365 protein-coding genes, 16 tRNA genes, 10 other RNA genes, 7 pseudogenes and 1 riboswitch are annotated in these 420434 nt (G+C 64.4%); of the genes and pseudogenes, 133 read left to right on the top strand and 265 right to left on the bottom strand.

Going from position 1 to position 420434, the window contains the following annotated elements; all coding sequences use genetic code 11:
* Positions 1–182 precede the first annotated feature (182 nt).
* The 3 genes from VC212_RS07115 to VC212_RS07125 all read right to left on the bottom strand — a co-directional run bounded on the left by VC212_RS07115 (position 183) and on the right by VC212_RS07125 (position 3039).
* Complete coding sequence (locus VC212_RS07115; RefSeq protein ID WP_323515301.1) at positions 183–488, bottom strand: UBP-type zinc finger domain-containing protein; 306 nt, start codon at positions 486–488, stop codon at positions 183–185.
* Positions 485–2194, bottom strand: a complete 1710-nt coding sequence (locus VC212_RS07120; RefSeq protein WP_323515303.1) for an FAD-dependent oxidoreductase — start codon at positions 2192–2194, stop codon at positions 485–487. Before VC212_RS07120 ends, VC212_RS07115 begins: the two co-directional genes overlap by 4 nt.
* 215 nt (positions 2195–2409) lie before the next feature.
* Positions 2410–3039 (bottom strand): alpha-ketoglutarate-dependent dioxygenase AlkB, encoded by a 630-nt coding sequence (locus tag VC212_RS07125; RefSeq protein WP_323515372.1) that lies wholly within the window; start codon positions 3037–3039, stop codon positions 2410–2412.
* 729 nt (positions 3040–3768) lie between these two features.
* Here VC212_RS07125 and VC212_RS07130 point away from each other — a divergent pair.
* Complete coding sequence (locus VC212_RS07130) at positions 3769–6129, top strand: GH92 family glycosyl hydrolase (RefSeq protein WP_323515305.1); 2361 nt, start codon at positions 3769–3771, stop codon at positions 6127–6129.
* Here the strand turns inward: VC212_RS07130 and VC212_RS07135 are convergent.
* The 4 genes from VC212_RS07135 to VC212_RS07150 form a co-directional block, all read right to left on the bottom strand.
* On the bottom strand, positions 6123–6839 hold the full coding sequence (locus tag VC212_RS07135) for a DUF429 domain-containing protein (protein ID WP_323515306.1): 717 nt from the start codon (positions 6837–6839) through the stop codon (positions 6123–6125). The two genes, VC212_RS07130 and VC212_RS07135, sit on opposite strands and share 7 nt — an antisense overlap.
* Before the next feature lie 233 nt (positions 6840–7072).
* Entirely contained in the window at positions 7073–8392 is a 1320-nt protein-coding gene (locus VC212_RS07140; protein WP_323515307.1) for a glycoside hydrolase family 30 protein, read from the bottom strand.
* A 678-nt stretch (positions 8393–9070) separates the two neighbouring features.
* Positions 9071–9946: an NAD(P)H-hydrate dehydratase gene (locus VC212_RS07145; protein WP_323515308.1), complete on the bottom strand. Its 876-nt coding sequence runs from the start codon at positions 9944–9946 to the stop codon at positions 9071–9073.
* Between the two features lies 1 nt (position 9947).
* Entirely contained in the window at positions 9948–10727 is a 780-nt protein-coding gene (locus tag VC212_RS07150) for a histidine phosphatase family protein (protein WP_323515373.1), read from the bottom strand.
* A 179-nt stretch (positions 10728–10906) separates the two neighbouring features.
* Here VC212_RS07150 and VC212_RS07155 point away from each other — a divergent pair, with 179 nt between their 5' ends.
* From VC212_RS07155 to VC212_RS07165, 3 genes are all read left to right on the top strand, one after another.
* On the top strand, positions 10907–11536 hold the full coding sequence (locus tag VC212_RS07155; protein WP_055845724.1) for a TetR/AcrR family transcriptional regulator: 630 nt from the start codon (positions 10907–10909) through the stop codon (positions 11534–11536).
* A 99-nt stretch (positions 11537–11635) separates the two neighbouring features.
* On the top strand, positions 11636–12088 hold the full coding sequence (locus VC212_RS07160) for a hypothetical protein (protein ID WP_323515310.1): 453 nt from the start codon (positions 11636–11638) through the stop codon (positions 12086–12088).
* The gene (locus VC212_RS07165) at positions 12085–12483 is read left to right on the top strand and encodes a hypothetical protein (protein ID WP_323515311.1); all 399 of its coding nucleotides are present in this window, start codon (positions 12085–12087) and stop codon (positions 12481–12483) included. The genes VC212_RS07160 and VC212_RS07165 overlap by 4 nt, the downstream gene beginning before the upstream one ends.
* A 270-nt stretch (positions 12484–12753) precedes the next feature.
* Here VC212_RS07165 and VC212_RS07170 read toward each other — a convergent pair whose 3' ends face one another.
* The 16 genes and pseudogenes from VC212_RS07170 to VC212_RS07245 all read right to left on the bottom strand — a co-directional run bounded on the left by VC212_RS07170 (position 12754) and on the right by VC212_RS07245 (position 28548).
* Positions 12754–13008, bottom strand: a complete 255-nt coding sequence (locus VC212_RS07170) for a hypothetical protein (protein ID WP_323515313.1) — start codon at positions 13006–13008, stop codon at positions 12754–12756.
* A 391-nt stretch (positions 13009–13399) separates the two neighbouring features.
* A complete protein-coding gene (locus tag VC212_RS07175; RefSeq protein WP_323515314.1) occupies positions 13400–14101 on the bottom strand; it encodes a SprT family zinc-dependent metalloprotease in 702 nt (233 codons plus the stop codon).
* A gap of 16 nt (positions 14102–14117) precedes the next feature.
* Entirely contained in the window at positions 14118–17459 is a 3342-nt protein-coding gene (locus VC212_RS07180) for a type I restriction endonuclease subunit R (protein WP_323515316.1), read from the bottom strand.
* A gap of 121 nt (positions 17460–17580) precedes the next feature.
* Positions 17581–18444: a crosslink repair DNA glycosylase YcaQ family protein gene (locus tag VC212_RS07185; protein ID WP_323515317.1), complete on the bottom strand. Its 864-nt coding sequence runs from the start codon at positions 18442–18444 to the stop codon at positions 17581–17583.
* 9 nt (positions 18445–18453) lie between these two features.
* Complete coding sequence (locus tag VC212_RS07190; RefSeq protein ID WP_323515318.1) at positions 18454–19242, bottom strand: ATP-binding protein; 789 nt, start codon at positions 19240–19242, stop codon at positions 18454–18456.
* Positions 19239–20564: a restriction endonuclease subunit S gene (locus VC212_RS07195; RefSeq protein WP_323515319.1), complete on the bottom strand. Its 1326-nt coding sequence runs from the start codon at positions 20562–20564 to the stop codon at positions 19239–19241. The genes VC212_RS07190 and VC212_RS07195 overlap by 4 nt, the downstream gene beginning before the upstream one ends.
* Positions 20557–23058, bottom strand: a complete 2502-nt coding sequence (locus tag VC212_RS07200) for a class I SAM-dependent DNA methyltransferase (RefSeq protein WP_323515320.1) — start codon at positions 23056–23058, stop codon at positions 20557–20559. Before VC212_RS07200 ends, VC212_RS07195 begins: the two co-directional genes overlap by 8 nt.
* Before the next feature lie 144 nt (positions 23059–23202).
* Complete coding sequence (locus tag VC212_RS07205; RefSeq protein ID WP_323515321.1) at positions 23203–24093, bottom strand: restriction endonuclease; 891 nt, start codon at positions 24091–24093, stop codon at positions 23203–23205.
* A 40-nt stretch (positions 24094–24133) separates the two neighbouring features.
* Positions 24134–24442, bottom strand: coding sequence for a type II toxin-antitoxin system RelE/ParE family toxin (locus VC212_RS07210; protein ID WP_323515323.1), 309 nt, complete (start codon positions 24440–24442; stop codon positions 24134–24136).
* Between the two features lie 6 nt (positions 24443–24448).
* The gene (locus tag VC212_RS07215) at positions 24449–24712 is read right to left on the bottom strand and encodes a YlcI/YnfO family protein (RefSeq protein WP_323515325.1); all 264 of its coding nucleotides are present in this window, start codon (positions 24710–24712) and stop codon (positions 24449–24451) included.
* A gap of 219 nt (positions 24713–24931) precedes the next feature.
* Positions 24932–25336 (bottom strand): annotated as a pseudogene (locus tag VC212_RS07220) (hypothetical protein); the annotation flags it as partial.
* Between the two features lie 147 nt (positions 25337–25483).
* Positions 25484–26014, bottom strand: coding sequence for a MarR family transcriptional regulator (locus VC212_RS07225; RefSeq protein WP_323515326.1), 531 nt, complete (start codon positions 26012–26014; stop codon positions 25484–25486).
* 129 nt (positions 26015–26143) lie between these two features.
* Positions 26144–26512 (bottom strand): annotated as a pseudogene (locus tag VC212_RS07230) (XVIPCD domain-containing protein); the annotation flags it as partial.
* Positions 26469–26819 (bottom strand): hypothetical protein, encoded by a 351-nt coding sequence (locus VC212_RS07235; RefSeq protein ID WP_323515378.1) that lies wholly within the window; start codon positions 26817–26819, stop codon positions 26469–26471. The pseudogene VC212_RS07230 and the gene VC212_RS07235, both read right to left, overlap by 44 nt.
* Positions 26820–26839: 20 nt before the next feature.
* Complete coding sequence (locus VC212_RS07240) at positions 26840–27757, bottom strand: hypothetical protein (protein ID WP_323515327.1); 918 nt, start codon at positions 27755–27757, stop codon at positions 26840–26842.
* Positions 27758–27912: 155 nt separating this feature from the next.
* Positions 27913–28548, bottom strand: a complete 636-nt coding sequence (locus VC212_RS07245; RefSeq protein WP_323515329.1) for a hypothetical protein — start codon at positions 28546–28548, stop codon at positions 27913–27915.
* 755 nt (positions 28549–29303) lie between these two features.
* Here VC212_RS07245 and VC212_RS07250 point away from each other — a divergent pair.
* Together VC212_RS07250 and VC212_RS07255 are read left to right on the top strand one after the other, a co-directional pair.
* Complete coding sequence (locus tag VC212_RS07250) at positions 29304–30167, top strand: hypothetical protein (protein WP_323515331.1); 864 nt, start codon at positions 29304–29306, stop codon at positions 30165–30167.
* A gap of 25 nt (positions 30168–30192) precedes the next feature.
* The gene (locus tag VC212_RS07255) at positions 30193–31518 is read left to right on the top strand and encodes an XVIPCD domain-containing protein (RefSeq protein WP_323515332.1); all 1326 of its coding nucleotides are present in this window, start codon (positions 30193–30195) and stop codon (positions 31516–31518) included.
* Between the two features lie 295 nt (positions 31519–31813).
* Here the strand turns inward: VC212_RS07255 and VC212_RS07260 are convergent, their stop codons facing one another.
* From VC212_RS07260 to VC212_RS07300, 9 genes are all read right to left on the bottom strand, one after another.
* A complete protein-coding gene (locus tag VC212_RS07260; RefSeq protein WP_323515333.1) occupies positions 31814–34480 on the bottom strand; it encodes a M1 family metallopeptidase in 2667 nt (888 codons plus the stop codon).
* A gap of 659 nt (positions 34481–35139) precedes the next feature.
* Entirely contained in the window at positions 35140–36432 is a 1293-nt protein-coding gene (locus tag VC212_RS07265) for an adenylosuccinate synthase (RefSeq protein ID WP_055845741.1), read from the bottom strand.
* A gap of 415 nt (positions 36433–36847) precedes the next feature.
* Positions 36848–37033 (bottom strand): DUF2065 family protein, encoded by a 186-nt coding sequence (locus VC212_RS07270; RefSeq protein WP_323515335.1) that lies wholly within the window; start codon positions 37031–37033, stop codon positions 36848–36850.
* A gap of 559 nt (positions 37034–37592) precedes the next feature.
* Complete coding sequence (locus VC212_RS07275) at positions 37593–38057, bottom strand: transposase (RefSeq protein ID WP_323515337.1); 465 nt, start codon at positions 38055–38057, stop codon at positions 37593–37595.
* Positions 38058–38496: 439 nt separating this feature from the next.
* A complete protein-coding gene (locus VC212_RS07280) occupies positions 38497–39360 on the bottom strand; it encodes a protease modulator HflC (protein ID WP_115553215.1) in 864 nt (287 codons plus the stop codon).
* A complete protein-coding gene (gene hflK, locus VC212_RS07285) occupies positions 39357–40493 on the bottom strand; it encodes an FtsH protease activity modulator HflK (protein ID WP_055845750.1) in 1137 nt (378 codons plus the stop codon). Before hflK ends, VC212_RS07280 begins: the two co-directional genes overlap by 4 nt.
* 973 nt (positions 40494–41466) lie before the next feature.
* On the bottom strand, positions 41467–41853 hold the full coding sequence (pilH, locus tag VC212_RS07290; protein ID WP_008578169.1) for a twitching motility response regulator PilH: 387 nt from the start codon (positions 41851–41853) through the stop codon (positions 41467–41469).
* A gap of 449 nt (positions 41854–42302) precedes the next feature.
* Complete coding sequence (locus VC212_RS07295) at positions 42303–43199, bottom strand: DnaJ C-terminal domain-containing protein (protein ID WP_115512318.1); 897 nt, start codon at positions 43197–43199, stop codon at positions 42303–42305.
* A gap of 404 nt (positions 43200–43603) precedes the next feature.
* Positions 43604–44080, bottom strand: coding sequence for an Hsp20/alpha crystallin family protein (locus tag VC212_RS07300; protein ID WP_323515338.1), 477 nt, complete (start codon positions 44078–44080; stop codon positions 43604–43606).
* A gap of 162 nt (positions 44081–44242) precedes the next feature.
* On the opposite strand from VC212_RS07300, the gene VC212_RS07305 reads away from it, so the two are divergent.
* Positions 44243–44725, top strand: coding sequence for a peroxiredoxin (locus VC212_RS07305; protein ID WP_115527263.1), 483 nt, complete (start codon positions 44243–44245; stop codon positions 44723–44725).
* Positions 44726–44767: 42 nt separating this feature from the next.
* Positions 44768–45328 (top strand): ferritin-like domain-containing protein, encoded by a 561-nt coding sequence (locus VC212_RS07310; RefSeq protein WP_055845761.1) that lies wholly within the window; start codon positions 44768–44770, stop codon positions 45326–45328.
* A 400-nt stretch (positions 45329–45728) separates the two neighbouring features.
* Here VC212_RS07310 and pbpC read toward each other — a convergent pair whose 3' ends face one another.
* From pbpC to prpB, 14 genes and pseudogenes are all read right to left on the bottom strand, one after another.
* Entirely contained in the window at positions 45729–48149 is a 2421-nt protein-coding gene (gene pbpC, locus VC212_RS07315; RefSeq protein ID WP_323515339.1) for a penicillin-binding protein 1C, read from the bottom strand.
* Between the two features lie 89 nt (positions 48150–48238).
* Positions 48239–49036: a CPBP family glutamic-type intramembrane protease gene (locus tag VC212_RS07320; RefSeq protein ID WP_323515340.1), complete on the bottom strand. Its 798-nt coding sequence runs from the start codon at positions 49034–49036 to the stop codon at positions 48239–48241.
* Positions 49037–49314: 278 nt separating this feature from the next.
* Positions 49315–50262, bottom strand: a complete 948-nt coding sequence (locus VC212_RS07325) for a glycerophosphodiester phosphodiesterase family protein (protein WP_323515341.1) — start codon at positions 50260–50262, stop codon at positions 49315–49317.
* Positions 50263–50412: 150 nt separating this feature from the next.
* The gene (locus VC212_RS07330; RefSeq protein ID WP_323515342.1) at positions 50413–53379 is read right to left on the bottom strand and encodes a TonB-dependent receptor; all 2967 of its coding nucleotides are present in this window, start codon (positions 53377–53379) and stop codon (positions 50413–50415) included.
* 353 nt (positions 53380–53732) lie between these two features.
* A pseudogene (locus VC212_RS07335) lies at positions 53733–54199 on the bottom strand (transposase).
* A 152-nt stretch (positions 54200–54351) separates the two neighbouring features.
* A complete protein-coding gene (locus VC212_RS07340; RefSeq protein WP_323515375.1) occupies positions 54352–59244 on the bottom strand; it encodes an alpha-2-macroglobulin in 4893 nt (1630 codons plus the stop codon).
* A gap of 713 nt (positions 59245–59957) precedes the next feature.
* Positions 59958–60023: non-coding RNA, sX9 sRNA (locus VC212_RS07345), on the bottom strand.
* A gap of 13 nt (positions 60024–60036) precedes the next feature.
* Entirely contained in the window at positions 60037–61035 is a 999-nt protein-coding gene (locus tag VC212_RS07350) for a nucleoside hydrolase (RefSeq protein WP_323515343.1), read from the bottom strand.
* A gap of 77 nt (positions 61036–61112) precedes the next feature.
* Entirely contained in the window at positions 61113–63329 is a 2217-nt protein-coding gene (locus VC212_RS07355; protein ID WP_323515344.1) for a TonB-dependent receptor, read from the bottom strand.
* A gap of 419 nt (positions 63330–63748) precedes the next feature.
* The gene (prpF, locus tag VC212_RS07360; RefSeq protein ID WP_323515345.1) at positions 63749–64948 is read right to left on the bottom strand and encodes a 2-methylaconitate cis-trans isomerase PrpF; all 1200 of its coding nucleotides are present in this window, start codon (positions 64946–64948) and stop codon (positions 63749–63751) included.
* Positions 64949–65064: 116 nt separating this feature from the next.
* A complete protein-coding gene (locus VC212_RS07365; RefSeq protein ID WP_323525946.1) occupies positions 65065–65448 on the bottom strand; it encodes a hypothetical protein in 384 nt (127 codons plus the stop codon).
* Between the two features lie 188 nt (positions 65449–65636).
* Complete coding sequence (gene acnD, locus VC212_RS07370) at positions 65637–68231, bottom strand: Fe/S-dependent 2-methylisocitrate dehydratase AcnD (protein ID WP_323515347.1); 2595 nt, start codon at positions 68229–68231, stop codon at positions 65637–65639.
* Between the two features lie 174 nt (positions 68232–68405).
* Positions 68406–69560, bottom strand: a complete 1155-nt coding sequence (prpC, locus tag VC212_RS07375) for a 2-methylcitrate synthase (RefSeq protein ID WP_055845804.1) — start codon at positions 69558–69560, stop codon at positions 68406–68408.
* 72 nt (positions 69561–69632) lie between these two features.
* A complete protein-coding gene (gene prpB / locus VC212_RS07380; RefSeq protein ID WP_055846320.1) occupies positions 69633–70529 on the bottom strand; it encodes a methylisocitrate lyase in 897 nt (298 codons plus the stop codon).
* A 145-nt stretch (positions 70530–70674) separates the two neighbouring features.
* On the opposite strand from prpB, the gene prpR reads away from it, so the two are divergent.
* Positions 70675–72273, top strand: a complete 1599-nt coding sequence (gene prpR / locus VC212_RS07385) for a propionate catabolism operon regulatory protein PrpR (protein ID WP_323515376.1) — start codon at positions 70675–70677, stop codon at positions 72271–72273.
* Positions 72274–72407: 134 nt separating this feature from the next.
* Here the strand turns inward: prpR and VC212_RS07390 are convergent, their stop codons facing one another.
* From VC212_RS07390 to VC212_RS07450, 13 genes are all read right to left on the bottom strand, one after another.
* Entirely contained in the window at positions 72408–72734 is a 327-nt protein-coding gene (locus tag VC212_RS07390) for a hypothetical protein (RefSeq protein WP_104617099.1), read from the bottom strand.
* A gap of 428 nt (positions 72735–73162) precedes the next feature.
* Positions 73163–73237, bottom strand: a tRNA-Val gene (locus VC212_RS07395).
* Between the two features lie 326 nt (positions 73238–73563).
* On the bottom strand, positions 73564–73917 hold the full coding sequence (locus VC212_RS07400) for a PilZ domain-containing protein (protein ID WP_115553206.1): 354 nt from the start codon (positions 73915–73917) through the stop codon (positions 73564–73566).
* Entirely contained in the window at positions 73914–74873 is a 960-nt protein-coding gene (locus VC212_RS07405) for a DNA polymerase III subunit delta' (protein ID WP_323515349.1), read from the bottom strand. Before VC212_RS07405 ends, VC212_RS07400 begins: the two co-directional genes overlap by 4 nt.
* Positions 74870–75943, bottom strand: coding sequence for an endolytic transglycosylase MltG (gene mltG / locus VC212_RS07410; protein WP_323515351.1), 1074 nt, complete (start codon positions 75941–75943; stop codon positions 74870–74872). Before mltG ends, VC212_RS07405 begins: the two co-directional genes overlap by 4 nt.
* Positions 75944–76003: 60 nt before the next feature.
* The gene (locus tag VC212_RS07415) at positions 76004–77359 is read right to left on the bottom strand and encodes an aminodeoxychorismate synthase component I (RefSeq protein ID WP_323515352.1); all 1356 of its coding nucleotides are present in this window, start codon (positions 77357–77359) and stop codon (positions 76004–76006) included.
* A gap of 175 nt (positions 77360–77534) precedes the next feature.
* Entirely contained in the window at positions 77535–78770 is a 1236-nt protein-coding gene (fabF, locus tag VC212_RS07420; RefSeq protein WP_055845825.1) for a beta-ketoacyl-ACP synthase II, read from the bottom strand.
* A gap of 141 nt (positions 78771–78911) precedes the next feature.
* Entirely contained in the window at positions 78912–79151 is a 240-nt protein-coding gene (gene acpP / locus VC212_RS07425; protein WP_002814322.1) for an acyl carrier protein, read from the bottom strand.
* Between the two features lie 156 nt (positions 79152–79307).
* Positions 79308–80051, bottom strand: a complete 744-nt coding sequence (fabG, locus tag VC212_RS07430; protein WP_323515354.1) for a 3-oxoacyl-ACP reductase FabG — start codon at positions 80049–80051, stop codon at positions 79308–79310.
* Positions 80052–80133: 82 nt separating this feature from the next.
* Positions 80134–81078, bottom strand: coding sequence for an ACP S-malonyltransferase (fabD, locus tag VC212_RS07435; protein ID WP_115512333.1), 945 nt, complete (start codon positions 81076–81078; stop codon positions 80134–80136).
* A gap of 624 nt (positions 81079–81702) precedes the next feature.
* Complete coding sequence (locus VC212_RS07440; RefSeq protein WP_055845834.1) at positions 81703–82680, bottom strand: beta-ketoacyl-ACP synthase III; 978 nt, start codon at positions 82678–82680, stop codon at positions 81703–81705.
* An 89-nt stretch (positions 82681–82769) separates the two neighbouring features.
* Positions 82770–82964: a 50S ribosomal protein L32 gene (gene rpmF / locus VC212_RS07445; RefSeq protein ID WP_010368401.1), complete on the bottom strand. Its 195-nt coding sequence runs from the start codon at positions 82962–82964 to the stop codon at positions 82770–82772.
* Between the two features lie 97 nt (positions 82965–83061).
* Complete coding sequence (locus VC212_RS07450) at positions 83062–83571, bottom strand: YceD family protein (RefSeq protein WP_323515355.1); 510 nt, start codon at positions 83569–83571, stop codon at positions 83062–83064.
* Between the two features lie 109 nt (positions 83572–83680).
* Here VC212_RS07450 and VC212_RS07455 point away from each other — a divergent pair, with 109 nt between their 5' ends.
* Complete coding sequence (locus VC212_RS07455; RefSeq protein WP_323515357.1) at positions 83681–84256, top strand: Maf family nucleotide pyrophosphatase; 576 nt, start codon at positions 83681–83683, stop codon at positions 84254–84256.
* Between the two features lie 154 nt (positions 84257–84410).
* Here the strand turns inward: VC212_RS07455 and VC212_RS07460 are convergent, their stop codons facing one another.
* The 3 genes from VC212_RS07460 to VC212_RS07470 are packed head-to-tail and all read right to left on the bottom strand — an operon-like array spanning position 84411 to position 89085.
* Positions 84411–86240: a hypothetical protein gene (locus VC212_RS07460; protein WP_323515358.1), complete on the bottom strand. Its 1830-nt coding sequence runs from the start codon at positions 86238–86240 to the stop codon at positions 84411–84413.
* Positions 86240–87235 (bottom strand): glycosyltransferase, encoded by a 996-nt coding sequence (locus VC212_RS07465; protein ID WP_323515359.1) that lies wholly within the window; start codon positions 87233–87235, stop codon positions 86240–86242. The genes VC212_RS07460 and VC212_RS07465 overlap by 1 nt, the downstream gene beginning before the upstream one ends.
* Positions 87236–87243: 8 nt before the next feature.
* The gene (locus VC212_RS07470) at positions 87244–89085 is read right to left on the bottom strand and encodes a glycosyltransferase family 39 protein (RefSeq protein ID WP_323515360.1); all 1842 of its coding nucleotides are present in this window, start codon (positions 89083–89085) and stop codon (positions 87244–87246) included.
* 37 nt (positions 89086–89122) lie between these two features.
* On the opposite strand from VC212_RS07470, the gene VC212_RS07475 reads away from it, so the two are divergent.
* From VC212_RS07475 to VC212_RS07490, 4 genes are read left to right on the top strand one after another with little or no spacing between them, the layout of a single operon-like run.
* Positions 89123–90076: a MoxR family ATPase gene (locus tag VC212_RS07475; RefSeq protein ID WP_055845849.1), complete on the top strand. Its 954-nt coding sequence runs from the start codon at positions 89123–89125 to the stop codon at positions 90074–90076.
* Positions 90077–90081: 5 nt separating this feature from the next.
* Positions 90082–91038 carry a DUF58 domain-containing protein gene (locus VC212_RS07480; protein ID WP_323515362.1) on the top strand — a complete coding sequence of 319 codons (957 nt, stop codon included), beginning with the start codon at positions 90082–90084 and terminating at the stop codon, positions 91036–91038.
* Complete coding sequence (locus VC212_RS07485) at positions 91031–92980, top strand: DUF3488 and transglutaminase-like domain-containing protein (RefSeq protein ID WP_323515363.1); 1950 nt, start codon at positions 91031–91033, stop codon at positions 92978–92980. The genes VC212_RS07480 and VC212_RS07485 overlap by 8 nt, the downstream gene beginning before the upstream one ends.
* A complete protein-coding gene (locus VC212_RS07490) occupies positions 92977–93510 on the top strand; it encodes a Slp family lipoprotein (RefSeq protein ID WP_055845858.1) in 534 nt (177 codons plus the stop codon). The genes VC212_RS07485 and VC212_RS07490 overlap by 4 nt, the downstream gene beginning before the upstream one ends.
* Before the next feature lie 311 nt (positions 93511–93821).
* On the opposite strand, the gene VC212_RS07495 is transcribed toward VC212_RS07490, so the two are convergent.
* From VC212_RS07495 to dnaX, 4 genes are all read right to left on the bottom strand, one after another.
* Complete coding sequence (locus VC212_RS07495; protein WP_055845861.1) at positions 93822–94172, bottom strand: histidine triad nucleotide-binding protein; 351 nt, start codon at positions 94170–94172, stop codon at positions 93822–93824.
* Between the two features lie 279 nt (positions 94173–94451).
* Entirely contained in the window at positions 94452–95045 is a 594-nt protein-coding gene (gene recR / locus VC212_RS07500) for a recombination mediator RecR (RefSeq protein ID WP_055845864.1), read from the bottom strand.
* 97 nt (positions 95046–95142) lie between these two features.
* Positions 95143–95463: a YbaB/EbfC family nucleoid-associated protein gene (locus tag VC212_RS07505; protein ID WP_005913896.1), complete on the bottom strand. Its 321-nt coding sequence runs from the start codon at positions 95461–95463 to the stop codon at positions 95143–95145.
* Between the two features lie 5 nt (positions 95464–95468).
* Positions 95469–97565 (bottom strand): DNA polymerase III subunit gamma/tau, encoded by a 2097-nt coding sequence (dnaX, locus tag VC212_RS07510; protein WP_323515364.1) that lies wholly within the window; start codon positions 97563–97565, stop codon positions 95469–95471.
* A gap of 135 nt (positions 97566–97700) precedes the next feature.
* Here dnaX and VC212_RS07515 point away from each other — a divergent pair.
* Together VC212_RS07515 and ffs are read left to right on the top strand one after the other, a co-directional pair.
* Positions 97701–97793: transfer RNA gene (locus tag VC212_RS07515), tRNA-Ser, on the top strand.
* Between the two features lie 75 nt (positions 97794–97868).
* An RNA gene (gene ffs, locus VC212_RS07520) (signal recognition particle sRNA small type) lies at positions 97869–97965 on the top strand.
* Between the two features lie 414 nt (positions 97966–98379).
* On the opposite strand, the gene VC212_RS07525 is transcribed toward ffs, so the two are convergent.
* From VC212_RS07525 to moaC, 3 genes are read right to left on the bottom strand one after another with little or no spacing between them, the layout of a single operon-like run.
* Positions 98380–98823 carry a molybdenum cofactor biosynthesis protein MoaE gene (locus VC212_RS07525; RefSeq protein WP_311239703.1) on the bottom strand — a complete coding sequence of 148 codons (444 nt, stop codon included), beginning with the start codon at positions 98821–98823 and terminating at the stop codon, positions 98380–98382.
* The gene (locus VC212_RS07530; protein ID WP_323515365.1) at positions 98820–99065 is read right to left on the bottom strand and encodes a MoaD/ThiS family protein; all 246 of its coding nucleotides are present in this window, start codon (positions 99063–99065) and stop codon (positions 98820–98822) included. The genes VC212_RS07525 and VC212_RS07530 overlap by 4 nt, the downstream gene beginning before the upstream one ends.
* On the bottom strand, positions 99062–99559 hold the full coding sequence (moaC, locus tag VC212_RS07535; RefSeq protein ID WP_115527239.1) for a cyclic pyranopterin monophosphate synthase MoaC: 498 nt from the start codon (positions 99557–99559) through the stop codon (positions 99062–99064). Before moaC ends, VC212_RS07530 begins: the two co-directional genes overlap by 4 nt.
* A 116-nt stretch (positions 99560–99675) precedes the next feature.
* Between moaC and VC212_RS07540 the strand changes: the two genes are divergently transcribed.
* On the top strand, positions 99676–99825 hold the full coding sequence (locus VC212_RS07540; protein WP_323515367.1) for a hypothetical protein: 150 nt from the start codon (positions 99676–99678) through the stop codon (positions 99823–99825).
* A 131-nt stretch (positions 99826–99956) separates the two neighbouring features.
* Here the strand turns inward: VC212_RS07540 and moaA are convergent, their stop codons facing one another.
* From moaA to VC212_RS07555, 3 genes are read right to left on the bottom strand one after another with little or no spacing between them, the layout of a single operon-like run.
* Complete coding sequence (gene moaA, locus VC212_RS07545) at positions 99957–100991, bottom strand: GTP 3',8-cyclase MoaA (protein WP_323515369.1); 1035 nt, start codon at positions 100989–100991, stop codon at positions 99957–99959.
* On the bottom strand, positions 100991–101740 hold the full coding sequence (locus VC212_RS07550; protein ID WP_323515370.1) for an MBL fold metallo-hydrolase: 750 nt from the start codon (positions 101738–101740) through the stop codon (positions 100991–100993). The genes moaA and VC212_RS07550 overlap by 1 nt, the downstream gene beginning before the upstream one ends.
* Positions 101740–102489, bottom strand: coding sequence for a 3-deoxy-D-manno-octulosonic acid kinase (locus VC212_RS07555; RefSeq protein WP_115553193.1), 750 nt, complete (start codon positions 102487–102489; stop codon positions 101740–101742). Before VC212_RS07555 ends, VC212_RS07550 begins: the two co-directional genes overlap by 1 nt.
* A gap of 20 nt (positions 102490–102509) precedes the next feature.
* Here VC212_RS07555 and VC212_RS07560 point away from each other — a divergent pair, with 20 nt between their 5' ends.
* Positions 102510–103559 carry a glycosyltransferase family 9 protein gene (locus VC212_RS07560; protein ID WP_115553192.1) on the top strand — a complete coding sequence of 350 codons (1050 nt, stop codon included), beginning with the start codon at positions 102510–102512 and terminating at the stop codon, positions 103557–103559.
* A gap of 210 nt (positions 103560–103769) precedes the next feature.
* Here VC212_RS07560 and VC212_RS07565 read toward each other — a convergent pair whose 3' ends face one another.
* Together VC212_RS07565 and VC212_RS07570 are read right to left on the bottom strand one after the other, a co-directional pair.
* On the bottom strand, positions 103770–104174 hold the full coding sequence (locus VC212_RS07565) for a DUF6165 family protein (RefSeq protein ID WP_055845950.1): 405 nt from the start codon (positions 104172–104174) through the stop codon (positions 103770–103772).
* A gap of 256 nt (positions 104175–104430) precedes the next feature.
* Positions 104431–104521: transfer RNA gene (locus tag VC212_RS07570), tRNA-Ser, on the bottom strand.
* Between the two features lie 196 nt (positions 104522–104717).
* Between VC212_RS07570 and VC212_RS07575 the strand changes: the two genes are divergently transcribed.
* Positions 104718–105422 carry a PP2C family serine/threonine-protein phosphatase gene (locus VC212_RS07575; RefSeq protein WP_055845953.1) on the top strand — a complete coding sequence of 235 codons (705 nt, stop codon included), beginning with the start codon at positions 104718–104720 and terminating at the stop codon, positions 105420–105422.
* 136 nt (positions 105423–105558) lie between these two features.
* Here VC212_RS07575 and dnaQ read toward each other — a convergent pair whose 3' ends face one another.
* Genes dnaQ through VC212_RS07590 form a run of 3 tightly spaced genes read right to left on the bottom strand, consistent with a single transcriptional unit; the run spans position 105559 to position 107442 of the window.
* Positions 105559–106293 carry a DNA polymerase III subunit epsilon gene (dnaQ, locus tag VC212_RS07580; protein WP_115527234.1) on the bottom strand — a complete coding sequence of 245 codons (735 nt, stop codon included), beginning with the start codon at positions 106291–106293 and terminating at the stop codon, positions 105559–105561.
* A gap of 8 nt (positions 106294–106301) precedes the next feature.
* Positions 106302–106757 (bottom strand): ribonuclease HI, encoded by a 456-nt coding sequence (gene rnhA, locus VC212_RS07585; protein WP_055845957.1) that lies wholly within the window; start codon positions 106755–106757, stop codon positions 106302–106304.
* Positions 106758–106785: 28 nt separating this feature from the next.
* Positions 106786–107442: a hypothetical protein gene (locus VC212_RS07590; protein WP_323515371.1), complete on the bottom strand. Its 657-nt coding sequence runs from the start codon at positions 107440–107442 to the stop codon at positions 106786–106788.
* Between the two features lie 12 nt (positions 107443–107454).
* Between VC212_RS07590 and gloB the strand changes: the two genes are divergently transcribed.
* Together gloB and VC212_RS07600 are read left to right on the top strand one after the other, a co-directional pair.
* Positions 107455–108222, top strand: a complete 768-nt coding sequence (gene gloB / locus VC212_RS07595; protein ID WP_323515377.1) for a hydroxyacylglutathione hydrolase — start codon at positions 107455–107457, stop codon at positions 108220–108222.
* A complete protein-coding gene (locus VC212_RS07600) occupies positions 108219–109406 on the top strand; it encodes a lytic transglycosylase domain-containing protein (RefSeq protein ID WP_115527231.1) in 1188 nt (395 codons plus the stop codon). The genes gloB and VC212_RS07600 overlap by 4 nt, the downstream gene beginning before the upstream one ends.
* 341 nt (positions 109407–109747) lie before the next feature.
* Here VC212_RS07600 and VC212_RS07605 read toward each other — a convergent pair.
* The 11 genes from VC212_RS07605 to VC212_RS07655 all read right to left on the bottom strand — a co-directional run bounded on the left by VC212_RS07605 (position 109748) and on the right by VC212_RS07655 (position 119483).
* Positions 109748–109824: non-coding RNA, sX9 sRNA (locus VC212_RS07605), on the bottom strand.
* Positions 109825–110047: 223 nt separating this feature from the next.
* Entirely contained in the window at positions 110048–112018 is a 1971-nt protein-coding gene (locus VC212_RS07610) for a peptidyl-prolyl cis-trans isomerase (RefSeq protein WP_115512375.1), read from the bottom strand.
* A 290-nt stretch (positions 112019–112308) separates the two neighbouring features.
* A tRNA-Asp gene (locus VC212_RS07615) sits at positions 112309–112385 on the bottom strand.
* A gap of 92 nt (positions 112386–112477) precedes the next feature.
* A tRNA-Asp gene (locus tag VC212_RS07620) sits at positions 112478–112554 on the bottom strand.
* 27 nt (positions 112555–112581) lie between these two features.
* Positions 112582–112656: transfer RNA gene (locus tag VC212_RS07625), tRNA-Val, on the bottom strand.
* Positions 112657–112667: 11 nt separating this feature from the next.
* Positions 112668–112940: an HU family DNA-binding protein gene (locus tag VC212_RS07630; RefSeq protein WP_002806049.1), complete on the bottom strand. Its 273-nt coding sequence runs from the start codon at positions 112938–112940 to the stop codon at positions 112668–112670.
* A gap of 214 nt (positions 112941–113154) precedes the next feature.
* Positions 113155–115626, bottom strand: coding sequence for an endopeptidase La (gene lon / locus VC212_RS07635; RefSeq protein ID WP_055845973.1), 2472 nt, complete (start codon positions 115624–115626; stop codon positions 113155–113157).
* A 145-nt stretch (positions 115627–115771) separates the two neighbouring features.
* Positions 115772–117058 carry an ATP-dependent Clp protease ATP-binding subunit ClpX gene (gene clpX / locus VC212_RS07640; protein WP_055845975.1) on the bottom strand — a complete coding sequence of 429 codons (1287 nt, stop codon included), beginning with the start codon at positions 117056–117058 and terminating at the stop codon, positions 115772–115774.
* A 125-nt stretch (positions 117059–117183) separates the two neighbouring features.
* On the bottom strand, positions 117184–117810 hold the full coding sequence (clpP, locus tag VC212_RS07645) for an ATP-dependent Clp endopeptidase proteolytic subunit ClpP (protein ID WP_055845978.1): 627 nt from the start codon (positions 117808–117810) through the stop codon (positions 117184–117186).
* Positions 117811–117905: 95 nt separating this feature from the next.
* Entirely contained in the window at positions 117906–119198 is a 1293-nt protein-coding gene (gene tig / locus VC212_RS07650) for a trigger factor (RefSeq protein ID WP_055846334.1), read from the bottom strand.
* A gap of 200 nt (positions 119199–119398) precedes the next feature.
* Positions 119399–119483: transfer RNA gene (locus tag VC212_RS07655), tRNA-Leu, on the bottom strand.
* 272 nt (positions 119484–119755) lie between these two features.
* Between VC212_RS07655 and VC212_RS07660 the strand changes: the two genes are divergently transcribed.
* Positions 119756–121024: a PAS domain-containing protein gene (locus tag VC212_RS07660; protein ID WP_311239712.1), complete on the top strand. Its 1269-nt coding sequence runs from the start codon at positions 119756–119758 to the stop codon at positions 121022–121024.
* 736 nt (positions 121025–121760) lie between these two features.
* Positions 121761–123023 carry a lipase family protein gene (locus VC212_RS07665; RefSeq protein WP_323515109.1) on the top strand — a complete coding sequence of 421 codons (1263 nt, stop codon included), beginning with the start codon at positions 121761–121763 and terminating at the stop codon, positions 123021–123023.
* 268 nt (positions 123024–123291) lie between these two features.
* Here the strand turns inward: VC212_RS07665 and VC212_RS07670 are convergent.
* The 4 genes from VC212_RS07670 to VC212_RS07685 all read right to left on the bottom strand — a co-directional run bounded on the left by VC212_RS07670 (position 123292) and on the right by VC212_RS07685 (position 123755).
* Positions 123292–123367, bottom strand: a tRNA-Lys gene (locus VC212_RS07670).
* Between the two features lie 83 nt (positions 123368–123450).
* Positions 123451–123527, bottom strand: a tRNA-His gene (locus VC212_RS07675).
* Positions 123528–123559: 32 nt separating this feature from the next.
* Positions 123560–123636, bottom strand: a tRNA-Arg gene (locus VC212_RS07680).
* Between the two features lie 42 nt (positions 123637–123678).
* Positions 123679–123755, bottom strand: a tRNA-Pro gene (locus tag VC212_RS07685).
* 150 nt (positions 123756–123905) lie between these two features.
* On the opposite strand from VC212_RS07685, the gene VC212_RS07690 reads away from it, so the two are divergent.
* Positions 123906–124667, top strand: coding sequence for a Bax inhibitor-1/YccA family protein (locus VC212_RS07690; RefSeq protein ID WP_323515111.1), 762 nt, complete (start codon positions 123906–123908; stop codon positions 124665–124667).
* 136 nt (positions 124668–124803) lie between these two features.
* On the opposite strand, the gene VC212_RS07695 is transcribed toward VC212_RS07690, so the two are convergent.
* The 3 genes from VC212_RS07695 to grxC form a co-directional block, all read right to left on the bottom strand.
* Positions 124804–125811, bottom strand: a complete 1008-nt coding sequence (locus VC212_RS07695) for an isocitrate dehydrogenase (RefSeq protein WP_006451741.1) — start codon at positions 125809–125811, stop codon at positions 124804–124806.
* A 329-nt stretch (positions 125812–126140) separates the two neighbouring features.
* Positions 126141–126536: a carboxymuconolactone decarboxylase family protein gene (locus tag VC212_RS07700; RefSeq protein WP_011036180.1), complete on the bottom strand. Its 396-nt coding sequence runs from the start codon at positions 126534–126536 to the stop codon at positions 126141–126143.
* Positions 126533–126838, bottom strand: coding sequence for a glutaredoxin 3 (gene grxC, locus VC212_RS07705; protein WP_055845990.1), 306 nt, complete (start codon positions 126836–126838; stop codon positions 126533–126535). Before grxC ends, VC212_RS07700 begins: the two co-directional genes overlap by 4 nt.
* A gap of 149 nt (positions 126839–126987) precedes the next feature.
* Between grxC and VC212_RS07710 the strand changes: the two genes are divergently transcribed.
* The 8 genes from VC212_RS07710 (at position 126988) to lpxH (ending at position 137534) form a co-directional block, all read left to right on the top strand.
* On the top strand, positions 126988–128634 hold the full coding sequence (locus VC212_RS07710) for a M48 family metalloprotease (RefSeq protein WP_055845992.1): 1647 nt from the start codon (positions 126988–126990) through the stop codon (positions 128632–128634).
* Between the two features lie 179 nt (positions 128635–128813).
* The gene (gene phoB, locus VC212_RS07715; RefSeq protein ID WP_002806631.1) at positions 128814–129503 is read left to right on the top strand and encodes a phosphate regulon transcriptional regulator PhoB; all 690 of its coding nucleotides are present in this window, start codon (positions 128814–128816) and stop codon (positions 129501–129503) included.
* Positions 129504–129579: 76 nt separating this feature from the next.
* On the top strand, positions 129580–130908 hold the full coding sequence (gene phoR, locus VC212_RS07720) for a phosphate regulon sensor histidine kinase PhoR (protein WP_323515113.1): 1329 nt from the start codon (positions 129580–129582) through the stop codon (positions 130906–130908).
* 120 nt (positions 130909–131028) lie between these two features.
* Positions 131029–133131, top strand: coding sequence for a polyphosphate kinase 1 (ppk1, locus tag VC212_RS07725; protein WP_055846336.1), 2103 nt, complete (start codon positions 131029–131031; stop codon positions 133129–133131).
* 57 nt (positions 133132–133188) lie between these two features.
* Entirely contained in the window at positions 133189–134715 is a 1527-nt protein-coding gene (gene ppx / locus VC212_RS07730) for an exopolyphosphatase (protein ID WP_115512381.1), read from the top strand.
* Between the two features lie 222 nt (positions 134716–134937).
* Positions 134938–136074 carry a glycosyltransferase family 1 protein gene (locus VC212_RS07735; RefSeq protein ID WP_323515114.1) on the top strand — a complete coding sequence of 379 codons (1137 nt, stop codon included), beginning with the start codon at positions 134938–134940 and terminating at the stop codon, positions 136072–136074.
* Positions 136055–136597: a phosphatase PAP2 family protein gene (locus tag VC212_RS07740; protein ID WP_055846003.1), complete on the top strand. Its 543-nt coding sequence runs from the start codon at positions 136055–136057 to the stop codon at positions 136595–136597. The genes VC212_RS07735 and VC212_RS07740 overlap by 20 nt, the downstream gene beginning before the upstream one ends.
* 193 nt (positions 136598–136790) lie before the next feature.
* Positions 136791–137534, top strand: coding sequence for a UDP-2,3-diacylglucosamine diphosphatase (gene lpxH, locus VC212_RS07745; RefSeq protein WP_323515115.1), 744 nt, complete (start codon positions 136791–136793; stop codon positions 137532–137534).
* Positions 137535–137971: 437 nt separating this feature from the next.
* Here the strand turns inward: lpxH and VC212_RS07750 are convergent, their stop codons facing one another.
* The 11 genes from VC212_RS07750 to VC212_RS07800 all read right to left on the bottom strand — a co-directional run bounded on the left by VC212_RS07750 (position 137972) and on the right by VC212_RS07800 (position 151530).
* The gene (locus tag VC212_RS07750; protein ID WP_323515116.1) at positions 137972–138391 is read right to left on the bottom strand and encodes a hypothetical protein; all 420 of its coding nucleotides are present in this window, start codon (positions 138389–138391) and stop codon (positions 137972–137974) included.
* A 148-nt stretch (positions 138392–138539) separates the two neighbouring features.
* The gene (locus VC212_RS07755; RefSeq protein WP_055846011.1) at positions 138540–139793 is read right to left on the bottom strand and encodes a zinc-dependent metalloprotease; all 1254 of its coding nucleotides are present in this window, start codon (positions 139791–139793) and stop codon (positions 138540–138542) included.
* Positions 139794–140676: 883 nt separating this feature from the next.
* Positions 140677–141483: a ferritin-like domain-containing protein gene (locus VC212_RS07760; protein WP_323515117.1), complete on the bottom strand. Its 807-nt coding sequence runs from the start codon at positions 141481–141483 to the stop codon at positions 140677–140679.
* Entirely contained in the window at positions 141480–142085 is a 606-nt protein-coding gene (locus tag VC212_RS07765) for a hypothetical protein (protein WP_323515118.1), read from the bottom strand. Before VC212_RS07765 ends, VC212_RS07760 begins: the two co-directional genes overlap by 4 nt.
* Positions 142060–143526 carry an amidophosphoribosyltransferase gene (gene purF, locus VC212_RS07770; protein ID WP_055846019.1) on the bottom strand — a complete coding sequence of 489 codons (1467 nt, stop codon included), beginning with the start codon at positions 143524–143526 and terminating at the stop codon, positions 142060–142062. The genes VC212_RS07765 and purF overlap by 26 nt, the downstream gene beginning before the upstream one ends.
* A 30-nt stretch (positions 143527–143556) precedes the next feature.
* Positions 143557–144312: a CvpA family protein gene (locus VC212_RS07775; protein ID WP_115527219.1), complete on the bottom strand. Its 756-nt coding sequence runs from the start codon at positions 144310–144312 to the stop codon at positions 143557–143559.
* Between the two features lie 226 nt (positions 144313–144538).
* Positions 144539–145600, bottom strand: coding sequence for an SPOR domain-containing protein (locus tag VC212_RS07780; protein ID WP_323515119.1), 1062 nt, complete (start codon positions 145598–145600; stop codon positions 144539–144541).
* A gap of 67 nt (positions 145601–145667) precedes the next feature.
* Positions 145668–146936, bottom strand: a complete 1269-nt coding sequence (folC, locus tag VC212_RS07785) for a bifunctional tetrahydrofolate synthase/dihydrofolate synthase (protein WP_323515120.1) — start codon at positions 146934–146936, stop codon at positions 145668–145670.
* An 862-nt stretch (positions 146937–147798) separates the two neighbouring features.
* Complete coding sequence (locus tag VC212_RS07790) at positions 147799–148308, bottom strand: hypothetical protein (protein WP_323525947.1); 510 nt, start codon at positions 148306–148308, stop codon at positions 147799–147801.
* Between the two features lie 110 nt (positions 148309–148418).
* Entirely contained in the window at positions 148419–149063 is a 645-nt protein-coding gene (locus tag VC212_RS07795; protein WP_323515122.1) for a histidine phosphatase family protein, read from the bottom strand.
* A gap of 385 nt (positions 149064–149448) precedes the next feature.
* Complete coding sequence (locus VC212_RS07800) at positions 149449–151530, bottom strand: phospholipase C, phosphocholine-specific (protein WP_323515123.1); 2082 nt, start codon at positions 151528–151530, stop codon at positions 149449–149451.
* Positions 151531–151634: 104 nt separating this feature from the next.
* On the opposite strand from VC212_RS07800, the gene VC212_RS07805 reads away from it, so the two are divergent.
* Positions 151635–154049 carry a TonB-dependent receptor gene (locus VC212_RS07805; protein WP_323515124.1) on the top strand — a complete coding sequence of 805 codons (2415 nt, stop codon included), beginning with the start codon at positions 151635–151637 and terminating at the stop codon, positions 154047–154049.
* Positions 154050–154697: 648 nt separating this feature from the next.
* The gene (gene tdh, locus VC212_RS07810) at positions 154698–155732 is read left to right on the top strand and encodes an L-threonine 3-dehydrogenase (protein ID WP_193552432.1); all 1035 of its coding nucleotides are present in this window, start codon (positions 154698–154700) and stop codon (positions 155730–155732) included.
* A 137-nt stretch (positions 155733–155869) separates the two neighbouring features.
* Here tdh and VC212_RS07815 read toward each other — a convergent pair whose 3' ends face one another.
* From VC212_RS07815 to VC212_RS07835, 5 genes and pseudogenes are all read right to left on the bottom strand, one after another.
* Positions 155870–156589: a TorF family putative porin gene (locus VC212_RS07815; RefSeq protein WP_115512395.1), complete on the bottom strand. Its 720-nt coding sequence runs from the start codon at positions 156587–156589 to the stop codon at positions 155870–155872.
* 281 nt (positions 156590–156870) lie between these two features.
* A complete protein-coding gene (locus tag VC212_RS07820) occupies positions 156871–157902 on the bottom strand; it encodes a sulfate/molybdate ABC transporter ATP-binding protein (protein ID WP_055846341.1) in 1032 nt (343 codons plus the stop codon).
* A 7-nt stretch (positions 157903–157909) separates the two neighbouring features.
* Positions 157910–158863, bottom strand: a complete 954-nt coding sequence (cysW, locus tag VC212_RS07825; RefSeq protein WP_055846044.1) for a sulfate ABC transporter permease subunit CysW — start codon at positions 158861–158863, stop codon at positions 157910–157912.
* The gene (cysT, locus tag VC212_RS07830) at positions 158860–159717 is read right to left on the bottom strand and encodes a sulfate ABC transporter permease subunit CysT (protein ID WP_055846046.1); all 858 of its coding nucleotides are present in this window, start codon (positions 159715–159717) and stop codon (positions 158860–158862) included. The genes cysW and cysT overlap by 4 nt, the downstream gene beginning before the upstream one ends.
* Positions 159718–159719: 2 nt before the next feature.
* Positions 159720–160816, bottom strand: a pseudogene (locus VC212_RS07835) (sulfate ABC transporter substrate-binding protein).
* Between the two features lie 92 nt (positions 160817–160908).
* Here VC212_RS07835 and kbl point away from each other — a divergent pair.
* Positions 160909–162117, top strand: a complete 1209-nt coding sequence (gene kbl, locus VC212_RS07840) for a glycine C-acetyltransferase (protein ID WP_323515125.1) — start codon at positions 160909–160911, stop codon at positions 162115–162117.
* A 2-nt stretch (positions 162118–162119) separates the two neighbouring features.
* Positions 162120–162524, top strand: coding sequence for an HNH endonuclease (locus VC212_RS07845; protein ID WP_323515126.1), 405 nt, complete (start codon positions 162120–162122; stop codon positions 162522–162524).
* On the opposite strand, the gene VC212_RS07850 is transcribed toward VC212_RS07845, so the two are convergent.
* From VC212_RS07850 to VC212_RS07860, 3 genes are all read right to left on the bottom strand, one after another.
* Positions 162463–163323 (bottom strand): pseudouridine synthase, encoded by an 861-nt coding sequence (locus VC212_RS07850; protein WP_323515127.1) that lies wholly within the window; start codon positions 163321–163323, stop codon positions 162463–162465. The genes VC212_RS07845 and VC212_RS07850 overlap by 62 nt on opposite strands.
* A 19-nt stretch (positions 163324–163342) precedes the next feature.
* Positions 163343–163843, bottom strand: a complete 501-nt coding sequence (locus VC212_RS07855; RefSeq protein ID WP_055846060.1) for a hypothetical protein — start codon at positions 163841–163843, stop codon at positions 163343–163345.
* Between the two features lie 201 nt (positions 163844–164044).
* Positions 164045–165142 (bottom strand): OmpA family protein, encoded by a 1098-nt coding sequence (locus VC212_RS07860; protein WP_055846063.1) that lies wholly within the window; start codon positions 165140–165142, stop codon positions 164045–164047.
* Between the two features lie 413 nt (positions 165143–165555).
* Here VC212_RS07860 and VC212_RS07865 point away from each other — a divergent pair, with 413 nt between their 5' ends.
* The 5 genes from VC212_RS07865 (at position 165556) to VC212_RS07885 (ending at position 172993) form a co-directional block, all read left to right on the top strand.
* Positions 165556–166578, top strand: a complete 1023-nt coding sequence (locus tag VC212_RS07865) for a zinc-binding alcohol dehydrogenase family protein (protein ID WP_323515128.1) — start codon at positions 165556–165558, stop codon at positions 166576–166578.
* 270 nt (positions 166579–166848) lie between these two features.
* Positions 166849–168888, top strand: coding sequence for an NADPH-dependent 2,4-dienoyl-CoA reductase (locus VC212_RS07870; protein ID WP_323515129.1), 2040 nt, complete (start codon positions 166849–166851; stop codon positions 168886–168888).
* A gap of 247 nt (positions 168889–169135) precedes the next feature.
* Positions 169136–170416: an MFS transporter gene (locus tag VC212_RS07875; RefSeq protein ID WP_323515130.1), complete on the top strand. Its 1281-nt coding sequence runs from the start codon at positions 169136–169138 to the stop codon at positions 170414–170416.
* 974 nt (positions 170417–171390) lie between these two features.
* Entirely contained in the window at positions 171391–171852 is a 462-nt protein-coding gene (locus VC212_RS07880; RefSeq protein ID WP_055846073.1) for a cell wall hydrolase, read from the top strand.
* 526 nt (positions 171853–172378) lie between these two features.
* On the top strand, positions 172379–172993 hold the full coding sequence (locus tag VC212_RS07885; protein WP_115527206.1) for a glutathione binding-like protein: 615 nt from the start codon (positions 172379–172381) through the stop codon (positions 172991–172993).
* Positions 172994–173209: 216 nt separating this feature from the next.
* Here VC212_RS07885 and VC212_RS07890 read toward each other — a convergent pair whose 3' ends face one another.
* Positions 173210–174196 carry a malate dehydrogenase gene (locus VC212_RS07890; RefSeq protein WP_323515132.1) on the bottom strand — a complete coding sequence of 329 codons (987 nt, stop codon included), beginning with the start codon at positions 174194–174196 and terminating at the stop codon, positions 173210–173212.
* A 118-nt stretch (positions 174197–174314) separates the two neighbouring features.
* Positions 174315–174809, bottom strand: a complete 495-nt coding sequence (locus VC212_RS07895; protein WP_055846084.1) for a peptidylprolyl isomerase — start codon at positions 174807–174809, stop codon at positions 174315–174317.
* A 243-nt stretch (positions 174810–175052) separates the two neighbouring features.
* On the opposite strand from VC212_RS07895, the gene typA reads away from it, so the two are divergent.
* From typA to VC212_RS07910, 3 genes are all read left to right on the top strand, one after another.
* A complete protein-coding gene (typA, locus tag VC212_RS07900; protein WP_055846087.1) occupies positions 175053–176882 on the top strand; it encodes a translational GTPase TypA in 1830 nt (609 codons plus the stop codon).
* A 21-nt stretch (positions 176883–176903) separates the two neighbouring features.
* Entirely contained in the window at positions 176904–177374 is a 471-nt protein-coding gene (locus VC212_RS07905) for a DUF2127 domain-containing protein (RefSeq protein ID WP_055846090.1), read from the top strand.
* A gap of 105 nt (positions 177375–177479) precedes the next feature.
* The gene (locus VC212_RS07910; RefSeq protein WP_323515195.1) at positions 177480–179093 is read left to right on the top strand and encodes an amidase; all 1614 of its coding nucleotides are present in this window, start codon (positions 177480–177482) and stop codon (positions 179091–179093) included.
* A gap of 91 nt (positions 179094–179184) precedes the next feature.
* On the opposite strand, the gene VC212_RS07915 is transcribed toward VC212_RS07910, so the two are convergent.
* Positions 179185–180312, bottom strand: coding sequence for a mechanosensitive ion channel domain-containing protein (locus VC212_RS07915; RefSeq protein WP_115512406.1), 1128 nt, complete (start codon positions 180310–180312; stop codon positions 179185–179187).
* A gap of 85 nt (positions 180313–180397) precedes the next feature.
* Complete coding sequence (locus VC212_RS07920; protein ID WP_115512407.1) at positions 180398–181795, bottom strand: 3-deoxy-7-phosphoheptulonate synthase class II; 1398 nt, start codon at positions 181793–181795, stop codon at positions 180398–180400.
* A 245-nt stretch (positions 181796–182040) separates the two neighbouring features.
* Here VC212_RS07920 and VC212_RS07925 point away from each other — a divergent pair, with 245 nt between their 5' ends.
* The gene (locus VC212_RS07925; protein ID WP_323515133.1) at positions 182041–184164 is read left to right on the top strand and encodes a TonB-dependent receptor; all 2124 of its coding nucleotides are present in this window, start codon (positions 182041–182043) and stop codon (positions 184162–184164) included.
* A 446-nt stretch (positions 184165–184610) separates the two neighbouring features.
* Here the strand turns inward: VC212_RS07925 and VC212_RS07930 are convergent, their stop codons facing one another.
* The 53 genes from VC212_RS07930 to VC212_RS08190 all read right to left on the bottom strand — a co-directional run bounded on the left by VC212_RS07930 (position 184611) and on the right by VC212_RS08190 (position 226513).
* A complete protein-coding gene (locus tag VC212_RS07930; RefSeq protein WP_323515134.1) occupies positions 184611–185129 on the bottom strand; it encodes a disulfide bond formation protein B in 519 nt (172 codons plus the stop codon).
* 673 nt (positions 185130–185802) lie between these two features.
* On the bottom strand, positions 185803–186186 hold the full coding sequence (gene rplQ / locus VC212_RS07935) for a 50S ribosomal protein L17 (protein WP_003486665.1): 384 nt from the start codon (positions 186184–186186) through the stop codon (positions 185803–185805).
* A gap of 180 nt (positions 186187–186366) precedes the next feature.
* Entirely contained in the window at positions 186367–187365 is a 999-nt protein-coding gene (rpoA, locus tag VC212_RS07940; protein ID WP_002811635.1) for a DNA-directed RNA polymerase subunit alpha, read from the bottom strand.
* A 53-nt stretch (positions 187366–187418) separates the two neighbouring features.
* The gene (gene rpsD, locus VC212_RS07945; protein WP_002811641.1) at positions 187419–188045 is read right to left on the bottom strand and encodes a 30S ribosomal protein S4; all 627 of its coding nucleotides are present in this window, start codon (positions 188043–188045) and stop codon (positions 187419–187421) included.
* Between the two features lie 15 nt (positions 188046–188060).
* A complete protein-coding gene (gene rpsK, locus VC212_RS07950) occupies positions 188061–188453 on the bottom strand; it encodes a 30S ribosomal protein S11 (protein ID WP_003486671.1) in 393 nt (130 codons plus the stop codon).
* A 10-nt stretch (positions 188454–188463) separates the two neighbouring features.
* Positions 188464–188820, bottom strand: a complete 357-nt coding sequence (gene rpsM / locus VC212_RS07955; protein WP_003486672.1) for a 30S ribosomal protein S13 — start codon at positions 188818–188820, stop codon at positions 188464–188466.
* 333 nt (positions 188821–189153) lie between these two features.
* Entirely contained in the window at positions 189154–190521 is a 1368-nt protein-coding gene (gene secY / locus VC212_RS07960; protein WP_023902825.1) for a preprotein translocase subunit SecY, read from the bottom strand.
* Between the two features lie 7 nt (positions 190522–190528).
* Complete coding sequence (rplO, locus tag VC212_RS07965) at positions 190529–190972, bottom strand: 50S ribosomal protein L15 (protein ID WP_012439114.1); 444 nt, start codon at positions 190970–190972, stop codon at positions 190529–190531.
* Between the two features lie 4 nt (positions 190973–190976).
* Entirely contained in the window at positions 190977–191168 is a 192-nt protein-coding gene (rpmD, locus tag VC212_RS07970) for a 50S ribosomal protein L30 (RefSeq protein WP_006450646.1), read from the bottom strand.
* Positions 191161–191703, bottom strand: a complete 543-nt coding sequence (rpsE, locus tag VC212_RS07975) for a 30S ribosomal protein S5 (RefSeq protein WP_055846109.1) — start codon at positions 191701–191703, stop codon at positions 191161–191163. Before rpsE ends, rpmD begins: the two co-directional genes overlap by 8 nt.
* A 158-nt stretch (positions 191704–191861) precedes the next feature.
* Positions 191862–192221 (bottom strand): 50S ribosomal protein L18, encoded by a 360-nt coding sequence (rplR, locus tag VC212_RS07980; protein ID WP_082473395.1) that lies wholly within the window; start codon positions 192219–192221, stop codon positions 191862–191864.
* A gap of 88 nt (positions 192222–192309) precedes the next feature.
* Positions 192310–192837 carry a 50S ribosomal protein L6 gene (rplF, locus tag VC212_RS07985; protein ID WP_055846112.1) on the bottom strand — a complete coding sequence of 176 codons (528 nt, stop codon included), beginning with the start codon at positions 192835–192837 and terminating at the stop codon, positions 192310–192312.
* A 15-nt stretch (positions 192838–192852) separates the two neighbouring features.
* The gene (gene rpsH, locus VC212_RS07990) at positions 192853–193251 is read right to left on the bottom strand and encodes a 30S ribosomal protein S8 (RefSeq protein ID WP_055846115.1); all 399 of its coding nucleotides are present in this window, start codon (positions 193249–193251) and stop codon (positions 192853–192855) included.
* A 204-nt stretch (positions 193252–193455) separates the two neighbouring features.
* Positions 193456–193761, bottom strand: coding sequence for a 30S ribosomal protein S14 (rpsN, locus tag VC212_RS07995; RefSeq protein ID WP_005917137.1), 306 nt, complete (start codon positions 193759–193761; stop codon positions 193456–193458).
* Between the two features lie 18 nt (positions 193762–193779).
* On the bottom strand, positions 193780–194322 hold the full coding sequence (rplE, locus tag VC212_RS08000; protein WP_055846118.1) for a 50S ribosomal protein L5: 543 nt from the start codon (positions 194320–194322) through the stop codon (positions 193780–193782).
* A gap of 11 nt (positions 194323–194333) precedes the next feature.
* Positions 194334–194651 (bottom strand): 50S ribosomal protein L24, encoded by a 318-nt coding sequence (gene rplX / locus VC212_RS08005; RefSeq protein WP_006450639.1) that lies wholly within the window; start codon positions 194649–194651, stop codon positions 194334–194336.
* Positions 194652–194666: 15 nt separating this feature from the next.
* A complete protein-coding gene (rplN, locus tag VC212_RS08010; protein WP_003486699.1) occupies positions 194667–195035 on the bottom strand; it encodes a 50S ribosomal protein L14 in 369 nt (122 codons plus the stop codon).
* A gap of 14 nt (positions 195036–195049) precedes the next feature.
* A complete protein-coding gene (gene rpsQ / locus VC212_RS08015) occupies positions 195050–195319 on the bottom strand; it encodes a 30S ribosomal protein S17 (RefSeq protein WP_005993374.1) in 270 nt (89 codons plus the stop codon).
* An 11-nt stretch (positions 195320–195330) separates the two neighbouring features.
* Positions 195331–195516 (bottom strand): 50S ribosomal protein L29, encoded by a 186-nt coding sequence (rpmC, locus tag VC212_RS08020; RefSeq protein WP_055846121.1) that lies wholly within the window; start codon positions 195514–195516, stop codon positions 195331–195333.
* Entirely contained in the window at positions 195516–195929 is a 414-nt protein-coding gene (gene rplP, locus VC212_RS08025) for a 50S ribosomal protein L16 (protein WP_003486706.1), read from the bottom strand. Before rplP ends, rpmC begins: the two co-directional genes overlap by 1 nt.
* A 5-nt stretch (positions 195930–195934) precedes the next feature.
* Positions 195935–196669, bottom strand: coding sequence for a 30S ribosomal protein S3 (gene rpsC / locus VC212_RS08030; RefSeq protein WP_005993372.1), 735 nt, complete (start codon positions 196667–196669; stop codon positions 195935–195937).
* Positions 196670–196686: 17 nt separating this feature from the next.
* Positions 196687–197022, bottom strand: coding sequence for a 50S ribosomal protein L22 (gene rplV / locus VC212_RS08035; RefSeq protein ID WP_002811686.1), 336 nt, complete (start codon positions 197020–197022; stop codon positions 196687–196689).
* 12 nt (positions 197023–197034) lie between these two features.
* On the bottom strand, positions 197035–197304 hold the full coding sequence (gene rpsS / locus VC212_RS08040; RefSeq protein ID WP_005993369.1) for a 30S ribosomal protein S19: 270 nt from the start codon (positions 197302–197304) through the stop codon (positions 197035–197037).
* 6 nt (positions 197305–197310) lie between these two features.
* Complete coding sequence (gene rplB / locus VC212_RS08045; RefSeq protein ID WP_003486715.1) at positions 197311–198138, bottom strand: 50S ribosomal protein L2; 828 nt, start codon at positions 198136–198138, stop codon at positions 197311–197313.
* A 10-nt stretch (positions 198139–198148) separates the two neighbouring features.
* On the bottom strand, positions 198149–198448 hold the full coding sequence (rplW, locus tag VC212_RS08050; protein WP_002811694.1) for a 50S ribosomal protein L23: 300 nt from the start codon (positions 198446–198448) through the stop codon (positions 198149–198151).
* Positions 198445–199050, bottom strand: a complete 606-nt coding sequence (gene rplD / locus VC212_RS08055) for a 50S ribosomal protein L4 (protein WP_055846344.1) — start codon at positions 199048–199050, stop codon at positions 198445–198447. The genes rplW and rplD overlap by 4 nt, the downstream gene beginning before the upstream one ends.
* A gap of 12 nt (positions 199051–199062) precedes the next feature.
* Positions 199063–199713, bottom strand: coding sequence for a 50S ribosomal protein L3 (gene rplC / locus VC212_RS08060; RefSeq protein ID WP_055846123.1), 651 nt, complete (start codon positions 199711–199713; stop codon positions 199063–199065).
* A gap of 11 nt (positions 199714–199724) precedes the next feature.
* On the bottom strand, positions 199725–200036 hold the full coding sequence (rpsJ, locus tag VC212_RS08065; protein WP_003486723.1) for a 30S ribosomal protein S10: 312 nt from the start codon (positions 200034–200036) through the stop codon (positions 199725–199727).
* A gap of 461 nt (positions 200037–200497) precedes the next feature.
* Positions 200498–201688, bottom strand: a complete 1191-nt coding sequence (gene tuf, locus VC212_RS08070; RefSeq protein WP_115527199.1) for an elongation factor Tu — start codon at positions 201686–201688, stop codon at positions 200498–200500.
* A 46-nt stretch (positions 201689–201734) separates the two neighbouring features.
* Positions 201735–203852 (bottom strand): elongation factor G, encoded by a 2118-nt coding sequence (gene fusA / locus VC212_RS08075; protein ID WP_055846638.1) that lies wholly within the window; start codon positions 203850–203852, stop codon positions 201735–201737.
* Positions 203853–203989: 137 nt separating this feature from the next.
* Positions 203990–204457, bottom strand: coding sequence for a 30S ribosomal protein S7 (gene rpsG, locus VC212_RS08080; RefSeq protein WP_006450629.1), 468 nt, complete (start codon positions 204455–204457; stop codon positions 203990–203992).
* Positions 204458–204469: 12 nt separating this feature from the next.
* Positions 204470–204844, bottom strand: coding sequence for a 30S ribosomal protein S12 (rpsL, locus tag VC212_RS08085; protein WP_002811712.1), 375 nt, complete (start codon positions 204842–204844; stop codon positions 204470–204472).
* Positions 204845–205067: 223 nt separating this feature from the next.
* Positions 205068–209285, bottom strand: coding sequence for a DNA-directed RNA polymerase subunit beta' (rpoC, locus tag VC212_RS08090; RefSeq protein WP_055846634.1), 4218 nt, complete (start codon positions 209283–209285; stop codon positions 205068–205070).
* 100 nt (positions 209286–209385) lie between these two features.
* On the bottom strand, positions 209386–213537 hold the full coding sequence (gene rpoB / locus VC212_RS08095) for a DNA-directed RNA polymerase subunit beta (RefSeq protein WP_115512412.1): 4152 nt from the start codon (positions 213535–213537) through the stop codon (positions 209386–209388).
* Between the two features lie 298 nt (positions 213538–213835).
* Positions 213836–214201 carry a 50S ribosomal protein L7/L12 gene (gene rplL, locus VC212_RS08100; protein WP_323515135.1) on the bottom strand — a complete coding sequence of 122 codons (366 nt, stop codon included), beginning with the start codon at positions 214199–214201 and terminating at the stop codon, positions 213836–213838.
* A 55-nt stretch (positions 214202–214256) separates the two neighbouring features.
* A complete protein-coding gene (rplJ, locus tag VC212_RS08105) occupies positions 214257–214790 on the bottom strand; it encodes a 50S ribosomal protein L10 (RefSeq protein WP_323515137.1) in 534 nt (177 codons plus the stop codon).
* 545 nt (positions 214791–215335) lie between these two features.
* A complete protein-coding gene (gene rplA, locus VC212_RS08110; RefSeq protein ID WP_323515138.1) occupies positions 215336–216034 on the bottom strand; it encodes a 50S ribosomal protein L1 in 699 nt (232 codons plus the stop codon).
* A 3-nt stretch (positions 216035–216037) separates the two neighbouring features.
* A complete protein-coding gene (rplK, locus tag VC212_RS08115) occupies positions 216038–216466 on the bottom strand; it encodes a 50S ribosomal protein L11 (RefSeq protein ID WP_055846621.1) in 429 nt (142 codons plus the stop codon).
* 197 nt (positions 216467–216663) lie between these two features.
* Complete coding sequence (gene nusG / locus VC212_RS08120; RefSeq protein WP_005993332.1) at positions 216664–217221, bottom strand: transcription termination/antitermination protein NusG; 558 nt, start codon at positions 217219–217221, stop codon at positions 216664–216666.
* 13 nt (positions 217222–217234) lie between these two features.
* Complete coding sequence (secE, locus tag VC212_RS08125) at positions 217235–217645, bottom strand: preprotein translocase subunit SecE (RefSeq protein ID WP_055846620.1); 411 nt, start codon at positions 217643–217645, stop codon at positions 217235–217237.
* A gap of 49 nt (positions 217646–217694) precedes the next feature.
* A tRNA-Trp gene (locus VC212_RS08130) sits at positions 217695–217770 on the bottom strand.
* A gap of 108 nt (positions 217771–217878) precedes the next feature.
* Positions 217879–219069 (bottom strand): elongation factor Tu, encoded by a 1191-nt coding sequence (gene tuf, locus VC212_RS08135; RefSeq protein ID WP_115527199.1) that lies wholly within the window; start codon positions 219067–219069, stop codon positions 217879–217881.
* A 46-nt stretch (positions 219070–219115) separates the two neighbouring features.
* Positions 219116–219191 (bottom strand) — tRNA-Thr (locus VC212_RS08140).
* A 33-nt stretch (positions 219192–219224) separates the two neighbouring features.
* Positions 219225–219298: transfer RNA gene (locus VC212_RS08145), tRNA-Gly, on the bottom strand.
* 29 nt (positions 219299–219327) lie between these two features.
* Positions 219328–219413 (bottom strand) — tRNA-Tyr (locus VC212_RS08150).
* Between the two features lie 153 nt (positions 219414–219566).
* Positions 219567–220658, bottom strand: coding sequence for a redox-regulated ATPase YchF (gene ychF / locus VC212_RS08155; RefSeq protein ID WP_115512416.1), 1092 nt, complete (start codon positions 220656–220658; stop codon positions 219567–219569).
* Positions 220659–220729: 71 nt separating this feature from the next.
* Complete coding sequence (gene pth / locus VC212_RS08160) at positions 220730–221314, bottom strand: aminoacyl-tRNA hydrolase (RefSeq protein WP_115527197.1); 585 nt, start codon at positions 221312–221314, stop codon at positions 220730–220732.
* 50 nt (positions 221315–221364) lie between these two features.
* Positions 221365–222000, bottom strand: coding sequence for a 50S ribosomal protein L25/general stress protein Ctc (locus tag VC212_RS08165; RefSeq protein ID WP_023902813.1), 636 nt, complete (start codon positions 221998–222000; stop codon positions 221365–221367).
* 108 nt (positions 222001–222108) lie between these two features.
* The gene (locus VC212_RS08170) at positions 222109–223068 is read right to left on the bottom strand and encodes a ribose-phosphate diphosphokinase (protein WP_055851346.1); all 960 of its coding nucleotides are present in this window, start codon (positions 223066–223068) and stop codon (positions 222109–222111) included.
* A gap of 160 nt (positions 223069–223228) precedes the next feature.
* Positions 223229–223305: transfer RNA gene (locus tag VC212_RS08175), tRNA-Gln, on the bottom strand.
* Positions 223306–223308: 3 nt separating this feature from the next.
* Positions 223309–224193, bottom strand: coding sequence for a 4-(cytidine 5'-diphospho)-2-C-methyl-D-erythritol kinase (gene ispE / locus VC212_RS08180; RefSeq protein ID WP_323515140.1), 885 nt, complete (start codon positions 224191–224193; stop codon positions 223309–223311).
* Positions 224175–224828, bottom strand: a complete 654-nt coding sequence (lolB, locus tag VC212_RS08185) for a lipoprotein insertase outer membrane protein LolB (protein ID WP_323515141.1) — start codon at positions 224826–224828, stop codon at positions 224175–224177. Before lolB ends, ispE begins: the two co-directional genes overlap by 19 nt.
* A complete protein-coding gene (locus VC212_RS08190) occupies positions 224825–226513 on the bottom strand; it encodes a tetratricopeptide repeat protein (RefSeq protein WP_323515143.1) in 1689 nt (562 codons plus the stop codon). Before VC212_RS08190 ends, lolB begins: the two co-directional genes overlap by 4 nt.
* Positions 226514–226578: 65 nt before the next feature.
* On the opposite strand from VC212_RS08190, the gene hemA reads away from it, so the two are divergent.
* From hemA to ppk2, 5 genes are all read left to right on the top strand, one after another.
* Complete coding sequence (gene hemA, locus VC212_RS08195) at positions 226579–227877, top strand: glutamyl-tRNA reductase (protein WP_055851334.1); 1299 nt, start codon at positions 226579–226581, stop codon at positions 227875–227877.
* A complete protein-coding gene (gene prfA / locus VC212_RS08200) occupies positions 227855–228940 on the top strand; it encodes a peptide chain release factor 1 (RefSeq protein WP_323515144.1) in 1086 nt (361 codons plus the stop codon). Before hemA ends, prfA begins: the two co-directional genes overlap by 23 nt.
* Positions 228937–230643, top strand: coding sequence for a tetratricopeptide repeat protein (locus tag VC212_RS08205; RefSeq protein WP_115553119.1), 1707 nt, complete (start codon positions 228937–228939; stop codon positions 230641–230643). Before prfA ends, VC212_RS08205 begins: the two co-directional genes overlap by 4 nt.
* A 418-nt stretch (positions 230644–231061) precedes the next feature.
* Positions 231062–231580, top strand: a complete 519-nt coding sequence (gene moaB / locus VC212_RS08210) for a molybdenum cofactor biosynthesis protein B (protein ID WP_323515145.1) — start codon at positions 231062–231064, stop codon at positions 231578–231580.
* 31 nt (positions 231581–231611) lie between these two features.
* The gene (gene ppk2 / locus VC212_RS08215) at positions 231612–232394 is read left to right on the top strand and encodes a polyphosphate kinase 2 (RefSeq protein WP_055851321.1); all 783 of its coding nucleotides are present in this window, start codon (positions 231612–231614) and stop codon (positions 232392–232394) included.
* Here the strand turns inward: ppk2 and VC212_RS08220 are convergent.
* The 4 genes from VC212_RS08220 to VC212_RS08235 form a co-directional block, all read right to left on the bottom strand.
* Positions 232376–233605: a hypothetical protein gene (locus VC212_RS08220; protein ID WP_323515147.1), complete on the bottom strand. Its 1230-nt coding sequence runs from the start codon at positions 233603–233605 to the stop codon at positions 232376–232378. The genes ppk2 and VC212_RS08220 overlap by 19 nt on opposite strands.
* Before the next feature lie 84 nt (positions 233606–233689).
* A complete protein-coding gene (locus VC212_RS08225) occupies positions 233690–233956 on the bottom strand; it encodes an acylphosphatase (protein WP_323515148.1) in 267 nt (88 codons plus the stop codon).
* Positions 233956–234564: a TlpA disulfide reductase family protein gene (locus VC212_RS08230; protein ID WP_055851312.1), complete on the bottom strand. Its 609-nt coding sequence runs from the start codon at positions 234562–234564 to the stop codon at positions 233956–233958. Before VC212_RS08230 ends, VC212_RS08225 begins: the two co-directional genes overlap by 1 nt.
* Entirely contained in the window at positions 234561–235838 is a 1278-nt protein-coding gene (locus VC212_RS08235) for a YihY family inner membrane protein (protein ID WP_115527186.1), read from the bottom strand. Before VC212_RS08235 ends, VC212_RS08230 begins: the two co-directional genes overlap by 4 nt.
* Positions 235839–235948: 110 nt before the next feature.
* Here VC212_RS08235 and wrbA point away from each other — a divergent pair, with 110 nt between their 5' ends.
* The 4 genes from wrbA (at position 235949) to ybaK (ending at position 237938) form a co-directional block, all read left to right on the top strand.
* Positions 235949–236545, top strand: a complete 597-nt coding sequence (gene wrbA / locus VC212_RS08240; protein WP_005988829.1) for an NAD(P)H:quinone oxidoreductase — start codon at positions 235949–235951, stop codon at positions 236543–236545.
* Complete coding sequence (locus VC212_RS08245) at positions 236542–236886, top strand: DUF2069 domain-containing protein (protein ID WP_323515149.1); 345 nt, start codon at positions 236542–236544, stop codon at positions 236884–236886. Before wrbA ends, VC212_RS08245 begins: the two co-directional genes overlap by 4 nt.
* Positions 236887–236974: 88 nt before the next feature.
* The gene (locus VC212_RS08250) at positions 236975–237460 is read left to right on the top strand and encodes an asparaginase domain-containing protein (RefSeq protein WP_055851295.1); all 486 of its coding nucleotides are present in this window, start codon (positions 236975–236977) and stop codon (positions 237458–237460) included.
* 4 nt (positions 237461–237464) lie between these two features.
* Positions 237465–237938: a Cys-tRNA(Pro) deacylase gene (ybaK, locus tag VC212_RS08255; protein ID WP_323515151.1), complete on the top strand. Its 474-nt coding sequence runs from the start codon at positions 237465–237467 to the stop codon at positions 237936–237938.
* Positions 237939–237942: 4 nt separating this feature from the next.
* Here ybaK and VC212_RS08260 read toward each other — a convergent pair.
* The 6 genes from VC212_RS08260 to sufT all read right to left on the bottom strand — a co-directional run bounded on the left by VC212_RS08260 (position 237943) and on the right by sufT (position 245589).
* A non-coding RNA gene (locus tag VC212_RS08260) (sX9 sRNA) lies at positions 237943–238017 on the bottom strand.
* Positions 238018–238111: 94 nt separating this feature from the next.
* Complete coding sequence (locus VC212_RS08265) at positions 238112–239809, bottom strand: S8 family peptidase (protein ID WP_323515152.1); 1698 nt, start codon at positions 239807–239809, stop codon at positions 238112–238114.
* Between the two features lie 341 nt (positions 239810–240150).
* Positions 240151–241560 (bottom strand): S8 family peptidase, encoded by a 1410-nt coding sequence (locus VC212_RS08270; RefSeq protein ID WP_323515154.1) that lies wholly within the window; start codon positions 241558–241560, stop codon positions 240151–240153.
* A 263-nt stretch (positions 241561–241823) separates the two neighbouring features.
* On the bottom strand, positions 241824–243569 hold the full coding sequence (locus tag VC212_RS08275) for a S8 family peptidase (protein ID WP_115514444.1): 1746 nt from the start codon (positions 243567–243569) through the stop codon (positions 241824–241826).
* A 314-nt stretch (positions 243570–243883) separates the two neighbouring features.
* Entirely contained in the window at positions 243884–244969 is a 1086-nt protein-coding gene (locus VC212_RS08280; RefSeq protein ID WP_115512432.1) for a branched-chain amino acid aminotransferase, read from the bottom strand.
* A gap of 65 nt (positions 244970–245034) precedes the next feature.
* Complete coding sequence (sufT, locus tag VC212_RS08285) at positions 245035–245589, bottom strand: putative Fe-S cluster assembly protein SufT (RefSeq protein ID WP_011260066.1); 555 nt, start codon at positions 245587–245589, stop codon at positions 245035–245037.
* A 174-nt stretch (positions 245590–245763) separates the two neighbouring features.
* Here sufT and VC212_RS08290 point away from each other — a divergent pair, with 174 nt between their 5' ends.
* Entirely contained in the window at positions 245764–246183 is a 420-nt protein-coding gene (locus tag VC212_RS08290) for a hypothetical protein (protein WP_055851280.1), read from the top strand.
* Positions 246184–246328: 145 nt separating this feature from the next.
* Here VC212_RS08290 and VC212_RS08295 read toward each other — a convergent pair whose 3' ends face one another.
* The 3 genes from VC212_RS08295 to VC212_RS08305 all read right to left on the bottom strand — a co-directional run bounded on the left by VC212_RS08295 (position 246329) and on the right by VC212_RS08305 (position 248674).
* The gene (locus VC212_RS08295; RefSeq protein ID WP_115527179.1) at positions 246329–246721 is read right to left on the bottom strand and encodes a DUF6714 family protein; all 393 of its coding nucleotides are present in this window, start codon (positions 246719–246721) and stop codon (positions 246329–246331) included.
* 67 nt (positions 246722–246788) lie between these two features.
* Positions 246789–248258: an NAD(P)(+) transhydrogenase (Re/Si-specific) subunit beta gene (locus VC212_RS08300; protein ID WP_323515196.1), complete on the bottom strand. Its 1470-nt coding sequence runs from the start codon at positions 248256–248258 to the stop codon at positions 246789–246791.
* Positions 248259–248362: 104 nt separating this feature from the next.
* On the bottom strand, positions 248363–248674 hold the full coding sequence (locus tag VC212_RS08305) for an NAD(P) transhydrogenase subunit alpha (RefSeq protein WP_055851467.1): 312 nt from the start codon (positions 248672–248674) through the stop codon (positions 248363–248365).
* Positions 248675–248787: 113 nt separating this feature from the next.
* Here VC212_RS08305 and VC212_RS08310 point away from each other — a divergent pair, with 113 nt between their 5' ends.
* From VC212_RS08310 to VC212_RS08320, 3 genes are read left to right on the top strand one after another with little or no spacing between them, the layout of a single operon-like run.
* Positions 248788–249351, top strand: coding sequence for an RNA polymerase sigma factor (locus VC212_RS08310; protein WP_055851277.1), 564 nt, complete (start codon positions 248788–248790; stop codon positions 249349–249351).
* Entirely contained in the window at positions 249348–249695 is a 348-nt protein-coding gene (locus VC212_RS08315) for a hypothetical protein (protein WP_055851274.1), read from the top strand. The genes VC212_RS08310 and VC212_RS08315 overlap by 4 nt, the downstream gene beginning before the upstream one ends.
* Positions 249696–249700: 5 nt before the next feature.
* The gene (locus VC212_RS08320) at positions 249701–250192 is read left to right on the top strand and encodes a DUF3106 domain-containing protein (protein WP_323515156.1); all 492 of its coding nucleotides are present in this window, start codon (positions 249701–249703) and stop codon (positions 250190–250192) included.
* Between the two features lie 134 nt (positions 250193–250326).
* On the opposite strand, the gene VC212_RS08325 is transcribed toward VC212_RS08320, so the two are convergent.
* The gene (locus VC212_RS08325; protein ID WP_323515157.1) at positions 250327–251418 is read right to left on the bottom strand and encodes an NAD(P) transhydrogenase subunit alpha; all 1092 of its coding nucleotides are present in this window, start codon (positions 251416–251418) and stop codon (positions 250327–250329) included.
* Between the two features lie 132 nt (positions 251419–251550).
* Positions 251551–252150 carry a TetR/AcrR family transcriptional regulator gene (locus VC212_RS08330; RefSeq protein ID WP_323515158.1) on the bottom strand — a complete coding sequence of 200 codons (600 nt, stop codon included), beginning with the start codon at positions 252148–252150 and terminating at the stop codon, positions 251551–251553.
* A gap of 130 nt (positions 252151–252280) precedes the next feature.
* Between VC212_RS08330 and VC212_RS08335 the strand changes: the two genes are divergently transcribed.
* Both VC212_RS08335 and VC212_RS08340 read left to right on the top strand, forming a co-directional pair.
* The gene (locus VC212_RS08335) at positions 252281–253144 is read left to right on the top strand and encodes an alpha/beta fold hydrolase (RefSeq protein ID WP_323515159.1); all 864 of its coding nucleotides are present in this window, start codon (positions 252281–252283) and stop codon (positions 253142–253144) included.
* A gap of 135 nt (positions 253145–253279) precedes the next feature.
* Positions 253280–253355, top strand: a non-coding RNA gene (locus VC212_RS08340) — sX9 sRNA.
* A gap of 327 nt (positions 253356–253682) precedes the next feature.
* Here VC212_RS08340 and VC212_RS08345 read toward each other — a convergent pair.
* Complete coding sequence (locus VC212_RS08345; RefSeq protein WP_323515160.1) at positions 253683–256040, bottom strand: DUF1631 domain-containing protein; 2358 nt, start codon at positions 256038–256040, stop codon at positions 253683–253685.
* Between the two features lie 222 nt (positions 256041–256262).
* A complete protein-coding gene (locus tag VC212_RS08350) occupies positions 256263–258494 on the bottom strand; it encodes a DUF1631 domain-containing protein (RefSeq protein WP_323515162.1) in 2232 nt (743 codons plus the stop codon).
* Positions 258495–258627: 133 nt separating this feature from the next.
* On the opposite strand from VC212_RS08350, the gene VC212_RS08355 reads away from it, so the two are divergent.
* From VC212_RS08355 to VC212_RS08370, 4 genes are read left to right on the top strand one after another with little or no spacing between them, the layout of a single operon-like run.
* A complete protein-coding gene (locus tag VC212_RS08355; RefSeq protein ID WP_323515163.1) occupies positions 258628–259203 on the top strand; it encodes a nitroreductase in 576 nt (191 codons plus the stop codon).
* Entirely contained in the window at positions 259200–260186 is a 987-nt protein-coding gene (locus VC212_RS08360; RefSeq protein WP_115512441.1) for a 5'-3' exonuclease H3TH domain-containing protein, read from the top strand. Before VC212_RS08355 ends, VC212_RS08360 begins: the two co-directional genes overlap by 4 nt.
* Positions 260183–260734: an NUDIX hydrolase gene (locus VC212_RS08365; RefSeq protein ID WP_005988855.1), complete on the top strand. Its 552-nt coding sequence runs from the start codon at positions 260183–260185 to the stop codon at positions 260732–260734. The genes VC212_RS08360 and VC212_RS08365 overlap by 4 nt, the downstream gene beginning before the upstream one ends.
* Entirely contained in the window at positions 260715–261512 is a 798-nt protein-coding gene (locus VC212_RS08370) for an N-formylglutamate amidohydrolase (RefSeq protein WP_323515165.1), read from the top strand. The genes VC212_RS08365 and VC212_RS08370 overlap by 20 nt, the downstream gene beginning before the upstream one ends.
* 136 nt (positions 261513–261648) lie before the next feature.
* Here VC212_RS08370 and pip read toward each other — a convergent pair whose 3' ends face one another.
* Together pip and prmC are read right to left on the bottom strand one after the other, a co-directional pair.
* Positions 261649–262590 (bottom strand): prolyl aminopeptidase, encoded by a 942-nt coding sequence (gene pip / locus VC212_RS08375; protein ID WP_115512442.1) that lies wholly within the window; start codon positions 262588–262590, stop codon positions 261649–261651.
* Positions 262591–262725: 135 nt separating this feature from the next.
* Positions 262726–263580, bottom strand: coding sequence for a peptide chain release factor N(5)-glutamine methyltransferase (gene prmC, locus VC212_RS08380; RefSeq protein WP_323515197.1), 855 nt, complete (start codon positions 263578–263580; stop codon positions 262726–262728).
* Between the two features lie 203 nt (positions 263581–263783).
* Between prmC and ahpC the strand changes: the two genes are divergently transcribed.
* The 6 genes from ahpC (at position 263784) to VC212_RS08410 (ending at position 269988) form a co-directional block, all read left to right on the top strand.
* Positions 263784–264347, top strand: coding sequence for an alkyl hydroperoxide reductase subunit C (gene ahpC, locus VC212_RS08385; protein ID WP_011036070.1), 564 nt, complete (start codon positions 263784–263786; stop codon positions 264345–264347).
* 190 nt (positions 264348–264537) lie between these two features.
* On the top strand, positions 264538–266130 hold the full coding sequence (gene ahpF / locus VC212_RS08390; protein WP_323515166.1) for an alkyl hydroperoxide reductase subunit F: 1593 nt from the start codon (positions 264538–264540) through the stop codon (positions 266128–266130).
* A gap of 90 nt (positions 266131–266220) precedes the next feature.
* The gene (locus VC212_RS08395; RefSeq protein WP_055851233.1) at positions 266221–267162 is read left to right on the top strand and encodes a LysR substrate-binding domain-containing protein; all 942 of its coding nucleotides are present in this window, start codon (positions 266221–266223) and stop codon (positions 267160–267162) included.
* Positions 267163–267543: 381 nt separating this feature from the next.
* Complete coding sequence (rnk, locus tag VC212_RS08400; RefSeq protein ID WP_055851460.1) at positions 267544–267984, top strand: nucleoside diphosphate kinase regulator; 441 nt, start codon at positions 267544–267546, stop codon at positions 267982–267984.
* Positions 267985–268035: 51 nt separating this feature from the next.
* Positions 268036–269004: a transaldolase gene (gene tal / locus VC212_RS08405; RefSeq protein WP_115512445.1), complete on the top strand. Its 969-nt coding sequence runs from the start codon at positions 268036–268038 to the stop codon at positions 269002–269004.
* Between the two features lie 414 nt (positions 269005–269418).
* Positions 269419–269988 (top strand): type 1 glutamine amidotransferase family protein, encoded by a 570-nt coding sequence (locus tag VC212_RS08410; RefSeq protein WP_055851227.1) that lies wholly within the window; start codon positions 269419–269421, stop codon positions 269986–269988.
* Between the two features lie 315 nt (positions 269989–270303).
* On the opposite strand, the gene msrA is transcribed toward VC212_RS08410, so the two are convergent.
* Together msrA and VC212_RS08420 are read right to left on the bottom strand one after the other, a co-directional pair.
* A complete protein-coding gene (gene msrA / locus VC212_RS08415; protein ID WP_323515167.1) occupies positions 270304–270954 on the bottom strand; it encodes a peptide-methionine (S)-S-oxide reductase MsrA in 651 nt (216 codons plus the stop codon).
* 96 nt (positions 270955–271050) lie between these two features.
* Positions 271051–271566 carry an SgcJ/EcaC family oxidoreductase gene (locus VC212_RS08420; protein ID WP_055851222.1) on the bottom strand — a complete coding sequence of 172 codons (516 nt, stop codon included), beginning with the start codon at positions 271564–271566 and terminating at the stop codon, positions 271051–271053.
* Positions 271567–271690: 124 nt separating this feature from the next.
* On the opposite strand from VC212_RS08420, the gene VC212_RS08425 reads away from it, so the two are divergent.
* Genes VC212_RS08425 through VC212_RS08435 form a run of 3 tightly spaced genes read left to right on the top strand, consistent with a single transcriptional unit; the run spans position 271691 to position 274766 of the window.
* Positions 271691–272398: a response regulator transcription factor gene (locus VC212_RS08425; RefSeq protein ID WP_323515168.1), complete on the top strand. Its 708-nt coding sequence runs from the start codon at positions 271691–271693 to the stop codon at positions 272396–272398.
* Entirely contained in the window at positions 272395–274305 is a 1911-nt protein-coding gene (locus VC212_RS08430; RefSeq protein WP_055851218.1) for an ATP-binding protein, read from the top strand. The genes VC212_RS08425 and VC212_RS08430 overlap by 4 nt, the downstream gene beginning before the upstream one ends.
* Complete coding sequence (locus VC212_RS08435; RefSeq protein WP_055851215.1) at positions 274302–274766, top strand: response regulator; 465 nt, start codon at positions 274302–274304, stop codon at positions 274764–274766. Before VC212_RS08430 ends, VC212_RS08435 begins: the two co-directional genes overlap by 4 nt.
* Positions 274767–274916: 150 nt before the next feature.
* On the opposite strand, the gene VC212_RS08440 is transcribed toward VC212_RS08435, so the two are convergent.
* Positions 274917–275147, bottom strand: a complete 231-nt coding sequence (locus VC212_RS08440; RefSeq protein ID WP_055851211.1) for a DUF2007 domain-containing protein — start codon at positions 275145–275147, stop codon at positions 274917–274919.
* On the bottom strand, positions 275147–275788 hold the full coding sequence (locus VC212_RS08445) for a glutathione S-transferase family protein (protein WP_115528212.1): 642 nt from the start codon (positions 275786–275788) through the stop codon (positions 275147–275149). The genes VC212_RS08440 and VC212_RS08445 overlap by 1 nt, the downstream gene beginning before the upstream one ends.
* 310 nt (positions 275789–276098) lie before the next feature.
* Here VC212_RS08445 and VC212_RS08450 point away from each other — a divergent pair, with 310 nt between their 5' ends.
* The gene (locus VC212_RS08450) at positions 276099–277838 is read left to right on the top strand and encodes a glutamine--tRNA ligase/YqeY domain fusion protein (RefSeq protein ID WP_055851208.1); all 1740 of its coding nucleotides are present in this window, start codon (positions 276099–276101) and stop codon (positions 277836–277838) included.
* A 59-nt stretch (positions 277839–277897) separates the two neighbouring features.
* Here VC212_RS08450 and VC212_RS08455 read toward each other — a convergent pair.
* Positions 277898–277974, bottom strand: a non-coding RNA gene (locus VC212_RS08455) — sX9 sRNA.
* Positions 277975–278352: 378 nt separating this feature from the next.
* On the opposite strand from VC212_RS08455, the gene VC212_RS08460 reads away from it, so the two are divergent.
* The 4 genes from VC212_RS08460 (at position 278353) to rlmM (ending at position 281866) form a co-directional block, all read left to right on the top strand.
* Positions 278353–279282 carry a DMT family transporter gene (locus tag VC212_RS08460; protein ID WP_323515169.1) on the top strand — a complete coding sequence of 310 codons (930 nt, stop codon included), beginning with the start codon at positions 278353–278355 and terminating at the stop codon, positions 279280–279282.
* Positions 279283–279847: 565 nt separating this feature from the next.
* Positions 279848–280216 (top strand): hypothetical protein, encoded by a 369-nt coding sequence (locus VC212_RS08465; protein ID WP_323515170.1) that lies wholly within the window; start codon positions 279848–279850, stop codon positions 280214–280216.
* A 24-nt stretch (positions 280217–280240) separates the two neighbouring features.
* Entirely contained in the window at positions 280241–280801 is a 561-nt protein-coding gene (locus VC212_RS08470) for a nucleoside deaminase (RefSeq protein ID WP_055851196.1), read from the top strand.
* Positions 280802–280822: 21 nt separating this feature from the next.
* Positions 280823–281866, top strand: a complete 1044-nt coding sequence (rlmM, locus tag VC212_RS08475) for a 23S rRNA (cytidine(2498)-2'-O)-methyltransferase RlmM (protein ID WP_323515171.1) — start codon at positions 280823–280825, stop codon at positions 281864–281866.
* Positions 281867–282281: 415 nt separating this feature from the next.
* Here rlmM and VC212_RS08480 read toward each other — a convergent pair whose 3' ends face one another.
* The gene (locus VC212_RS08480; RefSeq protein WP_323515172.1) at positions 282282–283391 is read right to left on the bottom strand and encodes a Gfo/Idh/MocA family oxidoreductase; all 1110 of its coding nucleotides are present in this window, start codon (positions 283389–283391) and stop codon (positions 282282–282284) included.
* A 256-nt stretch (positions 283392–283647) separates the two neighbouring features.
* On the opposite strand from VC212_RS08480, the gene VC212_RS08485 reads away from it, so the two are divergent.
* The 7 genes from VC212_RS08485 to VC212_RS08515 all read left to right on the top strand — a co-directional run bounded on the left by VC212_RS08485 (position 283648) and on the right by VC212_RS08515 (position 290659).
* Positions 283648–284553, top strand: a complete 906-nt coding sequence (locus tag VC212_RS08485; RefSeq protein WP_323515173.1) for an SMP-30/gluconolactonase/LRE family protein — start codon at positions 283648–283650, stop codon at positions 284551–284553.
* 82 nt (positions 284554–284635) lie between these two features.
* Positions 284636–285358, top strand: a complete 723-nt coding sequence (locus tag VC212_RS08490; protein WP_115527159.1) for a hypothetical protein — start codon at positions 284636–284638, stop codon at positions 285356–285358.
* A 189-nt stretch (positions 285359–285547) separates the two neighbouring features.
* Entirely contained in the window at positions 285548–285943 is a 396-nt protein-coding gene (locus VC212_RS08495; protein WP_161963015.1) for an EF-hand domain-containing protein, read from the top strand.
* A 143-nt stretch (positions 285944–286086) separates the two neighbouring features.
* Positions 286087–286560 carry a MarR family transcriptional regulator gene (locus tag VC212_RS08500; protein WP_323515174.1) on the top strand — a complete coding sequence of 158 codons (474 nt, stop codon included), beginning with the start codon at positions 286087–286089 and terminating at the stop codon, positions 286558–286560.
* Between the two features lie 32 nt (positions 286561–286592).
* Positions 286593–287420: a p-hydroxycinnamoyl CoA hydratase/lyase gene (locus tag VC212_RS08505; RefSeq protein ID WP_055851179.1), complete on the top strand. Its 828-nt coding sequence runs from the start codon at positions 286593–286595 to the stop codon at positions 287418–287420.
* An 83-nt stretch (positions 287421–287503) separates the two neighbouring features.
* Positions 287504–288973, top strand: a complete 1470-nt coding sequence (locus VC212_RS08510; protein WP_323515175.1) for an aldehyde dehydrogenase — start codon at positions 287504–287506, stop codon at positions 288971–288973.
* Positions 288974–289180: 207 nt separating this feature from the next.
* On the top strand, positions 289181–290659 hold the full coding sequence (locus VC212_RS08515) for an AMP-binding protein (protein ID WP_323515176.1): 1479 nt from the start codon (positions 289181–289183) through the stop codon (positions 290657–290659).
* A 257-nt stretch (positions 290660–290916) separates the two neighbouring features.
* On the opposite strand, the gene VC212_RS08520 is transcribed toward VC212_RS08515, so the two are convergent.
* From VC212_RS08520 to VC212_RS08530, 3 genes are all read right to left on the bottom strand, one after another.
* Positions 290917–291918, bottom strand: coding sequence for a LysR substrate-binding domain-containing protein (locus VC212_RS08520; protein WP_055851169.1), 1002 nt, complete (start codon positions 291916–291918; stop codon positions 290917–290919).
* A gap of 64 nt (positions 291919–291982) precedes the next feature.
* Positions 291983–292342: a protocatechuate 3,4-dioxygenase gene (locus tag VC212_RS08525; RefSeq protein WP_115512460.1), complete on the bottom strand. Its 360-nt coding sequence runs from the start codon at positions 292340–292342 to the stop codon at positions 291983–291985.
* Positions 292343–292352: 10 nt separating this feature from the next.
* A complete protein-coding gene (locus VC212_RS08530) occupies positions 292353–293249 on the bottom strand; it encodes a gallate dioxygenase (protein ID WP_055851163.1) in 897 nt (298 codons plus the stop codon).
* A 231-nt stretch (positions 293250–293480) separates the two neighbouring features.
* Between VC212_RS08530 and VC212_RS08535 the strand changes: the two genes are divergently transcribed.
* Complete coding sequence (locus VC212_RS08535) at positions 293481–294155, top strand: GntR family transcriptional regulator (RefSeq protein ID WP_055851160.1); 675 nt, start codon at positions 293481–293483, stop codon at positions 294153–294155.
* A 175-nt stretch (positions 294156–294330) separates the two neighbouring features.
* Here VC212_RS08535 and VC212_RS08540 read toward each other — a convergent pair whose 3' ends face one another.
* The 5 genes from VC212_RS08540 to ubiH all read right to left on the bottom strand — a co-directional run bounded on the left by VC212_RS08540 (position 294331) and on the right by ubiH (position 299249).
* Entirely contained in the window at positions 294331–295302 is a 972-nt protein-coding gene (locus VC212_RS08540; protein ID WP_323515198.1) for a transporter, read from the bottom strand.
* A 177-nt stretch (positions 295303–295479) separates the two neighbouring features.
* Positions 295480–295911, bottom strand: a complete 432-nt coding sequence (locus VC212_RS08545; protein WP_323515177.1) for a nuclear transport factor 2 family protein — start codon at positions 295909–295911, stop codon at positions 295480–295482.
* 108 nt (positions 295912–296019) lie between these two features.
* Positions 296020–296736, bottom strand: a complete 717-nt coding sequence (locus VC212_RS08550) for an alpha/beta fold hydrolase (protein WP_323515178.1) — start codon at positions 296734–296736, stop codon at positions 296020–296022.
* Between the two features lie 126 nt (positions 296737–296862).
* The gene (locus tag VC212_RS08555; RefSeq protein WP_323515179.1) at positions 296863–298044 is read right to left on the bottom strand and encodes a UbiH/UbiF family hydroxylase; all 1182 of its coding nucleotides are present in this window, start codon (positions 298042–298044) and stop codon (positions 296863–296865) included.
* Entirely contained in the window at positions 298041–299249 is a 1209-nt protein-coding gene (gene ubiH, locus VC212_RS08560; RefSeq protein ID WP_323515180.1) for a 2-octaprenyl-6-methoxyphenyl hydroxylase, read from the bottom strand. Before ubiH ends, VC212_RS08555 begins: the two co-directional genes overlap by 4 nt.
* A 182-nt stretch (positions 299250–299431) precedes the next feature.
* On the opposite strand from ubiH, the gene VC212_RS08565 reads away from it, so the two are divergent.
* The 9 genes from VC212_RS08565 to VC212_RS08605 all read left to right on the top strand — a co-directional run bounded on the left by VC212_RS08565 (position 299432) and on the right by VC212_RS08605 (position 308799).
* The gene (locus VC212_RS08565) at positions 299432–300010 is read left to right on the top strand and encodes a hypothetical protein (protein ID WP_055851139.1); all 579 of its coding nucleotides are present in this window, start codon (positions 299432–299434) and stop codon (positions 300008–300010) included.
* Between the two features lie 3 nt (positions 300011–300013).
* A complete protein-coding gene (locus tag VC212_RS08570) occupies positions 300014–300571 on the top strand; it encodes a cob(I)yrinic acid a,c-diamide adenosyltransferase (protein WP_115553077.1) in 558 nt (185 codons plus the stop codon).
* A gap of 38 nt (positions 300572–300609) precedes the next feature.
* On the top strand, positions 300610–301518 hold the full coding sequence (locus VC212_RS08575; RefSeq protein WP_115553076.1) for a histone deacetylase family protein: 909 nt from the start codon (positions 300610–300612) through the stop codon (positions 301516–301518).
* 115 nt (positions 301519–301633) lie between these two features.
* Positions 301634–304078, top strand: a complete 2445-nt coding sequence (lptD, locus tag VC212_RS08580; protein WP_323515181.1) for an LPS-assembly protein LptD — start codon at positions 301634–301636, stop codon at positions 304076–304078.
* Positions 304075–305466, top strand: coding sequence for a peptidylprolyl isomerase (locus VC212_RS08585; RefSeq protein ID WP_115512467.1), 1392 nt, complete (start codon positions 304075–304077; stop codon positions 305464–305466). The genes lptD and VC212_RS08585 overlap by 4 nt, the downstream gene beginning before the upstream one ends.
* Before the next feature lie 4 nt (positions 305467–305470).
* Positions 305471–306442, top strand: a complete 972-nt coding sequence (gene pdxA, locus VC212_RS08590) for a 4-hydroxythreonine-4-phosphate dehydrogenase PdxA (RefSeq protein ID WP_323515182.1) — start codon at positions 305471–305473, stop codon at positions 306440–306442.
* Between the two features lie 115 nt (positions 306443–306557).
* Positions 306558–307346 carry a 16S rRNA (adenine(1518)-N(6)/adenine(1519)-N(6))-dimethyltransferase RsmA gene (rsmA, locus tag VC212_RS08595; RefSeq protein ID WP_055851119.1) on the top strand — a complete coding sequence of 263 codons (789 nt, stop codon included), beginning with the start codon at positions 306558–306560 and terminating at the stop codon, positions 307344–307346.
* Between the two features lie 36 nt (positions 307347–307382).
* The gene (gene apaG / locus VC212_RS08600; protein WP_046964432.1) at positions 307383–307766 is read left to right on the top strand and encodes a Co2+/Mg2+ efflux protein ApaG; all 384 of its coding nucleotides are present in this window, start codon (positions 307383–307385) and stop codon (positions 307764–307766) included.
* 28 nt (positions 307767–307794) lie between these two features.
* Positions 307795–308799: a symmetrical bis(5'-nucleosyl)-tetraphosphatase gene (locus VC212_RS08605; RefSeq protein ID WP_323515184.1), complete on the top strand. Its 1005-nt coding sequence runs from the start codon at positions 307795–307797 to the stop codon at positions 308797–308799.
* A 188-nt stretch (positions 308800–308987) separates the two neighbouring features.
* Here VC212_RS08605 and VC212_RS08610 read toward each other — a convergent pair whose 3' ends face one another.
* From VC212_RS08610 to VC212_RS08650, 9 genes are all read right to left on the bottom strand, one after another.
* The gene (locus tag VC212_RS08610) at positions 308988–309482 is read right to left on the bottom strand and encodes a dihydrofolate reductase (protein WP_115528209.1); all 495 of its coding nucleotides are present in this window, start codon (positions 309480–309482) and stop codon (positions 308988–308990) included.
* A 2-nt stretch (positions 309483–309484) separates the two neighbouring features.
* On the bottom strand, positions 309485–310003 hold the full coding sequence (locus tag VC212_RS08615) for a hypothetical protein (RefSeq protein ID WP_323525948.1): 519 nt from the start codon (positions 310001–310003) through the stop codon (positions 309485–309487).
* 55 nt (positions 310004–310058) lie between these two features.
* Entirely contained in the window at positions 310059–310853 is a 795-nt protein-coding gene (locus VC212_RS08620; protein ID WP_115553073.1) for a thymidylate synthase, read from the bottom strand.
* Positions 310850–311740 carry a prolipoprotein diacylglyceryl transferase gene (lgt, locus tag VC212_RS08625; RefSeq protein ID WP_323515186.1) on the bottom strand — a complete coding sequence of 297 codons (891 nt, stop codon included), beginning with the start codon at positions 311738–311740 and terminating at the stop codon, positions 310850–310852. The genes VC212_RS08620 and lgt overlap by 4 nt, the downstream gene beginning before the upstream one ends.
* A 54-nt stretch (positions 311741–311794) precedes the next feature.
* Positions 311795–312286: a TPM domain-containing protein gene (locus VC212_RS08630; protein ID WP_323515187.1), complete on the bottom strand. Its 492-nt coding sequence runs from the start codon at positions 312284–312286 to the stop codon at positions 311795–311797.
* On the bottom strand, positions 312286–313182 hold the full coding sequence (locus VC212_RS08635; RefSeq protein ID WP_323515188.1) for a TPM domain-containing protein: 897 nt from the start codon (positions 313180–313182) through the stop codon (positions 312286–312288). Before VC212_RS08635 ends, VC212_RS08630 begins: the two co-directional genes overlap by 1 nt.
* Before the next feature lie 52 nt (positions 313183–313234).
* Positions 313235–313311, bottom strand: a non-coding RNA gene (locus tag VC212_RS08640) — sX9 sRNA.
* Positions 313312–313644: 333 nt separating this feature from the next.
* Entirely contained in the window at positions 313645–314268 is a 624-nt protein-coding gene (locus VC212_RS08645; protein WP_323515189.1) for a LemA family protein, read from the bottom strand.
* A gap of 464 nt (positions 314269–314732) precedes the next feature.
* Positions 314733–315113 carry a diacylglycerol kinase gene (locus VC212_RS08650; protein WP_055851088.1) on the bottom strand — a complete coding sequence of 127 codons (381 nt, stop codon included), beginning with the start codon at positions 315111–315113 and terminating at the stop codon, positions 314733–314735.
* 183 nt (positions 315114–315296) lie between these two features.
* Here VC212_RS08650 and VC212_RS08655 point away from each other — a divergent pair, with 183 nt between their 5' ends.
* A complete protein-coding gene (locus tag VC212_RS08655; protein ID WP_323515190.1) occupies positions 315297–316007 on the top strand; it encodes an SGNH/GDSL hydrolase family protein in 711 nt (236 codons plus the stop codon).
* A gap of 81 nt (positions 316008–316088) precedes the next feature.
* Here the strand turns inward: VC212_RS08655 and VC212_RS08660 are convergent, their stop codons facing one another.
* The 3 genes from VC212_RS08660 to VC212_RS08670 all read right to left on the bottom strand — a co-directional run bounded on the left by VC212_RS08660 (position 316089) and on the right by VC212_RS08670 (position 318976).
* Entirely contained in the window at positions 316089–317360 is a 1272-nt protein-coding gene (locus VC212_RS08660) for a HAMP domain-containing sensor histidine kinase (RefSeq protein ID WP_115553068.1), read from the bottom strand.
* A 142-nt stretch (positions 317361–317502) separates the two neighbouring features.
* Complete coding sequence (locus VC212_RS08665; RefSeq protein ID WP_002811889.1) at positions 317503–318216, bottom strand: response regulator transcription factor; 714 nt, start codon at positions 318214–318216, stop codon at positions 317503–317505.
* 91 nt (positions 318217–318307) lie between these two features.
* Positions 318308–318976 (bottom strand): arylesterase, encoded by a 669-nt coding sequence (locus VC212_RS08670; protein ID WP_323515199.1) that lies wholly within the window; start codon positions 318974–318976, stop codon positions 318308–318310.
* Between the two features lie 109 nt (positions 318977–319085).
* On the opposite strand from VC212_RS08670, the gene VC212_RS08675 reads away from it, so the two are divergent.
* The 8 genes and pseudogenes from VC212_RS08675 to VC212_RS08710 form a co-directional block, all read left to right on the top strand.
* Positions 319086–319685 (top strand): ATP-binding cassette domain-containing protein, encoded by a 600-nt coding sequence (locus VC212_RS08675; RefSeq protein ID WP_055851076.1) that lies wholly within the window; start codon positions 319086–319088, stop codon positions 319683–319685.
* On the top strand, positions 319682–322165 hold the full coding sequence (locus VC212_RS08680; RefSeq protein WP_323515191.1) for an FtsX-like permease family protein: 2484 nt from the start codon (positions 319682–319684) through the stop codon (positions 322163–322165). The genes VC212_RS08675 and VC212_RS08680 overlap by 4 nt, the downstream gene beginning before the upstream one ends.
* A gap of 249 nt (positions 322166–322414) precedes the next feature.
* Positions 322415–323332, top strand: a complete 918-nt coding sequence (locus VC212_RS08685) for a TauD/TfdA family dioxygenase (RefSeq protein WP_323515192.1) — start codon at positions 322415–322417, stop codon at positions 323330–323332.
* 42 nt (positions 323333–323374) lie between these two features.
* Positions 323375–324421: an ABC transporter substrate-binding protein gene (locus VC212_RS08690; protein WP_323515194.1), complete on the top strand. Its 1047-nt coding sequence runs from the start codon at positions 323375–323377 to the stop codon at positions 324419–324421.
* A 3-nt stretch (positions 324422–324424) separates the two neighbouring features.
* A complete protein-coding gene (locus VC212_RS08695) occupies positions 324425–325258 on the top strand; it encodes an ABC transporter ATP-binding protein (protein ID WP_115512479.1) in 834 nt (277 codons plus the stop codon).
* Positions 325255–326139 (top strand): ABC transporter permease, encoded by an 885-nt coding sequence (locus VC212_RS08700; protein ID WP_316690572.1) that lies wholly within the window; start codon positions 325255–325257, stop codon positions 326137–326139. Before VC212_RS08695 ends, VC212_RS08700 begins: the two co-directional genes overlap by 4 nt.
* A gap of 175 nt (positions 326140–326314) precedes the next feature.
* Complete coding sequence (locus VC212_RS08705; RefSeq protein ID WP_055851451.1) at positions 326315–326668, top strand: DMT family protein; 354 nt, start codon at positions 326315–326317, stop codon at positions 326666–326668.
* Between the two features lie 114 nt (positions 326669–326782).
* Positions 326783–326908, top strand: a pseudogene (locus tag VC212_RS08710) (DMT family protein); the annotation flags it as partial.
* Positions 326909–327001: 93 nt separating this feature from the next.
* On the opposite strand, the gene VC212_RS08715 reads toward VC212_RS08710, so the two are convergent.
* From VC212_RS08715 to VC212_RS08735, 5 genes are all read right to left on the bottom strand, one after another.
* Positions 327002–327931, bottom strand: a complete 930-nt coding sequence (locus VC212_RS08715; protein ID WP_323515498.1) for a DUF6607 family protein — start codon at positions 327929–327931, stop codon at positions 327002–327004.
* A gap of 29 nt (positions 327932–327960) precedes the next feature.
* A complete protein-coding gene (locus VC212_RS08720) occupies positions 327961–328593 on the bottom strand; it encodes a Hemin transport protein (RefSeq protein WP_323515499.1) in 633 nt (210 codons plus the stop codon).
* Between the two features lie 5 nt (positions 328594–328598).
* Positions 328599–330830 (bottom strand): TonB-dependent hemoglobin/transferrin/lactoferrin family receptor, encoded by a 2232-nt coding sequence (locus VC212_RS08725; protein ID WP_323515500.1) that lies wholly within the window; start codon positions 330828–330830, stop codon positions 328599–328601.
* A 272-nt stretch (positions 330831–331102) separates the two neighbouring features.
* Positions 331103–331342 carry a hemin uptake protein HemP gene (locus tag VC212_RS08730; protein WP_005991480.1) on the bottom strand — a complete coding sequence of 80 codons (240 nt, stop codon included), beginning with the start codon at positions 331340–331342 and terminating at the stop codon, positions 331103–331105.
* 100 nt (positions 331343–331442) lie between these two features.
* Entirely contained in the window at positions 331443–332411 is a 969-nt protein-coding gene (locus VC212_RS08735; RefSeq protein ID WP_115527128.1) for an aldo/keto reductase, read from the bottom strand.
* A gap of 169 nt (positions 332412–332580) precedes the next feature.
* Between VC212_RS08735 and VC212_RS08740 the strand changes: the two genes are divergently transcribed.
* From VC212_RS08740 to dusB, 4 genes are all read left to right on the top strand, one after another.
* On the top strand, positions 332581–333879 hold the full coding sequence (locus tag VC212_RS08740; RefSeq protein ID WP_055851040.1) for a nucleoside transporter C-terminal domain-containing protein: 1299 nt from the start codon (positions 332581–332583) through the stop codon (positions 333877–333879).
* A gap of 79 nt (positions 333880–333958) precedes the next feature.
* Positions 333959–334912 (top strand): ribokinase, encoded by a 954-nt coding sequence (locus tag VC212_RS08745; protein ID WP_323515501.1) that lies wholly within the window; start codon positions 333959–333961, stop codon positions 334910–334912.
* A 104-nt stretch (positions 334913–335016) separates the two neighbouring features.
* Positions 335017–335619 carry a DUF4893 domain-containing protein gene (locus VC212_RS08750; RefSeq protein ID WP_115512486.1) on the top strand — a complete coding sequence of 201 codons (603 nt, stop codon included), beginning with the start codon at positions 335017–335019 and terminating at the stop codon, positions 335617–335619.
* A gap of 148 nt (positions 335620–335767) precedes the next feature.
* On the top strand, positions 335768–336766 hold the full coding sequence (gene dusB / locus VC212_RS08755; RefSeq protein ID WP_115512487.1) for a tRNA dihydrouridine synthase DusB: 999 nt from the start codon (positions 335768–335770) through the stop codon (positions 336764–336766).
* Between the two features lie 214 nt (positions 336767–336980).
* On the opposite strand, the gene VC212_RS08760 is transcribed toward dusB, so the two are convergent.
* On the bottom strand, positions 336981–338081 hold the full coding sequence (locus VC212_RS08760; RefSeq protein WP_115512488.1) for a metal-dependent hydrolase: 1101 nt from the start codon (positions 338079–338081) through the stop codon (positions 336981–336983).
* 477 nt (positions 338082–338558) lie between these two features.
* Between VC212_RS08760 and VC212_RS08765 the strand changes: the two genes are divergently transcribed.
* Together VC212_RS08765 and metK are read left to right on the top strand one after the other, a co-directional pair.
* A complete protein-coding gene (locus tag VC212_RS08765; protein ID WP_323515502.1) occupies positions 338559–339044 on the top strand; it encodes an OsmC family protein in 486 nt (161 codons plus the stop codon).
* A 360-nt stretch (positions 339045–339404) separates the two neighbouring features.
* Complete coding sequence (metK, locus tag VC212_RS08770) at positions 339405–340616, top strand: methionine adenosyltransferase (RefSeq protein WP_055851016.1); 1212 nt, start codon at positions 339405–339407, stop codon at positions 340614–340616.
* 402 nt (positions 340617–341018) lie between these two features.
* On the opposite strand, the gene VC212_RS08775 is transcribed toward metK, so the two are convergent.
* From VC212_RS08775 to VC212_RS08810, 8 genes are all read right to left on the bottom strand, one after another.
* Complete coding sequence (locus tag VC212_RS08775; protein ID WP_323515503.1) at positions 341019–342557, bottom strand: histidine-type phosphatase; 1539 nt, start codon at positions 342555–342557, stop codon at positions 341019–341021.
* A complete protein-coding gene (locus tag VC212_RS08780) occupies positions 342547–345321 on the bottom strand; it encodes a TonB-dependent receptor (protein ID WP_323515504.1) in 2775 nt (924 codons plus the stop codon). Before VC212_RS08780 ends, VC212_RS08775 begins: the two co-directional genes overlap by 11 nt.
* Before the next feature lie 567 nt (positions 345322–345888).
* Complete coding sequence (locus tag VC212_RS08785) at positions 345889–347145, bottom strand: OmpA family protein (protein ID WP_323515505.1); 1257 nt, start codon at positions 347143–347145, stop codon at positions 345889–345891.
* A gap of 328 nt (positions 347146–347473) precedes the next feature.
* Complete coding sequence (locus VC212_RS08790; RefSeq protein ID WP_323515506.1) at positions 347474–349504, bottom strand: alpha/beta hydrolase; 2031 nt, start codon at positions 349502–349504, stop codon at positions 347474–347476.
* On the bottom strand, positions 349504–350541 hold the full coding sequence (locus tag VC212_RS08795) for a DUF4105 domain-containing protein (RefSeq protein ID WP_115553052.1): 1038 nt from the start codon (positions 350539–350541) through the stop codon (positions 349504–349506). Before VC212_RS08795 ends, VC212_RS08790 begins: the two co-directional genes overlap by 1 nt.
* Complete coding sequence (locus VC212_RS08800; protein ID WP_115512493.1) at positions 350538–351110, bottom strand: TetR/AcrR family transcriptional regulator; 573 nt, start codon at positions 351108–351110, stop codon at positions 350538–350540. The genes VC212_RS08795 and VC212_RS08800 overlap by 4 nt, the downstream gene beginning before the upstream one ends.
* 93 nt (positions 351111–351203) lie before the next feature.
* Positions 351204–353918: a phosphoenolpyruvate carboxylase gene (gene ppc, locus VC212_RS08805; RefSeq protein WP_115558874.1), complete on the bottom strand. Its 2715-nt coding sequence runs from the start codon at positions 353916–353918 to the stop codon at positions 351204–351206.
* 708 nt (positions 353919–354626) lie between these two features.
* Positions 354627–357191 (bottom strand): prolyl oligopeptidase family serine peptidase, encoded by a 2565-nt coding sequence (locus tag VC212_RS08810; protein WP_323515507.1) that lies wholly within the window; start codon positions 357189–357191, stop codon positions 354627–354629.
* Between the two features lie 180 nt (positions 357192–357371).
* A riboswitch (S-adenosyl-L-homocysteine riboswitch) is annotated at positions 357372–357486 on the top strand.
* A gap of 31 nt (positions 357487–357517) precedes the next feature.
* On the opposite strand from VC212_RS08810, the gene ahcY reads away from it, so the two are divergent.
* From ahcY to VC212_RS08840, 6 genes and pseudogenes are all read left to right on the top strand, one after another.
* Positions 357518–358960 (top strand): adenosylhomocysteinase, encoded by a 1443-nt coding sequence (ahcY, locus tag VC212_RS08815; RefSeq protein ID WP_055850993.1) that lies wholly within the window; start codon positions 357518–357520, stop codon positions 358958–358960.
* A 566-nt stretch (positions 358961–359526) separates the two neighbouring features.
* A pseudogene (locus tag VC212_RS08820) lies at positions 359527–359811 on the top strand (CopG family transcriptional regulator).
* 1 nt (position 359812) lies between these two features.
* Positions 359813–360112, top strand: coding sequence for a type II toxin-antitoxin system RelE/ParE family toxin (locus VC212_RS08825; protein WP_323515509.1), 300 nt, complete (start codon positions 359813–359815; stop codon positions 360110–360112).
* A gap of 335 nt (positions 360113–360447) precedes the next feature.
* Positions 360448–360696, top strand: coding sequence for an SHOCT domain-containing protein (locus VC212_RS08830; protein WP_115553049.1), 249 nt, complete (start codon positions 360448–360450; stop codon positions 360694–360696).
* Between the two features lie 581 nt (positions 360697–361277).
* Complete coding sequence (locus VC212_RS08835) at positions 361278–362057, top strand: hypothetical protein (RefSeq protein WP_323515510.1); 780 nt, start codon at positions 361278–361280, stop codon at positions 362055–362057.
* Between the two features lie 33 nt (positions 362058–362090).
* Positions 362091–363452 (top strand): peptidoglycan-binding domain-containing protein, encoded by a 1362-nt coding sequence (locus tag VC212_RS08840; protein WP_323515511.1) that lies wholly within the window; start codon positions 362091–362093, stop codon positions 363450–363452.
* 242 nt (positions 363453–363694) lie between these two features.
* Here the strand turns inward: VC212_RS08840 and VC212_RS08845 are convergent.
* Positions 363695–363913, bottom strand: a pseudogene (locus tag VC212_RS08845) (DUF3228 family protein); the annotation flags it as partial.
* 448 nt (positions 363914–364361) lie between these two features.
* Here VC212_RS08845 and VC212_RS08850 point away from each other — a divergent pair.
* The 3 genes from VC212_RS08850 to VC212_RS08860 are packed head-to-tail and all read left to right on the top strand — an operon-like array spanning position 364362 to position 367364.
* Positions 364362–365756, top strand: coding sequence for a cytochrome P450 (locus tag VC212_RS08850; RefSeq protein ID WP_323515512.1), 1395 nt, complete (start codon positions 364362–364364; stop codon positions 365754–365756).
* Complete coding sequence (locus VC212_RS08855) at positions 365749–366663, top strand: sulfotransferase domain-containing protein (protein ID WP_323515513.1); 915 nt, start codon at positions 365749–365751, stop codon at positions 366661–366663. Before VC212_RS08850 ends, VC212_RS08855 begins: the two co-directional genes overlap by 8 nt.
* Complete coding sequence (locus VC212_RS08860; RefSeq protein WP_323515515.1) at positions 366660–367364, top strand: sulfotransferase; 705 nt, start codon at positions 366660–366662, stop codon at positions 367362–367364. Before VC212_RS08855 ends, VC212_RS08860 begins: the two co-directional genes overlap by 4 nt.
* 294 nt (positions 367365–367658) lie before the next feature.
* Here the strand turns inward: VC212_RS08860 and VC212_RS08865 are convergent, their stop codons facing one another.
* Together VC212_RS08865 and VC212_RS08870 are read right to left on the bottom strand one after the other, a co-directional pair.
* Positions 367659–368216 carry a DUF3228 family protein gene (locus VC212_RS08865; RefSeq protein ID WP_323515517.1) on the bottom strand — a complete coding sequence of 186 codons (558 nt, stop codon included), beginning with the start codon at positions 368214–368216 and terminating at the stop codon, positions 367659–367661.
* 58 nt (positions 368217–368274) lie between these two features.
* A complete protein-coding gene (locus VC212_RS08870) occupies positions 368275–368820 on the bottom strand; it encodes a DUF2058 domain-containing protein (RefSeq protein ID WP_323515518.1) in 546 nt (181 codons plus the stop codon).
* A gap of 172 nt (positions 368821–368992) precedes the next feature.
* Between VC212_RS08870 and VC212_RS08875 the strand changes: the two genes are divergently transcribed.
* Complete coding sequence (locus tag VC212_RS08875; RefSeq protein WP_323515519.1) at positions 368993–369631, top strand: hypothetical protein; 639 nt, start codon at positions 368993–368995, stop codon at positions 369629–369631.
* 581 nt (positions 369632–370212) lie between these two features.
* Positions 370213–371583, top strand: a complete 1371-nt coding sequence (locus VC212_RS08880) for an alpha-amylase family protein (RefSeq protein ID WP_323515554.1) — start codon at positions 370213–370215, stop codon at positions 371581–371583.
* 58 nt (positions 371584–371641) lie between these two features.
* On the opposite strand, the gene VC212_RS08885 is transcribed toward VC212_RS08880, so the two are convergent.
* Positions 371642–371717, bottom strand: a non-coding RNA gene (locus VC212_RS08885) — sX9 sRNA.
* A 638-nt stretch (positions 371718–372355) separates the two neighbouring features.
* On the opposite strand from VC212_RS08885, the gene VC212_RS08890 reads away from it, so the two are divergent.
* Positions 372356–374026 (top strand): histidine phosphatase family protein, encoded by a 1671-nt coding sequence (locus tag VC212_RS08890; protein ID WP_323515521.1) that lies wholly within the window; start codon positions 372356–372358, stop codon positions 374024–374026.
* A 144-nt stretch (positions 374027–374170) separates the two neighbouring features.
* Here VC212_RS08890 and VC212_RS08895 read toward each other — a convergent pair whose 3' ends face one another.
* Positions 374171–375106, bottom strand: a complete 936-nt coding sequence (locus VC212_RS08895; protein WP_055851435.1) for a Gfo/Idh/MocA family oxidoreductase — start codon at positions 375104–375106, stop codon at positions 374171–374173.
* A 371-nt stretch (positions 375107–375477) separates the two neighbouring features.
* Between VC212_RS08895 and VC212_RS08900 the strand changes: the two genes are divergently transcribed.
* Complete coding sequence (locus VC212_RS08900) at positions 375478–375876, top strand: VOC family protein (protein WP_323515522.1); 399 nt, start codon at positions 375478–375480, stop codon at positions 375874–375876.
* A 91-nt stretch (positions 375877–375967) separates the two neighbouring features.
* Here the strand turns inward: VC212_RS08900 and VC212_RS08905 are convergent, their stop codons facing one another.
* Positions 375968–376945, bottom strand: a complete 978-nt coding sequence (locus VC212_RS08905; protein ID WP_323515523.1) for an NAD(P)H-quinone oxidoreductase — start codon at positions 376943–376945, stop codon at positions 375968–375970.
* A gap of 366 nt (positions 376946–377311) precedes the next feature.
* Here VC212_RS08905 and metF point away from each other — a divergent pair, with 366 nt between their 5' ends.
* The gene (gene metF / locus VC212_RS08910) at positions 377312–378139 is read left to right on the top strand and encodes a methylenetetrahydrofolate reductase [NAD(P)H] (protein WP_055850966.1); all 828 of its coding nucleotides are present in this window, start codon (positions 377312–377314) and stop codon (positions 378137–378139) included.
* A 146-nt stretch (positions 378140–378285) separates the two neighbouring features.
* Positions 378286–378873, top strand: coding sequence for a hypothetical protein (locus VC212_RS08915; RefSeq protein ID WP_323515524.1), 588 nt, complete (start codon positions 378286–378288; stop codon positions 378871–378873).
* 252 nt (positions 378874–379125) lie between these two features.
* On the opposite strand, the gene VC212_RS08920 is transcribed toward VC212_RS08915, so the two are convergent.
* The 6 genes from VC212_RS08920 to VC212_RS08945 all read right to left on the bottom strand — a co-directional run bounded on the left by VC212_RS08920 (position 379126) and on the right by VC212_RS08945 (position 385665).
* Positions 379126–379193: non-coding RNA, sX9 sRNA (locus VC212_RS08920), on the bottom strand.
* Positions 379194–379258: 65 nt separating this feature from the next.
* Positions 379259–379804 carry an AAA family ATPase gene (locus tag VC212_RS08925; protein WP_323515526.1) on the bottom strand — a complete coding sequence of 182 codons (546 nt, stop codon included), beginning with the start codon at positions 379802–379804 and terminating at the stop codon, positions 379259–379261.
* Positions 379792–380739 (bottom strand): Nudix family hydrolase, encoded by a 948-nt coding sequence (locus VC212_RS08930; RefSeq protein WP_323515527.1) that lies wholly within the window; start codon positions 380737–380739, stop codon positions 379792–379794. The genes VC212_RS08925 and VC212_RS08930 overlap by 13 nt, the downstream gene beginning before the upstream one ends.
* Positions 380740–380879: 140 nt before the next feature.
* On the bottom strand, positions 380880–381245 hold the full coding sequence (locus tag VC212_RS08935) for a VOC family protein (protein ID WP_055850954.1): 366 nt from the start codon (positions 381243–381245) through the stop codon (positions 380880–380882).
* Between the two features lie 570 nt (positions 381246–381815).
* Positions 381816–384554, bottom strand: a complete 2739-nt coding sequence (gene secA, locus VC212_RS08940; protein WP_323515529.1) for a preprotein translocase subunit SecA — start codon at positions 384552–384554, stop codon at positions 381816–381818.
* Between the two features lie 166 nt (positions 384555–384720).
* The gene (locus VC212_RS08945) at positions 384721–385665 is read right to left on the bottom strand and encodes a M23 family metallopeptidase (RefSeq protein ID WP_323515530.1); all 945 of its coding nucleotides are present in this window, start codon (positions 385663–385665) and stop codon (positions 384721–384723) included.
* Here VC212_RS08945 and VC212_RS08950 point away from each other — a divergent pair, their 5' ends adjacent.
* Complete coding sequence (locus tag VC212_RS08950; protein ID WP_082473545.1) at positions 385666–386112, top strand: DUF721 domain-containing protein; 447 nt, start codon at positions 385666–385668, stop codon at positions 386110–386112.
* Between the two features lie 324 nt (positions 386113–386436).
* Here the strand turns inward: VC212_RS08950 and lpxC are convergent, their stop codons facing one another.
* The 15 genes from lpxC to mraZ form a co-directional block, all read right to left on the bottom strand.
* Complete coding sequence (lpxC, locus tag VC212_RS08955) at positions 386437–387348, bottom strand: UDP-3-O-acyl-N-acetylglucosamine deacetylase (RefSeq protein ID WP_055850944.1); 912 nt, start codon at positions 387346–387348, stop codon at positions 386437–386439.
* A gap of 230 nt (positions 387349–387578) precedes the next feature.
* Positions 387579–388814 (bottom strand): cell division protein FtsZ, encoded by a 1236-nt coding sequence (ftsZ, locus tag VC212_RS08960; RefSeq protein ID WP_055850941.1) that lies wholly within the window; start codon positions 388812–388814, stop codon positions 387579–387581.
* A gap of 291 nt (positions 388815–389105) precedes the next feature.
* Positions 389106–390341 carry a cell division protein FtsA gene (gene ftsA, locus VC212_RS08965; RefSeq protein ID WP_003485272.1) on the bottom strand — a complete coding sequence of 412 codons (1236 nt, stop codon included), beginning with the start codon at positions 390339–390341 and terminating at the stop codon, positions 389106–389108.
* Complete coding sequence (locus VC212_RS08970) at positions 390338–391195, bottom strand: cell division protein FtsQ/DivIB (protein ID WP_055850938.1); 858 nt, start codon at positions 391193–391195, stop codon at positions 390338–390340. Before VC212_RS08970 ends, ftsA begins: the two co-directional genes overlap by 4 nt.
* Before the next feature lie 106 nt (positions 391196–391301).
* Positions 391302–392258, bottom strand: a complete 957-nt coding sequence (locus VC212_RS08975; RefSeq protein WP_323515532.1) for a D-alanine--D-alanine ligase — start codon at positions 392256–392258, stop codon at positions 391302–391304.
* Positions 392255–393688 carry a UDP-N-acetylmuramate--L-alanine ligase gene (murC, locus tag VC212_RS08980; protein WP_055850935.1) on the bottom strand — a complete coding sequence of 478 codons (1434 nt, stop codon included), beginning with the start codon at positions 393686–393688 and terminating at the stop codon, positions 392255–392257. The genes VC212_RS08975 and murC overlap by 4 nt, the downstream gene beginning before the upstream one ends.
* Positions 393685–394965 carry an undecaprenyldiphospho-muramoylpentapeptide beta-N-acetylglucosaminyltransferase gene (gene murG, locus VC212_RS08985; protein WP_323515534.1) on the bottom strand — a complete coding sequence of 427 codons (1281 nt, stop codon included), beginning with the start codon at positions 394963–394965 and terminating at the stop codon, positions 393685–393687. Before murG ends, murC begins: the two co-directional genes overlap by 4 nt.
* Complete coding sequence (gene ftsW, locus VC212_RS08990) at positions 394962–396341, bottom strand: putative lipid II flippase FtsW (protein WP_115527106.1); 1380 nt, start codon at positions 396339–396341, stop codon at positions 394962–394964. Before ftsW ends, murG begins: the two co-directional genes overlap by 4 nt.
* A complete protein-coding gene (gene mraY / locus VC212_RS08995; protein WP_055850927.1) occupies positions 396341–397426 on the bottom strand; it encodes a phospho-N-acetylmuramoyl-pentapeptide-transferase in 1086 nt (361 codons plus the stop codon). Before mraY ends, ftsW begins: the two co-directional genes overlap by 1 nt.
* Positions 397416–398909 (bottom strand): UDP-N-acetylmuramoyl-tripeptide--D-alanyl-D-alanine ligase, encoded by a 1494-nt coding sequence (murF, locus tag VC212_RS09000; RefSeq protein ID WP_323515535.1) that lies wholly within the window; start codon positions 398907–398909, stop codon positions 397416–397418. Before murF ends, mraY begins: the two co-directional genes overlap by 11 nt.
* Entirely contained in the window at positions 398906–400381 is a 1476-nt protein-coding gene (locus VC212_RS09005; RefSeq protein WP_323515556.1) for a UDP-N-acetylmuramoyl-L-alanyl-D-glutamate--2,6-diaminopimelate ligase, read from the bottom strand. Before VC212_RS09005 ends, murF begins: the two co-directional genes overlap by 4 nt.
* Positions 400382–400389: 8 nt before the next feature.
* Positions 400390–402252, bottom strand: coding sequence for a penicillin-binding protein 2 (locus tag VC212_RS09010; RefSeq protein ID WP_323515536.1), 1863 nt, complete (start codon positions 402250–402252; stop codon positions 400390–400392).
* A 139-nt stretch (positions 402253–402391) separates the two neighbouring features.
* The gene (gene ftsL / locus VC212_RS09015; RefSeq protein WP_055850917.1) at positions 402392–402655 is read right to left on the bottom strand and encodes a cell division protein FtsL; all 264 of its coding nucleotides are present in this window, start codon (positions 402653–402655) and stop codon (positions 402392–402394) included.
* Positions 402652–403695, bottom strand: coding sequence for a 16S rRNA (cytosine(1402)-N(4))-methyltransferase RsmH (gene rsmH / locus VC212_RS09020; RefSeq protein WP_323515537.1), 1044 nt, complete (start codon positions 403693–403695; stop codon positions 402652–402654). Before rsmH ends, ftsL begins: the two co-directional genes overlap by 4 nt.
* A 14-nt stretch (positions 403696–403709) precedes the next feature.
* On the bottom strand, positions 403710–404165 hold the full coding sequence (gene mraZ, locus VC212_RS09025) for a division/cell wall cluster transcriptional repressor MraZ (protein WP_010367651.1): 456 nt from the start codon (positions 404163–404165) through the stop codon (positions 403710–403712).
* 314 nt (positions 404166–404479) lie between these two features.
* Between mraZ and VC212_RS09030 the strand changes: the two genes are divergently transcribed.
* From VC212_RS09030 to VC212_RS09040, 3 genes are read left to right on the top strand one after another with little or no spacing between them, the layout of a single operon-like run.
* Complete coding sequence (locus VC212_RS09030) at positions 404480–405247, top strand: NRDE family protein (RefSeq protein ID WP_323515538.1); 768 nt, start codon at positions 404480–404482, stop codon at positions 405245–405247.
* Between the two features lie 50 nt (positions 405248–405297).
* Positions 405298–405549, top strand: coding sequence for a type II toxin-antitoxin system CcdA family antitoxin (locus VC212_RS09035; RefSeq protein ID WP_323515539.1), 252 nt, complete (start codon positions 405298–405300; stop codon positions 405547–405549).
* Complete coding sequence (locus tag VC212_RS09040; RefSeq protein ID WP_323515541.1) at positions 405546–405863, top strand: CcdB family protein; 318 nt, start codon at positions 405546–405548, stop codon at positions 405861–405863. The genes VC212_RS09035 and VC212_RS09040 overlap by 4 nt, the downstream gene beginning before the upstream one ends.
* Positions 405864–406437: 574 nt before the next feature.
* On the opposite strand, the gene rnpB is transcribed toward VC212_RS09040, so the two are convergent.
* Together rnpB and rsmI are read right to left on the bottom strand one after the other, a co-directional pair.
* Positions 406438–406790: RNase P RNA component class A (gene rnpB / locus VC212_RS09045), an RNA gene on the bottom strand.
* A gap of 143 nt (positions 406791–406933) precedes the next feature.
* Positions 406934–407755, bottom strand: a complete 822-nt coding sequence (gene rsmI / locus VC212_RS09050; RefSeq protein ID WP_055850904.1) for a 16S rRNA (cytidine(1402)-2'-O)-methyltransferase — start codon at positions 407753–407755, stop codon at positions 406934–406936.
* 82 nt (positions 407756–407837) lie between these two features.
* On the opposite strand from rsmI, the gene VC212_RS09055 reads away from it, so the two are divergent.
* Genes VC212_RS09055 through VC212_RS09070 form a run of 4 tightly spaced genes read left to right on the top strand, consistent with a single transcriptional unit; the run spans position 407838 to position 411891 of the window.
* Positions 407838–409568 carry a penicillin-binding protein activator gene (locus tag VC212_RS09055; protein WP_323515543.1) on the top strand — a complete coding sequence of 577 codons (1731 nt, stop codon included), beginning with the start codon at positions 407838–407840 and terminating at the stop codon, positions 409566–409568.
* 3 nt (positions 409569–409571) lie between these two features.
* Positions 409572–409940, top strand: coding sequence for a YraN family protein (locus VC212_RS09060; RefSeq protein ID WP_323515545.1), 369 nt, complete (start codon positions 409572–409574; stop codon positions 409938–409940).
* A gap of 29 nt (positions 409941–409969) precedes the next feature.
* Entirely contained in the window at positions 409970–410509 is a 540-nt protein-coding gene (locus tag VC212_RS09065; RefSeq protein WP_323515547.1) for a metal-dependent hydrolase, read from the top strand.
* Positions 410506–411891: an FAD-linked oxidase C-terminal domain-containing protein gene (locus VC212_RS09070; protein ID WP_323515548.1), complete on the top strand. Its 1386-nt coding sequence runs from the start codon at positions 410506–410508 to the stop codon at positions 411889–411891. The genes VC212_RS09065 and VC212_RS09070 overlap by 4 nt, the downstream gene beginning before the upstream one ends.
* A gap of 13 nt (positions 411892–411904) precedes the next feature.
* Here VC212_RS09070 and VC212_RS09075 read toward each other — a convergent pair whose 3' ends face one another.
* From VC212_RS09075 to VC212_RS09100, 6 genes are all read right to left on the bottom strand, one after another.
* Entirely contained in the window at positions 411905–412621 is a 717-nt protein-coding gene (locus tag VC212_RS09075; protein ID WP_055850891.1) for a response regulator transcription factor, read from the bottom strand.
* The gene (locus VC212_RS09080; protein ID WP_323515549.1) at positions 412611–415271 is read right to left on the bottom strand and encodes a sensor histidine kinase KdpD; all 2661 of its coding nucleotides are present in this window, start codon (positions 415269–415271) and stop codon (positions 412611–412613) included. Before VC212_RS09080 ends, VC212_RS09075 begins: the two co-directional genes overlap by 11 nt.
* A 76-nt stretch (positions 415272–415347) precedes the next feature.
* On the bottom strand, positions 415348–416001 hold the full coding sequence (kdpC, locus tag VC212_RS09085; RefSeq protein ID WP_323515550.1) for a potassium-transporting ATPase subunit KdpC: 654 nt from the start codon (positions 415999–416001) through the stop codon (positions 415348–415350).
* Positions 416002–416004: 3 nt separating this feature from the next.
* On the bottom strand, positions 416005–418053 hold the full coding sequence (gene kdpB / locus VC212_RS09090) for a potassium-transporting ATPase subunit KdpB (protein WP_323515552.1): 2049 nt from the start codon (positions 418051–418053) through the stop codon (positions 416005–416007).
* Between the two features lie 8 nt (positions 418054–418061).
* A complete protein-coding gene (gene kdpA / locus VC212_RS09095) occupies positions 418062–419876 on the bottom strand; it encodes a potassium-transporting ATPase subunit KdpA (RefSeq protein ID WP_323515553.1) in 1815 nt (604 codons plus the stop codon).
* A gap of 15 nt (positions 419877–419891) precedes the next feature.
* Positions 419892–419984, bottom strand: coding sequence for a potassium-transporting ATPase subunit F (locus VC212_RS09100; RefSeq protein ID WP_006452907.1), 93 nt, complete (start codon positions 419982–419984; stop codon positions 419892–419894).
* Positions 419985–420434 lie beyond the last annotated feature (450 nt).

Genomic DNA, 420434 nt, shown 5'->3' on the forward strand with positions numbered 1-420434 from the left:
CTCATGTCGCTCGGATAGGTCTTTTGGCGCATCCGCATAGTCTGCACTGATCAGGAAAGATCGTGAACAGGTTCTAAGACCTCAGCAGCACACAAACCGCTCCAACGATTCCCCACTCCCGATTCCCGATTCCCAGCGGCGCGCCAGCCAACCATCAGCACCCCACCAACCCGACGCGCCGCTCACACATATCGCGGAATCGGCCCCAGCTGCGGCGTCTGATCCGGCAGTTCCACTTCCACTTCGTCCACATAGCACCAGCCCCAGCCTTCAGGTGGGTCGTAGCCTTCGATGATGGTATGGCCGGTGGCGTGGTAGTGCGCGGTGGCATGGCGATGCGGGGAGTCGTCGCAGCAGCCCACGTGGCCGCAGATGCGGCACAGGCGCAGATGCACCCAGGCGCTATCGATGGCAAGACACTCTTCGCAGCCACGCGCACTCGGCGTGACATCTTCAATCTGCGTGGTGTGGGTGCACTGGTGGCTCATGCGGTGGTCGACTCCTGGTTGGCGCTGGCAAGTTCGGAGGCCGGCACCGGGTTGGCCTGATGGGCGAGATATTGATGGATCTGTGCGACCACAGCGGCACCCTCGCCCACCGCAGCCGCCACGCGCTTGACCGAGCCGGCACGCACATCGCCGATGGCGAACACGCCGGGGCGATTGGTTTCCAGCGGCAGACACGCCGGCACGCCGTCGCCACGCGCAGTACCGGTAATGACGAAGCCACGCGCGTCGGTGTCCACGCATTGCTGCACCCACGCGGTATTGGGATCGGCGCCGACAAACAAAAATAGGTGCCGCAACTCCACGCGCGTGGTTGCGCCGTCGCCGCGCGTACGCAGCACGGCAGCCTGCAGGCCGCGATCGTGGTCGCCTTCCAGCGCGGTCACTTCGGTGCCGGTATGCAGGTGCACGTTGGGCAACGCGGCAATGCGCTCGATCAGGTATTGCGACATCGAGGCTTCCAGCCCCGTGCCGCGAATGATCAGGTGCAGCTCCTTGACGCGCGGCGCCAAAAACGCCACCGCCTGTCCTGCAGAATTGCCACCGCCCACCAGCGCCACCACGCCGCCCTCGCACAGGCGCGCTTCCACCGGCGAGGCCCAATACGACACGCCGTGTCCCTCGAAGCGATCCAGCCCTTCGATCTGCGGGCGTCGATAGCGCGCGCCCGAGGCGATCACCACGGTGCTGGCCAGCAGCTGCTTGCCGTCGGCCAGATCCAGACGCAGCGCGCCATCGTCGCGACTGCACTCCAGCGTTGCCGCTTCGATCGGGATGGCCAACTCCGCACCGAATTTCAGTGCCTGGTTGTAAGCGCGGCCGGCCAGCGCCTGCCCGGAAATCCCGGTCGGAAAGCCCAGATAATTTTCGATGCGTGCCGATGCGCCGGCCTGCCCGCCGATGGCGCGCTGGTCCATCACCAGCACCGACAAGCCTTCGGACGCGGCGTAGACCGCCGTCGCCAGACCCGCAGGGCCGGCGCCCACAATCGCCACGTCGTAGCGCTTGTCAGGGTCGATATCCGGCGTCATGCCCAGGCAATGCGCGGCTTCGGCATCGCTGGGCTGGCGCAGCACGCGGCCGCTTGGGCAGACCATCACCGGCAGATCGTGCTCCTGGATGCCCAGCCGCTCGACCAGGGCGCGGCCCTCGGCATCGGACACATCCATCACCGTGTTGGGATAGCCGTTACGGGTCAAGAACCCCTGTAACCGGGTCAGGTGCGGATCGTCCGGCGCGCCGATCAAGACCGACCCCGACGCATCGCCTTCGATCAGGCCCACGCGGCGCAGGATCAACGCACGCATCACCACCTCGCCCACTTCGGCCGAACTGATCATCAGCGCGCGCAGATGCGCGGTGTCGAAGGGCAGCGCCAGGCAGCCTTCGGTCCCCGCACGTCCAGCCGCCAGCGATGCGCGACCGGCCAGTTGACTCACCTCACCGGTGAACTGGCCGGGCGTGTGCCGGGTGATCGGCTTTTCGTTGCCCAGCCCGTCGCGGCGCACCACCTCGATGGCGCCTTCCAGCACCACCCACACCGGTGCGTGCGCGTCGCCGACCTCGAACACGATCTCGCCGGCGTCGAACCGCTGCGCCGGCCCGCTGGCAAAGCGCCGCGTGATCGCCAACTGGCCCGCGTCCAGCTCGGGAAACATCTGATGGTGACGGGTATCGTCCAGAGGCATGGATCGGCAGCATTTGAGGGGGGATTGCATGCAAGCATGGCCAGTGGTGACGGCAATGGCAATCACCCGAAATGGGCAATGTCAGGCATGCCAGACGATACGCAGTGGCAAGCGCACGCGAGCGGAGGCAGCTGCCAGGGACGCGCGTGCAGGTCGCTGTAAAACCACCCGCGCTCAGCCAAGCAACACCGGCCAATCGACTGCCCGCATGTGCATCAGCGCTGCGCCGGCTGCCAATGCGGGCCGTGCTGCCCTGCCGCCATGCGCTCGGCCGGACGCACACGGAACACCACGCTCATCCGCTCGCCCACGACCCGGCTGGTCTTGGGAATGCCATGCGTGTGCGTGAGCTGCGAGGCATGGCTCATCGCCAACAGGCTGCCCGACGCCAGCTCCACACCGATGGTGCGGCTGCGGCCATCGTTCGCACGCAGATGCATGCGCCTTGCAGCCCCCAGCGACAGCAGCGCGATGGGATGCGGCGCAAGCAGCGTGTGTAGCGCGTCGTGATGCATCGCCACGCTGTCGCGCCCATCGCGATACAGATTCAACCCCACCGCGTTGTACGGGGCGGGCAACACCGCCTGCACCGTCTCCATCAGGCGCTGTAACGGCAGGCCGGGCGGCAAGGCCGCGTCCAACCGGTAAGAGGCCAGCAAGCGCGGCACCGCCACCACGCGGTCGTACATCTCACGCCGCTGGCTGTGCCAGTCGGCGCGCTCGCGCAGTGCCGCGAAGCACTCCAGCGCCAGTGCAGGCGTCAGCAGCTGCGGCCAATAGCGCACGCCGCCTTCGGCATCGTCCAGCACCTGCAAGGGCGCGACGGGGGTGTCGAACAAATCCATCTGCGTCATATGCGGGCGAATGCCGTGGATTTCAGCTGCGCGCTGTCGTTACGCAGTGCGCCCACCCGACCAGTTCAGTTTCATGCTGCGGGACGCAAATACCCTGCGTGTCGTTCACGCCATGGACTGCGCGTGGGTGTCTGGAAGCTCTAGCGTCATTCTGTGTATTGCAGCTCTCCTACCGAAGCCGTGGTTTGCGGTGTGTCCAGCTGAGTTGACCAAGTTGCTGCCAAACCAGTTGCCGTTACCAAGCAAGTGGCGCACATGGTGTATGCAGAACGCAGCGAGCCGGTGCTGCATACAGCTACCGCGTACAGCGGCGCAGCTGGCGTACGTATCGTAAAAGTCCTTCACGTACATATCGGTGGCAAGCACGCCGGGCAGATCAAGGCACAAGCCGGCAGCACGCAACATTTCATCGCGCACATCGATTGACGATGGCGGTGCGCGGTGTGCGACGTCGTTGAATATCAGATGCTGATTGACGCAGACGCACACGTTGAACCATCGCAACGCGTAGTCGTCTACGAGGGAGCCGCATGCCGCGCGTCCACTTCGCACGATATGGCCGCTGCACCGCTGCTTGCGTGCTCGCTTAACGGCGCATCGCCATCCCATAAGCACCTAGCGACCCCAACAACAATCACTCCATCGTACACAGCGCGACGCCTGTGGCAGGCAACGTCGCTGTGCTACGGTCCGGCGCTGCATCCGCCGGAGACGTTTCGCATGCCGCACCGATCGATCGCATCCTCGCCTCTGCGTTGGCTGGTGCTGCTTGCCAGCCTTGCTGTCACTGCCGGCAACGCAGCGCCACGCGCGGCCGAGTCTGCCTTCAACGCGGTGGACCCGTTCATCGGCACCGGCGGCGAAGGACACACCTATCCCGGTGCCACGGTGCCGTTCGGCATGGTGCAGTTGAGCCCGGATACGCAGATCAAACCGCGCAAGGAGGCCTACGGCTGGGCTGCGGGGTATCGGCATAGCGACAGCACCATCGTCGGGTTCTCGCACACGCATTTTTCCGGCTCCGGGCATTCGGATCTGGGCGACATCCTGCTGATGCCGCAAGTTGGCGAGGTCAAGCTGGAGCGCGGCGATGCCAGCAAACCCGGCAGCGGCTACACCGCGCAGTTCGATCACGCCAGCGAGCAGGCGCAGCCTGGCTATTACGCAGTGACGCTGAAAGACCGTGCTATCCGTGCCGAACTCACCGCCAGCGCACGCGTGGGCGTGCATCGCTACACCTTCCCCAAGGGCAGGCCGGCGCATGTACTGGTGGATCTGCGCACCAGCCTGTACGACTACCCAGGCAAGGTGCAGTGGTCGCGGTTGCGCGTGCGCAGCGATGGCACCGTCACCGGCTTTCGCGAAACACGCGGCTGGGCGCCGGGCCGGCAGCTGTATTTCGCCATGCGTTTTTCGCGCCCACTCACCGCCACCCAGCTGCACGACACCGAGCAGGACATCCCATACAAGGGCTTCCCGCCGCCGGGCGACAAGCACCCCGCGCAACGCGCGCAGATCGAAGGCCGGCAACTGGTCGGCGTATTCGATGTCGCCAACGACGGCACACCGCTGGTGGTCACCGTGGCGCTGTCGCCGGTCAGCGAAGACGGCGCCATCGCCAATCTGCAGGCCGAAGTGCCGGACTTCGATTTCAACCGCGTCCGCGCCGATGCGCGCGCGCAATGGACCCAGGCGCTGTCGGCGATCGATGCGCAAGGCACTCCGCAACAGCGCACCCAGCTCTACACCGCGCTGTATCACACCCTGCTCGGGCCCACGCTTTTCATGGACAGCGATGGCCGCTACCGCGGGCCGGACAACGCCGTGCATCAAGCCAACGGCTGGACCAACTATTCCACCTTCTCGCTGTGGGACACCTATCGCGCACTGCACCCGTTACTGACCCTGGTGCAGCCAGCGCAACGCACAAGCGACGTGGTCAATTCCCTGCTCGCGTCGCGCCGCGAAAGTGCCTATGGCATCCTTCCCGTTTGGGCATTCCACGGCCTGGAAACCTGGTGCATGATCGGTTACCACGCGGTGCCGGTGATTGCCGATGCCTACATGAAAGGCATCGGCGGCTTCGATGCCAACGAAGCACTCGACGCCATGGTTGCCAGTGCCAACTACGGCCCCTACGACGGCATCGCGCAATACCGCGAGCTTGGTTACGTGCCCATCGACGAAGAAGGCGAAGCTGCATCCAAGACACTGGAATACGCCTTCGACGACTGGACCATCGCGCGCATGGCCGGTGCGCTCGGCAAGCGGGAGATTGCCGCCGAATTCACCAAACGCGCCAGCAACTGGAAGCATGCCTTCGACCCGGCCACCGGCTACCTGCGGGCCCGCACCCGCGCTGGTAATTTCCGCGAACCGTTCGATCCCTCGGCCAGCGGTTACGGCAGCGACTACACCGAAGGCAATGCGTGGCAATACTCGTGGTACGTGCCGCAGGATGTCGCCGGGCTCGCCGCCGCGCATGGCGGCGAAAACAAGCTACTTGCGCGGCTGGACGCGGTGTTCGACGCTAAAGTCGACCCCAAGGTGTTCGAGCACATGGAAGACATCACTGGCTTGATCGGCTGGTACGCACACGGCAACGAACCCAGCCACCACGTCGCCTATCTGTACGCCTACGCCGGCCAGCCGTGGCGCACGCAGGCGCGCCTCACCCAAATCATGGACAGCCAATACCACGCCGGCCCCGAAGGCCTGGCCGGCAACGACGACCTCGGCCAGATGTCGGCCTGGTACGTGTTCACCACCCTGGGGTTTTATCCGGTCGCGCCGGGCAGCAACCAATACATCATCGGCCGCCCGTTCCTGCCGCGCGCCACGCTCAACCTACCCAACGGCAAGCATTTCAGCGTCATCGCAGATGGCGTGAGCAAGGCGCGCCCGTATATCGGCAGCGTCTCGCTCAACGGCACGCCTTTGACTCGCGCCTACCTGACCCATCAGGAGATTCAGGCCGGCGGCGAACTGCGCGTGCGCATGCAGGCAACACCGAACACACAATGGGCCACCGACCCGGCGCAGCGGCCGTATTCGATGTCGGCACCGGCGTCGGCTCAGTAATAGATGCCCATCCGCAACCCGCAGGCATCGCGCTCCACCACCGCTGGCAGACTGCCCGCGGTTCCTGCGGCAATGCGCTGCGCGCTCCAGTGGGCCGCCAGGGCATCGAGCACATCGTCTGGCTGGGCACATGCGCGCGGCACGCGCTCCAGCAGCGACGCAACGCGCTCCGCACCGTAGTGATCGCCTAACAAGGTGCGCCGTTGTCGGTGCCCTTCGCTGCTTTTCTTGGGTGCCGCCAGGCCTTGCCCGCCGGCAAGCGCTGCGAACGAGACTTCCGGATGCACCTCGAATACGTGCTCCGCCCATGCGGGGTCTGCACGCAACGCGCTGTCCCAGTCGCGAATCTTGGGCAGCAACGCAAACGACTGCACACCAAAGCCGCGTTGCTTCTCATGATCCAGCACGCGATGCAACGCCGATGCTTCTGCTTGTGTTTCAGCCTGCAAGATGCCGCGCAACGGCGCCGCAAAGATGCTGCACGCACGGCGCCCACCCACAAAGCGGCGCGCTTGCACCTCTGCCGCTCGTGAGGCGTGATCACTCAATCCCAGCGGAATATCGACACCCAGCACGTCCACCCCGTGCAACGCCACCGTCAGCTCGGCCACCGTTGCGTAATACGCAAATGCCAGCGCTTCGCCAGCCTCCCAAACCGCAACCCAGCCGCTGCGTGCACCGTCCACGCCTACACAATGGTGTCGTTTCACGTACCGGTTCTCGCTAAAGAAATGCATCGGTTGACTGCCATGTGATGCAATAGCGCCTGTCCTGCGTTACACGTTCACATGGCGCACAACATTTGAGCAGCGTCGATCCACCCGTGGTGACCCACTGCCGGCTTCGATCACACCAAAGCCTCCCCTTCTCCCGCCGGGAGACGATGCCCGAAGGGCGGATGAGGGTACGCAAGCTCCACCAACACTCCGAGCACCATCCACACTTACCGCGTCATCACCACCGTCTGGATCGCATGCGCCGGAATCTCCAATTCACTCGACGCCTCACCCACATACAGGTTGTAACGGATCGCCACGTCGCTGGCATTCATCACCACCGTCGCCAGTGAGCCATCGCGGTTGGCAAATGCAGTCGTCATCAGATTGCTGCGGCTACTGGCCGCACTCACCCGCCGCGCACCCGGCCGGATGAACTTGGAAAAGTGGCCGATATACCAATAGCTCGGCGTGTAAGTCACCTCACCCGTGCGCGTGTCGGCGTGCACCGGGGCAAAGCAGTAATTGCTCACATGATTGGGCCCACCGTTCTGGTCGAGCAGGATGTTCCAGTCGGTCCAACCCACCGCGCCATGATTGAGGTCGTTGATGATGGCGGTGCCATAGCGCTCGCCATTGGGCCAGTACTGCAACTTGGCCGGATCGAACTTTTCCACCGCCGCTTCGGTGAGCAGCAGATGCTTGTCCGGGTACGCCTGCGCCACTGCTGCCACGTTCTCCACCATCGGCTCGAATCCAGCCCAGGTTTCGTACCAATGAAAGCCCATGCCCCACGCGTATTTGGCCGCGTCGGGGTCGTCGAAGATCACGTGCGCGCGGTGCACCATCATGTCGCGGTTGTGGTCCCACACGATGATCTTGCGGTCGCCATAGCCGGCGCTGGCCATGGTCGGGCCAAGATGGTTCTTCAGGAAGTCGCGCTCTTCCTCGGCCGAAAACAGCATCGACTCCCAGGTCTGCACCGCCATCGGCTCGTTCTGCAGGCTGATGCCCCAGATCGGAATGCCGGCCTTTTCATAGGCCGCGATAAACCGCGTGTAGTAGCTGGCCCAGGCCTGCGCATACTCCGGCAACAGCTTGCCGCCCTTAAGCATGTTGTTGCTGTCTTTCATGAAGGCCGGCGCGCTCCACGGGCTGGCAAATGTGGTGAGGGTTCCGCCGGCCGCAGCGATGGCCTGGCGCAGCATCGGAATGCGGTATTTCGCATCGTGCTTGACTGAAAAACTCTTCAGCGCTGCATCGCCTTCCTTGATGTAGGTGTAGCTGCCGCTACTGAAATCCGAGCTATGGATGGTGGTGCGCGCCAATGTATAGCCGATGCCCTTTTGTGGGTCGTAGTACGCGATGAGCAGCGCGCGTTGCGCAGGCTTGGGTAGCTTGGCAAAGGTCTCCGCACTGGAATCGGTAATCGCCCCACCGATGCCCAGCAGCTCCTGAAACTGGCGCTGCGGATTGACGAAGATGGAGTTCTCTTTTTCGGTCAGCGCATGCCCTGCCCTGGGCGCATCGGCGGTGCTGATACGCATCTGCTGCGGTGCGCCTTGGGCGGACGTGTAGACGCGTAACGTGCCGGCGGGTGCTGCTGGCGGAGTAGCAGCATCTACAACGGCAGCTTCTAGCGTATTCGCCGCGGGACTAGAGGCAGATGATGCCGTTGATGCCGGCATCGAAATCGGCGTTGTTGTTGTTGCTGCGGACGCTGCAGATGCCAACACTGTTTCAGTCGCAGCGCTCCAAACGCCAAGCGCTCCCATCACCGACCACGCAATCGCTCGCTTCACCGTGCACCCTCCCAGGTTGGTCGCACAGCCTAACCGACCCACGCGCCACAAAATGCCCCGACAAACGAACACAAGCGCGGATTGCTTCTCCCCGTTGAACAAGTGCACGGAGAGCGCATGAAGGCATGTCTGCTGAGCTTAGAGCCAGGCCAATCAATCAACGCCGCAGTCTCACCCTTCTCCCATCGGGAGAAGGTGGCCCGAAGGGCCGGATGAGGGTACGTCTGCACGGATTGATGCCCGTTCCATGAATCAACGCAACAACACAAATGCCAACCAGGACATCAAGTCCATTACTCCCAGCACCCTTACTCATGCCCCGGCCCCATCTTGCGGCGCGAGCGCTCCAAAACACGTACGCCAGTCGTGTACAAGCTGTCTTTCGCCCGGAGCGGTGAAGGACGCAAGTCATCTGCAAGTCCACTACAGAGCAGACCGTGCCAACCGATCCAGAATCCCAGGCACTTCCACCCCAAGCTCCCGCGCCAGAAACCCCACCGGCCCGATTCTCTTGGCCAACTGCCTGCCCGCGGCCGCATGCACCAACACGCCCCATAACGCAGCGGTCAACGCGTCGCAGCCGCGCGCGGCAAACCCGGCAATCAATCCCGCCAGGACATCCCCAGACCCGGAGGTGCCCAACCCGGACGCACCGCCGCGATGCACCCACAGCACACCATCCGGGCCGGCAATAACACTGTCCGCGCCCTTGACGATCACCACGCTGCGCATCGTCTTCGCAAATGTCAACGCGTAGTCGCCAGGCGCCGCTTCCACCGCCGCCTTGTCGTCGCCGGCCAGCGTGGCCATCTCGCCGGCATGCGGGGTCAGCACGAACGGGCGGCCCACTGGCGCACGCAAGCGTGGCGACAACGCGCCCGCATCCAGCACCAGCGTGCACACCGCCTGCGCAATCGCACGTTTGACCAACGCCGCAGTGGTGTTGGTCGACGCCATGCCCGGCCCGATCACCGCCGCATCGCAAGACGCAATGGCCGCATCGAGCGCACGGTGCCCGCGCACGATCTCGCCTTGCGCGTTCTGCCCCAACCCGAGCACCAAGGCTTCCGGCACCGCCAACGCCACCCCCGGTGCAACGCTTGCGGCCGTGGCGATCTGCAGCTTGCCCGCACCCGCCCGCAATGCCGCCTCGCCAGCCAATAACGCGGCGCCCGGCACACGCATCGATCCACCCACAATCAGCACGCGCCCACGCTGCTCTTTGTCGCCACCGGGCGATGGCAGCGGCATCGCGCGCAATGCCGCTGCGGTGAGCGTCCGCACGCGTGCCGCAGCCATGTCAGCGCGCTCCTGCCGGCTGATCGGACTCGGTGGTCACCGGCTCCTGCGCCAGCTCGGGCGACACAAACTTGGTGCGCACCAGCTCCAGCGACTGCCCATCGGCTGCGGCCACGTACTCGGTCACCCCGCAATTGGGCACATCGCCCTCGCGGTCGATGCCCAGAATGGTGGCCTCGTCCATCCGCTCGATCAGATAGCGGAAGCAATTGACGATCACCTGATGCCCCACGATCAACACGCGCGCACCCACGTGATTACGCTGCAAATCGCCCACGATGCTGCGCAGGCGAAAGATCACATCGCACCAGCTTTCACCACCGGGCGGGCGGAAGTAGAACTTGCCCAACAAGTTACGTTGCTCAAACAACGCAGGAAACGCATCTCGAATACCGGAGGTGGTGTAGCGGTCGAGCACGCCGAATTCCTTTTCGCGCAGCCGCTCGTCCAAGCTCACTGCACCGGCGGGTTGGCCCAACGCCCGCGCCACCGCTGCGGCGGTCTGCCTTGCACGCACATAGGTCGAACTCAGGATCAAAGTCGGCCTTTCGTGCTCGGGTAGGCCCGCCATCCAGGCACCCAGGGCCTCCGCCTGGCGCTCACCCAGCGGCGAAAGCGGAATATCCGCATCGCGATGCTCCAGCTCGATCAGCGCCGCTCCCTTGGCCTCAGCCACATCGCGCGCCACATTGCCTGCGCTCTGCCCATGCCGCACCACCCACAACCGTGCCGGCCACTGTGCCGACACCCCTGCAACCGCACTGTTCTCACTCACATGCATCTCCTGCAACGAGCTCCACATGTCGCACAGCGGCCGTGAAAAAACGGTCGACCAGCGCAACTGCACGAACTGCAACGCAGCGCACGCAGCACCCATGACCAATGGCCTACAGCCCAGCGAACGCAACGGATGGCTAACGCAACGCCGCTATACTGCAGCCCCCCGCCTGCCTGCTCCCCATGTCCAACGTTCTGCTGCTACGCACGGCGAAAGAGCGCGAAGAACTGCTGCTGGAAGAGGTGCTCGACGCCACCGAACAGTGCATCGACGAGATCGGCCTCAATGCCACCAGCTTCGAACTGATTGCCGAACGCGCCAAGGTCTCCTGCGGCAGCCTGCTGCAACGCTTCGAAGACAAAGACGCATTGGTGCGCGCACTGCTGGAGCGCAACTACATGCGTGCCATCCGCCAGATGTGGCTGGTGGACCGCCCGGCCAACGTGCACGTGGTGGATTTCATCGCCGGCCTGCTCGAAGAATGGCTGCTGCAGGAAATCAACATCAAGCGCACCCGCATCGACCTGGAGCTGCACCTGGCCACCCTGCGCGACCCGGTGCTGGCCGCCTTCATGCGCCGCCAGAGCGCATCGCTGATCGAACACCTCAGCGCCCTGCTCAAGCGCCTGCTCCGCGGCCACGCCGACCCGGCCAGCAGCGAACAGGAGTTCCAGGCCCGCGTCTTCGCCGTCGCCGCCATGTGCGGCGGCCTGCACAGCGTGATGACCAGCGGCATGGAACTCAACCGCATGCATTTGCAGCTGATTTTGCGCGAGAGTCTGTCGGGGATTTTGAAGTCTGCGCCGGTGTAGCAACCACCAACTGGCCAGCGTGGCCGACCGCACGGCGCCAGTGACTTGGCACCCGAAGCCGATCGGATAAGATCACGCCTCATACCAAGGAGGGATGCCATGCGCGATATGGCCGTCAAAAAGGGAGTTGTATGCTTGGCGCTATTCGCAGCGCTTGCTATCTGCAGTTGGTCAGTTACTGCGACAAGCACGGTTGTCACATTCAGGACACCGGACAACCATTACGAAGTGGAGCTTTACGTTGGCGGCGGTTCCGAAGAAAGTGGCGGCATCGCTGGCGCAATGATCAGCTGGCCCGGCTATGAGCACATGGGCCTGCCCTTCAATGGGGTGAAGTACCACATGGATAAGGCCTTGACCCGCGCCGGCGCCAAGTACGTCAATTCCGGTGACTCGAAGGTTCCTCCATCTTTCACTCTTGAGATTGAAGGGAACAAGGGCCGCCTCATCGTGGGCAAGCGCGTCATACCAGGAACCGCATCATGGATTGTCGGTCCCTATGCTCCTGAGAGCACGTGGGAACCACGGCACAAGCGCAAGAACGGACAATGAAGCGCCCTTTACGCAGCGCATGGCTCGCCCCCTTTCTCCTATTGATGCTACTCACGGGCGCGCCAGCCCTCGCCACCGGGGACATCGTGGCATTCGAGGTGAACCATGGTCCGTATAGCTTCCTCGTCTACAGCGGAGGCGGCGAGGACGGCATTGGCGGCCTGGTGGTTTACTGGCCCAATATCGCTGCGCGTAGCCTGCCGCCGGGAAGTACCAAGTGGCGCTTCAAGCCCGAATCAAGCGAATTACGTGTGACATTCACCAATCCCGGCCGCAAGGATCTGCCACCCTCTTTCATTCTGAATATCGTGGGCAAGCGCGGCACGCTCACTTACGGCAAGCGTGTCCTGCCTGGCAATGTGACCTGGATGTCCGGACCGATGAGAGACTACTGACGCAATGTTTTTGGTGACTTGAAGGCTGCTTCCACAGTCCACGCGCGTTCTACTGCCCCTACAGCGTCAACCTCGGCTACGACGTCATCAGCAGCTAGGAACCGAGCGTCAGGAACACCTGCCACTAGGGCGAGTTCAACGGCATCAACGTATACGTGGACACCATCAGCCTGGGCGGCAGATTCTGCTTCCAGGCGACTAGACATCGATAAAAAATCAAACGGCAGGTTGCGCAATCAGCCTGCCGTCTTTGTCTGCCAGCCATCACACCTAGCACTCCACCGCCGCAGGCCATTGCACCTCGTCCAGCACCTGTGTCACCTGCGTCGCCAGTAGCTCCAGACAGACCGCCAACTCGTCCATACAAATGGCCGGCTGTCTCTCCTGCTCTTCGGCCTGCGTGCGTGGCTGCGCCAGGCGCGCCAAGAAGCGCATATGGTCACGCAATTGCTGCAAGCGGTATTGCGCGCCTTCTGGCAAGTAGTAGCCCGGGTGTGACTGCGCATCTCGTAAAACGTCCGACATGGCCTGCTCCTCATTCCATGGAATCAGCCTGCCCGCCGCAATGCGACGGACGGGAAGTCGGGAGGCTCGAAACCGCGTATAGCCGGCGGGCGTATTCCCCTTGCGGGTGTTGTATTAGCCGCCCTCCCGACGCAGGCATCGCATCGGTTGCGCCCCTAAACAAGCAGGCACAAAAAACCCACCGGTTTGTCGGAGGTGGGTACCGCTATACGTGGAGTTTCGAGGCTCCGTGAGGAGATCGTGCTACTGGCAAGGCTTGGCGTCAAGGCTAGCCGGGAATCGCGTCAGTGAACTTACCTGCGAGCCGACCAGAGCGCGTGTCATCCACCAGCTCGGCGGCACCGCCACAAGACCAGCCAAATCGCGCAATTGGCGCAACCAATCAGATCTTTCAAATCCCTTCTACGTCCATCCCGTGCTCGGCAAGCCATGCCTTGCGCTGCGCATAGTCCGGCATCGCACGCTCCAACCGTAGCCAGAATGCCGGGGTGTGATGCGCCTCATGCAGATGCGCCATCTCATGCACCAGCACATACTCAGCGATGCGAGCCGGCAGAAGGATGGTCTTCCAATGGAAGTACAACCAGTCGCCCTTGCCACACGAACCCCAGCGGTAGCCCAGGTCCTGGACCTTTACGCCCGCCGGTGCGACTTCCATCCGGGCCGCATGCTCCACCATGCGCGTGGAGAGCCAGGCTTTGGCACGTACCCCATACCATCGGATGAAATGCTCCCTGGCCTCGGGCAAGGCCTGCGACGCCAGGCAGAAACGCCCGGCGGCCAGTTTCAGCGGCACGGTCTGATCGGACATCACCTTCAGCCGGTAGCTCCGCCCTAGATAAAGAAAGCCCTCGCCGCCCACGAACTCCTTACGCGGGGCATGGCGTTGCAGACGATCCTTCTCCGCCAACCGGGTGTAGATCCAGAAGCGCTTTTCCTGCACAAAGGCACGCAACCTGGACTCTGCCACGTCCGGCGGTGCAGACAACACCAACGCGCCATCACGCTCGACGGTAATCTCCATCGTCCGGCGGCGCGCACTGTGTCGCACCGTGAACAGCAGATCGTCCACCTGCAGACTGGAGGCTGTCATGGCTGCTCGCATGGCATCACACCTGCATCAACCGCTCGTGGCTGGCACGCGCCTGTTCCATCAGCTTGTCGGTGAGCAGCCCCGTCGCAGCTTCGTCCATCAGCGGGGGACGCAGCCGCATCAGACGGTCGAACAGCAAACCATTGAGCTGTTCCTGTGCCGCGCGCTTGTGCAAGCTCCAGATATTGCGGTTGCTCTGCAGCTCCTGCACCAACAGCTCGACCAGCTCCACGGTCACGTCCATCAACCGGAGCAGTTCCGTCGGGGGCGGCTCGCGCCCAGCACAGACCACGTCCATCACCGTGCGAAGAAACGGCGCGCAGTGCTCCGGCACACCGGCTGGCGCATCGGCAACACCGGCGCTGCCCTTGCGCACATCGTCCACCAGTGCCTGCAGCTGAGCAACCAGCTCGCTCCATTGCTCACCCAACGCCCGCAAGATCTCGTTCAATCGCTCGGAAAGCTTGCGGTACAGCACCGGGTCCTCGTCGGCGTACTTGCGGATATGCGAGCGCACCGCGTGTTCCATTTCCGAAGCCTTGGCGCGGTCATTCGCGGCCCGGCTCACATGTGCATCGAACTGGGCATCTGTCAGCTGGATCGGCGCAATCTTCGGATCGATGCCCAGAGAGGTCACATGGTCATCAATCAGCTTGCGCACCTTGGCGCCCACGTCCTTCCCAAGCACCGGCGTGTCCTTGTAGCGATTACGGGCGCGCGCATGGATATAAGCCAGGCGCTTGGCATCGGCAGAGAACGGTAGGCCTTCCGGACGTGGCAACACCGTGTCCAGCGATCCAAGAAAGGCTTTGAGCTTGACCACGAACTCCGCTCTGAGCTTCTCGTTACCTAGTGCATCCACACAGGCCTCGGTGTCGGCTAGTGATGCGATGCCCCGTTCGCGGAATAGCTCAACCACCCGCCCATGCCGGTCGCGTAGCACCGGCACCTCGTCCTTCAAGCTTGCCAATGCGCCAACCACATCTTCGTCGGCGTAGGCAGCCAGCGCTTCCTTCAGGTGCTGGGCCACACCGTAATAGTCCACCACGATGCCGCGGCGCTTGCCAAAGCCGGTGCGATTGACGCGCGCAATGGCCTGCAGCAACTCGGCCTCGCGAATCGGCCGGTCCAGGTACATCACACCGGCGATCGGCGCATCGAATCCCGTCAGCAGCATCGACTTGACCACCAGGAACGCCAGCGGATCCGCCTTGGTCATATCCGGATGCAGCAGCGGCTTCTTGAAGCGTTTGATCAGGGACTCGTGGCCTGCATTGTCGGTCCAATGCTTCCAGGCGGGATCGTCGTTGTTGCTGCCGGAGATGATCGGCGCAAACTCGATACGCGCCAGCACCTCACGATAGCGCCAGGCCTGCACCACTGCCCGCACCTTCGGCAGCCGCAGGCACAGGGCCTCATCATCCATCGTCTTGTCCTGCGGGCTCAGCGCATCCGCCTCCTGCAGCAGCTCGTCGCGTGCAGCTTTCAAGGCGACGAAATAGCGAGTGGCAGCCAGCCGGCTGTAGGCCACCACCTGGGCCTTGTAGCCATTGGGCAGGATGTTGGCGACGTAATGGCGCAGGATGTCGCGCGCCTTGTCGGCAATCAGCGCCGGCGCATCGAAGATATGACCCTTGGTGGCATACTTTTGCTTGATCGCTTCCAGCTCTTCCGGTGTGTGCTGGCGGAACAGATCCTCGAACAGTTCGTCCAGGTCCGCGCCATCTTTGATAGCGCCGTTGGCAGTACGTCCTTCGTAGAGCACCGGCACCGTCGCTCCATCGGCCTCGGCCTCCTTGATGGTGTAGCGGTCGATGAACTCACCGAAGATCTCGTGTGTGCGCTTCTTCTCGCCCATGATGATCGGCGTGCCGGTAAAGCCGATGCGCGCGCAGTTGGGCAATCCGGCCAGCAGGTTGGCATGCAAGTCGCCGGCCTGGGTACGATGTGCTTCGTCCACCAGCACCAGGATGGCGTCGTCATCATTGAGCACCTCGAAGTGCTCCGCAGCCGCTTCGGCCTTGCCATACAGCGCCCGCGCCTCCTTGACCGCGTGTCCAGCAGCCGGCAGATCCTCTGCTTTCAGCGGCGCATCGTTGGCGGTGTCGCCATCGCGATACTTCTGGATGGTGACGAATACCAACCCCGGCCCCTTGCGCCGCGCCAGGGCTTTCAGATCTGACGTGCTGTTGGCCACCTCCACCGTCTCGCCGGTGAGCGTGGCGGTCACGGACAGCTGGCCTTGCAGGTCCTTACGGTCGGTGACCACCACCACCTTGAAGCGTCGCAGCGCCGGCTCGGCGCGCATCTTGCGCACCAAAAACACCATGGTCAGCGACTTTCCCGAGCCCTGGGTATGCCAGATGATGCCGCCACGCTGATCGCTTTCGCCATGCTGCAACCGGGTCTGGCCGCGCTTGAGCTTTGCGATCGCATGGTTCACCGCACGGTATTGCTGATAGCGACACACCGATTTGATGGTCTGCCCGCCCACCTGCATGAACAGCAGGAAATGCTTCACCACATCCAGCAGGTTCGCTGGCGCCAGCAGGCCGGCAATCAAGCGCTCCTGGGCGTTGAGCGTCTGCTTGCCGAAGCGTTGCGCCGCCTCCGCCTCCGATCCTGCGCCGTCCGGCCCCACTACCGTCTTCCACTGCGCGAAGTGCTCGAAGCCCGCGCCGATGCTTCCCACCCGCGCCTCATCCACGCAGCTGGCCACCAGCAACTGGTTGGTGGCAAACAGCGTCTCGTTGCCCTCGTTCTCGTCCACTTCCAGCGCGGCTTTGCGCTGGTTGCTGTAGCGGCGCAATTGGTCCACGGCCTCGCTCAGCGGCTCGGGGACGGACGGACTCTTGCACTCCACCACCACCAGCGGGAGGCCATTCACCAGCAACACCAGGTCCGGCACGATGAAGGCCTTGGCGCTGTTGAAGCCGGGCGGGCAGTCCACGCGGTACTGGCTGACCACGGTGAAACGGTTGTTGGCCTGTGTGTCCCAGTCGATATAGCGGATCGTCTGCCCGCGCCCACCATCCCAGCCGGCCAGCCCGTCAACCGTCAGGCCCTTGATCAGCAGCTCGGTGGCCTGCTGGTTGGCCTCCATCAACCTGTGCGCGCCCAGGCGCGTGATCGCAACCACTGCGTCAGTGAGGCGGGCGTCGTCCAGCCAGGGCTTGCCGTCCGGCCCCGGATTCAGCGCCAGCAGGTACTCGCGCAACAGGGCTTCCTGAACGACCTCGGCGAAGCCGCTCCGTCCAGTGACGGCGGGGTCGTCCAGGCTGCCGGCCAGATGCGTCCAGCCCACCGCCTGCAGCTGCGCCACGAAAGGCTTCTCAACGTCTTCCAACTCCCAACCCATCAACGTCTCCCTGGCTGGATGCAGGCATCCATGAACATCCCAATATTTCCCAAAAACTCCCAAAAACTCCTAAAGAGCCCCAAAGCTTCCCAAAGCGCCCAGTTCGCCTGCCGACCACCGGTCAGTCGTCAGGTTCGATGGTGTAGTAAGCCGAACGGCGTGTCCCATGCTGGGACAGCCGCCCTTGCCCCCTTAGCTGCCCCAACAGGGCTTTGGCCTGATCGGCGCCCAACCGGCACAACTCCATCACCTCGGCACGGCGGATCTGCCCGTGCTGCTGCACGTAGTTCAGCACCAACTGCGCGTTCTGCAGGCTGGTGAAGCCGGCTTGCCGGGTATAGGCGGCCTTCTCGCCCTGGCGCTGATACACGGCGGCCGACAGCGTGTAGCTACGCCCACGGGTCTGGCCGTGCGCCTCGATCAGGCCCGCCTCGGTCAGCGCCTCCAGCGTGCGCTTGGCGCTGGCCGGGTCGCGCTGGATGCGCGCGGCCAACTCGTCGGCGGTCACACGCTTGAGCTCGCGCAACGCGGCCAGCGCGATCAGGCTGTCGATCGGCAGTTCGCCATTGCTGCGCCGCTCCTGCTCCACCACCATCCGGCCGAAGTCGAGATCCGCCGCACCGGTATCCAGCCGCACCACCACACTGTGGCTATCCGTGCGGGAATAGTCCGGGGCTGGCCGGCCGAAGCGCAGCAGGCCGCGATAAATCGTGTCGACACCGCGCCCAGAGCGCTCCACCACACCGATACGCTTCATCGCATCGGCCAATGCCCGGTTGCGTGGACGCGGCTCGGTGGTCAGCAGGTTGTCCAGCGTCACCCCGTCGACCAGGCCGCCAGGGTTGCTGACCACCAGCGCATCGTTCTCCAGCCGCACATGCACCGCGCCCAGGCGGTGGTAATCGCGGTGGATCAGCGCATTGGCCACCGCCTCGCGGTAGGCGCCCATATCGACCTTGGGAACCGGCACGCGAAACAGGCCCACCTGCAGTTCTTACTCCGGGTTATAAGGGCGGAAGTTGGTCTCCAGCCAATCGATGGCCTGCAGCAGCGGCACGCGGCGGAACTCGTTGAAGCGCACCGCCTGTTCGGACAGCACCTGAAACGCAAACTCATGTGTGGCCACATGCTGGCGCAGCGCCTCGACGCGCCCGATTACCAGCAGACCGCACAACGTCGGCACGCGGCGGCCGTCGGGCTGGCGCGTCGTGAAGCCCAGCGCGCCGTCCAGCGCCTCGTCGTCCAGCTCAAGCAGCACGCGGTCGCCGCCATACTGTTGAACGGCCTGGCGTAGACGCTCACGCTCCAGCGGATCGAAATCCGACAGTTGCGCGCCGGCCACCGGCTGCGCCGAGGCATCGGCCAGGCCAAGCTGGCCGAGGCGGCTGTCGCGTTCATGCGGCAGCATCGGCACACATTCGGGAGTGCCATCGTGTTTCAGCCGGCGGCGCAGATAGACGCCACCTGCGGTGGCCACCACCGTGGCGGCCTTGGGCACCACGATCCGCGCCACGGGCACACCATCGATCTCGACCGCCTCCACCTGCACCGCGATGGCCGGCGAGGTGCGCGCAGCGATCAGGCCGGGCAAGCCGACCAACTGACGGTGATCGGCATGCAGACCGGTCGCGGTGCCATCGTCTTCCACGCCCAGCCACAGCTCGCCACCGTCCGCGTTGGCCAGACACACCACGGCCTCGGCCAGCTCGGTGTCGGACAGCTTCCTGCGGTCGCTCTTGAACTCGACCGTCAGCGATTCGGCGGGTGGCAGGGTGTGGGTCATGCGGTGGCGGCACCCAGCAGCGGGGTGACACGGACGCGGCCGGTGAGGAGGTCGTCCATGAGGGCATGCTTCAAAGATTTCCGTTTCTGAAGGATCTTCATCTCACCCTCCAGGCGGCCCACCAACTCGTTCAATCGCTCCATTGACGCAGCCTGCTCAATGATCGACGGGATAGGCACAATAATGCTTCGAATTTGACTCTGCGAAATATTCCTTTGACCACTACTACCATTCATCATCCCATTAATCTGAGAGCGAGTTCCGGCATGCATCATTATTCTCACCAAGTAATCCGACCTGACAAATTTTTCGTTTGGGACAAGCCTGAGAATCTTGTCTGACAGCATCAGCTTCGTTGGCGTATCGCGAACAAGGACGGTTTTCGCAACTAAATCAGCCACTCCATTCGCACGCGCAAGTAGAACATCTCCGACACGGACCTCAATCGATAAAATCGGTCTCAGATTAGGCGGCAGCCTCTTTGATTGACGCGCATCATAGGCCCCGCCAGACACAGCGCTCACCTTCAGGACGCCCCATTCACCCTCACTCGGCGGCTCCTCGGGACAGCTCGGACTCCAGCCTGCATCGATCCCAGCCAAGATGCTGCCAGCCGAATCAACAACCCACTCAGTTGGGATCCACCCTAGTGGTGACAACCTATAAAGGTGTGGGGCTTCGGACTGCGGCGGGCGCAGTTCGCCGTTGGCGTCGATGCCGCGCGTCAGCAGGTCGTGCAGCAGGCCCTGCTTGACGGCCTTGAGCTTGGTGATCAGCGCTTCGGTTTCGTGAATGGCGGTGTCGAGAGTGTCGAGGATCTCCGCGATCTTCGCCTGCTCCGACACGAGTTCGGGAATCTCAACCTGTGAAGCGAGGTACTCCTGGAACTTGAGATTGATGATGCCTGTTGTCTGCTGCTGAAGAGCCAGGATTGGTGGCTGTTTGTAGAACCAGAAAAGTTTCTGCAGAAGAAAACGCGGATCGACCTGATCGCGTGATGGACGGAGTGTCTTGAAGAAATTCGAGCAGGTCGCAGGACTACCATGCGCTTCGCTGTCGAAATAGGCGACCCGACCAACGGGCTTCCCCGGTCCTCCACCCGAGCCTTCAAGCAAAATGTCACCCGTCTTGAGCATCTTAGACGTCAGTTTCCCAATTGGAAGGCGCCTTGCAGCGCCAGCGCCAACGATCCGACCTTCATCGTCGATATCGGTCGCACGGTAGACCACCGTATTTCCGGGAACCGGATCGGCTCCCCACTCTCCTGCAAAGGATGCGGCAAGGCACTCTGCGATAGTGGTTCTTTTCCAACGTTCAGACATATCCCAATCCCTTCAAGAACCCTCCCAGCGCCCGCGCCGCCTCATCGCGCTTGCCTTCGATATCCGCCAGCGTCACCCGGTACTTGTCCCACCAGGTCTCGAACGCGGCCACGACATCCTTTCGCTGCGCAGCGACGTAGCGCTCGACGATGGCGCGCATGTCGTCGTGCAGGATGGTCAGCAGCAGCGCTGCGGCTACCGCGTCATCCAACGCATCGACCTTACGGTCGAGCTCATTGGTAAAGCTGTCCTTCTGGGCCTTGAGCTGCTTCTTCACCGCAGCCAGGTCTTTCTTCCATGCCTTGAGCTGAGCCTCATCGACGGTATCTTCGTTCTCGTCCGCATCGGCCGGTTCGGCATCGCCATCCTCGCCATCAGCCTCTTTCGATGCCTTGGGGTCGGCCGCCTTGATCTGACTGTCCAGCTCGGCCTTCTTCGCGTCCAGTTCGGCGATGGCCTCGACGAACTCGGCCAACAGGAAACGCACCAGCTTGTGGTCCAGCGGGTTGTCCTTGCTGGCCTTGTCCTCCAGTGCGGTGACGATGCTGGTGCGCCAGGCGTCGATCACGCCGCGGGCGCCACGCGCCATCAGGGTCTGAAACTCATAGCGGGTCTGCACCCAGAAGCCGGCGATGATGCCGCGCACCTGGAACGGATCGAGCAGGCCAACGGCTTCCAGCGCCTCGCTGAAACTGGCCAGCAACTCGTGGCGTAGCGCGACCAGCGCGGCAGCATCGTTTTTCCGTCCGGCCAGCGCAGTGATGCGGGTGCGATGCGCTTGCCACCATGCCTCGAACGTGTCGCGCAGCGCGGCCTCCTTCGCCTGCAGGCCGGGATTGCCTTCGACGGCAGGCTTGAGCTCGGCGCGGGCGGTCAGCGTCGGCGCGAAATCGAGATACGCCGCGTCACGCGCAACGAACAGGTCCTGCGGGTCCAGGCCATGCGCGGCGAACAGCGCGGCCTTGGCCTGCACCTCGGTCTTCGGCACGCCCCCGACCAGATGCGCGCGCACGTCGTGCGGTTCCGGCGCTGGAGCGTTGTCGGCATACCGGCGAATGTTGAGGTTGCAGCCGTTCTCCAGCAGCGTGGAGTTATCGACGATGGCAGAAAAGCCGTCGATGGCGCGGAATTCGTCGAACGTGGTGACGATCTTCTCGATGTGCTCAGGCAGCAGGTAGTTCTGTGCGCGCCCCTCGAAATACTCTCGGTCGGCATTGATGAAGAGCACCTTGCCCTGGCGCTGTGCCGGCTTGCCGCTGACGCGGTTGCCACCGTGCTGCACCTGTTGACGCAATACCAGGACGCAGGCCGGGATGCCGGTGCCGTAGAACAGGTTGGGCGCGACGCCGATTACCGCTTCCAGCAGGTCATCGGCAATCAACCCAGCGCGGATGCGCGCCTCGTCGCCGCCGCGGAACAGCACGCCATGCGGCATGACCGTGGCGATCATGCCGCCATCGCGGGTCACGGCCACCATGTGCTGCAGGAACATCAGGTCGGCCTTCTTCGCGCCCAGCGGCACCTGGCCGTAGCGGAAGCGTTCGGGGAATTTCGGTGCCCAGGCCGGCGTACCATCGGTGTTCTTGTCGGCGGTGCCCCAGTTGATCGAGAACGGCGGGTTGGTCAGCACACGGTCGAAGCGCTGCAACTCGCCACCGGCAACATGCTGCGGCTCACCCAGCGTGTCCTCGTTGCGCAGGTCGGCGGTGCTGATGCCATGCAGCAGCATGTTCATTTGGGAGATCGACCAGACCGTGCCGTTGAACTCCTGCCCAAATAGGTTGGCCTTGCGGCCGTCGCCGCCATGTTCGTCGATGTAGTCCTTGGACAGGATCAACATACCGCCCGACCCGCTGCAGGGATCATAGATGTCGTGATGCTGCTCGGGCTTGAGCAGCTGCACCATCATCCGTACCACCGAGCGCGGCGTATAGAACTCGCCGCCCTTCTTGCCGGCAGAATCGGCGAATTCGCCAATCAGGTATTCGTAAGCCGCACCCAGCAGGTCGGGGAACTCGAAATCCTCGTTGCGCAGGCGATGCAGAGCGAAGTGGGTGATCAGCTGGCGCAGTTTGATGTCGGGGAGCTTGCTCTGTCCGACTTTGCGGGTGAAGTCGATGTGCTCCAGCACGCCGTCAAGGCTGTTATTGGTGTCTTCGATCCCGGACAGCGCCTTGTTCAGCGCGTCACCCACATTCTGGTGGGCATCGTTGACCAACGTCTGGTAGCGCGAAATCCGCGGAACCCAAAACGCACCTTCGACCTTGTACCAGCGCGGATTTTCGGCAGAAGCGTTGGCTTGCGCCTCGCTTTCACCGGCGCGCTTGCGCTCGGTGATGACCTTCTCGCGGCGCTGCTCAAACACGTCAGAGCAACGCTTGAGGAACAACATCCCGAAGATGTATTCCTTGAATTCGGACGCATCCATCTTGCCGCGCAGGATGTCGGCAGCCTTGAACAGATGGCGTTCCAGTTGGGGGAGGGTCAATGGCATGAATCAAACGTCTCTTTAGTAATGCTTAAATTCGAGTGAAAGATCGGCATCAGTTTCGCCTCTCAGCACGGAGCGAAGGCGCTAGATGATGCGTTTTTTGCAGGCATCTCACTGCGACCATCCACTTTCTTCGCAGGGCTTTCGTCAGCTTTCTGCAGCAAGAAACCAAACGGGCTTCAATGGCAGCTGCGTGCGGGCAGTGTCACTGAGATGCGCGTAATGCGTCGTCCATAGCTCTACCAATTTCCTCGCATCGATCAGATTGATCCGCCGATGCGACTGCCTCGCTTCGTAATCAGCGTCTTTGGTGAAACCAGAAAGCGCAACGAACAAACCGACATCGCCCTCTCCCAGAACCGCCATAAAGCTGCGCAGGCCTGTCACATCGATCCGCGGCGAGTTTGCATTCCGCTTGACCTGCACCTTGATGCGCGGCGGGCGGGTGCCGAGCGGGTCGTTGTAAGCGATGATGTCGGTGCCACCGTCCTTGCCAGGCGGCGCGACCCAGGCAACGTGATACCCCATCGCCCGCAGCAGCGAGGCCACGAGCTCTTGGAAGTCGTAGGGCGGCATCGCAGCGAGGTACGCCTCGATCTCGGCCCATGCCATTTCTTCGGCTTCTTCCAGCGTGATGCTGGCCGATTCCTCGGTGAGCTCGCCTTCGGGATCGTCGACCTCGTCGGAGACGGGCTGGGCGCTCTTCCATTTCTTGTACAGATGGCCGACCGCACGGATGAATTGCTCCGGATCCGGGTAGGCGTGCAGCGCCGCTTCGCCCTCTGGCGTGAGGGTCCAGATGCCTTTGTGCTTGACCAGCCAGCCGGCCTTGACCGGCGCCACGGTACTGAAGCGCACGATCTTCTCGAAGCGACGGCCGCCGGTTTCGTAGTCGCCCGCTTCGTACTCGGTGAGCACGACCTGCTTTTCCAGCGAGGCTAGTGCATCGGACGCACGCATGCCTTCCGGTTGGGCCTTGAGGATATGGAACAGCGCACGGGTCAATTCCCCCGTGCGGCGCCTGCTGATATTGGCCATCTACTTCCCCTGTGGCGCGACGTTGGCGCTAGCGCCGTGCTTAATGATAGTCGTCTTCACGCTGATGCCTGACGGCCAAAACGGTGACGACCTGATCGCTTTCCACCTCAAACAGCAGCGCGTAGCCGCTGGCACCCAAGCCGATCACCAGCTCCCGCAAGAACGGGTCTGCCAACCCTGCCTTGCGGCAGCTCAACGGCGCCAGTTCAAGCACGGTGACGCCATCGCCGATGGCCTGCAGCGCGCGCTCGGCCACGGTGAAGTCGCGGCCGACACGCTGTAGCAGCCAGTCGTAAAGGCGCGCGAAATCTTCGCGCGCTTGCTGAGTGAAGCGGACAGAAAATCCCACGCTGGCTTAGCCCTTGCGCGCCTTGTCCAGTTGGGACTGCAGCCCGGCCAGCACATCCTTCGCGTCGATGTATCGGCTTGATGCCTTGGCGCTGTCGCGCGAGACCAACCCACGCGCAATGAAGGCTTCCTGCTGCTGCCGCTGCTGTACCTGGGCGCGCACGGAGTGCTCGACGAAGCTGGACAGCGTCTCACCCTCCTGCAACACGGCTTCGGCCGCTTTGCGCAGCGCCGGGTCTACCCGGAGCGATGGAAGTGATGCGGATTTCATGGCGGGCCCAGTGCGTTGCAATTGCGACGCATCATCGCAAGCGAGCGGCGGCGCTTCAAGGTTTTCGTTGCAGAGCTGAAGCTGATGATGTCGCAGCTACGCTGATGCGATGGCCCGTAGACGCTGAAGCACGACGTTTGCGCGCTCCGGTTCGGGGACCAATCCTGGCAACGCGTTCACAAAAGCCGGGTTGTCTATTAGCCCCAAGAACACATCGACGACCCACTGCCGAAGATCTGCATGCTCCACGGCAAACTCTTCCACAAGCTCAGCCCGGCCATCGACGACATTGAGTACGTCCTCCAGGTCGTGACTGGAAAGGAAGTCGCTGTTGCCTCGGGTAACGAAGGCTTCGAGCTTGGTCGCGATGAATGCTGTCGCTGTCACCAAGCGGATGGACAGGCGATCGCTCAAGGCCACCACTTGGGCCGTCCCTACAGCATGGGCGTAACAGCGGTTGGAGAAGCCAAGCACGCCGGCATCCCCCGGCATCAGGTCGAAGAGGACGCCCGACGCTTCTTGTACCCAGCGGCAGACGACGCCGCTCTGCATCTCGCGCGCAAAGCCCTGCGATTCCACACGCGCCTCGATGCCGCGGAATCGGGACAAATCAAGATTGACCACCGCATCGACGTCATAGGTGGCGCGGACGTTTTCAGCCAATGGATCGGATAACAGCAGACCAACGACCGCCCCGCCGAGGAAGACTACGTGGTCGCAAAGTTCGCCCAGTGCATCCGCAATCACAAGCAGATGCGGTAGTTGGGATCATCAGACCGCATCGCCAAGCCTCAGCAACTGCTTGAGATAGCGCGCCGCCAGCGTGCGCTCGCGGGCGCGCCCGCTACGCAGGGCGTCCTGCAGCGCCAGCAGCTGGTGCAAGGCAGGGTCGGCCAGCGCAGCGTTGGGCGCACCAGCCGACAACGGCGACAAGCTGGGGCCCTTGGCCGTACCCTGCGCGCTTGGCCACACCGGTGCCTCCCCTGGGGAACTGGCAATCGCGGTGGACAGTGGGGGCACGCCAAAGGCCGTAGGAATGCCGCGCCTTAGCGGCCCGATGACGGCAGGAAAGGCATAACGAACGCCGTGGACCGCAAACTCGTGCAAGGCCGTGCGCACCGTCTCCCACTCGCCGCGGCTTTTTTCCAGCGCCAGGCCGGATGCCACCGCGCGCTTGACGCTGCGATGCACCTGAGAGGCGCTCATGCCTAGCGCTTCTCCAAGAGAGGCATAGGTCCAGGCCTGGCCCGCCTGGGCCACCTGCTTGTACAGCACCACCAGATCCTGGGGCTTCAGTTCCACGGCCAAGCCCGTCTTATTCCATATTCCAGAATATGGAATATCCAGCGAACAAACTGTTTTTGCAAGCAGTCTTTGCTACACGACGACCTAAACAAGGATCTACCGCTCGGAGGCGGAAGCCAGACACTCTCACCCAATGCTCCGCGGCTTAACCGCCTCCTCCTGCGCCAACGATCTCTCCTGCGCTTGGCTTTGGCTCTGCGCCAAGGTGCGCGCGTCGAGCTCTTGCAGCTTTGCCAGCGATTGCTCCACCGGCGTACTGACGGCCACGTCAGTGGGCATGCTGGCACGCAGATGGGCCGGATTACTGAGCTCGCCCTGCACCACGAACACGGTAGCGCCGGCCGCCGCACGCGGTGTCTGGTTGCTCAGCGACACATGGTCAATCCGCTCAAGCCCATGCTCTTTTGCCAAATGCGCCAAGCTGGCACTCATCCGCTCGCTGTGCGCATCGCTACTCCGTCCCATGCTGGCATCCAACTTGCCAACCAGAGTCGTTTCTTTGACCGTCGGAGAGAGTCGCCATCTCATTGTCGGCTGGAAATCGCGGTGCAGTCGTGTGAATGCTTTGCAGGCGTTGTAGCGCTGCGGTAACGCCTGGCGTCTGCGCGCGGCCTGCATTGGCAGCGATACCACGCTTCGCCTGGATGCCGATGTAGCGATCCATGCTTTCTTGCACGATTTCTGGCTGTACTTGCCGATGCCGTTCCAGCAATGCCACTGCATCTACGGGACGGTTGGCATTGAACAACACCACAACCTCGTCTGCACGCTCTTTGATGTTTAGCTCTATGACACGCGCCATCTTTGCTCTCCCTGCATCGATTAATGAGTGACGAAACGGTCGCCCTTGTTGTCCAGCGGACCAGAACAGGCAGCCTTTCCTTCAGCGACGGGCCTGCACGGCCATCGCGAGCGATCAACCGTGTTCATCAAGTCAAAGCGCTCCCCGTTCCAGACCAGAAATCCGAAATGCAGGTACGCCCAATCGTTGTAGTAGCGCGGATCACTGGCAAGCGGTGCGTCCGGGTCGAACTCGATCACCCAGCGCAGCACGGGAACCGCCCACAGACGCGATACATCAAGAAACGGGACAGGTTCCGCGTAAGGCTGGTAACGACGGATCTCGTCCTCGGTCAATGCGGGTGCAGGCGGCAATACTTCTCTACTGACATCAACCAACTGTCCTTTCGCATCGAAACGGAACGCGCGCACGCCACCCGAATCCTTGCAGTCCACTGCCTGATCGGTACACCGCACCCCACCAACCAGGTATACGACGTCAAGTGGATCGGGTGACTCGAAAGAGCGTACCCAAAATGCATCGGTCGCCAGCATGAAATCGGCACGCTTACCCAAACCAGCAGATGCAACGTAAACAGCATGTTTCAAGGCGTCTGCGCGCGCGTCGGGAGTGATTGCCAGATCAGATGACGAAAGCGCCAAGATAACTTGAGCTAAAGGGCGCGGCGCAGGGCCGATGCATTCGTCGGCAGGCAGAAGAACACTGCGGCCAGAAGCGCTTCGCTGTGATCGGGTTGTGCAGGTGGCCCCCATGTCTTGCTCCAGCGCGAACCGCCTCCATGGCTTTGGAGAGGACAAAGGCACTTCCGGATAGACGTTCTGGGGGGCAGCTATCGTCGCTGAAGAGTTGGTTGCCGAGCGGGCGCTGTCTTGGGCGCATCCAGCTGCAGCGATGAGCACGACACCCACAAGCAATCCGTTCAAATGGCGATGATGCATGCTCTGCTCCGTGTGGGTTGCCTAAGCTTTGATCGGCTTGTTGTATCAGGACGATATCAATCATGCCTTGTCGTGCTGGTTACTGCTTTGGCCTGGTTTCACCTGTGCGCTTGCGCTCACCCTATGCCGCACGCCATGGGTTGGCAACCTTTGAATTAATGGGAAACGAATCGGTCCTCACCATCTGGATAATCAGAACATGCTGGTTCGCCCGTGCGTTGTTGACGACACGGCCACTGCGCTCTTGTAACCCGTTCGACGCGCTCGAAGCGTTCGCCCATCCATCGGAGAAAGCCAAAATGCGCATAAGCGCCGACCCGCCTTGGGTCATCGGCGGCAAGCGGCTGGTCGGGGTCAAACTCCATTAGCCATCGCATGGTAGGCGCCATAGGTAACTTGTCGTCGAACAGAAAAAGCTCCGAACCGCCGTGTTCGTTCTGCCTGGCGATATCTTCACCAATAAGGCTGGGTGCTGGCGGGAAGATCGATGCGCTGACGTCGGATGCATTGCCGTCCTTATCGAGGCGATAGGCTTTGCGCCCTTGGCCTGATTGGCATGCAAGGCCTGCGTCACCCGCAATGCATTTCACTGGCCAGACCAGATACACCGTCTTGTCGGGATCGGCACTTTCGAACGAACGAATCGTGAGCTCACCCGCGACCACAGTGAAATCCGCGCGTCGTCCCAACCCAGGTGCGGCCACGTAGACCGCATTGCGCAGACTGGCTTCGCGCGCCTGCTGCGAGGTATCGACGGCGTCTGCACGCAGAGCCAGCAGTGCGCGCGCCATGTGCGCGGGTGCCGGGCCTCGGCAAAACGCGTCCCTCAACAGCGGTGCAGGCGCAGTGCCCTGCGATTGCATCCTGTCAACACAGATAGCCCCCCATCTGCCGCTCCAACTTGAAGGGGATCCAGGGTGTGGGCGAAGTAGCGGGTGCCTGAGGAAAGGAGGACGCTTCCTGGGCATCGCGCAAGGGCTTTGCTGCAGCATCTTCTGTCGAAAGTCGTGCACACCCAAGCGTCATGATGGGCATTAGCGCCGTGGCTACCAGGCAACGCATCAGATTCTTCACGAGCATCCCCTGAGCAGAGAGAACAGACGCTCCGGACTGTGGCCGCGTAACCGGGTGAGGTCAAGCATCGGCATGGCATTGATTGATCTGGCCCATAGATTGGCAACGCCTGTAACAGAAGGCCTGTAACAACCTGTGCAGCATATGGGGGCAGTGCGACATCTCGCGGCTCTATTGAGTACCGGAGGTCAGTTCCTCCCGGTCGCACATCAAGGCGCGCCCAATACTGCAGGTCTGCATATCCACTCGCGAAAGTCACCGCCACCCTTCTGCGCTCATTGCATTTTCTTGATACGCACAGCTGATCAGTGCTTGTGCTTCGAGCGAGAAGTGACTGCGAGCGCTAGCCGAAATTGGCATCGATCTTGTTGATACCTAAAGAGAGTCGAACGCCGGTCATCGATGTGGTCAACCTGTCCCGCCGGCACTTATTTGCCTATAGTTCGCGACAAACCCTGCAATGGATTGACCAATGCACATGATGTCAACCGGCCGGTGCCTGGCTCTTGCACTTGCCGTCGCTGTGACCGGCAGTGCCTGTGCACGGACGCCATCAACTGAACAAAAAAGGACTTCCCCCATGTCGGACACCGTCACAACAGGCCGCACCATCAACGGGCACACCTATTCGGATGCGCCTGTGGATGTGAAGCTGGGGCCAAACACGTTCCGCATTCCCGCCAACTACCTGGACAGCCAGATCGCACCGTGGCCGGGCGAAGGCGTGACGCTTGTCATCGAGTGGCCGGACATGACCCCCACCCCGCCCGGTGCGCGCGCGAACCCGCGAACTAACGATTTCCGTAAGGAAATTTCTGTATCGATCGACTATGTCGACCGTGTCCCCGTCGAGACATTGCTGAGGCGTTTCTCGTCAAACGATAGGCATACCGAGACCGACTCGGTTGAACGGGGCAATCCTGTCGACAGGCTCGACCTTCGCATTGCACAGCCTGAAACACTCGGATTAACGCCCTATGCCATTGATGAGGAGAAGATGGCGGCATACGTCAAAGCGTATCAAGCCCACCACGGCGAGCCTCCGACACGCAACCCTGCGTTTGAGGACGATTGGTATGTCGCGCGCGACTCGGGCGGCAACTTAACTACTTTCATCAAATGCGACAGCACCAAATTTCGAGGAGATGGTGTTCGTCTGGAAGGATCTGAAGTGATTCATGAAAAAGGAGCTACTGCAGCAAGTTGCGTTCACTATTTCTCTGACATCGAAAACAAGCTTTCCATCAGCCTCAATTACAAGCGTGCTTTTTTAAAGGACTGGAAGCGCATGGAAGATGCGGTGAGGAAGGTATTAGCCCGCACTAAAGTCCAGTGATTAGTGTTTTTACAGGGAGTAACCGATGAGCGGACTGACTGAGCAAGACCTGGAAATCCTTTCCGACTACGCAAATAAAGGCAACCGAGCGCTGTATTGGAACTATCTTTCGCAGCTTGATGGCGCAGACGGCTATGGGACATTGGCGTTAGGCGTAGTGCGCAACGACAGCTTGCCAGGGCAAGTGGCTAACAGTTACGCACAAAATTACGCCAAAACGCAGCACGATGATGGCTCGCGCTTTGCCAATGCTGAATTGAGCGAACGCCAGTGGGAAGAGTTCGGACAAACGCTGCTCAAGAAAGATCTTGAGCTTCGGCAATCTTGGTTCGACAAAGAGCGTCCGGATATGGCGCTGAACCTCCCCGGCAAGGATGTCATGCGTGCACACGATCAAGCCTTCCTGGACCATGAGCTCGACCCCAACTGCTGGACACCACGCGTGCTCCTGCAAGCGGCCCTAGAAAAAAGCGGCCCCCAGAAGCTGGAGCAGATCTGGACCAACATGCTCGACAACGAGTACGTCGGTGCTGCTCGCATCAGCAATACCGGCTACGAGACCTTTGCGCAGATGGGCTTGGTGGACGGTAGCCAGTACCTGGCCAAGTTGGGGGCAACCGAAGCGATCCAGATGCTCGAGGGCCGTTCTGCGATCGATCCAAATGTGATCGGCAGCAACAGTTTCTATGCGATGTACTTCGAAAAAGAACAGAAGTGGATGAATGTCAGCGTCGGTGGCGGGCATCCTTCCATGCGCGAAGAAACCGATCCTGCGCGCCTGGCAGAACTCAACGATACACGCCAAGTGCGCATGGAGCGCCAGCAGAAAGCGACGCAATTTCATGAGGACGATCAGCACCGCTCCATCACTCGCAGCCCGTTCACGGCATCGATCGATGGCGCGCCAGATCGGACGCAGGCGCCTACCAAACTGGCCGATATCGGCCCGGGCCACCGCGACTACGCGTTGCTGCAACAGGTAAGCGCGGGCGTGAGCGCGATCGATGCGCAAGCCGGGCGCACACCGGACGAAAACAGCGAGCGCCTGGTAGCCAGTGCCATGAACCTGGCCCGCCAGAACAATCTGGAACGGGTGGACCATGTGGCGTTGAGTACGCAGACCACGCAACACCCGGCCGGGTACACGGTGTTTGTGGTGCAAGGTGCGTTGAACGACCCTGCACACCTGCGTGCATCGATGCCCACCGATGAGGCGGTGCGCACGCCGGTGGGACAATCGCTGCAGCAGCTGGAAATTGCGACGGTGGATCGTCAACAGGCAGCGCTGCAGAGCCAACAGCAGGAGATGGACAACCGCTCACGCGAGGCTCCGGCAATGCTGATGGCTTGAGTGCAATCTGGCATGACGCAGCGTTGCGAGGCATCTCCGCCGTGCAATACGGATTGCGCGTAGACGACCAGCGCCGCTTCGTGATGCAAGTGGCAATGTTGAAACGCTCAAAAAACGCTGCCTGCCGCGCAACTCCAGAAGTCGCACTAAGCTCAAACGCACAACTGCTTGCCCATCCAGTGCAGTACGCCCTTGCGCGAATCGGCAGACTGCAAACAGGCACTCACCTCCAACACCCGACACAAAAAAGCCCAGCGGTTGCCGGGCTTTTTCGTTAACTCACATCCGGCAAAGCTCAGCCCTTACGCGCCTTCAACCACGCCTCGATCTGCGGCACCAATGCCGCGCGCAGCTTGATCCGGGTCTGGATGCCGGTGATGGCGGTTTCTGCATCGCGGCGCGAGGTGGGAGCCAGGTACTGGTCTGCGTAGGCCTTGATCTTGTCGGCCATCTTCGGGTCGACCGAACCGGAACCCAGACTTGGGTAATAGCGTGCACGCGAGGTGGAGTCGACCAGGCCGTCCACCTGTTGCTGATGCGCCACGGCGAAGTCGAAGCCCAGGTCCGGATGTTCGCTCGCCACCATGTCGATCATGCCGGCACCGGTGGTGGCGCCTGGCTCGGCGGTCAAGGCCAACTCCAGTGCACGCTTGGCCAAGGCCTGGTCTGCTGGTGCCGCCAGCAGGCCGTAGTACTGGTCGCGGATCATCGAAGAGGTTTCCTTCTTCGCCATCGCATGCAGCGTGTCCCAGGTGGCGGCATCGGCATTGCGCGCGACGATGCTCAGCACACTGGTGCGCAGCTCCGGCGACAGCGACGCCGGGTCGGCCTGGAAGGCGGCAAAACGGCGGCGCGCTTCGGCAATGAGCTGCGCGTCGCCCATGTCGCTGAGGCTGCCAATCAGCCGCGTGCGCAGTTGCTTGATCTGCGCCGAATCGCCAGCGCGGTCGTCCCAGCCCAGGGTGGCAAACTGCGGTGCCAGCCGCGAGGTGGCATACGACCGCCATGCGGCACGGGTGGCCGGGTATTGCTTGAGCATGTCGTCGACGCTGTCCACAGTGCCGGCCACCGTTCCCCACAGGTCCGGCGCAGCGCCCACCGCCACCTTGGTGGTCAACTCCAGCGCATCTGCCTGCGGTTGCAGGCCAACCGTGGCAAGCGCACTGGTATCCATCATCAAGCCAAGCTGGTCCACCACCGGCAGGCTGGAAAATGCAGTGCTGAGCGCCTTGAACTGCGCAGGTGCATAGCGGGTGCGGAAGTAGCCTTTCTGCCCGGCGTTGACCACCACCGGTGCATCGCAGCCGGGCAATTGCAGCTGTGCGCTGCCATCCACCAGCACGCGTACCGGCGCGCCGTTGCCGGCACGCACGGCGACCGGCACATGCCAGCGCAGCGGCTGCTTGTCGGGGCGATCGAGCGTGTATTCGCCCTGCTGCAGGGTGAGGTTGGTCTTCCCGTCCACACACGTGGAGGCGACATTGATCAACGGCACGCCGGGCTGGGTGGTGAAGTCATGTGCGACCTGGGTGAATTGCTTGCCCGGTGCCATCGCATCAACCTGCTGCCACAGTGCATCGGTCACCGCGTTTCCGTACCGATGCTGCTTGATGTAGTTGCGCACGCCGGCACGCCATTGCTCGGCGCCGACGTAGTCTTCCAGCATGCCGATGACCGCTTCGCCCTTGTCGTAGGTGATCACGTCGAATGCCTGGCTGGCCTGCTCCACGGTGTCCACGTGCTGTACCACAGGATGGGTGGTGACGTAGGCATCGCGCCGCATCGCCGCGCGGCTCTTGAAGGCTGCCTTGGTCTTGTCGATATCCCATTCCGGGTGAAGCATCGTGGTCGTCCGCGATTCCATCCAGTTGGCAAAACCTTCGTTAAGCCACAGGTCGTCCCACCACGCCATGGTGACCAGATTGCCGAACCACTGGTGGGCAATTTCATGCGCAGCGGTCGTGAACACGGCCTGCTTGCTGTTGATGTCGGCCACCGCCGGGTCAAGCAGAAACACGAACTCGAAACTAAAGATCGCGCCCCAGTTTTCCATGGCGACGAAAAACTGGCTCTGCCCGGGCGCAGCAATGTTGTCCAGCTTGGGCAGCGGATACGGCACGCCAAAATAATCGTTGTACGCGTGCAGCACATCGCGGCTGGATTCCAGTGCAAACTTGGCTTGATCGACCTTGCCGGCCTGCGCGACCACACCAATCTCGGTGCCGTTATCCGTCTTGACCGTGGCGCGCTCGAAGTCGCCCAGGCTCATGAACAGCAGGTAGGTGGACATCTTGGGCGTGGTCTGGAAAACGACCTTCTTCATTCCGCCCGCCGCTGCGCTGGAACGCGCCACCGGCATGTTGCTCACCGCCATCTGCTTGGCCGGCGCATTCACCGCCAGGTCGAACGTGGCCTTGAAATTGGGCTCATCCCAGGACGGAATGAAGCGACGCGCATCGGAATTTTCGAACTGGGTGAACAGCGCGCGGCGCTGGCCCTGCGGCGTGGTGTAATCCAGCGCAAACAAGCCATTGGCCTGCGTGTTGATGATGCCGCTGTAGTCGATGGATAACACGTAGTTGCCCGGTGCCAGCGGTGTGCCGGTATCGAAGCGCGCGGTCTGCGCATCATCGTCGGTGGCGATCTTGGTCGCTACCGGCTTGCCGCCCGCTGATGCGAGCGTAGCCTTGGAAAAGCGCAGATTGGCCGCCTGCAACACGATGGCATCGGTGGCGGTGAGCACCTGGACATCGATGCGCACCTTGCCGTCGAAGGTCATCTTGTCCGCATGCGGGGTGATCTCCACCGCGTAATGCGTCGGCCTGGCGGTTCGCGGCAGCTGGGTAGTGACCTGCGAGACCGATGGAGCCCCCGTCTCGGGAGCAGCGGCAGCATGGGCCACGGTAGCGGCGGACGTGCTGGCCAGCGCCAGTGCAATTGCAGTCACCAAAATATGGCGCATGAGGTTCCTAACGTGATGGAAGTTGTCCGTGCAGAATCATCGCGTCAACGCAGATACCCCAACACAGCCGAAAGTCACGTCCACGCCTTGCGAGCACGAAAACGTAGACGTGGAAAAGAAGCGTTGATGCTGCCGATGATAATCAAAGCAAGCCGGCGCGAATGGACGCCGGATGGCGAGGGCATGCTACAGGCCAGCGATGAACACGACTCGTATCAAGGCGGCTGATGCGCAGTTGGTAATGACGGTGATGCGTCGCGCGCCCAATACCTCCAGCACCACTCGGCATGATGCCGACGCTGCACAACCGCCGTAGTTGCAGTCGGCCTGCCTGATCGGCTGCGCTACGTGCGCAAGCTGGCCTTGGACTGCAATCAGGCTGCGGGCACTTACACCATTACTCCGCTACCTAAGGCGACGTGCGATAGCGTGACAAAGAAAAGCCCCGCTTTCGCGGGGCTTTCTTGTTTCCATGACGCATCAGCCAATCAGGCGAACGGGTCCTGCAGCACCATGGTGTGGTCGCGGTCCGGGTTGGACTGCAATCAGGCTGCCGGCACGTACACCATTACTCCGCTACCTAAGGCGACGTGCGATAGCGTGACAAAGAAAAGCCCTGCTTTCGCAGGGCTTTCTTGTTTCAATGACGCATCAGCCGATCAGGCGAACGGGTCCTGCAGCACCATGGTGTGGTCGCGGTCCGGGCCGGTGGAGACGATGCTGATCGGGCAGCCGGCCAGTTCTTCCAGCGCGCGCAGGTAGGCGCGTGCGGCAGGCGGCAACTCGTCCCACACGGTGATGCCGTGGGTGTTCTCGCTCCAACCCGGGAACTCCAGGTACACCGGCGTGCACTCTTCCCAGCCCTGTGCATCCAGCGGCGCGTATTCGGTGCGCTTGCCGCGGTATTCGTACGCGATGCAGACCTTGAGCTTTTCCATGCCGTCCAGCACGTCGAGCTTGGTGATGCACAGGCCGGAGATACCATTGATAGCCACCGCGCGCTTGAGCGCGACGATGTCCATCCAGCCGCAACGACGCGGGCGGCCGGTGGAGGCGCCGTACTCGGCACCGCGGTCGCGGATGCCCTGGCCCACTTCGTCGTCCAGTTCGGTCGGGAACGGGCCGCCACCCACGCGCGTGGCGTAGGCCTTTGCAATACCCAGCACGTAGTCGATCGCATCGGCGCCAACGCCGGTGCCGGCCAGTGCGCCGCCCACCGTGGTGTTGGAGCTGGTGACGTACGGATAGGTGCCGTGGTCGATGTCCAGCAACGCGCCCTGCGCGCCTTCGAACAGCACCCGCTTACCCTGCTTGCGCAGGTCGTGCAGGATGCCGGCCACGTCGTACTTCATCGGCTGCACGTAGTCGCCGAACGCCAGCGCTTCGTCGTAGGTCTTCTGGAAATCGACCGCTTCCACGCCCAGGTACTTGGTCAGCACGAAGTTGTGGTAATCCAGCGCGGTGCGCAGCAGTTCTTCCAGCTGCGGCGGGTAATGCAGGTCGGCGATGCGGATACCGCGACGCGCCACCTTGTCTTCATACGCCGGGCCGATACCGCGACCGGTGGTGCCGATGGCCTTGCCGCCAGCGGCCTTCTCGCGCGCCTGATCCAGAGCGATGTGGTAAGGCATGATCAGCGGGGCAGCCGGGGAAATCTTCAGGCGCGAACGCACCTCCACACCGGCGCCTTCCAGCTCGCTGATTTCCTTGATCAGCGCGGCCGGGGAGATCACCACACCATTGCCGATCAGGCACAGCGCGTCGTCGCGCAGGATGCCGGACGGGATCAGATGCAAGACGGTCTTCTTGCCGTTGATGACCAGGGTATGGCCGGCGTTGTGGCCGCCCTGGAAGCGGACGACCGCACCGATCTCTTCGGTAAGCAGATCGACGATCTTGCCTTTGCCTTCATCGCCCCACTGGGCACCGAGCACGACAACTGACTGACCCATGACGGGTGGACTCCTGAGTTTTGCTGCGGCCATCGGGGCCGCGGGATGGGACCGGTTCGGGGCTGGCGGCGCCACCTTGCGCGCGGCTCCATCGGGGAGCGTTGCAGCAGCGACCAACCCGGACACGGAAAAAGCCGAACGGAGTGCTCTGGTTGGAGCGTGCCCGGCCGGCTTTTGTGCATTATCCGGGTTTCGGGTGACGTGCACTACCCCTGGCGAGGCGGCGGATCGGGGGCTGGTCAGATTGCGGCTGGCCGCCGGTTGGTGGGTGCTGCCGAATGCTGCCGGTCTCTAACCTGGTCGTCGAAAATCTCCAATTCCCTCGGGCCGTAGGAGCGCACCTGGGCGCGACGCTTTGCTAGGAATGCCTGTCGCGCCCAGGTGCGCTCCTACGCTGCCGGAATGGATGGCCCGCTCAGTGCCGCACGATCCACAGCGCGATCGCCCCCATTACCAGGGTGACGCCGCCGATAGCGCGCAGTTGAGCGGCGGGCAGGCTGAACAGTTGCTCGACCATGCGCTTCCAGGCGGTGGGCGCGGCAAACAACAGCAAGCCTTCAATGACGGCGATCAAGCACAACGCGGACAGAAATTCGTGCATCAACAACACCAGGACAACGTGGGGATCTGCAGTGTGCCGGTTCGGCAACCAACAGGCCTACAGCGTAGGAAGCGCACCTGGGCGCGATGGGCATTACCGGTAAAGCTGTCGCGCCCAGGTGCGCTCCTACGCGGCTGGGTCTGGCTCATAAAACCAAGCAAGCCTCACTCGTCATCTGGGATGCCCGGCGCGATAGACACCCTGGGAATCTACAAAAGACAAGCCACCCGGCAGGTAGGCCAGGCAGGCCTGCATCGTAGGAGCGCACCCGGGCGCGATGGGCATTACCGGTAAAGCTGTCGCGCCCAGGTGCGCTCCTACGCGGCTGGGTCTGCCTCATAAAGCCAAGCAAGCCTCACTCGTCATCTGGGATGCCCGGGCGCGATCGACACCCTCGTCATCGGGGATGCCCGGGCGCGATAGACACCCTGGGAATCTACAAAAGACAATCCACCCGGCAGGCAGGCCAGGCAGGCCTGCATCGTAGGAGCGCACATGGGAGCGACGGGAATTACTCAGAAACCGAGTCGCGCCCAAGTGCGCCCCACGCTGACCGGTCTCACAGCCAGATTGCGTCCCAGAAGGGGTAATCGCCGAGGCGGGTAACCAGTCCGGCCCGCAGTGGATTGGCGACTAGGTAACGCGCCACTGCGTGCAGGTCGTCGTCTTTGCGCAACGCGTGGTCGTGGTAACTGCGGCTCCAGACCGGCACGCGATGTTGACGCTGATCGTTCACCGCGCGCGCTGCGCACGCTTTCATGCGCGATACGGTGTCGGCTAACGACGTGGCGCTGCCGAGTTGCATCAACCAATGCACATGATCAGGCATCAACACCCAGGCCAGCAGCCTGGCATCGGGTGGCGTTGCTGCAGTGAACGCCCGACAGGCCGCAGCGGCGAGCATAAAATCTGCAAACACAACGCGACGCTGCCATGTCGTGGTGGTCAACAGGTAACCGCCGTTGGGCAAAGACTGTCTGCCACGGCGCAGCGCGCGATGCCCGGATGAGTGGACGTTGGCCATGCGGCAATGCTGATGGCCTCGCAGCATGGGGGATATCAGGGGTTGCCTGGTTTGGTTCTAGGAGATCTACGAGTTATTTAGCTGTTTAAAGTTTGAAGACGGTCGGTTGGGTATGCCGGCAAGGCCCTGTCGCGCCCGGGTGCGCTCCTACGGCGGCATCGGGCTAGAGACTTGCCAGGTAACTGCGGCTCCTGACGCATGCTTCAACACCCCGAAACGCACACCCACGATAAGCGCAACGCGTAGGAGCGCACCTGGGCGCGACGCTTTGCTGGGAATGCCTGTCGCGCCCGGGTGCGCTCCTACGTAACGGGCTCGTTGGGCGAGCATGCAACTGTTTGGCCGTGACGGGCACAAAAAAACGCCCGCATTGCGCGGGCGTTTTCGGTTCAACACTAGCACCTCGGTACAAGGTGATCAGCAATTCAACACTCAGCGATCAACGATCGCTCTTGAGGTATTGCAGGAACGGGTCGTTCTTGTCGAGCACGATCACGCCGTTGCCGTCGGCCATCGATTCGCGATAGGCCTCCAGACTGCGGTAGAAGGCGTAGAACGACGGATCCTTTGCGCCGGCCTGGCCGTAGATGCGGGCCGCGTCGGCATCGCCTTCGCCACGCAGCTTCTGCGCATCGCGTTCGGCGTCGGCCCTGATGACCGTGCTTTCGCGGTCGGCTTGTGCACGGATGGTCAGTGCCTGCTCTTCGCCTTCTGCACGCAGCTTGCTGGCTTCCTGCTTGCGCTGGGCCCGCATGCGCTCGTAGACGTCGGTGATCACCTGGCTGTCGGTCGGCAGGTCGATTTGCTTGATGCGCAGGTCGGTGATCTGCATCCCTAAGCCCTTGATGGCGCCGTTGATGCCCTTGAGCTGGCTGGCAATCAATTCGCTGCGGTCGCCGGAGACCAGCTGCTGCAAGGTGCGCGAGTTGATCTGGTTGCGCAGCGAGTCGGTGATGATCGGTGCCAGGCGCGAATTGGCCACCGACTCGTCACCACCGGTGGCGCGATAGAACGCACGCACATCGGAGATGTAGCCGATGGCGAAAAAGTCCACGCTCACGTCTTTCTGCTCGGCGGTGAAATACCGCGCCGGGGCGGTATCGAGCACCTGGAAGCGGCGATCGAACACACGCACCGATTCCACCACCGGAATCTTGAAGTGCAGGCCGGGCTTGAGGTCGGCTCGCACCACGCGGCCCAGGTTGAGCACCATGGCGGTCTGGTCTTCGCGCACCACGAAGACCGAGCCCATCAGGGTCAGCAACACGGCGACGATCAGGCCGATGACTAGCGAATTTTTCATTGTTCGGTTCCCTCACGGCCGGTCGGACGTGGCCCGCGTTCCGGGTTGCGGATGGCCTCGCTGCTGGCGCTTTGCGGCGGATTCAGCAGCACGTCCTGCGGCACCATCGACGGCATGCCGCCATTGCCCGCGTTGCCGCCGGCGTTGGCAGCCTTGCCAGCATCTGGCAGCGGCACATAGATGACCTGGCGACCATCGCTACCGATCACCTTGCGGTTCTCCGACAACACCTTCTGCACGGTTTCCAGCCACAGCCGCTTGCGCGTGACCTCGGGGGCATTGGCGTACTGCTCCTGCAACAGGGTGAAGCGGTCGGCGTCGCCCTCGGCCTTGGAGATCACCGCCTCCTTGTAACCTTCGGCACCGGTACGGGTGCGTGCGCCCTGGCCGCGTGCCTCGGGCACCACCTTGGCGGCGTAGGCCTGGGCTTCGTTGATCAAGCGCTCGCGCACCTGCTGGGCACCGTTGACCTCGTCGAAGGCCGGCTTCACTTCTTCCGGCGGACGCGCATCCGGCAGGGTCACGCCGGTCACGGCCAAGCCGGTGTTGTAGGCATCCAGCGCCATCTGCAGACGATCCTTGGAGGCGATCGCCAGCGGGCCGCGATTGTTGAGCACGGTATTGAGGTCAGACCGACCCACCTGCTCACGCACGGCACTCTGCGCGGCCTGCTCCAGCACCAGATCGGCATTACGCGAGCCGAACAGGTATTTGCGCGGGTCGCTGATCTGGTACTGCACGTTGAGCGAGACGTTGACGATGTTCTCGTCGCGCGTCAGCACCGGCACCTGGTTGCTGAAGGTCTTGATCTCGGTCGCATTGACCTTGCGTACCGACTCGATCGGCCAGGGCAGCTTGAAGCTCGGGCCGGGCTGGAGGATGCGCGAGAACTGGCCGAAGCGCAGCACCACGCCACGCTGCTGCTCACCGATGAGCTGGAAGCTGGAGAACAGCACCATCAGCACCACCGCGACCAGAATCCAGCGCCCCACGCCGCCGTCGAACAGCTCCTTCAACGGGGCGGGCAGATTGCCCCAGCCACCACCGTTGCCACCACCGCGCGGGCCCCAGGACCTGCGACGGTTGGGATCCGGGCCGTCTCCGCCCTTGTTGCCGGGTGTGTTCCAGGCCATGCACGCTCCATGATCGAGGGGCTGTGCGGGCCAGTCCCGCAGTGCCGCCGTGTTGTTTGATTCGCCGATTCTACTAGATGGGGCAGACCGGCCGTTTTGAAAGGCCCTGATTGGTGCATCGGCGGTTTAGCCGGCGGGGTGAATCAAGGGGTTGGCAGTTCTTGGCGGGGTGGAGACGAGGTAGCGGCGCCAGGTTATAGGTCGGCGGGAGCCCTCAATGCGCAAAACGGGTACCGAGATCGAAAGCGCGGAGCCGACCGCTCCGCTACCGGGAGGCTTGGCCGAACCGACCCAGCGCGGCCGACGCGCCCCCGGCGCTCCTGCGCACGACCTGGGCACTTCGAGACCGGCACCGGCACCAGCACGCGCCATGACGACAGCGGCTGTGCCGCGCCAATCAATGGTGGCAGCGACTGGGTTGGTGCACTCACGCGCACTGGCACATCGGCCAGGAGGGACGGCTGGTGCTGGAATGGACGGCTGTTGATCGAGGACAGCACTGCCGTGGCACATCGCTCGCATTGCGCTGCGCTTTGACAGCGCATGCAACGTCACGCATGCAGGCATGTGACTGACGACCGACCACCTGACTGATTGGGCGGTGCCTACTAAACCGGCGCGCTGACCCGCGCGGCAGCCAGGCGTCGCGAGTGCCATCGCGCAGGCGCGCTTCGCGCTCGATGCTGCGATGGCACGGCAGCGATGATTAGCTGCGGCCCGTCGTGCGCTGCCATCGACATCGTGGGCAGCGGCGGAGAACTGGGTGCGGGCATGCAGCGGAGCCGCGAAGCAACGAAGCCGCCCCATCAGGCGTTGCCGCACAGGACGCGCCCGATGACAAGCGCGCATGCGCGCAGACCGTTGGCAATTGCCGGTTCGCAGTGAGGAGCTTGCCATTCGCCAAGGCGATGATGCCGGAAGTCATCGCCTGCTCGCGCGCGACTCCCGGATCAGTTGCCGCGGATGTCAGCGATCACGCCTTCGGCGGCTCGTCCTTCTGGTTGAACACCCGCTCCATCACTTCCAGCAGTTCGTCTTCGGAGAACGGCTTGGTGATATAGGCGCGCGCGCCTTGGCGCATGCCCCACATGCGGTCGGTGTCCTGATCCTTGGTGGTCACCAGGATCACCGGGATGTGCTGGGTGGTGGGCTCGCGCTTGAGCGTGCGCGTGGCCTGGAAGCCGTTGAGGTTGGGCATCACCACGTCCATCAACACCAGATCCGGCAGCGACTCCTTGGCCGCTTCCACGCCGGCGGCGCCATCGGTGGCGGTGATGGTTTCGTGTCCCAACTTCTCGACGATGCGCTGAATCCCCAGCAGCTGCGACGGCGAGTCGTCGACGATCAAAATGCGTGCCATGTGTTTCCCCTAGTGTGCGCGGCGAGTGTAGTGCGCCAGCTGCGCTTTCGGTAGCTGGGGGCAATAGCGCGATGGTCGAAGGCTGTGCTGCGGTGCCGTGCACGCGGTGCTCGCCTTCGCACTCCTGTGCGCCGTGGTGACCGGTGAGGGATTGGAAGCGAGGTGCAGGCGATGCGTCGCGCTTCGGCTAAGGAGGCTGCTGGCGCTGACTGCTGGAGGGACGCTTGGATCCAGCTTCGCTCGCTGGACGCAACGTCCGCCATTGAAGTGGCGCCCGGCCGAAGTTGACTGACGCCGGCAGCCGCAACGGGCGGCCGTACCCTCACCCCAACCCCTCTCCCGCAGGAGAGGGGCTTTCGCGCCTCCTCATATTGGGAGGCTCGCGCGTTGCGACGGGCGAGACGTCTGGACCTCAGCGCCCCTCTACCGAAGAGAGGCGCCTGTGGATCTCACACCGTCTCGCCGAAGGCCTTGGCCAGGTTGCGGTAGGCCTTTTTCTGCGCGTCGTCGGTGGGGGCCGGGGCCAGGATTTCCAGTTCCACGATCTGATCGCCCGGGGGGGTGCCCGGCAGGCCGCGGCCGCGCAGGCGTAGTTTGCGGCCGGCATCCGAGTCGGCGGGCACCTTCAATTCCACCGAGCCGCCCAGGGTCGGCACGCTGATGGTGGTGCCCAGCGCCGCCTGCCAGGGCATGACCTGCAGGAAGTAGAGAATGTTGCGCCCGTCCACCTCGAACTGCGGGTGCGCGGCGTATTCGATCTCCAACAGCAGATTGCCGCCGCCGTTGCCCTGCCCGCTCAGGCGAATCACCTGGCCGGGCTGCACGCCCTTGGGCACGCGCACGTCCAGCTGCTTGCCGTTGATGGTGATGCGCACGCTGTCGCCCGAATGCACCGCTTCCAGCGGCACCGCCAGCTTGGCGCGGGTGTCACCACGCGCCTGCGGACCCGGCCCTGCGCCAGGACCGGCACCCGGGCCGCGCGGGCGGCCGCCGCGCTGGCCGGCGAACAGGCTTTCGAAGAAGTCGCTGAAGCCGCCACCGGCACCGCCGTTGCCGAACACCTCTTCATAGTCGAAGCCCTGCCCGCCCCCGTGGCTGGGCGGCGCCTGGAACTCGTCGCCCGGGCGATAGCCCTGCGCCTTCAACTGGTCGTAGGCCTTGCGCTTTTGCGGATCGCGCAGCGCCTCGTAGGCTTCATTGATCGCCTTGAATTTGTCTTCGGCGCCGGCTTCCTTGCTGACGTCGGGGTGGTACTTGCGCGCCAATCGGCGATACGCGGTCTTGATCTCCGCGTCGCCTGCGCTGGGCTCCACGCCCAGCGTTGCGTAGTAATCCTTGAATTCCATCTATTCACCTCTGGAAAAAAAACGGCCCGCAGCCAGGGCCACGAGCCAGTTCGAGAGGCAGACACCAGGTGGGACGGCCATGCATGGCGCGGGCGGTGGGAATCGTGGGTACATGCCGTCCCTACCGATTCCAGACACCAGCCGCGCCCACGTGGCGGTCACGCAACAGGGTTGCTGGCCGATCTCTTCGCAGCCGGGCGGGCGACCGTGCCTATTCTACGGCGCGGCCGTCGCCGGGGAGCGAAGTCGGTGACTTCGCTCCAGGTCCATGACTTGTCAGCACGCGCCCCGCAGCACGCCGCTCGCCGGTCGGCGGCAACTGGCGAGTCGGGCCGGGGTGTCATACACACCCCGGCCACAGTCCTGTCCAGCCTGCGCCGCGCATGCGGCGGCCGCGATGGCGCTTACTGCACCGTGCTACCGCCGGTGGCCTGCGCGTTGCCCACCTGAATGCGACGCGGGGTGGCTGCCGGGCGCTTGGGAATGCGGATTTCCAGCACGCCGTTATGACCGGCAGCGGTGATGCCATCGGCATCGGCACTGTCGGGCAGCGCGAAACGCCGATGGAAACTGCCGTAGCGGCGTTCGATGCGCGAGAAGCGCTCGGTGTCGGTACTGGACTCGCTCTTGCGCTCGCCCTTGATCGACAGGATGCCCTTGTCCATCTGCACCTCGATCTGGCTGGGGTCGATGCCCGGCAGATCGGCATAAAGGACGAAGTGGTTGGGCTCTTCCGTGATGTCCACACGCGGCACCCATTGGGCGGTGACCACGGCCGATTCGTCGGTATCGCTGTTCTGTTCGAAGAAACGATCGAACACGTGCTTGATCTCGTTTTGCAGCGCGTGCGTGGGCCACTGGGGATAACGAACGATGTTCATTGCAAGCCTCCAAAAGGTTGGGTGAGGGGCCGGCGACGGCGGCATGCACCACCGCGCCGACCATGTGCGTCAGATAGGCGTGGCCGTGCGGATTTCAAGCGCGTTGACGCGCTTTTTCCCTGCCCTTTTCTAGACTTCGTTCAGCCACAGGAGCCCAGCCCCATGACCATTGCCGTTGGTGACAGCATTCCCGAAGTGGTGCTCAAGCGCATGCGCGAGGGTATCGAAGCGGTCGACACGCATCGCTTGTTCGCTGGCCGCAAGGTGCTGCTGTTTGCAGTGCCGGGCGCATTCACGCCGACCTGCTCGGCCAAACACTTGCCGGGGTATGTGGAGCACTTCGAAGAGTTCCGCAAACGCGGCATCGACGTGTTGTGCACCGCCGTCAACGACCCGTTCGTGATGCAGGCCTGGGGCCGCGCCCAGTTGGTTCCCGATGGTCTGCACCTGTTGCCCGACGGCAACGCCGAACTGGTTCGCGCACTAGGCCTTGAAATCGACGCGAGCGGCTCGGGCATGGGCCTGCGTTCGCGCCGCTATGCGCTGTATGCCGACGACGGCGTGGTCAAGGCCTTGTTTGTCGAAGAACCCGGCGAGTTCAAGGTGTCTGCGGCCGATTACGTGCTGCAGCATCTGCCTGATTGAAGTCACCATTCCCCCGTCCACTCAGAAGGAAAACGGCCAGCCATGTCTGATCAGCCAGCCACCAACATCCCCGCCGGTATCACCGATACCGCCACCTTGCGCGCACGCGCACGCCAGAGCATCGAAGACGGCGCCATTACCGAGAGCTATCACGCCGACCGCGAGGCAGTGATCGCGCTGCTCAACACCGCGTTGGCGACCGAGTACGTGTGCACCCTGCGCTACTACCGCCACTACTTCATGGCCAAGGGCATGCTTGCAGACGCGGTCAAGGGCGAGTTTCTGGAGCATGCGCAGCAGGAACAGGCACACGCGCACAAGCTGGCCGAGCGCATCGTGCAGCTGGGCGGCGAACCGGACCTCAACCCGGACACGCTGACCAAGCGCTCGCATGCCGAATACAAGGAAGGCACCGATCTGCGCGACATGGTCAAGGAGAACCTGATCGCCGAGCGCATCGCCATCGACAGCTATCGCGAGATGATCGATTTCATCGGCGACAAGGACACCACCACCAAGCGCATCCTGGAAAGCATTCTGGCCCAGGAAGAAGAGCACGCCGATGAGTTTGCCGACATGCTAGAAGGCTGGATCGGCGAGTGACTGTGTTGCGTCGGTGCTGATGGCGCCGATGCGCATGCAGCATCGAAGACGCAACACAAACAGGGCGCCGCTGGGCGCCTTGTTTGTGTTTGTGGCTTGGTGCGGATGGTGGCAGAAACCATGGTCCGCGTAGGAGCGCACCTTCGTCAAAGCATTGTCACCGGCCATTGCGGTGAGCGGGTGCTGGCTTGCCTGGCCTTGCTGATTACTCAGATGCGACTGCAGCATCGAAGACGCAACACAAACAGGGCGCCGCTGGGCGCCTTGTTTGTGCTTGTGGTCTGGTGCGGACGGTGGCAGAAACCATGGTCTCCGTAGGAGCGCACCCGGGCGCGATGAAGCCTTACCAGTAAAGCCCCATCGCGCCCGGGTGCGCTCCTACGTGCACGTCGATGCCCACTCAACGCAAGACGCGAAACCGCACTTGCGTCCAGGCACCGTCGCTGGCCATGGCGGTGAGCGTGTGCTCTCCCACGTCCGCAAAGTCGCGCTGGAATCCCTGGCGTCCGTTGGTCTGTGCAATCCAACGACCGTCCAGCAGCCAGTCGATGCGCGCCTCGCTGCCCAGCGCGCGCAACTGCAGGCGCACCGGGCGTGCGGTGTCGTTTGCGCGGGCCAACGTGGCGCGGTCACTCAATCCATCGATGCGCAGCACGCCGCCGCCGGTCATGCGCCCGTCCGGTAGGCAGTCCGGTGCCAACGGCGGCAGCTGCGCGGCGGTGCGTTCTGCCGCGCTGAGCCAGGGCGACACCAGTGCCGGCCAGCGTGCCAATGCGCGTGGCGTGCGCGCATGTGGCTGCGTGCACTCCTGCGACAGGCGCTGGCCGCTGTGCGCGTCCACCTCAAACTGCAACCGCCCGCTTTGCCACAACCGCGCGTCGCGTTCGCCAAAGGTGGGCGGCAGCGCGCCATCCAGTGCGTAGGCCTCGGCACGGCGTGCGCACAGTGCCGGCGGCGTCTGCTCCAGCGCGCCGCCGAGCGGCCAACAAATCTCCCTGGCCTGCACCGTGGCCGGCATCGGCAGCGGCGCACTGTCGCCGGCGTTGCGCGGCAATGCATCGATCACTTCGAACATCAGCGGCAATGCGGTTACCGCACCGTATTGGCCGGGCAACGGTGTGCCATCCGGGCGGCCAACCCACACACCCACGGTATAGCGCCGCGTGCCGCCAATGGCCCAGGCATCGCGGTAGCCGTAACTGGTGCCGGTCTTCCAGGCCACCCCCGGGCGGGCGGCGGTATCGAAGGTGCCACTGCCATAGCCGGGGCGCGGATTGCTCTGCAAAATCTCGCGCACGATCCAGGCCGCGCCCGGCGACATCAACCGTCGATCGATCCGTGCATCGTCCGGCGTGTAGCGCACGCGCCCGGCGATACCGCCGCGATTGAGCGCCGCGAACGCGCCGACCAATTCCTGCAATTGCGCACCGGTGCCGCCCAGGATCAACGCCAGCGATGGCGTGCTGCCACGCGGGAAGTGCAGCGCAATGCCCGCATTAGACAGCCGCGCGGCAAAGCGTGCCGGGCCGATGCGATCGAGCAGGTCCACCGCCGGCACATTCAATGACAAGCGCAACGCAGTGGCGGCACTCACCGGTCCGTTGAAGGCGGCATCGAAGTTGCCGGGCCGGTAGTCGCCGAAGCTCTGCGGCGCATCCACCAACAAGCTTTCCGAATGGATCAAGCCATCGTCCAACGCCATACCGTACAAAAACGGTTTGAGCGTAGACCCGGGCGAGCGCCAGGCCTGCACCATGTCCACATGGCCGAGCCGCTTGCGATCGCCGAAGCTGGCCGAGCCGACATAGGCACGCGCTTCCATGGTGGCGTTGTCGACCACCAGCAATGCAGCCGAAGTGCGCTCGGGCAATTGCGAAAAATACGTGGCCACGCGCTCTTCCAGGGTGCGCTGCAATTCCGCATCCAGCGTGGTGACGATGCGTGCGGCGCGCGGTTGCGCGCTATGCAACCGCTGCGCCAGCAGCGCGGCATGCAAGGGCGGTTTGAGCGCGCGCGTCACCACCGGTTCGATGCGGGCATCGTCGACCTGCGCGCGCGACCACACGCCCAGCTCCACCATGCGATCGAGCACCTTGTCGCGCGCACGTTGCGCCGCTTCCGGGTGACGGTCCGGGCGCAGCCGGCTGGGCGATTGCGGCAACACCGCCAGCAACGCCGCTTCGGCTTGCGACAACGCGGTGGCCGGCTTGCCCAGGTACGCCCAACTGGCCGCTTCCACGCCTTCGATGGTGCCGCCGTAGGGGGCGCGCTCCAGATACAGGGTGAGAATCTCGCGCTTGCTCAGATGCGCTTCCAGCTGCAGCGCGCGCAGCAACTGCTTGGCCTTGCCCCATGGCGTGCGCGTATGCGGGTCAAGGATGCGCGCCACCTGCATGGTCAAGGTCGAACCGCCGGAGACGATGCGCCCCTGCCCCAGCCACTGCCCGCCGGCACGCAACAAGCCCCACGGGTTGACGCCGGGATGCCGCCAGAACCAGCGGTCTTCGTAGTTCAGCAAGGCCTGCAGATACAGCGGCGACACCGTGTCCGGGCTGGCCGGATAGCGCCACACGCCGTTGCGATCAGCGAACGCGCGCAATGGCGTGCCGTCGCGCGCCACCACCAGGGTGGAGGTGTCGCGCGATTTGGGCAGCGGCAACGGGAAGGCCAGGTCCAGCACCAGCACCATGGCCAGCACCGCCGCCACGCTCAAGCGTAGCCAGCTCAGCCAGCGCCGTCCGTTTCGGACCTGTGGGTTCGGCACTTGCGGGCGCTGCTGCGTCCGCTCTGTCCCTGTCTGCGCCTGCGATTGCTCATCCATCGTGCCAAGCATGCAGGGCAAAACGCGTTTCGGCCACTGGCACAGATCGAATCACCTGATACCGCCCGACGTTCCTGCGCATCGGTGCTCTAGGAAGTTCGACGCACGTTCGCCGCGACCGCGGGAGGGGCCGGGCCACGCGGCGTCACGAAGACCCGCAACAAGGCCATCGTCAGAAACACGGCAGACAGGCGCAAGACCATGCCAAGCCAACCACTGGCCGCAGAGTCGGACACCGCGAACACAGTCCAAGCCGCGTTGAGCGAAGCATGTAGCACCCAGCCGCTCCAGATCGTGTAGCCGTCCTGCGCATCGACGATGGCAAACAGCAGTGCACCGATCCCGGTGATGGCAAAGATCAGCAGTGCCTCGCCCCCGCTGCCGCCGCCGGCTCCGAGCCAATGCACGCCACCGAAGATCAGCGCCTGCACCAGCGCGGCCAGTGCGGGACGCCAAGCCAGCGCGCGACAGGCGAACACGAAGCCGAACCCGCGAAACACGATCTCTTCGGCCAGCGGAAACAATAACGCCAGCCATAGCAGGCTGAGCAGATCGTCGATACCGATCGCGCTGGCCTGCGTCCATAACCCAACCCAACACGGTAACGTGGCGAGCAACGTCAACAACGGCCCACGCACCCCATTCCAGCGCAGCCCCAGGCGCGCGCGCAGATCGCCAGGCGTGCTGCGGTAGAGCAGCGCGGCTGCGATCACGACGAGGATGACGCTGAGCACATTGTCGAGGATTGCGCCGCCATAGGGCACAGGGATCCTCGGAATCGGCCACCCGATGGCCTTGGCGATATCGCGGATCTGTAGAGCAACCAGCAGCACCGCCAGCCACGTGAAATGCCTGCCAACCTGCTGAGGGCGAAACCTGAGCGACATGCCGACATCCTTGAGCGCACCTGTCAGGGATTCACTGTACCCGTTACACACCAACGCCCACAACGGTTTGAGGGCAAGACAGCGGGCTATCGTGCTTGTCGTCTGGCAGCTGCTCGCGATCGCTGACAGCGGCAGGTATCAAGCAAGGCGATGGCGTGTACTCACCCTCCCCACCAACTGGCAAGTAGTCACCTCTCTCGCCAATCGCGGACGCGATCCCACGTACCAGTGCTGATCGTGATCCAGCGCACTTGCCTGCAACCACTGATGCAGTGCGCTCAGCGTTTTTCGAGTGTGGCGCGATACCGCAACAACGCTTCCGGTGCATCAGTCTGGATGATCGACACACCATCGCGGTACAGACGCCCCCACACTTTTTCCGGATCGCGTTCGGCATCGGCGTCGCCGCCGTAGCCTGCGATAAACCCTTCCCACAGCGAGTTGACCATTAGACGTACGTTGTGTGTCTTGCTCACTGCCGCCAGGGCCGGCAATTGCGACGCGGCCATCTTGGGCAGTTCAAAGGCCATCGGGCGCGCATTGCGGGTTTGTGCTGTGGCGATCGCGGCCAGATCGGCCGTGCCGTGTGCGTTGATCAGGATCGGGAAGAAATACACGCGGTCGAACGGCTGCATCGCCGCCAGCGGCGAGGTCGCAATGCCTGCTTCGGCCTTGACGATCACCTGGTGCTGCATGCCGGCACGCGTGACCGCATCGACTACCTGCACGTAGATCGCATCCTTGACGTCCAGATTGAGCAGGATGTGGCCCTTGGCGGCGGCCAGCATCTGCTCCAACGTGACCACGCGCTGATCGGTCAGCGCTGCCTGCGCGCCGCCTTCGTCGCTGCGCAAACGCAGCTTTTGCAACTCGGCCAGCGTGAGTTCGGACAGCTTGCCGGTGCCATCGGTGGTGCGATCCACGGTGGCGTCGTGCAACATCACCAGCGTGCCATCGGCGGCGCGGCGCACGTCGGTTTCCATCACATCGGCACCGATGGCGATGCACCGCTGCAGCGCCGCCAGCGAGTTCTCCGGCGCGGTGTCGGTGAAGCCATGCTGCGGTGCGGCCGCGTGGCAACCGCGATGCGCCACCACCACGATGCCGCCTTGCGGGTTGGTCAAACGCGCCTGGATCGCCGCGACACCGGTGGGTGCTGCATTCACAGGGCTGGCGAGCGTCGCGCACAGCATGGCGGCGACAGTGGCAACAGAACGTAGTGTCATTGAACAACTCTCAAGTGGGTGACTGATCGCCCGACGGCGTCTGCGCCAGGCGAAGCACATACAAGCTGGATGCTGTAAGCAACGCTCGCACGTCCGATCCAGCGCGCCATCGGCATCCGGCCCATGGCGGCTTTATTTCAAGCGCTACGCTCAAAACGTCGGCGTAAAGCGCAGACCAAACCAATAGGTCGTGGGCACCGAATAACTGTCCTTGAGCAGGTTCTGCCCTGGGCCGGTCACGCTGGTGATGCGGCTGTGGGTGATGTTGCTGACCTGGCCGATCAAGCTGAGTTGCTTGCTGATGGCATAGGTGGCAGTGAAATCCAGTTGCGAGCGCGGCGACCAGTACAGATCCTGCCAATCGATATTGCTGACGATGGCCCGCAAGGCCTTGCCTTGCCGGTTGTAGGCAGCGCGCAGCTCCAGGCCGCCGGTGTTGTAGAACAGCGTGGCGTTGGCGGTGTAGTCGGGCTGGCCGACCAGGTTGTCGAGGCTGCGCTCACGCTGGCTCACGTTGCTGCCGCTGCCGACGCTGTACGGCACGTCCAGGCTGCCATCGAGCACGGCGAGGTTTGCGCTGAAGCCCACACCGCTGAGCCACGGCGCAATCGGCGCCAAGGTGTTGACGATGCCGTTGAATTCCACGCCGCGAATGCGCGCTTTGGCCGCATTTGCCGGGGTGCTGATCAAGGCATTCGCGTAGGTGGTGCCGTCGAAGGTGAAGCTGTCGGTGCGCGAGAGCGTAAAGATCTCGTCCTGGATGCGCTTATCGAACACGGCAGCGGAGGCGAACGCATCGAAGTCGCCGGGCAGGCGCCATTCCAGCGACAGATCCAGGTTATTGGACACGCGCGGTTTGATGTCCGGGTTGCCGATGGTGACGGTGACGCCTTGCGCATTCGGGTTGCCGGCGTCGGTCGTGTTGACGAAGCCGATCGAAGTACGCGCCGCGTACGCATCGTACGGGGGGCGGCCGAGCGTGCGGCTGGCGCCGGCGCGCAGGTCCAGTGCATCGGTCAGATGGTAGGTCATGATGGCCGACGGCAGCAGATAGTCGTAATCGGCACTGGTCGGATTGTCGACGTAGACGTAGCGATTGGTCGCGGTATCCAGCTGACGCTGGCGGCCCACCGTGTCCAGCTTGGTGCTATCCAAATGCACACCGGCCTGCACGTTGAGCCGATCGCTGCGATAGCTCACCAGCCCATAGCTGCCGAAGGTCTTTTCGGTATGGGTGAAATTGTCCTGGTTGCTGAAAGCCTGCTGGTCGGTGCTGTTGAATGCGCTCAACGGCGTTGCCGCCAGCACGCGGTTGGCCTTGCCCGGATCGATGGTGATCAGGTTCAAGCCGGCGTAACGCATCGGCGCCCTGCCGGTGCCGGCCACGTCGGCCAGGCCGAAGGCCGGCGCGCTGGTGTTGGGCTGATACTCGACACGATAGATGTCGTAGGACGGCTTGTCGGTGGTGTACGCCACGCCCGCCGCAAAGCCAATGCCCTGATCGCTTTCGCCCTGATTGAAGCCGTAATCGAGCCGTCCGGTGAGAATGCGGTCGGCCGCGGTGCGTTTGTAGTCCGGGCGCCAGTACGACAGGCTGTAGTTATCCAGGTTGTTATAAGCCTGCGGCGACACACCGAAGCGCTGATCGAACCCGGAGGTGTCGTAGTTGAACGCATAGTTGGGCGTGGCATTGAGGGTCACGCCACTGCCGGTCTGGCCCACTGGCACCGGTGCGGCGCGGGTAATGCCGGTGGCGTATTTGATCATGCGGATCGGCTCGTCGTAGGTCGCATCCGACCACGCCCCGCGCGCGGAAAACTGCTGCCGATCGGTCGGCCGCCAGATGCTGCCCAACTGCGCGACCTTGGTGCGCGTGGTGACAATCTGGTTGGAATATCCCACTTCGATATCGCCGCCGGGATACCTGCCGGAGGTGGCGGTCTGGTTGAACACCTGGTTGCGGTTGCGCGGGTCGATGATGACCTCGTTGCGCTCCATGTTGTCCTTGAAATAGTAGTAACCGGCCATGGCATACGCTTCGAGCGCCGCGCTGGGCCGCACTTCGAACTTGCCGGTGACGCCATAGCGGTCGCGCTGATTCTGCACGTACCAATACTTATCCTGCTGCGGCACCGCCCAGCCATTGCCGAGATTGGCGCCGGTCTGCAGTACGCCGTTGTTGTCGTAGAACCCGTAATGCACCGTGTCGGTGGTCATATGGGTTTCGGTGTAGCTGCTCAGCGTTTGGTAGTTGGCCGACAGCGTGAAACCGTATTGCTGTTCGCTGCCGAAGGTGCGGCTGCCGGTGGCATTCAGGCGATAGCCCGGGTCGTCCTGATCGCGCGGCTTGCCGACATCGTTGGCGTGGCCCAGCGCCGCTTCGGCACTGAAGAATGGCTTGCCGCCGTTTTCGAACGCACTGCGCGTCTTGAGATTGATCGCGCCGCCGGTGGCATTGGGATCCAGATCCGGCGTGAACGTCTTGATCACCTGCAATTCGCTGACCATCGAGGCCGGCAACAGATCCAGCCGCACGCCGCGGGTGATCGAGCCGAGCGTACCGTTGGGCGTGCCGGGCGAGGCGATGGTCAAGCCATCGATGGTGACGTTGTTGTACGACGGCCCAAGGCCGCGCAACACCGGCGTGGCCGCTTCGTCGCGCGGATGTTCGTTATCGGTCGCCGGCAACACGGATAAACCCGGCACGCGACGCAGTGCTTCGACGATGGTGCTGTCCGGCAGCGCACGCACATCGGTGGCACTGATGACATCGGTGATGTTGGTCGCTGCGCGCTTGCTCTCCACCGCCGCTGCATTGGCGCGACGCACGCCGGTGACCTGCATGGCATCGAGAGTTTGCACGCCGGTGTTGGTGGCGGCGCGCGGTGCGTCGGTGTTGGCTATTTCACCTGAGGACGCGACGGAGTCGGCGCCTGCGGCGTCGCCCGGTGCCGCCATAGCGCCTGCCGGATTTGCAGAGACTACAGGCGACGATGGAACAGTGCGCTCTGCGCTAACAGAAGCCGGGTTGGTCTGCGCCTGCAACGCGGGGGAACATGCCGCGATGGCGACGGCGAGAACGGACAAGTGCAAACGGTACGAATCGGAGCGCTGCATGGAATCCCGAGATCGCGCAGCAAAGGCGCCGCGCCGGTGAGAAAGCACGCCACCCTATCCAGTAAAAATGACCCTCGCGTGTCGCTTGCATCGCACCGAAAAGACAATGCGCAGCGATGTCGCCGCATGCGAATCCGCGGTGCCATTGCGCGGGATTGGGTTCTCCCGCTGACGTCCAACCGCGCGTAGGAGCGCGCTCGCGCGCGATGCGGCTCTCCCGCTGACGTTCAACTGCGCGTAGGAGCACGCTTATGCGCGATGCGGCTCTCCCGCTGACGTCCAACCGCGCGTAGGAGCGCGCTTGCGCGCGATGCGGCTCTCCCGGTGTAGTCCCATCGCGCACAAGCGCGCTCCTACGGCAGCCAGATTGCATCCCAGAATGGATAGTCACCGATCCGGTCCAGCAATCCGGCGCGTAGCGGTTGGCGATCAGGTAGCGAGCCACGCTGCGCAGATCGTCTTCATTGCGCAAGCCGCGGTCGTGGTAGGCCCGCGCCCAAACCGCGGCGGGCACCCTGCGCTGCTGATTGACCGCACGCGTGCTTGCTGCCTTCATGCATGACACCGCCCGCGCCAGCGGAGTGACGTCCCCCAGCTGCACCAGCCAGTGAACATGGTCCGGCATCAGCACCCAGGCAAGTAAGGTGGCATCTTCTGGCTGCGCGGCGATGAACGCGCGGCACGCTGACGCGGCCAGCTGAAAATCGTCGAACACACATCGCCGCTGGACAGTTGTCACGGTGAGTAGATAGCAGCACTTTGCGAGCGAGCACCGGCCACGACGTAGTGCACGATGTCCTGCGGAGATGGGGCTGATCATCGATGCATGCTGGCCCGCCCACGCAAATCCTTGCATCGGGGTCGGGCGCTCGCTTCAGTGAGGAAACCCCGACCGTAGGAGCGCGCTTGCGTGCGATGGGGTATAGCCGGGAAAGCTCCATCGCGCGCGAGCGCGCTCCTACCTTGTTGCCTTTAGGGCTGCACCACCGTGATCGTCGCCGGGGTGGTGCGGCCCACGCCACGCAGCTCGGGCCGATACATGTCTTCCACCAGCGACGGCGGAACGGTGTAGGTGCCCGGCGTTACCGCGCGCACCAGGTAATACACCTGCGCCTTGCTGCCCGACGACAGCGCCAGCGCAGCCACATAACGGTCGTCGCGGAACTCTTCGTGCTTGACGTCGGCGGCACTGGAACGCTCGCTGACGCCGATACCGTCCACCACCACGTCGGCCCATTGCTTGGCATCGCCGAGATTGAAATTCTCGATTTCCAGGCCGGCCGGCAACAGATCGGTGAGCAACGCATCGGGCATCGATTCGTTGGCGGTGATGGTGACGCGCACGATCAGCGCCTCGCCCTCCTTCAGCGCACGCGGCGTCCACGGCTTGCCGTCGGTGGTGTACCAGCTGCGCTCCACGCTGAGGTGGCGCGTGTCTGCTTCCGGTGCAGTGCGCGGGATGCCGGCCACTTCCAGACTGGCATACATCGGCGCTTCGCCCTGCGGCGCGAACTGCACGCCGCGGGCCAGCGCCGCACTGTCGAAGCTGCGTCCGAACACGCGGGCCGGTGCGATCTGCTGCACCTCATCGCCGACGGTCAAACTGCCCGAGACCTGCTTGCCCTGCCCCACCATCAACGCCTTGCCCAGCCGCGCCAGCGCAATCTGCTCCTGCGTGCTCAGCCACAACACTCCGCCAGCGCGGCGCGCATCCAGTGCCTGCCCCAGGGCCACCACGCGGGTGTCGTACTCGGGCTTGGACAAGCCACGTTCGTGCAGCAACGCCATCATCAAGGCATCGTCGCGCACCACACTGCCGTAATCGCTCAGATAGCGCGGACGCTCGGCGCTGTCCTTGGCAAACCCGGCCTTGATCGCCGCGTCACCGCGCTTGGTATCGCCCTGCAGCGACAACGCCGCGCCCAGATGCACCAGCGACAGGCCAGTCAACGCCTTGTCGCGCTGGTTGTCGTACAGCGCGCGCAGCGTGCCCAGCGGGGCGCGGTTGACGCGTGCCAACACGTAACCCGACCACGCCTGGTTGGCGAACTTGAGGTTGTCGCGACGGTCCTGCCCATAGAACTCGTTGCCGCCGGACAGCAGATCTTCGCTCAGGCGATTGAGTGCCTTCTGCAGCACGTTATCGGGCACCGCAAAGCCGGCGTCCTTGGCGTCGAGCAGGAACTCGGCGATGTAGGGGGTCAGGCCCGGATTGACGTAGCCGTCGTCGCCCCACATCGAAAAATGCCCGCTGGCGATCTGCATCGACGCCAGGCGGCCGAACGCGCCTTCCATGCGCTCGCGGCGCGTGGCCGCATCCAGCCCCTTGGTGCCCAGCGCCTTGGCGGTGGCCTCGTCGAGCAACAGCGCTGCGTAGCCCTTGCTGGTGGTCTGCTCGGCGCAGCCATACGGGTAATCCAGCGCGCCCTGCATGGCGCTGGCGAACGGAATCGGCGGCAGCGGGCTGACCACCATGCGCGCAGTCACCGAGCCGGCCATCAGGCCGTCGGCAAAACTGCTGTCCAGGGTGATCGGCGCCAGCGGGTCGAGCACGCGCGTCTGCGTGCGCAACACCTGCGGCCACCCGGCACGCACCGGCAGCTCGTAGTTGCGGTCGGCCTTGAAGCCATTGCCGTCCACGCGCACACGCACCTTGGCCACGCTATAGCCTTCGGTGGCGGTGAGCGGGAAGCTCAGCGTCTGCTTGGCATCCACGCCCAGCTTGATGCTGCGCGCCGCCTCGGCAATGGCCAGCGGGCCGATGCCGTCCACACGCACGTTGAACTCACCCGGCTTGCCGGTAAAGTTCTGCACGTCCAGCGTCACCGTGCTGCGGTCGCCCGGCGCCATCACGCGCGGCATGCTGGCTTCGGCCAGGATCGGCGCACGCACCACCGTTTCCATATCGCGGTTACCGTAGCGCGTGTCCGAATACACCAGCGCCGACACCCGCAAGGTGCCATTGAAATCCGGCACCGGCAGTTGCACGCGCGCATTACCCTTGGCATCGAGCGTCACCGACCCGGAGAATAGGTCCACGGTCTGCACGCGGGCGGTCGGGCGTTTGGCCTGCGGCAGCGCTTCCAGCGCCATGTCGCCGCCGAACTTGAGCTTGCCGCTGGCGCCTTCGAAACTTTCGATCACGCGACCATAAATGTCATAGGCATCGGTGCCCAGGCGACGTTGCGCGAAGAACTGCGCGTTGGCATCTGGCACCGGGAAGCGGGTGATGTTGAGGATGCCCACGTCCACCGCCGATATGGTGACGTGCGCCGCCTTGCCCGCCAGTTCCGGCACGCTCACCGTCACCGGCAACGATTGTTCGGGACGCATCTGCTTGGGCGCGGACAAGCCCACCGCCACGCGCCGCGCCTTACGATCCATCGGCACATGCGCCACGCCTACCGCACGCGCGGGGGTGATCTTGCTCGGCGCGGTACCGCCACGGAACACCAGCGCGGTGACGTAGACGTCGTGGCGCTCCCAGGCTTCTGTCACCGGAATTTCGAACGTGCTGCCCGGCTTGACGTCGATGTCCTGCACGTAGAGCAGCTTGTCGCTTTCCACCAGCAGCACGCCCTTGCCGGCGTGCGGCGGAGTCAGCGTGACCTTGAGCGTGTCGCCGGCACGGTAGCCGGTCTTGTCCAGCGCCAGCTTGACCTTATCGGGGCGCGCATCCAGGCCGCGGTTTTCGTCGTTCCAGCTCCAACCGGCGCGGAACGGGTAACGCGTGGTCAGCCCGGTGGCCGGGTCGAACACGTCCAGGCGGTACTCGCCCCACTCCACCGGGAAATCGAGCTTGGCGTTGGCGCTGCCCACATCGAGCGTGCGCGTGTCCTTGTTCTCGAAGCGGCGGGTGAAGTCGTAATCCCAGTGGTTGTCGTTGTAGTTCCAGTGGTAGTCGCGCAGCTCGCGCACCAGCGTGGCTTTCAGCCCCTTGGCCGGCTGCGGTTTGCCGTCGGCATCCACGCGGGTGAGTTCGAAGCGCGCGCTGCCGTTGGCATCGGCGCCATCTTCGTCGTCGAACAACGGGCGCACGCCAACCAGCGCCTTGGCCGGCCACAGCACACGCTTGACCGTGCGGGTCACCGTGCGTCCGCCGGTTTCGTACACGCTACCGGAGACCACTGCGGCGATCGTGCTAACCGGCTTGGCTTCGCTGGGCAGCGCGATGTCTTCGCGCAGGATGCCGTCGCTACCGAACTCGGTATCGATCACGTCCTTGGCTTCGCGCGGCAGCTCCAGGGTGGGGTCGCCGAAGAACCAGCCCGGCAACGACTCCAGCGGATGCTGCTCGACGCTGACCGCAAGTTTGGCGGTGAAACGGTTGCCATCGGCCGGCGCGCCATACAGATACGCGGCAGTGGCGACCAGCTTGAACGGCTGGCCGGCACTCAAGGTCTTTTGCGCGGCATCCAGGTCCAGCTTCATGCGCTCGGGCAGGAACTCTTCCACGCGCACGGTCATGCCCTGCACGGCATCCTTGCTGGCCGGGTCGGTGCGGAACTCCACCTGCCAGCGGCCGGTCGCGGCATCGGCAGGAATCTGCTGGGTGAATTCGAAGTAGCCCTGCTCGCCGGGCTGCAGTTTGGTTTCGCGGAAGGTCTTGCCGTCCGGCTGCTTGAGGCGCAGGAAGACTGGTTGCCCGCCCTTGGAAGGCCCGTTCGTAGGCTTGCCATCGTTGTCGCGCAGGATCGCCGACACACGCATGGTTTCGCCAGGGCGATACAGATCGCGGCCGGCCCAGGCGAACACGTCGAACCACGCACTCTGGCGTCCGGCCACCGCGAATTCGCTCAGATCCAGCGCCGGCTGGTTGAACGGCAGCAACGAGACATCGGTCTTGCTGCGCGCCACCAGCACGTGGCCGGCATCGAGCGTGTAGTTGAGCAGCGCATTGCCGTTGCCGTCGGTGGCGCCCTTGAGGAACAGCTCGCCCTTGGCATCGAGGATGCGCACTTCCACGTTCTTGATCGGCTCGCCGCTCTGCAACGAGGCGGTGTGCACGAACAACTTGTCCTTGTAGGCGCGCGTGTGCAGGCCGATGTCGCTGACGGTGAAGAACGCGGTCTCTTGTTCGTTCTCGAAGCTACCGGCGCGCTTCATCACCGCAAAGTACAGGCCAGGCTCCTGCAGCTCCTTGATGTCCTGCGTCGGCAGGTAGGTCAGCACGCGCTCGTTCTGCTTGCCGCCCAGGATGAAACGGTTGACGTACACCGGGTCGGCCAGCTTGGACAGCGGTTGTTTGTCGTTGTATTCGCTCTCAAGCTCCCAGCTGCCACGACGGCCGCCGCGCTGGAACTGCTGGAAGAACGCCGGCAGCGACTTTTCGCGCACGCGCAGAAATTCCACGTCCACTTCCGGCACGTTGACCGACACCACCGGCAGGCCGCGGCTTTCGCGCGCCGGCAACACACTGCCTTGTGAAGCGAACCCGACCACCGGCTTGAGTTCGCCGGTATAGACCTTCTGCTTGAGCGGCTTGCCCAGGCGGCTGCCATCGGCGGCCAGCAGATTGGCGTCGACCAGCACCGTGTAGTCCTTGGCGGCTTCCACGTATGGGTAGCGCAGCGTCTTGCCGTCGTCGGACAGCGACCAGCTGCTGTCGCCGGTGCCGACCTTTTCTTCGAAGCGCACCAGCGCATCGAAATCCTGCGTACCCACCAGCGGACGCGAGAATTCCAGCGCCAGCGACAGGCCGTCGCCGGTCTGGTCGGGATAGGCGCGCGCGAGCGCAAACCCGGTAATCGCCTGCTTGTCGGCCTTGATCGCCTCGCCACTGGCGGTGGGCAGCTGCCCGCTTTCGTTGCGTTTGCACGCCACCCCGCCGATCGCCACGGTCAGCAGTACCACCCATAGCAGCATGCGCCGCGCGCCAAACCACTTCATCCCTGATTGCTGCCTGTCCATTCGCGCTACCCCATGACTGAGGCGGCCAGTATAGCGACGTGCTTCACGCCGCCGATGTCGGATGTGTGGCCGGTCGTGGACTTGCCGATGGGCGGTGATCGTGCGCGGCTGTGTGCATGCCGCGATGGCACCGGCGCGCCGGAGCTGAGGTGAGCCCAGTGGTTTGACGCCGGTCTATTGCAGGGCCGCTGAGCTGCGACGTGGCTGCGGGGCCCTTTGCCGCCCACCGTCGCGGGACACGCCGCAAGTACTTCGATGTGAGCTCTTACGCGGCATCCATGACGCGTAAGGTCCCACGACGGTGGGCGGCCAAGGACCAGTCGAGAGTGTTGGTGTGCATGATTACAAGCACGGCATGACATGCGCTGTCTGGATAGCGGTGCGCCCGACAAACGTCCCATCGCAAGCAGAGCAACAGGCAGGCGTTGAACAAAGCAACCTGCGAACGTTCCGGGTGCGGTGTCCTCGCCGCTTGCGGGACCATGTGGCGGCATGGATGCCGCCACCGAGCCTCCAAGGACGGATGTAAGGCGTGTCCCGCGAGCGGTGAGGGCATCGCGCCTTCGACCAACCAGGCGTTTGACTGCATCCCAAAAGTGCAGCCAACAAAACCACTGCGCTCACCGCCAGGCAGGCGCTAACTCCGTTTGCTCGCTGCTCTTAAGAGCAGCGAGCAAAACGTAACGACCAGTCGTCAGGCAGGTGTGGACGGCGCACTCAGCACCGGAATGCATTTGTTCGCTGCTCTCAGTGCAACTGCAACACCGTGCGCATATATAGGTCGATCAACGCCGGCTTGTCCGCACGCAGACAGGCCTGCACGTTCGGCGTGCCCCGCCCTTCACGCGTATAGCCTTGCGCATCGACGTCCAGACGCAGCGGCGTGGTCGGGCACAGTTCGGGGCGCAGCAACCAGGCCACCGGCACGGCATCGAACAAGGTCGGCGTTGCGCTCGCCCAGGGCTGGTCGGTGTTGCGCCATTGGTAGTAGAGCTGGGTGAGCGCGTCGGTCAGGCCATCGCCGTGCGCAAACAGCGCGATACGTTCGGGTTCTTCCAGGGTGATCTGGGTGGCATCCAGCGGCAGCAGGACGATTGGCACACCGGCCGCGAACACGCGCTGCGCGGCCGCCACATCGGACACGATGTTGTACTCGGCGGCCGGCGCGCTGGCCGGGCGATACGCGGACTTGCCATAGCCCACCCGCACCGACCCGCCCATTGCCACGATGCGCTTGAGCTTGGCAAAGCCTGCCGGGTCGCGTTGCTGCGCCAGTGCGGCGTCGGTCATCGGGCCCAGCACCAGCAAGGTGACTTCACCCGGATGGCGCTGCGCCTGCTGTAGGATCATCGTCGCTGCATCGGGCAAGCCGCTCGGCAGCTGTCCTTTCGCGGCCCAGTTCGCCTGACTGAAGGCAATCGTGCTGGTGGTGCGCTTACCCACCGCCAACGGGATGTCGCTGCGCCCGGCCTGCTGCAACAAACGCTGCAACAGCTGTACACGCAGCGTGGTATCCCCCCACGCCGATGCAATGCCCAGCACCTGCACCTGCGGGCGACGCAACAGCAGTGCCAGCGCGAACGCATCGTCGGTGTCGTCGCCGATATCGGTGGAGACCACCACTTTGTCGTCCGGCGCAGGCGCAGCTTTGCCCTGCACCGCCGCTGCGGGCGTCTGCGCCCACGCGGCGGCGCAGAGGCACCACATCGCCAGCATGCTCCAGGTGCGTTGCCATCTGTGTTGCATCTATTCTCTCCTCCCGCAAAAAAAAAACCGCCGGCATGTTAGCCGGCGGTTCGCGTTCTACCGTACAACGATGCCGATCAGAAGTTGGCGCGGAACTGGGCGCCAACGATGCGCGGGTCGTTGATGAAGCCGGTGAGGTTGTTGAAATCGATCGCACCGGTCACGCGGATCTGGTTGGTGCAGTTGCGGCAGAACACCGACAACTCGTACGCACCGGCGCCCCAGTTGTAACCGATCTTGGCGCCGCCTTCGACCAGCGGCTGGCCGGTGAATTCCTTGGAGTCGTACAGGAAGAAATTCACTTCGCTGCGGTAGGACCAGTCGGTGTAGAAGAACAGCTCGCCGTCGTTGCCCATCGGGATGCCGTAACGCAGCGTGGCGTTGGCCATCCACTTGGACGCCTGCGGCAGGTCATTACCGTCGATCAGCGCGCGGCCGGCCGCATTGAGCGGGTCGGTCACGGTGCAGGTGCGGCACACGCCCACCGACAGGTTCGGGTCGTCGATGCGGGTCCAGTTGTAGGCGCCACCGGCGGTGACACGCAGGTTCTGGGTGATCAACGCTTCGAAATCGAACTCGGCGCCGCGTGCCTTGGTCTTGTCGGCGTTGAGCAGACGCACATCGTTGGAGGCGCCGCCCACTGCGGTGAGCTGCTGGTTCTTGACCCGGAAATCGTAGATGTCAAAGCTCAGACGCGCGCGGTTGTCGAACAGATCCGACTTGATGCCGATCTCGAACGAATCCACCGTCTCCGGCTCGGCCACGGTCAGCGGCGCGGTGCCCGAGGGCACGCCGAAGCTGGCGCCGCGGAAGCCACGTGCGGCACGTGCATACACGTTGACGTCGTCGTTGATGGAGAACGTCGCGGCCAAATCGCCGGTGACCTTGGAGTTGTCGGTCTCGCCGCTGGACGGCTCGACCAGCGTGACGCGATCCAGCGCCAACACGTCGAAGGTCTTCTTGTCGTAGGTGTAGCGGATGCCGGCGCGCAGGTTCAAACGGTCGGTGGCTGCGTAGTTCAACGAGCCGAACGCCGCCCACGAGGTATTGCGCTGGCGGGTCAGCTGGTAGCTGGCCAGATCGCCGCCGCTGAAGGTGTTGTAGGTGTAGTTTTCGCCTTCCACATCGTCGTGGAAGTAGTACAGGCCGGCCTGCCAATTGAGCGGGCCTTCGTACTGCGATTCGGCGCGCAGTTCCTGGCTGTACTGGTCCAGGCTCTTGATGCCGCCGGCGGTTTCCACCGGGAACGGAATCACACCCGGGCCGGACGGCGGTGCGAACACCGCGCCGAAGCCGCCGTCGATGTCGCCACGGCTGTAGTACTTGCCGATGCCTTCATAGGCGGTGATCGAGTGCAGCGCGATGTCGCCCAGGTCCCAGGTCAGATTGGCGCTGCCGCCATAGGTCTGCAGTTCCTGGGTGTTGGCGCCGTCGATGAAGGATTTTTCGGCGTCGAAGCCATCCACCAACTGGTTGGTGCCGGGCTGGATGATGTTGGCGCGGAACAGGCGCGCGGTGCCGTCCAGATGGCGCGCATGCGCGTTGAACAATGCGCTGAAATCGTCGCTGGCCTGGTACAGCAACTGCAGGCGCACGGCCGAGTCGGTATAGCCTTCCAGATCGCGGCCGTCGCGGTTTTCGACCCAGTCGTCGCGGCGCTGGCCCAAGGTGGACAGACGCGCCGCCCAATGCTCGCCCATCGCGATGCTCAGGCCGCTTTCCAGCGTCATGGTGCCGTAGGTGCCATAGGACAGGCTGGCGTAGCCGTCGTTGGAGCCGATGGTCGGCTTGACCGAGTTAAACTTGACCACGCCGGCCGGCGTATTGCGGCCGAACAAGGTGCCCTGCGGGCCACGCAATACTTCCAGGCCTTCCAGATCGAAGATCGGGAAGCCCTTCAGGAAGGCGTTTTCCTGCACCACGTCGTCATAGATCAGCGACACCGGCTGCGAGGCGTAGGTATTGAAGTCGGTGTTGCCGTAGCCGCGGATGTACACGCGCGGGAACACACGGCCGTTGGACGATTCGATGTTCAGGCTCGGCGCCTTGCCGGCCAGCACGCGGATGTCCGAGCCGCTGGTGGAAATGGCGTCCAGAAATTCCGGGCGCAACACGCTGGCCGACACCGGCACATCCTTGGAGTCTTCCGAGCGACGCTCAACCGTGACCTTGACCGCATCCAGACGCACGACACCGTCGGCGCTGGGCGCTTGCTGGGCGGCGGCGTAGAGCGGGAGAAGGGAAACGACGGCAACGGCAAGCGCGCTGATCTTGAGCGACCGGCTGGCTGACATGGGAAGACTCCGAATTCGGTTGGCGGAGCGGCCTGATTTCCATGCCGCGTTGCAACAGAATTAACACGATTTACACAAATTTGGCAGAGCGCGTGCGAAAAAGTTTTCATAATTAGAAATGGCGTTCTAATTAATGCAACACCCCCGTGCAATTTGTGCGCTGGAGCGTTGTGGGTCTCAGCAGGCAGTGCTCAGCACATGGGCCGCACCAACAGGCTTGGCTGCACTGGGCCTGGCGACGGCACGCGGCGCGGCGCGCACGCGAGCCCACACGAAAACCCACACGACGACTGCCCCGATACCGTTTGACGAGCACATAGACAAGCCGCAATGGACCGCCCGCAGATTTCTAAACCGGCGTAGACGCCCCCGCTCCGCCCGCCACCGGAGACATCCACCAACGCGCATCCGTGTTCCGTTCACTCGACCTTGGCAACATCACCCGGCACGCGCACCCAGCCTTCCATCAGCACGCGCGCACTGCGACTCATCAGCGCCTTGGTCACCTGCCACTGCCCGTCCACCAATGTTGCCTCCGCACCGACACGCAAGGTGCCGGACGGATGGCCGAAACGCACTGCCGAGCGCGTCGCGCCACCGGCAGCCAGATTGACCAGGGTGCCGGGCACCGCCGCTGCGGTCCCGATAGCGACGGCGGCAGTGCCCATCATCGCGTGGTGCAACTTGCCCATCGACATCGCACGCACCAGCAGATCGATCTCGCCAGCAAGCACCGGCTTGCCGCTGGAGGCGGTGTAGTCCGCGGGCGGCGCAACGAAGGCGACCTTGGGGGTGTGCTGGCGCGTGGCGGCTTCGTCGATGCTGGCAATCAATCCCATTCGCACAGCGCCATGCGCACGCAGTGTTTCGAACATGGCCAGCGCACGCGGATCGCCATTGATCGCGTCCTGCAATTCGGTGCCGGTGTAACCCAGGTCATGCGCGTTGACAAAAATGGTCGGGATACCGGCATTGATCAGCGTGGCGGCGATCGTGCCCAGGCCAGGAATCTCCAGCTGATCGATCAACTTGCCGGTGGGAAACATCGCACCGCCCTCGCCTTCGGCCGCATCGGCGGGGTCGAGAAATTCCAGTTGCACTTCGGCGGCAGGAAAGGTCACCCCATCCAGCTCAAAGTCGCCGGTTTCCTGCACCTGGCCGTCGCTCATCGGCACATGCGCCACGATGGTCTTACCGATATTGGCCTGCCAGATCCGCACCGTCGCCACACCATCGTGCGGCACCCGCGCCGCATCGACCAGGCCATTGGCAATCGCAAACGGCCCCACCGCCGCCGACAAATTGCCGCAGTTGCCGCTCCAGTCCACGAACGCGCTGTCGATGGACACCTGCCCGAACAGATAGTCCACATCGTGCCCGTCGCGCGCACTGGCAGAGACGATCACGCTCTTGCTGGTACTGGACGTGGCCCCGCCCATGCCATCGATCTGCTTGGCATACGGATCGGGGCTGCCGATCACCCGTAGCAACAACGCATCGCGCGCCGGCCCCGGCTGTTGTGCGGCAACCGGCAGATCCTGCAGACGGAAAAACACGCCCTTGCTGGTGCCACCGCGTAGGTAGGTGGCGGGGATGCGGAGTTGGGGAACAAATGACATGGAGGGTCCTTGAAAGCAACGAAGTAGCGAGACAGGCAGCGCAACGCGGACCAGTATCGCCTTGCATGGCTAGCGCAGCCGAGAGCGTGGCTGACGCCCGATCCGTCTTTCGACGTTTAGAACGGCAGCGAACATTGCGCCTGCTCACCCAAGCCGACAGCAGGACGCAATGGCCATTGCGCGATGGGGGTGTAGCGATACGGCACTCCACCAGATTCGACAAGCAGCAAGGTGTCGCTGTGCCAGACGATCGCCGGAATACGCGCGTCCAGCTTTGTGGGCGCCTTGTAACTGATCGTGATATGCGGGGTATGTCCGCCTCCAGGCGGTAGCTGCTCTGCCTGCAGCGCCATGGCAATTGCCTGCAGCAGCGCGGTGAACTCGGTAGGCACGCCATATGCCCGAAACGCGCAATGCAACGGACCTGCGCCGGAGGTGGTGATGCGATTCAAGCGCAACGTCACTGCGGCGGCATCGACGCGGCTCCCAGCGCGCAGCATGGCCGCGCGCGCATCCACGCCCTCATATCTGTCACTCAGCGATTGATGCCAATTACACACTTCGAAGAGCGTTCCCCCAAGTGCCGTGTCAAAGCCATGAGCAGCAACCGCGCCAGACATCAGGTCAAGCACGTCCGGCGGCGGCTTCAACATAAAAATCAATCGTGGTGTCGAAGACATACCGATGCTTACGCCACCTTGCTCGCTTCCAGAAAATCCTGTGCAAACCGTTGCAACACGCCACCGGCTTCATAGATCGCCACTTCTTCCGCAGTATCCAGACGGCAGGTCACCGGCACCTGCAGCTGCTCGCCGTTGCGGCGATGGATCGATAACGTCAGCGTTGCGCCTGGCGTACGCTCGCCCATCACGTCGAATGTTTCGCTACCGTCGATACCTAGTGTCTTGCGATCGGTGCCCGGCTTGAATTCCAGCGGCAGCACGCCCATGCCGATCAGGTTGGTGCGGTGGATCCGCTCGAAGCCTTCGGCCACGATCGCTTCCACGCCCGCCAGCCTTACGCCCTTGGCCGCCCAGTCGCGCGACGAACCCTGCCCGTAATCGGCGCCGGCGATGATGACCAACGGCTGCTTGCGCGTCATATAGGTTTCGATCGCTTCCCACATGCGCACGACCTGCCCGTCCGGCTCCAGCCGTGCCAGCGAACCGGCGGTGACCTGACCATCGACCACGGCCATTTCGTTGACCAACTTCGGGTTGGCGAAGGTGGCGCGTTGCGCGGTGAGGTGGTCGCCGCGATGGGTGGCGTAAGAATTGAAGTCTTCTTCCGGCACGCCCATCTGCGCCAGGTATTCGCCGGCCGCACTGCTGGCCATGATGGCGTTGGAGGGAGACAGGTGATCGGTGGTGATGTTGTCGCCCAGCACCGCCAGCGCGCGCATGCCATGCAGCGTGCGTACACCGGCCAACGCGCCCTCCCAATACGGCGGACGGCGAATATAGGTGCTGGTCGGGCGCCAGTCATACAGCGGGCTCACGCGCGCGCCCTGCCCCACGCTACGCTTGAACATCGGGTCGTACACGCTGCGGAAATGCTCCGGCTTGACGCTGCGCGCCACCACGGCGTCGATCTCCGCATCGCTCGGCCACAGATCCTTCAGCGTGATCGGCGTGCCATCCGCATCGATGCCAAGCACATCCTTTTCGATATCGAAGCGCACCGTTCCTGCGATGGCATAGGCGATCACCAACGGCGGCGAAGCGAGAAACGCCTGCTTGGCATACGGATGAATGCGCCCATCGAAATTGCGATTGCCCGACAACACCGCCGTCGCATACAGGTCGCGATCGATGATCTCCTGCTGGATCACCGGGTCCAACGCGCCGCTCATGCCATTGCAGGTGGTGCACGCAAACGCCACGATGCCGAAGCCCAGTTGCTCCAGCTCGCTCAGCAAGCCGGCCTCTTCCAGATACAGCTGCACCGCCTTGGAGCCGGGCGCCAGCGAACTTTTCACCCACGGTTTGCGGGTCAGGCCACGCGCATTGGCGTTGCGCGCCAGCAGGCCAGCCGCGATGACGTTGCGTGGATTGGAGGTGTTGGTGCACGAGGTAATCGCCGCGATGATCACCGCACCATCGGGCATCTGCCCTGGCACGTCTTCCCACGCAGCGGCGATGCCACGGGTTGCCAGCTCGGTGGTCGCCACCCGCTTGTGCGGGTTGGATGGGCCGGCCATGTTGCGCACCACGCTCGACAAGTCGAACTGCAGCACGCGCTCGTACTGCGCGGTGACCAGAGCGTCAGCCCACAAGCCGGTATGCCGTGCGTAGGTTTCCACCAGCGCAATCTGTGCATCCTCGCGGCCGGTCAGCCGCAGGTAGTCGATAGTCTGCTGGTCGATGTAGAACATCGCCGCGGTCGCACCGAATTCTGGCGTCATATTGGAGATGGTGGCACGGTCGCCGATGGTCAGCGCGCTGGCGCCGGCACCATAAAACTCCAGATACGCACCGACCACCCGCTGCTGGCGCAGGAATTCGGTCAAGGCCAGCACGATGTCAGTGGCGGTGATGCCCGGCGCCGGCCGGCCCAACAATTCCACGCCGATGATGTCGGGCAACCGCATCCACGACGCACGCCCCAGCATCACGGTCTCCGCTTCCAGCCCGCCCACACCCACGGCGATCACACCCAACGCATCCACGTGCGGGGTATGGCTATCGGTGCCCACGCAGGTATCTGGAAACGCCACGCCATCCAGCGTGTAGATCACCGGCGACATCTTCTCCAGATTGATCTGATGCATGATCCCGTTGCCCGGCGGAATCACTTCCATGTTCTCGAACGCCCGCTTGGTCCATTCGATGAAGTGAAAGCGATCGGCATTGCGGCGATCTTCCACGCTGCGATTCTTCGCAAAGGCCTGCTTGTCGAAACCGGCGTATTCCACTGCCAGCGAGTGATCGACGATCAACTGCACCGGCACCACCGGATTGACCTGCGCCGGGTCGCCGCCCTGCTCAGCGATGGCATCACGCAAGCCGGCCAGATCCACCAGCGCGGTCTGCCCCAGGATGTCGTGGCAGACCACACGCGCCGGAAACCACGGGAAATCCAGATCGCGCTTACGCTCGATCAGCTGGCGCAGGTAGGCCTCCAGCATCTGCGGCTCGGCGCGCCGCACCAGGTTTTCGGCATGCACGCGCGCGGTGTACGGCAGCGTTGCATACGCGCCAGGCTGCAACGCATCCACTGCGGCGCGTGCATCGAAATACTCCAACGAGGTGCCCGGCAAGGGCTTGCGGTAATGGCTGTTCATGGCTGGCGATATCACAAGGCGGGCGAGGTTTCTTGCGGTTGCGGCACTGCTATTACTGTGCGATTGCGGTGTTGCGGTTGCGGTGCTGCTATTGCGTTGCGGTTGCGGTGCCCTTCTCCCGCAAGCGGGAGAAGGTGCCCGAAGGGCGGATGAGGGCCAGCGCCGCCCACACAGTCAGGCGCGCTGATCCAACGGCACGAAGACCTGATCTTCCGGGCCGGTGTAGTTAGCCGACGGGCGAATGATCTTGCCGTCCACGCGCTGCTCGATGATGTGCGCGCTCCAACCGGCCGTGCGTGCCAGCACGAACAGCGGCGTAAACATCGCCGTCGGCACGCCCATCATGTGGTAGCTCACCGCACTGAACCAATCCAGGTTGGGGAACATCTTCTTGATGTCCCACATCACCGTTTCCAGGCGCTCGGCGATGTCGTACATCTTGCGGCTACCCTGCGCATCGGACAGCTCGCGCGCCACGTCCTTGATCACCTTGTTGCGCGGGTCGGACACCGTGTACACCGGGTGGCCGAAGCCGATCACCACTTCCTTGCGCTCCACGCGCGCCTTGATATCGGCTTCCGCTTCATCCGGGGTGTCGTAGCGCTTCTGTATTTCGAAGGCCACTTCGTTGGCGCCGCCGTGCTTGGGTCCGCGCAGCGCGCCGATGCCACCGGCGATGGCGCTGTACATATCGCTGCCGGTGCCGGCGATCACCCGGCATGCAAACGTGGACGCGTTGAACTCGTGCTCGGCATACAGGATCAGGCTGGTGTGCATTGCACGCACCCATGAATCCTTCGGCGCAAACCCGTGCAGCAGATGCAGGAAATGCCCGCCGATCGAATCGTCATCGGTTTCCACTTCGATGCGCTTGCCGTTGTGACTGTAGTGATACCAATACAGCAGCATCGAGCCCAATGACGCCATCAGCTTGTCGGCGATGTCGCGCGCGCCCGGATGGTTATGGTCGTCCTTTTCTGGCTGCAGGCAGCCCAGCACCGAGACGCCGGTGCGCATCACATCCATCGGGTGTGCCGACGGCGGCAGTTGCTCCAGCGCCGCTTTCACTGCGGCCGGCACGCCACGCAACGACCGCAACTTGGCCTTGTAACCGCGCAATTCGCCGCTATTGGGCAGCTTGCCGTGCACCAGCAGGTACGCGATTTCTTCGAACTCGCTGGTGGTTGCCAGATCCAGAATGTCGTAACCGCGATAGTGCAGATCGTTGCCGCTGCGCCCCACGGTGCACAGCGCGGTGTTGCCTGCAGCAGTACCGGACAGGGCAACGGATTTTTTCGGCTTGAAACCGGGAATGGTGGTGTCGTTCATGCGATGAGCTCCCAAGCTGTGGCGTGTTGCGGTGTCACGGAGGAGTGACCAGGTGGACGCAGCAAGCGGCGATCATGCGCCTTTGCGTGCAAACAGTGCATCCAGGCGTTGTTCGTAGTCGTGGTAGCCGATGCGTTCGTACAGTTCTTCGCGCGTCTGCATGGTTTCCAGTACCGCTTGTTGATGGCCATCGCGACGGATCGCGGTATACACATCCTCGGCGGCCTTGTTGGCCGCACGAAATGCCGACAGCGGAAACAACTGGATCGCCACGCCGGCAGCGGCCAGTTGGTCGCGCGTAAACAGCGGCGTCTTGCCGAACTCGGTGATGTTGGCCAGCACAGGCACGCCCACCGCATCGACAAAGCGCTTGTAGGTGTCCAGGTCGTAGGCGGCCTCGGCAAAGATGCCATCGGCGCCCGCTTCCACGCAGGCGATGGCGCGCTCGATCGCCGCGTCCACGCCTTCCATCTGGATGGCATCGGTCCGCGCGATCAAAAAGAACGCCGGGTCGGTCTTGGCATCGGCTGCCGCCTTGACCCGGTCCACCATCTCGCCCTGACTGACAATCTCCTTGCCCGGCCGATGCCCGCAGCGCTTGGCGCCGACCTGGTCTTCGATATGGCAACCGGCCGCGCCCGCCTTGATCAGCGATTTGATGGTGCGCTCGATATTGAACGCGCTCGGCCCGAAGCCGGTGTCCACGTCCACCAGCAGCGGCAACCCGCATACATCGGTAATGCGGCGCACATCGATCAGCACATCTTCCAGCGTATTGATGCCCAGATCCGGCAGCCCCAACGAACCCGCCGCCACGCCGCCGCCCGACAGATAGATGGCCTGATACCCGGCACGCTGGGCCAGCAGCGCATGGTTGGCGTTGATCGCACCGATGACCTGCAGCGGCGACTCGGCGGCCAGCGCCGCGCGGAAGCGGGTACCGGCGGAAGAAATGGGCGAGGACGTCATGGCGATTCCTGGGATGGGATAACGGATAGTTCGCAAACCCTGTGCCAATCGCAAGCACTTGATTCCACTGGGCACCGTCAACGAATCGTTGCGGATATGAAACACGTGGCGCAACATGAAACACCTATGGAACACGCCAACGTCGATGCGTAACCCCTCCCCGGCCGATCCGGCAGACACATCGCCGCCGGTGATCTGGACCGTCAGCGTGTCGCGACTGACCGGCCTGCTTGCCGACGTCATCCCCGAATTCGACCAGCGCGCGCGCATCGAGCAGATCAACCTCGGCTTTGCCGACGCCGTGGACGTCATCGGCCAGCGCCTGCGCCGCGAGCGCTGCGACGTCCTGGTCGCTGGCGGCTCCAATGCCGCCTACCTGCGCAGCCGGCTTGCGCTGCCGCTGGCGCCGATCCAGGCCACCGGCTTCGACCTGATGGAAGCGTTGGCGCGTGCGCGCCGCATCGCACCGCGCATCGGCGTGGTGACCCATGCCAGCGACGTCCCCTCGTTCCACGCCTTCCAGCGCAGCTTCGACCTGGACATCGAACATCGCCGCTTCGTCACTGCCGAAGACGCGCGCGACTGCATTGCCGACCTGCGTGCCGGCGGTATCCAGGTCATCGTGGGTACCGGCATGGCGATCGATTTCGCCGAGCAGGCCGGCCTGCCCGGCGTACTGCTGTACTCGGCAGATTCGGTCCGTCACGCGCTGGAAAACGCCATCGCATTAGGCACTGCTTCCAGCCAGGAACGCCCAGCCGCCCGCAGCAACGCACGACGGACACGCCGCAGCGACGCGCTACTCGGCGACGACACGACAATGGTGCACGTCCGCGAGCTGGTGCAGTTGTATGCGCCGCACGCGGGCACCGTGTTGATCAGCGGCCAGACCGGGACCGGCAAGGAGTTGGTCGCCCGACAACTGCATGCCGGCAGCCGGCGGCGTGGCCGCTTTGTCGCGATCAATTGCGGCGCCATCACCGAATCGCTGCTGGAAGCGGAATTGTTCGGCTACAGCGATGGCGCTTTCACCGGCGCACGTCGCGGCGGCCACACCGGCCTGATCGAAGCCGCGCAGGACGGCACGTTGTTTCTCGACGAAATCGGCGAATTGCCGATGCCGCTACAGACGCGCTTGCTGCGCGTTTTGGAGGAACGCGAAGTGCTACGTGTCGGCGCCACCGTGCCAATTGCGGTGGATGTGCGCGTGGTCGCTGCCAGCCTGCAGGATCTGCATTCCCTGGTCGAACAAGGGCGCTTTCGCCGCGACCTGTTCTATCGCTTGAACGCACTACGCATCGCACTGCCGCCGTTGCACCACCGCCCCGACGACATTGCGATGCTTCTGACGCATTATTTTCAGCAATTGGGCAGCATCGCATCGCCATTGTCGCCCGCAGCGCTACAACGTCTGCAACAGCATGCATGGCCGGGTAATGTGCGCGAACTACGCAACCTGGTCGAACGCTTATGCATTCACTGGAAAGCACAAGCGCACGACCACCTGAGCCTGGAACAACTCCAACGCTGGGCGCCGGAACTGTTCGACGCATACATCAGCGACCCTGCACCACAGGCGCACACCGAGCTTGCAGCATCGCGCCTGCAACTCACCGCTGCAGCGGTGCGCACTGCACTGGAACGCGCCAACGGCAACCGTGCCCTAGCCGCTCAAGCGCTCGGCGTTTCGCGCACTACGTTGTGGCGATGGATGCAGGCACAAGCGATGGCGCCACAGCGTTGAACACTGCACGTTGGCTCGGCTTTCAGCCCGGGTTGGACAGGGGCAACGCCTTACATCAGATGATGCACTACTGCATGCAGCATGCACTACACGCGGCTGAGCGCGACAATCAAAGCGCACGCGTCGATGCGCGATTACTTGATCCGCGTGTACTCGGTATCGCCCGTGCTCAGTCGACCCGTCGCCTCGTCGATCGCATAATTGACCGTACCGCTGCCGCTGGACACCTGCAGCACACCCTTGGTCAGCAGCGCCGGATAATTTCGGGTCCTCACGCCACTACCGAACAGCTCCGGCGTGGTATCGCGAATGATGAAGCTCTCGCCATTGTGCTCGATGCTCAGCACATTCTTCTGCGACTTCACATTGACCCACTTGCCCACGTACTGCTCGCCAACATCGCGCGCGCACCCGGCCAACAACAACATCGCAACCAGCGCACTTCCAAGCAGCGTCTTCATCGCCACTCCATCTCGATCCGGGGCCTTGCAGGATGGCAAGTCCCTGTCGAGCTCGCAAGGCGCCGACCCTAGCGAAAAGTGCTTACGTGCACCGCTTCTCAAAATGCAATGCAGCGCCACTACCAAGTGTGAGACAGCGACCCAGCCACACGGATTCATTCCCGGTGGAATCGATTAACCACAGCGTCCAAGCCATGCAGATGGCGAGTCCTGATCGAACGCGCAAGAAACGCGACATCGCGATGTCTCGCGCCAACGCGAACCACCGCACGGAAAACGCATGCCGCTGAGTGAGTGGCAGTGGCTGCCGAGTGCTGCATAAGAATGAGGACTGCGGCGCTATCGCATCGCCCATCCATGTAGCCGCTACGACACTGCGGCAAAGAAAAAAACCGGCTTCCGCCGGTTTTCATCTGACTCTGAATTCATGGTGGGCGGTACAAGGTTCGAACTTGTGACCCTTGCCGTGTGAAGGCAATGCTCTACCGCTGAGCTAACCGCCCGGTGACGCGAGCCGCACATTATAGGGCAGCTGCAGCAATCGTCAACAGCCGCGTTCGACCCGGCGGATGCCTACTGAAACCACGGCAGTTTGCAGACGCCGGCCTCATCCCGCCAGCCGGCGGCGCTGCCCCTCTCTGCCCGGCACCACGCACGTTAACTGGCTGGACGTAGCGCCAAGCCGATCACTTGCCTGGCTCCTGATGGCTCATTCCCACCTGACAGGCGTCTCACCTACACCGCAGTCAGCGCACTGCGATCAGTGGCAACCCTGCCGGTGTAGTTGTGCGGCGGCCGGCGGCCGGCCGCATGTCCAACAACAACCGCATCACATCGTATGCGTCGGCTTGTCCGAGGTGGTCAGGCCGGCCAGCAGGGTTTCGATCTTGTTGCGCACCGCCTCGCCTTCCGGGCCGTCCGGAAACTGCACGCCGATGCCGGCGGCGCGGTTGCCCTGCGCGCCCGCAGGCGTGGTCCAGATCACCTTGCCGGCCACCGGCAGGCGCTCGCTGGAATCGGGCAGGGTCAGCAGCAGGAAAACTTCGTCACCCAGCATGTAGCGCTTGGGCGTGGGCACGAAGATGCCGCCGCTTTTCACGAACGGCATGTACGCGCTGTAGAGCGCCGGCTTGTCTTTCAACGCCAGCGACAAAATGCCTTGGCGTGCATTCATTGCACTCATCGAGTTCCCCTAGAACGTGCCTGGTGCGCTCCCTCGCGCCAGGCCAGCAGCAATTCCGTCACTGCCAGGTCGGCGCGGACGGTGGTGCGCAGCAAATCGCGTGTGCGATTGGCGGCGTCGAACCAGGTCGCCAGCTTGTGCAACCGCGATGGATCGGTCAAGCCGGCCGAGGCCTGCGCCAACGCCAGGTCGGCGGCATGCCGCAGACGCTGATCGGCTTGGCCGTCGTTGGTCCAGCGCTGCGCAACCTCCACCGCACCGGCGCGGCCGCTGGCGATCTGCTCCAGGTCCTGCGCCACCGCGCGACGCACCGTCAGGCCATCCTCGCGCAACCACTGTGCGGCCAGCCCGGGGTGGCCGCGTGCGGCGTCCAGGGCATCCTGCGCGGCACGCTCGCTGATGCCTTGTGCCAGCAACCAGTCCAGTGCTTCGTGCACGGGCGGCAGCTTGAATTCCAGACGCTGGCAACGGCTGCGGATGGTGGCCGGCAAACGCGCCGGCTGCGCGCTGATCAACCACAGGTAGCGGCCCGGCGAAGGCTCTTCCAGGGTCTTGAGCAAGGCGTTGCAGGCGGCGCGATTGATCGCATCGGCCGGGTCGACGATCACCACCTGGGCGATGCCGTACTGCGGCGTCAGCGACAGCTTTTGCGACACCTCGCGCACCTGCTCGATGACGATCTCGGTACGCAGCTTGTCGCCGGTGCGGTTGGGAATGAACGAGATCAGCTGCAGATCTGGATGGGTGCCGGCGGCGATCAATTGCCGCGTGCGCTGGGCCAGCGCAGGATCCGGCGAGCTGGCCAGCACGTGTTCGGCCAGCGCCAATGCCACGCCGCGCTTGCCCAACCCTTCCGGGCCGCAAATCAGCAGCCCGTGGCCGAGCCGGCCGGCATCCAGCGCTGCCACCGTCTGGTCGAAGGCGCGCTGCTGCCAGGGCGAAAACGCGGCGGTCATGGCGTGGGCTCCGGTTGCGGCATGTTCGGCAGACGGCGGCGCTGCAGGTAACGCGCCACCGCCGCGTTATGGTCGGCCAGGGTGGCCGAAAACGCATGCGCGCCGGTACCGTCGCCAACGGCCACGAAATACAGCGCATCACCGGGTGCCGGGCGCACCGCTGCCAGCAGCGCCTCGCGGCCGGGCATGGCGATCGGCGTGGGGGTCAGGCCGGTGCGGGTATAGGTGTTGTACGGGGTATCGGTGATCAGGTCGCGGCGGCGGATGTTGCCGTCGTAGCTGCTGCCGATGCCGTAGATCACGGTGGGGTCGGTCTGCAGCTTCATGCCCAGCTGCAGGCGACGCAGAAACACCCCGGCGATCAACGGCCGCTCGCTGCCCAGCGCGGTTTCCTTTTCGATAATGGACGCCAGGATCAGCGCCTGCTCTGGCGAGGTCAGCGGCAAGTTGGCGGCGCGCTGCTCCCAGGCCTGCGCCAGCGCTTTGTCCATTGCCGCGTGGGCGCGTTTGAGCACATCCAGATCGCTGTCGCCGCGTTGATACAGATAGGTCTCCGGCAGGAAGCGGCCTTCCGGATGCTGATTGGCAACCCCTACCCGCGCCATCAGCGCGGTGTCATCCAGGTTGCCGATGGTCTGCTGCAATGGCGTGGCGGTGGCCAGCGCGGCGCGCAACTGGCGGAAATTCCAGCCTTCCACGATCGTGAAACGGTATTGGATCACCCGCCCCTGGCGCATGCGACCGAGCAATTCGCGCGGCGACAGGGCCGGCGCCAACGCGTACTCGCCCACCTTGAGTTTGCCGGCCGCATCGACCTGACGCGCCAGCAGTTGCCATTCCAGATCGGTGCCTTGCGCGATGCCGGCCTCGCGCAATTTGCGCAAGGTGGCCCTGAGCGAATCGCCCGGCGCAATCACCACGCTGGGCGCCGTGGCGCTCACCGGCGTCTGCGCGAAGTGCAGGTAATGCCGCCATGCCACCAGCGCGGCAATCGCCAGCAGCGCTGCGAGCAGCAATGCCGTGCCCAGCACGGCCAGACATCCGCGTTTGCCAGTCACCGCCACACCCACCTCGTCATTGCCCTAGCGCCGCGCAGGATACCGCGCGCCGGTGATGTCCCGTTGAAGCGCTCATGTCGGCTCGATCGCACGCAGCACGCCACGCGCCTTGGCGCGGGTCTCGTCCAGCTCGCGTTGCGGGTCCGAGTCCACCACGATGCCGGCGCCGGTGCGGAAGCGCACCTGCGCACCCGCCACCTCCGCGGTGCGGATCAGGATGTTCAGATCCATGTCGCCGTCGCGGTTGAGCCAGCCGAACGCGCCGGTGTAGGCGCCGCGCGCGGTCTGTTCAAGCTCGGCGATGATCTGCATGCAGCGCACCTTCGGGCAGCCGGTAATCGTGCCACCCGGGAACACGGCAGCAATCACCTCGCCCGGCGTGACCCCGGCGCGCAGACGGCCACGCACGTTGCTAACGATGTGATGCACGTGGGCATAGCTTTCCACCGCCATCAGCTCATCCACCTCGACCGTGCCGGGCACGCAGATCCGGCCCAGGTCGTTGCGCTCCAGGTCGATCAGCATGACGTGCTCGGCGCGCTCTTTCGGGTGCCCGACCAGCTCGCGGATGCGCGCCGCATCGTCGTCGCCGGCAAAGCGCGCGCGCGTCCCGGCGATCGGGCGCGTCTGCACCGCATCGCCGTGCACCGACACCAGCCGCTCGGGCGAGGAGCTCACTACCGCGCGCCCGGCCGCCACAAACACGCCGGCGAACGGCGCTGGGTTGGCCGAACGCAACCGGGCGTGCAGCGCCGCCGGATCCACCGCCGCGGCAAAGCGTGCATTCCAGGCGCGCGAGATATTGGCCTGGAACACATCGCCGGCACGCAGGTAATCGAGCACCCGCTGCACCGCATCGGTAAAGCGCTCGGGCACGTCTTCGTCCACCGCAACCGGCCCGACCCAGGCCGGCAACGGCGGCAGCGCAGCGCAGGCGGTTATGTCGTCGTCGATGCGATTTAGCAGATCCTCGCGCCCCGGTTCGGCCAGCGCGATGCAGCGCCCGTCCACGCGATCGCGCAACACCGCCGCCGGCGCACGCAAGGCGAGCGCGCTCGGCAGGCGGTCGGTCCGCGCAGGCAGCTGCAGGATCGGCTCGACCTGCGCGGCCAATTCGTAGTCCAGCAATACCGCCCAGCCGCCACGAAACGGCAATGCACTGGTCGCATCGCGCGGCAGCCGTTCGGCGTGCCAGGCGGCATCCAGCGCGTCCAAAAAATTGCATTCGAGCGCTTGACCATCGCCATCGCGCGTCACGCCATCCGGATCCAGCCGCAGGCTGGCACCATCTGCCAGCAACAGCACATCCCAGCGCCCATGCTCGGTACCGGAGGCAGTGGATTCCAGCAACGCCGGATACCGCTGCGGCGCCAACCGATGCAGCGCCAGCAAATCGATGTCCGCGTGCAGTGATCGGGTGAGCGTCATCGGTCCGGGGTGGCGTGATATGCAAAAGCGCGCCGCCTTCCAAAAGGCAGCGCGCGATATGCGTGGATCAGGATTAGGTCAAGCCAACACTGTTGGCCTGGCCGCACGGACGCAGTGCGCGCGGCGGCCAAGGACTGTTGCGTGACGCGCCGTGCGAGCGCGCAGACGCGCCGACTCAGACGCGCTTGAACACCAGTGTGCCGTTGGTGCCGCCAAAGCCGAAGCCGTTGGACATCACCGCATCCACCTGGACTTCGCGCGCCACGTTCGGCACGTAATCCAGGTCGCAGCCTTCGCTGGGTTCTTCCAGATTGATGGTCGGCGGGATGATGCCGGTATGCAGCGCCATCACCGAGAAGATCGCTTCCACACCGCCGGCCGCGCCGAGCAGGTGGCCGGTCATCGACTTGGTCGAGCTGACCATGGTCTTGTAGGCGTGGTCGCCCAGCGCGCGCTTCATCGCCAGCGTTTCGGCCAGATCGCCCAGCGGCGTGGAGGTGCCGTGCGCGTTGAGGTAACCGATCTGCTCGGGGTTGAGCTTGGCATCGCGCATCGCGGCCACCATGCTGCGCGCCGCGCCTTCGCCGTCTTCGCTGGGGGCGGTCATGTGGAACGCGTCCGAGCTGGCGCCGAAGCCAACCAGCTCGGCATAGATGCGCGCGCCACGCGCCTTGGCGTGTTCGTACTCTTCCAGTACCAGCACGCCGGCGCCGTCGCCCAGCACGAAGCCGTCGCGCTGCTTGTCCCAGGGACGCGATGCAGCGGTGGGGTCGTCGTTACGGGTGGACATCGCCTTCATCGCGCAGAACCCGCCCACCGAACTCGGCGAGGACCCGCGCTCGGCACCGCCGGCCAGCATCACGTCGGCATCGCCGTACTGGATCATGCGCATCGCCGTGCCAATTGAGTGATTGGACGTAGCGCACGCCGATACGGCCGAGAACGTCGGGCCCTTCAGGCCTTTGATCAGGCTGACCTGGCCCGGCAACATGTTGATGATGGTGCTGGGCACATAGAACGGCGAAATCTTGCGCGCGCCGCCCTCATGAAATTTGATGGTCTGCTCTTCAATACCGAGCAGCCCGCCGATGCCGGAGCCGAGAATGGCGCCAACGCGTTCGGCATTGCTTTCGTCGATGACCAGGCCGGAATCGTCCAGCGCCATGAACGAGGCGCCGACACCGTAGTGGATGAACGAATCCATCTTTTTGACGTCCTTGGCGGACACAAAAAGCGTGGGGTCGAAATTCTTGATTTCGCCGGCGATCTTAGTGGTGAACTGCGACGCATCGATCTGCGTGATCGGGCCAATGCCTGAGCGCCCGTGGATGATCCCATCCCAGCTGCTGGCCAGATCATTGCCCAGCGGCGACACCATGCCCATGCCGGTAACGACAACACGACGACTCATTGCAGATCTCCTCACCACGGAACGGACGGTGCTTGCGGTTTGCGGGTGACGCTTGAAAAACACAGGGCCGCATCAGCGGCCCCATGGAATGTCTGACGCAGCAGCGGCGTAATGCACGCCACCGCAGTCAGGAACAACGCATCAGCTCTTGACGTGAGCCTTGACGTAGTCGATCGCCTGCTGGACCGACGTGATCTTCTCGGCCTCTTCGTCCGGGATCTCGCACTCGAACTCTTCTTCCAGCGCCATCACCAGCTCGACGGTGTCCAGCGAGTCGGCACCCAGGTCATCGACGAACGATGCGCTGGTGGTGACTTCCTCTTCCTTGACGCCGAGTTGTTCGACGACGATTTTCTTGACGCGTTCTTCGATGGTGCTCATTGGGGATATCGCTCCAGCTGGAGTAGTGGTGGTACGAAAAAAACGCCATCGCCGCTGCGATGGCCGCGTTGGATAGTGTAGTGGAAGCGCCCGAGCCTTGCATTGCATCACAAGTCCCGGCCGATCAGCCACTTAGCGCCTCCCGGCGGCGCACGCTCACGGCATGTACATGCCACCGTTGACGTGCAGGGTCTCGCCGGTGATATAGCGGGCGGTCGGGCCGGCCAGGAACGCCACCGCGTTGGCGATGTCCTCCGGCGCACCCAGGTGACCGAGCGCGATCTGCTGCAGCAAGGCGGCCTTGGCCTCCTCCGGCAACGCCTTGGTCATGTCGGTATCGATGAAACCGGGCGCCACCACATTCACGGTAATCCCGCGCGAACCGATTTCCTTGGCCAGCGACTTGGAGAACGCGATGATGCCGGCCTTGGCCGCGGCGTAGTTAGTCTGCCCCGGATTGCCGGTCACACCGACCACCGAGGCGATATTGATGATGCGGCCCTTGCGCGCCTTCATCATGCCGCGCATCACCGCCTTGGAGGTGCGGAACACGCTGGTCAGATTGGTGTCGATGATGGCTTGCCAGTCGTCGTCCTTCATCCGCATCAACAGGTTGTCGCGGGTGATGCCGGCGTTGTTGACCAGAATCGAGATGGCGCCGAATTCCTTGCCGATCGCCTCGATCAGACCATCGACCGCCGCCCCATCGGTGACGTTGAGTTCGCGACCGTGGCCGCCATTGGCCGCCAGCCGCTCGCCGATGGCCGTGGCGCCGGAGGCCGAGGTGGCGGTACCGATCACGGTGGCGCCCTGGGCGGCCAAGGTGTCGGCAATGGCCGCGCCGATGCCGCGACTGGCGCCGGTGACGAGGGCGATTTCGCCCTGCAGAGGCTTGCTCATGACTACTGTTCCTCGAAGGGGGACGCTGCGATCAGTGCCGCAAGCGTCGAGGGATGCCGGTAGCACCGGCATGTGCGTCGGATCAGTGCACCCACGCGTCGAGCGCGCCGGCGTAATCGGCTGGCGTGGCCAGCGGGCGGGCGTCCAGGCTCTTGTCGATGCGCTTGATCAGCCCGCTCAACACCTTGCCCGGGCCGCATTCGGCGATCTTGGTGATGCCCTGGGCCGCCAGCGCCTGCACGCAGCCGGTCCACTGCACCGGCAGGTAGAGCTGCTCGACCAAGGCCTGGCGAATCGCCGCGCTGCCCTCGTGCACGCGCGCATCGACGTTCTGCACCACTGGAATCTGCGGAGCGTGCCAGGCCAACCCGGCCATCGCTTCGCCGAGTTGATTGGCCGCATCGCGCATCAACGGAGTGTGCGACGGCACGCTCACCGCCAGCTTGACCGCCTTGCGCACGCCGCGCTCGGCCAGCAAGGCCAGCGCACGATCCACCGCCGCCGCATCGCCGCCGATCACGATCTGCCCGGGCGAATTGAAGTTGGCCGGCACCACCACCTGGCTGCCTGCCGCCTCGGCGCAGACTTCCAGCACCAGGGCGTCTTCGGCACCCAACACGGCGGCCATCGCACCGACACCGGCCGGCGCTGCGGCCTGCATGAACTGCCCGCGTAAACGCACCAGATGCGCGCCGTCATGCAGCGACAAGGCACCAGAGGCCACCAGCGCGGTGTATTCGCCCAGGCTGTGCCCAGCCAACACAGCCGGGCGCGCGCCACGCTGCGCAGTCCACAGCCGCCACACCGCCACGCCCGCCGCCAGCAGCGCCGGCTGGGTGTACTCGGTGCGGTTGAGCATTTCTTCCGGGCCGCCCTGGGACAGCGCCCAGAGGTCGACACCAGCACCCTCCGAGGCTTCGGCAAACGTTTCGCGAATCTGCGGATGCAATTCGGACAGTTCGGCCAGCATCCCCAAAGACTGCGACCCCTGACCGGGGAAAACGAAGGCGAGAGTGGATTCAGTCACGCGCGGCTGCCAGCAAAAATCGAGCCGGGATGATACGTGCGAAATCGCTCTAGCGTCTGTACTGCCGCGTATGCAGCCCGGCCTGCGACAACACTTGGCCGGGCAGGAACAACCCCCGCCGCAGGCCGAGATGGCCATCGGTAAACCGGTCCAGGCAGACCGGCTAATACCAGCGCCAGAGCGAATGCACTGCTCAAGTCGGACCCTGCATTGAGTGCAGCAGGGGGCTGGCAGAGTGCCCCCACGATGGTCGCGCGTGGGCGCATCGGCATCGCAAGGCTGCCTCAAAACAAGCGAGCGTTGTCGCTGAGGATCAGCGCAGTTTGGTTACAGCCAAGCCAACTCGCGGACTATTGACTGGATACGCATGCACCTCGCCGATTCGCCGCACATGCAGGACCGCGCGCGGAATTGCCGCCACGGCGCGACCCAGGGCGCACGGCACCCAAGCCACAGCAGCATACGAAGAGATGAAGAGACCGAGCCAGACCGGCCGATTGCAGCGGCATACGCTTACGCCGGAGCACGGTCCAGCGATCACAGCGCGTTTGGCGTCGGTTCTGCAGGACGCATCGCCCTGACAGCGTCAGACCCTGTCCACCGAGGTGGCAGGGTCTGCGGAACTCAGTAGCGCAGCAGCGCCGAGCCCCAGGTAAATCCACCACCGAACGCTTCCAGCAGCAGCAATTGGCCACGCTGCACGCGACCCGAGCGGACCGCTTCGTCCAGCGCCAGCGGCACCGAGGCCGACGAGGTGTTGCCGTGGCGATCCACGGTGACAACCACCTGCTCCATCGGCAGATCCAGCCGCTTGGCGGTGGCTTCGATGATGCGCAGATTGGCCTGATGCGGGATCAGCCAATCCAGGTCGTGCTTGTCGTAGCCGTTAGCCGCCAGGGTCTCATCGACCACCGAATCCAGCGCCTTGACCGCATATTTGAAGACGTCGTTGCCCTTCATCAGCAACGTACCGCCACCATTCTTGCCTTCGCCGAAACCAACCGATACGCCCACCGGGTCCCACAGCAGCTCTTTCTTGCTGCCGTCGGCATGCAGATGGGTGCTGAGGATGCCGGTCTCTTCGTCGGCCTTGAGGATCACCGCGCCGGCACCGTCGCCGAACAGCACGCAAGTGGTGCGGTCGGTCCAGTCGACGATACGGGTCAGCGTTTCCGCACCTACCACCAGCACGGTCTTTGCATCGCCGCTGCGCACGAACTTGTCGGCCACGCTGAGCGCGTAGACAAAGCCCGAGCAGGCAGCATTGACGTCCATCGCTCCGCAACCGACGTTGCCCAACCGCGCCTGCAGCAGGCAGGCAGTGGACGGGAAGATAAGATCGGGCGTGGTGGTACCGATGACGATCAGATCGATCTCGTCGGCGGTGACGCCGGCCGCTTCCATCGCCTTCAGCGAGGCGAAATACGCCAGATCGCTGGTGGTCTGGTCGTCGGCGACGATGTGACGCTCACGGATACCAGTGCGCGAGAAGATCCATTCATCGCTGGTGTCGACGATCTTGGACATATCGTCGTTGGTCAACACCTTTTCGGGCAAATAGCTACCCGTGCCCGCGATTCTGGAATAGATCCGCTTGCTCATGCTGTTTCCTGATGCAAGAGCCGCGGTGATTGGCGGCTCCGGAAGTATCGAGGGTCACCCGCCAACAAAACTGCGGCGGGCGCCACGGATCAATCTTCTTGGACGGCCGACGACTTGGTCGTGATCACCTTCTTTCCGCGGTAATAACCGTCAGCGGTGATGTGGTGGCGCAGATGGATCTCGCCGCTGGTCGGATCGGTCGACAGCTGCTTGGCGGTGAGGGCATCGTGCGAACGACGCTGGCCGCGACGCGACGGGGTGACACGGGATTTCTGCACAGCCATGGGATTGCTCCAACTTTAGTTCGATAACTTGTCTGTTGAGTCGAACAGCACGCTCTACGCCCGCGTCGACCTGTCTTTCCGCCCTTAACAGCGGCGGTTACTGTTTCTTCAACGCTGCCAGCGCCGCGAACGGACTGGCCTTGTCTTGCTCTTCCTGGCTCGGCACCCACTCTGCTTCGACGGCCTCGCTGCCCGGCGCCATCGGCACCACTGGCACCGACAGCACCAGTTCGTCTTCCACCAGATCCACCACCCGCAGCATGCCGTCATCGGGCACCAGCAAGGCTTCGTAATCGAGTGGCAACGCGGACTCTTCGTCTTCGTTGCGGATCAGGCCAAGACGCTGCCTGATCTGCACCGGATACAGAAAACGCTGCAAGGTGCGCTGGCAGGCCAACGGCAGCTCGACATCGATGCTGAGTTCGACATAGGCGACCTTGAGCAGATCGTCCTGATCGAACTGAAGCGAATAAACACATTCGCCATCGGTATCGACCAGACTCCCCTGCAAGCGGGTCATCGCAGATAGCGGGATGCGGCCATCGAAGCGCCTGCGCGCTGCGACCATCCGCCAAGCATCCAGCATTTCGGGTACGTTCGCGGACATAAGCCGCAGAATGTTAAAGACCCGCAGTAGCCATGTCAAATGCACCCATTCACATGTGCTGCGCGGCGTGCGGGCTGGCAGACTCCCCTGCCCCTCCTTTTCGGCGCTCATGATGCCACGCCTGATCCTTGCCTCCACCTCCGTCTACCGGCGCGAGCTGCTCGGCCGCCTGCAACTGGACTTCACCACCGCCCGCCCAGAGGTCGATGAGCAGGCGCTGCCGGGCGAGGCGCCGAGCGCGCTGGCCAGCCGCCTGGCTGCCGAAAAGGCCGCCGCAGTGGCCGCGCATGCGCCCGACGCCTGGGTCATCGGCTCGGACCAGGTCGCCGATCTGGACGGGCGCGCCCTGGGCAAACCGGGAACCCTGGACCAGGCACGCGCGCAGCTAGGCGCCATATCCGGGCGCGTGGTGCGCTTCCACACCGCCGTCAGCCTGATCGGCCCTGATCACCACCTGCACGCGCTGGATGTCACCGAGGTACAGCTGCGCCCGCTGACACCGGTGGAGATCGAACGCTACCTGGCCGCCGAGCCCGCACTGGATTGCGCCGGCAGCTTCAAATGCGAAGGTCTGGGCATCAGCCTGTTCGATGCGATTCGCTCGGAAGACTCCACCGCGCTGGTCGGCCTGCCGCTGATCGCGCTGGCGCGGCTGTTGCGGCAAGCGGGGTTTGCGATTCCGTGAGGCCCGATTCGACTGCGGCAACGCTGCTCAAGCGCATCGATCGAAAGTCGGCCGTGACAGTACAGACCTCCAGCCACGATGGTGCGGAAGCGGCCACTGAAGTCGCGCATGACCGTACACAGCTGCCCGGCCGCACAACGCCTGGCCGCTTGCGCTACTGCGGGCGAGCGAGCTCGCAGAACTGATAGGGGTATTGGGCTTGTCCGACATGCGAGGACAAGGTGCGGCAACGTGACGGATCCAGGGACAGCCCATACGCAGCCAGGCGCTGCTGCGCGGACTCGCGCACCGCACGATCTGCAGCGGCGATATCCAGCGCCTTGCCCTTGGGCACCTGCAGCACGCAGCGCCCTGGCGACACTTCCAGCTCCGCACGCAGACCGCGCGCGATCAACCAGCGCAATCGCGTGCACCGAGGCTGGATGTCCCAGCCAATCTGCTGCGCCCAGCCGTTCATGCGATCGATCCGCAATTGCTGCTTGTCGCGTGTCGCACCCAACATTGCATACAGCTGCGACCGCTCGGCGATCAAGGACCTGACCTGCGCGCGGTACTGATCGGTCTCGGAGAGATTGGTCGCAACACCGATATAGCGCGCCTGCTGCGGCAACAGCGGCACACGCCAGGACTGCGGCTCGTCGCCGACCAGCAGCACCGTGGATGCCGCAGGATCGGCAAGCGCCGGTTGCTCGACCTGGAAACTGTCGCGCGCCCATGCCTCATGCCCCCAGTCTTTCCATCCGACCACAGCAACCAGCGCACACACACCGATCAACCACCAAGCCTTGCGATCTGCATTCACCGCGAAAGCGCGCCGGCACACGACCCACAGCACCAATGGCGCAAGCAACTCCAGTACCAGCAGGTAGCGATGGATGCTGAAGACCGCTTGCCACAGCGCGTAGGCAATGCCGAAAAACACCAGCAGCACAACCGCTGCGCGATCGCGATTGGTCGCGGGTAGGGAGCGACGCAGCACGAGGCGTCCTGCTGCCATCAGCGTCACCGCATACAACACCGCCCACCCCGCCTGCACCAGGCCGAGATCGCCGATGCGTTGCGGTTTGAGTGTAAACAGCAGCGGCCAGATCAGATGTTCGCCAATGCTGCGCGGCAACCAGCGGACATCGGCAATCGACACCGGCTGAGCCAGCGGCGACTTGAACACGCCGTTGAATTGCGGAAACAGCGGATTGCCCAGATGTTGCCAGACCTGCCAGTACCAGGACCCGGCCGCGAGCAGCAAGGCGAGCAAGGCGACACCAGCAAGCACGCCCAACCCCAGAACCCGCGAGCGCATGCGTCCACCGTCGCAAAGCACCGCTGGCGCCAGGGCCAGCGCGTACAGCGCATTGGTGAGCTTGAGCGCGATTGCCAGACCGATCAGTGCGCCGGCGATGACCCATAACCACGTGACACGTCGGTCCTGCCGCGCATTGGCCTGCGCCAACAGCACGACCGCCAACGACGCCAGCACCGGGATCGCGCTGACGGTATCGCCCATGGTGTTGCCCAGTTCGGACAGGAACACCGCACTGCACATGCCGGCCAGCGCGAAGAGCGGCGTCCACTGCGCGCGTCGCGATTCATTGGACAGGACACGCCACGCCACCGCTGCCACCGGGATGAACACCACGGCATGCAGCGCGCCCAATAACGCCCCGACCAACGGCCCGGGCAGATGCAACATCAACCAGGCATGCAGGCTATCGAGCAGCGGACTGAAGTAGCTCTGCATCTGCGCCGGCGCCAGATCCACGCCCAGACGGTTGTGGGTCCACGCATCACCGATGTACAGGTGGTAATTGCGCAAATCCCAATTGGCATCCTGGCCAAGACCGACCGAAAGCAGCGCACCGAGCAACAGCACGGCCATCACTGCAGTGATGACCTGGCGCTGCGAATGAAAGCCGAAACAGCCATCCGCCCAGCGCAACACACGCTGCCGACGCGTCGCCCACTTCGACATGCTCACCGATGTCATCAGCGCACTTCCTTGCCATGCGAGGCGGCCACACGACTACCTACGGCCGGCTCGGCGAGATACGCCAGATGTTTGGCTTCAACGCGTCCACGCGTGACCGTATCCAGGATCAGCCCGCAGGCCAGCAACAGAAAGCCAAGCAGCATCAGCGCCACGCACAGGATCGCGGTCGGAAAGCGCGGCACCAAACCGGTTTGCAGATAGGTCTCGAACAACGGGATCGCCAGCACGACCGACAGCGCAGCACTGAGCGCAAAACCGATCGAGAAAAACAACAACGGCCGCTCGGCCTTGAATAGTTTTGCAATCGTGGTGAGGATGCGCCAGCCGTCGCGCCAGGTATTCAACTTGCTTTGCGACCCTTCCGGGCGCACGCCATAGGCCGTTTCGACCTCGGCCACCGGCATGCGCAACTGCAAGGCATGCACGGCCAGCTCGGTTTCGGTTTCGAATCCCTGCGCATGCGCCGCAAAGGATTTGACGTAGCGCCGCGAAAACACCCGGTACCCGGACAACATGTCGTCGAAACTGCGCCCGAACAGCAACCCCGCGCAGCGCGTCAGCAGGACATTGCCGAGCCGGTGCCCTGGCCTATACGCGGCCTGCTGTTGATCACGTCGCGCGCCGACCACCATATCCAGCCGTTCGTCGATGAGCTTGCGCACCAGCGCCGGTGCGGCAGCCGCGTCGTAAGTCGCATCGCCATCCACCAGCACATAGATATCGGCTTCGACATCGGCAAATCCGCGTCGCACCACATTGCCCTTGCCTTGCAGCGCAACGCGGCACACCTGCGCGCCCGCCGCGGCGGCGTTGGACGCGGTGGCGTCGCTGGAATTGTTGTCCAGCACATGGATCACCGCCCCCGGCAATGCCGCGGCGAAATCGCCGACCACGTCGGCAACGGTTGCAGCCTCGTTATGGCACGGCACCAGCACAGCGATTCGAAACCCGGACAAATGTGCGGGATGGACAACGGGCAAGGCGTCAGTCATTGCGTGATCTAAGGTGCGGAAACGGTAACGGGCTGCTCCCACCAGTCCTCGACGCTGCCGTCGCGGCCGTGCAGGCGCAGTCCCAGCCAATGCGTGCCGGGCGGCAGCGCGTGCGTGTCGAGGGTGGCGGAGAAGCCGACATTGGGGTGCTGCGGGTCGGTGGAAATTTTCCAGTACGGGCGAACGTCCATCGGGCTGCCGTAGTCGGCCTGCGCGACCGGGCGACCATCGAGCAGCAACTCCACATCGGCCAGGCCAACGCCGTCCTTGAACGCCCAACCGCGCACCTGGACCTGGCCGGCCACGCGTACATCCGGGAGCGGCGTATCGATCCAGGCCATCGCCGGGGCGATGCACGGCCCGGGCGCGCGTTGCGCCGGCAGTGCGAACAGCAGAAAACGCTGATACCCGTGATCGGTGGACACCACCGTGGGCGGTGGCAACGGCCCGACCATGTCGCAGATGGCGTGATAGCGCTTGAGCAGATCGCGGTAGCGCTGATCGCTGGGCGACAGCACCAGCAGACGCGGGCCATCGCGGCGTCCGTCGCTGAGCAGGCCCCATTGCTGCAATTGCGCGCTACGCCCGTGCTTGTCGTTCAAGTCGGCGCGCAACACCTCGATCTGCGCATCGTGCAATTGAAATCCGAGTTCGGCGCCCACCTTGAAATTTTCTGCCAGTACGCGCGTGCCCGGCGGCATCTGCGCCAACTGGCGTTTGACCGCACGCGCCAGACCGTTCCAGCCGGCAAAATTGCGCGGGTAGTATTTTTCGCCAGCCGCATGCGCACGGATTGACGGCACCGAGACCGCCAGGTAATAGCCGTAGGCACCCAGTGTGCCGAGCAGCGCGATCAGCCATGCGGCACGGCGCAGCGAATGCGGCCAGCGCATCAGGATCACCGGCACCGCCACCAGCAATGCGAAGTAGCCAGGCAACGGCCAATGGAAGCTGATCCGTTCGGCATCGCTGAAGAAGCCGAGCACGAAGATCGCCACGGTCGAGATGCCGCCCAGCAAGCCGAAATAGCGCCATTGCGCACGCGACCCGCCGCCGGCACGCGTGCCGGCCAGACTGACCTTGACCATCGCCCAGGCCAGTAGCGGCGTCACTGCCACCGTCTGGATCAGCAAGAACCACAGCCCGCTGATCTGGAACCGCCACGGATGCCGGTCGACCAACTGGAAGCGCAGCCCGGCCTCGTCATGGTCGGTGTTCCAGAACAGCAGCGGTAGCCAGCTCACCGCACCCACGGTCAGCGCCAGCCAGATGCGCGGGTCGCGCAGCACCGCGCGCCCCTGCGGAATGCACAGCAACGCGATGCAGCCCATGCCGATCACACCGACGAAGCGGTAGTGGCTGAGCGCGCCAATGACCAGACCGATCGCCAGCTCCAGCGCGCTGGTGGCATCGACCTCGCGCAGCAACCGCGCACCGGCATCCATGCACAACACCGCCGCCAACGCCATCGGCACGTCCGGCACGGCCAGGATGCCGAGCGTGGCCGATAGCGGCATCAGCAGCGTTAAACTGCCCGCCTGCCAGCCCAGCGTGGAGCCGAACCAGCGCGTGGCGATGTGCGCGATCAACCATGGCAGCAGCGCGGCGATGGCCAGAAACGGCAGCCGCAACGCCAGCAGATGGTGCCCGCCAACCTCCACACCCAGGCGCGCCAGCCATGCAGTCATGCCCGGCAGATCCGAATAGGCCGCGGCCAGGTGCTGGCCTTCCTGCCAATAAAACGCTTCGTCCACGAACAGCGGCAGCCGTGCGGCAATCAACAGCTTGACGGCCGTCGCCAGTGTCCACAGGATCACGAAGGTGCGATGTGCCCGTTGGTCCCCCTGCATTGCCCTGTGCACTCTTCTTTTCACCTACGGAATTGTGATGTCGACACCGCTGCGTTCCACGGAAATGCTAACCGATGCGCTGCGCCAATCGCTGCGGCGCGCGCAAGACCAGGTCAATTCGCTGTTGTTGGGCAAGGCGCAGGAAGTGCGATTGGCGTTCGTGGCGCTGCTGTCCGGGGGACATCTGTTGATCGAAGACCTGCCCGGCCTGGGCAAGACCACCCTGGCCCACGCCATGGCCTCCAGCCTGGGATTGGGGTTCCAGCGCGTGCAGTTCACCTCCGACCTGCTGCCGGCCGATGTGCTGGGCGTGTCGGTGTACGACGCGGCCTCGCGCCAGTTCCAGTTCCACCCCGGCCCGGTGTTCACCCATGTGCTGCTGGCCGATGAGATCAATCGCGCGCCGCCGCGCACGCAGAGCTCGCTGCTGGAAGCCATGGCCGAACAACAGGTCACCCTGGATGGCGTGACGCATGCCTTGCCGGAACCGTTCTTCGTGATCGCCACGCAGAATCCGGTCGACCTGTCCGGCACGTTTCCGTTGCCGGACTCGCAGCTGGATCGCTTTCTGCTGCGGCTCAGCCTGGGCTACCCCAGCGCAGATGCCGAGCGCGCGCTCCTGTCCGGGGTGGACCGACGCGAACTGATCGCCCAGGCCGCACCGCAGCTCAGCGATACCGAGGTGGTCGCGCTGCGTGCGGGGGTCAATCAGATCCACACCAGCGATGCCTTGATCGGCTACGTGCAGGCGCTGCTGCTGCGTAGCCGCCAGCACGCCGGGGTACGCGTGGGCCTGTCGCCACGTGCCGGCATCGCGCTGCTGCGCGCCGCCAAGGCGTATGCGCTGTTGCTCGGACGCGAGCATGTGCTGCCGGAAGACGTGCAGGCGCTGTTCGTGGCCGTGGCCGGGCATCGGCTGGTGCCGGAAGCAGAATCGTCCTCCGGGCCGGCGCTGGCCAAGGCGCTGCTGCACAGCGTGCCGGTGGACTGACACACGTGCGTGCACCCTTGCGCGGCATCGGCCGCCGGCTCAGCCTGCTGGCCCGTCCGCGGGGAGCGGAAGCGTTGCCGATCGTGCTGGATCGGCGGCGTATCTATGTGTTGCCGACCCGCTTCGGGCTGTTCATCACCGGCTTGCTGCTGGCGATGCTGCTGGGCGCGTTGAACTACAACAACAACCCGGCGTTGCTGCTAGCCCTGCTGCTGGCCACCGCCGGGATCGCCAGCAGCATCATGGCGCATCTGCAGTTGTCGGCGCTGCGTATCGAAGCGGTCTCGGCCGAACCTGTGGTGGCCGGCGAGCCACTGCGCATGCGGGTGTCGCTGGCACGTCGCGATACCCGCGCGCGGCGCGGGCTGCGGCTGGACCATCTGCAAAGCAGCGGTTTCTGTTCGCTGGTCGAGCACGAGATGGCCGACGTCGACCTGCTGGTGCCCACCACGCAGCGCGGCTGGCAGGACATCGAACGCATCCGGCTGTCGAGCACCCAGCCGCTGGGCCTGGTGCGGGCCTGGTCGTGGGTGTGGCCGGAAACCCCGCTACTGGCCTACCCCAAACCCGAAGACCACGGCCCCACGCTGCCCGACGGCGCCGGTTCGCCCAACCAGACCCGCCTGCACGCGCAAGGCGAAGAACTGCATCAGCTGCGCCCATATCGCGCCGGCGATGCGCCGCGCACGATTTCCTGGAAGCATTCCGCGCGTCGCGACACCTTGCTGGTGCGCGAATACGAACAGCCGATGGGCATCGAAGTGACGCTGGACTGGCGCACGCTGCACGCGCTGCCGTACGAACGCCGCATCGCGCGGCTTGCCCGCTGGGTCAATCTGGCCGAGCGCGACGGGCGGCGTTATCGCCTGCTGCTGCCAGGCCAGCCACCACTGGGCCCTGCGCAAGGCCCGTCCCACCAGCACTTGTGCCTGCGCGCCCTGGCGCTGCTTCCTCATGACTGAGCCATCCCTCCCGATCAGCCAGCCCAGCCGCGGCTGGGTCCTGCCCACCAGCTGGCTGGCACTGGCACCGTTATTGCTGCAGCTGCCCGGCCTGCTCGCTACCACCATTGCGGTGGCCGCGGTCCTGGTCGGCGTGCTGAGCTGGCGCGGCACCGTGATGGCACCGGTGCGGGTATTGCTGGTGATCGCAATGCTGGCGGCGGTGTACTGGCAGATCGGCATGCGCTTCGGCCGCGATACCGGCTGTGCGGTGCTCGCCGCGATGCTGGCGATCAAGGCCTCCGAACTGCGCACCCTGCGCGATGCGCGCAGCCTGCTCGGCTTTGCCTTGTTCGCGCCGTTTGCGGCATTCCTGCTCGACCAGGGCCCGGCAACCATGGGCCTGGCGCTGCTGGCAGTGGTCAGCGCCTTGCTCAGCATGCAGCGGCTGGCCGACGAGGAGCATCGCACCCGCACGCCTTCGCTACGCCTGCAGTTGCGTGGGATCGGCAAGCTGGTGGCCATCGGGGTGCCGCTGGCGATGGCCACCTTCTGGTTGCTGCCGCGTCTGAGTTCGCCGCTGTGGGGCGTGCCCGAGCGCGCATTGTCCCGGCCTGGACTCTCGGACAACATGTCGCCGGGCGAATGGATTGACCTGATGGCCGACGACAGCCCGGCCTTGCGCGTGCAATTCACCGGCAAGGCGCCACCGCCGCAGCAGCGCTACTGGCGTGGGCCGGTGATGTGGGATTTCGACGGCCGCACCTGGCAGCGCGCGCGCTGGACCGGTCGTGGCCAACCCGCGTCGGTCACGCCCGGCCCGCAGACCTATCGTTATCGACTGGATTACGAGCCCACCGATCGTCGTCAATTGGTGTCGCTGGACCTGCCGACCCAGGGCGTGGCCGACGCCGAGCTTTCGCCCGATTACGAACTGTTCGCGCAGCGACCATTGAGCGCACTGACCCGCTGGGAGTTGCAATCGGCGCCACCGGCACGTTTCGATACCGACCTGCCCGATCAGTTGCGCAAACGCGCATTGGCCCTGCCGCCCGGCTTCAATCCACGCACCGTCGCGCTTGCCAGGCAATGGCGGGCAGAAGCCGGCAACAACGACGATGCCGTGGTGCAGCGCGCACTGGGGTGGATCACCCGCGAATTCGCCTACACGCTGGACACGCCACTGCTTGGCCGCAATAGCGTGGATGAATTCCTGTTCCAGCAGAAAGCCGGGTTTTGCGAGCACTTCAGCTCCTCGTTCGTGGTGCTGATGCGCGCAGCCGGCATCCCCGCGCGCGTGGTCACCGGCTATGCGGGCGGCACCTACAACGGGCTGGGCAACTACTGGGTGGTGCGCCGCATGGATGCGCATGCATGGACCGAGGTGTGGTTGGCCGGCCGCGGCTGGGTGCGTGTGGACCCCACTGCCGCCGTGGCGCCGGAACGCATCTACGACACGCTGGAAGATCGCCTGCAAACCGATGGCAACAACTTTGCCCAGCTCGGCACCTGGGCCGGCCTGGGCCAGGTCAGCGACTGGCTGCGGCGCGGCTGGAACGATCTGGTGCTGTCCTTCAATGCAGACCGCCAACAACGGCTGCTGCAGCCGTTTGGCATCGACCGTCTGGAGCCCACCCAGCTGGCCGCCATCTTCGGCGTGTTCGCGGTCAGCGCACTGGCGTGGATGAGCTGGCTGCTGGCGCGCGGCGAACGCGAACGCGACCCGCTGCTGCGCGCCTGGCACCGGCTGAGCCGGCGCTACGGCAAGCTGGGCCTTGCTCGCGAACTGCACGAACCGGCCATCGCCTGGGCGCAACGCGTCGCCCGCACCCACCCCGACACCACACTGTTGGCACTCAGCCAACGTTTCGCTGCCGCGCGCTACGCTGGCGCTGATTCGGACAGCGCCTCACTCCTCAAAGATCTGCAGCAGCATCGCCCGCGAACCGGAGTTTCCTCATGAGTACCCGCTTTCTTTTTCCCATTGTCGCCGTGCTCGGGCTCGCAGCCTGCGCCACCGCGCCCAAGCCGCTGCAGGGCCAGTTCCCCACGGTCAGCCCGAGCGATTCCACTGCCAGCGCGCAGCTCGGCACTTCGGTGCGCTGGGGCGGCAAGATCATCCAGACCAAGCCGAGCCAGGGCCAGACCTGCTTCGAGTTGATCTCGCGCCCGCTCAACGCCAGCGGCCGCCCGGACCGCAATGCCGTGGATGCCAGCGATGGCCGCTTCCTGGCCTGCCGCTCGGGCTTCTATGACCCGGCGGTGTTCGAACCCGGCCGCGAGGTCACCTTCATCGGCAAGATCGAAGGCTATGAGACCACCAAGATCGGCGAGTACGACTACAAGCTGCCCAAGGTGGCGGCAGATGTGGTCTACCTGTGGCCGGAAGTGCGCGACGTCGACGTGATTCAGGCGTACCCGTACGGCCCCTGGGGCGACCCGTGGGGTCCGCGCTGGGGCGGCGGTTGGGGCTGGGGCCGCGGCTGGTGGTGATCGGCTGCTGAGTCAACTGTGATGCAAACGCCGCTCATGAAGGAGCGGCGTTTTTGTTTGTGCGGGCGAGCCGCCGGCATTAGCGCGTTTTTGCTGGATTCTTATTTCGCCATTTCGCCAGCCCCGGCGCTGCGCGGGTGCAACAAGCCCTGCTGGAACCGCGACTGCGCGGATGCTGGGAGCGCCGGCTTGTGTACATCGGCTCGCAACCGCAGCACTGGCGATTAGCGATTGGCGATGCTCACCCCTGGCCTGCCCTTTCCGCTCGAGAACCTGTTTGGTCACATCGGTGGCAAGGCCCAGCGCTTCCGTCAAGGCGTGCCGAAGCGGCCCAGCGGTGCACCGGCCAGCAGATGCAGATGGATATGAAACACCGTCTGCCCGGCATGCTCGCGGCAATTCATCACGATGCGGTAGCCGTCCTGCGCCAGGCCCTGCTCACGTGCATACGCTGCAGCGGCGAGCGCCAACTTGCCGACCAGCAACGCCTGCTCCGGCGGCACATCGTCCAGCGTGGGAATGGCGTGCAGCTTGGGAATGAAGAGCACATGCACCGGCGCCTGCGGCGCGATGTCTTCAAAGCCCAGCACCTCGTCGTCTTCGTAAACGATGGTGGCCGGGATTTCGCGACGGATGATCTTGCTGAAGATGGTGTCGGACATGGCTGGGGATTGGGGATTGGTCATTTGGGATTGGTAAGAGCTTACCGCGCGCGTGGTCTGGCAGCTTTTGTGCATCCTCGATCCGTGCCCAGCAGCAATCAACCCTTTTAGAGGGCCGGCGCCTCCAACGTTTTTATCAATGCGGTAGCTGGATGTTCCCAGCGGTCAGCCGGCTGGTGATTCGAGATTCGAGATTGGTGATTCGGGCTTCGTAGAATCTGAAGCGCGCAGCCAGGCCGCTTTGACCAATCCCAAATCCCGACTCCCCAATCCCCGCGCTCAAACCACCTCACTGCGGGTACCGAAGGCGTGCGACAGCGTGCCGCGATCCACATACTCCAGCTCGCCACCCAGCGGCATGCCTTGCGCGAGCCGGCTTGGGCGCACGCCATGCTGGCGCGCCAACTGCGCCAGGTAGTGCGCGGTGGCCTCGCCCTCCACCGTGGCGTTGGTGGCGATGATCATTTCGGTGATTTCGCCAGCGGCCAGGCGTTCGCCGAGTTGGTCCAGCCCCAGCTCGCGCGGGCCGATACCATCCAGCGGCGACAGCCGTCCCTGCAGAATGAAATACACCCCGCGGTAGCCGGTAGCGTGCTCGATCGCCAAACGATCGGCTGGCGATTCCACCACGCACAGCTGCTGCCGGTCGCGGCTGGCATTGGCACAGATCGGGCAGATTTCCGCCTCGGTGAAGTCGCGGCACTGCACGCAATGGCCGACCTTTTCCACCGCACTGGCAAGCGCCGTCGCCAGACGCCGCCCACCCTCGCGCTCGCGCTCGAGCACGTGATAGGCCATACGCTGCGCCGATTTCTGGCCCACACCCGGTAACACCCGGAAGGCTTCGATCAATTGTTCGAGTAAGGAGGACATTGGGTCGGGAATCGGGAATCGGGATTAGGGAATCGCAAAAGCTAAAGACAATCTCGGCCTTACGATTCCCGATTCCCCACTCCCGATTCCCCGCCTCTTAGAACGGCAACTTCATGCCCGGCGGCAGCTGCATGCCGGCCGTGGCCGAACCCATGCGGTCCTTGGATTCGGCATCGATCTTGTTGGAGGCATCGTTGAAGGCGGCGGCGATCAGGTCCTCGGCCATTTCCTGGTCGGAGAGGATGCTGGGGTCGATCCGCACCTTGCGGCACTCCTTGGCGCCGGTCAGCGTCACGCTGACCATGCCGCCGCCGGCAGTGCCGGTGACTTCCAGCTTGGCCAGTTCTTCCTGGGCGCGCTGCAGGTTTTCCTGCATCTTCTGCGCCTGCTGCATCAATTGGGCAATGTTTCCACGCATGGTCGTTACTCGTCGTAAGGGCGGATGGAATCGGGAACGACCCGCGCGCCCTGCTGCTGGATCAGCTGCTGCACATTCGGGTCGTTCATGAAGGCGGTTTCGGCTGCGCTCTGGCGCTCGCCTTTCTGCCGGTTGGCGCGCTCATGCAAGGTCTCGACATCGGCGCTGCCGGTTTCGATCACGATACGCGGCGTGTCTCCGAGGACTGGCGCCAGCGCCTGCGCCAGGTTGGCGATGGAGCGCTCGGAGTTGAGATATTCGAAGCCCGGCGCCAGCGCAAGCCGCAGCACGCCATCGCGATGGCCGATAAACGCCGCATTGGCCGCGAGCTGACGCGACGGGCCGTTCAACCCGCTACGCGTGACCAGCTCAAGCCATTGTTCGGCGTCGGCAATGCGGCTGTCGTCGATCAGCGTGCTCGAATCGTTGCTGGGCGCCGATGCGGATAGCGATGCTGAAGCTGGCGAAGCTTCGGCAGACGCAGGACCAGCAGAGAGCGCATCTGCAGCCGTCTCTGCCGGCACTGGAGCAGTGGCGGCAGCAAGCGCAGGCATAAGTTCGGGCACCGCCATGATCGGCGCCGCAACAGCGGCGTCCGGTGGCAACGCCATTGCAGATTCGGGTGCCAGCACAACCGCCGTATCGGACACGGACGCTGGCGCAGCATGCGTGCGCACCGGCGCATCGTCCACCGCCCATGGCGGCGTGTCGTCAGTGCGCGCAGCAGCGGACGAGCGACCATCGAGCGACGGCTCTGCTGCAGGAAGCACCACAACCGGCGCCGAGGCTGCATCGACTGATGCTGCCGTTGGTGTTGGTGTTGGTGTCGGTGCCGATGTCGACGCCGACGTTGCTACCGGCGCCGCAACAACATCCGCACCCGACGCCGCTTCAACCGCCTCGACCGGCACTGCAGCCGCCGCTGTCACCGGTGCAGCCGCCTGTACGCCCGCAGCGGACGCGCGTGCTCCGCCACCCGCACTGGCACCGCGGCCATCGTCGCTGCTTCCGGCCGGCACCGCCGCAGCGGGGCGGAACGCCAGCATGCGCAGCACGGCCATCTCGAAGCCAGCGCGCGGGCTCGGCGCCAGATACAGATCGCGGCGCCCGTTGAGCGCCATCTGGTACCACAGCTGCACCACTTCAGGCCGCAGCTGCGCGGCGAATGGGGTCGGGTCGATGCCGTCGCCGACGAACGCCACCGACGGCACTAGCTGCTGCACCTGCACGCGGTGCAAGGCCTCGGCCAGGGCTTCCAGCACGCCGCTCCAGTCCGGCGAAAATTCCGCAAGTGCGGCAACCACCTGCAGCAGGCGCGCGCCATCGCCGTCGGCCAGCGACTGCAGCATCGCCCCGACCTGGGTGCGGTCCACCGTACCCAGCATCGTGCGCACGACATCCTCGCGCAGCGCACCGCCGGCATAGGCGATCGCCTGATCCAGCAGCGACAAGCCATCGCGCAGGGAGCCATCGGCCGCCTTGGACAGCTGCACGATCGCCGACGGATCCGATTCGATCTCCTCGGCGGCCAGGATGCGGGTCATCTGCCCCTGAATCTGGTCCTCGTCCAAGCGCTTGAGGTTGAACTGCAGGCAGCGCGACAACACCGTCACCGGCAGTTTCTGCGGGTCGGTGGTGGCGAGCAGAAACTTCACGTGTTCCGGTGGCTCCTCCAGGGTTTTGAGCAGCGCGTTGAACGCAGCCTTGGAGAGCATGTGCACTTCGTCGATCAGGTAGACCTTGAACTTGCCGCGCGAGGGCATGTACTGCGCGTTCTCGATCACTTCGCGCACATCGTCCACGCCGGTGTTGGAGGCGGCGTCGATTTCCAGCAGGTCGATATAGCGGCCGGCATCGATGTCCAGGCAGGCCGGACAGGTGCCGCACGGGTCGGCACTGGTGCCGGTCTCGCAGTTCAGCGACTTGGCGAAAATGCGCGCAATGGTGGTCTTGCCCACGCCACGGGTGCCAGTGAACAAAAACGCGTGGTGCACGCGCCCGCTGTCGAGCGCGTTGGTGAGCGCGCGGACCACGTGTTCCTGGCCCACGAGTTCGGCAAAACGCTTCGGGCGCCACTTGCGGGCAAGAACGAGATAAGACATCGGGCAACCAGCTTGTTCTGAGCCGATATTGTGCCACGGCGCGTCTCACCGACTGCGCCGGAAAGATTCAGCTTGTGGTACGGGCCGGCGACCGCTAGAATTTGCGGCCCTGTTAGACCCCGGTCGTGCAGGTACGGAGAGGTGTCCGAGTGGTTGAAGGAGCACGCCTGGAAAGTGTGTAAGCGTCTAAACCGCGCTTCGGGGGTTCGAATCCCCCTCTCTCCGCCAGTTTCATGATTTGCGCATTGACACCACTGTCGCAAATCGCAGGGCCATGCCAGTGGCCCACGTCTTATGGTGACCCCGTCGGTCCCTCGCGACGCTAGATCGAAAATCCCGCCAGGGCCGGAAGGCAGCAACGGTATCGATTGATGCGGGCGCCGAGGTCAACCGGCGGGGACACCACCCTACTTGTCTGTGCACGCGCTGGATCGAATTCGTCGATGCCCCAGGCGCACGTCATTGCCTGGAATCGGCAGCATCCGTCACGGAGCGTGCTGTGCGCTGCGCTCAGGATCTTCGCTTGTCGTTGCTGACGCCCGTCGCGACGGGCGCCAGACATCTCCGCAACGGGAACGCCCTGCTCGACGTGTATCGATCGATGCGGGCGCCGAGGTCAACCGTCAGAGCCTTTCCTAACCTTCCTGCATGCCTCAGCGCGCAGACCATTGCCGTGCGCGCTTCAGCGTAGCTGCGGCAGCTTCTTAGGCCACACCAGCTAACTTTTGGAGCGGCATGATCGAACACGATGGCGCCCGCCAAACCGGCAGCCCCAGCAGGGCATCACGCCACCGCGCACACGCGGCTGAGGACCTCACTGCGACTCAGGATGCAACCAGCCCGCGTCACCTTCCAGGTAATGCTCGTGCTTCCAGATCGGCACGCGCGCCTTGACCTCGTCGATGATGTAGCGGCATGCGTCGAACGCGGCGCCTCGGTGCGCCGCACTGACGCCCACCCAGACCGCCATGTCGCCGATCTGCAGCTCGCCGACCCGATGCACGCAGTGCGCATGCACGATGGGGAACTGGCGCGTCGCTTCATCGAGCACGCGCTGACCTTCGGCCTGCGCCAGCGCGGCGTAGGCTTCGTAGCGCAACCCGGCAACGCCACGGCCTTCGTTGTGATTGCGCACCCAGCCTTCGAAACTGGCAAATGCACCGGCATGCGGATGCGCGGCGCCGGAACGCAACTGCTCCACCGGCAATGGCAGATCGGAAAGCGCAAAGATGGACACGATGTCATCGCTCACGCTCAACCTCCCGACACTGGCGGAATGAACACCACTTCGCTGCCATCGCGCAGCGCATCGTCCCAGCGCGCGAAGGCGCCGTCGACGGCAACGCGCAACTGCGCAGGCGTCCAGCGCAGGCCGTGCTGCGCATCGAGTTCGGCATACAGGCCACGCAGATCCGGCGCGCTGGATTGCACACGCTCGTCGGCGATCCCGGCCGCTTCGCGCAGACTGGCGAAATACAATACCGTCACCGTTGCCGTCATTGCGCCACTCCGATATCGCGCTTGCCGCCGCGCTTGGACACCAATTTGGTCGGCCCGATCGTCATGCCGTGCGATAACGCCTTGCACATGTCATAGACCGTCAGCGCCGCCACGCTGGCGCCGGTCAGCGCTTCCATCTCCACTCCGGTGCGATGCACACAGCGCACGGTGCAGTGAATCTCCAACACCTGCTCGCCTGCCCAGTCGATCTCGAAACGACAGCCATCGATCGGCAAGGGATGGCAGAACGGAATCAGCTCGTGCGTGCGTTTGACGGCCATGGTGCCGGCGATCACCGCCGTCTCGACGATGCCGCCCTTGGCGCTGCGCAGGCCGTTGGCGCGCAACTGCGCGGCGACGGACGCCGGAAACCGTACCCGGCTGGTCGCTGTGGCGCTGCGTGCGGTGACCGCCTTGTCCGAGACATCCACCATGGTGGGGAGCCCGGCATCATCCAGGTGGGTCAGGCGCGTGGAACGGGATTTTGCAGGCATGGGAAACGACACGGTGATAGGCAATCAGGATGCGGCATTGTCGGTGAATGGGGCGCCTTGATGAAACAGCCGCCGTGATCATCCGAGCCCCTGTGCCATAACGAGCTGCGCAACGCATGCCGTTCGAGCCCACCGCTGCCATCGACCGTGGGGCACCGCAGCTGCGCGAGATCCGGCGCTTGCAGAACGCACGCGAAGGCATCGGCGTGGCAACCGCCAACAGCGCCACTACATGCGGCGCGGCGATGACGTCGCGCCGCATGTAGTGGCGCGCGGACGCGGCGGACTTCCGGAATTCAGAATCGAGCCGTGCTTCCAGCGCCTGCGTGTCGTCCCGCACCCGTGGATCGAGCAAGCGCGGCTCCAGCACGCACCTGCCGCAGAAGCGTGCGCTCACTCATCCGCCGATCAAAAACATCTCGACCGGCTTGCCGCGACGCGGTTCCGATGATGCACGCACTTCACTGTAGCGGTCGCCACGCATGCTCCAGCGTTGACGCAAGTGTGTCGCCAACCCTTGCTCGCCGTCGGCCAACGCCGGCTTCAGATCGTGGCCCTGGCTGGCGAACAGGCAGGTGTACAGATGACCATCGGCCGACACGCGCGCGCGCTGGCAGTCGCCGCAAAACGGGACGCTGACCGAACTGACGAAACCCACCTCGCCCGCGCCGTCGACAAACGCATGACGTTGCGCGACTTCGCCGGTGTAATTGGCGTCCAGTGCCATCAGCGGCCAGCGTGCGTGAATGCGCGCGTGCAACTGCGCAGAGCTCACCACCGCATCCGGCGTCCAGCCGTTGCAACTGCCCACGTCCATGAATTCGATGAAGCGCAACACATGCCCGGTGCCGCGGAAGTGCTCCACCAGCGGCAGCACCTGATCTTCGTTGACGCCACGCTGCACCACGCAATTGATCTTCAACCGTTTGAAGCCGGCCTGTTCGGCGGCGGCAATGCCGGCCAGTACCTGCGCGATGTCGCCACGGTCGCCGCTCATGCGCTTGAACAGCGCCGGCTCGAGCGCGTCCATGCTCACCGTGATACGGCGCAACCCGGCCTGGCGCAGCGCGTTGGCCTGGCGCGCGAGCAAGGCGCCATTGGTGGTCAGCGCCAGATCCTCGATGCCTTCGATGGCGGTGAGTCGCGCAACCAAGGTCGGCAAATCGCGACGTAGCAACGGCTCGCCACCGGTCAGGCGCACCTTGGTGACACCCACCGACACGAACGCCCGCACCAACGTTTCCAGCTGGTCGAAGCTCAAACGCTGTTGCGCATCGAAGCCGTAATCGTCGGGCACGCGGTCGGCCGGCATGCAATAACCGCAGCGGAAATTGCAGGCTTCGATCACCGACAGGCGCAGATCGCGCAGCGGGCGACCGTAGCGGTCCTGCATGGGCGCCCCCGTCAGGGTCGGCAGCGACAAGGCGCCCATCAGCGCACCGTTGCGGCGGTCGGGTCCGCCAGCGTCAGGTGTTGCCCGGGCACGGCGACGCGATGGCCGCGTGCACGCAGCACGTCGCCGTCGGCGTCGCTGGCGTAGTGGTACAGCAGCATGCGGCTCAACAGGTCCTGCGGGTATTCCCGCTCCAGATCATCCACGCCAGTATGCGACGGGTTGCCGTGAACACCGCAGTCATGCGCGATGAGCTCATTGTCGTCCGCATAACGCTTCAGCATTTCCGGGATCGGCCGGGTGTCGCCGGTCCATACCAGCGCCCCTTTCAGACGCAGCCCGTAGGCCGTCTCCGGCCAGTGGTGGCGCACCGGGAACACCTCCAGCCGTACCCCGTCGTGCCAGAAGGCATCGCCGACCGGCACCAGCTGAAACGCATCCCAGAAGTTCGCCCCGCCCTCGGCCAGCACGTTCGGGTAGTCGGCGATGCGCCGCTGCAACAGCGGCACCACCGGTGCCGGCACATACAGGCGCGTGCGTCCGCGTCGTTCGGAGAAGTAGCTGTCGACGAAGACCCGCTCCAGCCCGCCGACATGGTCCAGATGCACATGGGTGATGAAGATGGCCTGCGGCAGGTGGCCGTAATGCGCTTGATAGGCGGTCAGCCCCTCGCTGCCGCAATCGATGGTCAGCCACGGCGCGCCAGCGCGCTCGAGCGTAGCCATCGGCGAACCGAGCGCCACCGCCGACGCATTGCCGACCCCCTGCACGCGCAACGCCCACTGCATCAGTAGCCCCGGCCCCAGGCCAGCTCGTAAGCGCGATGCAGCCGCTCGTAATCCTTGTCGACCTCTTCGCGACTGCGATTGCCGCGCAGCTTCAACAGCGACCGATGCAGCCGCTTGAGATTGCGCTCGCGCCAGCGCGTGGCCGGAATGCGCAGCACGCCACGGTCGAAATCGATCAGCCAACCATGCCCGCCGGCATCGAACAGGATGTTGTGCGCGTTGAGATCGGCGTGATCCAGGCCGGCGCGATGGAAACGCGCAATCAGTTGCCCGGTCGCTTCCCACGGCGCGCCACGCCCGGCCACCTGTGCATGGTCGGCCAGCGAGCGCACATCTTCCAGCCGTTCCATCAACAGCGCCGCGCGATAGCCCAGGCCTTCGCGCAGATAGCAGGCCGCCAGGGGGCGTGGCACTGGCAGCTTGCGTGTGATCAGTTCGCGCATCAGCCGGAACTCGGCAAAACTGCGTGTGCGCCCCGCGCCTTTCCACAGATACCGGTCGCGGCTGACGCGCGCGGCCATGCCGCCGCGCAGATACTGCCGCAACACACTGCGGCCGAACGGCGCATCCACAAACCAGGCACCGCCGCGCCCGCCTTCGTCGACCGGCCGCGCCCTGTCGCCCCAGTGTTGCGGCGAAAACAGCTCGGCGTCGGCTTGCCGCAGCCGTTCGCGGTCGAACAGAATGGCGCCATAGCCGCGGCCCTCGCGGTACGGCGTCAGCGCTTCGGTGGCGTCGAAAGAAACCATCTATCGAGTCTAACAACACCATGGCTGTAACGCCTGCATCGCTGTGTTTGCTGCGCTTGTCCGCCCTGGGCGATGTGACCCATGTGGTGCCGCTGGTGCGCACGCTGCAGGCGGGTTTCCCGCAGACGCAGCTGCACTGGATCATCGACAAGGCCGGCCTGAAGCTACTCGACGGCCTGCCCGGCGTGCACTTCCATGCCTACGACAAACGCAGCGGCGTGGCGGGCATGCGCGCGCTGCGCCAAACCCTGGCACCGCTGGGACGCTTTGACGCCTTGTTGCAGATGCAGGTGGCGTTGCGCGCCAATGTGCTGTCGGCATTCGTGCCCGCGCTCCGCCGCATCGGCTACGACCGCAGCCGCTCCAAGGATCTGCACGGTCTGTTCGTCAACGAACGCATTGCCGACCGCCCTGGCATCCACGTGCTCGACGCCATCGGCAGCTTCGCCGAGCCGCTGGGCCTGCACCAGACCCAGGTGCGCTGGGACCTGCCGGTGCCCGACGCTGCGCACGCCTGGGCGAGCGCTCAATGGGACGACGATGGCCGCCCGGTGCTGATGATTTCCCCGTGCTCCAGTCATGTGCGGCGCAACTGGTATCCCGACCGCCACGCCGCGCTTGCCGACCATGCGGCGGCCCAGGGCTGGCGGGTGGTGCTGTGCGGCGGCCGCAGCGAACTGGAACGCAGCACCGCCGATGCCATCGTGGCGAATACGCATGCCCCGGTGCTGGATCTGGTCGGCAAGGACACCCTCAAGCAGCTGCCTGCGCTGCTCGCCCGCGCCAACCTCGTGGTCACTCCGGATTCGGGACCAATGCATATCGCCAATGCGATGGGCAGCAAGGTGCTGGGGTTGCACGCGGCCAGCAATCCACGACGCAGCGGCCCGTATTCGGACGTGCGCTATTGCGTGGACCGTTACGACGCGGCGGCACGCAAATTTCTGCACAAGCCGGCCGATCAGCTCAGCTGGGGCACCAAGATCGAGTTCGACGATGTGATGTCGCTGATTACCGTCGACGACGCGATCGCTGCGTTCGAGCGCTATCGGGCGGATCATCTCCGCTAACGGCCGGCGAACGATGCTGCCCAACTGATCGTCAGATCGATCCGACGAATGACGCGTCGCGCCGTTCTTCGTCCGCGCAAGGACTGAGTCACTTGGCAGCAAACCTTCAGGCCGATGCACCCTGCATTGCTCAAACCGTCTATCGCGATGAAAGACGGCCCTCGCATCAGTGCACCGACTGGTACCGGCGCACTCGGCCCATCACTCCGCTCAGGCGCCAGTCGCGCGATAGTCCTGGTAGGACTTCTCTTCCACGTACGAAGATCCCAGCGCCAGGTTGATGTCCTTCTTGATGCGCGCGCGCTCGTCGTTTTCGATATAGACGCTGCGCGCCAGCTGCACGAAGCTGTCGTCGAAGGTCTGCGCCTGCTCCTTGAGCCGGATGTCGTCTTCGATCACCCACAGCCGCTCGTTGACGGCCTTGAGCTCGGCGCGCAGCCGAACGATGTCGTGGCCGGCAGCCGGATGCGCCATCCAGCTGGTTTCCAGCGCAGACAACTCGTTACGCACATTGGCCAGCTTGGCCGCATCGCGCATGCGCTCGGACTTGATCTGCAGGATCGCGATCTTGTCGAGCAGCTCACCAAAGGACACGGGCACCAGGATCTCGGACATGACAAGCCTCCAACGGGGATCGAACGGATTGTAGTCATCGCAACGACAACCGACTGCGACACATAAACAAAAGCCCCCTTGCGGGGGCTCATGCGAATCTGGCGAAGAGGGAAGATTCACTCGGCACTACGTGCCTTCGCCCTGCGGGCGGCTTCGCCGTGCAGACAGCGATGCTGTCTGTCGAACCCGGGGCTTCTCACCCCCCAATGACGCCGGCAAAACTCACGCGGCACTGGCACACCTTGTCGCCTCAATCTGGCGGAGAGGGGGGGATTCGAACCCCCGAGGCGCTATAAACGCCTGCCTGATTTCGAGTCAGGTACATTCAACCGCTCTGCCACCTCTCCAGATGGTCCCCAGTGTCCTGGGGCCGTGCATCATACGGGCACACGCGCCAGGCCACAAGCGGCCTGGGCCAGCGCCGGGCGGCCCGGCCGCCGGCCCGGCGTGAACCGGCACTGCGACTGGCGCGATCGCCGTGTTGCTGCCGGCCGGTCGGGCCGCGATGATGGGCATGCATCTTCTCCCTGGCGACCCGGCCCCATGCTCGAATTCGGACACCTCACCCACGTCGGCCTGCGCCGTGACCTCAACGAGGACACCTATTACGGCGATAGCGAACTGGGGCTGTGGCTGGTAGCCGACGGCATGGGGGGGCACGCCTGCGGCGAGGTGGCCAGCGCGCTGGCACGCGAAACCATCGTGCGAGAAGTCCGCGCCGGCACCCCGCTCGCGCAGGCGGTGCGCATCGCCGACGAAGAGATCATCAAGACCTCGCGCCGCTGCAACGACACCTTGCCGATGGGCACCACCGTGGTCGCCGCACGCGTGCTGGGCCAGCGTTTCGAAGTGGCCTGGGTCGGCGACAGCCGTGCGTATCTGTGGCGCGACGGGCGGCTGGCGCAACTGAGCCAGGACCATAGTTACGTGCAGGAACTCATCGCCCAAGGCACGCTCACCAGTGAGCAGGCGCGCGCACATCCTCATCGCAACGTGGTCACCCAGGCACTGGGCGTCACCGACCCGGCGCACCTCAACGTTGCCACCATGCAGGGCGAGCTCAAATCCGGCATGCAGCTGTTGCTGTGCAGCGACGGGCTGACCGAAGAAGTGGACGATGCAACGATTGCGGCGACCCTGTCGCAGGCCGATTGCAGCGCACAGGAATGCGTGGAATGCCTGGTTGCCGCGGCACTGGATGGCGGCGGCTCGGACAACATCACCGCGATCCTGGTGCGCAGCTACTGAGCAAGGCTGCGCAGCGTCGATGTCGGACGTCAGCCTTCGAGTCCGCCGCAGACCTGCTGGCTCCCTGACCAAGCGCGGCACATGCCGTCGATGGCATGTACCGCACGCAACGGGCAGCAGCGCCGCCACCGCCGACCTAGCCGGCGACTGCGCTCTCTTCGACGGGCGCATCCCACAGCGCGCGGCCGGCCTTCTTGCGCAACTGCGCTAGCCGCGCCTCGTGCGCCTGCGATTCCGACGCAGTCACCACCACGCGCGGGCGCGGCAGCAGCAATGCGGGGTCGAACGCGATCATGCCGCTGCCCTCATTGCTGTTCTGGCCGGCATCGGCGCTGGCAAAGCCGATCTCTTCCTGACCCGAGGTCAGCGCGATATACACATCGGCCAGGATCTGCGCATCGAGCAAGGCCCCGTGCAACTGGCGATGCGCGTTGTCCACGCCCAAGCGTTTGCACAGGGCGTCGAGCGAATTGCGCTGCCCCGGGTAACGCTCGCGCGCCATCATCAAGGTATCGACCACGGTGGCGCGGTCGATGATGCGGCCGTAGCCATTGCCCAGCAGCGACAGTTCGTTATCCAGAAAACCCAGATCGAACGCAGCGTTGTGGATGATCAATTCCGCGCCGTCGATATAGGCGAGGAATTCCTCCACCACATCGCCGAACAACGGTTTGTCGGCCAGAAATTCCAGGGTCAGCCCGGTGACTTCCTGCGCACCCGGCTCGAAATCGCAATCCGGCTTCAAATAGCGATGAAAATTGTGGCCGCTCGGGCGCCGCTCCAGCAGCTCAACCGCACCAATTTCGACAACGCGGTTGCCCTTGCGCCATTCCAGGCCGGTGGTTTCTGTATCGAGAATGATCTGACGCATGAATCCTCTTACGCAGTTGCAGCGCCGCCGCGCTGGGCGATGGTGGCCTGATGACGGGCAAGCACGTCGACGCGCTCGTTGTCCGGGTCGCCATTGTGGCCTTTCACCCAGCGCCAATCGATGGTGTGCCGCTGGGTGGCCGCGTGCAGCCGCTCCCACAGTTCGCGATTCTTGACCGGATCGCCGCCAGCGGTTTTCCAGCCGCGTCGCACCCAGCCGGACATCCACTCGGTGATGCCCTGGCGCACGTACTGCGAATCGGTATGCAGCACGATCTGGCACGGTTCGGTGAGCGTTTCCAACGCCATGATCGCAGCCATCAATTCCATGCGGTTGTTGGTGGACAGCGTTTCACCGCCGGCCAATTCCTTTTCGCGGCCGTTGTAACGCAGCAGGGCCGCCCAACCGCCCGGCCCCGGATTGCCGAGGCACGAGCCATCGGTATGCACTTCAATTGATTTCATCAGCTTCCAGAGTTGTCGCGTACTAAGGTCAGATCGTGGCCACCGGTTGCGGCCAGCGCGTTGGCCGCGCGATCGGTGTCGGCGCAATCGGTGCGGAGGCACGTTTTTCCACTTCGAGTAAATACACCGCGCGCCATGGGGCACGACCAGGATCGGAGGAACCGCGCCCGGTCCGCCAGATCGGCCCGAGATAGCGCTCGGTTTCCACACACTGCAAGCCGGCCTGCTGCGCCAGCGATCGCCAGCGATCCGGACGCAATGCCACCGGGCCGCGCCGCGCCCAATGAAACCGGTACGGGCTCAGCGGATTGAGCGTGAACAACCACAACCGCCCGCCCGGCATCAACAGTCGTTCGCATTCGCCCAGAAACTCCGCCGCACCGCCAACCACCGCATGCTGCACCACGATGGCCTGCAGGCTTTCGGTGGGCAACGGAAACGGCATCGCGCACCGGGCATCGCCGGCAAAGCGTCCGGCACTGCGAAACAGGCGCAGCCCGCGGCCATCGAGCAACTCGCGTGGCGGCAACTCCTTGGTCGGCGCCACCCACAACCAGGGCTGTGATGGTCGCGTCTGCAGCACCTCCAACGCCAGGCGGCGCTCGGACTGGAGCAGGCTGCGCCCCGCATCCGTATCAAACCAGGATGAGACGCCAGCTTGACGGGAGAATGGGGCGGCAGGCATGGTCCCAATTCTATGCGACTGACCGCCCTGCCCGCATTCGACGATAACTACATCTGGGCGCTGGTCGCCGCGGAGGGCCGTGCCGTTATTGTCGACCCGGGCCAGGCCGAGCCGGTGATCGCCGCCGCCGCGCGCGAAGGCTGGACGCCCAGCGCGGTGCTGCTCACCCATCATCATGCCGACCATATCGGCGGCGTGGCAGCGCTGCAGCAGCGTTGGCCCGAGCTTGAACTGTTCGGCCCGGACGACGAGCGCATCCCCGCAGACGCCCGCCGCGTCGGCCAGGGCGAGCGCTTGCGACTGCTAGACACCAGCTTCGATGTGCTGGAGGTACCCGGCCACACCCGCAGCCACATCGCCTTTGTGACAGACCGCCACCTGTTTAGTGGTGATACCCTGTTCAGCCTAGGCTGTGGGCGGATGTTCGAAGGTACCGCTCCTCAGATGTTCGACTCGTTGCAGCGCCTGGCCTCTCTGCCCGGCGAAACGCTTGTGTGTTGTGGCCACGAATACACCCTGGCCAACGCGGCCTTTGCGCTGCACGTCGATCCCACCAACGCTGCCTTGCAGCGCCGTCAACAGGAAGCCCAGGCCATGCGTCAAGCAGCCCGTCCTACCCTGCCGATTTCGCTCAAGAGTGAACTGGCCACCAATCCGTTCTTACGTACCAGCCGTTCCGAAATTCGCGCCGCAGTCGCACCGCGCGCAGCCGGCGCACTCTCCTCTGAAGTAGATGTTTTCGCCGAACTTCGGCGCTGGAAAGACGAATTTCGCGCATGAGGCGCCTGGTTCTGGCAGTGTTGGCCGCCTGCGCGGCCATCGCACCGGCAGCCGCCTCGTCCAACGACGCAAGCCGCCTCACATCCGTCGACAGCACCGCTGTCGCGTCCAACGCTCCCAGCATGCGCAATGGGCGTGAGATCTTTTCGTCGTTCCTGGAAGGCCGTGCCGACCCGGGCTGCGACAGCGAACACAGCGATACCCGCTGGGAACAGCATTTCTCGCGCGCTCCGGCCCGCCTGGCCGATGACGCGCAGGATGTCCTGCCGCTGTTCGGGTATGTGGTCGACGAATTGCGTGCAGCCGACATGCCGACCGAATTTGCGCTGATTCCGTTTGTCGAGAGCGGCTATCGCCCTGGCGCGCGTAACGGCAGCGGCCCGGCTGGCCTCTGGCAGTTCATCGCCACCACCGCGCGCAACCACCACGTGCCGGTCGGCGCACAGTACGACGGCCGCCTGTCGGCAGTGGACTCCACTACAGCAGCGGTGCGTTATCTCAAAACGCTGTACGGCATGTTCGGCGGCGACTGGCGCCTGGCGCTGATGGCCTACAACGCCGGCGAGTACCGCGTCCTGCAGGCAATGCGCAGTGCCGGCATGAACGCGCAGAACGCGCGTCCGTCGGAGCTGCCGGGCATGTCCAAGGTCACTTACGACTATGTCGAAAAGCTGCATGCACTGGCCTGCGTGCTCGATCATGCGCAGCAACAGGGCACGCTGCTGACCTCGCTGGATCGCCCAGTGCCGGTATTGACCGAACATGCGCTTCCGGCCGGTACCAGCCTCAATACGTGGGCCGGGCAGCGTGCGATCGAGCCGCAACTGTTGGCGCGCCTGAATCCTGCAGTGGCAGGCGCCCGTGCGGCGCCCAAGGGTGTCCACGTGCTGGCCCCTGTCGCGGCAGCACAACCTGGCTCCAGCGGTGCAGTGGTCGCGCTCACCTCCGTGAACATGGACGCCGACACGGCTGGCCGTTCAACAGCGGTCGCCACCATCACACCTACCAAGGCATCCCGCTCTTCGCCCGCCCGCACCACCCACACCGTACGCAACGGCGAGTCTGCATGGGCCATCGCACGGCGCTACGGTATTACGGTCGCCACCCTGCTCGCCAGCAACGGCCTGGACAAGCAGGCCGTGTTGAAGCCGGGCATGGTGCTGTCGTTCAACGACACGCCCTGAGCCAGCCGCTTGATCAGCCGCGCCAGCGGCTGAGCTTCGCTTTCTCGATAGCCGTCGCTTAAGAACACATCCAGGCTTCGAGAGCGCTTTGACCGCTGCTTCTGTATTGCATGGCATTGCGTGCGTCTGGATAGCGCGCTGGTCGACGCAGCAACACACTGCATCGGCCAACGAGTCATCGGACTTCAGCGTCCCGCACTGATTTCAGCTGCCCGACTTGAGAAAGAGGGGCCCGCATAGTCCAAGAGCGACTGGAGCAGCGCTGGCCGCACCCACGCCGCAGACATCCAAGCCGCACTCTGTCCACGACGAAAGCAACGCGTCTCCTTACCGCTAAGAGCGGCTAAGGGAACGTAGCGCGTAATCGTCAGTTGGGCGTAGACGGCGCACTCGGAACCGGAGCCTAGGAGCGGTAAATGCCACACCGCATACAGGCCGTGCCCGTCTGGTGGCTACGCGGTGATTTATTAGGCACCCTCGCGCAGTGCATACCCAATCGCAGATTGCGTGAGCTTTGACTACGTCCCACGTCGCATCGATGGCATAACACGAGCGCCACACCGGCGCACTACCGTAAACAGCCACCAAAGAAAAAGCCCGGTCGCCCGGGCTCGCTCTTTTCATCCGTCGACAACACGCCGTTACAGCTGTGTTTCTTCGATCTGAATCTTGTAACGCTTGCGCATCTCCTTGACGTAGGACTGCGCGGCGTTGTTACCGTCGATCTGGCTCAGCTGCTCACGCAGCATCGTCTGCTGCTCGGCCGGCATCTGCTTCAGGTCGCCCGGCGTGGCCTTGCTGATCACAAACACCGCAAAGCGGCCACCATCCAGCTCCACCTTACCCACCGACGGCTTGCCCTCGGTCGGACGCGGCGCACTGAAGATTGCGCGATTTGCGGCCGGCGTCGGAATCGGCGCAGTGCGCGGCAGGCCCGGGATCGGCTGCACCTGCAGCTTCTCGCTCGCCGCCAGCGCCTGCAGGGTTTCACCCTTCTGCACGCGTGCCAGCAGCGCATCGGCGGCCGCGGCTGCAGCCTTCTCGGTACGGTCGGCATGTACTGCGGCGATCACCTTGTCGCGCACCTTGTCCAACGGCAACGCCTGCTCGGCGGTGTGGTTGGTCACGCGCAACATCACGCTGTGGTTCGGAGCGATGGTGATCGGGTCGCTCACCGTGCCGTCCTGCACCAACGTTTCGGAGAACGCCGAACGCAGCACTGCCGGATTGGCCGCAATACCGCTGGCGTTGGTGCGCGAGAACGGGCCGAGGGTCTGCACCGGCAGACCGACCTGCTTGGCCGCCGGCTCCAGCGCAGTCGGATTCTTGTAGACCTGATCCACCAGCTTGCCGCTGATATCGGCATACGCCTTGTCGGCATCGGCCTTGAGCTGCTCGGCAGCAAGCTGGTCGCGCACCTGCTCGAACGACTTGCCCTGCCCGCCCTTGACCTCACGCAGCTGGATCACGTGATAGCCGAACTCGGTCTTGATCGGCCCGACCACATCGCCAGCCTTCATCGAAAACAGCGCGTCTTCGAACGGCTTGACCATGGTGCCCTTCTCGACCCAACCCAGATCGCCACCGGCATCCTTGGAGCCCGGATCCTGCGAATTGGCCTTGGCCAGCGCAGCGAAATCGGCACCTGGCTGCTTGGCCTCCGCCGCGAGCTTGGCTGCCTTGGCTTCGGCAGCCTTTTGCGCAGCAGCATCGCTACCGGCGCTGATCAGAATGTGCGACGCCAACCGTTGATCCGGCTCGACAAAGCGCGCCTTCTCTTCTTCATAGCGCTTACGCAACGTCGCCTCGTCAGCTGCCGTGGCCGGCGGCATCGTGGCGGCATTGAGCTCGACGTATTCGATGCTCACAGTCTCCGGCTGACGGAAATCCTGTGTATGCGCGTCATACCACTGCTTGATCTGCGCATCGCTGACCGGCGCGGTATCGGCAGCCGGCGCCGGCAACATCGCCAACTCCACGTCGCGCGTTTCGCCCATCAGCTTGAGCAGCCGCTCGAACTCGGCCTTGGTTGCAAAACCCGATTCGGCGACGGCCTGCGGGATCACCGACTGCTGCAAGCTGTCGCGTACCAGCGCATCGAACTGCGCTGGGGTGCGCGGCGGTGTGCCTTGTGCGAGTGCGGCGCGGTACTGGTCCGGGCTGAACTTGCCATCGACCTGGAACGCCTGAATATTGGTGATGTAATCGCGCACCGTGGCGTCGCCGATCACGATACCAGCATCTTCGGCACCGAGGCGAATCACTTGCTCGTCCACCAACTGGTCGAGCACCTGTAGCTTGTTTTCGCGGGATTCGAAGGTGCGCGGGTCGAAGTTCTCGCCCTGACGCTGGCGCTCCTGCATGCGCGCCTGTTCGAAGCGTGCGCGGAAATCCTGCGTGCTGATTTCGTGGTGCTGCCACAGCAGCGAGATCGGCCACCAGGTCGGAGCGGATTTCCACCACGTCGGCGGCGCCTGCACCTTGGCCACATTGTTGGCGCCAATGCCGCCCAGGTAGCTGTTGTCGATGACGAACAGGAACGGAATCATCAGCAACCCCAGGATGGCGGTAGCGATCCAGCCTGACGTCTTGTCGCGAAGTTTCTGCAGCATTGGCAAATCACGGCCTGTGGGCGAGCCGGGCAGTGTAACCCGCTTAACGCCATGCACCCAGCCCGACGCCCGTCAGGCGCGGGTCAAGATGCAGAAAAGTGCAGTCGTGAATGGAAGAGACGTAAAGATCGCCGCACCTCACAGGCGTCATGGAGTGAGCGCATTGAGGTTACCGCCGCGCACAGCCTGCGCTCCATTCACCGCAGACCCATGCGCTATCGCGTCATGGGACAAGGTTCAAACGCTCCAAAAAAAAGCCCCCGGCACAAGGCCGAGGGCTTCGGTGTAACTGGCGGAGCGGACGGGACTCGAACCCGCGACCTCCGGCGTGACAGGCCAGCATTCTAACCAGCTGAACTACCGCTCCGCTTTAAACTTGGACATCTACCCCACGGCATTCGCATTGCAAATGCTGTGGAGAAAACGAAGCCCCCAATCGCTCAGGGGCTTCGGTGTAACTGGCGGAGCGGACGGGACTCGAACCCGCGACCTCCGGCGTGACAGGCCAGCATTCTAACCAGCTGAACTACCGCTCCGCGCTTAAAACTTTGCTTGGTGCTTAGTGGTGGGTGCTGAGGGTTTCGAACCCCCGACCCTCTCCGTGTAAGGGAGACGCTCTACCGCTGAGCTAAGCACCCTAGCGAGTCGATTAGTTTACTGCATCCTTCAGGGCTTTGCCAGCCTTGAATGCAGGATTCTTCGAAGCAGCGATCTTGATGCTGTCGCCCGTCTTCGGATTGCGGCCGGTACGCTCAGCGCGCTCGCGGACCTGGAAGGTGCCGAAGCCAACGAGGGTGACAGCGTCGCCCTTCTTCAGCGCCTTGGTGATTTCGCTCACAACCGCGTCGACAGCACGGCCAGCTTCAGCCTTGGAGATGTCAGCGGCAGCGGCAACGCCATCGATCAATTCGGTTTTATTCATTCTTGAAACTCCCTTTGCGGCAGATGCCGCGGAATCGACAATCGGCGCTCTTGCCGTTAGCGAAGAACCCGACACAAGTGGTATCGCGTGACGCATCACATTTTGCCGCGCCCACGAGTCGTGCATTTATACCAGCGCCCCCAACAGCGCGCAAGCCAAAACCCAATAACGACGCGGGTTTTGGCTTGTTTCGGGACGTCTTAGACAGCGCACGTTAGTGCTTGACGCGGGTACCCGGGGTAGTACGCGACTTGCCGCGCACGGCAACGCGCGACGCAGTCTTGCGGGCCTTTTCCTTGCCTGCCTTCTTCGGTGCGAGCGGACGCTCCAGGGCGAGATCCAGCACTTCGTCGATCCACTTGACCGGCACGATCTTCAAATCGCGCGTGACGTTAGCCGGGATATCGGCCAGGTCCTTGCGGTTCTCGTCCGGGATCAACACGGTGCGGATGCCACCACGCAGTGCCGCCAGCAATTTCTCCTTCAACCCGCCGATTGCCGACACACGACCGCGTAGCGTGATCTCGCCGGTCATCGCCACATCGGCGCGGATCGGCACCTTGGTCAATACCGATACCAACGACGTCACCATCGCGATACCTGCGCTGGGGCCGTCCTTCGGTGTGGCGCCATCAGGCACGTGCACATGCACATCCTGTTTCTGCAGGAAATCCACATCGATACCCAGACGCTCGGCGCGCGAACGCACCACCGACAGCGCAGCCGATGCAGACTCCTTCATGACGTTACCAAGCTGACCGGTCAGGATCAGATTGCCCTTGCCCGGCACCAACGTCGATTCGACCTGCAACAACTCGCCGCCGACTTCGGTCCAGGCCAGACCGGTGACCAGACCGATTTCGTTTTCTTCTTCGGCGCGACCGAAGTCGAAGCGACGCACGCCCAGGTACTTGTCGAGATTCTTCGACCCGACCGTCATCAACGCCTTCGGCTTACCCTTCTTGGCGACCACTTTCTTCGCTGCCGGCTGCGGGCCGGCAAGCGCGATTTCCTTGACCACCTTGCGGCAGATCTTGGCGATTTCGCGCTCCAGATTACGCACGCCGGATTCGCGGGTGTAATAGCGCACCACATCCTGGATGGCGTCGCTGCCGATTTCGATCTCTTCCGGCTTCAGGCCGTTGGCCTTGATCTGCTTGGGCACCAGGTAACGCATGGCGATGTTGAGCTTTTCATCCTCGGTGTAGCCGGGGATGCGGATCACTTCCATGCGGTCCAGCAGCGGGCCGGGGATGTTGAGCGAGTTGGAGGTGGCGACGAACATCACTTCCGACAGGTCCAGATCCACTTCCAGGTAATGATCGTTGAAGGAATGGTTCTGCTCGGGATCGAGCACTTCCAGCAACGCCGACGACGGGTCGCCGCGGAAGTCCATCGACATCTTGTCGATCTCGTCCAGCAGGAACAGCGGGTTCTTGCTACCGACCTTGTTGAGGTTCTGCACCAGGCGACCCGGCATCGAGCCGACATAGGTCCGGCGATGGCCACGGATCTCGGCTTCGTCACGGATGCCGCCCAGGCTCATGCGCACGAACTTGCGGTTGGTCGCCTTGGCGATCGATTGACCGAGCGAGGTCTTGCCCACGCCAGGCGGACCGACCAGGCACAGGATCGGACCCTTCATCTGCTTCACCCGCGACTGCACTGCCAAGTACTCAAGGATGCGCTCCTTGACCTTGTCCAGGCCGTAGTGATCGGCGTCCAGCGTGTCTTCGGCAACCTTCAGATCCTTGCGGACCTTGGTGCGCTTCTTCCACGGCACGCCCAGCAACCAGTCCAGATAGTTGCGTACCACCGCCGCCTCGGCAGACATCGGCGACATCTGCTTGAGCTTGTTGAGCTCGGCCTTGGCCTTGGTCTCGACCGGCTTGGGCATGCCGGACTCGGCGATCTTGCGCGCGAGTTCTTCCAGTTCGCCCGGCGCATCGTCCAGATCGCCCAGCTCCTTCTGGATCGCCTTCATCTGCTCGTTGAGGTAGTACTCGCGCTGGCTCTTTTCCATCTGCGACTTCACGCGGCCGCGGATGCGCTTTTCCAGCTGCTGCACGTCGATTTCGCCATCCACCAGCCCAACCAGCAGCTCCAGGCGTTCACCGATCTCGGTGATCTCCAGCAGGCGCTGCTTATCGGCCAGACGCACGCCGATATGGGCGGCGATGGTGTCGGCCAGACGGCCCGGCTCGTCGATGCCGGCCAGCGTCTGCAACAACTCCGGCGGCAGCTTGCGATTGGTCTTGACGTACTGCTCGAACAGGGACATCAGCGAGCGTGCGATCGCTTCGACCTCGCGCGGCTCACGGCCATCGCTGGCCTCCACTTCGGTGCCCTGCCCCTGCAATGCGCCGTCCAGTTCGACGACCTTGTCGACGGTGACCCGCGACAGGCCTTCGACCAGCACCTTGATGGTGCCATCGGGCAATTTGAGCAGTTGCAGCACCTGCGCCAGGGTGCCGACGGTGTACAGATCGCCGGCGGCCGGGTCGTCGGTTTCGGCCGACTTCTGCGCTACCAGCAGGATGCGCTTGTCCGCCTCCATGGCCTTTTCCAGCGCGCGCATCGACTTGTCACGGCCGACGAACAGCGGAATCACCATGTGCGGAAACACCACCACGTCGCGCAGCGGCAACACCGGCAGATCGAGAACTTCTGGTTGGGACTGGGCCATGGGGCGCTCCGCAGGAATCGGGGAAATTAGGGCGTAAAAAAAGCCGATGGCCCCGTTATGGGGCCATCGGCGAGGTGTTGCAAGTAGCTGTCGGAAACCCTTTATCCGCGAGCGGGGCCAAGGCCTGGCAACGCGAATGCGGAGCTCAATCGCCGGACGCAGCCTTGGCCGGGGCCGGTTGCGCCTGGTAGATCAGATACGGCTCGGATTTGTGCTCGATCACCGACTCGTCCACCACGACCTTGCTCACATTTTCCTGCGAAGGCAGCTCGTACATCGTATCCAGCAGCACCGATTCGACGATGGTGCGCAGACCACGCGCGCCGGTCTTGCGCTTGAGCGCCTTCTTGGCGATCGCAGACAGTGCGTCCGGGCGGAACTCCAGTTCCACGCCTTCCATGTCGAACAGCTTCTTGAACTGCTTGGTGATGGCGTTCTTGGGCTCGGTCAGGATCTTGATCAGTGCCGGCTCGTCCAGCTCCTCGAGCGTGGCGACCACCGGCAGGCGGCCCACGAACTCGGGAATCAGACCGAACTTGATCAAATCTTCCGGCTCGACCTCTGCCAGGATCTTGCCGACTTCCTGCTTGCGCTCGCTGCTCTTGACCTTGGCACCGAAGCCAATGCCGCCAGCGTCGTTGGAGCGCGCCTGGATGACCTTGTCCAGACCAGCGAACGCGCCGCCGCAGATGAACAGGATGTTCTTGGTGTCGACCTGCAGGAATTCCTGCTGCGGATGCTTACGCCCACCCTGCGGTGGCACCGAGGCAACCGTGCCTTCGATCAGCTTCAACAGCGCCTGCTGCACACCTTCGCCGGACACATCGCGGGTGATCGACGGGTTCTCGCTCTTGCGCGAGATCTTGTCGATTTCGTCGATATAGACGATGCCTTGCTGCGCCTTTTCGACATCGTAGTCGCACTTCTGCAGCAGCTTCTGGATGATGTTTTCCACGTCCTCGCCGACATAGCCGGCTTCGGTCAGCGTGGTGGCATCGGCGATCGTGAACGGCACATTGAGCAGGCGCGCCAGCGTTTCGGCCAACAGCGTCTTGCCCGAACCGGTCGGACCGACCAGCAGGATGTTGGATTTGGCGAGTTCGACTTCGTCGTTCTTGCTGCGGCTCTCGATACGCTTGTAGTGGTTGTATACCGCCACGGCGAGCGTGCGCTTGGCGCGCAGCTGCCCGATCACGTATTGATCCAGCACTTCGAGGATCTCGCGCGGCTTGGGCAGACTGGAACGTGCCGACTGCGCTTTCTCTTCGAGCTCCTCGCGGATGATGTCGTTGCACAGCTCAACGCATTCATCACAGATGAATACGCTGGGACCGGCAATCAGCTTGCGGACTTCATGCTGACTCTTACCGCAGAACGAGCAGTAGAGAATCTTGTTGCTGTCGCCGGAACGACCTTGGCGGTCTTCGCTCATGCTTCTGTTACCCAGTTACCCCACCCGATGCACGGGGGTTCGATTTCGAGAATAGCACAGGGTCGGGAGGACGTTCGCCCCGCCCGACCCTGCCGGTTTTTCCTGCAATTTCAGCGACCTGGCGATCAAGACGGCTGGATCGACTCTTCCGGACGACGCTCCAGCACCTGATCCACCAGACCATAGGCCTGTGCATCGACCGCGCTCTTGAAGTTGTCGCGCTCGGTGTCGCGCGCAATGGTCTCCAACGACTGGCCAGTGTGCTTGGCGAGGATCTCGTTCAGGCGCGAACGCAGGGTCAGGATCTCGCGCGCATGGATGTCGATATCGGTCGCCTGGCCCTGGAAGCCGCCCAGCGGCTGATGGATCATCACGCGCGAATTCGGCAGCGCATAGCGCTTGCCGGCCGCACCCGATGCCAGCAACAGCGCGCCCATCGAGGCGGCCTGGCCCACGCAGATGGTGGCCACGTCCGGCTTGATGTACTGCATGGTGTCGTAGATCGCCATGCCGGCGGTGACCACGCCACCGGGCGAATTGATGTAGATGCTGATGTCCTTTTCCGGATTATCCGCTTCCAGAAACAGCAACTGAGCCACGATCACGTTGGCCATATGGTCGTCGATCGGACCGACCAGGAAGATCAGACGCTCCTTGAGCAGACGCGAGTAGATATCATACGCACGCTCGCCACGGCTGGTCTGTTCGACCACCATCGGCACCAGATTCAGGGCTTTGGTCACAATGCTCATCGGTCTTCCTGTTGTGGCACCAGCTTGCGCCGATAACCGGGTTTGACGTCCGCATCCCAGCCAGCGGGATGCGGGTTGGTGTCACACCGCCGCTTTTAGACGCGGATCGCGTCCTGGAACGACAGCGGCTGCTCGGTGTGCTGGGCGCGCTCGGCGATCCAGTCGATCACCTGCTCCTCCATCACACGGCTCTGCAGCCCACCCATCAGTTGGGGATCGTTGCGGTACATCTCAATGACCTGTTCCGGCTCTTCGTAGGTCGAGGCGATCAGACGCAGCGTTTCGCTGACGCGCTTGGACTCCAGCCGCAGTTCGTTGCGGCGTGCCACTTCACCGACCAGCAGACCGACCAGCACGCGCTTGGCGGCGGCATCCATGAAACCCTGGTGTGCATCGTCCGGCACCTGGCCTGGATCGCGACCGCTGCGGCGCACCTGCTCGACCTGCTGGGCCAGCATCGAACGGGCCTCGTTCTCGACCAGACGGGGCGGCATCTCGACGTGCGCGTAGGCGGCGATCAGCTGCTCACCCACTTCGCGACGCAGGCGGTTCATCAGCGCACCCTTGAGCTCGCGCTCCAGGTTGGTGCGGATGTCGGCGCGGAACTGCTCGGCATCGCCGCTCTTCACGCCGAAGCTCTTGATGAACTCCTTGTCCACCACCGGCAGCACCGGCTCGGACACTTCAACTGCTTTGACATGCACCTGCACGGTCTTGCCAGCCAGCTGCGGCACGCGCCACTCGGCCGGGAAATCGATAGTCAGGGCCTTGTCTTCACCCTTGGTCAGGCCTTCCAGGCCCTTCTCGATCTGGTCGAACATCACGCCCGAGCCCAACACGCTGCTGCCGGTTTCCACGCCTTCGGCGGGCAGACGCTCGTCGCCGGCCTGCGACCAGGTCTCCAGCGCCACCAGATCGCCGACCTGCGCGCCGCGCTCGACCGGGTTCCAGGTACGGCGCTGCAGACGCAGGTTTTCGATCATCTGGTCGATGTCGGCGTCGGTCACGTCGGCGGTGTGACGCACCACCGACAGCTTGGCGACGTCGATATCGCCGAAGTCCGGCACCACTTCGAAGGTGGCAACGAAGTCGAAATCGCTTTCGCCCTGATCGATGCGCGGGTTGCCGGCCAGACGCAGCGAGTGCTCGCGCACGGCCGAGTCGAAGGTTTCACGCAACAGGCCTTCCATCGCCTCGGCACGCACCTGCTGACCGAAGCGCTGCTCGATGACCTTGGTCGGCACCTTGCCGGGACGGAAGCCCTTGATGCGCGTGGTCCGCGCCAGTTCGCGCAGGCGGCCACCGACGTGGGTTTCCAGACGCTCCTGCGGCAGGGTGAAGGTCAGGCGGCGTTCCAGATTGCCGGTGGATTCGATCGATGCTTGCATGTTGACTCCTGCCACCGACAGCACAAGCGTCGGCACGAGATGGAAGAGACGGGTTGACGGATGGCGAGAATGCCGCCGAGCCTTGTAGTTTCGCCGATAACGGCGACGGCTGCCAGCGAAACGCGCGCACTGGCGTTTGCAGCGGAAAAGATCGGTTTGCCGGAGCTGCAGCGGCCGGAGCACTCACGGCCGCACTGCATTGGTGCGAAAGGGGGGACTCGAACCCCCACGCCTTGCGGCGTCAGAACCTAAATCTGGTGCGTCTACCAATTCCGCCACTTTCGCGATGTCGCAGGTGCATGCGCATTGTTGCAGGGATGCCAGCAAAGAAAAAGCGCCGCGAACGGGCTGCCAAGGCAGCGCGCCGGGTTGAGGCATGCATGGCATGCATGCACCTGCCAAATCGGCGCTCCGGAGGTGCCCGCCAACCGAACTCAAGTGAACGATTCACGCCCCGGCCTGATCCCAGCCCAAACCTGATGCTTTTGCGTGTACATGACTGCGTCAATATTTGCGAAAATTCCGTTAAGCCCAAGTCGAGAGAGCGCGCCGTCGCAATGAGAGACCGATACCGTCAGATCGTGGCACTGTCGCGAGACTGCATCAAAGAGATCGACCTCGACGGGCGGATCACGGCGATCAATGCCAATGGACTGACCGTCTTGGGCGCCAGTCGGCCCGAGCAGTTGCTCTCTCGCCCGTGGCGGGACTTCTGGCCGGCGGGAGCCGTCGGCTTGATCGATACGGCACTTACTGCATCGCTCGCGGGCGCGGTGCACGAGTTCGAGGCCAGCTGCGTCAACTTCGTTGGCGTGCGCCAGACCTGGCAGGTGGTCACCAGTCCGTTGTTCGACGCAGACGGTAACGTCGAGGCGATCCTGGCGGTCAGCAAGAACATTTCCGACCGCCGTGCGTTGGAGGCTGCCTTCCATACGCTGGATCGCACCTTGAAGGCGGAGCGCGAGTTCTCCACGGGCGCACTGATGCTGGCACGCACGCGCGAGAATTCTCTGTCGACCGAGCTGCACAGCCTGCGCGATCTGCAAGAGCGCATCGAGGACGATCTGGACATTGCGCGCGCCGCACAAGGTGCTGCCGAACGGATTTCCGAACAGGCACAGAAAGGCGAGGCGGTCGGGCAACTGCTGGCCGGCGTGGTGCACGATCTGAACAATGTGCTGCAGGCCGCCACCTCTGCGATCGACCTGGTGGTCCAGCGTGGTCAGATCGACGCACAGGACACCAAGCTGCTCGGCGTGGCCGATGCCGCGCTTCAACATGGCTCGGTCATGGCGCAGCGGCTGGTGGGATTTTCGCGCCAGTATCCGTATAGCCCCGAACCTGTTGACCTTGCCGCACTGGCCGACCAGCTCAATCCGTTGCTGGAACAGGTCATCGGCACAGACCTGCGCTTGCAGGTGAACACTGCTGCGGGCGGATGCTGCGCCATGGTCGACCGGCATACGGTGGAACGCGCGATCTTGAATCTGGTCATCAATGCGCGCGATGCCTGCGCAAGCGGCGGCGTCATCCGTGTGGAGACCGGCCAAACGCAGGTCGCCAAGGCCGATGCAACCTTGACCAAACCCGCTGGCGAGTTCGCCACCATCGCGGTTGCCGATGACGGTCACGGCATGGACAGCCATGTGCAGTCGCGGCTATTCGAGGCGTACTTCACCACCAAGAGCGCGGACAAGGGAGCCGGGCTGGGCCTGGCGCAGGTTTACAGCGCGGTGCGCCAGGCAGGCGGCTTTATCGACGTGACATCGGCACCGGGCAAGGGCGCGCGTTTCCTGCTTGCGTTTCCGCGCGTGGACCAGGCGTAACACTCGGTTGGCGAATGCAGACATGCGTAGCTGGATGCGTGCGTTATGCAGTTAAATTGACGTAAATCGTTAACTGCGGCGATTGCGCGCGGCGTTGTAATTGCAGACTTCTTTCACCACTGTCTGCAACATATCGGTAACACCCTTGCCTTAATCGAGGCGAAGGGAATTTTCGAAAATCTAAAGCGGCAGTGAGTAGCCCGCTGATCCAGTGATGCAGCAGCATCCATTCGGCATTCGATACTTCTTACTTAATGCCCATGCATGTCGTTCCGGCATAGATATGTCGCTCTGCCTACCGGGCATGCACAGCCGACTGCATGCAGCGCCACGATAGTGAGTTACCAGCAGGGAACCAGGCGTCGCGCACCTCTCTGCCACCTTCAATCACTCTGCGAATCTATTGCGTCAAACACCCGATAACCGCAGAGCGGCGATTAATCGCGTCACACCGCGTGTGTTCGCGCTGGGAGTGCGGGCTTCGCTGTTGGGAAATCCTGGCCTGCCCCACAAGCACATTATCTGGCGCTGTTAACTCGCACTCGCACTATCGGCATATCGCATGCCGCTTTTTTAAAAGCCCGTTGGCCAATACGCACCTGAGCGCACGTCGTTACCGGATACAAGACTTGCACCACCAGCAAGGGACTGCTTTTGCAGCGAGAAGCTTTCGAATTCCCGGTCGCTCCCCACGCAATCCGCACTTCTCGGGTAACTACACATGAGACACCACTCCATGGTCCAGATACGGAATCGCAACGCGTCACGCCTGTTCACTGCCATTGGCACTGCACTGGCTTTTCTGCCGATGATCGCAATGGCATCACCTGCGCGCGGCACCCTGCTCAACAGCAATTTCCTGACCAGCTATACCCGCTCGGCACTTAGCGCGTTGCTGCCCGACGACAAGGCCAGCGACCTTCCGACATGCGATGTTCGCGTGGCCGAGTTCAGCTACGCCACGATCGGTGTCCAGGGAGAGCCGACCACCGCGTCGGGCGTTCTGCTGGTGCCGGGCGGCACACGCTGCACAGGCCCCTACCCCTTGCTGAGCTGGAACCAGGGCACCCAACCCAAACGTACCGCGGAACAGGCGAAGGACATCCGCGATGCAAAGGGCGACGACCCGCTTGTCACTCGATTGGCGGGCAAGGGCTATGTGGTGGTCAGTACCGATTATCTGGGATTGGGCAAGTCGCAGTATCCGTTCCATCCTTATCTGCACGCGGCCACCGAGGCCAGTGCGAGCATCGACGCGATGCGCGCCGCACGCCAGGTTCTGGCACGTTTGCACACGCCACTATCGGGCAAGGTCATGGTGTCGGGATATTCGCAAGGCGGGCATGCCGCGATGGCGACCCAGCGCGAGATCGAGGCGCACGATTCCAAAGAATTCAATCTGGTTGCCAGCGCGCCGATCTCCGGGCCGTATGCGCTGAGTCAGACCTTCCTGGACAGCTGGAGCGGAACCAATGCGGTTGGCGAAAGCACCTTCGGCCTGGTACTGGCCACTTACGCGCTGGTCGGCATGCAGCATGCTTATCACAACATCTATCTCGCTCCGTCGCAGGTCTTTCAGGACCCGTGGGCCAGCAAGGTCGAGGGTTACTTTCCGGGTAAGGATGAGCTGACCGATCTTGCGATCGGCGACGCACTACCGGGCATCGACAAGATCGGCAGCTATTTCCAGCCGAGTTTCTACAAGGACGTGCCACGCAATCCGAACAACCCGTTCCGCAAGGATCTGGCGCGCAACGATCTGCTGGACTGGACGCCACGCACACGCACGCTGCTGTGCGGCTCGTCCAATGACGCCACCGTGCCACTGAAGAACGCCACCACCGCCATCGACAGCTTCAAGCGACACGGCAGTACGCAGGTTTCGGTGCTGGATCTGGGAAGCGGCAACCGCGACGACAACAGCGCTCTGGAGCACCTGATCATCAAGGAGAGCTGCATGATCGCCGTGCGCCAGCAACTGCTGGACAAGCAGCGCTAAAGCCAGGGCGCGCGATGCATCGCTGCGAGGCGAGGCGACAGCGCATCAGGCGATACGCAGAGCATTGTCGCCACCTTCGGATCGCCACCTCGTCATATTCAAGATGACGAGGTGGCGATCCGATCGATTTGGCGCACCGACGTGGGCACCGAGCATTGCGATGAACGTGTAGATGGCTACGCAGCGATGCGGGGAGTGCAGTGCGCCCGGACCAGAAATCGGCACAAAGAAAAACAGCCACTCAACTTACGCTGAGTGGCTGCCTGTCTGGTGGGCCGTCAAGGATTCGAACCTTGGACCTATTGATTAAGAGTCAACTGCTCTACCAACTGAGCTAACGGCCCTGAAACTGGTCGCACATTGTATGTGCATTTTTGCTTCGTTGCAACACCCCGCGATGCATCGGGTCGAACTTTCCTGCAATCAGTGGGGTGGCTGAGGGGACTCGAACCCCCGACATCTGGAATCACAATCCAGTACTCTAACCAGCTGAGCTACAGCCACCACTGAAAACCTACTTCCTACCGCACCGCCGATGGCGCGCCCGACAGGACTCGAACCTGTAACCGCCGGCTTAGAAGGCCGGTGCTCTATCCGGTTGAGCTACGGGCGCCCGGACCGAACTTCGCATTCCCACGCCGTCAAGAGCTCGGAATGGTCGGGGTAGAGGGATTCGAACCCCCGACATCCTGCTCCCAAAGCAGGCGCGCTACCAGACTGCGCTATACCCCGGCGGGACCTTTCCATCCCAAAGGCTGGAAAGGTCGGCTATTTTGGGAACGATTGGCCTCGCTGTCAATCACTCTGTGTAAATTCGGCGATCCGGTATCCTCGCCGCAACGCTCACCGGTACGGCGAGCACCACTTTCATGGAGAACACGCATGCGCAGCGGTAACCCGGCTCTTCGGGAATCCACGTTCCTCGACCTCGGCTCCGGCTCGGTGGTCACCCGCGACGGTCAGGCAATGACACTCAACGGCACGGTCAACAAGACCGGCCTGCTGTTGCTGATGGCCGTCGCCACCGCTGCGTTTGCCTGGTCGCAATCGATCGGCGCGGACGGCGCGCCGCTGCCGGCAGCACGCCTGTACATGATCGCCGGTGCGATCGGCGGGCTGGTGTTTGCACTGGCGACCAGCTTCAAGCCGACCTGGGCACCGGTCACCGCGCCGCTGTACGCGCTGATTGAAGGCTTTTTTCTGGGCTCGATCTCGGCCGTGTACGAGGCACGTTTCAACGGCATCGTGTTCCAGGCAGTGCTGCTGACCTTCGGCACCATGTTCGCGCTGTTGTTCGCGTATCGCAGCGGCTTGATCAAGGCCACCGAGAACTTCAAGCTGGGTGTGGTCGCGGCCACCGGCGGCATCGCGCTGGTGTATCTGACCACCATCGTGCTGGGCTTGTTCGGTGTGCGCATTCCCTTCATCCACGACTCGGGCCTGATCGGCATCGGCTTCAGTCTGTTCGTGGTGGTAGTGGCAGCACTGAATCTGGTGCTGGACTTCGACTTCATCGAAAGCGGCGTCGAGCAGGGTGCACCCAAGCACATGGAGTGGTACGGCGCGTTCGGCCTGATGGTGACGCTGGTGTGGCTGTACATCGAGTTTTTGCGCCTGCTGTCGAAGCTGCAGTCGCGTAATTAAGCGGGGAATCGGGATTGGGAAATCGCAACAGCGATCGCTTGGCCTGATGGTTTGACACTGACGTTAAGCAATCCGCTTCCACCAAAAAGAAAGGGCGCCTAGGCGCCCTTTCTTTTTGTGCGATCTACCCGCGCGCTCAGAGGCGGCTGGCGATGGCCTTGGCGAAGCCCATGGTGTTGCCGGTGCCACCCAGGTCGGGGGTCAGCGAGTCCTTGGCTTCCAGCGTGGCGACGATCGCTTCGCGCAGGCGCTCGGCGTTCTGCGGCTGACCGATGTGGTCCAGCATCTGCGCGGCGCCCAGCAGCAGTGCGCATGGATTGGCCTTGCCCTGCCCTGCGATGTCCGGCGCTGAGCCGTGCACGGCCTCGAAGATCGCCGCATCCAGACCGATATTGGCACCCGGGGCCAGACCCAGGCCGCCGACCAGACCGGCGCACAGGTCGGAGATGATGTCGCCGAACAGGTTGGTGGTCACGATGATGTCGAACTGTTCCGGACGCATCACCAGCTGCATGCAGGTGTTGTCGACGATCATTTCCTGGAATTCGATTTCCGGGTACTGCGTGGCGACGTCACGGGCGACTTTCAGGAACAGGCCCGAGGTCGACTTGATGATGTTGGCCTTATGCACCGCGGTGACCTTCTTGCGGCCGGTGGCGCGCGCCAGGTCGAAGGCGTAGCGCACGATGCGCTCGGAGCCCTTGCGGGTGACGCGGGCGCCGGAGAATGCGGTCTCGCCATCCTCGGACACGGTCTGGCCTTCGCTCAGATAGGCGCCTTCGGTGTTTTCGCGCACCGTGATCAGGTCAACGCCATCGGCGAAACGCGATTTGGTGTTGGGGAACGACTTGGCTGGACGCACGTTGGCGTACAGGTCGAACTTGCGACGCATGGCGACGTTGATCGAGCTGAAACCTTCGCCAACCGGCGTGGTCAGCGGGCTTTTCAACGCCACTTTGTTCTTGGTGATCGAGGCCAGGGTGGACTCGGGCAGCAGATCGCCGTGCTTTTCCAGCGCGACCAGGCCAGCGTCGGCGTACTCGTAGGTCAGGCCAGCTTGCAGCGCGTCGAGCACGAACAGCGTGGCATCCATGATCTCCGGGCCAATACCGTCGCCGCGGATGACCGTGATTGTCTGCGTCATAAGGTTGGGGTTCCGAACTTGAAGGGGGAGCGCCAGCCGTCAAACCCGGCAGAGCGGCGCAAGGAGGTTTCACCGGCAATTATGCCCGATGCTGGTGACCGCGCCCAAACCGACCATCGTCTAAGGGGCCGGCAACAGGGGCAGCGGCCGCAGCGCACGTGGCCCCGGACGGATGCCGAACCGGTGCGTGTCCTCCCAACCCCTGCAGGCTCTCCACGACAGCCCGCGCGGCAGCGCGAACCAGATCCCATGCGCCGGATGGCCACCAGGCCCAAAAACGCAGCGCGCCGCCTCGGTGGGCGGCGCACTGAAGCCACAGCAGCGGTGGATCAGCCGTGGCTGTGTTCGGCCGGCGCAGGCGCGCCGCCTTCGAGCTGGTCGAGGAAATCCACCGCGCGGCGCAGATGCGGGATCACGATGGAGCCACCGACCACCAGGCCAACCGAGAAGGTCTCGAAGAACTCTTCGCGGGTGACGCCGGCCTCCTTGCATTGCGCCACGTGGTAGCTGATGCAGTCGTCGCAACGCAGCACCATCGAGGCGACCAGGCCGAGCAGCTCCTTGGTTTTCACATCCAGCGCGCCGGCCTGGTAGGTCTGGGTATCCAGCGCGAAAAAGCGCCGCACGACCTGATTGGGCTCGGCCAGGATTCGCTGGTTCATGCGCTGGCGGAAGTCGGTGAACTCGCGCAGGCGATCGGCGCTGCCGTCGTCGGAACCACTCATGCCTGGCCGCCCGCAGCGGAGAACAGCGGTTCGAGTTTGCCCGCGCGGTGCATGGCCATCATGTCGTCGTAGCCGCCCACGTGGGTGTCGCCAACGAAGATCTGCGGCACGCTGGTGCGTCGCGCCAGGGCGACCATTTTGTCGCGCTCGACCGGGTCGAGGTCGATCCGCACCTCGGTCCAGGTCTGGCCCTTGCTCTTGAGGAAGTTCTTGGCCGCCACGCAGTAAGGGCAGATGGCGGTGGAATACAGGGTGATCTGCGGGCCGGTGGCCGCGTCCTGCCCGGTGTGGTCTTGGCTCACAGGAAACTCCGTGGTGGGTCTGAGGTCTGATACATGGTAGCGGGCGACTGGAATTTCCATGTCGTCACCGCAACACTGTGGATTAATTGCCGATTCACACCGCTGCGCTGCGCTGCCCGCATGCTCCGCGCACCACCTGGGAGTTTCACTTGCGCCTGCTTCCGCTCGCCACCGCCCTCACCCTGGCCCTCGCCATGGGCGTGGCACCTGCCCAGGAAAGCCGCCTGCCCGATATCGGCTCGTCGGCGGGCGAGCTGCTGACCCCGGCCCGTCAGGCCGAGTACGGCAAGATGATGCTGGCCGAGTTGCGCAACTACGACTACGTGCTGGACGACCCGTTGATCGGCGACTGGCTGCAGACCATGGGCACCCGCCTGGGCGCCAACAGCGACCAGCCGCAGCAGCCATTCACCTTTTTCATGCTGCGCGACCGCCAGATCAACGCGTTCGCCACGCTGGGCGGCTATATCGCGGTCAACGCCGGGCTGGTGCTGACCGCCGAGCGCGAGGATGAAGTGGCGGCGGTGCTGTCGCACGAAATCGCCCACGTCACCCAGCAGCACGTGCTGCGCGGAGTGGAGCGGGCGCAGCGCGACCAGATTCCGATCCTGCTCGGCATGCTGGCGGCGGTGGTGGCGGCGCAGCAGGCCGGCGGCAATTCCAAAGGCGATGCCACCATGGCCACCATCACCAGTGCGATGGGCCTGATGCAGCAACGCCAGATCGACTACACCCGCTCCAACGAATCCGAAGCCGACCGACTGGGCATCCGCACGCTGGTGCGCAGCGGCTACGACGTGGACGCGATGGCCGGCTTCTTCGAGCGCATGTCGGTGGCGATGCGCGCCAACGAGGGCGGCTATAGCGCGCCGGACTTCCTGCAGACCCACCCGGTCACCACCACCCGCATCAGCGAGGCCAAGGCGCGCGCCGAGCAGATGAAGAAGAACACCGTGGTGTTGACCACCTCGGTGCCGGGCGGAACGCGCCAGGAGCGCGTGGATCCGTCCGACCCGTCGTTGTCGGAACCGTTGAGCCGCAATGGCAACGCGCTGCTGCCGTATGCGCTGCGGCTGCCGGTGGATGCGTTGAGCCGTGGCGGCGATCAACAGAGTTTCGACTGGGCCAAGGAACGTCTGCGCGTGCTCAGTGCGAGCACGCCCGATGCGGCCATTCGCGAATACGAAAACCTGCGCCGCAGCGCCAAGCAAGGCCTGACCGATGCGCAGCGTTACGGGCTGGCGCTGGCACAGCTGCGCAACAGCGGAAGCCGGCCGAGCGAGCCGGTGGCCGAGCTGGCCGGCCTGCTGGAGGCGCATCCGGACAACCTGTGGCTGGCGTTGGGCCTGAGCGAGGCGCAGGCGCGCGTGGGGCAGCGCGAGGCGGCCAATGCGCGCTTCGATGCGCTGCTCAAGCGGCTGCCGAACAACCGTGCGGTGGCGTTGACCTATGCCGGCGCGCTCAACGAACAAGCCAGCAAGGAATCCGGCCAGCGCGCGCGCCAGGTGCTGGAACCCCTTCTCTACCGCAACGGCGAAGACCCGTTGCTGCAGCAGACCTACGCCCGCGCCTGCGAACTCGCTGGCGACCATCTGCGCGCCAGTGAAGCCTATGCCGAATCGGCGTCGTTAAACGGGCGCCCGGAGCAGGCCCTGATCCAGCTGGAAGCACTGAAAAAGAAGGATCTGGATTATGTGACCAGGGCGCGTGTGGATGCGCGCATCGCTGCGATTACGCCCACCGTGCTGGAGCTGCGTCGCCAGGGCATTCGCGACCCGGATCTTTCCACGCGTTGACAGCTGGCACGTGATTGGCGCCGACGGCGGCATGCGGCACCCGGGCCTGGAAGCGCTCGCAACGGCTCAGCCCGCTTCGCAAAATGGCAGCCTGCCTACAAGCAGCGCCAGCGATGTCACATTAGAGTCACAAAACCGTAGTCTACTGGCGATCACCAAAGCCAGACGGTAAGCCCCGCGTGCAAAAACGCATTCTAATCGTCGATGACGAACCCGCGATCCGCGACATGGTGGCGTTCGCGCTGCGCAAAGGCGAGTTCGAGCCCATCCATGCCGGCGACGCGCGCGAAGCACAGACCGCCATTGCCGACCGTGTCCCCGACCTGATCCTGCTGGACTGGATGCTGCCGGGCACCAGCGGGCTGGATCTGGCGCGGCGCTGGCGCAAGGAACAGCTGACGCGCGAGATTCCGATCATCATGCTGACCGCGCGTGGCGAAGAGAACGACCGTGTCGGCGGGTTGGAAGCCGGCGTCGACGACTACGTGGTCAAGCCGTTTTCGGCGCGCGAGTTGCTGGCGCGTATCCGTGCGGTGATGCGCCGCACCCGCGAGGACGACGAAGACGGCAGCGTGGCCGTGGGTCGGCTGCGCATCGATGGCGCGGCGCACCGCGTGTTCGCCGGCGATGCGCCGGTGCCGATCGGCCCGACCGAGTACCGCCTGCTGCACTTCTTCATGACCCATCCGGAGCGCGTGTACACCCGCACCCAGTTGCTGGACCATGTCTGGGGCGGCAGCGTGTATGTGGAAGAACGCACCATCGATGTGCACATTCGCCGCCTGCGCAAGACGCTGGAACCGTTCGGCCTGGAAAACATGGTGCAGACCGTGCGTGGCTCGGGCTATCGTTTTTCGTCGGCAACTTAAGTACGTGCCGCACGGCAACCCGGCCGCTGCCTGGCCGGGTTGGCTACCTACCTGACGCTTCGTGGTAACGCCTTCCATGCCCCAACATATCCGTTCCGCCTGGCTCAAGACGCTCGGCACCCTTGCGCTGTTATTGGGCGCTGCCGTCGTAGCGGGCGTGCTGATCGGGCATGTGTGGATGGCACTGACGCTCACCGCGCTGGGCGTGCTGGCCTGGCATTACTGGCGGCTGCGCCAGGTGCTGCGTCGCCTCACCGCACGCCAGCGTGCCGAACCTGCCGCCGGCGTGGGTGCCTGGAACGAACTGGACCGTCTGCTGTATCGCAGCCAGGCCGAAATGCGTGGGCGCAAGCGCCGCTTGATCGACATGCTGCGCACCTACCGCGCCGCCGCGCAGGCGCTGCCGGATGCGGTAGTGGTGGTGGATCGCAACAGCCAGCGCGTGCAGTGGTTCAACAAGGCGGCCGGCGGCCTGCTCGGCTTGCATCATCCCGGCGACATGGGCGTGTCGGTGGTGGAGCGGCTGCAGCCGTTGCCGCTGGCGCACTGGCTGGCAGCCGGCCGCAACGCCGAGCCGATGCTGGATGCGGCCTCGCCAGTGGACCCGGATCTGCGCCTGAATCTGCGCCTGATCCCCTACTCCGACGACTACTGGCTGTTGGTGGCACGCGATGTCAGCAAGCTGCTGCGTCTGGAACAGGTACGTCGCGATTTCGTGGCCAATGTGTCGCACGAGCTGCGCACGCCATTGACGGTGGTGCACGGCTATCTGGACATGCTCGATCCGGAGGACTTCCCGGACTCCGGCCCGATGCTGGCGGAGATGCGCAAGCAGTCGCAGCGCATGGCGCAGCTGGTCGAAGATCTGCTGACCCTGTCGCGGCTGGAATCGCAGGAAGAACTCGGCGAAGAACACGTGGCGATGGCGCCGATGCTTTCGACACTCCGCCGCGAGGCCGAGGCGCATAGCCAGGGCCGGCATACGGTGGACGTGATTGATGAGGCCGGTGTGGATCTGCTCGGCTCCAACAAGGAATTGCACAGCGCGTTTTCCAACCTAGTCACCAACGCGGTGCGTTACACGCCCGGCGGCGGCACGGTGACGATACGTTTCATGCGCGAAGGCGATGGCGCGGCGTTGGCAGTGCGCGACACCGGCTACGGCATTCCTGCCTCGCATCTGCCGCGCATCACCGAGCGCTTCTATCGCGTGTCCAGTAGCCGCTCGCGCGAGAGCGGCGGCACCGGGCTGGGGCTGTCGATCGTCAAGCACATCCTAGGGCTGCATCAGGCACGGCTGGAGATCGAAAGCGAAGTGGGACGCGGCAGCGAATTCTCGTGCCATTTTGTGGGCGCACGCGTCGTGCAGCGCGAACAGTCCCTGCCACTGTCACGCTTGGCATGATATGTAGGGAGTGCGCGTCGTCGCGCGACGCGATGCACCTGCGCAACGCACGTTGCACGCGCTGCACCGCAACGCGCCTGTAGCAACACCGCACACCAACTCGTCTTGATGACCGACTCCATGGGCCACGCCAAACAACTGCACGACGTCACACCTTCCGAAGACATCGCCACCGATCCCTTGCGTGATCCGGCGCTGTACATCAATCGGGAACTGTCGCAACTGGACTTCAATTTCCGGGTGCTGGCGCAGGCGCTGGACGAACAGGTGCCGCTGCTGGAACGGCTGCGGTTCCTGTGCATTTCGTGCACTAACCTGGACGAGTTCTTCGAGATCCGCGCCGCCACCGTGCGGCATGCGCAGGAGTTCGGCCTGCCGCCGGCGCCGGACGGATTGAGCCCCACGGCCATCCTCAATGCAGTGCACGACCGCGCGGCCAAACTGGTGGAACAGCAGTACCACGCATGGAATGACGTGCTGCGCCCGGCGATGGAAGAGGCCGGCGTTGCCGTGCTCGGCCGCGCGACGTGGACCTCGCGCCAGAAGCGCTGGTTGCGTGCCTACTTCCGCAACGAAATCATGCCGGTGCTGTCGCCGTTGGGTCTGGACCCGGCGCATCCGTTCCCGAAGATTCTCAACAAGACCTTGAACATCGTGGTGGTGCTGGAAGGCCAGGACGCGTTCGGGCGCGCCGGCCATCTGGCCATCGTGCGTGCGCCGCGCTCGTTGCCGCGCATCATCCAGTTGCCGGCCAGCCTGTCGCCGGAGGGTGCGCAGAGTTTTGTGTTCCTGTCCTCGGTGTTGTCGGAGTTCGTCGACGAATTGTTCCCGGGCATGCAGGTCAAGGGCTCCTACCAGTTCCGTGTCACCCGCAATTCCGAACTGGTGGTGGACGAAGAAGAAGTCGAAAACCTGGCACTTGCACTGCGCGACGAGCTGGTCACGCGTGGCTACCGGCCAGCGGTGCGGCTGGAGATTGCGCACGATTGCCCGGCGCCGATCATGCGCACCTTGCTGCAGAACTTCGGCTTGAACGAGAACGCGGTGTATCGCATCGTCGGGCCGGTCAATCTGAGCCGCGTCACCCAGGTCTACGACCTGGTGCAGCGCCCGGAGCTCAAGTACCCCTCGTTCAACCCGCGCACTTTGCGCGACAGCGAGGGCATCTTCCAGATTGTCAGCAAGGGCGATGTGCTGCTGCATCATCCCTTCGATGCGTTTACCGCGGTGCTGGATGTGATTCGCCAGGCCGCCGTTGACCCGAACGTGCTGGCGATCAAGCAGACGCTGTATCGCACCGGCAAGGATTCGCTGATCGTCGATGCGCTGATTCTGGCCGCGCGCAACGGCAAGGACGTCACCGTGGTGGTGGAGCTGCGCGCGCGCTTCGACGAAGAGGCCAACCTGGGCCTGGCCGACAAGTTGCAGGAAGCCGGCGTGCAGGTGGTCTATGGCGTGGTCGGTTTCAAGACCCACGCCAAGATGCTGCTGATCGTGCGGCGCGAGGGGCGCAAGCTCAAACGCTATGTGCATCTGGGCACCGGCAATTACCACAGCGGTACCGCGCGTCTGTATACCGACATCAGCCTGATCACCGCCGATGCGGAGATCGGCAACGACGTGCACATGCTATTCCAGCAGTTGTCCGGGCTTGCCCCGCGCATGAAGCTGGAACAATTGCTGCAGTCGCCATTTACCTTGCATGCCGGTGTGCTGAAGCGGATCGAACGCGAGACCCGCCTGGCGCGTAACGGCCGCCCCGGCCGCATCATCGCCAAGATGAATGCCCTCAACGAACCGCAGGTGGTGCGTGCGTTGTATTCCGCCTCGCAAGCCGGGGTGCAGATCGATCTGATCGTGCGTGGCGCCTGCACGCTGCGGCCGGGCGTGCCGGGTGTGTCGGACAACATCCGCGTGCGTTCGATCGTGGGGCGGTTCCTGGAACACAGTCGTGTCTACTGGTTCGGCAACGACGGGGCGGCCGAGTTGTACTGCGCCAGCGCCGATTGGCTGGAACGCAACCTGTTGCGCCGCGTGGAAACCTGCTTCCCGATCCTGGACCCGGATCTGGCCAAGCGCGTCTATCGCGAAGTGCTGCAGAACTACCTGGACGACAACGTCAGTGCCTGGGAACTGGATGCCGAAGGCGTGTACCACAAGCGCACCCCCGGCCCTGGCGAACCGGCCCATTCGGCGCAGATGACCTTGCTCGATCGGATCTGAGAACGCCGCGGCCGTGGCCTCTCACGTGGCCGACCGCCCATCGGCTACCATGCGGCCATGCCAACGCCCTCCCCCACGATTCCGCCCCTGCGCGACGGCGATTTTCTTGCCGCCATCGACTTAGGGTCCAACAGTTTCCACATGGTCATTGCGCGCTACCTGATGGGTCAGCTGCGCGTCGTCGACCGCCTGCGCGAAACCGTGCGCATGGCCGACGGCCTGGATGGCAAGGGTGGCCTGTCCAACGAAGCGCGGCAACGTGCGCTCGAATGTCTGGCGCGCTTCGGTCAACGCATCCGTGAAGTGCCCTCGCTGCGCGTGCGCGCGCTGGCGACCAACACGGTGCGTCAGCTGCGTTCGCCGCAAGCGTTTTTGATGCCGGCGGAAACTGCGCTCGGGCATGCGATCGAAGTGGTCAGCGGGCGTGAGGAAGCGCGCCTGATCTACCTGGGCGTTGCCCATGCGCAGCCGCCCAAACCCGATCAACGCCGGCTGGTGATCGACATCGGCGGTGGCTCGACCGAATTCATCATCGGCCGCGGGTTTCAGACGCTGGAACGCGAGAGTCTGCAGGCCGGCTGCATCGCCAGTACACGGCGGTTTTTCCCGGGCGGCAAGCTGTCGAAGAAAAAATGGAAAGATGCGCTGACCGAGATCGGCGCCGAATTTCAGCAATTTGCTGGCCAGTACAAGGCGCTGGGCTGGCATGAGGCGATTGGCTCGTCCGGCACGCACAAGGCGATCGGCGACATGTGCGCGGCGATGAAGCTCACCAAGGGTGCGATCACCGCGCAGGCGCTGCCGGCGCTGCGCGATGAGCTGCTCAAGGCCAAGCGCATCGAAGATATCCAGTTGCCCGGCCTGGCGGCCGAACGCCGGCCGATCATCGCCGGTGGAATTCTGGTGCTCGAAGCGGCCTTCCAGGCCCTGGGGCTGGAGAAGCTGATGGTCAGCAAGGCGGCGATGCGCGAAGGCATCCTGTACGACATGCTCGGCCGCGGCGGCGAAAACGACCCGCGCGATAGCTCGGTGGCCTCGCTGGTGCAGCGCTACGGCATCGATGAGGTACAGGCGCAACGCGTGGAAGCCACGGCCTGCCGCCTGTTCGATCAGGTGTGCGAATCCTGGCAGCTGGATGGCGACGACGCGCAGGTGCTGCGGCGTGCCGCCCGCCTGCACGAGCTGGGCCTGATCATCGCGCACAGCCAGTACCACGTGCATGGCAGCTACATCCTGGAACATTCGGATATCGCCGGTTTTTCGCGGCAGGAACAACAGGTCGTCGCCTCGCTGGTGCGCACGCATCGGCGCAACGTGCCCAAGACCGCCTTCGACGCGCTTCCCGACCGACTGCTGCTGCCCACCCGCCGCAAGGCTGCGCTGCTGCGGCTGGCGGTGCTGCTGCACCGTGCGCACGAATCGGACCCGATTCCGACACTGGAACTCACCGCCGACGACACGCGGCTGTCGTTGATCCTGTCGCAAAGCTGGATCGATTCGCGCCCGCTGCTGCGCGCCGATCTGATCGGCGAAGTCGAAAGCATGGCCGGCCTGGGCATCGCGTTCAAACCGTTTGTAACCTGAGGCCTGCGGCCTCAGGCGGGAATCGGGAATGGGGATTCGGGAATAGTCGACCACGGGGCTCTGAGAAGTTTCTGACTGGCGGCGATTACGCCGAACGAATGCAGCACGCTGCCTTTGCGATTCCCGATTCCCCATTCCCGGCTCCACTGTCACTGCCGCGTCTTGTCGGCGCAACATCAATGCCATCGCCCTGCCGGAAGCTAGCGAAAACGGGAGAGCGGCATGCGCTACGCGATCGTTACCGAAACCTATCCCCCCGAGGTCAACGGTGTTGCGCTGACCGTCCACGGCCTGGAAACCGGCCTGCGCGCACGCGGACATCAGGTGGACGTGGTGCGTCCACGTCAGAGCAGCGACACCGGCACATCCGATGCGTTGCTGGTACGTGGCGCTGCACTGCCGCGCTACCCGGGGCTGAAATTCGGGCTGCCAGCGACCCAGCGACTCATCCGTCATTGGCGAACGACGCAACCGGATGCGATCTACGTGGCCACGGAAGGCCCGTTGGGCTGGTCGGCGATGCGGGCGGCACGCCGGCTGGGCATTCCGGTCGCATCCGGCTTCCACACGCGCTTTGACGAATACCTGCCGAACTACGGTGTCGCCTGGCTGCAAGGCACCGCGCTACGCTGGATGCGGCGCTTTCATAACCAGGCCGACGCCACGCTGGTGCCGACGCGCGAGCTACAACAGTTGCTGCGCGACGACGGCTTCGAGCGCGTGCAGTTGCTGGCACGTGCGGTGGACAGCCAGCAGTTCGATCCGGGCCGTCGCGATCATGCCTTGCGCGCAGAATGGGGCATCGAAGGCGAAGGCTTTGCGGCGATCTATGTGGGACGGATCGCCAACGAAAAAAATCTGCCCTTGGCGGTGCAGGCATTTCGCAAGTTGCAACAGGTCCGCCCGAAAGCGCGCTTTGTGTGGGTCGGCGATGGCCCGGCGCGCGCAAAGATCGCGCATGAGAATCCGGACTTCATCTTCTGCGGTGTGCAGCGTGGCGATGCCTTGGCGCGCCATTTTGCCAGCGGCGATCTGTTCCTGTTTCCCAGCCGCAGCGAGACCTTCGGCAACGTGACCCTGGAGGCGATGGCCAGCGGTGTGGCGACGGTTGCCTTCGACTACGGTGCCGCTCGCGAATACCTGCGCAATGGTCAGACCGGGGCGGCCGTCGACACCGATGCGGCCTTTATCCAGGCCGCCGTCGCGCTCACCCAAGACGACGCGCTGCGCCAACGCCTCGGTGCGGCGGCGGCGCAGGCGATGAAAAGGCTGCATCCGGACAATGTGGTGTCCGACTTCGATGGCTTGTTGTTGGGCATCACTGCGGCACGGGGGCGTTATGTCGTCAACGCGGCTTGAGGTCTTGCGCGGCCACGAAGCGCGCTGGTGCCGGCGCGCAAATCACTGGTGCCGGCGCCACCCGGTACGCCGCGCATTCGCCACCGTCAGCCGGCTGGGCGATGGCGTGTTCTGGTACAGCCTGATGGGCATTCTGGTGCTGCTCGACGGCATGGACGGCGTGCGCGCATCGGCGCACATGGCCGCTACCGGCGTGCTCGCATTGACCCTGTACAAGGCACTCAAACGCTGGACCCGCCGCCCGCGCCCGTATGCGGCCGACGTGCGTATCCGCGCCTGGGTGGCACCGCTGGACGAGTTCAGTTTTCCGTCCGGCCATACCTTGCATGCGGTGTCCTTCAGCATCGTGGCGCTGGCCTATTACCCATGGCTCGCACCGTTGCTGGTGCCATTTTCGGCATGCGTAGCGCTGTCGCGCGTGGTGCTCGGGCTGCATTACCCCAGCGACGTACTGGCCGCCACGGCGATCGGGGTGGGACTGGCAAGCCTGTCGTTGTGGGGGCTGCCGGCGCTGATTGGGTAGCGCTGTGTTGCGACACTGCACTGCGCGTCCTCGCATGTGCCCTCGCTTCATGCCCTCATCGTTTTCCGCAGGAGAGCGGACTCTGCCCGAGTTGCCTGCGCAGGCATGCCCCGCTGCAATGCGCTAATCGCCCGCTCACGCAATCGCAGTTCCCGCGCCTCGCCATCCGGCGGTCGCGCCGTACAATGGCGCGATGACGACACTGTTCATTTCCGACCTGCATCTGGATCCGGCCCGGCCGGCGATCACCGCGCTGTTTCTGGATTTCCTGCGGACGCAGGTGCCCGGTAGCGATGCGCTCTACATCCTTGGCGATCTGTTCGAAGCCTGGATCGGCGATGACACGCCGTCCACCGCAGCAGACGAGGTGGCGGTGGCACTGCACGCAGTGGCCGATTCCGGCGTCCCGGTCTTCTTCATGCCAGGCAACCGCGATTTCCTGGTGGGCGAGGCCTACGCACAGCGCGCGGGCTTCCGCATCCTGCCCGACCCCACCGTGATCGATCTCTACGGCCATACGACGCTGCTGATGCACGGCGACCTGCTGTGCACCGACGACACCGCCTACCAGGCATTCCGCACGCAGACGCGCGACCCGGCGTTCCAGGCGCAGTTTCTGGCGCAGCCGCTGGCAGCGCGCGTGGCGTTCGCGCAGCAGGCGCGTGCGGCCAGCCAGGCCCGCTACGCCGAACTCAAGCAGGGCGACCAGGCGCAGCTCGAAACCGTCACCGACGTGTCGCCGGCCGAGGTGGAAGCGACCTTCGCGCGGTACGGGCTGGATCGCATGATCCACGGCCATACCCATCGCCCTGCAATCCACACCCTGCAAGCCGGTGGCAACACCTGCACGCGCATCGTGCTGGGCGACTGGTACGAGCAAGGTTCGGTGCTGCGGGTGGATGCCGATGGCGTTGCGTTGGAGCAGTTGCCGCTTTAGATCCGGCACTCGCAGCTGCACCTGCATGCAGGGATCGCGCCGCGGTGAGCCCTGACGCCACCGGTTGTGCGCGCGTCGCCGCTGCTATCCGCATCGCAGGCCTCCGCATCGCAGGCCAATCGTGACTCATGCTTCGCAAGCACGACAGCGTGCCACCGGATACCGGCAAGGACGTTCGGTAAGGCCAGCCAATGAAGAGCGCGTTCAAAACGACGCAGCACGCGCGTTCCGCATTTCAATCCGAGTGTCGCAGCGAGTCCACCCGGCATCGGACATATCGATGAATCGCGCTGTTGAAGGGCCGCACTTGGCGACGCTCATCGACAACGGACGCCGCTAGCAATAGCGCGCTTTGGTACGGGAATCCTCAATTCTCAGCGCCCGGCGGCAACCCAACGCGGGCGCGGACTCCTGCCTGACCAAACCACTTCAACGCGTCACTGCATGCTGCGCGCACGCTCGGCGTAGTCGACGAAATCCGCATTGACCACGTCGTACCAGAACAGTGTGCCGTCGGCCTGGACGCGGAAGCGGTCACGCACCGGGCTGGTCTGCGGGTCGCCTGGGCAGCCGTCGCCGTGGCGTTCGTGCACGGCAAATTCAAACACGTCCGGCGATGGCGGATCGTCTTGTTCGGCCATGATGCTGATGCAGTTGTCCGGGTACACCTTGTCGCTCTGCAAGCGCGTTTCGAGTACCTGCAACGCACGCGCTTCGGCAGCGTTTTCGGTGGTCGGCGCTGGCGCCGCAACTGCGGGCTTGGGTGGAGTGGCGGCGGGCTCGGCCGGTTGCTGTTTGCATCCGGCAACTGCCAGCGCGGCCAGGCACAGCAGCACATAACGCGAGGACATGGACATGAGTGCTCCGCTGACGGGACGTGGCCGGCAGGTGCCGACGGTGCGTCTAGTCTGCGCGATCACCGCGCTCGGGTGTAGCGCAATGGCCCGACACCTGTCGGTGCCGGGCCATCGCAATCACACAAACAATCGGCGAACGCCGCAAAGATCAGCGGAAGCCGGCGATCGTGGCTTTGGTGTTGACCAGCACGCGCTGATTGTCGGCGGTGCTGGCATTGCCCATGGGCACGCCGTTGTAGCTGATGTTGGGATTGGACCAGTAGTTCAGCCGCGGGCAGCCGCTGGTGCAGTCGTAGGCCATGATGGTGCGCCAGCTGTTGCCGTAGCGATAGCCATGACCGTAGGCATATGGCGAGGTGCTCGGGTCGTTGGTGGAATCGTGGCGGGCGCTCTGCAGATGGCCGATTTCATGCGCAAAGCTGTAGTAGCCGGTGGCGCAATCCCAGTACACCGATGCGAAGGCGCTGGCGGCCGTGGAGCCGATGCCCGAGGCCAAGCCGCAGTAGCTGCTGTTGTCCAGCACGATCACGCCCACATCGGCCGTGTAGGTGTTGCGGCTGGTGTGGATGCTGTCCATGTAACCGTCATTGGTGACGCGGAAGCGCTGCAGGTCGGTGGTGAAGTTGCCGGTTTCGGTGTAGCTGGTGGTCTCATAGCGGGCCAGCTGCAAGGTGATGCCGACATTGCTGTTGATGTAGCCCTGGTTGGCTTCGGCCACCGCCAGTTGCACCAGCGACTGCATGTTGCCGCCGTATGCCGTCACTGCCTTGTTGGTGGCCACGACCAGCACGCGGATGGTGGCCGGGCTGCCGGATGAGGCCGCCGCCGCGGTCACGCGCCCATCGCCAGGCATGTCGAACTTGGGCAGCAGGCTGTATTCGGCCGGATGTTCCTGCGGCATGCGCTGCTCGTCGACCTGCACCAGCACGTGGCGGCCATCGGCCAGCGGACGCAGGCGATACAGCTTGCCGGCGTAGCGAATGGTGCCGGTGACGGTGTCGCCGCTACGCACCAGGATGGCCGAGTTCAGCGGATCCACGCCCGACAGGGTGCGTGCTCGGGTGCCGGCACGCGGGCCGAGGTTGCCGTACCACACGCTATCGCCGCCTTCCAACGCATCCACCTTGGCCTGCGTGGCGGTGATGGTCTGGCCATCCAGCTGCAGTTCCAGCAGTTTTTCACCGGCAACCACTGCACCGGCGTCGAGCTGCACCACCTGTGCGTTGGTGGTGGACGGGGCGCTCAACAGGCGTTGCAACGAGGGTTCTGCGGTAGCGGTTGCTGCGGCGCCGCGGCTGAGTGCCGGGCCGGTTTGATACAGCGGCTTGCCGGCAGCGGCAGCCGATCCGGCCAGGCACATGGCGATCAGACCCACTGTGGTGCACATCGACTTCGACTTCATCGTCTCTCTCTCCTAAGACATGGAAGCAACGGGTGCGAAACACCGGGCCCCTGTCCCCGGGACGTCATTAGGGCGCGCCGGAATGTACCGAATGCAAGTTGTTGCAAAAGAAAATTACATTTCTGTGATGCTTGCCGATGACTGGATGCGATTCCGGCGCGCATGCGCAACGACGTAGCGCACAGTTCCGGTCGCCCGGGGTGTCGGCGATGTGCGTGCGTTGTGCCGCATCGTGGATATCGCGGCGGCGAGGGTCAGCCGGTTCACGCAGGTGCATCGACAGACTGGGAGCCGGTAGCACACCACTACGCGTCGATCAGCCGGGTGTCGGTGTTGTTCGGCTGGGCCTGCATCAGGTGGACATGCGGGATGCCGGTTCTGGGTGCGCCTTCTGCAGCCATCGACCTCTCGCTCGCGGCGTTTTGTCAGCCGCTCTAACAGCGAGGGGGTTCTCGGTTTCTTGGAAAGCTTGGGTGCTTTGACTGGGTCGGTTGCGGAGCGCTTGATCTGCACTTTATCTGCAGGGCCCTTGCCCGCCCACCATCGCGGGACACGCCGTGAATCCGTCCCTGGAGGCTCTTACGCGGCATCCATGCCGCGTAAGGTCCCGCGACGGTGAGCGGGCAAGGACCCGTCGTGATGGTCGGTGTGTCTGGTTTTCAATCGAGCTATCAAACAAGGCTCTGATGCGGTGTTTTCAGCGCTTACGGGCTCCAGAGGCGGCAGCGATGGGATTCACGGCATGTCTTCCGATTGGTGAGGGCATTGCGAAATCGACCAGCGCAGCTCGGATGGAGCCAAGCGCACGTCAACCACTCTGCGGCCCGTGCCCGACGCAACATGCGTGTACCGCTGCATGACATGCGCATCACAACCCACTTACTCAGCCGGCCTGCTCCACCAGGTCCGCCAGCTCGTCTTCGTCGAAACCGGCAAGCAGCCGTGCCTGCAGATTGAACGGGCCATGCAGGTAGCCGCCGGCGTATTCGCGCAGCAACGCCTTGAAGCGCGCCCGTGGTTCGATACCGGCCTGCGCGCAATACCAGCGGTACCAGCGCGAGCCGGCAGCGACGTGCGCCACTTCCTCGCGCAGGATGGTCTCCAGCACCTCGGCCGTGGCGGCATCACCGAGCGAGCGCAATTTGACGATCATCGCTGGTGTCACGTCCAGGCCGCGCGCTTCCAGCACCCGCGGCACCAGCGCCATGCGCGCCAGACCGTCATGCGCGGTTTTCTCGCACATTTCCCACAAGCCGTTGTGCGCGGCAAAGTCGCCGTAGTCGTGTCCATGCGCTTGCAGGCGCGCGCGCAGCAGCATGAAGTGGCGGGATTCGTCGTCGGCCACCGCCACCCAGTCGGCATAGAACGCATCGGGCAGGCCGCGGAAGCGATACACCGCATCCCAGGCCAGGTCGATCGCATTGAGTTCGATATGCGCAATCGCATGGATGAAGGCCGCGCGTCCTTCCACCGTCCCCAGTCCACGCCGCGGCAACTCGCGCGGATGCACCAGCACCGGTGTGGCCGGTCGGCCCGGCATGCAGATCGGCGCAGGTGCTGGCGCGGCCGCATTCAACCGCAGCTCGCCATCGCGAAATGCGGCCGCGTACTGTTGCGTCAACGCGACTTTTTGCAGCGGATCGGCAGCATCCAGGCAGGCGCGTGCGGCGTCGAACAGACCGGTGATCACGGCGCCTGCCGCACCTGTTGCTGACCCAGTGCCGCGAGCGATGCGGCACGTACCCGCTCGCAGGCGTTTGCCTTGATCCGCAACTCGCAGGCCGTACGTTTGGCACACACCAGCGCGAACAACCGCGCGCGATCGGCCTGCGCAGGCGCTGGCACCGATGACGGCAGCGCGCCCGGGCCACCCGCACCAACACCGATTCCTGCCCCGAGCAAGCGCGCCTGGTCGCTGCGGCAATCCACCGCGTACGTCCATTCCGCCAAACCCGCTGGCGGCGCGCCTGCGGCTGCCGCTGCGCGCAGGCGCACGACAACAAGTGACTCGCCCACGCGCGTGGCGCCGGCTAGATCCAGCCGCTGCGCGCCGGCAGGCGTGGCGAATGCGGGGTCCAGCGCGGCCTGTTGCTGCCAATCCAATTGCATGTCCAAGGTGGTGCTCAGCGCAACAGGCACCTGCCCGTTGCGCAAACGCGGGTCGTCCAGCGTGCGGATCGCCGCAGCGTCATCGGCGGCGCAGCCTGCCAGCAGCGCTGCCACCCCGGCAGCGACCACGGCCAACAGGCCGCAGCGCCGTGACAACTCAGGCGCGGCGACGCTTCTTGGCATCGTCCGAGCGCAGTTGCTGGATGCGTTCGAAATAGCCCGGCTCGATGCCAGTGATGTACTCGCCGTTAAAGCACGAGGAATCGAACTGCTTGATGTCCGGGTTGCCTTCGCGCACCGCCACTTCCAGATCTTCCAGGTCCTGGTAGATCAGCCAGTCGCAGCCGAGAAATTCCTGGATTTCCAGCTCGCTGCGGCCATGCGCGATGAGTTCTTCGGCGGCCGGCATGTCGATGCCGTAGATATTGGGGTAACGCACCGGCGGCGCGGCCGAGGCCAGATACACCTTGCGCGCACCAGCATCGCGCGCCATCTGCACGATCTGCCGGCTGGTGGTGCCGCGCACGATGGAATCGTCCACCAGCAGCACCACGCGGTTGCGGAATTCCAGGTGGATCGGGTTGAGCTTGCGACGCACCGATTTCTGCCGTTCGCCCTGCCCCGGCATGATGAAGGTCCGGCCCACGTAGCGATTCTTGACGAAGCCTTCGCGGTACTTCACGCCGAGCACGTTGGACATTTCCAGCGCCACATCGCGCGAGGTGTCCGGGATCGGAATGATGGTGTCGATGTCGTGATCCGGGCGCAGGCGCAGGATCTTTTCGCCCAGCTTCAGGCCCATGCGCATGCGCGCCTTGTGCACCGAGATGTTGTCGATCATCGAATCGGGACGCGCGAAGTACACGTACTCGAAGATGCACGGCGCATTGATGGTCGGGGCTGCGCAGACTTCCGAGAACAGCTCGCCGCGCGCGGTGATCACCATCGCCTCGCCGGGACGCACGTCGCGCACGCGCTGGTAGCCGAGGATGTCCAACGCGGCCGATTCGGAGGACACGATGTATTCGGTACCTTCGGCGTGCTCGCGCTTGCCCAGCACCAGCGGACGGATGCCGTGCGGGTCGCGGAACGCCACCAGGCCCAGACCCAGCACCACGCTCACTACCGCGTAGCCACCCTTGCAACGACGGTGCACGCCGGCCACCGCGCGGATCGCCGCCTCGGGGGTCAGCATGCGCTGTGCGTCCAGCTCGTAGGCAAACACGTTCAGCAGCACTTCGCTGTCCGAATCGGTGTTGATGTTGCGGCGGTCGGCTTCAAACACCTGCTGGCGCAAGGCCTCGGTGTTAATCAGGTTGCCGTTGTGCGCCAGCGCGATGCCGTAGGGCGAATTGACGTAGAACGGCTGCGCCTCGTCCATGCCTTCCGAGCCTGCGGTCGGGTAGCGGCAATGCGCGATGCCGACGCGGCCTTCCAGCACCGCCATCTTCTTTTCGTCAAAGACATCGCGCACCAGGCCATTGGCTTTTTGCACGCGCAAGCGCGTGCCGTCGGCGGTGGCGATGCCTGCGGCGTCCTGCCCACGATGCTGCAGGACGGTCAGGCCGTCATAAAGTTGCCCGGCGACGTTTTGGTTGCCGACAATACCGACGATGCCACACATGGTGCGCGTTCTCCGCTGCGGCTTGCGCCGTTACTGTGAAGGTGGCCGTGCCTGGCCTTGGGATTCGACCCGAGCCGGGTCGCTTTCTCCGCCGCGAACCTGCGCCGGATCGATATTGGCCGGCATCGCCTGCGCCGGATCGCGTCCGTCGCTGGCGGCATTGCCGGGTTTGCCAGGTTTACCGAGCGCCCGCGACACGGTGTCGCTCAAGCCGGACCCGGACAGCATTTTGCCCAGGTCGGTATTATCGCCTGTCGAGGGCAACTTCCCCAACTCCGTGGGCAAGTTGCCGAGTTCCATGGATGGCATGTCCATCGATGGCATGCGCCAGGCCGGCAGTTGCGCTCGCATCCAGCCGGCGCCGGGCTGCAGGATCGGCAACAGCACCGATTGCCGCCACGCCGGCTCACGCGGCAACGGCGTAAACCCCATCAGCAGCACCAACACGCTGGCCAGAAACCCGCCACGCACCACGCCCAGACCGAATCCGAGCATGCGGTCGGTCCCGCCGAGTTTGACCGCATCCACGCCGGCGCGAATGACCATGCCGATCACCGCCACGCTGATCAGCACACCGACAAACACCATGGCGTAGCCACCAAACGACTCAGTGGCCGACGGATGCTTGCCATCGGCCAGCCAACGCGCCGCCGCGCCGCCAAACAGAAATGTGGCCCAGCCCGCCAGCAACCACGACAAGGTGCCGACCACGATGGCGACAAAGCCGCGTAGCAAGCCCAACAGCGCCGACACCAGAATGATGACGCCCAGCACCATGTCGATCATTGGCGAGGTCTCCGCGCGGCGCATGGGCCGGTCCAACGTGGCTTGCTGATCATTGCCTTCCCCTCCGTGGGCGTGAGGCTGTCGAAATTGCGGGTATGGCCGAAAGATGCCAGCGCTGATCATCCACCACTGCGGTGCCTACAACACGTGGACGGGACGCGTGGCTCCCACCGATTCGCACCGCTGCCGCGCTCGCCTGGCGGCGGCGCGACGCGTTGCGCTCATCTCAAGGATGCGGACGCACCATGCCGGAAATGCCGACCTTGGCCGCGACCTGCGCACGCAACTGCTCGGCATCGCCACGGTTGGCGACCGGGCCGACGCGCACGCGGTTGAGCGCGCCCTTGTCGGTACGGACCTGTTCGACAAAGGCACTGAAGCCGGCAGCGCGCACGCGGTCGCGCAGGGCATTGGCGTCTTCGGCGCGGCCGAACGCGCCGAGCTGCACGGCAAACCCGACGCCGCTCGCGGCAGGGGCCGCCGGCACAGTGGGTGCGGCGGCAACGGGCTTCGCAGGCTCGGGCTTGGTCGGTTCTACCTTGGCGACTTCCGGCTTGGGCGCAGGTTTGGGCGCTTCGGTCGGCTTGGGAGCGGCAGCGACCGGCTTGGCCGGTTCCGGCGGCAGGCTTTCGGTCTTGGGCGCAGCAGGCGCGCTGGCAGCGGCCACGCTGCTGCTGGGTTTTGCGGCCGACGCGGGCGTTGGCGTCGCAACCGGCGCCGGTGCGGCGGCATTGGCGTCCAACGTCACCACCTGCGCATTGACGTCGCCGCGCACCTTGACTGCCTGCAGCCTGGCCGATTCGGCCTGGGCCTGATCGGCATACGGCCCCACGCGCACGCGCCAGGCAGGGCGGCCATTGATCTGGGTCTTCTCGCTGAAGCCGGGCAATTGCGCCTGCTTGAGCCGCGCGATCACCGCATCGGCATCGGCGCTGGTGGCATACGCACCAAAATTCACCGCGTAGTTGCCGGCCGCCACATCCGGAGCAGACGGCGCGCTGCTGGGGTTCGCCAGGTCGGCTGCGTCCGGGTTGTCCTGCACCGCCGCCGGAGCGCTGGGGGCACCAGCCATGCCCAGCGCACCACCCGCCGGCGCATTGCCAGGGGTGACCAGCGGCAATTCGCGGGTTTCGAACTCGCCATTGCCGGGCGCGGCAGGCGCCTCCAGCGGCACATCGGCGACACCGCTGGACGGCGCGGGGCCCTTGACCAGCATCGGCAGGAAGATCACGGCAAGCGCCACCAGAACGATGGCGCCAATCAGTCGCTGTTTCAGAGCAGTGTCCACAGTAAAAAGAGCTACAGGCGTGGCGGGGTGCCGCGGCGATTATAAGGCCGGCGCCACCTCGCCGACCCTAGTGGGCTGAACGAAGTGCGTTCAGCGCGTCGGCAACGGTATGAAACGAGCCAAACACCAGCACGCGGTCGCCCGGGTTGGCCATGGCGAGCACCGCATGCACGGCGCCGGCGACGGTGTCATGGCATGGCGCCTGCGCAGCAACCGTGCCTTGCAGGCGCTGCTGCAGAGCCTGTGCAGACTGACCACGCGCACCTTCCAAGCCGGCCAATGCCCAATGATCGATCTGCGCGGCCACCGCCTCCACCACCGCCGAGACGTCCTTGTCTGCCAGCGCCGCGTAGATCGCATGCGTGCTGCCGGCAATCGGCTGCGCGCCGAGCGCCTGCGCCAGCGCGCGCGCAGCCTGCGGGTTATGCCCAACATCCAGCAACACTTCCACGCCGGCGACGTCGCTGCGCTGCAGGCGCCCCGCCACCTGGGCATCGGCGATGCCCTGCGCCCATGCTGTTTGCGGCAGCTCGACCGGCAAGGCCTGCAGCGCAGCGATGGCGGCGGCAGCGTTGGCCAGTTGCACCGGGGCCTGCAATGCCGGCATCGGCAGCTCCAGGTGCACCGCCACATCGCGCCAGCGCCAATGCTGGGCGTCGATCGGCTCGAAGAAATAATCGCTGCCGGCGCGGATCGCGTTGGCACCAAGTTGGTAGGCGCGGCGCAGCACGCTGGAGGGCGGGTCGATCTCGCCCAGCACCACCGGCTTCCACGCGCGGATGATGCCCGCCTTCTCGGCGCCGATCGCCTCGCGGTCCTCGCCTAGCCAGTCGGTGTGGTCGATATCCACGGTGGTGATTACTGCCACATCTGAATCGATGAGGTTGACCGCATCCAGGCGCCCACCCAGGCCGATTTCCAGCACCGCCAGGTCAAGTTCGGACCGCTGAAACAACCACAGCGCCGCCAGCGTGCCGTACTCGAAATAGGTCAGCGGCGTCGTGCCACGCGCAGCCTCCACTGCCGCAAATGCGGCGACCAGCGCGGCATCGCTCGCATCGACACCATCGATGCGCACACGCTCGTTGTAACGCAGCAGATGCGGCGACGTGTACGCCCCCACCTTCCACGCAGCGGCGCGGCCGATCGCCTCGACAAAAGCCACCGTCGAGCCCTTGCCGTTGGTGCCGCCCACAACGATGACATGCTTGGCCGGCGCCTCGATCTGCAGCCGCGCAGCCACCTCGCGCACGCGCTCCAGCCCCATCGCAATGCTGCTGGGGTGTTGCTGCTCAATGTAGGCGAGCCAGTCGGTGAGTGTGGTGGGAGTGGTCACGGGGTTACCTGATGTCGTGCGGACGGCAGACATTATCCCGGTTGATGGAGTTTTGGACCAATGAAGGCAAGCCCGCTCCAGCGTAAATCGCAAGCGTTGACACCTGCTGTGTGCCGCGGCAACCGGCGAAGGTATACAGGGATAAGAGACTTACGTCCCAGAGCGGAGACAGCTGGGCGACGATACCCCTTACTGCGCCCCGTAAATCTCATCGATACGTTAGCCGAACATCGAGCGCTGGCCTTTCAATGTCACTGCAATCTGTTGCTCGGGATAGCGGCGGTACAGGCTTTCGCTGATGCAGAGGTAACTTGGAAACGCATACTCCATTGGTCCGCCACGCAACCGATACCCGCAAAAGTGTCTGCTCGATTGATAGCAGCTCTGCATAACGTACGGTTCTTCAAACCCACCACCGATGGCGAAAGTCAGCGACCAAGGCACTGTTTTTGCGCAACAGCCTGGACAGAAAACCCAGCATCATCTGTGTCCCGAAGAGCATGAATACATACAAAGACGCATCCCTGGCCTTCCATGTCCGCTGGTCGACCAAGACGACGACTGTATTTACGTCGCAGCACTGGTAGCACGATTCCGACAATCAGGAATGGTCATCTCCAATAGCGTGCTTGCATAAACTCGCGCCGGTATGGAATCGGCAAATGCGCCGAGCAAGATCAGGCCCAACAGGAGGAATACGGAAGCTGCCTTCATCCAAGCAAACAGCTTTCACTTCACTGCACAACCCTTGAAATTTTCGTTGGACCGCACATAGGCAAGCGGGGCAGTGATATCTCATCCATCCTAGAAAAACAAAGAGGTCAATGAATGTGGCACGGGCGCATACAGCACACCACAATGGCTAAGGTACCGCTGCCTGCGGTGCGGCGGGATAGTAGTCATGCACTGTGGAACCCAGCGAGGAGCGCTTCCCTTGGATGACCGCACTCACCGCACCATTCGGGAAGCTCATCATTTCGTGCTCGCGAATGCAAAGCCGCACAGGTGTCCCATGAGGCAATGGGGAAATCCTGAGTGCGTAAGGGCACATCAGGCTTTTCGGCGCCGAATGTATGAGCACTTGCTCTGAATACGTGTTGCCGAACGCCTCAGTCCATACCCAAGGCACAATCCTGACGACCAGCGCCCATGCAACCAGCCCGACCACCATCGTCGACATCAGCCAACGAAAGACACAGCGTTCAACACCTATTCGCTGCAACTGACGTTCGAGCCTACCAGTTGCATTGGCCCAGCACAGCGTGCCGAACAGGGCCATCGCGGTGAGACTGAACACCACAAGAGTAAGATCGATCGAAGCGTTGGACGGCGGAAGGAATCTGAAGGAATTAGCAAAAAAGAGCAACGCCACTGGCGTTAAAAACAAGGATCCCGCACGCAGAAGATGTGGTCTATGCATTCATTGCAAACCCGGCAAACGTGGATACAGCCACTTTGTGCACCATACCTGCCACGTGATTGCTACAACGCCCGATGCTTGGCTTCCCCAAAGAACGGGGTGTGGTGCGCGCAGTCGTTGAGGCGCACCACTTCCAGGTGATCGACGTCGTCGCCTTCGAGCAGGTTGAGCGTGGTCGGGGCCTGGCGGAAGCTCCACAGCTTGGACAGCGGCAGGCCGAGGATCTTGCACAGGATCACGCGGTTGACCGCGTCGTGCGCGACCACCAGCAAGGTGTCGTCGGCGCCCAGGCCATCGGCCGCGCGCGTCAGTCCGCGCCAGCTGCGGTCCAGCACCTGACGCAGCGATTCGCCGCCCGGCATCAGCACGGTGTCCGGCTCTTCGCGCCAGGCGCGCAGGCGCGCGGGGTCCTTGTCGTTGATCTCGCTGGCCAGCAGGCCTTCCCACTCCCCATGGGCAATTTCCTGCAGGTCTGGATCGGTCTGCAGCAGGCTTTCGCGCGATGCACCCAATGCAGCCTTTGCAGTGGCCTGCGCGCGCGACAGCGGCGAGGCGACCGCACGGGTGATCTGCAGCGCCTGCAGCCGCTCGCCCAACGCACATGCCTGGCCTTCGCCAACCGGCGACAGCGGAATATCGATCTGGCCCTGGTAACGGCCTTCGGCGTTCCACGGCGTCTCGCCGTGACGAGCAAGCAGGATGCGCATGCGCTGAGAGTTCCTTGGGGGAGGGGCCGGCACGCCGCGGCGAAACCGGACCGCATCATAACCGCTCCCCGCCCCTTCCCTCTGCGCTTCAGCGCACGCCCTGTTCCCTGCTGACCGCCGCGCGGCCGTTACGCACCCTATCTGAGCCTCTAGACCCTCCAAGCTGAGGCTGTGCGCTTCCGATCCTCGGATCCTGGCGAAGTTGTCGAGGCCGGCAGCGGTGCCGGTGCGTTCAACCTGGAGATCGGCCGCTGTGTGCCGGTGTCACGCGCGCGATGCAGCGAACAGCACCGCCACGCTGGACCTGCAGCCCTTGCACGCAGTACGCGTCCCGATACGGCAGGGCGCTGTTCCGGGCCAATATCCGCCACCCCGTGAGGCGCACTCAGACGCGACCGAACGCCGGATCGCTGCGACTGGGCTTGCCGGTTTCCAGATGGCCGGCCAGACGCCGCCGGAACGCGCCGCCCGGTTGCTCGACGACCACGTCGTACCAGTGGTCGCTTGCGGCGAGCGGCAACTGCAGGATCTGGCGCTGACCTGCAGAAAGTTGCAGCGCGCGGGGGCTCGGATCTGCGTAGTCCAGCGCGCGCAGTTGCAGCGTACAAGGCTGTTGCCCGGCGTTACCGATCTCCAGGATCAGCGTGCCGCCGTCCTGGCGCGCTTCGAGCCACGGTGATGCCGCTGGTTGCGGCGTGGTCGCCAGATCGCCGGCAAATTCGCGCAGAAATCCATTCGGCCCGTGCACGCGCAGCGCATATGCGCCGTCGTGCGCGGCGTCCATCGGCACGTCATCGAGCCGGGTGCCAGGTAATACCGTGTAGTACCACGGCCCGCCAGTGGACGCGCTGGTGTAGACGTTGAATGCCGCCGCAGCCGTCCCGGTGTTGACGAACTGCAACTGCAGCGCGCCATCGTCCTGCACGCGTGCGTGCACCTGTACGGCATACGGCAACGCGCGCGCCGGGCGTTGGCCGGGCTCCTGTCGCGGCATGACGGCGTTGGTCGGCGGCACCGGCAATGGTTTGTTGCGTAGCGCCGCCGTGCGTGCGCGGTAGTCGCCGATGGACGGCAATGCGCTTAGCGCCGAATCGTCCGGCTTGCGGAAATCGAACACGCTGGTGAGATCGCCACTGACCGCGCGACGCCACGGGCTGATATTCGGCTCGGCCACACCGAAGCGACGCTCCAGCAACCGCAGCACCGAGGTGTGATCGAACACCTGCGAATTGACCCAGCCGCCACGCGTCCACGGCGAAATCACCAGCATCGGCACGCGGATCCCCAGACCCACTGGCACGCCGTTGTAGGCCTCGCTGCGTACATCGACATTGCTGCGGCCCATGCGCGCGACCAGCGCTGGCAATGGCGCCGGCACATGGTCGAAAAAGCCGTCGTTCTCGTCGTAATTGATGATCAAGGCTGTTTTCGCCCAGACCTGCGGATTGGAGGTCAGCGCATCGATCAACCGCGCCACCAGCGATTCGCCGTAAGCCGGCGGCGCTTCCGGATGTTCGCAATATGCAGTCGGCGGAATGATCCACGACACCTGCGGCAAGCGATTGCCCTGCACGTCGGCGGCGATCGCGGAAATCAGGTGGTCGGCCTGCGTGCTGGCTGCATTGTCTGCGGTGGATCCAGGCACACAGGCACGCGCGCGGCGATAACGTTCGTCGGCTGTATCCAGCCCGCGGTAGTGCGCAAAATACGCCAACGAGTTGCAGCCGAAATTGTCGTATTCCTGATACACGCGCCAATCGATGCCGGCCGCCTGCAAGCGCTGCGCATAGGTCGTCCAACCCATCGCCGCGTAACCCGGTTTGTCGCGCGCCATGTCGGCGGTCCAGTTGCCGTCATCGGCGTTGTCGGCCACCTGCGCGCGGGTATCGCCCACACTCAGGCCGCTGGTGCCGGTGAACAGATACATGCGATTGGGATTGGTCGGCCCGTGCATCGAGCAGAAATAGCCATCGCAGATGGTGAACGCGTCGGCGAGCGCGTGGTAGTACGGAATGTCGTGACGTTGGAAGTAGCCCATCGTCAACTCGCCCTTGTAGGGCACCCACGCGTCGTATTCGGCCCAGCGCGCCGGGTCCTGCCCGTGGCCGGCTTTCCACGAATGATCCAGGCTTTTGATCAGCGGCGCGCTCGTGGTTTGCGCATCGAAGGCAAACGGCAGCAGTCGGCGCCCATCGGCCGCCGGCTGACTCCATACCGGCTGACCATCGCGCAACTGCAGCGTATGCGGATCGCCGAACCCGCGCACACCGCGCAGCGTGCCGAAGTAATGATCGAACGAGCGATTCTCCTGCATCAGGATCACCACATGTTCGATATCGCGCAGCGTGCCGGTCCGTGCATTGGCTGGCAGTGCCAGCGCGCGACCGATCGACGACGGCAATGCCCCGGCGGCGGTGAGCGCAGCAACACGCTTGAGGAAATCGCGGCGCGAAGAAGAGGACGTCATGACGAAAAACCCTGCAAAAGTCGGTGACGTGCAGCGCGCACTGCGGCCGCACAGCAGACGTATAGCGTGCGCACGCGACAGTTTTGCGACAGCCACCGTCATCAATGTTTCATGAGCCATTGACACCCTGCGTCGCGAAACGCCGGTCTTGCACCGTGCGTCCGCCCTCAGCCGTGCTCGAACAGGACTCCCCCATGACTCCCGCCCGTCGTTTCCATGTCACGCCACTGGCACTCGCCCTCGCCGCGCTGCTTCCCGTCATTGCGCACGCCACCGATCCGATCGCTGCCAGCGTGGCGGACGCACCGGTCACGTCCGCCGATGCGGCCGGCAACGCGACTCAGCTGGATGCAATCAACGTGGTCTCGCAAGGCAGTACGCGGCAAGTGCAGCGCATCAGCCGGCAGGATATCGAGCAGCTGACGCCAGGCAGCAGCGCCTTCAAGGCAGTGGAAAAACTGCCCGGCGTGCAGTTCCAGTCCGCCGATCCGTTCGGCACCTACGAGTGGTCCACCCAAGTCACCCTGCATGGCTTCGACCAAAGCCGCCTGGGCTACACGCTCGACGGCATTCCGCTGGGCAACATGAGCTACGGCGTCACCAACGGCCTGCACATCACCCGCGCCATCATTTCCGAAAACCTCGGCTCGGTAGAGATCGCACAAGGTGCCGGCGCACTCGGCACCGCGTCCAACACCAACCTTGGCGGCACCATGCAGTTCTACTCCGCCGATCCGCAGACCATGCCCGGCGCGCGGCTGGTGCAGACGGTGGGCAGCGATGCCACGCGACGCACCTTCGTGCGTGCCGATACCGGCGATCGCGATGGCTTGTCGGCGTATCTGTCCTACGCCAATGCCACTACCGACAAGTGGAAAGGCTTCGGCGATCAGCAATCCGAACAGGCCAACCTCAAGACCGTGTACCAGTGGGGCGACGGCAATCGTCTGAGCCTGTTCCTGGATACCTCGCGGCGCAAGGAATACGACTACATGGATCTGTCGTTGACCAGCCAGCGCGCACTGGGCTGGGACTACGACTACCTGCAACCGGATTGGGCCACCGCCGTGCAGATGGCGCGCGCCTACCAGAGCACAGGCGCCACCAGCGGCGTGGCCAACGGTTACCCGCAATCGCTGGCCGGATTGCCCAGCGATTACAGCTGGCTCGATGCCAGTTACTACGCCGGCGGCGGCCTGCGCCGCGACAATCTTGCCGGCCTGTCGGGCACGTTCGTGTTCGGCGGTGTCACGTTGGATGCCACCGGCTACTACCACGCCAATCGCGGCGAAGGACAGTGGGTCACGCCGTATGTCGTCACCTCGGCGCAGATTCCGGTGTCGATGCGCACCACCGACTATGGCCTGGACCGTTTCGGCGGTACCAGCGCGGTGAAGTGGTCGTGGGGCACTCACGATCTGGAAGCCGGCGTGTGGGCCGAGAATGCGCGCACCACGCAGGGCCGCAACTACTTCGCGCTCGGCAACGAGGGCTACACCTCGCTGTACAACGTGTACGAAGCGCAGACCCCGTTCCGCCGCGACTTTCTACAGCGCTACACCACCCAGACCCGCATGCTCTACGTGCAGGACACCGTGCGCCTGCTCGATGATCGCCTGACGTTGAACTACGGCGCAAAGGCGCTCAACACCACCACGCGCGCGCAATCGCTGGTGCCCACCACATCACTGGCACAAGGCCGCATTCGTGCCGAAGACAGCTTTCTGCCGCAAGTCGGCGTGAACTACAAACTCGACGAACGGCAGGACATCTACGCGTCCTACAGCAAGAACATCGCCGCCTTCGGGTTCACCCCGTTCGCCACCTCGCAGGCCGCGTTCGATCGCAGCCGCTCCACGCTGGAGCCGGAAGAGTCGCAAACCGTGCAGATGGGCTACCGCATGCAGGACGAGCAATTCCAGCTCTCGGCCGATGCCTACTTCACCAAGTTCTCCAACCGTCTGTTGACCACCTCACCGTGCAGCGCGGTGCAGACCTGCGCCTCGATCCTGAGCAATGTCGGCGCGGTGCATAGTGCCGGTGCGGATCTGGCGGTAATGTGGCGCCCGACCGACGGCCTGAGCTGGTTGAACTCGCTATCGTGGAATCGCTCGCGCTATCAGGACGATTACCTCAACAACGGTGTGGTCGCGACCTCGGGCAAGGACGTGGTTGGCATCCCGGCGCTGATGTTCTCTTCCAGCGCCAGCTACCAGCTGGGCAACCTGCGCCTGGATCTGGACGGCAAGTACGTCGACAAGCGCTACATCACCTTTCTCAACGATTCGCAGGTGCCCTCGTACTGGCTGTTCAACGCCGGTGCGCGCTACGACTTCGGTCGCGTCGGCGGCGTGGCGGATATCGCGCTGGCGCTCAACATCACCAACCTCACCGACAAGCGCTACTTCGCCAGCACCGGCACCAACGGCTACGTCGCTTCCGATCCGGATGGCTACAACCAGACCATGGTGGTCGGCGCACCGCGCCAGTACTTCATGAGTCTGGACGTGAAGTTCTGAGCAGCCCTGCAATCGCCGTTCTTCCGCTGGGGAAGAGGTTGGGGTGAGAAGACGGGCGCCAAGCGAGGGCGCATGGCGACGCGATTGTGTGGCTGACTGCCTCGGTGCCTGAGGCGGCCCTCATCCGGCGCTGCGCGCCACCTTCTCCCGCACGCGGGAGAAGGGATGCGGACGATCGCCTGGCGTCTTGCGCCGATCCGCCACTGCCTATCCCGACCCAATCCTTCTCGCCTTCTCGCCTTCTCGCCCTCTCGCCCTCTCGCCCTCTCGCCCTCTCGCCTTCTCGCCCTCTCGCCCTCTCGCCCTCTCGCCCTCTCGCCCTCTCGCCCTCTCGCCCTCTCGCCTTCTGGCCTCCTGGCCTCCTGGCCCTCTCGCCTGCGGGCCTTCTGGCCTTGTCGACGTATTCGGCTTCTCGACGTGCTCTGCTTCTCTGGCATCCCCACCCTTCCCCCGCCAGCGGGGGAAGGTGCCCGCAGGGCGGATGGGGGCAGCAGTCGTCAGCCAACCCCCACGCATGCGGCCCCCACCCCATCCACCACCCATCCAAACGGCAGACATCACTGCAGACCGGTTCTTGCACCGCCGCATGGCAGCCACCTCGCCCCGCATATAATCGGCAACTTACTTTTACTCAGCAGGCCCCGCCAGATGGCGCAGACGATGAAGGCGCTGGTCAAGCGCGAAGCGAACAAAGGCATCTGGATGGAGCAGGTTCCCGTGCCCACGCCAGGCCCCAACGAGGTGCTGATCAAGCTGGAAAAGACCGCCATTTGCGGCACCGATCTGCATATCTACCTGTGGGACGAATGGAGCCAGCGCACCATCACGCCTGGCCTGACCATCGGCCATGAGTTTGTCGGCCGTGTGGCCGAGCTCGGTTCAGCGGTCACCGGTTACCAGGTCGGCCAGCGCGTCTCGGCCGAGGGCCACATCGTCTGCGGTCACTGCCGCAACTGCCGTGGTGGCCGCCCGCACCTGTGCCCCAACACGGTGGGCATCGGCGTCAACGTCAACGGCGCATTCGCCGAATACATGGTGATGCCGGCGTCCAATCTGTGGCCGATCCCGGACCAGATCCCCTCCGAGCTGGCCGCGTTCTTCGACCCGTACGGTAACGCCGCGCATTGCGCGCTGGAGTTCGATGTCATCGGCGAAGACGTGCTGATCACCGGCGCCGGACCGATCGGCATAATTGCCGCCGGCATCTGCAAGCACATCGGTGCGCGCAACGTGGTGGTCACCGACGTCAACGATTTCCGCTTGAAGCTGGCCGCCGACATGGGCGCCACGCGCGTGGTCAACGTGTCCAACACCTCGTTGAAGGAGGTGATGAAGGACCTGCACATGGAAGGCTTCGACGTCGGCCTGGAAATGAGCGGCAACCCGCGCGCGTTCAACGACATGCTCGATTGCATGTACCACGGCGGCAAGATCGCCATGCTCGGCATCATGCCGCGCGGCGCCGGCTGCGACTGGGACAAAATCATCTTCAAGGGCCTCACCGTGCAAGGCATCTACGGCCGCAAGATGTACGAGACCTGGTACAAGATGACCCAGCTGGTGCTGTCGGGATTCCCGCTGCAGAAAGTGCTGACGCACCAACTGCCGATCGACGACTTCCAGAAAGGCTTCGACCTGATGGAAGAAGGCAAGGCCGGCAAGGTCGTATTGAGCTGGAACTGACCGAGCGGCAGTGAGCAACGCAAAAGGCGCCGCAAGGCGCCTTTTGCATGTCGCATGTTCGGTGTCAGACAGTTGCATCACGCGTGGCAGTCATCGCCCGCCACGCATGCACCAGCCACGCGTCTAACGCATCGCACTCACGGCCAGGTGACGGTGGCGGTCGCCACCAGATGGTTCTGCGAATTTTGCCGTCCGAAGCCGAATTCGGCCGCTTCGCTGGTGTCGTAATAGCCCACGGTCAAACCCAGCGGGCCGAAGGTCTTGCCCACGTTCACGCCGAAGTCGTTGTAGTCGTGGTCCACCTGGCTCAGCGCCGAGGTGTAAATGCTGTGCCCGGCGTGCGCGCCAACGGTGAAGTCATGCGGCAACGCCCAGTTGGCGTCCAGTGCGTAGTAATACCCATCGGTGTCGGTGCCGTACAGATCGTTGGTGTAGGCAACGGTCAGGCTGTAGGTCTTCAGGAACGTGGTTTTGGTGATCAGCTCGGCGTAATTGGAAGCGCCAGCGCCCAGGTACTGGTAGCGGTTCACCATCACGTCGAGATTGAAATTGGTGCTCAGATCGGTGTTGTAGCCGACAAAGCCGTCCACTTCCCAATCCGGATCGCCAGCGCCGAAATCGACATTGGAGGCCCAGGTGCCGACGTAGAACCCGTACGGCAATTTGTAGGTCAGCCCGGCCTGAAACGCGGGTTCTTCGTTGGTCTGCGAGATACCGCGGAACAGGTAATCGCTGGTCACCGCAAAGGTGCCGCTGAGCGGCGACGCGGGCGCCTCTTCGTCCTGTGCCTGTGCAAGCGGCACCACACCCAACAGCAGCAACGACGACAGACAACAAGCGAGCGGGGAAGGCTTCATGGGCATCTCCTGAAACGATGGGCGGTCGGTTGGCGAGCGAAGACTGCAATGACTTCTTAGTCCAACTGTCATTGCAGCGCAACATAAAAGTCGCGCTCGCTCGATCCAGCGCACATCTCTGGTCGCCGATACGCTAGTCAGATGCCTGTTTCATCGACCGATCGGGCCGAATCTTGATGGCGGGGAGTGGGAAGTCGCACCAGCCACAGCAGGACGCATGCGCTGCGAATCTTTCCTGCCGACTGCCTAACCTGAAGCAGGGCGTCGCCCGCCTGCCTGCATCAGGCTGGAAACACGCCGTAGTGCCGTGCGGACAGTCGCAGCTGCTGGCCGGGCTCGAAGCTTCCTGCCGAGGCCGGTAGTTCCACTTCCACCTCATTGCCTGCCGGCTGCAGCGTGGCACGCAGGCGCAGGCGCGCCCCACTACGCTGCGACCAGGCCACCGTGGCTGGCCAGCCGGCGTCGTCAGGCACCAAATCTTCCGGACGCACGTACACCTCGACCGGGCCGGCGGCCAGTGCGGCGTTAGCAGCCGGCAACGCGTGGCCTGCCACCTGGATCTGCCCTTGCGCCAGCACACCGGGAATGCGGTTCACCGCACCCACGAACGAATACACGAACGGCGAAGCCGGCTTGTCGTAGATCATCGCCGGGGTGTCGAGTTGCTCGATGCGGCCACGGTTGAGGATGGCGACGCGGTCGGCCAGTTCCAGTGCTTCTTCCTGATCATGAGTCACGAACACCGTGGTCAGACCGGTCTGCTCGTGCAGCGCGCGCAGCCAGCGCCGCAGATCGCGGCGCACCTGCGCATCCAGCGCGCCGAATGGCTCGTCCAGCAGCAGTACGCGCGGCTCGATCGCCAGCGCACGCGCCAGTGCCACACGCTGGCGTTGCCCACCCGAGAGCTGGGTGGGATAGCGTTGCTCCAGGCCCTGCAATTGCACCAGCGCCAGCAGTTCTTCCACCCGCGCACGGATACGCGCTTCGGCCCAGCGCTCGTTGCCGCGGCGCACCCGCAGCCCGAAGGCGATGTTCTCGAACACGTCCATATGCTTGAACAATGCGTAGTGCTGAAACACGAAACCGACCCGGCGCGACTGCACGCTCATACGCGTGGCATCTTCATCGCCGAACAGCACTTGCCCGCCATCGGCGTGCTCCAGCCCGGCCATGATCCGCAGCAGCGTGGTCTTGCCCGACCCGGAGGGGCCGAGCAAGGCCAGCAACTCGCCCTGACGCACATCCAGGGTGATGTCGTCCAAGGCGGTGAAGGTCTCGAACTGCTTGCGCAGGCGGTGGATGCGGATGCCCATGGTCACCTCAATGGCGGTGGTTGGCGGCCAGCGAATCGCCGTGCCGCCATTCCAGATACGTCTTCAGCGCCAGCGTCAGCAGCGCGGTCAAGGCCAGCAGCGACGCGCACGCAAATGCGGCGCTGTAGGCGTATTCGTTGTAAAGAATTTCCACATGCAGCGGCAGCGTATTGGTGCGCCCGCGAATATGCCCGGACACCACCGACACCGCGCCGAACTCGCCCATTGCACGCGCCGCGCACAGCAACACGCCATACAACAGGCCCCAGCGGATATTGGGCAAGGTCACGCGCCAAAACATCTGCCAGCCATTCGCACCCAGACTCAGCGCGGCCAGTTCTTCGTCGCTGCCCTGTTGCTCCATCAGCGGCATCAACTCGCGCGCAATGAACGGGAAGGTGACGAAGGTCGTCGCCAGCACGATGCCCGGCAGCGCGAATACGATCCGCGGCAGCTGGATCACCAGCTCGCCCAAGGCCGGCAACTGCACCCGCCAACCTTCATCGATCAACGGCCAGGCCCAACCGCTGCGGCCGAAGATCAGCACGAAGATCAAGCCCGCCACCACCGGCGAAACCGAGAACGGCAGGTCGATCAGGCTGACCAGCAGGCGTTTGCCCCAGAACTGATGTTTGCTGATGGCCCACGCCGCGGCAACGCCGAAGATCAGATTCAACGGCAACACGATCGCCGTCACCAGCAGCGTCAGCTTGATCGCCGACAACGCATCCGGGTCGACCACCGCGCGCAAAAACACGTCCCAACCGCCGCGCAGCGCTTCGGCGAATACCAGCACCAGCGGCAGCAGCAGGAACGCCAGCAGAAAGACCAGCGCCCCCAGAATCATCAACCACTGCACCCAGCGCGGCTCATTGGTGGCCGAGTCGGTGATGCGGCGCGCCTGCTCGGTCATCGTGCGGGTCTGCAACATGGAAGGCAGCGACGAAGCAGCATTGCTCATGCGGGCCTCTGTTGATAGCGCAGCAGGCGTGCCTGCAGCGTGTTGACCAGCAGCAGGATCACGAACGACAGCAACAGCATTGCCGCTGCAATTGCGGTAGCACCGGCATAGTCGAATTCTTCCAGCCGGATGGTGATCAGCAGCGGCGCGATCTCGGTGGAATTGGGCAGATTGCCGGCGATGAAGATCACCGAGCCGTACTCGCCCACCCCACGCGCGAAGGCCAATGCAAACCCGGTCAGCACTGCCGGCCACAGCCCCGGCAGCACCACCCGCCACACGGTCTGCCAGCGCGAGGCGCCCAGCGTGGCAGCGGCGGCTTCCAGCTCACGCTCGCTCTCGGCCAGCACCGGCTGCACCACCCGCACCACAAACGGCAATCCCACGAATACCAGCGCCAGCACGATGCCCAGCTGGGTGTAGGCCACCTTGATGCCAATCGCCTCCAGCCAACGCCCGACCCAGCCGTTTTCACCATACAAGGCGGTCAGCGCAATGCCGGCCACCGCAGTTGGCAACGCAAACGGTAGATCGATCACCGCATCGAACAAGCGCTTGCCCGGAAAGCTGTAACGCACGAACACCCACGCCACCCAGGTGCCCATCACCGCATTGAAGGCGCCCGCTACGAAGGCCGTGCCAAAGCTCACCCGCAGCGCCGACAGCACGCGCGGCTCGCTCCACACCTTCCACAAGCCTTCCCAGCCCAGACCGCTGGTCTTGATGAAGATCCCCAGCAGCGGGATCAGCACGATCAATCCGAGCCAGGTCAGGGTGATGCCCAGACTCAGGCCCAGCCCCGGCATCACGCGTCGGCGCGATGGCGACGCTGGGCGTGCAACCGACGTCTGCATGCCTACTTCTTGGCCTGGATCTGGTCGAACAGGCCACCATCGGCAAAGTGTTCCTGCTGCGCCTTATCCCAGGAGCCGAACGCCTGCTGGATGGTGACCAGCTTGATGTCCGGAAAACGGGCAAGGTCCGCCGGGTCGGCGAATTCGGGGTGGCGCGGGCGATAGAAATGCTTGGCGGCCAGCTTCTGGCCTTCCGGCGCGTACAGATAACGCAGATAGGCCTCGGCCACATCGCGCGTGCCGTGCTTGTCCACGTTCTTGTCGACCAGCGCCACCGATGGCTCGGCCAGGATCGACAACTTCGGCACCACGATCTCGAACTTGTCCTTGCCCAACTCTTCGCGCGCCAGCAACGCCTCGTTTTCCCAGGCCAGCAGCACATCGCCGATGCCGCGCTGCACGAAGGTCGTCGTGGCGCCGCGCGCGCCGGTATCCAGCACCGGCACGTTGCGGAACAGCGCCTGCATGTAGCGCAGGATGCGTTCGCGGTCGCCCTTGAAGATGTGATCGGCGTAGGCCCAGGCAGCCAGATAGTTCCAGCGCGCGCCACCGGAGGTCTTGGGGTTGGGGGTCACCACCGCCACGCCCGAGCGCAGCAGGTCCGGCCAATCATGGATGTTCTTCGGGTTGCCCTTGCGCACCAGGAACACAATCGTCGACGTGTAGGGCGCACTGTTGTCGGGCAGTCGCTTCTCCCAATCGGTATCGATCAGCTTGGCCTTCTGCGCAATGGCATCCACGTCATACGCCAGCGCCAGCGTGACCACGTCGGCCTCGATCCCGTCGATCACCGCGCGTGCCTGCTTGCCTGAGCCACCATGCGAGGTCTCCACGGTGACCGTGTCCTGCGGGTGCTGCTGCTTCCACTGCGCCGCAAACACCGTGTTGTAGTCGCGGTAAAACTCGCGCGTAGGGTCGTAGCTCACATTGAGCAGCCCGATGTCGCGCGCCCCCGCCGGGCCGGCCAGGGCCAGCAGGGTGAAAAGAAGGGAAGCAAGACGGATACGGGGGTGTGTCACAACGATCTCCTGGCCGGTGGGCGCAGCTGAACAGCAAGCATGCCATGCTGCGCAGCGGCACGCGGGCGGTGAAATGACATCAGTGCCGCCGCTTATGCCGATTTTGCATGACGTAGTGGTATGCCATTGTGATCGTTAACATTGCGCTTCTTTCTTTGCCACAGCGACCGCCATGACCCGTCCGCCTGCCGCGCTCACCGCCCACTACGCCGCCGAACTGGAGACGATCCAGTCCCAGGGCCTGTTCAAGTCCGAGCGCATCATCACCGGCCCGCAGTCGGCGCGGATCACGCTGGCCGACGGCCGCAGCGTGCTCAACTTCTGCGCCAACAACTACCTGGGCCTGGCCGACCACCCGGACATCATCCAGGCCGCCAAGGACGCACTGGACACGCACGGCTTCGGCATGGCCTCGGTGCGTTTTATCTGCGGCACCCAGGATCTGCATAAGCAGCTCGAACACACCATTGCCGATTTCTTCGGCACCGAAGACACCATCCTCTATGCGGCCTGCTTCGACGCCAACGGTGGCCTGTTCGAGCCGCTGCTCGGCGAGCACGACGCCATTATTTCCGACGCGCTCAACCATGCCTCCATCATCGACGGCGTGCGCCTGTGCAAGGCCAAGCGCTTCCGCTACGCCAACTGCGACATGGCCGATCTGGAAGCGCAGCTGCAGGCCGCCGATGCGGCCGGCTGCAAGACCAAACTCATCACCAGCGATGGCGTGTTCTCGATGGACGGCTTCATCGCGCCGCTGGACAAGATCACTGCGCTGGCGCGCAAATACAACGCGCTGGTGCATATCGACGAATGCCACGCCACCGGCTTCCTGGGCGCCACCGGGCGCGGCTCGGCCGAGGTCAAGGGCGTGCTGGACCAGATCGACATCTTCACCGGCACCCTGGGCAAGGCGATGGGCGGCGCGCTGGGTGGTTTCACCACCGCAAAGCGCGAGGTGATCGAACTGCTGCGCCAGCGCTCGCGCCCCTACCTGTTCTCCAACTCGTTGCCGCCGCACGTGGTAGCCGCCGGCATCAAGGCGTTCGACATGCTGGAAGCGGCCGGCGACCTGCGCACGCAACTGGTCGAAAACACCCGCTATTTCCGCGAGCGCATGACCGCCGCCGGCTTCGACCTCAAGCCCGGCGTGCATCCGATCAGCCCGGTGATGCTCTACGACGCACCGTTGGCACAGAAGTTTGCCGAGCGCCTGCTGGAAGAAGGCATCTACGCCATCGGCTTCTTCTTTCCGGTGGTGCCCAAGGGGCAGGCGCGTATCCGCACCCAGATCAGTGCCGCGCATACCCGCGAGCATCTGGATCAGGCCATCGACGCCTTCATCAAGATCGGCCGCGAACTCGACGTCATCAAGGCCTGAGCATGCGCACGGTGCTGCGCCAACGGCTCCTGCTCGCGGCGCACACCGATGCCCAGGCGCAGCTGGTCGCCGGCAGTTGGGAAACCCGCTGCCTGCATTTCCGTCGCCGCCTGCAGATTCGTATCGATGGCGAACCGCTGGGCCACACCACGCTCGAACACGTGGTACCCCAGGCCTGGTTCGGACGCCGCGCGGCGGCAGCGCTGTGCGCGCTGGTTGGCGACGACCCCAACGACGCGCGCAATCTGGCGCTGGCCTGTGCCGGCTGCAATCACGCCAAAGGACGGCGCCACGATGCCAATGGCGCCGGCGATGCACGCGCCATCGAGGTCGTCAGCGCGCTGCTCAGCGCGCGTCTGGCACGCTGGCGGGAACCGATGTCAGCGCCTGGACTTCCTCCGCGCTGAGCATCCGCCAGGCGCCTTTGCCCAACTCGCCCATCGGCAGCGGCCCGATCGCCACGCGCACCAGCCGCAGCACACCGATGTCCACGGCCGCCAGCAGCCGACGAATCTGCCGGTTACGGCCTTCGTCCAGCACGATTTCCAGCCACGCATTGCGCTCGCCCTCGCGCAGCAAACGCACCTGCTTGGCACGCAGCAGCGCGCCATCACCGTCGGGGTCGGGATCGATCACCCCGACCTGCAACTGCGCCAGCTGCTCGGCGCCAGGGCGGCAGTCGATCTGCACGTGATAGGTCTTGTCGGGCCCGGTCGCCGGGTCGGTCACCGCCGCGGCCCATTGCGGGTCGTTGCTGAAAAGCAGCAGACCTTCGCTGGCCTTGTCCAGCCGCCCCACCGGCGCAATCCAAGGCAGGCCGGCGCCGTCGAAACAGCGATACACCGTGTCCCTGCCCTGCTCGTCGCGCACGGTGGTGACCACGCCGCGCGGCTTGTTGAGCATCAGATAGACCCGCGCAGGCCCGGCCAACGGCTGGCCATCGACCGTGATCGCCTCATGCTGGTCGGCACGGATCGGATATTCAGGGTCGCGGATCACCCGCGCGTCCACGCTGACCCGCCCATCGGCGATCCAGCGTGCCGCTTCGGTGCGCGAACACACCCCCAGCTTGGACAACACCCGCGCCAGCCCATGGCGTGGCGCGGCGGTCACCGGTCCTGCCGCCGATGGACGCGGGACGCGCGTCGGCGCTGCCGAACCACGGTTGCGATGCCGGGACGTTGCCGGCGGAGGCCGCCGGGTCATGCCGTCCCGACCGTGCGGCTTACTTGTTTTCGATCGGCTTGGCGTCGGCTGCGGGCGCAGCCGGAGCCGGTGCCGCAACCGGACGCGCCTTGACCACACGCACGCCGCGCGCCTTCATCCAGGCATCGAACTCTTCGGCAGTCATGCGCTTGCCGTTCTGGCTCATGTCGAAGCGCCACGGCGTGTTGTCGAACGCGGTGGTGGCCTTGTAGGCCGCCGGATCGTTCGGATTGACGGTGCCGCCCGGCGGAATGACCTTGGCCAGATCCTGGCAACCTTCCACGCGCAGGCGCAGCAGCACGCGGTCCACCGACTGATCGCTGCTGTACGGCTGTGCCAGCACGCCCGTGGGCATGCCCAGCTGCACGCTGCGGGTGTAGAACTCGGCGGCGGCCGGTGCGATGACGGTGGCGGGCAACGGCAGCGGCTGGGACACCGTGCTGCCGGCGCAGTTCGGAGCGGCGTAGGCGGCGGGAATCAAGGCGAGACAGAGCAATCCTGCCGAAGCGGTACGCAGCATCGTTGGTTCTTCCAATAAAAGTGTGGTGTCGACGCGGCGAGTGTAGGCAGCGATGAACGCCGTTTCAACCGGAACCGTGCCTGGATGGCAACACAGACAGCATTGCAGCCTGTGCGCGAAGGAATTTGGGGATGTTCGGAGCGCACATAGACAAAACCCGGCACAAGGCCGGGTTTTGTATGGAACAAGCTAGCGGTCCGATTAGTTCTGGACGTTCAGCTCGGTACGACGGTTCTTCGCACGGCCTTCCGGATTGTCGGAACCATCCGGGTTGGCGTTCGGAGCAATCGGACGGCTCTCGCCGTAGCCGATCGGGCCGACCAGACGCGACGCATCAACGCCGTTCTTGGTCAGGTAGTCGTACACGGTGGTCGCACGACGCTCGGACAGCTTCTGGTTGTACGCGTCGGTACCCTTCGAGTCGGTGTGACCGGCAACCTCGACCTTCAGGTCGGGGTAACGCTTCAGGATCTCGGTCGCTTCGCTCAGGATCGACATTGCGTCAGGACGCAGGGTCGACTTGTTGAAGTCGAAGTTCACGCCCTTCAGGTCGATCGACACAGGCACCGGGCAACCGTCCGGACCGATGGTCTGGCCAGGCTGCGAAGCCGGGCACTTGTCGTCGCAGTTGTTGACGCCGTCACCGTCGTCATCCAGGTCTGCGCAGCTCGGAGCAACCGGAGCCGGAGCCGGCGGCGGAGCGGTCGACGGAGCCGGTCCCAACGGGATCACGACGCCGACCGAAGCCAGCACGTCGCCGAACCAGTCTTCCTGCGGAGCAGCAACGCTCTGGTCGTTGAAGTCGGCGCGGTAGGCCAGTTCAGCACGCACGGCGACGCGCTTGTCGAAGGTGGTCTGCAGACCGACACCAGCCTTGGCGGCAAAGTTGCCGTCTTTCTGCTGGCCCGGCGAAACCGGGTTCGGGGTTGCGTCGAACTCTTCTTCCGAACGCTGATAGCCCAGACCGAACAGCAGGTAGGGGTTCCAGCCGCGGCCTTCCTGGATGAAGTGGCGACGCAGGTCGAACGAGATGCCGTACTGGCTCCAGTTCTGATCCTGGTTGGCATCGAAGTTCGGGTTCTGATAGTTCAGTTCACCGTCGATCGACCAGTTCGGGCTGACAAACTTGCCCAGGCCCAGGGTGACGAACGGAGCATCATTGGTCAGACGATCGCTGTCCTGGAAGTTGAAGCCAGCGCTACCGGTCAGGTACCAACGGTCATCGAACTCCTGCGCGGACGCAGCCTGGGCAACTGCCAGACCGCCGAGCAACGCGGCAGTGAGAATTTTCTTGTTCATTTATACAGCTCCTTCTTTGGGAGATAAACCGATAGAGGCGTTGTTCTTGGTAAAGATGCTCGTCACATCCAGAGCCATCGGGGCGCAGATTAAGCCGGCCTCAGTGAAGATCGCGTTAACGGTCATATAACATGTGAAAGCAATCACCAGGGTTGCAAACCCCAGGCAATACTACGTATACAGTTTCATGAAGGAAAGGACCGGGCACTCACTTTCACCGGCCACCCCATCTGAACGGCAGCCGACTCTAGCCTGTTGGATACGGTTACAAGGCTGCTGGTTTTCAATGGCCACGACCCTGTCAAAAACCACATTGGTGAACGCAAGGCCCCGTGCGAGCTGAATTGTGGGGCCGGTAGTTGCAGCTGACTCGCTTCACAACGCACCCTGAACTTCCCATCAGGAGAGCCCCGATGAAAGCCGTCGCCCTCACCCGCTATTTGCCGATCGACGATCCGGCATCGCTGCTTGACATCGACATCCCCGTCCCTGCGGCGCCGTCGGGGTATGACTTATTGGTACGTGTCGAAGCGATCTCCGTGAATCCGGTCGATACCAAGCTGCGGGCGCCGAAGCCGCAGCCCCTGACCGAGCCGAAAATCCTGGGATACGACGCGGCTGGCGTGATTGAAGCAGTGGGCCCGGAGGTCACCGCGTTTGCCGTGGGCGATGAGGTGTACTACGCCGGCGATATCGGCCGGCCGGGAAGCAACGCGCAGTATCAGCTGGTGGATGCGCGCATTGCCGGGTGCAAGCCCACCTCACTGAGTTTTGCGCAGGCGGCCGCACTGCCGTTGACCACACTGACTGCGTGGGAGCTTCTGTTCCAACGCATGCCGTTCGCGTTCGATGGCGCACGCAATCGCGGCCGGCATCTGCTGATCATCGGCGGTGCCGGCGGCGTGGGGTCGATCGCGATCCAGCTGGCGCGGCATGCCGGCTTCACGGTGATTGCCACTGCCTCGCGCCCGGAGAGCATCGAATGGGTGCGGCAGATGGGCGCGCAGCAGGTGATCGACCATCACCAGCCGCTGCAGCCGCAGTTGCAGGCGTTAGGTCTGCCGCACGTGGATGCAGCGCTGAATCTGGCCGACACCGACCGCTACTGGCAGCAGCTGGGCGAGATCCTGGCGCCGCAGGGGCATGTCGGTCTGATCGTCGAGCCACGCGGCCCGCTGATGATTGGCGACCCCTACAAATCCAAGTGCATCGGCATCCATTGGGAGCTGATGTTTGCGCGGTCGCGCTACGCCACCGACGACATGGTGGAGCAGCATCGCATCCTCAACCGTACTGCGAGCCTGATCGATGCTGGTGAGCTGCGCACGACGCACACCGAGACGCTGTCGCCGATCAATGCCGACAACCTGCGCGAAGCGCATCGGCGGCTGGAGGGCGGCAGCACGATCGGCAAACTGGTGCTGGCCGGGTGGTAGCCGCGGTGGCTCGCGCCGCCTGCTTGCACGGCACTGAAATGCAGCCCGAGGGCGCCCGCGCCCGCCTTCGGGTTGCACGAGCGCTGTGATCGAGCGCCACCGCCGCATGGGCAGACGCTCCGCAAGGCAGGTCTTGGCCTAGCGGACGGTGTGACGTCGGCCAACCTGCAGCTGCGTCGCGGCCGGCAGAGCGGAATTCGGCACCCAGGGCTTGCCGCCACGCCCGTTTGCCTGCATCGTGCGCACTCCGTACGCCAGCGTATCCATATCATGTCGCCCGCCACCGGCCCTTCCGCCTCCTCCTTCCCGCACCTGTTCACGCCACTCGATCTGGGTTTCACCCAATTGCGCAATCGCGTCCTGATGGGCTCGATGCACACCGGGCTGGAAGATCGTGCGCGCGATTTCCCCAGGCTGGCCGCCTATTTCGCCGAACGCGCCGCAGGCGGAGTGGGCCTGATTGTCACCGGCGGCTTCTCGCCAAACGTGGTGGGTTGGCTCAAGCCGTTCGGCGGCAAGCTGTCGTGGCCCTGGGAAGTGCGCCCGCATCGCCAGGTCACCCGCGCGGTGCACGAACACGGCGCCAAGATCTGCATGCAGTTGCTGCACGCCGGGCGCTATGCGTATCACCCGTTGTCGGTGGCGCCATCCAAGCTGCAGGCGCCGATCAACCCGTTCACTCCGCGCGCGTTGTCGGCAGCGGCGGTGGACCGGCAGATTGCCGCGTATGCGCGCGCCGCGCGGCTGGCGCGCGAGGCCGGCTACGACGGTGTCGAGGTGATGGGCTCGGAAGGCTATCTGATCAACGAGTTCACCGCCGCGCGAACCAACAAGCGCACCGATGCCTGGGGTGGCGACGCAGCCAAGCGCATGCGGTTTGCGGTGGAGATCGTGCGTCGCATCCGTGAAGCCTGCGGGCCGGACTTCATCATCATCTACCGGTTGTCGCTGGTGGACCTGGTCGAAGACGGCAACCAGTGGCAGGAGATCGTGGCGCAGGCGCAGGCAATCGAAGCCGCCGGCGCGACCATCATCAACTCCGGCATCGGTTGGCATGAAGCACGCGTACCGACCATCGCCACCTCGGTGCCACGCGCCGCATTCGCCGGCGTTACCGCCAAGCTCAAACCGCACCTGCGCATTCCGGTGGTGGCGAGCAACCGCATCAACATGCCGGAAGTGGCAGAACGCATTCTGTCCGACGGCGCAGCGGACATGGTGTCGCTGGCGCGCCCGCTGCTGGCCGACCCGGAGTGGACCAACAAGGCCCGCGCCGGGCAGTCGCACACCATCAATACGTGTATCGCCTGCAACCAGGCCTGCCTGGATCACGTGTTCGAAAACAAACTGGCTACCTGCCTGGTCAACCCGCGCGCGGTGCACGAAACCGAGCTGATCTATACGCCCACCACGACACCCAAGCGCATTGCCGTGGTCGGCGCCGGACCGGCGGGGCTGGCGTGCGCGACGGTGGCGGCCGAGCGCGGGCATCGCGTCACCTTGTTCGATGCGAGCAGCGAGATTGGCGGGCAGTTCAATGTCGCCAGGCGTATCCCCGGCAAGGAAGAATTCAACGAAACGCTGCGCTATTTCCGTCACCGGATCGAAGCGACTGGCGTCCAGCTGCGTCTGGACACGCACGTGCAGGCAGCAGACCTCAAGGACTTCGACGAGGTTGTGCTGGCGACCGGCATCGAGCCGCGCAAGGTCGACTTCCCCGGCGCCGATCACCCGATGGTGGTGAACTACCTGGATGTGGTGCTGGGTCGGCATGTGGCCGCCCCCAAGGTGGCGATCATCGGCGCGGGTGGCATCGGCTTCGATGTCGGCGAATTTCTGGTGCACGCCGGGGAGTCGCCAGCGCTGGATCCGCAGCGCTGGATGGCCGAATGGGGCGTGGACCCGACCTTCGAAGCGCGCGGTGCGCTGGCCAAGCCGCAACCCGAGCCCCCTACCCGTCAGGTCTGGCTGCTGCAGCGCAGCTCCGGCCGCCCCGGTGCCCGCCTGGGCAAGACCACCGGCTGGATCCACCGAGCAACGCTCAAGGCCAAGGGCGTCAAGATGCTGGGTGGCGTGGAGTATCTGGGCGTGGACGATGCCGGCCTGCGCATTCGCGTGGACGGCGCCGAGCAATTGCTCGATGTCGGCACCGTGGTGATCTGTGCCGGTCAGGAACCGCGACGCGAGCTGCTGGCCGCCCTGCAGGCCAATGGCCAGCAACCGCACCTGATCGGCGGCGCGGACGTGGCCGCCGAACTGGACGCCAAGCGTGCGATCAACCAGGCCAGCCGACTCGCTGCGACGTTGTAATACGTCAGCCGATGACGCACCAGACAAGGCCGGGATAAGGTTGTGGTGCACCGTCCCGGAGCATAGCAATCGAGCGGCAGGCCGCTTTCTCCAGTGGAAAGCGGCGTTGACGTTGCAGCGGAACGGCTGCCACCCTCGCCTGCAATAACGCCCTCATCGCCTTCTCGCTGCCGTGGCATGCAGCGTTCTTCTTATTGTCTTGGATCGGGGCTATAAGCGGCGGATGCGGACGTCACCGACAACGCGCTTGCTCCCTCCCCTGTCAACGGACACGTTGCTGGCGTACACGGCTGCACACTTCGGCAAAAGCCTGCTCTGGTACACCGGCGAGTTGTTGCTGATCTTCGCCTTGACCGAATACGTGGAACTGAGCGCAACCGCTGCCGGCTTGTCGGTCGCAGCCGGGCTGCTCGTCAGTGCAGGCATGGGGGTGTTCGCTGCGCACCGCTGGCGTGCGGGTGTCAGCCTCGCATGGGCGGGGCGCGTGCAATGGCGAGGCATGTCGCTGGCGGCAGTGACGATGTCGTTGTTGTTTCTGGTTCCGGTATTGCCACCACCTGCACGCCTGCCTTGCGTGCTGTTACTCAGCCTGCCGTTTCGTGCGGCCTACGCCATGGGTGACGTCGCGCAGAACACGTTGCTTGGACTGTGCCGTTGGCCATGGCGCGGAGCGCAAGGCGTGAGTGCGCTGCGATTGATCGGCAGCGGCTTGGCCGCATTATTGATGAGTGCAGCGATCGGGCTGCTGTTGCACACAGGGCACCATGCTGGGGCCGCGACTGCAATGACGGTTGTGGGCACGGTGAGCACCATCGCAATGACCTCGTCCTGGTGGCTGCGCCAGACGCTGCACACGCACACGCAGCACGTTAGTAGCCCACCTGCCGATCGATCGATCGCATCCTCGCGTAGCCATCCACGGTTGCCGATAGTGGTGATTGCGTTGCTGTCGCTGGCCTTGCCGACGTTTACCAAACTGGCGCCGTATCTGGCGCAGACGCTGGTCATCTCGCAGCGTTGGGGTAGCGCGCTCCTGATCAGCTACGCCATTGGCTCGGTGGTCGTACAACCGCTGGCCGCGCGCCTGCCTACCAGCGCGCGCCAGCGACTGGGATATAGCGGTATCGCGTTGGTCGGCTGCGGGCTGCTGTTTGCATTGCAAACAACGCGCAGCGTCTGGCCGGATGCAGCACTGGCCCTTGGCGTGGGCATGGCGGCGGGCAGCGTGGGGCACTGGGTGTGGGCGCGTCATGCCGAACTCTCCATGCACTACGACCCGGCGCACCAAGCTCGCCGCTTTGCCATGCTGACCGCCGTCGCACAGATTGCGCTTGCGCTAGGCAGTGCTGTGGTCGGGCTGCTGCTCCATCTCTACAACGACCACGATGCACCTCAAGAGTCCCTGGCATGGTCGATGGCGCTCGGTCCCATCGCCTGCGGCTTGGCCTGCCTGCTGCTGGCCTGGAGCACCCGCGCCTTCTCGCTTGCACGGCGATTGCCTGCAGAAACAACACCGACACCGCTATAAACTTGACCGCGCACACCTAGTTGCACGTTACGCATTTCCTCGACGATTACCACGCGAAAACGTGTCGTTTGTACCAAACACACACGCGTCACTGTCGTGTTGGCCGATATGGCCGAAGCACGATGCAGATCCAGTCGCTGCATTGGCCAACACCACGTTCGCAATCAAGGCACGCAATCGTCCGAATCATTGCGCCACCTCGAATATGCGCCTCTGAGCGATGCGCGTGATCGTAGATAGGACCGTGGACATCGATCACTGATGACGCATGACCGCGACGACCACGCCATACGATGTGGCGATCTCGGATATCCGCCGATCCAGCAAGACCCTGCGCAGATCCGACTACAGTTGAGTAAATGATGATTGCGACGAGAGGGTCGTGGAGATCGTTGCGACACCGATGCAGCAGCGCAGTATTGCAATCGCCTACGACACTTCATGCGTACATGGGCAGACAACTGCTCGCTCACCAATGCCGCAGGATGTGCGACGCCGACGCGTACAAAACGTGCGACTGCTTGTGTGCGTCCACTTCAACGACACCCGAATTTAATGACTGTTTTTTCGTTTCCAGATAACGCGTGCAGCCAGCGTAAAAGCAGAACTCACCAACGATCCAGGTGTGCCATCTGCGTAATGTCAAAACACGACCAATGCACATGATCCCCTGTCGCTGCGCGAATGCGACGCGCATTGCATGGTGCGATGCGTGAGGCATTACCGACGCAACCTAGACACAGCCGAGGCAAGCCCGCGTCAACCCCGCCCATTCAGCCAAGATTGTGTGATTGGCGCCTACCTTGCGCCAACTTTTTGACCCACCTCATTTGGTGGGCACCTTCGGTAGATCTCTCTTTCACCGAAGACCGGGCGGCCCGTGACAGGTCGCCTCCCCATGACGCCAAGCCTTTCGTACTGGTGCATCCACTTTGGATGCTCTACGAACCGGCCCATACGGAGCAAGGAGTTGTATGAAGATGATTTGGATATTCTGGCTGGCGCAGTTGATGCCGCAGCCAGCTGCAGATTCGCTGTGTTTGAGCACGACCGTTTATCTGGAAGCGCGCGACCAGACCTTGCGCGGCCAGCAGGCTGTTGCGGAAGTTGCGTTGCGTCGACTGGACAGCGGTTTGTGGGGCGACTCGATGTGCGAGGTAGTCACTGCACGCAAGCAGTTCGCACCGACAATCGTCGCGCCGGGCACGCAGTTGAAGAACGACGATGCCTGGAACAAGGCATTGGGCGTTGCACTCGCCGCAGAACGTAACTGGGCGTTGCCTGTGGGTCAGCGCAAGGAGATCGTGCCTGGCGCCAGCCACTTTGCCGCGAGCGCGATTGCTAGCCCGAGTTGGCGGAATGCGTATCAGGTTGCCACCATCGGCGATCACACTTTCTACCGCGTGCAGAAGTTGCGGCCGCGCACTGCGTCGTAACGACCTCGTGGGCTGATCGCGTTGCAACGTGTCCACACCGTTGCGATACCGCATTCGGCTGATAACGCCGCGTTTTCGCACGAGCCGATCAGTGCGTAGCTCTATGCACGGTGTCTCGCGATGCACGCAAGCGCCCTTTGTGCGCTGCCGGCAAATCGCTACGCGTGATGACGCCGATGACGTGCAGCATTTGTGGCGCGACCGCGACAACCAAGCACCCGACATCGGCGCCGGCCATGTGATCGACTGCGTCGCGTAGCGGATGCTGTTCGCCAATGACAACCGCCGCGCCGCACGTGCGCGATTGCAGCACTGATGCGATCGCCATTGATGCGGCAACAGCGTCAGTACACGCGGCCGTGTCGTCTCGCACGAAAACGCTTTTCCACATTGCGCAGTGCGCTACACGTCGCGCTACAGGTCGCAATACGCCCAGCCTTACATCGCGTTGCCGTTGATCCCATGGCAGCACAGCTGGCCGCCCAACCCGGCTAAGCTTGCACCCCCTAGTCCTCACTGGATGCACATGAAGCTCTACACCAAGCCCGGCGCCTGTTCACTTGCAGACCACATTGTGCTGCGTTGGTCCGGGCTGCCGTTCGACCTGGTCGTGGTCGATGCAGCCACCATGAAGTCGCCCGAGTATCTGCAGCTCAATCCCGCAGGCGCCGTGCCGTTGCTGGTGGTCGATGATTGGGCGTTGACCCAGAACGCGGCCATCCTGAATTACATCGCCGATGTTGCGCCGCTCACCAGCCTGGGCGGTGACGGCAGTGCGCGTAGCCGCGCCGAAATCAATCGCTGGATCGCTTTTTCGAATGCCGATGTGCATCCGACCTTCAAGCCGATCTTCGGCAGCACCGCGTATCTGCAGGACGAGGCATTGATCGCGCGCAGTCACGACGATGCACGCAACAAGTTGCGCGCGCTCTACACGCGCGTCGATGCGCATCTGCAGGGCCGCGAGTGGCTGGCCGGCGACAGCCATACCGGCGCCGATGCCTATCTATTCGTGACCTTGCGCTGGGCCAATAAGGCAGGCGTGGACCTCAGCGGCCTGACCGCACTGGATGCGTTCTTCAAGCGCATGCAGGCCGATGCGGATGTGCAGGCCGCCCTGAACGCCGAAGGCCTGTCGTAATCGGCACTGCGGTGTAACGGGTGACGTGATGCCACGTCACACGATAAGGCAGCCCATCGCAGCGCGTGCAGATCATCGCGCTGTGTCGCCCGCAGACCATCGCAGCAGATCGAACTCCGCATGCACGTTCATCGCCTGCATGCAGACAAAAAAACGCCGGGCAATGCCCGGCGTTCTTGTAGCAAATACAGCTTGTAGCAACTACAGCTGCAAACCTCAGCCCAGCAGGTGCGACACGCCGCTGCGCTCTTCTTCCAGCTCGGCCAGGGTCTTGTCGATGTACTTCTGGCTGAAGTCGTCGACCGGCAGATCCTTGACCAGGGTGTACTGGCCGTTTTCGGTGATCACCGGGAAGCCAAAGATCACGCCTTCCGGAATCCCATAGGAGCCGTCGGACGGCACGCCCATGGTGACCCACTTGCCGTTGCTGCCCAGCACCCAATCACGCACGTGATCGATGGCGGCATTGGCAGCCGATGCGGCCGAGGATAGGCCGCGCGCTTCGATGATCGCCGCACCGCGCTTGCCCACGGTCGGGATGAAGGTAGACGCATTCCATTCCTGGTCGTTGATCGCATCATTGATGGACGCGCCATCGGAGGTGGCGAAACGGTAGTCCGGGTACATGGTCGGGCTGTGGTTGCCCCACACCACCAGCTTTTCGATGCCGCCGACCGGCTTGCCAAGCTTGAGCGAGAGCTGGCTCAGGGCGCGGTTGTGGTCCAGACGCAGCATGGCGGTGAAGTTCTTCGGGTTCAGATCCGGCGCCGACTTCATCGCGATGTAGGCATTGGTGTTGGCCGGGTTACCGACCACCAGCACCTTGACGTCACGCTTGGCCACCTTGTTCAACGCCGCGCCCTGCGCGGTGAAGATCTTGGCGTTCTCCAGCAGCAGGTCCTTGCGCTCCATGCCCGGGCCGCGCGGACGCGCGCCGACCAGCAGGGCCACGTCGATGTCCTTGAACGCCACTTCGGCGTCGTCGGTGCCGACCATGCCGGCCAGCAGCGGGAACGCGCAGTCTTCCAGCTCCATCATCACGCCCTTGAGCGCGGCCTGGGCCTTCTCGTTGGACAGTTCCAGCAATTGCAGGATCACCGGCTGATCCTTGCCCAGCATTTCGCCCGAAGCGATACGGAACAGCAGGGCGTAGCCGATCTGGCCGGCAGCGCCGGTCACAGCAACACGAACAGGTGCTTTCATGGGGTGTTTCCTCTGCTAAAAAGCGTTGGTGGGGGTCGCGCGCTGGCGTGGCGCAAGGCCTGGCGGCGCGCTTTGACAAGCAAACGGCCGCACATGGCGGCCGTTCGATGGGGTGCGATCAGGCGGCGAGGATCTTGTTCCACTCCGCAACGCGGTCGGCCTTGGCGGCCAGCACGGCGTCGGTGTCGCCTTCGATGGTGAGCGTGTTGATGGTGTCGCCCTGGGCAACGCTATCCACCACGTCCAGGCCCTGTGTGACCTTGCCGAACACGGTGTGCTTGCCGTCCAGCCACGGGGTGGCGGTGTGGGTGATGAAAAACTGGCTGCCATTGGTGTTCGGGCCAGCATTGGCCATGGACAGCACGCCGCGCTCGTGGCCGACGCCATTGTTGGTTTCGTCTTCGAAGCGATAGCCCGGGCCGCCGCGGCCGGAACCTTCCGGGCAACCGCCCTGGACCATGAAGTCGGCGATGACGCGGTGGAAGCTCAGGCCGTTGTAGAAGCCGCGCTTGGCCAGGTTGACGAAGTTGGCGACGGTGAGCGGTGCCTTCTCCGGGTACAGCTCAACAACGATCGGGCCGCGGGACGTGTCGAAAGTGGCGATCAGGGACATGGAAATCCTTGCAGGTTCTGGGGTGATCAACAGCCCATTAGGATACACCCGGGCGCGTGGACGACCGCGCAGTTACGACCATGGTCCAAGGCTGTCGCCGGGCCTGGATCCGCCCGCCGTCACGCTGCCTGAATGGGGGATCTGAATTGCCTTCAGCTAATCCGCAACGGCAGCGCAACGAAACCGCTATAATATTCGGCTTACCTCATCTCAAGACTGGCGCCAGACAGGGGCCCTTTCCGCATGTCCATTGAAAAACTCCGCAATATCGCCATCGTCGCGCACGTCGACCATGGCAAGACCACCCTCGTCGACTGCCTGCTGAAGCAGTCCGGCACCCTGTCCGAACGCACCGTCTTGGCTGAGCGTGTGATGGACAGCAACGATCAGGAAAAGGAACGTGGCATCACGATCCTGGCCAAGAACACGGCCATCACCTGGCAGGGCAACCGCATCAACATCGTCGACACCCCGGGACACGCCGACTTCGGTGGCGAAGTCGAGCGCGTGCTGTCGATGGTGGACTCGGTGCTGATCCTGGTTGACGCGATGGACGGCCCGATGCCGCAGACGCGCTTCGTGACCCAGAAGGCCTTTGCGATGGGCTTCAAGCCGATCGTGGTGGTCAACAAGATCGACCGTCCCGGCGCACGTCCGGACTGGGTGATCGACCAGGTGTTCGACCTGTTCGACAAGCTCGGCGCAACCGACGAGCAACTGGACTTCCCGATCGTCTACACCTCCGCATTGAACGGCTACGCCAGCCTGGATTCGGACGTGCGCGACGGCGACATGACCCCGCTGTACGAAGCGATCATGCAGCACGTGTCGGCACCGGACGTTGATCCGGACGGCCCGTTCCAGATGCGCATCAGCCAGCTGGATTACAACAATTTCGTCGGTGTGATCGGCATCGGCCGCATCCAGCGCGGCGTGTTGAAGAAGAACATGCCGGTCAGCGTGATCGACCGCGAAGGCAAGAAGCGTCAGGGCAAGGTGCTGCAGGTATTGGGCTTCCTCGGCCTGGAGCGCATCGAGCAGGACACCGCCGAGGCCGGCGACATCGTCGCCATCTCCGGCGTGGCCGAGCTGACGATCTCCGACACCGTGTGTGCGCTCGACGCCCCGGAAGGCCTGCCGCCGCTGACCGTGGACGAGCCGACCATCTCGATGACCTTCCAGGTCAACAACTCGCCGTTCGCCGGCAACAAGGACCTGTCCGGTGGCAAGTTCCTGACCAGCCGCCAGTTGCGCGATCGTCTGGACCGCGAGCAGGTGCACAACGTGGCACTGAAGGTCGAGGAAGGTTCCGACGCCGACAAGTTCCTGGTCTCCGGCCGTGGCGAACTGCATCTGTCGGTGCTGATCGAAAACATGCGTCGTGAAGGCTACGAACTGGCCGTGTCGCGTCCGGAAGTGATCATCAAGGAGATCGACGGCAAGCAGATGGAGCCGATCGAACAGCTCGTGGTGGACATCGAAGAACAGCACCAGGGCGGCGTGATGGAAAAGCTGGGCAGCCGCAAGGGCCAGCTGAAGAACATGGAATCGGACGGCAAGGGCCGCGTGCGTCTGGATTACATGATCCCGGCGCGTGGCTTGATCGGCTTCCAGAACGAGTTCCGCACCCTGACCCAGGGCTCGGGCTTGCTGTTCCACGTGTTCGACCATTACGGCCCGAAGGAACAGGGCGCCATCGCCAAGCGCCAGAACGGCGTGATGATTGCCAACGCACCGGGCGCCACTCCGGCCTATGCGCTGGGGCCGTTGGAAGAGCGTGGCCGTCTGTTCGCCGCTGAAGGCGACAACGTGTACGAAGGTCAGCTGATCGGTATCCACTCCAAGGACAACGATCTGACCGTCAACGCGATCAAGACCAAGCCGCTGACCAACATGCGTGCTTCGGGCAAGGACGATGCGATCAAGCTGACCCCGGCGATCAAGTACACGCTGGAGCAGGCACTGGACTTCATCGAGGACGACGAGCTGGTCGAAGTCACCCCGAAGGAAATCCGTCTGCGTAAGAAGGGTTTGACCGAAAGCGACCGTAAGCGCTCTGGCCGTTCGGGCTGAGTTACTGACTAAGCCACAGTCGTGAGTAACAAGCCTTATAGCCCGGATCCGCGCGCGCATCCGGGCCTCCACGCGATCGCCTTGCTAGAGGCGGTCAAGGGTGGGCTTGCGCTATTGGCGGCGACGGGCCTGGAAATTCTGGGCCCGCTCCCGCTGCAACATGCGGTCAGTACGCTGATTCGCCGCTTCAATCTGGATCCGGACCACGGCGCATTGCCGTCGTTACTCAAGACCATCAGCCCCGATGCGGTGCATCTGGCGGCCGCCGCAATGCTGGCCTACGGCCTGCTGCATGTGGTGGAAGCCTGGGGTCTGTGGCGTGCCAAGGCCTGGGCCTCGGTACTGGGCTGCTTGTCGGCGGCCATCTATCTGCCCTTCGATATCTACGCCATCGTCCGCCATCCTGGCTGGACCGCTTGGGCCGTGCTGGCGATCAACCTGATCGTGGTCGGCGTACTGGCACGCGATCTGGTCAAGCGCCGACGTCGCTGACCCTGCCTGCCCGTCCACGGGCGCGCGATCACGTTGTCACCCCGACGCAGCGACGTTAGCCTGCGGAAGGTCCCCCGCGGAAAACCGCCCATGCGCTCCACCACCCTGTCTTTTGCGCTGCTGCTGGCGTTGTGCGGCTGTGCGCATGCCGATGACACGATGCGTCCGGCAACCGACGCCGCTTCGGCTGCCAAACCGCTCGACCTGATCGATGCCGACGTCGCCGGCCTGCAAGCGCGCATGGCCCGTGGCGACACCACCAGCCTGGCACTGACGCGCGCCTATCTGCAGCGCATCGACACCATCGACCGCGCCGGCCCCACGCTCAACGCCGTGATCGAGCGCAATGCGCAGGCCGAAACGGATGCCCGCACCCTGGACGCAGAACGCGCCGCCGGCCGCGTGCGCGGACCGCTGCATGGCATCCCGGTGCTGCTCAAGGACAACATCGACGCGCTGCCGATGGTCAACAGTGCCGGCTCGCTGGCACTGGCCGAGTTTCGCCCCAACCGCGATGCGTTTCTGGTGCAGCGCTTGCGCGCGGCCGGTGCGGTGATCCTGGGCAAGACCAACCTGAGCGAATGGGCCAACTTCCGTTCCACCCAATCCAGCTCCGGCTGGAGCGCCCGCGGCGGGCTGACCCGCAATCCCTATGCGCTGGATCGCAATCCGTGCGGTTCCAGCGCCGGCACCGGCGCGGCGATCGCCGCCAGTCTGGCCACGGTAGGCATCGGCACCGAAACCGACGGCAGCATCACCTGCCCGGCTGCGGTCAATGGCCTGGTCGGGCTCAAACCCACCGTCGGCCTGGTCAGCCGCGACGGCATCATTCCGATCTCGGCCAGCCAGGACACCGCCGGCCCGATGACCCGCAGCGTCGCCGACGCCGCCGCGCTGCTGCAGGCGATCGCCGCGCCCGATCCGCAGGACCCGGCCACGCGCCATGCGCCGTCGTCCACACCAAACTATCTCGCCCACCTCAAACCCGATGGCCTGCGCGGCGCGCGTTTGGGTCTGCTGCGCAACCCACTGCGCGAGGATCCCGCGATCGCCGCCGCATTGGATCGCGCCGTACAGACCTTGCGCGCGGCCGGCGCCACGGTAGTTGAGACCGCCCTGGTCACGGATGGCAAGTGGGATGCTGCTGAGCAGACGGTCTTACTGGTCGAATTCAAGGCCGGTTTGAATGCCTATCTGCGCAGCCACGCTGCGCCGATCAAAGATCTGGACGCACTGATCGCCTTCAATCGCGCCAATGCGCAGCGCGAAATGCCCTACTTCGGACAGGAATTGTTCGAGCAGGCGCAGGCTGCGCCCGGCCTGGAGGACCCGGGCTATCTGAGTGCGCGCGCCAGCGCCAGGCGGCTCGCTGGCGAGCAAGGCATCGACGCAGCCCTGAAAGCCGACCGCCTGGACGCACTGATCGTGCCGACCACCGGCGCTGCCTGGGTCACCACGCTCGGCAAGGGCGACACCTTTCCCGGCGCCGGCTACGGCGCCGCGGCAGTGGCCGGGTATCCCAGCCTGAGCGTGCCGATGGGGCAGACCCAGGGTCTGCCGCTCGGATTGCTGTTCATGGGCACCGCCTGGAGCGAGCCGCGCCTGATCGAACTGGCCTACGCCTATGAGCAACGCAGCCACGCGCGATTTGCGCCCAGCTACGCGCCCAGCGCACCGCCGGCGACACCGGCCGCACCGCAGCCGAAGGCGCCCGACTGACTGAGAATCTGCAAAGCAGCACTGGTCATCGATTGATGCGCATGCCGCACGCCGCACAACCGAACCTGGCACAGCCTGTCGGCAGGCACAGCTAGATCGAAGCCGCAGGCTCGCCGTCTTCTGCACCTGGCGAACGCACGCTGTCCGGTGCGATCGGCTCCTTCGCGCCTGATGACGGCTTTTCCTGCGTTGCAATTTCGGCGCGGATTCTGGGCAACGCGTAGGCGTGCTCGCGGGTCAGAAAATCGATCATGCGTTCGCGCACCAGACAACGCAGATCGAACGCATCGCCGGAGTTGCGCGCGCTCACCAGCAAACGCACCTGGATGGTGTTGTCGCTGGTGTCGGTGATCTGGGTGACGCAGACGCGCCCATCCCATAGCGGCTCGCTGTGGCAGATGCGCTCCAGTTCCGCGCGCACTGCCGCAATCGGCGTGCGGTAATCCAGCCACAGGAACGCGGTACCGAGCAGGTCCGCACTGGCGCGCGTCCAGTTCTGAAACGGGTTTTCGATGAACCAGGTCAACGGCACCACCATGCGCCGTTCGTCCCAGATCCGCACCACCACGTACGAACTACCGATCTCTTCGATACGGCCCCATTCGCCTTCCACGATCACCACGTCGTCCAGGCGGATCGGCTGGGTCAGCGCAATCTGCAAGCCGGCGATCAGGTTGCCGAACACCGGCTTGGCCGCAATACCGGCCACCAGCCCGATGATCCCCGCCGACGCCAGCAACGTCTTGCCGATCTGGCGCACCTGCTCAAAACCGAGCAGCACCACCGAGATACCGAGCAGGATCACCGTGCCCATCACCACGCGACTCAAGACCCGTGTCTGGGTCTGGATACGCCGCGCGGTGAGATTGTCCGACACCTCGATCGGATTGCTGCGCAGGATCGCCATTTCGCCGGCGGCGACCGCACGCACCAACAACCAGGTGACGCAGCCGACAATGCCGACATGCAACAGGTGCTGCACCGCTGCCAGCGCTTTGCCGGATAACGGCGTGGCCTCGGTGGCGATACCCAGAAACAGCAGCGGCAGAATAAAGGCCGCCGGCAGCGTGACCACGCGAATGATGCGTGCGCGGCGGTAATCGCGGCCCTGCATGCGGCGAAACAGCCACAGCATCAGCGACCAGGTAACGACGCCCGCCAGCAGCGCGGCGCCCAGCGGGATTGCGTATTCGCGGATGACGTTCCAATCGGCAGTCAAACCGTTCCTCCTGTGGGGGGAAAGAGGGATGGCTGCAAGAGCATGCCGCATGCGGCATGAGCATCACGTCATACGCACAGTGACTTCATGCGCCCAGCGGCTGCGATGCCACCTGTTGCTGCTTGCGCACGATCGCCATCGCGATTTCCAGCGACTGCTCATAGTTCAAGCGCGGGTCCACGCTGGAGCGATACGCACGCTCCAGATCGCGCTCGGTCAACTCGCGCGCACCGCCAGTGCATTCGGTGACATCTTCGCCGGTGAGTTCCAGATGCACGCCACCCAGCCGGGTGCCGGCCGCCGCATGCAGATCGAAAGAGGTTTCCACTTCGCTGCGAATATTGTCGAAACGCCTTGTTTTATAGCCATTTCCGGTGCTTTCGGTGTTGCCATGCATCGCATCGCAGACCCATAGCACGCGTCGGCCATCGCGCTTGACCGCATCCAGCAACGGCGGCAGTTTCTCGGCAATCTGCGTGGCACCCATGCGATGGATGAAGCTCAGGCGGCCAGGTTCGTCTTCCGGATTGAGCACATCGATCAGGCGCAGCAACTGGTCCGGCTGCACCGACGGTCCCACCTTGATCGCGATCGGATTGCGCACGCCACGCAGATACTCCACATGCGCGCCATCCAGCGCCGCGGTACGCATGCCGATCCACGGGTAATGCGTGCTGAGGTTGAACCAGCCCCACTGACGCGGCACCTGCCGGGTCAGGCCTTCTTCGTACGGCAGCAACAATGCTTCGTGAGACGTATAGAAATCGATGCGATTGAGGTTGTACACCTCCGATCCGGACAGGGTTTCCATGAAGCGCACTGCATCGCCGATCGACGCAACCATCTTCTGGTAGTCCGCCGCCAGCGGCGAATAGCCCACCCAATCCAGATTCCAGTATTCGGGGTGATGCAGGTCGGCAAAGCCGCCATCGATCAACGCGCGCACGAAGTTCATCGTCATCGCCGAACGCGAGTGCGCGGTGATCATGCGGCGCGGGTCAGGCACACGCGCCGCCTCGGTGAAGGCCGGCGCATTGATCACATCGCCGCGGTAGCTGGGCAAGGTCACGCCATCGCGCGTTTCGGTATCGGCCGATCGCGGCTTGGCGTACTGCCCGGCAAAGCGCCCTACCCGCACCACCGGCAGGTGCAGGCCATGCACCAGCACCAGGCTCATTTGCAGCAGCACTTTCAGCCGATTGGAGATCGTGCCCGACTCGCAATCGCTGAAGTTCTCCGCGCAATCGCCGCCCTGCAGCAGGAAGCGCTTGCCCTCCTGCGCTTCTGCCAGCTGGCGTTTGAGCGCGAAGATCTCCCAGGAGGTCACCAACGGTGGCAACTGCCCCAACTCGTCCATGGCGCTCTGCAGTGCGGCTTGATCCGGATACACCGGCAGCTGCAGCGCGGGTTTGCCACGCCAGCTACCGGGCGCCCACACGGAGGCAGCGGAATCGGAAACGGGAGAAGGGGCGGAAAGATTCATGGCAACAGCACTCCTGGACAGCCTGCGATGGTGGCAGAGCCGGCGCGTCCCGCAAAGCGCTCTGCACCGATGCCGCCCAGGGACGAAAGCACTGTTGGCGCGGCAACGCCTGCCAAGCGGTCGCGAGCGACTGAACCGCAAGCAAAGCCATCGGCCCAGGCATGACTTTCGGCCTACGCTAGCGCCCGCCCGTAAGCAGAATGTTACGAGGTAACACCCTCCTCCCTAGCCGTCCTGCGACCGCCATGACCCCTCGCCGCCTCCCAGCCGCCATCGTTTCCATCCTGCTGTCTTCCTGTGCCGGTACCGCAATCGCCGCAGATGCCGTTGCCGACCAAACCACCGATTTGGACACCGTCAACGTCATCGCCAAGCTCGAGGCGGCGCGCAACGCCTTGTCCCCGGATATCGGCAGCAGCCAGTACACCGTCACTGCCGAAGACATCGACCGCCTTCCACTCGGCGCCTCCACACCGCTCAACCAGGTGCTGCTGCAAGCGCCGGGCGTGGTACAGGATTCGTACGGCGGCATTCACGTGCGCGGCGATCACGCCAATCTGCAGTACCGCATCAATGGCGTGATGCTGCCCGAATCCATCTCCGGCTTCGGCCAGAGCCTGGAGCCGCGCATCATCAAGAACCTCAAACTGCTCGATGGCGCCTTGCCCGCGCAGTTCGGCGACCGCACCGCCGCAGTTGTGGACATCACCACCAAGAACGGCGCCGAGCTGGGCAATGGCGGCAGCGTCGGCATCACCGGCGGCTCCTACGACACCGTCAATCCGAACGCCTCGCTGTGGGGCAGCAGTGGGCGCTGGAGCTGGTTCGTGACCGGCGACTACGAACAGAACAGCCACGGGCTGGAAAACCCGGTCGACAGCCGCTCGCCCGAACACGACAAGACCCATCAGGGCAAAGGCTTTGCCGATCTGAGCTATCTGATCGACGAAAACACCCGTCTCAGCCTGTTGGTGGGCTATGCCAACAATCGCTTTCAGATTCCCAATAATCCCGGCCAGACTCCGGCCTTCGATTACCTTGGCACCACCGATTTCGATTCCTCGCGTCTGGACGAAAACCAGCGCGAAACCACCCGTTTTGGCACCTTGGCACTGCAGGGCACGCTCGGCGACACCAGCTATCAGCTGTCGGCTGGCCAGCGTTACAGCAGCGTCGCCTTCTCGCCCGATGTGGCTGGCGATCTGATCTTCAACGGCATCGCCTCGCAAGTGGACCGCAGCAATCGCGCCAACACCGTGCAGGCGGATTTCTCCACGCCCTGGGGCACTGCACACACGCTGCGCTATGGCCTGTACGGCAACTTTGAACATGCCATCGCCAGCAATAACTCCTTTGTTTTCCCGGCCGATGCCGACGGCAACCAGAGCAGCAACGCGCCGGTGTTCATTGCCGATGGCAGCCGCTTCCACGCCAGCACGTACGCGCTGTATCTGCAGGACGAATGGAAGATCGGCGAAGACTGGACCGTCAACTACGGCGTGCGTGGCGACCGTTACAAGGCCTTCGGGGCAAGCGAGGGCCAGCTCAGCCCGCGCCTGGGCGTGGTCTGGACAGCAAGCGACAGCACCACCGTGCATGCCGGCTACGCGCGCTACTTCACGCCGCCTGCCAGCGAGCTGATCTCTACCAGCGATATCGCGCTGTACGACGGCACCACCAACCAGCAGTCCACCGGCGGCGGACCGACCACGCCGCTCAGCGAACGCAGTGATTACTACGACCTCGGCATCTCGCAAGTGGTGAGCGATCACCTGACCTTGGGCCTGGATACTTACTACCGCAAAGCCGACCGGTTGCAGGATGAAGGCCAGTTCGGCGCCGCTTATGTCTATTCCACCTTCAACTACCGCAACGGCCGCATCCGTGGCGCGGAGTTCAGCGCTGACTACAGCAATGGCCCGGTCACCGCGTATTTCAATCTGGCCTACAGCAAAGCGATGGGCAAACAGGTCCTGACCAGCCTGTACAACTTCGACCCGGACGCATTGGCGTACGCGCAAAACAACTGGATCCATCTGGACCACGACCAGAAGCTGACCTCCTCCGGCGGCATCAACTACGCCATCAGCGACAGCAGCCGGATCGGTGCGAATTACCTCTATGGCAGCGGCCTGCGTACCGATACCGACACCGTGCCCAATGGCGGCGAACTGCCCTCGTACTTCCAGTTGAATCTCAGTGCAGGGCACGATTTCGCGCTTACCGCGCATCCGCTGCACGCGCAGCTGGCCGTCCTCAACGTGCTCGATCGCAGCTACCAGCTACGCGATGGCGGCGGCATCGGCGTGTTCGCGCCGCAATGGGCGCCGCGCCGTGGTGTTTATCTAAGTCTGCAGCAGACATTCTGAGCGCAACACGCGGCGCACCGGTAACTGCGCAACGCAGCAGAAGGACCCGGTCGATTCCGGGTCCTTCTGCTTTTTCAGGCGCAACGAAAATCAGGGCGTTGGATCTGAGTGGTCAAACGCCTGTACCTGCCATGTTGCTGGCTCAAGCTCAGCGCTTCGGCGCGTCGTAACGTCCATCAACGTAACGCCTTGCCCAGGCGCCAACCAGCGCGTGCCGGTGCCATCGCTGACGCAATCGGCCGACCTCACGGAAGCGACATGCTCAACCAAACCAGCCGCATCACCTATGCGCAACCCACGGCACAGGCTCACGCGACGAGTAACGGCCAGCAAGCGGAGAGTGAGCGCGCAGCGCACTGAAGCGGACTGCTTACAGAACGCGATTTCGCGCAGCGGTCCTACTGCCCCGGTCATCGGAGCAGTTGATCGCCGGCGATCAACGTCCGTCAGTGATGCACAGACGTCCGGCGTGCTTTGAAGCCGGCGTACAGCGCCCACAAGGCCAGCGACACGAACCAGACCATGCTCCACATCGGCATGCTCAGGCCCAGAAACCGCCAGTCGATGTTGCCGCAATCCCCGGTGCCGGTCAGCACGGTGCGGAACACTTCAAACGGCCCCATCGTCTCGCTCAGAAAGCTCAGCGGCGGGCCGCACGACGACATCATGTCCTTGGGCCGGATCTGCACCCAGACGTGCCGTGCCGCGATACCCATACCCACACCGGCGGCGATGAAACTCAGCACGCCATACACCTTGCGCCCACCGCCAGCACGCGGCCCATGCAGCGCACCCAGCAGGAAAAATACTGCCAGCGCCGCAAACGCGATCCGCTGAAAAATACACAGCGGGCACGGCTCGAGCCCCAGGTGCAATTGCACATAGATCGCGTAGGCCAGCAGTCCTGCGCAAGCAACAAACCCCAACAGAAACTGTGCCCGGAAACCCCAACGGAATGGATTCATCGTGACCGCTTGCCTAGGACCAAGGCGTCGATTATCAGCCATGACCGCCGCCGTGACCACGGATGCATGCGTCTGACGGAGCGCCTGCTGCGAAGCGCTGCAACACCTCTGTGGTGATGTCGGCCTTATCGCTTAGGTGCAGAGTACTCAGGCGAACCCAAAGATGGTGGAGCCATCCAGATCGCTCGGCGTGGATGGTGATTGGGGTCGGGCATGAACAGGTGACGCACATTGACCACATCACCGCTAACTGCCTGACACGGACACAGATGAAGGCGCTACACGTGGAATCCGCCACATCCCCATCTCTGCGCTCTCCACTAGGTCCTTTGGAGTGCAACGGATGTCGACAACAAGCCGTCGACCCACGCCCCGCCCAAGACGTCGGTGGCTCTCACTTGATCTGCGGCGCGTCGCTCCAGCGCCCCACTACGGCCTCGCCTATCCCCCACACACCCCGACCTCCCCGGGCTCCAAACTCGCATTTCTGCCTCCAAACCCAGACAGAACGAACTGGCAAATTCTTCAATCCACGCAGGCAGTACCGCAGCGCCACGTACGCGCACCAAACCAGCCGCGCACCCCATGCCGCGTCCATCGATAATCCAAACGCCCCAATAAAAAAGCCCGGCGTGAGCCGGGCTTTTTCGAGAATCTGTGTGAAGCGATCCGATTACTCGGCCACTTCTTCTGCCACGACCGGACGGTCGACCAGCTCGACATACGCCATCGGCGCATTGTCACCGGCACGGAAGCCGGCTTTCAGGATGCGCAGGTAGCCGCCGGGACGGGTCGCGTAACGCGGGCCCAGTTCGACGAACAGCTTGCCAACGGCTTCCTTGTCGCGCAGGCGAGCAAACGCCAGACGGCGATTGGCCACGCCATCGACCTTGCCGATGGTGATCAGCGGCTCGGCGACGCGACGCAGTTCCTTGGCCTTCGGCAAGGTGGTCTTGATCAGCTCGTGCTTGAACAGCGAAGCCGCCATGTTGCGGAACATGGCTTCGCGGTGCGCGCTGGTGCGGTTGAACTTACGACCGGATTTCTGGTGACGCATGAGTGTGATTTCCTAAGGAATGTTGAGACTACTGAGAGACGTTGTCGCCATCCTGGCGCTGTTGAATGGACTGCGGTTGGTCCGAACCGGCCGTCCTTCGACCGGGTGTCATCGCGGGCTTTGGCCCGTCGATGTGGAAAAACAAACATGGGCGCCCGAAGACGCCCATGCCTTGAAACATTAACCAAGCATGCCGTGCTGGGCGACACCGGCCGGCGGCCAGTTTTCCAGCTTCATGCCCAATGCAAGGCCGCGCTGTGCCAGCACTTCCTTGATTTCGGTCAGCGACTTCTTGCCCAGATTCGGGGTCTTGAGCAGCTCCACTTCGGTCTTCTGGATCAGATCGCCGATGTAGTAGATGCTCTCGGCCTTGAGGCAGTTGGCCGAACGCACGGTCAGCTCGAGGTCGTCGATCGGGCGCAGCAGCACCGGATCCACGCCGCTGGCAGCCGGCTTGGCCGCACCGCGATCGCGGTGGGTGAAGTCACCGAACACCGACAGCTGATCGCTGAGGATGTCGGCGGCGGTGCGCACGGCTTCCTCGGCATCGATCGTGCCGTTGGTTTCGATATCGATGACCAGCTTGTCGAGGTCGGTGCGCTGTTCGACGCGTGCAGCTTCCACGGCGTAGGCAACGCGACGCACCGGCGAGAACGACGCATCCAGCATCAGACGACCGATGGTACGGGTCTCTTCGTCCGGACGACGACGTGCAGCAGCCGGCTGATAGCCGAACCCACGCTCGATCTTCAAACGCATGTTCAGTGCGGTGTCTTTGGTCAGGTGGCAGATCACGTGGTCACCGTTGATGATCTCAACGTTGTGATCGGTCCTGATGTCGGCCGCAGTGACCGTACCCGGACCCTGCTTGGACAGCGAAAGCGTGGCGCTGTCGCCACTGTGCATACGAATCGCCACGTCTTTCAGGTTCAGCAGGACGTCAAGCACGTCTTCCTGCAAACCCTCGACCGTGGTGTACTCGTGCAGCACGCCGTCGATTTCGACCTCGGTAATCGCAAAACCGGGGATCGACGACAACAGCACACGACGCAGGGCATTGCCCAGCGTGTGCCCGTAACCGCGCTCCAAGGGCTCGATCACGACCTTGGCACGGTTGTCGGTAAGACGTTCGATCTGCGGACCACGAGGGCGCAGAACCTGGTTGGCGGTAACCGTCATGTTGCGGGGTCTCCTGCGAACCTCCGGCAGTGCCGGAGGCTCTCCAATGTGAATTACTTCGAATACAACTCGACGATCAGCGCTTCGTTGATATCCGAAGGCAGGTCAGCGCGATCCGGCACGGCCTTGAACACGCCGCTGAACTTCTTCGAATCGACCTCGACCCACGACGGCGTCATGTCGTGCTGCTCAGCCACGGTCAGGGCTTCCTGCACGCGGAGCTGCTTCTGTGCCTTTTCCGACAGCGTGATCGCATCGCCAGCCTTGATCTGGTACGAAGCCAGATTCACCGACTTGCCATTGACCAGCACGCCACGGTGCGACACCAGCTGGCGCGCAGCCGGACGGGTGACGGCAAAGCCCATGCGGTAGCAGACGTTGTCCAGACGGGTTTCCAACAACTGCAGCAAGTTCTCGCCGGTGTTGCCCTTCTTGGTCGAGGCCTTCTTGTAGTAGTTGCGGAACTGACGTTCCAGCAGACCGTAAATACGCTTGACCTTCTGCTTCTCACGCAGCTGGGTAGCATAGTCGGAGAGCTTGCCCTTGCGAGCCGCGCCGTGTTGGCCGGGCTTCTGCTCAAGCTTGCACTTGGAGTCCAGCGCACGCGCCGGGCTCTTGAGGGAAAGGTCGGCGCCTTCACGGCGCGCGAGCTTACAGGTAGGACCGATATAACGAGCCATTTCTTATCGCTCCCTTTAGACGCGACGCTTCTTCGGCGGACGGCACCCGTTGTGCGGGATTGGCGTCACGTCGATGATGTTGGTGATCTTGTAGCCCACGTTGTTCAACGAACGCACGGCCGACTCACGGCCCGGACCCGGACCCTTGATACGTACTTCCAGCGACTTCACGCCGTAGTCGAGCGCAGCGCGGCCAGCCTTTTCGGCGGCAACCTGAGCAGCGAACGGGGTCGACTTACGCGAACCACGGAACCCGGCGCCGCCGGACGTAGCCCACGACAAGGCGTTGCCCTGGCGATCGGTGATGGTGACGATGGTGTTGTTGAACGAAGCATGGACGTGAGCGACGCCGTCAGTGATGACGCGCTTGATCTTCTTCTTCGTTTTCTTTTCTGCTGGCTTTGCCATGATCTATCCCTTACTTCCTGATCGCCTTGCGCGGACCCTTACGGGTGCGGGCGTTGGTACGGGTGCGCTGACCACGCAGCGGGAGACCACGGCGATGGCGCAGACCGCGATAGCAGCCCAGGTCCATCAGTCGCTTGATCGCGATACCGATTTCGCGGCGCAGGTCGCCTTCGACGACATACTTGCCGACTTCGGCGCGCAGGCGCTCGATTTCGGGTTCGGACAGATCACGAATCTTCGTGGTCGAGGTAACGCCTGCGGATTCGCAGAGCTTCTTCGAACGGGTACGGCCGATGCCGTAGATGCTTTGCAACCCGACCCAGACGTGCTTCTGGGCTGGCAGGTTGACGCCTGCAATACGCGCCATGACGCGATTCTCCAACTGAGTGATGGCCCGACAGCGCCCAGGCGCCATCCGGCAGGATGGATCAAAAAGTGAACTCGGAATTATAGCAAGGCCTCGGATTGCTTTGAAGCCCGTGGAACCAGAAGTTCCATGGACCCGGCGTGGGGAGTGTGCCCTCGCTCCGGCGCCGGACGGTGTTGATCCAGAAAACTTCTCCGAATCGCCTGTGCTACTCCCGCACAGGACCACCCCGTCACACCCGCGCGCGAGACGTCGCGCGAGCCGCCCTTCTGATCGGAAGATCGTGGCCCGGGAACCAGGCCGTCTTCACGTAATGAAGATCTAGTGTACCACTTAACCGCGAGCGAGACCGCCGCGCGAGCCGCCCTTCAGGTTGGCCTTCTTCAGCAAGCTCTCATACTGATGCGACATCAGGTGCGCCTGGATCTGCGCAATGAAATCCATCACCACGACCACCGCAATCAACAGCGAGGTGCCGCCGAAGTGAAACGACGTGCCGAGCTGCGTGCGCATGATTTCCGGCAGCAAGCAGACGATCACCAGGTACAACGAACCCGCCGCTGTCAGCCGCGTCAGCACGCCATCGACATAATCGGCCGTGGCCTTGCCCGGACGGATACCCGGAATCAACGCGCCAGACTTCTTGAGGTTGTCGGCGGTTTCCTGCGAGTTGAACACCAGCGCCGTGTAGAAGAACGCGAAGCCGATGATCAGTGCAGCGAACACCAACATGTGAACCGGTTCACCCGGCCCAAGCGCATTGGCGATCTTCTGCAGCCACGAACCTACACCACTACCCGATGCAGCCTGACCGGACCACATCGACAACGTGGCCGGAAATGCCAGGATGCTCGATGCGAAAATCGGCGGAATCACGCCTGCCATATTGAGCTTCAAGGGCAGGAACGAGGTCTGATTCATATACGCATTGCGACCGCCCTGACGGCGCGCGTAGTTGACCGTAATACGCCGTTGCCCGCGTTCGACGAACACCACAAACAGCGTAAACGCCAGGATGGTGATGACGATCAGCAACAGCGAGATGAAGCTCAGGTTGCCTTCGCGGAATGCTTCGACGGTTTGAATCGCGCCCGACGGCAGACCAGCAACGATGCCGGCAAAGATGATCAGCGACACGCCGTTACCGATACCACGCTCGGTAACTTGCTCGCCAACCCACATCAAAAAGATAGTGCCGGCGGTCAACGCAATGACTGCGGTCAGCACGAAGCCCATGCCTGGCGCGTAGACAACCGGAGCGCCACCTGGCGCCGTCTGGTTCTGCAACGCGAGCGCGATACTGCCGCCCTGCACTACTGCCAGAAGCACCGCGCCGATACGCGAATATTGGGTGATCTTGCGTCGACCCGACTCGCCTTCCTTCTGCATCGCCTTGAGGGCGGGAAAGATATGCGTGGCCAACTGAATCACGATCGATGCCGAAATGTACGGCATGACGTTCAATGCAAAGATGCTGAAACGGTGCAGGGCGCCGCCCGAGAACATGTTGAACATGTCCACGATGCCGCCACCCTGCGCCTGCATCAACGAAAGCATGGCATCGGGATTCACGCCCGGCACCGGCACATAGCAGCCGATGCGATAGACGATCAATGCCCCGAGGACGAACAGTAGCCGCTGGCGAAGTTCCGTGAACTTGCCGAGCCCGCCACCGAGGTTACCAATGCCAGCCTGCGCCATCTGCCGATTACTCCTCTACGCTGCCGCCGGCAGCTTCGATTGCTGCCTTGGCGCCTGCGGTAGCCGCAACGCCCTTCAGCACGAACTTCTTGCTCAGCTCGCCCTTCAGCACGATCTTCGCCTTCTTGGCGCGGCTCGGGACCAGATTGGCCGCACGCAGCGCTGCAAAGTCGATTTCACCTGCTTCCAGCTTATCCAGCTGGTAGGACAGCACTTCTGCGCTGTCGCGCGCCATCTTGGAGCGGAAACCGATCTTCGGCAGACGACGCTGCATCGGAGTCTGGCCGCCTTCGAAGCCAGCCTTGATCTTGCCGCCGCCCTTACGCGCGAACGAGCCCTTGTGGCCACGACCACAGGTCTTGCCAAGGCCAGAACCGATACCGCGACCGACGCGCGTACGCTCGGTACGGGCGCCATCGGCGGGCTTGAGGTCATTGAGATGCATAGTCATTGGATTAGTCCTCAACCTTGACGAGGTAGTGAACCGTATTGATCAGGCCGCGAACCTGCGGGCTGTCCTTGAGTTCACGCACATCGTTGATCTTATTCAGGCCCAACGCGTGCACCGACAGGCGGTGACGCGACTGGGTACCACGCAGGCCGCGCACCAGGCGCACCTTTACAGTCTTGCCAGTGTCCTTAGCCATGATTGAGCTCCTCCACCTTCTTGCCGCGCTTAGCCGCAACACGCGTCGGCGACTGCACTTCCGACAGACCCTTCAGGGTTGCACGGACCAGGTTGATCGGATTACGCGAACCAACTGCCTTGGCCAGCACGTTCTTCACGCCAACCGCTTCCAGCACAGCGCGCATGGCGCCACCAGCAATGACGCCAGTACCTTCCGAGGCGGGCTGCATGTAAACACGCGCTGCGCCATGGCCGGACTTGACGGCGTGCCACAAGGTGCCGTTATTCAGATCGACGCTGGCCAGGTTCTTGCGCGCCTGTTCCATCGACTTCTGGATGGCGACCGGCACTTCGCGCGCCTTGCCATAACCGAAACCAACCTTGCCCAGACCATCGCCGACCACGGTCAGCGCGGTAAAGGTGAACTGACGACCGCCCTTAACCGTCTTGCTGACGCGATTAACCGCGACCAGCTTTTCGATCATGCCATCGTCGACTTTCTCTTCGCGGTTACGGTCGCGATCACGACCCCGCGGTGCACGTTCTTCTGCCATCTTGATTCCTTGATTGATTGAGTATGTACGGCTCTAGGCCGCTTATGGTTGTGGAGTGAAGCAGTGTTCCCGTGGCCGCTACAAAAGAACGGGACGGTCCGGCATCTCCCTGCCGGCGGAAACGCGGATGCAGCCGACGGCCACATCCGCAGCAGTACTTAGAACTGCAGGCCGCCTTCGCGAGCTGCATCGGCCAACGCCTTGATGCGGCCGTGGTAGCGGTAGCCCGAGCGATCGAATGCGACCTTCTCGATACCGGCAGCCTTGGCGCGCTCGGCGATCAACCTGCCAACCTTGACGGCTGCATCGCTGTTCTTGCCGTTCTTCAGACCATCCTTGACGTCGGCCTGCAGGGTATTCGCCGCAGCGATCACCTTGGAACCATCGGCAGTGAAGACCTGTGCATACAGGTGCTGACCGGTGCGCAGCACCGACAGACGGGCGACACCCAGTTCGCGGATGTGCGAGCGGGTGGATTTGGCGCGACGCAGACGGGCGATGTTCTTGTTGATGCTCATGATATTTATCCTACGGAAGCTGAAGGAAAAGCGCGCTCCTGTTAAAAGTCCGCACATGTATGTGCGGGCTCTTGCGAGGGACTCGCCATTAAGCCTTCTTGGCTTCCTTGCGAATGATGACTTCACCGGCGTACTTCACACCCTTGCCCTTGTAGGGCTCCGGCGGACGGAAACCGCGAATCTTGGCGGCGACTTCGCCGACGCGCTGCTTGTCGGCGCCCTGGACCAGAATTTCGGTCTGGGTCGGGGTCGACAGCGTGATGCCTTCCGGCGCCACGAACACCAGCGGGTGCGAGAAACCGAGCGCCAGGCTCAGATCCTTGCCCTGCATGGCAGCACGGTAACCGACGCCGACCAGCTCGAGCTTGCGCTCGAAGCCTTCGGACACACCCTTGACCATATTGGCAAGGATGGCGCGCACAGTGCCGGTGATGGCGAGCTGCGACGGATCGTTGGCCGACAGGGTTGCAACATCGCCGTCGATGGCGATTTCCACGCCCACCGGCTTCGGCAGGGTCAACGTGCCCTTCGGGCCCTTGACGCTAACCAGCTCAGGCTGGACGTTGAGTTCAACACCCTTCGGAAGGGACACAGGCTTCTTGGCTACACGGGACATGTTCGATTCCTTCCCTTAGGCCACGAAGCACAGGACTTCACCACCAACGCCGGCTTCGCGAGCCTGCGCATCGGTCATGATGCCCTTCGACGTGGAGATGATGGCGATACCCAGGCCACCGAGGACCTTGGGCAGCTCGGTCTTGCCGCGGTACTGACGCAGACCCGAGCGCGAGAAACGCTTCAGGGACTCGATGACCGGACGGCCTTCGAAATACTTCAGCACGATTTCCAGCTCCGATTTATTGTTCTCGGTGGCCGTTACGCGCAGGTCGGTGATGTAACCCTCGTCCTTCAGGACTTGGGCGATCGCAACCTTGATCTTGGATGACGGCAATTTCACCGTCTGCTTACCAACCGCGGCCGCATTCTTGATGCGAACCAGCAGGTCGGCGATGGGATCAGTCATGCTCATATGAGTACCTTTGAGTGCACCGATATCCGCTTTCGCGAAAATCTTGTGTTTTCCTGGGGATGGGCCAGGACCCTTGACGCTACGCCGAGCCCGTACGGGCAAGACAGAAGCGGAAGTATACGACAAAAGAGCCCGACTTGCGTCGGACTCCCTTGTTGAACAGAACAATCCTGCTCAAACCGGCCGCGAACGGCCGGAATGCTGTTACCAGCTTGCCTTACGCAGACCCGGAACGTCACCGTTCATCGTGGCCTTGCGGAGCATGTTGCGACCCAGACCGAACTTGCGGTACACACCGCGCGGACGACCGGACAGCTCGCAACGGTTGCGGTGGCGGCTCGGCGACGAATCGCGCGGCAGCTTCTGCAACTTGGTCGAAGCATCGATCTTCTCTTCGTAGGACGCATCCTGACTGGAGAGGATCTTCTTCAGCGCATCACGCTTGCCGGCGAATTTCTTCGCCAACTTTGCACGCTTGATGTCGCGGTGGATCATGGAGGTCTTTGCCATTTCGGATGTCCTCGACGGTCAGTTACGGAACGGGAACTTGAACGCTGCCAGCAGCGCCTTCGCTTCCGCATCCGTCTTGGCGGTGGTGGTGATGGCGATGTCCATACCGCGAATCGCGTCGACGGCGTCGAAGTCGATTTCCGGGAAGATGATCTGTTCCTTCACACCCATGTTGAAGTTGCCACGACCGTCGAAGGAACGACCGGACACACCACGGAAGTCGCGCACGCGCGGCAACGAGATGTTGATCAGGCGATCCAGGAACTCGTACATCTTGGCGCGACGCAAGGTGGTCTTGCAGCCGATCGGCCAACCGTCACGAATCTTGAACGATGCGACCGAAACGCGCGACTTGGTGACCACCGGCTTTTGACCGGAGATCTTGGACATGTCGGCGACCGCATTTTCAAGAATCTTCTTGTTGGTAGCCGCCTCGCCCACGCCCATGTTGAGCGTGACCTTGACCAGCTTCGGCACTTCCATCGGATTGGAGTAGCCGAATTCCTTCATCAGGGCCGGCACCACGTTTTCCTTGTAAAACTTTTCGAGACGAGTGTTCATGATCTCATTCCTCAGGCGTCGAGCGCCTCACCGCTGGAGCGGAACACACGCAATTTGCGTCCATCCTCCAGCACCTTGAAGCCAACGCGCTCGCCCTTGCCCGTTGCCGGGTTGACGATATTGACGTTGGAGATATGGATCGACGCTTCACGCTCGACCACGCCGCCGGCGACACCCGCCTGCGGGTTCGGCTTGGTGTGGCGCTTGATGATGTTGGCATTGGAGACGATCACGCGATCGCCGTCCACACGCACAACTTCACCCTGCTTACCCTTGTCCTTGCCGGTGTTGATGACGACCTGGTCGCCCTTCTTGATACGGTTAGCCATGTGTATGTCCTCCGCTCACAGCACTTCGGGAGCGAGCGAGACGATCTTCATGAACTTCTCGGAACGCAGCTCGCGCGTCACCGGCCCGAAGATGCGGGTCCCGATCGGCTCCTGCTTATTGTTCAACAGCACAGCGGCATTGCCATCGAAGCGGATCAACGAACCGTCGGGACGGCGCACACCCTTGCGGGTACGCACCACGACGGCGTCGTAGACTTCGCCTTTCTTGACCTTGCCACGCGGAATGGCGTCCTTGACGGTCACCTTGATGATGTCGCCAATGTGTGCGTAGCGGCGCTTCGAGCCGCCCAGCACCTTGATGCACATCACTTCCTTGGCACCCGAATTGTCGGCCACATCGAGGTAGCTCTGCATCTGGATCATGATTCAGATCTCCCTTAGCCGGCCGAACGGGTGACGATTTCGACCACCCGCCAGTTCTTGGTCTTGGACATTGGAGCAATCTCGGTCACACGCACGACGTCGCCTTCATTACAGGCATTGTCGGCATCGTGTGCGTGCAGCTTGGTCGAGCGCTTGATGTACTTACCGTACAGAGCATGCTTGACCTGGCGCTCCACCAACACGGTGACCGTCTTGTCCATCTTGTTGCTGACGACACGGCCTTCGACCGTGCGCAGCGCTTGCTTTTCGTTGTTGTCGCTCATCGCGGCCGTCCTTACTTGGTGCTGCCGAGCAGGTGCTTGACGCGAGCAATCTCGCGGCGCACCCGGCGGGTATCGTGGGTCTTCGGCAGCTGGCCGGTGACCTGCTGCATGCGGAGCGAGAACTGCTCCTTACGCAGATCGGTCAGGTGGGCCTTCAGTTCGTCAGCCGACTTCTCGCGGAGTTGTTTGATATCCATCAGCGCACCGTCCGGGTCACGAAAGTGGTCGTCACCGAGAGCTTGGCAGCGGCAAGGCGGAACGCCTCACGTGCAGTCTCTTCGGGAATACCCTCGATTTCATAGATCATGCGGCCCGGCTGAATCTGCGCGACCCAGTACTCCACGTTGCCCTTACCGGAGCCCATGCGGACTTCGATCGGCTTCTTGGTGATCGGCTTGTCGGGGAACACACGGATCCACATCTTTCCGCCCTTTTTGACGTGGCGGCTGATCGTGCGGCGTGCTGCTTCAATCTGGCGTGCGGTCAGCTGACCGTGCGCCGTGGCCTTGAGACCGTATTCGCCGAAGCTGACGGCGTTTCCGCTCCATGCCAGGCCGTCATTGCGGCCCTTGTGCATCTTGCGATATTTGGTTCGCTTGGGTTGCAACATTGCCGTTACCTCGCTTCACGAGCCGGGCGCGACGGGCGGTCACCACGGTCGCCGCGATCGTTACGATCGTTGCGCGGGCTGTCGTCCTGCTTTTCCTGGCCAACCTGAGAGAAGTCGAAGACTTCGCCCTTATAGATCCAGACCTTGATGCCGATGATGCCGTACGTCGTGGACGCCTCGGCAAAACCGTAATCAATGTCGGCACGTAGCGTGTGCAGCGGCACGCGGCCTTCGCGGTACCACTCCGAACGGGCGATTTCTGCACCGTTGAGGCGGCCAGCCACATTGACCTTGATGCCCAGGGCACCCAAGCGCATCGCGTTACCGACCGAGCGCTTCATTGCGCGGCGGAACATGATGCGACGCTCAAGCTGCTGCGCGATCGATTCAGCGACCAGCTGCGCATCCAGCTCCGGCTTGCGCACTTCGGTGACGTTGATGTGCGCCGGAACGCCCATCAGCTCGCTCACTTCCTTACGCAGCTTTTCGATGTCCTCGCCACGCTTGCCGATCACCACGCCCGGACGGGCAGTGTGAATCGTCACGCGGGCGGTTTTGGCAGGGCGCTCGATCAAGATCTTGCTGACACCTGCCTGCGCGAGCTTCTTGCGCAGCATTTCACGCACTTTCAGGTCGGCTGCCAAATAGGCAGCGAAATCGCCCTTGTTTGCGTACCACTTGGAATTCCAGTCTTTGGAGATACCAAGACGGATTCCAGTCGGATGAACTTTATGACCCATGGTCTTTTCCTTTCCGCTTACTTGGCGGCGCCAACAATCACAGTGATGTGACTGGTGCGCTTGAGGATGCGGGTACCGCGGCCTTTCGCCCGCGCCATGAAACGCTTCAGGGACGGACCTTCATCAACCATGATGGTCTTGACCTTCAGCTCGTCGACATCCGCGCCCTGATTGTTCTCGGCATTGGCAATAGCCGACTCCACAACCTTTTTGATCAGGTGTGCAGCCTTTTTGTCCGAGAACTTCAGCAGATTGACCGCACGCTCGGCGGACAAACCACGCACCTGGTCAGCGACCAGGCGGGCCTTCTGCGGGGAGATGCGCGCGGTGCGCAGGATTGCTTTCGCTTCCATCGTCATCTCTCCTTACCTGCTCGACTTCTTGTCGCCACCGTGACCCTTGAAGGTCCGGGTGACGGCAAATTCGCCGAGCTTGTGGCCGACCATATTCTCGTTGACGAGCACCGGAATGTGGTTCTTGCCGTTATGCACGGCGATGGTGATGCCTACCATTTCCGGCAGGATCATCGAACGGCGCGACCAGGTCTTGATCGGCTTCTTGCTACCCGCAGCGGACTCCACCTTCTTTGCAAGGTGGTGATCGACGAACGGGCCCTTCTTAAGTGAACGTGCCATGGTCGATTAGCCCCTACGATCGCGGACGATGAATTGCTGGGTGCGCTTGTTCTTGCGCGTCTTGTAACCCTTGGTCGGAACACCCCACGGGGTGACCGGATGCGGATTACCCTGACCAGCCTTCGCTTCACCACCACCGTGCGGGTGATCGACCGGGTTCATGGCCGCACCGCGAACGGTCGGGCGAACACCGCGCCAACGCTTGGCGCCGGCCTTGCCCAACTTCTCGAGGTTGTGCTCGTCGTTGCCGACTTCACCGATGGTGGCACGGCATTCGACAGGCACCTTGCGCATTTCGCCCGAGCGCAGACGCAGCGTGGCATAGATGCCTTCGCGAGCGACCAGCTGGACGGCTGCACCGGCAGCACGTGCGATCTGAGCGCCCTTACCCGGCTTCAGCTCGATACCGTGCACCGTCGTACCGACCGGGATGTTACGCAGCGGCAGCGTGTTACCGGTCTTGATCGGTGCATTGGCACCGGCAATAACCTGGTCGCCAGCCTTCAGGCCCTTGGGGGCGATGATGTAGCGACGCTCGCCGTCGACGTAGCACAGCAGGGCGATATGAGCGGTACGGTTCGGATCGTATTCGATCCGCTCCACACGCGCCGGAATACCTTCCTTGTTGCGCTTGAAGTCGATGATGCGGTAGTGCTGCTTGTGGCCACCACCGACGTGACGCACGGTGATGCGGCCATGGTGGTTACGACCACCGGACTTGCTCTGCGAATCGAGCAGCGCCGCGTGCGGTGCGCCCTTGTGCAGATCGGGAGTAACCACGCGCACGGCGGAACGACGGCCGGGAGAGGTGGGTTTGAACTTCATCAATGGCATGGGATGGACCTCAGGCCTTGGCCGTTACGTCGATGGACTGACCATCAACCAGGCGGACGTACGCCTTGCGCCAATTGCCACGGCTGCCAGCACGGTTACGGAAGGACTTGCTCTTGCCCTTGACGTTGACCACGTTGACTGCCTTGACCTTGACGTCGAACAGCTGCTCAACCGCGGCCTTTACATCGGCCTTGGTGGCTTCGTTCGAAACTTCGAAGACATACTGGTTGGAGATTTCCTGCAGGCGCGCGGTCTTTTCAGAGACTCGCGGAGCACGCAGCACGCTGAAGATTTTTTCGTTGCTGCTCATGCCAGCCACTCCTCGATCTTCTTGACCGCATCGGCGGTGATCACGACCGTATCGGCCCCAACCAAAGCGACCGGATCCAGACCCTGCACATCACGCACCTGCACATACGGCAGATTGCGAGCGGACAGATACAGGTGCTCGGAAGCTTCTTCGGTGACGATCAGCGGGCGCTTGCCCACATCCAGTCCCTTCAACTTCTCGATCAGACCCTGGGTCTTGGTGGTTTCGACGTCGAACGCATCGACGATCATCAGGCGACCCTGGCGATTAAGCTCAGAGAAGATCGCGCAGATGGCCGCACGGTACATCTTGCGGTTGACTTTCTGCTCGAAGCTGCGCGGCTTGGCCGCGAAGGTCACGCCGCCGCCGACGAAGATCGGAGCCGTCAACGCGCCATGACGCGCACCACCGCCCTTCTGCTTCTTCGACTTCTTGGTCGTGCCCGCAACTTCCGAACGCGTCTTCTGTGCCTTGGTACCAGCGCGACCGGCGTTGCGATAAGCGACGACGACCTGGTGAACCAGATCTTCGCTGAATTCGCGACCGAACACGGCATCGGAGACCGAGACCTTGTTATTGCTACCCGTGATAACGAGTTCCATCGTCATCTCTCCTTATGCCTTGCTCGCCGGACGGACGATCACATCGCCACCAGCTGCGCCAGGCACGGCGCCGCGGATAGCAATCAGACCACGCTCGACGTCGACCTTGACCACTTCCAGGTTCAGCGTGCTTTGCTGCACGGCGCCCATGTGGCCCGACATCTTCTTACCCGGGAAAACGCGACCCGGGGTCTGGCGCTGACCCAACGAACCCGGCGCGCGATGCGACAGCGAGTTACCGTGAGTTGCATCGCCCATACGGAAGTTGTAGCGCTTGATGGTGCCCTGGAAACCCTTACCCTTGGTGACGCCCTGGACGTCGACCTTTTGGCCGACCTCGAAGATGTCCGCCTTGATTTCGCCGCCGACGGCGAAATCGCCGAGCTGCGCATCTTCAACGCGGAATTCCCACAAGCCGCGACCCGCTTCGACCTTCGCCTTGGCGAAGTGACCGGAGGCCGGCTTGTTGACCAGTGCGGCGCGACGCGCGCCAACGGTAATCTGCACTGCGCTGTAGCCGTCGGTTTCAACGGTCTTGATCTGCGCGATGCGGTTCGGAGTTGCTTCGATCAGCGTAACCGGCACGGAGCGGCCATCTTCAGTGAAGACGCGGCTCATGCCAGCCTTGCGGCCTACGAAGCCCAACGAATATTTCTTCGTCATGGTCGTAGTCCTCAGGTCAACTTGATCTGTACGTCGACGCCAGCCGCGAGTTCGAGCTTCATCAGCGCGTCCACGGTCTTGTCGTTCGGGTCGACGATATCGAGCACACGCTTGTGCGTGCGGGTTTCGTATTGGTCACGCGCATCCTTGTCGGCATGCGGGGATACGAGGATGGTGTAACGTTCGATCTTGGTCGGCAACGGGATCGGGCCACGCACTTGCGCGCCGGTCCGCTTAGCCGTTTCGACGATCTCGCTGGCCGAACGGTCGATCAAACGATGATCGAACGCCTTCAACCGAATCCGGATCTTTTGTTCCGACATGACGGAAGCTTCCTTCGTTAAAAGAGCGACGGGCAAGGCCTCTGGGATACCTGCCCCGGTATTCCTGCATTGGTGAAATCGCCAGACATCCTGCCGACGAGGGCTTTCCTCCGCCCAAAAACTGAGGCAGCCCGGTAAACCGGCCTGCCCAGACGGAAAAGTATAATGCGCAGCTAGAGCACGGTCAACAACCACTGAGTTGTTGAGTGCTCCATGCAACGCGACCTTCCCGGTCTGGCGAACACGAGCGGCTTCCTGCCGTTCTTTTCGCTGTGAACTCAGCGCCCTACCCAGGGACACCGAGCCGCGCATTATAGCGAGCGATGTTTAGCTGCGCAAGCGTCCATTCAATTAATCCTACTTCTCGCCCGCCTGACCTACCTGCGGCCAAAAAAAGGGCCGGCTTGCGCCGACCCTTTTGATTGCGTCGGCGACCAGAGTCGCCGAACTGCAGGCATTACTTACTTGACGATCTTGGCAACCACGCCGGCGCCGACGGTCCGGCCGCCTTCGCGAATTGCGAAGCGCAGACCTTCATCCATCGCGACCGGGTTGATCAGCGTCACGACCATCTTCACGTTGTCGCCCGGCATCACCATTTCCACGCCTTCCGGCAGCTGGCAGGCGCCAGTGATGTCGGTGGTACGGAAGTAGAACTGCGGACGGTAGCCCTTGAAGAACGGGGTATGACGACCACCCTCATCCTTGGACAGCACGTAAACTTCGGCTTCAAACTCGGTATGCGGCTTGATCGAACCCGGCTTGCACAGCACCTGGCCGCGCTCGACGTCGTCACGCTTGGTGCCGCGCAGCAGCAGACCGGCGTTGTCGCCTGCCTGACCCTGATCCAGCAGCTTGCGGAACATTTCCACGCCGGTGACGGTGGTCTTCTGCGTATCGCGGATACCGACGATTTCAATTTCGTCGCCAACCTTGATGATGCCGCGCTCGATACGACCGGTCACCACGGTGCCGCGGCCGGAGATCGAGAACACGTCTTCGACCGGCATCAGGAACGGACGGTCCACGTCGCGGGTCGGATCCGGAATGAAGCTGTCCAGTGCATCGACCAGCTTCAGGATCGCCGGCACGCCGATTTCGCTCTGATCACCGTCCAGCGCAAGACGCGCCGAACCATGAATGATCGGGGTGTCGTCGCCCGGGAAATCGTACTTGCTCAGCAGCTCACGCACTTCCATTTCGACCAGCTCGAGCAGCTCGGCGTCGTCGACCATGTCAGCCTTGTTCAGGAACACCACGATGTGCGGCACGCCAACCTGACGCGACAGCAGGATGTGCTCACGGGTCTGCGGCATCGGGCCGTCAGCGGCCGAACACACCAGAATCGCGCCATCCATCTGCGCAGCACCGGTGATCATGTTCTTGACGTAGTCGGCGTGGCCGGGGCAGTCAACGTGTGCGTAGTGACGGTTCGGGGATTCGTATTCGACGTGCGCGGTCGAGATCGTGATACCACGCGCCTTCTCTTCCGGCGCTGCGTCGATCGCGTCGTACGCCTTGAACTCACCACCGAAACGCTCAGCACCGATCTTGGTCAGCGCAGCGGTCAACGTGGTCTTGCCATGGTCAACGTGACCAATGGTGCCGACATTGACGTGCAGCTTGTTGCGCTCGAATTTAGCTTTTGCCATGACTTGCTACCTCTAATTAGAAAATTTTTGAAGCGGCTGAGCGAACTCAGCCCTTCTTGGTGACGGCGTCGGCGATGTTGGTCGGCGCCTCTTCGTAATGGTCGAATTCCATCGAGAACGTTGCACGCCCCTGGCTCATCGAGCGCAGCGAGGTCGCGTAACCGAACATCTCACCCAGCGGAATCATCGCATTGATGATCTTGCCCGACGGGCTGTCGTCCTGACCCTGCAACACGCCGCGACGGCGGCTCACGTCGCCCATCACGTCGCCCAGGTAATCCTCCGGGCTGACGATCTCGACCTTCATGATCGGCTCGAGCAATACCGGGCTAGCTTTCGCAAAGCCCTGCTTGAACGCCATCGACGCGGCCAGCTTGAACGCCATTTCCGAGGAGTCGACATCATGGTACGAGCCGAACACCAGCTTGACCTTGACACCCACCACCGGGAAGCCAGCGATCGGACCACTAGTGATCGTTTCGCGCAGGCCCTTCTCGACCGAGGGGATGAATTCCTTCGGAATGATGCCGCCGGTGATGTCGTTGATGAAGAGGAAATCGTCCTTGACGCTATCGTTCTTACGATCTTCTTCGGTCATCGGCGACAGCTCGATCACGACGTGACCGTACTGACCCTTACCACCGGACTGCTTGGCGTGCTTGTAGTCGGACTTGACGTCGGTCTTGCGGATCGTTTCGCGATACGCAACCTGCGGCTTGCCAACGTTGGCCTCGACATTGAACTCGCGACGCATGCGGTCGACGATGATGTCCAGGTGCAACTCGCCCATGCCGGAGATGATGGTCTGGCCGGATTCTTCGTCGGTCTTGACGCGGAACGAGGGATCTTCCTGCGCCAGGCGACCCAGCGCCGTACCCATCTTTTCCTGGTCCGACTTGGTCTTGGGCTCCACCGCCATCGAGATCACCGGCTCCGGGAAAATCATGCGCTCCAGGGTGATGATCTTGTCCTGCGCACACAGCGTGTCGCCGGTGGTGACGTCCTTCAGACCCACGGCCGCGGCGATGTCACCAGCGCGCACTTCCTTGATCTCTTCGCGATTGTTGGAATGCATCTGCAGGATGCGGCCCACGCGCTCTTTCTTCGACTTGACCGGGTTATAGACCTGGTCGCCGGAGTTCAGCGTGCCTGAGTAGACACGGAAGAACGTCAGCGAGCCCACGAACGGATCGGTCATGATCTTGAACGCCAACGCCGAGAACGGCGCGGTGTCGGTCGCAGGACGGCTGTCTTCCTTCTCGTCTTCGTCGATGCCGGCAACCGGCGGACGGTCGGCCGGCGACGGCAGCAGATGCACGACGCCGTCGAGCATGGCCTGCACGCCCTTGTTCTTGAACGCCGAGCCGCAGAACACCGGCACGATCTCGACCTTCAGGGTGCGCTCGCGCAGACCCACCAGGATCTCCTCTTCGCTCAGGTCGCCTTCGTTGAGGTACTTATCCATAAGTTCTTCGCTGGCTTCTGCAGCCGCTTCGACCATGAACGAACGCGCCTCGGTCGCAATCTCGACCAGGTCAGCCGGGATGTCGCCGTATTCGAAGGTGGTGCCCTGCGACGCGATATCCCAATGAATCGCCTTCATCTTCAACAGGTCGACCACGCCCTCGAAACCGTCTTCGGCGCCGATCGGCACCTGCATCGGCACGGCGTAGGCACCCAGACGGGCTCTCAACTGCTCGACGACCTTGTCGAAGTTGGCACCAGTACGGTCCATCTTGTTGACGAAGGCCATGCGAGGCACGGAATACTTGTTGGCCTGGCGCCACACAGTCTCGGACTGCGGCTGCACGCCACCCACGGCGCACAGCACGAACACCGCACCGTCGAGCACGCGCAAGGAGCGCTCCACTTCGATGGTGAAGTCGACGTGCCCGGGGGTGTCGATGATGTTCAGGCGATGCTGCGGCATGGACTTGTCCATACCCGACCAGAACGCGGTGGTCGCAGCGGAGGTGATGGTGATACCACGCTCCTGCTCCTGCTCCATCCAGTCCATCACTGCAGCGCCGTCATGGACTTCGCCGATCTTGTGACTGACACCGGTGTAGAACAGGATGCGCTCGGAGGTGGTGGTCTTGCCGGCATCGATGTGGGCCATGATGCCGAAGTTGCGGTAACGCTCGATAGGGGTGGTGCGGGCCACGGGGAGCCTCTCAATTTCTTGGATTTCGGATGGCCGAACGCCGCCTTTCGGCGGCCTTCGGATTGAATGCGACGCGAGACGCGTCGCAAACAGCACTCATATGGTGCTGAAGGGCCCCGTTACCAAGGCCCCCGAGGTCACCAGCGGTAGTGTGCGAACGCCTTGTTCGCTTCCGCCATACGGTGAGTCTCTTCGCGCTTCTTGATCGCGCCGCCACGGCTTTCCGAGGCGTCCAACAGTTCTGCAGCCAGCTTGCGCGGCATGGTGTTCTCGCCACGCTTGCGCGCGGAATCGATCAACCAGCGCATTGCCAGCGCCGTGCGACGGGAGGAGCGCACTTCGACGGGCACCTGATAGGTAGCACCACCAACGCGACGCGATTTAACTTCGACAGCCGGGGCCACGTTGTCCAGTGCTTTCTGCACTAGCTCGACGGCATTCGGATTCTTTTCGCCAATGACGTCCATCGCGCCATAGACAATTTTCTCAGCAACCGACTTCTTGCCACTTTGCATCACCATATTGATGAAGCGGGCAATGGTTTCGCTGCCATGCTTTGGATCAGGCAGGACGGTGCGCTGCGGAGTAGAACCTTTACGGGACATTAGAGTATTTCCTTAGCTCTTCGGGCGCTTGGCGCCGTACTTGGAACGACCTTGACGGCGCTTTGCGACGCCGGCGGCGTCCAGCGAACCACGGACGGTGTGATAACGCACACCGGGAAGATCCTTGACGCGGCCACCACGAATCAGGACCACGGAGTGCTCCTGCAGGTTGTGACCTTCACCACCGATGTAGCTGATGACCTCTTCCTGATTGGTCAGGCGCACTTTGGCAACCTTACGCAGGGCCGAGTTCGGCTTCTTCGGGGTAGTGGTATAGACGCGTGTGCAGACGCCGCGGCGCTGCGGACACTTGTCCAGTGCCGGGGAGGCACTCTTGTAGGTGGTCGCTTGCCGAGGCTTGCGGACCAGCTGATTGATCGTCGTCATCAGTTGATTCTTCTGATTAGAGAGGCCGAGACGGCCTTGCACGAAAACGAAGGCAGGCCGAAAAACGGCCCGCCGAGACAGGGAAGTATAGCTGGCAGGACGAAACTCCGTCAACTTCACGGAAACCCAACCCTGCTGGCCCGTCCAAAGGCCGGAAAACGGAGGGCCTCCTGCCCTCCTCTCGCTTGGCTGACGGCGCTCTTGCGAGCGCCGTCGCAAGCGCTTACTCCTCGTCCGCGCCGGCGTCCGCCACAGCGACGACCGGCTCGGCAACCGTCGGCTTGCCCGACAACGTTTCCATTTCCGAGTCGGTCAGACCGGACGATTTACGACGCCCGGCGTGGTAGGCAAGACCGGTACCGGCCGGGATCAGGCGACCCACGATCACGTTTTCCTTCAGGCCGCGCAGGTTGTCGCGGGTACCGCGCACGGCAGCCTCGGTCAACACACGCGTGGTCTCCTGGAACGAAGCCGCCGAGATGAACGACTCGGTGGCCAGCGAGGCCTTGGTGATACCCAGGAGGACCGGATCGTACTTGGCCGGCAGTTCGTTGCGCTTGACCAGGCGGACATTTTCCTCGATGACGCGCTGGCGCTCGACCTGCTCGCCATTGAGGAACTTGCTGGTGCCCTGGTCGGTGATCTCGACCTTGCGCAGCATCTGGCGAGTGATCACCTCGATGTGCTTGTCGTTGATCTTCACGCCCTGCAGGCGATAGACGTCCTGGATTTCCTTGACCAGATAAGCGGCCAGCGGCTCGACACCCAGCAGACGCAGGATGTCCTGCGGGCTCGGCTCGCCGTCCACCACGGTCTCGCCCTTGGTCACATGCTCGCCTTCGAACACGATGATCTGGCGGTACTTCGGGATCAGCTCTTCGTGTTCGCTGCCATCGGTGTCCTTGATGATCAGACGCTGCTTGCCCTTGGTGTCCTTACCGAAGCTGATGATGCCCGAGCGCTCGGCCAGGATCGCCGGATCCTTCGGCTTGCGTGCTTCGAACAAGTCGGCAACGCGCGGCAGACCACCGGTGATGTCGCGAGTCTTGGACGCTTCCTGCGGGATCTTGGCGACCACGTCGCCCACGCCGACAGCGGCGCCGTCCTGCAGGTTGACGATGGAGCGCGGCGGCAACAGGTACTGCGCCGGCAGATCCGTATTCGGGATCGTCAGGTCGTTGCCCTTACCATCGACGATGCGCACGATCGGGCGCAGTTCCTTGGCATGCGCACCGCGACGCTTCGGGTCAGTGATTTCGCGCGAGGCCAGGCCAGTCAGTTCGTCGGTCTTCTCGATGACGGTGACGCCGTCGACGAAGTCGATGAAGCGAATGAAACCGGCCACTTCCGACACGATCGGGTGGTTATGCGGATCCCAGTTGGCAACGCCCTGCCCGGCCTTGACCGCATCGCCGTCTTTGGCGGTGATGGTGGCGCCGTACGGCAGCTTGTAACGCTCGCGCTCGCGGCCATGGCCATCGAGCACGGACAGTTCGCCAGAACGCGAGACCGCAACCAGTGCGCCGCTGGCATGCGCCACCGACTTGAGGTTGTTGAACTTCACCGAACCGGTGGTCTTGACGGTGATGTTGTCCACCGCAGCCGCACGCGATGCCGCACCACCGATGTGGAACGTACGCATGGTCAGCTGGGTACCCGGCTCACCGATGGACTGGGCGGCGATGACGCCGACCGCTTCACCGATGTTGACCTGGTGACCACGTGCAAGATCGCGACCGTAGCAACGTGCGCACACGCCGAACGACGATTCGCAGCTGATGGTCGAACGCACCTTCACCGACTGCACGCTGGCGTCTTCCAGCTTGGCAACCCAGGCTTCGTCGAGCAGCGTATTGCGGGTGACGATCGGCTCTTCGTCGTTGCCCGGCAGGTACACGTCCTCGGCCACGACACGGCCCAGCACGCGCTCCTTCAACGGCTCCACCACGTCGCCGCCTTCCACGATCGGGGTCATGATCAACCCTTCGGTGGTGCCGCAATCGACTTCGGTGATCACCACGTCCTGCGCGACGTCGACCAGACGACGGGTCAGGTAACCCGAGTTCGCGGTCTTCAACGCGGTATCGGCCAGACCCTTACGCGCACCGTGGGTGGAGTTGAAGTACTCCTGCACGTTCAAGCCTTCGCGGAAGTTCGCCTTGATGGGCGTCTCGATGATCGAGCCGTCCGGACGCGCCATCAGGCCGCGCATACCGGCCAGCTGACGGATCTGCGCCTGGCTACCACGCGCACCGGAGTCGGCCATGATGTAGAGCGAGTTCATCGACTTCTGGTCGATGGTTTCGCCCTTGGCATTTTCGACCTTCTCGGTACCGATGGTGTCCATCATCGCCTTGGCGATGCGCTCGCTGGTACGCGACCAGATGTCCACGACCTTGTTGTAACGCTCGCCGGCGGTGACCAGGCCCGACTGATACTGCTCCTGGATTTCCAGCACTTCGGCTTCTGCCTCGGTGAGGATGCCCTTCTTCTCGTCCGGGATCAGCATGTCGTCGATGCCGATCGACACGCCTGCGCGGGTGGCGTAGGCATAGCCGGTGTACATCAGCTTGTCGGCGAACACGACGGTGTCCTTCAAGCCCAGCAAACGGTAGCTGGAGTTGATCAGACGCGAGATGTTCTTCTTGGTCATCTCGGTGTTGGCCAGCTGGAACGGCAGACCTTCCGGCAGGATTTCGCTCAGCAACGCACGGCCGACCGTGGTGTCCACGATCGAGGTGCCGCTGGTGCGCTTGCCGTCGACGGCGTCGACGTCCACCTGGGTGATGCGAACCTTGACCTTGGCGTGCAGTTCCACCACGCGATTGTCGTAGGCGCGCTTCACTTCGCTGGTGTTCGCAAACACCATGCCCTCGCCCTTCTTGTTCTCCAGGGCGCGGCTCATGTAGTACAGGCCCAACACCACGTCCTGCGACGGCACGATGATCGGCTCGCCGTTGGCCGGCGACAGGATGTTGTTGGTGGACATCATCAGCGCACGCGCTTCCAGCTGGGCTTCCAGCGAGAGCGGCACGTGGACAGCCATCTGGTCACCGTCGAAGTCGGCGTTGAAGGCGGTACATACCAGCGGATGCAGCTGGATGGCCTTGCCTTCGATCAACACCGGCTCGAACGCCTGGATGCCCAGACGGTGCAGGGTCGGCGCACGATTCAACAGCACCGGATGCTCGCGAATGACTTCTTCGAGGATGTCCCACACCTCGGCCTCTTCGCGCTCGACGAGCTTCTTGGCGGCCTTGATGGTGGTGGCCAGGCCACGACGCTGCAGCTTGGCGAACACGAACGGCTTGAACAGCTCGAGCGCCATCTTCTTCGGCAGGCCGCACTGGTGCAGCTTGAGGTACGGACCGACGGTGATGACCGAACGACCGGAGTAGTCCACGCGCTTGCCGAGCAGGTTCTGACGGAACCGGCCCTGCTTGCCCTTGATCATGTCGGCCAGCGACTTCAGCGGACGCTTGTTGGTGCCGGTGATGGCACGGCCGCGACGGCCGTTGTCCAACAGCGCATCGACCGATTCCTGCAGCATGCGCTTTTCATTGCGCACGATGATGTCCGGAGCGTTGAGCTCCAACAGGCGACGCAGACGGTTGTTGCGGTTGATCACGCGGCGGTACAGATCGTTCAGATCCGAGGTCGCGAAGCGGCCGCCATCCAGCGGCACCAGCGGACGCAGGTCCGGCGGCAGCACGGGAAGCACGGTCATGACCATCCACTCCGGACGGTTGCCCGATTCCAGGAAGGCTTCGATCAGCTTGATGCGCTTGGTCAGACGCTTGAGCTTGGTTTCCGAACCGGTGCTGGCGATTTCTTCGCGCAGGCGGGTCATTTCCGACTGCAGGTCGATCGTGCGCAGCAGCTCGTACACGGCCTCGGCGCCCATGGCGGCGTCGAAGTCGTCGTTGTACTCCTGGCGTGCGGTCAGGTACTGCTCTTCGGTCAGCAGCTGGCGGCGCTCGAGCGGGGTGAGGCCCGGCTCGGTGACCACGTAGGCTTCGAAGTACAGCACGCGCTCGATGTCACGCAGGGTCATGTCCAGCATCAAACCGATACGCGAGGGCAGCGACTTGAGGAACCAGATGTGCGCGACCGGCGAGGCCAGGTCGATGTGACCCATGCGCTCGCGACGCACCTTGGCCAGGGTGACTTCGGTGCCGCACTTTTCGCAGACCACACCGCGGTGCTTCATGCGCTTGTACTTGCCGCACAGGCACTCGTAATCCTTGATCGGGCCAAAGATCGCGGCGCAGAACAGGCCGTCACGCTCCGGCTTGAAGGTGCGGTAATTGATGGTTTCGGGCTTCTTCACTTCGCCGTAGGACCACGAACGGATCAGGTCAGGCGATGCGAGCGCGATCTTGATCGCGTCGAAATCCAGCGTCTGGCGCTGTTGATTGAAGAGGTTGAGCAGGTCTTTCATTGGATATCTCCGGGTCGGAGGAATTTCGTATCTGAGATGAAACCGAGGGCATTACGTTCCGGATCCAGGCACCGCATTACGGCGCCTGGATCCAGCTCGATCACTCTTCCAGTTCCATGTTGATCGCCAGCGAGCGGATTTCCTTCACCAACACGTTGAAGGACTCCGGCATGCCCGCGACCATCTCGTGCTCACCATCGACGATGTTCTTGTACATCTGGTTGCGGCCCTGCACGTCGTCGGACTTCACCGTCAGCATTTCCTGCAGGGTGTAGGCCGCGCCGTAGGCTTCCAGCGCCCAGACTTCCATTTCGCCGAAGCGCTGACCACCGAACTGCGCCTTGCCGCCCAGCGGCTGCTGGGTCACGAGCGAGTAGGGGCCGGTCGAACGGGCATGCATCTTGTCGTCGACCAAGTGGTTCAACTTCAGGTAATGCATGTAGCCGACCGTGGTCTTGCGATCGAACGCTTCGCCAGTGCGACCGTCGTACAGCTGGGTCTGACCGCTCTGCGGCAGTTCGGCCAGTTCCAGCATGCGCTTGATTTCCGCTTCGCTGGCGCCGTCGAACACCGGGGTGGCCATCGGCACGCCGTCGATCAGGTTCTTGCCCAGGTTGAGCAGTTCCTCATCGCTGAACTGCGACAGATCCACACGCTGCGCATTGATCGCGCTGTCGTGGTTGTAGATGTCGTCCAGGAACTTGCGCAGCTCGCTGACCGCGGTCTGCGCTTCCAGCATGCGCTGGATCTTGCGACCCAGGCCCTTGGCGGCCCAGCCCAGATGCACTTCCAGAATCTGGCCGATGTTCATACGCGACGGCACGCCGAGCGGGTTCAGCACGATGTCCACCGGCTCGCCGGTCGCCATGTACGGCATGTCTTCGACCGGCACGACGTTGGAGACCACACCCTTGTTGCCGTGGCGGCCTGCCATCTTGTCGCCCGGCTGGATGCGACGCTTCACCGCCAGGAACACCTTGACCATCTTCAGCACGCCCGGTGCGAGGTCGTCGCCCTGGGTGATCTTGCCGCGCTTGTCGGCAAAGCGTGCTTCGAATTCCTTCTCGTGCGCCTGGATCTGCTTCTGCGCGCGTTCGATGGCGTCAGCAGCGTCTTCGTCCTTCATGCGCAGCTGGAACCAATCGGACTTCTTCAGCCCGTCCAGATACGCGTCGGTGACGTTGTCGCCCTTCTTCAGGTTCGGACCGCCATTGGCGACCTTGCCCACAATCTGCGAGCGCAGACGTGCGTAGATGGCCGCTTCCAGAATGCGGAACTGGTCGTCGAAGTCCTTCTTGACGCGCTTGATCTCGGATTCTTCGATCTGGCGCGCACGCTTGTCCTTCTCGATGCCGTCGCGGGTGAAGACCTGCACGTCGATGACGGTGCCGTCCATGCCCGGGGGCACGCGCAGCGAGCTGTCCTTCACGTCGGACGCCTTCTCACCGAAGATCGCACGCAGCAGCTTTTCTTCCGGGGTCAGCTGGCTTTCGCCCTTCGGTGTGACCTTGCCGACCATGATGTCGCCAGCGCGCACTTCCGCACCGATGTACACCACACCGCTTTCGTCCAGACGGTTCAAAGCCTGCTCGGACACGTTCGGGATGTCGGCGGAAATTTCCTCCGGCCCCAGCTTGGTGTCGCGTGCAACGCAGGTCAGCTCTTCGATGTGGATCGTGGTGTAACGATCCTCTTCCACCACGCGCTCGGAGAGCAGGATGGAGTCTTCGAAGTTGTAGCCGTTCCACGGCATGAAGGCGATCAGCATGTTCTGACCCAGCGCCAGCTCACCGATGTCGGTGGACGGGCCGTCGGCCAGCACGTCGCCGCGCGCGATCACGTCGCCCACATTCACCAGCGGACGCTGGTTGATGCAGGTGTTCTGGTTGGAGCGGGTGTACTTGATCAGGTTGTAGATATCCACGCCGGCATCGGTGCCGCCGCCAATTTCTGCCTCGTTGACCTTGACCACGATGCGGGCCGCATCGATCTGCTCGATCACGCCACCACGCAGCGCGTTGACGGTCACGCCCGAGTCGCGCGCAACCGCACGCTCGATGCCGGTACCGACCAGCGGCTTCTGCGAACGCAACGTCGGCACGGCCTGGCGCTGCATGTTGGCGCCCATCAGTGCGCGGTTCGCGTCATCGTGTTCCAGGAACGGCACCAGCGCCGCTGCGACCGACACGGTCTGCATCGGCGAGACGTCCATGAAGTGGACTTCTGCCGGCGGCTTGAGCAGCGACTCACCCTGGAACCGGCACGGCACGAACTGCTCGGTGAGCATGTTCTTGACGTCGGTCAGCGCGTTCGCCTGGGCGATCACGTACTCGTTTTCTTCGATCGCCGACAGGTATTCGACGTCGTCGGACACCTTGCCGTCCAGCACCTTCCGGTACGGCGTTTCGAGGAAGCCGTACTGGTTGGTGCGGGCGAACACGGCCAGCGAGTTGATCAGGCCGATGTTCGGGCCTTCCGGCGTTTCGATGGTGCAGACGCGGCCGTAATGGGTCGGATGCACGTCGCGCACTTCGAAGCCTGCACGCTCGCGGGTCAGACCGCCCGGGCCCAGTGCGGACACGCGACGCTTGTGCGTCACTTCCGACAGCGGGTTGTTCTGGTCCATAAACTGCGACAGCTGCGAGGAACCGAAGAATTCCTTGATCGCGGCGGCCACCGGCTTGGCGTTGATCAATTCCTGCGGGGTCAGACCTTCCGACTCCGCCATCGACAGACGCTCCTTGACCGCGCGCTCGACGCGGACCAGGCCCACGCGGAACACGTTCTCAGCCATTTCGCCGACCGAACGCACGCGACGGTTGCCCAGGTGATCGATGTCATCGACCACGCCGCGACCGTTACGGATTTCGGTGAGCACCTTGATCACTTCCAGGATGTCGGAGGTGTCGGTGTGCTCGGCGACCAGACGCTTGGATTCTTCGTCGTTACGCTCGGCAAAATACTTCTTGTCGTACAGCACCGACTCGCCCAGCACTTCCTTGCGGCCGACGCGACGGTTGAACTTCATGCGGCCGACCGTGGACAGGTCGTAGCGCTCGAAGGTGAAGAACAGGTTGTGGAACAGGTTCTGCGCGGCTTCCTTGGTCGGCGGCTCGCCCGGACGCATCATGCGGTAGATTTCGACCAGCGCTTCGAGCTGCGTCTTGGTCGGATCGATGCGCAAGGTGTTGGACAGGTACGGACCGCGATCCAGATCGTTCACCCACAGGGTGCCGACCGCATCGACGCCGGCCTTACGGAAGGCAGCCAACTGGTCTTCGCTGATTTCGTCGTTGGCATTGGCCAGCAGTTCGCCGGTTGAACCATCGACCACGTCGTGCGACAGGATGCGGCCGACCAAATAGTCGTCCGGCACGGCCAGCGCGGCAACGCCGGCGGCTTCCAGCTGCTTGACGTGACGGGCGGTGATGCGCTTGCCCGCTTCCACGATGACCTTGTCGCCATCGGCCAGGTCGAAGTTCAGCGTTTCACCACGCAGACGCTCCGGCACCAGCTCCAGCTGCACGCCTTCGTCCGGATTGATATGGAACGTGTTGATCTCGAAGAACTCGGCCAACATCTCTTCGTTGTTGTAGCCAAGCGCGCGCAACAGGATCGACACCGGCAGCTTGCGGCGACGGTCGATACGGGTGAACAGCGCGTCCTTCGGGTCGAACTCGAAGTCCAACCAGGAACCGCGGTACGGAATGATGCGGGCGCTGTACAGCAGCTTGCCCGAGCTGTGGGTCTTGCCACGGTCGTGGTCGAAGAACACGCCCGGCGAGCGGTGCAGCTGCGACACGATCACACGCTCGGTGCCGTTGACGATGAAGGTACCGTTGCCGGTCATCAGCGGGATTTCGCCGAGATAGACCTCCTGCTCCTTCACGTACTTGATGGCCTTGGTCGACGATTCGCGGTCGTAGATCACCAGACGCACGGTCACGCGCAGCGGCGCGCCATAGCTCATGCCGCGCTGACGGCATTCGCGCTCGTCAAACACCGGCTGACCCAGCTTGTAGCCCACGTACTCGAGCGCAGCGTTGCCGCTGTAGCTGGAGATCGGGAACACCGACTTCAGAGCAGCATGCAGACCGAGGTCCTTGCGCTTGGTCGGCTCCACATCTTCCTGCAGGAATTCGCGATAGGAATCCACCTGGATGGCAAGCAAAAACGGCACTTCGAGAATCGAGCGCTGCTTACCGAAATCCTTGCGGATACGCTTTTTTTCGGTGAACGAATAAGACGTCATGAGGTCTTCACCCTAGGCTGCGGGGGCCGCGTCGCGGCGGCCCTGAAATAACAAAATTGTCAGTTGGAAGTCGCTGGTATTGCCGGCACCAGCACGCCTTCTCTTGCTACTTCCAACTACCAACTCGGTGAGGCCGCGAATCGGGAGTGGAGATGTGGGATTCGGAAAAGCGCAACCTCGCAGTTGCAGATCTCCAACTCCCATTCCCGACTCACGTCCGAAACGGCCAAAGGCCGGGGGCTTTGGGCCCCCAGCCTTCAGTGCATCACCGTAAAACGCTGGCGATGCAAGATGCTGCTTACTTGACTTCGACGGTCGCGCCGGCTTCGGTCAATTCCTTCTTGATCTTCTCGGCTTCGTCCTTGGACGCGCCTTCCTTCAGGATGCCACCGGCTTCGGTCAGATCCTTGGCTTCCTTCAGACCCAGGCCGGTCACGGCACGGACGGCCTTAATGACGCCGACCTTATTGGTGCCGCAGTTGACCAGCACCACGTTGAACTCGGTCTGCTCTTCGACCACAGCAGCCGGACCAGCTGCAGCGGCAGCGACCGGAGCGGCGGCGGAGACGCCGAACTTGTCTTCGATGGCCTTGACCAGCTCCATCACTTCCATCAGGGACTTCTCGGCGATGGCGTCGACGATCTGTTCGTTGGTAAGGGACATTGTGATTACCTTTTAGAAATTAATTCTGGAATGGTTTCTAGCAGACGCTAGGACATCAAGCTTCGGCAGTCTCGGCGACCGGCTCGGCGGCTTCGTCGCCACCGCCCTGCTTGTCGCCAACGGCCTTGACGGCACGGGCGAACATGGCAGCCGGTTCGGACAGCACGCGGGCCAGCATGGCCAGAGCCTGGTCACGGGTCGGCAGCGAAGCCAACACGTCGACGTGGCTCGCCGGGAACAGTTCCCCGCCGATTGCCACAACCTTGGCCTGCAGCTTGTCGTTGCTCTTGGCAAATTCCTTGATCAGGCGACCGGCAGCGCCGGGCTCCTCCATCGAAAACGCATACACCAAAGGACCGACCAGCTTGTCAGACGCGACAGCAAATTCGGTACCTTCGACGGCACGCACAGCCAGGGTGTTCTTGACAACTTTCAAGAACACACCGGTTTCGCGGGCCTGCTTGCGCATCGCGGTCATCTGGGAGACCGTGGTGCCAGCGTATTCGGCGGCGATCAGGGAGTGGGCCTTGGCGGCGATTTCTGCCAGCTCGGCGACTACTTCTTGCTTCTGGGACAGATTGAGAGCCATTGCACTCCTCCGTTAAAGCTGGGACGCGAGATTTGCGATTCGGGATTCGCCCAAGGCCATGCAGCAGCCTGAAAATCCCAAATACCAACCCTTTCATCCCCGCTTCAAACTACTCCGCTCGCGGCTCCTGCCGGTTGCGGTCCAGGGCAGCTTCCATCCTGGAAGCCGGGAACATCGACCGATGTTCCTTTGGTGGCCGTTCTAGACCTGGAGTGGACTCGATCCGGGATGTCCCAGACGCGCGTAAACCAGAAAACTCCAGAAGGGCGACACCATCTACGCCGGCCAGTTCGAAACGAACCAATTAAGCGATCCCGCTGCATCGACGGCGACTCCATGCCAGTGCGAGCATCCCTGCCCGTCGTCGATCTGCGCTGACCGCGCCTGCGGTCTTTGACGGCTACCGCCGGACATGCCGGCGATCGCCTTCAAAATGTCCGTTACCCCAAAGGAGGGAACGGACTCCCAGCACACGGTTACCCGGGCCGGAAAAACAATGCAGTACTGCACAAACACGTCAGGCGCATGACGCCCGACGGATTCGATTACTTCAGCGACAGGCTCGACTGATCAACCGTCACGCCCGGACCCATGGTCGAGCTGACCGATACCTTCTGCAGGTAGGTCCCCTTCGAGGTGGCCGGCTTGGCCTTGATCAGGTCCAGCAGCAGCGCCTGCAGGTTCGACTTCAGCGCTTCGTCGTCGAAGCTGGCCTTGCCGATGGTGCAGTGAATGATGCCGGCCTTATCGGTGCGGTAACGCACCTGGCCCGACTTGGCGTTCTTGACCGCTTCGCCCGGGTTCGCCGACACGGTGCCGACCTTCGGATTCGGCATCAGACCGCGCGGACCCAGCAGGGTGCCGAGCTTACCGACAACGCGCATGGCATCCGGGGTCGCGATGACCACGTCGTAGTTCAGATCGCCGGCCTGCATCTTCTCGGCCAGGTCGTCCATGCCCACTGCCTCGGCGCCTGCAGCCAGGGCTTCGTCAGCCTTGCCGCCCGCCGGTGCGAACACCGCAACGCGCACGCTCTTGCCGGTACCGGCCGGCAGCACGGTCGAACCGCGCACCTGCTGGTCGGACTTCTTGGCGTCCACGCCCAGGCGCACAGCAACGTCGATGGATTCGACGAACTTGGCCTTGGTGGCGGTCTTCAGGATCTTGATTGCGTCTTCGAAGGCATAGTTCTTGCCCGGGACGACAGCGGCCGCAATGGCCTTAACGCGCTTATTCTGTGTCATGTCTTAGCCCTCCACCGTCAAACCCATGCTGCGGGCAGTACCCGCAATCGTGCGAACTGCCGCTTCGAGCTCGGCTGCCGTCAGATCGGCTTCCTTGGTCTTGGCGATCTCTTCCAGCTGCTTGCGTGTCACCTTGCCGACCTTGTCGGTATTGGGACGCTTCGAACCGGAAGTAACACCTGCCACCTTCTTGAGCAACACGCTGGCAGGCGTGCTCTTGGTGACGAAGGTGAAGGTACGGTCGGAATACGCGGTGATGATCACTGGCGTCGGCAGACCCGGCTCCAGCTTGGAAGTCGCAGCGTTGAACGCTTTGCAGAATTCCATGATGTTCAAACCACGCTGACCCAGTGCAGGGCCGACCGGCGGTGCAGGATTGGCCTGGCCGGCCTTAACCTGCAACTTGATGTAGGAAGTAATCTTCTTAGCCATTTCGATGCTCTCCGGGTGCTAACGCCTGACAACAGGCTCCCCATCGGACCGGGAGAATCACGCGTCCCGGCGTCGCGCTGTGTACCACACGCAGATGGCTGCCATGCGGCAGCCATTATTTCCCGGCGGTCGCCAGGTCAGCGAGCCGCGCACTATAGCAGTATTTAGAGCAGGCGCCTAGCAGGCGCCCGCCCAGGTCAGCCCTTCTCGACCTGGCCGAACTCGAGCTCGACTGGCGTGGAGCGACCAAAGATGAGCACGGCGACACGCAACCGGCTCTTCTCGTAGTTGACTTCTTCGACAACGCCATTGAAGTCGTTGAACGGACCATCGGTGACGCGCACCATCTGACCCGGCTCGAACAGCACCTTCGGACGCGGCTTTTCGACGCCATCCTGCACACGCTGCAGGATCGCATCAGCCTCTTCATCGCGAATCGGCAATGGACGATCAGCCGTACCGCCGATGAAACCCATGACCTTGGAAGTTTCCTTCACCAAGTGCCAGCTTTCATTGTCGATGCGCGGAATACCGGCTTCTTCGTGGGTTTCGATCTGCACCAGCACGTAGCCGGGGAAGAACTTGCGCTCAGACCGACGCTTCTGGCCAGCGCGCATTTCAATCACTTCTTCGGTCGGCACCAGCACGTCACCAAAACGGTCTTCCATTTCGGTGCGAACGATGCGATCGCGCAATGCCTGCGCAACCGATTTTTCAAAGCCTGAATAGGCGTGAACGACATACCAACGCTTCACTGCTTGATTCTCCTTAACGAGCCAGGAACCACTGCGTGAGCTTCTGGATGACGAAGTCGAAGCCGCCCAACAGCAAACTCAGAATGATCACAACAACAATCACCACCCAGGTAGTGCGAATGGCTTCCTGACGCGTCGGCCAGACCACCTTGCGCAACTCAAACCTGGATTCGGACATGAATTCGCGGGTTTCCCGGCCTTTGCCAGTCCCCAAAAACACAAATGCACCCGCTGCCAGTCCAACAATGACAGCCAGCGCGCGCAACTGCGGCGTCCAGGCTCCCAACTGCGTGGCGCGCTCGGGCGCAGAAAACCAGAACCACACAAACAACCCCGCAACCACCAGGATCGCGGAGAGAACGTATTTCACAATATCAGCGCTGGCAGAAGACGCGCTTTTGGAAGGCTCGATTTTGCTATTCATCCGGCTCTAGTTACCGATCTGACCCGAATCGCTGGGCCGGAAAGAGGAGTGGCACGCCAGGAGGGACTCGAACCCCCAACCTGCGGTTTTGGAGACCGCTGCTCTGCCAATTGAGCTACTGGCGTATGTACTCGTTTACCGCAAACCCTAAGACAACGAAGGCGGACCGATGTTCAGCCGGCCCGCCATTCGCGCAGTGTCGGCGGCCAGAGCCGCCGAACTGCAGGCATTGCTTACTTGACGATCTTGGCAACCACGCCGGCGCCGACGGTCCGGCCGCCTTCGCGAATTGCGAAGCGCAGACCTTCATCCATCGCGACCGGGTTGATCAGCGTCACGACCATCTTCACGTTGTCGCCCGGCATCACCATCTCCACGCCTTCCGGCAGCTGGCACGCGCCAGTGATGTCGGTGGTACGGAAGTAGAACTGCGGACGGTAGCCCTTGAAGAACGGGGTATGACGACCACCCTCATCCTTGGACAGCACATAAACTTCGGCTTCAAACTCGGTATGCGGCTTGATCGAACCCGGCTTGCACAGCACCTGGCCACGCTCGACGTCGTCACGCTTGGTGCCGCGCAGCAGCAGACCGGCGTTGTCGCCTGCCTGACCCTGGTCCAGCAGCTTGCGGAACATTTCCACGCCGGTGACGGTGGTCTTCTGCGTATCGCGGATACCGACGATTTCGATTTCGTCGCCAACCTTGATGATGCCGCGCTCGATACGACCGGTCACCACGGTGCCGCGGCCGGAGATCGAGAACACGTCTTCGACCGGCATCAGGAACGGGCGGTCCACATCGCGGGTCGGATCCGGAATGAAGCTGTCCAGTGCATCGACCAGCTTCAGGATCGCCGGCACGCCGATTTCGCTCTGATCACCGTCCAGCGCCAGACGCGCCGAACCATGAATGATCGGGGTGTCGTCGCCCGGGAAGTCGTACTTGCTCAGCAGCTCGCGCACTTCCATTTCGACCAGCTCGAGCAGCTCGGCGTCGTCGACCATGTCAGCCTTGTTCAGGAACACCACGATGTGCGGCACGCCGACCTGACGCGACAGCAGGATGTGCTCACGGGTCTGCGGCATCGGGCCGTCAGCGGCCGAACACACCAGGATCGCGCCGTCCATCTGCGCAGCACCGGTGATCATGTTCTTGACGTAGTCGGCGTGGCCGGGGCAGTCAACGTGTGCGTAGTGACGGTTCGGGGATTCGTATTCGACGTGGGCGGTCGAGATCGTGATACCACGCGCCTTCTCTTCCGGCGCTGCGTCGATCGCGTCGTACGCCTTGAACTCACCACCGAAACGCTCAGCACCGATCTTGGTCAGCGCAGCGGTCAACGTGGTCTTGCCATGGTCAACGTGACCAATGGTGCCGACATTGACGTGCAGCTTGTTGCGCTCGAATTTAGCTTTTGCCATGGGTGCAGGTCTCGGTAATCGTTTGGAGTTTAAGACGATTGAGTAATGGTGCTCACGAAAGGAATCGAACCTTCGACCTCCTCCTTACCAAGGAGGTGCTCTACCGACTGAGCTACGTGAGCGAGTTTTGCATTATGCCATGCATTTGCGTTCAATGGAGCGGGAGACGGGAATCGAACCCGCACCATCAGCTTGGAAGGCTGAGGTTCTACCGTTGAACTACTCCCGCGCCGGGAACTGCATGCCACAACGTGAAACTGGTGGAGGGAGGTGGATTCGAACCACCGAAGGCGTAAGCCAGCAGATTTACAGTCTGCCCCCGTTGGCCGCTTGGGTATCCCTCCAGCTTTTACTACCGGACCGTTGCGCCGTGAGGCGAATCGGTTCGGGGTGAAGCAGCCCGTTATTTTGTTGTGGGACGCACCCGGTGTCAACAAAAATTTTGAACTCTTCGTCACTACTGAATACGCGCGACGCTCAGCGCCGCGCGCACCGGATCAGACGTTAAAACGGAAGTGCAGCACGTCGCCTTCCTGGACCCGGTATTCCTTGCCTTCCAGGCGCAGACGACCCGCGTCGCGCGCGCCAGCTTCGCCGCGATACTTGATGAAATCATCGAAGCCGATCGTCTCGGCGCGAATGAAGCCCTTCTCGAAATCGGTATGGATGACCGCCGCCGCCTGCGGTGCAGTGGAGCCGGCCCTGACCGTCCACGCGCGGACTTCCTTAACGCCCGCAGTGAAGTAGGTCTGCAGGCCGAGCAGCTTGTAGGCCGCGCGAATGACGCGATTCAGGCCGGGCTCGCTCAGGCCGAGATCGGCGAGGAAGGTGTCGCGGTCCTCGTCGTCGAGCTGGGACAGCTCTTCTTCGATGGCGGCCGAGACCGGCACCACTTCTGCACCTTCGGCGGCGGCATGCGCGCGCACTGCGTCCAGGTGCGGATTGTTATCGAAGCCGTCTTCGAGCACGTTGGCGATGTACAGCACCGGCTTGAGCGTCAGCAGAAACAGATCGCGCACCAGCGCCTTCTCTTCCTCGTCCAGACCCGCTGCACGGCCGGATTTACCCTCGGCCAGCGCGGCCTGCAACTTGGCCAGCACCGGCTTGCGTGCCGCTGCGTCCTTGTCGCCGCCCTTGGCACTGCGCTCGGCGCGATTGAGCGCTTTTTCCACGCTGTCCAGGTCGGCCAGCGCCAGCTCGGTATCGATGGTTTCGATATCGGCGATCGGGTCGACCTTGTTGTTGACGTGGATGACGTCGTCGTTCTCGAAGCAACGCACCACATGGGTGATCGCATCGACTTCGCGAATGTGCGCCAGGAACTTGTTACCCAGCCCTTCGCCGCTCGCCGCACCGGCAACCAGGCCGGCGATATCGACGAACTCGACCGCGGTGGGAATCAACTTTTGCGGCTTGACGATCTCGGCCAGCTGGTTGAGGCGCGGATCCGGCACCGGCACGATGCCGACGTTCGGCTCGATGGTGCAGAACGGAAAGTTGGCCGCAGCGATGCCCGCCTTGGTCAGCGCATTGAACAGGGTCGACTTGCCGACGTTAGGCAGGCCGACGATGCCGCATTTGATACCCATGGGTCACATCCGGGATTCGGGATTCGGGAGTGGAGATTCGTCGCCTACGGCTGCGAATCCCCACTCCCCAATCACGCGTCCCTGGCGGTATGCAGCCGCTTCATCGCTTCGTTGAAATTGCCGTCCATCGCCAGCGGCAGGACATCGATGGCCGCATCCACCGCACTACCGATCGCAGCATCGTCGTCGCGCCCTGCCCGCCCCAGCACCCACGGCACCACACGGTCCTTGTGACCAGGGTGACCGATGCCGACGCGCAAGCGGTGAAATTTGCCGTGCCCGAGCAGGCGGATCGTGTCACGCAGGCCGTTCTGACCACCGTGTCCGCCGTCGAACTTGAGCCGTGCCGTGCCCGGCGCCAGATCCAGTTCGTCGTGTGCGACGAGCATCTGCTCCGGTTCGATCTTCCAGAACCGCAGGGCGGCGGTGATCGATTTGCCACTGAGATTCATGAAAGTGGCCGGCTTGAGCAGCCAGACCGGCTGTCCTGCGATATCGACCTTGGCCGTTTCGCCGAACAACTTGCTGTCCAGACCCCAGCGGGCGCCACTGCGCTCGATGAGGGCATCGACGAAACGAAACCCGGCGTTATGCCGGGTTTGCGCGTGTTCCGGACCCGGATTCCCGAGTCCGACGATCAGCCGAAGTGCAGACATGCCAGTCACCGCAGCCGATTCCCCGCGCATGCGAGGAATCGGCCGACGGATTACTTGGTTTCTGCGCCTTCGCTGCCTTCTTCACCGGCAGCGTCTTCTTCTTCGATACGCACGTGCTTGGCAGCAACCACGGCGACATCGTGTTCCTTGCCCAGCTTCAGCTCGGGGATTTCCACACCAGCCGGCAGCTTGATTTCGGACAAGTGAATCACGTTGCCCACTTCCAGCGCACCGAGGTCGACTTCGATGAACTCCGGCAGATCCTTCGGCAGGCAGACCACCTGGACTTCGTTGAGCTCGTGGGTCACGACCACTTCGCTCGACTTACCAGCCGGCGAAGTTGCTTCGTTGACGAAGTGCAACGGCACCGCGGCGCTGAGCTTCTCGTTGGCGCTGACGCGCTGGAAGTCGATGTGGATGATCAACTGCTTGAACGGATGGCGCTGCATGTCACGCAGCAGCACCTGCTGCACGTCGCCATTGAGGTTCAGGTCCAGGATCGACGAGTAGAACCACTCGTTCTGCTGGGCGAGCCAGATCTGCTCGTGGTTGAGCTGGATGCTGACCGGCTCGAGTTCGCCACCGTAGACGATGGCCGGAATGACGCCAGCGTGACGTAGGCGGCGGCTCGCACCCTTCCCCTCGTTCGCGCGGCGCTCGACCTTGATTTCGTGAGTCTTTGCCATGTTGTTTCACTACCTAGATTGGAATACCGCCTCGCGGCGATGAAGCGTCTCACCCGCGACCAGGAGAGACGTAGTACGGCACCCGGAGATCCGGGCGCCGAATGGGTATCAGTCGACGTAGAGCGAGCTGACCGATTCGCCGAAGGCGATGCGGCGGATGGTCTCTGCCAGCAGTTCGGCCACGCTCAGCTGACGAATCTTCGGGCAGGTGCGCGCCGCTTCGTTCAACGGGATCGTGTCGGTGACCACCAGCTCGTCGAGCTGCGAATTATTGATGTTGTCCACCGCCGGGCCGGACAGCACCGGGTGGGTGATATAGGCCACCACCTTGAGCGCGCCGCGCTGCTTGAGCGCTGCGGCGGCTGCGCACAAGGTGCCGGCGGTATCGACCAGGTCGTCGACCAGCACGCAGGTCTTGCCCTGCACGTCGCCGATGATGTTCATCACGGTGGCGACATTGGCGCGCGGACGGCGCTTGTCGATGATGGCCAGATCGGCGTCGTCCAGACGCTTGGCGACGGCGCGCGCGCGCACCACACCACCCACGTCGGGCGAGACCACGATCAGGTTGTCGGTGCCGTAGGCGCGCCAGATGTCGGCCAGCAGCAGCGGCGAGGCGTAGACGTTGTCGACCGGGACATCGAAGAAGCCCTGGATCTGGTCGGCATGCAGGTCGACCGTCAACACGCGGTCGGCCTCCATCGCGCAGATCATCTTGGCGGCGACCTTGGCGGTGATCGGCACGCGCGAGGAGCGCATGCGACGGTCCTGACGCGAATAGCCGAAATACGGAATCACCGCAGTCACCGAGGCGGCGCTGGCGCGCTTGAGCGCGTCAATCAGCACCAGCAGCTCCATCAAGTTTTCCGCGCTCGGCGCGCAGGTCGGCTGGATGACGAACACTTCCTGCCGGCGCACGCTTTCTTCGATCTCGACCTGCACTTCGCCATCGGAAAAGCGCGTGACCAGCGCCTTGCCCATACGAACGCCCAGCTCCTTGCAGATGCTCTGGGCAAGCGGCTTGTTGGCATTGCCGGAGAACACCAGCAGATTACGTTGGTCTTGCATGGGATCTCTCAGGCGGCGGCGATAGAGCGTGCGGGTGGGTGAAAGAGCAGACGAGCCAAGCCGTTGCCCGGCCGTTCCTCGATCTCCGCACGTGGATGTGCGGGCGTTTGCAGAAGAATCTGCGTCTACAACTCTTGCAGGGCGACCTGCATCGGTACATTGGCAGGGGCGGTAGGATTCGAACCTACGAATGCCAGGATCAAAACCTGGTGCCTTGGGCCTCTTGGCGACGCCCCTGCATCAAACCTTTGTTGCGTCCAGTGCGTCGAGCAATGGCGAGTGCGCTGCACCCTCCACCACCCACGCCCGCAGGCTGCCCGGCAATTGCGCCAGGGCCTGCTCTGCAGCAGCGCGCGTGGCGAATTCGACGAAACACCCACTCCCCGACCCGGTCAAACGTGGCGTGCCGATCTGGGACAACGCCTGGAACACTGCCTCGACGGCAGGTTCGCGGCGCCGCAGGACCGGCTCGAACGCATTGTCGAGCAGAGAACCGGAAGCGAAGTCCGCTATTTTCACGGGCGCAGCATCCCGCGTCAATTCCTGTGATTGAAATAACGCCGGCGTCGGCACGTGAACGCCCGGATCGACCAGCACATAGGCGGCGTCGGGAAGCGCAATCGGGGTGAGTTGCTCGCCCACGCCTTCGGCCCAGGCGTTGTGTCCGCGGACGAACACCGGCACGTCCGCGCCCAGCCGCAGGCCCAGCGCAGCCACTGCATCGACGGGCAAGCCCAGGCGCCATAAGGCATTGAGCGCGACCAGCACGGTTGCCGCGTCCGACGAGCCGCCGCCAAATCCGCCACCGGCGGGAATGCGCTTGTCGACGCGGATCTCCGCGCCCGCCCGTGTGCTGGTAGACGATTGCAGCAGGCGCGCGGCGCGGATCACCAGGTCATCGTCTTCGGCAACGCCGGGCAAACTGTCGCCGATGCGCCGGATCAGGCCGTCGCTGCGCAAACGAAGATGAATGGTGTCCCCCCAGTCCAGCAGCCGGAACACGGTCTGCAGCAGGTGGTAGCCGTCGGCACGGCGCCCGACGATCTGCAGAAACAGGTTCAGCTTGGCCGGCGCAGGCCACGCCGACCAGCTATCCAGCGCTGCCATCAGGGCGATACCGTCCACTGATCGACCAACAGGCGGACCTTGGCGCTGCCGTTATGGGCTTCGATGCGCTGCGGCAGCGCGGGCTGGCCGTCGCTGGCCGGCGCCCAAGCGAGAAATTCGATGGTCCAGCCATCCTGTTGCACGGTGCGTGGGCGCCCGGCAGCGTCGAGATCGACGCGCTGCGCGCCGGCATCGGCAATGCGCAGCGCGCGCACCCAGTCCGGCATCTGATTGACCGGGATGGTCCAGCCGGTCGCTTCCAGCAAAACCTGTTCGGCATCTGGGCCGCTGCGCGGACCGCCGTCCAGCCCTTCGAGCCGACCAGCGCCGGTAGTGGTATCGCCGGTGAGCACCCAGCTCTGCCGGGTCACCGGAGCACTGAGCTGCACGCGGTACTGCGGGCCGTTCTGCTGCCAGTCGATACGCCCGCTGCCGCCGTTGCGGTCCTTGCTGATCGCCACCCGCCCCTGGAACGACCACTGTGGGTGGGCCTGCAACCAGGCCTGGCGCGCAGCTTCGGCGTGACGCGCTTCATCGGAGACGCGCTCGACCACCGCCGCGCCGCCGCCCTGCCCGCGCGGCACGCTGACGCAGCCGGACAGGCCGACCAGCACCAGCCCGCTCAGGGCCAGCGCGCGTCCTGCAGCGCTCATAGCCCGAACTTTTCCACGGCGCGTTGCAGCGCGCGGTTGTCAGGATCCAACCGGCGGGCTTCGTCGAAGTAGCGCCGCGCCTCGTCCTGCTTGCCGCTGACCCACAGCACCTCGCCCACGTGCGCGGCGATTTCCGGGTCCTTGACCAGCGCCCAGGCGCGGCGCAGCTGCACCAGCGCTTCCTTGGTGCGGCCCATGCGATACAGCACCCAGCCATAGCTGTCGACGATGGCCGGGTTGTCCGGGTCGGCGGTGCGCGCGCGATCGATCAGCGCCAGCGCTTCCTTGTAGCGGGTGGTGCGGTCGGCCAGGGTGTAGCCCAACGCGTTCAAGGCCGCGACGCTTTCCGGCTCGGCGACCAGGATCTTGCGCAGGTCGGCCTCGGCGCGCGCCACGTCGTCGCGACGCTCCCAGGCCAGGCCGCGGGCGTACAGCAGCGCGCTGTCGTCCGGATAGGCGGCCAAGCCGCGTTCGAAGGCATCCAGCTCGCCCGGGGCGTCGTCGGCGCGCTGATGCAGCTCGGCTTCCAGCACATAGGCATCGCGACGGGCATCGTCGTCGGCGCTGGCATCGCCCTGCAATGCTCGTACTTCGGCCAAGGCTTCGGGTTTGCGGCCCAGTTCGTATAGCGCGCTGGCGGCGCGCAAGCGCGCTTCGCTCATCTGCGGCCCGCCGGGTACGCCGCGGTACCACTCCACCGCTTCGTCGTAGCGCTTGAGGAATTCAGCGATCTTGCCCAGCAGCAGGCGGCGATCCGGGTCGGGCTTGGTGGCGTTGCTCTTGAGCTCGCCATACAGCGCTTCCAACGCGGTGCGGTCCTTCTCTTTGGCGAGCATCGACGCGCGCAGGCCGTAGGTCTGGGTGTCCTGCGGGCCGGTGGACAGCACGCGCGCGGCCGCCTCGGTCTGGCCCATGGCGTCGTAGGCGAAGGCAAGCGCGCCGCGCAGTTCGGAATCCTTCACTGCCTGCGGTTCGACGTTCTTCAGCAGCGCCAGCGCTTCGTCGTTCTTGCCTTCCTGCTGCAGCTGGGTGGCATGCAGCAAGGCCACGCGCGGCTCCTCGGGGAAGCGGCGCACCACTTCGTCGACGATGCGCTTGGCCAGCGCTGGGCGCTCCATGCGCAGCGCGAGCCGGCCGAACTCCTGCCACACCTCGATCTGACTGGGGATGGCGCCGGCCTTGACCAGGTCTTCGAGCACGTCGGCCGAGGCTTCCGGCTCGCGGCCGCCATTGGCCAGCGCGATCAATGCAAAGCGCCAGCCGCGCGGGTCGGGTTCTTTGAGCAGGCCGAGCAAGTCGCGGCGCGCGGTGCGCAGATCGTTGCGGCGCAGGGCCAACGAGGCTTCGGTGCTGCGCATCGACATCGAGGCCGGCGCGCGGGCGCGCCACAGCGCCAGGGCTTCGATGGCACGCGGGTCGTCATTGGCCAGCATGGCAATGCGGGCGGCGCGTTCGGCCAGACCGGCGTCGCCGGCTTCGGCCTTGGCGGCGTCCAGATAGGCGCGTGCAGCTTCGTCCAGCTGCCCGGCCTGCAAGGCGAATTCGCCGGCGAGCACAGGTTCCAGCGAGGTGGCGCCGGCACTGCTGGCGGGTGGAGCGGGCGGTGCTTTTTTGGGTGCTGCCGTGGCGTTGGCGGACACTGCTACCAGCAAAAGAACACTCAGGATGCGAATCGGTACAGGCATCGGGGGCAACCGGGCCGTAAAATGGGGCCCTGAATGGCCGCCAGCTTATCGCAAGCAACTGAACAATGACGTTGTGGGTGCTCGGACTGAATCACCAGACCGCACCTGTGGACCTGCGCGAACGCGCGGCGTTCGCAGGTGACGCGCTGCCGCGTGCGCTCGAATCGCTGCGAGCCTTGCCGCAGGTGCGTGAGGCCGCGCTGCTGTCCACCTGCAACCGCACCGAGCTGTATGCGATGGCCGACGACGTGCAGGCGCTGGCCGGCTGGCTGGACGCGCATGCGCCGGGACTGAGTAGCTATCTGTACCAGCATCAGGACGCCGACGCGGTGCGCCACCTGTTCCGGGTCGCCACCGGGCTGGATTCGATGGTGCTGGGCGAGCCGCAGATCCTGGGCCAGGTGAAAGATGCCTGGGCGGTGGCGCGCGCGCATGGCGCACTGGGCAGCGGGTTGGATCGGTTGTTCCAGCAGACCTTTTCGGTAGCCAAGCGCGCGCGGACCGATACCCGTGTCGGCGCCAATCCGGTGTCTGTGGCCTCCACCGCCGTGCGCCTGGCGCAGGAGTCCTTTGCCCGGCTCAACGAATCGACCGTGTTGCTGGTCGGCGCCGGCGAAACCATCGAGCTGGCCGCCAAGCACCTGAGCGAAGGCCGCGTGCGGCGCCTGTTGATCGCCAATCGCACCCTTGCGCATGCGCAGACACTGGCCAGCCAGCACGGCGGCTATGCCTTGCCGCTGACGGATCTGGAACGCCATCTGGCCGAAGCCGATGTGGTGTTTTCGGCCACCGCCGCGCGCGAGCCGGTCATCACGCGGGTGCAGGTGGAACAGGCGCTGCGCGCGCGCAAACGCAAGCCGATGCTGTTGTTCGACCTGGCGGTGCCGCGCGATATCGAAGCCTCGGTTGCGACGCTGAGCGATGCCTACCTGTACACCGTGGACGATCTGGAACGCGCGGTCGAAGACAACCGCCGCAGCCGCCGCGAAGCCGCAGACCAGGCCGAGGCGATCATCGACCTGCAGGTGGCGCGCTATGTCGAGACCGTGCAGGCCAACGCGCGCCAGGCACCGCTCAAGCGGCTGCGCGCGTTCGGCGACAGCACCCGCGACGAATTGCTGGCCAAGGCGCGTCAACAGTTGAGCAACGGCAAGCCGGCCGACGAAGTGCTGGAGCAACTGGCGCATGCGCTGACCAATCGCCTGTTGCACCCGCCGACCGCCGCGCTGCGCGATGCCGCGCTCAACAACGACCTGGAATTGACCAGCGCGGCCGACCGGCTGTTCCCGGAAAAGCCCGGTTACCCACATCCCCCTGTAGCTACCCCGATCGTGAGGACTGATGACGCCGACCCTGCGCCGTAAGCTCGAAGCGCTGGCCGAGCGCCGCGAAGAACTGCAGCACCTGTTGTCCGACCCGGACGTGGTCAACAACAACGACAAGTTCCGCAGCCTGTCGCGCGAACTGTCGCAACTGGAGCCGGTGGCCGTGGCGCTGGAAGACGAGGCGCGCGCCAAGGCCGACCTGAGCGCGGCCGAAGCCATGCGCAACGACCCGGAAATGCGCGAGTTGGCCGAAGAGGAAATCGCTGCGGCACAAGCGCGCCTGGACGAACTGGATGCGCAGCTGGCATTGCTGCTGGTCCCAAGCGACCCGCGCGACGACGGCAACCTGTTTCTGGAAGTGCGCGCCGGTACCGGCGGCGATGAGGCGGCGATCTTTGCCGGCGACCTGTTCCGCATGTACGCACGCTATGCCGAGCGCCAGGGCTGGAAGGTCGAGATCGAATCCGACAGCCCCGGCGAGCACGGCGGCTACAAAGAAGTGGTGGCACGCGTGGTCGGGCGCGGCGCGTATTCGCGGCTGAAGTTCGAATCCGGCACCCATCGCGTGCAACGCGTGCCGGCGACCGAGTCGCAGGGCCGTATCCACACATCCGCGGCGACGGTGGCGATCATTCCCGAAGCCGACGACGTGGAAGAGATCGTGATCAATCCGGCGGATTTGAAGGTGGATACCTTCCGTTCTTCCGGCGCCGGCGGCCAGCACGTCAACAAGACCGAATCGGCCATCCGCATCACCCACGTGCCTAGCGGCGTGGTGGTGGAGTGCCAGACCGAGCGCAGCCAGCACGCCAATCGCGACAAGGCGATGAAGCGGCTGAAGGCGCAATTGGTGGAAGCCGAACGCAGCAAGGCCGCGGCCGCCGAAGCGCACACGCGCAAGTTGCAGGTGGGCAGCGGCGACCGCAGCCAGCGCATCCGCACCTACAGCTTTCCGCAGGGCCGCATCACTGACCATCGCGTGGAAGGGCTGACCCTGTACGACCTGCCCAACATCATCGAAGGCGATCTGGATGCGTTGGTGGCACGGTTGCTGCACGAGCATCAGGCCGACGAACTGGCGCGGTTGAGCGACAGCCCGTGAGTGCCAACGTCCCGCGCGAGCTGCTGCAGCTGCGCGAGGCGGTGCAGCGGCAGCCCGGCGATTTCGTTGCGTGGTTGATGCTCGCCGATGCCGAACTCGGCATGGGCGGCATCGCTGCTGGAGAGTTGGCCGTGCAACGCGCGTTGGCCCTGCATCCCGGCCACCCGGAAGCGATCGCGCGGCTTGGGCGCGTGCGTTGGGCGCAACAGCGGCACGCCGAGGCGTCGCGTCTGCTGCAGCAGGCATCGGACCTGGTGCCGCAGCATCCGGGCATTGCGCTTTGGCTGGGCCATGCCTTGGAAGACGCCGATCAGCCGGAGCAAGCGGCAGCGGCCTATACACGCGCGTATCACCTGCTGCCCGACGAGCCATACATCGCCGCGCAGCTGCTCAACTGGCGACGTCGTTTATGCGATTGGCACGGTCTGGATGCCTTGGCCGCGCAGGTCCGCAACGCCGTGGCACAGGACGCGGCGGCGGTGGAGCCGTTCGCGTTCCTGAGCGAAGACGCCACTGCGGCCGAGCAACTGGCCTGTGCGCGCACGCGTGCGCAGGCGATCGCTTCAAGCCTGCAGCCACTGCCACCAGTTGCGCTACGCAGCCGCGGCGGGTTGCGCGTGGGCTTCGTATCCAATGGCTTCGGCGCACATCCCACCGGTGTGTTGACGGTGGCATTGTTCGAGGCATTGCAGCGACGCCAACCGGAGCTGCAGCTGCACCTGTTTGCGACCAGCCAGGACGACGGCAGCGCGATTCGCGCGCGCTTGACGCAGGCCACGACCCTGCACGATGTCACCGCGCTGGGGCATCTGGCCACCGCGCAGCACATCCGTGCGCAGGGCATCGACGTGTTGTTCGATCTGCGCGGCTGGGGCGGTGGCGGACGCCCGGAAGTGTTCGCGCTGCGGCCGGCGCCGGTGCAGATCAATTGGCTGGCATACCCGGGCACCTCCGGTGCGCCCTGGATGGATTACGTACTGGGCGACGCGTTTGCATTGCCATCATCGTTGGCGCCGTTTTACAGCGAGCAGGTGCTGCGCTTGAACCGCGCGTTTCAGCCGTCGGACACCACGCGCACGCTTGGCGAACCGCCGTCACGCACCGCCTGTGGGTTACCCGCGCAGGGCACGGTGTTTTGCTGTTTCAACAATAGCTACAAACTCAATCCGCGCAGCATGGCGCGCATGCTGGCGGTACTGCATGCGGTGCCCGGCAGCGTGCTGTGGCTGTTGTCGGGGCCGGGCCAGGCCGATGCGCGGTTGCGTGCGGCAGCACAGGCGCAGGGCGTGGATGCGCAGCGCCTGGTCTTCATGCCGAAGTTGCCCCACCCGCAGTATCTGGCGCGTTACCGGCACGCGGATCTGTTTCTGGATACGCATCCTTATAACGCGCACACCACCGCCTCCGATGCGTTGTGGGCGGGTTGTCCGGTGCTGACCACGCCCGGCGAGACGTTTGCCGCGCGGGTGGCGGGCAGCCTCAATCAGCATCTGGGGTTGGAAGAGATGAACGTGGCCGACGACGCGGCGTTTGTGGCCAAGGCGGTGGCGTTAGCGAGCGATGCGGATGCACTGGCTGATCTGCGTGCGCGGCTGGCTGAGCAACGGCAGCGCAGTGGCGTTTTCGACATGGATGGGTTTGCGGACGATCTTGCGGCCCTGCTGCAGACGATGGCGCGGGAGCGTGGTTGGTTGGGGGTTTAGATGTCGGCCAAACACTGCCGGTGGACCTGCTCCCTTCTCCCGTCGGGAGAAGGTGGCGCGCAGCGCCGGATGCGGATGCGGATGCGGATGCGAGCAAGCCTGCAATGCGCAGACTGCAACTGGTTGCCGATGCTTGGGGCTCTACTGATCGCTGCTGCCTTGTGCTCACCCATGTAGCAAGTGTTCCCATTGAGGCTTCGCCCGTACCCTCACCCCAACCCCTCTCCCGCAGGAGAGGGGTTTTTTTCACTGCGCGCTGAGAGTCGCAGCGCGCGTAGTGGCTGACGCTTGATAGTCCAACACTGATCGACGTCCAACATTGAACGAATTCCAGCAGTGATCGATCTCCACCGCTCGGCTTCCTTCAAATTCACACTACGGCGCTGTACCCGGCCGCTGCAGCTGGTTACGCTGCGGCATGCCTTCTACTCCAGACTTCATTCCCCTGCGCCTGTGCGTGCTGACGGTGTCCGACAGCCGCACGCTGGCCGACGACCGTTCCGGCGATTACCTGGCCGACGCCCTCACCCAGGAAGGCCATGTGCTGCACGACCGTGCGCTATGTCCGGACGACCGTTACCGCATGCGTGCGGTCGTGTCGTCGTGGATTGCCGATGCGCAGGTGGACGGCATCCTGGTCACCGGCGGCACCGGCTTTACGGGCCGCGACAGCACGCCGGAGGCGATCACACCGCTGCTGGACAAGATCATGCCGGGCTTCGGCGAGATGTTCCGCGCCATCAGCGTGGAAGAAATCGGCACGTCTTCGCTGCAATCGCGCGCGTTTGCGGGGCTGGCCAATCACAGCTTCGTGTTCTGCCTGCCCGGCTCCACCTCGGCGTGCCGCACGGCGTGGGAAAAGATCGTGCGTGCGCAGCTGGATGCGCGCACCAAGCCATGCAATCTGGCGACATTGCGTCCACGGCTGGGCGAATAGCCTGCGCGTTCGATCGTTGAACGGAACCCGCATGTCGCACCTGAAACGCAAGGCCTACAAAAAGTTGCTGGCACCGCTGCAGTTGGAGCTGGTCGGCATGGCGCGCTGGCTGCGCCACACCAATCAACGCGCCCTGGTGCTGGTGGAAGGCCGCGACACCGCCGGCAAGGGCGGCGTGATCCAGACCATCGCCAGCCATCTCAACCCGCGCCAGTGCCGGGTGGTGGCGCTGCCCAAGCCCAACGACCGCGAAAGCACGCAGTGGTATTTCCAGCGCTATGTGACGCATCTGCCGGCCGGTGGCGAATTGGTCCTGATGGACCGCAGTTGGTACAACCGCGCCGGCGTGGAACGGGTGATGGGCTATTGCACCGACGCGCAATACGAGGCGTTTCTGGAGCAGGCACCGCGCTTTGAACAGATGCTGGTCGATGACGGCATTCTGCTGTTCAAGTACTGGTTGTGCGTGGACCAGGCCGAGCAGGAAGAACGCTTTGCCGAGCGTCACGAAGACCCGCTCAAGGGCTGGAAGCTGTCGCCGGTGGATCTGCAATCGCGCACCAAATACGACGATTACACCGCCGCCCGCGAGCGCATGCTCGAAGTGACCCATATCCCGGATGCGCCGTGGACGCTGGTGGACTTCAACGACCAGAAACGTGGCCGGCTGAGCCTGATCCGCGATCTGCTGGATCGGCTGCCGGACACCGCGGTGCCCGACGAGCCGCTAGCGCTGCCGCCCTTGCACGGCAAGCCGCACAAGGAGCGCTACGGCGTGCTGGAACCGATCGACGATTACGCCGGCCAGTCCTGAGAAACTTCGTCGCTGGCCGTGGTGGCGCGCGGCAGCGGATGCAGGCCGGCCTGACGTTCGGCCTGCTCGGCCTGCAGCACCAGCTGGCTCAGGCGCTGACTGAACAACTGCATGAAACCGCGGTGCAGCGGGCGCATCGCTTCCATGTAGTCCACATCGTCAGCCTGCGCGCCGAGCGGGCTGCAGGACGACAACAGCACTTCGTCCAGCCGTAAGGCGCTGTCGGGCAAACGGACCAGCGCAGCGCGACGCAACCAGTCGCGCATGCCTTCGCGGTATTCGGCGGCCAGGATGTAGGCCACTTCGACCTGGTCCAGGTCCACGTCCGGGTTCCATGCCAGCACCTGGATCACCTGCGAGCGCTCGTCCAGCATGCGGCCTTCAGCCACCAATGCATGCAGTTGCTGCAGCAGCCGCCACTGCACGCCGGCCGCGTCGCGTTGTGCGGTCGGCATCGCTTCGATCGCCAGTGCCAGGCGGCGCGAGAACAGGGCCGGTACATCGGCCAGGACCACCGGGCCCGCATCGGCACCCAGCAGGAAACGCTCGGTGCGCAGCGCGGCGGTGTCCGGCAGATAACCGTCCTGCAGCGGGCGCATCACACCGTGATCGAGCAGCGACAGCACCACGTCGAGCCAGTAGCGGCGATCCTGATGCAGCGCGCGGTTGGCCGAGGCGTTCTGCCAGGCGGTGCGTCCCTCGTCCAGACGTGCGATGCAGGCCTGGGCATCCATTCCATCCCACGGCGCGCGGGTGGCATCGTTGGGGTCGAAAGTTTCGGCACTGAGCATGCCGGCGCCAAAGCGGTGCCAGGCGGCGCCACGCTGGGTGTCGGTCGGGTCGAGGCGGGGGGTGGCAGGCGCGACCGGAGCCGCCGGGCGCAACAGCGCCGCGTAGGCATCGGTCCACGATTCGGGCAGGCGTGCCGACATCGGGTAGGTCGCCGCCGGCTGCGCCAGACCGCGACGCGCCAGACGCAGGCTCCACGCCACCGCACCGATCACGATGCCGCCAAACGTCCACGCCAGCAGCCAGCTGGTAGTTGCCTGTTCGGGCTGCAGTACGCGGGTGGACGGCTGCACAAACAGCAACCAGCCACTGCCCAGCAGCGCGCCGAGATACAGCCACGGCCCGAACTGCGTCAGCTGGTGATTGCGGCGATGTGCCGCCGGAGCGTGCCCGTCGTTGTGATCTTGAGATGGAGCGGCCATTACATTCCCCTGAACGCCTGATCGCGTTGAGAAGGTTATCGGCGAAGCAACGCAACTCTGTTGCCCCGCCGTGGCGGCACGCACTCAGCCAGTTACAAATTCTTCAGTCGGCGGAACCGCACACGCCGTGCGTGTCACCGATGTCACCTGCGCCGCTGGCGGGCCTTGCCACAGCCAGGTTTCCAACGCATCCAGTGCGGCCTGGCTGCCGACGGCGACCACCTCCACGCTGCCGTCCGGCTGGTTGCAGGCGTGCCAGCACACACCCAGCGCCAGCGCGCGCTCGCGGGTGGAGGCGCGGTACCACACGCCCTGCACTGTCCCGCTGACCACAAAACGCGCCGCCTGCATCACCCCGCCTTGCCGGTGATGCCGACCGCCGCTTCGATGTCGCGGGCGGTGACCGGGCCGAGGAACTGCTTGGCGACCTTGCCGTCCGGGCCGATCAAATAGGTCATCGGCAAGCCGCGTGGCGTGGCGAAGTCCTGCGGCGGCTGATACGGGTCCAGGATCGCCACCGGGTAGGACACCGGGTGATCCTTCAAAAACGCCTGCATGTCGGCGGCGGTGATGTCTTCGTAGGCTAGGCCCACCACTTCGACGCTGTCGCGCATGGTGTGCAGTGCCGACAGCTCCGGCATTTCCTTCAGGCAAGGCGCGCACCAGGTGGCCCAGAAGTTGACCACCACCCACTTGCCGCGATGCGCGGCCAGGTCGTAGGTCTCTCCCGACACTGTGGGCAGCGACAGCTTCGGCATCTCGGCGGTCTGCTGCACCACCGAGGTGTTGGCCGCGCTGGCCGGGTCAGCGGCGGGTTTTTCGGGTGTCTGGGTGGCCGTGGCAGGCGCTGCCGCCGAATCGGCCGCAGCGGGCGTGCCCTCGCCGGTGGGCTTGCAGGCGGTCAGCAGCAACAGCGGCAACAGCAGCGCGCACGCGCCGCGCACAAGACGCATCGTCATGGAGGATCTCCGGGGAGGTGGGTGTAGAGGTCGCCGACCGGTTGCGCCAGCACGCCGCGCAACGGTTGACGCAATTGTTCCAGCGCCGCGGCGGCGGCCTGGCCGTAGGCATCGTCGCGGCACGGTAGCGGGCGGTCTTCGATCGGCACGCGCAGCTGGCAGTTTTCGTAGAGTTCGGCCAATGGCACCACGTCCAGATCGCGCGCCAGCAGCCATTGGCCGCGCTCGTCGCGCCGCAGCAGGCGGATGCGTTTGAGCTCGCATAGCAGCTCCTGCATCAGCGTGTCGGTGAGCATCGGCTCCAGCGCAAGAATGCGGTCTTCGTCCAGGCCGTTGCCGTGGATGCGTGCCTGCCGGAAACGGCCGAGCAGACGCAGCAGGCCATAAATTTCGAAGCCCGGCGGCAGGCGCATGGCTTCTGGCTGATAGCGGAACGCGGACATCGACGATGCCAGCGACGCGCCCAGCAACACCGACACCCAGCTGAGATAAATCCACAGCAGCAGGATCGGCAGCGCCGACAGCGCGCCGTAGATGCGCTGATAGGTCTGGAAATTGCCCAGATAGAAGCCGAAGCCCCATTTGACGATCTCCATCAGGATCACCGCCAGCAGCGCGCCAGGCAGCGCGTGACGCAGGCGCACCACATGCTGCGGCACCACGCGGTAGATCAGCACGATGCAGACGAACTCCACCGCCATCGGCGCCAGCCGCCAGGCGAATTCGGCCAGCCACTGGCCTTCGGTGGTGCGGAACAGCGGTAGCGCGAACACATAGGCCGCCATCGCCATCGAGGCGGCGGCGAGCATCGTGCCCAGGGTCAGCACGGTCCAGTAAATCAAAAACCGCGTCACCTTGGGCCGCGCGGCAGCCACCCGCCAGATGCTGTTGAAGGTCTGTTCGATGCTGTGCAGGGTGATCAACAACGAGGCCACCAGCGCCACCATACCGGCGACGGTGAACTTGCCCAGATCTTCCAGCGAACGGTTGAGATAGTTCTGCACCGAGCGCGCAGCGCCGGGCACGAAGTTGTTGAAGATGAAGTCGGTGAGCGCGTCCTTCCATTCGTTGAATGCAGGAAACGCCGACAACACGCCGAACACCACGATTGCCAGCGGCACCAGCGCAAACACCGTGGTGTAGGCCAGCGAGGCCGCGGCCTGGAACAGGCGGTCGTCCAGAAAGCGGCGCCACAGAAAGCGCCCGAAGCTCACCGTCCGCGCGCGATCGCGCAGACGCTCTTTCCATTGGTGGAGTTTGTTCACACGCGACATCGCGCAAGGGTACCCGATGCGCCGTCATCGCGGCCTTGTCGCACCTGCGGCGTGCAGGCAGGCGGCGGCATGGCCGATACTGCGGCAACTCAACAGGCGGCAGAGGCACGATGGCGGAGATTCTGGTGCTGTATTACAGCCGTGGCGGCTCGGTGGCGCGGCTGGCGCGGCAGATCGCGCGCGGCATCGGCGAGGTGCCGGGCATGAGCGCGCGGCTGCGCACGGTGCCACCGGTGGCTGCGGTCACCCAGACCAGCGCCCCACCGGTACCGGACGAAGGCGCGCCGTATGTGGACCGCGCCGATCTGGCCGAATGCAGCGGCCTGCTGCTGGGCAGCCCGACCCGCTTCGGCAACATGGCCGCACCGATGAAACACTTCCTCGACAGCCTGGGCGCCGAATGGGCCACCGGCACCCTGGCCGGCAAGCCGGCAGGCGTGTTCACCTCCACCGCCTCGATGCATGGCGGCCAGGAATCCACCCTGCTATCGATGCACCTGCCGCTGCTGCACCACGGCTGCTTGATCGTCGGCATCCCGTTTACCGAGGCCGCGCTCAGCCACACCACCAGTGGTGGCACCCCGTACGGCGCCAGCCATGTGTCCGGCGCCGGTGGCGACCCGCAACCCAGCGAGGACGAAGCCCTGCTGGCGCGCGCGCTCGGCCGCCGCGTGGCCGACATCGCGCGCCGGCTGGCCGCGCCGTGAGCCTGCGCGCCGTGCATTGGCTGCTGACGTTTGCGCTGCTGGCGCTGACTGTGGTGTACGTGATCTGGTTTCACGACGACCCGCGTCGCACCGCCGCCTTGCTGGTCTTCGCGCTGCCGCCGGCACTGACCGGCGTGCTGGCTGTGCGCAGTGCCCGTGCCCGCTTCTGGGCCGGCACCTTTGCGCTGGGCTGGTTCAGTCACGGCGTGATGGCGGCCTGGAGTCAGCCCCACGTCCGTGGGCTGGCATGGCTGGAACTGCTGCTGGCGCTATTGGTCATCGGGTTGGTCAGCGGGCCCGGCGTTGCCGCGCGCTTCGGCAAAAAACGCATCCCGCGCTAACGGCTGCGCCCTGCAGGGCGCGCCGCCGCGCCGTATCATGACGGCCCTCGCGCGGCCTGCACCGCGCACGCTTGAAGGATCCGCAGCAATGGAAGACCTCCTGATCGTCACCACCGGTGGCACGATCGACAAGATCTACTTCGACGACAAATCCGACTACCAGATCGGCGACCCGCAGATTGGCCAGATCCTCAAGGAGCTGGGGGTGACCTTCCGCTTCTCGGTCATTCCGATCATCCGCAAGGATTCGTTGCACATCACCGAGGCTGATCGCGAGCTGATCCGCGCCACCATTGCCGCCCAACCGACTCGCCACGTGTTGATTACCCATGGCACCGATTCGATGGTGGCAACCGGCAAGGTGCTGCAGTCGATCGCCGACAAGACCATCGTGATGACCGGTGCGCTCAACCCGGCGCGTTTCCGCGGCTCGGATGCGGAGTTCAATATCGGTTGCGCGGTCGGTGCGGTGCAGTCGCTGCCGGCCGGCGTGTATATCGCCATGAACGGGCGGATCTGGAATCCGGAACAGGTGCGCAAGAACGTCGCTGCCAACCGTTTCGAATCGCTCTGAGGTCATGAGCAAGGCCACTCGCGCGACCAAGGCGTTGGACGCTGCCGGCGTGGCCTACGTGCTGCACCCTTACGACTATCAACCCGACGCAGACGCCAAAGGCCTGCAGGCGGCAACCGCGCTTGGGCTGGCACCGCAGACGGTACTGAAAACATTGATGGCCTGGGTCGACGACCTGGCCGTGTGCGCGGTCATTCCCTGCAACCGGCGCCTGTCGCTGAAACAACTGGCCAGCGCGTGCGGCGGAAAGTCCGCACGCATGATGGACGTGGCCGATGCCGAACGCCGCACCGGCTACAAAGTGGGCGGTATCAGCCCGCTCGGTCAGCAGCGGCAGGCGCCGGTGCTGATCGAAGCCACCGCGCTGGACGCACCAGCACTGTGGATCAATGCCGGCCAGCGTGGCTTGTTGCTGGAATTGCCCGGCGCGCAGCTGTTGCAGGCCCTCACTGCACGGGCTTGCGTGCTGTGCGAGTAACAGCGGCCAACAAACCGTAGCGCAGCCGTCAGGTCCGCATGGACGGCATGCTCAGCACCGGAACGTACGCGTGGTACAGACCGCACCCAGCATCGGCCGCGCCCACCTGGTGGCGAGCGCAGCCGGTGTCTCGGCGGTCTTAAGCCGCATCGGGAGCCGTACTCCCGCGATGCTCAGTACGTCGCCGTGACGCTGACCCCTGAAAACGCCAGCGTCGCCTTCAACCGCACGTAATACGTGCCGGCCGCCGGTGCGTTCAATGTGCAGCTGTCGGCATTGCCCGGCAGCAGGCTGCGGCAGGTGTAGGCGGTGTCGGTGGGCAGTGCAGCTGCGCGTAGCGACAGATCCGCATTGCCGCTGCCCCCGTTGAGCGCCACCTTGAGCGAGCGCGTACCGGCCGGCACGTTGATCTGGTAATACAGCACATCCGACTGCGCTGCACTCAAACCGGTACGTGCCACATTCCTGGCCAAGGTGGTCGACGCGATCACCGCCGCCACCGCGCCATCGGCATTGACCAGCCCCGCACCGCACCCCTGCGTGCAGGCAACCGGCAACGGCCGGGCGCTACTTTTGAGCAGGGCTTTCACCATGGCCGGCGTGAGCGGATTCAGCGCCACCGACTGCATCAGCGCCACCACACCAGCCACATGCGGTGCAGCCATCGAGGTGCCGCTGTACGACGCGTACGCCGCATTCCCCGGCACCGTGGTGCCGCTATTGAGCGTGGAGACGATGGCCTGCCCCGGCGCTGCAATATCCACGCCTTTGCCGAAGTTGGAGAAGCTGGCCTTGGCGCCCGCCGAGGTGGTGGCCGCCACTGCGATCACGTTCGGGCAATTGGCCGGCACGCTGGTGGCCACATCCATATTGCTGTTGCCTGCCGCCACCACCACCGAGCTACCGCGCGTCACCGCACCGGCGATGGCCGTACTCAGCGTTGTCGAACAATTCCCCGCACCACCCAGCGACAGATTGATCACCGTGGCCGGATTCGGATTGGCCGGCACACCGGTGACTTTGCCGCCCGATGCCCAGACGATCGCATCGGCGATATCGGACATGTACCCGCCGCAGCGGCCCAATACGCGCAGCGGCAGCACCTTGGCATTGAACGCCGTGCCGACCACGCCGCCGGCATTGTTGCCGACCGCCGCCACGATGCCGGCCACATGCGTGCCATGCCAGCTGGAGCTGGAGGCGGACGCACCTGGCCCGCATTCGTTTGCCGCCGTCCAGTCGCCCTGGTCGGCGGCAGTGGCGTCGCGCGCATTGCCGTCGCGCGCCGTCGCCGGGTCGACGATGAAGTCGTAGCCGGGCAGCACATTGGCGTCCAGATCCGGATGTTTGGTGATGCCGGTATCGATCACCGCCACCACGATGCCCTTGCCGGTGGTGCGGTCCCATGCCGGCCGGATGTTGAGACCGGCGGTGCTGGTGCCCATCGCCCACTGCTGGGGCACGCCGGGATCGTTGGGCACCAGCAAGGGGCGCATCAATACGTCCACTTCCACACGTTTGACGGCCGGGTCGGCGGCAAGGCGCCGCATCAGGCTTTCCGCATCCACGCGATCCAGTTTGCGATCGGCCACCAACAGCATCGGGCCGGTGCTGAGCCGGCGCGTGGCGGACAACCCCAGCGCGCGCCCGCGCTGTGCAGGCACGGCGCTGGCGATCTCGCGCCACGGCGCAGACAGGCCGGTCGCACGGCTGCTGCCGACACGGTCCTTGTAGCTGACGATGAAACGTTGATGGGTGGAACTGGACGCCAGCCCTTGCAGGCTGACCTCGCCGGCAGTGGCATAAAACGTGCAGGACAACGCACAGACAAACGCAGCGTGGCGCAGCACACCAACCGAGACATGCGACATGGATCAACCCTCCCCAAGGAGCTGAAAATTCAGAAGACAACGCGCTGACGCCCTCTGCGACGCGCGCTGCCTGATCGTGGGGCGGTTGCACACGGCCATGCCTCACGTGCGGTGGCTATCGGCGCGCCGTTTGCGGGGCTGAAGCGGCAGCAAGGCAGCGCCATGCGCTTTGTTCAGCCATTGCCGCCGCCGGTTGGCCGACGCCCAGTCGTGGCCTATGCCCAAACGCACACTGCCCCGCCGAAGCGGGGCAGTGCAGGATTCAAAACACCGACAGCGGCGTCGGGGCCGGCCCGACGTCGATGCCGGCGGTCAGGCCGGCATCGCGCCTCGCCTTCGCCTTACGGGGTCTGGCTGACCGCACCCGCCGCGTTGACGATACCGGCGCCGCAGCCGCCCGAGCAGGCGCCCGGCAACGGACGTGCGGTGTTCTTCAACAGGGTTTCCACTGCCGCCGGCGTCAGCGGACGGCTGGCCGCCGATTGGACCAGCGCAACCACGCCGGCCACGTGCGGGGCCGCCATCGAAGTGCCGTTGTAGGACGCGTAGCTGGCGCTGCCCGGCGTGGTGGTGCCGCTGTTCAAGGTCGACAGGATCGCCGAGCCCGGGCCGGAGATGTCGATGGTGGTGCCGAAGTTGGAGAAGCTCGAACGCGCACCGGCCGAGGTGATCGACGCCACCGAGATCACGTTGGCGCAGCTGGCCGGGGTGAAGTTGGCCACGTTGGCATTGCTGTTGCCGGCCGCCACCACCACCGTGGTACCGCGCGACACCGCACCGTTGATGGCGTTCTGGTAGGTGCTGGAACAGGTGCCGTTGCCGCCCAGCGACATGTTGATCACCTCGGCCGGATTGGCGTTGGCCGGTACGCCGGACACCGTGCCGCCGGAGGCCCACACGATGGCGTCGGCGATATCGGAGGTGGAGCCGCCACACCGGCCCAACGCGCGAACCGGCACGATGCGCGCATTGAATGCGGTGCCGGCTACGCCGGTGTTGTTGTTGGTGACTGCGGCGATCGTGCCGGCCACGTGGGTGCCGTGCCAGCTCGAGTTGGAGGCCGGTGAACCCGAGAAGCACTGGTTGGCCGTGCTCCAGTCGCCCTGGTCAGCCGGATTATTGTCGCGGCCGTTGTTGTCGCGCGCCCGCGTGGCATCGCTGATGAAGTCGTAGCCCGGCAGCACGTTGGCATTGAGATCCGGGTGACTGGTAATGCCGGTGTCGATCACCGCCACCACCACGCCGGTGCCGGTGGCGGTGTCCCAGGCCGGACGCACGTTGATGCTGGACGAGGTGGTGCCGAAGCCCCACTGCTCGGACAGCCGCGCGTCGTTCGGGGTCAGCGTCGGATACATGATTTGATCGATTTCCACGTAGTCCACGCTCGGATCGGCGGCGATGCGGCGCATCAGCGTCTCGGCTTCAGCACGGTCCAGGCCACGGCTGGCCTTGAGCACTTCCGACCCCAGCGCGGTGCGGCGCACGTGGCTCAGACCCAACGCGCGACCGGCGCGGGCCGGCACGGCGGAGGCGACCGAATTGAGCGATGCGCGCATCGACGTCGGGCTCACTGTCGGGCTGCTGCCGTCCTTGTACTTGACGATGAAGCGGTCCAGCGTGGGCTGCGATTCCAGACCGGACAGATTGACCTGACCGGCAAACGCCGGCACGGCCAGCAGGGAGGTCAGCGCGGAAACACCCAGCACCACCAGTGCGCGTGCAGGTGCACGACGTTGCGACACATTGGACATCGATCGTTCCTCAAGAAGTAGAAGTGCCGCAGTTGCGGCGAGATGACCGAGCCCTTGCCGCAACACCGCGGATCGGGCCGGACGAAACGGGCGCTGGCGCCCGTCGAAACGACTGACCGGCGTCCATTCCGGCCGAGCGGCAATGCCCTGCCTGCGCCTGCCGAAACGGCAGACGTGGGCGGACATCGCAGATGGGGTGTCGCGCTGGGACAGCGCTGCCTGGCCACGCGGCCAGACAGCGCAACAGCGTCGAACGGCAACGTTTAGTAGCTGGCGCTCAAGGTCACGCCAGAGAACGTGCTGTATGCCTTGACCCGCACGTAATACGTGCCGGAGGGCACGCTGATGTTGCAGGTTTCGGTATTGCCGCTGAGGTACGGACGGCAGGCGTAGGTGGTGTCGGTCGGTGCACTGCCGGCGCGCACGTACAGGTCTGCATCGCCGGTGCCGCCGCTGATCGCCACGGTGAGCGTGCCGCTGCCGGCGGGAACGGCGATGGTGTAGTTCAGCTCCGCACCGCTGGACGCACCCAGGCCGGTGACCGGCGTGCCGTTGGTCAGCGTGTTGCCGGTTCCGCCACCGCCACCACCGTTGCTGCCGCTGATGGCCGCCGTCACCGCGGCGTCGGCATTGACGATGCCGGCACCACAACCGCCGGAACAGGCACCCGGCAACGCGCGTGCGGTGTTCTTCAGCAAGGTTTCCACCGCTGCCGGAGTGAGCGCGGTCGGCGCGACCGACTGCACCAGCGCGACCACGCCGGCCACGTGCGGCGCCGCCATCGAGGTGCCGTTGTAGGACGCGTAGCTGGCATTGCCCGGGGTGGTGGTGCCGCTATTGAGCGTGGACAGGATCGCCGAGCCCGGCGCGGATACATCGATGCCGGCGCCGAAGTTGGAATAGCTGGCCTTGGCACCCGCCGAGGTGGTGGCCGCCACCGCGATCACGTTGGCGCAGTTGGCCGGCAGCGAGCCGGACACGTTGGCCGAGCTGTTGCCGGCCGCCACCACCACAGTGGTGCCGCGCGACACCGCACCGCTGATGGCGTTCTGCATGGTGGTCGAGCAGGCACCGCCACCACCGAGCGACATGTTGATGACCTCGGCCGGATTGGCGTTGGCCGGAATGCCGCTGACGCTGCCGCCCGACGCCCACACGATGGCGTCGGAGATGTCCGACAACGAGCCGCCGCACTTGCCGAGCACGCGCACCGGCACGACCTTGGCGTTGTAGGCGGTACCGGCCACGCCGGTGCTGTTGTTGGTCACCGCAGCGACCGTGCCGGCCACATGGGTGCCGTGCCAGCTGGAGTTGGAGGCCGGAATCCCGGTGCCGCACTCGTTGGCGGCATACCAGTCGCCCTCGTCTGCAGGGTTGCTGTCGCGGCCATTGCCATCGCGCGCAGCCGTCGCGTCGCTGATGAAGTCGTAGCCGGGCAGGATGTTGGCGCTGAGGTCGGCATGCGTGGTGATGCCGGTATCGATCACCGCCACCACGACGCCTGTCCCGGTGGCCTTGTCCCAGGCCGGACGGATGTTGAGGCCGGCATTGGTGGTGCCAAAGCCCCACTGCTCGGACAGCCGGGTGTCGTTCGGGGTCAACGTGGCGCGCAGGATCTGGTCCACTTCCACGCTCTGCACGTTCGGGTCGGCGGCCAGTTGACGCATCAGGGTCTCGGCCTCGGCACGGTCCAGCGCGCGGTCGGCCTTGATCAGCTCTGGCCCCAGCGCCAGACGGCGCACCGCGTTCAGACCCAGCGCCTTGCCGGCCTTGGCCGGAACCGCGCGTGCGGCGGTGCGCAGCGAGGTGCTCAGCACGGTGGGACTGGCCAGCGCAGTGCTGCCGTCCTTGTAGGTCACGATGAATTTCTGGTGGGTCTGGGCAGTGGCAAGACCGTCCAGGTAGACCTCACCGGCAAACGCAGGTGTTGCCAGCAACAGGGAGGTCAGCGCGGTGGCGCCCAGGACGGTAAGCGTGCGAGGACGCTTGCGGAATGACTCGTTCGACATCGAATTCCCTTCCAAATCAAAGAGAACCGCCTTGGCGGTGTAATCCGGCACCGCCTGCATAGGTCGGCGCCGAGTCCCCGAATCAATCCCCTGTTATTGATCCGTTCAGCGAACCTATCCCACTCCAACCAAACTGGACAATACGAAATCGACACTTTTGAAACTTAAATATCAGTTTTGTGACAAGCGTCATGTCTGTTCAGTCCGCTTCCCACAGTTTTTTGACGGGATGCATGTCGCCCTGCTGCACGGCAGGCAAAAAAAAGCCCCTGCGCTGACGCGCAGAGGCCTGTTTTTGACGCTGTAGCGCTGACTCAGGACAAGCGCACCAACCAGCCATGCCGGTCCGGCACGCGGCCGTACTGGATATCGGTCAATTCCTGGCGCAGCGACATGGTCACCTCGCCCGCCGGCGCGGACAGATCGCCCACCGCAAAGCCGTCGCCCTTGAGCTCACCGATCGGGGTGACCACCGCGGCGGTGCCGCAGGCAAACACTTCGACAATCTCGCCCGATGCCACGCCCTGCTTCCATTCGTCGATGGACACCTTGCGCTCGACCACGCGCATACCGCGGTCGCGGGCCAGCTGCAGGATGCTGTCGCGGGTGATCCCTTCCAGGATGCTGCCGGACAGTTCCGGCGTCACCAAGGTGCCGTCCTGGTAGACCAGGAACACGTTCATGCCGCCCAGTTCTTCGATGTACTTGCCTTCGACCGGATCCAGAAACAGCACCTGCGAGCAGCCCTGCGCATAGGCTTTCTGCTGCGGCAGCAGCGAAGCGGCGTAGTTGCCGCCGCACTTGGCCGCGCCGGTACCGCCCTTGGCCGCACGTGCGTATTCGGTGGACAACCAGATCGACACCGGCGCCACGCCCTTGGCGAAGTACGGGCCGGCCGGACTGGCGATCACGTAGTACGAGGCCTTGTGCGCGGCGCGCACGCCCAGAAAGGCCTCGTCGGCGATCATGAACGGGCGGAAATACAGGCTGGTTTCCGGCGCCGACGGCACCCAGCCGGCATCCACGGCCACCAGCTGGCGCAGCGATTCGACAAACAGGTCTACCGGCAATTCCGGCAGCGCCAGACGACGCGCCGAGCGCTGCAGGCGTTCGCCGTTGGACTGCGGGCGGAAGGTCCAGATCGAGCCATCGGCATGCCGGTAGGCCTTGATGCCTTCGAAGATCTCCTGGCCGTAATGCAGCACCGACGCGGCCGGGTCCAACTGCAGCGGGCCGTAAGCACGCACTTGCGCGTCGTGCCAGCCCTGCTCGTTGTTCCAGGAAATGGCGACCATGTGGTCGGTGAAATGCAGCCCGAAACCGGGCGCGGCCAGGATCACGGACAGTTCGTCGGCGCTGCGCGGCGACGGAGAACGGGTGGAAGCGAAGGACACGGACACCGGAAGATTCCTGTATGGCGGGCGAAAGGACGCGGCGCCACATCTGCGGACATGGCGCCTGACGATCAGAGCATGCCGGTCTCGAGACGGGCCGCTTCGGACATCATATGCCGGCCCCAAGGCGGGTCGAACACCAGCTCGACATCGGCCTCGGCAATGGTCGGGATCATTTCCACCTTGCTGCGCACGTCGTCGACCAGGATCTCGCCCATGCCGCAGCCGGGCGCGGTGAGCGTCATCTTGACGTCCACCCGACGCTGGTTGTCCTCTTCGCGATGGCTGACCACCGCTTCGTAGACCAGGCCCAGATCGACGATATTGAACGGAATTTCCGGGTCGAAGCAGGTGCGCAACTGCTGCCATACCAGCGCTTCCACTTCTTCGTCGCTGGCGTTGGCGGGCAATTCCAGCCCCGGCGGGGCCTCCTTGCCGATCGCATCGCCATCCTTGCCGGCAATGCGGAACAGATTGCCTTCGACAAAGACCGTGTAGCTGCCACCCAGGGCCTGGGTGATATAGCCATAACTGCCTGCGGGCAGGGTCACCGAATCGCCCTGCGGCACCATGACGGCATCGCAATCGCGTTCGAACTGGACGGGTTCGCTGCTACGGGAGTACATGGGCTGGATATGGGGCCGCGCCGGACGCGCGCAAGTCGGCCATTCTAGCCGACCGCGATGGCGCCGCCGCCGCTGGCCGCCAATCCCTTCAACGACGCTGCATTCCATCTGCCGATGCAGTGCGTCGCAAAGTGCGGCATGCGCTCTATCATGTGCGCACTGTCAGGAGCTCCAATGCCGCCCACCTCCGCGTCCGCCAGAAGCGCCCACTGGCTCTGGCCCCCGCTCCTGTTGCTGGGAAGCGTCACCGCCCTCATCGCCTGGCTGCTCATCGCCCTTGCGCTCGGCAACCAGGCCGGCTGGATGGCGGTACTGGTCGCACTGGAAGTGGTCTGGATGCTGCGCCTGGGCACACTGCGTGCCGGCAGGTTGCGTATCGGCGTGGCGGTGGCGACCACTGCACTGATCATCGTCGGCGCCAACTGGGGCATCGCCTCGGCGCAACTGGGCGGATCGCTGGGCCTGGACCCGTGGACCTCGGCCCAGAAAATGGGCCCGCGCCTGGCCTGGACCCTGCTGCAACTGGCCAATAATGCGTTCGACCTGCTGTGTTACTTCGCAGCGGTGGTCGTAGCGTGGTGGGCTGCGCGCTGAATTTGATTGCAGCGTAGCCGCCACTGCCAGGCGGGCGTGAGCACCGGCTTGCAAGCGCTGATGCTCGCCGCTAGCGACGCGCTTGGTCGACAGCAACAAGCCGGGCGTCGAAGCGGTTTCGGCGTGGCTCAAGGCTCCGAAGATCTCAGCGGTAGCTGGCGCCGGGTCCCCAATATTCTTCGAGCGCGCATTGCGCAGATTCGATCCATTCGGACCCGTCGGTAAACGCAAGCGTGTCCAAGGCCGCTATTACCATGCGTTCTTCGGCAGCGGACAGGCTGCCGAAGCGCGGAGGCTCCCGATCCGGAGGGCGCAGCGACTGCAGCAAGGTATCTGTGGCGTTGGATGCAGCGTTCCCACTGTTGCGCAGCGCGTGCTGCAGCAGATGTGGCAGATAGAAGCGCCACGAAACACTGTCCAGGTGGTGGATTCCACAGCAATACCGCTCGAGATACTCTGCCGTTACCTGGTCGCGCACCGCGTCGAACGGCGGCACCTCGGCATGGTCGTCAATCGCGTTTCCGGCACGCAGCGACATGGGTGGGCGGTCGCTCATCGTGGAAAGACTTTTGCCGTGCCTCGGCACGTGAGTGGAATGCCAGACGTCAATGCCCGCCCCCATCCAGCGCCTTCAACTCGCTGACCAGCGCGCTGGCCGCTTCGGCACCGTCGCCGTAGAGCATGCGGGTGTTGTCGGCGTAGAACAGCGCATTTTCGATGCCGGCAAAGCCGGTGCCCTTGCCGCGCTTGATCACCACCGTATTGCGTGAATTGACCACGTCCAGGATCGGCATGCCGTAGATCGGGCTGGCCGGATCGGTCTTGGCGACCGGGTTGACCACGTCGTTGGCGCCAATCACCAGCGACACATCGGTGCTGGCGAACTCCGGATTGATGTCGTCCATGTCGGCGATCAGGTCGTACGGCACACCGGCTTCGGCCAGCAGCACGTTCATATGCCCGGGCATGCGCCCGGCGACCGGGTGGATCGCAAACTTCACCTTGACCCCGCGCGCGATCAGCCGCTGCGCCAGCTCCCAGATCTTGTGCTGCGCCTGCGCCACCGCCATGCCGTAGCCGGGCACGATCACCACCCGCTCGGCGAAGGCCATCATCGCGGCCACATCGCTGGCCTCGATGGGTTTTTGCGCGCCGCTGATCTCCTGCGCCTGCCCGCCGCCACCGAAGTTGGAAAACAGCACGCCGCTGATCGGCCGGTTCATCGCCTTGGCCATCAGCCGGGTCAGCAAGATGCCGGCCGCGCCCACCATCATGCCGGCAATGATCAATGCCTCATTGCCCAGCACATAGCCTTCAAACGCCACCGCCAGGCCGGTAAAAGCGTTGTAGAGCGAAATCACCACCGGCATGTCGGCACCGCCGATCGGCAGCGTCATCAACACGCCCAGCGCGAGCGCCACGGCGAAGAAGGCGATGATCGCCAGCGGCTGCAGGCTGGTGGCGGCCCAGATGCCGAGTGCCAGGACTGCCAGCGCCACCAGCAGATTGACCGCCTGCTGGCCGGGAAAGGTCACCCTTCGGTCGAGCCGGCCATCCAGTTTGGCCCAGGCGATGATCGAGCCGGACAAGGACACCGCCCCGATCGCCGAGCCGATCACCGCCAGCATCACCGTGGTGGTGTCCGGCCGCCGCGCCGCCAGTTCGGCGATCGCCTGCGCGCTCCAGTGCGCAGTGTCGCGATTGGCGAAGAAGGAAAACCGCAGCAGTTCCACCGCGCCAATCGCCGCCGCCGAGCCGCCGCCCATGCCGTTGTACAGCGCCACCATCTGCGGCATGTCGGTGATGGCCACCTTCTTGGCCGACCACCACGCCACCCCGATGCCGATCGCCAGCGCTGCCAGGATCAGCGGCACGTTATGCAGTTCCGGCAGGAAGAACGTGGCCACCGTGGCGATCAGCATGCCGGCGCCGGCCCAGCGGATGCCGCTACGCGCGGTCCTGGGAGAGGCCATGCGTTGCAGGCCGAGCAGGAACAGGGTCGCGGCGATCAGGTAGCTACTCTTGATGAGGATCGGCAAAAGGTGCATCAGCAGCCACGCTCCAGAGAAGGACATCTGCCCGAACGGCAGCACATAAACCAGGAAGCCCAGCGCGAAGCCGAGCAGCGGGACAAGCACGACCGCGGCCAGCACCGCTGCGATGCGTAGGCGCCGTACGTTCAATCTTTCGCGTCGCGCTTGGCCGGATCCGGCTTGCTGGATTTGAACATGTCCAGCATCCGCTCGGTCACCACATAGCCGCCGGCTGCATTGCCCGCGCCCAGCACCACCGCGACGAACCCCAGCGCTTTTTCCAGCGTGGTATCGGCATGCCCAAGCACCACCATCGCGCCGATCAGCACGATGCCGTGGATGAAGTTGGAGCCGGACATCAGCGGGGTATGCAGGATCACCGGCACCCGCGAGATGATCACGTGGCCGGCGATGGCCGCCAGCATGAAGATGTACAGCGCTACGAACCCGTCGCTCATCGTCTTTCGCTCCACTGGCCGGTGCGGCCCGCCGATCATACCCACGCATCGGGCATGTCAACCGAATCGGCGCTGGGCCGTTGACGCCGTATCGTCTTCGCGGAAGCTACGCTGTGCTGGTGGGAACCCCTTTCGATCCGCAGCCTTCTACAACGGCCGCCGCCGTCCCGGTGTCGCTGGACGCATTTTTGGCGGGCATCGGTCCGCGTGCGTTCCGTTTTGCCGAGGCCGGTCTGCGTCACCGCGAAGACGCGCTGGATGCCGTGCAGGACGCCATGGTCAAGCTGCTCGGCTACCGTGAACGGCCGGCCGAGGAATGGACGCCGTTGTTCTGGAGCATCCTGCGCAGCCGCATCATCGACCTGCAGCGCCGCCGCACGTTCCGGCTGAAATTCTGGGCACCGGCCGAGCGCGCCGATGACGAAGGCCCGATCGAGTGGGCCGACCCCGGCATCGGCCCGGTCGGCGCCCAGCAACATCAGCAAGCCTACCAACGGCTGGTTGAGGCGTTGCGTAGCTTGCCGGCGCGCCAGCGCGAAGCGTTCACGCTGCGCGTGCTGGAAGATCTGGATGTGGCCACCACCGCCAAGGCGATGGGCTGCTCCGAAGGCTCGGTCAAAACTCACCTGTCGCGCGCACGCGACGCGTTACAAAAACAGTTCGAGGATTTCCTGTGAACCGCTCCCACGATCCGGCCCAGTTCGATGCGCAACTGCGCCAACTGCATGCCGCCGCGCTCACCAGCCTGCCGCCGCAGACCCTGGCACGCCTGCGCCAGGCACGCCACGCGTCGGCGCCGCGTCCACGCCGCGGTTACTGGTTGCTGGCCACCGCCTGTTCGGGTCTGCTGGCCGTCGCTATCGGCCTGCAACTGCGACCGGGCGACACTGCACCCACAAGCGTCGCGCCGACCCAGGCAGTGGCCGGCAACAGTGCCGGCACCGACACCGACGACCTGCTGACCCAGAACCCCGACCTGTATGTCTGGCTCGGGTCCGATACCGCTTTGGCCATGGAATGAGCACGATGACCCGCACCACCCGCCTGCTGTTGACCCTGCTGCTCTGCGCCGGGCCGTGCGCGTCGCTGTTGGCACAGGACCGCCCGCCGCCGGGCCCGCCAGGGCCACCGCCGATGGACGGACACGGCCCGCATGGCCCAGGCCCACGCAACGAGACGCCGATGCCGGAGTGGGACAAGCTGACCCAGCAACAGCGCCAGGTGCTGATCGATGCGCTGCGCGAGCGCTGGAACGATGTGCCCGAAGAACGTCCGCGCATGTACCGGCATGCCAGTCGCTGGCTGGACATGACCCCCGAACAGCGCAAGCAGGCCAAGGCCGGCATGGACCGCTTCCGCAACATGAGCCCGGACCAGCGCCGCGAAGCCAAGGCCTTGTTCGACCGCATGCGCACGCTCAACCCGCAACAGCGCAATGAGCTGCAACAACGCTGGCAGAAGATGAGCCCGGCCGAACGCAGCGCCTGGTTACGCGACCACCCGCCGACGGACGATTGAACGCCGCCGCACTCGCCGCACTCGCCGCGCAGCAGCGCGACAGCACGACAGCACGACAGCGTGCAATCAAGCCTTGACGGTCACCTCCACTGCGCACCAGCGACACTTCGAGCAGCTACTGCGCATGCAGCGCGCTAGGCCGCCGGGGTGGCCGACCAACGCGTCTTCGCCAGCAACTCATCGTCCCAGTCGAATGACAGCGCACCGTCGCTGATCAACAACGCGGCGAACGCGTAGACGTTGCGCGCAAACATCTCGCTGGCATGCACCGCGCCCTGGCTTGCCAGATTGAGCGGCCCGGCGACCACCACGCCATCGAGATCGACGGTTTCGCCGGGACGCGTAGCCGCGCAATTGCCGCCGGTTTCCGCAGCCAGATCCACGATCACGCTGCCGGCGCGCATGCCCTGCACCATCTCCGTGGTCACGATCTTTGGCGCCGGTCGCCCCGGCACGGCCGCAGTGCAGACCACCACATCCACGCCTTTGAGATGCTCGGCCAGGCCGCGCTGCTGCTCGGCGCGTTCGTCGTCGGTGAGTTGGCGTGCGTAGCCGCCTTCGCCGGCAGCGCTGACGCCCAGATCCAGAAAGCGCGCGCCCAGGGACGCGATCTGTTCGCGGGTTTCCGGGCGCACATCGAAACCTTCCACCTGCGCGCCCAGCCGTTTGGCCGTGGCGATCGCCTGCAAGCCGGCCACGCCCGCACCGATTACCACCACCTTGCAGGGGCGCATCGTGCCGGCGGCGGTGGTTAGCATCGGGAAGAACCGCGGCGCCAGTTGCGCGGCCAGTAACACCGCCTTGTAACCGGCCATGCCGGCTTGCGAACTCAGCACGTCCATCGATTGCGCACGCGTGGTGCGCGGCAGGCGCTCCAGCGGAAACGCGACCAGTTCGCGCGTGGAAAATGCCTGCGCACGCGCCGGGTCGGCATCGGGTGCGAGCATGCCGATCACCACCGTCTGCGGTTTGCACAACAGCAAGACATCGGTCGGCGGTGCCTGCACACAGAGCAGCATGTCGGCCTGATCAAGCGTGTGTGCGCTGGCAAGTTGCGCACCGGCCTGCAGATACGCCGCATCGTCCATGCTGCTGGCGCGGCCGGCGTCCGGCTCGATCCACACATGGGCGCCGAGCGCGACCAGCTTCTTGACCGTTTCCGGCGTTGCCGCCACCCGGCGTTCGCCCGCTGCCTGTTCTTTCAGCACCAGCACCTGCACAGCCATGGGTTGCTCCGGTCTCGCGCTCAGTGCGGCGATGCTAGCAGAGCGTGGCCGCGGCGCCTGGCACGTGTGCTGCGCTGGCTGTCGGCCAGGTTGCACGTCAACCCGTACCGCGTTTTCCTCGCAGATCGCGCCTCAGGGTTCAAGCACCGCATGCAGCAACGGGGCGAACACCAGTTCCGGCGCAAACGCGCGCAAGGCGTCGTGCTTGCGGTCGATCGCCAGCGACGCATAGCCGTGCACTGCGCTCCACGCCAGCAGGGTGCGCTGTTCCAGCAGCTCGGCGTCTGGCGCGCTGCCGTGACGGGCACTCCACTGTGCGCGCACCGTGTCGCGCAGGCAGGCCATGGCTGCCTCGCTGGCCTGCAGCAGCCGTGGCAGGCTGCGCGAACGCAGGTCCAGGCCCAACATCAGCCGGAACTGCTGCGGATAGTCGATGGCAAATCGCAGGTAGCCCAGTCCACAGCCCAGCAGCGGGTTGGCGAGTTCCTGCTGGGTTGCGTGGATGCGCGCGAGCATGCGTTCGTAGCCATCGGCCGCCACTTCCGCCAACAACCCGTCCAGCGAGCCGAAGTGGTGCGCGGGTGCGGCATGCGAGACCCCGGCGCGGCGCGCACATTCGCGCAAGGTCAGCCCACGCACGCCCGATTCGCCGACCAGCTCCCAGCCAGCGCGACGCAATGCGGCCGGCAGATCGCCGTGGTGATAGCCAGCAGGAACGTCTGATCGCGACATGGCGGCTTCGTTTATCGGGAGCTCAGTGGAGCAGATCATCTTGACGCTGACAAGATTCAATCGGCAGACTTGTGTCGCATCTTGTCGGCGACAAGATGTGCGACGCGCCCTCCCCTACAAGGACTCCCCCATGAGCTCGTCCATCGCCAAATTGCGTGCGCGGCTGCTCCGCGGCCTGATGCGCACAGTCAGTCGCCTGGCCCCCGGCCCGACGGGCCGCTCTCTGGCGCGCCGTTTCGTCACCCCAGGTGAGGCCGGGCGTCGACAGGCAGCGACCATCGCCGCGACCTTGACCGATGTGCAGCAGCAGACCCTGCGCGTCGATGGCATCGACATCGCCGTCTACCAATGGGGCGACCCCGCGCAGCAGCCGTATGTGCTGCTGTCGCATGGCTGGGCCAGCTACGGCCTGCGCTTTGCGGCCTGGGTGCCGCAGCTGCGCGCGCTTGGCTATGCGGTGCTGGCGTTCGACCAGGCGGCACATGGCCTGAGCAGCGGCAAGATCAGCAACATGCCGCATTTCGTCAAGATACTGCGCCAGATCGGCGAGCGCTTTGGCCGCCCTGCGGTGTTCATCGGCCACTCGCTGGGGGCGGCCTCAGTGGTGTTTGCCGACGACCCGGCATGGCGTCCGGCCCGTTATGTGTTGATCGCCCCGCTGGTGGCGCCGGCCGCCAGCGCGCAACGGCAGTTCCACGCGTTCGGTATTGCACCCGGCGCATTCGCACCGTTCGAAAATTGGCTGATCCAGCTCACCGGCAAGTGTTTTGCCGACTTCGATGCGACCGCGCACCTGTCGCACTTCGATCGCCCGGCGCTGATCATCCACGACCGCCGCGACCGCGAGACGCCGTGGGAAGAAGGCGCACGCTTTGCCGCACTCTGGCCAGGCGCGCAGCTGTTCAGTACCGAAGGACTGGGCCATAACCGCATGGTCGATCACGCCTCGGTGATCGCGCGGACGCTGGAGTTCATCGGCCCGGCATCGCGCTGAGTAGCGCGCTCCGGGATGCAGTCATCGCGGGCGTGGTTGCCGGAGTGCAAGCGTCAGGGGAATGCGCCGGTTAAGAGCGGCTGACAAAAGGACTGTGCTCACCGCCAAGCGGCCGCGGCCGGTGCTCGATGCCGCATGTACCACGCGTACACTCCTGTTCCTCCGGGCCGTCCACACCCACCTGGCGAATGCTCGCTACGTTTTGTTAGCCGTTCTAAGCGTGTTGCGCAATCCGATCGCAAATGCAGCGCTCACGTATTACGCGATAAGGCACATCGCGCTTGCTGCCGCAATGATTCCGCGCCTGCCGATGAGTCACTTCGAAAGAGTCGCCTGGCCATCAGAACCGCCACGACGCCTCAAACATCCGGCGTCTGCTGCAGCAGCCCGACGACTCCAGGAGCCCAAACGCCGGCACAGCAAGACCCTCGCGACGGTCGCGCCAGCGACGCACATCCATTCTTCAAAGCACGCTCGCCGAAGGCAGCGATACAGCCTCCGACGCGCAGCGACAGCGCTGCGCAATCGATGCAATCGCTCAGTGCACCGTGCCGTTGTTGTGCAGCGGATCCAACCGGTCGATCACGCCCTGCATCGCGCTGTCGAACGCGCCGTCGTTGATGTGTTCGCGCAGGCGCCCCAGCCGCACCATCACCGCCAGTTCTTCCGGCGAAGCGACGCAGAAACGCACGCCGCGGCGGTTGACGAACAATAGCCGCTGCGAAATCGGGCTGACCCACGACAGCTTGCCGGCCTGCACCTTGCCGTCCTTGTCGACAAAATCCAGCCAGGTGCCGATGTCCATCGCACGGAACCGTTCGGCGTCGGCACTGTCGATGCTCTGCGCCACCGCTTCGGCACCCAGCACTACGCTGACGCTTTCGGCCGCTGGCGGCGGCAGGTTGACCTGCGGCAGTTCCGGCAAGGCTTTTTCCAGCTCCGGGCGTGCCTCGGCGATGGCTTGCAAGGTGTCGTGCAATGCCGTGATCGCCACCACCACCGCGTCGCCATGCAGGCCAACGCTGGCGAACACGCGATGCAGCGCCGGTTGCCAGACCTGCAGCCACGGCTTGCCGATGATGTGGCGGCGCGCCTCGCTCAGTTCTTCCAGCACGCCATCGGCCAGCGCCAATGCTTCCACCGTGCCGGGACCTTCATCGCCGTCGCGCAGGATTGCCATGGTCAGGTGATGCAGCCACGGCTGGCGCAGGAAGTCTTCCACCGCCTTGGGCAACGGCGCACCGGCCAGCACACGCTGCTCCAGCTCCGCCAGCGCGCGGTTGCGCGCCAACTCCAGTTTTTCCTGGCCGCGCTGGGTTTCGGTGGCGCGGCGCTCGGCGATTTCCACACGGCGGCGGTGCTGCGACAGGAAGTCACGGAACTCTTCTTCCAGGGTCAGGAAGATCGCCAGGTTCTCGTTGAATTCGGCCACCAGACGGTCGACGATTTCTTCGACCTTGCCCATCAGCACGCGCTCGGCGGCGCTGTCGCCGTTGTTGCCCTCGCAGGCCTCGGCCAGCGAATTGAGCAGGCGCCGCGCCGGGTGAGTCTTCTGCACGAACATCTTGCGGTCCAGCAGCGCCACCTTGACGAAGGGCACCACCAGCCGGCCGATCATTTCGCGCGAGCGGTTTTCCAGATCGCGCTCGTCCAGCATCACGTCGAACAGCATGCCGACCAGGTCGATCGCATCCTCGTCCATCGGGTCCAGCTTTGCGGTGGCCGGGTCCACGCCCAGACGCGTAGCGCTGTTGAGCACTTCGTTCTTCAGTCGCTGCGCAAGCGATTCGTTGTCGTCGCCGATGGCCGCCTGCAGCGTTGCGCTGGGCGTGGCCTGCAGCAACGACAGCACCGACATCATTTCGCGCTGGCTCAGCGGGCGTTGCTGGCCCACCGCCACCGACGCAGCCGAGGCCGTGCTGTCGCGCACGCTACGGGTCTGCTGCAGCAGTTCGTGCAGTGCATCCAGCAGCATGCCCTGGCTGCCGCCAGGATGATCGGCCTCGCCTTCCATACCGCCAGCGCCGCCACCATCGGCATGGCCGCGTTGCGCGGCGGCCTGCATGCGCCCACGACTATGCGCCCAGCGGTCCAGAAAGCGATTGGCCCAGGCTGGCGCGTATTGGTCGTTCTGATCGTCGCCGCCCATTTCGGCATCGCCGCCATAAGCGTCGGCCTGCGCGCGCGCTTCGGGCGTCTCGCCGCGCGGCTGCATGCGCGGCGGCGGGCGCTTGGGCTGCGAAATTTCCGGCATCACGCCGGCCTTGGCCAGGGTTTCGTCCAGACGCGCATACAACTTGCCGATCGGTTCGGCCAGGTCGCGCTCGCATAGCTTGATCACCACCAGGCGCACTTCCGGCGCCAGATCGCAGGTGGCGAACGCTTCGTGGATCGCCACGCCAAGATGTTCCGGACCGAACGGATTGGTGTCGGCCACCAGTTCCAGGCCACCGGCAATCCAGCCCAGGCGGCGGTCGACACGCGCCAGCACCTGCTTGAAATCGCGCAGCAGCACGGTGGCAAGGTTGCGCACTGCCAGCCGCGATTCGAGTACGTGCTCGGGCACCAGACTGAGCGGGCCGGTGCCCATGTCGCCGGCCAGTACCACTTCGGCCGACAAGGGCGTTCCGAGCAACAGCGCCTGCCAGCCGTCTTCCAGCTGTTGGCGGAATTGGGTGGTCACGTCTTCGCGCTTGCGGCGCAGCTCGCGCATGCCATCGAGAAACAGCAACTGTGACGCGCCGGCGGATTCGGCGCGATCGAACAGGACATCATCGAAATGTGCGACTGCAGCTGCAAACACCTGCACCAGCGCGGGCACGAACGCGTCGTGCGCCTGCTCGAGCAAGCGTTGGTCACGGCCCGGATGTCCCGACGGACTGGGCTGAAAAGTCATGCGCAAAGGCTCCCCGCCTCTGCAGGCGTGAAAATATTCAAACGAGTAAAAACAGACGCGGCCCCAAATTCCGCCCTCGCATGGTAGGCGTTTCGCTCGTTCGTTAAGTGTGATGCAGCTCTCACTTTACTCGTGACCGCCCAGGGTTTGCGTGTCAAGGAGACATCGTAGCCCGCAACCTTGCGGTGGAGCCTGCCGGCACCCGTTATACGCCTACGGGGGTTAAGCCTTGAGGGGGTCAGACGCGTCCAGCCCGTCGACCACGTCCTGCATCGCGCTGTAGAAAGCGTCTTCTTCGCGGTGCAGGCGCAGGCGATCCAGCCAGACCATCATGGCCAGCTCTTCCGGCGAGGACACGCACAGCCGCCCGCCGCGCCGATTGACGAACATCAGCCGCCCGGAAATCGGGCTGATCCACGACAGCTTGCCCGGTTGGACACGGCCTTCGCGGTCGACGAAGTCCAGGCTGGTGCCGATTGCCATGGCGCGAAAGAAGTCAGCGGTGATGCGGTCGAACTCCACCTGCCCGCCCGCATCGAGCATCGGAGTCAACGGCTCTGCCACCGGGTCGGCGGGGCTGGGCACCAAGCTCAATGCGGTCAGGGTGGGGGCAAGCGCTTCCGCATGGGCAGCAGCTGGCGTGGGCGCCAGCGCGCGCAGCAATTCCTGCAAGGCCTGCTCAGCCTCGCGCGGCCCCAACCCGGCCAGCGCAAACGCCTGGAGCAACGGCGCACGCTGTGCATCCAGCCCGGTGTCGCTGCGCGCGGGCGTCAGCTGCGCCAACACGGCGTCGCCCACTGCAATAGCAGCGTCCAGGGCCGGGCCGGCGCCATCGGCGCGCAACGCAGCCTGTTGCACGCTCGGATGCCAGACGCGGCTGAGAAAGTGTTCCACCACCGGCGGCAGCGATCCGCGTGCCAGCCGCTCGGCCAGCGCCTGGGCGGCAATGCTGCGTGCGCGTTCGCGGCGTTCTTCGGCACGTTGCAATTCGTTGGCGCGGCGCTCGGCAATCTCCACGCGTCGCCGGTACTGCTCGTAACTGGCGCCGAACTCGGCTTCCAACGCCAAGAACACCGCTGGATGCTCGTCGAAGTCGCGCACGACGGTGACGACTGCCGCCTCCACCTGCGCCAGCAAGGCCTGTTCGGCCGCGCTTTCGCCGCCATTGCCGTCGCAGGCATCCACCAGCAGATTGAGCAGACGACGCGCCGGGTGGCCATCGCGCACGAACAGATGGCCGTCGAGCATCGCCATCTTGGCCATCGGCACCAGCAACTGCCCCAGCAGGCGGCGTTGCGCATCGGAAAGCTGACTCTGCACCAGGATCGCGTCGAACAGCAGCGCGATCAGGTCCAGCGCATCGGCATCGTTGGGGTCCAGGCAGGTGGTGACCGGGTCGACGCCAAGCGAGGCAGCCGCGCGCATGAGGTGCTGCCGCAGTGCGTGCGGCAAGCCGCGCTGCCCGTCGTCGATGCTGTCGAACCCGGCGCCGGGCATGGTCTGCAGCAGCGACAACGCCGAAACCACCTCGCGCGGCGACAGCCGCCGCTGCGCAGACGACTCCAACCGCCCGGCATCGGGCTCGCGCAGGTGGCGCGCCTGTTGCAGACGCTGGTGCAACGCGGCCGGCAGCACTTCGCGGCCGCTGCGCAGATGCACGTCGATCACCTTGACGCCGACCAATGCCCCCTGCCCGCCGGACCAGTCGGCAAAGAACCGTGCGATCCAGTCCGGCGTCTCGGGGGTGTCCTCGTTGCCGGTCTTGCCCTGGCGCGGGATGCCGCCGCGGCGATGGCGCGCCTGCGGCAACTCGCGCAGGCTGGCAACCTGCGCCAACGCCTGTTCCAGCTCTGCGTAGCGCTGGCCTACGCGCGGCATCAGCTGCTGCTCGCAGACCTTGATGACCGCCAGATGCACCTTCGCCGCCAGCGTCACGCCCTGGAAGGCCTCGTACAGCGCCACGCCCAGGTGCTCAGGCCCGAACGGATTGCTGTCGCCATCGATGCGCAGCCCGCCGGCGATGAAGCCCAGATAGCGATTGAGCCGCATCAATTCCGGCCGCCATTGATGCTGCAACGCGCCGGCCAGATTACGCACCGCCAGACGGACTTCAAGATCCTGTTCGGGTAGCAGGGTCAGCCCGGCAGCGCCGCGTGCCAGGCTACGCTCGGCCGACAACGGCCGCGCGGACTCCAGGCCCTGCCAGGCCTTGGCCAGATGCCCGCGAAAGCGCGCAGTGATCGGTTCGCGCTGCTGCCGCAAGGCCTGGATGGCTTCCATGAAATCGTTCTGGGCCGCGCCGGCATCGGCCGCCAGGCGGAACAACGCCTCGGCCAGCGCGTCCTGCACGTCGATAAACGCATCGGCCAACGGCACCAGCACGATATCGCGCACCTGATCGAGCAGTTGCGGGTTGCGGCTGGGCAGAGGATCGGTGGACACGAACTGGGTCATCGGACAACGCTGAAGGAGCGGGCAGGAAGGGGCGATGCCGTTGCAGCAGGCGTCACCCGGCCGGCCATCATGCGGCGGGCGTTGGGAAGGGCCCGTCTATAATTGACGCATTCGTCGCCCAGAACCGCAAATTATGCATGCACCGTATTCGCTACAGGCGCTGGACGCGCGTCGTTCGGTCCCCTCCAAACAATTGGGCGAGCCCGGCCCGGATGAAGACACCTTGCTGCGCATGCTGACATCGGCCGTGCGGGTGCCCGACCACGGCAAGCTGGTGCCGTTCCGTTTCTTGCGCATCAGCGGCGACGCGCGGCACGCCCTGGGCGACTTTCTGGCCGAACGCACCCAGGCCGCCGATCCGCTGGCACCGCCGGCGGCGGTCGAAAAAGACCGCAACCGCTTCAGCGACGCACCGTTGGCGATCGTGGTCATCGCCTCGCTGCGCCCCGAGCACAAGGTGCCCGAGCAGGAACAGCTGCTCACCGCCGGCTGCGTGTGTTTTGCATTGCTGCAGGCCGCGCAGGCGCATGGCTTCGGCGCGCAGTGGCTGACCGCCTGGATGGCCTACGACCCGGCCGTCAGCGGCTATCTGGGCCTGGGCGAAAACGAGCGCATCGCCGGCTTCATCCATATCGGCACGCCGCGCATGCAGGTGCCGGAGCGCGAGCGTCCGGACCCGCGCGCCTTGTTGCGCGACTGGACTCCATGAGCACGCTGCCGGGTGCCATTGCCGCTGCGCTGCCGGGCGGTCCGCGCCCGGAGCCGCTGTATCTGATCGATGCTAGTTTGTACGTGTTTCGCGCCTGGCATTCGATCCCGGACGAATTTCAGGACGCGCAAGGCTGGCCGACCAATGCGGTGCACGGCTTTGCGCGTTTTCTGCTGGACCTGCTGGAACGCGAGCGCCCGCAGTACATCACCATCGCCTTCGACGAAGCGTTGGACAGCTGCTTTCGGCATGCCATCTACCCAGCCTACAAAGGCAACCGCGAGCCGGCGCCGGATGCATTGCGGCGCCAGTTTGCGCATTGCAAGGCACTGTGCGCGGCACTGGGCCTGAGCGTGCTGGCGCATCGCGAGTACGAGGCCGACGATCTGATCGGCAGCGCCTTGCACAGCGTGCGCGCGCAAGGCTTGCGCGGGGTGATCGTGTCGGCCGACAAGGATCTGTCGCAATTGCTGTTCGAGCACGACGAACAGTGGGATTACGCGCGCAACTTGCGCTGGGGCATGGACGGGGTAAAGGCGCGCCATGGCGTGCATGCGCATCAGATTGCCGACTATCTGGCGCTGTGCGGCGATGCGATCGACAACATACCCGGCATCACCGGCATCGGCGCCAAATCGGCAGCCGTGCTGCTGGCGCATTTCGGCAGCCTGGATGCCTTGCTGGAACGCATCGACGAGATCCCGTTCCTGCGCTTGCGCGGCGCCGCGCAAATGGCCGTGCGGCTACGCGAACAGCGCGACCATGCGTTGTTATGGCGCCAGCTCACCACCATCGCATTGGACGCACCGCTCGGCTTGACCGACGCCGGCTTCACGCGCACGCAGGCCGATGCGGACATGCTGATCGGGTTATGCGACAGCCTGCGTTTCGGGCCGCTCACGCGCCGCCGCCTGCTGGCCGTGTGCGACGGCGCCGCACTGCCGCCCCCTCCCGCTTCCCTGTCTCAAGGCACCTACCCATGAACCGACACGACACCCCGCCCACCGTGGTTTACGAAGGCAAGTACCAGCGCATGGTCGTGCGCGGCACCTGGGAATATTCCGAGCGTGTGCACGCCGGCGGCCTGGCCGCGATCATCGTGGCGGTGACGCCGGACGATGCGATGTTGTTCGTCGAACAGTTCCGCGTGCCGCTGCAAGCGCGCACCATCGAAATGCCGGCCGGACTGGTAGGCGATGTGCATGCCGATGAATCGATCGAGCTGTCGGCGATCCGCGAACTGGAAGAAGAAACCGGCTGGACCGCTGAACACGCCGAGGTACTGATGATCGGCCCCACCTCGGCCGGCGCGAGCAGCGAGAAGATCGCGTTTGTGCGCGCCACCGGGCTGCGCAAGGTCGGCGCTGGCGGCGGCGATGCCAGCGAAGACATTACCGTGCACGAAATCCCGCGCGCGCAGGTCGGCGCGTGGCTGGTGCAGAAGATGGCCGAGGGCTATCAGATGGATCCCAAGTTGTGGGCCGGGCTGTATCTGGTCGATCACGCACTGGATGGCACGCCGCGTGGTTGATGCCGCTGCCGGTCAATTGCTTGGCCCCGAGGATCCGCCAGCGTTCACCGTGCACAACGCGCAGGCGGCATCGCCGTGGCTGTTGATCGCCGATCACGCCGGCCAGCGCGTGCCCGCACGGCTGGCCAATCTGGGCCTGCCGCAGCAGGAGCTGGACCGCCATATCGGCTGGGATATCGGCATCGCACAGGTCACCCGTCTGCTGGCCGAGGCGCTGGATGCGATCGCCATCACCCAGACCTATTCGCGCCTGGTGATCGACTGCAACCGGCCCGATGGCGCGGCCAGTCGGATGCCGGAGATCAGCGACGGCACATCGATTCCCGGTAACCTGGCGTTGACCGACGCCGATCGCCAGCAACGTATCGATGCGATCTTCGCGCCCTACCACGCACGCATCGCGGCCGAACTGGATGCACGCGAACAGCGCGCCCAGCCGACGCTGCTGGTGTCGATGCACAGCTTCACCCCGGTGATGGCCGGCAACGCGCGTCCCTGGCATGCCGGCGTGCTGTACCACCGCGACACGCGACTGGCGCATCGCTTGCTGGATGCCTTGCGTGCAGAAGCGGATCTGGTGGTTGGCGACAATCAACCGTATGCGGTGAGCGATGCCACCGACTACGCCATTCCGGTCCATGGCGAAGGCCGCGGCCTACTGCATGTGGAACTGGAAATCCGCCAGGACCTGATTGGCGACGCCACCGGGCAACAGGCATGGGCAGATCGATTGGCGCGCATCCTGCCGCCGCTGGCCCAGGCGCTGTTGCCACGCTGAAACAACAATCCCCGTAGGAGCGTGCCTGCGCGCGAGGAAGCGTTATCGATAACGCCTCATCGCGCGCGGGCACGCTCCTACGAGTCATGCACCAGCGTGAGCTGGCACATCACTCGCCTGCGCCCGACGGCGTCGCTCATGCAAACCCGTCGGTCGCGCGCACCAGTGCATCGACATTTTCCGGCTCGAAAGCCGAATGCCCCGACGCCGGGCTGATCTGCAGCTGCGCCTTCGGCCACGCCTTGTGCAGATCCCAGGCGCTTTGCAGTGGGCACACCACATCGTAGCGGCCATGCACGATCACCCCGGGGATGTCGGCAATGCGGTGCGCATCGCGCAACAACTGGCCTTCCACCTCGAAGAAGCCCTTGTTGACGAAGTAGTGGTTTTCGATACGTGCGAAGGCCAACGCAAAGTGCGCGTCCTCATGCCCGGTGACGAAGTCCTCGTCCACATGCAAAAAGCTGGTGGCGCCTTCCCACACGCTCCAGGCCTTGGCGGCGGCCAGGCGCGTAGCCTCATCATCGCTGGTCAGGCGGCGATGAAAGGCGGCGACCAGATCGCCGCGTTCGTCGGCCGGGATGGCGTTGATGTAGTGCTCCCATGCATCCGGGAACAGCCGGCTGGCGCCTTCTTGATAGAACCAGTCCAACTCGAAACGACGCAGCAAAAAGATGCCGCGCAGCACCAGTTCGGTGACCTGCTGCGGGTGGGTTTGCGCATACGCCAAGGCCAGCGTCGAGCCCCAGCTGCCGCCGAACACCTGCCAGCGGTCGATGCCCAACTGCGTGCGCAAGCGCTCGATGTCGGCAACCAGATCCCAGGTGGTGTTGTCGGTGAGATCGGCATGCGGGGTAGACCGCCCGGAGCCGCGCTGATCGAACAGCACGATGCGGTACTTGGCCGGGTCGTGGAAGCGCCGCATCTTGTCGTTGCAGCCGCCGCCCGGGCCGCCGTGCAGCATCACCACCGGCTTGCCCTGCGGGTTGCCGCACTGTTCGAAATACAGCGTGTGGCGGTCGTCGACCTTCAGGCTGCCCTGCTCGTAGGGCGTGATCTCGGGATAGAGCGTGCGCATGCGTCGGTCCTGGGCGAAAACGCGCATTGTAGCGATCGACGATGGAGCCAACGGCGGTGTCTTCCCGTGGCGAGGTGTGACTGCGCATGCCGGGGGGCAATGACTGCACCGTCGGCGACGTTGCACCAGCCAGCACTACCGCGTAGCGCCCTCCTCCCAGCAGCCCAACGTCACCCGATCGCGCTGTTCCAGATCCTGATGCGTGGCCACCTGCGTAAACCCGCGCGTGCGCAGCAACTCGGCCACGGCCGCGCCCTGATCCCAACCATGCTCGAGCAGCAGCCAGCCGCCTGCGCGCAGGTGTGCGGGCGCATCGGCCACGATCGAACGGATGTCATCCAGCCCGTCGCTGCCGGAGGCCAGTGCGCTGGCCGGCTCGTAGCGCAGATCGCCCTGCGCAAGATGTGGGTCGCCGGCCGCGATATACGGCGGATTGCTGGCAATCAGATCGAAACGCTCGCCGGCCAGTGGTACGAACCAGCTGCCCTGCCGGCACTCCACGTTCGATAGGCGGTGGCTGTCGGCGTTGCGCTGGGCGATGGCGAGCGCGGCCGCGCTGGCGTCGGTGGCGATCACCTGCGCCTGCGGCCGCTCGCTGGCGATCGCCAGTGCGATCGCGCCGCTGCCGGTACCCAGATCGGCCACGCGCCGGCCGGGCGCCTGGTCCAGACGCTCCAGCGCCAGCTCGACCAACGCTTCGGTGTCGGCACGCGGAATCAGCGTGGCCGTGGAGACGGCCAGGTCCAGGGTCCAGAACCCGCGCGAACCGGTCAGGTAGGCCACCGGCTCGCCAGCCTGCCGCCGCTGCACCAAGGCGTCGAAGGCCTGCGCGATGGTCGGCGGCACCGGGTCGCGGCCGTGCGCGAACAGCCAGGCGCGGTCACGGCCCAGTGCATGCAGCAGCAGCGGCTCGGCATCGGTACGCTCGATCCGCAGCGCAGCCTGCCGCAACAGCTGTTCGGCGGGGATGCCTGCAGGATCGTCGCTCATACGGGTCATTCACTCATGCGAAACATCGGCCCACCATTATCGGAGATGGAACGGCCCACCCACAGCGCCAGATGCCGTCTGCAATATCGATAGCCAAAACCTATCTATGCAATTCCATTAATCGATTTGAGAAATCTATCGATCCTGCCTACCATGACGGCTGTTCCATCCCCTGCCCCCCTTTCATCGCACGAGGAAACTCAATGTCTCTCATCAACACCCAGGTCCAGCCGTTCAAGGCGAATGCGTACCACAACGGCAACTTCATCGAAGTCACCGAGGCCAGCCTGAAGGGCAAGTGGTCGGTGCTGATCTTCATGCCCGCCGCATTCACCTTCAATTGCCCGACCGAAGTGGAAGACGCCGCCGACAACTATGCCGCGTTTCAGAAGGCTGGCGCCGAGGTGTACATCGTCACCACCGACACGCACTTCTCGCACAAGGTGTGGCACGAGACCTCGCCGGCCGTTGGCAAGGCGCAGTTCCCGCTGATCGGCGACCCGGCCCACAAGCTGACCCGCGCCTTCGGCGTGCACATTGAAGAAGAAGGCCTGGCCCTGCGCGGCACCTTCATCATCAATCCGGAAGGCGTGATCAAGACCCTGGAAATCCACGACAACTCTATCGCCCGCGACGTCACCGAGACGCTGCGCAAGCTGACCGCAGCACAGTTCGTGGCCAACAATCCTGGCCAGGTCTGCCCGGCCAAGTGGAAGGAAGGCGCCAAGACCCTGGCTCCGTCGCTGGACCTGGTCGGCAAGATCTAAGCCGCCGCGCATCCCTGGCCCGGTTCATCGGGCCGGGGGTGAACCGGAGCCGGCGCCGGGCTGCCCGCCAGCCATCGCCAGCACGCATCCCGACCTCGCGCCGGCTGCGGTTCACCTCCTTCCTTCCCCGGCGACCTGCCCTTCGGCAGCGACGCCACGCCCTCCCCTTGCCCATTCCCAGGAGTTTTCCATGTTGGATGCCAATCTCAAGACCCAGCTGACTGCCTACCTGGAACGGGTCACGCGCCCGATCCAGATCCACGCCTCGATCGACGACAGCGACGGCTCGCGCGAAATGCTCGACCTGCTCGAAGACCTGGTGCTGCTGTCGGACAGGATCAGCCTGGACGTCCACCGCGATGACAACCAGCGCAAGCCCTCGTTCGCGCTGACCTCGCCTGGCCAGGACATCTCGCTGCGCTTTGCTGGCCTGCCGATGGGCCACGAGTTCACCTCGCTGGTGCTGGCGCTGCTGCAGGTAGGCGGTCACCCGTCCAAGGCTGCCGCCGAGCTGATCGAGCAGGTGCAGCATCTGGATGGCGACTACCAGTTCGAAACCTATTTCTCGCTGTCGTGCCAGAACTGCCCGGACGTGGTGCAGGCGCTGAATCTGGCGGCCGTGCTCAACCCGCGCATCAAGCATGTCGCCATCGATGGCGCATGGTTCCAGGACGAGGTCGAAACCCGCCAGATCATGTCGGTGCCCACCGTCTACTTGAACGGCGAGCTGTTCGACCAGGGCCGCATGACGCTGGAGCAGATCGTCGCCAAGCTCGACACCAATGCCGCAAAGCGCGATGCCGCCAAGATCGCCGCCAAGGACGCCTTCGACGTGTTGGTGATCGGCGGTGGCCCGGCCGGCGCGGCAGCAGCGGTGTATGCCGCGCGCAAGGGCATCCGCACCGGTGTGGCCGCCGAGCGTTTCGGTGGGCAGGTGCTGGACACCATGTCGATCGAGAACTTCATCTCCGTGCAGGAAACCGAAGGCCCGAAGATGGCGGCCGCGCTCGAACAGCACGTGCGTCAGTACGATGTGGACATCATGAATCTGCAGCGCGCCGAGCAGCTGATCCCGGCCGGTGCCGATGGCCTGGTCGAGATCAAGCTGGCCAATGGCGCTTCGCTCAAGAGCAAGACCGTGATCCTGTCCACCGGTGCGCGCTGGAGGCAGATGAACGTGCCGGGCGAAGACCAGTACAAGAACAAGGGCGTGGCCTACTGCCCGCACTGTGATGGCCCGCTATTCAAGGGCAAGCGCGTGGCGGTGATCGGTGGCGGCAACTCGGGTGTGGAAGCGGCGATCGACCTGGCCGGCATCGTGGCGCATGTCACGCTGGTGGAGTTCGACGACAAGCTGCGTGCCGATGAGGTACTGCAACGCAAGCTACGCAGCCTGCACAACGTGCGCATCATCACCAGCGCACAGACCACCGAAGTGCTGGGCGATGGGCAAAAGGTCACCGGCCTGGTCTACAAGGACCGCACCGGCGGCGACAGCCAGCACATCGAACTGGAAGGCGTGTTCGTGCAGATCGGCCTGCTGCCCAATACCGAGTTCCTGCGTGGCACGGTGGAGCTGTCGCCGCGCGGCGAGATCATCGTCGACGACCGTGGCCAGACCAGCGTACCGGGTGTGTTTGCGGCAGGCGATGCCACCACGGTGCCGTACAAGCAGATCGTGATCGCGATGGGCGAAGGCTCCAAGGCCGCACTGAGCGCATTCGATCACCTGATCCGCTCCAGCGCACCGGTCAGCGCCGAAAACGTTGCGCAGGCCGCATAAGCGCAACGACAGCCATCGCCCGGCCACGCCGGGCGCTAAGCTGCATCACGCGTCAGTCGTTAACCGTCACCGCCTTGAGGGCTGCTGCACATGAATCTGCGTGACTTGAAGTATCTGGTAGCCCTGGCCGACCACAAGCATTTCGGCCGCGCCGCGACGGCGTGTTTCGTCAGTCAACCGACGCTGTCCACCCAGATCAAGAAACTCGAGGACGAGCTGGGTGTGCCGCTGGTAGAGCGCGCACCGCGCAAGGTGATGCTGACGCCGGCCGGCCGCGAAGCGGCGATGCGCGCACGCGGCATCGTTGCCGAAGTGGAACAGATGAAGGAAGCCGCGCGGCGCAGCCAGGATCCGGAAGCGGGCACAGTGCGGCTGGGCATCTTCCCCACGCTGGCGCCTTATTTGTTGCCGCATGTGGTGCCGCGCATCCGCGAGCGGTTTCCGCGGCTGGAGCTGCTGTTGATCGAAGAAAAAAGCGACCGACTGATGCACCAGTTGCGCGAAGGCCGCCTGGATGCGGCGCTGCTGGCGCTGCCGTTGCAGGACGATCAGCTGCATGCAGAATTCTTGTTCGAAGAACCCTTTGTGCTGGCAGTGCCGGAAGGCCATCCGCTGTCGCGCCACGACAGCATGACGCTGGACGATCTGTCCGAACAACGCCTGTTGTTGCTGGAAGACGGCCACTGCCTGCGCGAACAGGCGCTGGATGTCTGCCATCTGGCCGGCGCGCTGGAGAAATCCGAGTTCCAGGCTACCAGCCTGGAAACCTTGCGTCAGATGGTCGCTGCCAATGTCGGCGTCACCCTGCTACCGCTCCTGGCAGTCAAACCGCCGGTCGCCCGCTCGGAAAACATCCGCCTGATTCGCTTCCGCGAAGACAAGCAACCCAGCCGTCGCATTGCCATGGCGTGGCGTCGCAGCTCGGCCATGACCGCGTTCCTGGAGCAGCTGTCGCAGTTGTTCAAGGAATTGCCGGAGAGCCTGTTTACGCTGGATCAGCCTGCGACAGGCCCCAAGGCGGTGGCGGCTTAGGGAATCGGGAATCGCAAAAGCGTTGCATGGCTGTGGTCGCTTTGCGCGACAGTCGTAGACAACAAACATCGGCGGCGCGCAAGCGACGCCTTTTTTTTTCCAGCGGGTGTTTTTCTTCGGCTGCAGATTCGTCGGTGTAGCCAGTCTGTCTGGCTTACCTGGGCAGGCATTTGATCCTGCTATCTGCGCCCTTAGAACTCTCTCGCAGCGCTCGCTTGATCGCCTCGTTAACGACAGTGACCTGAAAAAAGAACCACGTCGGCCTGCCCCAAGTCACCGCACGTTTCCGCCGGGCAGCATGTATTGGGATCGGCCAACGGCGCCCTCATCTTGTCGGTGCCGCTTGCCATGTTGGCGAGCCGTATTCGTCAGGAGAGTGCCATGACTTCCCAACATCACAGCGGCTTGCCGCCATCCATCCTTGTTTCCAGCCACGACCTCGCGCGGCTTGAGGCCTTGCTCGATTCCCCCGCCTTCAACAAGCATCCCGCCGCCACTGCGCTGAGCGACGAACTGGGCCGCGCACGTGTGCTGCCGCCCGACCAGATTCCCGGCGATGTCGTCACTATGCACTCGCGCATCGAATGCGAAGACCAGCTGCACGGCGAACGGCATACGCTCACCCTTGTGTACCCGCATGAAGCCGATGTCCAGCACAGCCGCATCTCGGTGCTCGCGCCGGTGGGCAGTGCGCTGCTTGGCCTGTCGGTCGGCCAGAGCATCGACTGGCGCACGCCTGACGGGCGCGACCTGCGCTTGCGCGTGACCGCCGTACACGATCAACCCGCAGCCGCGGGCGACTTCCAGCGCGCGGCGCGCTAACGTAGCGCGCTGCGTCATCCCCGACCCGTTCCACGATTCGAGAGAACCCGCATGACTGCATCCCCCTCCAAGCTTGCCCAACTGCGCGACCTGTCTGTCGTTGTTGCCGACACCGGCGATTACGACGCCATCAAGCGACTGAAGCCGGTCGACTGCACCACCAATCCCACCCTGGTCAAGAAGGCGCTGGACCTGCCGGTCTATGCCGATCTGATCGAGCGCGAACTGGCCTGGGGCCGCGAGCACGGCGGCGACGATCGCACCGCCACCATCCACGAGGTCGCCGACCGTCTCACCATCGGCGTGGGCGTCAAGCTGGCCGAACTGGTGCCGGGGCGCGTGTCTACCGAAGTGGACGCCGACCTGGCTCACGACACCGAGGCCACCATCGCCAAGGCGCGCAAGTTCATTGCGATGTACGCCGAGCGTGGCGTGTCCAAGGACAAGATCCTGATCAAGATCGCAGCGACCTGGGAAGGCATCGAAGCCGCCCGTCAGCTGCAACGCGAAGGCATCGACTGCAACCTCACGCTGATCTTCAACCACTCGCAGGCGCTGGCCTGCGCGGAAGCCGGCGTGTTCCTGATTTCCCCGTTCGTGGGCCGCATCCTGGATTACTACGTCGCCCAGGGGCAGACCCCGGCCAACATCGATGAAGATCCGGGCGTGGTGTTCGTGCGCACCGTCTACAACGAGTTCAAGCGACGCGGCTCGTCGACCGTGGTGATGGGCGCCTCTTTCCGCTCCACCGCGCAGATTGAAGCGCTGGCCGGCTGCGACCGCCTGACCATCTCGCCGGATCTGCTGGAAAAACTCGACGCCGAACACGGCGAGTTGCCGCGCAAGCTCTCCCCGGCCAAAGCCGAAACCGTGCAGATCACGCCGATCAATAGCGACAGTTTCGCCACCGACCTGGCGGCCGACCCCATGGCCACCGAAAAGCTGGCCGGCGGCATCGACACCTTCGCCAAGGATCTGCAGGCCCTGCGCAAGACCATCGCCGACAAGCTGGCCGGCTGATCGTCTTAACGTACAAGTGCGATCACCAACGCCCGCGGCCGATGCTGCGGGCGTTGTCATTTCCGGGGTTGCAGCGGCAGTCGCACCGGGGCGTGGAATCCCGGTCGAATACGACTGCCCGCGTATCCGATACAACACCCGCAAGTCGATGCCGCTGCGTCGCGCACCTCTCTGCCGCTGGCCCACGCGGTCTAGTGAGGTAAAGCAGGTAACGCGACGGATCTGATCGACACTGCGTGCCTCGCACAGCGTTGCCATCCGCTGCCGCCCCGCGCATCTCGCAGGCAAGCTCCGTTCGAGCAGCCGATGGACCAGGCCGCGATACCGCCCGCCCCCTGCCGTCTGCACACCTTGCTTACAATCGCCGCGCGTGCACTGCCTAGAATCCAGAGACCTCAACTGGTGTAGCGGACAATGGCAAACATTGCAGTGGTGATGGTCGATGGTGTGGCCGATTGGGAAATCGGTGTGGTGCTGCCAGCGGCGCGCGAGTGGTTTGGCGATCAGGTGGCCATTGCCAGCATCGATGGCCAGCCGGTGCAGTCCATCGGCGGGCTGCGGATCGCTCCGGAATTCGCGCTCTCGGATCTGGCGCCGCTGGACGCAGACCTGTGGATCCTGCCCGGCAGCGAGCGCTGGCAGGCAGGCGAAATCCCCGGCTTGAGCGGTCTCTTGGTCGAACGCGTGCAACACCAGCGACCGGTCGCCGCTATCTGCGGCGCCACCATCGCGCTAGCGTATGCAGGCCTGCTCGACGACCGCGCACATACCAGCAACGCGCTGGCGTTTTTGCAGGAACATGTGGTTCCCTATGCCGGGGCCGCGCAGTATCGCCATGAGAAAGTCGTCACCGCTGACGGCGTCATCACCGCACCCGGCACCAGCCCGGTCGGCTTTGCGCTAGCCTGCATGCGTCTGCTGCATCCCGAACGCACCGACACGCTTGCGCAGCTGCGCGGCATGTTTGCCGGCGAATTCGTCTGAACCAACGGATACAAGCACGCCCAGCGCATTGCACTCACTGAATGCCGTGGTTCACCGCACCGATGCATTGCACCGATTGGCTGCAATGATCCACTGGGCCAGTTCGCCTATCAGCCACACACGGCGACGGCAGCGCGTCTTGCGCACGCCGCACAAAAAAAGATGGCTACGTCGTCTCCGACGTAGCCATTCAAGTTGCCTGGCATGCACTCCCATGCGCTGCCTGATCGTGATAACGCTGCCGGTCACTATTGGCCATCGGCGCGCTGCCACGATCACGTGGTTGACAGCGCTTCAATCCGGCCTGCCTTTCCGTCAGGCATCCAGCCCGATCGGGCAGCTCACTCCCGTGCCGCCAAGCCCGCAATAGCCATTGGGGTGCTTGGCGAGATACTGCTGGTGATCGTCTTCGGCGTAATAAAACGTGGGCGCCGGGAAACGGATCTCCGTGGTGATTGCGCCATACCCTGCGGCATCCAGCTGCTGCTGATAGGCGTCGCGGCTGGCAAGTGCCGCGTCGTATTGCGCTTGCGTCGTGCAATAGATGGCCGAACGGTATTGCGTGCCGACATCGTTGCCTTGCTGCATGCCCTGGGTGGGGTCATGGCTTTCCCAGAACGTGCGCAGCAACTGCGCAAACGACGCCGATGCTTCGTCGTACACCACCAACACCGCTTCGGTATGGCCGGTCTGTCCGGAACACACTTCCGCATAGGTCGCATTGGGTGTCTCGCCACCCGCATAGCCCACTGCGGTGGTGTACACCCCCGGCGCGCTCCAGAACTTGCGTTCCGCGCCCCAGAAGCAACCAAGCCCGAATTGCACCTGGGCCAAGCCGGTAAATTCCCCGCGCAACGGGTGACCGTTGATCAGGTGCGTGTTGTGTAGCGGCAGCGCTTGCTCGCGTCCTGGCAGTGCCTCGCCCTGACGTGGCATACGTTGTTTAAAGGCGCCGATTCCCAGCATGGTGCAACTCCGCAATCGTGAGGATTGCCTGCTGGATGGCGCCGGCCGCAGCAGCTTTCAAGCCTGCCCGGCCGGCGCGCGCCGCCGATGCAGCGCTTACTTGGCCTTGGCGACCGCCGCACGCGTATCGACTTCCGGCATCGCCGAGCTGTGGTGGTTGATGATCAACCACTTGCCATCGCGCTTCTCGTAGACGAAGGTGTAGCGCGCCTGCACATCGCTCTTCTTGCCGCTCTTGTCGGTCAGCGTGAAGGTGTAGACGCCGGCATCCACCGCGCTGTCGTCGTCGAGCACGCGCACGGTGCGGTAATTGATCACACCCTTGGGCTTTTTGGTCAGGAACATTTCGAAGTAGTTTTCGATCTGCTCGCGCGAGGCGCGCACTTCGTTGGAGACCGTCGGCAGCAGCACGCCGTCCGGTGCATACAGATCGGCCACCTTGTGCGGGTTACCTGTCGCCAGCGCGGCATTCCAGGTGTCGAACAGCGCAGCGACTTCGCGCTCTTCGCCGCCAGCCGGCAGTGCGGCCTTGTCTGCGTAGTGCATCACACCGCCGGCCAGCGCCGGGGTGGCAGCCAGAGCCAGAACCAAAGAGAACAGGGTGCGGCGCATGGAAAATCTCCGTTAGGTTGTTGTGGGTGCCTCATCGGGCAAGCTCAGTATCGAAACCAAGCACCCCCAACAATTCTGCCGATTGGCATATACTCAAATATGCTGATCGGCCTAGAGCGAACCTATGGAAGCCCCTACCAATGCTGGCGATTGGCGCCTGACCTTGCGGCGCGAGGCCTCAGACAGCGCACGTTGGCAGGCGCTCTGGGAGGCGGCCGTGACCCTGCGTCAGGTCCACACGCCTGAGCAAGCCTGCGATGCAGTACTGAGCCGCGTGCTGCTGTTGCTGGGCCTGGAGCACGGCGCCGTGCTGGCGCAGCGCGGGCCGCGCGCGCAGGTGCTTGCCAGCCGCGGGCGGGCACTGCCGCCCGGTGCCAGTGCGGCCGGCGACGGTCACGAAGCCGCCTGGCTGATGCCACCGCGCCCAAGCGACATGCGCGAAGCCAAAGTACCGATCCATGCCCTGGGCACCACCCACGGCATGCTGTGCGTGGCCTGGACCGACAGCCGCACTGCGCCCGGCAACGATGACGTGCAGGCGCTGCAGGCCTTCGCACTGTTGCTGCCGGCAATGGTGGCCGAACCGGCCAAGCCGATCGCCACGCGTCGGCGCAAACCCCAGCAGGACGACCGCCTCAGTGCGCTGAGCAAACGCGAGAAACAGGTCTTGTCGCTGCTGCCACGCGGACTCACCAATGCCACGCTGGCAGCTGAACTGGGGATTTCTCCCGGCACGGTAAAAGTGCATGTGGAGCGAATCCTGCAGAAACTTGAGGTAAAAGATCGCACCCAGGCCGCGGTGTACGCGGTCCACGCCGGACTCGCGCTATGAATGCATTGGCAGTGCGTTGGAACGATTGGCCAATCACCCGTAAAAGTCTGGCGGTGGTGACACTGCCGTTGCTGTTGCTGGCCGTGGCGCTGATGGCGATCTACAGCGTGGAGCGGCAGAACATCGCCGCCGAAAACGATGTGCGCCAGACACTGGAAGTATTGAGCGACCTGTACGAAGCACATGCGCTATTGGCCGAAACCGCAGCCGGTGTGCGCGGTTATCGCCTGGTGCGCCGCGATGAATTCCTCACCCCGTACCGCGATGCCGAACCGCGGTTGCAACGCGTGGCCGAACGGCTCTCCCAACGCATCACCGACCCGGTGCAGGCGCAGCGATTTGCGCGCATCAAGCCGCTATTTGCGGAAAAAATGCAAGGTTGGCGTCGTTTGCTGGCCCCGGACCTGAGCCGCGAAGAAGAGATCCGTCAGCTCTGGGACGGCAAGTACAAGCTCGACATTCTGCGCGCGGAACTGCGCGAGTTGCGCAATTACGAAACCGCGCAGTTGCAAGTGCGCACCGCCAAGGCGCAAGGACTGCGCCAGCGTAATCTGATCATCACCCTGAGCGCGGCCATGCTCGGCGGCCTGGGCGCGGTGTTTGCCGTGGCGTGGTTCGCCTCGGCCTTGTCCGGGCGGCTGCGCACGCTGGCGGCCAACGCCGACCGCCTGGGCGAAGGCCTGCCGCTGGCACCGCAACCGCGCGCCGGCGATGAGTTGGGCCAGGTCGGCCAGCGGCTGGCGCAGGCCAGCGAACTGTTGGCAGCACGCGCGGCCGAAGCGCAACTGGCACGGCGCGATGCAGAAACCGCCAACCGCGCGAAAACCGAATTTCTCTCGCGCAGCAGCCATGAACTGCGCACGCCGCTCAACGCAATTCTGGGCTATGCGCAGGTGTTGGAAATGGACCTGCCCGAGCCTGGCCACCGCCGCCATCTGCAGCACATTCTGGGCGCCGGCCGGCACTTGCTGGGGCTGATCACCGAGTTGCTGGACATCGCGCGGATCGAAGCCGATCAACTGGATCTCAGCCCGGAACCCATTTCGGTGCGCGCGGCCGTGCACGAAGCGCTGGGCCTGATCGCGCCGGATGCCGACAAGTACGGCATTGCATTGCAACCGGCCGCCATCGAGGGGCCGTGGACGGTCCGCGCCGACGCGCAGCGGCTGCGGCAGGTGCTGCTCAATCTGCTGTCGAACGCGGTCAAGTTCAATCGCCCCGGCGGTCAGGTGCAGGTCACCGCACAGGCAGATGGCGAACAACTGCGTATCACCGTGGCCGATCAGGGCACGGGGCTGACGCCTGCGCAAATCGAGCGCTTGTTTACGCCGTTCGAGCGACTGGGTGCCGAGCGATCGGCCGTGGAAGGGACCGGTCTGGGCCTGGCACTGAGCAAGCGCCTGATCGAGGCGATGGGTGGGCAGATCGGCGTGGACAGCAGCCGCGATGGCGCACGCTTCTGGATCTCGCTACCGCAAGGCGAGCCGCAACCCAACGAGCCAGCACGCATCCTGCTGCCGCCCAGCACCAGCGGCAGCGCGGTGTGCCGGCTGCTGAGCATCGAGGACAACCCGTCCAACCAGGCGCTGATCCGCACCCTCACCGAGCGTCGCCCGCAATGGCACTTGCTCGAAGCCGCCAGCCTGGCGCAGGCGCGCGAGTTGTTGCAGCAGGGCGTGCCGGATTTGATCCTGCTGGATCTGCACCTGAGCGACGGCAACGGCGAGGAGCTGTTGCGCGAGTTGCAAGCGCAGCCGGCCACGGCGCAGGTGCCGGTGGTGGTAATCAGCGCCGATGCCACCACCGCCACCCTGGCGCGCGTCGGCAATCAGGGCGTGCGTGCGTATCTGACCAAACCGCTCGACGTGGCGGAATTCTTCACCGTGATCGACAGGCTGCTGGCATGACACGCGACGAAATCCTGGGCTCCCGCATCCTCATCGTCGACGACGAGCCAGCCAATGTGCGGCTGCTCGAAGACCTGCTGCAGCGCGAAGGCTTCCAGCAGGTCATTGCCACCACCGATCCGCTGCGGGTCATGGGGCTGGTGTCGGCGTTCGCGCCGGACCTGATCCTGCTGGATCTGAAGATGCCCGAGCTGGACGGCTACGCGCTGCTGGAACAGCTGGCGCGGCTGTCCGATCCGGGGCATTTCTTGCCGGTGATCGTGCTCACCGCCGACCCCAGCCGCAGCGCGCGCCACCGCGCTCTGGGCCTGGGCGCCAAGGACTTCTTGACCAAGCCGCTGGATACCTTCGAAGTCGCGCTGCGGGTCTGGAACGTGGCCGAAACCACGGTGCTGTTCAAACGCCTGCGCGCGCTGGCCGCGCCAGAGGCCGCGCCGCCAGGGTGGCGTCAGTCGGAATGATGCGTACGCGTCGTAGGAGCGCACCTGGGCGCGACCGGGCTTTGCCGATAACGCCAGCGCAGGAGCGCACCTGGGCGCTGTGAAGCTTTGCCGATAAACGCCAGATCGCGCCCAGGTGCGCTCCTACGGTGGCGCTGCGCTGCTTCAAGGCTATAGCGCGCGGGTGACTTCGCCGCACAGGCCGATGTCGGCCAGCACCGCCTGCGCCTGACTCAGCTGCAGGTCGGCCACGCACACCTGCAGCACGCCGAAGGCCGGCAATTCGCCGGCGCCGCCCAGCAGCGATTCGCCGAACACGAAGGCGGTGATGCCGGCATCTTCCAGCGCGTGCTTGGCCAGATGCGCATCGATGATGTGACTGGCGCGATAGGCGATCTGCATCAGCCGCGCTCCGCGCGTTCGCGTTCTGCGCCGTTGCGCCATTCGCGTAGCGCCGGCAGCGCATCCAGGGCGGCCAGGTAATCGCCAGCAGCCTCGAACAGCGGCACGCCATAGCTGGCAAAGCGCAGCGCCACCGGGGCGTACATCGCATCGACGATGCCGAATTCGCCGCACAGGAAGTTGCCTGCATGGCCGTGCTCGGCACGCAGGCTGGCCCACAGGGCCTGGATGCGGGTGATGTCGCGCTCGGCCGCTGCATCCCACTGCGCCGGGCCGGGGGGACGGGCCAGATCCATCGGCAGCTGCGTGCGCAGGGCGGCAAAGCCCGAATGCATTTCGGCCGCAGCCGCGCGTGCCTGGGCCCGCACCGCCAGATCCGCCGGCCAGCCGCGGCCGTCGAGCCAGCGCTCGTTGATGTATTCGCAAATCGCCAGCGAATCCCAGACATGCAGGGTGTCGTCCCACAGCACCGGCACATTGCGGGTCGGCGAATAACCGGCGATGCGCGCCTGGAACTGCGGCGTGTCCAGCGGCAGGCAGACTTCCTCGAACGGCACCTGGAAATGCCGCAATAGCAGCCACGGCCGCAACGACCAGGAAGACAGGGTTTTGTCGCCGATCACCAGACGGGGCAAGGGCATGCGCAGCTCGCTGCAGAGGGTCGGCGCAGCGTACGCGTCGGGGCCGGCCACCGCCAGCCGTGGCCGATCAGGCGCTGCCAGCGCCCGTCACGCACGGCCGCGACGGCACCACCGCCTGCCACCGCTTCCTTCGATAAGGTCTTGAGACTGGCCCTTGACCATTGGATGTCGCTGCTGGCCGGGCGCGCGGAGCCCACTGACGGTGCCGACGGCGGTAAAAACATCGCAAAACGCGCCGCACTGCCCCACCGCCTACCCCTAACCGGTGCCACCGCCTAAACTTGCGGTTTACTTATTGCCGATGCCCCGCATGTCCGAGATTCCAGCCACCGACGCCACCGCCCCGGCGGAGAAGAAAGACTTCATCCGCCAGATCGTTCGCGAGGACCTGGCCAGCGGCAAGCACACGGTCATCCGCACCCGCTTCCCGCCCGAGCCCAATGGCTACCTGCACATCGGCCACGCCAAGGCGATCTGCCTTGACTTCGGCCTGGCAGCCGAGTTCGGCGGGCTGTGCAATCTGCGCCTGGACGACACCAACCCGGCCAAGGAAGACCCCGAGTTTGCGGCCGCCATCCAGGACGACGTGCGCTGGCTGGGCTACGAATGGGCGCAGCTGCGCCACGCGTCGGACTACTTCGATGTGTATTACCTGGCTGCGCAGAAGCTGATCCGCGACGGCCATGCGTTCGTTTGCGATCTGAGTGCAGAGCAGGTGCGCGAATACCGCGGCACCTTGACCGAGCCGGGCCGCAATTCGCCGTACCGCGAGCGCAGCGTCGAAGAAAACCTGGACCTGTTCGGCCGCATGCGCGCCGGCGAATTCCCCGATGGTGCACGCACGCTGCGCGCCAAGATCGACATGGCCAGCGGCAATATCAATCTGCGCGACCCGGCGCTGTACCGCATCAAGCATGTGGAACATCAGAACACCGGCAACGCCTGGCCGATCTATCCGATGTACGACTTTGCGCATTCGCTGGGCGATGCGGTGGAAGGCATCACCCACTCGCTGTGCACGCTGGAATTCGAAGACCACCGCCCGCTGTACGACTGGTGCGTGGACAAGGTGGACCTGGCCGGGCATCCGGCGCTGCTGCAGCCGCTGCTGGACAAGGGCCTGCCGCGCGAAGCCGCCAAGCCGCGTCAGATCGAGTTTTCGCGCCTCAACATCAACTACACGGTGATGAGCAAGCGCAAGCTCACCGCGCTGGTGGAAGAACAGTTGGTGGATGGCTGGGACGACCCACGCATGTACACGCTGCAGGGCCTGCGTCGTCGCGGCTATACGCCGGCGGCGATGCGCCTGTTTGTGGACCGCGTGGGCATCAGCAAGCAGAACTCGCTGATCGACTTCTCGGTACTGGAAGGCTGCCTGCGCGAAGATCTGGATACCACCGCAGCGCGCCGCATGGCGGTGATCGACCCGCTCAAGCTGGTGCTGACCAACCTGCCCGACGGCCATACCGAGACACTGCAGTTTTCCAATCATCCCAAGGACGAGAGCTTCGGCACACGTGAGGTGCCGTTCGCACGCGAGCTGTGGATCGATCGCGAAGATTTTGCCGAAGTCCCGCCCAAAGGCTGGAAGCGGTTGGTGCCGGGCGGCGAAATCCGTCTGCGTGGCGCCGGCATCGCGCGCGTGGATGAGGTGATCAAGAACGACGCCGGGCAGATCGTCGAGCTGCGCGGCTGGCTGGATCCGGAATCGCGCCCCGGCATGGAAGGCGCGAACCGCAAGGTCAAGGGCACCATCCATTGGGTCAGTGCGGTGCATGCGGTGGAAGCGGAAATCCGCTTGTACGACCGTCTGTTTTCGGTGGAAAAACCCGACGACGAATCCGAAGGCAAGACCTACCGCGACTATCTCAACCCCGAGTCCAAGCGCAGCGTGCGCGGCTATGTGGAACCGTCGGCGACGCAGGCGGCACCGGAGCAGGCGTTCCAGTTCGAACGCACCGGTTACTTTGTTGCCGACCGCCGCGATCACAGCGCGGCCACGCCGGTGTTCAACCGCAGTGTGACCTTGCGCGATACCTGGGCCAAGTAAGTGCGGCAACCACTACGGCGATGCTTGCGGCAACGCAGGCGTCGCTGAGTGGTTAGAGCGGCCAACAAAACGTAGCGAGCAATCGTGAAGTGGGTGCGGACGACGCACTCAGAAGCGGTGTGTACGAGTGGTTCATGCCGCTCCGGGCACCGGCCTCGCCCGCCTGGCGGCTGCACAGGAGTGTTGCTAGCTGCTCTGAATGTGCGCATGCAAGCGTTCACCCACGTTGTTCGAACAACCAGCGTGCGGCCATCCGGCTGCTGATCGCTGCGGTGTCGTAGTCGCGATGCCCACCCGTGCACGCGGCGGCCAATCATCCGGCGCGACGTCAGCAATCGAACGATCGCTGAGGGAATGCCAGATCGCATAGGGCACGCTGCTTACGGGCGTACCGCTTTGACGGCTTCATCGCGACACACAGCCATCTCAAGGCGGCGAGCATGCGTGATCGGCGAGCTTGATCAACGCCGCGCTGCACTGCACGCTGCAGTGGATGGCATGAAGGAGACGCACGATGCGTGAGCGCATGATGATGGGCGTCGCCTGCGGCATCGGTGCGGGCGCGTTGTGGGGACTGGTGTTTCTGGCGCCGCAGTTGTTGTCGGCGTTTACTCCGCTGCAACTGGCGGTGGCGCGGTACCTGTCGTATGGCGCGGTCGCCGCGCTGGTACTCGCACCGCGTGCACGACAAACCGCCGTCCGGTTGGGCCGCGCCGAGTGGTGGGCGCTGGTCCGTCTGAGCCTGATGGGCAATCTAATTTATTACGTCTTGCTGGGCAGCGCCGTGCAGTGGGCCGGTAGCGCGGCGACGGCGCTGATCATCGGGTTGCTGCCGGTGGTGGTCACCATCATCGGTACGCGCGCTGCCGGCGCGGTGCAACTGCGGCGACTTGCCGCGCCTTGCGTGCTGTGCGTCATCGGCGTGGCACTGGTGGCGCTGGACACCGTGCAGGACGACTCCGGGCAACAGGCGAGCGACCGCCTCACCCGCATTGCCGGCTTGCTGTGCGCAGTTGGTGCACTGGTCTCGTGGTCGGCGTATTCGATCGCCAATGCGCGCTGGTTGCGTCGCCGTCCCGACCTCTCCGGTGGCGACTGGTCGCTGCTGACCGGTGTGGTCACCGGCGCACTGGCCGCGTTGCTGGCGCCGGCGGCGATGATTGGCAGCGCAGCGCATGCAACGATCGATTGGGCCAGTTTCTGGGGTGTTTCGCTGCTGCTGGGCATCCTGGCATCGGTGATCGGCAATGCCTTGTGGAACCGCGCCAGCCGCGTGCTGCCACTGACCCTGGTTGGGCAGATGATCGTGTTCGAAACCGTGTTTGCGCTGCTCTACGGGTTTGCCTGGGAAATGCGCCTGCCCACGCCACTGGAGCTGGCCGCGATCGCCTGCCTGCTGGTCGGCGTGCTGTGGTGCGCAGCGCTGCATGCGGAAGCGAATTGACGCAACCGGCCTGCGCGCGCATCGGCCTAGATTGCACGCTGTCTTCAATGGAACACCACCATGTGCCTCCCACGACAAGGCAAGCGAGCGCTCTACGGAGCGGTCTTTTCGCTTTCGATCGGCTTGGCGGGCTGCTCGCAGCCGCAGCAAACCGTACAAGCGGTCACCCCGGCCGACGTGCTGTGCATGTTCGTCCCCAACCCGCCCGACGCCGAGCTGCCCAACGCCGACCGCGATGAAAGCATGCAGCAGTTAGCGCTTGCCAACCGTTGCAGCTCTGCGCTGCGTCGGCGCCGATGATGACGTCGCAAGAACCGGCAGTCCCCACCAGCGAATGGCGATTGCCTGTGACGGCGCCCGCCACTGCGATGACCAACGCGCGTTCCACCACTGCACATCGGCGCGCGCTTCTACGGCCGGCTCGCTCTTGCGCGCGTTGTGACCGGCAAATGGCGCAGTGCGTCACCTGGCCGGGCACTCTGCGATGCGTCAGGTGTCATACGGACCACATTCGCGGCGGCCAGGGCTTACCATGAAACTCACTTACCGTGATCGGAGCAGCCACATGTCCCGTGCCTTGTCCTGGTGTCTAAGCAGTCTGTTCCTGATCGCATCCCTGGTTCTGATGGGCTGTGTGACTGCCCCGCCCACCGAAGCGGCAACCCGTCCGGCGGTGTCGCCGATCAAGCTCGCCCAGGTGAATACCACCTGCCGCACCGATGCCGACTGCATGGTCAAGAACGTGGGCAGCTGTTGCGGCAAGTTGCCGGCCTGCGTCAACGTCAACAGCCCTACCAACCCCAAAGCCGTTGCGGCGCAATGCCAGGCCAGCGGGATGGTGGGTGTCTGCGGCTTCCGCCCGATCGACGCCTGCCAGTGCGTTTCCGGCCAATGTGCCGCAACGCGGGCAACGACCGATACACTGAGACCTTGATTCGTCTCAGCAACCGGTCCACTGATGCTCTACGCGCAAGTCCACCTCACCCTGCCCGCCTGGATTCATGAGTTTGTAGACGCCAGCCGCGCCTATCCCGGCGACGACGACAAGGTGGCGCTGGCCATCGCGCTGTCGCGGATGAACGTGGAAGCGCGCAGCGGCGGCCCGTTTGGCGCTGTCGTGTTCGGCCCGGATCATCACATCATCGCGGCTGCGGTCAACCGCGTGGTGCCGCAAAACACCTCGCTGGCGCATGCAGAGAACATGGCCTACATGCTCGCGCAGCAGCGCCTGCAGACGCCACGCTTGAACGACGTGCTGTCGCCGGTAACGCTGGCCACTTCTGCGCAGCCATGTTGCCAGTGCTATGGCGCCACGGTGTGGGCCGGTATCGACCGCCTGTTGATCGGCGCACGCGCCGAAGACGTGATGGCACTGACCGAATTCGACGAAGGCCCGCTGCCTGCAGACTGGGTGGGCGAGCTCACCCGCCGCGGCATCGAGGTGGTCCGCGATGTGCAACGCGAACAGGCCTGTGCGGTGCTGCGTAGTTACGGCGAGGGCGGCGGTGATCATTATTGACCTGTCCTTGCGAGCGCTGCGATGAGCGGGCTGCTGTGTTATTGCCGCCAAGGCTTCGAGCCGGAACTGGCGGCCGAACTGAGTGCGCGCGCCGCGTTCGTCGGCATCGCCGGCTATGCGCGTACGCAGCGCAACGATGGCTATGTGCTGTTCGTCTGCGATGAGGCCGCGCAACTGGCTGCAAAGCTGCACTGGCGCGAGCTGATCTTTGCGCGACAGAAACTGGTGGTACTGGCCGAACTCAAGGGCATCGACCCCAAAGACCGCATCACCCCGATCCTGGCCGCACTGGAAGGGCAGGCGCGCTTTGGCGATCTGTGGGTGGAGCACCCGGATTCGGATGCCGGCAAACCGCTGGCGGGCCTGGCGCGCAGCTTCGGCAATGCGTTGCGCCCGGCACTGCGCAAGGCTGGCCTGCTCACCGACAAGCCGCAACCGCGACTGCCGCGCTTGCATGTGTGTTTTCTCGATGGCGACCACGCACTGCTGGCGGTAGCCGATGCCGACGACAGTGCGCCGTGGCCACTGGGCATTCCGCGCCTGAAGTTGCTGCCGGAAGCGCCATCGCGCTCGGCACTGAAGCTCGACGAAGCGCTGCTCACCCTGCTCACGCCCGAGGAACGCGAGCGCCTGGTCAAACCCGGCATGCGCGCGGCCGATCTGGGCGCCGCTCCCGGCGGCTGGACCTGGGTGCTCACCCGCCAGCATGTGCATGTGACCAGCGTCGACAACGGCCCGCTACGCGAGCATGTGCTGGAAACCGGTCTGGTCGAACATCTGCGCGCCGACGGCTTTCACTGGAAGCCGGCGCAACCGCTCGACTGGATGGTCTGCGACATGGTCGAGCAACCGCGCCGCGTGGCCGAACGCATGGCCACCTGGGTACGCGAAGGCTGGTGCCGCCACACCATCTTCAACCTCAAGCTACCGATGAAAAAGCGCTGGGACGAGACGCGCCTGTGCCTGGATCTGTTTGAACAGCAGGCCGAAAAATCGCTGACCGTGCGTGCCAAGCAGCTGTATCACGATCGCGAAGAGATCACCGTGCTGGCGATGCGTGACTGAGCTGAGCTGGGATTGGGAAGTCGGGATTGGGGAGTGGTAGAAGCGGTTGATCGGCGCGTTGTTTTCGCATGTTGGCCGTAGATTCCGGCAGTCATTGCACAGTGAGCACTGTGTGTGTGTGAAGCGCGTGCAGACGCTGGAGCGGATGCTGGGATGCGGGAGTTCGAGACTCGGGATTCGTAGAAGCGGTTGATCGGCGCGTTGCCGCCACGTGTTCGCCATGAATTCCGCCAGTCGTTGCGCGATGAGCTCTGTGCCTGTCGTGCACAGGTGCTGGAATGGAAGTGGAGCAGCGGTGGCTGGTGGTGGATCTTGAGGGGTGCTGGAAGCTTCCACCCCCATGCTCCGGCCGCTAGTTGCCACGACTTGCTGCTTCATTGTTTCGGCGGCCCAGCGACCGCCGAAACCTGCCGACTTACAGCACGATGCGCTTGCTGCCTTCACGCGCGGAGCGGTAGATCGCATCGACGATACGGATATCCCGCAAGCCTTCTTCGCCTGGCGCACGCAACGGCGTGCCATTGATGATCGCCAATGCGTCTTCGTCCATCTGCAATGCCTGCTGATGCGGCACTTTGACATCGAAGGCGCGGCCGTCGCTGGCCTTGCCGGTAACGCCTTGATAGCTCTGAAACGGCGACAGCTCGTACCAGCCGCGCTCGCAGTCGGCGCGCAGCACGTTCATGTTGGCACCGAAGCTGGTCTTGCATGCCGCACGCACGGCATTGGGAAATTCCAGCGTGAAATCCATATGTTCGTCGACCTCGTCGAACAACTCGGGACGGTCGGTCCAGCGCTTGGCGGTGACTGCTAGCGGCTCGGCGCCCACGGTGTAACGCGCGGCATTGAGCGGATACACGCCCATGTCGTACATCGCACCGCCGCCGAATTCCGAGCGTAGCCGCCACGAGCGATCGGCCTTGGTCGTATCGCGATAGCCGTTGTAACCGGCCTCGGCACGCACGCGTTGCATCGCGCCGAACGGCTTCTCGCCGGCCATCGCAATCAGACGCCGCGTATTGGGTTCGTGCTGCATGCGGTAGCCGATCGTCAACGCCACCTTGTTGCGTTTGCAGGCCGCAATCATCGCCTCGCACTCGCCCGCATGCATTGCCATCGGCTTTTCGCACCACACGTGCTTACCGGCCGCCGCCGCACGCAATGCAAGCGGTGCATGCATGTGAGTCGGCGTGACGATGTAGACCACATCGATGTCGTCGTTGTCGGCGATACGGTCGAAGTTGTCGTAGTTGTAGACGTTGCGATCGGCAATGCCGTACTTGGACTGCCACTGCCCAATCTTCGACGGCGTGCCGGTCACGATGCCCGCCAGCTTGCAGTGTTTGGTCAAAGCCAGGCCCGGCGCGAGTTGCTCGCTGGCATAACTCCCCAACCCTGCCAGTGCAACATTGAGCGGTTTTCCCGGCTTCTTTTTCGGCAACGCCCATGCAGGTGCGCCAAGCAGGATGCCGGCACTGCCGAAGGCGGCAAGCAAGCGGCGACGTGTCAAGGATTCCACGGACATGCAAACCTCCTTCTTAGAGAGAATAGCGACCAGCGTTTGCCAAGCGGCATCGTGCAGACGGCATTGGCGCAGCGGACATTGCGATGCACGCGCGACATGGCACGCATCAGCCACATCGGCTCGACGACACGCCGTCATGTATCGGCTGCTCCGATCCACTACTGCCCGCGCACCTTACTTGATCGCACGTGATCATCGCCATGGTCGCGCTGCACGGTCTGGCACACTGCCGACGATCATCTCTGGAGGATTTCGCATGACCGCTGCTGCCCGCCATCGTTTCCTGCCACTGGCGCTGTTGTTGTCCAGCTCGCTCGCCAGCGCTGCCGATCCGCCGTTCGTTGCGCGCGACCTGATTGGAGATGGCGCATTCACGCATAACGCCGAGGGCCCAGCAGCAGGCCCGGACGGCGCACTGTATGCGGTGAATCTGGGCAAGGACGGCACCATTGCACGCATCGCGTTGCAAACAGACGGCAGCGCAACTGCCGAGGTGTTTGTCACCTTGCCTGCCGGCAGCACCGGCAACGGCATTCGCTTTCGCGACGGCGCGATGTACGTGGCCGATTACACCAGCCACAAGATCCTGCAAGTGAATTTGCCCACGCGCGCGGTGAGCACCTTCGCCTCGCTGCCCGATTCCGATGGTCCCAACGATCTGGCACTGGCACCTGATGGCAGTTTCTATGCCAGCGACCCGAACTGGAAAGACAACAGCGGCCGTTTGTGGCACATCAGTCGCGATGGCGCAGTGCGGCTGCTGGAATCGGGCATGACCACGCCGAATGGACTGGACGTCAGCCCGGACGGCACGCACCTCTACGTCAACGAAAGCATGTCGCGCAAGGTGTGGGTGTACGACCGCCTGGACGATGGCAGCGTGCGCAACAAACGTCTGCTGATCGCGTTCCCCGATTTCGGTATGGACGGTATGCGCTGCGATGCCGACGGCAATCTTTATATCGCCCGTTACGATGCCGGACAGATCGCGGTGGTGTCGCCGGCAGGCAAGTTGCTGCGCACGGTCGCGCTGAAAGGCCGCAAGGCCAGCAACGTCGCCTTCGGTGGCAGCGATGGCAAACAGGTGTTTGTTACCTTGCAGGATCGCGGCGCAGTTGAAACGTTCAGATCCGATCGCCCCGGGCGCGAAACCGGACGCTGAAACTGCTGCGCGCGTCGCATTGGTTCTCAGGCCGCGCAACAGCATCCTGGCATCCTGCAGGTCACCCGCGGAGGACTCCCCCATGCAACCCATCGAACTCAAGGACGCGGCCGCCTTTGGCAGCGAATTCCTGCGATTGACCCTGTTGCAGGGGTTTCAGTCGCTGACCAAACGCGACCTGGAACTGTTGATCTTCGTGCTGCTGGAGCGCGATGGCGCCATCTCGCGCAATAGCTCCAACGCCCTTGTCGCACTGCAGTTACGTGTCACCTCGGCCAAGGTCAAGGCCTTGCGTCGCGATGGCTATGCCCGCTGGCGCGCGTTGGTGCCCGAAGAAGGCGACGCGGCGATGCAGCGCATCGTGGCCAACGTGCTCACCGAAGACAACCTGCGCTCCGGTGCCAAGCACGTCAGCGAACGCAGCCGCAAGGAAGGTTTTCTGGCGGTGCGGATCGAACATCCCGACGACGCACAGCAATTCGAGCAAGCCATTCTCGATGTCGGCGCGTTGCCGGTATACGAACGCAATCGCGAAGTGGTGGCGGTGCGCTTCGACACGCTGCTGAAAATCGCCGAACGCTGGGGCTATCTGCAGCAGGACCCGCAGGCAGCAATACGCGAGTTGCAGAAGCTCACGCCCACCGCCGAAGAAGTGGCGGATTTGCTGAAAAAGGACATTGCGCAGCTGCGCTGGGACGATGTGCGCCGCGCACTCAACAGTCTGGGCGCCAAAGCGGTGGCCAGCACAGCGGAAGGCGGCTTGAAGGGCTTGCTCAAGATCGTGTTTCCCTTCATCCCCGGCTGAGTGACCTGCAAGGCGACGGCAGCGCGCCGTCGCCCCGCCAGATCCAGCGTTGATGCCGACGCTGCCCCGCCCGCTGCGCCCAGCTTGCGCAAGGGATCTGGCGATGCGCCACATCCCACCCGCATGCCACCCACCGCAAGCTGCCCGCACCCTCTATCCTTACCGGCTGTTCCACATCAGGGGGATCTGATGACCATCCGCCGTATCGCCACACTCACCGCACTGCTGCTCGTTTGCGGCACCGCCTCCGCCCAGCAGGCACCTACGCCGGCCAGCAGCATGCCGCTGATCGATGTGCCCAACGTCATCCGCACCCAACCGCTGTCCAGCGGCGAAATCACGCACCAGACCCAACTGGAACGCCCGCGCGGCGAATCGAGCGTGATCGTGCGCTCGATCCAGCCCAGCAGCGTGGTCGGCAGCTACCGCATCGATTTCCAGGCGATGGACGTGGATGGCGATGGCCGCATCAGCCGTGCCGAAGCCCAGGCCAACCCCGCGCTGGCCGATGAATTCGATGCACTCGACACCCGCCACAGCGGCTATCTGACCCGCGAGCAGCTGGCCGGCTGGCTGACCCAGTAATCACGTCGCACAGCTCGGCGGCACGCAGGCGCGCCGGTATTACGCGGGCGCGCACCGCACTTCAGTTTTCGACGCCCGTCCCCCTTGCAGCGCCCGCTTCGGTCGGCTAAATTGTATTTAACGGATACAATTTGGATGGATCGATGACCGCTCGCCTGGCACTTGCCAAAGACCTCGGCTACCAACTGCAACTGGCCACCTTGGCGTCCAGCCATGCCGCCCGCCAGGAACTGGCTGAGCTGCATCTCACCCCGGCACGCGTCACTGCGTTGATCCACATCCGCGACCAGCCCGGTTGCGACCAGACCGAACTCGGCAACCGCCTGCTGGTCAACCGCGCCGCCGGCATGAAGATCGCCAACGCGCTGGCCGAGCAAGGCCTGATCGAACGCTTGGCCGGCCGCGACCGTCGCAGTAAAGGCCTGTATCTGACCGACCAAGGCCACCGCACGCTCGAGGTGGCACAGGCCTGCCTGGCGCGCGCCGTCGCGCGTACCTGCACCGGCCTGCAGGCCGCCGAGCAACAAACCCTGCTCCGCCTGCTCTGCAAATTGAACGCCAGCGCCACGCTGGAGCGGACAACCGTGGTAGAGACCGCGTTGGCCGAAGACCTCTGAACCCGCAGCCCCCGACTTGAAGGAGACGCCGCTTGAACGAGCATGACGTGGTATCGGTTCGCATCGAAAACCGCATTGCCTGGGTGAAGTTTGCACGCCCGGACAAGCGCAACGCGATGAGCCCGGCGCTCAACCGCCGCATGATGGATGTACTGGACGAGCTGGAATTCGACGACAGCGTCGGCGTGCTGGTGCTCGGCGGCGAAGGCACTGCCTGGTCGGCCGGTATGGATCTGAAAGAGTACTTCCGCGAAACCGAAGCACAGGGCCTGCGCGGCGTACGCCGTTCACAACGCGAGTCCTACGGCTGGTTCCGGCGCCTGCGCTGGTATCAAAAGCCCACCATCGCGATGGTCAACGGCTGGTGCTTCGGCGGCGGCTTCGGCCCCTTGTTCGCCTGCGATCTGGCCATTGCCGCCGATGAAGCGCAGTTCGGCCTGTCGGAGATTAACTGGGGCATCCTGCCGGGCGGCGGCGTGACCAAGGTGGCGGTCGAACTGCTGTCCATGCGCGATGCGATGTGGATGACGCTGACCGGCGAAATGGTCGACGGCAAGAAAGCGGCCGAATGGCGCCTGGTCAACGAAAGCGTGCCGCTGGAGCGACTGGAGGCACGCACGCGCGAAGTGGCCGAGTTGTTGCTGCGCAAGAACCCGATCGCGCTGAAATACGCCAAAGACGCGGTACGCCGCGTGGGCACCATGACCTACGACGAAGCCGAAGATTATCTGGTGCGCATGCAGGAAGCGGCCAACTCGTTCGACAACAACGCCCGCAAGGAAGGCATCCGTCAGTTCATCGACGAGAAAAGCTACAAGCCTGGCCTGGGCGAATACGACCTCAAGAAAAACAGCGCCTAAGCACGTCCTACGGCGCCTGAAGCGATGCGTGCAACCCACGCATCGCTGGCGCTGCCAGTGGTTTTCTGCACCGAGGAGGGAGTATGGAAGCCTTATCCGCAACACTGCGCGGGATTGCCGCGCGTGGGCCGTTGGGCCTGTTCATCGACGGCCAGTGGCGCGCAAGCAGCGGCGATCGCCATGTCGATGTGATCGCCCCGCATACCGAAGAACGCCTGCTGCGCTACACCGAACCATCGCATGCAGATACCGAAGCCGCGGTGGCTGCGGCACGTGCCGCCTTCGACACCGGCCCCTGGCCGCAGCTGTCGCCACCCGAGCGCGGGGTGATACTCAAGCGCGTCGCCGACCAGCTGCGCGCACGCATGCCGGAGCTGGCTGAAGCCTGGACCGGCCAGGTTGGCGCCACCATCGGTTTCAGCCGGCGCGCCTCGCAACAGGCGCCCGGCCTGTTCGACTACTACGGCGATCTGATCGCCATGCATCCGTTCGTCGAGCCGCGCGCACGCTCCAGTGGCGGCCGCGTGCATGTGGTGCAGGAACCGGTCGGTGTGGTCGTGGCGATCACGCCCTGGAACGCGCCACTAGTCTTGCTCTGTTACAAGGTCGCCGCTGCGCTGGCTGCCGGATGCACGGTGGTGGCCAAGCCCTCGCCAGAGACCCCGATCGATGCGTACATCCTGGCCGAATGCATCAGCGCCGCAGGCGTGCCCGATGGCGTGTTCAATCTGTTGCCGGCCGGTCGCGAGGTCGGCGAACAGCTGATCCGGCACCCGCTGGTCGACAAGGTCAGCTTCACCGGCTCCACCCAGGCCGGGCGACTGATCGGCGTGGCCTGCGCCGAACGCCTGGCGCGGGTCGGCCTGGAGCTGGGCGGCAAGTCGGCCGCCATCGTGCTCGAAGACGCCGACCTCGCCAAAGTGCTGCCCAGCCTGGTGCCCTACTCCATGCCGATCACCGGGCAGGTATGTTTCGCGCTGACCCGCGTACTGGTGCCGGCGCAGCGGCGCGAAGAAGTCCTGCAGGCATATTGCGCAGCACTGAGCGCAGTTAAGCTCGGCGACCCGTTCGCCGCCGACACCGGCATGGGTCCGCTGGCGCTGGGCCGGCAACTGGAACGCGTGCAGTCCTATATCGCACAGGGCAGCGCCGAAGGTGCGCAGCTGGTGATGGGTGGCAACCGCCCGGCGCATTTGCCGCGTGGGTTCTTCATCGAGCCGACGGTGTTCGCCAACGTCACGCCGGACATGACCATCGCACGCGAAGAAATCTTCGGCCCGGTGGTGAGCTTCATCGACTATCACGATGAGGCCGACATGATCGCCAAGGCCAATGCAAGCGACTACGGCTTGCACGGCACCGTCTATAGCGAGGATGTTGATCGCGCGTATCGCATTGCACGACGCGTGCGCAGCGGCAGCCATTCGATCAATGGCATGTGGGTGGATATCGAGATGCCGTTCGGCGGGGTCAAGCATTCCGGAATCGGTCGCGAAGGCGGCATCGAAGGACTGCATGCGTTTCTCGAAACCAAGACCGTCTATCTCGGTTGAGTTTTACGTCACCGGCTACGCGGCGAGCATGCCTGCGTAGCCGCAATGCAACGTGCCGTACACCACGGCACCTCATTTTTCAGTGGTGTGTTGGCAACGTGTCTGTGAATGCGTAGTGCGTGGTTGCGCGCACGCGTCAACCTTCCAGCCATCTCCGTCGCACTCACGCCCGTCACTCCCCCATTTTGCATTCGGAAAGACAGCGCCATGACCATGCCGACCGACTCGATTTCCTTCCATGCCCGCCTCACACCGCACCGGCTTGCCGCGCGCGACCTGTTGCTGGAGCAGGAATGGACATATGCCGAACTGGACACCCTGATCGGCCAGCTCGCCGCCCTGCTGCAGACGCGCGGCTGTGTCGACGGCGAACGGCTGGCTGTGCTCGCCCGCAATTCGGTCTGGCAGGTCGCGCTGCACTTCGCCTGTGCGCGGGTCGGCGCGATCTATGTGCCGCTCAACTGGCGGCTGAGCGGCACCGAGCTGGATACCTTGCTGCAGCGTGCGCAGCCGCATCTATTGCTGGGCGACGATGTCGCTGCCGGACGTGCGCATGCCGAAGCGCTATCGAACTTCATCGACATTGCCAAGGCGCTGGCGCCCGCCGAAACGTCCTACATCCCGCCCGAGCGCGTGAGCCTGATCCTGTTCACCTCGGGCACGTCCGGCCAACCCAAGGGCGTGATGTTGAATGAGCAGAATCTGCAGCAGGTGGCGCACAACTTCGGCGTGACCACACGTGTGGATGGCAACAGCAGTTTCCTGTGCGAAGCGCCGATGTTCCACATCATCGGCTTGGCGACCAATGTACGGCCGGCGCTGGCGTTGGGCGGGTCGATCCAGGTGTCGAGCGGCTTCGAACCGAAGCGTACATTGAGCTGGCTCGGCAACCCGGCGCTGGGCATTACCCACTACGTCGGCGTGCCGCAGATGATGCAGGCGTTCCGCAGCCAGCCCGGTTTCGATCCGTCAACGCTGCGTCACCTCACCGCGCTGGTCAGCGGCGGCGCGCCGCATGCCAGCGACGATCTGCTCGGTTGGCTGGACGATGGCATCCCCATGGTCTGCGGCTTCGGTATGAGCGAAGCCGGCACGGTGTTCGGCATGTCGGTGGATTGCGACGTGATTCGTCGCAAGCTCGGTGCGGCGGGGATTTCGTCGCCGGGCGTGCAGACGCGGGTGGTGGATGGCGATGGCAACGACTGCCCGGCGGGTATGCCCGGCGAACTGTTGTTGCGCGGCCCCAACCTCAGCCCCGGCTATTGGCGCGACCCGCAGGCCACTGCGGAGATGCGCGACGCACAGGGCTGGTTCCGCACCGGCGATATCGTCAAGCGCGATGCCGACGGCTTTTTCTGGGTGGTGGACCGCAAGAAGGACATGTTCATTTCAGGCGGCGAAAACGTGTATCCCGCCGAGATCGAAGCGGTACTGGCGGATCACCCGGACATCCGCGAATGCGCCGTGGTCGGCATCGCCGACCCACAATGGGGCGAGGTGGGCTACCTGGCGATCGTGCCAGCCGCTGAGGCGACGGATCTGGAGCAGATCCGCAACTATCTGTTCGAGCGCCTGGCCAAGTACAAGGTCCCCAAACACCTACGCCTGGTCGAGGCCTTGCCACGTACGGCAACCGGCAAGCTGCAGAAGGCGCGGTTGAAGGATGCCTTGGCCAACGACGCCTGAGAGCGGTAGCAACCGTGCGGCGTGGGCGTGCGTATTGCCGCCCACACTTGGACTTTGCTTACTCCGATCACCGCGATGAATACCGCTCGAGTACTCCGGCGCGGGACCAGCAGGGCACCATGCGGCGTTCAATCCAGCGCGCCTCGCATCTGCGCATTCCGCGAATACGGCCGAACAGTGCAACTTCCCAGGCCAGTGCTGCATCGCATCCGTCCCGGTCGACGATGCAGCTCCCGCTTGGGGGATTCCATCGTCGGTTATGCAGACGCATCCAGCAGGATATCGTGCTCGCCAATCTGGTCGTCCACCCACACCGCGCCTTGCTGGGCCATGAGCGCCAGCTGGTGTTCCAGCTCGCGCATCAACAAACGCACACCGGGTTTGAGGATGGCGCTGCTGTCGCGATAGATCACGCCACCTGCGCGCGCCTGCGACGGCTGCTGCAGCTGGAAGGCCCGCAACTCGCCGCGTGCGATGTCGCCGGCCACCATCATGCTTGGCATCACCGCAATGCTGTCGGTGCCGAGCAGAATCTCGCGTGTGAAGCTTGCAGAACTGGAACGCAGTTGATCGCGTGTGGCCAGCCCATGTTCACGCATGACCTGCGCCACGTCGCGCTCCACATGCTGACTCAAGGTCGGCAATACCTGTCGGTACGCGGCCGCTTCGGCGATGCGCACAGGACCATTGGCAAACAAGGGATGGTCGCTCCGCGCCACCAGCGCAATCGGATCCTGGTACAGCACCTTGCGGACCAAGGCATCGTAGCGGGCCAGCGGATACAACCGGCCAACGACCAGATCCACCTCGTTTCCGGCGAGCTTGGGCAGCAATTCATCGGTACGGCCATGCAGCAGGCGCACACGCAGAGTGGGCTCGGCACGGTACAAGGCGGCCAGCACCGACGGTAGCAGGCCGCTCGCCGCCACCGGCAACGCGCCGACGGTGATAGTGAGCGCATCGTCCTGCAGCAGCCCTTCGAAGGTATCCTGTGCGCGGCGCAGCTGGCCGAGCACGACGTGCGCGGTCTGCACCAGTACCTCGCCCATCGCATTGGGACGCACGCCACGCGAATGGCGTTCGAATAGGGGCGCACCGACGATCTCTTCGATCTCCTGCAAGGCACGCGTGAGTGCAGGCTGGGTGACATTCAATACGCGTGAGGCGCGGAGCAGGCTTTTTTGCCGATCCAGCGCCTCGATGACACGTAGATGCCGCACCTTGATGCGGTGTTCGAAGAACACGGAGGACATGGTCATAGGGGGTGGGCCTTACGTTGGAAAGTCGGATGGCAACGCCCGGCCAGCGACCGGGGCGCGCAGCTCAGCGTGCCTCGGGCACACGCCGGGTCTGCATGAAGTCTTCGAACGACTCGCCGCGCATGATGGCGTAGACCTGCAGATTGGTCGTGCGCACCACGCGGGCGAACTTTTCGATCACAAAAAAATTGGCGCCGTACTGCACCAGTCCGAGCCAGTCGCGCGCACGGATCAGCGCTTTCTCGTGTTCGGTGAGCTCGGCTTCCTGCATCAACACTTCCGCGTCCTGCAAAAAGCGATCGCGCCACGGGGCGCGGATCATATGCCAGAAGAAACGATTGAGGCGCAGCGCGCGGTTGCTGGTGCGCAGATCGAACAGGTAGGTGCCGTCGATCTTGTCCATGCCGTGTACTTGCGGATTCATATGCAGGCCCTCATGCCGCGTTGGCGGTGCGCGCCAGCAGCTCTGCCGAGCGCGGCGCATCGGCGCGTTCTTCGCCCGGCTCGTACAGCACCACGGTCATCGCGGTCGTCGTCATCAGGTAGTAGTTCTGATGCAGTTTGCGGATCGGCCCATCCAACGCACCGCGCATGGCCAGCCACATGATCTGCTCCACGCTCTCGGCACCGCCCAGACGCACATAGTCGGTATGGGTGAGATCGGTCAGCGTTTCCGGCGCGTGCTGAAAGCGGTCCAGAAACTCCATGTCCCAGTCGGTGTTGTTGAAACCGGTGCGCTCGCCATGGATCTGGTGCGACAACCCGCCGGTGCCGACCACCACCACTCTGAGATCTTCCGGGTATGACTCGATCGCACGGCGCACCGCCTGGCCCAGGCGAAAACAGCGGCGCGCGGTCGGCAGCGGGTATTGCAGGACGTTGATCGCAATCGGTACCACTGTGCCCGGCCAGTCCGGCACATGCGGCCACAGTAGCGGCAACGGCGCCGCACAGCCGTGATCGATCGGCTTGTCCTGAAACACGGTCAGGTCGAATTCGTCGTTGACCAGGCACTCGGCGATATGCGCCTGCAGCTGTACATCGCCACGGATCGGAGGCAGGTTGCGCAGCCCTGCGCCCTCGTCGGCGACCGGAAAGCGCTCGCCCACGCCCAGGGCGAAGGTCGGATAGAGATCGAAGAAGAAGGTCGTGCAGTGGTCGTTGTAAAAAAACACCAGCACGTCGGCCCGTTGTTCGGCCAGCCACTCGGCCACCGGCGTGTAGCCGTCGAACAACGGCTTCCACACTGGATCCTGTTGTTTGCCCTTGTCGTAGGCCACCCCGATGGTGGGAACGTGCGAGGTTCCGATGCCGCCGATGATGCTAGCCATGCTTTGCTCCTGCTGCGCACCACTGCCAGGAGAGGCAGAGCGCACGTCATTGATTGAGTCAGGATCGACGATGCAATGGATCCCAACACGGACGACCAACCACTGCGGATCTCCAAAACGGTATCCTTGGGATCCAAAGTGCCATCAAGCGATCTCATCCGCAAGGTTTTTATACAAGTAATTGCTAGTTTCCCCTTCGAAGGAACGTGCGCTGCGGTACGGCGCGAGAGAATGGAGCCAATGGCGAACAACCACCGATTGCAAGCGGTCCAGCAGCTACGCGAATTGATCCTGTGCGGCGCCTTTGCCCCGGGCGAACGCATCACCGAGGCGGCCCTGGCCGAGCGCCTGGCCATCTCGCGCACGCCTATTCGCCAAGCATTGCCGGCGTTGTGCCAGGAGGGCCTGCTGGTGCAGGTCGGCAACCGTGGCTATGCGGTACGGCGTTTCAGCCAACAGGAAAGCCTGGATGCACTGGAGGTGCGCGCACTGATGGAGGGCATGGCGGCACGCACGGTGGCCGAACAGGGCGCGTCGGCCGCATTGCTGTCCACCCTGCACGCCTGTCTGTGCGAAGGCGACCGGCTATTTGCCAAGCGCAGCCTCGATGCCGGCGATGAGCAGACCTATGGCGCGATCAATGCCCGTTTCCATCGCGCCATCGTGGTGGCGGCGAACAAACCGATCCTCACCGAGACGGTGGACCGCTGCACGCTGGTGCCGTTCGTCAGCCCAGTCAACGTGGTGTTCGGTCAGCGCTCGGCCACCCTGGCTTACGACGATCTTTATTACGGCCACCGGCAGCATGGCGCGATCGTCTCTGCCATCGAACAACGCGATGGCGCGCGGGCGGAGTTGCTGTTCCGCGAACATGCCAATACGCAACGGCACAGCATGGGCATGTGATGCCTCGGGGTGCGCGGGACCGCGCGCCGAGCAGTGGCAATGGCAATGGCATCGATGCGCGTGGAGCGGACGTCGGCCCTACCTGCGACGCAGGACCACGCATAGAGCAAAACATGGCTACATTCGACCATGCACGCCGACCAAGACGGTCGGCGTGCAGGGCAGCTTGCTTGCGCTATAGCGAGTGCACGAACATCAGGTTGAAGGTGTTTCCGGCCACCGAGTTTTTGACCTCGACCGGCAGGTAGACATTGAAATTGAGCACGTTCTTCGGGTCCAACCGCCACGAGAGCCCTGGCCCCATGTAGAACTGCGTGCGTTTGCTGTCGGGCACGCGCTGGCCATTGGTGCGGTTGTCTTGCAGCTGCCGTAGGTAGAAGCCGTTGACACCGACCCGCAGCTGCTCGGTCACCTTGACCGAGCTGGCAAAATTCAGCCACGCCAGATCGCCTGCCTGGCCGTTGCGGAACTGGAACCCGGGAATTGGCGGCACTCCACCGGCACGGTCGGTGCGGAAGTTGTACATGTAATGCAGCCGCATGCTGACCTCCCAGTTATCGGTGGGCTGTACCGTGAATGCCCAATGCGGCGAGAACGACCAGTAGCCGGTGCTCTGGTTGATCGCGATGTCGCGATCGAACTTGCCCACCGGTGCAAATGCCACCAGGGCGAAGCGCTGGAACAGCAAGATCCGGTCGTTCCGCATCACCGGCGGCATCTGCAACGCCGCCCCGACCGCGATATCGCCAACGCCGAATCCGTTGTCGCTCAACCGCACCGGGCTGTCGGCGGCAAACGAGGCATTCTGGTTGACCAGCGGCACGATGGCATCGACGGAAATCGTGCCGCCCAACCATTTGTAGGGCGTCACGTAGATGAGCTGGGTCAGCGCTGCCGAGCTGCTGATCTTCGGATCACGAAACGCCGGCGAATCATTGCCTTGCGCATCCAGCACGGCATTCAGGTGCGCATGGCGCAGATATTCGATCACCGTCCACCCAGGTTGGGTGGAGCCAAAACCATCGAAAAAACTGGTGCCACCCAGGTTGATGCCTTGCGGCACCGGAACTGTGTCAGGCACGGCCTGTGCGAAGGCCGCCGCCGGCGCCAGCGCACCCAGTAGCAGAGTCAAGCTGCCGGCGCGCAGGCGATGCGACCGGAGCGATGAGCGACGACGACCAACAGACGAACATGCGCGTTCCACTAGGCGATTCTCCAACGAAGATGGGCGATTGAGGCAACGCGACTGGGGGAGAGCAGTGTCGAGATGTCGCCTGTAAGGGCCGGCGGCATCGTTGAACAGACAGACAGCGATCAATCTCGGTCAGTGCGCCTCGACGCGCAGCAGCAATGCGCCGAGGCGTTGCTTGAACAACCATTGGTTGTCCTGGTGCACCAGCACATCGTCGAAGGTGCCGATCAGTGCAGGCGCCTGCGCCGTCCAGGGGACAGACGCGTCGGCCTGCGGTGCGCTATAGAGCAGCACATGGCTATGCGCATGGGCCAGCGTGCTCGATTGGACGCTGACCAGCGTATTGAGCATCAAATGACAGGTGTTGCGTGGCGCGCGAGCGCGGAAGGCCTCCAAGATCGCTTCGCGTCCATGCACGGGCGCATCCGGCGCGCTCGGTCGTGCAAAGACGCCGTCGGCAGTGAACAGCGCAGCCAACGCCTGATGCTCATGGCGGTCGTTATGCAGGGCGAACCGGCGAATCAGCTGTTCGCACACAACGATGATCGAAATATCTGCAGACACGCAGCAGCCTCCCTTGGCGGTGGAATGACACAGATAAAGCGCTAGCGATACTTCAGCGCAGGACAATTCCCGAGACGACCGAACTGACGCCGCCTGCGGTACGGGCGATCACGTGCTCAGCCACTCGCGCAGCGCGGTGCTCACCGCAGCGGGCGCTTCCACCGGCGCCATATGCCCACAATCTTCGAATACGACCAAGCGCGCCTGCGAAATCTGCCGCGCCATGTCCTGATGCCGTGCCAGCGGGCTCCAGGCATCCTGGCGCCCGACCCCTAGCAAGGTGGGGCAGCGAATCTGCGCAAGCACCGGCGCGGCATCCGGGCGCTCCAGCAACGCGTTGACCTGTCCAGCGAAACTCTGCGCGCTCTGCCGCTGCACCATTGCGCTGAGGTCTTGCATCAAACCGGTATCGGCGCTGCGTGCGGGGTGCAGCATCGGTGGCAACCAGGCCAGCGCCAGCGCATGCATGCCTTGCGTCTGTGCCAGATCCACCAGCGCTTGGCGCTCCTCGCGTTCGCCATCGCGACGCGGTGCAATGCCGGTATCGAGCAGTGCCAGCTGCGTCACCCGCTCGGGCGCCTGACGCATGATGTCCAGCGCAACCCGCCCGCCCATCGAATGCCCGGCCAACGCAAACTGTGGCGGTGCGCCAGCCAGCACGTGGGACGCCATCTGCCCAATGCTGTCGAATCCGGGGAAATCCAGCACCTGCACATCGGCCAGATCCGCCAGCGCGTCGCGCTGCGGTTGCCAGATGGCGGCGTCGCAGAGCAGGCCGCAGAGCAGCAGCAATGTGGGTCTGGCGGTGTGCGAAACGGAAGTCATGGCGCGACTGTAGCCACGCCGGCCGCGTGCGTCGTATGGAAGATGTGGCCTACGCTATAAGCTCATAGACATAGAACGTCAGCTATGCCGGCCAGCCACAGCGCAGGCCGGCAGACGCGAGGTGGCTTACGCGCCGCCGGAGGCGCGCTTCCACAGCACATCGACCAGCGGCGGCAACCTGCCGGCGAGGCCAAGCGCGGCACCGCGCAACAGGGTCAGGTGCATCTCGTCGTTGGAGAACACCGTATTGATCGCATCGAAGCCATAGGCGGCCACGGTATTGTCGCTGCGGCGGGTGCGCGCCCAGCGTTGCAGACGATGCGGCGCGGCCCAGTCCGCACGTTTGGCGAGCGCGCCGCGCACTTCCTCGCGCAGCGCAGCGACATCGCGCAGGCCCAGGTTGACGCCCTGCCCCGCCAATGGATGCACCACATGCGCAGCGTCGCCCAGGGTCAGCACGCGGCCACTGACGTACTGCTCCACCAACTGCCGTTGCAGCGGGAATGCAGCGCGTGCAGAAACCACACGCACCTCGCCCAGACGCGCGGCAAAGGCTTGGGTAAGCTCGCGCGCGAACGCCGCATCGTCGAGCGCCAGCACGCGCTCGGCCTCGCGATCGGGCAAGGTCCAGACAATCGAACTGCGGCCTGCGGCAAACGGCAGGAATGCCAGTGGCCCGGTGGTCAGAAAGCGCTGCCAGGCCGTGGCCTGGTGCGGTTGTTCGGTCTCCACGAAGGCAACCACGCCGCGTTGTGCGTAGGCATGCCGCGACACCGGCAAGCCGGTCAGGTCGCGCAAGGTGGACGACGCGCCATCGGCGGCGATGGCAATCGCCGCTTCCAGCCGGCTGCCATCGTCCAGACGCAGGCGCACGCTGTTGGCGTCCTGCTCCAGTTCGGCCACACGCGCCGGGCAATGCACTTCGATCCCCGCGCTGTGCACGGCCGCCCACAGGCGATCGACCAGCAGCGCATGTTCGACGATCCAGCCGAGTTGTTCGCGGCCCAAGGTGTCGGCGTCGAAGCGCAGCTCGCCGCCACCGCCGGCATCCCAGACCCGCATGCGCCGATACGGCTGTACGCGCCCGGCGCGCACGCTGGCCCACACGCCAAGACTGTCGAGCAGCGCGGCGTTGTCGGCGGCGAAGGCATAGACACGCAGGTCGGGCTGATCGGCATGCCAGCGCGCGGGCTCGCGCCCTTCCACCAGCGCAACGCTCAAACCAGCGTCGGCCAGCGCCAGCGCGCAGGCGGCACCAACCACGCCACCGCCGACGATCACCGCATCGCGCGTACCGCGGCGGCTCATGCGATCCCCCGGCACAGCTGCGGCACATCGCCACGGAAACCCATCGCCCCGCCGACCAGCATCGATTGCAGCGGCGCGGCCTGCGAGGTCGCGAGCAATCCCAGGCTGCGCAGCGGCCGCAGCAACGGTGCCGGATTGCCGGTCAGCCGCGCCAGCCCACTGGAGAAGCCGATCGTCTGCTCGCGGTCCACGCGCCGACGCGCCACATAGTCGGCCAGCAGCGCGCTGACCCCGGCATCGCTGCGATCGTGTTCGATCAGCTCTGCCAAGGTGAGCGCGTCGCGCAATCCCAGATTGAAGCCCTGCGCACCGATGGGGTGCAGCGTCTGCGCGGCGTTGCCGAGCAACACCACGCGCTCGGCGATCAGGTTGTTGGCCAGCACCTGCACCAGCGGATATGCACTGCGTTCGCCGCTGGCGACAAAGCGCCCGGCGCGCCAGCCGGCCGCGCGCTGCAGCCGGGCAAGCCAGCCGGGCTTGTCGAGCGCAGCGACCGCATCGGCCTCGGCGCGCGCCACACAGTGGATTGCGCCGTAATGGCGGTCGCCCCGCGGCAACAGCGCGGTCGGCCCGTGCTCGCCGAAGCGCTCCCACGCGGTGCCATCCGGCGGCCGGGAGGCGCGCACGCGCGCCACGAACAAGGTCTGCAGGAAATCGTGCGTGTCGGTCTCGATATGCAGCAGTTCGCGCACTGCGCTGTGGCTGCCATCGGCACCGACCACCAGCTTGGCGCAGACGCGCTGCTCGCCGTCGTCGGTCGCCAGCCGTAGCGTGCGCACGCCATCCTGCACCGGCTCCACGCCGATGCAGCGCGCCGGGCGATACCGGCGCAGCTGCGTCAATTCGTCCAGGCGTGCCTGGAGGGCGTCGCCGAAGTCGCGGGCCACCACCACTTGCCCAAAGCTGTCGCGTCCGTAATCGGCGGCGTCCAGTTGCACGCGCCCGAAGTCGCCGGCGCGGCTGACGTGGATGCGCCGGATCGGCCCGGGCGGGCTACGCAACTTGGCCATGACGCCCAGCACGCCCAAGGCGTTGACGGTGGCGGCGGCGAAACTCAGATTGCGTTGATCGAACACGGCCGGCGGCGTGCCGGCTGGCGTGGCTTCCACCAGCCCGACATCCAGGCCGAGGCGGTCCAGCGCAATCGCCAGGCTGGAGCCGACCAGGCCGCCGCCAACGATCAAAACGTCATGTGGATGTGTCATTCGCCCATGATAAGCCCTCGCCCGCAGCGCATCGCGCGCGCCGGATGAGACACGTTGACGCGTCCAGCCGGTCTGCCGTTGTCATGCCTGCCGATGCCGGGCGCAGCGCAGGCCAGGCAGTGGCGCGGGCACGCCAGGTTCCACGCTACACTCCCGCACCTGTAATCCGGCCACCTCCGCGCATGACTTCTCGCTCGCACGACACCCTGATTTTGAGCCTGCTCGCCGTCCTGATGGCGGCCACACGGATCAATCACTTCGCGCCGGTCCCGGACGCGTCCTGGGCGGTGTTTTTCATCGGCGGGTTTCATCTGGCTGCGCGCAGCAAACTGGCGTTCCCGCTGCTGATGGGCCTGGCGGTCGCGGTGGACTGGCTGGTCATCACCCAGCAGGGCATGAGCTTCTGGCAGCACTACTGTGTGTCGCCGGCGTACTGGTGCCTGATCCCGGCGTACTTCGCGCTGTGGGCCGGTGGTGTGTGGCTGCGCCGGCACTATCACGGGGCCCAATGGACTGCGCTGGTTGCGCTGGTTCCTGCCCTGCTCATCGCGGTGGCGCTGTGTCAGCTGATCGCCCAGGGCAGCTTTTACTGGATCAGCGCCAGCGTGAGCGAACCCACCCTCGCCGGCTGGTTCAAGAACTACAGCGACTGGCTCTGGCCTTACCTGCGCAGCGCCGCGCTGTACGTCGCGGCCGCAGCCGTCATCCAGGTGGTTGCCGAGCGCCTGGCTGCGCCCCATCGCCAGCGCCAGGCCGGCTGAGCCATGGGCAACCGGCTCTCACGTATCTATACGCGTACCGGCGACGACGGCAGCACCGGGTTGGGCGATGGCAGCCGGACCGGCAAGGATGCCTTGCGCGTCAACGCCTACGGCACCGTGGACGAGGCCAATTCGGCGCTCGGCGTGCTGCTGGCCGCGCCCGGCGTGCCCACTGCGATTGCCGAGCTGCTGACCACCGTGCAGCACCAGCTGTTCGACCTGGGCGGCGAGCTCTGCATCCCCGGCCATGCCGCCATCGAGGCGACCGACATCCAGGCCCTGGAACGCCACCTGGACCACTTCAACGACAGCTTGCCGCCGCTGCAGGAGTTCATCTTGCCGGCCGGTGGCGAAGCGGCCGCGCGCTGCCACCTAGCGCGGACCATCGTGCGCCGTGCCGAGCGCGAGACCGTAGCGCTGTCGCGCCAGGAGTCGGTGCGCAGCGAGGCGATCGGCTATCTCAACCGGCTCTCGGACCTGCTGTTCGTGCTGGCCCGCGTGCTGGCACGCGTCGATGGTCAGCAGGAAGTGCTGTGGCGGCACGACCGCCGGCGCGGTTGAGCATGTGCCTGGCGCGGCGGACAGGCTAAAGTCATCTCATGCTGGTCTTTACCCATCCCGCCTGTCTCGGTCACGACGCCGGCCCTGAGCACCCCGAAAGCCCTGCCCGCCTGGAGGCGGTCGTCGACGCCCTGCGTGCCGCCTTTCCGGACCTGGACTGGCGTGAGGCGCCGCTGGCCAAGCTGGGCGACCTGTGCCGCGTGCACGAGCGCGAGCAGGTGGACGCGGTGCTGGAGACCGCGTTCGAAGGCTATCGCCAACTGGATGTGGACACCCGCATGGTGCCGGCCTCGCGCGCGGCTGCCCTGCGCGCCGCTGGCGCCGGCATCGCCGCCGTGGACGCGGTGATGCAGGACCTCACCCGCACCGCCTTTTGCGCTGTCCGCCCGCCCGGCCATCACGCCACCGCGCAGGTGTCGATGGGGTTCTGCCTATTCAACAACATCGCCGTGGCCGCCGCCCATGCACGCGACCGCCATGGCCTGGAGCGCATCACCATCGTCGATTTCGACGTGCACCACGGCAACGGCACCCAGGCGATCTTCGAACGCGACCCGACCGTGCAGTATCTGAGCACGCATCAGTCCGGGCTCTACCCGCACTCGGGCAGCGTCCATGAGCGCGGCGTTGGCAATATCCACAATCTGTTGCTACCGCCCGGCAGCGATGGCTTGCGCTTCCGCAACGTGTGGGAAGACGAGATGCTGCCGCTGATCGACGCCTTCCGCCCGCAGCTGATCCTGATTTCGGCCGGCTTCGATGCGCATCTGCGCGATCCGCTGGCCGATCTGATGCTGGACGACGATGATTTCGCCTGGCTGACCGGCGCGCTACGCACCCTGGCCGAGCGGCATGCGCGTGGCCGGGTGGTGTCCATGCTGGAAGGCGGTTATGACCTGCAGGCCTTGCGCGAAAGCAGTGTTGCCCACGTCGCCGCACTGCGCTGACCCGCCGCGGCACGCCGGTCGCGCCACGATTTGCGATGAACCTCGCCCTCTTCACGCTGGCGCTCTTCATTGCCCCTATGCGGGGTATGCGGCAAGCTAGTCGCCATTTTACTGGTTGAATCCACGCGTGCGCCGAGTTCTCCGCCTGCTGCCCCTGCCCTTGAGCATCGCCATCTGCCTTCCGGCCATGGCTGCCGACAAGCCGTTGAATTGGGGACTGTGCCCGGCCGTGGACCCGCTGCCTGGTTTCGATGGCGCCCCTGCCGCCGATGCCAAGGCCGCCGAAATGCGCCAGCAGCTGCCGACCGACATCGAAGGCGACCAGCTGTCCGGCACCAGCACCACCCCGCAGTACCAGGGCAACGTGGCGCTCAAGCGCGGCGACCAGTTCCTGGGCGCGGACAACCTGCGCATGGATACCGAGACCGGCAACTACATCGCCGAAGGCAATGTCCGCTACCAGGACACCTCCTTCCGCATGGTTGCCGACCGCGCCGAGGGTAATCAGGACACCGACGCCCACAAGGTCTCCAACATCCAGTATCAGATGGTGGACCGCCGCGGCAATGGCGTGGCGGAATCGGTGGACCTGCAAGGCCAGGTCGGCCAGATGCATCGCTCGACCTACACCACCTGCGATCCCTCGCAGCCGATCTGGCGGGTGCGCGCGCCCGAGATCGACGTCGACAACGAAGAAGGCTTCGGCACCGCGCGTAACGCGGTACTGCAGATCGGCAAGGTGCCGGTGCTGTACTTCCCGTGGTTCAAGTTCCCGATCGACGACCGTCGCCAGACCGGCCTGCTATTTCCGCAGTTCGGCCTGTCCGGGCGTAATGGGTTCGACTACCTGCAGCCGATCTACCTGAATCTGGCGCCCAATTACGACGCCACCTTGTTGCCGCGCTACATGAGCAAGCGTGGTTTCATGTTCGGCACCGAGTTCCGGTATCTGTACGACGGCGGTCGCGGCGAAATCACCGGAAACTATCTGCCCAACGACAAGTTGCGCGAGAAGGACCGTGGCAGCGTTTTCTATAGCGGCTACCACAACGTCAACAGCCATTGGCAGGCGCGCAGCAGCATTTCCTGGGTCAGCGACACCCGCTATGTGGAAGACTTCACCAGCCGTTTGAACGGCATGGGCTCGGCGTCCAGCCTGCAGAGCACCATCGGCATCTACGGCACCGGCGAAACCTGGACCGCCGGCCTGATGGCCGACCGCTGGCAGCTGACCGACTACACCCTGGACGAGCGAGCCCTGCCCTATAACCGGCAGCCGCGTGCCTTTTTCACCTGGGAAAAGCCGTTCGGCATTTTCGAAGCCGGTGTCTATGCCGAGGCGGTGCGGTTTACGCATGACGATTCGTACCAAGTGAACGTCGTCCCGAACACCAACGGCAATAACAACAACAACGGCGACGAATACGTCCGGACCAATATCCGTAACTTTGACTATGGCAGCGGCTCGCGCCTGGACGTCAAACCCTATATCTCGATGCCGTTGTCGGGTGCGGCCTGGTTCGTGACCCCGACGGTGGCCTGGCGTTACACTGCCTACCAGTTGGACTCGACCTTGGCCAACACGGCGCCACTGACCGGCGACCGTTCGCCCACGCGCAGCCTGCCCATTGCTTCGCTGGACGCCGGCCTGTATTTCGATCGCGAGACCTCGCTGTTCGGCACCAACTATCTCAATACGCTGGAACCGCGCATGTACTACCTGTACGTGCCCTACCGCGACCAGGACGACCTGCCGGTCTTCGACACCCGTCCGTTTACCTTCAGCTATGGCCAGCTGTTCCGCGACAGCCGCTATACCGGCGCCGACCGTCAGAACGATGCCAACCAGCTGACCCTGGCGGTGACGTCGCGTTGGCTGCGCCAGGACGACGGCCGCGAGAAATTGTCGCTGAGCGCTGGCCAGATCCTGTACTTCAACGACTCGCTGGTCACCATCAACAACAGCACCAATTCCGCTGCCGGCAGCGAACAGCCCATCGAGCAGGGTAAGTCCGCCTGGGTGGCCGATGCCAACTACATGATCAACGACCGCTGGTCGATGGGCGCCACCTATCAGTGGAACCCGAACTCGCGCAAGGAAGATCTTGCCAGCCTGCGCACCCGCTATTTGCTCAACAACGACGGCATCATCAACCTGGCCTACCGCTACCGTCGCAACCTCATCGACAACAGCGACCAGCTCAAGCAAGCCGACTTCTCGTTCCTGTATCCGATCAATCCCACCTGGAGTGCGGTCGGTCGCTACTACTACTCGCTGCTGGACCGCACACCGCTGGAAATCATCGGCGGCGTGCAGTGGGACAGCTGCTGCCTGGCAGTGCGCGCGCTGGTACGCCGGTTCGTGCGTAACCGCGACGGCGAGATGGACAACTCCATCCAGTTCGAGTTCGTGCTCAAGGGCTTGAGCTCGTTTGGCCAGAACACGGACCGCACTTTGCGCCGTGCTATTCTCGGCTATTACCGCGACGACCTGTACCTGGTCCCGCCCAGCAACACCACGACCAATCCGGACGATTACGATCCGAACCTGATTCCATGACCAAGCCTTTCTCTGTTCTTCTTGCCTCGTTGCTGGTAATCACCAGCACGGTCTCGCCGGTGGCATCGGCGCAGCAATCCCAGCCGCTGGATCGTATCGCCGCTATCGTGGACGAGGACGTGGTGCTGCAGAGCGAGCTTGATCGCGCTGTGCGCAACGTCAAGTCGCAGTACGCCGGTCGTGAAAACCAGCTGCCGCCGGACGATGTCTTGCAGCGGCAGGTGCTCGAGCGCCTGGTACTGGTCAAGCTGCAGATCGGCCGTGCCGACGGCAGCGGCATCCGCGTCAGCGACGAGGAACTCAACCGCGCCGTTGCCAGCATCGCCCAGCAGAACGGCACCACCGTGGATGGCTTGCGCCAGAAGCTAGCCGCCGACGGCATGGCCTACGGCGATTTCCGCGCCTCGGTGCGCGACGAAATCATCGTGCAGCGCCTGCGCCAGAGCTTTGCGCAGAGCCGTATCAGCGTGAGCGAAGGCGAGGTGGATACCGCACTGGCCCAGCAGGCCACGACCGGTAGCCAGTACCACCTGGCGCATATTCTGGTGGGCTTGCCGGAAGGCGCGAACGCCGACCAGATCGCCACCGGTCAAAAGAAGGTCGATGGCGTCAAGGCCTTGATCGACAAGGGCGAGTTGGACTTCTCCGCCGCAGCGGTGCGTTATTCGGATAGCCCGAATGCACTGGAAGGCGGCGACCTGGGCTGGCGCAGCCTGGACGAAATCCCCAACGCATTTGCTCAGCTGATCCGCGACATGCAGCCTGGCCAGGTGGCCGGCCCGCTGCGTGGTCCAAGCGGTTTCCAGCTGCTCAAGCTGGTGGAAATGCGCGACGCCAATGCCGGCGGCGAAAAGAAGATGGTCACCGAGTACAACGCGCGCCACATCCTGGTCCGCATCGGTGACAACCAGACCGACGCGCAGGCCAAGGCCAAGATCGACACGCTGCGCGCCCGCGTTGCCGGCGGCGCTGATTTCCAGGCGACTGCCAAGGAGTCCTCCGAGGACACCAACAGCCGCGGTCAGGGTGGCGACCTGGGTTGGTTCCCTGCCGATGCGTTCGGCCCGGATTTCGGCAAGCAGGTTGAGGGCTTGGCGGATGGCGCCGTGTCCGAGCCGTTCCGCACGCAAGCCGGTTGGCATGTCGTGCAGCGCGTCGGCAGCCGCCAGACCGACGTCAGTGCCGAAAACCAACGTGCGCAGGTCCGTGAAACGATCGGCCGTCGCAAGCTGGAAGAGGAATACAACCGCTACCTGCAGGAACTGCGTGGCGAGGCCTATGTGAGCTACCGCACCGGCGATCGCGCCGACGGCAATGCCACCGCCGAGCCGACCAAGAGCGCAGAACCCGCTGCCCCGACCCCGCCGCCGGCACAGCCGGCGCGCTGAGTCGATGATGGTCCCGTCGCTCGCGCTGGTGCCAGGCGAGCCGGCCGGGATCGGGCCGGAGCTGTGCATCCGGCTCGCCCAGCAGCTGCGCTCCGATGCACAGCTGGTTGCATATGCCGATCCCGACACCCTGAACAGCGCCGCAAAGGCGCTGTCTTTGTCTGTGCGCCTGCTCGACCCCGATCAGCCGGCACGCATGCCGGGCGACCTACCGCTGTTTCCGATTCGCCAGCCCGTCCCGACCCGCTTCGGCATTGCCGACCCGGCCAATGCAGCGGCCGTCATTGCCGGCCTGCGTACCGCTGCCGGCGACTGTCTTGCCGGCCGACGGCAAGGCATCGTGACCGGCCCGGTGCACAAGGCAGTCATCAACGCCGGCGGGATCGCCTACACCGGCACCACCGAATTGCTGGCCGAACAGGCCGACTGCCCGGTGGTGATGATGCTGGCCAACAGCATCGTGCGCGTGGCACTGGTGACTACACACCTGCCGCTGCGTGCAGTGGCCGATGCGATCACCGCCGACGCCGTTGCGCGCTGCCTGCGCATCACCCACGCCGCGATGCGTCGCGACTTCGGCCTGGAGCACCCACGTATCGCCGTGCTCGGCCTCAATCCCCACGCGGGAGAAGACGGCCACCTGGGCCGCGAAGAACTGGACATCATCATTCCGTTACTGGAGCAGCTGCGCGGTGAAGGCATGCAGCTGATCGGCCCGTTGCCGGCGGACACTGCCTTCCTGCCACAGAAACTGAGCGGCTTCGACGCGGTGGTGGCGATGTACCACGACCAGGGCCTGCCGGTGCTCAAGTACAGCGGTTTCGAGCAGGCGGTGAACATCACCCTTGGCCTGCCCTACCCGCGCGTGGCGGTGGATCACGGCACCGCACTGGAACTGGCCGGACGCGGCATCGCCGATCCATCCAGCCTGATGGCGGCAACCGCGTTGTGCGCACGCTTGGCGGCACGCGGCTGAGCGCGCGCCCCACCTGCGCGATCGCCGCAGGTTATGAGCGTCCTACCTTACTGTTACAGCCTGGACGCGCAGCACTGACACCGCGTGCAGCCGCCGGCTCCGTTAAACTGCGCGCATGAATTATTCCTTCAGCGCACCGGCCAAGAAGTCGCTTGGCCAGCACTTTCTTGCCGACCGGTATTACATCGACCGGATCGTCCAGGCGGTGGACCCGCGCGCCGGCCAACACCTGGTCGAAATCGGCCCCGGTCAGGGCGCGATCACCTTCCCGCTGCTACGCAAGCATGGCGCGTTGACGGTGATCGAGTTCGATCGCGACCTGATCGCACCGTTGACCGAGGCCGCTGCACCGATCGGCGAACTGAGCATCATCCATCGCGACGTACTCAGCGTGGATTTCACCGAACTGGCCAACGGCACGCCGATCCGGTTGGTCGGCAACCTGCCTTACAACATCTCTTCGCCGATCCTGTTCCATGCGCTGGACCATGCCGCTGCGGTGGCCGACATGCACTTCATGCTGCAGAAGGAAGTGGTCGACCGCATGGCCGCCGGTCCCGGCAGCAAGGTCTACGGCCGGCTCAGCGTGATGCTGCAAGCGTACTGCGAGGTCACCGCGCTGTTCGTGGTGCCACCTGGCGCGTTCCGGCCGCCACCGAAGGTGGACTCGGCAGTGGTGCGGCTGGTGCCGCGCGACCCGGCCACGGTGATGATCAACGACCGCCGCCGCTTCGCCGATGTGGTGCGCGCCGGCTTCGGGCAGCGCCGCAAGACCCTGCGCAATGCCATGTCCACCGTCTGCGAACCCGCGCATTTCGAGGCAGCCGGCGTGCGTCCGGATGCCCGCGCCGAACAACTCGAGGTCGCCGATTTCATTCGGCTGGCCAATGTCGAGCTGGCTTGAGCGCCGCTCCCACACCGTTTTATTTAGACTTTTCCCATGCAAGATGATCCGCGCTATCGGGTCGAGGTCGAGGTGTCGCCGCGCTTCCTCGCTCATCAATCGACCCCGGAAGAAGGCCGCTATGCCTTCGCCTACAGCATCCGCATCCATAACGCGGGCGCCGTGCCTGCACGCCTGATCGCGCGCCATTGGCAGATCACCGACGCCAACGGCCGCACCGAGCAGGTGGATGGCGAAGGCGTGGTCGGCGAGCAGCCATGGCTGCGCCCCGGCGAAGCCTTCCATTACACCTCCGGTGTGCTGCTGGAAACCGAGCAGGGACAGATGCAAGGTCACTACGACATGGTGGCCGACGATGGCACCGAATTCACCGCCCCGATCGCCGCCTTCGTGCTGAGCGTACCCAGGACGCTGCACTGATGACTGCTGGATTGATGGAGCGCACGCGATGAGCGTCTGGGCAATTGGCGACCTGCAAGGGTGCTACGACATTACCCAGCGGTTGCTGGAAAAGATCAATTTCGACCCCGCACAGGACACGCTGTGGTTCTGCGGCGATCTGGTCAACCGCGGCGGGCAATCGCTGGAAACGCTGCGGCTGGTGCATTCGCTGCGCGCGCACAGCGTGGTGGTGCTGGGCAATCACGATCTGTCGCTGCTGGCGATCGGTGCGCGCTCGGAGGAAGAGCAGCGCAAGGTCAATCCGGATCTGCAGCGCGTGGTGCTGGCCGAGGACCGCGACGTGCTGCTGGACTGGCTGCGCATGCAGAAGCTGGCCCACGTGGACCGCGAGCTGGGCTGGATGATGGTCCACGCCGGGCTGGCGCCGAAGTGGACCACGCAGCTGGCCGAAAAGCATGCGCGTGAAGTCGAACAGCAGCTGCAAGGCGGCGGCTATCGCAAGCTGTTGCGCAACATGTACGGCGATCAGCCGGGATGGTCGCCAGGCCTGAGCGGGTACGACCGCAGCCGCGCGATCATCAACCTGTTCACGCGCATGCGCTATTGCACGCCGCGCGGCCGCATCGCCACCGACGACAAGGGCACGCCGGGCACGCAGGCACAAGGACTCTACCCGTGGTTCGAGGTACCGGGCCGGGTCGAGCGCGATCTCAAGATCGTGTGCGGGCATTGGTCCGCGCTGGGGTTGACGATTACCCAGGGCGTGCATGCCATCGATACCGGTGCGGTGTGGGGCGGCAAGCTCACCGCCCTGCAACTGGATACCGACGAATTGCGCGTGGTGCAGGTTCCGGGACGCGAAGTCACTGCCCCGACCGCACCTGCCGCGAATGCTCCACGGCGTCCACGCGAAGGTCAGGGCCGCCCGCGCGGGCGTGGCCGCGGTCGTGGCAATGGTGGCGGCAATGGCGGTGGCGGCAACAACGCGGGAAATGCAGGTAGCGGCACTGCCGCACCGGCCAAGCCACAGGGTGGCGTCGTTCCTGAGTAAGAGCGACTCACCAACCGGCTGCGCCCCCATGCGGGCGCAGCCGTTGCTCGGACCGGCATGTGCCACGCGTACGCTGCGCTCAGGTGCGCCGTGCAAGGCCAACGGGCAACCGCTCGCTAGGTTTTTCTTTAGCGGCGCTTAGTTGTATGGAATCGGGTGCGCTGATCGCGCGCTGCGTCCTTGCCGGCTTAGCGACGCAGGTAATCCACAAAGGAAAACGCAAACGCATGGCGGTCATCGGCCGCATGCGTCTGGCGATGCGCTGGCACCCATACCGCCGGGTCGATCGGTGGGAAGTGCGTGTCGGCCCCATCCACCGCGGTGTCGACCTCGGTCACCGCCAGCACGTCGGCACGCGCCATCGTCAGGCGATACACCTCGCCGCCGCCGATCACGCATAACTCCTGCGCGCCCTCCTGCTCGGCACGTTCGATCGCCTGATCGACCGACGCCACCGCCTGCATGCCCTCGAACGGCACTTGCCCCGAGCGCGTCAGCACCAGGTTCAAGCGCCCCGGCAATGCGCGCCCGAGCGATTGCGCTGTCTTGCGCCCCATCAGGATCGGCTTGCCCATCGTCAGCGCCTTGAAGCGCTTGAGATCGTCCGGCAATTTCCACGGCAGATCGTTATCGCGACCAATGGCGTTGTTGCGGTCCAGCGCCACGACGAGCGAAAGCTTCAACATCACTGGACCTTCTTGTTTTCAGCCATGGAACCGCACAGGAGTTTGATCCCGGAGATGGCATCCAGCACGTCCTGCTGCAGTGGCGCTGCTCCCGGCCTGTCGAATTTGATCCAGGCAAACGAGGTACCCAAGGGCACCAGCCACTGCGTCAGCCGCGTGCCATCGGCACGCGAGGCATCAGTACGGTAAGTCTGCTGCGCATCGAGCTCGACCCACTCGGCCTTTTCACGTGTCAGCTTCTTGTCCAACTGAAACGTCACGGCGGCCAATCGCTCCATGCCCTTGGCCGAATTCAGTTGGCCGATTGCCGGTGGGCAACTCATTTCAATCGTGACCGGCCCGATCGCACCGGGCTGCACGTTGGTCAGCGTGATGATCGCGCTGGCGTCGACATTCGGATGCGTCGGATTGGACGGCGCGACCGTCGCAGTCACACCATCGGGCAACTGCAGGCGACCGGCCGGACCACGCACGGTTTCGGCGAACGCCACAGCATTCGTCGACGCCAGCCCGATCAAGCCGATGAAAACCAGCAAACGCCTCTGCATACGCTCCTCCTTGATGACGTGATTCCTAGACCGCCACCGGCGCCTTGATCGCCGGATGCGGGTCGTAGCCTTCGATCGCGATGTCCTCGAAGCGGAACGCGAACAGGTCTGTCACTTCGGGATTCAGGCGCAAGGTCGGCAATGCGCGCGGGGTGCGCGTCAGCTGCTCACGTGCCTGTTCGAAGTGATTCGAATACAGATGCGCATCGCCCAGCGTGTGGACGAAATCGCCCACGCCCAGGCCGGTGGATTGCGCGACCAGATGGGTCAGCAGCGCGTAACTGGCGATGTTGAACGGCACCCCCAGAAAGATGTCGCCGCTGCGCTGGTAGAGCTGGCAACTGAGTTTGCCGTCGACCACGTAGAACTGGAACAGGCTGTGGCATGGCATCAATGCCATCTGCGACAACTCGCCGACGTTCCAGGCGCTGATCACCAGCCGGCGCGAATCCGGGTTGCGTTTGATCTCATCGACCAGCCACTGCATCTGGTCGATCTCGACGCCGTCCGGGCCGGTCCAACGCCGCCACTGCTTGCCGTACACCGGGCCAAGGTCGCCATTGTCGTCGGCCCATTCGTCCCAGATGCGGACCTGGTTGTCCTTCAGATACCCGATGTTGGTATCGCCCTGCAGAAACCACAGCAGCTCGTGGATGATCGAGCGCAGATGCAGCTTCTTGGTGGTGACCAGCGGAAAACCGGCAGTGAGATCGAAGCGCATCTGCCAGCCGAACACGCTGCGCGTGCCGGTACCGGTGCGGTCGGACTTTTCGGCACCGTGTTCCAGCACATGCTGCAGCAGATCCAGATACGGCTTCACTTCGCCGCCTCCACCGTTACGGCGGTCGGCACCACCGGCTGCAACACCGGCGCGCGGCGCGACATCGCCAGCAAGACCAGGCCCACCGCGATCAACGGCAAGCTCAGAATCTGGCCCATCGTCAGCCAGTTGAAGGCCAGATAGCCGATCGGCGCATCCGGCACACGCACGAATTCCACGATGAAGCGGAACACGCCATACAGCAGCGCAAACAGCCCCGACACCGCATAGCGCGCGCGCGGCTTCATCGAGAACGCCCACAACACGACAAACATCACCACGCCTTCCAACGCGGCTTCATACAGCTGCGACGGGTGACGCGCGAACCGATCCAATGCGCCAGCGGCGTATTGCGCGTGAATCTGTGCTGGCGCGATATCGGCCAGTTCCGGCGCATGCGGGAAGATCACGCCCCAGTCGGCCTGCGTGAACTTGCCCCACAACTCGCCGCCGACAAAATTGCCGAGCCTCCCGAAACCAAGGCCCAACGGCACCAACGGCGCAACAAAATCCATCACGTCGAAGAAGTGCAGGCGATGCTTGCGCGCCCACAGCCAGCAGGCCATCAACACGCCCAGCAGCCCACCGTGGAAGCTCATGCCGCCTTCCCAGACCTTGAACAGGATCAGCGGATTGGCCAGGAAGGTCTCGAACGCATAAAACAGCATGTAGCCGATGCGCCCGCCCAGCACCACGCCGAGCATGCCGTAGAACAACAGGTCGGAAAAACCGTCCATGTCCACGCCGGGCAGACGGCCGCGCAGGATGCGCGAGCGGCCTAGCGCCCAGGCCGAGAAGAAGGCAGCCAGATACATCAAGCCGTACCAGTGCACCTGCACCGGGCCAAGCGAGAAGGCGATGGGGTCGATGGCGTGCAGATAGATCATGCGGACCGCGTATCACAAAAAAGCGAGGCGTCTATTCTGACACCTCGCACGCCTTCAGCCTAAGAGCTGGGGCCGATCGGGCAGCTCGTCTTCATGCTGCATCTCCGCGCCACGCGGGAAATGCTCGACCAGCAGCTCGGTCACCGCTTCGATCCCCGCCAGGACGGCCACCTCGTACTGGCGCTCGCGCAGGAATTGCTGCATGCGCCGGCACACTTCCTCCCACTGCGCCTCCGGCACCTGGCTGCGCAAGCCACGGTCGGCAACCACTTCGATGGCGTGGTCGGCCAGCAACAGATAGATCAGCACTCCGTTATTGGCTTCGGTGTCCCAGGTGCGCAGCTGCGCGAACGCCTGATCGGCGCGCTGGCGAGCGGTGTGTGCGCTCCACAGCGCCCCGAGCGGCAGGTCCGCTTCGACCGCCACCATGATCTGGCCGGTATGGCTGCGCTCGCTGGCGGCCACCGCCGCCGTGATCGCATCCATGCAACTGGTCGGAAACCTACGCTGCGCCGACGGCGCGAAAAGATGCCTGAGCCACCGCATTACCAGCTCCCCGAGGCGCCACCGCCTCCCGATGATCCACCGCCGCCGCCCCAGCCGCCACCGCCAAAACCACCACGGCCACCGCCCCCGAATCCTCCGAATCCACCACCGCCCCAGCCACCGCCGCCGACAAAGCGCCCCGGCGAGCCGGAGACCAGGCCCGCCGACAGACCGATGACGGCTGCACCGGCGCTGGCGAACAGCAACGAGGTAAACAGCAAGGCGGCGCCCCCGGCCGCGACGCCGGTCAGCACGGCGCGCAGCGGACGCGGCAGGGCGCCGAGGATGCCGCGCGCCACCATCGCGACCACAAAGCCGATAAACAGCGCCATGATCCAGCCACTCCCGCCTGCCCCATTGCCGACGCCACCCTCGGCGTGCCCGCTGACCGGTTCCGGGAGAGCTTCTCCTTCGATCAGGCCAGCAAGCGTCGCGGTCGCATCGCGGATACCGCCGCCGTAGTCGCCCTCGCGGAACCTCGGCGCCAGGTACTCCTGGATGATCCGGTTGGCCACGATGTCGGGAATGGCGCCTTCCAGGCCATAACCGGGCTGGATGCGCACGCGGCGATCGTCCTTGGCCACCAGCAGCAGCACACCATCGTCCACGCCCTTGCGCCCGATCTTCCATTGATCGAACACGCGCTGGGTGTATTGCTCGATCGTCTCCGGTTGGGTGGTCGGTACGATCAGGATCTGCAGCTGCGCGCCCTTGCGTTGCTGCAATGCCAGCGCCTGCTGCTCAAGTTGCTGGAGCTGCGCCGCATCCAGGGTGCCGGTGACATCGACCACCGGCGAGCGCAGTGGAGGGATGGCTGCAAGATCCTGCGCCAGCACCGAGGCCGGCAGCAGCAGTAGCGCCATGATCCAAAACACCCACATGTGCGTTTTCCGCATTACCAACTCCTTGATAAGTACTGACAGTGAATCAGCACTGACACTTAAGCTTTGCTAATAAAACGTAGCGAGCAGTCGTCAGGTGGGTGTGGACGGCGCGCTCAGAACCGAAGTGTACGAGTGGACCATGCCGCACCAAGCACCGGCCGCGCCCGCCTGGCGGTGAGCACAGTCGTTGTGTTGGCCGCTCTTGGCTTTCCCTTCTACCTGCGGGGAAGGTGCCCCGAAGAGATAAATGAAGGAACGAGCGAAGCTACGTGCAGTGTCGTTACACGACGGCTTCGTCCCTCACACCCACCCCGCTCCTGAGGGAGAGGGGCCTGATGCCGCGCATTTGAACGTTGGTTGATCACGCAGGCGATAGGTTGCTTGCCATCGCACACGTCGCGATTGCCTCGACATGCCGTGCAGCACACCGCGCAGTAGTTGAGACTGCGCAGGTGCATGTATTTACTGTGCCGGCTACGGCTGCGGCTGCGGCGGTTGTTGCTGCGGCGCTTGCTGATTGCCGAAGTCCACCTGCGGCGCGCGCGAAATCTGCGCTTCGTTCTCCACGCTGAAATTCGGCTTGGGCTGGTAACCGAAGATCTTGGCGGTGATCACCTGCGGAAACGAGCGGATATAGGTGTTGTAGTCCTGCACGGTCTGGATATAACGGCCGCGTGCCACGGTGATGCGATTCTCGGTACCTTCCAGCTGCACCTGTAGATCGCGGAACGACTGGTCGGACTTGAGCTGCGGGTAGTTTTCGCTGACCACCAGCAACCGCGACAGCGCACTGCCCAGTTCGCCCTGCGCCTGCTGAAAACTCTTGAGCGAGGCTTCGTCATCGGCATTGACCTGAATCTGCCCGACGCGTGCGCGCGCATTGGTGACTTCGGTCAGCACCTGACGCTCCTGCTGCGCATAGCCCTGCACGGTGCGTACCAGGTTGGGAATCAGGTCGGCACGGCGCTGGTACTGGTTCAGGACTTCCGACCAACCGGCTTTGACGCCTTCTTCTTTTTGCTGGATCGCGTTGTACCCGCAACCCGACAGCGAGGCTGTCAGGAGCAGCAATACCAGGGCACGCATCAGGACAGACATGCAGGCGATTCCGTTGAAAGAGAGCCGCAGCATGCCACGCGCCAAGTCAAACTCGCATGCACATGCGCCTTCCTGGCGTGCGAGGGGTAGTGCGCCTCGAAACGACCGGCAGTCCCTGATGAGCAACCACGTCGATCTACGGTCCGTGGCGACGGCGCTCGCACCCTGAGGCGAGCCCGTCGACGCATGGCGCCGCGTATTGACAGGCCATGCGTGCCGCGCAAGCTCACGTCCCGCTACCCTGAGTGCCCCAAGCGCAAGGTGCGAATGTCGTGTGTTGGAGCAACACGTGGCGCACGCTTGGTCGAGCGAGACGTGCCCATCCCTGCGTCGGCAGCAGCGCGCGGCTGCCGACGCGGGAGATCGCCCGGCGTCGGGCCGTCTGCGTGCCTGCGTGCCTGCGTGCCTGCGTGATGAATCAGGATGTGGCGCGCAACCGGATGACCGTCAAGATCCCACCCGTCTCAAAACACCCGCGGCAGCAGAATCAACCCCCAGCACAACAGCACATTGATCAGCAGCAGAAACACCGCTGCCGATCCCATGTCCTTGGCGCGGCCGGCGAGCACGTGGTGCTCGGGGCCATAGCGTTCGATCACCGCTTCGATGGCCGAATTCAACAGCTCGGCGGCCAACACGATCAACAACGGCGCGATCAGCGCGATGCGTTCCAGCGGCGACTGACCGAGCCAGATGCCCAACGGCGCCATCACCACGGCCAGGCAGACTTCCAGCCGGAATGAGGATTCATGCAGCCAGGCTGCACGTAAGCCCTGCCACGACCAAATCGCAGCCTTGAGCATGCGGCGCGGTCCGCGCGGCACGTGTCCCAATTGATCGGCCATGCGTCAGTGCTTCCGGCCGCGAGGGCACGTCAGGGGACAAGAAGAACGCATGGCATGATCGCTGCTTGGGAAAGTGCGAATCTTGCACCGTGACGCCGCGCATCGCCAGCCACGGCCCGGTTTGCCCTCAGCTTGCAGACTGCTGCACCATGGGCAGCCCGCTCTCTCGCTGCAGGTTTCCGTATGACTCGACGCGTCTTGCGCACACTGCTGTGCATCCTCGCACTGCTGTCCAGCCAGGCCATCGCGCAGGCCCATCAAACCCCACACACCGCGCCTACGGTGCCCGCGCAGGTGTCCAACGCGGCCTGGGAAGACGATATGCAGCGCTTTGCCGCCAGCGATGCGCGCCAGCCGCCGCCCAAGCATGGCATCGTGTTTGTCGGTAGTTCGTCGATCCGCTTCTGGGACACGCTGGCGCAGGATTTCCCCGGCAAACCGGTGATCAATCGCGGCTTCGGCGGCTCGGAGGTGCGTGACAGCACCTGGTACGCCGACCGCATCGTGATTCCGTATGCGCCACGCCAGGTGCTGCTGTATGCCGGCGATAACGATCTCAACAGCGGCCGCACGCCCGAGCAGGTGCGCGATGACGTGGTGGCGTTCGTCGCGCGCATTCGGCGCGACCTGCCCGATACGCGCATCAGTTATCTGTCGATCAAACCCAGTCCCTCGCGTGCGCAGTTGCTGCCGTCCGTCATCGCCGCCAATCGCCTGATCAAGGACGCACTTGCGCCGCTGCCGCGCGTGGATTTTGTGGATGTCTACACGCCCATGCTCGATGCCAATGGCAAGCCGCGCCCTGCACTGTTTCGCGAGGACATGCTGCACATGACTGCAGACGGCTATGCCCTCTGGCGCAAGGCGGTTGCGCCGGTGTTGGAGCAAAAATAAGGATCAGCGAAACGATCTGGTGGAACAGCTCATGCCGACGCTATCGAACGGCGACAACGCGCCTGGCAAGCACCACCCGACCTACGCCACCACCACCGCCACCGAGGTCCCTAGACCTGCCTCGCTGTGCAGCTCGATCCGCCAACCGAAGCGATCGCAAAGACGCCGTACGATCGACAAGCCCAGACCGGTGCCCTGCGGGCGCGTAGGGTCGGCACGAAAGAACGGCTCGAACGCACGCGCACGCGCCTCTTCGCTCATGCCGATGCCGGTATCGCGCACCACGATGCGGTCCTGGCTGACTTCCACTTCGATGCTGCCGGTGTCGGTGTAGGCGCAGGCGTTGCGCAGCAGATTGCTGAGGACCACCCGCATCACCCGCGGCGGCGCGAACATCTGCAGGCTGCCGTCGCCGATCATCCGCAGCGATACCGGCTTGTCGCCGAGTAACTCGCGTGCGCTTTCGACTTCTTCGCCCGCCAGTTCGGCCGCATCGAAGGTCTCGCTTTGCGGATCGATCTCCGCTTCGCGCGCCAGGATCAGGAACGCATCGATCACCGCTTCCATGTCGCGTCCGGCGCGCTGGATGCGGCGCAGGCTGCGCTGGGTGCGTTGCGACAGCTCGTCGTCGGCCAGCGCCATGTCGCTGGCCACACGGATCACCGTCAACGGCGTGCGCAATTCATGACTGGCATCGCGGGTGAAGTTGCGCTCGCGCGCGACGTGATCGCTGACCTTTTGCCCGAGCGTGTGCAAGGCCGCAGCCAATTGCCGCGTTTCTCCCTGCAGTTCCGCAGGCAGCCGCTCGGGTGCCAGTTCGTCCACATCAGGGTTGCGTGGATCCCACTGCGAAACGCGCCGCGCCAGCCAGCTGATCGGCGACACCAGGCGTTTGGAAACCCGGTAAGTAAACCAGGACACCCCGTAGATTCCCAACAGCACCACGATCGCCGGCACCACGCCAAACCACAGCGTCAGGTGGGCCGCGCGCGCGCGCGGAAACACCAGATACAACCGGCCTTCGGGGCGTTGATCGACATACACCAGCGCATCGGCTGCGGCGACTTCGCTAAAACCGGGCGACAACCGCTGCAGCACGCGCGGCGCCGTGTCGCGGCCGGTACCGGCCGGCGAGAAATACCCTTGAATATTGCGCGTATCCGGCGGCGGATGATCTGGCGCGCTGCGCTGCATGCGCCAGAAGTGCACTGCCTCGTCGGCGAGCACGGTGCGCACCAGGCTGTACTTGATCACGAAGGAAATCAGATACCCGCCCAGCACAATCGCCAAGCTCGCCAGCGCGACCTGCAGCAGGAAGGCGAGACGTATTTTTCGCGGGAGCCCGTGTGGCATTGCTGCATCCAGGGGAGAGCGCCGGATTATAGGCAACGCTTCCGTGAGTCCGTCGTGCAGCCAGTCGGGAGCACGGGAGAACGAGCGGCGCGTGTGCGCCTACAGGAGCGGCCGGCCGCCAGTCGGCAGCCGGCCGGCGACATCAGGCCATCGGTTGGGCGATGTCGGCAATGCGATAGCCGGCGCTCTGCACGGTATGCAGCAGCGGGCGGTCGAACGGCTTGTCGATGATCTTGCGCAGGTTGTACAGATGGCTGCGCAGGGTGTCCGAGTCCGGCAACCCATTGCCCCAGATTTCGCGTTCGATTTCCTGACGGGTCACCACGCGCGGCGATTCGCGCATCAGGATGGTGAGCAGACGCAGACCGATCGGCGAGAGCTGCAGCTCGGTACCGGCACGGGTGGCGCGCATGCTGACCGGGTCGAGCACCAGGTCAGCGACCTTGAGCACTTCCGAGCCAACCTGGCGACGCTCGCGGCGGATCAGCGCACGCAGGCGCGCTTCCAGTTCCTGAATCGCGAAAGGCTTTGTCAGGTAATCGTCGGCGCCAAAACCCAGGCCGGTGAGCTTGTCGTCCAGCGTGTCGCGGGCGGTCAGCATCAGCACCGGAGTGGACTTGCGTGCGTCGTTACGCAGACGGCGGCACACTTCGATCCCGTCCAGGCGTGGCAGCATGAGGTCCAGCACGACCACGTCGTAGCTGTTCTCGGCGGCCAGACGGTAACCGTCCAGTCCGTCCTGCGCATAGTCGACCTCGAAGCCACGGCCTTCCAGGTACTCGCCGATCATTTCGGAGATATTGCGGTTGTCTTCGACGACCAGCACGAGGCCGGACGTTTCCTTGGTCTGACGCATGGACTTTCCTCGGTCTTCAGCTTTGTGAAACATGCCGGATCGGCGGTGGAAAGCATGTGAAGACCAAATAACGTTACATGACGCGCCTGGTTCAGCGCGCCAGCAGCGGGCGCAGCGCGGGCCACACCGTTTCCAGCACCTTGGGCTGCGCCGCCGCGGTCGGATGCAGGCCGTCGGCCTGCATCAAGCCGGGCTGCAATGCGACCTTCTCCAGGAAGAACGGCACCAACGCGGTTTTGTATTGTTTAGACAGGTCGGCGTAAGTGGCTTTCAGGCGCTCGCGGTAGGCCGGTCCGTAGTTCGGCGGCACATCGATGCCCAGCAACAGTACCTTGGCGCCGGCCTGCTGGCTGAGCTGGATCATCTTTTCCAGGTTGCCCTTGAGCTGGGCCGGGGTCAGCCCGCGCAGGGCATCGTTACCACCCAATTCGATCACCACGACGCCGGGGTGGTGCTTTTGCAGCAGGCCAGGCAACCGGGTCAGCGCGCCCGATGTGGTCTCGCCGCTGATGCTGGCATTGACGACCGGCGGTGGCGTCGCCATGTCACGTTTCAGGCGTTGGTCGAGCAAGGTGACCCAGCCGGACTGCACAGGGATGTTGTGCGCAGCGCTGAGGCTGTCGCCGACCACCAGGATCGGTGCGGTCGCAGCCGGACTTTTGGCAGAGGCAATTCCCGGCGCAAGCAGGGACAGTGTCAGCAGCCACAGGGCCAGCGCGCCATATCGCAGTGTTCTTTCACGCATTCGGAGATTCCTCATCGACAGTCTGGCCCCCCGCTCCAGCACCCGCACCGCCATCGACGTCCGCGAGGTCGGCAAATCCGTCAGTGGACCGGAGGGAACACTCCACATCCTCGACAACGTCAGCTTGACGGTCAGTGAAGGCGACAGCATCGCCATCGTTGGGGCGTCCGGTTCGGGCAAGACCACCCTGCTCGGCCTGCTCGCCGGGCTGGACCTGCCCACCCGCGGCAGCATTGCGCTGTCTGGCCAGGACCTGGGCCAGCTCGACGAAGAAGCGCGTGCGGCCTTGCGCGCGCGTGAGGTCGGCTTTGTGTTCCAGAGCTTTCATCTATTGCCGGCGCTCACCGCCGAGGAAAACATCGCGCTGCCGCTGGAACTGGCCGGGCGCGAAGATCCGGCGCGGGTGCGTGAGGTGCTGGAGGCGGTGGGCCTGAGCGCACGTGCGCGGCATTACCCGCGCCAACTATCCGGCGGCGAGCAGCAGCGTGTGGCGCTGGCGCGCGCGTTCGTGGCCAAGCCGCGCATTCTGTTTGCCGACGAGCCTACCGGTAGCCTGGACCAGACAACGGGCGCGCAGATCAGCGACCTGTTGTTCGCGCTCAACGCCACCAGCGACACCACCCTGGTGCTGGTGACCCACGACATGACCCTGGCGCAGCGCTGCCATCACATCTACCGCATCGACAGCGGCCGTTTGCACGCACAGACCGGCCCGACCGCATGAACGTACTGAGGCAGGCCGCACGTGCGGTACGACGGGAATTCCTGGCAGGCGACCTGCTGACCGTGTTCGCCGCGTTGGTGCTGGGCGTGGCGGTGATGACTGCAGTGGGGACCCTGGTGGACCGGGTGACCCTGGCGCTGACCTCCAGCGCGGCCGAAGTGCTGGGCGGCGATCTGGGTGTCACCGGACGCCAGGAGATCCCTGCCGACTTCACCGACGAGGCGCAGCGACGTGGGCTGCAAAGCACGCGCATGGTCAGCTTCCCGAGCGTGTTGTTTCATGGCGAGGCCAGCCAGATGGCCAATATCCGCGGCGTGGGTCCCGGCTACCCGCTGCGCGGTCAGTTGCTGGTCTCAAAAGGCGCTAGCGACCCGGAAGGCACCCCTGCCACCGCACCGCCGCCGGGCCAGGCCTATGCCGACCCGCGGCTGCTGGAAGCCCTGGGCCTGCGCGTAGGCGAACAGCTGGAATTCGGCGCCGGCCATCTGACCATTACCGGCGTGCTGCGCGCCGAGCCGGATGCCTCCGGCGAATTGATGCAGCTGTCGCCGCCGCTGCTGGTCAACCGCACCGACATCGAGGGCGCCGGCCTGCTGGGCCCGGGCAGTCGCGCCTCGTACCGGTTGATGTTTGCGGGTGCGCCGAACGCGATCGCCGACCTGCGCGCGTGGCTCAAGCCCCGCGCCAGCGAATACCGTCTGGTCGGCATCGAGGACACCCAGCGCGGCATGCGCGCCGCGTTCGATCGCGCCGGACGTTTCCTGGCCCTGTCGGCATTGCTGGCGGTATTGCTGTCCGGCGTGGCCACCGCACTGGCGGCCAACCGCTTTGCGATGCGCCGCATCGACACCGTGGCGGTGCTGCGCTGCCTGGGCGCAAAACAGCGCGACATCCTGGCGATGCTGTCGCTGCAATTGCTGTTGACCGCCATCCCGGCCTGCCTGGTCGGCATTGGCTTGGGCATGCTGGCGCAGGAAGGCCTGGTGCAGGCGCTGGGCAGCCTGATCCCGAACCGGCTGCCGCTGCCGCAGGCCACCCCTGCGCTGGCGGGTGCAGGCATCGGCCTGGTGCTGCTGCTGGGCTTCGGCCTGCCTCCACTGCTGCGGCTGCGCAACGTGCCGCCAATGCGCGTGCTCAACCGCAGCTTTGCCGCGGTGCCGCCGAGTTCGTTGCTGGTGTATGCGGCCGCGTTGGCCGCCACGCTGGCGCTCACCGTCTATGCCACCGGCAACCTGGTGCTGGCCGGCTGGGTGTTGGGCGGCCTAGCCGCGCTGGCGGTGGTGGCGATGCTGCTGGGGCTGGGATTGCTGACGTTGTTGCGGCCGATCCAGCACCGCCTGCGCGGGGCCTGGAAGCTGGGCCTGGCCTCGCTGACGCGCCGACGCGGGTTGAGCGTGGTGCAGTTGGTCGGCCTGTCGCTGTCGTTGTGCGCGCTGTTATTGCTGGCGGTGGTCGGCCCGGGCCTGCTTGGTCAATGGCGCGACCGCCTGCCTGCGGACACACCCAACTACTTCCTGATGAACATCCAGCCCGAGCAGACCGAGCCGGTACTGCAGACCTTGCGCGGCCTGGGCGTGGACAACGCGGCGGTGGAGCCGTTTTCCACCGGGCGGCTGATCGCGATCAACGACAAGCCGCCAGTGCGCGGCGACCGCGACCCGCAGGACGATGGCGATGGCGAAAACCGCCCGGTTAATTTTTCCTGGCGGCATGCATTTCCGCCGGCCAACACCTTGTTGCAAGGCAAATTCTGGAGCGCCGACAGCACGCAGGCCGAGGCGTCGGTGGAAGAAGGCTGGGCACAGCGCTATCAGCTCAAGCTCGGCGACCGCATCACCTTGTTGCTGGGCGAACAACAGCGCAGCTTCACCGTCACCAGCATCCGCAAGGCCGATTGGGATTCGTTCCGGGTCAACTTCTTCCTGCTGCTCAACCAGGGCGCGGTGGGCGATGCGCCGTACAACCTGATTTCCGCCTTTCATCTGCCACCCGGCAATGCACCCAAGCTGGCGTCGCTGAGCCGCGACTACCCCAATATTTCGGTGTTGGATATCGACGCGATTCTCGGCCGCGTGCGCGAGGTGATCGACCAGGTGGCGCAAGCCGTGCAACTGGTGATGGGCTTCAGCCTGCTGGCCGGTGTGCTGGTGCTGCTGGCCGCGTTGCAGGCCACGGCAGGCGAGCGCCGCTACGACAGCGCGGTGCTGCGTACCTTGGGCGCACGGCGCGGTCAGCTGCGTGGCGCGGTGTTGGTGGAATTCGGCGCATTGGGGCTGCTGGCCGCGGGCCTGGCAGTGACGGCCGCCGCCGTCATCGGCGCGGTGGTCGGGCAGCAGGCGTTCGACATCGCACTTGCGCCGGATTGGCCGCGGTTGCTGCTGGGCGGCGCATTCGGGCTGGCGTTGAGCCTGTTGGCGGGCTGGTCGGGTACACGCCGCATTCTGTCCACGCCACCTGCGTTGGCGCTGCGCACGGAGTAAGGCCGGCGATAGACGCGGCCAAGTGTTGGCGAATGGCCGCGTGCTGCGACGCGAAATGCGCTGCATGACCCACTGTCATGCAGCGCTGTGTCTTCGGCAGCGATCGGCATCGCCTGTGTCGCAACGCATATACCTGCAGTGCATAAGCACCTTGCCAATCGTACGTTCGCAGCGGCGGCACGACTGCCTAGAGTGACCAGTCCGGTCGCCGTTCGGGCGGCCTTTAGCTGTCGTCGAGGTGCCACCGTCATGGCCAGCGTGAGTTCTACAGCGCGCGTGCAATCGCCGCGCAACGATGCCGCCACCGTGCAGACGTCCGGCGTGCGAATCGTGCCATTCGACGCGCCACTGGGTGCGGAAGTCATCGGGCTGGATCTGTCGCAGCCGCTGGATGCCGCCACCTTTACGCGCATCCATCAGGCACATCTGGACCACCACGTGCTGGTGTTCCGCGATCAACGCATCACGCCTGCGCAGCAGGTGGATTTCAGCCGTCGTTTCGGGCCGTTGCAGATCCATGTGCTGCGCAACTTTCAGCTGCGCGGGCATCCGGAAGTGCTGGTGGTGTCCAACATCAAGGAGAACGGCGAGCCGATCGGACTGGGCGATGCCGGGCATTACTGGCACTCGGATCTGTCCTACAAGGAAACGCCCAGCCTGGGCTCGCTGCTGCATGCGCAGGAACTGCCCAGCGACGGCGGCGACACACTGTTCGCCAATCAGCATCTGGCCTGGCAAACGCTGCCCGAGCCGCTCAAGCGCCGCGTGCAGGACCTGCGTGCCGAACATAGTTATCTCGCCAAGTACGAAGCGCTGCGCGCGCGCAATCCGTGGCGCCCGGCGCTGACGCCCGAACAGATTGCAGAAGTAAAGCCGGTGCAGCACCCCATCGTGCGGACGCACCCGGAAACCGGGCAAAAAGCACTGTTCGTCAGCGAACACTTCACCACCCGTGTCGTCGGCTTGCCCGACGACGAAAGTGCTGCGTTGCTGCAGACATTGTTCGAACACAGTACCCGCGATGCATTGGTGTACCGGCACCAATGGCAGGCGCACGACATGGTGTTCTGGGACAACCGCTCGGTGATGCATCTGGCCGCAGGCACGCCCGACCACCTGCGCCGCCGGCTCAACCGCACCACCATCGAAGGCGACGCGCCGTTCTGAGCGTGCGCCTGTCCCCTCCCCCCCTTTCGACTGGAGCGCCGCATGCGTTTGACCGTCACTTCTCACGCACCTTCCAAGCGCCGCACAGTCTCAAGGCGCGTCGCGGTGTTGCTGCTGGCAGCACTGCCGTTGCTGCTGAGCGCCACCGCGCAGGCAGAAGGAAAACTGCGCATCGCCAAGCAGTTCGGCGTCGTCTACTTGCTGCTGGATGTGGCACAGGACCAGAAGCTGATCGAGCAGCAAGGCAAGGCCGCTGGCGTGGACATCGATGTGCAGTTTCTGCAGTTGTCCGGCGGCGCGGCGGTCAACGATGCCTTGCTCACCGGTTCGATCGATATTGCAGGCGCAGGCGTCGGGCCGTTGTTCACCATCTGGGACCGCACCCGTGGTCGGCAGAATGTGCGCGGTGTGGCCTCGCTGGGCAATTTTCCGTATTACCTGATCAGCAACAACCCGCGCATCAAGAGCATCGGCGACTTCACGCCGCAGGACCGTATTGCGGTGCCCGCCACCGGCGTGTCGGTGCAATCGCGCTTTCTGCAGCATGCCTCGCAACAACGCTGGGGCGACAAGGGCACCCATCAGCTGGATCCGTTGCAGGTGGCATTACCGCACCCGGATGCCGCCGCAGCGATCATCCGTGGCCGCACCGAAATCACCGCGCATTTCGCCAGCCCGCCGTTTCAGGAACAGGAACTGGCGCGCAACCCTGCCGCGCATATCGTGACCAGTTCCTATGACATCGAAGGCGGCCCGTCGTCGGCAACGGTGTTGTACGCCACCGAAAAATTCCGCCGCGATAATCCCAAGACCTATCGCGCCTTTGTCGCCGCACTGGATCAGGCGGCGAAATTCGTCACCGCGCATCCGGAACAGGCGGCGGATATCTTCCTGCGTCGCAATGGTTCGAGCATCGACCGTGTATTGGTCTTGCAGATTCTCAAGGACCCCAAGGTGCAGTTCACCGTGGCACCGCAGAACACGCTGAAGCTGGGCAAGTTCATGCAGCACAGCGGTGCGATCAAGCAGGCGCCTGCCAAGGTGGGCGACTATTTCTTCGATGACCCGCTGATTGCAGGCGGGAGCTGAGCGATGAGCACACCATTGCTGCAAGTCGATCATGTCAGCCTGGAATATGCGTCCGCGCAGCGCGTGGTGCGCGCGACGCACCGGGTGCGCTTTGATGTGCATGAAGCCGATCGTTTTGTGCTGCTGGGGCCGTCGGGATGCGGCAAGTCCACCTTGCTCAAGGCGGTGGCCGGCTTCGTCAGTCCGCGCGAAGGACAGATCCGTCTGGACGGGCGCGCAGTGACCGGACCGGGGCCGGATCGAGTGGTGGTATTCCAGGAGTTCGATCAACTGGCACCGTGGAAGACCGTGCGCGAAAACGTGATCTTCGGCCTGCGCGCAGCGCGCAAGCTCAGCCGCGCCGAAGCGCGCGAGCGTGCCGACGAAAGTCTGGCGCAGGTCGGGTTGAGCGCGTTTGCCGAGGCCTACCCTCACACCTTGTCCGGTGGCATGAAGCAACGCGTTGCCATTGCACGTGCACTGGCGATGCGTCCGCGTGTGCTGCTGATGGACGAGCCGTTCGCCGCGCTGGACGCGCTGACGCGCTCGCGCATGCAGGAGCAGGTGCTGGAGCTGTGGGAGCAATTGCGCTTCACGCTGTTGTTTGTCACCCACTCCATCGAAGAAGCGCTGGTGGTCGGTAACCGTGTGTTGCTGCTGTCGCCGCACCCCGGCCAGGTACGCGCTGAACTCAACGCGCACGCATTTGGCCCGCATAGCGCCGGCAGCGTAGCGTTTCAACAGACCGCGCAGCGCATTCACCGCTTGCTGTTCGACCTGCCCGACGCCACGCTCGACAACGACAAGGTGGCGCCTTTGCGTCGCCCGGCCATGCGTCAACGCGAGGCACTGCCATGAGCCGCAGCCCTGCCGCCAGGCTGCCACCGCTCCCGCCGGTGCGCGCCGAGTACGAGCTGGCCGTCCAGCCGCTGGACCCCGCACTGATCGCCACGGCCGCGCCCGCGCGCTGGCAGGCGCCGCCATGGCTGCGCAAGGCGCTGGTGCTGGCGGTGCTGGTGGCGGTGTGGGAAATCGCCGCGCGCGTGGTCGGCGACGATCTGATGTTGCCCAGCGCATGGCAGACCGCACGCGCGTTTTTTGAGGGGCTGCTCTCGGGCGAATTGCTGCGCCGCGTGGGTGCCTCGCTAAAGGTACTGGCGCAGGGCTATGTGCTCGGCGTGGTGCTGGCCTTCGTGCTCACCGCCCTGGCCGCCTCCACGCGCTGGGGCCGCGATGTGCTTGGCACGCTGACGGCGATGTTCAACCCGCTGCCCGCCATCGCGCTGTTGCCGCTGGCCTTGCTGTGGTTCGGGCTGGGCACCGGCAGCCTGGTGTTCGTGCTGGTGCATTCGGTGCTGTGGCCGCTGGCGCTGACCACCTACGCCGGCTTCCAGGCGGTGCCTGAGACCCTGCGCATGGCCGGCCGCAACTACGGCTTGCGTGGTCCACGCTATGTTGCGCAGTTGCTGATCCCGGCCGCGCTGCCGGCGATCCTGTCTGGCCTGAAGATCGGTTGGGCGTTCGCCTGGCGCACCCTGATCGCAGCGGAGCTGGTGTTCGGCGCCACCTCCGGCCAGGGCGGCCTGGGCTGGTACATCTTCCAGAACCGCAACGAGCTGTACACCGACAAGGTGTTCGCCGGCCTGGCCATGGTGATCGTACTGGGCCTGCTGGTGGAAGGCGTGGTATTCCAGGCCATCGAACGGCTCACTGTGCGTCGCTGGGGTATGCAGCGCTAGCAGGGTGAGCGTGGGAGCCGCGACGTAAGGCGAGTCGTTTTGCATGGCCCTGCTGCAGACCAGCGTTTCGCACAGGCCTCCAACCGCCTTAGCCTGCGCCCGGCGCATCGAAACGGTCGCGTGCGCTTAACGGCGCTGGCTTATGCTGCCGGCCCCTTTCCTGCCGTCCGCCGTCATGCCCACGACCGCCTTCACTGCGTACCTGTACCCAATCCTGCTGCTGCTCGCAAGCAACGTGTTCATGACCTTCGCCTGGTACGGGCATCTGAAGTACAAAAGCACGCCGCTGATGATCGCGATCCTGGTCAGCTGGGGTATCGCGTTTTTCGAATACTGCCTGCAGGTTCCGGGTAACCGCATGGGCAGCGCGGTGTATTCGGCGCCGCAGCTCAAGGGCATGCAGGAAGTGATCACGTTGCTGGTATTCGCCGGCTTCTCGACCTTCTACCTGGGCCAGTCGCTGAAGTGGAATCACTGGGCCGCGTTCGGGCTGATCCTGGTAGCGGCGTTTTTGATGTTCAAGGAATAACGTCTGTCTTGCCCGTAGGAGCGCACCCGGGCGCGACGGGCATTACCAGGAAAGCCACGTCGCGCCCGGGTGCGCTCCTACGACGTTCTTGTGCGTCATTCATCGATTCGACACGAGGTGATCAGGTTGCTGGTATTTGCCGGCTTCTCGACCTTCTACCTGGGCCAGTCGCTGAAGTGGAATCACTGGGCCGCGTTCGGCCTGATCCTGGTGGCGGCATTTTTGATGTTCAAGGAATAACGCCCGTCTCGCGCGTAGGAGCGCACCCGGGCGCGACGGGCATTACCAGGAAAGCCGCGTCGCGCCCGGGTGCGCTCCTACGATAGCCGGTGGTTAGTTCGCAGGTTCCACCCACTGAGCGAATACCGCGTCGAGTTGCGCGTCCTTGACCGGCTTGCCCTTCTGCACGGTGTCGGCCTGTTCGAACATCGGCATGATCATCGCCATGCCATCGGGTTTGGTTTTCAGATGCAGACCCGGTGGTGCGTCCAGGAAGGTGGCCCAGCGCGTGCGCACTTTGGCCCAGTAGCCTTGCGTGCCCTTCCAGTAGGCGTAGGCCGGAGCGAAGTCGACCTCGCTGGTCTTGCGGTAATCGTTGAAGCCGAACTCACGTGCGATGGCCTGCTGGCTTCCATCGGGCTTGCGCAGCACCTTGGTGTTGAACTGTTCGTGCGTCCAACCGTTGGGCGTGAGCGTGTGGCGATTGATCACCGACAGCGCGTTGTAGTCGCTGCGCTTGGTGTATTCGCGGCGAGGTAACGGGCGCCAGCTCAGATCGCTGGTCCAGGTCGGGTGGCCATCGGCGTAGTCCCAGCGTCCGCTGCCGCAATAACGCGGCGCATCGCTCACCTCGAACACGCATTGCGTCCATGCACCTGCAGTCGTCGTCGCCGGCACTGCACGCACCCGCCAGGTCTGGTCGGAGCTGAATTCAAAACGCTGCGGCGCTTGGTAGACCCAATCCTGCCGCCAGTGCTTGGTCACATGCTTGGTCTTTTCATCCACCAGCAAATGTTGCAACACGATCTTGCGTGGCGTGTCTTCCACCACGATCACCACTTCGTTGGCAGCGCTGCGCATCGCCGATGCGCGCTCGTAACCGGGCTTGAGCAACACGGTTTCGTCGAAGGCGAAATCCACCGCGTATTCGCCCTGCATCGCCAGGATGCTCTGGCGATCGCGTTCGGGCTCTGCGGCCGCAGTGGCGACCACCGGTAACAGGCTCAGCATCACTGCAGGGAAATACGGAAACAATCGGCTCATCGGAATTCTCGGTCGTGGTCGTAGGCACGTCAGCGGCGCAAGCGCAGCAGCGACGTGGTCATGTCGGTGGGATCGGTACCGCGTGAGGTGGCCTGCGCAGCGCGCGAGGCGGCAGCGCGTGCGCAGCAGCAATCGTCCACTGCCACACGTCCGTCGATGCCTTCTTCGCGGGCCAGGCGCGCGGCGACGTCCGCACCCAGCGCAGACACGGTCGCAAGATTGGCGGCCAGCGGCTGCTGGCGGTTGGCAGTGGACTGCAGGCGCAGTGCGCTCAAGCGCCAGCTCTCACCGCACAGGCGTCCGGCCAGACGACGCCATAAGCGTTCGCCGACGCCCAGGCCGTGCGTCTCCGTCGGTAGTGGCGGAAGGCGCGAGACCAGGCGATCCCAACTCAAAAAATCGCTATCCGGCAACAGATACAGCCGCCAGCAACATTGGCCGTCGGCACCGAAGAACCAGATGCTTTCGCGCACGCCATCGCTGTCCACCTGGCGCGAGGCGGCGGCATCGACCGCGTGCTGCCAGCCATCGAGTTCATTGCCCAGCGCGGGACGATACAAACACAGCACCGTGCCCAGCGCCGATAACTGCGGTGCGCGCGGCAATGCGGCGCGGTCGGCATGTGCAGTCGAGGACAGCGGGAGTGAGCGGGTGATGGGCATGGCGGCTACCAACTCACCGCCAGACTGACCGACGCCGTGCGTCCGGCGCCGGTGAACCGATCCAGCACCGTGCTGCTGGCCAGCGTGCCATTGGGCAGCGCATTCCAGTCCACGTAGCGGCGGTCGGCCAAATTGAAAATGCCTGCAGTGACCTTGGCGCCGGGTGCGAATTGCCAATGGCCCATCAAGTCCAGCGTGGCGTAGCCGGCCGGCGTGTAATAGCTGTCCAGCTGCGGCCGGCGCTTGCGTGCGACAAAGGTGCCGATCAATTCCGCACCCCAAGCATCGCTGTCGAAAGCGACGCCCAGCGTGCCGCGCAACGGGTCGACCGAATTGAGTGGCGTGTCGTCGGTGAGGTTGTCGCCTTCCGAATAGGCCAACGCGCTGTTCAACGACCAACCCTGCCAGCCGGCCAGCGCGCCCAAATCCAGCCCGCCGCGCGCTTCGGCGCCCTTGATCACCACGTCGTCCACATTGCGCGACTGGAACAGCAGTAAACCCTCCGCGTTGACGCCAGCCGGCGCATACGATTCGATGAAGTTGCGGTAGTCGGTGTAGTACACGCTCACCCCCAGATAGCCGACGACATCGTTGAAGCGCAGGCCCAGCTCGCCGCCGCGACTGGTCTCCGATTTCAACTCCGGGTTGGCGATGGCGGTGTAGCGCGCCTGCAGATTGGTAAAGCCGATATTGACATCGTTGTACGGCGGCGCGCGAAAACCGTGCGCATAGTTGGCATATGCCGACCACGCTTGCGAGAACCGCCACACCGCGCCGAATTTTGGCGACACCTGCGTCTGGTCGATGGTTGCCACCGCCACGCCGGGATTGTCTTCGCGAAAGATGTCGTCCAGCTGCGGCGCCAGACGGAAATAATCCACGCGCACGCCTGGAGTCAACGACAACCTGCCATCCAGTAGCTCGATTTCGTCCTGCGCATACAGACCGAGCTTGGTGGTTTCGCTCTTGGGGAAATCGCGCACCGGGAACACGTCCTGGCCAACGCGGTTGGTGATCGCGCCACTGGCTAGATTGACCGAATACCCATCGCGCTTGGCGCGCGTGTCGGTCCAGGTGCCGTCCAGGCCGTAGGTGATGTCGTGGATCAACGCCGCAGTTTCGATGCGCTTGTGCGCATTGACCAGCAACCCGTACACGCGCTGGTCGAAAGTGTGTTCGTTGTGGCGGCGCGTGTTGTTGCCACGCAATTCGTCGGTGCGTTGCAGGCTGTCGCTGTCCTGGCGATAGAACTGCCATTGAAGATCGTCGGCGAGCGCCGCGTCCAGCGCGTCCAGCTCGTGCCGCAACGACACCCGCGCACGGGTCTGATGATCGCGGCCGTCCTGCGACAGGATGCGCAGCGACGGCGTGGTCACACGCGGGTCGATGCCGCTCAACGCTTCGATGCTGCCATAGTCCTCGTTACCTTCGACAGTGAGCTTGAAACGCTGCTGCGCGTTCGGTGCGTACACCAGTTTGGCCAACACGCTGCGCCCGTCGATGGTCTGCGGATTGGCGGCGGTGCGCGTGAAATCGCGACTGCGATTGTCGCCCTGGTTTTGCGCTTCCTGGCCCTGGCGATGCGCCACAGCCACCATGCCGCTCCAGCGCTCGCCACCGAATGCGGCGGTCGCACCGGCAAACAAACCATTCCAGTCGCCTTCGTAACCGAACTTCAGCCCGACATAGCTACGCTTATCGGTGCTCAGATAATCCGACGGGTCCTTGGTGACAAAGGCCACCACGCCACCCAGCGCATCGGAGCCATACAGCGAGCTGGTCGGCCCACGGACCACTTCCACCCGCTTGAGCGTTTCGAGGTCGACAAAATTGCGGTTGGCATTGAGATAGCTGCCGAAGGCAAAGGTGTCCGACACCGGCACGTTGTCCACCAGGATCGCAACGCGGTTGCCATCCAGCCCGCGAATGCGAATACCGCTGGCGCCGGCAAAGCGACCGCTGTTGCTGGTCACCGACACCCCGGGCGTGTAGCGAAACAGATCCTTGAGTTCGCGCACCAGCTGGTTATCCAGTTGTTCGTGGTCGATCACATCCACCGTGGCCGGCACATCGATCAGTGCGCGCTGGGTGCGCGTGGCGGTGATCTGCAGGCGATCGAAGTCGTGCACCTCACGCGCAGCATCGCCGCCGGCGTCTGAGTCGGCAGCGTGGGCACACAACGGAACAGCAGGCAGCGCAAGCGACAGCGCGACCACCAGCGGATGCAGGCGAATCATCTAGGAACCTTTGTGGGAGCCCCCGGCAGCGCACGCTGCGGCATGCCGCATGCGGCAACCGGGGGTGGAGAGATAAGCGGTGGGCAGCGGCGGCGTGCCCACATCGGTCGTGTTGTGCGGAGGCCGGTCGGCACGGCCGCACTGCGCAGCGCAACGTCGGCTGCGAACACGCAATCACAGCGTGGCGCGCCTGGAGCGGTTGCGCGACGCGTCTGCCTCAGGGCCGCGGCCGGACGACCCGCATCGGGTCGCCCGCGTCGGCTCGGCAGGACTTACTTGGTCAGAATGAGCTTGTCGTTACTGGTATGGCGCAGGCGATAAACGCGGTCGCCGTGCTGGATCAGCACTTCGCGACGGCCCTTGAGCAGCGCCTCGCTGCTGATGAGGTCTTCGGCAGGCACAACACGCGGCACGGCGCGGTCGCGCAGGTTGACCGGTTCGGAGCGGAGCAGTACGGGATGAGCGGTCATGATCTGGTTCTCCAGTCGGTTGGCCAGACAAATAATAACCATTCTCATTTAATGATCAAGAGCCATTCTCATTTGTGACTCTCGATCTTTGCATCGCTTTACATCTTTCGATTGACCTAACCAATCGTTTGCGGCGCATCGCTCAACGCGTCGCCGCGTCCACCCGCTCCCAGCCCGCGGCATCCACCTGCACCAAAGTCTCCAGCGCCCCCAGGTTTTCTTCCAATTGAGAAACCCGACTCGCGCCCAGGATCACGGTGGACACATGCGGGTTGCGCAGGCACCAGGCGATGGCCAGCCGCGCCGGAGACTGCCCGAGCTCGGCAGCCACCGCGCAAAACGCGCGGGCCCGCTCGAGACGGCGCGACTCGGGCGTCCCCAGCACTTCGTCCTGCAGCCAGGCGTTCTCCGGCTGGCCCAGGCGGCTGTCGGCCTCCACGCCACCGTTGTATTTGCCGGTCAGCAGGCCCGACGCCAGCGGCGACCAGATGGTGGTCCCCAGCCCGGCCTCGCACAGTGGCGCGTACTCGCGCTCCAGCCGCTGCCGGTGCAGCAGGTTGTACTGCGGCTGCTCCATCGCCGGCGCATGCAGGTGTTCCTGCTCGGCGATCGCGATGGCCGCACGCAACTGCTCGGCGCTCCACTCGGAGGTGCCCCAGTACAGCACCTTGCCCTGGCGGATCAGCGCGTCCATCGCACGTACGGTTTCCTGGATCGGTGTGTCCGGGTCGGGCCGGTGGCAGAAATACAGATCCAGATACTCCACACGCAAGCGCTTGAGCGCCGCGTGGCAGGCGTCGGTGACGTGCTTGCGCGAAAGCCCGCGCTGGGTCGGGCGCGGGCTGTCCACCGCACCGAAGAACACCTTGCTCGACACGCAGTAGCCATCGCGCGGCAGGCGCAGGTCGGCGATCACATCGCCCATCACCTCTTCGGCGCGGCCACGTGCGTAGACCTCGGCGTTGTCGAAAAAATTGATGCCGTTGTCCCAGGCGGCGGCGATCAGGTTGCGCGCCTCGCCGCGCCCGATCTGCTTGCCGAAGGTCACCCAGGCCCCGAACGACACGGCCGATAGCTGCAGCCCGGTGGAACCCAGACGACGGTAAAGCATGGCGAACTCCTGCGACCTCCAGGGCACCTGCCCCGGACCGGCTTGCGCAGTTTACCGGGCCGGGCGCCCGCGCAACCCTGTGCCGGCCTTCTGAATGCCGCTCGCCTTGCCCGCCGACACCCCCTGCTCTAGGCTTCATCGTTTTGCCGTTGGCAGCCCGGGGAATGGAATGGTCGAAGGTTTAGGAAGGATCGGTTTCGGCCTGTTCGGTCTGGCGGTGCTCATCGGCATCACCTGGCTGTTTTCGACCAACCGCCGCGCGATCGACTGGAAGCTGGTCGGCACCGGCCTGTTGCTGCAGATCTCGTTCGCCTCGCTGGTGCTGCTGGTACCGGGCGGGCGCGACGTGTTCGACTCGCTGGGCAAGGGCTTTGTGAAGGTGCTGAGCTTCGTCAATGAAGGCTCCACCTTCATTTTCGGCAGCCTGATGAACATCGAAAGCTACGGCTTTATCTTTGCGTTTCAGGTGCTGCCCACCATCATCTTCTTCTCCGCGCTGATGGGCGTGCTGTACCACCTGGGCGTGATGCAGGTGGTGGTGCGTGCGATGGCCTGGGCGATCACCAAGGTGATGCGCGTGTCTGGCGCAGAAACCACCAGCGTCTGCGCCAGCGTCTTCATCGGCCAGACCGAGGCGCCGCTGACGGTGCGCCCCTACATCCCCAAGATGACCCAGTCCGAATTGCTGACGATGATGATCGGCGGCATGGCGCATATCGCCGGCGGCGTGCTGGCCGCATACGTGGGCATGCTCGGCGGCAGCGATCCTGCGCAGCAGGCGTTCTATGCCAAGCATCTGCTGGCCGCCAGCATCATGGCCGCGCCGGCCACCCTGGTGGTCGCCAAGCTGCTGGTGCCGGAAACCGGCACGCCGCTGACCCGCGGCACGGTCAAGATGGAAGTGGAAAAAACCACCAGCAACATCATCGATGCGGCTGCGGCCGGCGCCGGCGATGGCTTGCGCCTGGCGCTGAACATCGGCGCGATGCTGCTGGCCTTCATTGCGCTGATCGCGCTGATCAATGCGCCGCTGACCTGGCTGGGCGAGGTGACTGGCGCCGCTGCAGCGCTGGGGCGGCCGACCAACCTGTCGACGATCTTCGGTTACGTGCTGGCGCCGATCGCCTGGGTGATCGGCACGCCGTGGGTGGACGCCACCACGGTCGGGTCCCTGATTGGCCAGAAAGTGGTGATCAACGAGTTCGTCGCCTACAGCGAGCTGTCGCGGATCGTGAAGGGCGAAGTGCCGGGCGTGGGCCTGAGCGACGAAGGCCGCCTGATTGCCACGTATGCCCTGTGCGGCTTTGCCAACTTCAGCTCGATCGCGATCCAGATCGGCGGTATTGGCGGGCTGGCGCCGGAACGTCGTCACGATCTGGCCAAATTCGGCCTGCGTGCGGTGCTCGGCGGTTCGATCGCCACCTTCATGACCGCTACCATTGCAGGCGTGCTCTCGCACTTCGGTTGAGGCGGCGCGGGTTCATCGGCGTCACGGTCTAATCGCCGGACGCCACGTTTCTTCAAGTCATTCAAGCAAGCAGGTATTTATGAGTTCGGTCGTCGTTGTCGGGTCTTTCAATGTCGATCACGTGTGGCGCTGCGATGTGCTGCCTGCGCCGGGTGCCACCATCGCCGGCCGCTACAGCACCGGCCCGGGTGGCAAAGGGTTCAATCAGGCGGTCGCGGCCGCACGTGCCGGCGCCAAGACGCACTTTCTGTGCGCGCTGGGCGACGATGCCGGCGGCGCGCTGGCGCGCTCGCTGGCGGCGCACGACGGCTTTACGCTGATCGCCGAACCGAGCAATGAACCCACCGGCACCGGCGGCATCTATGTCGACGGCCACGGGCGCAACACGATTGTGATCGGCGCCGGCGCCAACTCGGTGCTGAGCCCCGGTTTTGTCGAGAACCAGCGCGCGCTGGTCGCCTCGGCACGCGTGCTGCTGGCGCAGCTGGAATCGCCGGCCGAGACGATCGAGTCGGCGCTGGCGCTGGCGCGCGAATGCGGTGTGCTGACCGTGCTCAATGCCGCGCCGGCCAACGCCCCGACCTCGATCGGCCTGCTCAAGCTGGCGGATGTGTTGACCCCCAACGAAACCGAATTTGCCGCGCTGCTCGGCCGTCACGTCGGCGAGCGCATCAACGCCGACGATGTCGCGGCGCTGGACGGCAACACGCTGCATTCGCTGTGCCGCAAGTTGTTGCCGGGCGGCACCGTGGTGGTGACGTTGGGCGCGGTGGGCGCTTTCATCTCGCATGCCGACGAGCAGTTGCGCGGCGATAGCGCCGCGCATTACCGCGTGGGCGCAGAGAGCGCGCAGACGGTGGACACCACCGGTGCCGGCGACGCCTTCAACGGCGCGCTGGTGGCCTCGCTGGCGCAGTCGCCGGGCGCGAGCTTCATCACCCACGTGCGCTTTGCCAACCGCTACGCAGCGCGCTCCACCGAAGTGGAAGGCGCCGCGGCATCGATGCCGCGGCTGTTGCCGGACGCCGGCTAACTGCCTGCGCCTGTGGCGGCATCGGTTTGCGTTCACTCGCCACGCCACACCACACCTGACCGCCCGTCACCGCGACGGGCCTGCATTACGACAAGGAGTGTTCGATGCGTCGTTGTTCCCTGATTCCGTTCGTTGCGCTGTGCGCCCTGCTTGTCCCGCTGTCAGCCGCTGCGCAGCGCTGCGACTGGAACGGTACTGCCAGCGATGCCGACCGCGCTGCGGTGACCGTATCTGCAGACAGCCTGCAACAGGCGATCGCGCCGCACTACGACGATGCCGAGCAGGAGGATGGCGCCGCGCTAGCGCGCACGCTGCTGCAGCGTGCACAGTCGCCGCAGCTGCCCGGCAAGCTGGACGGCCGCTGGAAGGTGCGCTCGATCCAGGTCGACCAGCGGTTTGCCTATGCCTACCCGTACTTCAAGGCCGAGATCAGCCGCGATGCCTGCGGCTATCGTTTCAGCAAGGTCAGCGGCTCGCAGCGCCGCAGCGGCACGCTGTATCCGCTAGCCAAGGACAGCCGCGAGTTCGCATTCCTTGGTGCCAGCACGGTCAACGACGAGCCGGAAGGCCGCTACGCGCCCGGCAACATCTCCGACGGCACCAACGGCAACAGCGTCGGCCGCTTGGTCGCACTGGGACCGGACGAACTGCTGCTGATCCTGGACGGCGGCGCCAAGGGCTTCGAGCTGTATCAGCTGATCCGCTGATCCTGGAATGTTCGGCCCGGTCGCCTCCGCGCGATCCGGCTGACGCATGCGCTGGCTTGTTGCAGTCTAGGTCAGCGTTCGCTACTGCATGCGCCCCTCCGGCGGCGCCCGAGTTGGCAGCAGCGGCAACCGCAGCGACAATGCGCGCATGCAGATCGGCCCCTACTCCATCGCCCCCAAGGTGATCCTCGCGCCCATGGCGGGCGTCACCGACAAGCCGTTCCGGTTGTTGTGCAAGCGGCTGGGTGCCGGGCTGGCTGTGTCGGAGATGACCATCTCCGATCCGCGCTTCTGGGGCACGCGCAAGTCGCTGCACCGCATGGACCATGCCGGTGAGCCCGACCCGATCAGCGTGCAGATCGCCGGTACCGAGCCGCAGCAGCTGGCCGACGCGGCGCGCTACAACGTGGACCATGGCGCGCAGCTGATCGACATCAACATGGGCTGCCCGGCCAAGAAGGTCTGCAATGCCTGGGCGGGCTCGGCGTTGATGCGCGACGAGGCGTTGGTGGCGCGGATCCTGCGTGCAGTGGTGCAGGCGGTGGATGTGCCGGTGACGCTGAAGATCCGCACCGGCTGGGATTGCGACCATCGCAACGGCCCGACCATCGCACGCATCGCGCAGGAGTGCGGCATCGCTGCGCTGGCAGTGCACGGACGCACCCGCGACCAGCAGTACACCGGCAGCGCCGAGTACGCGACGATTGCGCAGATCAAGGCCGCGTTGGAGATCCCGGTGATCGCCAACGGCGATATCGATTCGCCGCAGAAGGCGGCGCAGGTGCTGCGCGAGACCGGCGTGGATGCGGTGATGATCGGCCGCGCCGCGCAGGGGCGGCCATGGATCTTCGGCGAGGTGGCGCATTACCTGGCCACCGGCACGCTGTTGCCGGCGCCGACGCTGTCCTTCGTACGCGACACCCTGCTCGACCACCTACACGCGCTGCACGCGTTTTACGGCCAACCGCAGGGCGTGCGCATCGCGCGCAAGCATCTGGGCTGGTACGCAAAGGATCACCCGCAAAGCGCCGACTTCCGCGCCGTGGTCAATCGCGCCGAAACGCCCGAGGCGCAGCTGGCGCTGACCCGCGATTACTTCGACGCCTTGATTGCCGGCGTCGCGCCGCCGCTGCCGAACGCCGCCTGAGGAATCCGGGCTGCGCTCGCACACGCGCCTGCACGATGCGTGCGCCGCGTGCTGCCATCCGTTGCGCGCCATGGCGTGAAGTGGCTAACCCACCTGGCACGCAGGCGTCAGCTGGGTGTAGACGGCACGCCCAAGCGGAGTGCGAGCGCCACATGCCGCGCCGGGCACATGCAGCGCCCGCCGGGCGGCTGCACAGTCGTTTTGTGGGCGACTCTTATTGCGTCGACGCTGCCGGTGTAGCCACCGGCGTATCGACCTGTTCCAGATCGCCGGTCAGCGCCGTGCCGGCCGGCGCATGCCAGATGCGGTGCCACATCTGCGCCAGCACCGCTCCGATCTGATCGCGTGCCACCGGTGCGCGATAGGCCGCCTGGACCTGGCGCGGGACGATGGGCTGCCACTGCCCGCCGTCGCGATGCGCGACCACGAAGTTGAAGTTGTAGTCTGGCTCCAGGCCCATGCGCAGATCGCTGAGCATCAAATCGTCGTCGACCAGGCGTGCACGCATGAAGCCGCGATTGAACCAGGTCAATCGGCGCACCGAATCGAATGCCGCCACTTCGCCCAGTGCCTGGGTATTGCTGGAAAAGCCACGGAACTGCATCGGTCCGGTGTCGGCCACCAGCGAACGCTCGCCGATCACATAGCCATTCGGCGTCATCGCCACCACCCGCCACAGCAAGGTGTTGAGCGGCATTGGCACCGAGAAGCGTGGCGCATCGACCAGCCCCATCGCCGCCAGCGCGCGGTCGGCTTCCTGATCGACCAGATGCTTGGCGATCAATGACCAGCCCAGATAGGCCGAACTTGCCACCAACCCGATCACCAACACGTGCTGCGCGAGTGGACGCGCGCGCGCGAACCAGGCAACCGCGCAAGCCAGCAGCAGCCATAGCGTGTACGCCGGGTCGATGATGAAGACGCTCGACCACATGGTCGGATGCGGCTGCAGCGGCCACCACAGCTGCGTGCCGTACACGGTGAAGGCGTCCAGCAGCGGATGGGTGATCAACGCCAGCTGGATCGCCCAGAACCAGCGCGTGGGTGCGCTGGCCACGCGCCCGTTGCCGTAGCGCCGGAACAGCCACCAGATCAGCCAGCCGACCAGCGGCAGCACGAACAGCGAATGGCTCACGCTGCGATGCACGGTCATCAGGGTGACCGGGTCGTCGGTCAGCGTCAGCAGCGCCAGCGCATCGAGGTCGGGCAAAGTGCCCAGGGCCGCGCCGGCCAACAACGCGGCACGCCGCTGTCCGGGCGGCGCAATGGCAGCGGCGATTGCGCCACCAAGAACGATCTGGGTCAGGGAATCCATCGTCCGATGCTAGCAGGCCCGACATGCACGGATAGGCATCGACCCACGCGCTTTCGGTCGGCACACACCTGCGTCTGCGCGGGTGTGTCTTGAAGAGACACGCCGGGGCGACCAGCATCGCATCGCAGCAGCCGGCACGCTGCGCTGCTGCAGTGGATAGGCATACGCAAGCGCGGCCTGGACGAGCGGCAGCCGTTCGTGGGGAACGCCATGCACCTGTCGCGGCAGATGCGCAGGAAAGCCCTCGACCTGCTTACACGGCGACCCCGCGCGATTGCCCCCCTGCTAGCTGGAGCAGACCGAGAAAGAGATGTATCGGCGTAACGGCCAGCGCGACAGCAGCCTGCGCAACAACGACCTGGCGCGGATGGTCCACCGTTGGGAAGTGCCGCCCCCGGTAGAGGCCGGGGCGGTCGAGTACCCTGTCTGCCAGGGTTGAAGGGCGCACCCTGTGCGCCACAGACAAGGAGTGCGGCAATGCCAGACAAACAGCACCAGTACAGCGTGAAGGTCATCTGGACCGGCAACCAGGGCAGCGGCACCTCGGGGTATCGCGCCTACAGTCGTGACCACCGTATCGAGGCCGAGGGCAAGGCCAGTGTGATCGACGGCTCGTCAGATCCGGGCTTCCGCGGCGACCCGGCACGCTGGAACCCCGAAGACCTGCTGGTCGCCTCGCTGTCGGCCTGCCACAAGCTCTGGTATCTGGGGCTGTGCGCCGATGCCGGCATCATCGTGCAGGCCTACGAGGACAACGCCGAAGGCGCGATGCTGGAGCAGGCCGATGGCGCCGGGCAGTTCACCTCGGTGGTGCTGCGCCCGCTGGTGACCCTGGCACCGGGCAGCGACCTCGCGCAAGCCAGGGCGCTGCACCACACCGCGCATGAAAAATGCTTCATCGCCCGCTCGATCAATTTCCCGGTCAGCCACGAACCCCAGCTGCAATTGGCCGAATCGAACTGAGCGGTGGGTTGCTCAAGGCTGTAGCGGTTGCTGTCGGGGGTAGCTGCCCACCGCCGACCACAGCGTTTGCCGCGCGACACCGGTGCCGGCCAGATGTTCGAGCAGCTCGTGCAGTGGCACACGAGACCCCATTGCACGCCGTGCTGTCGCAGAGACGGCACTGGCCGGTGGGGGATCGGCATGCCTCGCTCGCGTATTGCCGCCGTTGCGTGATGTAGACACCTCACTGCCGGCTGCCGGGGCGTTTTGTCGGTTGTGCTTAACCCCACGGCATCGCGTTCAGGCGCACAATGCAACGGACACACGGGGCGTGTATCATCCGCAGCCATCTTTTCATCCGAATTAAGGGATATAAGCCTGATGTCCAGCTACCTGTTCACCTCCGAATCGGTCTCCGAAGGCCATCCGGACAAGATCGCCGACCAGATCTCCGATGCCGTGCTCGACGCCATCCTGGCCCAGGACAAGCGTGCCCGCGTGGCCTGCGAGACCATGGTCAAGACCGGTGTTGCGATCGTTGCCGGCGAAGTGACCACCAGCGCCTGGATCGACCTGGAAGCGCTGACCCGCAAGGTGATCCTGGACATCGGCTACAACAGCTCCGACGTCGGCTTCGACGGCGAGACCTGTGGCGTGCTCAACCTGATCGGCAAGCAGTCGCCGGACATCAACCAGGGCGTGGACCGCAAGAACCCCGAACAGCAGGGTGCCGGCGACCAGGGCCTGATGTTTGGCTATGCCACCAACGAAACCGACAGCTACATGCCGGCCGCGATCCACCTGGCGCACCGCCTGGTCGAGCAGCAGGCCAAGATCCGCAAGAAGAAGAACTCGGCGCTGTCCTGGCTGCGTCCGGACGCCAAGTCGCAGGTCACCCTGCGCTATGAAGACGGCGTTGCGACCGCGATCGACGCGGTGGTGCTGTCGACCCAGCACGACCCGGGCATCAAGCAGAAAGACCTGATCGAAGCGGTGCGCGAAGAGATCCTCAAGCCGGTGCTGCCGGCCAAGTGGCTGCACAAGGGCACCAAGTTCCACATCAACCCGACCGGCAAGTTCGTGATCGGCGGCCCGGTGGGCGATTGCGGCCTGACCGGTCGCAAGATCATCGTCGACACCTACGGCGGCTGGGCCCGTCACGGTGGCGGCGCGTTCTCGGGCAAGGATCCGTCCAAGGTCGACCGCTCGGCCGCCTATGCCGCACGCTATGTGGCCAAGAACGTCGTGGCCGCCGGCCTGGCCGACCGTTGCGAAGTGCAGGTTTCCTACGCCATCGGCGTGGCCGAGCCGACCTCGATCTCGGTCACCACGTTCGGCACCGGCAAGATCGCTGACGAGCAGATCGAAAAGCTGATCCGCAAGCATTTCGACCTGCGTCCGTTCGGCATCATCCAGATGCTCGACCTGATCCACCCGATGTATCAGCAGACCGCGTCTTACGGTCACTTCGGCCGCAAGCCGAAGGACTTCACCTATACCGACGCCACCGGCGCGCAGCACAGCGCGACCGCGTTCTCGTGGGAAAAGACCGACCGCGCCGACGCCCTGCGCGCCGATGCGAAGCTGAAGTAAGCCACGCGCTCTTTGGAGCGTGGGTGTGTGTCGCAATGGGCCGCTAACGCGGCCCATTGCGTTTTAAGGCCTAGCGCCAGCATTCGTCCCTGCGGGGGCCTTCTCCCGGCGGGAGCCATCTCCCGCCGGGAGAGGGGATTCAAAGACCTTCTCCCTGCGGGAGAGGGTTGGGGTGAGGGTGCGGAGCGAAGCCGCGCTGCATGGCACGTCCATTAGGCTGCGCGCGTACCCTCATCCGCCCCTGCGGGGCACCTTCTCCCGGGGGAGAAGGGATTCAAAGCCCCTCTCCCTGCGGGGGAGGGGTTGAGGTGAGGGTGCGGGGCGAAGCCGCGCTGCGCGGCACGTCCATTCGGGTGCTTCAGGCAGAAAAGCGCGCTTCAACCTGACATCGCGCTACCGCACCTACGGATCCAGCTTCAGCTGTTGCTCCAGCGCCTGCGCAAACGCGGGCAATGGGCACGCCATGCGCTGTTCGGGCGCGCAGACATCCAGGGCCAGTTCCTGTTGCAGCGGTGGGTGTGCCAGGTCCAGCGGCGCCAGGGTGCGCAGTTGATCCAGCGATTGCGCCAGGTAGCGGGCACGCACCACGCGCGTTCCGTCGGGTTGCCGCCACAGGCCGAGCAGCAACGCACCGCCTGGTGGTGGATCGTCGGCACCATAGCCGGGCAGATGGAAGTGCACACCGAGCAAACTGCTCAACGCGGCGATATGCGTGTCGCTGCCGACAAACACCGTCAGCGTGGGCGACTGCGCGTCGCCAAACCGTTGCAGCACCTCGCGTGCCAGCGGGGCGCCGGAACGCTGCGCCATGTAGTGCGGGCGCGCGTAGATATCGAACAGCAGCGCATGCAGGCGCGAGACCTGCGCCAGGCGTTCGGGGGTGGCGCGACCCCAGCCGACTTGCGACAGCGGCAGACCGTCGGCGTACTGCAGCAACAGCACCTCACCGGTGCCGGAGGTCAGGTCGATCGGCCCACCCAAGGCCAGTCCACGCCCATTGGCCGATGGCGCCAGCGTGGACGGCATGCGCGCAAAGTCGCAGGGCGTGCGTGTGCAGCCCAGGATCTGCTGCATCGCCTGCAACTCGGCCGCATGGCCCTGCAGCACTGAGGCAGGGCCGCCGGTCTGCTGCTGGATCGATGCCACTGCAGCAGCCGCATCGAACGGCACCGCGCCCGCCTCGATCGGCCGGAACAGCGGGTCGTTACTGCCGGCCTCGCGGTGCCCGGCGACGATGCCACAACCGGGCGCCAATGCGTCGGCCAGCAAGGCACCGCTGTCGATGGTGCGCTGATCGGTGTTGGCCCAGACCGACACACTCCCTGGCGCCGGGCATCCCGTGTGCGGCAGCAGCGTCTGCTGCGTCAACCATTGACGCAGATACGCGCCGCTCAATCGCACCGCCTTGCGCCCGCGCGGAGTGAGCAGGCTGGCCGGGGTGGACCACTGCGGCCAGGGTTGGTCGGCGTACTGCGCGGCGGCCGCTTCACCCTGCAGCGGCGCACGCACACCGTGGCGGAACACCACCACCACGCGTTCCAACTGCTCGGTCTGCCCCGGCTGCCGATCCGCGACGGCAGCGGCACCGCGGGAGTCAGCGGGCAATCGACCACTCGCACGACCTGCCAATGCGCTGCGCGTCGGCGATGCACAGCCACCCAACACCGCTGCAAACGTCAGCAGCAGGCAGACACCGGTGATCGCAAGCGCGCCACCACCTCGCCGCCCCGGCGCTGCGCGTAGCGAAGGTGACGCGATCCCCATCGCGTCACGCCCGCCCGCGCCGCATCGCGCGGACCACAGCGGCTCCCCATCGCCAGCCAACGTCCCGCAGCGCGATGCGCCCTGCCCCGCGCTGTCGACCCATCCCGCAGCGGCCTTGTCGTGCTGCTGCACCTGCGCTGAGATGCCCCACCCTGCACGATCAGACTCAGAACACATATTTGGCGGTCACCAAGCTGGTCATGCCCGAATCGACGATGTCGGAAATCGCCGTGGTGTCGTGCCCCACATGCGCCCAATAGCTGTGCTGTTTGGTGAGGTTGGCAACCGACAGATCCACGCGCAGATGCTCGCTCGGCGCATAGCCCAGGTGCAGGTCCACGCGGGTGATCGGCTTGATCCACAGGTTGTCCCAGCGCGCGCCCTGGTTGAGATAGTCGTACACCGACACGTATTCGCCAGAGTAGTGGTAGCTCAGATTGATCGACCACGGTCCCTTTTCGTAGAACAGCTCTGCGTTGGCGAGCAGGTTCGGGGCGTTCTGGATGCGTTCGTGCGCAAAGCCTGCTACGCCCAGATCCACGCGCGTGCTCTGTCGGGTGACATTGGCGCCGATGCCGAAGCCATCCAGTGGTGCGGGCAGGCCCTGGAAGGTCTGCCGCACGGCAGCTTCCATGCCCAGCACGCGGCCGTCGCCGCCGTTCTGCGGACGCACGAAGCGCGTACTCGCAGTGCCGCTTTCGCCGGCATTGGCCGCATTGGAACCGCTCTCGTAGATGTAGTCGGTCAGGCGCTTGTAATAGCCGGCCAGCATCGCGTGACCGCCGGTGTCGTTCTGCCATTCGCCGGACAGATCCACATTGAGCGACTTGATCGGTTTCAGATCCGGGTTGCCTTCGGTGATGATGGTCTGGCCGTCGCTGGAAATATTCGTGGAGCGGCCACCGCCCAGCTGCACGAACGCTGGACGGGTGTAACTGGTCCACACCGAGCCGCGATACACCGCGCTATCGCCCGCGGGCCGGTAGTTCACGAACACGCTCGGCAAGACCACGTTGTAACGCGTGTGGTTGTTGGCGAATGCGCCGACCTGCTCGGCCCCGTTGACGGCCGCCGGCTGCGCCCAGAACGTATTGGTGATGGCGGTATGTTCGAAGCGCACGCCCGGCAGGATTTCCCAATCGCCGGTACGCAGTGTCGCCATCGCATAGGCAGCACTGACTGCTTCGGTGGCGCGCATGGTGTTGCAGTTGAGGTTGTTGACCGCCAGCTGCCCGCAACTATCGAAGCTGGCCGGCGTCAGCGTGCGTGCGATCAGGTCGTTGAGCGCGGCGTTGCTCAAGCGCACCGTGGGCAGTGCGTATTGCCCCGGATACACCGCATCGTAGCGCTGCGCGATCAACCCGGTGTCGCGCAGCAAGGTGCCGTCGGTGTACTTGGCATTGGTCCAGTTACGATCGGTGAAGCTGCGCGAGCTGTCGACATACTTCACGCCGAAGGCGATGCGGCTGAGCAGGCCGTCATCGAAATCGTAGCCCACATCGAACTTGCCGCCGCCCTTGTCCTGGCCGCTGTACTGTTTGGAAAGTTGACCGGTGCGGCGCGCGAACAGGCTGCCCACATCGGACGCCTGCGCCTGCATCGCCGGGGTCAGCAACGGGATCGGGAAGCCGTCGCCGTCGTAACTAATGAAGCGGTTGGCGCCGTAGGCGAAGTTGGTCGAGGTGTATTGATCGTTGCGTGCGGAAATTTCCACGTGATCCGGGCGATCGTTGTTGCCGGTGCCGTAGAAAATGTTCGGCGCGAACGTCCAATGCCCCAGTTGTTTTTCCGCACCCAGCTGGACGGTGGCAAGGTCTGCTTCTTCCGGGTTGGTTTCGTACCAGTAGCGCACTGCGAAGCGATTGATCTGCGGCTGATACACACCACTACTGCCGATCTGGGTGAAGCTGACATTGGCCGGCACGAACTGGGTGTAACCGGTGTTCTGCTCGGTCTTGGCGAAGGCGTAGGTCATGCGCGCATACAGATGCAGGCTGGGGTCCACACGCCAATCGAAGGCAGCATTGCCACCGTAGCGGCGGGTGTCGCCTTGCGAATACCCGATGTTGATGCCCGTGCTCTGCAGCACCTGTTGCGGGTCGCTCCCTGCAGCCAGATTGCCGCTGGCATCGGCACGCGCGAATTCCCAGGACCCATCGTTACGCGCCGCCGACGCGCCGGCCACTTCGCTGTTGACGAAATGACGCTCGTCGTAATACGCGCTGACCGCTACACCAAACTGCCCGGTATCGCCAAAACGTGCATGCCAATCGCCGGCTGCGCCGCTTCCCAGTCCGGAATCGCCGTAATCGCGTGCGCGGCTCTCCATGCGTCCGCTCAAGGTCACGCTACCGCCCTGGCGATCGGATGAGTCGAAGGCGCTGGGCGTGCGGTAGTCGATGGTGCCGCCGATCGCATCGCCATCCATGTCGGCGGTGGAGGTCTTGTTCAACACGATGGTCTGCAGCCCCGATGGCGGCAACAGACTCAATTGCACGCCACGGCTATACGGCATGCCCTGTGCCACGTTGATGCCATTGATCAGGTTGACGTTGTATTCGGCATTGAGACCGCGCACCGACGAAAACATGCCTTCGCCACGCGCCGCGCCGTCGATGCCGCCGAAATACGACTGCCCGGTGTTGATCACATTGACGCCCGGCATCAGGCCCAATGCTTCGGCCACGTTGTGTACCGCAGTGGTCTTGAGATCGTCGGCCGACAACACGTTGACGGTGTTGGTCGCGGCCATCTGCATGTCGGTCGCGTTGTAACGGGTGGCGGCGACGGTGACCTTGTCCAACGTGGCCATTTCGCCTTGCGCAGGGGTTGCGGCAGCCTGTGCGGATTGCGCGGCAGCATGGCCGCAAAAAATCGACAACGACACGCATAAGGCCTGCGACAAGCGCGAAGGACGCAGCAACGAACAACGAGCGATCATGATCAAATCCGATGGTTGCAGCAACGCACCATGGACTCAAGCCACGGCGGCGCCACCACGATGTGTGAGAGAGCGACGTGGCCTTTGGCAGCGGACCTGCGTCACACCTGCAAGCAGGCGCCGCGCATGGTGGTGACGGCATATTTCAAAACCATGACGTACGCTACAGACATGACAAATGCGCGCAGCAAGCGCGCAAGTCGGCATAGTCGCTGGCGTATGGAAGCGTGGATCGCTGCCGGCATGCGCATACGGTTACTGGCGCGGGCGCACAGGAATCTTCGCAAAACGCGACATGACAACGCATGCTGCCGAGGCGGCATGAATTGTCAGCGATGCCTCTCGCAGCAAGGCGCCTGCCGTGTTTGCAGACAGCACCCGAAACGCGGTTGAAAATGTCTGTGGGCACAAGCGATTACGTCACGCGCTGCGTCGCGCCAGACACCACGATGACGTTACGACCACCCTGCGCGGCAGTGCGCGAAACCAGCATCGAGTGGACGATGCCGGCGCCGATGCAACGCGCATGCCCACCCGATACTGCTTACCTGATGCTGCAAGCCTCATTCACGAGCGCAAGAAGATCTCGACCCGCCGATTGAGCTGACGCCCCCCCGGATTGTCCTGCCCGTTGACGGTGTTGGGCGCCACCGGTTGCGATTCGCCATAGCCCTTTGCGCCGGCGCCCTGTGCGGCGCCGCGCGTGCGCAACGCGGCCAGCACCGCATTGGCCCGGCGCTCGGACAGCGCCTGGTTGTAGGCGTCATCGCCCTTGGCATCGGTATGTCCGCGCACTTCCATCTCTTGGGTTGTCACCTTGCCGAGCGCGGCGGCCAGCGTGTCGAGCACGCGCGCGGCATCGGGGCGGATGTCGGACTTGTCGAAGTCGAACAGGATGCGGTCGTTCAAGGTGATCAGATAGCCGCATGCTGCACCGGGCGGGGCGAACTTTTGCAGCGGCGGGAAGCGGCCGGCCGGCGGTACTTTCGGCAGCGGCGGCATGCGCACTTCGCGCGGCGGGGTGCCGACCGTGCCGGTGCCATCGCCGCGGTTCTGCACCAGACCCTCCGGTCCGTTCCAGGTGCCGGAGCCATCGGCGTTGATGGTGACCAGGCCGCGCGGCCCATTCCAGGTGCCGCTGCCATCGCCGTGATTGTCGATCAGGCCGCTCTTGTCGCTGTTCCAGGTGCCTGCACCCTTGCCATTCAAACTGATCAGGCCGGCCGGGCCGTTGTAGGTGCCGCCGCCGTTGGACTGCACGTCGATGAGGGCGTCGTCGCCATCCTGCCCGGACGCGTTGATGGTGCCGCTGCCATCGGCATTGACGTTGACCAGGCCGCCATCGAAGTTGGCGGTACCACTGCCGTCGGCCTTGAGGTTGAACAGGCCGCCGTCGCCGTTGCGCAGCAGGTTGCCGTTGGCATCCATGCTGGTAATGCCGGCATCGTTGATCAAGGTGCCGCCATCGCCGCAGCGCGCAGGTGCGACGCTGACGCCTTCGATCGGGTCGAGGATATCCTGCAGCGAGGCCTCCAGCGCGCGTTGCGCAGGAGTCACGCCGACGATCTCGGGGATGACGATGGTGGGGATGGCCGGAAACTCCGGCACGCTGTCATGCGCTGCTGCCGGCGCATCCGGGGGGCGCGCAGCCTCGCTCGCCGCAGGTGCGGCAGCAGCAGCACCGGCTGCATCCTTCGGGCCTTCGCCACGGCCGCAACCAACCAGCAACAGGGGCACCCACAGCACTGCCGACAGCTTGCGCATCGCCTCTTCCTTGTTCGAGTCTGTACGAGACGTGCCTGATAGCACGAGCGCGGTAAACAAGGTGCTAAGGCCAGTGCGGATGCGTGCCGAGGGCACTGGCAGCGGTATCGGCCAGTGCTTGCGCACTATTGCTGCGCGACCGGAGACCGGCCGAACGACCAGGCAGTGGCACGGCAGCGCGACAAGCGACAAGCGACAAGCGACGACACAAGGATGTTGTCAGAGGGGTATCTGCTGGATGCAAGGCGGGGGCCGCGACCATCAGGCGTCCGTCGCGGATGTCGCACGCGTCACCAGGTGCAGCAGACCTCGCGCGCACCTGCATTGCTGCTTCACTGCGTTTGTCGACAACTGCCCGCAGCGTCCACCGATCGCGCGTGGCGTCCCCCTACAACATCGCAGGCGTCGCCGCGGGCACGGGCGTGGGCGACTGACCCTGCGCAGGTGCCTCGCCGGCTTCGGCTTGCAGCTGCGCATGCAGGATGCGGCGAATCTCCAGAATCGCCTGCGGGGTTTCCTGCACGCTGTGCCAGGAGGTCACCACCAGTTCGGACGCAGCGCCGTCCAGATGCGCGCTGCGATACGGCACCAGTCCATCGTCGGACTCGGCCAGCGGCACCTGCGGTTTTTCGCGGCCGATGATGGTGTGGTACTGCACCTGTGGCGAGATCGGCAGATCCATCGTGGCGCGGACGAACGGATCGGTATCGCGCAGGTTGTCGATACTGGTGGGCGGCAGCAGGCGGCCCTTGCGCTGGTATTGGCCGCCGTGCCCCTCACGTTCGCTGTTGGCCAGGTCCTGCAGCACATCGCTGAAGCGATCCAGCAAGGCAATCGGCAGCCGCACCAGCCGGCCGACGAAGCGCCCCAGTCCACCTTCGGCCAATGGCGTGCCGCGGTGCGGTGCGGCGATGAAGATGGCGCGGTCGATCTGCGGCATTGGCGAAAAATGCAGCAATGGCGACAATTTCGCGCGCACCCGTGCGCCGCGCTCGCCCTCCAGCCGATAGTCCTGCAGCAGCGAATTCCACAGCTGTTCGCCGGATGCAGACACCAGCAAACGCCCGATCACGCCGCCCATGCTGTGGCCGATCAACACCATGTCGTGCGAAGCGATCGCCGTGCCGGACGGATCGAAGTGGCGCAGGCTGCGCTCCACCAATGCCTGGATTTCCGCACGATTGACCGCAATCGGCGCGTTGGTCGGGTAATACACCTGCCAGATCTGATAGTGCTGACGCAGAGTTTCATCGCCCATCACTTCATTGGCCACGTTGACCCACGCTTCCGGGCTGCTGGCCAGCCCGTGCAGCATCAGCAGCACGCGGCGGTTGGGGTCGTAGGGCTGCATCAGATACAGATGCGGGCGATCGATGCCGCGCGCGCTGCCCAGCATCGAGCGCAGCGATTGCGCGGCAAAGCCCGACTTGGCCAGCCACAGCCCGTAGGCAGCGGTGAAGTTGGCCGCCAGCGGTACATGCTGACCATGCAGCACCACCTCGTTCTGGCGATACGGGTCGTATGGCACCACGGTCACCGCATCGGTCCGCAACACCGCATCGAGGGTGTCGCCATCGAAGCGCAACAACAGCGTTGCCGGTGCGTACGGCATCTCGCTGAAGGTCGGCAGCGGGCGTTCGGGCGAGGTACTTGCGGGGATGGCTTGCTGCAAGGCCAGCCCGGCCGGGTCGCCGACCACCTGGGGGTCCACTTCGGCCACCAGTTCGGCACCGAAGCCATCGCGGCGGTAAGTGCTGCGCAATCCATTGAAGCGCAGCGCCGAAGCGGCAAAGATCGCACGCGGCGTATTGCCGCCACCCGGCAGCCGATACGCGGACATATCGACGGCCACCTGCCAACGGCCCACCTGCGTCGGTGTGGGCACGGTGACACCGGCCTGCTGGGCGCGCGCGAACAAACGCTCGACCACCTGTTGCACGGCGTAGTTGTAGTAGTCGCGCACCTGCGTCTGGCGGTTTTCGAATGCGCGCGCACTCGGCGCACGCGCGGTAAAGAACAGATAGGCGTAGGCATGCCGCGCGGCTTCCAGCCAGGCCTGCACCGCTGCGTCGCTCATCTGCGCCGGGTGGCGACCGCTCAGGTCGATCGCGTGCGCGGTCCACAATTCGGCTTGCGTGGCGAGGCGGCGCTCATCGCCGATACCCGCCACATTCGTGAGCTGCTGCACGCAAGGCAGCGGTTGCTTGCGGCACGTCTTGGGTTGCAGCCCAGCCACCTGCAAGGTCTCGCTGCCGGCCTGACTGAGCGCACCGGTGCTGAGCACATCGCCACGCGTCTGCGCGATGTAGTCGCCACTGTTGCGCGATTGCACTGTGACCATCGCGCAGCCACTCAACCACATGCACGTCAGTACCGCCGCCAACCCCATGGCCGTGCGACGCAGACGCCTGTGCAACATCACCGCGCTGCACTCGTCGACGCGCCGGGCGCTGGCGCCTGCGGCATGCCGGCGCGGATGCGTTTGGAAAAGTCCACCGCGGTGTCGGCGGCGATGGCACGCGCGGTGAAATGTCCACGCTGCTTCAACGTCGCAAAGTCGTAACCCGGCATCAGCCCGTGATGGTCGTACGCATATTCATCGGCGTAGCCGGACAGCAGCAAGCGGTGATCCAGCGGCAAGGTGGGCTGCAGCTGGCGCACCAGGGCGAACACGATCGTGGTGCAGTTGCTGGTCAGCGTGTTGTAGAAGGCCGGCTTGCGATTCAAATCGTTGGCCAGCCCCACGTAGCCCATGAACATGCGGCGTAGGCCGGCCTTGGGAATGGCCAGGCGATACAGATACATGTCTTCGCCGCGCGCATTGGTGCGCACGCGCAGGATGTCGCGCTCGTCGGCGGCCACCAGGGTTTCTTCGAAGCTGCGAAAGAAGCCGCCCACCGCAGAAAACGACTCGCCACGCTCCTTGCGGATTTCCAGCGAAAACACCACGTGCGAGCCGTCGTCGAAACCGAACGACACCAGCGTGTGCGCAATCGCCGGGCCCATCCAGTACGACAACGCCAGATCGGCGCTGACCAGGCGATCCAGATCGTACTGGCGGGTTTCCCAACGCGGGACGTAGTTGGTTTCGCTATGCCAATCGAAATTACGCACGTTGTGCAGGGTGACGATGTTGCCGTGCACCTCCGGTTGCAGACGCTGGGCGACATCGTCGGCCCAGTCGCGGTCCTGGCTGGGCTGCATGAACCCCCACGACACCGCCAGCACCACGAACGCGGCACCGAAGATGCCCACCAGGGCCCAGTTTTCGCGGCCACGGCGCAAGCCCCACAACGCGGCCAACGCCATCGCGCACCACGATGCCACCCAGCCACCACGCACCAAGGCGTTGCCGGTGAGCGCGAAATAGATCGCCAGGCCGCCCCACAGCGCCGCCAGCACCAGCAGCGCGCGCAGCGCCCAGCGGCCGATCACCGCGCGGGTGGCCGGTGTCATCGAGTGCCGCCTTCCGGCACGTGCATGCCCAGCGCGTGCATCAGCAGGTCCGCCGAGCGATGCGCCAGACGTTTGCGTTCCGCTTCGTCGTGACCGCGCAGGCAGCTGCCCAGCATGTCGATCACCAGCAGCAGTTGCTCGTCGTCGACATCGGCCCGGCACAGGCCGGCGTCGCGGGCGCGGTGCACGAACGGCAGGAAGATCGCCACCGCGCGCCGGTCGGCCGCTTCCACCGCCGGGTTTGCGCGCTCCATCGAGCGCCAGAAATCCACCAGCGGCGCAGACTGGGCGATGTGCTCGGCCACGTCGTGCAGCAACACGGCCAACCCATCCGGTCGGTCGGCCAGATCGGCGGCCAACCGCTCCAGGCCATCCAGCCCGCGCGCCATCAAGGCGGTCATCAGTGCCTCGCGGTCCGGGAAATTGCGGTACAGGGTGGCGCGGCCAAGGCCGGCACGCTCCACCACCAGTTCCAACGGGGCATTGACGCCGTGTTCGCTGAACACTTCGTCGGCTGCATCGAGAATCTGCCGGCGGCGAAGCGCGGCATCAGGGCGGGGAGTCGTCATCCCGGCATTATCGGACAGATTTGTCCGTTAACGCCAGAGTCCGCTTGACGATTCCGCCCCTTCTCCGACCAACGGTCGGATCAGCCGGTCGGATCAGCCGGTGTTCTGCACACCTTGCGAGACGCCGTTGACGCAGGCGACCAGCGCGCGCAGCAAGTCGTCGTCTTCGCCATCGGTGGCACGCCAGCGTTGCAGCAGGTCGACCTGCAACACGCTGATCGGGTCGATATAGGGGTTGCGCAGGCGGATCGACAACGCCAGCCGCGGGTCGTGCTGCAGCAACGATTGCTGTTGCAGCAGCGCCTTGACCCAGCGCTTGGTCAGCGCCAGTTCGTCGCGAATCTGCGGGAAAAACCGCGTGTGCAGGTCGCCCGACAAGCGCGAGAACAGTTCGGCGATGTTGAGGTCGCCCTTGGACAGCACCATGGCGATGTCGTCCAGGAAGGTGCGGAAGAACGGCCAGTCCTGCGCCATCTCGCGCAAGCTGTCTTCATGCCCGGCATCCACCGCCGCCTGCAAGCCGCTGCCCACGCCGTACCAACCCGGAATGACCGCACGCGCCTGGCTCCAGGCAAACACCCACGGAATCGCGCGCAGATTCGACAGCGCCGCGTCCTGGCCCAAGCGACGCGATGGACGCGAGCCCAGCGTCATACGCTCGATCACATCGATCGGCGTGGCCAGGCGGAAGTACTGCATGAAATCCGGCGCACCGACGAAGGCGCGATACGCCACCGTGCTGCGTTCGGCAACCAGATCCATCACCGGCCGCCAGTTGTCTTCGCGCGGCTCGGGTGCGCGCGGACGCAGGCTGGACAGCAACACCGCGCCGGTCATCTGCTCCAGCGAGCGCAGTGCCAGCGCGCGAATGCCGTACTTGCGATGGATCACCTCGCCCTGCTCGGTGACGCGCAAACGACCATCGACGCTGCCGCGCGGCGCGGCATCCAGCGCGCGGCTGGTCTTGCCGCCGCCACGGGCGATCGAGCCGCCGCGGCCATGGAAAAACGTGAGACGCACACCAAGTTCGGCGGCTGCTTCCAGCAGCTCGACCTGCGCGCGCTGCAGGCCCCAGCGCGAGGCCGCGATGCCGCCATCTTTGCCGCTGTCCGAATAGCCCAGCATCACCATCTGTGTATCGCCACGCGCGGCCAAGTGCTGGCGGTACACCGGGTCGGCCAACAGGTCCTGCACGGTGCCGGTGCCGCCACGCAGATCGTCCACGGTTTCGAACAGCGGGACGATATCCAGCGGCACCGCACCGGCGTCATCGATCAAGCCACCACGCCGCGCCAGGGCGAGCACGGTGAGCACATCGGCGCGGTTATGCGCCATCGAGATGATGTAACTGCCCAGCGCATCGGCGCCGTGGCGCGTGCGTGCATCGGCAAGTGCGGCGAACACCGCATCCAGCCGCGCGTTGCCTTCATCGTCCACTTGCGGCAATGCCTGTTCGCCGGACGCGTACGGGCCAAGCAACGCGGCGCGTTGTGTGGCGTCCTGCGCGTCCCAGTCGTCCTGGCCCAACGCATCGGCCACAGCGCGCGCATGCACGCTCGATTCCTGACGCACATCCAGCCGCGCCAGATGGAACCCGAAGCTGCGCACGCGCCACAACAGCCGGCGCACCGCAAACCAGCCGGCGTGCAGACCCTTGTTGGCCTGCAGGCTGTCCAGGATCAGTTGCAGATCGTGTTCCAGTTCCGATGGTGCGCTGTAGGCGCCATCGGCATCGTCCAGCGTGGCCTGCAGACGCGCGCGCATCAGGTCGTTGAGCAGCCGGTACGGCATGTCGCCGTGGCGTGGGCGCGAGCGTGCGGCAGCGTCCGGCAACAAAGCGCGGTAACGCTCCAGTTGCGCGTTCAACGCCGGGCTCACCGCCACCAGCGTGGTCGACTGGCTGAGCAGGCTGGCCAGTTGCCAGAGTTCTTTCTGATAGCGGTCCAGCACCGCGCGGCGCTGCGCATCCAGCGTGCCGGCGATGGTGGTGGCATCCACATTGGGATTGCCGTCCATATCGCCGCCCACCCAGGTACCGAAGCGCAGCAGGCGCGGCAGGGTCGGCACGCTGCCGTAGGTTTCTTCGATGGCGTGTTCGAGGGTTTCGTACATCACCGGGATGACGCGATAGAGCACCTGGGTGAGATAGAACCCAACGTGCTCGCGTTCGTCGTCCACGGTGGGACGCACCGGCGAGGAATCGGCGGTCTGCCACGAAGCGGTCAGAGCCATACGAAAACGCGCCGCATCGCTGGCGCGCTCGTTGGGCGTGCGCATGCCGTCGAGGTTGTCGACCAGGCTGGCGACCATCAGCTGTTCTTTTTCCAGCAGCGCGCGGCGTACCGCTTCAGTCGGGTGCGCGGTGAACACCGGCTCCACGTCGATGCGCGGTAGCCACTCGCTGAGTTCTTCCAGCGTCACGCCCTGCGCCTTGAGCCGGCGCAGAGCATCGTGCAGGCCATCGGGCTGCGGCGTATCGATGCCGCTGCGCTGGTACTCGCGGCGGCGGCGGATGCGATGCACGCGCTCGGCGATGTTGACCACCTGAAAATACGTACTGAAGGCCCGCACCAGCGACTCGGCATCGCGCGGCTCACGCCCGGTCAGCTGCTCGCTCAGCGTGGAGGGCGGCGCATCGCTCTCGCGCCGCGCAATGGCGGTGGTACGGACGCGTTCGATTTCATCGAGGAATTCCGCAGACACCTGCTCGGCGAGCAGATCGCCAACCAGTGCACCCAGGCGACGCACATCGTCGCGCAAGGGAAGATCGGGGGTAGCGAACACAAGACTGCTGCGGTACTCGTTCATCGGAAACGCACACCCTCATCAAAGCGCAAAGTCGTCGAAGACTAACCCAAAAGGATTAGAGGGTTGCGACAAGCGCGACGGTTTCAGCACGAACCATCGCACCCAAGCACGACGACTTGCGTAGCAGCGCACCCGGGCGCGACGAGGCGTGATCGACGCACTCTCCGATCACGCACGCCGATGCACACGTGCAGCGCCCCTCCGCACTGCGTGCCACACGCATCGTGCGAACACATAGACAACCGCCCTCGCAGGAACGCACCCGGCCGCGATGAGGCGTGATCGACGCACTCTCCGATCACGTACGCCAACGCACGCTTGCAGCGCCACTCTGCACTGCGCGCCACACGCATCGTGCGACCACATAGGCACCGCCCTCGTAGGAGCGCACCCGGGCGCGACGAGGCTTGATCAACGCACTCTCCGATCGCGCACGCCGACGCAAGCCTGCAGCACATCTCCGCAATGCGCACCACACGCATCCTGCGACCACATAGGCAACCCCACTCGTAGGAGCGCACCAGGGCGCGACGAGGCGTGATCGACGCACTCTCCGATCTCGCACGCCGACGCAAGCCTGCAGCGCACCTCCGCACTGCACCCCACACGCATCCTGCGAACACATAGGCACCGCCCTCGTAGGAGCGCACCCGGGCGCGACGAGGCTTGATCGGTAACACCTCATCGCGCGCAGCTCCGCACCCTCGATCAACGCGTGCGCGGAGCGCCGGTCTCCTTCACCGGCTCGCCAAGATTGCTGTTCAACCACTGCTCGCTCTCGGCCAGCATCTGCAGGATCGATTGCCGCGCGCGATACGCATGCGATTCGTTGGGCAGCATCACCAGCTTCGCGGTGCCGCCCAGGCCCTTGATCGCGGCGAACATGCGCTCGCTCTGGATCGGGAAGGTGCCGGTGTTGTTGTCGTCCTGGCCGTGGATCAGCAGCAGCGGATCCTTGATCTTGTCGGCGTAGTTGAATGGCGACATCGCCTGATACACCGATTGCGCCTGCCAGTAGTTGCGTTCTTCGGCCTGGAAGCCGAACGGGGTGAGCGTGCGGTTGTAGGCGCCGCTGCGTGCGATACCGGCCTTGAACAGGCGCGTGTGCGCGAGCAGATTCGCGGTCATGAAAGCGCCATACGAATGCCCGCCGATGGCGATGCGCGCGCGGTCGGTAACCCCACGCCGCACCACTTCATCCACCGCCGCCTGCGCATCGGCGATCAGCTGCGGCACGTAGGTGTCGTTGGGTTCGGCATCGCCTTCGCCGACGATCGGCATGGTCGGGTTGTTGAGCACCACATAGCCGATCGCCAGAAATGCCTGCGGCCCCCAATAGCTGATCGCATTGAAACGATACGGCGAGTCGGTGACCTGGCTGGCGGTGTCGGCGCTTTTGAACTCGCCCGGGTAGGCCCACATCAGCAGCGGCCGCGGGCCGTCGCGTTTGGGGTCGTAACCGGGCGGCAGCAACAACGTGGCGGTGAGGTCCACGCCATCGGCACGCTTGTAGCGGATCTGCTCCTTCTGCACGCCACGCAACTGCGGCAATGGATGTGCGAACTGCGTCAACGCACGCGGTGCAGGCGCCGCATCGCCCAGTGCCTGCACGAAGTAGTTGGCCGGTTCTTCAGGCGATTCGCGGCTGAGCAGCAGCTGCGTGCCTTGCGCATCCAGCAGCGCCAGTGGCGCGGAATAGGTGGGTGCCTGCGAATGGAACAACCGCGTGGCGCGCTTGCTTCGCAGATCGAAGCGATCCACAAACGGGCGGTCGCCTTCCGGCGAGGCGCCCTTGCCGAGCAGAAACAGGCTATTGCCATCGGCGCTGGTCTGCAGCAGCGGATGGCCCTTGCCGTCGGCCACCGTCGCCGGGGTTCCCGGGTCGTTGTAGCGATCCTGCGAGGAGCGGTCCCACAGCAGCTCGGGCGCTTGCTTGGGCTGATCGGGGGCGATGCGCCATTGTTTGATACGGCGGGTCTTCCACCAGCTTTCGCTCAGGATCGCCAAATCGCCACGGCCCCACTGGATGCCTTCGAATCGGCTTCCCAGCTGCGCCAGCGTCACCGGCGCACGCGTGAACGGCGCTGCCTGCATCCGCACCGCATCGCGGATCTTGCTCTCGCGTGCCGGGTCGCCGCCGTCCTGTGCCTCGGCCCACACCAGCGTGGCCGGCGCATCGGCGCGCCAGGCGATATCGCGCACGCCGGTGGGCACCGCGTCGTTGCCGGTCGGCAGGCCTTCCACCAAGGGCAACTGGGCGATCTGGCGCACCAGCTTGCCCTGCAGATCCAGCACCTCGATACGTCGGGCGAAGTTGTCCACCGGCACCAGATACGAGAACGGCCGCTCGCTGCGTTCGCTCAGGATGTAACGGCCATCCGGCGATACCGAGAGGTTGAGGTAGATGCCGGGCGCGGCAATCGGGCGCACCTGCCCGCTCACCGTGACGATGATCGGCTGGCCGGTGGCGTAGTGCTCGAACACGCGCGCATCGGCCTCGTTGCGCAGCAGGTCCTGATAGGTCGGCAGCGAGCGCACTCCGGCCGCGGCGCTGGTCTGCTGGATCGCCGGGCCGTCCGGTGTCGCATCGCGCGCGGGCGGTGCACCCTGCCCGTCCACTTGCCGTTGCAGCAGCAACCCGCTGCCATCGGGCAACCAGCGCAGCTCGTCGTTGACGCTGGTGTTCAAGCCGGCCACCAGGCGCCGCGCCTGCCCGGCGGCCACGTCCACCAGCCACAGCTCGTTGGCGCCGCTGGCGGCATCTTCGCGACGGAACGCCAGATAGCGCTGATCCGGCGACCAGCTCTGGTCCGCCAGCGACAACGGCGACGGCAGCCCGGCAATCTGGCGCTCGCTCCCGTCCGCCACCGCCAGCAGCCACAGCTTGCTGGCGAAGGAGAAGCGACTGGCCGCATGGGTCTTGGGGTGGATGCGTACGCCCGCCAGCTTGAGCTCGGGCTGGGCCACTTCGGCGATATCCGGCAGTGTCGGCAATTGCAGCATCGCGGCCAGGTCGCGTTTGGGCGACAACTGCAGCAGCGGCGCGCGCGGCGCATCCACTACCGCTTGCAAGGCCTTGGAGGGCAGCCGATAACCGCTGCTTGCCGCTGCCGCTGCCGCTGGCGGTGATGCCGGCACGCCGGCCGCCGAGGCCAGCAGCGGCGCACTCAGGAACGTCAGCAACAGCGCACGCGCCAGCGCCCGGCCGGTCACCACACCGTCGAGCAGATGGCCGCCGGGCCTGGCGAGCGGCGACGCATCGAGCGCCGGCATGCCGCGCCCCTCATCACCGTGCCGGTACCCGTGGTGCGCTTTCCGTTTGGCCTGCATGTCCGTTCCCCGCTCTGGATCGACCCCGGACCATAGCAGCCGTCCGTCGGCCGCTCCCCCTGCCGTTGGTTGGGGTGTGCGGCAATTCATGCCGGACGGGGGTGCTGCCGATATAATCAGACCCTCGTCGAGGGGCGCTGCGACCGCTATGGCAGATCGATCTGCCAACTGCACCAACCGTGCAGACACATACGGCCAGGCTCGACAGGGATTTCTCGTTCAACGGCGCCCGGAATTGCAGACATTCGTCTGCCTACCGGAGCAATTGCATGAACGCTGTCGCAAAAACCGCTGCAAACGACGACTTCAAGGTCGCCGACCTCTCCCTGGCCGATTGGGGCCGCAAGGAGCTGGACATCGCCGAGCACGAAATGCCGGGCCTGATGTCGATCCGCCGCAAGCACGCCACCAGCAAGCCGCTGAAGGACGTGCGCATCACCGGCTCGCTGCACATGACCATCCAGACCGCCGTGCTGATCGAAACGCTCAAGGACATCGGCGCCAACGTGCGCTGGGCCTCGTGCAACATTTTCTCCACCCAGGATCACGCTGCCGCCGCCATTGCGGTGAGCGGCACGCCTGTGTTCGCCTGGAAGGGCGAGACGCTGGAAGAGTATTGGGACTGCACCCTGGATGCGCTGACCTTCACCCTGCCCGACGGCACCCAGACCGGCCCGGAGCTGGTGGTGGACGACGGCGGCGACGTCACCCTGCTGATCCACAAGGGCTATGAGCTCGAAAACGGCAGCACCTGGGTCGACGAGCCGGCGTCTTCGCACGAAGAAGGCGTGATCAAGGCGCTGCTCAAGCGCGTGGCCGTCGAGCGCCCGGGTTACTGGGCCCGCGTGGTCAAGGACTGGAAGGGCGTCTCCGAAGAGACCACCACCGGCGTGCACCGCCTGTACCAGATCGCCGAAGCCGGCAAGCTGCTGATCCCGGCCATCAACGTCAACGACTCGGTCACCAAGAGCAAGTTCGACAACCTCTACGGCTGCCGCGAGTCGCTGGCCGATGGCCTGAAGCGCGCGATGGACGTGATGCTGGCCGGCAAGGTCGCGGTGGTCTGCGGCTACGGTGACGTGGGCAAGGGCAGCGCCGCCTCGCTGCGTAACTATGGCGCCCGCGTCATCGTGACCGAGATCGACCCGATCTGCGCCCTGCAGGCGTCGATGGAAGGCTACGAGGTCAACACCATCGAATCCACCCTGGGCCGCGGCGACATCTATGTCACCACCACCGGCAACAAGGACATCATCACCGTCGAGCACCTGCAGGCGATGAAAGACCAGGCCATCGTGTGCAACATCGGCCACTTCGACAACGAGATCCAGGTCGATGCGCTGAATGCACTCAAGGGCGTGGAGAAGATCAACATCAAGCCGCAGGTCGACAAGTACGTGTTCGGCAACGGCAACGCGATCTTCCTGCTGGCCGACGGCCGCCTGGTGAACCTGGGCTGCGCCACCGGCCACCCGAGCTTCGTGATGTCCAACTCGTTCGCCAACCAGACCCTGGCGCAGATCGACCTGTGGGAAAAGCGCGACACCTACGAGAAGAAGGTCTACATCCTGCCCAAGCACCTGGACGAGGAAGTGGCCCGCCTGCACCTGGAAAAGATCGGCGTCAAGCTGACCACCCTGACCAAGGACCAGGCCGATTATCTCGGCGTGGACGTGGCCGGCCCGTACAAGCCGGATCATTACCGTTACTGAGTGATGGGGCGAGTGATCGCCCAGGCAAATGCGTGTTTGAGAAACGGGCGCCGCAAGGCGCCCGTTTTTTTTAAGAGATCAACAGACCAAACGCGCCGTGATTGGTGCTGCCAGCAGCGCTGCCCAAAAGCGGAAGGAGTACCGCGCGACCCGGCGCCTGCCGAACGGCAGTGCGACCTTGCGCGTCGATGCCCAAGAGATGATGTACATGCAGTGCTAAGGAAACTCTGAACAAATCTTTCATAGGCTTCCGATCAATGCCTTGGACAGACTAAATCACGCGCAAGTGCTTGATTTTAAGCGCCGGCGATTGTCGTGATTAGGCTAGATTGCAACTCTCTCTCGCTGGGCAACGAGTTATTCAGAGATTCCCTAATGCAAGACGGTCTCCAGGAACGCGCTTCAATCGCCATCCCCGCGCACCGGCAACACCTCCCCGATATAGAGCGTCTCCGGCAATTCTGCTGCGCAAAACCGCGTTCTCCGGCCCGCTGACTGAGCGCTCGGCCCCCCTGTATCACATCTGCGCTACGTTTCACGCGAACCGCAACGCCTTGGAGCCCCGCATGGGCACCACCACCATCCGCCTGCCGGACGCGCTCAAGGCCCGCGTCGCCAAGGCCGCGGAAGCAGCCGGCACCACGGCGCACAACTTCATCCTGGAAGCCATCGCCTAGAAGGCCGAACTGGCGGAGCGTCGCGCCGACTTCCGCGCCCAGGCCGATCAGCGTTGGTCCGAATTTCTGGAGACGGGTGAGACCATTCCGTGGGACGAGGCGCGCACCTATTTCAAGGCCCGGGTCGCAGGAAAGCCTGCGAATCGGCCGGTGGCGCGCAAGCTGGAAAGCTGAGGTGACACACATCCGCCTTGTCACAGGCGTGATCGAGGATCTGGAGCGGATCGACGCGCATTTGCGCGACCACGAGAGCGTGCATGCAGCAGAAAGACCCGAGGAGATCGTCAGCGCGTTCGATGTGCTGGCAGGCAATCCGTTGATCGGCCGACCGGTGCATGCAGACCACAGCGAACTGGTGATGGGCCGCGGCTCGCATGGGTACGTGGCGGTGTATCGCTATGTGGATGTGACCGATACGGTGATCGTGATGGCGCTGCGCGCGCAACGCGAGGCCGGCTATGCACGCGACGCATGAAACCGAGGCCGACATCCGTAGTGCATTCGTTGGCATGCAGGCGCACTTGTTTCGCCGATCCCCGGATGCATGAAACACCAGCACCGTGACCACCAACATGGTTGCCGATTTATATTGTTCTGCCAGAATTCCACGACGCACCTGTAGCAGTCGCGGTCAAACGGTACGGCCAAGCCGCCTTCTGCTCCAGCGCGTCACACAGCGTGACCCGCGCCGTAGGGATCTCTTCCGGCGCCGTGGTGTAACGTACAGCCCAGGAGTGGCGTGGCCTTGCCTGCACACCACTGCGGCAAAGCGAGTCGCCCGCTTTCACCCCATCTCAAAAAGGACATCGCATGGGTAACTTCAGCATCTGGCATTGGATCGTTGTTCTGGTATTTTTTGGCATGATCGCTGCCGTCATCAGCATCATCGTCTGGGCCGTCAAACGCGCATCACGCAAGCCTGGTGCAATTGCAGGAAATACGACAGCGGCGACGACCACGCAATCCCGGCTGGACGAACTCAATCGGCTCAAATCGCAGCAGCTGATTACCGACGCCGAATACACCCAGCGCCGCGCCCAGATCCTTAGCGAACTGTAAGCGAGGGTCGCACCCGGTGAATCATGTCAGTGCGGTGCTGGATCACCAGATCCATGTCGTATGCGCGCCCGGCGCCGTCTATCAGCAGCTACTGATGCAAGGTACTGCAACGAATGACGGCATCGCACTGGACTTCGTACACCCCAGCAGCAGGCCGCAATGTTCAGCCTGCTGCATTCGCTGCAACTTCCGTTTGCCTATGCACCCGCGGGCTGGCCACGGCCACCGGCCGCCATCTTCGCGCAGCTCAGATAGCAGGGGTTGGTGCATGGCGCCATGATCACGGTGACCTGGGCTGCGCCTCACATACCTGTGCTGGGCATTGGCTGATATTGCATCTCAGCAAAGAAGGGCACCTTTAGCCGCTCATTTTGCGGTTTGGGTAACCGATCAACGTGCCGTCAGACAGGCGACCTCCTCGCATGTAGGTCCTGCAATCTCGACAAAGATGATCGCGTCCGGGTGGTAGGCTAATTGGCTCGCCACCGGGCGCGGTAGCCATGGCGCTTACGTCCGAAAGTTCGAACGATACCCCGCCGCCCACAGGATGCGCCAGGACGCCCACCACCAAAGGAAAGACAATGCAGCGCAGCACAACCCAACACATTACCCGGGCAAGCAAACCCGTGATGTCCCTTTGCCTGCTGGCGCTGTTGGCGGCCTGCACATCGCCGTCCAGCGACGCCCAGGCGACCAGCACTGCCGACAAGACCGGCAGCGTCGCCGCAGATGCTAGTACCGCCCCCCCAGCCTGCGCGGCTGCAACTAACGCCTCACCAGTGCAGGCAATGGTCTGCAAGGACCCGGCCCTGGCGCGTCTGGACACCGACTTGGCCAAGGCCAGCGCTACCGCGCGTGACACGCTCGATGCCGCAGGCAAGGCGAAACTGCAGTCAGAACAAGAACACTGGCAGCAGCACACCCGTGACCTCTGCGCTGACGCACAGTGCCTGAAGCAGGTCTACGCCGACCGCATCCAAATCATGTCGGCCACCCGCACCGCGTTGGCCGACCAGGCTAGCTGTGTTGCAGTGGAAGGACAGAAGGACTGCGTGGACGTGATGAAACTGCGCGACGCCAACAGTCAATTAGCCAATTTCAACACACTGATGGGCCAGAATTCCCAGAAGGGCACTCTGATTGGCTGCACGGCAGCGACCAACCTGTCTGCGGGGACTGCGGGCGGCAATGATCTGTTTGCCGCCAATTGCACACTGCAGAGCGCGGCCGGCAAGAGCAACGTACAGGTCTGCAGCAACCAAATGATAGGAAACTTTGTAGTCGAACCGGCCCCGGCCGCCTACGGCGACAGAGCCGTCGCGCAGCTGGTGGCTTTCACACAGCAGCACTGCGCCGGCTGAACCCCGCTCCCGCCCACCCGAAGGAACACCACCATGGCAACGGAATCCACGATCACTCGCGAGCAGCTGAGCACGCTCTATCTGAATACCGAACTGGGAGGCAATACGCGCCACCTAGACCACTTCTCGTACGCCCAGAAGGGCAGCAGCACGTACTCCTTCGGACTGGTGCAGTTCGATGTGGGCAGGAACCCTCAGGCGCAACGCTTCCTGCGCGACAACGGTTTCAACACCGATGACATCGCCCTGCTTTCCCAACAAGGCGGCCTGAGCAGCCAGCAACTGAGCGCGCTGGATGCAAAATTGCAGGCCATTCCCAAGGCCACCATCGACCAGTTCACCAACACCAAACTGGACAGTGCGATCGAACGCGTGGACGACGCGATTACACGCGTTCGTGCAACCAATCCTGCCGCTGCCGATGCCATCGCTGCAAACCCGGAATTGCAGCTTGCCATGGCTGACTACGACAACCAGTTCGGCAGCATGGGGCCGCAGTTCGTCAGCTACCTGGCCGGCAACGAAGTCACGCTGCAAGGCGGCAAGATTCACGCCGGCAATCCGCCGACCCGCGCCGATGTGCAGACCTTCGTTGAATCGACCAAGTACGGCATCGAGTCGCCGGGCGCAGTCACCAGTCGTGATGCACGCTTCGACACCGCGATGACCCAGATGGGTATCACGCCCACTGCCACACCCTCGCATGGTTCACCCTCAACGCCAGGCGCGCCGGCGGCGGGCGCAGTGCTGGTCAGCGGTGCGCGCGGTGACAACGTACAGGCCATGCAGCAGAAACTCGCCGACCTGGGCTACCTGGGTAAGGATGGTGCGCCACTGGTGCCCGACGGGCACTTCGGTTCCAGCACCTTGCAGGCGGTGCAGCAGTTCCAGAGCGACCACCAGCTGACCGTGGACGGCAAGGTCGGGCGCGGCACGCTCAGCGCCCTGGATGCCGCCGTCCAACAACAGGCGGAGCAGGAACAGAAAGTCGCCGAGCCGACCATGGCAACCCCGGGACATCCAGACAACCCACGCTTCCAGCAGGCCGCGGAAAAACTCGAAACGCTGGAAGAGCAGCGTCGCCAGGGCGGCCTGACGCCGCTGTTCAAGGATCGCGACCAACTGGAGAACGCGGCAGGACAGGTGGCCTTTGAATCCAAGGTCGCCGGCATGAGCAGAATCGATACGGTGGTAGCGCGCCTGGATAACCAGGGCTTGTTCGCAGTGCAGGGCCAGCCGAACGATCCTGCTGCCCAGCGTACCTATATCGACTTTTCGCAGGCGGTGAATCACGACCTGCAGTCGAGTACACGGCAGAGCCAGGCACTGGATGCAGACCCACAACAGCGGCAGGCACAGGAACAGATGCAGACCCAGCACGCGCCATCGCGCTGACAAGCCGGGTCTCGATTGAACACAGAACGGGCGCTTGGGGCGCCCGTTCTGTGTTTACGTCACATGCCATGCACTGCGTATCTGCAGTTAAGGCTAAGCACTGCGGGTCTGGTGCAGGTTCACGCGCTACGGGGATGTCCTTGCCCCAATGCTGCTACATCGCTATATGCCCGTCCGGTGGGCGCGTTGCTAATGCGGCATCGCGCCACAAAATCTGCGCTGCGCAGTTGCACACAAAGTTCTCACGGCCGCCAGTTCGCGTTAGCCTCCCAAAATGCCACGCTGCGCCGATACGCGTCGCGGTCCAGCGGCACGCCCGAGCCGCCCTCTTCCACGCCTAGCGCATTGCGCAACATGGTGATCGGCGTCATCGGGATTTCGTCCGGCTCAGCGGTGTAAAGACAACCGACCACGCCCCAGTCCGCATCGATGGGTGCGCCTTCCTTGGCCAGCTGATCGCGGCGATACCATCCCGCGCGTGACAGGCGTCAAGAATCGGCACATGACGCATCCGCAGTTGAGCACGCTTTAGTCTTTACGCTTTAGTCTTTCGCTTGCGTGGCCCGCTCCGGGCGGGGATGTTTTTCTCGTGGCTGCCTCGCCGATGCAGCGGCGATCACCGCAACAGGCTCTCTTCTTCAATCAGGAGTATCGCCATGAAAGTATTTTTTAGATCGCTGTCGCGTTGGGTCCAGAGCTTCGGCGCCCGCAAGCTGGGCTACATCTACACCTATTGATCCGTCCGCCACCGTCGCGTGGCATCCGCGCGCGAGGAGGCGATCCGCCTTCCTCTCGCGCCCCTCGCTTCGAGACCTTGGAGCGCAGCATGCACGCGTTCGCCGGCTGCTATCGCGACCGACATGCGGCAATCGGCATGATGCAGTGGCGTGTGCCCGAATGGTGCTGCGCGTGACCGAGACAGGACGGCTTCCGCCCGGGCCTCGGGGACACTGGGCGTTCGGCAATCGAGAGGCATTCACCGCAGATCCGCTGGGCTTCCTGCAAGCCAGTGCACGCACTTACGGCGATGTGGTGCGGATCGCCGAGCGTACCTATCTCCTCGCAGCACCGGCGACCATCGCCCAGGTCCTCGGCGACGATGGGGCTCTTTATGCCAAGACCGATCCGGACCCGCGCGCGCGTCGCGCCGCATTTCCCGCGTCGGTCATGAACAGCGACGGTACCCAGTGGCGGCACAAGCGACGGACGCTACAACCCGCCTTCCGCGCCAGCTTGGTGCGCGCCTACGCCATACAGGCGTCCGCTGCGACGCAGGCCTTGCTGCGAACGCATGACGACACAGACCCTGCGCAGGATCTGCGCCCGACCACGACCGCGCTGTGCGCGCAGCTCGGCGCCGGCTTCTTGCTCGGCGATGCGACGCAGGCTCCGGCGCTGCTGCGGATGCTGCCGATGGTCGATGCGATCCTGCAACAGACGCGGACGCCGTCCGCAGCGCCGGCCTGGTGGCCGAGCGTCGGCAAGCGCCGGCTGACTGCCGCGCGCGGAGCGCTGGACGTGGCGCTGGCGCAGATTCTCGATACGTCGCGTCCTGCCGGCACCGACTCGATGCTCGAACTGCTCCGCCGCGACGATCCGCATGGCCGCAGCGACTGGCGGCGCGACGAGGCTGCGGCGATGCTGATGTCTGCGCTGGAACCGATGGCGGCCGGGCTGACCTGGACCTTGTTGCTGCTGGCACAGCATCCATCGCTCGCGCAGGCAGTCGCAGAGGAAGCCGACGCGGCCACCGACCTCGACGCCGCATCCGATGACGCCTGCGGCGATGCCCTCATCGAGCGCCTGCCGCTGGCCCGCGCCTGCGTGAAGGAAGCCATGCGCCTGTATCCGCCGGCATGGATGACCGCGCGCATCGCGCAGCGCGACACTACCCTGGACGGCTTCGCGGTCCCGCGCGGCACCCAGCTGATCGTCAGTCAATGGGTGGTGCAGCGCGATCCGCGTCACTTTGCCGAACCGGAGCGCTTCGTGCCTGCACGCTGGTTGCAGACGGCCGCACATGCACCAGCGCGCTACACCTACTTCCCGTTCGGCGGCGGCCCGCGCAGTTGCATCGGCAGCATGCTGGCGCAGGTGCAGATGACCGTTGTCGTCGCCAGCCTGTTGCGTCTGCGCACGCTGCACCTGGCGGCGGATGCGCGGCCCACGCCGTTTCCGGCGCTGGTGCTGCGCCCGCTCGACGTCCGCATCGCCCTGCGGCCGCGCACGGCCAGTGTGGCCCTTACCTCGCACGCTGCCATAGCCGCGTCCCTCTCCTACCCTCCAGAACCTCCGCATGGCTGACTCCACCGCATTCGCCAAGACCCGCGAATATCCCAACCGCTTTTTCGATTCCGCAGCGTGGAACGAGCTGGCGTTCCGGCACGGCGACATCGTCATCGCCAGTTATGCCAAGGCCGGCACCACCTGGCTGCAACAGATCGTCGCCCAACTGATCTTCGAAGGTGCGGCAGACGTCGACGTTTCGCGTCTCTCACCGTGGCTGGACAGCGTGCATCCGAACCGCGCCAGCAAACTCGCGCTGCTGCAGGCGCAGACCCATCGGCGTTTTATCAAGACCCACCTGCCGGCCGATGCGCTGGTGATCAGTGCGCGCGCCAAATACCTGTATATCGGCCGCGACGGCCGCGACATCGCGCTGAGCCTGTACGACCACCAGTGCGCGGTGAGCCAGGACGCGCAAGCGCGCCTGGACGCTGGCGCGGGAGAGCCCGGCAAGCTGCGCGTGGTGCCGCCGCCGAGCCTGCCGGTGGATGAGTACGTGGCGTACTGGCTGGCGCACGACGGTGCACCGTTCTGGCCATTCTGGGAGGGCGTGCGCAGCTGGTGGCAGCAGCGCACACAGCCGAACGTGCTGCTGGTGCACTACGCCGACCTCCTGCACGACTTGCCGGGACAGATACGCCGCATCGCAGCGTTCCTGGAGATTCCTGTGCGCGACGCGGCCTGGAAGGCGATCCTGCACCACTGCCGCTTCGACTACATGCGCCAGCACGCGGCACGCTACGTGCCGCAGGGTGCCGGATTGTGGCGCGAGGGCGGCAAGGCTTTCTTCAACCAGGGCCGTGCGGGGCGCTGGCGCTCCCTGTTGCCGGCGTCTATCGCCGCCGCCTACGCGACACGCGCACAGGCGGAACTGTGCAGCGAAGCCGCACAGTGGCTGGCGCACGCCACCGAGCCGGCCACGTGAGCCTGCGCATCATCGGCGCAGGCCTCGGCCGCACTGGCACCTTGTCGCTGAAGCTGGCGCTGGAGCATCTGGGATTGGGCCGCTGTTACCACGCCATGGAACTGGCCGCGCAGCTGCGCCAGGCCTTGCCGTTGTGGGAGCACGCGATCGACGGGCAACCGGACTGGGACGCGATTTTCGCCAGCTATACAGCAACCACCGACTATCCGGGCTGCTGCTTCTGGCCACAACTGGTCGCACACTTCCCGCACGCCAAGGTGATCCTGACCGTACGCGACCCAGACGCGTGGTTCGATTCGGTGCATGCCACGATCTTTTCCGGCGACGGCAGCGTGCCGTCGCTGTTTGGTGACCAGGGCCAGCGGCTGAGCCGGTTCCTGCGCCGCGAGCTGGGCGAGCGGATCGGCGATCGCGCCTTCATGACCGACTACTTCCGCCGCTGGAACCAGACCGTGATTGAGCGCGTGCCGGCGCAGCGCCTGCTGGTGCTCGATGCCGACACGGAAACGGGATGGGAACGGTTGTGCACCTTTCTGGAAGTGGCCGTGCCCGCATCGCCCTATCCACGCGTGCACGCGCGTGGCGCGAGCAACGCACCCGCACGCGCCCTGCCCACCGAGCCGGCGCTGATCGAAACGCGCATGCGCGCCTATCTTGACCGCCTCGCCGAAGAGGCGTTCGCGGCGCCACCCGGCCAATGAGCGGCGCCGTGCGGATCATGAAACATCAAGGAACGCATCCCGATCGGATTGAAAACTCGGGCAGTGTCGGATCTCACGCCAAGCGCACAGACGACAGCCGAGATGCTCCGTGCTCGCTGAGCTCGACGATCTGCAGCCGCGGCGAGAAGGACGCAATGGGGATGTGCAGCGGCTTGCTGCATCGATTTCGATCCGCTCGACAGCGGTATGCCAAAAGCAAGGTTCTGCTGGGGCGGGTCACGCCCAGCACCGATGCCACCGAAATGATCCAGACCGGCGCCGCCTCGGGCGACGTTAGGGCCGCCAGTTCGCGTTGGCCTCCCAAAATGCCACGCTGCGCCGGTACGCGTCGCGGTCCAGCGGCACGCCCGAGCCGCCCTCTTCCACGCCTAGCGCATTGCGCAACATGGTGATCGGCGTCATCGGGATTTCGTCCGGCTCGGCGGTGTAAAGGCAACCGACCACGCCCCAGTCCGCATCGATGGGGGCGCCTTCCTTGGCCAGCTGATCGCGGCTGTACAGGATCGGCAGCATGTACTGCGCGACCGGCGGCTCGACGCCTTCGAACCAGCGAACCAACACCGGCAATTCCTGCGTGTTGCGCGCTTCGTAACCGGAGCGCAGCAGGTGACGGTTTTCTGCGCTGATCGGTACCGTCAGGCAGCGGGTGCTGGTCCAGTTGTGGTGCACATGCAGCTGGCAGAACGCCGCGTAGCCTTCGATCACGCGCAGCGGTGGCGCATCGTTGAGATGCTGGATGAACTGCTCGGCGGTACAGTCCTGGATCGCATTGCGACGGCCATCGCGCGGAAACAAACGGGGGCGGGCAAACGGCGTGAGAACGATCGACATGGCAACAGGGTCGGCGGCAAAGAGCGCCAGGGTAACGCGCAGTACTGCGCGCGACCACTTACCAGATCAGATCGTCAGGCACCTTGAACTGGCTGTAGTAGTCATCGTCGCTGTCGCTCGATGGCGGCGCGGGGTTGCGCGCGTGGTCCAGCACCACAGCGCCTGGATCGCGGCTGTAGACCTTGTCGGCAGCCACGCGCGGAATCAGCTCGACACCATCGCCATGTCGCACGATCACCAATGCGCCACTGGCCAATTGGCCGCGCAACGCCGGATTGACCAGCACGCTGCGGATGACGCTGCCATCATTGAAGCGATAGTCGATCTCGCCTTCGCGCTTGACCTTGCTGGTCTCCACGATCTGGCGCACCTGCGCCAGCACTTCCTGCTTGCGCAGCTGCACATTGCGTTCTTCGGCCAGCGCACGATCGCGCTCGGCACGCTCGGCCTGCAACCGCGCCGCATCCACTTTGTCGGTATCGGCAGGCGTGACCGCTCCGCCCTTGGCGTGCCGTTGCTTGACCTGCTCACGCGCAACCTTGTCCACCTGGGCTTTCTTGACCAGGCCAGCCTTGAGCAGCTGTTCTTGCAGTGGATTACGCATGGGCGACATCGGCAGTGGACTGGCCGCTAGTTTAACGCGGCCGGCGCCAGGCACCTGCGTCGCCGGTCCGGGTCAGCGTGCGCCACCCGTCGCCGCTAGGCACCCGGGCAGGTGCGCAACCAGCCGAGCAGCGTTTATCATGCGTCACTTCCATATAGTTCAAGGACGAATGATGATCATCTGGGGATCGGGCGGCGACGCCATCGCACTCGGAGCCGCCGACGGCGCGCATTGCGCCCAATGCGCGCAACAGCGCAGTTTTCGCAATGTCCTGCATTACCGCTACGCGCACCTCTGGTACATCTTCAGCTGGGTCACCAAGAAGCAGTACCTGCGTGTGTGCGACGGCTGCAACCACAGCACTGCGCTGGACACCAAAACCTTCGAAGCGGCTCAGGGCAAGCCACCGATTCCTGCCTATCGCCGGTTTGGCGGGCTGGTCCTGCTCGGGCTGATTGCGATCCTGGTGGTGTTTGGCGCCTACAGCGCCTCGCAGACATCGAAGCAGGACAACGCACTGCTGGCGCAGCCTGCGGCAGGCGACTTGTACACCGTGGACCTGCAGACGGTGGCGCCTGGCGCCTACGATGGACACGCCTACGGTGTGGTGCGGGTGCAAAGCGTCAGTGGCGAAACCATCACCTTGGCCCTGCCGCAAAAGGGCTTCAACAAGTGGAAAGGTGCCGAGCGCGATGCGGGCGGCAGCACTGCGAAGCAACCGACTTATTACACCGACGAACACATCGAGCTACCGCTGGCCAAGTTGCAGGAATTGCATACGCGCGATGAGCTCCGCCACGTCTATCGTTAAGCACGCCTAGCCAGCCGGTGCGGCCTACGCTGCACCGGCTGCACTGCGCGGCAACGCATGCTGCCCGCGATGTCTTGCCGCCCGTTTTGCCGTATCGCTCGCTCGAGGCAGCGCCCACCGTGTTGCAACGTCGAGCGCACTCACGTCGTCCAACAGCATGCGCATAGACAGCGCATTGCCTGCAGCGTGTCACGCCTGCAGTGGCCGTCGTCGATAGCGACGCACGCCGGACCAAACGCGTTAGCCGCTGAAAACACACTGGCCCGATGCCCAGTGTTCCAGCAGGAGGGGATCGCGCGCATTTGTGCGACCGACCGCCCTGTTGCCACCGAACCCCACACGCAGTTTCGCGGTTGGTGGCATTGAATACGTATGCACACCACCGATGTTGCGGCGCGATGCGCGCTTAGCATCACCGCGCGCTGCACGCCGTGCGCGCGCTTTCCGGAACAGGGGCCGGAGGCCTTGATGTGGGCATCGCAGACTGCGCGCGAGCTCGCTCTTACCGACTGGAGAACCATCCGATGCGCAACACGCTAGCTCATGCTCCACCCTCGCTCATGCAGCGTTGCGGCCGCCTGCTGCTGACAGCGCTGGTCTTGCTGCTGACCACCGCCAATGTACAGGCCGATGTCATCCTGCATGCCTTCAACTGGCCCTACGCCACTGTGGAAGCACGCGCCAAAGAGATCGCCGATGCCGGCTATCGCAAGGTGCTGGTGGCTCCCGCCTATCGTTCGCAAGGCAGTGCATGGTGGGCGCGTTATCAACCGCAGGATCTGCGCGTGATCGACGGCCCGCTGGGCGACACCGCTGCGTTCTCACGCATGGTGCAGGCGCTGGCCAACAATGGCGTTGAAACCTATGCCGACGTGGTGCTCAACCACATGGCCAACGAAGCCGCGACGCGTTCGGACCTCAACTACCCCGGCAGCGCGGTGTTGTCGCAGTACGCAGCCAACCCGGGACGTTACGATTCGCTGCGCCTGTTCGGCACCTTGCAGTCGAACTTTCTGAGCGCCAGCGACTTTGGCCCGGCGCAGTGCATCACCAACTACAACGACGCCTTCCAGGTGCGCAATTACCGCATCTGCGGCGGCGGCAGCGACCCGGGCTTGCCGGATCTGGTCGGTAACGACTGGGTGGTGCAACAGCAGCGCGCCTATCTGCAGGCACTCAAGGGCCTGGGCGTGACCGGCTTCCGCGTGGATGCGGCCAAGCACATGACCTTCGATCATCTGAACCGCGTATTCGATGCCGGCATCCGCTCAGGCGTCTATGTGTTCGGCGAAGTGATCACCGGCGGCGGCACCGGCAATAGCGATTACGATCAGTTTCTGGCGCCATATCTGCAATCCACGCCGCATGCGGCCTACGACTTTCCGTTGTTCAACGCAGTGCGCAATGCATTTGCGGTCGGTGCCAGCATGCAGCAGCTGGTGGACCCGGCGGGCGGTGGGCAGGCATTGCCGGGCAATCGCGCGGTGACTTTCGCCATCACTCACGACATCCCCAACAACGCCGGCTTCCGCTACGCCATTCTCGACCCGGTCGACGAAACCCTGGCCTATGCGTATCTGATCGGCCGAAACGGCGGCATGCCGATGGTCTACACCGACAACAACGAGAGCGGCGACAACCGTTGGGTCAACGCCTACCAGCGCGACGACCTGCGCCGCATGATCGGTTTCCACAATGGCGTGCAGGGCACCGACATGCAGGTGTTGTCGTCCAGTTCCTGCCACATCCTGTTCCGTCGCGGCAGCCTGGGCATCGTCGGCATCAACAAATGCGGCAACCCGGTCACCACCACCGTCGGCATGAACAACAGCGTGTTGTACTGGAATGCAGACTACGTGGACGCGCTGGGCTCGGGCAACGTGGTGCGCATTAGCAGCGGCTCCTACACGTTTACCCTGCCGGCGCGTGGCACACGGATGTGGCGGCGCTGATCCCGACCGCAGCCATGTGCCCACCGGCGTTGCCTGCATGTGCAGGTGATGTAAGAACGGCTAACAGCACGTAGCGAGCAGTCGTCAGGTGGGTGTGGACGGCGCGGACGAACCGGCATGTAAACGTGGTACATGCCGCACCGAGCAACGTCCGCGCCCGCCTGGCGGTGAGCACAGTCGTTTTATTGGCTGCTCTAAATCGCACCTGCACACCTGCCAGTAACCAGATCTCGCAAGCAGGCTACCGATAAGACAACTGCGTGAACGTCAACCTGTTGACCGCATCAGCCAACGCCTGTGCCGCATTTCGCGTACACAGGCGTTGTGCGTCTGCGGGCAACATGATCGCTTCGTATCGCGCAACGACACTGCGCGCATGCAGTCGCACTCGATGACACGCGCAAATCAAGCAAACGGGTGCGATCGACACATTCTTGGTCAGCAGATGAATCGATCGATAAAAACAGCGTTCGCGTCGCAACGAAACGCTCGGCTCCCCGGACCTACTGGCAATCGGATGCATGCTGCCCCACCTGCCCACATGGCGTGCAACCGGTTGACCGCGAGCCGATGGCCTTGCCGCATGAGCAATGATCGACACAACGTCGCAAGCAACCGTCACATGGGCTGACGGCGCGAGGCACCGACGGATACGCGGCCTATGCCGCATCCATCAGCGGTCGCCTTGCAGCTGTGCAGGCGCCGTGTCGGCAACTCGTGTTGCAACGCTACCGGACTCACCGATCAGTGGTGCATTACCGGAGCCCAGCCCATGCCTTTGTACTTCGTCCGTCATGGCGAGTCGCTCGCAAACGAACAGAACTATTTTGCAGGCGCGCAGAACTCGCCACTCACCCCGCTGGGCCGTCGCCAGGCGCGCCAGGCAGCCGATTACGTTCGTCAACGCGGGCTGCACTTCGATCAGGTCCACGTGTCCACGCTCGAACGCGCGCAGGTAACCGCGGCCATCATCCTGGAAGGCGTCACCGGGACCCCGCAGGTGATCTCCAGCGCTGCATTGGTGGAACGCGATTTCGGCATCTTCGCCGGCAAGAACAAAACGCTGATCAAGAAGTCGATCGGCCACCGCCTCTACGACGCCTGCTTCCACGATGCCGACGGCGCGCCGCCCGATGGCGAACACTGGATGGACATGTATGCCCGCTGCAAGCATTACTACGACACCGTGCTTGCGCCATTGGACCGGCAAGGCAAGCAGGTGCTGGTGGTGGCGCACAAATACATCGTCGAGGTGTTTGCGCTGATCGCCTCCGGCCTGCCACCTGCCGACTACATCGATTTCCGGCTGCCCAACTCCCGGCCGCTGTCGTGGGACGAGCTCAAGCAGATGACTGCGCGCAGCTCCTCGCGCATGAACTATCTGGGCGAGCAAACCGAAATCCATCTCCTGCAATGGATGTTACTCGCCGCGCTAGGCGGCTTCGCGCTGTCGTGCGCAGGCGTCCATGTGCCGCATATTGCCAGCACCACGGCCATCGTCGTCTTGCTGGCAGTCAATGCGTTCTTCCTGTCGGTACGCATCGAGGCCGGCGCCTTACGCCTGACCCAGGGGCCGGAAAACATTGCGCTGTGCGTGATCAGCGTGGCACGCGCGCTCTGTGCCATGCTGTTGCTCACACAGTTCCAGAACGAATGGATCCATGTGATTGGTTTGTTGTTGATCGTGCCGCCGGCGTTATCGGTGCCGACCTTCTCGCTGGCACGCGGCGGCGATTACTTTTTTGCAGCGCGCTACACGCTGGTGTTGTCGGTACTGCTGCCACTGCTCTTGCTGGTATTGGTTGTGGATCACCGTGAGCTGCTGGGCAACGCACATGCGCTGGAGCGGTTCTTCGTGGTGCTGCTGCTTGCCTTGGCACTGCCCTCGCTGGCCGCACAGGGATGGCGGCGGGCGCGGCCGATCGCAGCCGGCAAGCTCGCGACAAACTGGGGCTGGGTGGGCGCATTGACGATGGTGCCGATGGCCTTGCTGGTCGGGCTACGCACCGAAGGAACTGCACTCGTACACGCATTGATGGATGGCGGTTGGCACGCCTGGGGCGCATTGCTGCTGCCGTTTACGCTATTGCTGGCGTGCCGCGTGGGAAGTGCGTTGTACTTACGCGCGCACCAGCGCGTGACCGGCCAGCGGATCGACGCCGGCGTTGCAGCAGACATTCACCTGCTGCAGACCTCGCCCAATATCTTCCTGTGGCTCAGTCTCTTGTTGCCTGGCACGTTTACGCATGCGCCCACGTTGGTCGCCGGCACCTTGCTGGGTTTCTTCGCGTTTGCGTTGCTCGATGAGACGTGGGTGGTCAGGCGCTTCCGCGCGCAGATCACCCCAGCGCTGCGCAGGCCGGCGAGTACACCCATCTCGGTGGCGGATGTCCGCAACGCCGAAAACGTCGAGCAAGATGACGTGGCACTGGAAAGCCGTTGATCGGCACATGCGCAGCGGCGCTGCCACTGCGCATGTGGCGCGATGGCATTGAAATCATCGTGCAAATACGCGATCAAGACGAAACAACACCGACCAATCGTCGGTGTTGTTCTTCGGCACGGTCACCGCGATAGCGCGACCGACTTACCAGGCAAACGGCGCGGTGACCGTGCGTGCCCCAAGCAAAAACGCATCGGCCACATGCACGAACGGAGCGACATCCACCTCCGATTCGCCGGCACGCACCAACTGCACAAACCGCCGATATAGGCCATCGTATTCGCTGGATGCGGGTACGGTCTGCGCCTGCCCGTCGATGTGCAGTTTGGCACCGCCTTCGCTGAGCATCAGCACGCCCTGGGTGGTTTCCACTTCGATATCCCAGCGCTGGTGACCGGTCTGCAGGAAGTCGAACTCCGCCGTCACCGGCACGCCGGCGGTATCGACGAACGCAAGCCTGGCGTACAGCGGCGCCTGACGGTTTTGCGGCGTATGCAGCTCGGCCTCGCGCAATGCGAAGCTGCGCGGCAACAGGTGGGTGACGATGGACAACGCATTGATGCCGGGATCGAACACGCCCATACCGCCGGGTTCGAGGATCCAGTCCTGCCCGGGATGCCAGTGGCGGATGTCTTCCTTCCAGGTGATGTGCGCGCGCACGATCTGCTTATCGGCCAACCACGCGCGTGCAGGCTCCACGCCAGCCGCGCAACGCGAATGCCAACTGGTGAACAGGCTGCGCTGCGCGTGCTGCGCCACCTTGCGCAGGTCGTCGATCTCGGCAAGCGTGGCGGCCGGCGGCTTTTCCAGAAACACATGCCGGCCAGCGCTCAATGCCGCCTGCGCCAAGGCATGCCGCCCGACCGGTGGCGTGCATAAGGCGACGGCTTCAAGCTCCGGATGCGCGGCGAACGCTTCATCCAGGGTGTGATACGCCGGGACGCCATCGACCGTGCCATGCCGGCTCACCGTGGCCACCAACTGCACGTCCGGGCGCGCGGCGATGGTCGGCACGTGCTGGTCGCGGGCGATCTTGCCGATCCCGACAAGGGCAATGCGCAATGCGTCTGGATGCTTCATCGAAACCTTCGTGCTGATAGGGGAGTCGTGCTGGTTGCTTTGCACTGCCTGCTGCGACGGCATCGGGCCGACGCAACCTGTGGTGCGACCTCCGGCCACACGTGTGCGACGGCGCAGTGTACGGTCAGGCCATGGCCCGCTGCGAGACATCGCTCCTGCTTGTTTTGCTATACCTGCATGGGTGACATGCAGCGGCTCCGTCAGCATTCCGCGGCGCGGCGCCTGGCTGACAGATGCGATGCAGGCCACTGCGTCGGTTCCTGCAAGCGCCTTGACGGGCTGCAATCACTGCAGGCGATTGACCCAAGGCATCCGCACACACCAGGATCGCCAGCCGGCACAAGCGCGCCACTCATCACAGGACTGCATCGATGCTGCATCACGTATCCATTGGCGTTGGCAACATCGAAACCTCAGCCGCGTTTTACGACGCCGTGCTCGGCGCACTGGGCTATGTGCGGGTGTGGTCGGATCTGGAACCCGGCACGCTCGATCAGGCGGTCGGCTATGGCCGCCCCGGCGGCGAGGATTGTCTGGCGTTGAAACAGCAACAGGCAACGCACTGCGCGCCGGGCAGCGGATTCCATCTTGCATTCGCAGCCAGCACCGCCGCTGCGGTAGACGCTTTCCATCTGGCCGCACTTGAGCACGGCGGTCGCAGCAACGGCGTGCCCGGTTTGCGACCCGACTACGGCGATGCGTACTACGCCGCGTTCGCCATGGACCCCGATGGCCACCACATCGAAGCGGTGGTCGATCGCAGCGCATAAGCGCCTGCCAGCGGTATCGGCTCGCGTCCTCATACTGCTGCGTTTCGATCGTCCGTTGTCTGCGCAACTCGCAGCGACGACCGAGTGCGGACTACATCTCCAGCACCACCTTGCCCAGATGGCTGCCCTGCTCCAGATAGCGATGCGCCGCGGCCGCCTCACCGAGCGGGAAGCACTTGTCGATCAGCACGCGGATCTTGCCTTGTTCGATCCACGGCCACACCACGCGCTCGACCTCCGCGGCAAGGCGCGCCTTTTCGTCGGCAGTGCGCGGACGCAGGGTCGAGCCGGTGAGGATGGCCTGCTTGCGCATCAGCTGCGGAATCGGCACCTCGAGGGTCGAACCGGCCTGCGAGGCGATGTAGACGATGCGCCCGCGCGGGTTGAGCGCTTCCAGCGTATCGGCAAAGACCGCAGCGCCCACCATGTCGAGCGCCACGTCCACACCGCCATGCGCCTTGGCCACGGCCACAAACGATTCGCTGGTGGAATCGATTGCCACATCGGCGCCCAGCTCGCGCGCCTGCGCCGCCTTGCCGGCCGAGCGCGCAGTGGCCAACACGTGCGCACCGGCGGCCTTGGCCATCTGGATGGCGGTGACGCCAATCCCTGAAGTCGCACCATGCAGCAACAGCCATTCGCCGGCCGCCAAGCGGCCATGCTCGAACAGGTTGGTATAGGCAGTGAAGATGGTTTCCGGCAACGCGGCCGCCTGCACCAGATCCATGCCGGCAGGAATCGGCAGCACATGCCGCGCATCGACCGCCACATATTGGGCATAGCCACCGCCGCCCAGCAGCGCACAGACACGGTCGCCCACTTTCCAGCGACCGGCCGGCTCCACGATCTCGCCGGCCACTTCCAGACCCAGCGTTTCCGGCGCGCCCGGCGGCGGCGGATAGTGCCCGGCACGCTGCAGCAGATCGGGGCGATTGATGCCCGCCGCATGCACGCGTATCAGCACCTGCCCCGGCGCCGGACGCGGGCGCGCCTGCTCGGTGGCATACAGCGCGTCGGCGTCGCCCTTGCCGTCGCGGATGGCGATGGCGGTCATCGTGGTGTCGGACATGAAGGCGCTCCGTTAAAGGGCGCCCAGTGTAGGCAGGCAGATGTCAATGCATGGCGTAGAGCGTGCGACGCCGCTGCACACCAGGCCTGCATCACGCGCGCCTGCGTGCAGCGGACGCGCGTGGCAATGCTCACTCCTGGTCGGGAGCGACGCCCTGGTCGATGATCAAGTGGCGTGGGGTAGCCGAGCTTACCGCGCGCGCCGCGCCGCGCGACAAGTGCACGCAAGCAGACCCGACCATGCAATCGCTGCGTTGCGCACCTGCACGCTGGCATCGCCGCCAACCAATCGAGACACTCGCAACCAAATATGCATTCATCGCGATGAAGCGATATTATGCAAGCACGATCCGCCGGACCCGCCGCGATGACGCATCTCAGTTTCGAATTTTACCCACCCAAGACCGACGACCAGCGCGCGCAGCTGGACCGCACCGCGACCAAGTTGAAGGGCTATGCGCCCGAATATGTGTCGTGCACCTTCGGCGCCGGCGGCTCCACGCTCAGCTACACCTCCGAGACGGTGCGCCACCTCAAGCAGAAGCACGGCTTCGAATCGGCGCCGCATCTGTCCTGCGTAGGCGGCAACCGCCAGGAGATTCGCGAACTGCTCAAGCTGTATCGCGCCATCGGCTGTACCCGCATCGTCGCGCTGCGCGGCGACCTGCCCTCGGGCATGGGGCATCCGGGCGACCTGCGCTATGCCTCGGACCTGATCGCCTTTATCCGCGCAGAGCACGGCGATGCCTTCCGGATCGAAGTCGGCGCGTATCCGGAAACCCATCCGCAAGCGGTCGATGCGTTGAGCGATCTGCGCTACTTCAAGGCCAAGGTCGATGCCGGCGCCGATGCGGCGATCACCCAGTATTTCTACAACGCCGATGCCTACTTCCATTTTCGCGACGCGGTGCAGCGTATGGGCGTGGAGGTGCCGATCGTTCCCGGCATCATGCCGATCTCCAATTTCTCGCAGCTGCGGCGTTTTTCCGAGCAATGCGGTGCCGAGATCCCGCGCTGGATCGGCAAGAAGATGCAGTCCTACGGCGACGACGCCGACGCGGTGCGCGCCTTCGGCGCAGAAGTGGTGGCCAGTTTGTGCGAGCGCCTGATTGCCGGCGGCGCACCGGCGCTGCACTTCTACACGCTCAACCTGGCCAAGCCCACCACGCAAGTATTGCAACTGCTGGGGCGCTGAGCGCAGCTACGCGCTCGGCCCACTTGCAGCAATTCACCGGTACAAACGATTCAACTCCGGCGGGCGCGGCCAGCTACGTCACGCGCGCAGGCGCGCGTTCTTTCGCGTTTCTCGCCAGCTCACGCGCGCCCGGCTACGCTGCGCGGATGCCTCGCCTCCTGCCAGTGATGTTGTTGCTGCTATGCCTGCCTGCCGCCAATCGCTTGCAGGCACAGGAGATCCGTCGCTGCGTCACGCCGGACGGGCAAACCATGTTCACCGACCGCCGTTGCGAAGACGTGGGCGCCGCAATGCGCGCGCCACCGACCCCGCGCGCACAGGGCAATACCGGGCTGCACCGCTATGGCTGCCCACGCCGGTTGAGCGAGCTGGTGTCGCTCCTGCAAAGCGCCGTAGACAGCCGCGACGTCAATCGACTGTCCAGCCTTTACCTGTGGAGCGGGCAATCCGACGCGGCAGCCAACCAGGTGCTGAGCCGGCTGGAAGCCATCGTGCAACGCCCGCTGCTGGACATCGCACCGATGTATCCGCAGACCGATACACCGACCTGGGAGGCAGACACCGCCGCAACAGCCCCGTCGCTGGATGGCAGCGCGATCGACGCGCCATTGCCCACGCCCACACGCCCGCGCCCCTGGGGCCTGCGCTTGGAACAGAACCTCGCCAGCGGTACGCCTGCGCGCAGCGTGTTGCGCTTGCGGCGGCAGTACAACTGCTTCTGGGTGACGTTTTAAGTCCGCTTGCAAAAAGACTGCATGCAGCGCAGCGCGGTCGCCGCCGATGCTAGGAATCTGCATGTAACACCGCGGTTTATGAGCACGCCGTCTGAGCCGCGCGACGACGACTCGCTCGGTCTTGTCAGCCGACCTCACGATGGCAGCGAGATTGCATCGGTTTGACAGATTCTTGGGCGATGGCGGCGATGACCACCGCTGTTCCGAGTAACCCACCGACCTAAAGGCAGCCGGCACGCAGGGACCAAGCGCGGCTGACACAACGTAGCGAGCAGTCGTCAGGTGGGTGCTGAGGAACCGGAGTGTACGAATGGGTAGAGGCCGCACCGAGCGGCGGCCGCACGCGCCTGGCGGCTGCACAGTCGTTTTGGCAGCCGCGCCAAGGTCACGATGCGCCTGAAGGCTGCGCTGCAAGCCGGTGCATGAGCTCTGCGACCGCCTGCTGCGGGCTCAGCACGGCACTGTCGATCACCCAATGCGGCTCGGTCCATGCGACATAGTCGTGCGCCAGGACGGAAGACCACTCCGGCACGCGCAGTCCGGGGATCTCGCTACGCCGCGATTCGACGCGCTGCCGGTGCACGGCGAGATCGCTGCAGACCACTTCGATCTCCAGCAAGTGGCTCTGCGTGCGCAGCGCCACGGCGCGCCAGGATGCACGGGTGACCGGCAACGGATTCACGCAGTCGGCGACCACCACATGGCCGTGGCGTAGATTGGCCTGCGCAAGTGCGTAAGCGATCAGGTAGCCGGCCGGCCCGACCTCGGTGGCGAGTTCACCGCTCTCGCGCAGTGCCTGCTCGATCGTATCGATGCGCAGATAAAACGCGGGGCATTGCGTCAGCAACGCCTGTGCAATGGCGCTCTTGCCCACGCCCGGCAATCCACCTAACACCACCAGCGTCGGTGGCCGTTCGCTTACTGCGGCCACAGCGAGCGAATGGCCGCAATGCCTTGCGCGCCATGCGAGCGTGCTTCGCGCAGGTCGGCCGCCTGCATGCCACCGAGCGCGTAGATCGGCAACGACACCTGCTCGCGCAGGGTTTCGAATCTGTCCCATCCCAGCGGTGTCGCACCCGGGTGCGATGCGGTGGTCTGCACCGGGCCCAGCACCGCAAAATCGCAGCCCAGCCGCTGCGCATGACGCAAATCTTCCAGCCCATGGCACGAGGCGGCAACCAGCTGTTCTGCGGGCAGCGGGCGCTCCTGCAAACCGGCCAACTGCTCCGATCCCAGATGCACGCCGATACCAAGTTCCGCAGCCAGCGCGATATCGCGATTGAGCAGCAGCTGCGCGCGCGCACGACCACGCAGGCTCATCACCTGCTGTAACAACGCCTGCCAACGCGCAGGCGCGACCTGCCGCCCACGCAGCTGGATGCGGGTCACGCCGTCCTGCAGGGCGCGTTCCAGACCTTCCAGCCAGCGCGCGTCGTCCTCGGGCTCGGGCGTGATCAAATAGCGGTCGGGCTGACGCAGTACGCCCACTACCGGCACGTCGGCCGGCGGCATCGAATAGCGAGCCAGCTTGTCGGCCGCCACCCAGGTCATGGCCTGGCCTTCGCGGCCGCGCGGGCTGCCTTTCCAGGAAGCGATGTGGCGCACTTCCAGGCGCAGGCGCTTGTCCGGATACAGCTGCGGCACATCCATGACCCACTCGCCGACCTGAGCCTCGATGCCGAGTTCTTCATTGAGCTCGCGCACCAGCGCCTGCTCGGAGGTTTCGCCGGGCTCACGCTTTCCGCCGGGGAATTCCCACAGGCCGGGCATGTCGCGGGTTTCGGTACGCCGCGTCAGCAGGATGCGGCCGCGCGGGTCGGTGATCACGCCAGCGACGACGTGAATGGATCTTAGGGAATCGGGCATGCAATAAGAGTGCCGCGAGTGAGCGGTTCAACGCAATCACTCGGACCGCAGCCGAATGGGAATGCGAGGCTAGAGATACGCCAAGGCAAACCTGGCGCACGCTTCGACCACTCCGAATCTCAAATCACAAATCCCCGACCCTACAACGGATGCCCGATGCGCCAGAGCACCCCGCTGGGATCGTGCAAGGTGAAGTCGCGCGCACCCCATGGCCGGTCTTCCGGCGCACTGCAGCTCACCCCGAACTGCTCGTCCAGACCGGTGTCGTGCACGTGCTGCCACCAGCCATCCGCGTCGTCCACCCACAGGTGCAGCATCAGATTCTCGGCCAGCTCACGCAGATAAAAATCCTGTAGCAAAAACGCGCAATGGGTGCCATGCCGGAAACAAGTCACGTTGCCCACCTCGTCCTCCTGGACGAAGCCCAGTGCACGATAAAAGCGCTGCGACAACGCGTAGTCGCGCGCAGGCACGAACACCTTCAGTTGCTGGCTGGACAACGACATGACCGCACTCCACGCAGGACGTGGGCCTGAGCATACGCCCGCAGTCGCGCAGGCGGAAAAGCATGTCTACGGCAGGAACAATGAGCGCCGCAAGAGATGCGGGAGCGTAGAGCGGACCTCGCCGTGCCGGCACTCATCGGGAGAGAGATCGCCAAGCGCGTCTTCCATCCACACTCTAGTTTCTCGAAAACGCCGTCGACTCTCCGCGAGCAACGCCCGGCAGGAGGCGCCAAAGGCGCGGGGATCGGAAACCAGGCCATGGACCCGCATCCGCCACACGTGTCCGGCTTCCCAGGACGCCCACGGATACGCGTCGTAAGCAGAGCTCGCTTGGTAAAGGGGCGCGTGCCGAAGGCGCAAGCATCAAACGCGAAGACGTATCCCCTGCGTACGCCATTCCGTCACCGGACTTTCGAGCCCCCCAAGAATCCCTCTCGTAGGTAGAGCCACCTTGGTAAGGGGGCGCGCCGAAGGCGCGGGGATCGGAAGCAATACCGTGAGCCCGCTATCCGCGTTGCGGATAGCGGGTGCGCAGCCCGCTTCGCGGGCTGCGCCACGGTCAGCTCAGCATCAGCTGAGCTGACCGTGGCAGTGCTTGTACTTCTTGCCGCTGCCGCACGGGCATGGATCGTTCCGGCCCACCTTGGGTTCGTCGCGGGTGACCTGAGACACCGGTACCGGTGCGCTGCCACCCTGCATCTGCTCCACTTCCTCGTCGGCGCCATAACCGCCTGCATCCTGGTGCTGGAACTGCGAGGCCATCAGGCGTGCTTGTGCCTGAAGACGCTCCTGCTCTTCCAGCTCGGCCACTTCTTCTTCGCTGCGGATGCGCACGCGCGCCAGCAGGTTGACCACTTCGCGCTTGACGTTCTCCAGCATCTCGGAGAACAGCTCGAAGGCTTCCTTCTTGTATTCCTGCTTGGGCTGCTTCTGCGCGTAACCACGCAGATATATGCCCTGGCGCAGGTAATCCATCTTGGCCAGATGCTCCTTCCAGCCCTGGTCGAGCACCGTCAGCATCACGTGCTTTTCCAGCGCGCGCATGGTGTCGTTGCCCACCGCCGCTTCCTTCTCGGCGAAGTGCGCATCCACCGCAGTCTGCACCTTGACGGCAATCTGCTCGGCGTCCAGTTCTTCCTGCGTGCTTGCCATTTCGCGCAACGCCATCGGCATGCCCAGCTCCGATTCCAGCGTGGCTTCCAGGCCCTGCAGGTCCCACTGTTCATCCACCGAATTGGGCGGCACGAAGCGGGCGACCAGGTCATAGATCACATCGCCGCGGATGCCATCGACGTTGTCCTTCACCGACTCGGCGTCCAGCAACTCATCGCGCTGCGAATAGATCACCTTGCGCTGATCGTTGTTGACGTCGTCGAAGTCCAACAGGTTCTTGCGGATGTCGAAGTTGTGCGCTTCCACCTTGCGCTGGGCTTTTTCGATCTGCCGGCTGACCAGGCGATCTTCGATGACGTCGTCTTCTTTCATGCCCATCATGCGCATCGCCTTCTGGACCCAGTCCGAGGCGAAGATGCGCATCAGGTTGTCTTCCAGCGACAGATAGAAACGCGACGACCCCGGGTCGCCCTGACGACCGGCACGGCCGCGCAACTGGTTGTCGATACGCCGCGATTCGTGGCGCTCGGTCCCGATGATGTGCAAGCCGCCGGCCGACTTGACCGCGTCGTGGCGACGCTGCCAATCGGTCTTTATCTTGAAGCGCGCTTCCTCGGTCGCTTCCTCGCCCAGCGCGTGATACTCCGACTCAAGCGAGCCACCCAGCACGATATCGGTACCGCGACCGGCCATGTTGGTGGCGATGGTCACCGCACCCGGCTGACCGGCGTTGGCCACGATGGTGGCTTCGCGCTCGTGCTGCTTGGCATTGAGCACTTCGTGCTGCACGCCGGCCTTGCGCAGATGCTCGGACAGCATCTCCGAGGTCTCGATCGAGGTGGTTCCCACCAGCACCGGCTGACCGCGCTTGGCGCAGTCTTCGATGTCGGCCAGCACCGCATTGAACTTGCCCTTGCGGTTGAGGAACACCTGGTCCGGATGGTCCTTGCGCACGGTCGGGCGATTGGTCGGAATCACCACCACTTCCAGGCCGTAGATGCTCTGGAATTCGTAGGCTTCGGTGTCGGCCGTACCGGTCATGCCGGACAGCTTCTTGTACATGCGGAACAGGTTCTGGAAAGTAATGCTGGCCAGCGTCTGGTTCTCGCGCTGTACCGGTACGCCTTCCTTCGCTTCGACCGCCTGATGCAGGCCGTCGGACCAGCGACGCCCGGACAGGGTGCGGCCGGTGAATTCGTCCACGATCACCACTTCGCCATCGCGCACGATGTAATCCACATCGCGCTGATAGATCGCATGCGCGCGCAGCGCCGCGTTGAGGTGATGCACCACGCTCAGATTCTGCGCGGCGTACAGGCCGTCTTCGGCGTTTTCCAGGATGCCGGCCTGCATCAGCAGTTCTTCGGCGTGGCCCATGCCCGCCTCCGACAGATGCACCTGCTTGCCCTTCTCGTCGATCCAGTAATCGCCCTCGCCTTCTTCGCTTTCCTGCTTGGTCAGCTGCGGCACGATGCGGTTGACGCGGATGTACAGCTCCGGCGATTCGTCGGCCGGGCCGGAAATGATCAGCGGGGTGCGCGCTTCGTCGATCAGGATCGAGTCGACTTCGTCGACGATCGCGTAATGCAGATTACGCTGATAGCGGTCGGCGCGCGACAGCGCCATGTTGTCGCGCAGGTAGTCGAAGCCGAACTCGTTGTTGGTGCCGTAGGTGATGTCGCTGCCGTAGGCCTCGCGCTTGTCGCTGTGCGGCATGCCCGGATATACCACGCCCACGCTCAGGCCCAGCCAGTTGTACAACTTGCCCATCTGCGCGGCATCGCGGCGCGCCAGGTAGTCGTTGACGGTGACCACGTGCACGCCCTCGCTCTGCAGCGCGTTGAGGTACACCGGCAGGGTGGCGACCAGGGTCTTGCCTTCACCGGTGCGCATCTCGGCGATCTTGCCCAGGTGCAACACCATGCCGCCGATCAGCTGCACGTCGTAATGGCGCATGCCGAGGACGCGGCGGCTGGCCTCGCGGCAGACCGCAAACGCCTCGGGAAGGATCTTGTCCAGGGACTCGCCGGCGGCAAGCCGCTGCTTGAACTCCGGGGTCTTGGCTTGCAGCTCGGCGTCGGAGAGCTTCTCGATCGTCGGCTCCAGCGCATTGATCTGGGTGACGAGGCGGGTGAGCTGGCGCAGCTGGCGTTCGTTACGACTGCCAAAGACACGGGTAAGCAGACTGTTGATCATTGAAGAAACCGGTTGAAAAGGAACGGTTTGACCGACGCCGGTCCCCAAGACCCGACCGCCGTAAACGAAACAGGGCGCACTGCGCCCTGTCATGGCAACACCCTATTGTAGCTTGGGGCGAGCCTTCACGAATCAAGCACCTCCATCGGAGCGTGCCATGCCTTCGTCAACCGCGCCCTCGGCGCCCTACTGGTGTATTGGTGTCGCCCAGGAACTTGCGCGGATTGACCACACGTCCATCGGCCCACACCTCGAAATGCACGTGCGCGCCGGTCGAACGACCGCTGGAGCCGGCCCTGGCCACCTGCTGGCCAGCGCGGACCAGATCGCCCACCTTCACCACCAGCCGTGAGTTGTGCGCATAACGGGTGACGTAGCCATTGCCGTGATCCACTTCGACCACGTTGCCGTAACCGCCCCGCACACCAGCGTAGCTGACCACGCCGTCGGCGACCGACATCACCGGGTCGCCCACGTTGGCGTGGAAGTCCACGCCCTTGTGGAAGGCCGAACCGCCGTCGAACGGATCGGCGCGGCCGCCAAAGCCCGAGGTGATATAGGTGTTGCGGATCGGCATCCGCGAGGGCACCGAATTCTGCTCGAGCTGATGATCGAACATCAGCGACGCCAGTACGTTCAGTTGTTGGCCGGAGGCGGAAAACTGATGTTCGACTTGCCCTAGCGTCTCCTTGAGCGATTCGACCGGCATGTCGCTGACCGGCTCATCGCCGCCACCGACGCCGACCGGTTCGTCGAAGTCGAACTCGCCGTCCTTCAACTTGCCCATTTCGGTCAGCCGCTCGCCCAACGCGTTGAGGCGGGTGGCCTGCGCTTGCAGCTCGCCCATGCGTGCGGCCAGTGCATTGACCTGTGCCTGCGAGGCGCGCTGCGCCTGGGCCAGCTCGGCCTGCTGCTGCGCGACCTTGGCCTGCAGCGCGGAATTGGTCACCATGCCGGTAGCGGTGCTAGCACCGACGCCGATCAGCATGCCCAGGCCAAGTACGGCACCGAGCACCACCATCGGTCGATCCGACGCAAAGCCCTGGAACTGTCGGGCCACACGCTGGGCCCGGGTTTCGCGAGATTTGATTACAACTTTTTTTAACGCCATATGAGTGTCATGTCCAAGCCCAAGTCCAACGCACGTAACCCTTCCGCTCCGCAGCAGGCCATCGAGGCCGCGCTGGGTGAAAAGGCTGGCGACCCCTTGCGCCGAGCCTTGTGGCTCGATGCGCTGGACCGGCAGTTGCGCCCCCTGTTACCGCCCCATCTGGCCACCCGTTGCCGGTTGGCCAATGTTCGAGGCGAACAGCTCGTTTTTCTGGTTGATTCGCCGATCTGGCATGCCAAGGTGCGGCTTGCCGAGACCCAACTCCTTGATGCCGCCCGATCCATCGGGTTGAAGGCCACCGCAGTGACCGTCAAGACGGCAAGCACTCCGCTGCATTCCCCAACACAGCAGAACCGCGACCGTCCACGGCCGGTGTCCGAAGCCACGCACAAGGGTCTGCGCGAGGCACTGGCATCCTTGCAGGACGTCGTGCCGACCAAGCGGTGACGTCCCTGCCGCCGTTTCGGGGCGGCCAGCAGTGCGTGAAAAGATTGCGAAGATCACGCACGACCCGACGCATCCTAGCGGTCATGGCGCCCGCAGGAGTTAGAGAAGTCTTAAAAAAGAGTTAAGAACGGGACCTAAATCCGACCCGGTTCACGCTTTCGGTGCCGATTGCGGCATTCCCTGACACATAGCCGCGGGGTAGACACAGTCGGAGAACGGTCGTCGCCAGGGTGCGGCGGCGTTTAGCCGACCTCATGCAGCGGCCCATCGCCATCAGGCAGAGGCCGCGCTAACCGGAAGGCTGCGCGGCGGGTCTTGCCTGCCTCAGGCGTAGACGGGGCTGGCGTAGGTCACCGGCGGCTGCTCGGTTCCTTCGGGGAAGCTGACCCATTCCCAGGCGGCCTGATCCGCCAGCAGCGCGCGTACCAGCTTGTTGTTGAGCGCGTGACCGGATTTGAAGCCTTCGTAGGCGCCCAGGATGGCGCCGCCAGCCAGATAGAGGTCGCCGATGGCATCCAGGATCTTGTGGCGCACAAATTCGTTGGTGTAACGCAGGCCGTCCTCGTTGAGCACGCGGAACTCGTCCAGCACGATGGCGTTGTCCATCGAGCCGCCCAGGCCCAGATTGCGCTCGCGCATGTACTCGAGATCGCGCATGAAGCCGAAGGTGCGGGCGCGCGAGATCTCCTTGACGTACGCCGAGGTAGAAAACTCGATTTCCTGGCGCGACTGCTTGGCCGGGATCATCGGGTGATTGAATTCGATGGTGAAACCCAGCTTGTAGCCGTCATACGGCTCGAAGCGCGCGACTTTGTCGCCCTCGCGCACTTCCACCGGCTGTTTGATGCGGATGAAGCGTTTGGCCTTGTTCTGCTCGACGATGCCTGCCGACTGCAGCAGGAACACGAACGGGCCGGACGAACCGTCCATGATCGGCAACTCGGCCGAGGACAGCTCGACGATGACGTTGTCCACACCCAGGCCGGCCAATGCCGACATCAGGTGTTCGACGGTCTGGATCTTGGCGCCGTTGCAGGTCAGACCGGTGCACAGCGTGGTCTCGGTGACCAACTCCGCATCGGCAGGGACTTCGACGACCGGCTCCAGGTCCACACGCCGGAACACCACGCCGTGATCGACCGGGGCCGGTCGCAGCGTCATGTACACCTTGTCGCCGCTATGCAAGCCGACGCCGGTGGCGCGAATGGTGTTTTTGAGAGTGCGTTGCTGGGTCATATGCGAAGTCTGGGGGAACGATGCAGACAGACGCTGAACCGACCGTCTTATCTGATGAACATTATCCGAATTTTAACAAGTTGCGCGTGACGAAAGGTGTCATGCCCCGGTCTTGCCATTGTAAAAGCTGCCGGATCGTGACCGATCCGGCAGAAAAGGACATGGCATTACAGCCCCGACAGCGTCGGGTGGGACGGGCTACGCCGCCGTAGCGACGCAGCCGACGCCCATCAGTCGGCCTGGCGGCGCAGGAACGCCGGGATGTCCAGGTAATCGTTGGGCAGGTCTGCGGCCGGCGGTGCAGCATTGCCGGCGCTGTGGCTGCTGCCGACCGAGTCGCTGCTCGGACGACGCAGGCCCAAGCCCATGCTGCCGCCGACGGCCTTGGACACCGCGTCGCCGCTGGTGGTGTCGAAGTCGCCGAATTCCGGCTGGCCGGTGGTGGCATTGCGCACCAGCTTGATCGGCGCGCGCTGGTCCGGACGCTGGGTCTGGCGGGAAACCGCACGGTTCAGGCCAGTGGCGACCACGGTGACGCGCACTTCGTCCTGCATGTCCGGATCGAGCACGGTGCCGACGACCACGGTCGCATCTTCCGACGCGAACGCTTCGATGGTGCGGCCGATCTCGTCGAACTCGGCCATGGTGAAGTCCGGGCCGGCGGTGATGTTGACCAGGATGCCGTTGGCACCCGCCAGGTTCACATCGTCCAGCAGCGGGTTCTGGATGGCGGCTTCGGCAGCGGCCTGCGCGCGATCGTCGCCGCGCGCCGAACCGGTGCCCATCATGGCCAGACCCATTTCCGACATCACGGTGCGCACGTCGGCAAAGTCGACGTTGATCAGGCCCGGACGCACGATCAGATCGGCGATGCCCTGCACGGCGCCCTGCAGCACGTCGTTGGCAGCGCGGAAAGCCTGGATCATGGTGGCGTTGCGGCCAAGCACGGTGATCAGCTTTTCATTGGGAATGGTGATCAGCGAATCGCAATGCTGGCTCAGTTCCTCGATGCCCTTCAACGCCACCTGCATGCGGCGACGGCCTTCGAACGGGAACGGCTTGGTGACCACAGCCACGGTCAGGATGCCCATTTCCTTGGCCAGCTGCGCAACCACGGGGGCGGCGCCGGTACCGGTGCCGCCGCCCATGCCGGCGGTGATGAACACCATGTCCGCGCCCTGCAGCGCGTCCATGATGCGTTCGCGATCTTCCAGCGCCGCCTGACGGCCGACTTCCGGATTGGCGCCTGCGCCCAGGCCCTTGGTCACGTTGGTGCCGAGCTGCAGCTGCAACTTGGCGCCGCAGTTCTTGATCGCCTGCGAGTCGGTGTTGGCGGTGATGAATTCCACGCCATCGACATTGGTGTTGACCATGTGCGCAACGGCATTACCGCCGCCACCACCCACGCCAACGACCTTGATTACCGCGTTGGGAGCCATCTTTTCGATCAGTTCAAAATGTGCCATGTCAGTGTCCTTTTTAGATGCCGTGAATGGGGAATCGGGAATGGGGAATCGGATTGCTCCGTTCGCCAGCCCAACACCCGCATGTCGGCGAATGTTGTTGTTTGAATGCCGGGAAATGGGGAATTGGGAATGGGGAATCGCAACAGCGAATCACCTCCACGCCAACCACTGCTTCCTCGGTGTCACCACAAAAAAACTACGCCCTGCCCGCTCTCACCGCTCTCCACTCAAACCTGCCGCAACCGCTTTGCCTTTGCTTCAACCAATTCTCGAATCCCGATTCCCGATTCTTCAGAATTCGCCGCGATACCAGTTCTTCAATTTCTTGAACAAGCTTCCCGCGCGCCCGGTCGGGATCGACGGGCGGCGCGGGTGTTCGATCTGGCTGCCCATCAGCAACAGGCCCACGCCGGAGGCGTGCACCGGGTTGCCGACAACTTCGCCCAGGCCGGTCACGTGCTGCGGAATGCCAACGCGCACCGGCATCTGCAACATCTCTTCGGCCAGTTCGACCACGCCTTCCATCTTCGACGCGCCACCGGTGAGCACCATGCCGGCGCGCACCATTTCTTCGAAGCCGGAGCGGCGCAGTTCGGCCTGCACCATTTCAAAAATTTCTTCGTAACGGCCCTGCACGGCCTGCGCGAGCGCATGTCGCGGCATGCGGCGCGGCGGGCGGTCGCCCACCGACGGCACCTGGATGCTTTCTTCGGCGGTGGCCAGCTGCGCCAGGGCGCAGGCGTAGCGCACCTTGATCTGCTCGGCTTCCGGCGTAGGCGTACGCAGCATGTGCGCGATGTCGTTGGTGACGTGGTCGCCGGCGATCGGCAGCGACGCGGTGTGGCAGATCGCGCCCTGCACGTACACCGCCAGATCGGTGGTGCCGGCGCCGATATCCACCAGCACCACGCCCAGCTCGCGCTCGTCGGCGGTCAGCACGGCAACCGACGAGGCCAGCGAGGACAGCACCAGATCGTCCACCTGCAGGCCGCACTTCTGCACGCACTTGGTGATATTGGCCGCAGCCGACTGCGCGCAGACAACCAGATGCGCATGCACCTCCAGGCGCACGCCGGTCATGCCGACCGGGTTGCGGATACCTTCCTGCGAATCGTCCAGCACGTATTCGCGCGGGATCGCATGCAGGATGCGTTGGTCGGCAGGAATGGCCACGGCCTTGGCGGCGTCGAGCACGCGCTCCAGATCGCTCCAGGTCACTTCGCCGTCGCGGATCGGCACGATGCCGGGCGAGTTCTTGCACTGCACGTGGTTGCCGGAGATCGATGCGTACACCGAGCGGATTTCGCAGCCGGCCATCAGCTCGGCTTCTTCGACCGCGCGCTGGATCGACTGCACGGTGGATTCGATATCCACCACCACGCCGCGCTTGAGACCGCGCGACTCATGCGAACCGATGCCGATCACTTCGATCGGATTGCCGGGCGAGTACTCGCCGACCAGCGCGACGACCTTGGAGGTGCCGATGTCCAGTCCAACGATGAGGGATTTGTCGCCTTTGCGATTCATGTATGCAGACTGCGTTGAAGAGTGAATGACGGAAGCGCAGAGGCCAGACGATCGATCAGGCGATGCGGAAAGCGCGCGGCGATGGGATGTACCTCGGCCGGCGGCGCGCCGGGTGTCGCCGGCGCAGTGGTCTTGGGCTTTTTGGCGTCGTGCGGGGTCTCGCCCGGCGCACGTTCGACCGTAAAGCCGTTGGTGTAACGCAGGTCGGCGCGCGCGATCGGGCGCTGCGGGTCGGCCAACTGCGGCAGCACGCGGGCGAACCGCTGCAGGCGCGCTCGCGCATCGTCGCGGCCGATCACGATCTGCAGCCCATTACTCAGACCCAGCGACCAGCTGCCGCGTGCGTCCATCTCCAGGCGCTCCACGTCCAGCCCGGTGGGCGCGAACAACGCGCGCGACTCGTTGTACAGCGCCACCACATCCTGGGTCTTGCTGTCCGGACCGCCGAGTTGCGGCAACTTGAAATCTTTCAACAACGGCGGGGTGCGGAATAACCGGCCCTGTTCGGACAGCATGCGGTCGGTACCCCAGCGCGCGAACGGCTTGTGTTCGGTCACATGCACTTCCAGCACGTCCGGCCAACGCTTGCGCACCTGCGCGCTTTCCACCCACGGCAAGCGCGCGATGGCGTCTTGCGCCTGTTGCAGCTTCACCGCAAAAAAGCCCGAGCGCGCATACGGCAATACCACCGCGCGCAATTCTTCGGCCGGCACCCGCTTGAAATCGCCGGACACCCGCAACTTCGCCAACGGCCAGCGCTCGGCACCCACCCATCCATTGAGCACGGCCACCACTGGCAACGCGACCAGCGCCACCGCGATCAACCAGGCCAGGATGCGCAGGGTGGCGTTCATTGGCACGCTCCGCGTGCAGGAATGGGGAATCGGGAATAGGGAATCGCAACGGCAACAACGCGGCCGCTGTTACCGATTCCCGATTTCCGATTCCCCATTCCCGGCGTCATAGCGTCTGCTCCAGCACGCGCCAGACCAGCTCTTCGAAATCGATGCCGAGCTGACGCGCGGCCTTGGGGACCAGCGAGTGGCTGGTCATGCCCGGAGCGGTGTTCACTTCGAGCAGATACAGCTGGCCGCTGCTGCGATCACGCATGACATCAACGCGGCCCCAGCCGCGTGCGCCGGCAGCGCGGAAGGCGTTCAGTGCCAGCTGACCGATCTGCGCTTCGGCATCGCCTTCCAGACCCGGGCACAGGTACTGGGTGTCGTCGGCCACGTACTTGGCGTTGTAGTCGTACCACTGGCCCTTGGGCACGATGCGGATCGACGGCAGCGCGGTCTCGCCGAGCACGGCCACGGTGAGCTCGTCGCCTTCGATCAGTTGCTCCATCAACAGCGCGCCGTCGTAGCGTGCAGCGAGCAGCACCGCTTCTTCGAGCTGGGCCTGATCGAACACGCGGCTGATACCGACGCTGGAGCCTTCGTTGGCCGGCTTGACGATCACTGGCAAGCCGATCTGTCGTGCAGCGGCGTGGATCTGGTCTGCGCTGGCGCCGGCGGCCAGGCGCGCGTAACGCGGCGTCGGCAGATCCAGCGACAACCACACCTGCTTGGTGCGGATCTTGTCCATGCTCAACGCCGAGCCGAGCACGTTTGAGCCGGTGTACGGGATGCCAAAGGCTTCCATCAAACCCTGCACGATGCCGTCTTCGCCGCCGCCGTTGTGGCCATGCAATACGTTGAACACGCGGTCGAAGCGCTGCGCGACCAGTGCTTGCGCCAGTGCAGGAATGCCGTCGACCGGCTGCGCATCGACACCACGCGCGCGCAGCGCGTCCAGCACGTTGCTGCCGGAATTCAACGACACTTCGCGCTCGGACGAGGTACCGCCAAGCAGCACGGCGACGCGCCCGAACGCTGCCGGATCGTTGCTGCGTGCAGCGGCGATCACCGCGCTCATGCCTGCTCTCCAACAAAACCGTGATTGATGATGTGCTGCGCCACATAACCGATGTCGCCGGCACCCATCATCAACAGCAGATCGCCGTCCTGCAGCACGTCCGGCAACACTTCGGCCAGGCCGGCAATCTGACCAACCACGACCGGCTCGCTACGGCCGCGCGCACGGATGGCACGCGCCAGGGCACGCGAGTCGGCACCGGGAATCGGCGCTTCGCCGGCCGGATAGACTTCGCTCAACACCAAGGCATCGACGGTGCTAAGCACGGCGGCGAATGCGTCGAACTGATCGCGGGTACGGCTGTAACGATGTGGCTGGAATGCGACGACCAGGCGCTTGTCCGGCCAGCCACCGCGGGCGGCGGCGAACACCGCTTCCAGCTCGCGCGGGTGGTGGCCGTAATCGTCGACCACCCGCACGCGCGCACCGGTGCTGGTGGTGACTTCGCCCAGATCGTTGAAACGCCGGCCGATGCCCGCAAAATTTTCCAGCGCACGCGCAATGGTCTGCGGCTCCACGCCCAGCTGCCAACCGATCGCGGCAGCGGCCAGTGCATTGAGCACGTTGTGACGGCCCGGCAAGGCCAGCGTCACCGGCGTGGTGGTGCCTTCGGGCAGACGCAGGGTGAAGCGCATACGCGGGCCGTCCTGCACCACATCTTCGGCGCGTACATCGGCGTTCTCGCTCATTCCGTAGCTCATCACGTGTCGCGGCGTTTTGCCGGCCAGTGCGGCCACTTCCGGGTCGTCGATACACAGCAGGGCCAGGCCATAGAACGGCAGGCGCTGCAGGAATTCTGCGAATGCCGCCTGGATGCGCGAGAAATCGTTGCCGTAGTTTTCCAGGTGATCCGAGTCGATGTTGGTAATCACCGCCATCAACGGATTCAGACGCAGGAAGCTGCCATCGCTTTCATCGGCTTCGGCCACCAGCCACTGGCCGCCGCCGAGCTTGGCATTGGCGCCGGCCGCCAACAGTTGCCCGCCGATGACGAAGGTCGGGTCAAGGCCACCTTCGCTCAGCACGGCCGCAGCCAGGCTGGTGGTGGTGGTCTTGCCATGCGTGCCGGCGACTGCAATGCCGCGACGGAAGCGCATCAATTCGGCCAGCATCGCCGCGCGCGGCATGATCGGAATGCGCTGGCTGCGCGCTTCCATCAGCTCGGGGTTGTCTTCGCGGATCGCGCTGGACACCACCACGCAATCGGTACCGAGCACGTTGGCGGCCGAGTGGCCGCGCATCACGCGCGCGCCGAGCTTGGCCAGGCGGCGGGTGGCCGCATTGTCGGCGTTGTCCGAGCCGGAGACTTCATAGCCCAGCGTCAGCATGACCTCGGCAATGCCGCTCATGCCGGTGCCGCCGATGCCGACGAAGTGCACGCGCGGAAATGCGCGGACCAGATCGCCACTGTCCTGCAGACGGCGGATCACTGGGCACCTCCTGAGGAAATGCGAATCGGGAATCGGGAATCGGGAATCGTGTGAAGCGAAGCACCAACGGCGACGGACGCCTGGTCGGTGCGCTTGTCTGCGTGCATTGAGGTGTATTCCTGCGGTTGATCTGAGCTCTTCCTATCCCCCAATCCCGACTCACCACTCCCGGCCTCTTGCAGAATGATGTCGGCAATGCGCTCGGCGGCATCCGGCTTGGCCAGAGTGCGGGCGGCTTGCGCCATCGACAGGCGGCGCGCGGGGTCGGTGAGCAGGGTCTGCAAGACCTGCTGCAGGCGCACGGGCAAGGTGTCGTCCTGCTTGAGCAGCACGGCGGCGTCGGCGCCGACCAGGTATTCGGCATTGCGGGTCTGGTGATCGTCGACAGCGGCGGCAAAGGGCACCAGCACGCTGCCGACACCGGCGGCGCACAGCTCGGCCAGGGTGGAGGCGCCGGCGCGGCACACCACCAGATCGGCCCAGGCGTAGGCGGCGGCCATGTCGGCAATGAACGGTTCAACGCTCGCCTGTACCGCAGCCTGCGCGTAGGAAGCCTCGGCTTCGGCGCGCAGCTTTTCGCCACACTGATGGCGCACTTCGACATCCGGATGCCCGAGCGCGGCCAGTGCCGACGGCACAGCTTGATTCAATGCGCGTGCGCCCTGGCTGCCGCCGAGCACCAACACGCGTACGGGGCCACCCCGCCCGACCAAGCGCGTGGACGGCACAGGAAGCGCGGCGATTTCTGCGCGCACCGGATTACCCACCGCTTCTTCGCCAGCAAAGCTGCCGGGGAAACCGGTCAGTACGCGGCGCGCAAAACGCGACAACACCTTATTGGTCATGCCAGGCGCGCGATTCTGTTCGTGCACGAGCAAGGGCACGCCGAGCAGACGTGCAGCCAAGCCACCGGGGCCAGCCGCAAAGCCGCCGAAGCTGACCACCGCGCGCGGCTGTCGCTTGCGCAACACAAAGCCGGCAGCGCGCACTGCACGCATCACCCGCACCGGTGCGCCGAGCAACTTGATCACGCCCTTGCCGCGCAGGCCACTGATGGCCAGCGTGTCGATCTGGATATCGTGCTGCGGCACCAGCCGCGTTTCCATTGCGCCGTCGGCGCCCAGCCAGGTCACCGGCACGCCACGTGCGCGCAGCACCTTGGCCACTGCCAGACCCGGGAAAATATGCCCGCCGGTGCCGCCAGCCAAAATCATGACAGGTCGACCGCCCGCAGATGGATATGCGGGCTGTTGCGCGGGATTCGCATAAACACTCATGCAATCCTCCCGAAGGTCGGTTCCACACGCGGCTGCATGCGACTGGTGCCACGCAGGATGGCCGATGCCGGCGCCACCGAGGGTGCTGCAGCTGACGTCGCTGCTACCGGTGCAGGCGCTGCAGCGGTCTCGCGCTGCGGCTTGCGTCCCGCTGCATATGCAGGCGGCACCGACTCGACCACCGGCTCGGCCGGCTCAGCCGACGGCGCACCCGCACCCTGCGGCGACAACTTGCTGCGCAGGCGCTCGGCACGATCCATTTCATAGGACACGCGCAGCAGCAAGCCCATCGCCACGCAGGTCATCAGCACCGACGAACCACCGGAGGAAATCAACGGCAGGGTCAGGCCCTTGGTTGGCAAAATGCCCAGATTCACACCCACCGACACGAAGCTCTGCAGGCTGATCCACAGACCGATACCGAAGGCGATGTAGCCGGAGAAATGGCGCTTCATTTCAACGCAGCGCATGCCCAGCCAGAACGCGCGGCCGACCAACAGTGCATATAGCGAGATCACACCGCAGACGCCGACAAAGCCCAGCTCTTCGGCAATCACCGAAAAGATGAAGTCGGTATGCGCTTCGGGCAGATAGTTGAGCTTCTGCACCGAGGCACCCAGCCCTGCGCCGGTCCATTGGCCGCGGCCGACCGCCATCAACGCGTTCGACAACTGATAGCCGGAGCCCAGCTGATCGGCCCACGGATCCAGGAACGAGGTGATGCGACGCAGGCGGTACGGCTCCAGAATCGCGATGAAGGCGAACACCGGCAGGCCGAACACGATGGGCATCGACATGCGCGGCAGGTTCACCCCGCCCAGCACCAACATGCCGGCAGTGATCGCCAGCAGCAGCGTGGACGAGCCGAAGTCCGGCTGCATCAGCAACAGCCCCACCAATGCGATCGCCACGCCTAGCGGCTTGAGCATCGCGGGCCAGGTCGCATTGACCTCATCGCGAAAGCGCACCAGGTAGCTGGACAGCCAAACGATGTAGAGCACCTTGACCGCTTCCACGGTCTGGAATTTCGACACACCCAGGTTGATCCAGCGCTTGGCGCCGTTGACGCTGCTGCCCAGGCCGGGCACGAACACCACCATCAACAGACCGAAGCAGGCCAGCAGCAATACCTGGTTGTATTGCTCGATGGTCTTGAGCTCGGTGCGCATCGCCCAGAACGCCAGGCCCACGCCGATGCCCAGAAACAGCAGATGGCGGGTCAGGTAATAAAACGGATTGTCGGACAGCTCGATCGAACTGGACGCCACCATCACAACGCCCAGCGACGCGAGCGTGGCCGCCGCGCCGAGCAGCCACGGGTCGTAGCGGCCGCCGATGGCGTCCAGTCGTGTGGCCTGGCGGGACATGTCGTTCATCAGCGCACCTTCAACGTGGCAAGGCCGATCAGCACCAGCACCACCGAAATAATCCAGAAGCGCACGATCACGCGCGGCTCCGGCCAACCCTTGAGTTCGAAGTGGTGGTGGATCGGCGCCATGCGGAACACGCGCTTGCCGGTGAGCTTGAAGCTGGCGACCTGGATCATCACCGACAGCGTTTCGATGACGAACACGCCGCCCATGATCACCAGCACCATTTCCTGGCGCACGATCACCGCGATGGTGCCCAGCACCGCGCCCAGCGACAGCGCGCCGATGTCGCCCATGAACACCATGGCCGGGTAGGTGTTGAACCACAGAAAGCCCAGCCCTGCCCCGGCAATCGCCGAACAGATGATGATCAGCTCGCCGGCGCCCGGAATCAGCGGGATTTTCAGGTATTCGGCAAACACCACGTTACCCGAGGCATATGCAAATACGCCCAGCGCGCAGGCCACCAGCACGGTCGGCATGATCGCCAGACCATCCAGACCGTCGGTGAGGTTCACCGCGTTAGAGAAACCGACGATCCAGAAATAAGCGATCACCACGAAGCTCACGCCGGCCAGCGGCAGCGCGATCGACTTGAACATCGGAATGTAGAAGGTGATCGCCGCCGGTACGTCGGCGGTGTAGAACAGGAACAGGCCGGCGGCCAGGCCGAAGATGGACTGCAACAGATACTTCCAACGCGACTTCAGGCCATTGGGATCGCGACGTACGATCTTGATCCAGTCGTCGTACCAGCCGATCGCACCGAAGCAGAGCATCACCGCCAACACCAACCACACATAACGGTTGCGCAAGTCGCCCCACAGCAGCACCGACAAGGTGACGGTGAGCAGGATCAGCGAGCCGCCCATGGTCGGCGTGCCGGCCTTGGAGAAATGCGTCTGCGGGCCGTCCTGGCGGATCGGCTGGCCGCCCTTGAACTGGGCCAGCTTGCGGATCACTGCAGGGCCCATCCACAAAGACAGGAACAACGACGTCAACGCCGCCAGAATGCCGCGGAAGGTCAGATAGTTGAACAGCCCGAACAGGCTCTCCAGTTGCTGTAGCCAACGCGCCAGCTCAAGCAGCATGGGAGGCATCCTCCGACGGTGCGAGCAGCGCGGCGACGATGCGGTCCATGGCGCTGCCGCGGGAGCCTTTTACCAGCAGCGTGGGCGGAAGTTGCGCGGGGGTGGCGACAGCCTGCGCCGCCGCACCAGTGTGTTCGTGCATCAAAGAAGATTCCTGCGTTTGAGTCTGCGAACCGGCGACCTGCGCCAGATCCGCCTGCAATGCCGTCGCCAAGGCGGCATGTGTGGCAAACACGCGGCCGCCCTCGCCGAACGCCTGCGCGGCAGCGGCGCTGAGCTCGCCCAACGCGTATAGACGCTGCAACTTGGCCGCGCGTGCGCGACGTCCGGCAGCGGCATGCAGTGCCGCGGCGTCGGCGCCGAGTTCGCGCATGTCGCCCAGCACCAGCCAGCCATCGCCCGGCGCGGCAGCCAGTGCATCGATGGCCGCATCCAGCGAGCCAGGGTTGGCGTTGTAACTGTCGTCGATCAACACCGCGCCACCGGGCAAGCGATGGGCGATCTGCCGGCCAGCCACCGGGCGCGCCTGCGCCAGGCCAGCGGCGATGATCGGCAGCGCGATCCCGGCGCCCAGTGCCAAGCCGGTCGCAGCCAATGCGTTGAGCACGTTGTGGCGGCCCGGCAATGGCAGCGCAATCTGCGCCTCGCCCTGAGGGGTTACCAGCGTGAACTGCGCGCCGTCGGCCTGCAGTCGCAGTTGACGTGCGGTGATATCGGCGCTGGCCTGCAGGCCATAACGCAACACGCGACGGCCCTGCACGGGCTGCGCGTGCAGTTGCTGCTCGAACCAGGCGCCGAAAGCATCGTCGGCATTGATCACCGCCACGCCATCGGACGGCAGCGCGGCATAGATCGCGCCCTTGGTCTGTGCAACGCCGAGCAGGCTGCCCAGGCGCTCCAGGTGCGCCGGCGCGATGTTGTTGACCAGCGCAACATGCGGCCGCGCGATGTCGGTGAGGTAGGCGATATCGCCCGGCTTGCCGGCACCCATTTCATAGATGGCAACATCTGCATCGTCCGGCGCGGCGATCACTGCCAGCGGCAAGCCGATCTCGTTATTGCGATTGCCTGGCGTGGCATAGACCGTGGTGCCATCGACACGCCCTGCTTCGGTCAGGATCGACAGCAGCAGCGCCTTGACGCTGGTCTTGCCGTTGGACCCGGTCAACGCGATCACGCGGGTGGCGCGATCGCGCTGCATGCCGGCAGCAATCCGCGCCAGCGCCAGCTCGGTGTTGTGCACCAGCACCTGCGGCACGCTCAGCGTGGGCAACAAACGATCCACCAGCAAACCGCTGGCGCCCTGCGCGAGCGCATCGGCAGCGAAGTCGTGCCCATCGAACCGCTCGCCGCGCAGCGCCACATACAGGCTGCCGTTGGACAGCGTGCGCGTGTCGTTGCCGACCGCATCGATCATGGCATCGTCGCCGTGCAGCTCGCCGCCTGCCCAATGCGCGATCAACGACAGCGGGGTGAGCTTCATGCGCGCACTCCCAGCACGGTGCGCGGCAGCAAGGCCTGCGCCGCCACCACTGCATCGTCGAAGGCATGCTGCACGCCAGCCACTTCCTGGTACGGCTCGTGGCCTTTGCCGGCGATCAGCACGATATCCGACGCGCTGGCCATGCTGATGGCCTGATGGATCGCAGCGGCGCGGTCGCGCTGCACGATGGCTGCATCCGGGCGCGCAAAGCCGCGCACGATATCGGCAACGATGACATCGCCGTCTTCGCCGCGCGGGTTGTCGTCGGTGACGATCGCCACATCGGCATTGAGTTCGGCAATGGCGGCCATTTGCGGACGCTTGCCGGTGTCGCGTTCGCCGCCGCAGCCGAACACGCAGATCAGCCGGTCCTGCGCATGCGAGCGCAGGCTGGCCAGTGCCTGTTCCAGCGCGTCGGGCGTGTGTGCGTAATCGACCACTACCAGCGGTGCGCCATGCGCGCCGCCGAGACGATTCATGCGGCCGTGGATCGGCTGCAACTGGCCCAGCACCTGGGCGATCTGCGCCGGCGCATGGTCCAGCGCGTGCAAGGCACCGGCGACCGCCAGCAGGTTGTCCACGTTGAAGCGACCCAGCAATGGCGAATGCACGGCGTGGACGCTGGCATCGATCCGCAGCGCGAAGCTGATGCCGTTGTGATCCAGCTGCAGTGCGTCGGCGCGCACCGTAGCGCCAGCCTGCCCGCGCGAACTCACACCGATCGCGCGCAGCGCAGGATCGAGCGAGGCGAACAGCGTGCGGCCGAATGCGTCGTCCAGATTCACCACCGCAGCCTGCAAGCCGGCGCGCGTGAACAGCTTGGCCTTGGCCGCGCCGTATTGCGCCATATCGCCGTGATAATCGAGATGATCGCGAGTGAGATTGGTGAACACCGCCACGTCGAAATGCACCGCATCCACGCGGCCCTGATCGAGCGCGTGCGAGCTGACTTCCATCGCTGCGGCTTGCGCGCCTTCATCGCGCAGCTGTGCCAGCAACGCATGCGTGGGCAGCACCAGCGGCGTGGTGAAACCGGTCGGAACGGCGCTGCCATACAGGCCGACGCCCAGCGTACCGAGCGTGCCAGTGGGCGTGCCGAGCAAGGTCAGCGCCTGCGCCAGCAGCTGCACGGTGGAGGTCTTGCCGTTGGTGCCGGTGACGCCAACCATCCGCAACGTGCGCGACGGATGACCATGAAACTGGTCGGCCATGCTGCCAAGCCGCGCACGCAAGCCGGGCACGGCGATCGCATCGGCAGGCGCCGGCAGATCGGCAGGCGCTGGCGGCTCGAACAACACCGCTACCGCACCATTGGCGCGCGCCTGCTCGGCAAAGCCAAGCCCATGCGCGCCGAAGCCGGCGATCGCCACGAACGCATCGCCTGCGCGCACTGCACGGCTGTCCATCACCAGGCCGGACACCTGCACATCGCGCGCAAGCGTCAGGTCCGGCAGCAGCTGCGACAGCGGCATGGCGCGAGTCACTGACGGCTCTCCTGCAACGGCGCAGGCTGTGCAGGCGCGGGCGGCGGTGCGATCGCGGTCGGAATGCCGGCCGACACTTCATCCACCGGGTCCGGTACCAGCGCCGGATCCAGATCGGCTGGTTGCGGCTTGACGATCGGTTGGCCGGTCTTGCCAGCGGCCTGCGCGGCCAGCCACGACTGGATGTCATCCGGCGGCACGTCCATCAACCGCAGCGCACCTTCCATCACCTTGTGGAACACCGGTGCCGACACCAGGCCGCCGTAATACACCTTGCCCTGCGGATCGTTGATCACGATGACGGTGGCAAAACGCGGGCGCGTGGCCGGCACCAGACCGGCAAACAGCGCGTTGTAATGCCCGCGCTCGTAACCATTGGCGCCGTTCTTGCGCGCGGTACCGGTCTTGCCAGCCACGTGATAGCCCAGGATCGCCGCGCCCTTGGCGCCGCCCTGAGTCACCACCGTCTCCATCATGTCGATGACCTGTCGCGCCACCTCGGGGGTGATCACCTGACGGGTCTCGTTGTGCTGGCCACGCACGAAGGTCGGCGGCGTCAGCTTGCCGCCGTTACCCAGCGTGGCGTACGCCTGCGCAATCTGCAGCGGCGTCACCGACAGGCCGTAGCCGTACGACATCGTGGTCTTGGACGGGCCGCTCCAGCGCGCCGGCTGCAGCACCACACCGGCCGATTCGCCCGGAAAACCGCTATGCGGCGCACTGCCGTAACCGAAGTTGCGGATCGACTGATAGAACGCCTGGTCCGGCACCTTGGCCGCGATCTTGGCCGCACCGATATTGGAGCTGCGGGTGATCACGCCGGTGACGTTGAGTACGCCGTTGTTGCGCGGCACATCGCGAATGGTGAAGCGCCCCACCGACATATAGCCGGGGTTGGTATCGATGACGGTGTCCTTGGTCACCACACCAGCAGTCAGCGCGGTGGCCACGGTCAGCGGCTTCATCGTCGAGCCCGGCTCGACCAGATCGGTGACGGCGCGATTACGTCGTGCCGACGGATTGATGCCGGTCACCGAGTTGGGGTTGTAGGTCGGCAGATTCACCATCGCCAGCACTTCGCCGGTGGCCACATCCATCACCACCATCGACCCGCCAGCGGCATTGTTTTCGACCAACGCGTTGCGCAGTTCCTTGTAGGCCAGGAACTGGATGCGGCGGTCGATGCTCAGCGTCAGATCTTTGCCCGGTTGTGCCGGACGCACCAGATCCACGCTCTCCACGATGGCGCCGCGCGCATCGCGCACCACCTTCTTGGAGCCGGGCTTGCCGCGCAGCCATTCGTCGAAGGCCAGCTCCAGCCCTTCCTGGCCGCGGTCGTCGATATTGGTGAAGCCCAGCACGTGGGCCATCGCTTCGCCTTGCGGATAGAAGCGACGGAACTCGCGTTGCGAAAACACGCCCGGAATCTTCAACTCGACGATCGCATGCGCCTTGTCCGGGTTGATCCGGCGCTGCAGGTACATGAATTCCTTGCCGGCTTTTTGCGCCAGCTTGGCGTTCAACTCGTCCAGCGGCTGGCCGAGCGCCTTGGCCAACTCGGGAATGCGGTCGGGGTTGCGCAGCAGTTCCTGCGGATTGACCCAGATCGATTCCACCGGCGTGGACACGGCCAACGGCTCGCCATTGCGGTCGGTGATCATGCCGCGCGAAGTAGCGATCGGCAGCTCACGCAGATAGCGCGCTTCGCCCTGGCGCTGATAGAAATCGCGATTGACCAGCTGCACGAATGCAGCGCGCCCGATCAACGTCACCGAACACAAACCCAACGCGATGCCGACCAGAGTCAGCCGGCCGCGCAGGTTGAAGTTGCTACGGGGGCGGTTGCGGCCGGCTTTCATGGCGCACCTCCGTGTGCGCCACCCTGCGGGCGGCTGCGCCGTGCAAAACGGCTGTCCTGCCGTTTTGTCATGGACGCATCTGTATGTGCGCCACCCTGCGGGCGGCTGCGACGTTCAAAAAGGCTGTTGTGCGACTTCGTCATGGGCGCACCACCACGATGTCGTTGGTCTCCGGAAACTTCATCCCGATGCGCGCACGCGCGACCTGATCGACACGATTGCTTTCCGCCCAGGTGGCCTGCTCCAGCTGCAGCCGGCCGAATTCGATATTCAATTCATCGCGCGCGTGTTCGAGCTTGGACAACTGCACGAACAGCTTGCGGTGCATGTGGCGCATGTACACCACCCCGATCGCCGAGGCGATGCTGCAGGCGAGCAGCACGATCAGCAGCAGGCGGCTCATTGGGCGTCTCCTTGAGGCGCCGGGATTGGGGAGTCGGGATTCGGGATTCGCGTGGCGCGCGTTTCCATTCCCGATTCCCCATTCCCCATTCCCAGCTTCTCGGCCACCCGCAGTACTGCGCTGCGCGCACGCGGGTTGACGCTCAACTCGTCGAAGTCGGCCTTGACTGCGCCTGTCACCAGCTGCAGCGTCGGCACGAACGGCTGCGCTTCGGGCAGGCGGCGGTTGCTCGGCGGGGCCTTGGCGTAGCGGGCCATGAACTGCTTGACGATGCGGTCTTCCAGCGAGTGGAAGCTGATCACCGCCAGCCGGCCACCTGGCTTGAGCGCGCCCAGCGCGGCATCCAGCCCGGCTTCCAGATCGGCCAACTCGCGGTTGATGTGGATGCGGATGGCCTGAAAGCTGCGCGTGGCCGGATGGGTCTTGCTGTCGCCGCGCGGCATCACCGAGGCGATCAAGTCGGCCAGCTGCGCGGTGCGCAACAACGGCTGCTCGGTGCGGCGCGCCACGATGGCCCGTGCGATGCGGCGGCTCTGGCGTTCTTCGCCATAGGTCCACAACACATCGGCGATCTCGCGGTCGCTGGCATGCGCCAGCCACTCGGCCGCGCTCTGTCCGGCGTCCGGATCCATGCGCATGTCCAGCGGGCCGTCCTTGCCGAAACTGAAACCGCGGCCGGCCACGTCCAGCTGCGGCGAGGACACGCCCAGGTCCAGCAGGATGCCGTCGACGGTCGCAGCGGCGACCACCTGACCGAGTCCGGCGAAACTGCCGCGATGGATGGACACGCGCGCATCGCCGCCGAACGTCTGTTCGGCCGCCGCGATCGCTTCAGGGTCCTTGTCCATCACCAGCAGTCGACCTCCCGGGCCAAGGTGTTCCAGCACGCCGCGTGCGTGTCCGCCACGCCCGAACGTGCCATCGAGATAGGTTCCGCCTTCGGTCACCTGCAGGCCATCCAGAACCTGCGTGTACAGCACCGGCACATGGGCCGCCGGCGGCTGCGACACCGGGTGACCGGGCTGCGCTTCACCGCGCATCCGGGCACCCCGGCTCACAACCTGAGATCGAGCAATTCATCGCCCAGATCCCCGTCAGACAATGTCTGCTGGATCAGTGCGCGATGTGCCTGCTCGCTCCAGAGTTCGAATTTGTCGCCCATGCCAAGCAGCACGGCTTTCTTCTCGATGCCGACCGCGTTGCGGTGGCTAGCCGGAATGCTCAGACGGCCATTGGCGTCCAGCTCCAGCACGGCGGAGGAACCCACCAGTTTTTGCTGCAGCGTGCGGACCACGCGCTGGGTGTTGGGCTTGGACATCACATCGTCGCGCACCCGCTCCCACTCCTTTTCCGCATACAGCCACAGGCAACCGGCTTCGAACGGGTTGTAGGTGAGCACCAGGCGGTTGCCGCTCACACGCGTGACCAGGTCGCGATACGCGGTAGGTACCGCCATGCGCCCCTTGTCGTCCACCGTGATGGCAGTCTCGCCCTGAAACACCGAATGCAACCTCGAATACCCGCTGGGGGATCATTGAACCACGAAAAACCACAAAACACCTGGTTTTCCCTCCGATGCCCACCTTAGCAGTGCGCCAAAGGTTGTCAACAGTTTTCAAGGTCGCAAATCGCCAGTCGCATCAATGAGTTGCAGCACTCTTTAGAGACTTGTTCAAAGCTTATCCACAAGTTGCTGTTTCGTCTCAGATTTTGAGATTGAACAAAAATTCAGGGGCGTGAAGGCTGTGTAAACACGACCCGCGTCTCACTTCACACTGCGCCAGCTGCACCGCATGGCTGCGCAAACGCGCCACACTTGGCGACATGTGCTTAGTCGCTCTTGCCTGGAAAACCCACCCGCGCTGGCGCCTGCTACTGGCAGGCAACCGCGATGAATTCCACGAACGCCCCACCGCACCGCTTGCGCGCTGGGCAGCGCCTGCCAATAACGTGCTGGCCGGGCGCGACCTGCGCTCTGGCGGAAGTTGGGTCGGACTGGGCAGCGACGGCCGAGTCGCCGTGGTCACCAACGTGCGCGACCCGATGGCCACCACGTCCGGACGCTCGCGCGGTCATCTGATTGCCGACTATCTATCCGGCAGTTCCGACGCTACTGCCTATGCCCAGGAACTGGCCGCGGACGGACACGCGTTCCCACCGTTCAACCTGCTGCTGTGCGACGCCGAACGCTGCGAACACCTCAGCAATCACCCACCGCTGGCACGCGCGCTGGCTCCCGGCATCCATGGGATGTCCAACGGCCCGCTGGACGCGCCCTGGCCCAAGACCGCTGCGCTAACTGCGGTCTTGCATGACTGGTGCGCCACAGGCAGCGAGGACCTGCAACCGCTGTGGACCGCCCTGGGTAACGCCGCCGTCGCTCCCGACGATGCCCTGCCTCACACCGGCGTCGATCTGCCCACCGAACGCCTGCTCTCGGCCGCCTTCATCGCCGGCCAGAGCTACGGCACCCGCGCCAGCACCATCGTGGCGGTGGATCATGCAGGCAGTGGCTTCATCCACGAACGCCGCTTCGGCCCCGGTGGAACATTCCAGGGCGAAACACGTCTGGACATCTTCGGTACGCGTTGACACTGCGCAATCATGCGCATAGCGTGCGCATGAACGACAGGAGGCTGCCCATGAGCCGTTACTACGACAGTTCCGCGCAAAAGAAACCGCTAAACCTGACCATCAACTCGGACCTGGCCGCACAGGCACGGGCGATGACCGGCAACCTGTCGGCAAAGGTCGAAGAACTGCTGGCTGACTACGTCACCAAAGAGCGCGACAGCCATATCGCCAGAGCGATGGAGTTGCAGCGCGCTGCGAGCGAATGGAAGACCTTCACCGACACGCACGGCTCCTTCGCCGACGAGTTCTCCACCTTATGACCGACCAGTTCGATGTCTACGCAAACGTCGGACAGAACAAGAACATCCCCTACGTGGTCGTGGTCCAGTCGAAGATCTTCGACGCCTCCCCCCGCCGCGTCGTCGTGCCCCTGGTGATCAAATCCAAGCACTCCCCGACCCCGTCCCGCTTCACCCCAGAACTCACCGTCGCCAGGCAACGCGTCATCCTGCAACCCCTGGAAATGACCTCGGTGCCGCTCGCAGTGCTCAACAACCCTGCCGGCTCCCTCAAGGACCAAGCCCAGACCATCATCGACGCCCTGGACGAGCTGTTCACCCGCTCCTTCGGCTAGCCATCTCGCCAATACGGGCAAGCGAGCGCATCGCGCAAGCGCCTCGACCAACCACCTAACTGCAAGCCCCCTTGAGTCAAGGGGGCGCGGCGACAGCCGCGGGGTTCTGGCATGCCCGGAGCGGGACCCGCGCGTTGTACCGCCGCAGGCGGTACGAAGCGAGGGTGTCTTCTTGGGGCGAACGCCCAAAGAAGGCAGCGATACAGCCGCGAGGCTCTGGCATGCCCATCAAAGCCCTGGGCGCGCCATTCAACCACTCACTCGACTAATCATTCCGCAATTGGGGCAAGCGAGCGCATCGCGCAAGCGCCTCGACCAACCACCTAACTGCAAGCCCCCTTGAGTCAAGGGAGCGCGGCGACAGCCGCGGGGTTCTGGCATGCCACGGAGCGGGACCCGCGTTTTGTACTGCCGCAGGCGGTACGAAACGTGGGTGTCTTCTTGGGGCGAACGCCCAAAGAAGGCAGCGGCGACAGCCGCGGGGTTCTGGCATGCCCGGAGCGGGGCCCGCGTTTTGTACTGCCGCAGGCGGTACGAAGCGTGGGCGCCTTTTTGGGCCTACGCCCAAAAGAGGCGGCGGAGCCGGCCGATAAGCCGGGTTCTGTCGTGGACAGTCATTCGTCTAGGCGCTACGTCACCGCAGCGCTCAAGCAACCTACCCGGATCCAGCGCGGGCCACGCCAATGGATCCCTATTTGGTCTTGCTCCAGGTGGGGTTTGCCGTGCCGGTCCGTTACCGGACTCGCGGTGCGCTCTTACCGCACCATTTCACCCTTACCACGCGCCTCTTGCGAGACCGTTCGGCGGTATCTCTCTGTTGCACTTTCCGTCGGCTTGCGCCGCCCAGGCGTTACCTGGCACCTTGCCCTATGGAGCCCGGACTTTCCTCGGCACTCTTGCGAGTGACGCGACTGTCTGGCCGACTCCGCCGGGGCGCATTCTACGCTATCGCCACAAGCCAGAACGGCGCAGCGTTTCCAACGTGCCATTGACCGTAGGAGCGCACCCGGGCGCGACAGCCTTACCGAAAAAGCGTCATCGCCGATTACAGCGCGCTCGCGACGACCACCCTAGCCGCCATACAACGCCTTGCGCGGCGCACCGGTCAGCTCGGCGGCCAGCTTGGCGGCGGTGGACGGCGGCAGGTGCTCGGCGAGTTTGGCGTAGACGCGGCGGCCTTCGGCGAGTTGGCCTTCGGCGGCGTCGGCGGCGCCCTGCACCATCACCACGAACTCGCCCTTGCGCTGGTTGTCGTCGGCTTCGACCTTGGCCTGCAACTCGGCCAGGCTGCCGTCGAGCACGGTTTCGAACAGTTTGGTCAGCTCGCGGGCGATCACGGCCGGGCGGTCGTCGCCAAAGGCGAAACGCAGATCGGCCAGCGAGTCGACGATGCGGTGCGAGGATTCGTAAAACACCAGGGTGCGGGTCTCACCAGCCAAGTGCGCCAGGCGCTCCCGGCGCGCAGCGCTCTTGGCCGGCAGAAATCCTTCGAAACTGAAGCGGTCGCTGGGCAGACCAGCCACGCTGAGCGCGGCAATCGCCGCGCAGGCGCCCGGCACCGGGCTGACCTTGATGCCGGCCGCGCGGGCAGCGCGCACCAGCTTGAAGCCGGGGTCGCTGACCAGCGGGGTGCCGGCGTCGCTGACGATGGCCAGCGACTCGCCCTCGCGCAGGCGCGCCACGATGCGCTCGGACATCGCCTCTTCGTTGTGGTCGTGCAGGGCCAACAGCGGGCGGTCGATGCCGAAATGGCTGAGCAATTGGCGGGTGTGGCGGGTGTCTTCGGCGCAGATCGCGGCCACGCCACGCAACACCTCCTGCGCGCGCGGCGACAGGTCGGCCAGGTTGCCGATCGGCGTGGCGACCACGTGCAGGGTTCCAGGGGACATCATCAGCGGTCTTCCGGGGGCAAAGGGTAGAATCGTAGCGGTTTTCAACGGACCGCCCTGGCGGCCCCTGTCCAATGGATCTGAAATGAACAAGCGTGTTGCAAGGATCTCCGCCCTGTGGTTGCTGGTCATGCTGGCGGCCGGTTGCGCCACCAGCAGCGTCACCCAGACTGCCTCGCCGACGCAGAGCGCGGCGTTGGCGTTGCTGGACCAGGGCAAGCCGCGCGAAGCGGCGCAGCAGCTGGAAGCCGAAGCCGCCGGTGCCAGCGGTGCGCAGCGCAGCCGTCTGCTGGCCGCGGCCGCGTTCGGCTGGCACGACGCCGGCGATGACGCCCGTGCACGCACGCTGCTGGCGCAGGTCAACGCGCGCCATCTGAGCGGAGAAGAGCGCGCACGCTTCGGGCTGCTCACCGGCGAGCTGGCGGTGATCGACAAGCAGGCCGAGCAGGCGCTGCAGGCGCTGGGCGACAGCCCGCAGGGGCTGACCCAGCCGCTGCAAACGCGCTGGCTGGTGGCACGCGCCGCCGCACTGGAAGCCACCGGCGACCTGTTCGGCGCCGCCGCCGACCGGGCCCGCGCCGATGCCAGCCTGACCGGCACGCCGCACAGCGACAACCAGCGCGCCATCGTGCGTCTGCTGGCGGCGCTGGACGATGCCACGCTCAAGGGCCGCACCGCCGCGCTACCGGCCGGCGACCCGCTGTACAACTTTGCCGGCCGCGCGTTGATCAGCCGCGGCCTGGCGTTGCCGCGCGCATTCGATCGCGATGCGCAATGGGGCTTCGACACCAGCAAGCGTCCGCCGGCCGAGCGCGACGGTTACCGCCCGCCGGTCAAGCTCGCCGTGCTGCTGCCGCTCACCGGCAATCTGGCCACCGCCGCCGCGCCGGTGCGTGATGGGCTGTTGGCTGGCTACTACGCCGAAACCCGCCGCCGCCCGGAGGTGCAGTTCTTCGACACCGCCGGCACTGCCGCCGGTGCCAACGCCGCCTACGACAAAGCCGTGGGCGCCGGTGTCGATTACGTGGTCGGCCCGCTGGGTCGCGACGAAGTCAGCGCATTGTTCGCGCGCGGCCAGCTTGCCGTGCCGGTGCTGGCGCTCAACCGCCCCACCGACAACAAGGCGCCGCCTGCTGGCAGCGCAGGCTTCTCGCTGGCACCGGAAGACGACGGCATCATGGCCGCCGAATATCTGCTCTCGCGCGAACGTCGCAATGTGCTGATCGTGGGCACCGGCGACGACAACGGCAAGCGCACCATCAAGGCCTTCCGCGACCGCTTCACCGAACGCGGTGGCAAGGTCGCCGGCAGCATCAGCGTGGCCGATGCACCGGGCGACATCGGTGCGCAGCTGCGCAACTACGGCACTGCCGATGCGGTGTTCCTGGCGGTGCGCGGCAACACCGCGCGCGCGCTGGCGCCGCAGCTGGCCTTGAGCGGGTTTGCCGGCAAGTCGCGCGTGGGCACCTCGCAGCTGGTGGCCGGCACCGGCAAGGTCGAAGACGACCTGGCACTGGACGGCATCATCTACCCCAGCGAAACCTGGACCGCACTCGGCGTCTCCGGCCTGCCGGCGGCCAGCCAGGTCGCCAGCACCCTGCCCAGCGCACGCGGCCCGGCCGCACGTCTGTTCGCGTTCGGCTACGACGCCTGGAAGATCAGCGCATACCTGGAAAAGCTCGCCACCGGCACCGACGGCGGCCTGCGCGGCGCCACCGGCACCTTGCATCTGGACGGCTTCGGCAATGTGCTGCGCACGCCGGCATGGTCCACCTTCAACGGTGGCCGCCCGGTGCCGATCGCCGACGGTCGCTAAGTCATGCCGGCAGCGCGCCAGCAACGCGGTGCGGCAGTGGAAGCGGCCGCACGCGTGATGTTGGAGCAGGCCGGCTTGCGTCTGGTGGTCAGCAATGCCAACTACCGCGGCGGCGAACTGGATCTGGTGATGCGCGACGGGCCGGCGCTGGTCTTCGTGGAAGTGCGTTACCGCAGCGACACCCGCTTCGGCGGCGGCGCGGCTTCGGTGGATGTGCGCAAACGCCGCAAGCTGGTATTGGCGGCGCAATTGTTTCTTGTCTCTCACCCTGCACTGGCAGCGCTGCCGTGTCGCTTCGACGTAGTCGAAGCCAGCGGCGAACCGCCGGTGCTGCACTGGATCCGCGACGCCTTCCGCGCCGACGATTGCTGATGCTTCAGAAGCGCGACTAACGACGTTCGATGCCAACCATCATGACCCACGCCGCAGTGCCGCTGGCACTTTGGTATGCCAGTGAACGCGGACGCATTTCGCCGCGTTTGCTCGGTGCCGGCATCATGGCGGCGATGCTGCCCGATGCGGATGTGCTGGCGTTTGCCTTGCACGTTCCGTATGCCGATGCGTTTGGTCACCGCGGTGCCAGCCATTCGTTGTTGTTCGCCAGCGTCATCGCACTGCTCGGCGCGGCAGCACATCGCAGCCTGCGTGCGGATGTCGTGCAGGCAGCGGTGTGGCTGTTTGTCTGCACCGCATCGCACCCGATCCTGGATGCGATGACCTCCGGCGGGCTCGGCGTGGCGTTGGCCTGGCCGTGGAGCGAAACGCGCTGGTTCGCGCCGTGGCGGCCGATTCGCGTCTCGCCGTTCGCCAACGGGTTTTTCAATGCGCGCGGCTTGAACACGCTGCTCTCCGAGCTGCGTTGGGTCTGGCTGCCGCTCACCGTCGCAGCGCTGGGATTCAGATGTATCCAGCGCGCGGCACCACAGGATCACCCGCAATGACCGATGTACTTCCCACCGCGCTAGCCGAGCTGTTGGCCGCGCGGCTTGGACCCGATGGCTGGTTGACTGCCGACGATGCGCGCCGCCGTTATGGCGAAGACGATTCGCGTCGCTGGGCATTGCCCGCCGCGGTGGCGCTGCCGCGCGATACCGACGACGTGGTGGCGATCGTGCAAGCATGCCGCGGGCATGGCGTGCCGATCGTGGCGCGCGGCGCGGGCACCGGCACCACCGGCGCGGCGGTGCCGTTCTCCGGCGGTGTGGTGGTATCGATGGCGCGCATGAATCGCATCGTGGCACTGCGCCCGGAAGACCGCTGCGCCGTGGTGCAGCCTGGCGTGCTCAATGGCGATCTACAGCAGGCCTTGCAGCCGCATGGGTTGTTCTGGCCGCCGGATCCGTCCAGCGCGGAGATCTGCAGCATCGGCGGAAATTTATCCACCAACGCCGGCGGACCGCGCGCGGTGAAGTACGGCGCCACCCGCGACAACGTGCTCGGCCTGGTGGCGGTGACCGGCACCGGCGATGTCATTCGCTGCGGCGGTGCGTACACCAAAAATTCCACCGGCTACGACCTCACCCATCTACTGGTCGGCAGCGAGGGCACGCTGGCGATCATCGTCGAAGCGACCTTGAAGCTGACCCCGCGTGCAGTTGCGCAAGCCGGGCTGCGCGCGTTGTACCGGGATGCCGCCAGCGCTGCGGCCGCGGTATCGCGGCTGATGGCGCAACCCACCACGCCGACGATGCTGGAATTCATGGATGCCAGTGCGATCGCGTTACTGCGCCGCAATGGCAGCGACGTGCCCGAGGCTGGCGCGATGTTGTTGATCGAAGCCGATGGCAATCACGACACGCTGCCTTACGCATTGCAGGCCTTGCACGATGCCGCCGATGGCGAGGGCGTGCTCAGCCTGGACATCGCCGCCGATGGCAGCGCGCGCGACAAACTGTGGGCGGCGCGCCGTGCGTTGTCGCCCGCATTGCGCACCATCAAGCCCGGCAAGATCAACGAAGACGTGGTGGTGCCGGTGTCGCGCATCCCGGAGTTGGTTGCAGGCGTGGAAGCGCTGGCGGCGGAATTCGCTCTGCCGATCGTCGCCTTCGGCCATGCCGGCAACGGCAACCTGCACGTCAACATCATGTACGACCCGGACGATGCCGATGAAAACGCGCGCGCGCATGCGGCATTACCGCGCGTCTTCGCGCTGGTGCTGTCGCTGGAAGGCACGCTCTCCGGCGAGCACGGTATTGGCGTGGCCAAGCGCGATTTCATGACCCAGGCCTTCAGCGCACCGACGCTGGCAGCGATGCGCGCGATCAAGGCTGCGCTGGATCCGGATGGGATCTTGAATCCGGGGAAAGTGCTGCCGCCGGCCTAGTGCGGTTGTTGCTTCAACGCGTCACACCGATAAAGCGCAGCCCCACACCCGGTTCGGTGACGATGTAATGCGGGTCGGCAGCGTCGTCGTGCAGTTTCTGGCGTAGCTTGCCGACCAGGATGCGCAGGTAGTGGGTGTCCTCTTCGTGCGTGGGGCCCCACACTTCGCGCAGCAATTGCGGTTGCGTCACCACGCGGCCGGCATGTTTGAGCAGCAGCGCGAGCAAGGCGTATTCCTTGCGACTCAACGGGATGGCTTCGCCATTGAGGGTGACTTCGCGCAGGCCCAGATGGATGTGCAGGCGGCCATCGTCGAATACGCTTTCTTCCACCGTGTTGCCGGCACCGGCCTGACGCAACAGCGAGCGGATGCGCGCCATCAGTTCCTGCACGCCGAACGGTTTGGTGACGTAGTCGTTGGCGCCGGCATCGAGTGCGGCGACCTTTTCGGTTTCGCCGGCGCGCACGGTGAGCATGATCACCGGCACGTTGGACCACTGGCGGATCTCGCGCAGCACTTCATGGCCGTCGCGGTCGGGCAGGCCGATATCCAGCACCACCAGTTCGGCGCCCTGCCCGGCCAACAGCGCAAGCCCTTCTTCGCCGGTGCCGGCCTGCAGCACGCGGTAGCCCTGCGCGCGCAGGCTGATATCGAGAAAACGGCGGATCTGCGGCTCGTCGTCGACGATCAGAACGCGGGCGGGCGGGATGGCAGTGGTGTCAGTCGGCATCGGGGCGAGGTGGCGCGGCAGGAACGAGCAGCGGCAGCGTAATGCGGATCGTGGTGCCGTGACCATGCGCGCCGGCCAACGCCTCGACGCTGCCACCGTGCGCGCCGATCATGCCCTGGCAGATGGTCAGCCCCAAACCGGTCCCGTGACGGCCGCGGTCGCCGCGTTCGACGCTGTAAAACATGTCGAAGATGCGCGCGCGCTCGTCCTCGGGAATGCCCGGCCCCTGGTCGCCGATATCGATCTGCAAGGCGCCGCTGCGCAGCTGCGCCTGCACGGTAACGGCCATGCCTGGTGGCGAAAACTTCGCTGCATTCTCCAGCACGTTGAAGATGGCCTGTTCCACCAGGGCCGGGTGCACCCAGATTGCCGGCAGGTCGGCGGCCAGGTCCAGTTGCAGGCGCACATCCGGTTGGTAGCGCTGCAGGCGGCGGGTGGCCGAGCCGATCAACTCGTCCACGCCGATCCAGTCGCGATTCAAGGTCAGCCCGGTGTGGCCGAGCTTGGTCATGTCGAGCAGGTTCTGGATGTAGCGATCCAGCCGCTCGCCTTCGAGCTGGATGGTGTCGAGCAAGGCGTGGCGATCCTGCGCATCCATCGCATCGCCATAACTGGCCAGGCTGCTGGCCGAGCCGATCATCGAGGCCAGCGGCGAGCGCAGGTCGTGCGAGACGGACGACAGCAATGCCGAGCGCAGGCGTTCGGTTTCGCCGCTCACGCGTGCGCCTTCCAGGTCGGCGACCAGCCGCGTGCGTAGCGCGGCCTGGCCGATGTCGTCCACCATCGCTTCGGCCAGCCGACGTTGCTCCAGGCCAGGACGCTGCACGGCCTGCCGGAAGCGCAGCGCCGCCACGCCCAGGCTGCCGCGCTCGTGGCGTACCGGCAGGCACCACCATTGCGCACCGGCCAGCGTATCGGTGAAGCGGCCCGCAGGTTGCCCATGCCGCTGCGTCCACTCCGCCGCGCTGCGGTCGAGTGCGCCGAAGCTGGCCGGTGCATCGCTTTCGCGTTGCTCCAGGCGCAGCCAGACCTCGGCATCCAGTGCGGTGGTCAATGCACGGCGGCCGGCTTCCAACACCTGGCCGAGATCGGCGGCCGTGCTGAGCTGGCGGCCCAGCGCCTGCAGCGCGTTGGCATGCGCATTGGCCGCACGCAGCGCCAGCACCTGGCTACGCAGCCGCGAGGCCAGGCGCCCGGCGACCAATGCCGCAATCAGGAACAGACACACCGTCACCACGCCCTGGCGCGCACTGATGTGCAAGGTAAAGCGCGGTTCGATGAAGAAGAAGTTGTAGGCGACAAAACTCAGCAATGCTGCGATCACCGCAGCGGCCATGCGGGTGCGCGACGCGACCAGCACCACGGCGACGATGAACACCATCGACAGATCGTCGATATCGGTCCAGCGCTGCAACAGCCACGCCACAGCCACCGCACCGGCGGCGGCGATGGCGGCGAAGGCCAGGTCGTAGCCCTGCAGCCAATGGCGTGGATTGCGCCAGCGCTGACGCGCGCGTGCACGCGCATCGGCGGAGCTGACGATGACCAGTTCGTAATGCGCGCCACGTTGCAGCAATTGCTGGGTCAAGGTGCGGTTGAACATGCGCGCCAATGGGCGCTCGCGGGTGCGCCCAAGCACCAGGGTCGACACGCCGTTTTGCGATGCGAAATCCAGCAAGGCCTCGGCGACATTGGCGCCATGCAGCAACGCGGTGTCGCCACCCAGGCGACGCGTCAGTGCGAAGGCGCGGTCGATCTCCAGCTGCCAGCCGGCATCGGCCACGGTGCGCGTCTGCACGGTGACCACCGTCCACGGTGCATCGCGGCGTTCGGACAATCGCCGCGCCACCCGCACCAGATACTCCGAACTGCCACGCCCATCGATGGCCACCACCACACGGCGGCGCAGTGCGGCGGTACCGGGCAACCCACGCGCGACCTGGGTATCACGCAGATCGCTGTCGACGCGGTCGGCGGCGGTCTGCATCGCCAGTTCGCGCAGCGCGGTCAGATTGGATGGCGAAAAAAACGCCTGCAAGGCCTGCGTCGCCTGTTCGGGCAAATAGACCTTGCCCTGCTGCAGGCGCTCGATCAGTTCGCGCGGCGGCAGATCCACCAGCACGATGTCGCGCAGACGATCGAACACCGCATCGGGCACCGTTTCGGACACACGTACGCCAGTGATGCGCAGCACGATGTCGTTGAGGCTTTCCAGGTGCTGGATGTTGACCGTGGTGTAGACATCGATGCCGGCATCCAGCAGTTCGACGATGTCCTGCCATCGCCGCTCGTGACGGCTGCCGGGCACGTTGCGATGGGCCAGCTCGTCGATCAGGGCCAGGCGCGGTTTGCGCGCCAGCAGCGCATCCAGATCGAGTTCTTCCAGCGTGCGGCCCTGGTAGCTCACGCGTGTGCGCGGCAACAGCGGCAAGCCGTCCAGCAACGCAGCGGTTTCGCTACGCCCGTGGGTCTCCACAATGCCGGCCACCACGTCCATGCCCTGCCGCAAGCGCTCGCGCGCCCGCGACAGCATGGCGTAGGTCTTGCCCACGCCGGGTGCCGCGCCCAAAAACACCGTCAGGCGCCCGCCGTGTTCGCGTTGCAGTTCGCCGATCAGCGCGTCGGCTTGTTGGGTGCGGGCGTCAATCATCGGGAATGGGGAATCGGGAATCGGGAATCGGGAATCGGGAATCGGGAATCGCAAAGACTACAGCTGCACGATGATCCTAGTGCTTTTGCTTCACTCTATTCTCGATTCCCGTTTCTCCATTCCCGGCCTGATCCAACGCAAGATTCAACGCCAGCACATTCACCCGTGGCTGGCCAAGCAGACCGAACTGTGGCGCTTCGGTGGCGCTTTGCAGCAGTGCGGCGACGCGTTGCTCTGGCCAGCCGCGTGCGGCGGCGATGCGGCGTACCTGCACCTGCGCACCTGCCGGGCTCAGATGCGGGTCCAGGCCGCTGCCGGATTGGGTCAGCAACTCGCTCGGCACCGCATCCGGTGCAATCCCGTCGCGTGTGGCGACCTCCGCGCGCGTGGCGGCGATGCGTGCCTGCAGGTCGGGATTGGAGCGCGCCTGATTGCTGCCGGCGGCCGCAGTGAGATCGTACTTGGCGGCCGATGGACGCGGCTGGAAATAGCGCGCAGCGGTGAACGGCTGCGCGACCAAGGTCGAGCCGACGACGCGCGTGTCCTGGCGCAGCAACGAGCCGTGCGCCTGGGCCGGAAACAACGCGCCGGTGATGCCAGTGGCGATCAGCGAATACGCCAGGCCCAAGCCGAACAGGATGAACAGCGCGAGGATCACCGAGGCGCGTAACGCACCGTCATCGCGCAACGGCAACGCAGTGGAACAATGATTGACGGAAGACGTGGTCATGGCTCAGGCACCCAGGGTGGCGACAAGCGCCAGATCGATCAGTTTGATGGCGGCAAACGGCAGCACGATGCCGCCCAGCCCGTAGATCAGCATGTTTCGGCGCAATAAGGCGGTGGCGCTGGACGGACGAAACCGCACGCCACGCAAGGCCAGCGGAATCAACGCCGGAATGATCAGCGCATTGAAGATCAGCGCCGCCAGCACCGCATGCCGCGGGCTGGACAGCTGCATCACGTTGAGCGCGGCCATCGAGGGAATCGCTGCCGCAAACAACGCCGGCAGGATCGCGAAATACTTCGACACGTCGTTGGCCAACGAGAAGGTGGTCAACGCACCGCGCGTGATCAACTGCTGCTTGCCCACTTCGACCACCGCCAACAGCTTGGCCGGATCCGAATCCAGATCCACCATGTTGCCGGCTTCCTTGGCCGCCTGCGTGCCAGAGTTCATCGCCAGGCCCACGTCTGCCTGCGCCAGCGCTGGAGCATCGTTGGTGCCGTCGCCCACCATTGCAACTAGCCGCCCGCCGGCTTGCTCGGCACGGATGCGCGCCAACTTGTCTTCCGGGCGCGCTTGCGCGATGTAATCGTCCACGCCGGCTTCTGCGGCAATGGCGGCAGCGGTGAGCGGGTTGTCGCCGGTGATCATCACCGTCTTGATGCCCATCGCACGCAACTGCGCGAACTTTTCCTTGATGCCCTGCTTGACCACGTCGCTCAATTCGACCACACCGAGCACATGCCGGCCTCCGGCGACCACCAGCGGTGTGGCGCCGCCGCGTGCGACTTCTTCGATACGCCCGTTCAACTCCGGCGACACCGTAGCGCCCTGTGCCTGGACATACGCCACGATGGCATCGCCGGCACCTTTACGAATCGCGCGGCCGGGCAGATCGACCCCCGACATGCGCGTCTGCGCGGTGAAAGCGATGAAATGCGCGCCTTCCGGTTCGACAGCCACGGCACCTTGTTGGCGCGCGAGTTTGACGATGGATTTGCCTTCCGGCGTGGGGTCGGCCAGCGAGGCCAGCATTGCGGCATCGCGCAGCTGCGCACGGTCGATACCGGCCAACGGATGAAACGCGGTGGCCTGGCGGTCGCCGTAGGTGATGGTGCCGGTCTTGTCGAGCAGCAGCACGTCCACGTCGCCAGCCACTTCCACCGCCTTGCCGGATTTAGCCAGCACATTGGCCGACAACGCGCGATTCATGCCAGCAATGCCGATCGCCGGCAACAGGCCGCCGATCGTGGTCGGGATCAGACACACCAGCAATGCGATCAGCAGCAGCGGGTCCAGCGTGACGCCAACAAAGCCTGCGATCGCCGGCAGCGACGCCACCACGATCAGGAAGGTCAACGTCATTGCGGCCAGCAACAACGTCAGCGCGATTTCGTTCGGCGTCTTCTGTCGATTGGCGCCTTCCACCAGCGCGATCATGCGATCCAGAAAGCTGTGGCCGGGTTCGGCCGTGACCTTGAACACGATCTCGTCGGACAGCACGCGTGTGCCGCCGATCACGCCACTACGATCGGTGCCGGCTTCGCGCAGCACCGGTGCCGATTCGCCGGTCACCGCCGCTTCGTTGATGGTGGCAAGGCCGCGCACGATCTCGCCATCGGCCGGGACGAATTCGCCTTCGGACACCATCACGTAATCGCCCGGACGTAGCTCGGCCGCCGGCACGCGGGTTTCGCGCCCACCCAATACGGTTTCGACGCGGCGCGCGATCAGGTCCTTGCGCGCACGGCGCAACGATGCCGCCTGCCCACGACCACGTGCTTCGGCAATGGCTTCGGCAAAATTGCCGAACAACACGGTGACAAACAAGATCACCGTCACTGCCCAGCCAAAACCGGCATTGCCATAGCCGCTGCCGGTGATCACCGCTGCCAGCAGCGTGCCGCCCATCACCACCGCCATCACCGGGCTACGCAGCAGATGCCGTGGCGACAGCTTGATAAAGGCCGCACGCATCGCTGCGATCAGCACCGCAGCATCGAACAACGCTGCGTCACCGCGCTCGCGTTTTTCAGTTGTATCGATCGTAGACATGCTCATTCTCAGGACGCCGCCAGGGCGAGGTGTTCAGCGATGGGGCCCAGCACCAGTGCCGGCATGAACTGCAGCACGGTCAGCACGAGCACGATCGCCATCAAGGTCAGCGCAAAGGTGGGTGTTTCCACCTGCAGGCTGCCGGCCGATTCGGGCGCGCGCCGCTTTATCGCCATGCGCGCGGCCACCATCAACGGCAGGATCAAGGCCGGATAGCGGCCCAGGGCCAGCACCACCGAACAACTCAGATTCCACCAATACGTGGCATCGCCCAGCCCTTCGAAACCCGAGCCGTTGTTGGCGAAAGCCGAGGTGTACTCGTAGAACACCTGGCTGATGCCATGAAAGCCGGGATTGGAATTACCGGTCAATGCCGGCACCGCCAATGCCACCGCGGTAAAGCCCAGCACCACCAGCGGCTGCAACAAAATCAGCAGTGCCAGCAACTGCACTTCGCGCGCTTCGATCTTGCGGCCGAACAATTCGGGCGTGCGCCCGGTCATCAAACCGGCCAGAAACACGCTCAATAACAGGTACACCACAAATTGCTGCAGGCCACAGCCGATGCCGCCCCAGATGGCGTTGATCAGCATATCCACCAACGTGACCAGACCACTCAGCGGCGCCAGCGAGTCGTGCATTGCATTGACCGAGCCATTGGACGTCTGCGTGGTCAACGCCGCCCAGAGCGCGGAAGCATCGGCGCCGATGCGTACTTCCTTGCCTTCCATCAGGGCTGGCGAGGCGGCACTTGCCGAATGCGCTTCGGACCACACCAACAAGGCCGTGGATGCAGCCGACATTGTCAACATGGTGCCGAACACCAAGGCCGTGAGTCGCTTGCGCCCGGTCAGATAGCCGACCATGAATACAACGCTCATCGGCAGCAGCACCAGTGCCAGGGTTTCCAGCACGTTGCTCAATGGCGTGGGGTTTTCCAATGCCACCGAACTATTGGGGCCATACCAGCCACCGCCGTTGGTGCCGAGCTGCTTGACCGCCACCATCGCCGCCACCGGTCCCACCGGAATGGTCTGCGTGGTCATGCCGGCGCTGCTGTCCAGCGGTGCGGCCGTCGCGGCACCTTGCAGCGTGGATGGCACGCCTTGCCAGCCGAGCAACACGGCCCACACCAGAGACAGCGGCAACAGCACGCGCACGCTGGCGCGGATGACGTCGGCCCAGTAGTTGCCGACATCGGCCTCGGGCAGCGCCTCTGCGCCGGACGTTGGCTGCTGCCCTGCATGGCGCGCCAACGCCGTCTCCTGCTCGTCCTCATCGGTCATTCCTGGCCGGGCGCTCGCCGTCGCGTCCGATAGCAGCGCGCCATCGGACACGCGTGCGACGGCGCGCCCACCGAACAACGCGCGCAAGGTTGCTACCGCCAACGCCAGACCCATCATCGGCGTTACCACCTGCAGGCCGACGATGCCGGTCATCTGCGCCAGATACGACAGCTGCGCCTGGCCGGAATAATGCTGCTGATTGGTATTGGTGAGGAACGACACCATGGTGTGCAGCGCGGTATCCCAACGCATGTTGGGGATGCCATCCGGGTTGAACGGCAGCCACGCCTGGGTCATGAACACGCCCCAGGTCAGCAGCCCGACCACCAGGTTGCTGAGCAGAAACGCGATGGTGTAGCCGCGCCACGACATGCCCTGCTGCGGGCGGGTGCCGAGCAATGCGTATAACGGCCGTTCGATCCAGCCGAACAGCGCATCGCCACGCATCGGTGCACCGCGCATCACCGCCGCCAGATAACGGCCCAGGGGCCACGCCAGCACGATGGCCAGCGCATAAACAAGAAAGGTTTCACTCATTGGAGCGCACTCGCATCAGAAGTCTTCGGGCCGCAGCACCACGTACAACAGGTAGGCGGCGGCAACGAGTACGGCCACGCCGCACAGCAGGGACAACCAGGCAGGCATGTCGGCTACTCCCCGTGACGCGCACAAGGGCGCAAGGCAGCTGCGCTGCGCGCGGGCGCATGCGGCAGCTGCATGACAACAAGGCAAGGCGCTGCCGCACCGCGCGCGCAGCGCCGATGGAGCAGACAGGTCAAGGGATGCATCAGGATCGTCCACGGCGGAACCGCTCCGCCACTGCGCGCAGTCTCGTCCCGAGCTGCGTAAAGTCGCTATGGACATGCCATGGGCGCTGCGTAAATTCCGCATAAAAGCGGCCGCGCGGTGGTTGGTCGGTGCCTGGATTGTTTGCTCGCCTGTGTGCGGTTACGGCTTGGAAGCTGGCGATTGGTTGGTTTGGCTGAGGGGGAGTGATCGAGCGGTGGTTGGTCGAGGCGGTTGGTCGAGGCGGTTGGTCGAGGCGGTTGGTCGAGGCGGTTGGTCGAGGCGGTTGGTCGAGGCGGTTGGTCGAGG

Source organism: Xanthomonas sp. WHRI 8932A, assembly GCF_035012785.1.
Classification (GTDB): Bacteria; Pseudomonadota; Gammaproteobacteria; order Xanthomonadales; family Xanthomonadaceae; genus Xanthomonas.

Coding starts and splice junctions, on each gene's coding strand:
- VC212_RS07115 (WP_323515301.1), bottom strand. CDS start 488: ATGAGCCACCAGTGCACCCACACCACGCAGATTGAAGATGTCACGCCG.
- VC212_RS07120 (WP_323515303.1), bottom strand. CDS start 2,194: ATGCCTCTGGACGATACCCGTCACCATCAGATGTTTCCCGAGCTGGAC.
- VC212_RS07125 (WP_323515372.1), bottom strand. CDS start 3,039: ATGGATTTGTTCGACACCCCCGTCGCGCCCTTGCAGGTGCTGGACGAT.
- VC212_RS07130 (WP_323515305.1), top strand. CDS start 3,769: ATGCCGCACCGATCGATCGCATCCTCGCCTCTGCGTTGGCTGGTGCTG.
- VC212_RS07140 (WP_323515307.1), bottom strand. CDS start 8,392: ATGCGTATCAGCACCGCCGATGCGCCCAGGGCAGGGCATGCGCTGACC.
- VC212_RS07145 (WP_323515308.1), bottom strand. CDS start 9,946: ATGGCTGCGGCACGCGTGCGGACGCTCACCGCAGCGGCATTGCGCGCG.
- VC212_RS07150 (WP_323515373.1), bottom strand. CDS start 10,727: ATGCATGTGAGTGAGAACAGTGCGGTTGCAGGGGTGTCGGCACAGTGG.
- VC212_RS07155 (WP_055845724.1), top strand. CDS start 10,907: ATGTCCAACGTTCTGCTGCTACGCACGGCGAAAGAGCGCGAAGAACTG.
- VC212_RS07160 (WP_323515310.1), top strand. CDS start 11,636: ATGCGCGATATGGCCGTCAAAAAGGGAGTTGTATGCTTGGCGCTATTC.
- VC212_RS07165 (WP_323515311.1), top strand. CDS start 12,085: ATGAAGCGCCCTTTACGCAGCGCATGGCTCGCCCCCTTTCTCCTATTG.
- VC212_RS07170 (WP_323515313.1), bottom strand. CDS start 13,008: ATGTCGGACGTTTTACGAGATGCGCAGTCACACCCGGGCTACTACTTG.
- VC212_RS07175 (WP_323515314.1), bottom strand. CDS start 14,101: ATGACAGCCTCCAGTCTGCAGGTGGACGATCTGCTGTTCACGGTGCGA.
- VC212_RS07180 (WP_323515316.1), bottom strand. CDS start 17,459: ATGGGTTGGGAGTTGGAAGACGTTGAGAAGCCTTTCGTGGCGCAGCTG.
- VC212_RS07190 (WP_323515318.1), bottom strand. CDS start 19,242: ATGACCCACACCCTGCCACCCGCCGAATCGCTGACGGTCGAGTTCAAG.
- VC212_RS07195 (WP_323515319.1), bottom strand. CDS start 20,564: ATGTCTGAACGTTGGAAAAGAACCACTATCGCAGAGTGCCTTGCCGCA.
- VC212_RS07200 (WP_323515320.1), bottom strand. CDS start 23,058: ATGCCATTGACCCTCCCCCAACTGGAACGCCATCTGTTCAAGGCTGCC.
- VC212_RS07205 (WP_323515321.1), bottom strand. CDS start 24,093: ATGGCCAATATCAGCAGGCGCCGCACGGGGGAATTGACCCGTGCGCTG.
- VC212_RS07215 (WP_323515325.1), bottom strand. CDS start 24,712: ATGAAATCCGCATCACTTCCATCGCTCCGGGTAGACCCGGCGCTGCGC.
- VC212_RS07235 (WP_323515378.1), bottom strand. CDS start 26,819: ATGGCGCGTGTCATAGAGCTAAACATCAAAGAGCGTGCAGACGAGGTT.
- VC212_RS07240 (WP_323515327.1), bottom strand. CDS start 27,757: ATGCATCATCGCCATTTGAACGGATTGCTTGTGGGTGTCGTGCTCATC.
- VC212_RS07245 (WP_323515329.1), bottom strand. CDS start 28,548: ATGGCGCGCGCACTGCTGGCTCTGCGTGCAGACGCCGTCGATACCTCG.
- VC212_RS07250 (WP_323515331.1), top strand. CDS start 29,304: ATGCACATGATGTCAACCGGCCGGTGCCTGGCTCTTGCACTTGCCGTC.
- VC212_RS07255 (WP_323515332.1), top strand. CDS start 30,193: ATGAGCGGACTGACTGAGCAAGACCTGGAAATCCTTTCCGACTACGCA.
- VC212_RS07260 (WP_323515333.1), bottom strand. CDS start 34,480: ATGCGCCATATTTTGGTGACTGCAATTGCACTGGCGCTGGCCAGCACG.
- VC212_RS07265 (WP_055845741.1), bottom strand. CDS start 36,432: ATGGGTCAGTCAGTTGTCGTGCTCGGTGCCCAGTGGGGCGATGAAGGC.
- VC212_RS07270 (WP_323515335.1), bottom strand. CDS start 37,033: ATGCACGAATTTCTGTCCGCGTTGTGCTTGATCGCCGTCATTGAAGGC.
- VC212_RS07275 (WP_323515337.1), bottom strand. CDS start 38,057: ATGGCCAACGTCCACTCATCCGGGCATCGCGCGCTGCGCCGTGGCAGA.
- VC212_RS07280 (WP_115553215.1), bottom strand. CDS start 39,360: ATGAAAAATTCGCTAGTCATCGGCCTGATCGTCGCCGTGTTGCTGACC.
- hflK (WP_055845750.1), bottom strand. CDS start 40,493: ATGGCCTGGAACACACCCGGCAACAAGGGCGGAGACGGCCCGGATCCC.
- pilH (WP_008578169.1), bottom strand. CDS start 41,853: ATGGCACGCATTTTGATCGTCGACGACTCGCCGTCGCAGCTGCTGGGG.
- VC212_RS07295 (WP_115512318.1), bottom strand. CDS start 43,199: ATGGAATTCAAGGATTACTACGCAACGCTGGGCGTGGAGCCCAGCGCA.
- VC212_RS07300 (WP_323515338.1), bottom strand. CDS start 44,080: ATGAACATCGTTCGTTATCCCCAGTGGCCCACGCACGCGCTGCAAAAC.
- VC212_RS07305 (WP_115527263.1), top strand. CDS start 44,243: ATGACCATTGCCGTTGGTGACAGCATTCCCGAAGTGGTGCTCAAGCGC.
- VC212_RS07310 (WP_055845761.1), top strand. CDS start 44,768: ATGTCTGATCAGCCAGCCACCAACATCCCCGCCGGTATCACCGATACC.
- pbpC (WP_323515339.1), bottom strand. CDS start 48,149: ATGGATGAGCAATCGCAGGCGCAGACAGGGACAGAGCGGACGCAGCAG.
- VC212_RS07320 (WP_323515340.1), bottom strand. CDS start 49,036: ATGTCGCTCAGGTTTCGCCCTCAGCAGGTTGGCAGGCATTTCACGTGG.
- VC212_RS07325 (WP_323515341.1), bottom strand. CDS start 50,262: ATGACACTACGTTCTGTTGCCACTGTCGCCGCCATGCTGTGCGCGACG.
- VC212_RS07330 (WP_323515342.1), bottom strand. CDS start 53,379: ATGCAGCGCTCCGATTCGTACCGTTTGCACTTGTCCGTTCTCGCCGTC.
- VC212_RS07340 (WP_323515375.1), bottom strand. CDS start 59,244: ATGCTGCTATGGGTGGTACTGCTGACCGTGGCGATCGGCGGGGTGGCG.
- VC212_RS07350 (WP_323515343.1), bottom strand. CDS start 61,035: ATGCAACACAGATGGCAACGCACCTGGAGCATGCTGGCGATGTGGTGC.
- VC212_RS07355 (WP_323515344.1), bottom strand. CDS start 63,329: ATGTCAGCCAGCCGGTCGCTCAAGATCAGCGCGCTTGCCGTTGCCGTC.
- prpF (WP_323515345.1), bottom strand. CDS start 64,948: ATGTCATTTGTTCCCCAACTCCGCATCCCCGCCACCTACCTACGCGGT.
- VC212_RS07365 (WP_323525946.1), bottom strand. CDS start 65,448: ATGCTGCGCGCTGGGAGCCGCGTCGATGCCGCCGCAGTGACGTTGCGC.
- acnD (WP_323515347.1), bottom strand. CDS start 68,231: ATGAACAGCCATTACCGCAAGCCCTTGCCGGGCACCTCGTTGGAGTAT.
- prpC (WP_055845804.1), bottom strand. CDS start 69,560: ATGAACGACACCACCATTCCCGGTTTCAAGCCGAAAAAATCCGTTGCC.
- prpB (WP_055846320.1), bottom strand. CDS start 70,529: ATGACGTCCTCGCCCATTTCTTCCGCCGGTACCCGCTTCCGCGCGGCG.
- prpR (WP_323515376.1), top strand. CDS start 70,675: ATGCGTAACCCCTCCCCGGCCGATCCGGCAGACACATCGCCGCCGGTG.
- VC212_RS07390 (WP_104617099.1), bottom strand. CDS start 72,734: ATGAAGACGCTGCTTGGAAGTGCGCTGGTTGCGATGTTGTTGTTGGCC.
- VC212_RS07400 (WP_115553206.1), bottom strand. CDS start 73,917: ATGAGTGCAATGAATGCACGCCAAGGCATTTTGTCGCTGGCGTTGAAA.
- VC212_RS07405 (WP_323515349.1), bottom strand. CDS start 74,873: ATGACCGCCGCGTTTTCGCCCTGGCAGCAGCGCGCCTTCGACCAGACG.
- VC212_RS07415 (WP_323515352.1), bottom strand. CDS start 77,359: ATGACGCTCACCCGATCACTGCACGCGGACATCGATTTGCTGGCGCTG.
- fabF (WP_055845825.1), bottom strand. CDS start 78,770: ATGAGTCGTCGTGTTGTCGTTACCGGCATGGGCATGGTGTCGCCGCTG.
- acpP (WP_002814322.1), bottom strand. CDS start 79,151: ATGAGCACCATCGAAGAACGCGTCAAGAAAATCGTCGTCGAACAACTC.
- fabG (WP_323515354.1), bottom strand. CDS start 80,051: ATGAGCAAGCCTCTGCAGGGCGAAATCGCCCTCGTCACCGGCGCCAGT.
- VC212_RS07440 (WP_055845834.1), bottom strand. CDS start 82,680: ATGAGCAAGCGGATCTATTCCAGAATCGCGGGCACGGGTAGCTATTTG.
- rpmF (WP_010368401.1), bottom strand. CDS start 82,964: ATGGCTGTGCAGAAATCCCGTGTCACCCCGTCGCGTCGCGGCCAGCGT.
- VC212_RS07450 (WP_323515355.1), bottom strand. CDS start 83,571: ATGTCCGCGAACGTACCCGAAATGCTGGATGCTTGGCGGATGGTCGCA.
- VC212_RS07455 (WP_323515357.1), top strand. CDS start 83,681: ATGATGCCACGCCTGATCCTTGCCTCCACCTCCGTCTACCGGCGCGAG.
- VC212_RS07460 (WP_323515358.1), bottom strand. CDS start 86,240: ATGACATCGGTGAGCATGTCGAAGTGGGCGACGCGTCGGCAGCGTGTG.
- VC212_RS07465 (WP_323515359.1), bottom strand. CDS start 87,235: ATGACTGACGCCTTGCCCGTTGTCCATCCCGCACATTTGTCCGGGTTT.
- VC212_RS07470 (WP_323515360.1), bottom strand. CDS start 89,085: ATGCAGGGGGACCAACGGGCACATCGCACCTTCGTGATCCTGTGGACA.
- VC212_RS07475 (WP_055845849.1), top strand. CDS start 89,123: ATGTCGACACCGCTGCGTTCCACGGAAATGCTAACCGATGCGCTGCGC.
- VC212_RS07485 (WP_323515363.1), top strand. CDS start 91,031: ATGACTGAGCCATCCCTCCCGATCAGCCAGCCCAGCCGCGGCTGGGTC.
- VC212_RS07490 (WP_055845858.1), top strand. CDS start 92,977: ATGAGTACCCGCTTTCTTTTTCCCATTGTCGCCGTGCTCGGGCTCGCA.
- VC212_RS07495 (WP_055845861.1), bottom strand. CDS start 94,172: ATGTCCGACACCATCTTCAGCAAGATCATCCGTCGCGAAATCCCGGCC.
- recR (WP_055845864.1), bottom strand. CDS start 95,045: ATGTCCTCCTTACTCGAACAATTGATCGAAGCCTTCCGGGTGTTACCG.
- VC212_RS07505 (WP_005913896.1), bottom strand. CDS start 95,463: ATGCGTGGAAACATTGCCCAATTGATGCAGCAGGCGCAGAAGATGCAG.
- dnaX (WP_323515364.1), bottom strand. CDS start 97,565: ATGTCTTATCTCGTTCTTGCCCGCAAGTGGCGCCCGAAGCGTTTTGCC.
- VC212_RS07530 (WP_323515365.1), bottom strand. CDS start 99,065: ATGACGGCAACGGTGACGGTATTGTATTTCGCCAGTCTGCGCGAAGCG.
- moaC (WP_115527239.1), bottom strand. CDS start 99,559: ATGCCTGCAAAATCCCGTTCCACGCGCCTGACCCACCTGGATGATGCC.
- VC212_RS07540 (WP_323515367.1), top strand. CDS start 99,676: ATGCCGTTCGAGCCCACCGCTGCCATCGACCGTGGGGCACCGCAGCTG.
- moaA (WP_323515369.1), bottom strand. CDS start 100,991: ATGGGCGCCTTGTCGCTGCCGACCCTGACGGGGGCGCCCATGCAGGAC.
- VC212_RS07550 (WP_323515370.1), bottom strand. CDS start 101,740: ATGCAGTGGGCGTTGCGCGTGCAGGGGGTCGGCAATGCGTCGGCGGTG.
- VC212_RS07555 (WP_115553193.1), bottom strand. CDS start 102,489: ATGGTTTCTTTCGACGCCACCGAAGCGCTGACGCCGTACCGCGAGGGC.
- VC212_RS07560 (WP_115553192.1), top strand. CDS start 102,510: ATGGCTGTAACGCCTGCATCGCTGTGTTTGCTGCGCTTGTCCGCCCTG.
- VC212_RS07565 (WP_055845950.1), bottom strand. CDS start 104,174: ATGTCCGAGATCCTGGTGCCCGTGTCCTTTGGTGAGCTGCTCGACAAG.
- VC212_RS07575 (WP_055845953.1), top strand. CDS start 104,718: ATGCTCGAATTCGGACACCTCACCCACGTCGGCCTGCGCCGTGACCTC.
- dnaQ (WP_115527234.1), bottom strand. CDS start 106,293: ATGCGTCAGATCATTCTCGATACAGAAACCACCGGCCTGGAATGGCGC.
- rnhA (WP_055845957.1), bottom strand. CDS start 106,757: ATGAAATCAATTGAAGTGCATACCGATGGCTCGTGCCTCGGCAATCCG.
- VC212_RS07590 (WP_323515371.1), bottom strand. CDS start 107,442: ATGCCTGCCGCCCCATTCTCCCGTCAAGCTGGCGTCTCATCCTGGTTT.
- gloB (WP_323515377.1), top strand. CDS start 107,455: ATGCGACTGACCGCCCTGCCCGCATTCGACGATAACTACATCTGGGCG.
- VC212_RS07600 (WP_115527231.1), top strand. CDS start 108,219: ATGAGGCGCCTGGTTCTGGCAGTGTTGGCCGCCTGCGCGGCCATCGCA.
- VC212_RS07610 (WP_115512375.1), bottom strand. CDS start 112,018: ATGCTGCAGAAACTTCGCGACAAGACGTCAGGCTGGATCGCTACCGCC.
- VC212_RS07630 (WP_002806049.1), bottom strand. CDS start 112,940: ATGAATAAAACCGAATTGATCGATGGCGTTGCCGCTGCCGCTGACATC.
- lon (WP_055845973.1), bottom strand. CDS start 115,626: ATGGCCCAGTCCCAACCAGAAGTTCTCGATCTGCCGGTGTTGCCGCTG.
- clpX (WP_055845975.1), bottom strand. CDS start 117,058: ATGAGCGAAGACCGCCAAGGTCGTTCCGGCGACAGCAACAAGATTCTC.
- clpP (WP_055845978.1), bottom strand. CDS start 117,810: ATGAGCATTGTGACCAAAGCCCTGAATCTGGTGCCGATGGTGGTCGAA.
- tig (WP_055846334.1), bottom strand. CDS start 119,198: ATGCAAGCATCGATCGAATCCACCGGCAATCTGGAACGCCGCCTGACC.
- VC212_RS07660 (WP_311239712.1), top strand. CDS start 119,756: ATGAGAGACCGATACCGTCAGATCGTGGCACTGTCGCGAGACTGCATC.
- VC212_RS07665 (WP_323515109.1), top strand. CDS start 121,761: ATGGTCCAGATACGGAATCGCAACGCGTCACGCCTGTTCACTGCCATT.
- VC212_RS07690 (WP_323515111.1), top strand. CDS start 123,906: ATGCGCAGCGGTAACCCGGCTCTTCGGGAATCCACGTTCCTCGACCTC.
- VC212_RS07695 (WP_006451741.1), bottom strand. CDS start 125,811: ATGACGCAGACAATCACGGTCATCCGCGGCGACGGTATTGGCCCGGAG.
- VC212_RS07700 (WP_011036180.1), bottom strand. CDS start 126,536: ATGAGTGGTTCCGACGACGGCAGCGCCGATCGCCTGCGCGAGTTCACC.
- phoR (WP_323515113.1), top strand. CDS start 129,580: ATGCCCCAACATATCCGTTCCGCCTGGCTCAAGACGCTCGGCACCCTT.
- ppk1 (WP_055846336.1), top strand. CDS start 131,029: ATGGGCCACGCCAAACAACTGCACGACGTCACACCTTCCGAAGACATC.
- ppx (WP_115512381.1), top strand. CDS start 133,189: ATGCCAACGCCCTCCCCCACGATTCCGCCCCTGCGCGACGGCGATTTT.
- VC212_RS07735 (WP_323515114.1), top strand. CDS start 134,938: ATGCGCTACGCGATCGTTACCGAAACCTATCCCCCCGAGGTCAACGGT.
- VC212_RS07740 (WP_055846003.1), top strand. CDS start 136,055: ATGTCGTCAACGCGGCTTGAGGTCTTGCGCGGCCACGAAGCGCGCTGG.
- lpxH (WP_323515115.1), top strand. CDS start 136,791: ATGACGACACTGTTCATTTCCGACCTGCATCTGGATCCGGCCCGGCCG.
- VC212_RS07750 (WP_323515116.1), bottom strand. CDS start 138,391: ATGTCCATGTCCTCGCGTTATGTGCTGCTGTGCCTGGCCGCGCTGGCA.
- VC212_RS07755 (WP_055846011.1), bottom strand. CDS start 139,793: ATGAAGTCGAAGTCGATGTGCACCACAGTGGGTCTGATCGCCATGTGC.
- VC212_RS07765 (WP_323515118.1), bottom strand. CDS start 142,085: ATGCCAAGAAGCGTCGCCGCGCCTGAGTTGTCACGGCGCTGCGGCCTG.
- purF (WP_055846019.1), bottom strand. CDS start 143,526: ATGTGTGGCATCGTCGGTATTGTCGGCAACCAAAACGTCGCCGGGCAA.
- VC212_RS07775 (WP_115527219.1), bottom strand. CDS start 144,312: ATGATCGACATGGTGCTGGGCGTCATCATTCTGGTGTCGGCGCTGTTG.
- VC212_RS07795 (WP_323515122.1), bottom strand. CDS start 149,063: ATGCGCATCCTGCTTGCTCGTCACGGCGAGACGCCGTGGAACGCCGAA.
- VC212_RS07800 (WP_323515123.1), bottom strand. CDS start 151,530: ATGACGTCCTCTTCTTCGCGCCGCGATTTCCTCAAGCGTGTTGCTGCG.
- VC212_RS07805 (WP_323515124.1), top strand. CDS start 151,635: ATGTTTCATGAGCCATTGACACCCTGCGTCGCGAAACGCCGGTCTTGC.
- tdh (WP_193552432.1), top strand. CDS start 154,698: ATGGCGCAGACGATGAAGGCGCTGGTCAAGCGCGAAGCGAACAAAGGC.
- VC212_RS07815 (WP_115512395.1), bottom strand. CDS start 156,589: ATGAAGCCTTCCCCGCTCGCTTGTTGTCTGTCGTCGTTGCTGCTGTTG.
- VC212_RS07820 (WP_055846341.1), bottom strand. CDS start 157,902: ATGGGCATCCGCATCCACCGCCTGCGCAAGCAGTTCGAGACCTTCACC.
- cysW (WP_055846044.1), bottom strand. CDS start 158,863: ATGAGCAATGCTGCTTCGTCGCTGCCTTCCATGTTGCAGACCCGCACG.
- cysT (WP_055846046.1), bottom strand. CDS start 159,717: ATGCAGACGTCGGTTGCACGCCCAGCGTCGCCATCGCGCCGACGCGTG.
- kbl (WP_323515125.1), top strand. CDS start 160,909: ATGACCCGTCCGCCTGCCGCGCTCACCGCCCACTACGCCGCCGAACTG.
- VC212_RS07845 (WP_323515126.1), top strand. CDS start 162,120: ATGCGCACGGTGCTGCGCCAACGGCTCCTGCTCGCGGCGCACACCGAT.
- VC212_RS07850 (WP_323515127.1), bottom strand. CDS start 163,323: ATGACCCGGCGGCCTCCGCCGGCAACGTCCCGGCATCGCAACCGTGGT.
- VC212_RS07855 (WP_055846060.1), bottom strand. CDS start 163,843: ATGCTGCGTACCGCTTCGGCAGGATTGCTCTGTCTCGCCTTGATTCCC.
- VC212_RS07860 (WP_055846063.1), bottom strand. CDS start 165,142: ATGAACAAGAAAATTCTCACTGCCGCGTTGCTCGGCGGTCTGGCAGTT.
- VC212_RS07865 (WP_323515128.1), top strand. CDS start 165,556: ATGAAAGCCGTCGCCCTCACCCGCTATTTGCCGATCGACGATCCGGCA.
- VC212_RS07870 (WP_323515129.1), top strand. CDS start 166,849: ATGTCGCCCGCCACCGGCCCTTCCGCCTCCTCCTTCCCGCACCTGTTC.
- VC212_RS07880 (WP_055846073.1), top strand. CDS start 171,391: ATGAAGATGATTTGGATATTCTGGCTGGCGCAGTTGATGCCGCAGCCA.
- VC212_RS07885 (WP_115527206.1), top strand. CDS start 172,379: ATGAAGCTCTACACCAAGCCCGGCGCCTGTTCACTTGCAGACCACATT.
- VC212_RS07890 (WP_323515132.1), bottom strand. CDS start 174,196: ATGAAAGCACCTGTTCGTGTTGCTGTGACCGGCGCTGCCGGCCAGATC.
- VC212_RS07895 (WP_055846084.1), bottom strand. CDS start 174,809: ATGTCCCTGATCGCCACTTTCGACACGTCCCGCGGCCCGATCGTTGTT.
- typA (WP_055846087.1), top strand. CDS start 175,053: ATGTCCATTGAAAAACTCCGCAATATCGCCATCGTCGCGCACGTCGAC.
- VC212_RS07920 (WP_115512407.1), bottom strand. CDS start 181,795: ATGAATCTTTCCGCCCCTTCTCCCGTTTCCGATTCCGCTGCCTCCGTG.
- VC212_RS07925 (WP_323515133.1), top strand. CDS start 182,041: ATGACCCCTCGCCGCCTCCCAGCCGCCATCGTTTCCATCCTGCTGTCT.
- VC212_RS07930 (WP_323515134.1), bottom strand. CDS start 185,129: ATGAATCCATTCCGTTGGGGTTTCCGGGCACAGTTTCTGTTGGGGTTT.
- rplQ (WP_003486665.1), bottom strand. CDS start 186,186: ATGCGTCACCAGAAATCCGGTCGTAAGTTCAACCGCACCAGCGCGCAC.
- rpoA (WP_002811635.1), bottom strand. CDS start 187,365: ATGACGGTTACCGCCAACCAGGTTCTGCGCCCTCGTGGTCCGCAGATC.
- rpsD (WP_002811641.1), bottom strand. CDS start 188,045: ATGGCTCGTTATATCGGTCCTACCTGTAAGCTCGCGCGCCGTGAAGGC.
- rpsK (WP_003486671.1), bottom strand. CDS start 188,453: ATGGCAAAGCCAGCAGAAAAGAAAACGAAGAAGAAGATCAAGCGCGTC.
- rpsM (WP_003486672.1), bottom strand. CDS start 188,820: ATGGCGCGTATTGCAGGCGTCAACCTGCCAGCCCAGAAGCACGTCTGG.
- secY (WP_023902825.1), bottom strand. CDS start 190,521: ATGGCGCAGGCTGGCATTGGTAACCTCGGTGGCGGGCTCGGCAAGTTC.
- rplO (WP_012439114.1), bottom strand. CDS start 190,972: ATGACTATGCATCTCAATGACCTCAAGCCCGCCGATGGCGCCCGTACC.
- rpmD (WP_006450646.1), bottom strand. CDS start 191,168: ATGGCTAAGGACACTGGCAAGACTGTAAAGGTGCGCCTGGTGCGCGGC.
- rpsE (WP_055846109.1), bottom strand. CDS start 191,703: ATGGCAGAAGAACGTGCACCGCGGGGTCGTGATCGCGACCGTAACCGC.
- rplR (WP_082473395.1), bottom strand. CDS start 192,221: ATGAGCATCAACAAGAACATCGCCCGTCTGCGTCGCGCCAAATCCACC.
- rplF (WP_055846112.1), bottom strand. CDS start 192,837: ATGTCCCGTGTAGCCAAGAAGCCTGTGTCCCTTCCGAAGGGTGTTGAA.
- rpsH (WP_055846115.1), bottom strand. CDS start 193,251: ATGAGCATGACTGATCCCATCGCCGACCTGCTGGTTCGCATCAAGAAT.
- rpsN (WP_005917137.1), bottom strand. CDS start 193,761: ATGGCAAAGACCTCCATGATCCACCGCGACATCAAGCGTGCAAAGTTG.
- rplE (WP_055846118.1), bottom strand. CDS start 194,322: ATGAACACTCGTCTCGAAAAGTTTTACAAGGAAAACGTGGTGCCGGCC.
- rplX (WP_006450639.1), bottom strand. CDS start 194,651: ATGGCTAACCGTATCAAGAAGGGCGACCAGGTCGTCATCAACACCGGC.
- rplN (WP_003486699.1), bottom strand. CDS start 195,035: ATGATCCAGATGCAGAGCTACCTCGATGTGGCCGACAATTCGGGTGCC.
- rpsQ (WP_005993374.1), bottom strand. CDS start 195,319: ATGAGCGACAACAACGAAAAGCAAGCGCTGCGCACGGTCGAAGGCCGT.
- rpmC (WP_055846121.1), bottom strand. CDS start 195,516: ATGGATATCAAACAACTCCGCGAGAAGTCGGCTGACGAACTGAAGGCC.
- rplP (WP_003486706.1), bottom strand. CDS start 195,929: ATGTTGCAACCCAAGCGAACCAAATATCGCAAGATGCACAAGGGCCGC.
- rpsC (WP_005993372.1), bottom strand. CDS start 196,669: ATGGGTCATAAAGTTCATCCGACTGGAATCCGTCTTGGTATCTCCAAA.
- rplV (WP_002811686.1), bottom strand. CDS start 197,022: ATGGAAGCGAAAGCAATCCTGCGCACCGCGCGCATCTCCCCGCAGAAG.
- rpsS (WP_005993369.1), bottom strand. CDS start 197,304: ATGGCACGTTCACTTAAGAAGGGCCCGTTCGTCGATCACCACCTTGCA.
- rplB (WP_003486715.1), bottom strand. CDS start 198,138: ATGCCATTGATGAAGTTCAAACCCACCTCTCCCGGCCGTCGTTCCGCC.
- rplW (WP_002811694.1), bottom strand. CDS start 198,448: ATGAGCAGCAACGAAAAAATCTTCAGCGTGCTGCGTGCTCCGCGAGTC.
- rplD (WP_055846344.1), bottom strand. CDS start 199,050: ATGGAACTCGTTATCACGGGTAGCAATAACAAGGTCTCGGTCTCCGAT.
- rplC (WP_055846123.1), bottom strand. CDS start 199,713: ATGACGAAGAAATATTCGTTGGGCTTCGTAGGCCGCAAGGCTGGCATG.
- rpsJ (WP_003486723.1), bottom strand. CDS start 200,036: ATGTCGGAACAAAAGATCCGGATTCGGTTGAAGGCGTTCGATCATCGT.
- tuf (WP_115527199.1), bottom strand. CDS start 201,688: ATGGCAAAAGCTAAATTCGAGCGCAACAAGCTGCACGTCAATGTCGGC.
- rpsG (WP_006450629.1), bottom strand. CDS start 204,457: ATGTCCCGTAAAGGTTCTACTCCGCAGCGCACCGTCCTGCCTGATCCA.
- rpsL (WP_002811712.1), bottom strand. CDS start 204,844: ATGACGACGATCAATCAGCTGGTCCGCAAGCCTCGGCAAGCGACCACC.
- rpoC (WP_055846634.1), bottom strand. CDS start 209,285: ATGAAAGACCTGCTCAACCTCTTCAATCAACAGCGCCAGACGCTGGAT.
- rpoB (WP_115512412.1), bottom strand. CDS start 213,537: ATGACGTCTTATTCGTTCACCGAAAAAAAGCGTATCCGCAAGGATTTC.
- rplL (WP_323515135.1), bottom strand. CDS start 214,201: ATGTCCCTTACCAACGAACAGATCGTCGACGCCATCGCCGAGAAGTCC.
- rplJ (WP_323515137.1), bottom strand. CDS start 214,790: ATGGCTCTCAATCTGTCCCAGAAGCAAGAAGTAGTCGCCGAGCTGGCA.
- rplA (WP_323515138.1), bottom strand. CDS start 216,034: ATGACACAGAATAAGCGCGTTAAGGCCATTGCGGCCGCTGTCGTCCCG.
- rplK (WP_055846621.1), bottom strand. CDS start 216,466: ATGGCTAAGAAGATTACTTCCTACATCAAGTTGCAGGTTAAGGCCGGC.
- secE (WP_055846620.1), bottom strand. CDS start 217,645: ATGAATAGCAAAATCGAGCCTTCCAAAAGCGCGTCTTCTGCCAGCGCT.
- tuf (WP_115527199.1), bottom strand. CDS start 219,069: ATGGCAAAAGCTAAATTCGAGCGCAACAAGCTGCACGTCAATGTCGGC.
- ychF (WP_115512416.1), bottom strand. CDS start 220,658: ATGGGTATCAAATGCGGCATCGTCGGCCTGCCTAACGTCGGCAAGTCG.
- pth (WP_115527197.1), bottom strand. CDS start 221,314: ATGTCTGCACTTCGGCTGATCGTCGGACTCGGGAATCCGGGTCCGGAA.
- VC212_RS08165 (WP_023902813.1), bottom strand. CDS start 222,000: ATGGCAAAGACTCACGAAATCAAGGTCGAGCGCCGCGCGAACGAGGGG.
- VC212_RS08170 (WP_055851346.1), bottom strand. CDS start 223,068: ATGCAAGACCAACGTAATCTGCTGGTGTTCTCCGGCAATGCCAACAAG.
- lolB (WP_323515141.1), bottom strand. CDS start 224,828: ATGAGCGCTGCAGGACGCGCGCTGGCCCTGAGCGGGCTGGTGCTGGTC.
- VC212_RS08190 (WP_323515143.1), bottom strand. CDS start 226,513: ATGCCTGTACCGATTCGCATCCTGAGTGTTCTTTTGCTGGTAGCAGTG.
- hemA (WP_055851334.1), top strand. CDS start 226,579: ATGACGTTGTGGGTGCTCGGACTGAATCACCAGACCGCACCTGTGGAC.
- prfA (WP_323515144.1), top strand. CDS start 227,855: ATGACGCCGACCCTGCGCCGTAAGCTCGAAGCGCTGGCCGAGCGCCGC.
- moaB (WP_323515145.1), top strand. CDS start 231,062: ATGCCTTCTACTCCAGACTTCATTCCCCTGCGCCTGTGCGTGCTGACG.
- ppk2 (WP_055851321.1), top strand. CDS start 231,612: ATGTCGCACCTGAAACGCAAGGCCTACAAAAAGTTGCTGGCACCGCTG.
- VC212_RS08220 (WP_323515147.1), bottom strand. CDS start 233,605: ATGGCCGCTCCATCTCAAGATCACAACGACGGGCACGCTCCGGCGGCA.
- VC212_RS08225 (WP_323515148.1), bottom strand. CDS start 233,956: ATGCAGGCGGCGCGTTTTGTGGTCAGCGGGACAGTGCAGGGCGTGTGG.
- VC212_RS08230 (WP_055851312.1), bottom strand. CDS start 234,564: ATGACGATGCGTCTTGTGCGCGGCGCGTGCGCGCTGCTGTTGCCGCTG.
- VC212_RS08235 (WP_115527186.1), bottom strand. CDS start 235,838: ATGTCGCGTGTGAACAAACTCCACCAATGGAAAGAGCGTCTGCGCGAT.
- wrbA (WP_005988829.1), top strand. CDS start 235,949: ATGGCGGAGATTCTGGTGCTGTATTACAGCCGTGGCGGCTCGGTGGCG.
- VC212_RS08250 (WP_055851295.1), top strand. CDS start 236,975: ATGGAAGACCTCCTGATCGTCACCACCGGTGGCACGATCGACAAGATC.
- ybaK (WP_323515151.1), top strand. CDS start 237,465: ATGAGCAAGGCCACTCGCGCGACCAAGGCGTTGGACGCTGCCGGCGTG.
- VC212_RS08265 (WP_323515152.1), bottom strand. CDS start 239,809: ATGTCGCATGTCTCGGTTGGTGTGCTGCGCCACGCTGCGTTTGTCTGT.
- VC212_RS08270 (WP_323515154.1), bottom strand. CDS start 241,560: ATGTCCAATGTGTCGCAACGTCGTGCACCTGCACGCGCACTGGTGGTG.
- VC212_RS08275 (WP_115514444.1), bottom strand. CDS start 243,569: ATGTCGAACGAGTCATTCCGCAAGCGTCCTCGCACGCTTACCGTCCTG.
- sufT (WP_011260066.1), bottom strand. CDS start 245,589: ATGTACTCCCGTAGCAGCGAACCCGTCCAGTTCGAACGCGATTGCGAT.
- VC212_RS08290 (WP_055851280.1), top strand. CDS start 245,764: ATGCCGCCCACCTCCGCGTCCGCCAGAAGCGCCCACTGGCTCTGGCCC.
- VC212_RS08295 (WP_115527179.1), bottom strand. CDS start 246,721: ATGTCGCTGCGTGCCGGAAACGCGATTGACGACCATGCCGAGGTGCCG.
- VC212_RS08300 (WP_323515196.1), bottom strand. CDS start 248,258: ATGTCCTTCTCTGGAGCGTGGCTGCTGATGCACCTTTTGCCGATCCTC.
- VC212_RS08305 (WP_055851467.1), bottom strand. CDS start 248,674: ATGAGCGACGGGTTCGTAGCGCTGTACATCTTCATGCTGGCGGCCATC.
- VC212_RS08320 (WP_323515156.1), top strand. CDS start 249,701: ATGACCCGCACCACCCGCCTGCTGTTGACCCTGCTGCTCTGCGCCGGG.
- VC212_RS08325 (WP_323515157.1), bottom strand. CDS start 251,418: ATGGCTGTGCAGGTGCTGGTGCTGAAAGAACAGGCAGCGGGCGAACGC.
- VC212_RS08330 (WP_323515158.1), bottom strand. CDS start 252,150: ATGTCGCGATCAGACGTTCCTGCTGGCTATCACCACGGCGATCTGCCG.
- VC212_RS08335 (WP_323515159.1), top strand. CDS start 252,281: ATGAGCTCGTCCATCGCCAAATTGCGTGCGCGGCTGCTCCGCGGCCTG.
- VC212_RS08345 (WP_323515160.1), bottom strand. CDS start 256,040: ATGACTTTTCAGCCCAGTCCGTCGGGACATCCGGGCCGTGACCAACGC.
- VC212_RS08350 (WP_323515162.1), bottom strand. CDS start 258,494: ATGACCCAGTTCGTGTCCACCGATCCTCTGCCCAGCCGCAACCCGCAA.
- VC212_RS08355 (WP_323515163.1), top strand. CDS start 258,628: ATGCATGCACCGTATTCGCTACAGGCGCTGGACGCGCGTCGTTCGGTC.
- VC212_RS08360 (WP_115512441.1), top strand. CDS start 259,200: ATGAGCACGCTGCCGGGTGCCATTGCCGCTGCGCTGCCGGGCGGTCCG.
- VC212_RS08365 (WP_005988855.1), top strand. CDS start 260,183: ATGAACCGACACGACACCCCGCCCACCGTGGTTTACGAAGGCAAGTAC.
- VC212_RS08370 (WP_323515165.1), top strand. CDS start 260,715: ATGGCACGCCGCGTGGTTGATGCCGCTGCCGGTCAATTGCTTGGCCCC.
- pip (WP_115512442.1), bottom strand. CDS start 262,590: ATGCGCACGCTCTATCCCGAGATCACGCCCTACGAGCAGGGCAGCCTG.
- prmC (WP_323515197.1), bottom strand. CDS start 263,580: ATGAGCGACGATCCTGCAGGCATCCCCGCCGAACAGCTGTTGCGGCAG.
- ahpC (WP_011036070.1), top strand. CDS start 263,784: ATGTCTCTCATCAACACCCAGGTCCAGCCGTTCAAGGCGAATGCGTAC.
- ahpF (WP_323515166.1), top strand. CDS start 264,538: ATGTTGGATGCCAATCTCAAGACCCAGCTGACTGCCTACCTGGAACGG.
- VC212_RS08395 (WP_055851233.1), top strand. CDS start 266,221: ATGAATCTGCGTGACTTGAAGTATCTGGTAGCCCTGGCCGACCACAAG.
- rnk (WP_055851460.1), top strand. CDS start 267,544: ATGACTTCCCAACATCACAGCGGCTTGCCGCCATCCATCCTTGTTTCC.
- tal (WP_115512445.1), top strand. CDS start 268,036: ATGACTGCATCCCCCTCCAAGCTTGCCCAACTGCGCGACCTGTCTGTC.
- VC212_RS08410 (WP_055851227.1), top strand. CDS start 269,419: ATGGCAAACATTGCAGTGGTGATGGTCGATGGTGTGGCCGATTGGGAA.
- msrA (WP_323515167.1), bottom strand. CDS start 270,954: ATGCTGGGAATCGGCGCCTTTAAACAACGTATGCCACGTCAGGGCGAG.
- VC212_RS08420 (WP_055851222.1), bottom strand. CDS start 271,566: ATGCGCCGCACCCTGTTCTCTTTGGTTCTGGCTCTGGCTGCCACCCCG.
- VC212_RS08425 (WP_323515168.1), top strand. CDS start 271,691: ATGGAAGCCCCTACCAATGCTGGCGATTGGCGCCTGACCTTGCGGCGC.
- VC212_RS08430 (WP_055851218.1), top strand. CDS start 272,395: ATGAATGCATTGGCAGTGCGTTGGAACGATTGGCCAATCACCCGTAAA.
- VC212_RS08435 (WP_055851215.1), top strand. CDS start 274,302: ATGACACGCGACGAAATCCTGGGCTCCCGCATCCTCATCGTCGACGAC.
- VC212_RS08440 (WP_055851211.1), bottom strand. CDS start 275,147: ATGCAGATCGCCTATCGCGCCAGTCACATCATCGATGCGCATCTGGCC.
- VC212_RS08445 (WP_115528212.1), bottom strand. CDS start 275,788: ATGCCCTTGCCCCGTCTGGTGATCGGCGACAAAACCCTGTCTTCCTGG.
- VC212_RS08450 (WP_055851208.1), top strand. CDS start 276,099: ATGTCCGAGATTCCAGCCACCGACGCCACCGCCCCGGCGGAGAAGAAA.
- VC212_RS08460 (WP_323515169.1), top strand. CDS start 278,353: ATGCGTGAGCGCATGATGATGGGCGTCGCCTGCGGCATCGGTGCGGGC.
- VC212_RS08465 (WP_323515170.1), top strand. CDS start 279,848: ATGTCCCGTGCCTTGTCCTGGTGTCTAAGCAGTCTGTTCCTGATCGCA.
- VC212_RS08470 (WP_055851196.1), top strand. CDS start 280,241: ATGCTCTACGCGCAAGTCCACCTCACCCTGCCCGCCTGGATTCATGAG.
- rlmM (WP_323515171.1), top strand. CDS start 280,823: ATGAGCGGGCTGCTGTGTTATTGCCGCCAAGGCTTCGAGCCGGAACTG.
- VC212_RS08480 (WP_323515172.1), bottom strand. CDS start 283,391: ATGTCCGTGGAATCCTTGACACGTCGCCGCTTGCTTGCCGCCTTCGGC.
- VC212_RS08485 (WP_323515173.1), top strand. CDS start 283,648: ATGACCGCTGCTGCCCGCCATCGTTTCCTGCCACTGGCGCTGTTGTTG.
- VC212_RS08490 (WP_115527159.1), top strand. CDS start 284,636: ATGCAACCCATCGAACTCAAGGACGCGGCCGCCTTTGGCAGCGAATTC.
- VC212_RS08495 (WP_161963015.1), top strand. CDS start 285,548: ATGACCATCCGCCGTATCGCCACACTCACCGCACTGCTGCTCGTTTGC.
- VC212_RS08500 (WP_323515174.1), top strand. CDS start 286,087: ATGACCGCTCGCCTGGCACTTGCCAAAGACCTCGGCTACCAACTGCAA.
- VC212_RS08510 (WP_323515175.1), top strand. CDS start 287,504: ATGGAAGCCTTATCCGCAACACTGCGCGGGATTGCCGCGCGTGGGCCG.
- VC212_RS08515 (WP_323515176.1), top strand. CDS start 289,181: ATGACCATGCCGACCGACTCGATTTCCTTCCATGCCCGCCTCACACCG.
- VC212_RS08520 (WP_055851169.1), bottom strand. CDS start 291,918: ATGACCATGTCCTCCGTGTTCTTCGAACACCGCATCAAGGTGCGGCAT.
- VC212_RS08525 (WP_115512460.1), bottom strand. CDS start 292,342: ATGAATCCGCAAGTACACGGCATGGACAAGATCGACGGCACCTACCTG.
- VC212_RS08530 (WP_055851163.1), bottom strand. CDS start 293,249: ATGGCTAGCATCATCGGCGGCATCGGAACCTCGCACGTTCCCACCATC.
- VC212_RS08535 (WP_055851160.1), top strand. CDS start 293,481: ATGGAGCCAATGGCGAACAACCACCGATTGCAAGCGGTCCAGCAGCTA.
- VC212_RS08550 (WP_323515178.1), bottom strand. CDS start 296,736: ATGACTTCCGTTTCGCACACCGCCAGACCCACATTGCTGCTGCTCTGC.
- VC212_RS08555 (WP_323515179.1), bottom strand. CDS start 298,044: ATGAGCCGCCGCGGTACGCGCGATGCGGTGATCGTCGGCGGTGGCGTG.
- ubiH (WP_323515180.1), bottom strand. CDS start 299,249: ATGACACATCCACATGACGTTTTGATCGTTGGCGGCGGCCTGGTCGGC.
- VC212_RS08565 (WP_055851139.1), top strand. CDS start 299,432: ATGACTTCTCGCTCGCACGACACCCTGATTTTGAGCCTGCTCGCCGTC.
- VC212_RS08570 (WP_115553077.1), top strand. CDS start 300,014: ATGGGCAACCGGCTCTCACGTATCTATACGCGTACCGGCGACGACGGC.
- VC212_RS08575 (WP_115553076.1), top strand. CDS start 300,610: ATGCTGGTCTTTACCCATCCCGCCTGTCTCGGTCACGACGCCGGCCCT.
- VC212_RS08585 (WP_115512467.1), top strand. CDS start 304,075: ATGACCAAGCCTTTCTCTGTTCTTCTTGCCTCGTTGCTGGTAATCACC.
- pdxA (WP_323515182.1), top strand. CDS start 305,471: ATGATGGTCCCGTCGCTCGCGCTGGTGCCAGGCGAGCCGGCCGGGATC.
- rsmA (WP_055851119.1), top strand. CDS start 306,558: ATGAATTATTCCTTCAGCGCACCGGCCAAGAAGTCGCTTGGCCAGCAC.
- apaG (WP_046964432.1), top strand. CDS start 307,383: ATGCAAGATGATCCGCGCTATCGGGTCGAGGTCGAGGTGTCGCCGCGC.
- VC212_RS08605 (WP_323515184.1), top strand. CDS start 307,795: ATGAGCGTCTGGGCAATTGGCGACCTGCAAGGGTGCTACGACATTACC.
- lgt (WP_323515186.1), bottom strand. CDS start 311,740: ATGATCTATCTGCACGCCATCGACCCCATCGCCTTCTCGCTTGGCCCG.
- VC212_RS08630 (WP_323515187.1), bottom strand. CDS start 312,286: ATGCGGTGGCTCAGGCATCTTTTCGCGCCGTCGGCGCAGCGTAGGTTT.
- VC212_RS08635 (WP_323515188.1), bottom strand. CDS start 313,182: ATGCGGAAAACGCACATGTGGGTGTTTTGGATCATGGCGCTACTGCTG.
- VC212_RS08645 (WP_323515189.1), bottom strand. CDS start 314,268: ATGTCTGTCCTGATGCGTGCCCTGGTATTGCTGCTCCTGACAGCCTCG.
- VC212_RS08650 (WP_055851088.1), bottom strand. CDS start 315,113: ATGGCCGATCAATTGGGACACGTGCCGCGCGGACCGCGCCGCATGCTC.
- VC212_RS08655 (WP_323515190.1), top strand. CDS start 315,297: ATGACTCGACGCGTCTTGCGCACACTGCTGTGCATCCTCGCACTGCTG.
- VC212_RS08660 (WP_115553068.1), bottom strand. CDS start 317,360: ATGCCACACGGGCTCCCGCGAAAAATACGTCTCGCCTTCCTGCTGCAG.
- VC212_RS08665 (WP_002811889.1), bottom strand. CDS start 318,216: ATGCGTCAGACCAAGGAAACGTCCGGCCTCGTGCTGGTCGTCGAAGAC.
- VC212_RS08670 (WP_323515199.1), bottom strand. CDS start 318,976: ATGAGGAATCTCCGAATGCGTGAAAGAACACTGCGATATGGCGCGCTG.
- VC212_RS08680 (WP_323515191.1), top strand. CDS start 319,682: ATGAACGTACTGAGGCAGGCCGCACGTGCGGTACGACGGGAATTCCTG.
- VC212_RS08685 (WP_323515192.1), top strand. CDS start 322,415: ATGGCCAGCGTGAGTTCTACAGCGCGCGTGCAATCGCCGCGCAACGAT.
- VC212_RS08690 (WP_323515194.1), top strand. CDS start 323,375: ATGCGTTTGACCGTCACTTCTCACGCACCTTCCAAGCGCCGCACAGTC.
- VC212_RS08695 (WP_115512479.1), top strand. CDS start 324,425: ATGAGCACACCATTGCTGCAAGTCGATCATGTCAGCCTGGAATATGCG.
- VC212_RS08700 (WP_316690572.1), top strand. CDS start 325,255: ATGAGCCGCAGCCCTGCCGCCAGGCTGCCACCGCTCCCGCCGGTGCGC.
- VC212_RS08705 (WP_055851451.1), top strand. CDS start 326,315: ATGCCCACGACCGCCTTCACTGCGTACCTGTACCCAATCCTGCTGCTG.
- VC212_RS08715 (WP_323515498.1), bottom strand. CDS start 327,931: ATGAGCCGATTGTTTCCGTATTTCCCTGCAGTGATGCTGAGCCTGTTA.
- VC212_RS08720 (WP_323515499.1), bottom strand. CDS start 328,593: ATGCCCATCACCCGCTCACTCCCGCTGTCCTCGACTGCACATGCCGAC.
- VC212_RS08725 (WP_323515500.1), bottom strand. CDS start 330,830: ATGATTCGCCTGCATCCGCTGGTGGTCGCGCTGTCGCTTGCGCTGCCT.
- VC212_RS08730 (WP_005991480.1), bottom strand. CDS start 331,342: ATGGTTATTATTTGTCTGGCCAACCGACTGGAGAACCAGATCATGACC.
- VC212_RS08735 (WP_115527128.1), bottom strand. CDS start 332,411: ATGCTTTACCGTCGTCTGGGTTCCACCGGGCTGCAGCTATCGGCCGTG.
- VC212_RS08740 (WP_055851040.1), top strand. CDS start 332,581: ATGGTCGAAGGTTTAGGAAGGATCGGTTTCGGCCTGTTCGGTCTGGCG.
- VC212_RS08745 (WP_323515501.1), top strand. CDS start 333,959: ATGAGTTCGGTCGTCGTTGTCGGGTCTTTCAATGTCGATCACGTGTGG.
- VC212_RS08750 (WP_115512486.1), top strand. CDS start 335,017: ATGCGTCGTTGTTCCCTGATTCCGTTCGTTGCGCTGTGCGCCCTGCTT.
- dusB (WP_115512487.1), top strand. CDS start 335,768: ATGCAGATCGGCCCCTACTCCATCGCCCCCAAGGTGATCCTCGCGCCC.
- VC212_RS08760 (WP_115512488.1), bottom strand. CDS start 338,081: ATGGATTCCCTGACCCAGATCGTTCTTGGTGGCGCAATCGCCGCTGCC.
- VC212_RS08765 (WP_323515502.1), top strand. CDS start 338,559: ATGCCAGACAAACAGCACCAGTACAGCGTGAAGGTCATCTGGACCGGC.
- metK (WP_055851016.1), top strand. CDS start 339,405: ATGTCCAGCTACCTGTTCACCTCCGAATCGGTCTCCGAAGGCCATCCG.
- VC212_RS08775 (WP_323515503.1), bottom strand. CDS start 342,557: ATGTGTTCTGAGTCTGATCGTGCAGGGTGGGGCATCTCAGCGCAGGTG.
- VC212_RS08780 (WP_323515504.1), bottom strand. CDS start 345,321: ATGATCGCTCGTTGTTCGTTGCTGCGTCCTTCGCGCTTGTCGCAGGCC.
- VC212_RS08790 (WP_323515506.1), bottom strand. CDS start 349,504: ATGTTGCACAGGCGTCTGCGTCGCACGGCCATGGGGTTGGCGGCGGTA.
- VC212_RS08795 (WP_115553052.1), bottom strand. CDS start 350,541: ATGACACCGGCCACCCGCGCGGTGATCGGCCGCTGGGCGCTGCGCGCG.
- VC212_RS08800 (WP_115512493.1), bottom strand. CDS start 351,110: ATGACGACTCCCCGCCCTGATGCCGCGCTTCGCCGCCGGCAGATTCTC.
- ppc (WP_115558874.1), bottom strand. CDS start 353,918: ATGAACGAGTACCGCAGCAGTCTTGTGTTCGCTACCCCCGATCTTCCC.
- VC212_RS08810 (WP_323515507.1), bottom strand. CDS start 357,191: ATGCCGGCGCTCGATGCGTCGCCGCTCGCCAGGCCCGGCGGCCATCTG.
- ahcY (WP_055850993.1), top strand. CDS start 357,518: ATGAACGCTGTCGCAAAAACCGCTGCAAACGACGACTTCAAGGTCGCC.
- VC212_RS08830 (WP_115553049.1), top strand. CDS start 360,448: ATGGGTAACTTCAGCATCTGGCATTGGATCGTTGTTCTGGTATTTTTT.
- VC212_RS08835 (WP_323515510.1), top strand. CDS start 361,278: ATGCAGCGCAGCACAACCCAACACATTACCCGGGCAAGCAAACCCGTG.
- VC212_RS08840 (WP_323515511.1), top strand. CDS start 362,091: ATGGCAACGGAATCCACGATCACTCGCGAGCAGCTGAGCACGCTCTAT.
- VC212_RS08855 (WP_323515513.1), top strand. CDS start 365,749: ATGGCTGACTCCACCGCATTCGCCAAGACCCGCGAATATCCCAACCGC.
- VC212_RS08865 (WP_323515517.1), bottom strand. CDS start 368,216: ATGTCGATCGTTCTCACGCCGTTTGCCCGCCCCCGTTTGTTTCCGCGC.
- VC212_RS08870 (WP_323515518.1), bottom strand. CDS start 368,820: ATGCGTAATCCACTGCAAGAACAGCTGCTCAAGGCTGGCCTGGTCAAG.
- VC212_RS08875 (WP_323515519.1), top strand. CDS start 368,993: ATGATCATCTGGGGATCGGGCGGCGACGCCATCGCACTCGGAGCCGCC.
- VC212_RS08890 (WP_323515521.1), top strand. CDS start 372,356: ATGCCTTTGTACTTCGTCCGTCATGGCGAGTCGCTCGCAAACGAACAG.
- VC212_RS08895 (WP_055851435.1), bottom strand. CDS start 375,106: ATGAAGCATCCAGACGCATTGCGCATTGCCCTTGTCGGGATCGGCAAG.
- VC212_RS08900 (WP_323515522.1), top strand. CDS start 375,478: ATGCTGCATCACGTATCCATTGGCGTTGGCAACATCGAAACCTCAGCC.
- VC212_RS08905 (WP_323515523.1), bottom strand. CDS start 376,945: ATGTCCGACACCACGATGACCGCCATCGCCATCCGCGACGGCAAGGGC.
- metF (WP_055850966.1), top strand. CDS start 377,312: ATGACGCATCTCAGTTTCGAATTTTACCCACCCAAGACCGACGACCAG.
- VC212_RS08915 (WP_323515524.1), top strand. CDS start 378,286: ATGCCTCGCCTCCTGCCAGTGATGTTGTTGCTGCTATGCCTGCCTGCC.
- VC212_RS08930 (WP_323515527.1), bottom strand. CDS start 380,739: ATGCCCGATTCCCTAAGATCCATTCACGTCGTCGCTGGCGTGATCACC.
- VC212_RS08935 (WP_055850954.1), bottom strand. CDS start 381,245: ATGTCGTTGTCCAGCCAGCAACTGAAGGTGTTCGTGCCTGCGCGCGAC.
- secA (WP_323515529.1), bottom strand. CDS start 384,554: ATGATCAACAGTCTGCTTACCCGTGTCTTTGGCAGTCGTAACGAACGC.
- VC212_RS08945 (WP_323515530.1), bottom strand. CDS start 385,665: ATGGCGTTAAAAAAAGTTGTAATCAAATCTCGCGAAACCCGGGCCCAG.
- VC212_RS08950 (WP_082473545.1), top strand. CDS start 385,666: ATGAGTGTCATGTCCAAGCCCAAGTCCAACGCACGTAACCCTTCCGCT.
- lpxC (WP_055850944.1), bottom strand. CDS start 387,348: ATGACCCAGCAACGCACTCTCAAAAACACCATTCGCGCCACCGGCGTC.
- ftsZ (WP_055850941.1), bottom strand. CDS start 388,814: ATGGCACATTTTGAACTGATCGAAAAGATGGCTCCCAACGCGGTAATC.
- ftsA (WP_003485272.1), bottom strand. CDS start 390,341: ATGAATCGCAAAGGCGACAAATCCCTCATCGTTGGACTGGACATCGGC.
- VC212_RS08970 (WP_055850938.1), bottom strand. CDS start 391,195: ATGAACGCCACCCTGCGCATCCTGGCCTGGTTGATCGCGGTGGCGCTG.
- VC212_RS08975 (WP_323515532.1), bottom strand. CDS start 392,258: ATGAGCGCGGTGATCGCCGCTGCACGCAGCAACGATCCGGCAGCGTTC.
- murG (WP_323515534.1), bottom strand. CDS start 394,965: ATGAGTGTTTATGCGAATCCCGCGCAACAGCCCGCATATCCATCTGCG.
- ftsW (WP_115527106.1), bottom strand. CDS start 396,341: ATGAACGACATGTCCCGCCAGGCCACACGACTGGACGCCATCGGCGGC.
- mraY (WP_055850927.1), bottom strand. CDS start 397,426: ATGCTGCTTGAGCTGGCGCGTTGGCTACAGCAACTGGAGAGCCTGTTC.
- murF (WP_323515535.1), bottom strand. CDS start 398,909: ATGAAGCTCACCCCGCTGTCGTTGATCGCGCATTGGGCAGGCGGCGAG.
- VC212_RS09005 (WP_323515556.1), bottom strand. CDS start 400,381: ATGCCGCTGTCGCAGCTGCTGCCGGACCTGACGCTTGCGCGCGATGTG.
- VC212_RS09010 (WP_323515536.1), bottom strand. CDS start 402,252: ATGAAAGCCGGCCGCAACCGCCCCCGTAGCAACTTCAACCTGCGCGGC.
- ftsL (WP_055850917.1), bottom strand. CDS start 402,655: ATGAGCCGCCTGCTGCTGATCGTGCTGCTCGCCTGCAGCATCGCCTCG.
- rsmH (WP_323515537.1), bottom strand. CDS start 403,695: ATGCGCGGTGAAGCGCAGCCCGGTCACCCGGTGTCGCAGCCGCCGGCG.
- VC212_RS09030 (WP_323515538.1), top strand. CDS start 404,480: ATGTGCTTAGTCGCTCTTGCCTGGAAAACCCACCCGCGCTGGCGCCTG.
- VC212_RS09035 (WP_323515539.1), top strand. CDS start 405,298: ATGAGCCGTTACTACGACAGTTCCGCGCAAAAGAAACCGCTAAACCTG.
- VC212_RS09040 (WP_323515541.1), top strand. CDS start 405,546: ATGACCGACCAGTTCGATGTCTACGCAAACGTCGGACAGAACAAGAAC.
- rsmI (WP_055850904.1), bottom strand. CDS start 407,755: ATGATGTCCCCTGGAACCCTGCACGTGGTCGCCACGCCGATCGGCAAC.
- VC212_RS09055 (WP_323515543.1), top strand. CDS start 407,838: ATGAACAAGCGTGTTGCAAGGATCTCCGCCCTGTGGTTGCTGGTCATG.
- VC212_RS09060 (WP_323515545.1), top strand. CDS start 409,572: ATGCCGGCAGCGCGCCAGCAACGCGGTGCGGCAGTGGAAGCGGCCGCA.
- VC212_RS09065 (WP_323515547.1), top strand. CDS start 409,970: ATGCCAACCATCATGACCCACGCCGCAGTGCCGCTGGCACTTTGGTAT.
- VC212_RS09070 (WP_323515548.1), top strand. CDS start 410,506: ATGACCGATGTACTTCCCACCGCGCTAGCCGAGCTGTTGGCCGCGCGG.
- VC212_RS09075 (WP_055850891.1), bottom strand. CDS start 412,621: ATGCCGACTGACACCACTGCCATCCCGCCCGCCCGCGTTCTGATCGTC.
- VC212_RS09080 (WP_323515549.1), bottom strand. CDS start 415,271: ATGATTGACGCCCGCACCCAACAAGCCGACGCGCTGATCGGCGAACTG.
- kdpC (WP_323515550.1), bottom strand. CDS start 416,001: ATGACCACGTCTTCCGTCAATCATTGTTCCACTGCGTTGCCGTTGCGC.
- kdpB (WP_323515552.1), bottom strand. CDS start 418,053: ATGTCTACGATCGATACAACTGAAAAACGCGAGCGCGGTGACGCAGCG.
- kdpA (WP_323515553.1), bottom strand. CDS start 419,876: ATGAGTGAAACCTTTCTTGTTTATGCGCTGGCCATCGTGCTGGCGTGG.
- VC212_RS09100 (WP_006452907.1), bottom strand. CDS start 419,984: ATGCCTGCCTGGTTGTCCCTGCTGTGCGGCGTGGCCGTACTCGTTGCC.